At 58.8% G+C, this 461,373-nt stretch carries 377 protein-coding genes, 6 tRNA genes, 3 rRNA genes and 15 pseudogenes (1 of these 401 running past the window's edge); 159 read left to right on the top strand and 242 right to left on the bottom strand.

Annotated features, from left to right (window positions below; genetic code table 11):
* The 7 genes and pseudogenes from AB4O41_RS26150 to AB4O41_RS26120 form a co-directional block, all read right to left on the bottom strand.
* Positions 1-670, bottom strand: the 5' portion of a protein-coding gene (locus tag AB4O41_RS26150) for a methyl-accepting chemotaxis protein (RefSeq protein WP_371317174.1). The gene continues 86 nt to the left of window position 1, outside the view; only the first 670 of its 756 coding nucleotides appear in the window; it begins with the start codon at positions 668-670; its stop codon lies off the left edge, out of view.
* A gap of 102 nt (positions 671-772) precedes the next feature.
* A pseudogene (locus AB4O41_RS26145) lies at positions 773-1,591 on the bottom strand (cache domain-containing protein); the annotation flags it as partial.
* 185 nt (positions 1,592-1,776) lie between these two features.
* Positions 1,777-3,093: a Na+/H+ antiporter family protein gene (locus tag AB4O41_RS26140; RefSeq protein WP_460145263.1), complete on the bottom strand. Its 1,317-nt coding sequence runs from the start codon at positions 3,091-3,093 to the stop codon at positions 1,777-1,779.
* Between the two features lie 452 nt (positions 3,094-3,545).
* A complete protein-coding gene (locus AB4O41_RS26135) occupies positions 3,546-4,859 on the bottom strand; it encodes a sensor histidine kinase (RefSeq protein ID WP_460145262.1) in 1,314 nt (437 codons plus the stop codon).
* Positions 4,856-5,524 (bottom strand): response regulator transcription factor, encoded by a 669-nt coding sequence (locus AB4O41_RS26130; protein ID WP_007907723.1) that lies wholly within the window; start codon positions 5,522-5,524, stop codon positions 4,856-4,858. Before AB4O41_RS26130 ends, AB4O41_RS26135 begins: the two co-directional genes overlap by 4 nt.
* A gap of 3 nt (positions 5,525-5,527) precedes the next feature.
* Positions 5,528-5,848 (bottom strand): PepSY domain-containing protein, encoded by a 321-nt coding sequence (locus AB4O41_RS26125; RefSeq protein WP_460145261.1) that lies wholly within the window; start codon positions 5,846-5,848, stop codon positions 5,528-5,530.
* The gene (locus AB4O41_RS26120; protein WP_460145260.1) at positions 5,848-6,156 is read right to left on the bottom strand and encodes a PepSY domain-containing protein; all 309 of its coding nucleotides are present in this window, start codon (positions 6,154-6,156) and stop codon (positions 5,848-5,850) included. Before AB4O41_RS26120 ends, AB4O41_RS26125 begins: the two co-directional genes overlap by 1 nt.
* A 252-nt stretch (positions 6,157-6,408) precedes the next feature.
* On the opposite strand from AB4O41_RS26120, the gene AB4O41_RS26115 reads away from it, so the two are divergent.
* From AB4O41_RS26115 to codA, 5 genes are all read left to right on the top strand, one after another.
* Entirely contained in the window at positions 6,409-7,488 is a 1,080-nt protein-coding gene (locus tag AB4O41_RS26115; protein WP_460145259.1) for a patatin-like phospholipase family protein, read from the top strand.
* Between the two features lie 96 nt (positions 7,489-7,584).
* Complete coding sequence (gene queD, locus AB4O41_RS26110; RefSeq protein WP_003173033.1) at positions 7,585-7,941, top strand: 6-carboxytetrahydropterin synthase QueD; 357 nt, start codon at positions 7,585-7,587, stop codon at positions 7,939-7,941.
* A 241-nt stretch (positions 7,942-8,182) separates the two neighbouring features.
* Positions 8,183-9,013: an alpha/beta fold hydrolase gene (locus AB4O41_RS26105; RefSeq protein ID WP_460145258.1), complete on the top strand. Its 831-nt coding sequence runs from the start codon at positions 8,183-8,185 to the stop codon at positions 9,011-9,013.
* Positions 9,014-9,261: 248 nt separating this feature from the next.
* Positions 9,262-10,533, top strand: a complete 1,272-nt coding sequence (codB, locus tag AB4O41_RS26100; protein WP_460145257.1) for a cytosine permease — start codon at positions 9,262-9,264, stop codon at positions 10,531-10,533.
* Between the two features lie 13 nt (positions 10,534-10,546).
* Complete coding sequence (gene codA / locus AB4O41_RS26095) at positions 10,547-11,791, top strand: cytosine deaminase (RefSeq protein ID WP_460145256.1); 1,245 nt, start codon at positions 10,547-10,549, stop codon at positions 11,789-11,791.
* Positions 11,792-11,918: 127 nt separating this feature from the next.
* Here the strand turns inward: codA and AB4O41_RS26090 are convergent, their stop codons facing one another.
* Positions 11,919-12,911 (bottom strand): diaminopimelate epimerase, encoded by a 993-nt coding sequence (locus AB4O41_RS26090; protein WP_460145255.1) that lies wholly within the window; start codon positions 12,909-12,911, stop codon positions 11,919-11,921.
* A gap of 169 nt (positions 12,912-13,080) precedes the next feature.
* Between AB4O41_RS26090 and AB4O41_RS26085 the strand changes: the two genes are divergently transcribed.
* Entirely contained in the window at positions 13,081-14,232 is a 1,152-nt protein-coding gene (locus tag AB4O41_RS26085; RefSeq protein WP_460145254.1) for an MFS transporter, read from the top strand.
* A 381-nt stretch (positions 14,233-14,613) separates the two neighbouring features.
* Here the strand turns inward: AB4O41_RS26085 and AB4O41_RS26080 are convergent, their stop codons facing one another.
* The 4 genes from AB4O41_RS26080 to AB4O41_RS26065 form a co-directional block, all read right to left on the bottom strand.
* Entirely contained in the window at positions 14,614-17,037 is a 2,424-nt protein-coding gene (locus AB4O41_RS26080) for a TonB-dependent siderophore receptor (protein ID WP_460145253.1), read from the bottom strand.
* Positions 17,038-17,134: 97 nt separating this feature from the next.
* Positions 17,135-18,109, bottom strand: a complete 975-nt coding sequence (locus AB4O41_RS26075) for a FecR family protein (protein WP_460145252.1) — start codon at positions 18,107-18,109, stop codon at positions 17,135-17,137.
* A gap of 40 nt (positions 18,110-18,149) precedes the next feature.
* Entirely contained in the window at positions 18,150-18,650 is a 501-nt protein-coding gene (locus tag AB4O41_RS26070; RefSeq protein WP_007907700.1) for a sigma-70 family RNA polymerase sigma factor, read from the bottom strand.
* Positions 18,651-18,766: 116 nt separating this feature from the next.
* Positions 18,767-19,888: an MFS transporter gene (locus tag AB4O41_RS26065; RefSeq protein ID WP_460148424.1), complete on the bottom strand. Its 1,122-nt coding sequence runs from the start codon at positions 19,886-19,888 to the stop codon at positions 18,767-18,769.
* 100 nt (positions 19,889-19,988) lie between these two features.
* On the opposite strand from AB4O41_RS26065, the gene AB4O41_RS26060 reads away from it, so the two are divergent.
* From AB4O41_RS26060 to AB4O41_RS26050, 3 genes are all read left to right on the top strand, one after another.
* The gene (locus AB4O41_RS26060) at positions 19,989-20,753 is read left to right on the top strand and encodes an AraC family transcriptional regulator (RefSeq protein WP_460145251.1); all 765 of its coding nucleotides are present in this window, start codon (positions 19,989-19,991) and stop codon (positions 20,751-20,753) included.
* 92 nt (positions 20,754-20,845) lie between these two features.
* Positions 20,846-21,967, top strand: a complete 1,122-nt coding sequence (locus tag AB4O41_RS26055) for an HlyD family secretion protein (RefSeq protein WP_460145250.1) — start codon at positions 20,846-20,848, stop codon at positions 21,965-21,967.
* The gene (locus AB4O41_RS26050; protein ID WP_460145249.1) at positions 21,964-23,556 is read left to right on the top strand and encodes a DHA2 family efflux MFS transporter permease subunit; all 1,593 of its coding nucleotides are present in this window, start codon (positions 21,964-21,966) and stop codon (positions 23,554-23,556) included. Before AB4O41_RS26055 ends, AB4O41_RS26050 begins: the two co-directional genes overlap by 4 nt.
* Before the next feature lie 205 nt (positions 23,557-23,761).
* Here AB4O41_RS26050 and AB4O41_RS26045 read toward each other — a convergent pair whose 3' ends face one another.
* From AB4O41_RS26045 to AB4O41_RS26000, 10 genes and pseudogenes are all read right to left on the bottom strand, one after another.
* Positions 23,762-24,085 (bottom strand): hypothetical protein, encoded by a 324-nt coding sequence (locus tag AB4O41_RS26045; protein WP_460145248.1) that lies wholly within the window; start codon positions 24,083-24,085, stop codon positions 23,762-23,764.
* 359 nt (positions 24,086-24,444) lie between these two features.
* Positions 24,445-24,868, bottom strand: a pseudogene (locus tag AB4O41_RS26040) (hypothetical protein).
* A 93-nt stretch (positions 24,869-24,961) separates the two neighbouring features.
* On the bottom strand, positions 24,962-25,345 hold the full coding sequence (locus AB4O41_RS26035; protein WP_460145247.1) for a hypothetical protein: 384 nt from the start codon (positions 25,343-25,345) through the stop codon (positions 24,962-24,964).
* A 102-nt stretch (positions 25,346-25,447) separates the two neighbouring features.
* Positions 25,448-25,867, bottom strand: a complete 420-nt coding sequence (locus AB4O41_RS26030; RefSeq protein WP_460145246.1) for a DUF6896 domain-containing protein — start codon at positions 25,865-25,867, stop codon at positions 25,448-25,450.
* Positions 25,864-26,151, bottom strand: a complete 288-nt coding sequence (locus AB4O41_RS26025; RefSeq protein ID WP_460148460.1) for a hypothetical protein — start codon at positions 26,149-26,151, stop codon at positions 25,864-25,866. The genes AB4O41_RS26030 and AB4O41_RS26025 overlap by 4 nt, the downstream gene beginning before the upstream one ends.
* A 39-nt stretch (positions 26,152-26,190) precedes the next feature.
* Positions 26,191-30,524 (bottom strand): annotated as a pseudogene (locus tag AB4O41_RS26020) (RHS repeat-associated core domain-containing protein); the annotation flags it as partial.
* 320 nt (positions 30,525-30,844) lie between these two features.
* Positions 30,845-31,285 carry a carboxymuconolactone decarboxylase family protein gene (locus AB4O41_RS26015; protein WP_460145245.1) on the bottom strand — a complete coding sequence of 147 codons (441 nt, stop codon included), beginning with the start codon at positions 31,283-31,285 and terminating at the stop codon, positions 30,845-30,847.
* A gap of 243 nt (positions 31,286-31,528) precedes the next feature.
* The gene (locus AB4O41_RS26010) at positions 31,529-32,974 is read right to left on the bottom strand and encodes a mechanosensitive ion channel domain-containing protein (RefSeq protein WP_460145244.1); all 1,446 of its coding nucleotides are present in this window, start codon (positions 32,972-32,974) and stop codon (positions 31,529-31,531) included.
* A 192-nt stretch (positions 32,975-33,166) separates the two neighbouring features.
* Positions 33,167-33,793 (bottom strand): isochorismate family cysteine hydrolase YcaC, encoded by a 627-nt coding sequence (ycaC, locus tag AB4O41_RS26005; RefSeq protein WP_460145243.1) that lies wholly within the window; start codon positions 33,791-33,793, stop codon positions 33,167-33,169.
* 127 nt (positions 33,794-33,920) lie between these two features.
* A complete protein-coding gene (locus tag AB4O41_RS26000) occupies positions 33,921-34,787 on the bottom strand; it encodes a pirin family protein (protein ID WP_460145242.1) in 867 nt (288 codons plus the stop codon).
* Between the two features lie 105 nt (positions 34,788-34,892).
* Between AB4O41_RS26000 and AB4O41_RS25995 the strand changes: the two genes are divergently transcribed.
* Positions 34,893-35,801, top strand: coding sequence for a LysR substrate-binding domain-containing protein (locus tag AB4O41_RS25995; protein WP_460145241.1), 909 nt, complete (start codon positions 34,893-34,895; stop codon positions 35,799-35,801).
* Positions 35,802-35,811: 10 nt separating this feature from the next.
* Here AB4O41_RS25995 and AB4O41_RS25990 read toward each other — a convergent pair whose 3' ends face one another.
* From AB4O41_RS25990 to AB4O41_RS25970, 5 genes are all read right to left on the bottom strand, one after another.
* On the bottom strand, positions 35,812-39,024 hold the full coding sequence (locus AB4O41_RS25990) for a transporter substrate-binding domain-containing protein (protein ID WP_460145240.1): 3,213 nt from the start codon (positions 39,022-39,024) through the stop codon (positions 35,812-35,814).
* Between the two features lie 12 nt (positions 39,025-39,036).
* Positions 39,037-39,657 (bottom strand): response regulator, encoded by a 621-nt coding sequence (locus AB4O41_RS25985; protein ID WP_460145239.1) that lies wholly within the window; start codon positions 39,655-39,657, stop codon positions 39,037-39,039.
* 154 nt (positions 39,658-39,811) lie between these two features.
* Complete coding sequence (locus AB4O41_RS25980; protein ID WP_460145238.1) at positions 39,812-40,240, bottom strand: response regulator; 429 nt, start codon at positions 40,238-40,240, stop codon at positions 39,812-39,814.
* A gap of 324 nt (positions 40,241-40,564) precedes the next feature.
* Complete coding sequence (locus tag AB4O41_RS25975; RefSeq protein ID WP_460145237.1) at positions 40,565-41,902, bottom strand: lysine N(6)-hydroxylase/L-ornithine N(5)-oxygenase family protein; 1,338 nt, start codon at positions 41,900-41,902, stop codon at positions 40,565-40,567.
* Positions 41,903-42,214: 312 nt separating this feature from the next.
* Positions 42,215-42,697: a sigma-70 family RNA polymerase sigma factor gene (locus AB4O41_RS25970; protein ID WP_460145236.1), complete on the bottom strand. Its 483-nt coding sequence runs from the start codon at positions 42,695-42,697 to the stop codon at positions 42,215-42,217.
* 301 nt (positions 42,698-42,998) lie between these two features.
* Here AB4O41_RS25970 and AB4O41_RS25965 point away from each other — a divergent pair, with 301 nt between their 5' ends.
* The 3 genes from AB4O41_RS25965 to AB4O41_RS25955 are packed head-to-tail and all read left to right on the top strand — an operon-like array spanning position 42,999 to position 47,535.
* Complete coding sequence (locus AB4O41_RS25965; protein WP_460145235.1) at positions 42,999-44,159, top strand: efflux RND transporter periplasmic adaptor subunit; 1,161 nt, start codon at positions 42,999-43,001, stop codon at positions 44,157-44,159.
* Positions 44,160-46,133, top strand: coding sequence for a MacB family efflux pump subunit (locus AB4O41_RS25960; protein ID WP_460145234.1), 1,974 nt, complete (start codon positions 44,160-44,162; stop codon positions 46,131-46,133).
* Between the two features lie 7 nt (positions 46,134-46,140).
* Positions 46,141-47,535: an efflux transporter outer membrane subunit gene (locus AB4O41_RS25955; RefSeq protein ID WP_460145233.1), complete on the top strand. Its 1,395-nt coding sequence runs from the start codon at positions 46,141-46,143 to the stop codon at positions 47,533-47,535.
* 137 nt (positions 47,536-47,672) lie between these two features.
* Here the strand turns inward: AB4O41_RS25955 and pvdP are convergent, their stop codons facing one another.
* The gene (gene pvdP, locus AB4O41_RS25950; RefSeq protein ID WP_460145232.1) at positions 47,673-49,298 is read right to left on the bottom strand and encodes a pyoverdine maturation tyrosinase PvdP; all 1,626 of its coding nucleotides are present in this window, start codon (positions 49,296-49,298) and stop codon (positions 47,673-47,675) included.
* Positions 49,299-49,600: 302 nt separating this feature from the next.
* On the opposite strand from pvdP, the gene pvdM reads away from it, so the two are divergent.
* From pvdM to AB4O41_RS25915, 7 genes are all read left to right on the top strand, one after another.
* Entirely contained in the window at positions 49,601-50,971 is a 1,371-nt protein-coding gene (pvdM, locus tag AB4O41_RS25945; protein ID WP_460145231.1) for a pyoverdine-tailoring dipeptidase-like protein PvdM, read from the top strand.
* Positions 50,968-52,254 (top strand): pyoverdine-tailoring periplasmic protein PvdN, encoded by a 1,287-nt coding sequence (gene pvdN, locus AB4O41_RS25940; RefSeq protein WP_460145230.1) that lies wholly within the window; start codon positions 50,968-50,970, stop codon positions 52,252-52,254. Before pvdM ends, pvdN begins: the two co-directional genes overlap by 4 nt.
* A gap of 43 nt (positions 52,255-52,297) precedes the next feature.
* Positions 52,298-53,185, top strand: a complete 888-nt coding sequence (pvdO, locus tag AB4O41_RS25935; protein WP_460145229.1) for a dihydropyoverdine dehydrogenase — start codon at positions 52,298-52,300, stop codon at positions 53,183-53,185.
* A 202-nt stretch (positions 53,186-53,387) separates the two neighbouring features.
* The gene (locus tag AB4O41_RS25930; protein ID WP_460145228.1) at positions 53,388-55,037 is read left to right on the top strand and encodes a cyclic peptide export ABC transporter; all 1,650 of its coding nucleotides are present in this window, start codon (positions 53,388-53,390) and stop codon (positions 55,035-55,037) included.
* 113 nt (positions 55,038-55,150) lie between these two features.
* A complete protein-coding gene (locus tag AB4O41_RS25925; RefSeq protein WP_460145227.1) occupies positions 55,151-57,631 on the top strand; it encodes a TonB-dependent siderophore receptor in 2,481 nt (826 codons plus the stop codon).
* A 334-nt stretch (positions 57,632-57,965) separates the two neighbouring features.
* Complete coding sequence (locus tag AB4O41_RS25920) at positions 57,966-58,535, top strand: nucleotidyltransferase family protein (protein ID WP_460145226.1); 570 nt, start codon at positions 57,966-57,968, stop codon at positions 58,533-58,535.
* 588 nt (positions 58,536-59,123) lie between these two features.
* Positions 59,124-59,483 carry a DUF6124 family protein gene (locus AB4O41_RS25915; RefSeq protein WP_460145225.1) on the top strand — a complete coding sequence of 120 codons (360 nt, stop codon included), beginning with the start codon at positions 59,124-59,126 and terminating at the stop codon, positions 59,481-59,483.
* Between the two features lie 139 nt (positions 59,484-59,622).
* Here the strand turns inward: AB4O41_RS25915 and AB4O41_RS25910 are convergent, their stop codons facing one another.
* The 8 genes and pseudogenes from AB4O41_RS25910 to AB4O41_RS25875 form a co-directional block, all read right to left on the bottom strand.
* Positions 59,623-60,579 carry an alpha/beta hydrolase gene (locus tag AB4O41_RS25910; RefSeq protein WP_460145224.1) on the bottom strand — a complete coding sequence of 319 codons (957 nt, stop codon included), beginning with the start codon at positions 60,577-60,579 and terminating at the stop codon, positions 59,623-59,625.
* A gap of 75 nt (positions 60,580-60,654) precedes the next feature.
* Positions 60,655-74,217 (bottom strand): non-ribosomal peptide synthase/polyketide synthase, encoded by a 13,563-nt coding sequence (locus AB4O41_RS25905; protein ID WP_460148423.1) that lies wholly within the window; start codon positions 74,215-74,217, stop codon positions 60,655-60,657.
* Positions 74,218-74,325: 108 nt separating this feature from the next.
* Positions 74,326-74,559: pseudogene (locus tag AB4O41_RS25900) on the bottom strand (phosphopantetheine-binding protein); the annotation flags it as partial.
* A gap of 183 nt (positions 74,560-74,742) precedes the next feature.
* A pseudogene (locus AB4O41_RS25895) lies at positions 74,743-76,080 on the bottom strand (amino acid adenylation domain-containing protein); the annotation flags it as partial.
* Positions 76,081-76,254: 174 nt separating this feature from the next.
* Positions 76,255-82,143, bottom strand: a pseudogene (locus tag AB4O41_RS25890) (amino acid adenylation domain-containing protein); the annotation flags it as partial.
* Between the two features lie 8 nt (positions 82,144-82,151).
* Positions 82,152-85,559 carry an amino acid adenylation domain-containing protein gene (locus tag AB4O41_RS25885; RefSeq protein WP_460145223.1) on the bottom strand — a complete coding sequence of 1,136 codons (3,408 nt, stop codon included), beginning with the start codon at positions 85,557-85,559 and terminating at the stop codon, positions 82,152-82,154.
* Between the two features lie 315 nt (positions 85,560-85,874).
* Positions 85,875-86,858 (bottom strand): TauD/TfdA family dioxygenase, encoded by a 984-nt coding sequence (locus AB4O41_RS25880; protein WP_460145222.1) that lies wholly within the window; start codon positions 86,856-86,858, stop codon positions 85,875-85,877.
* Positions 86,859-86,900: 42 nt separating this feature from the next.
* On the bottom strand, positions 86,901-87,641 hold the full coding sequence (locus AB4O41_RS25875) for a thioesterase II family protein (RefSeq protein ID WP_460145221.1): 741 nt from the start codon (positions 87,639-87,641) through the stop codon (positions 86,901-86,903).
* Positions 87,642-87,813: 172 nt separating this feature from the next.
* On the opposite strand from AB4O41_RS25875, the gene AB4O41_RS25870 reads away from it, so the two are divergent.
* Positions 87,814-89,637 (top strand): glycoside hydrolase family 15 protein, encoded by a 1,824-nt coding sequence (locus AB4O41_RS25870; RefSeq protein ID WP_460145220.1) that lies wholly within the window; start codon positions 87,814-87,816, stop codon positions 89,635-89,637.
* Between the two features lie 161 nt (positions 89,638-89,798).
* Here the strand turns inward: AB4O41_RS25870 and AB4O41_RS25865 are convergent, their stop codons facing one another.
* Entirely contained in the window at positions 89,799-90,173 is a 375-nt protein-coding gene (locus AB4O41_RS25865; protein WP_460145219.1) for a DUF6124 family protein, read from the bottom strand.
* Between the two features lie 684 nt (positions 90,174-90,857).
* Between AB4O41_RS25865 and AB4O41_RS25860 the strand changes: the two genes are divergently transcribed.
* Together AB4O41_RS25860 and AB4O41_RS25855 are read left to right on the top strand one after the other, a co-directional pair.
* Positions 90,858-91,247, top strand: coding sequence for a hypothetical protein (locus AB4O41_RS25860; protein ID WP_460145218.1), 390 nt, complete (start codon positions 90,858-90,860; stop codon positions 91,245-91,247).
* 46 nt (positions 91,248-91,293) lie between these two features.
* Positions 91,294-91,400 (top strand): annotated as a pseudogene (locus AB4O41_RS25855) (alpha/beta hydrolase); the annotation flags it as partial.
* Here the strand turns inward: AB4O41_RS25855 and AB4O41_RS25850 are convergent.
* Complete coding sequence (locus AB4O41_RS25850; protein WP_460145217.1) at positions 91,369-92,361, bottom strand: GlxA family transcriptional regulator; 993 nt, start codon at positions 92,359-92,361, stop codon at positions 91,369-91,371. The pseudogene AB4O41_RS25855 and the gene AB4O41_RS25850 overlap by 32 nt on opposite strands.
* Positions 92,362-92,452: 91 nt before the next feature.
* On the opposite strand from AB4O41_RS25850, the pseudogene inhA reads away from it, so the two are divergent.
* Positions 92,453-93,138: pseudogene (gene inhA / locus AB4O41_RS25845) on the top strand (isonitrile hydratase).
* A gap of 679 nt (positions 93,139-93,817) precedes the next feature.
* Here the strand turns inward: inhA and AB4O41_RS25840 are convergent.
* Positions 93,818-94,306, bottom strand: coding sequence for an SRPBCC family protein (locus AB4O41_RS25840; protein ID WP_460145216.1), 489 nt, complete (start codon positions 94,304-94,306; stop codon positions 93,818-93,820).
* A 199-nt stretch (positions 94,307-94,505) separates the two neighbouring features.
* Here AB4O41_RS25840 and AB4O41_RS25835 point away from each other — a divergent pair.
* The 3 genes and pseudogenes from AB4O41_RS25835 to AB4O41_RS25825 all read left to right on the top strand — a co-directional run bounded on the left by AB4O41_RS25835 (position 94,506) and on the right by AB4O41_RS25825 (position 96,339).
* Positions 94,506-95,440, top strand: a pseudogene (locus AB4O41_RS25835) (ADP-ribosylglycohydrolase family protein).
* A complete protein-coding gene (locus AB4O41_RS25830) occupies positions 95,433-95,831 on the top strand; it encodes a GFA family protein (RefSeq protein WP_460145215.1) in 399 nt (132 codons plus the stop codon). Before AB4O41_RS25835 ends, AB4O41_RS25830 begins: the two are co-directional and overlap by 8 nt.
* Positions 95,832-95,937: 106 nt before the next feature.
* Positions 95,938-96,339 (top strand): lysozyme inhibitor LprI family protein, encoded by a 402-nt coding sequence (locus tag AB4O41_RS25825; RefSeq protein ID WP_460145214.1) that lies wholly within the window; start codon positions 95,938-95,940, stop codon positions 96,337-96,339.
* Between the two features lie 191 nt (positions 96,340-96,530).
* On the opposite strand, the gene AB4O41_RS25820 is transcribed toward AB4O41_RS25825, so the two are convergent.
* From AB4O41_RS25820 to AB4O41_RS25790, 7 genes are all read right to left on the bottom strand, one after another.
* Entirely contained in the window at positions 96,531-96,785 is a 255-nt protein-coding gene (locus AB4O41_RS25820) for a DUF1652 domain-containing protein (RefSeq protein ID WP_460145213.1), read from the bottom strand.
* 348 nt (positions 96,786-97,133) lie between these two features.
* Positions 97,134-99,029, bottom strand: coding sequence for a penicillin-binding protein 2 (mrdA, locus tag AB4O41_RS25815; protein ID WP_460145212.1), 1,896 nt, complete (start codon positions 99,027-99,029; stop codon positions 97,134-97,136).
* Positions 99,030-99,254: 225 nt separating this feature from the next.
* Positions 99,255-99,370, bottom strand: a 5S ribosomal RNA gene (rrf, locus tag AB4O41_RS25810).
* Between the two features lie 157 nt (positions 99,371-99,527).
* Positions 99,528-102,419: ribosomal RNA gene (locus tag AB4O41_RS25805) — 23S ribosomal RNA — on the bottom strand.
* 249 nt (positions 102,420-102,668) lie between these two features.
* A tRNA-Ala gene (locus tag AB4O41_RS25800) sits at positions 102,669-102,744 on the bottom strand.
* 30 nt (positions 102,745-102,774) lie between these two features.
* Positions 102,775-102,851, bottom strand: a tRNA-Ile gene (locus tag AB4O41_RS25795).
* An 83-nt stretch (positions 102,852-102,934) separates the two neighbouring features.
* Positions 102,935-104,473, bottom strand: a 16S ribosomal RNA gene (locus tag AB4O41_RS25790).
* The 16S, 23S and 5S rRNA genes sit together here with 2 tRNA genes alongside, the layout of an rRNA operon.
* Before the next feature lie 670 nt (positions 104,474-105,143).
* Here AB4O41_RS25790 and rhtA point away from each other — a divergent pair.
* From rhtA to AB4O41_RS25770, 4 genes are all read left to right on the top strand, one after another.
* Positions 105,144-106,031, top strand: coding sequence for a threonine/homoserine exporter RhtA (gene rhtA / locus AB4O41_RS25785; protein ID WP_460145211.1), 888 nt, complete (start codon positions 105,144-105,146; stop codon positions 106,029-106,031).
* Between the two features lie 169 nt (positions 106,032-106,200).
* The gene (locus AB4O41_RS25780; RefSeq protein ID WP_030132257.1) at positions 106,201-106,482 is read left to right on the top strand and encodes a hypothetical protein; all 282 of its coding nucleotides are present in this window, start codon (positions 106,201-106,203) and stop codon (positions 106,480-106,482) included.
* 99 nt (positions 106,483-106,581) lie between these two features.
* On the top strand, positions 106,582-107,310 hold the full coding sequence (locus tag AB4O41_RS25775; protein WP_460145210.1) for an SDR family oxidoreductase: 729 nt from the start codon (positions 106,582-106,584) through the stop codon (positions 107,308-107,310).
* 36 nt (positions 107,311-107,346) lie between these two features.
* Positions 107,347-107,943, top strand: a complete 597-nt coding sequence (locus AB4O41_RS25770; RefSeq protein ID WP_460145209.1) for a 2-hydroxychromene-2-carboxylate isomerase — start codon at positions 107,347-107,349, stop codon at positions 107,941-107,943.
* Between the two features lie 58 nt (positions 107,944-108,001).
* On the opposite strand, the gene AB4O41_RS25765 is transcribed toward AB4O41_RS25770, so the two are convergent.
* The 4 genes from AB4O41_RS25765 to AB4O41_RS25750 all read right to left on the bottom strand — a co-directional run bounded on the left by AB4O41_RS25765 (position 108,002) and on the right by AB4O41_RS25750 (position 112,222).
* A complete protein-coding gene (locus AB4O41_RS25765; RefSeq protein WP_460145208.1) occupies positions 108,002-109,810 on the bottom strand; it encodes an aminopeptidase P family protein in 1,809 nt (602 codons plus the stop codon).
* A gap of 55 nt (positions 109,811-109,865) precedes the next feature.
* Complete coding sequence (locus AB4O41_RS25760) at positions 109,866-111,032, bottom strand: aminotransferase class V-fold PLP-dependent enzyme (protein WP_460145207.1); 1,167 nt, start codon at positions 111,030-111,032, stop codon at positions 109,866-109,868.
* A gap of 205 nt (positions 111,033-111,237) precedes the next feature.
* Positions 111,238-111,852, bottom strand: coding sequence for a LysE family translocator (locus AB4O41_RS25755; protein WP_460145206.1), 615 nt, complete (start codon positions 111,850-111,852; stop codon positions 111,238-111,240).
* A gap of 100 nt (positions 111,853-111,952) precedes the next feature.
* A complete protein-coding gene (locus tag AB4O41_RS25750; protein ID WP_460145205.1) occupies positions 111,953-112,222 on the bottom strand; it encodes a hypothetical protein in 270 nt (89 codons plus the stop codon).
* Between the two features lie 390 nt (positions 112,223-112,612).
* On the opposite strand from AB4O41_RS25750, the gene msuE reads away from it, so the two are divergent.
* The 4 genes and pseudogenes from msuE (at position 112,613) to AB4O41_RS25730 (ending at position 116,790) form a co-directional block, all read left to right on the top strand.
* On the top strand, positions 112,613-113,176 hold the full coding sequence (msuE, locus tag AB4O41_RS25745; protein ID WP_460145204.1) for an FMN reductase: 564 nt from the start codon (positions 112,613-112,615) through the stop codon (positions 113,174-113,176).
* A gap of 10 nt (positions 113,177-113,186) precedes the next feature.
* Positions 113,187-114,333 (top strand): annotated as a pseudogene (ssuD, locus tag AB4O41_RS25740) (FMNH2-dependent alkanesulfonate monooxygenase).
* 142 nt (positions 114,334-114,475) lie between these two features.
* A complete protein-coding gene (locus AB4O41_RS25735; RefSeq protein ID WP_460145203.1) occupies positions 114,476-115,663 on the top strand; it encodes an acyl-CoA dehydrogenase family protein in 1,188 nt (395 codons plus the stop codon).
* Positions 115,664-115,686: 23 nt separating this feature from the next.
* The gene (locus AB4O41_RS25730) at positions 115,687-116,790 is read left to right on the top strand and encodes a sigma-54 interaction domain-containing protein (RefSeq protein WP_460145202.1); all 1,104 of its coding nucleotides are present in this window, start codon (positions 115,687-115,689) and stop codon (positions 116,788-116,790) included.
* Here AB4O41_RS25730 and AB4O41_RS25725 read toward each other — a convergent pair.
* Positions 116,787-117,152 carry an antibiotic biosynthesis monooxygenase gene (locus AB4O41_RS25725; protein ID WP_460145201.1) on the bottom strand — a complete coding sequence of 122 codons (366 nt, stop codon included), beginning with the start codon at positions 117,150-117,152 and terminating at the stop codon, positions 116,787-116,789. The genes AB4O41_RS25730 and AB4O41_RS25725 overlap by 4 nt on opposite strands.
* A gap of 94 nt (positions 117,153-117,246) precedes the next feature.
* On the opposite strand from AB4O41_RS25725, the gene soxR reads away from it, so the two are divergent.
* The 10 genes from soxR (at position 117,247) to AB4O41_RS25675 (ending at position 125,075) form a co-directional block, all read left to right on the top strand.
* Entirely contained in the window at positions 117,247-117,714 is a 468-nt protein-coding gene (soxR, locus tag AB4O41_RS25720) for a redox-sensitive transcriptional activator SoxR (protein WP_460145200.1), read from the top strand.
* A gap of 247 nt (positions 117,715-117,961) precedes the next feature.
* Positions 117,962-118,420: a VOC family protein gene (locus AB4O41_RS25715; protein ID WP_192344136.1), complete on the top strand. Its 459-nt coding sequence runs from the start codon at positions 117,962-117,964 to the stop codon at positions 118,418-118,420.
* Between the two features lie 329 nt (positions 118,421-118,749).
* Positions 118,750-119,955, top strand: a complete 1,206-nt coding sequence (locus AB4O41_RS25710; RefSeq protein WP_460145199.1) for a PepSY-associated TM helix domain-containing protein — start codon at positions 118,750-118,752, stop codon at positions 119,953-119,955.
* Entirely contained in the window at positions 119,952-120,494 is a 543-nt protein-coding gene (locus AB4O41_RS25705; RefSeq protein WP_460145198.1) for a thiamine pyrophosphate-binding protein, read from the top strand. The genes AB4O41_RS25710 and AB4O41_RS25705 overlap by 4 nt, the downstream gene beginning before the upstream one ends.
* The gene (locus AB4O41_RS25700; protein WP_460145197.1) at positions 120,491-120,811 is read left to right on the top strand and encodes a hypothetical protein; all 321 of its coding nucleotides are present in this window, start codon (positions 120,491-120,493) and stop codon (positions 120,809-120,811) included. Before AB4O41_RS25705 ends, AB4O41_RS25700 begins: the two co-directional genes overlap by 4 nt.
* An 8-nt stretch (positions 120,812-120,819) precedes the next feature.
* On the top strand, positions 120,820-121,395 hold the full coding sequence (locus AB4O41_RS25695; protein ID WP_460145196.1) for a DUF6162 family protein: 576 nt from the start codon (positions 120,820-120,822) through the stop codon (positions 121,393-121,395).
* 34 nt (positions 121,396-121,429) lie between these two features.
* On the top strand, positions 121,430-122,359 hold the full coding sequence (locus AB4O41_RS25690) for a metal ABC transporter substrate-binding protein (RefSeq protein WP_460145195.1): 930 nt from the start codon (positions 121,430-121,432) through the stop codon (positions 122,357-122,359).
* Positions 122,356-123,204 carry a metal ABC transporter ATP-binding protein gene (locus AB4O41_RS25685; RefSeq protein ID WP_460145194.1) on the top strand — a complete coding sequence of 283 codons (849 nt, stop codon included), beginning with the start codon at positions 122,356-122,358 and terminating at the stop codon, positions 123,202-123,204. The genes AB4O41_RS25690 and AB4O41_RS25685 overlap by 4 nt, the downstream gene beginning before the upstream one ends.
* Positions 123,204-124,103 (top strand): metal ABC transporter permease, encoded by a 900-nt coding sequence (locus AB4O41_RS25680; protein WP_460145193.1) that lies wholly within the window; start codon positions 123,204-123,206, stop codon positions 124,101-124,103. Before AB4O41_RS25685 ends, AB4O41_RS25680 begins: the two co-directional genes overlap by 1 nt.
* Positions 124,104-125,075 carry a metal ABC transporter substrate-binding protein gene (locus AB4O41_RS25675; RefSeq protein WP_460145192.1) on the top strand — a complete coding sequence of 324 codons (972 nt, stop codon included), beginning with the start codon at positions 124,104-124,106 and terminating at the stop codon, positions 125,073-125,075. It begins immediately after the preceding gene.
* A gap of 249 nt (positions 125,076-125,324) precedes the next feature.
* On the opposite strand, the gene AB4O41_RS25670 is transcribed toward AB4O41_RS25675, so the two are convergent.
* The 5 genes from AB4O41_RS25670 to AB4O41_RS25650 all read right to left on the bottom strand — a co-directional run bounded on the left by AB4O41_RS25670 (position 125,325) and on the right by AB4O41_RS25650 (position 129,889).
* Positions 125,325-125,552 (bottom strand): MbtH family protein, encoded by a 228-nt coding sequence (locus AB4O41_RS25670; RefSeq protein ID WP_460145191.1) that lies wholly within the window; start codon positions 125,550-125,552, stop codon positions 125,325-125,327.
* A gap of 81 nt (positions 125,553-125,633) precedes the next feature.
* The gene (locus AB4O41_RS25665; protein ID WP_460145190.1) at positions 125,634-127,046 is read right to left on the bottom strand and encodes a diaminobutyrate--2-oxoglutarate transaminase; all 1,413 of its coding nucleotides are present in this window, start codon (positions 127,044-127,046) and stop codon (positions 125,634-125,636) included.
* A gap of 143 nt (positions 127,047-127,189) precedes the next feature.
* Positions 127,190-127,675 carry a GNAT family N-acetyltransferase gene (locus AB4O41_RS25660; protein WP_460145189.1) on the bottom strand — a complete coding sequence of 162 codons (486 nt, stop codon included), beginning with the start codon at positions 127,673-127,675 and terminating at the stop codon, positions 127,190-127,192.
* A gap of 211 nt (positions 127,676-127,886) precedes the next feature.
* The gene (locus AB4O41_RS25655) at positions 127,887-129,212 is read right to left on the bottom strand and encodes an ATP-binding protein (RefSeq protein WP_460145188.1); all 1,326 of its coding nucleotides are present in this window, start codon (positions 129,210-129,212) and stop codon (positions 127,887-127,889) included.
* The gene (locus AB4O41_RS25650) at positions 129,209-129,889 is read right to left on the bottom strand and encodes a response regulator (protein ID WP_038982275.1); all 681 of its coding nucleotides are present in this window, start codon (positions 129,887-129,889) and stop codon (positions 129,209-129,211) included. The genes AB4O41_RS25655 and AB4O41_RS25650 overlap by 4 nt, the downstream gene beginning before the upstream one ends.
* 152 nt (positions 129,890-130,041) lie before the next feature.
* Between AB4O41_RS25650 and dsbD the strand changes: the two genes are divergently transcribed.
* From dsbD to dsbG, 3 genes are read left to right on the top strand one after another with little or no spacing between them, the layout of a single operon-like run.
* A complete protein-coding gene (gene dsbD, locus AB4O41_RS25645) occupies positions 130,042-131,778 on the top strand; it encodes a protein-disulfide reductase DsbD (protein WP_460145187.1) in 1,737 nt (578 codons plus the stop codon).
* Entirely contained in the window at positions 131,778-132,644 is an 867-nt protein-coding gene (locus AB4O41_RS25640) for a TlpA family protein disulfide reductase (RefSeq protein ID WP_460145186.1), read from the top strand. Before dsbD ends, AB4O41_RS25640 begins: the two co-directional genes overlap by 1 nt.
* Entirely contained in the window at positions 132,620-133,387 is a 768-nt protein-coding gene (dsbG, locus tag AB4O41_RS25635; RefSeq protein WP_460145185.1) for a thiol:disulfide interchange protein DsbG, read from the top strand. The genes AB4O41_RS25640 and dsbG overlap by 25 nt, the downstream gene beginning before the upstream one ends.
* Positions 133,388-133,481: 94 nt before the next feature.
* On the opposite strand, the gene AB4O41_RS25630 is transcribed toward dsbG, so the two are convergent.
* Together AB4O41_RS25630 and AB4O41_RS25625 are read right to left on the bottom strand one after the other, a co-directional pair.
* Positions 133,482-134,294 (bottom strand): alpha/beta fold hydrolase, encoded by an 813-nt coding sequence (locus AB4O41_RS25630; RefSeq protein ID WP_460145184.1) that lies wholly within the window; start codon positions 134,292-134,294, stop codon positions 133,482-133,484.
* Positions 134,295-134,495: 201 nt separating this feature from the next.
* Positions 134,496-147,479 carry a non-ribosomal peptide synthetase gene (locus tag AB4O41_RS25625; RefSeq protein WP_460145183.1) on the bottom strand — a complete coding sequence of 4,328 codons (12,984 nt, stop codon included), beginning with the start codon at positions 147,477-147,479 and terminating at the stop codon, positions 134,496-134,498.
* 380 nt (positions 147,480-147,859) lie between these two features.
* Between AB4O41_RS25625 and AB4O41_RS25620 the strand changes: the two genes are divergently transcribed.
* Positions 147,860-148,408 carry an RNA polymerase factor sigma-70 gene (locus AB4O41_RS25620; RefSeq protein WP_007894994.1) on the top strand — a complete coding sequence of 183 codons (549 nt, stop codon included), beginning with the start codon at positions 147,860-147,862 and terminating at the stop codon, positions 148,406-148,408.
* Positions 148,409-148,540: 132 nt separating this feature from the next.
* Here the strand turns inward: AB4O41_RS25620 and AB4O41_RS25615 are convergent, their stop codons facing one another.
* From AB4O41_RS25615 to AB4O41_RS25600, 4 genes are all read right to left on the bottom strand, one after another.
* A complete protein-coding gene (locus AB4O41_RS25615) occupies positions 148,541-149,554 on the bottom strand; it encodes a GNAT family N-acetyltransferase (RefSeq protein WP_460145182.1) in 1,014 nt (337 codons plus the stop codon).
* A 149-nt stretch (positions 149,555-149,703) separates the two neighbouring features.
* Positions 149,704-150,543 (bottom strand): sugar-binding protein, encoded by an 840-nt coding sequence (locus AB4O41_RS25610; RefSeq protein ID WP_460145181.1) that lies wholly within the window; start codon positions 150,541-150,543, stop codon positions 149,704-149,706.
* A gap of 153 nt (positions 150,544-150,696) precedes the next feature.
* Positions 150,697-151,491 carry a substrate-binding periplasmic protein gene (locus AB4O41_RS25605; RefSeq protein ID WP_460145180.1) on the bottom strand — a complete coding sequence of 265 codons (795 nt, stop codon included), beginning with the start codon at positions 151,489-151,491 and terminating at the stop codon, positions 150,697-150,699.
* 91 nt (positions 151,492-151,582) lie between these two features.
* On the bottom strand, positions 151,583-152,209 hold the full coding sequence (locus AB4O41_RS25600) for a TetR/AcrR family transcriptional regulator (protein ID WP_367372422.1): 627 nt from the start codon (positions 152,207-152,209) through the stop codon (positions 151,583-151,585).
* Positions 152,210-152,387: 178 nt separating this feature from the next.
* Between AB4O41_RS25600 and AB4O41_RS25595 the strand changes: the two genes are divergently transcribed.
* The 8 genes from AB4O41_RS25595 (at position 152,388) to ppnP (ending at position 162,137) form a co-directional block, all read left to right on the top strand.
* Positions 152,388-154,187: an acyclic terpene utilization AtuA family protein gene (locus AB4O41_RS25595; RefSeq protein ID WP_460145179.1), complete on the top strand. Its 1,800-nt coding sequence runs from the start codon at positions 152,388-152,390 to the stop codon at positions 154,185-154,187.
* Positions 154,188-154,468: 281 nt separating this feature from the next.
* Positions 154,469-155,383 carry an SDR family oxidoreductase gene (locus AB4O41_RS25590; RefSeq protein WP_460145178.1) on the top strand — a complete coding sequence of 305 codons (915 nt, stop codon included), beginning with the start codon at positions 154,469-154,471 and terminating at the stop codon, positions 155,381-155,383.
* 2 nt (positions 155,384-155,385) lie between these two features.
* Positions 155,386-157,002, top strand: coding sequence for a geranyl-CoA carboxylase subunit beta (gene atuC, locus AB4O41_RS25585; RefSeq protein WP_460145177.1), 1,617 nt, complete (start codon positions 155,386-155,388; stop codon positions 157,000-157,002).
* Positions 157,003-157,135: 133 nt separating this feature from the next.
* Positions 157,136-158,293 (top strand): citronellyl-CoA dehydrogenase, encoded by a 1,158-nt coding sequence (gene atuD / locus AB4O41_RS25580; protein WP_460145176.1) that lies wholly within the window; start codon positions 157,136-157,138, stop codon positions 158,291-158,293.
* Positions 158,290-159,087 carry an enoyl-CoA hydratase/isomerase family protein gene (locus AB4O41_RS25575; RefSeq protein WP_460145175.1) on the top strand — a complete coding sequence of 266 codons (798 nt, stop codon included), beginning with the start codon at positions 158,290-158,292 and terminating at the stop codon, positions 159,085-159,087. Before atuD ends, AB4O41_RS25575 begins: the two co-directional genes overlap by 4 nt.
* Before the next feature lie 109 nt (positions 159,088-159,196).
* The gene (locus tag AB4O41_RS25570) at positions 159,197-161,158 is read left to right on the top strand and encodes an acetyl/propionyl/methylcrotonyl-CoA carboxylase subunit alpha (RefSeq protein WP_460145174.1); all 1,962 of its coding nucleotides are present in this window, start codon (positions 159,197-159,199) and stop codon (positions 161,156-161,158) included.
* 71 nt (positions 161,159-161,229) lie between these two features.
* Positions 161,230-161,778: a 3'-5' exonuclease gene (locus tag AB4O41_RS25565; protein WP_460145173.1), complete on the top strand. Its 549-nt coding sequence runs from the start codon at positions 161,230-161,232 to the stop codon at positions 161,776-161,778.
* A 74-nt stretch (positions 161,779-161,852) separates the two neighbouring features.
* Positions 161,853-162,137 (top strand): pyrimidine/purine nucleoside phosphorylase, encoded by a 285-nt coding sequence (gene ppnP / locus AB4O41_RS25560; protein WP_007895072.1) that lies wholly within the window; start codon positions 161,853-161,855, stop codon positions 162,135-162,137.
* 75 nt (positions 162,138-162,212) lie between these two features.
* Here the strand turns inward: ppnP and AB4O41_RS25555 are convergent, their stop codons facing one another.
* Together AB4O41_RS25555 and AB4O41_RS25550 are read right to left on the bottom strand one after the other, a co-directional pair.
* On the bottom strand, positions 162,213-163,019 hold the full coding sequence (locus tag AB4O41_RS25555) for an MOSC domain-containing protein (RefSeq protein ID WP_460145172.1): 807 nt from the start codon (positions 163,017-163,019) through the stop codon (positions 162,213-162,215).
* A gap of 265 nt (positions 163,020-163,284) precedes the next feature.
* Complete coding sequence (locus tag AB4O41_RS25550; protein WP_460145171.1) at positions 163,285-164,220, bottom strand: chemotaxis protein CheV; 936 nt, start codon at positions 164,218-164,220, stop codon at positions 163,285-163,287.
* A 465-nt stretch (positions 164,221-164,685) separates the two neighbouring features.
* On the opposite strand from AB4O41_RS25550, the gene AB4O41_RS25545 reads away from it, so the two are divergent.
* The 3 genes from AB4O41_RS25545 to AB4O41_RS25535 all read left to right on the top strand — a co-directional run bounded on the left by AB4O41_RS25545 (position 164,686) and on the right by AB4O41_RS25535 (position 167,157).
* Positions 164,686-165,156 (top strand): hypothetical protein, encoded by a 471-nt coding sequence (locus AB4O41_RS25545; RefSeq protein WP_460145170.1) that lies wholly within the window; start codon positions 164,686-164,688, stop codon positions 165,154-165,156.
* Positions 165,157-165,607: 451 nt separating this feature from the next.
* Positions 165,608-166,501: a sensor histidine kinase gene (locus tag AB4O41_RS25540; protein WP_460148421.1), complete on the top strand. Its 894-nt coding sequence runs from the start codon at positions 165,608-165,610 to the stop codon at positions 166,499-166,501.
* A complete protein-coding gene (locus AB4O41_RS25535; RefSeq protein WP_460145169.1) occupies positions 166,498-167,157 on the top strand; it encodes a response regulator in 660 nt (219 codons plus the stop codon). Before AB4O41_RS25540 ends, AB4O41_RS25535 begins: the two co-directional genes overlap by 4 nt.
* Here AB4O41_RS25535 and yegS read toward each other — a convergent pair.
* Positions 167,141-168,058, bottom strand: a complete 918-nt coding sequence (yegS, locus tag AB4O41_RS25530; protein ID WP_460145168.1) for a lipid kinase YegS — start codon at positions 168,056-168,058, stop codon at positions 167,141-167,143. The two genes, AB4O41_RS25535 and yegS, sit on opposite strands and share 17 nt — an antisense overlap.
* A 326-nt stretch (positions 168,059-168,384) precedes the next feature.
* Between yegS and AB4O41_RS25525 the strand changes: the two genes are divergently transcribed.
* Entirely contained in the window at positions 168,385-168,693 is a 309-nt protein-coding gene (locus AB4O41_RS25525; protein WP_460145167.1) for a hypothetical protein, read from the top strand.
* Between the two features lie 63 nt (positions 168,694-168,756).
* Here AB4O41_RS25525 and AB4O41_RS25520 read toward each other — a convergent pair whose 3' ends face one another.
* Positions 168,757-169,983 (bottom strand): molybdopterin molybdotransferase MoeA, encoded by a 1,227-nt coding sequence (locus AB4O41_RS25520; protein WP_460145166.1) that lies wholly within the window; start codon positions 169,981-169,983, stop codon positions 168,757-168,759.
* Entirely contained in the window at positions 169,967-170,506 is a 540-nt protein-coding gene (moaB, locus tag AB4O41_RS25515; RefSeq protein WP_008075630.1) for a molybdenum cofactor biosynthesis protein B, read from the bottom strand. The genes AB4O41_RS25520 and moaB overlap by 17 nt, the downstream gene beginning before the upstream one ends.
* Positions 170,507-170,587: 81 nt before the next feature.
* On the opposite strand from moaB, the gene mobA reads away from it, so the two are divergent.
* Both mobA and AB4O41_RS25505 read left to right on the top strand, forming a co-directional pair.
* A complete protein-coding gene (gene mobA, locus AB4O41_RS25510) occupies positions 170,588-171,190 on the top strand; it encodes a molybdenum cofactor guanylyltransferase MobA (protein WP_460145165.1) in 603 nt (200 codons plus the stop codon).
* A gap of 76 nt (positions 171,191-171,266) precedes the next feature.
* The gene (locus tag AB4O41_RS25505) at positions 171,267-171,488 is read left to right on the top strand and encodes a YgdI/YgdR family lipoprotein (protein WP_007895056.1); all 222 of its coding nucleotides are present in this window, start codon (positions 171,267-171,269) and stop codon (positions 171,486-171,488) included.
* An 89-nt stretch (positions 171,489-171,577) separates the two neighbouring features.
* Here AB4O41_RS25505 and AB4O41_RS25500 read toward each other — a convergent pair whose 3' ends face one another.
* The 3 genes from AB4O41_RS25500 to AB4O41_RS25490 all read right to left on the bottom strand — a co-directional run bounded on the left by AB4O41_RS25500 (position 171,578) and on the right by AB4O41_RS25490 (position 173,262).
* Entirely contained in the window at positions 171,578-172,468 is an 891-nt protein-coding gene (locus tag AB4O41_RS25500; protein ID WP_123357674.1) for a pseudouridine synthase, read from the bottom strand.
* Positions 172,469-172,540: 72 nt separating this feature from the next.
* A complete protein-coding gene (locus AB4O41_RS25495; protein ID WP_007895054.1) occupies positions 172,541-172,861 on the bottom strand; it encodes a hypothetical protein in 321 nt (106 codons plus the stop codon).
* 152 nt (positions 172,862-173,013) lie between these two features.
* Positions 173,014-173,262 carry a glutaredoxin family protein gene (locus AB4O41_RS25490; RefSeq protein WP_095055481.1) on the bottom strand — a complete coding sequence of 83 codons (249 nt, stop codon included), beginning with the start codon at positions 173,260-173,262 and terminating at the stop codon, positions 173,014-173,016.
* Between the two features lie 209 nt (positions 173,263-173,471).
* Here AB4O41_RS25490 and AB4O41_RS25485 point away from each other — a divergent pair, with 209 nt between their 5' ends.
* Positions 173,472-175,184 (top strand): cation:proton antiporter, encoded by a 1,713-nt coding sequence (locus tag AB4O41_RS25485; protein WP_460145164.1) that lies wholly within the window; start codon positions 173,472-173,474, stop codon positions 175,182-175,184.
* Between the two features lies 1 nt (position 175,185).
* Here the strand turns inward: AB4O41_RS25485 and AB4O41_RS25480 are convergent, their stop codons facing one another.
* Complete coding sequence (locus AB4O41_RS25480) at positions 175,186-176,394, bottom strand: ammonium transporter (RefSeq protein ID WP_460145163.1); 1,209 nt, start codon at positions 176,392-176,394, stop codon at positions 175,186-175,188.
* Between the two features lie 306 nt (positions 176,395-176,700).
* Between AB4O41_RS25480 and AB4O41_RS25475 the strand changes: the two genes are divergently transcribed.
* The 8 genes from AB4O41_RS25475 (at position 176,701) to AB4O41_RS25440 (ending at position 187,417) form a co-directional block, all read left to right on the top strand.
* On the top strand, positions 176,701-177,015 hold the full coding sequence (locus tag AB4O41_RS25475) for an ElaB/YgaM/YqjD family protein (RefSeq protein ID WP_008009371.1): 315 nt from the start codon (positions 176,701-176,703) through the stop codon (positions 177,013-177,015).
* Between the two features lies 1 nt (position 177,016).
* Complete coding sequence (locus AB4O41_RS25470) at positions 177,017-177,406, top strand: phage holin family protein (RefSeq protein WP_367372439.1); 390 nt, start codon at positions 177,017-177,019, stop codon at positions 177,404-177,406.
* Entirely contained in the window at positions 177,403-177,744 is a 342-nt protein-coding gene (locus AB4O41_RS25465; RefSeq protein ID WP_460145162.1) for a hypothetical protein, read from the top strand. Before AB4O41_RS25470 ends, AB4O41_RS25465 begins: the two co-directional genes overlap by 4 nt.
* A 235-nt stretch (positions 177,745-177,979) precedes the next feature.
* Positions 177,980-179,311, top strand: a complete 1,332-nt coding sequence (locus AB4O41_RS25460) for a deoxyguanosinetriphosphate triphosphohydrolase (RefSeq protein ID WP_367372441.1) — start codon at positions 177,980-177,982, stop codon at positions 179,309-179,311.
* A gap of 170 nt (positions 179,312-179,481) precedes the next feature.
* A complete protein-coding gene (locus AB4O41_RS25455) occupies positions 179,482-179,886 on the top strand; it encodes a response regulator (protein WP_460145161.1) in 405 nt (134 codons plus the stop codon).
* Between the two features lie 256 nt (positions 179,887-180,142).
* Complete coding sequence (locus AB4O41_RS25450) at positions 180,143-180,769, top strand: response regulator (protein WP_367372443.1); 627 nt, start codon at positions 180,143-180,145, stop codon at positions 180,767-180,769.
* Positions 180,770-180,777: 8 nt separating this feature from the next.
* Positions 180,778-184,422, top strand: coding sequence for a transporter substrate-binding domain-containing protein (locus tag AB4O41_RS25445; protein WP_460145160.1), 3,645 nt, complete (start codon positions 180,778-180,780; stop codon positions 184,420-184,422).
* 49 nt (positions 184,423-184,471) lie between these two features.
* Positions 184,472-187,417: an HD domain-containing phosphohydrolase gene (locus AB4O41_RS25440; protein ID WP_460145159.1), complete on the top strand. Its 2,946-nt coding sequence runs from the start codon at positions 184,472-184,474 to the stop codon at positions 187,415-187,417.
* Here AB4O41_RS25440 and AB4O41_RS25435 read toward each other — a convergent pair whose 3' ends face one another.
* Positions 187,418-187,900 (bottom strand): GAF domain-containing protein, encoded by a 483-nt coding sequence (locus AB4O41_RS25435; protein ID WP_460145158.1) that lies wholly within the window; start codon positions 187,898-187,900, stop codon positions 187,418-187,420.
* Positions 187,897-188,787, bottom strand: a complete 891-nt coding sequence (locus tag AB4O41_RS25430) for an ATP-binding protein (RefSeq protein WP_460145157.1) — start codon at positions 188,785-188,787, stop codon at positions 187,897-187,899. Before AB4O41_RS25430 ends, AB4O41_RS25435 begins: the two co-directional genes overlap by 4 nt.
* A gap of 151 nt (positions 188,788-188,938) precedes the next feature.
* Here AB4O41_RS25430 and AB4O41_RS25425 point away from each other — a divergent pair, with 151 nt between their 5' ends.
* Positions 188,939-191,260 carry a hybrid sensor histidine kinase/response regulator gene (locus AB4O41_RS25425; RefSeq protein WP_460145156.1) on the top strand — a complete coding sequence of 774 codons (2,322 nt, stop codon included), beginning with the start codon at positions 188,939-188,941 and terminating at the stop codon, positions 191,258-191,260.
* On the opposite strand, the gene AB4O41_RS25420 is transcribed toward AB4O41_RS25425, so the two are convergent.
* The 3 genes from AB4O41_RS25420 to msrB form a co-directional block, all read right to left on the bottom strand.
* Complete coding sequence (locus AB4O41_RS25420) at positions 191,244-191,705, bottom strand: MarR family winged helix-turn-helix transcriptional regulator (RefSeq protein WP_123357686.1); 462 nt, start codon at positions 191,703-191,705, stop codon at positions 191,244-191,246. The two genes, AB4O41_RS25425 and AB4O41_RS25420, sit on opposite strands and share 17 nt — an antisense overlap.
* Entirely contained in the window at positions 191,702-192,187 is a 486-nt protein-coding gene (locus AB4O41_RS25415; RefSeq protein ID WP_460145155.1) for a glutathione peroxidase, read from the bottom strand. The genes AB4O41_RS25420 and AB4O41_RS25415 overlap by 4 nt, the downstream gene beginning before the upstream one ends.
* A 167-nt stretch (positions 192,188-192,354) precedes the next feature.
* The gene (gene msrB, locus AB4O41_RS25410) at positions 192,355-192,750 is read right to left on the bottom strand and encodes a peptide-methionine (R)-S-oxide reductase MsrB (RefSeq protein WP_460145154.1); all 396 of its coding nucleotides are present in this window, start codon (positions 192,748-192,750) and stop codon (positions 192,355-192,357) included.
* Positions 192,751-192,975: 225 nt separating this feature from the next.
* On the opposite strand from msrB, the gene AB4O41_RS25405 reads away from it, so the two are divergent.
* Entirely contained in the window at positions 192,976-194,187 is a 1,212-nt protein-coding gene (locus tag AB4O41_RS25405) for a pyridoxal phosphate-dependent aminotransferase (protein WP_460148420.1), read from the top strand.
* 317 nt (positions 194,188-194,504) lie between these two features.
* Complete coding sequence (gene htpX / locus AB4O41_RS25400) at positions 194,505-195,392, top strand: protease HtpX (protein ID WP_008075669.1); 888 nt, start codon at positions 194,505-194,507, stop codon at positions 195,390-195,392.
* Positions 195,393-195,581: 189 nt separating this feature from the next.
* Here htpX and AB4O41_RS25395 read toward each other — a convergent pair whose 3' ends face one another.
* The gene (locus AB4O41_RS25395) at positions 195,582-196,238 is read right to left on the bottom strand and encodes a thiopurine S-methyltransferase (protein ID WP_460145153.1); all 657 of its coding nucleotides are present in this window, start codon (positions 196,236-196,238) and stop codon (positions 195,582-195,584) included.
* 103 nt (positions 196,239-196,341) lie between these two features.
* On the opposite strand from AB4O41_RS25395, the gene AB4O41_RS25390 reads away from it, so the two are divergent.
* On the top strand, positions 196,342-197,109 hold the full coding sequence (locus AB4O41_RS25390) for a DODA-type extradiol aromatic ring-opening family dioxygenase (protein ID WP_460145152.1): 768 nt from the start codon (positions 196,342-196,344) through the stop codon (positions 197,107-197,109).
* A gap of 177 nt (positions 197,110-197,286) precedes the next feature.
* On the opposite strand, the gene AB4O41_RS25385 is transcribed toward AB4O41_RS25390, so the two are convergent.
* The gene (locus tag AB4O41_RS25385; protein WP_007899905.1) at positions 197,287-198,960 is read right to left on the bottom strand and encodes a DEAD/DEAH box helicase; all 1,674 of its coding nucleotides are present in this window, start codon (positions 198,958-198,960) and stop codon (positions 197,287-197,289) included.
* A gap of 420 nt (positions 198,961-199,380) precedes the next feature.
* On the opposite strand from AB4O41_RS25385, the gene AB4O41_RS25380 reads away from it, so the two are divergent.
* Entirely contained in the window at positions 199,381-200,172 is a 792-nt protein-coding gene (locus AB4O41_RS25380; RefSeq protein ID WP_460145151.1) for a crotonase/enoyl-CoA hydratase family protein, read from the top strand.
* Between the two features lie 142 nt (positions 200,173-200,314).
* Here AB4O41_RS25380 and AB4O41_RS25375 read toward each other — a convergent pair whose 3' ends face one another.
* Positions 200,315-201,070: a spermidine synthase gene (locus AB4O41_RS25375; RefSeq protein ID WP_460145150.1), complete on the bottom strand. Its 756-nt coding sequence runs from the start codon at positions 201,068-201,070 to the stop codon at positions 200,315-200,317.
* Between the two features lie 161 nt (positions 201,071-201,231).
* Between AB4O41_RS25375 and AB4O41_RS25370 the strand changes: the two genes are divergently transcribed.
* Positions 201,232-202,578: a class II 3-deoxy-7-phosphoheptulonate synthase gene (locus tag AB4O41_RS25370; RefSeq protein WP_007899909.1), complete on the top strand. Its 1,347-nt coding sequence runs from the start codon at positions 201,232-201,234 to the stop codon at positions 202,576-202,578.
* A gap of 107 nt (positions 202,579-202,685) precedes the next feature.
* Here the strand turns inward: AB4O41_RS25370 and AB4O41_RS25365 are convergent, their stop codons facing one another.
* Both AB4O41_RS25365 and AB4O41_RS25360 read right to left on the bottom strand, forming a co-directional pair.
* Positions 202,686-203,915, bottom strand: coding sequence for a winged helix-turn-helix domain-containing protein (locus AB4O41_RS25365; protein WP_460145149.1), 1,230 nt, complete (start codon positions 203,913-203,915; stop codon positions 202,686-202,688).
* Between the two features lie 64 nt (positions 203,916-203,979).
* Positions 203,980-204,195 (bottom strand): DUF1127 domain-containing protein, encoded by a 216-nt coding sequence (locus AB4O41_RS25360; RefSeq protein ID WP_460145148.1) that lies wholly within the window; start codon positions 204,193-204,195, stop codon positions 203,980-203,982.
* A 96-nt stretch (positions 204,196-204,291) separates the two neighbouring features.
* Between AB4O41_RS25360 and AB4O41_RS25355 the strand changes: the two genes are divergently transcribed.
* Positions 204,292-205,146 carry a LysR substrate-binding domain-containing protein gene (locus AB4O41_RS25355; RefSeq protein ID WP_007899911.1) on the top strand — a complete coding sequence of 285 codons (855 nt, stop codon included), beginning with the start codon at positions 204,292-204,294 and terminating at the stop codon, positions 205,144-205,146.
* Here the strand turns inward: AB4O41_RS25355 and AB4O41_RS25350 are convergent.
* Positions 205,136-205,870, bottom strand: a complete 735-nt coding sequence (locus tag AB4O41_RS25350) for a sulfite exporter TauE/SafE family protein (RefSeq protein ID WP_460148418.1) — start codon at positions 205,868-205,870, stop codon at positions 205,136-205,138. The two genes, AB4O41_RS25355 and AB4O41_RS25350, sit on opposite strands and share 11 nt — an antisense overlap.
* Before the next feature lie 124 nt (positions 205,871-205,994).
* Between AB4O41_RS25350 and AB4O41_RS25345 the strand changes: the two genes are divergently transcribed.
* The 4 genes from AB4O41_RS25345 to AB4O41_RS25330 all read left to right on the top strand — a co-directional run bounded on the left by AB4O41_RS25345 (position 205,995) and on the right by AB4O41_RS25330 (position 209,280).
* Positions 205,995-206,951 (top strand): LysR family transcriptional regulator, encoded by a 957-nt coding sequence (locus tag AB4O41_RS25345; RefSeq protein ID WP_460145147.1) that lies wholly within the window; start codon positions 205,995-205,997, stop codon positions 206,949-206,951.
* Between the two features lie 69 nt (positions 206,952-207,020).
* On the top strand, positions 207,021-207,482 hold the full coding sequence (locus tag AB4O41_RS25340; RefSeq protein ID WP_007899914.1) for a MarR family winged helix-turn-helix transcriptional regulator: 462 nt from the start codon (positions 207,021-207,023) through the stop codon (positions 207,480-207,482).
* A 329-nt stretch (positions 207,483-207,811) separates the two neighbouring features.
* A complete protein-coding gene (locus AB4O41_RS25335) occupies positions 207,812-208,231 on the top strand; it encodes an organic hydroperoxide resistance protein (protein WP_460145146.1) in 420 nt (139 codons plus the stop codon).
* Between the two features lie 32 nt (positions 208,232-208,263).
* Positions 208,264-209,280 carry an alpha/beta hydrolase gene (locus tag AB4O41_RS25330; protein ID WP_460145145.1) on the top strand — a complete coding sequence of 339 codons (1,017 nt, stop codon included), beginning with the start codon at positions 208,264-208,266 and terminating at the stop codon, positions 209,278-209,280.
* Between the two features lie 168 nt (positions 209,281-209,448).
* Here AB4O41_RS25330 and AB4O41_RS25325 read toward each other — a convergent pair whose 3' ends face one another.
* Together AB4O41_RS25325 and earP are read right to left on the bottom strand one after the other, a co-directional pair.
* On the bottom strand, positions 209,449-210,018 hold the full coding sequence (locus AB4O41_RS25325; RefSeq protein ID WP_007899917.1) for an elongation factor P: 570 nt from the start codon (positions 210,016-210,018) through the stop codon (positions 209,449-209,451).
* Positions 210,019-210,066: 48 nt separating this feature from the next.
* Complete coding sequence (gene earP, locus AB4O41_RS25320) at positions 210,067-211,209, bottom strand: elongation factor P maturation arginine rhamnosyltransferase EarP (protein ID WP_460145144.1); 1,143 nt, start codon at positions 211,207-211,209, stop codon at positions 210,067-210,069.
* Positions 211,210-211,333: 124 nt separating this feature from the next.
* On the opposite strand from earP, the gene AB4O41_RS25315 reads away from it, so the two are divergent.
* Positions 211,334-211,732 carry a hypothetical protein gene (locus AB4O41_RS25315; RefSeq protein WP_007899919.1) on the top strand — a complete coding sequence of 133 codons (399 nt, stop codon included), beginning with the start codon at positions 211,334-211,336 and terminating at the stop codon, positions 211,730-211,732.
* A 14-nt stretch (positions 211,733-211,746) separates the two neighbouring features.
* Entirely contained in the window at positions 211,747-212,229 is a 483-nt protein-coding gene (locus tag AB4O41_RS25310) for a GreA/GreB family elongation factor (protein ID WP_460145143.1), read from the top strand.
* Between the two features lie 16 nt (positions 212,230-212,245).
* Here AB4O41_RS25310 and cysB read toward each other — a convergent pair whose 3' ends face one another.
* The 5 genes from cysB to AB4O41_RS25285 all read right to left on the bottom strand — a co-directional run bounded on the left by cysB (position 212,246) and on the right by AB4O41_RS25285 (position 216,204).
* A complete protein-coding gene (gene cysB / locus AB4O41_RS25305; protein ID WP_007899921.1) occupies positions 212,246-213,220 on the bottom strand; it encodes an HTH-type transcriptional regulator CysB in 975 nt (324 codons plus the stop codon).
* Positions 213,221-213,332: 112 nt separating this feature from the next.
* Positions 213,333-213,836 carry a universal stress protein gene (locus AB4O41_RS25300; RefSeq protein ID WP_460145141.1) on the bottom strand — a complete coding sequence of 168 codons (504 nt, stop codon included), beginning with the start codon at positions 213,834-213,836 and terminating at the stop codon, positions 213,333-213,335.
* A gap of 97 nt (positions 213,837-213,933) precedes the next feature.
* Positions 213,934-214,839 carry a 5'-nucleotidase gene (locus AB4O41_RS25295; RefSeq protein ID WP_258620869.1) on the bottom strand — a complete coding sequence of 302 codons (906 nt, stop codon included), beginning with the start codon at positions 214,837-214,839 and terminating at the stop codon, positions 213,934-213,936.
* 25 nt (positions 214,840-214,864) lie between these two features.
* A complete protein-coding gene (locus AB4O41_RS25290) occupies positions 214,865-215,821 on the bottom strand; it encodes a putative 2-dehydropantoate 2-reductase (RefSeq protein ID WP_460145139.1) in 957 nt (318 codons plus the stop codon).
* A complete protein-coding gene (locus AB4O41_RS25285; protein ID WP_460145137.1) occupies positions 215,818-216,204 on the bottom strand; it encodes a thioredoxin family protein in 387 nt (128 codons plus the stop codon). Before AB4O41_RS25285 ends, AB4O41_RS25290 begins: the two co-directional genes overlap by 4 nt.
* Here AB4O41_RS25285 and AB4O41_RS25280 point away from each other — a divergent pair.
* Both AB4O41_RS25280 and AB4O41_RS25275 read left to right on the top strand, forming a co-directional pair.
* Positions 216,203-216,631, top strand: a complete 429-nt coding sequence (locus tag AB4O41_RS25280; protein WP_460145135.1) for a PilZ domain-containing protein — start codon at positions 216,203-216,205, stop codon at positions 216,629-216,631. The two genes, AB4O41_RS25285 and AB4O41_RS25280, sit on opposite strands and share 2 nt — an antisense overlap.
* Positions 216,632-216,793: 162 nt before the next feature.
* Complete coding sequence (locus AB4O41_RS25275; RefSeq protein ID WP_008009435.1) at positions 216,794-217,870, top strand: 3-deoxy-7-phosphoheptulonate synthase; 1,077 nt, start codon at positions 216,794-216,796, stop codon at positions 217,868-217,870.
* A 70-nt stretch (positions 217,871-217,940) separates the two neighbouring features.
* On the opposite strand, the gene AB4O41_RS25270 is transcribed toward AB4O41_RS25275, so the two are convergent.
* Complete coding sequence (locus AB4O41_RS25270) at positions 217,941-218,222, bottom strand: GNAT family N-acetyltransferase (protein ID WP_030132333.1); 282 nt, start codon at positions 218,220-218,222, stop codon at positions 217,941-217,943.
* Positions 218,223-218,853: 631 nt separating this feature from the next.
* Here AB4O41_RS25270 and oprI point away from each other — a divergent pair.
* Positions 218,854-219,105 carry an outer membrane lipoprotei OprI gene (gene oprI / locus AB4O41_RS25265; protein WP_003172710.1) on the top strand — a complete coding sequence of 84 codons (252 nt, stop codon included), beginning with the start codon at positions 218,854-218,856 and terminating at the stop codon, positions 219,103-219,105.
* 123 nt (positions 219,106-219,228) lie between these two features.
* Here oprI and AB4O41_RS25260 read toward each other — a convergent pair whose 3' ends face one another.
* The 3 genes from AB4O41_RS25260 to AB4O41_RS25250 all read right to left on the bottom strand — a co-directional run bounded on the left by AB4O41_RS25260 (position 219,229) and on the right by AB4O41_RS25250 (position 221,402).
* Positions 219,229-220,200 carry a L,D-transpeptidase family protein gene (locus AB4O41_RS25260; protein ID WP_460145134.1) on the bottom strand — a complete coding sequence of 324 codons (972 nt, stop codon included), beginning with the start codon at positions 220,198-220,200 and terminating at the stop codon, positions 219,229-219,231.
* Between the two features lie 246 nt (positions 220,201-220,446).
* Positions 220,447-220,740: a hypothetical protein gene (locus AB4O41_RS25255; protein WP_003226812.1), complete on the bottom strand. Its 294-nt coding sequence runs from the start codon at positions 220,738-220,740 to the stop codon at positions 220,447-220,449.
* A gap of 56 nt (positions 220,741-220,796) precedes the next feature.
* Entirely contained in the window at positions 220,797-221,402 is a 606-nt protein-coding gene (locus AB4O41_RS25250) for an arylesterase (RefSeq protein ID WP_367372463.1), read from the bottom strand.
* A gap of 10 nt (positions 221,403-221,412) precedes the next feature.
* On the opposite strand from AB4O41_RS25250, the gene AB4O41_RS25245 reads away from it, so the two are divergent.
* The 3 genes from AB4O41_RS25245 to greB are packed head-to-tail and all read left to right on the top strand — an operon-like array spanning position 221,413 to position 225,143.
* On the top strand, positions 221,413-222,096 hold the full coding sequence (locus AB4O41_RS25245; protein WP_258620861.1) for an ABC transporter ATP-binding protein: 684 nt from the start codon (positions 221,413-221,415) through the stop codon (positions 222,094-222,096).
* Positions 222,096-224,600: an ABC transporter permease gene (locus tag AB4O41_RS25240; RefSeq protein ID WP_460145131.1), complete on the top strand. Its 2,505-nt coding sequence runs from the start codon at positions 222,096-222,098 to the stop codon at positions 224,598-224,600. The genes AB4O41_RS25245 and AB4O41_RS25240 overlap by 1 nt, the downstream gene beginning before the upstream one ends.
* 45 nt (positions 224,601-224,645) lie before the next feature.
* Positions 224,646-225,143, top strand: a complete 498-nt coding sequence (gene greB, locus AB4O41_RS25235; RefSeq protein WP_008031876.1) for a transcription elongation factor GreB — start codon at positions 224,646-224,648, stop codon at positions 225,141-225,143.
* 33 nt (positions 225,144-225,176) lie between these two features.
* On the opposite strand, the gene AB4O41_RS25230 is transcribed toward greB, so the two are convergent.
* The 3 genes from AB4O41_RS25230 to AB4O41_RS25220 all read right to left on the bottom strand — a co-directional run bounded on the left by AB4O41_RS25230 (position 225,177) and on the right by AB4O41_RS25220 (position 227,694).
* The gene (locus AB4O41_RS25230; protein WP_460145129.1) at positions 225,177-225,485 is read right to left on the bottom strand and encodes a class I SAM-dependent methyltransferase; all 309 of its coding nucleotides are present in this window, start codon (positions 225,483-225,485) and stop codon (positions 225,177-225,179) included.
* A gap of 248 nt (positions 225,486-225,733) precedes the next feature.
* Positions 225,734-226,168: a DoxX family protein gene (locus AB4O41_RS25225; protein ID WP_460145127.1), complete on the bottom strand. Its 435-nt coding sequence runs from the start codon at positions 226,166-226,168 to the stop codon at positions 225,734-225,736.
* 104 nt (positions 226,169-226,272) lie between these two features.
* Positions 226,273-227,694: an MltF family protein gene (locus AB4O41_RS25220; protein ID WP_460145126.1), complete on the bottom strand. Its 1,422-nt coding sequence runs from the start codon at positions 227,692-227,694 to the stop codon at positions 226,273-226,275.
* Positions 227,695-227,930: 236 nt separating this feature from the next.
* Between AB4O41_RS25220 and AB4O41_RS25215 the strand changes: the two genes are divergently transcribed.
* The 3 genes from AB4O41_RS25215 (at position 227,931) to AB4O41_RS25205 (ending at position 230,924) form a co-directional block, all read left to right on the top strand.
* Complete coding sequence (locus tag AB4O41_RS25215) at positions 227,931-228,740, top strand: TatD family hydrolase (protein WP_460145125.1); 810 nt, start codon at positions 227,931-227,933, stop codon at positions 228,738-228,740.
* Between the two features lie 132 nt (positions 228,741-228,872).
* On the top strand, positions 228,873-230,354 hold the full coding sequence (locus AB4O41_RS25210; RefSeq protein WP_460145124.1) for a methyl-accepting chemotaxis protein: 1,482 nt from the start codon (positions 228,873-228,875) through the stop codon (positions 230,352-230,354).
* Between the two features lie 201 nt (positions 230,355-230,555).
* A complete protein-coding gene (locus tag AB4O41_RS25205) occupies positions 230,556-230,924 on the top strand; it encodes a terminase (RefSeq protein ID WP_460145123.1) in 369 nt (122 codons plus the stop codon).
* Here the strand turns inward: AB4O41_RS25205 and AB4O41_RS25200 are convergent, their stop codons facing one another.
* From AB4O41_RS25200 to AB4O41_RS25190, 3 genes are all read right to left on the bottom strand, one after another.
* Positions 230,925-231,722: an acyl-CoA thioesterase gene (locus tag AB4O41_RS25200; protein ID WP_460145122.1), complete on the bottom strand. Its 798-nt coding sequence runs from the start codon at positions 231,720-231,722 to the stop codon at positions 230,925-230,927. It lies immediately after the preceding gene.
* A 164-nt stretch (positions 231,723-231,886) separates the two neighbouring features.
* Complete coding sequence (locus tag AB4O41_RS25195; RefSeq protein ID WP_460145121.1) at positions 231,887-232,645, bottom strand: CHAD domain-containing protein; 759 nt, start codon at positions 232,643-232,645, stop codon at positions 231,887-231,889.
* A gap of 93 nt (positions 232,646-232,738) precedes the next feature.
* Positions 232,739-233,017 carry a hypothetical protein gene (locus AB4O41_RS25190; RefSeq protein ID WP_460145119.1) on the bottom strand — a complete coding sequence of 93 codons (279 nt, stop codon included), beginning with the start codon at positions 233,015-233,017 and terminating at the stop codon, positions 232,739-232,741.
* A 232-nt stretch (positions 233,018-233,249) separates the two neighbouring features.
* Here AB4O41_RS25190 and AB4O41_RS25185 point away from each other — a divergent pair, with 232 nt between their 5' ends.
* Entirely contained in the window at positions 233,250-234,290 is a 1,041-nt protein-coding gene (locus tag AB4O41_RS25185; RefSeq protein WP_460145118.1) for a patatin-like phospholipase family protein, read from the top strand.
* A gap of 134 nt (positions 234,291-234,424) precedes the next feature.
* Here the strand turns inward: AB4O41_RS25185 and AB4O41_RS25180 are convergent, their stop codons facing one another.
* The 6 genes from AB4O41_RS25180 to kdpF form a co-directional block, all read right to left on the bottom strand.
* Positions 234,425-235,114 carry a response regulator gene (locus AB4O41_RS25180; RefSeq protein WP_460145117.1) on the bottom strand — a complete coding sequence of 230 codons (690 nt, stop codon included), beginning with the start codon at positions 235,112-235,114 and terminating at the stop codon, positions 234,425-234,427.
* Between the two features lie 48 nt (positions 235,115-235,162).
* Positions 235,163-237,814 (bottom strand): DUF4118 domain-containing protein, encoded by a 2,652-nt coding sequence (locus AB4O41_RS25175; RefSeq protein ID WP_460145115.1) that lies wholly within the window; start codon positions 237,812-237,814, stop codon positions 235,163-235,165.
* Between the two features lie 156 nt (positions 237,815-237,970).
* On the bottom strand, positions 237,971-238,516 hold the full coding sequence (kdpC, locus tag AB4O41_RS25170; RefSeq protein ID WP_460145114.1) for a potassium-transporting ATPase subunit KdpC: 546 nt from the start codon (positions 238,514-238,516) through the stop codon (positions 237,971-237,973).
* A 181-nt stretch (positions 238,517-238,697) separates the two neighbouring features.
* Positions 238,698-240,755: a potassium-transporting ATPase subunit KdpB gene (kdpB, locus tag AB4O41_RS25165; protein WP_460145113.1), complete on the bottom strand. Its 2,058-nt coding sequence runs from the start codon at positions 240,753-240,755 to the stop codon at positions 238,698-238,700.
* A gap of 10 nt (positions 240,756-240,765) precedes the next feature.
* Entirely contained in the window at positions 240,766-242,460 is a 1,695-nt protein-coding gene (kdpA, locus tag AB4O41_RS25160) for a potassium-transporting ATPase subunit KdpA (protein ID WP_460145112.1), read from the bottom strand.
* A gap of 8 nt (positions 242,461-242,468) precedes the next feature.
* Positions 242,469-242,558: a K(+)-transporting ATPase subunit F gene (gene kdpF, locus AB4O41_RS25155; protein ID WP_007899818.1), complete on the bottom strand. Its 90-nt coding sequence runs from the start codon at positions 242,556-242,558 to the stop codon at positions 242,469-242,471.
* 403 nt (positions 242,559-242,961) lie between these two features.
* Here kdpF and eat point away from each other — a divergent pair, with 403 nt between their 5' ends.
* Together eat and AB4O41_RS25145 are read left to right on the top strand one after the other, a co-directional pair.
* A complete protein-coding gene (eat, locus tag AB4O41_RS25150) occupies positions 242,962-244,326 on the top strand; it encodes an ethanolamine permease (RefSeq protein ID WP_460145111.1) in 1,365 nt (454 codons plus the stop codon).
* 145 nt (positions 244,327-244,471) lie between these two features.
* Positions 244,472-244,639: a DUF2897 family protein gene (locus AB4O41_RS25145; RefSeq protein WP_008006000.1), complete on the top strand. Its 168-nt coding sequence runs from the start codon at positions 244,472-244,474 to the stop codon at positions 244,637-244,639.
* Between the two features lie 150 nt (positions 244,640-244,789).
* Here the strand turns inward: AB4O41_RS25145 and AB4O41_RS25140 are convergent, their stop codons facing one another.
* The 6 genes from AB4O41_RS25140 to AB4O41_RS25115 form a co-directional block, all read right to left on the bottom strand.
* On the bottom strand, positions 244,790-245,641 hold the full coding sequence (locus AB4O41_RS25140) for an urea carboxylase-associated family protein (RefSeq protein WP_460145110.1): 852 nt from the start codon (positions 245,639-245,641) through the stop codon (positions 244,790-244,792).
* A 15-nt stretch (positions 245,642-245,656) separates the two neighbouring features.
* Entirely contained in the window at positions 245,657-246,310 is a 654-nt protein-coding gene (locus tag AB4O41_RS25135; RefSeq protein ID WP_460145109.1) for a GntR family transcriptional regulator, read from the bottom strand.
* Positions 246,311-246,380: 70 nt separating this feature from the next.
* Positions 246,381-247,655 carry a beta-ketoacyl-ACP synthase II gene (gene fabF, locus AB4O41_RS25130; protein WP_460145107.1) on the bottom strand — a complete coding sequence of 425 codons (1,275 nt, stop codon included), beginning with the start codon at positions 247,653-247,655 and terminating at the stop codon, positions 246,381-246,383.
* A 32-nt stretch (positions 247,656-247,687) separates the two neighbouring features.
* A complete protein-coding gene (locus AB4O41_RS25125) occupies positions 247,688-248,482 on the bottom strand; it encodes an SDR family NAD(P)-dependent oxidoreductase (RefSeq protein ID WP_460145106.1) in 795 nt (264 codons plus the stop codon).
* Between the two features lie 206 nt (positions 248,483-248,688).
* Positions 248,689-249,024, bottom strand: a complete 336-nt coding sequence (locus AB4O41_RS25120; protein ID WP_460145104.1) for a ComEA family DNA-binding protein — start codon at positions 249,022-249,024, stop codon at positions 248,689-248,691.
* 112 nt (positions 249,025-249,136) lie between these two features.
* Positions 249,137-251,131 (bottom strand): polysaccharide biosynthesis protein, encoded by a 1,995-nt coding sequence (locus tag AB4O41_RS25115; RefSeq protein ID WP_460145103.1) that lies wholly within the window; start codon positions 251,129-251,131, stop codon positions 249,137-249,139.
* A gap of 616 nt (positions 251,132-251,747) precedes the next feature.
* On the opposite strand from AB4O41_RS25115, the gene AB4O41_RS25110 reads away from it, so the two are divergent.
* The 6 genes from AB4O41_RS25110 to AB4O41_RS25085 all read left to right on the top strand — a co-directional run bounded on the left by AB4O41_RS25110 (position 251,748) and on the right by AB4O41_RS25085 (position 259,223).
* Positions 251,748-253,733 carry a glucosyltransferase domain-containing protein gene (locus AB4O41_RS25110; RefSeq protein ID WP_460145102.1) on the top strand — a complete coding sequence of 662 codons (1,986 nt, stop codon included), beginning with the start codon at positions 251,748-251,750 and terminating at the stop codon, positions 253,731-253,733.
* Positions 253,726-255,744 (top strand): hypothetical protein, encoded by a 2,019-nt coding sequence (locus tag AB4O41_RS25105; RefSeq protein ID WP_460145100.1) that lies wholly within the window; start codon positions 253,726-253,728, stop codon positions 255,742-255,744. Before AB4O41_RS25110 ends, AB4O41_RS25105 begins: the two co-directional genes overlap by 8 nt.
* Positions 255,745-255,831: 87 nt before the next feature.
* On the top strand, positions 255,832-256,941 hold the full coding sequence (locus tag AB4O41_RS25100) for a DegT/DnrJ/EryC1/StrS family aminotransferase (RefSeq protein WP_460145098.1): 1,110 nt from the start codon (positions 255,832-255,834) through the stop codon (positions 256,939-256,941).
* Between the two features lies 1 nt (position 256,942).
* Complete coding sequence (locus AB4O41_RS25095) at positions 256,943-257,878, top strand: glycosyltransferase family 2 protein (protein WP_460145097.1); 936 nt, start codon at positions 256,943-256,945, stop codon at positions 257,876-257,878.
* Entirely contained in the window at positions 257,875-258,822 is a 948-nt protein-coding gene (locus tag AB4O41_RS25090) for a WxcM-like domain-containing protein (RefSeq protein ID WP_460145095.1), read from the top strand. Before AB4O41_RS25095 ends, AB4O41_RS25090 begins: the two co-directional genes overlap by 4 nt.
* Positions 258,823-258,845: 23 nt before the next feature.
* Positions 258,846-259,223, top strand: coding sequence for a GtrA family protein (locus AB4O41_RS25085; RefSeq protein ID WP_460145094.1), 378 nt, complete (start codon positions 258,846-258,848; stop codon positions 259,221-259,223).
* A gap of 210 nt (positions 259,224-259,433) precedes the next feature.
* On the opposite strand, the gene AB4O41_RS25080 is transcribed toward AB4O41_RS25085, so the two are convergent.
* The 23 genes from AB4O41_RS25080 to mtnA all read right to left on the bottom strand — a co-directional run bounded on the left by AB4O41_RS25080 (position 259,434) and on the right by mtnA (position 289,031).
* Positions 259,434-260,180, bottom strand: a complete 747-nt coding sequence (locus AB4O41_RS25080) for an acyltransferase (protein ID WP_460145093.1) — start codon at positions 260,178-260,180, stop codon at positions 259,434-259,436.
* A 109-nt stretch (positions 260,181-260,289) separates the two neighbouring features.
* The gene (locus AB4O41_RS25075) at positions 260,290-261,156 is read right to left on the bottom strand and encodes a 3-hydroxyacyl-CoA dehydrogenase family protein (protein ID WP_460145092.1); all 867 of its coding nucleotides are present in this window, start codon (positions 261,154-261,156) and stop codon (positions 260,290-260,292) included.
* 289 nt (positions 261,157-261,445) lie between these two features.
* Positions 261,446-262,462 (bottom strand): MraY family glycosyltransferase, encoded by a 1,017-nt coding sequence (locus AB4O41_RS25070; protein WP_460145091.1) that lies wholly within the window; start codon positions 262,460-262,462, stop codon positions 261,446-261,448.
* A 405-nt stretch (positions 262,463-262,867) separates the two neighbouring features.
* Entirely contained in the window at positions 262,868-266,782 is a 3,915-nt protein-coding gene (locus AB4O41_RS25065; RefSeq protein WP_460145090.1) for a glycosyltransferase, read from the bottom strand.
* Positions 266,779-268,086, bottom strand: a complete 1,308-nt coding sequence (locus AB4O41_RS25060) for an ABC transporter ATP-binding protein (RefSeq protein WP_460145089.1) — start codon at positions 268,084-268,086, stop codon at positions 266,779-266,781. The genes AB4O41_RS25065 and AB4O41_RS25060 overlap by 4 nt, the downstream gene beginning before the upstream one ends.
* A complete protein-coding gene (locus AB4O41_RS25055) occupies positions 268,076-268,894 on the bottom strand; it encodes an ABC transporter permease (protein ID WP_460145088.1) in 819 nt (272 codons plus the stop codon). Before AB4O41_RS25055 ends, AB4O41_RS25060 begins: the two co-directional genes overlap by 11 nt.
* Before the next feature lie 117 nt (positions 268,895-269,011).
* Positions 269,012-269,965 (bottom strand): glycosyltransferase family 2 protein, encoded by a 954-nt coding sequence (locus tag AB4O41_RS25050; RefSeq protein ID WP_460145087.1) that lies wholly within the window; start codon positions 269,963-269,965, stop codon positions 269,012-269,014.
* Between the two features lie 384 nt (positions 269,966-270,349).
* Complete coding sequence (locus AB4O41_RS25045; RefSeq protein ID WP_460145086.1) at positions 270,350-271,300, bottom strand: UDP-glucose 4-epimerase family protein; 951 nt, start codon at positions 271,298-271,300, stop codon at positions 270,350-270,352.
* Positions 271,297-272,223: a glycosyltransferase gene (locus AB4O41_RS25040; protein WP_460145085.1), complete on the bottom strand. Its 927-nt coding sequence runs from the start codon at positions 272,221-272,223 to the stop codon at positions 271,297-271,299. Before AB4O41_RS25040 ends, AB4O41_RS25045 begins: the two co-directional genes overlap by 4 nt.
* A 56-nt stretch (positions 272,224-272,279) precedes the next feature.
* Positions 272,280-273,170 carry a glucose-1-phosphate thymidylyltransferase RfbA gene (rfbA, locus tag AB4O41_RS25035; RefSeq protein WP_460145083.1) on the bottom strand — a complete coding sequence of 297 codons (891 nt, stop codon included), beginning with the start codon at positions 273,168-273,170 and terminating at the stop codon, positions 272,280-272,282.
* Positions 273,167-274,060, bottom strand: a complete 894-nt coding sequence (gene rfbD, locus AB4O41_RS25030; RefSeq protein ID WP_460145081.1) for a dTDP-4-dehydrorhamnose reductase — start codon at positions 274,058-274,060, stop codon at positions 273,167-273,169. Before rfbD ends, rfbA begins: the two co-directional genes overlap by 4 nt.
* A complete protein-coding gene (rfbB, locus tag AB4O41_RS25025; protein ID WP_460145080.1) occupies positions 274,057-275,133 on the bottom strand; it encodes a dTDP-glucose 4,6-dehydratase in 1,077 nt (358 codons plus the stop codon). The genes rfbD and rfbB overlap by 4 nt, the downstream gene beginning before the upstream one ends.
* A 227-nt stretch (positions 275,134-275,360) precedes the next feature.
* The gene (locus tag AB4O41_RS25020; protein WP_460145079.1) at positions 275,361-275,600 is read right to left on the bottom strand and encodes a LapA family protein; all 240 of its coding nucleotides are present in this window, start codon (positions 275,598-275,600) and stop codon (positions 275,361-275,363) included.
* 27 nt (positions 275,601-275,627) lie between these two features.
* The gene (ihfB, locus tag AB4O41_RS25015) at positions 275,628-275,924 is read right to left on the bottom strand and encodes an integration host factor subunit beta (RefSeq protein WP_003369729.1); all 297 of its coding nucleotides are present in this window, start codon (positions 275,922-275,924) and stop codon (positions 275,628-275,630) included.
* Positions 275,925-276,074: 150 nt separating this feature from the next.
* Entirely contained in the window at positions 276,075-276,353 is a 279-nt protein-coding gene (locus AB4O41_RS25010; RefSeq protein ID WP_460145078.1) for a hypothetical protein, read from the bottom strand.
* A 217-nt stretch (positions 276,354-276,570) separates the two neighbouring features.
* Complete coding sequence (gene rpsA / locus AB4O41_RS25005; protein WP_008005961.1) at positions 276,571-278,262, bottom strand: 30S ribosomal protein S1; 1,692 nt, start codon at positions 278,260-278,262, stop codon at positions 276,571-276,573.
* Positions 278,263-278,383: 121 nt separating this feature from the next.
* The gene (gene cmk / locus AB4O41_RS25000) at positions 278,384-279,073 is read right to left on the bottom strand and encodes a (d)CMP kinase (RefSeq protein ID WP_123494519.1); all 690 of its coding nucleotides are present in this window, start codon (positions 279,071-279,073) and stop codon (positions 278,384-278,386) included.
* Positions 279,070-281,277: a bifunctional prephenate dehydrogenase/3-phosphoshikimate 1-carboxyvinyltransferase gene (locus tag AB4O41_RS24995; protein ID WP_460148417.1), complete on the bottom strand. Its 2,208-nt coding sequence runs from the start codon at positions 281,275-281,277 to the stop codon at positions 279,070-279,072. The genes cmk and AB4O41_RS24995 overlap by 4 nt, the downstream gene beginning before the upstream one ends.
* A gap of 28 nt (positions 281,278-281,305) precedes the next feature.
* The gene (gene hisC, locus AB4O41_RS24990) at positions 281,306-282,418 is read right to left on the bottom strand and encodes a histidinol-phosphate transaminase (protein ID WP_063341135.1); all 1,113 of its coding nucleotides are present in this window, start codon (positions 282,416-282,418) and stop codon (positions 281,306-281,308) included.
* Positions 282,419-282,430: 12 nt separating this feature from the next.
* Positions 282,431-283,525: a prephenate dehydratase gene (gene pheA, locus AB4O41_RS24985; RefSeq protein ID WP_030128742.1), complete on the bottom strand. Its 1,095-nt coding sequence runs from the start codon at positions 283,523-283,525 to the stop codon at positions 282,431-282,433.
* The gene (gene serC, locus AB4O41_RS24980) at positions 283,525-284,610 is read right to left on the bottom strand and encodes a 3-phosphoserine/phosphohydroxythreonine transaminase (protein ID WP_460145076.1); all 1,086 of its coding nucleotides are present in this window, start codon (positions 284,608-284,610) and stop codon (positions 283,525-283,527) included. Before serC ends, pheA begins: the two co-directional genes overlap by 1 nt.
* Positions 284,611-284,838: 228 nt before the next feature.
* The gene (gene gyrA, locus AB4O41_RS24975; RefSeq protein WP_123723139.1) at positions 284,839-287,508 is read right to left on the bottom strand and encodes a DNA gyrase subunit A; all 2,670 of its coding nucleotides are present in this window, start codon (positions 287,506-287,508) and stop codon (positions 284,839-284,841) included.
* A 446-nt stretch (positions 287,509-287,954) separates the two neighbouring features.
* Positions 287,955-289,031, bottom strand: a complete 1,077-nt coding sequence (gene mtnA / locus AB4O41_RS24970; RefSeq protein ID WP_460145074.1) for an S-methyl-5-thioribose-1-phosphate isomerase — start codon at positions 289,029-289,031, stop codon at positions 287,955-287,957.
* Between the two features lie 109 nt (positions 289,032-289,140).
* Here mtnA and AB4O41_RS24965 point away from each other — a divergent pair, with 109 nt between their 5' ends.
* From AB4O41_RS24965 to AB4O41_RS24945, 5 genes are all read left to right on the top strand, one after another.
* Positions 289,141-290,475 carry a TRZ/ATZ family hydrolase gene (locus tag AB4O41_RS24965; protein WP_460145073.1) on the top strand — a complete coding sequence of 445 codons (1,335 nt, stop codon included), beginning with the start codon at positions 289,141-289,143 and terminating at the stop codon, positions 290,473-290,475.
* Between the two features lie 71 nt (positions 290,476-290,546).
* Complete coding sequence (gene ubiG / locus AB4O41_RS24960) at positions 290,547-291,245, top strand: bifunctional 2-polyprenyl-6-hydroxyphenol methylase/3-demethylubiquinol 3-O-methyltransferase UbiG (protein ID WP_046042598.1); 699 nt, start codon at positions 290,547-290,549, stop codon at positions 291,243-291,245.
* 4 nt (positions 291,246-291,249) lie between these two features.
* A complete protein-coding gene (mupP, locus tag AB4O41_RS24955; RefSeq protein ID WP_460145072.1) occupies positions 291,250-291,921 on the top strand; it encodes an N-acetylmuramic acid 6-phosphate phosphatase MupP in 672 nt (223 codons plus the stop codon).
* 117 nt (positions 291,922-292,038) lie between these two features.
* Positions 292,039-292,779, top strand: coding sequence for a YciK family oxidoreductase (locus AB4O41_RS24950; protein ID WP_007899713.1), 741 nt, complete (start codon positions 292,039-292,041; stop codon positions 292,777-292,779).
* Between the two features lie 374 nt (positions 292,780-293,153).
* Positions 293,154-294,080, top strand: a complete 927-nt coding sequence (locus AB4O41_RS24945) for a GGDEF domain-containing protein (protein ID WP_460145071.1) — start codon at positions 293,154-293,156, stop codon at positions 294,078-294,080.
* 139 nt (positions 294,081-294,219) lie between these two features.
* Here the strand turns inward: AB4O41_RS24945 and AB4O41_RS24940 are convergent.
* Positions 294,220-294,980: pseudogene (locus AB4O41_RS24940) on the bottom strand (TenA family transcriptional regulator).
* Positions 294,981-295,056: 76 nt separating this feature from the next.
* Positions 295,057-297,516 carry an EAL domain-containing protein gene (locus AB4O41_RS24935; RefSeq protein ID WP_460145070.1) on the bottom strand — a complete coding sequence of 820 codons (2,460 nt, stop codon included), beginning with the start codon at positions 297,514-297,516 and terminating at the stop codon, positions 295,057-295,059.
* A gap of 216 nt (positions 297,517-297,732) precedes the next feature.
* Here AB4O41_RS24935 and AB4O41_RS24930 point away from each other — a divergent pair, with 216 nt between their 5' ends.
* Positions 297,733-300,831, top strand: a complete 3,099-nt coding sequence (locus AB4O41_RS24930) for a hypothetical protein (protein ID WP_460145069.1) — start codon at positions 297,733-297,735, stop codon at positions 300,829-300,831.
* Positions 300,828-301,910, top strand: a complete 1,083-nt coding sequence (locus tag AB4O41_RS24925) for a deaminase domain-containing protein (protein WP_460145068.1) — start codon at positions 300,828-300,830, stop codon at positions 301,908-301,910. Before AB4O41_RS24930 ends, AB4O41_RS24925 begins: the two co-directional genes overlap by 4 nt.
* Position 301,911: 1 nt before the next feature.
* Here the strand turns inward: AB4O41_RS24925 and AB4O41_RS24920 are convergent, their stop codons facing one another.
* The 5 genes from AB4O41_RS24920 to AB4O41_RS24900 form a co-directional block, all read right to left on the bottom strand.
* Positions 301,912-303,729 (bottom strand): ABC transporter ATP-binding protein, encoded by a 1,818-nt coding sequence (locus tag AB4O41_RS24920; protein WP_460145067.1) that lies wholly within the window; start codon positions 303,727-303,729, stop codon positions 301,912-301,914.
* The gene (locus AB4O41_RS24915) at positions 303,722-304,324 is read right to left on the bottom strand and encodes a DsbA family protein (protein WP_460148416.1); all 603 of its coding nucleotides are present in this window, start codon (positions 304,322-304,324) and stop codon (positions 303,722-303,724) included. The genes AB4O41_RS24920 and AB4O41_RS24915 overlap by 8 nt, the downstream gene beginning before the upstream one ends.
* A gap of 39 nt (positions 304,325-304,363) precedes the next feature.
* Positions 304,364-305,305: an oxygen-dependent tRNA uridine(34) hydroxylase TrhO gene (gene trhO, locus AB4O41_RS24910; protein ID WP_460145066.1), complete on the bottom strand. Its 942-nt coding sequence runs from the start codon at positions 305,303-305,305 to the stop codon at positions 304,364-304,366.
* Positions 305,306-305,596: 291 nt separating this feature from the next.
* On the bottom strand, positions 305,597-305,896 hold the full coding sequence (locus AB4O41_RS24905) for a BolA family protein (protein ID WP_008005913.1): 300 nt from the start codon (positions 305,894-305,896) through the stop codon (positions 305,597-305,599).
* Positions 305,897-305,909: 13 nt separating this feature from the next.
* Positions 305,910-306,434 (bottom strand): DUF2059 domain-containing protein, encoded by a 525-nt coding sequence (locus AB4O41_RS24900; protein ID WP_008005911.1) that lies wholly within the window; start codon positions 306,432-306,434, stop codon positions 305,910-305,912.
* Positions 306,435-306,626: 192 nt separating this feature from the next.
* On the opposite strand from AB4O41_RS24900, the pseudogene AB4O41_RS24895 reads away from it, so the two are divergent.
* Positions 306,627-308,020, top strand: a pseudogene (locus tag AB4O41_RS24895) (class II fumarate hydratase).
* Between the two features lie 343 nt (positions 308,021-308,363).
* Here the strand turns inward: AB4O41_RS24895 and AB4O41_RS24890 are convergent.
* Positions 308,364-309,323: a DMT family transporter gene (locus AB4O41_RS24890; RefSeq protein WP_460145063.1), complete on the bottom strand. Its 960-nt coding sequence runs from the start codon at positions 309,321-309,323 to the stop codon at positions 308,364-308,366.
* 201 nt (positions 309,324-309,524) lie between these two features.
* Between AB4O41_RS24890 and AB4O41_RS24885 the strand changes: the two genes are divergently transcribed.
* On the top strand, positions 309,525-309,719 hold the full coding sequence (locus AB4O41_RS24885; RefSeq protein WP_367372508.1) for a DUF6316 family protein: 195 nt from the start codon (positions 309,525-309,527) through the stop codon (positions 309,717-309,719).
* A 128-nt stretch (positions 309,720-309,847) separates the two neighbouring features.
* Here the strand turns inward: AB4O41_RS24885 and AB4O41_RS24880 are convergent, their stop codons facing one another.
* Together AB4O41_RS24880 and pap are read right to left on the bottom strand one after the other, a co-directional pair.
* Positions 309,848-311,032, bottom strand: coding sequence for a thiolase family protein (locus AB4O41_RS24880; protein WP_460145061.1), 1,185 nt, complete (start codon positions 311,030-311,032; stop codon positions 309,848-309,850).
* Positions 311,033-311,137: 105 nt separating this feature from the next.
* Complete coding sequence (gene pap / locus AB4O41_RS24875; protein WP_460145060.1) at positions 311,138-312,661, bottom strand: polyphosphate:AMP phosphotransferase; 1,524 nt, start codon at positions 312,659-312,661, stop codon at positions 311,138-311,140.
* A 346-nt stretch (positions 312,662-313,007) separates the two neighbouring features.
* Between pap and mnmC the strand changes: the two genes are divergently transcribed.
* From mnmC to AB4O41_RS24850, 5 genes are all read left to right on the top strand, one after another.
* Positions 313,008-314,990, top strand: a complete 1,983-nt coding sequence (gene mnmC / locus AB4O41_RS24870) for a bifunctional tRNA (5-methylaminomethyl-2-thiouridine)(34)-methyltransferase MnmD/FAD-dependent 5-carboxymethylaminomethyl-2-thiouridine(34) oxidoreductase MnmC (RefSeq protein ID WP_460145059.1) — start codon at positions 313,008-313,010, stop codon at positions 314,988-314,990.
* Positions 314,991-315,112: 122 nt separating this feature from the next.
* Positions 315,113-316,885 (top strand): N-acetylglutaminylglutamine amidotransferase, encoded by a 1,773-nt coding sequence (locus AB4O41_RS24865; protein ID WP_460145058.1) that lies wholly within the window; start codon positions 315,113-315,115, stop codon positions 316,883-316,885.
* 3 nt (positions 316,886-316,888) lie between these two features.
* Complete coding sequence (gene ngg / locus AB4O41_RS24860) at positions 316,889-318,634, top strand: N-acetylglutaminylglutamine synthetase (protein ID WP_460145057.1); 1,746 nt, start codon at positions 316,889-316,891, stop codon at positions 318,632-318,634.
* 142 nt (positions 318,635-318,776) lie between these two features.
* Complete coding sequence (locus tag AB4O41_RS24855) at positions 318,777-319,967, top strand: osmoprotectant NAGGN system M42 family peptidase (protein ID WP_460145056.1); 1,191 nt, start codon at positions 318,777-318,779, stop codon at positions 319,965-319,967.
* Positions 319,968-320,156: 189 nt separating this feature from the next.
* Positions 320,157-320,384: a YheU family protein gene (locus tag AB4O41_RS24850; RefSeq protein ID WP_025212539.1), complete on the top strand. Its 228-nt coding sequence runs from the start codon at positions 320,157-320,159 to the stop codon at positions 320,382-320,384.
* 5 nt (positions 320,385-320,389) lie between these two features.
* Here the strand turns inward: AB4O41_RS24850 and csrA are convergent, their stop codons facing one another.
* The 3 genes from csrA to AB4O41_RS24835 form a co-directional block, all read right to left on the bottom strand.
* Complete coding sequence (gene csrA / locus AB4O41_RS24845) at positions 320,390-320,575, bottom strand: carbon storage regulator CsrA (RefSeq protein ID WP_030132007.1); 186 nt, start codon at positions 320,573-320,575, stop codon at positions 320,390-320,392.
* Between the two features lie 153 nt (positions 320,576-320,728).
* On the bottom strand, positions 320,729-321,061 hold the full coding sequence (locus AB4O41_RS24840; protein WP_460145054.1) for a YnfA family protein: 333 nt from the start codon (positions 321,059-321,061) through the stop codon (positions 320,729-320,731).
* A gap of 64 nt (positions 321,062-321,125) precedes the next feature.
* Positions 321,126-321,941: an SDR family oxidoreductase gene (locus AB4O41_RS24835; RefSeq protein ID WP_367372514.1), complete on the bottom strand. Its 816-nt coding sequence runs from the start codon at positions 321,939-321,941 to the stop codon at positions 321,126-321,128.
* Positions 321,942-322,234: 293 nt separating this feature from the next.
* Here AB4O41_RS24835 and AB4O41_RS24830 point away from each other — a divergent pair, with 293 nt between their 5' ends.
* Positions 322,235-322,387, top strand: a complete 153-nt coding sequence (locus tag AB4O41_RS24830) for a DUF3309 family protein (protein WP_008012020.1) — start codon at positions 322,235-322,237, stop codon at positions 322,385-322,387.
* Positions 322,388-322,446: 59 nt separating this feature from the next.
* On the opposite strand, the gene AB4O41_RS24825 is transcribed toward AB4O41_RS24830, so the two are convergent.
* From AB4O41_RS24825 to AB4O41_RS24780, 10 genes are all read right to left on the bottom strand, one after another.
* Complete coding sequence (locus AB4O41_RS24825; RefSeq protein ID WP_460145052.1) at positions 322,447-324,540, bottom strand: LTA synthase family protein; 2,094 nt, start codon at positions 324,538-324,540, stop codon at positions 322,447-322,449.
* Between the two features lie 603 nt (positions 324,541-325,143).
* Positions 325,144-325,746 carry an START domain-containing protein gene (locus AB4O41_RS24820; RefSeq protein WP_460145051.1) on the bottom strand — a complete coding sequence of 201 codons (603 nt, stop codon included), beginning with the start codon at positions 325,744-325,746 and terminating at the stop codon, positions 325,144-325,146.
* Positions 325,747-325,787: 41 nt separating this feature from the next.
* On the bottom strand, positions 325,788-326,042 hold the full coding sequence (locus AB4O41_RS24815; protein ID WP_367372517.1) for a YkgJ family cysteine cluster protein: 255 nt from the start codon (positions 326,040-326,042) through the stop codon (positions 325,788-325,790).
* A 165-nt stretch (positions 326,043-326,207) separates the two neighbouring features.
* On the bottom strand, positions 326,208-326,675 hold the full coding sequence (locus AB4O41_RS24810) for a translation initiation factor 2 (RefSeq protein WP_460145050.1): 468 nt from the start codon (positions 326,673-326,675) through the stop codon (positions 326,208-326,210).
* Between the two features lie 87 nt (positions 326,676-326,762).
* Positions 326,763-328,202 carry an aminotransferase-like domain-containing protein gene (locus AB4O41_RS24805; protein WP_460145049.1) on the bottom strand — a complete coding sequence of 480 codons (1,440 nt, stop codon included), beginning with the start codon at positions 328,200-328,202 and terminating at the stop codon, positions 326,763-326,765.
* 211 nt (positions 328,203-328,413) lie between these two features.
* Positions 328,414-329,226, bottom strand: a complete 813-nt coding sequence (locus tag AB4O41_RS24800; RefSeq protein WP_460145047.1) for an OmpA family protein — start codon at positions 329,224-329,226, stop codon at positions 328,414-328,416.
* The gene (locus AB4O41_RS24795; protein WP_123357775.1) at positions 329,223-329,579 is read right to left on the bottom strand and encodes a DUF4398 domain-containing protein; all 357 of its coding nucleotides are present in this window, start codon (positions 329,577-329,579) and stop codon (positions 329,223-329,225) included. Before AB4O41_RS24795 ends, AB4O41_RS24800 begins: the two co-directional genes overlap by 4 nt.
* 9 nt (positions 329,580-329,588) lie before the next feature.
* Positions 329,589-330,425: a substrate-binding periplasmic protein gene (locus tag AB4O41_RS24790; protein WP_460145046.1), complete on the bottom strand. Its 837-nt coding sequence runs from the start codon at positions 330,423-330,425 to the stop codon at positions 329,589-329,591.
* An 82-nt stretch (positions 330,426-330,507) separates the two neighbouring features.
* Entirely contained in the window at positions 330,508-331,437 is a 930-nt protein-coding gene (locus AB4O41_RS24785) for an electron transfer flavoprotein subunit alpha/FixB family protein (protein ID WP_367372521.1), read from the bottom strand.
* 2 nt (positions 331,438-331,439) lie between these two features.
* Positions 331,440-332,189 (bottom strand): electron transfer flavoprotein subunit beta/FixA family protein, encoded by a 750-nt coding sequence (locus AB4O41_RS24780; RefSeq protein ID WP_003226982.1) that lies wholly within the window; start codon positions 332,187-332,189, stop codon positions 331,440-331,442.
* Between the two features lie 546 nt (positions 332,190-332,735).
* Between AB4O41_RS24780 and AB4O41_RS24775 the strand changes: the two genes are divergently transcribed.
* Positions 332,736-334,400 carry an electron transfer flavoprotein-ubiquinone oxidoreductase gene (locus tag AB4O41_RS24775; protein ID WP_460145045.1) on the top strand — a complete coding sequence of 555 codons (1,665 nt, stop codon included), beginning with the start codon at positions 332,736-332,738 and terminating at the stop codon, positions 334,398-334,400.
* A gap of 184 nt (positions 334,401-334,584) precedes the next feature.
* Here AB4O41_RS24775 and AB4O41_RS24770 read toward each other — a convergent pair whose 3' ends face one another.
* Positions 334,585-335,475, bottom strand: a complete 891-nt coding sequence (locus tag AB4O41_RS24770; RefSeq protein WP_460145044.1) for an AraC family transcriptional regulator — start codon at positions 335,473-335,475, stop codon at positions 334,585-334,587.
* Positions 335,476-335,679: 204 nt separating this feature from the next.
* Between AB4O41_RS24770 and AB4O41_RS24765 the strand changes: the two genes are divergently transcribed.
* A complete protein-coding gene (locus AB4O41_RS24765) occupies positions 335,680-336,732 on the top strand; it encodes an NAD(P)-dependent alcohol dehydrogenase (protein WP_460145043.1) in 1,053 nt (350 codons plus the stop codon).
* Here AB4O41_RS24765 and AB4O41_RS24760 read toward each other — a convergent pair whose 3' ends face one another.
* From AB4O41_RS24760 to AB4O41_RS24735, 6 genes are all read right to left on the bottom strand, one after another.
* On the bottom strand, positions 336,733-337,536 hold the full coding sequence (locus AB4O41_RS24760) for an IclR family transcriptional regulator (RefSeq protein WP_095055330.1): 804 nt from the start codon (positions 337,534-337,536) through the stop codon (positions 336,733-336,735).
* 60 nt (positions 337,537-337,596) lie between these two features.
* The gene (locus tag AB4O41_RS24755) at positions 337,597-338,907 is read right to left on the bottom strand and encodes an MFS transporter (RefSeq protein WP_460145042.1); all 1,311 of its coding nucleotides are present in this window, start codon (positions 338,905-338,907) and stop codon (positions 337,597-337,599) included.
* 160 nt (positions 338,908-339,067) lie between these two features.
* Positions 339,068-340,216 (bottom strand): galactonate dehydratase, encoded by a 1,149-nt coding sequence (dgoD, locus tag AB4O41_RS24750; RefSeq protein WP_007903915.1) that lies wholly within the window; start codon positions 340,214-340,216, stop codon positions 339,068-339,070.
* Between the two features lie 64 nt (positions 340,217-340,280).
* On the bottom strand, positions 340,281-340,901 hold the full coding sequence (locus tag AB4O41_RS24745; RefSeq protein ID WP_253416232.1) for a 2-dehydro-3-deoxy-6-phosphogalactonate aldolase: 621 nt from the start codon (positions 340,899-340,901) through the stop codon (positions 340,281-340,283).
* A gap of 19 nt (positions 340,902-340,920) precedes the next feature.
* The gene (locus tag AB4O41_RS24740; protein WP_460145041.1) at positions 340,921-341,913 is read right to left on the bottom strand and encodes a 2-dehydro-3-deoxygalactonokinase; all 993 of its coding nucleotides are present in this window, start codon (positions 341,911-341,913) and stop codon (positions 340,921-340,923) included.
* A gap of 216 nt (positions 341,914-342,129) precedes the next feature.
* On the bottom strand, positions 342,130-342,612 hold the full coding sequence (locus AB4O41_RS24735) for an N-acetyltransferase family protein (protein ID WP_460145040.1): 483 nt from the start codon (positions 342,610-342,612) through the stop codon (positions 342,130-342,132).
* A gap of 221 nt (positions 342,613-342,833) precedes the next feature.
* Between AB4O41_RS24735 and AB4O41_RS24730 the strand changes: the two genes are divergently transcribed.
* The 4 genes and pseudogenes from AB4O41_RS24730 (at position 342,834) to AB4O41_RS24715 (ending at position 344,685) form a co-directional block, all read left to right on the top strand.
* Complete coding sequence (locus tag AB4O41_RS24730) at positions 342,834-343,490, top strand: HD domain-containing protein (RefSeq protein WP_460145039.1); 657 nt, start codon at positions 342,834-342,836, stop codon at positions 343,488-343,490.
* Between the two features lie 93 nt (positions 343,491-343,583).
* Positions 343,584-343,898, top strand: a complete 315-nt coding sequence (locus AB4O41_RS24725; RefSeq protein WP_460145038.1) for a hypothetical protein — start codon at positions 343,584-343,586, stop codon at positions 343,896-343,898.
* A gap of 55 nt (positions 343,899-343,953) precedes the next feature.
* Positions 343,954-344,206: pseudogene (locus AB4O41_RS24720) on the top strand (hypothetical protein).
* A 98-nt stretch (positions 344,207-344,304) separates the two neighbouring features.
* A complete protein-coding gene (locus AB4O41_RS24715) occupies positions 344,305-344,685 on the top strand; it encodes a Rho termination factor N-terminal domain-containing protein (RefSeq protein ID WP_050683264.1) in 381 nt (126 codons plus the stop codon).
* Between the two features lie 135 nt (positions 344,686-344,820).
* Here the strand turns inward: AB4O41_RS24715 and AB4O41_RS24710 are convergent, their stop codons facing one another.
* From AB4O41_RS24710 to AB4O41_RS24665, 10 genes are all read right to left on the bottom strand, one after another.
* A complete protein-coding gene (locus AB4O41_RS24710) occupies positions 344,821-345,750 on the bottom strand; it encodes a PfkB family carbohydrate kinase (RefSeq protein WP_460145037.1) in 930 nt (309 codons plus the stop codon).
* Complete coding sequence (locus tag AB4O41_RS24705; RefSeq protein WP_460145036.1) at positions 345,743-347,209, bottom strand: purine-cytosine permease family protein; 1,467 nt, start codon at positions 347,207-347,209, stop codon at positions 345,743-345,745. The genes AB4O41_RS24710 and AB4O41_RS24705 overlap by 8 nt, the downstream gene beginning before the upstream one ends.
* A gap of 226 nt (positions 347,210-347,435) precedes the next feature.
* Complete coding sequence (locus tag AB4O41_RS24700) at positions 347,436-348,434, bottom strand: ADP-ribosylglycohydrolase family protein (RefSeq protein WP_460145035.1); 999 nt, start codon at positions 348,432-348,434, stop codon at positions 347,436-347,438.
* Positions 348,431-349,144, bottom strand: coding sequence for a GntR family transcriptional regulator (locus tag AB4O41_RS24695; protein ID WP_460145034.1), 714 nt, complete (start codon positions 349,142-349,144; stop codon positions 348,431-348,433). The genes AB4O41_RS24700 and AB4O41_RS24695 overlap by 4 nt, the downstream gene beginning before the upstream one ends.
* A gap of 221 nt (positions 349,145-349,365) precedes the next feature.
* Positions 349,366-350,334, bottom strand: coding sequence for an L-arabinose ABC transporter permease AraH (araH, locus tag AB4O41_RS24690; RefSeq protein WP_123357792.1), 969 nt, complete (start codon positions 350,332-350,334; stop codon positions 349,366-349,368).
* Positions 350,335-350,343: 9 nt separating this feature from the next.
* Positions 350,344-351,888, bottom strand: a complete 1,545-nt coding sequence (gene araG, locus AB4O41_RS24685) for an L-arabinose ABC transporter ATP-binding protein AraG (RefSeq protein ID WP_460145033.1) — start codon at positions 351,886-351,888, stop codon at positions 350,344-350,346.
* A gap of 66 nt (positions 351,889-351,954) precedes the next feature.
* Positions 351,955-352,959, bottom strand: a complete 1,005-nt coding sequence (locus tag AB4O41_RS24680) for a substrate-binding domain-containing protein (protein WP_460145032.1) — start codon at positions 352,957-352,959, stop codon at positions 351,955-351,957.
* 129 nt (positions 352,960-353,088) lie between these two features.
* Positions 353,089-353,907 carry an SDR family oxidoreductase gene (locus tag AB4O41_RS24675; RefSeq protein WP_460145031.1) on the bottom strand — a complete coding sequence of 273 codons (819 nt, stop codon included), beginning with the start codon at positions 353,905-353,907 and terminating at the stop codon, positions 353,089-353,091.
* Between the two features lie 273 nt (positions 353,908-354,180).
* Entirely contained in the window at positions 354,181-355,056 is an 876-nt protein-coding gene (locus AB4O41_RS24670; RefSeq protein ID WP_460145030.1) for an SMP-30/gluconolactonase/LRE family protein, read from the bottom strand.
* Positions 355,057-355,184: 128 nt separating this feature from the next.
* The gene (locus AB4O41_RS24665) at positions 355,185-355,901 is read right to left on the bottom strand and encodes a FadR/GntR family transcriptional regulator (RefSeq protein ID WP_050683259.1); all 717 of its coding nucleotides are present in this window, start codon (positions 355,899-355,901) and stop codon (positions 355,185-355,187) included.
* Positions 355,902-356,141: 240 nt separating this feature from the next.
* On the opposite strand from AB4O41_RS24665, the gene AB4O41_RS24660 reads away from it, so the two are divergent.
* A complete protein-coding gene (locus AB4O41_RS24660) occupies positions 356,142-357,014 on the top strand; it encodes an esterase/lipase family protein (RefSeq protein ID WP_460148415.1) in 873 nt (290 codons plus the stop codon).
* A 61-nt stretch (positions 357,015-357,075) separates the two neighbouring features.
* On the opposite strand, the gene AB4O41_RS24655 is transcribed toward AB4O41_RS24660, so the two are convergent.
* The 17 genes from AB4O41_RS24655 to AB4O41_RS24575 all read right to left on the bottom strand — a co-directional run bounded on the left by AB4O41_RS24655 (position 357,076) and on the right by AB4O41_RS24575 (position 370,814).
* Positions 357,076-357,636 (bottom strand): DUF1285 domain-containing protein, encoded by a 561-nt coding sequence (locus AB4O41_RS24655; protein WP_123494575.1) that lies wholly within the window; start codon positions 357,634-357,636, stop codon positions 357,076-357,078.
* Positions 357,637-357,652: 16 nt separating this feature from the next.
* Positions 357,653-358,258: a DUF4823 domain-containing protein gene (locus tag AB4O41_RS24650; RefSeq protein ID WP_305425736.1), complete on the bottom strand. Its 606-nt coding sequence runs from the start codon at positions 358,256-358,258 to the stop codon at positions 357,653-357,655.
* A 218-nt stretch (positions 358,259-358,476) separates the two neighbouring features.
* Positions 358,477-359,445, bottom strand: coding sequence for a GTP 3',8-cyclase MoaA (locus AB4O41_RS24645; RefSeq protein ID WP_123357798.1), 969 nt, complete (start codon positions 359,443-359,445; stop codon positions 358,477-358,479).
* A gap of 140 nt (positions 359,446-359,585) precedes the next feature.
* The gene (locus AB4O41_RS24640; protein WP_186611511.1) at positions 359,586-360,224 is read right to left on the bottom strand and encodes a TetR/AcrR family transcriptional regulator; all 639 of its coding nucleotides are present in this window, start codon (positions 360,222-360,224) and stop codon (positions 359,586-359,588) included.
* Between the two features lie 381 nt (positions 360,225-360,605).
* Positions 360,606-361,397 carry a TatD family hydrolase gene (locus AB4O41_RS24635; RefSeq protein WP_460145029.1) on the bottom strand — a complete coding sequence of 264 codons (792 nt, stop codon included), beginning with the start codon at positions 361,395-361,397 and terminating at the stop codon, positions 360,606-360,608.
* A gap of 14 nt (positions 361,398-361,411) precedes the next feature.
* Entirely contained in the window at positions 361,412-361,768 is a 357-nt protein-coding gene (locus AB4O41_RS24630) for a PilZ domain-containing protein (protein WP_305502880.1), read from the bottom strand.
* Between the two features lie 32 nt (positions 361,769-361,800).
* A complete protein-coding gene (locus tag AB4O41_RS24625; protein ID WP_447793527.1) occupies positions 361,801-362,787 on the bottom strand; it encodes a DNA polymerase III subunit delta' in 987 nt (328 codons plus the stop codon).
* Positions 362,780-363,412, bottom strand: a complete 633-nt coding sequence (gene tmk / locus AB4O41_RS24620) for a dTMP kinase (RefSeq protein ID WP_460145028.1) — start codon at positions 363,410-363,412, stop codon at positions 362,780-362,782. Before tmk ends, AB4O41_RS24625 begins: the two co-directional genes overlap by 8 nt.
* A 19-nt stretch (positions 363,413-363,431) precedes the next feature.
* Positions 363,432-364,652 (bottom strand): endolytic transglycosylase MltG, encoded by a 1,221-nt coding sequence (gene mltG / locus AB4O41_RS24615; protein ID WP_460145027.1) that lies wholly within the window; start codon positions 364,650-364,652, stop codon positions 363,432-363,434.
* Between the two features lie 3 nt (positions 364,653-364,655).
* On the bottom strand, positions 364,656-365,471 hold the full coding sequence (pabC, locus tag AB4O41_RS24610) for an aminodeoxychorismate lyase (protein ID WP_460145026.1): 816 nt from the start codon (positions 365,469-365,471) through the stop codon (positions 364,656-364,658).
* Positions 365,471-366,715 (bottom strand): beta-ketoacyl-ACP synthase II, encoded by a 1,245-nt coding sequence (fabF, locus tag AB4O41_RS24605; RefSeq protein WP_460145025.1) that lies wholly within the window; start codon positions 366,713-366,715, stop codon positions 365,471-365,473. Before fabF (AB4O41_RS24605) ends, pabC begins: the two co-directional genes overlap by 1 nt.
* 110 nt (positions 366,716-366,825) lie before the next feature.
* Positions 366,826-367,062, bottom strand: a complete 237-nt coding sequence (gene acpP, locus AB4O41_RS24600; RefSeq protein WP_003442511.1) for an acyl carrier protein — start codon at positions 367,060-367,062, stop codon at positions 366,826-366,828.
* Between the two features lie 191 nt (positions 367,063-367,253).
* A complete protein-coding gene (fabG, locus tag AB4O41_RS24595) occupies positions 367,254-367,997 on the bottom strand; it encodes a 3-oxoacyl-ACP reductase FabG (RefSeq protein WP_008014356.1) in 744 nt (247 codons plus the stop codon).
* Positions 367,998-368,013: 16 nt separating this feature from the next.
* Positions 368,014-368,952: an ACP S-malonyltransferase gene (gene fabD / locus AB4O41_RS24590; protein WP_460145024.1), complete on the bottom strand. Its 939-nt coding sequence runs from the start codon at positions 368,950-368,952 to the stop codon at positions 368,014-368,016.
* 124 nt (positions 368,953-369,076) lie between these two features.
* Positions 369,077-370,087: a phosphate acyltransferase PlsX gene (gene plsX / locus AB4O41_RS24585; protein WP_460145023.1), complete on the bottom strand. Its 1,011-nt coding sequence runs from the start codon at positions 370,085-370,087 to the stop codon at positions 369,077-369,079.
* A gap of 3 nt (positions 370,088-370,090) precedes the next feature.
* On the bottom strand, positions 370,091-370,273 hold the full coding sequence (gene rpmF, locus AB4O41_RS24580) for a 50S ribosomal protein L32 (RefSeq protein WP_003179396.1): 183 nt from the start codon (positions 370,271-370,273) through the stop codon (positions 370,091-370,093).
* 13 nt (positions 370,274-370,286) lie between these two features.
* Positions 370,287-370,814, bottom strand: coding sequence for a YceD family protein (locus tag AB4O41_RS24575; protein ID WP_004371317.1), 528 nt, complete (start codon positions 370,812-370,814; stop codon positions 370,287-370,289).
* A gap of 105 nt (positions 370,815-370,919) precedes the next feature.
* On the opposite strand from AB4O41_RS24575, the gene AB4O41_RS24570 reads away from it, so the two are divergent.
* Complete coding sequence (locus AB4O41_RS24570) at positions 370,920-371,498, top strand: Maf family protein (protein WP_460145022.1); 579 nt, start codon at positions 370,920-370,922, stop codon at positions 371,496-371,498.
* A gap of 61 nt (positions 371,499-371,559) precedes the next feature.
* Here AB4O41_RS24570 and sppA read toward each other — a convergent pair whose 3' ends face one another.
* Genes sppA through rluC form a run of 3 tightly spaced genes read right to left on the bottom strand, consistent with a single transcriptional unit; the run spans position 371,560 to position 374,187 of the window.
* Positions 371,560-372,549, bottom strand: a complete 990-nt coding sequence (sppA, locus tag AB4O41_RS24565) for a signal peptide peptidase SppA (protein ID WP_460145021.1) — start codon at positions 372,547-372,549, stop codon at positions 371,560-371,562.
* Positions 372,550-372,575: 26 nt separating this feature from the next.
* A complete protein-coding gene (locus AB4O41_RS24560; protein WP_460145020.1) occupies positions 372,576-373,238 on the bottom strand; it encodes an HAD-IA family hydrolase in 663 nt (220 codons plus the stop codon).
* Entirely contained in the window at positions 373,225-374,187 is a 963-nt protein-coding gene (gene rluC, locus AB4O41_RS24555; protein ID WP_460145019.1) for a 23S rRNA pseudouridine(955/2504/2580) synthase RluC, read from the bottom strand. Before rluC ends, AB4O41_RS24560 begins: the two co-directional genes overlap by 14 nt.
* Before the next feature lie 701 nt (positions 374,188-374,888).
* Here rluC and rne point away from each other — a divergent pair.
* Both rne and AB4O41_RS24545 read left to right on the top strand, forming a co-directional pair.
* The gene (gene rne / locus AB4O41_RS24550; RefSeq protein WP_460145018.1) at positions 374,889-378,080 is read left to right on the top strand and encodes a ribonuclease E; all 3,192 of its coding nucleotides are present in this window, start codon (positions 374,889-374,891) and stop codon (positions 378,078-378,080) included.
* Between the two features lie 260 nt (positions 378,081-378,340).
* Positions 378,341-379,228 carry a LysR family transcriptional regulator gene (locus AB4O41_RS24545; protein ID WP_460145017.1) on the top strand — a complete coding sequence of 296 codons (888 nt, stop codon included), beginning with the start codon at positions 378,341-378,343 and terminating at the stop codon, positions 379,226-379,228.
* A gap of 26 nt (positions 379,229-379,254) precedes the next feature.
* Here AB4O41_RS24545 and AB4O41_RS24540 read toward each other — a convergent pair whose 3' ends face one another.
* The 13 genes from AB4O41_RS24540 to AB4O41_RS24480 form a co-directional block, all read right to left on the bottom strand.
* Positions 379,255-380,172, bottom strand: a complete 918-nt coding sequence (locus AB4O41_RS24540; protein ID WP_460145016.1) for a DMT family transporter — start codon at positions 380,170-380,172, stop codon at positions 379,255-379,257.
* 441 nt (positions 380,173-380,613) lie between these two features.
* Positions 380,614-381,207: a nucleotidyltransferase family protein gene (locus AB4O41_RS24535; RefSeq protein WP_460145015.1), complete on the bottom strand. Its 594-nt coding sequence runs from the start codon at positions 381,205-381,207 to the stop codon at positions 380,614-380,616.
* Positions 381,204-382,187: an XdhC family protein gene (locus AB4O41_RS24530; protein WP_460145014.1), complete on the bottom strand. Its 984-nt coding sequence runs from the start codon at positions 382,185-382,187 to the stop codon at positions 381,204-381,206. Before AB4O41_RS24530 ends, AB4O41_RS24535 begins: the two co-directional genes overlap by 4 nt.
* Positions 382,187-384,508: a xanthine dehydrogenase family protein molybdopterin-binding subunit gene (locus AB4O41_RS24525; protein ID WP_460145013.1), complete on the bottom strand. Its 2,322-nt coding sequence runs from the start codon at positions 384,506-384,508 to the stop codon at positions 382,187-382,189. The genes AB4O41_RS24530 and AB4O41_RS24525 overlap by 1 nt, the downstream gene beginning before the upstream one ends.
* Positions 384,505-384,978, bottom strand: a complete 474-nt coding sequence (locus AB4O41_RS24520; protein WP_460145012.1) for a (2Fe-2S)-binding protein — start codon at positions 384,976-384,978, stop codon at positions 384,505-384,507. Before AB4O41_RS24520 ends, AB4O41_RS24525 begins: the two co-directional genes overlap by 4 nt.
* Before the next feature lie 237 nt (positions 384,979-385,215).
* Complete coding sequence (gene murB / locus AB4O41_RS24515) at positions 385,216-386,235, bottom strand: UDP-N-acetylmuramate dehydrogenase (protein ID WP_460145011.1); 1,020 nt, start codon at positions 386,233-386,235, stop codon at positions 385,216-385,218.
* Entirely contained in the window at positions 386,232-386,696 is a 465-nt protein-coding gene (locus AB4O41_RS24510) for a low molecular weight protein-tyrosine-phosphatase (protein ID WP_048395806.1), read from the bottom strand. The genes murB and AB4O41_RS24510 overlap by 4 nt, the downstream gene beginning before the upstream one ends.
* The gene (gene kdsB, locus AB4O41_RS24505) at positions 386,696-387,460 is read right to left on the bottom strand and encodes a 3-deoxy-manno-octulosonate cytidylyltransferase (RefSeq protein ID WP_460145010.1); all 765 of its coding nucleotides are present in this window, start codon (positions 387,458-387,460) and stop codon (positions 386,696-386,698) included. Before kdsB ends, AB4O41_RS24510 begins: the two co-directional genes overlap by 1 nt.
* Positions 387,457-387,642, bottom strand: coding sequence for a Trm112 family protein (locus AB4O41_RS24500; RefSeq protein WP_003174668.1), 186 nt, complete (start codon positions 387,640-387,642; stop codon positions 387,457-387,459). Before AB4O41_RS24500 ends, kdsB begins: the two co-directional genes overlap by 4 nt.
* Positions 387,643-387,667: 25 nt before the next feature.
* On the bottom strand, positions 387,668-388,678 hold the full coding sequence (gene lpxK / locus AB4O41_RS24495) for a tetraacyldisaccharide 4'-kinase (RefSeq protein ID WP_460145009.1): 1,011 nt from the start codon (positions 388,676-388,678) through the stop codon (positions 387,668-387,670).
* Positions 388,678-389,106 (bottom strand): ExbD/TolR family protein, encoded by a 429-nt coding sequence (locus AB4O41_RS24490; protein WP_367372561.1) that lies wholly within the window; start codon positions 389,104-389,106, stop codon positions 388,678-388,680. The genes lpxK and AB4O41_RS24490 overlap by 1 nt, the downstream gene beginning before the upstream one ends.
* Complete coding sequence (locus tag AB4O41_RS24485) at positions 389,103-389,738, bottom strand: MotA/TolQ/ExbB proton channel family protein (protein ID WP_008067747.1); 636 nt, start codon at positions 389,736-389,738, stop codon at positions 389,103-389,105. Before AB4O41_RS24485 ends, AB4O41_RS24490 begins: the two co-directional genes overlap by 4 nt.
* A 96-nt stretch (positions 389,739-389,834) precedes the next feature.
* Positions 389,835-392,069, bottom strand: coding sequence for a DNA internalization-related competence protein ComEC/Rec2 (locus AB4O41_RS24480; RefSeq protein WP_460145008.1), 2,235 nt, complete (start codon positions 392,067-392,069; stop codon positions 389,835-389,837).
* Positions 392,070-392,205: 136 nt separating this feature from the next.
* Here AB4O41_RS24480 and AB4O41_RS24475 point away from each other — a divergent pair, with 136 nt between their 5' ends.
* Positions 392,206-392,721 carry a DUF2062 domain-containing protein gene (locus AB4O41_RS24475; protein ID WP_460145007.1) on the top strand — a complete coding sequence of 172 codons (516 nt, stop codon included), beginning with the start codon at positions 392,206-392,208 and terminating at the stop codon, positions 392,719-392,721.
* A 172-nt stretch (positions 392,722-392,893) separates the two neighbouring features.
* Here AB4O41_RS24475 and AB4O41_RS24470 read toward each other — a convergent pair whose 3' ends face one another.
* The 4 genes from AB4O41_RS24470 to AB4O41_RS24455 form a co-directional block, all read right to left on the bottom strand.
* Positions 392,894-393,673 carry an ABC transporter permease gene (locus AB4O41_RS24470; RefSeq protein ID WP_007905224.1) on the bottom strand — a complete coding sequence of 260 codons (780 nt, stop codon included), beginning with the start codon at positions 393,671-393,673 and terminating at the stop codon, positions 392,894-392,896.
* The gene (locus AB4O41_RS24465) at positions 393,670-394,602 is read right to left on the bottom strand and encodes an ABC transporter ATP-binding protein (protein ID WP_095054241.1); all 933 of its coding nucleotides are present in this window, start codon (positions 394,600-394,602) and stop codon (positions 393,670-393,672) included. The genes AB4O41_RS24470 and AB4O41_RS24465 overlap by 4 nt, the downstream gene beginning before the upstream one ends.
* Before the next feature lie 133 nt (positions 394,603-394,735).
* On the bottom strand, positions 394,736-395,359 hold the full coding sequence (locus AB4O41_RS24460; RefSeq protein WP_460145006.1) for a glutathione S-transferase family protein: 624 nt from the start codon (positions 395,357-395,359) through the stop codon (positions 394,736-394,738).
* A 43-nt stretch (positions 395,360-395,402) separates the two neighbouring features.
* Entirely contained in the window at positions 395,403-396,062 is a 660-nt protein-coding gene (locus tag AB4O41_RS24455; protein WP_460145005.1) for a transglutaminase-like domain-containing protein, read from the bottom strand.
* 247 nt (positions 396,063-396,309) lie between these two features.
* Here AB4O41_RS24455 and AB4O41_RS24450 point away from each other — a divergent pair, with 247 nt between their 5' ends.
* The gene (locus AB4O41_RS24450; protein ID WP_460145004.1) at positions 396,310-398,757 is read left to right on the top strand and encodes an acyl-CoA dehydrogenase; all 2,448 of its coding nucleotides are present in this window, start codon (positions 396,310-396,312) and stop codon (positions 398,755-398,757) included.
* A gap of 106 nt (positions 398,758-398,863) precedes the next feature.
* The gene (locus tag AB4O41_RS24445; protein ID WP_008012462.1) at positions 398,864-399,271 is read left to right on the top strand and encodes a PA2817 family protein; all 408 of its coding nucleotides are present in this window, start codon (positions 398,864-398,866) and stop codon (positions 399,269-399,271) included.
* Positions 399,272-399,398: 127 nt separating this feature from the next.
* Here the strand turns inward: AB4O41_RS24445 and AB4O41_RS24440 are convergent, their stop codons facing one another.
* A complete protein-coding gene (locus AB4O41_RS24440; protein WP_460145003.1) occupies positions 399,399-400,379 on the bottom strand; it encodes a LysR family transcriptional regulator in 981 nt (326 codons plus the stop codon).
* A 90-nt stretch (positions 400,380-400,469) separates the two neighbouring features.
* On the opposite strand from AB4O41_RS24440, the gene AB4O41_RS24435 reads away from it, so the two are divergent.
* The 3 genes from AB4O41_RS24435 to AB4O41_RS24425 all read left to right on the top strand — a co-directional run bounded on the left by AB4O41_RS24435 (position 400,470) and on the right by AB4O41_RS24425 (position 402,596).
* Complete coding sequence (locus AB4O41_RS24435; RefSeq protein ID WP_460145002.1) at positions 400,470-401,096, top strand: alanyl-tRNA editing protein; 627 nt, start codon at positions 400,470-400,472, stop codon at positions 401,094-401,096.
* A gap of 89 nt (positions 401,097-401,185) precedes the next feature.
* Positions 401,186-401,956, top strand: coding sequence for a 2OG-Fe(II) oxygenase (locus AB4O41_RS24430; protein WP_305446515.1), 771 nt, complete (start codon positions 401,186-401,188; stop codon positions 401,954-401,956).
* A 1-nt stretch (position 401,957) separates the two neighbouring features.
* Positions 401,958-402,596 carry a LysE family translocator gene (locus AB4O41_RS24425; RefSeq protein ID WP_460145001.1) on the top strand — a complete coding sequence of 213 codons (639 nt, stop codon included), beginning with the start codon at positions 401,958-401,960 and terminating at the stop codon, positions 402,594-402,596.
* Between the two features lie 67 nt (positions 402,597-402,663).
* Here AB4O41_RS24425 and AB4O41_RS24420 read toward each other — a convergent pair whose 3' ends face one another.
* Both AB4O41_RS24420 and AB4O41_RS24415 read right to left on the bottom strand, forming a co-directional pair.
* Positions 402,664-403,905, bottom strand: a complete 1,242-nt coding sequence (locus tag AB4O41_RS24420; protein ID WP_460145000.1) for an OprD family porin — start codon at positions 403,903-403,905, stop codon at positions 402,664-402,666.
* A 119-nt stretch (positions 403,906-404,024) separates the two neighbouring features.
* Complete coding sequence (locus AB4O41_RS24415) at positions 404,025-405,308, bottom strand: MFS transporter (RefSeq protein ID WP_460144999.1); 1,284 nt, start codon at positions 405,306-405,308, stop codon at positions 404,025-404,027.
* 275 nt (positions 405,309-405,583) lie between these two features.
* Between AB4O41_RS24415 and AB4O41_RS24410 the strand changes: the two genes are divergently transcribed.
* From AB4O41_RS24410 to AB4O41_RS24375, 8 genes are all read left to right on the top strand, one after another.
* The gene (locus AB4O41_RS24410; protein WP_460144998.1) at positions 405,584-406,531 is read left to right on the top strand and encodes a LysR family transcriptional regulator; all 948 of its coding nucleotides are present in this window, start codon (positions 405,584-405,586) and stop codon (positions 406,529-406,531) included.
* 91 nt (positions 406,532-406,622) lie between these two features.
* On the top strand, positions 406,623-407,426 hold the full coding sequence (locus AB4O41_RS24405; RefSeq protein WP_460144997.1) for a putative hydro-lyase: 804 nt from the start codon (positions 406,623-406,625) through the stop codon (positions 407,424-407,426).
* 82 nt (positions 407,427-407,508) lie between these two features.
* On the top strand, positions 407,509-408,066 hold the full coding sequence (locus tag AB4O41_RS24400) for a hypothetical protein (RefSeq protein WP_460144996.1): 558 nt from the start codon (positions 407,509-407,511) through the stop codon (positions 408,064-408,066).
* Between the two features lie 370 nt (positions 408,067-408,436).
* Positions 408,437-408,682, top strand: a complete 246-nt coding sequence (locus AB4O41_RS24395; RefSeq protein WP_460144995.1) for a hypothetical protein — start codon at positions 408,437-408,439, stop codon at positions 408,680-408,682.
* A 101-nt stretch (positions 408,683-408,783) separates the two neighbouring features.
* Positions 408,784-410,007, top strand: coding sequence for a type II and III secretion system protein family protein (locus AB4O41_RS24390; protein WP_460144994.1), 1,224 nt, complete (start codon positions 408,784-408,786; stop codon positions 410,005-410,007).
* A 113-nt stretch (positions 410,008-410,120) separates the two neighbouring features.
* Positions 410,121-410,831 (top strand): tetratricopeptide repeat protein, encoded by a 711-nt coding sequence (locus AB4O41_RS24385; RefSeq protein ID WP_460144993.1) that lies wholly within the window; start codon positions 410,121-410,123, stop codon positions 410,829-410,831.
* Between the two features lie 18 nt (positions 410,832-410,849).
* Complete coding sequence (locus AB4O41_RS24380) at positions 410,850-411,119, top strand: DUF3613 domain-containing protein (protein ID WP_460144992.1); 270 nt, start codon at positions 410,850-410,852, stop codon at positions 411,117-411,119.
* A gap of 71 nt (positions 411,120-411,190) precedes the next feature.
* Positions 411,191-411,445: a hypothetical protein gene (locus tag AB4O41_RS24375; RefSeq protein WP_460144991.1), complete on the top strand. Its 255-nt coding sequence runs from the start codon at positions 411,191-411,193 to the stop codon at positions 411,443-411,445.
* A gap of 208 nt (positions 411,446-411,653) precedes the next feature.
* Here the strand turns inward: AB4O41_RS24375 and AB4O41_RS24370 are convergent, their stop codons facing one another.
* From AB4O41_RS24370 to AB4O41_RS24355, 4 genes and pseudogenes are all read right to left on the bottom strand, one after another.
* Positions 411,654-412,622 (bottom strand): type II secretion system F family protein, encoded by a 969-nt coding sequence (locus tag AB4O41_RS24370; RefSeq protein ID WP_460144990.1) that lies wholly within the window; start codon positions 412,620-412,622, stop codon positions 411,654-411,656.
* 29 nt (positions 412,623-412,651) lie between these two features.
* Positions 412,652-413,638, bottom strand: coding sequence for a type II secretion system F family protein (locus AB4O41_RS24365; protein WP_460144989.1), 987 nt, complete (start codon positions 413,636-413,638; stop codon positions 412,652-412,654).
* Positions 413,635-415,074 carry a CpaF family protein gene (locus AB4O41_RS24360; protein ID WP_460144988.1) on the bottom strand — a complete coding sequence of 480 codons (1,440 nt, stop codon included), beginning with the start codon at positions 415,072-415,074 and terminating at the stop codon, positions 413,635-413,637. The genes AB4O41_RS24365 and AB4O41_RS24360 overlap by 4 nt, the downstream gene beginning before the upstream one ends.
* 3 nt (positions 415,075-415,077) lie before the next feature.
* A pseudogene (locus AB4O41_RS24355) lies at positions 415,078-416,182 on the bottom strand (AAA family ATPase).
* Between AB4O41_RS24355 and AB4O41_RS24350 the strand changes: the two are divergent.
* Complete coding sequence (locus AB4O41_RS24350; protein ID WP_460148459.1) at positions 416,078-416,326, top strand: hypothetical protein; 249 nt, start codon at positions 416,078-416,080, stop codon at positions 416,324-416,326. The pseudogene AB4O41_RS24355 and the gene AB4O41_RS24350 overlap by 105 nt on opposite strands.
* On the opposite strand, the gene AB4O41_RS24345 is transcribed toward AB4O41_RS24350, so the two are convergent.
* The 7 genes from AB4O41_RS24345 to AB4O41_RS24315 all read right to left on the bottom strand — a co-directional run bounded on the left by AB4O41_RS24345 (position 416,293) and on the right by AB4O41_RS24315 (position 421,609).
* Positions 416,293-416,787, bottom strand: a complete 495-nt coding sequence (locus AB4O41_RS24345; RefSeq protein ID WP_460144987.1) for a TadE family protein — start codon at positions 416,785-416,787, stop codon at positions 416,293-416,295. The genes AB4O41_RS24350 and AB4O41_RS24345 overlap by 34 nt on opposite strands.
* Positions 416,787-417,266 (bottom strand): TadE/TadG family type IV pilus assembly protein, encoded by a 480-nt coding sequence (locus AB4O41_RS24340; RefSeq protein WP_460144986.1) that lies wholly within the window; start codon positions 417,264-417,266, stop codon positions 416,787-416,789. The genes AB4O41_RS24345 and AB4O41_RS24340 overlap by 1 nt, the downstream gene beginning before the upstream one ends.
* An 8-nt stretch (positions 417,267-417,274) precedes the next feature.
* Positions 417,275-418,615 carry a pilus assembly protein TadG-related protein gene (locus AB4O41_RS24335; RefSeq protein ID WP_460144985.1) on the bottom strand — a complete coding sequence of 447 codons (1,341 nt, stop codon included), beginning with the start codon at positions 418,613-418,615 and terminating at the stop codon, positions 417,275-417,277.
* A 75-nt stretch (positions 418,616-418,690) separates the two neighbouring features.
* Positions 418,691-419,500, bottom strand: coding sequence for a Flp pilus assembly protein CpaB (gene cpaB / locus AB4O41_RS24330; protein ID WP_460144984.1), 810 nt, complete (start codon positions 419,498-419,500; stop codon positions 418,691-418,693).
* Between the two features lie 15 nt (positions 419,501-419,515).
* Positions 419,516-420,850 (bottom strand): P-loop NTPase family protein, encoded by a 1,335-nt coding sequence (locus AB4O41_RS24325; protein ID WP_460144983.1) that lies wholly within the window; start codon positions 420,848-420,850, stop codon positions 419,516-419,518.
* A gap of 2 nt (positions 420,851-420,852) precedes the next feature.
* Positions 420,853-421,383 carry an A24 family peptidase gene (locus AB4O41_RS24320; RefSeq protein WP_460144982.1) on the bottom strand — a complete coding sequence of 177 codons (531 nt, stop codon included), beginning with the start codon at positions 421,381-421,383 and terminating at the stop codon, positions 420,853-420,855.
* 28 nt (positions 421,384-421,411) lie between these two features.
* Positions 421,412-421,609, bottom strand: coding sequence for a Flp family type IVb pilin (locus AB4O41_RS24315; protein ID WP_460144981.1), 198 nt, complete (start codon positions 421,607-421,609; stop codon positions 421,412-421,414).
* 410 nt (positions 421,610-422,019) lie between these two features.
* On the opposite strand from AB4O41_RS24315, the gene AB4O41_RS24310 reads away from it, so the two are divergent.
* Positions 422,020-422,886 carry an AraC family transcriptional regulator gene (locus AB4O41_RS24310; protein WP_460144980.1) on the top strand — a complete coding sequence of 289 codons (867 nt, stop codon included), beginning with the start codon at positions 422,020-422,022 and terminating at the stop codon, positions 422,884-422,886.
* A gap of 56 nt (positions 422,887-422,942) precedes the next feature.
* Here the strand turns inward: AB4O41_RS24310 and AB4O41_RS24305 are convergent.
* From AB4O41_RS24305 to AB4O41_RS24290, 4 genes are all read right to left on the bottom strand, one after another.
* Positions 422,943-423,018: transfer RNA gene (locus AB4O41_RS24305), tRNA-Gly, on the bottom strand.
* 3 nt (positions 423,019-423,021) lie between these two features.
* A tRNA-Glu gene (locus AB4O41_RS24300) sits at positions 423,022-423,097 on the bottom strand.
* A gap of 104 nt (positions 423,098-423,201) precedes the next feature.
* A tRNA-Gly gene (locus tag AB4O41_RS24295) sits at positions 423,202-423,277 on the bottom strand.
* 2 nt (positions 423,278-423,279) lie between these two features.
* Positions 423,280-423,355: transfer RNA gene (locus tag AB4O41_RS24290), tRNA-Glu, on the bottom strand.
* 396 nt (positions 423,356-423,751) lie between these two features.
* Between AB4O41_RS24290 and AB4O41_RS24285 the strand changes: the two genes are divergently transcribed.
* A complete protein-coding gene (locus AB4O41_RS24285) occupies positions 423,752-424,510 on the top strand; it encodes a hypothetical protein (RefSeq protein WP_460144979.1) in 759 nt (252 codons plus the stop codon).
* A gap of 69 nt (positions 424,511-424,579) precedes the next feature.
* Here the strand turns inward: AB4O41_RS24285 and AB4O41_RS24280 are convergent, their stop codons facing one another.
* The 4 genes and pseudogenes from AB4O41_RS24280 to AB4O41_RS24265 all read right to left on the bottom strand — a co-directional run bounded on the left by AB4O41_RS24280 (position 424,580) and on the right by AB4O41_RS24265 (position 429,119).
* A complete protein-coding gene (locus AB4O41_RS24280) occupies positions 424,580-425,284 on the bottom strand; it encodes a methyl-accepting chemotaxis protein (RefSeq protein WP_460148414.1) in 705 nt (234 codons plus the stop codon).
* A gap of 204 nt (positions 425,285-425,488) precedes the next feature.
* A pseudogene (locus AB4O41_RS24275) lies at positions 425,489-425,665 on the bottom strand (HAMP domain-containing protein); the annotation flags it as partial.
* Between the two features lie 1,056 nt (positions 425,666-426,721).
* The gene (locus AB4O41_RS24270; protein ID WP_460144978.1) at positions 426,722-428,098 is read right to left on the bottom strand and encodes an aminotransferase-like domain-containing protein; all 1,377 of its coding nucleotides are present in this window, start codon (positions 428,096-428,098) and stop codon (positions 426,722-426,724) included.
* A 259-nt stretch (positions 428,099-428,357) separates the two neighbouring features.
* Positions 428,358-429,119 carry an SDR family oxidoreductase gene (locus tag AB4O41_RS24265; RefSeq protein WP_460144977.1) on the bottom strand — a complete coding sequence of 254 codons (762 nt, stop codon included), beginning with the start codon at positions 429,117-429,119 and terminating at the stop codon, positions 428,358-428,360.
* Between the two features lie 238 nt (positions 429,120-429,357).
* Here AB4O41_RS24265 and AB4O41_RS24260 point away from each other — a divergent pair, with 238 nt between their 5' ends.
* Positions 429,358-430,362 (top strand): NADP-dependent oxidoreductase, encoded by a 1,005-nt coding sequence (locus tag AB4O41_RS24260; protein WP_460144976.1) that lies wholly within the window; start codon positions 429,358-429,360, stop codon positions 430,360-430,362.
* A gap of 129 nt (positions 430,363-430,491) precedes the next feature.
* Here the strand turns inward: AB4O41_RS24260 and pyrF are convergent, their stop codons facing one another.
* Positions 430,492-431,190 (bottom strand): orotidine-5'-phosphate decarboxylase, encoded by a 699-nt coding sequence (gene pyrF / locus AB4O41_RS24255; RefSeq protein ID WP_460144975.1) that lies wholly within the window; start codon positions 431,188-431,190, stop codon positions 430,492-430,494.
* A 292-nt stretch (positions 431,191-431,482) separates the two neighbouring features.
* Here pyrF and AB4O41_RS24250 point away from each other — a divergent pair, with 292 nt between their 5' ends.
* The 3 genes from AB4O41_RS24250 to xopAW all read left to right on the top strand — a co-directional run bounded on the left by AB4O41_RS24250 (position 431,483) and on the right by xopAW (position 434,368).
* The gene (locus AB4O41_RS24250; RefSeq protein ID WP_460144974.1) at positions 431,483-432,241 is read left to right on the top strand and encodes a response regulator; all 759 of its coding nucleotides are present in this window, start codon (positions 431,483-431,485) and stop codon (positions 432,239-432,241) included.
* Complete coding sequence (locus tag AB4O41_RS24245; RefSeq protein ID WP_460144973.1) at positions 432,241-433,290, top strand: sensor histidine kinase; 1,050 nt, start codon at positions 432,241-432,243, stop codon at positions 433,288-433,290. The genes AB4O41_RS24250 and AB4O41_RS24245 overlap by 1 nt, the downstream gene beginning before the upstream one ends.
* 235 nt (positions 433,291-433,525) lie before the next feature.
* On the top strand, positions 433,526-434,368 hold the full coding sequence (xopAW, locus tag AB4O41_RS24240) for a XopAW family type III secretion system calcium-binding effector (RefSeq protein ID WP_460144972.1): 843 nt from the start codon (positions 433,526-433,528) through the stop codon (positions 434,366-434,368).
* A 370-nt stretch (positions 434,369-434,738) separates the two neighbouring features.
* Here xopAW and AB4O41_RS24235 read toward each other — a convergent pair whose 3' ends face one another.
* Positions 434,739-441,884: a retention module-containing protein gene (locus AB4O41_RS24235; RefSeq protein ID WP_460144971.1), complete on the bottom strand. Its 7,146-nt coding sequence runs from the start codon at positions 441,882-441,884 to the stop codon at positions 434,739-434,741.
* 590 nt (positions 441,885-442,474) lie between these two features.
* On the opposite strand from AB4O41_RS24235, the gene AB4O41_RS24230 reads away from it, so the two are divergent.
* The 3 genes from AB4O41_RS24230 to AB4O41_RS24220 all read left to right on the top strand — a co-directional run bounded on the left by AB4O41_RS24230 (position 442,475) and on the right by AB4O41_RS24220 (position 447,524).
* Positions 442,475-443,833 (top strand): TolC family outer membrane protein, encoded by a 1,359-nt coding sequence (locus AB4O41_RS24230; RefSeq protein WP_460144970.1) that lies wholly within the window; start codon positions 442,475-442,477, stop codon positions 443,831-443,833.
* 142 nt (positions 443,834-443,975) lie between these two features.
* Positions 443,976-446,135 (top strand): type I secretion system permease/ATPase, encoded by a 2,160-nt coding sequence (locus AB4O41_RS24225; protein ID WP_460144969.1) that lies wholly within the window; start codon positions 443,976-443,978, stop codon positions 446,133-446,135.
* Between the two features lie 9 nt (positions 446,136-446,144).
* The gene (locus AB4O41_RS24220) at positions 446,145-447,524 is read left to right on the top strand and encodes an HlyD family type I secretion periplasmic adaptor subunit (protein ID WP_460144968.1); all 1,380 of its coding nucleotides are present in this window, start codon (positions 446,145-446,147) and stop codon (positions 447,522-447,524) included.
* 147 nt (positions 447,525-447,671) lie between these two features.
* On the opposite strand, the gene AB4O41_RS24215 is transcribed toward AB4O41_RS24220, so the two are convergent.
* Together AB4O41_RS24215 and AB4O41_RS24210 are read right to left on the bottom strand one after the other, a co-directional pair.
* Positions 447,672-448,268 carry a tRNA-uridine aminocarboxypropyltransferase gene (locus tag AB4O41_RS24215; protein WP_460144967.1) on the bottom strand — a complete coding sequence of 199 codons (597 nt, stop codon included), beginning with the start codon at positions 448,266-448,268 and terminating at the stop codon, positions 447,672-447,674.
* A gap of 4 nt (positions 448,269-448,272) precedes the next feature.
* Positions 448,273-449,166 (bottom strand): LysR family transcriptional regulator, encoded by an 894-nt coding sequence (locus AB4O41_RS24210; RefSeq protein WP_008013540.1) that lies wholly within the window; start codon positions 449,164-449,166, stop codon positions 448,273-448,275.
* Between the two features lie 356 nt (positions 449,167-449,522).
* On the opposite strand from AB4O41_RS24210, the gene speB reads away from it, so the two are divergent.
* The 5 genes from speB to AB4O41_RS24185 all read left to right on the top strand — a co-directional run bounded on the left by speB (position 449,523) and on the right by AB4O41_RS24185 (position 454,459).
* Positions 449,523-450,473: an agmatinase gene (speB, locus tag AB4O41_RS24205; RefSeq protein ID WP_460144966.1), complete on the top strand. Its 951-nt coding sequence runs from the start codon at positions 449,523-449,525 to the stop codon at positions 450,471-450,473.
* Between the two features lie 9 nt (positions 450,474-450,482).
* Entirely contained in the window at positions 450,483-450,905 is a 423-nt protein-coding gene (locus tag AB4O41_RS24200; RefSeq protein ID WP_007905130.1) for a YybH family protein, read from the top strand.
* Positions 450,906-450,959: 54 nt separating this feature from the next.
* A complete protein-coding gene (locus AB4O41_RS24195) occupies positions 450,960-452,471 on the top strand; it encodes a purine-cytosine permease family protein (protein WP_460144965.1) in 1,512 nt (503 codons plus the stop codon).
* Positions 452,472-452,635: 164 nt separating this feature from the next.
* Entirely contained in the window at positions 452,636-454,015 is a 1,380-nt protein-coding gene (locus tag AB4O41_RS24190) for a sodium:solute symporter family protein (protein WP_460144964.1), read from the top strand.
* 192 nt (positions 454,016-454,207) lie between these two features.
* Positions 454,208-454,459: an acyl carrier protein gene (locus tag AB4O41_RS24185; RefSeq protein WP_460144963.1), complete on the top strand. Its 252-nt coding sequence runs from the start codon at positions 454,208-454,210 to the stop codon at positions 454,457-454,459.
* Positions 454,460-454,593: 134 nt separating this feature from the next.
* Here AB4O41_RS24185 and AB4O41_RS24180 read toward each other — a convergent pair whose 3' ends face one another.
* Both AB4O41_RS24180 and ptrR read right to left on the bottom strand, forming a co-directional pair.
* Positions 454,594-454,722: a PA1414 family protein gene (locus tag AB4O41_RS24180; RefSeq protein ID WP_007914492.1), complete on the bottom strand. Its 129-nt coding sequence runs from the start codon at positions 454,720-454,722 to the stop codon at positions 454,594-454,596.
* Between the two features lie 139 nt (positions 454,723-454,861).
* Positions 454,862-455,755: a putrescine utilization regulator PtrR gene (ptrR, locus tag AB4O41_RS24175; protein ID WP_460144962.1), complete on the bottom strand. Its 894-nt coding sequence runs from the start codon at positions 455,753-455,755 to the stop codon at positions 454,862-454,864.
* 104 nt (positions 455,756-455,859) lie between these two features.
* On the opposite strand from ptrR, the gene AB4O41_RS24170 reads away from it, so the two are divergent.
* Positions 455,860-457,050, top strand: a complete 1,191-nt coding sequence (locus AB4O41_RS24170; protein WP_460144961.1) for an MFS transporter — start codon at positions 455,860-455,862, stop codon at positions 457,048-457,050.
* Here AB4O41_RS24170 and AB4O41_RS24165 read toward each other — a convergent pair.
* The 3 genes from AB4O41_RS24165 to AB4O41_RS24155 all read right to left on the bottom strand — a co-directional run bounded on the left by AB4O41_RS24165 (position 456,986) and on the right by AB4O41_RS24155 (position 460,793).
* Positions 456,986-457,918: a DMT family transporter gene (locus tag AB4O41_RS24165; RefSeq protein ID WP_460144960.1), complete on the bottom strand. Its 933-nt coding sequence runs from the start codon at positions 457,916-457,918 to the stop codon at positions 456,986-456,988. The genes AB4O41_RS24170 and AB4O41_RS24165 overlap by 65 nt on opposite strands.
* Positions 457,919-458,081: 163 nt before the next feature.
* Positions 458,082-459,527 carry an NCS1 family nucleobase:cation symporter-1 gene (locus AB4O41_RS24160; RefSeq protein ID WP_460144959.1) on the bottom strand — a complete coding sequence of 482 codons (1,446 nt, stop codon included), beginning with the start codon at positions 459,525-459,527 and terminating at the stop codon, positions 458,082-458,084.
* A 429-nt stretch (positions 459,528-459,956) separates the two neighbouring features.
* Entirely contained in the window at positions 459,957-460,793 is an 837-nt protein-coding gene (locus AB4O41_RS24155) for a CvfB family protein (protein ID WP_030131899.1), read from the bottom strand.
* Between the two features lie 351 nt (positions 460,794-461,144).
* Here AB4O41_RS24155 and AB4O41_RS24150 point away from each other — a divergent pair, with 351 nt between their 5' ends.
* A complete protein-coding gene (locus AB4O41_RS24150; protein ID WP_017337097.1) occupies positions 461,145-461,333 on the top strand; it encodes a hypothetical protein in 189 nt (62 codons plus the stop codon).
* The last annotated feature ends 40 nt before the right edge of the window (positions 461,334-461,373 follow it).

Here is a 461,373-nt window from a genome sequence, read left to right as displayed (position 1 = left end):
CGTCGGCGACGCTGTCTACGGCCACGGCAATTTGATGCACGCTGCGGTTGATCTCTTCGGCCACGGCGGTTTGCTCCTCGGCGGCGCTGGCGATCTGTGCGTTCATCGAGTTGATGGTGCCGATCAGCTGGGCCATGGCATCCAGAGACGCCCCCGCCTCGTTGGCCTGGGCCGACGTGCCGTCGCCGGCCTCGCTGGAGCGGCGCATGGCTTCGACTGCCGATTGGGTGCCGGCCTGCAAGCGGTCGATCATGCTCTGGATTTCCTGGGTGCTGATTTGCGTGCGACTGGCCAATGCACGCACTTCGTCGGCGACCACCGCAAAACCACGTCCGGCCTCACCGGCGCGGGCCGCCTCAATGGCGGCGTTGAGCGCCAGAAGGTTGGTCTGTTCGGCAATCGAACGGATCACCCCAAGCACACTGACAATCGACGACACGTCTTTCTGCAAACTGTCGAGAGACACGCCGCTGCTGCGAATATCGTTCACCAACGCATGAATCTTCACGATGCTGCCGGCCACCACGCGCTTGGCGGCCTGGCCTTCTTCATCGGTCTGCTGGGCAGCGACCGCCGCGTTTTGTGCGCTTTTGGCCACTTCCTGGGCCGCCGCCGACATTTCGTTGATCGCCGTGGCCACCTGATCGGTTTCGTGACGCTGACGCTCCATGGCCTGATCCGAACGCTGTGCCTGATCGGAGACCTGATTCACCAGCCCGGTCAGTTGCGAGGTCATTTCAGTGATCTGCCGCACCAAACCGTGGATCTTGTCGACGAAACGGTTGAACGAGCCGGCCAGTTCGCCGAGCTCATCCTGGCTGGTAATGGTCAGGCGCCGGGTCAGGTCGCCCTCGCCCGCCGCGATGTCGTCGAGGTTGGCTTTCATCAGGTTCAGCGGACGCAGAATGGTGTTGGCCAGCAGCATCCCGGCAGCAGCGATCACCAGCAGCACCACCACGGCAATCCCGACAATGCTCAGCACCACGCCTTGCATGCGTTCCTGGACCTTGGCCTCAACCACCGCCACTTGCGCTTCGATGCCGTCGAGGTTGACCGAGGTGCCGACCGCCATGTCCCACTTCGACAGGTATTCGGTGTAGCCGAGTTTGGGCACCAACACTTGCGTGTTACCGGGCAGCGGCGAACTGTATTGCAGGTAGTGAGTACCGTCCTTGGCGACTTTCACCAGGTCACGATTGACGTAGACGCCGTTCGGGTCGCGGTTGTCCTTGAAGCTCTGGCCCACGCCTTCGGCGCTGCTGGCCTTGAACAGGCGCACGGTATTGGAGTCGTAGCCGAAGAAGTAGCCGTCCTTGCCGTAGGTGATGCTCGACAGCAACTTGATCACCTGCGCCCGCGCCGCGTCATCGCCGGGAGCAGCCGCGTCGTACAGCGGTTTGATCGTGGTCATGGCCACGGCAACATAACTTTGCAGGGTCGCCTTGGCATCGCTGAGCAGGCGCTGACGGGTTTCCTCGACTTCCTTGCGGGCCTGCTCTTGCAGAATGAACAGCGTGGTCAGACTGATGACCAGCGCAAAGAGCAGCACCGGGAGGACGGCAAGGGACAGGACTTTAGCCTTCAGGCTCATGCGCATAACGTTCACTCTTTTGATTTTTTTGGCGTGGTTAAAGGCTATAACGGCAGGCCAATTCAAAAGTTGAACGCGGTCATTGTGGGAGCGTGGCTTGCCCGCGATTCAGGCGCCGCGGTTTGTCAGGCACACCGCGTAATCGTTCATCGCGGGCAAGCCACGCTCCCACAAGGTAAATGTGGTTACAACACCATCGCGGCCACCCAGCCAAACGCCAGCAACGGCAGGTTGTAGTGCAGGAAGGTCGGGACCACGGTGTCCCAGATGTGGTGATGCTGGCCGTCGATGTTCAAACCGGAGGTCGGGCCCAGGGTCGAATCCGACGCGGGTGACCCGGCATCGCCCAACGCGCCAGCAGTGCCGACGATGCACACGATGGCAATCGGGCTAAAGCCCAGTTGCACGCACAACGGCACGAAAATCGCCGCCAGGATCGGCACCGTGGAAAACGACGAGCCGATGCCCATGGTCACCAACAATCCGACCAGCAGCATCAACAGTGCACCGATGCCTTTGCTGTGGTTGATCCACGACGCCGAGGACTCCACCAGCGTCTGCACATGACCGGTGGCTTTCATCACTTCGGCAAACCCGGACGCGGCGATCATGATGAAGCCGATCATCGCCATCATCTTCATGCCTTCGGTGAACAGGTCATCGGTGTCGCGCCATTTGACGATGCCCGACACCGAAAAGATCAGGAAGCCCACCAGCGCCCCGATAATCATCGAGTCCAACAGCAACTGAACAATGAACGCGACGGCAATGGCCAGACCGGCGATCATCAGGCTCATTGGGTTGTACTGCACCGCGACCTGTTCGACTTTCTCGATTTTCTCGAGGTCGTAAACGCGCTTCTTGCGGTAGCTGATCAACGCTGCCGCCAAGCCAAACACCATGCCCAGCGCCGGAATACCCATGGCATGGGTGACGTTGATACCGCTGATGTCCACGCCACTGCGGGCGACGTTCGCCAGCAGAATTTCATTGAGGAAGATGTTGCCGAAGCCCACGGGCAAGAACATATACGGCGTGATCAGACCGAACGTAATGAGGCAGGCAATCAATCGACGATCCAGTTGCAGTTTGGTCAGCACATATAACAGTGGCGGCACCAGCAACGGGATAAAGGCGATATGAATCGGCAAGATGTTCTGCGAGGCGATAGCCACCACCCACAGCAAACCGATCAGCAGCCATTTGACATTGCCGCCTCCGTTGGCGTGCTGGCGATCGACCATGGCCAAGGCTTTGTCAGCCAGCGCATGGGCCAGGCCGGACTTGGCGATGGCCACGGCGAACGCGCCGAGCAAAGCATAAGACATCGCCACCGTCGCTCCGCCACCGAGGCCATTGTTGAAGGCTTTCAGGGTCGCGTCGATGCCCAGACCACCGGTCAGACCGCCCACCAGCGCGCCCACGATCAGCGCGATGACCACATGCACGCGGGACAGGCTGAGGATCAGCATGATGCCGACCGCGGCAATTACTGCATTCATTATTGCTACCTCAAAAACAGCGCGGTGAGGCAATCACCGCCAAACGGAATGAGTCCGGCCGGCAGTCTGCATAGGCCGCCAGCGGATTAAAGAAAAAGGGTTTTATTAGAGGGCGCGCACTGTGCCGGAGCATTGCCGCCTTGTCAAAGCCAACGCCAACCTTCGTAGGCACTGTCGAAGGCTGCAATCCTTTGATTTTCAACGACCTTGATGACACCAGAAGATCAAAAGATCGCAGCCTTCGGGTCAAGTCGGCTCTGCAAGCCAATCGCGAGCAGGCTTGCTCCCACAGGGTTAGTGGTTGCCCGCAAAATTTGCAGGCAACACAGATCCAATGTGGAGCGGGCTTGCCCGCGATGAGGTCATAACATCCAACATCTATGTTGACTGTTACATCGCCATCGCGGGCAAGCCCGCTCCCACAGGGTTAATTGGCGTTCTTCAGATTGGGGTCAGCGTTTGGGCAACTCGATCATCACCATCAACCCGCCCCACTCGCTTTCCTGCAACTTCAACACCCCGCCCCATGGGTCGAGGATGTCACGCACGATGCCCAACCCCAGCCCATGCCCATCCGTCTGTTCATCAAGCCGAGTACCGCGGCTGAACACCTGAGCGCGCTGGTCTTCGGGAATCCCCGGTCCATCGTCTTCCACGCTCAACTCAAACCTTTCTGCCGTTTCGACCACGCTCAGCCGCACCTCGGCATCCGCCCATTTGCAGGCGTTGTCCAGCAGGTTGCCGAGCAACTCCAGCAGATCTTCGCGATCCCACGGCAGTTGCAAACCGGCCGGCGCGCGATAGCTCAGCTCGAGGTGTTCGCCGTGAATCATGTTCAACGTGGCCAGCAACCCAGGCAGCTCCGCATCGCAATCGAACAACGCCCCCGGCAGTGCATCACCGGACAGTCGGGCGCGGTTGAGTTCGCGATTGAGCCGTTGCTGAACCTGTTCCAGTTGGGCCTGCATGACTTTACGCAGCTGCGGGTGAGCATCGAGTTTTTCGCTGGAAGCCAGGCTCAACAACACCGCCAGAGGGGTTTTCAAGGCATGGCCAAGATTGCCCAACGCATTACGCGAGCGCTTGAGACTGTCTTCGGTGTGAGCCAGCAAATGGTTGATCTGCGCCACCAGCGGTTCCAGCTCCAGCGGCACTTCTTCATCGAGTTGCGAGCGCTGGCCCTGCTGCAACTGGGCGATTTGCTCACGGGCCTTTTCCAATGGGCGCAAGGCGCGGCGCACGGTGATCCGTTGTAACAGCAATATCAGCAACAGCCCCGCCAGTCCCAACCCGAGGCCGACCTGTTGCATGCGCCGAAAGCTCTCACGCACCGGGGTATAGTCCTGGGCGACGCTAATGGAAATCGCCTGGCCCAACCGACGATAGTCCGAACGCAATACCAGCAGCTGCTGCCCTTCCGGCCCCAATTGCAGATTGCTATGCAGGCCGGGGTGTCCTAGCTGCGGCAGCTCCTGATCCCATAACGAGCGGGAACGCCAATGGTTGTCGGCGAAATCGATACGAAAATAGTGCCCGGAGAAAGGTCGCTGATAGGCCGGCGACAAGTGCCGCTCATCCAGTTGCAAACCCTGCGGCCCACGCACCAGCGCCACCAACAGGTTTTCGCTGTCGTTGCGCAGCCCGGCTTCGAGGTAGCGCTGCAAACCCATTTCGAACAGCCACAGGCTGGTTTGCGCCAGCACCAGACCGACGATCACCATCACGCTGATCAGGCCCAGGCTCAAGCGGCGCTGGATCGACCTCACTGGGCTTGCCCGCCGAACAGGTAACCCTGACCGCGACGGGTTTCGATCACGCTGCGGCCGAGCTTGCGTCGCAGGTGATTGACGTGGACTTCCAGCACGTTGGAATCGCGCTCGGTTTCACCGTCGTAGAGGTGTTCGGCGAGATGGCTTTTGGAAAGGATCTGTTCGGGGTGCAGCATGAAGTAGCGCAGCAGGCGAAACTCGGCGGCGGTGAGCTGGATGTCGGCGCCGTCGCGGGTCACGCATTGGCGACCTTCATCCAGATGCAAACCGGCGGCCTTGAGCGTCGGCTGATTGGCGTGGCCGTGGGAGCGGCGTAATAGTGCCTGGACTCGCAAGTGCAGCTCTTCGGGGTGAAACGGTTTGGTCAGGTAATCGTCGGCGCCGGCCTTGAGGCCTTCGATCCGCTCGGCCCAGGAACCGCGCGCGGTGAGGATCAGCACTGGCGTGGCCAAGCCCCCGGCTCGCCATTGCGCCAGCACGTCGAGCCCTGGCAAACCCGGCAGGCCGAGGTCGAGGATGATCAGGTCATAGGGCTCGCTGCTGCCCTGGTACACCGCATCACGGCCGTCGGCCAGCCAGTCCACGGCGTAACCCTGCCGGTTGAGGCCAGCCATCAATTCGTCGGCCAGCGGCACGTGGTCTTCCACCAGGAGCAAACGCATCGATCAGTCTTCCTTGTCTTTCAGTAAATGGCCGGTGGTGGCGTCAAGGTCCAGCTCACGCACCACGCCTTCGGCGGTCAGCAGCTCGACCTCATAAACGTAGACGTCGTGTTTTTCCTCAAGCTCGGCTTCCAGCAGTTTGGCCCCGGGATAGAGGTCCAGCGCTTGCTGCAAGAGTTGCTCCAGCGGCAGGATCACCCCTTGTTGGCGCAGGCGCAGGGCCTCGTCCTGATCCAGGTCGCGGGCCATGACCACCGAGCAAAAAGCCAGGAGCGCCAGCGCCATTCGACTGCTGGCGCGTCGATTTAACGAAAACACCTTCATTACGTATCCTGATGATTCTTGAGAACCTGCCCGCTGACAGCGTCCAATTCCAGGTTCCACTCAAGGCCCTGCGGGTCGCGCAGTTCCACCTGGTAGATGTACTTGCCGTACTCTTCTTCAAGCTCGGTTTCGCTGATTTTGGCGCCGGGGTGTTTGGCCAGTGCCGTGGCGTTGAGCTTCTCGAAGGACACAATGGTACCAGCGTCGCGCAGTCTCAGGGCTTCGTCGGGGCCGAGGTCTCGCGCGTGGGCGATGCTGGCGGTCATGGCGATGATGGAGGCGGTGAACAGGGCAGTCAGGATTTTCATCGGTGTCTCCGTATTTTTTTATGTGTTACTACGGGCGCTACCTTAGTGATTCGAACTTAACTGAAACTGAATTGCCATCATTGATGATTGCAACGCGACATTACTGACACATACAAATCCCTGTAGGAGCCAGGCTTGCCGGCGAAGGCGATTTCGAGGACGCCTTCGCCGGCAAGCCTGGCTCCTACAGATTGTGTGCCGCGCTGTCTGGTACGCGCTTATAATCGCCGCCTGCCAGACATCGAGACCGGTATGACCGCGATCCACATCAAGTTCCCTTCCCTGACTATCAAGGCCGGCCCGCGTGCCTTGGCGCGTATCCGGGCAAACGGCTTGAGCGCCACCGACGTGGGCACGTTGCCGGGCGCCGCCGGTGGCCCGAAAGCGTTGGGGATTCAGGGCCTGGATCTGGCGTTGTTCGGCGAATGGCTGCCAGCGGCACCCCGGGAACGCTCGCTGATCGGCGCGTCGGTTGGCTCCTGGCGGTTCGCCAGCGCCTGCCTGCCGGATGCTGCTGAAGGCATCCGTCGCCTCGGTCATCTGTACACAGAGCAGAATTTCGCCAAGGGCGTGACCATGGCGCAGATCAGCCAGAGCTCCCGGCGCATGCTCGATGACTTGCTCGACGGCCGCGATGCATCGATTCTGGATAACGCCCACTACCGACTGAACATCATGGTGGTCAAAAGTCACGGCCTGCTGGCGGACGATCATCGTGGTCGGCTGGGGCTGGGACTGTCGTCGGTGATCGCCGACAACCTGCGCGGACGAGCGCGGCTGTCGCGGCATTTCGAGCGGCTGATCATCCACGACCCACGCCTCGCGCCACCGGTAAACGCGCTGAATGACTTCCCGTCGCGCTTCGTTGCGCTGGATGCCGGCAACCTACGCCAGGCCCTGCTCGCCTCGGGCTCGATCCCGATGGTCATGCAAGGCGTGCGCGACCTGCCGGGTGCCGGCGCCGGGACGTTTCGCGATGGCGGGCTGCTGGACTATCACCTCGACTTGCCCTACAGCGGCAACGACATCGTGCTCTATCCACACTTCACTGATCGAGTGATCCCCGGCTGGTTCGACAAGACCCTACCGTGGCGCCGCGCCTGCCCGGTGCGTTTGCAGGATGTTCTGTTGCTGGCGCCGTCGAAGGAATATCTGTCGCGCCTGCCCTACGGCAAACTGCCGGACCGTAACGATTTCAAGCGCTTCATGGGCGACGCCCCGAGCCGGCAGAAATACTGGCGCACGACGATGAATGAAAGCCGTCGTCTGGGCGATGAGTTCCTTGAACTAGCCGCCAACGGGCGCTTGGGCGAGCGCTTGCTGACCCTTTAGTCAGTGTTTTCCCGCATCGCCAAACGCAAACTGGTAAACTCGCCACCTGCCCGAATCGCTGCGGCGAACGCCATCTGAACAGAGCTGAACATGACTGTGGAAATCTTCAAAGAATTTACCTTCGAGTCCGCCCACCGCCTGCCCCACGTGCCGGACGGCCACAAGTGCGGTCGCTTGCACGGTCACTCGTTCAAAGTGGCGATTCACCTGAGCGGCGACCTCGATCCGCACACCGGCTGGATCCGCGACTTCTCGGAAATCAAGGCGATCTTCAAGCCGCTCTACGAGCGTCTGGACCACAACTATTTGAACGACATTCCTGGCCTGGAAAACCCGACCAGCGAAGTGCTGGCCAAGTGGATCTGGAATGAATTGAAACCCCTGCTGCCGGAACTCAGCGCGATTCGTATCCACGAGACCTGCACCAGCGGTTGCATCTATCGCGGTGAGTAGACCGACCCCAAGCACAACATAAATCCCTGTGGGAGCTGGCTTGTCGGATCGCCGCACCGCTGCGATGGCATCAACCCGGTTCGACGTTAAACCGAGCCGCCTGCATCGCGGGCAAGCCCGACTCCCACACAAGCCCGACCACACAAGAACTGCGTTTCGTCAGTGAATATAAAAACAGCCTTCAATGGCTGTTTTTTTATGCCTATGCTTCTTGGCTCGCACATGCCAAGAGGACGCTCCCATGGCTGACTGGCCGCTGGCTCAGACCTATCGCTTCAACGGGCATTCCGTGCGCTACGCCGTGCGTGGCGACGGTCCGCCGCTGGTGTTCGTGCATGGCACGCCCTTCTCTTCTTATGTGTGGCACCGGATCGCGCCGCACTTCATCACCACGCACCGGGTGCACTACTTCGATCTGCTGGGTTACGGGCAATCCAATCAGCCGGATGGCGATGTGTCGCTGGGCGTACAAAACCAACTGTTGGCGCAATTGCTCGAGCACTGGGGCCTGGAACGGCCAGACGTGGTGGCCCACGATTTCGGCGGCGCCACCGCGTTGCGCGCGCATCTGCTCAATGGCAAGGATTACCGCAGCCTGACGCTGATCGATCCGGTGGCGCTGTCGCCCTGGGGTTCGCCGTTCGTACAGCATGTGCGTCAGCATGAAGCGGCGTTCAGTGGACTGCCCGACTACATTCAGCAGGCGATTGTGCCGACCTATATTCGTGGCGCGATCAAGCGCGAGATTCCCGATCATGAGCTGGCGCCCTATGCGCAGCCTTGGCTGGGGGAACCGGGACAAGCGGCGTTCTACCGGCAGATCGCGCAGATGGATGAATGTTATACCCGCGAGGTCGAGGGGCTGTACCCGACGATTCGCTGCCCGGTGCAGATTCTTTGGGGGAAGGACGATCAGTGGATTCCCATTGAGCGCGGCCAGGCGCTGCATCAGATGATTGCGGGGTCGCAATTTCACGCCATTGCCAATGCCGGGCATCTGGTTCAGGAGGATGCGCCGGAGGCGATTGTGGCGGCGATATTGCGGTTTTTGCCCCTGCACAAATCCCCCTGAAAAAACCGAATCAAATGTGGGAGCGAGCCTGCTCGCGATAGCGGTCTGACAGTCACCCGAGTAGTGAGTGTGCCACCGCTATCGCGAGCAGGCTCGCTCCCACATGGGTGCCGTGTTCCTTCAGGTGCACTGCTTTCGAGCCCTCTTCGGGCCAAATCCGCCTGCTCGTCTATAAATAACAACACCCTCGCGCCATTGGCACGAGCACTGCAACACCCCCGCGTCCTCCATCCAGCAAGGAACGCCACATGACGCAGAACGATTTGGGCAACGATTACCCCCTCAGCGAAGTCCCGATGCATGCCCGCAAGGGACTCGCCTCCACCGCCATGGTGCTACTGGGTTTTACCTTCTTCACCGCGACCATGTTTGCCGGTGGCAAGCTTGGCGTGGCGTTCAGTTTCGGCGAGATGATGGCGGTGATTATCGTCGGCAATCTGCTGCTGGGGATCTACGCCGCGGGACTGGGCTACATCGCCTTCAAGAGCGGCCTCAACTCGGTATTGATGGGACGTTTCTGCTTCGGTGAAGTCGGCAGCAAACTCAGCGACCTGATCCTCGGTTTCACCCAGATCGGTTGGTACGCCTGGGGCACCGCGACAGCGGCAGTGGTACTGGGCAAGTATTTCGAACTGAACCAGGGCACCGTTCTGGGGCTGATGGTGTTGTTCGGCCTGGGGTTCTGCGCAACGGCGTACATCGGCTATCGTGGGCTGGAGATTCTGTCGTACATCGCCGTGCCGGCCATGGTGTTGCTGCTGATGTTGTCGATGTGGGTCGCGACGGTGAAGGTCGGCGGGCTCGAGGGCTTGCTCGCGGTGGTTCCGACCGGAACGCTGGATTGGTCGACGGCAATTACCTTGGTGTTCGGCACCTTCGTCAGTGGTGCGACGCAAGCAACCAACTGGACACGCTTCTCCCGTTCGGCGCGGGTTGCGGTGCTGGCGAGCCTGATCGGCTTCTTCGTCGGCAATGGTCTGATGGTGTTGATCGGTGCCTACGGCGCCATCGTCTATCAGCAACCGGACGTGGTCGAAGTGCTGCTGTTGCAAGGCTTCGCCATGGCCGCAATGGCAATGTTGCTGCTCAACATCTGGAGCACCCAGGACAACACCATCTACAACTTCGCCGTCGCCGGCTGCAACTTGCTGCGCACCGGCCGGCGCAGAACTGTGACCCTGGCCGGTGCGGTGATCGGCACGCTGCTGGCACTGCTGGGCATGTACGACATGCTAGTGCCTTACCTGATTCTGCTGGGCACAGTGATTCCCCCGATTGGCGGGGTGATCATGGCGGACTTTTTCTTCCGCTTTCGGGGCCGCTACCCCCGCTTGGCCGACACACGGTTGCCCGCGTTCAACTGGCCGGGACTGAGCGCTTATGCGGTCGGCACAGTCGCCGCCTTCAGTTCGCCGTGGGTCGCGCCACTGGTAGGGATTGCCGTAGCCGCGCTAACGTATGTGCTATTGACCGGGGTACTGGGTGCCCGTACCGCCGACGCACCACTCCAAGATCTCTAGAAGGATTCGCCCGATGCACATCATCAACGCCCGCCTGCGCAACCAAGAAGGCCTGCATGAGTTGCACCTGGAAAACGGCCTGATTCACAGCATCGCCCGGCAAACTGAAGCCCCGTCCCTGGGGCCGGATGACCTGGACGCCGGCGGCAATCTGGTGGTGCCGCCCTTTGTCGAGCCGCACATTCACCTCGACGCCACCCTGACCGCCGGCGAACCGCGCTGGAACATGAGCGGCACACTGTTCGAAGGCATCGAGTGCTGGGGCGAGCGCAAGGCGACCATCACCCAGGAAGACACCAAGACCCGCGCCAAGAAGACCATCCAGACCCTCGCCGCCCATGGCATCCAGCATGTGCGCACCCACGTCGATGTCACCGACCCGGAATTGACCGCGCTCAAGGCAATGCTCGAAGTCCGCGAGGAATGCCGCCACCTGATCGACCTGCAAATCGTCGCGTTTCCTCAGGAGGGCATCGAGTCGTACCGCAACGGCCGGGAGCTGATGGAAGAAGCGATCCGCCTGGGCGCCGATGTGGTCGGGGGCATTCCGCATTTCGAGTACACCCGAGATCAGGGCGTCAGTTCGGTGAAGTTCCTCATGGACCTGGCCGAGCGCACCGGTTGTCTGGTGGACGTGCATTGCGACGAAACCGACGACCCGCATTCACGCTTCCTTGAGGTGCTGGCCGAAGAGGCCCGCAGCCGCGACATGGGTTCACGCGTCACCGCCAGCCACACCACGGCCATGGGCTCTTACGACAACGCCTACTGCGCCAAACTCTTTCGGCTGCTCGGGCATTCGGGGATCAGCTTTGTCTCCTGCCCCACCGAAAGCATTCACCTGCAAGGACGCTTCGACAGCTTCCCGAAACGCCGTGGCGTGACCCGAGTGAATGAGTTGCTCGAAGCGGGGATGAACGTGTGTTTCGGCCAGGATTCGATCGTCGACCCGTGGTATCCGTTGGGCAACGGCAACATTTTGCGGGTGCTCGAGGCTGGGTTGCACATCTGCCACATGCTCGGTTATCGCAATCTGCAAAGTGCGCTGGATCTGGTGACCGACAACAGTGCCAAGGCCATGAACCTGGGCGATCGTTATGGGCTGGAACAAGGGCGACCAGCGAATCTGTTGATTCTGTCGGCGGACAGTGATTATGAGGTGATTCGTAGCCAGGGTTTGCCGCTGTATTCGGTTCGCGGGGGCAAGGTGTTGATGAAGCGGCAAATGCCGGTGGTGGAATGGGCGGATCAGCTCTGAATTTTCGCTGACTGTGCGGGCCTCATCGCGGGCAAGCCCGCTCCCACAGGGATCTGTGTTGAATGCAAAATTTGCAAACAATGGAGAACCTGTGGGAGCGGGCTTGCCCGCGATGGCGATGTTGAATTCACCCCATCAACCGCGCCGTACCAAACAACCTGACCCGACTCAATTCGCCATCCGATTCTTCCAGCAAAATCGGCGCCGTGCCGCCAGGCATGACCACCTTCACCTCCCCCGCCGTCACCCAACCCACGCGCCACGCAGCACACGCCACCGCACTGGCGCTGGTGCCCGACGAGGCGGTCGGCCCTTCGCCGCGCTCGAACACCCGCGCAACGATTCGCCTCTCGGATTCAAGCATCGCCCATTGCAGGTTCACCCCAGCCACACACGGCTGCCCTGTCCCGGTCGGCATGGCGTAGGCAATATGCATCAAGCCTTGCGCCAATGGCGGCTCACGCATCTGCTCATTGCTCGGCAACGCGTCGGCATTCGCCAGCAACGTCACGCAATGAGGATTGCCGATGCGCACAAACTGGCTGTGACTCCAGGAAGGATCAAGCGCCGACAATGGCCGCACATGACTGACTTCGCGCCCCTTCAACGTCACGGGTTCAACCCCTTGCGCCCCCACCGCTTCAGGCCCGAACGAGGGTTGTCCCAGGTCCAGCCAGAACCCTTGCACGCCATCGATTTCAGCGGGTTTCACTGAAGTCTCCAGCGGTGAAACCGCATCGCTCTTGTCGTGATGCACCCGCAGCTGACAGGCTTCTTCCTTCGGCATCAGCCCTTGTTCGCCAAGGGCCTGGGAAAAAATCGTCAGGCCATTGCCACTGCGCTCGGCCAGGGTGCCATCGGTGTTGACGATCAGCAGATCAAAAGGTGGCAACGCTTGAAACGGCCCCACTAGCAGGCCATCGCAGCGATGCGCCTTGCTGCCGAGCGGTTGTGTACCTGGAGCCCAAGCGCAGAATGCCTCGATGGCCAACAACGTCCATGCCTCACGGGTTTGCGCGGCATGGCTGGCTTGTTCAGGCAGGTCGATACCGCTACCGCGCAGAGCGTCAGGCGCCACCACTGCGTAGATATTGCCCCGAGCATCGTACATCCGCGTCATGGCGCCCCCCTCTATGAACAATTGATGCGTCGACGATATCGCGAAACAACGGCTGGCTGTGCAAGGATGTCACCCTGCCTGACTGCGACTCCACCCGGACGTGACGATCGAGCCCTATGCGGTTGTTCACTGTCCCTTGGGGACGCGACGTTTTTTGCCAAGGATCGATATGACCAACCTCAACACCCAAGCCTCATTCGTCCCCGGGCGTCTGGAACAGATGTCCACGCGCATCGCCTTTTTCATCGCAGGCTTCGGCATCGCGGCCTGGGCGCCGCTGGTGCCTTACGCCAAGGCGCGGGTCGGGCTGGATGAAGGAACCCTCGGGCTGTTGCTGCTGTGCCTGGGGGTGGGCTCGATTCTGGCGATGCCGATGGCCGGTATTCTGGCTTCGCGTTTTGGCTGCCGTCGGGTGTTGAGCGGCGGGACCTTGTTGATCTGTGCGGCACTGCCGCTGTTGGCGACGGTGTCTTCGATTCCGGCGTTGATCGCCGCGTTGTTCATGTTCGGCGCGGGCCTGGGCACAGTGGATTCGACGGTGAACCTGCAAGCGGTGATCGTCGAGCGGGCCAGCGGCAAGACCATGATGTCGGGGTTTCATGGGTTGTTCAGCCTCGGCGGGATCGTCGGCGCGGCGGGTGTCAGCGCCCTGCTCGGCTTCGGGATGTCACCGCTGGGGGCGATGCTGGTGGTGATCGTGCTGCTGGTGGTGGCGTTGCTCAAGGCCGCGCCGCATCTGTTGCCCTATGGCAGCGAAAGCTCCGGCCCGGCGTTTGCCGTGCCGCATGGCATCGTGCTGTTTATCGGCGGGATGTGTTTCATCGTGTTCCTGGCCGAAGGCGCGGCGCTCGACTGGAGCGCGGTGTTCCTGGCGCAGGAACGCGGGATCGACACAGCGTATGCGGGGCTGGGTTATGCGGCGTTTGCGCTGACCATGACCGTCGGGCGTTTGACCGGCGATGCGATTGTCCGGCGCCTCGGTGCGACACGAGTGATTGTGTTTGGTGGATCGACGGCTGCGGCGGGCCTGGCGCTGGCGACATTTGCACCGAGCTGGGAAGCGGCGCTGGTGGGGTATGCGCTGCTCGGCGCTGGCTGTTCGAACATTGTGCCGGTGCTCTATACCGCCGTGGGCAAACAGACCGTCATGCCGGAAAGCATTGCCGTGCCAGCCATTACTACATTGGGCTATGCAGGGATTCTCGCCGGGCCTGCGGTGATTGGTTTTATCGCCCATGGCAGCAGCTTGAGTTTTGCCTTTGGGTTGATGGCAGTGTTGCTGGTGGCCGTGGCAATTGGCGGGAAGGTGTTGAAGGTTTAAAAGCATCGCGGGCAAGCCCGCTCCCACAAGGATCTGCAGCGGACACAGCATTTGTGCACGACGCAGATCCAATGTGGGAGCGGGCTTGCTCGCGAACGCGTGGTGTCAGGCGACGGCTTTATCGGCTGGATGTCCGTCTTCGCAGGCAAGCCCGCTCCCACAAGGATCTACAGCGGACACAGATTTTGTGCACGACGCAGATCCAATGTGGGAGCGGGCTTGCTCGCGAAAGCGTTGTGTCAGGCGACGGCTTTATCGACTGGATGCCAGTCTTCGCGGGCAAGCCTCGCTCCTACAAGAGATCTTCAGTGGACACAGATTTTGTGTACGACACAGATCCTGTGGGAGCGGGCTTGCCCGCGATGAAGTTAACTCGGTCGATCAGAACCCGACACTGGCCTGCACAAAGAAGGTACGCGGTGCGCCGACGTACATCCCCGAGTTGTTATCGCTGGAGCGGGTGAAGTACTGCTTGTCGAAAATGTTCTTCACCCCCGCGCCGACTTTCAGGTTCGACAGTTGCGAACCGAAGTCATAACCGCCACGCACGTTCCAGGTGACATAACCCGGGATGTCGCCGTACTGGCCGTCCGCGCTGCCTTCGGTGATGTAGTTGCCGCTGAAACTGCCATCAGCGTTTACCGCGGTGCCCGGCGAGCGCTGTTTGGACTGGGCAAATGCATCGAGGTTGTAGGTCCAGCGGTTGATGTCATAACGCAGGCCGGCGGTCGCCACCTGACGCGAGTAGAACGGTAGGTCACGGCCCTTGAAGCCTGGAATCTCACCTTCATAGACGGCGCGAGTGTAGGTGAAACCGGCGTTGGCGGTCAGGCCGTCAAGTCGTGGGTCCAGCGCCGCCATGTCGTAATGCACCGAGGCTTCAAGGCCTTGGTGCGTGGTGGCGCCAAGGTTGGTCCAGCCCACATCGTTGCTGATGTATTGCAGTTCTTTATCGAAGTCGATGTAGAACAGCGTCACTTCCCCGCCCCACACGTCATCGTTGTAGCGCGTGCCGATCTCGTAGGTCTTGGCCTTTTCCGGGTTCAGGCCGTTGGCGGTGTTGTCACCCGAGCCACCCTGACCGAGCTGGAAATATTGCAGGCTGCCAAACGAGGTTTCGTAGTTGGCGAACAGCTTCCAGGCCTCGGACATGTGATACATCACGCTCAGGGCCGGCAGCGGTTCGTTGCTGTCGATGCTGCGGCGTTTTTCCTGCACAGGTTTACCGGCGGTGTCGAGAACCGGTCGATCGTGCCATTCGGTGCTGATGCTTTCAAAACGGATGCCGGGGGTCACGGTCCAGTTGCCGACGTCGATCTTGTCATCGATGTAAATGGCGTGGGCTTCGGTGCCGCCGGTGCGATCCTGGAACACATGGCCATCGGAGGTTTTGGTGACCACCGGCTGATTGTTCACCAGCGCCAGGCGGCTCGCCTCTTCATGCATGCCTTCTTTCAGGTAGCGATAACCGACGCTGGCTTCCTGAGTGGTCGGGCCCAGATCGAACACATGGGACACGCGCGGTTCGATGCCGAACGTGTAGTAAGTACGCGGATAAGAGCTGAGGGTTTTCTGGTCGCGAGCGGCGATGGTGCTGCCACGAAAACTGTCGGAATAGTAGGTCAGCACTTCGGCCTGGGTGCGGTCGTCGATCTGCCGAATCCACTTGAAGGACACGTCTTTGCGACGGCCGCTGAAGTTGTCATGGTCGCGGTCGGACTGGAACGGATCGGCATCATACTGCTTCTGCGTCAGGCCACCGGGCATGTCGGCGCTGGCGTCGTAGTAGTGAAAATTGAGACTGAAATCGTCCTGGTCGGTGGGCGCCCAATGGGTCTTGAGGATCACATCGTCGATGTCATTGCTGTTGTTGCTTTTTCGATAACCGTTGCCGTTCACGCCGGAATACAACAGCGCCACGCCCATGCCGTTATCGGCGGTGCCACCGAGAAACGCAGTGTCGATGTGTTTCCAGCCACCGCGCTGGGTGGTTTCCAGGGTGGTGCCGATTTCGCCCGTGGCTTTCTCCGGAATCGCGCGGGTAACGAAGTTGATCACACCACCGACGTTCTGCGGCCCATAACGTACGGAACCGGCGCCACGCACCACGTCGATGCTGTCGAGGTTGCCGGAAGAAATCGGTGCCATCGACAGCTGCGGTTGCCCATAAGGGGCGAAGGCGGCCGGCACGCCGTCAATCAGCACAGTGGAGCGTGGCGACAGGCGCGAGGTCAGGCCGCGCACACCGACGTTCAGGGAAATATCGCTGCCGCCGGTGCCGTTGGCGTCCTGCACTTGCACGCCGGGTACGCGACGCAGCACGTCACCAACGTTCATGGCGCCCTGTTCCACCATGGCTTCACGACGGATCACCGTGCGCGCGCCAGGATGGTTTTGCACCACGGCAGCATTGGCATCACCGAGCCAGTCGCCGACTACCTTGATGTCGGTCACACCCAACTCCAGCGGACCGTTGGCGGCGGAAGTCGGGGCTGGCATCAGGGTCACCGAGCCTTCATCGATCTGATATTCCAGACCGCTGCCTTGCAGTAATTGGCGCAAAGCCTGTTCCGGCGAGAGATTGCCATCGACTGCCGGAGCCTGTTTACCGGCCACCAGTTCAGGGCTGAAAAAAACCTGTAGCGAGGTTTGCTGCCCCAGCTGACTCAAGGCCTGACCTAGCGGTTGCGCCTGAATATGAATGGCATCGGCAGCGAACGCCTGGGGCAGCGCCGAGCTGACCGCCAGGGCGAGAGCGAGGGGCAGCCAGGATGTTTTGTTATTTTTAGCGGTGGTTTTCTTCACGTCGAACATTGTCCTGTGGATCGCAAGAGTGTGCGGCTGTTAATGCAAACCAGTTGCAGTTGGACAAGAAGACGAAGAACTCGAAAAAAACCTGAATCTATCGGGCAATTATTTCCTGACTGCCGTCATTGAGGATCCGAATGGCCACCGGCAGGATGCTCGGCAAGGCCTTGAGCAATGCGTCGGTGTTGTCGGATTTGAACACGCTAGTCAGGCGCAGATCGCCCACTTTGGCGCTACCGACCGTCAGCGGTTTTTCCCGATAGCGCGACACTTCTTCAGCTACTTCTCTGAGGCTGGCGTTGTTGAACACCAGTTTGCCGCTGCGCCACGCAGTCAGTTCCGCAGGATTGACCGTATAGGCGGCGGCCACCTTCCCCAGAGCATCGACGCGAGTGCCAAGGCCAGCGGTGAGGCTGACGAAATCGGCGCCGCTACCTTGAACCTTGACCGTGCCCTGCTCCACCGCGACCCGGGTTTCGGTGCTGTCGCGACGCACGTCGAAACGGGTGCCGGTGACTGTCACGTTGCCGCTGCCCGCCTCGACCACGAACGGTCGGCTGCTGTCGTGCTCGACGCTGAACATCGCCTCGCCTTGCGTCAACTCGATGCCGCGACGATCTTTTTCATAGCGCACCTGCACCCGGCTGCGGCTGTTCATATCGATCACCGAACCGTCCGGCAACGCCACATGGCGACGCTCGCCAAGGGCCGTGGAATATTCCGCCGTGTAGGTCGCCGGATGATTCAAGCCGCTGAACAACCCCAGGCCAAGCGCCACCGCCAACACACTGGCAGCCACCGCGTAACGCACCAGCGGAGGACGTGTGCGGCGTGCCGGCGGGGTTTCGCACAAGGCGTGCAAACGCTTGGCGGGCAGCAGATCGGCCGCCGCCCACAAGCTCTGGAGCATTTGATATTCGTCGCGATGCTGAGGGTGTTCGTCCAGCCAGATCTCGAAGCCTCGCCGGTCTTCGGCGTTGACGACAGGTTCCTGCAAACGCACAAACCACCGCGCCGCTTCATCGCGAACTGTTGTTTGCCCGCACGCACAATCACCAGTGTCCATCATGGAAAGTCCTTTTTGGCGGCGGATGAGAAGACGCGGCGAATCATGGCTGTAACCCGTCCAGGCGATCACGCAAATGCCGCAGGGTGCGGATCATATACTTTTCCACCATGTTCTTGGACAGCCCCAGGCGCTCAGCGATTTCGGCCTGGGTCAGGCCTTCGATCTTCTGCCAGACGAACACCTTGCGACAGTTGACCGGCAGCTCGGTGAGCGCCCGTTCGATGGAATCCGCCAACTGGATCGCGTGCATGAAATGCTCCGGGTCGCCGGACGACGACACACTGTGATCGATCGCCTCGGACTCCATGGCGCCCCGCCGATCCTCACGCCGATAACCGTCCACCGCAATGTTGCGCGCAGTCTGGTGCAAATACGCCCGAGGTTGTTGCACCGCCGCCGAATCGGACTCAAGCACCCGCACGAAGGTGTCATGGGCCAAGTCCTCGGCCTGCTGACGATTTCTCAGGCGACGGGTCCAGGTGCCGATCAACTCTTCGTAATGCTCGAAAAAGCCGTGTCTGCGGGGCAGCTTGGGGGTCATTGCGGTGTGCTGTGGAGAGGAGGCGTGAATAGTAATGCTTCCTATTAAGCAGAAGCAATGCATTCCACTGGCTAGGTGAACATACAAGACATGCCCTACAGCTCGCACATTTTTGGTCAGCTTTCTGTCCCTGCCAACAACACGGCCAGTGCGCCGCACACCATCAAGGTTTCACCCAACGCCTGACTCCAGGCTGCCAAGATTAGCCCACCGCCAATCAACAGGTAATACAGCAAACCAAACAGTGCGCCAGCCGTGCCCAGTCGATCGCCGTAATTCACCAAGGCCGAACCGAGGATGTTCGGGATTGCCATACCGAACGCTAAAACCACCAGCAGCATCGCCAGCACGAACAGACCGCTGTCCTGCATCAGCCATACGCCGATGCCACCCAGCAATGCCAACAACGCCGCAAGCCGAATCAAGCGCGGGCCCCTGCCCCCTCGATGGAGCAAGCGCTTGTTGAGCCAGGCGCCAAGACCGGAACCCAAGGCCAGGATCACACCGCTGTAACCGAAATACTGCGCACTCAAGCCCAGTCGCTCGAATATGAAGGGGCCGAGGCTGTAGTAGCTGAACAAGGCAATGTTGAATAACGCGACCAATAGCGTCGAGCGCCAGATATTGCGGTCTTGCAGCATTCGCCACAGCGTCTCGAACAGGTTCGCGGTGATCAGGTGCTGCGGTCGGGTTTCCGGTAACGCGCGCAAGCACCACAGCAACAACCCCAGCGACAGCAGCAACAGACAGCCCTGCACGCCTCGATATCCAAAGGCTTGCACCAGACTCGCCCCGCTGAACAAGCCAATCGCCGGACTCGCGGCTAGGGCGATACCCATCACCGAAAATACCTGAGCCAGTTCCGCGCCCTTGAAGCGGTCGCGCAGCAAGGTTTGCGTCACCACCGAGCCGACTGCCGCGCCAAACGCTGCCAGCGCCTGAGCCCCCAGCAATGCACTGAAGGTGCTGACGCTCAGCGCCATTACTGTCGCGCCGACGTACAACGCCAACCCGGCGAGCATCGAAAGCCGACGACCAATACGGTCACACATCCGGCCCCACACCACCACGCCGAACGCAAAGGCCAGGAAATACACGGACAGCGTTTGCGCCGCCGCTTGAGGGCCGGCAGCAAACACCTGACCGATATCCGCCAACGCCGGGCTGTAAAGGGTTTGGGCTATTTGCGGAAACATCAGCAAGGCGATCGCCAGCACCAGCAGGCTTCTGGAATTCATCACGACTTCACTCTTCAAGAAAAAACTGCCGAGGAGTTTAAGAAGGCGTGACTGACGTATTATCCAAACCCTGACAATCAATCGTTGAAATCGGACAACTATGGCCTGGCTCGATGCCCATGCACAATTCAACCCCGATACCTCCCCGGCACTGGTTATCGGCATCGCTGCGACCATGGGCGATCACGATTCCGGGCTTCATCGACACGCATGCGGGCAGTTGTTGTTCACGCGCCAGGGGTGCATGCGCATCACACTGGCGCAGCAATTGTGTTTATTGCCGCCATCCCGCGCCGCATGGATTGCGCCAGGTATCGTTCACCGCGCCGTGATGCAACAGAGCGTGGACTATCGATCCATTTACCTGAAACCTGAGTTATGCGCCGAACTGCCGCAACAGGTTTGCGTCATTGAAGTCAGCCCGCTGCTGCGAGCGGTACTGGAACCGATGGCCGGGGCCGACTTCGACACCGATTGGCAACAGGGCAAGTTCGTCCATCTGTTGGGCCTGTGCTTGAGCGAAATTCGTGATGCCACACAACAACCGATGCTGCTGCCTCTGCCTCGGGACAAGCGCCTGATACCACTGCTCGCGACGCCAGAAAAACTGCCACCGGAACTGCAGGTGCTGGAAAGGCAAATCGGAGCCAGCGGCCGGACGATCAGCCGAATCTTCCAGCGCGAAACCGGTATGAGCTATCAGCAATGGCGCCAACAGTGGCGGTTGATGCGCGCCATGGAATTACTCGCCACCGGGCGCAACCTCAGTTACAGCGCATTCGAACTGGGATTTGCCAGTGACAGCGCGTTTATCGCGTTCTTCAAGGACATGACCGGCATCACCCCTGGCGCGTGGCTTAGATAAACGACGACTGGCAGCAGAAACCCATTGTCAGTAAATATTACCTACGTCATATTACACTTGTAATAAAGCATTACTTCTCACAGGATTTCTTCATGACCAGCATGCCCAGCCTTGAACCCAACCTTGCTGTCGCGGTGAATACTCCCAAGCCTCCCCTGCTTAAAAGGCTGATCTTGCTGACTGCGGCCATCGCGGCCCTGGTGTTCATCGGGCTGTACGCGACCCATTGGTGGACCGCCGGGCGTTTCATCGAAGAAACCGACGATGCCTATATTGGTGGCGACGTCACGGTGATCGGGCCGAAAGTCGCGGGGAATATCGAAGAGGTCCTGGTCACCGACAACCAGAAGGTCAAGGCCGGTGATGTGCTGATCCGCCTCGATGCTCGTGACTATCGCGCCAACCTGACCAAGGCCGAAGGTGCGGTGGCTGCCGAAGAGGCGTTGCTCGCCAACCTCGACGCCACCGAACAACTGCAACACGCGGTGATCGGCCAGGCCCGCGCCGGTATCGATGCTACAGGCGCCGAAACCGCGCGCTCGCGGGACGATAACGCTCGCTACAAACGTCTGGTTAGCAGCAACGCCGTCTCGGTGGAAAGCGCGCAACGAGCCGACGCCACCTTCAAGACTGCACAGGCGCAGAGTGCCCGGGCTCAGGCCGAATTGCTGGCCGCGCAACGCCAATTGAACGTGATTGAAACACAGAAACAGCAAGCGCGAGCGGCGTTGATCCAGGCACGGGCCGAGCGTGATCTGGCGCAGTTGAACGTCGGTTACACCGAGTTGAAAGCCCCCGTAGACGGCGTGATCGGCAATCGTCGGGCACGAGTAGGTGCTTACGCCCAGGCCGGTTCGCAACTGCTGTCGGTGGTGCCGGCCAGCGGGTTGTGGGTCGATGCCAACTTCAAGGAAGATCAGCTGTCGCGGATGACGCCGGGCCAGCGTGTGATCATTCATGCGGACGTGCTCAAGGGGCGTGAATTCCATGGTCATCTGGACAGCCTCGCGCCGGCCAGTGGTTCGCAGTTCAGCGTGCTGCCGGCGGAAAACGCCACCGGCAACTTCACCAAAATCGTTCAACGGGTACCGGTGCGAATCCTGCTCGATCCCGCTGATGGCGTGCTCGGTCACCTGCGTCCCGGTTTATCGGTGACTGCCGAAGTGGACACCCGCGCCGAACCTGAAACCCCGACCGTAGCCGGCACGCCATGAACCGCGCCCTCGCCGCCCCGGCGCAACCATTCAATGCCGCCAACATGGCAACGGCGACCAAGGTGTTTGCCTTCGCCACGATGTGCATCGGCATGTTCATCGCGCTGCTGGATATTCAGATCGTCTCGGCGTCGCTGCGTGACATCGGCGGCGGACTCTCGGCCGGCACCGACGAGACCGCGTGGGTGCAGACCAGTTATCTGATCGCCGAGATCATCGTGATTCCGTTGTCGGGCTGGTTGTCCCGGGTGTTCTCGACCCGTTGGTTGTTCTGCGCCTCGGCGGTGGGTTTCACCTTGGCCAGCCTGCTCTGCGGCGCGGCCTGGAATATCCAGAGCATGATCGCCTTCCGCGCCCTGCAAGGCTTTCTCGGTGGCTCGATGATTCCGCTGGTGTTCACCACCGCATTCTTTTTCTTCACCGGTAAACAACGAGTGATCGCCGCCGCGACCATCGGCGCAGTGGCCTCGCTGGCACCGACGCTGGGGCCGGTGATCGGGGGCTGGATCACGGACATTTCGTCCTGGCACTGGCTGTTCTACATCAACTTGGTGCCGGGGATTTTCGTTGCGGTGGCGGTGCCGATGCTGGTGAAAATCGACCAGCCGGAACTGTCGCTGCTCAAGGGCGCCGACTACCTGAGCATGCTGTTCATGGCGGTGTTTCTCGGTTGCCTGGAATACACCCTGGAAGAAGGCCCGCGCTGGAACTGGTTTAGCGACAGCACGATTCTGACCACCGCCTGGATCAGCGGCCTGGCCGGATTAGCTTTCATCGGTCGGACCTTGCACGTGGCCAATCCAATCGTCGATCTGCGTGCCTTGAAAGACCGTAACTTCGCCCTCGGCTGTTTCTTTTCCTTCGTCACGGGGATCGGCCTGTTCGCGACGATTTACCTGACGCCGCTGTTTCTCGGTCGTGTACGTGGCTACGGCGCGCTGGACATTGGCCTGGCGGTTTTTTCCACCGGGGTGTTCCAGATTCTGGCGATTCCGCTGTACGCCTTTCTGGCCAACCGCATCGACCTGCGCTGGATCATGATGATCGGCCTTGGATTGTTTGCCCTGTCGATGTGGGATTTCAGCCCGATCACCCACGACTGGGGGGCCAAAGAATTGATGCTGCCGCAAGCCTTGCGCGGGATCGCTCAACAACTGGCAGTGCCGCCTGCGGTGACCCTGACTCTCGGCGGACTGGCGCCCGCGCGGCTCAAACATGCTTCGGGATTGTTCAACCTGATGCGCAATCTCGGCGGCGCAATGGGCATCGCCGCGTGCGCGACCATTCTCAATGACCGCACCAACCTGCACTTCACCCGGTTGGCGGAGAACCTCAATAGCACCAACGAAGCACTCAATCAGTGGCTGTCCCAGGTCGGCAATAACTTCGCAGCCCTCGGCCAAAGCGGTGACATTGGCGTCACCGCCAGCCTGCGTCAGCTATGGCTGCTGACCTACCGCGAAGCGCAGACGCAAACCTACGGCGACGCGTTCCTGATGATCATGGTTTGTTTCATCCTCGCCACGGCGATGGTGCCCTTGATGCGCAAGGTACAACCACCGCCCGCACCGAGTGCTGATGCTCATTGAGGCTTGCTGCCGTCGGGTCGCGAAGCGGCCCCAAGATATCCCGACCAACCAAAACCCTGTGGCGAGGGAGCTTGCTCCCGTTGGGCTGCGCAGCAGCCCCAAAACCAACGCCACGAGTTTGTCAGGTACACCGCAAGGCTTGGTTTGGCGCCTGCTACGCAGCCGAGCGGGAGCAAGCTCCCTCGCCACAAAAAGCCGCTCGGCGCTACTCCGAAGGCCGTGCCCTCAACCGCCGCCCAATCACATCCAGCACATCGCACCCATCCCGTAACGGAATGGCGCAAAGCAAAGCGAAGTCGTTGAGGATGATCGAGTCGCACTCGACCGAGCCGCGCATGGACATGTTTTCGAGCACTTGCGTTACGGCACGAATTCGATAGCTGGCGGCGTCGGTCAAGATATCGAGCGGCGCGTGGGTATCGACGAACAGGGTGGGCATGTCGGTGCAGTTGCTGGTGAGCGCCATGAAGCGGCTTTTGGGATGGGGAATTGGTTTTTCGTAGGGTGGATCAGGATGAAGACTTTTCATTTTTATACCTCTGGTAGAAGTGGAGCTACCATCGGCCTTCCTACAGGCTTGGGTGGCAGCTATACGCGGGGTAGGAATATCGAGACCAGAGCAAACTCGACCACACCGAAGCGTGCCCGCGCACAGCCGCCGCAACTGATCTTACGGACGCACGTCGATGGCCGCAAATTCAGGTGTCGACGCCAAAGCGTCCTCTCTAGTCTTGAAGGGTTCCTACACCCTGCCACTGAATCTTCAGTGACCACCAGAGACTATCGATGGAAAACATTTCGCACCAGTTCATGGAAACCGCTACGAGTTGAAGGAACTTCCGACGGGCTTGCCCGGAAATTTCACCGTCTGTAAGACCATCAACGCAACTAACCGATAGTCGTCCAAGTGGATTGATCTTCAAGGCTGGCTTTTTGAAGGTCGTCTTCCCACACAACAGTTGCCAAGCGAAAAATGTCTTCAAAAAATGCCCTGGTATTTTTCATCTCATCCCACCCATCAGGAAATGATGAATACGCCTCGGGCGTCATACTTCAGCAATGATTGGAAATCATAATGTCTGTCCTGAAGGGCTTCCTCCAGACATTTGCAAAGTAAAAATCTTTGCCGATATGATCGCTTTCTGGGTAGGCAATATTTGAGAATTAGCTCCTCCCTGTCCGTCGGATCATTAGGATCGAACCCCTCCAATTCCTCACCCAGAGTCTCTTCACGATCATAAATATCAAAACACCCCAAAAAATAAGAGGATGTAGGGATATACGGCTGCCCAGTTCCAGGATCAATAAGCATTTTCCACTCTACCTAATCGGATATAAAGCAAAAATAAAGCAAAAAGTGGACGGATTTATTTGTAGCTGTTCTCGATAACAAACTGCTGAATCTTCAGATACCTGTCGGAAACACATTTATATTCTTAACCTTTAAATCCACTAACACCGAATCAGCTTTCGCACATCCAATCAACTCAATAAATATTATTGATCCACCCACATCAACAACTGCGCCGCCCTCCATATCATTTGAAATTAAAGTCCCCGTCATAGTCACGGTGCCATCCATCACTTCAATAGAGTGAGCGTTACTGAGCGAAGAGCAAGCATTCTCTCCCCAAACAAACTCATCATCGACTTCTAATTCGACATCATACTGTTCACCTACTTTCGGTGGGGTAGCACGCCAAACTGCGGTTGCGGCCCCGACATTAGTTGAAAACACAACTAAAACTTCTTTAGCAATAAGAGTCACGAGATTTATGGTTATTTTCATCCCTATTTCTTCAGTAATGGGACGGACAAAGGGGGCAGATTTATTTGCCCTGCATACATTCCACCTATATCCGCTTTTGAAAATAAATAATCCAAAGCATCCTTACCATCGCAGTTTATTTTTGAAATATAGTCTCGACATAGAGCCAGAAACCCTCTCAACTTTACCAAGTTTTATATACTCTTTGAAGTCGCGCTCCAACACACTCTGATCTATATACTTCGAATGCAGGCTGGGAACCTCGCATGCATACATATAAAGTCTCCACGCATCAAACCCATCAACCCTTTCGTCGGGTCCATAATCGAAGTCGACACACATGCCCGGAAAACTCACCCTGCAACCGACTCCATGCAACTCATAACTAATACTATCTGTAACCATGCCTCGCTGTGAGATTTCATTTATCTGCCAAAGTCGAAGAATACATTTTCTACCAAATTTTTCTTCAAGCAAGTCGGTAGCTCTATCGACTTGAATCAAAAAATCGTCAATTAAATACTCCAGATCCTTATTCTTCATCTTCTTGGCCTCATCAATCTGTCATGCCCCACACTATCAGCGGACTCCATTACTTCATCCAAGGCATTAAAAGCACCGTGATGACCAGCGAGATCCTTTATCAACACAATGGTAACTTTTGTGTGAGTTCGTCTGGCCGCAGAAGCTCTATGATGTCCATCGACTATATAGCGACTGCCATTATGCTCCACAACATCAATCGGCCAATCATCGTCGTACCCATTTTTTTGCATTTTGCTGGCGATTGCTTCTACTTGTTTCGTGGAAGCTTTACCTTCTATCACATGAGTCCTTTTTAGACTGTTTGGATCAACATCACGGATCACAGAAGGCAGACGAGGCTCACCTTCGTCAATTACCGCCTTGCCGGTCGGATCTTGCTCTCCAAACGATGGTTTCTCACATCCATCCCCCCTGGGCAGGTATTCAACCCCAACGGATCAACCCACCCCGTCGGGTTCGGCGTGTACTGGTACTGGTTCAGCCCACCCGCCAACTTGATCGGGTCCGGCGTCAGGTACCGACCAATATCCGGATTGTAGTAGCGATGCCGGTTGTAATGCAGGCCGCTCTCGGCGTCGAAGTACTGCCCTTGAAATCGTAGCGGTTGCTCAAGTTGCTCGACCCCGCCGAACGACAGGCGAGTGACTTTGCCGTAGGCGTTGTACTTCGACGACCACACAATCTCGCCACCGTAATCCGTCAGTTCCTGCGGCGTGCCGAGATGATCGAGTTGGTAATAAAACGGGCAAGCCTTGCGCGGTCCTTTGCCGTCGAGCATGGCCAGCGGGCGGAAGCTACCCGGTTCATAGACGTAACTACGGTAATGCTCGCGGCTGCTTTCGGCGATGAGGTGGTCGCCCTGCCAGAAGAACTCGGTGGTTTTGCCGTCGACGGTTTTGGCGATGCGGCGGCCGAAGGCGTCGTAGCGGTAGCTTGAGCAATGACTGTCCGGCGTGGTGACGCCGATCAGGCGGTGCTGACAGTCGTAGCGGTATTCGGTGACGAGTTTCTGCGCGGTGCCGCGGCGTTCGCGGATCAGGTTACCGAAGGCGTCGTAGTCGTAATGGCGGTCGCCTTGCATCAGCAGGCGATTACCCAGCACCTTCGCAGCGCCGGGGCGGTCCTGCATCAGCAGGTTGCCGGCCGGGTCGTGGGCGAAGGTCTCTGGTGGGTCGTCGCGGGTGTGCCGGACGCGGGTCAGGCGATTGAGCGGGTCGTACTGGTAGCTGCGCTGGCCGTGGCGGGTGTCGGCGATGTGGTCGAGATTGCCGTTGAGGCTGTAGGCATAGTCGCGGCGGTACAGGTTTTTTTGCTGTTGACTGACAGCGTGGGCTTTCAGCCGACCTTGGTCGTCGTAGGCGTATTCGCTGAGCAACAGACCTTGCTGACGTTGCTGTTCGCGGCCGGATTTGTACGTGTGGGTTGTAAGACGTGTGCCGTTGAGGTCGATGGCCGTCAGCGCGCCGCCCTTGGCGTGGTGGTAATCAAGTTTACTGCCGTCCGGCAGGCGCAGGCGCTTGAGCTGGCCGCAGGCGTCGTAGCCATAACGCAACGTGCCCCAACCCTGGTGTTCGGTGATCAGCCGGTCCTGCCGGTCGTACTCGAATTCCAGCGGGTGATCGTGGCCATCGTCGACGCTGACCAGTCGACCCAGCGAGTCGTAGCGGTACTCGACCTGGATACCGTCAGGCAGGGTCTTGGTTAGCAACCGTCCGGCCGAGTCCCGCTCATAAGCCGTGACCAGCTGCGAGCCGTCATCGCCAAACTCGGTTTTTTCCAGCAAGTGCCCATTGAGGTCATAGGCGTAGGCAGTGCGCTGTCCGTCGAAACCGGTTTCCTGTCGGATCAAGCCATTGGGCGTGTAGTCCAGTCGATAGTGTTCGCCGGATTCGTTTTCGATTTCCGTCAGCAGCAGTTGTGCGTTGTCGTAGCGATACTTGAGCTGGGTGCCATCGGGGTTGATCCGGCGACTGACCAGGTGCAGGTCGTCGGCGTATTCGTAACGGGTGACGCGACCCAGTTCATCGCGTTCGGCGGTGATCTTGCCGTAGGCGTTGTAGCTGAATCCGCGAGTGGCGCCGGTAGGCAGCGTGGTCTGAACCAGTCGGCCGACGGCATCCCATTGGTATTGGGTAACAGCACCGTGTTCGTCCTGACGGGTCGTCTGCCGGCCCAATGCGTCGTAGGAAAAGCGCCGCTGACCACCGTCCGGCAAGGTCTCTTCGAGCAACTGCCCCAAGGCATTCCAGACGAACACATGGCGGCTGGTGTCCGGGTAGCGGATCGACAGCAGCCGCCCCTGAGCGTCGTAGTGATAATGGGTGACCTGACCATCGGGATCGGTGGCTTCGCTGACGTCCCCCTGAGCATTGCGCTGATATTTCCACACCGCTTTGCCGCGATAGCGCGCATGCAGGAATCCGTTGCGATACTCGTAGGCCGTCGGCTCGTCTTCCGGCGGAATCAGCGCCACCAACCGCCCAACTTCGTCGTAACGGTATTCGGTGACGGCCCCGAGCGGATCCTGCTCAGCAATTAGCCGACCCTGATCGTCATAGGCCTTGAGGTTTTCGCCACCATCCAGCTCGACCTTGCGCACCAGCCGCGCGCGGTCATCGTGGACATAAACCTCTTGGCTGCCATCGACGTTATGAACCGTGACGCTGCCCTGATCGTCCCAGACGTAGCACGCATCCATCTGCGCAAACGACGCCCAGTGCCGGACGCAACGGGCCGCCTTGCCGGACCGTTCCCACGCCCAGAAGAAACTCGCCCCACCAGCCAGTTGCCGCTGCAGAATCACGTGCCGGTCGTCGTAGTCGTAACGCTCGCTCTCGCCGGCAGCGTTGCTCGCTTCGATCAGCTGAGCGCATTCGTCGTAGTGGTAACTGACCAGCGTCTGCTCGGTGTGCCAGGCTTCGTCGAGGGTCTGCGCTGGAACAAACACCTGATAGTCGACGGCAATCAGGTGGGCGCGGTCATAGCGCAACAGCAAGGCGCGGCCGGCGCCGTTGTCGAGACGTTGAATGCGCTGCTGGCGGTCGCGGGTGATGCGCAGGCGGTTGTCGTACGCGTCGCTGATCGCCGTCAGCCGACCGTTGTGAAAGTGGTAAAACCGCGTGTCGTCGCCGGCCTGGGCGAGGATCAGTTCTTCGGGTTCAGCGCCGAGATAAATCGCTGCGCGTGACAGGCTGTTGTGAATCGCCGGGCGTTCGCTGCTCGGTAATGGAAACGGGGTGCGACGGTTTTCGTGGTCGATCCAGATAACCTGATCGCCGTCGATTTCCAACCGATGGGCGAGCGAATGACTCCAGCCAAAACCCAGCCCGCAGTCGATCTCGGCAGCACTGGTGCGATAGAGCCGGGTGAAGTCGAACGGCAGGATGCCGTCCAGCGCACCGTCGGAGAGGGTCAGCAGTTCTTCGCCGGTGACCATCGACACCGGGCATTTGTTGGTGGCAGTTTTATTGGCGGAGTCGGCACTGTCGCCGTTGGGGTTTTTTGCTTGATCCGGGACGTTGTCGTGGTGTTCGTTTTGCTTGAGCGTAGTGTTGCGCTTGGCATCCCAGCGCAGTTGCATCCGACCTTTTTTCAGACCCGCTGCCACACCGCGTGCGGCGACTGCTTTGTACTGGTCGACGTACTTCATGAAGGTGTTGAGGATATTGAAAGTGGCCTCGACGAAGCGCATCGCAAGGCCAGCCAACAACGCCCCGTACTTAATCCCGCGAAGTGTGAGATAGGCCTTGGCGGCGGGTATACCGACACCCGTCCAGGCCAACGCCAAAGCAATCAGAATATCGATCAGCACCGAAACAATGACTTGGCTGGTCACCTCCGCCGTGTTGCCAGCGATCTCGCTGGGCGGGAGCATTTCCAGCCAGAGACTCGCCGTACGCAGCAGTAAACAGAGCGCCGCTTCGTCACTGGCCAGCAGCTGGACTTTGGCTATGACCTCCGGCGCCGTCTCCGCGAGCCTGGCCAACTCATCGGCGCCGCTGCCCAGCCGTTCAGCAAATTTTCGGGGATCCTGAAGAATGTCCGAGAGCAGGCTGAGGCTGTCCCAAACACCGATGACCGCCGCCCAACTGCCCGCCAGCATGCCGTTACCGGTAGCCGCAAAAGTCGACTGCGACCATTGCGGTTTGAACCCCTCCCATTCCTTGCGTAGCCAGCCTTCCAGCTCGGTGGTCAGGCCTTTGTAGGAATCAAAAAGGTCATTGACTTGCTTCGGAGTAACTTCACCCTGAACGTGAACGCGGTAGAACTTGCCCTCTTCCCCTCGGAATGTTCCCTTGCCGTTTTCATCGAGCGTGACCGGCGTCGACTTACCCCCATCCTCCGCAATCACATGGACCTGAATATTCCCCAACGGAATGTCATAAACCGATTCGAACTTGCTCTCGATTTCCAGAATCCCGCCTTTCGGGCACTGGACGACGGTGGAGATAAAGTCGTCGTCACCACTGCTCACGGCGGTGCCGGCATTGCCGAACCAAATGATCCGCTCCATGCCCATCAGCGACGGCAGATCCGCCACGTGGCTGGCCTGGTCGGCGGTCTGGCTGAACCAGTGATTGAGCTGTTCGCGATAGAGCGAGAGGGTGTGCGGAAAGTTGTCGAGTTCCTCCTCGATGCGGGTAACGTGCTCCATCAACACACCGAGAAGTACGGAGTTGTTGGATAAAAGGAGTCGAACATGAGCAATCCCTCGCGCAGAAAATTAGGCGCGAGGACTTTGCGGGGGATCGATCAGGAAAGAAGTCGGGAAAGGTGGAAATAGCTGTAGGGGGATTCGCTGATTAACAGCGACTCAACAACGCGTAATCCAGGTGGGAGCGGGCTTGCTCGCGAAGACGGCAGCACAATCAACATTGATGTCGCCTGACATGCCGCTTTCGCGAGCAAGTCGGATCGCCGCACCGCCGCTCCCACAGGTTTTGCGTCTTAACTGACTGAAATTAGAGCCAGGCGTTACGCCTGAGGCATTTTGCGAAAACCCACGGCCAGGCGATTCCAGCTGTTGATGGTGGAAATCGCCACGGTCAGGTCGACCATTTCCTTGGGGCTGAACTCGGCGCTGAGCAGCGCATAGTCCTCATCCGGGGCGTGGGTCAGGCTCAGCTGCGTCAAGGATTCGGTCCAGGCCAGCGCCGCCCGTTCACGGGGGGTGAAGAACGGCGTTTCACGCCACGCCGACAAGGTGTACAGCCGACGCTCGGTTTCACCATCCTTGCGGGCATCGGCAGTGTGCATGTCGATGCAAAAGGCGCAGCCGTTGATCTGTGAAGCGCGCAGCTTCACCAGTTCGATCAGCGACTTTTCCAGCGGCAGTTTCGAGACAGCGGTTTCCAGGGCGATCATGGCTTTGAGACCGTCTGGGGAGGCGGTGTAGAAATCAATACGAGGTTGCATGGTGAGCTCCAATTACGGGTGGGGTTGGAGCTACGTTAATGCCAACATGGAGCTGAACAAATAGCCAATTATTGGGAAGTTGAGGATGCCAATGGACCACTGGATTGGGGTGACTCTTCTGGCCCCTTCGCGAGCAAGCCCGCTCCCACATTGGATCTTCGCCGGACACAAAACCTGTGTTCACTGAAGATCTAATGTGGGAGCGGGCTTGCTCGCGAAGGGCCGGAACAGGCAACCAACACATCAGCCGCTACGCTTGCGCAACCACTGCAAAAAACCTTTCTTCTCCACCACCTTGGGTGTTTCCTGAATCAGCGTCTGAGCCTTGTTCAAGCGAAAATCCAGCAACGCCTTCATCGCTTCGCCGATGTCATGCCGCGCATCCAGGCACGGTTGGAGGTATTCCTTCTCGATCCGGTACAAGCTGCAGACCGTCTTGGCGATAAAGTCTGCCGGCATCGCCGTATCGGACAAAATCCCGCCCTCGCCGATCACCTCGCCCGGCCCCATGCGCCCGGTTTCGAACTTGACCCCACGGCGGCTCAGCTCCACCGACACGACGCCGGATTCGATGATGAACAAATGATCGCTGACCTCCCCCGCCGGCAGAATCATTTCACCAGGGCGGAAAGTTTGCAGTGTCATGTTCTGACTGAAGGTTTCTTTCTCATCCTGACGCAGCGTCGAGAAAATGTTCGAGGCGTCCAGCAATGCCCGTGGCCGCGACAGGTTGGCCGGTGCGTTCGGTTCGACGTTCGACAACAGGCTGACACCGCTGGCCTGCAAGTGCCGGAACGCCAGGTCGAACAGCAGATTGCGAACCATGCGTTTCTGGTCCATCGAGACGACGAAACCACTGATTTCGTATTCCACGCCCGTGGCGCTGGAGCCTTTCAACGCTACGCATGGCGCCGGTTTATTCAACAGATAGCGGCATCCTTGCATCGCCCGTTCCAACGCGTCGATCACCGTTTGCGGACGTGCGTGCGGGCTCAGTTGCAAGCTGACGGAGACACCGAAAATGTCACTGGGCCGGCTGAAGTTGATGATCTTGGCCTTGGCTGCCAGGGAGTTGGGAATCACCGCCATGCTGCCTTGCGCGGTTTGCAGGCGCGTGGCGCGCCAGTCGATGTCGATGACCCGGCCTTCGGTGCCGTCGATGGAGATCCAGTCATCCAGTTGATAGGGTTTGGTGGTATTGAGGACGATCCCGGAGAACACGTCGCTGAGGGTACTTTGCAAGGCCAGGCCGACGATGATAGCCAACGCGCCGGACGTTGCCAGCACGCCCTTGACCGGCAATTCGAGTACGTACGCCAGGGCGGCGATGACCGCGATCAGGAAAATCACCGCGCCGAGCAGATCCTGCAGCAAACGCCCGGTGTGCCCGACCCGTTGCATCATCACCGTGCCGATCAATACCGTCAGGGTGCGCGCAGCGAACAGCCACCAGCCAATTTGCAAACCGGTCGCCGCCAGGTGCAACGGCACGTTGTCGGCCCAGGGCGCCGGCTCCATGGGGTTCATGCCTTCGTTGAACAGCAGCATGCTGAACAGCGCGAAAATCACCACCCGCACCGCCAGCTTCCAGTTGCTGCCGCTGGCCGTGATCAAACGCCACAATCCCAGATCGATCAGGATCAGCGTCAGCGCGCTGAGCAATGGGTGTTCGGTGAGCAGTGACAGCATCGAGCGACTCCAGCAAGGGCAAATGGCGGGAAGATCTCACAGATTGGGCACAGTGTAGGAGCAATTGATGGCCTGAGAACAACACAAAATACTGTGGGAGCGAGCCTGCTCGCGATGGCGGTTGAACAGACACATTTGCAGTGACTGTCGGACCGCTATCGCGAGCAGGCTCGCTCCCACAGTTGATCGGTGTTACTTGGCGTTAGTCAGCGCGTTGTAGCTGGTAAACAGGTTGCGGTAGTCCGGGATGTGGTTGGAGAACAAGGTGCCCAAGCCTTCCACGTCGTTGCGCCAGTCGCGATGCAGTTCACAGGCCAGGCCAAACCAGGTCATCAGCTGGGCGCCGGAGGACGACATGCGATCCCACGCCGATTGACGGGTCAGTTCGTTGAACGTGCCGGAAGCATCGGTCACCACGAACACCTCAAAACCTTCGGCCAGGGCCGACAGTGCCGGGAACGCCACACAAACCTCGGTCACCACACCCGCGATGATCAGTTGTTTCTTGCCAGTGGCCTTGATCGCCTTGACGAAGTCTTCGTTATCCCAGGCATTGATCTGGCCTGGGCGAGCGATGTACGGCGCGTCCGGGAACAGTGCCTTGAGTTCCGGCACCAGTGGGCCGTTGGGGCCAGTCTCGAAACTGGTGGTCAGAATCGTTGGCAGCTTGAAGTACTTCGCCAGGTCGGCCAGGGCCAGCACGTTGTTCTTGAAACGGTCCGGATCGATGTCGCGCACCAGAGAAAGCAAACCCGCCTGGTGATCGACCAGCAGAACGGCGGCGTTATCTTTGTCGAGACGTTTGTAGGAAGTAGTCATGGGGTAATCCTCGCTTGTTATCGATGCCGAACGGGCCGGCGTAAGTGAACTCTGTTTTTTCGTTTCAACGTGGCCAGGCATGCGTTGTCAGCCAAGCCCGGCACGCCATAGCGCTACAACAATGATTTCAATCACTCATCCGGCCAAAGCGTCCCGACTGGAAGTCGGCAAAGGCCTGGTGAATTTCTTGCTCGGTGTTCATCACGAACGGGCCGTGGCCGACGATGGGTTCGTCGATCGGCTCGCCGCTGAGCAGCAGCACCACGGCGTCGTTATTGGCTTCCAGACTGAGCTGATCGCCGTCGCGCTCAAACAACGCCAATTGCCCTTCTCGCACCAGTTCCACACCGTTGACCTGAACCGTGCCGCGCAGCACCACCAGTGCCGTGTTGCGCCCTTCGTGCAGATCCAGGGTCAACAACTTGCCGGCGTTCAAGCGAACGTCCCACACGTCGATTGGCGTAAAGGTCCGCGCCGGGCCGCTATGGCCTTCGAACTCACCGGCGATCAAACGCAGGCTGCCGGTGTTGTTCTTCAGTGGGATACTCGGGATGTCACCGTCGAGAATCGTCTGGTATCCGGGCTCGGCCATCTTGTCCCTGGCCGGCAGGTTGACCCACAGCTGCACCATTTCCAGGGTGCCGCCGCTCTTGGCGAAACCTTCGGAGTGGAACTCTTCATGAAGAATCCCCGAGGCTGCGGTCATCCATTGCACGTCGCCGGGGCCGATCTTGCCACCGCTGCCGGTGGAGTCGCGGTGTTCCACTTCGCCCTTGTAAACGATAGTCACGGTTTCGAAACCACGGTGCGGATGCTGACCAACGCCACGACGCTCGGTGGTGGGGGTGAATTCGGCAGGGCCGGCGTGATCCAGCAGCAGAAACGGGCTGATGTGTTTACCCAGGTTGTCGTAGGAAAACAGCGTGCGAACCGGAAAACCGTCGCCGACCCAATGGGTTCGTGGGCTGGTGTAGATACCGATGATGTTTTTCATCTTTGCCTCCAAATCTGTTGTGTGACGCGATGGACAAAGCTTAAAACCGGCGCCTTTGGTGCGCTAGACTGCAAAAATCAGCCTTAGCGTTCTATTTGGAGAACGATGGTGGAAGACCTCAACACCCTGTACTACTTCACTCAGGTGGTGGAACATCGCGGTTTCGCCCCCGCCGGCCGCGCGCTGGACATGCCCAAATCCAAGCTCAGCCGACGCATCGCCGAGCTCGAAGAACGCCTCGGCGTGCGGCTGCTGCACCGCACCAGTCGGCATTGCTCGTTGACCGAAATCGGCCAGGCGTATTACCAGCGTTGCCTGGCCATGCGGGTGGAAGCCGAAAGCGCCGCCGAGCTGATCGAGCGCAATCGCTCCGAACCCCAGGGTCTGGTGCGCATCAGTTGCCCGACCGCGTTGCTGAACACTTGGGTCGGACCGATGCTGACCCGCTACATGCTCAAATACCCGTTGGTGGAGTTGTTTATCGAAAGCACCAACCGCCGGGTCGATCTGATCCACGAAGGGTTCGATATCGCTCTGCGAGTGCGCTTTCCACCGTTGGAAAACACCGACATGGTGATGAAGGTGCTGGGCAACAGCACCCAATGCCTGGTGGGCATTCCAGCATTTTTGCAGCGCTTGTCGTCACCGGCCACACCGGCTGACCTCAGCGGCCTGCCGAGCGTGCATTGGGGTGGCGCGCAGCGTGAATATCAGTGGGAATTGTTCGGCGCCGACGGCGCCAGCGCGCTGATTCGTCATACCCCGCGGATGGTCACCGACGACTTGCTGGCCTTGCGTCACGCGGTGCTCGCCGGCATTGGCATCGCCCACCTGCCGAACGTGGTAGTGCGCGATGACATCGCTACTGGTCGCTTGGTGGAACTGGTGCCGGGCTGGACACCCAAGTGTGGGATCGTGCATGCGATCTTCCCCTCACGACGCGGATTACTGCCGTCGGTGCGGGCCTTGATCGACTTTCTGGGTGAGGAATTCAGCCATAGCGATATTGCTTGAAAAGATCCCGCTAGCCTTGGCTCAAATGCTCGTCCAACGATGACATCGCGTCCTTCAATTGGTCGATAGCTGCATCAACCGCCGCCGGGTCATCTTTGTCGATAACATGCTCCAGATGCTCGCAGCTCTTGATCAAGCGTGCCGCCCGGACCATGCGCGCACTGCCCTTGATACGGTGCGCCAGGTCTCGCAGAACATGGCGATTGCCGCGCGCTTGAAGCAGGTTCTCCCGATCAGCCCGATTAGTCACGATCAGTTCGCGAACCAAGTGATCCAGCAGCGTACGGTCCGCACCGACGTACTGCTCCAGGCCACTCAAGTCCATCTCTGCATTAGGTTGCTCTTCGAGCACCTCTGGCAATTCGCTCACAAACCTGGCAGCCAACCATGCCCTCAAATCCGCCAGCAGGATGGGTTTGAACAGGCAATCGTCCATACCTGCCTCCACGCAACGGACTTTTTCCTCGGGCTGCGCATTGGCGGTAAAGCCCAGAATCAGCGTCGGCGGTAATCCCTGGGCGCACTCTTCATCGCGGATTGCCCCCGCCAGTTCATAACCACTGAGTCTGGGCATATTGCAGTCGGTAACCACCAGATCGAACTCATGCTCGTGCCACAGCTCAAGTCCTCGCTCGCCATCCGCAGCCTGCATGACGTGATGCCCCAGATCACACAGTTGCCATGACAATAACAGCCGATTAATCGGGTGATCGTCGACCACCAGAATCGTCAGCGGCGGCGTCGGCGCCTGCAGCCCGCTATCCACTGCCTCAATGGAAGACAACGGTTGCAATGCGATCAGCTCAAGGTTGATGTCCACCCGCGTGCCTTGTCCGAGGACGCTGTCGAGTTGCAACCGGCCGCCCATCATTTCGCACAAAGTGCGGCTGATCACCAGGCCCAACCCGGAGCCGCCGCGAGCAGATTGCCGGTTATTGCTGGCTTGGGCGAACGGGCTGAATAACCGTTGCCGGTCGACGGCGCTGATGCCAATGCCGGTGTCTTCAATGCGCACACTGACCGCCAGATGCCCCGGCGTAACGGGCGTTACCCGCAGCGTCAGGCTGATCTCACCCTCACGGGTGAACTTGACGGCGTTGCTCAGCAGATTGGACAGCACCTGCTTGAAACGGGTGGGGTCGATCAACACGTCGCAGTCGCTGTGCTCATCCAGATCGATGCGCCACGCCAACTCATTCTGCCGTGCAAGGCCTTCGAAAACCCGACACACCGATTCCACCAGCCCCCGAAGATTGGCGCGCCCAGGTGTCAGGAATAAATGCCCGGACTCGATACGGGCGATGTCCAGAATGTCACCGATCAGCGCCAGCAATTGTTGTGCGGCACCGGACGCCAACTCAATGGCGAAACGGTCGGTGACGCCCTCGTCGGCACGTTTGAGGGCCAATTCAAGCATGCCTATCAGGGCGTTCATTGGCGTGCGAATCTCATGACTCATGGCCGCCAGAAAGGTGGTTTTGGCGCGGTTGGCATCGTCCGCCTCGTTTTTGGCGTCCTGCAATTGCTGCAACCATTGCTGGCGCTGGCGGATCTGTCGGCGCTGCCAGGCGATCCAGCCAAAAGCGAACAACAGCAAGGTGCCAGCCACGGCAAAGGCCTGAAAAATACTCTTACGGTGACGCAGCCAATAGCTGTCATCCAGCACCACATCATGACTCCAGCGGGCCACCAGATCGTCCATTTCCTGAGGCGAAATGCTCAGCAATGCCTTGTTCAGAATCGAGTGCAACTCCTGCGCGCCGCGGTGCGTGGCCAAGGCGATTCGGGCGGGTTGATCGCCCACGGTGCTGCTGACGCGCAGACGATCACGGTAATGCCGAGTGATCAGGTAACGGGCGACCATCAATGAACTGAGCGTCGCATCAGCCTGCCCCTTGATCACCCATTCCATACCCTCGGCCGGGCTTTGCACTTCGACCAGGCGCACCTGCGGCGCCCGGGCCTGCATGAACCCGAACAACGGATGACCGCGATAAATCGCCAGGCGTTTACCGGCCAGATCGTCCAGCGTCCTGGGGCTGCCCCTCGTCGTTGCACTGACCAGTACAAATGGATTGCTGAGGTAGGCGCGGGTAAAGAGCAACGTGTCATCACGCTCGGTACTGGGGGTGATCACAGGTAATAGATCGATCTCGCCGTCCTGGAGTTGCTCGATTTGCCGGTCCAGAGAGTGGCCGCGTTGCACCTGAAAGGTCAAACCGCTGCGTTGGCTGATCAGCGTCAGCAACTGGGCCGTCAACCCGCTGAGCCGGCCTTGGGCATCGTAGAACGTCAGCGGGGCAAAGTTGTCGATCGCGCCGACAGTGACCGTCGGATGCCGGTCCACCCAGCGTTGTTCACCGGGGCTCAAACGCACCGGCTGTTGACCCGCTGTATTGGCCCTGCCGGCACTCCAACGCACCTCGATGACCGCGCGCTGGTCCATCGGAATCGCCGCCAGAGCCTTGTCGATGATGCTTTTGAGACGCGGATTGTCCTTCGCCAAAGCGAAGCCGAACGGATTGGCATCCAGACCGGAAGGCCCCGCCAGATGGACATTGTTGAGGTAGTTATTGTTGATCAGGTAATTGGCGCTGATGAAGTCGCCGAGGTACACATCGTCCGGCCCGAACGCTACCGCTCCGAGCGCGTCGAGTGCCGAGGGATAGCGCTGCAAGGTCGCGTCGGGATAGAAGGCCTCCACCGTCTGGGCTGACAAATAGTCTTCGACCATGGCGATACGTTTGCCGGCAAGATCGACAGGCATTCGCTCGTCCAGTCGAGTGACCAGCATCGGCTGATCTTCGGCATAGGCTCGGGACCGGGTCAGCGCGGGGTCAGTCGCTTCGAAGTTGTTCGAGGTTCCGAGCAGATCCAGCTCATGGCGTTTGAGGGCGTCCATGGCGGCTTCACGGGTGGCATAACGCAGCACGTCGATTTTGACATGCAGCAGTTGCCCCAGCAGCTCGGCGTAATCGGCCGTGATGCCCTCCAGCTCATCGCGGTGGCGCGTCACTTCGAACGGCGGGTAATCCGCCCCCGTTACCCCCAGACGCAGGACCCGCTTATCGCGTAGCCATTGCCAGTCTTTTTCATCCAGCTTGACCTGAGAACCCTCCACCGTGGAGCGACCCAGCAGGTGCAACCGCTGCGACTCGTCGGCCATCGCCGCGGCTAATTGCGTTAAAAGGCTCAGTGCCAAGGCCGACAGAAATATGCGCATGATCGGGGTCATTCAGATCAAGCTATTACGCTTGGCGAAGTCTCGCAGGTGCACCGCTGCGTTCACCCCGAGCTTTTCGATCAAGCGCGTCTTGTAGGTGCTGACCGTCTTGTGGCTCAAGTGCATAAGCTCGCCGATCGCTTTGTTGGTCATACCCCGGGCCAGGTATTGCAGGATCGTCAGCTCACGGTTGGAGAGTTTGTCGATCATCTGTTTTTCGCTGTGTTGCAGAGGGTTCTGCGAACCAGAAGGCAGTCGTGTGAAATAGGTGTAACCGGTCATCACCGCATGCACGGCCTTTTGCAATTGACTCAGGTCGTTGGTCTTGGAGACATACGCCATGGCTCCGGCGCGCATGCAACGCTCTTGAAAAAACAGCGGATCCAGGGATGTGAAAACCAGTACCTGACATGACCAATCACTGGTACTGATCCGGTCCAGAAGCTCCAGCCCATCGCCTTCGGGCATGACCAGATCCAGCACCATCAACGTGGGTGAATGCTCCCGGAGCATCGACAGCGCCTCGCTACCGCTGGCAGCCTCATGAATCCGTTTGAACCCCTCCTTCTCCAGTACGATTTTGACTGCGGCGCGTACCACCGGATGATCGTCCGCAATCAGCACTGACTTCATGACAACTCCCTGTGCAAAGACCTGACGATTGCGCACGAATGTACGCCGGATAACCACGAACCGGACGCAACGGCTACGCTAAGACCTTTGCATGAAAGGCAGAAAGAATGTACCTGACAGAAATGATAGTACCGACGAACGGTAGTCCCCGAAATCAACCGATCCGTTGCCGATACTGTTCGCGATTCAGTGATGGTGCAGCTTCACACGCAGGCGGATCGATGCGCGTCATCAGTCGTTGAATGGATGCAAAATCCGGGAGCGCATCATGGCTTATCTGAACCTTCTGCTGAAAACCAACAGCAGGGACCTGTACCTGCCGGCCAGCGTAGATCAAGGCGTGACGAACCTGGCGGTTATCGAGGAAGAACCCAGGCAGGTCCAATGCCCCACCTGCCAGAGGGGCATTAATGACGACCAGATCAAAGGGCTCGCAGCCGTACTCGACCAGGATCAGCATATGCGCAAGGCTTTGCACCGGTGCCACCCGGTAATAACCGAGCTGATTGAACAACCGCTCGGTTTTCATTCGATGAAAATGCTGTTCGTCGGCGATCAGGATACGCAAGGTTTTGTTGGTCATCGCGTGCCTCCAGGTCAATGCCTGATGAGTGAGGCGGCAAGACTACGCAAGAGCCATGAAGCGTTCTGTAGGACGTTTCCTAAAATCTGTGTCACTTATCCCTTCAGCATGTGGTTCTCAGGGAACGGGCCGGGTTTCGCCGCGCCGTTGCAGCGCGGAGTTAGTCAGAAGGGTTCAGGATTCAAGATTTGTGGTGCTTTTGAGGGCCTCATCGCGGGCAAGCCCGCTCCCACAGGGATCTTCAGTGAACACCACTTTGGTGATTGAAGATCAAACTGTGGGAGCGGGCTTGCCCGCGATGGCGGCCTGGCAGGCGCCGAAGATTTAGCTGGCAGTGGCCAACAACACATCCATCACCGACCGGCCATGCCCACGCGACTTGCCATGGTCATACAGCGAACCGGCGATTTCATCGGCGCGGATCGGCAGGATTGACAGCAAGGTGTCGCTCAAACCGTGGCTGGCCTGGCAGAAGCCCTGCATGTAAATGCCGGCCTTGCAACGCTCGTCGGTGATCAGTTTGTAGTTGCGATCGACCTCGAAATCACCCAGGTACTGTGCAAGCGGTGCCAGCAGTTTGCGGTGCATCTGACGCTCGTAACCGGTGGCCAGCACCACCGCGTCGTAATGGCGAACCGTGACTTCACCGGTGGCATTGTTGCGCACCGCCAGCTCGATACCGCGCTCGGTGGCGGTGGCTTTTTCGACGGTGGTCAGGGTACGGAACGCATGGCGCGCGATGCCCGAGACTTTCTGCCGGTAGAAGATGCCGTAGATGCGTTCGATCAGGTCGATGTCCACCACCGAATAGTTGGTGTTGTGGTACTCGTTGACCAGACGCTCGCGTTCGCTGCTGGCCTGCTGGAACACCAGGTCGGTGAACTCCGGCGAGAACACTTCGTTGACGAAAGGGCTGTCATCGGCCGGTTTCAGGGCCGAGCCACGCAGGATCATGTCCACCTGCACCGACGGGAAGCTGTCGTTCAGGTCGATAAAGGCTTCCGCCGCGCTCTGCCCGCCACCGATAATCGCGATGTTCATCGGCTGGTTGTTCACGCACGGCTGCGTGGCCATGCGCTCCAGATACTGGGAGTGATGGAACACTCGGCCGTCATCCTTCAGCGCCTTGAACGCTTCAGGAATGCGCGGTGTACCGCCGGCGCTGACCACTACCGAACGGGTGGTGCGCACATGCTGCAGACCTTGCGTATCACGCGAGATCACCCGCAGCGCTTCGACCTGCTGCTGATGCAACACTGGCTCGATGGCCAACACTTCCTCGCCATAGCGGCTCTGCTCGGTAAATTGCCCGGCGACCCAGCGCAGGTAGTCGTTGTACTCCATGCGGCACGGATAGAAGGTGCCGAGGTTGATGAAGTCCACCAGACGACCGTGGTGCTTGAGGTAATTGACGAAGGAATATGGGCTGGTCGGGTTACGCAGCGTCACCAGGTCCTTGAGAAAGGAAATCTGCAGTTCGCTCTGGGTGACCAGGGTATTGCCGTGCCAGCGGTAGTCCGCTTGCTTGTCGAGAAACAGCACATCCAGCTCGCCCTGGCTCGGCCCGCGCTCTTGTAGGGCGATGGCCAGAGCCAGGTTCGAAGGGCCGAAACCGACGCCGATCAGGTCGTGAACGATGGGCGATGCAATTGCCTGTGTCATTTCCAGTGTCCTCTGGATGAACCCCGGACCAGCGGGGATAACGCCTGGGTGACCTGACCGGCCTTGTGCGGCAGCAGATCGTCTGTTGAATAGGAACGAGGACAATGAAAAAAAATTTAACGTAGCCTGACTAAACGGCAATGCCGTTCACTTAAGGCTTGCCTGAATCCTTGTGGCGAGGGAGCTTGCTCCCGCTTGAGTGCGAAGCGCTCACAAAAGAGGCCTGCTGCGCAGCCCAGCGGGAGCAAGCTCCCTCGCCACAGAATCATTTCATCCGCTTAAGTGAACAGCATTACTACTAACCGGCGTCGATCAATGAGCGTCCCACTGACGCATTCGCACCCGGCAATGCTTCATCGCATTGACGATGTGCTTTTCCACCAGCGCCCGGGAAATACCCAGGTGCTCGGCGATTTCCGGGTGCGACAAGCCATCGATCTTGCGCAAAAGAAAACTCTCGCGACACAGGCGTGGCAACTCCGCCAGCGCGCGCTGGAGCATGTCCAGGCGTTGACCGTGATCGAGGCTGTTGTGGGGGGATGGCGTGAAGTAGCGCTCTTCGCTGTCGAGCACGTCCAGGGATTCGACCTGCCGCAAGGCATTGCGTCGGTGGTCGTCGATCACCAGATTGAGCGCGGTGCGATAAAGAAACGCCCGGGGTTGTTCGATCGGCGTCTCACTGGAACGCTCCAGCACCCGCAGATAAGCGTCATGCACCACATCTTCGGCCACCTGACGGTTGCCTAGCTTGGCGTTCAGGAAACTCACCAGCTCGCGATAGTAGTTTTCCAACATGACTCCCAGTCCTTGAGCCAGATCTGCGCCATAAAAGAGATGGCGGCACGATGATGGCAGCGCGCAAGGGGCGTAATTTATAGTAATTCTCATATAGATTTAAAGCACTGGATCCATTTACCTGAGAAATAACCTCATTTGCCGACCTGTAACGCCATGCATCAAGGCTTAAATTCCCGTTCGGGGTTCTCGTTTACAGGACAGCTTCCCGTGTCTGTCGGTCCACCGACAGCGTTCAGCGGCGCCGGTCACTGCCGCGCTCGCCGAGCGACGGGCCGATTTTCACCGGCTGGAACCCCGCATGAAACGTCCCCGCCCTACCCGCCGCGCCCTGTTTGTCGCTCTGTGCCTGATCCCCGCTATGGCCCTGGCCGCCTGGCAAGTGATCCCGCCGGGGCGTGAGAAACTGGCCACCGCCGCCGTGACCCGCGCCGATATCGAAAACAGCGTAACCGCCCTCGGCACCCTGCAACCGCGACGTTACGTCGACGTCGGCGCCCAGGCGTCCGGGCAGATCCAGAAGATTCATGTCGAGGCCGGCGATCAGATCAAGGAAGGCCAATTGCTGGTGGAGATCGACCCCTCTACCCAGAAAGCCAAACTCGACGCCGGGCGCTTTTCCATCGACAACCTCAAGGCCCAGCTACAAGAGCAGCGCGCCCAGCACGACCTGGCACAGCAAAAGTATCAGCGTCAGCAGAACCTCAAGGCCGGCGGCGCGACCCGCGAAGAGGATGTGCAAACCGCCCGCGCCGAAGTGCGGGCGACCCAAGCGCGCATCGACAGGTTCCAGGCGCAGATTCGTCAAGCCCAGGCCAGTTTGCGCAGCGATGAAGCGGAGCTGGGTTACACACGGATCTACGCGCCGATGTCCGGCACGGTGGTCGCCGTCGGCGCCCGGGAAGGCCAGACGCTCAATGCACAACAACAGACGCCGCTGATATTGCGCATCGCCCGGTTGTCACCGATGACCGTATGGGCCGAGGTCTCCGAGGCCGATATCGGCCAGGTCAAACCCGGCATGACCGCCTGGTTCACCACGCTCAGCGGTGGCAGCCGGCGCTGGAGCAGCACCGTGCGGCAGATTTTGCCAGTGCCGCCGCGCCCGCTCGAACAGACGCAGGGCAGCCCCACCAGTGGTCGCAGCGGCAGCGAACGGGTGGTGCTCTACACCGTGTTGCTGGATGTCGACAATGCCGACAACGCCTTGATGACCGACATGACCGCCCAGGTATTTTTCGTCGCCCAGCAAGCCCAGAACGTGCTGACGGTGCCCACCGCGGCCCTGCAAAACGGTACCGCAGCGGATCGCCAAGTGGCGCAAGTGGTGGCCGCTAACGGCGAGGTTCAGCGCCGCGAGGTTCGCACCGGGATCAGCGATCGGTTACGCACGCAGATTCTCGACGGGCTGGCGGAAGGCGATCACGTGCTGAGTGCTCCGCTCACCGGCAGCGGAGGCTGAATGCAAACGCCCCTGATTGATCTGCGACAGATCCGCAAAGCCTATGGCGGTGGTGACAGCCCCTTGGTGGAAGTGCTGCGTGGCATCGACCTGTCGATCCATGCTGGCGAATTTGTCGCCATCGTCGGCGCTTCCGGCTCCGGCAAATCGACCCTGATGAATATCCTCGGCTGCCTCGACCGCCCCACCCGCGGCGACTATCTGTTCGCCGGGGAAAACGTCGCGGGCCTGGGCAGTGATGAACTGGCGTGGCTACGGCGCGAGGCCTTCGGCTTCGTGTTTCAGGGTTACCACCTGATCCCGTCCGGATCGGCCCAGGAAAACGTCGAGATGCCAGCCATTTATGCCGGCACCCCGGCGGACGAACGCCATGCCCGCGCGGCGGCCCTGCTCGAGCGCCTCGGCCTGGGTTCGCGCACCGGCAATCGTCCACATCAGCTCTCCGGCGGTCAACAGCAACGGGTATCGATCGCCCGCGCCTTGATGAACGGCGGCCACATCATCCTCGCCGACGAACCCACCGGCGCCCTCGACAGCCACAGCGGCGCCGAAGTCATGAGCCTGCTCGATGAACTGGCCAGTCAGGGGCATGTGGTGATCCTGATCACCCACGACCGCGAAGTGGCCAAGCGTGCCAACCGGGTCATCGAAATCCGCGACGGTCTGATCATCAGCGATACCGCCACACATCCTTCGGATGCCCCGCGTACGGTCCGCCCCGGTGCGCTGCAAGCCGTGGACCTGCGTCAACGCCTGAGTGCCGGCAGCGAAGCCAATGGCGCCTGGAAAGGCGAACTGGTGGACGCGGTTCAGGCGGCCTGGCGCGTGATGTGGATCAACCGCTTCCGCACCGCCCTGACGCTGCTGGGGATTGTCATTGGCGTCGCGTCGGTGGTGGTGATGCTGGCGGTGGGCGAAGGCAGCAAGCGGCAAGTAATGGCGCAGATGGGCGCCTTCGGCTCCAACATCATTTACCTCAGCGGCGCAGCGCCCAATCCGCGTACGCCGCCCGGGATCATTACCCTCAACGACGTCGCCGCGCTCGCCAATCTGCCCCAGGTGCAGCGGATCATGCCGGTCAACGGCTCGACGGCCGGTGTGCGCTTCGGCAACGCCGATCACACCGCCTATGTGGGCGGCAACGACACCAACTTCCCGAGTATTTTCAATTGGCCGGTGGTTCAGGGCGGCTATTTCACCCAGGCCGATGAAGACAGCGCCGCCGCGGTCGCGGTGATCGGCCACAAGGTCCGGGAGAAGCTGTTCAAAGACCTGAGCGACCCGATCGGCCAGTACATCCTGATCGAAAACGTGCCGTTTCAGGTGCTCGGCGTGCTGGCCGAAAAAGGCTCCAGCTCCGGCGACTCCGACAGCGATAACCGCATCGCCGTGCCCTACTCGGCCGCCAGCGTGCGTCTGTTTGGCAGCCGCAATCCGGAATATGTGGTGATAGCCGCCAAGGATGCGCGCAAGGTCAAGGAGGCCGAGCAGGCGATTGAACAAACGATGCTGCGCGAGCACAAGGGCACGCGTGATTTCGAGCTGACCAACAACGCCGCCATGATCCAGGCCGAGGCCCGCACCCAGGGCACGCTGTCATTGATGCTTGGTTCGATTGCGGCGATTTCGCTGCTGGTCGGCGGCATCGGCGTCATGAACATCATGCTGATGACGGTGCGCGAACGCACCCGGGAAATCGGTATTCGCATGGCCACCGGCGCCCGTCAGCGCGACATCCTGCGCCAGTTTCTCACCGAGGCGGTGATGCTTTCGGTGGTCGGCGGTGTCGCCGGGATCGGTCTGGCGCTGTTGGTCGGTGGCGTGCTGCTGCTGAGCAATGTCGCGGTCGCGTTCCAGTTGATCGCCGTGCTCGGCGCCTTCGGCTGCGCCCTGGTCACCGGTGTCATCTTCGGCTTCATGCCTGCCCGCAAGGCTGCCCGGCTCGATCCGGTCACGGCCCTTACCAGTGAATGATCGACCTATGAAAGTGCCCCTGACCCTTCTGGCCGCCAGCCTGTTGCTGGCCGCCTGCAGCAACCCTGCGCCGCGCCCCGACAGCGGCCTGCAACCACCCGCCGCCTGGCAATCGCCGAGCACCGCGGCCGCAGCACACAGCAATCGGCAATGGTGGATGCAGTTCGGCAGTCCACAACTGAATCGCCTGATCGAACAGGCCCGCGTGGGCAGCCATGACCTGGCTGCCGCCGTCGCCCGGGTGCAGCAGGCCCAGGCCAGCGCCGCCATCGCCGGCGCCCCGTTGCTGCCCGAACTCAAGGCCGGCCTCAACGCCAATCGCCAACGTTTGCTGCATGGCAAGGGGTATAGCCAACTGGACGTCAGCCCCGATAATCGCTCGCTGAATTATTACGATGCAGAGCTGAGCGCCAGTTACGAAATCGATTTCTGGGGCGGCAAACGGGCGGCCCGGGACAGTGCCCTGCTCGGCTTGCAGGCCAGCGAGTTCGATCGGGCCACCGTGGAGCTGACCTTGCAAAGCGGCGTGGCCAACAGCTACACCCAGGCCCTGTCGTTACGTGAGCAGCAGCGGATCGCCGAGCTGAACCTGGCCAACGCCCAAAGCGTTTTGCGATTGGTGCAGACCCGTTACGACGCCGGCAGCGCCACCGCACTGGAACTGGCGCAGCAAAAAAGCCTGGTGGCCGAACAGCAACGCAAACTGCCGCTGGTGCAGCAACAAGCCCGGGAAGCGCGGATCACCCTCGCCGCCCTGCTCGGCCAACCGGTGCAGGCACTGACGCTGACAGAGCAGCCGTTCGATCAATTGCATTGGCCGGAAATTGCCAGCGGCGTACCCAGTGAACTGTTGAGCCGCCGCCCGGACATCGCCAGCGCCGAAGCCAAACTCGCCGCCGCCCAAGCCGATGTGACCGTCGCCCGCGCGGCGATGCTGCCCACCCTGACGCTCACCGCCAGCCTGGGCACCGGCGCGGACCTGGCTTCAGATTTGTTGCGCACCACCTTTTACAACCTGTCCTCGGGACTGGTGGCGCCGGTTTTCAACAATGGCCGCCTCAGCGCCGCCCGCGACAAAGCCACGGCGCGTCAACAGGAACTTCTGGAAACCTATCGCGGGGCAATCATCAATGGCTTCGCCGATGTGGAAAAAGCCCTCAACAGCATTCATGGGCTGGACGAACAACGTCAGTGGCAAGGGGAAGAATTGAGCCAGGCGCAGAGCGCTTTCGACATCGCCCAGAGCCGTTACCAGGCCGGTGCCGAAGACCTGCTCACGGTGCTGCAAACCCAGCGCACGCTGTATGCCGCCCAGGATATGAATGTGCAGCTGAGATTGTCGCGGTTGCAGGCCAGTATTGCGCTGTACAAGGCGTTGGGTGGGGGGTGGCAGGTGCTTTAGTTCAGTGTGAGTTTGATATCGCCTTCGCGAGCAAGCCCGCTCCCACATTAGGTCTGCGTCGTACACAAACCTTGTGCTCGATGAAGATCAAATGTGTGCGGGCTTGCTCGCGAAGAACGATAACGCGGTCTATCTGATTAAACCGGCCATCCCTTGACCTTCAAATGCCGCGCATACCATGGCCGTCGTGGCACTTTGCGCAACAGGTCACTCATGTTGTCTTCATCGCCAAAGGTGATGCGCAACGCCAGCTTCATGGTTTCGGGGTCCATTTCCACCGAGCGCCCCGTTTGCAGGCCCGGGGTCGTGCTGCAACCGTGGGTGTCCGGGCCGAGCCACGGGTCGTCCACTTCCACCCAACGCCCCGGCGCAAACCACGGCACGCCATTGACCTCCAGGCGGCTCAGCTCGCCCGGGTGAAAACGCTCATGGGCGCGGAACCAGTCTTCGATGCGATCGTCGATCCAGCCGTGGAAACGCCAGAACACCGGGTTGACGTGGGACGAAAACGGATCGCCGAGAAAATCGTTTTCCGGGGCATACCAGCGCGCCGCGAAGTCGGCCTGATCCCGGGCCATCGGCACCGGTATCTCGTTGGACGGGTCCCGGGCCACCGACGCCCAGCGCATGTGCAACCAGTCGTGCAGGCCCAGTTCGACCTCCGAGCCGAACTGGCCGAGGGTCAGTTTCGACAGGTAACGCGGATCGCAGTACTGCGACTCCCAGACCTGGAAGTTGCTGTGATAGGTCTCTGCGGCTTTGATGTCACTGACCCACTTGGTGTATTCGTCATCGCCCTCGGTCAACCAGGTTGGCGGCAAGGCATTGCCATCGTGATTGTCGAAATAGCGCGCGAAGCCCTGGCGATCACGCTCGAGTTCCGGCTGCGGCAAGGGGAACGCCGGCCATGAAGGTAAATCCTGCATGGACCGGGCGATGCCGAGCATGTGCCGGTGCATGAAGAAAAAATCGATGCCCGAGCCGTTTCGGTCCTTGCGCGGCCCGCGGGCATCACGCTCCTTGTCCCGCGGGCCGGGTTGCCAGCCGATACCGCGCAACGCCTCGCGCTTTTTCTCCGAGAGCTTGTGCCATTTGTCCCGGGACGCGTGCCAGAGCTGATGAAACAATCGATGCTCGGGGGACACCAGCCACGCCAGAAACGCCGGGTTGAGGGCGGTTCGCTCCCGCGCTTCGGGAAACCGGCGCTTGATGGCGATAAAGCGGTTATCGAGTTCGGGCAAACCCAATGGGCGATTCAGGCTCAGCACCTGGCCGCTGAACGTGCCGCTGCCGGCGTTACCGAAAGCGGCCCAGACTTCGTCGAGCTTTGCCTTGAATTCATACACCGGCGCCACCAGAGGGGCATTGGTGCGCATCAGCCGCCAGTACAGTTCGGCGCCATTGGCCGGTGCCAGATCGCCGATGACTTGATAGCGCGGCTGGCCTTCCTCGCGCAGGTGAGTGCCGGTGTCCAGGCAACCGCGCAACCCGCGCCCGCGATGGGCAATGTCGAGAAACAGCTCCAGCCCGTCCTGCGGCAAGCCATCAAGCCCGGCATCGCTGCCGACAAAACGAATGTCCCAGACTCCGCGCAAGCTGTCCGCCAGTTGCTGCCCGGCGGTGCTGGCCAGGTCGACCGTGGCCTCCCCCGGCGTGATCGGTTCCTTTTCCCAGGTCAGCTCACGATGTGCATAAAAAGCGGCAGGCACCGCAGCGCTCGTGAGCGCCAGGCCCGCCATGAACCAGCGTCGAGAAATCGTCATTGCCCTACCTGTGTCAGCCATGAAGCAGGCTTTATCCAAACTAGAACGTTTGTTGCCTCTACAAATTTAAATGCGCCCCCTGTAGCTGCCGAAGGCTGCGATCTTTTCGGGGCCACCAGAGATCAAGATCAAAAGATCGCAGCCTTCGGCAGCTCCAAAGGGATCGCATTTCAAATGTAGGAGTTGGCGCAGCCTGCGATCTTTCCAACGGCCACCTAAATTCCTGTGCCGGTCACTCGTCCTTCCCACATAGCAAAGGCCCCTGCGCCTGCACCGGGGCGGCGAACCTGACTGAGATGGCGATGACAAAAACACGTTCGAAAAAGGCTCTGTACCTCGGCCTGCCACTGGCCCTGGCCATCAGTGCCGGCGCAGGCTGGCTGGTCTGGGATTACGGGTTCAAGGACAATCCCGGCTACCCGGTCAAGGTCATGAAACAGGCCACCGAACTGCAGGGGCGGATCCTTTCCTTCGACAGCCATATCACCGTCCCCCTGAGTTTCGGCGCCCACGGCAACGAGGCCGACAAGGACGGTTCCGGGCAGTTCGATTTGATCAAGGCCAACCGTGGCCGACTGTCCGGCGCGGCCCTGACGGTCTTTGGCTGGCCGGAAATGTGGAACGGCCCGAACGCACCGCACAGGCCCACCGACGGTTTCGTCGAAGAAGCACGCAACCAGCAGGAAGTACGCTACAAAATCATCTCCGGCCTGGTGCGCGATTTCCCCAATCAGGTCGGCATCGCCTACACCCCCGACGACTTCCGGCGCCTGCACGGCGAAGGCAAGTTTGCGATTTTCATCAGCATGCTCAACGCCTACCCGCTGGGCAATGATCTGAGCAAACTGGACCTGTGGGCTGCTCGCGGCATGCGCATGTTCGGTTTCAGCTACATCGGCAACAACAGCTGGGCCGATTCGTCACGACCGCTGCCGTTTTTCAACGACTCCCCCGATGCCCTCGATGGGCTATCGGACATCGGCAAACAAGCGGTGCAACGCCTCAACGATTTGGGCGTGATCATTGATGTGTCGCAGATGTCGACCAAAGGCCTGGAACAAGTGGCGCAACTGAGTCGCACGCCGATGGTAGCCTCGCACTCGGCGCCACGGGCTTCGGTGGACATCCCGCGCAACCTCAGCGACAAAGAGCTGCAGCTGATCAAGAACAGCGGCGGCGTGGTGCAGGTGGTCGGCTTCTCGCAATACCTCAAACCGCTGACCCAAGGCACACAGGACAAACTCAACGCCCTGCGCACGCGTTTCGATCTGCCGCCATTGCCCAACCTGGCAATGGCGCTGATGCCGGGCGACGCGATCATCACCGCCTGGTCTGAACAGAAGCTCGGTCAATACGCCAGCGGCCTGTACGCCATTCTTGAGGAAGAACCCAAGGCCACGCTCAAGGACCTCGGCGACGCCATCGATTACACCGTGCGCAAGGTCGGCATCGATCACGTCGGCATCGCTTCGGACTTCAACGACGGCGGCGGCATCAAGGGCTGGGAAAATGTCGGCGAAATCCGCAACGTCACTGCCGAACTGATCCAGCGCGGTTATTCCGAAGCCGATATCGCCAAGCTCTGGGGTGGTAACTTCCTGCGGGTCTGGGAACAGGTGCAAAAAGCCGCGAAGCCCACACTGATTTCTCGCCAGGACACGATCAAGCCATGAGTGACCGTCGGACCTTTCTGAAACAGGCCGGGATCCTCGCCGCCGGCCTGCCGTTGGGTGCCAGCCTCGGCTCACCGGTCGCCGTCGCGCAGATGCAAACCCTGCACCGGGACAAATGGGCGCAATTGCGTCAGTTGTTCGACCAGGACCCGAACTACATCCACTTCGCCAATTTTCTGGTGACCTCCCACCCCAAACCCGTGCGCGAGGCCATCGCCCGTCACCGCGCCGAGCTCGATAAAAATCCCGGGCTAGCCATGGACTGGGACTTGGGTGTGACCGAGCGGCGCGAAGAAAACGTGCGACTCTGGGCCAGCCGGTATTTGCAGGCCAAACCGACCCAGATCGCCCTCACCGGCAGCACCACCGAAGGCCTGGCGATGATTTATGGCGGTGTGCAAGTGCGCCCGGATCAGGAAATCCTCACCACGGTTCACGAGCACTATTCCACGAACAATATCCTGCATTTTCGCAACCAGCGCGATGGCACCCGAGTGCGCAAAATTCAGTTGTTCGAGCAAACACAGTCGATCTCGACCGATCAGGTGCTGGATACCATCAACCGCAACATCCGCCCCGAGACCCGCGTGCTGGGCATGACCTGGGTGCACTCGGGCAGTGGCGTGAAGCTGCCGATCAGCGACATCGCCGGCCTCGTCGATGAACACAATCGCCAGCGCGACGACAAGGACCGGATCGTTTACGTGGTCGATGGCGTGCACGGTTTCGGCGTCGAAGACCTGAGTTTCCCGGCGATGAACTGCGACTTTTTCATTGCCGGCACCCACAAATGGATGTTCGGCCCCCGCGGCACCGGCATCGTTTGCAGCCGCAGCGAAGAACTCAAGTACGTCAGCCCGAGCGTGCCGACCTTCTCCGAAGCCACGACCTTTTCCACCATCATGTCCCCGGGCGGTTATCACGCCTTCGAACATCGCTGGGCCGTGGATGAAGCATTCAAATTGCACCTGGAACTGGGCAAGGCCGACGTCCAGGCGCGCATCCATCAACTCAATAGCTACCTGAAACAACGATTGCTGGAGCAGCCGGGCGTTGAACTGGTCACCCCGGTCGATCCGAAATTTTCGGCGGGCTTCAGCTTCTTCCGGGTCAAGGGTCAGGACAGCGATGCGGTGGCCGCTCACCTGCTGCAAAACCGGATTGTCAGCGATGCGGTCAGCCGCGATGTCGGCCCGGTGATCCGCACCGCGCCGGGCCTGCTGAATACCGAAGCCGAGGTGGACCATTTCATCGACGTGCTGGGCAAAAAGCGCTCCGCGTGAACCCTCGCTGCGAGGCACAGTTTTCCTTTAACCGAGACGACTTATGAAAACGCTGCATATGCCCTCTTCCCTGCGAACCCTATCGACCCTGGCACTGACCGCCCTGCTCGCCGGTCTGCTGCCCGGCGCCGCCCAGGCCGCGAACCCGCCCGCCCCCGGCAAGGTGTTCAAGGACTGCAAGGACTGTCCGGAAATGGTCGTGCTGCCCGCCGGCCGCTACACCATGGGCACGCCAGAGGATGAAGTCGGCCACCAGCCCGATGAAGGTCCGCGGCATGAAGTGACCTTCACCCGCCCTTTCGCCATCAGCCGCTTCCAGGTACTGGCCGGCGAATGGGATGCGTACGTGCGCGCCACCGGCAACACCCCCGCCGACTTCGATGATCGCCCGGGCCGTCGCTGCACCGCCGGAAAACCCAGCTTCAAACAGACTGCGCGCCACCCGGCCGTGTGCATGAGCGTGGCCGAAGCCGAGGGCTACATTGCCTGGCTGTCGAAGAAAACCGGTCATGCCTATCGCATGCCCAGCGAGTCGATCCGTGAGTACGCCGCCCGCGCTGGCAGTACCGGGTCTTTCCCGTTTGCGTTCGATGAAGGCGCCGACTACCAGATCTCCAAAAACGCCAACACCTACGGCGCCGCCGACGGCTACAACTTCACCTCCCCTGCCGGCACCTTCCCGGCCAACGCCTTTGGTGTGTTCGACATGCACGGCAACGTTTATGAGTGGGTCGCCGACTGCTACCGCGAAGACTATGTCGGCGTGCCCAGCGATGGCAGTCCGTGGCTGGAGCAGAACTGCAAACGCCAGGTCATGCGCGGCAACGACTGGGGCGAAGCGCCGGTGTTTTCCCGCTCCGGCAATCGCAACAGCAGCCTGCCCACCAGCAGCGGTGACTGGCTGGGGTTTCGTGTAGTGCGTGAGCTCTGAATCCTTTGTGGCGAGGGGGCTTGCCCCGCTTTTTCGTAGGAGCCAGGCTTGCCGGCGAAGGCGTTCTCAAGGACGCCTTCGCCGGCAAGCCTGGCTCCTACGGGCATTACCGTCTTTAGCCGTTTAAATAAAGTCCCGGACCATTCGTTTTCCTTAAGTACCGGCACTCCCTCCGCACTCCGCATCGAAGCAGGAATCCTCCATGACCAAGCCAACGCGTGGGGCGATCAACGAATTGTTCGCCCTGCTCAAGCCCTTCCGCCTGATCGTCTCTGTGTCCATCGTGCTCGGCATGATCGGTGGCCTGAGCGTCACCGTGTTGCTGGCGACCATCAACAATGCCCTGCACTCCGCTAACGGCCTGACCCGCACCGTGGTGATGATTTTCGCCGGACTGTGCGTGCTGGCGCTGCTGACCTCGATTCTGTCTGACATCGGCACCAACTACGTCGGTCAGCACATCATCGCCAGGCTGCGCAAAGAGCTGGGGGAGAAAGTGCTGTCGGCGCCGATCGACCAGATCGAGCGCTACCGCAGCCACCGGTTGATCCCGGTGCTGACCCATGACGTGGACACCATCAGCGATTTCGCCTTCGCCTTCGCGCCATTGGCGATTTCCCTGACCGTGACCCTGGGTTGCCTCGGCTATTTGGCGATGCTGTCGTGGCCGATGTTTCTGATGATGCTGGTGGCCATCGCCATCGGCACCACCATCCAGGCCATCGCGCGGGCCAAGGGCATGCGCGGTTTCTATGCGGCGCGAGACTCCGAAGACGAGCTGCAAAAGCACTACAACGCCATCGCCGAAGGGGCCAAGGAACTGCGCATCCACCGCCCGCGGCGTCAGCGCATGTTCGTGTCCGGCATCCAGAAGACCGCCGAGAAAATCTGTGACACGCAGATCCGCTCGATCAATACCTTCGTCATTGCCAAGTCGTTCGGCTCGATGCTGTTCTTCGTGGTCATCGGCTTGGCGCTGGCCCTGCAATCGTTCTGGCCCAGTTCCGACAAAGCCGTGATGAGCGGTTTTGTGTTGGTGCTGCTGTACATGAAAGGACCGCTGGAACATCTGGTCAGCACGCTGCCAATCATCAGCCGGGCGCAGATTGCGTTTCGCCGGATCGCCGAGCTCAGCGAACAATTTTCCTCCCCGGAGCCGCACCTGCTGCTGGAGGATCAGGGCCACAAACCCGGCCCGGTCCACAGCCTGGAACTGAGCAACGTGCGTTACGCTTTCCCGCCAGTGGAAGGCAGCGAGCCCTTCCGTCTCGGGCCGGTCAACCTGCGTATCGAGCAAGGCGACATTGTGTTCATCGTCGGTGAAAACGGCTGCGGCAAAACCACGCTGATCAAACTGCTGCTGGGTCTTTACGCGCCCACCGAGGGCGAGATCCGCGTGAACGACCAGCCGATCACCACCCTCAACCGCGATGACTACCGGCAGAACTTCACCACGATATTTGCCGACTATTACCTGTTCGATGACCTGATTCAGGGCGACCGGCAAGTGCCGCAGGATGCCACGCGCTACCTCGAACGCCTGGAGATCGCGCACAAGGTCAGTGTGCGCGACGGCGCGTTCAGCACCACCGATCTTTCCACCGGCCAACGCAAACGCCTGGCGCTGGTCAATGCCTGGCTCGAAGAACGACCGGTGCTGGTGTTCGATGAATGGGCGGCCGATCAGGACCCGACCTTCCGCCGCATTTTCTACACCGAGCTGCTGCCCGACCTGAAGCGCCTGGGCAAAACCATCATCGTCATCTCCCACGATGACCGCTACTTCGACGTGGCCGATCAACTGGTGCGCATGGAGGCCGGCAAGGTCAAAAGCGAACTGCAACCCGCGTAATCGACGAGGCCGTGGCCGATCGGGAAAATAATTTTCCGGTTTGCCGCGGCCTCCTCGTCTTAATGAGATGAATAAGAACCATTACCAACTATACCTGCCAAGGTCTTAACCTCATGTCCGCATCCCGTTTCATGCTTCGACCTCTGACCCGCGCCCTGTTAATGAGCAGCACGACCCGCTCGCGCATGACCGCCACCGGCCTCGGCCTGGCGATGACCCTGGCCATGACGCCGTATGTCCAGGCCCAGGAATGGTCCTTGAACATCCCGGCCCAGCCATTGGCTCAGGCGCTGCAGACTCTCGGTCAACAGACCAATCTGCAAATCATCTACAGCCCGGAGAGCATTCAGAACCTGCGCTCCAGTGCCCTCAGCGGCCGCTATCAGGAAGATGATTCGCTCAGCGCGATGCTCAAGGGCACCGGCATTCGCCATCAGCGCGACGGCAATACGGTCACGCTGCTGGCGCCGGCCACCGGCAGCGCGATGGAACTGGCACCGACCAGTATCAACGGTCAGCGATTGGGTGCGACCACCGAAGGCAGCAACTCTTACACCACCGGGGCGGTGACCATTGGCAAGGGCGAGCACTCGCTCAAGGAAACCCCGCAGTCGGTCACCGTCATCACGCGCAAGATGCTCGATGACCAGAACCTGAACACCATCGAACAGGTCATGGAAAAGACCCCGGGCATCACCGTTTACGACTCGCCAATGGGCGGCAAGTATTTCTACTCCCGCGGTTTTCGCATGACCGGCCAGTACCAGTACGACGGTGTGCCGCTGGACATCGGCAGCAGCTACGTGCAGGCCGATGCCTTCAACAGCGACATGGCGATCTATGATCGGGTCGAAGTGTTGCGCGGAGCGGCCGGGATGATGAAGGGCGCCGGGGGCACCGCGGGCGCCGTGAACTTCGTGCGCAAGCGCGGCCAGGACACCCCGCACACTCAACTGTCGTTGTCTGCCGGCACATGGGACAACTACCGTGGCCAGGTCGACACCGGCGGCCCGCTGAATGACGCCGGCACTATCCGTGGCCGGGCCGTGGTGACCCAGCAGACCCGTCAGTATTTCTATGACGTGGGCGAACGCAGGGACCAGATCTACTACGGCGCGCTGGACTTCGACCTGAGCGACTACACCACCCTGGGCCTGGGCATGGCCTATGAAGACGTCGATGCCACTCCGTGCTGGGGCGGCTTGCCGCGTTACGCCGATGGCAGCGACCTGAAGCTCTCTCGCTCCACGTGCCTGAACACCGCCTGGAGCAACCAGCGCAGCAAACGAGCCACTTACTTTGGCGACCTGAAACACGAGTTCAACGACAACTGGGCGCTGAAGGTCGCGGGGGTTTACTCGAAAAACACCCAGGACATGGAATACGCCTTCCCGAGCGGAACGGTACCGGTTGGCGCCACCAGCACCAATACCCTGATGATCGGCAGCATCTTTGACTACGATCAGGTCGACTACGGCCTCGATGCTTATGTGGACGGCAAGTTCGACGCATTTGGCCAAGAGCACGAGCTGATCGTCGGTGCCAACGCCAGCCGCTCCCGCAAAGATGACTTCTACGCCGTGGCCCTCCTGCCTCAGACTCAGAATGTGCTGAACCCCGACCATCACCTGCCCCAGCCAGATGAAAGTTTCTACCTGGCCAACGCCACCCGGGGCGGACCGGTGGACATGCGGATCAAGCAATACGGCGCCTACTCCACGGCACGCCTGAAGCTGGCTGATCCGCTGACCTTCGTACTGGGCAGCCGCGTCAGCTGGTACAAGTCCGAAACCGACTCCGTCTCGTTCTGGCGCGGCGAAGGCACACCGATCAGTTCCGAGGCCAAGGAAACCGGGCAAGTCACCCCGTTCGCCGGGCTGCTGTTCGACATCAACGACAACCTGACCGTCTATACCAGCTACGCGGATATCTTCACCCCGCAAGGCAACTACAAGACCATCACCGGTTCGACGCTCAAGCCATTGATCGGTCAGAGCTATGAACTGGGGATCAAGGGTGAATGGTTCGACGGTCGCCTGAACAGCTCCTTCAACCTGTTCCGCACCGTCCAGAAAGACGCAGCCCAGGATGACCCGGCCTGCCCGGACAGCAGCTGCTCGCAGAACTCCGGCAAAGTGCGCGCCCAAGGCTTCGAAGCTGAAGTCAGCGGTGAAGTCATTGACCGCCTGCAATTGCTCGCCGGCTACACTTACACCCAGACCAAGGTGCTGGAAGACGCCGACGTCAGTCAGGATGGCGTGTCGTACAACACCTATGTGCCGCGTCACGTGCTGCGGATGTGGGGCGACTATGCGCTCAGCGGCCCACTGGAACGCTTCACCGTCGGTGCCGGCGTCAATGCCCAAAGCAGCAACTACCGCACCTCGCCGAGTAGCAGCAACAATATCACCCAGGCTGGCTATGCGGTCTGGAACGGTCGCATCGGCTACCGCATCGATGACACCTGGTCCGTGGCATTGAACGGCAAAAACCTGTTCGACAAGCGCTACTACGCCACGGTCGGTACCGAAAGTTGGGGTAACTTCTACGGTGAACCGCGCAGCTTCGTAATGTCGGTCAAGGCTGACTTCTGATTGCAGCCTCAATGAAAACGCCCCGCCATTGCGGGGCGTTTTTTTGTGCGGGAAAAGCTGACGTATTTATTTATCCGAGGCTTGACCCTGGGTTTGAGGGTGCTCTTTCGGGCCTCATCGCGGGCAAGCCCGCTCCCACAGTGATTGGTGTCGTTCACAAATCCTTTGGCCTAAGCAGATACCTGTGGGAGCGGGCTTGCCCGCGATGAGGCCCGTCCATCCACTACAAAATCCAAAGAGAGACTGCTAAGCAAATGATGTTTCATCGACATCTCCCGCACACCATAAGATGTAGTGAGGAGAATCTTTCTACCCAACGAGCTTGGAGGAGTCAGTGAATAACGCTTCAAGAGTCCAGACCATCATTTCAGAAGACCCCGCTCGATGGCGTCTACTCCAGCAAGTTCATTCCCTGGGGCTGCCGGATTGTTGGGTCGGTGCAGGTTTTGTCCGGAACGCGGTTTGGGATTACTTGCACGGGCGCTACCCGTCCCCTATCTCGAGCGACGTCGACGTCATCTGGTTTGATCCATGTCACTGCACTCCCTCAGATGACAGGGCTTTAGAAGCAGCTCTGCGAGACTTGGACCCGACAGTCCTCTGGTCAGTAAAAAATCAGGCGAGAATGCATGTTCAGAACGGCGATAAACCTTACATCTCCACGACTGATGCAATGCGTTACTGGCCAGAGACAGCAACGGCAATAGCCGTCAGATTGCGCGAAGCAAACACCTGTGAGGTCTCTGCGCCATTGGGACTGGATGATCTTTTTAACCTGATCATCAGGCCCACTTGGAGATTTACTGAAGAAAAAAAAGCGATGTACAAGGAGCGCTTGAAGTCCAAGGGGTGGACGACAACGTGGCCTCTACTCAGGCAAGAGCCTGGTCTACCAGAAAGATGACTTAACCAGACGCTTACTGGTTTTTAGCGAGAAAGCGGACGCATTCGTTTATCCGGTGGTTTGACCGTGGGTTTGAGGGTGTTCTTTCGGGCCTCATCGCGGGCAAGCCCGCTCCCACAGTGATTGGTGGCGTTCACAAATCCTTTGGCCCTAAGCAGATACCTGTGGGAGCGGGCTTGCCCGCGATGAGGCCGATACAGCCACCACAAGGTTCAGTGTCAGACCGCTAAACAGGCACTGTTTAATCGACACTTCCAGATACTCACTCAGGCTACACATTCTTGCGCCGTTGCCTACGACTACCCCAGAATCCGCCGGCTAGTGCACCTATGGCCGGGGCTGTATCGTTTTCCGGTCGCTGACGAATTCAGCGATCGGGTTTAGCGACCCGGATCATTCGAAGTGCATCAGTGTCCCAGACTTCATTGCAGACTTTTTAACGTCTGCAATTACGTTATGGCGGCTGTATGCGGGAGACCTTCGGGTCTACCGGGTGCCTTTGACCGGTTCGCTAACCTGCATACAGCCGCCACCTTTGTTTGTTTAGCGACAGGTTCTGGTGGCGCTTTTCTACAAAGGAGCTTCACCATGTTCAAACCAACGCCAAATCCTCCGGAAACCGATGACGTTTCCCCCTACGAATCCCTCGATTCGAAAAAACTCAACGAAGCCGCCGACCGCGCCCTCGATTACCACCTCAAGCCATCCATCCCCAAAGACACCAAGCGCAAACCCAGCACCATTTACCATGTCGGCGCGGAGGTCGATAACGAAACCCTGCTGGTCAACGCCTGCGAAACCCTGGCATCAGCGAGCATGATGCTCAGTGAGTTCGCCGGATTGATGGACATTCCACATCGCAACATGATGTTGGGGATTCAATCGGTGGTGATGCTCGGTGAGTTGGCCGTCAACCGGGTGCTGGATAACCTCGATCCACGAGGCTAGCGAGGATGATCGTTCCCACGCTCTGCGTGGGAATGCCTCAACGGACGCTCTGCGTTCGGCTCTGGAAGGGACGCGGAGCGTCCCGGGCTGCATTCCCACGCAGAGCGTGGGAACGATCATTGAACGATCAATGTCGGCATCAACCCAAATGCCGACTCAGTGCCCGACTCAAGCGTTCATGCACGTTCAGCACATCCGGCATGACCGAGGCCAGCCTGAGCAAGTCATGAGTCAAGCCTGGGCAATGTTCGAGTTCGACACTCACCCCTTGTGCGCGCAGTTTATCGACGTAGGCCTGGCCTTCATCGAGCAACGGATCGAACCCGGCCAGCAACACAATCGCCGGCGCCACACCGCGCAGATCCTCGGCCAGCAACGGTGAGAAGCGCCAGTCCAGCAGGTCTTCGGGGCCGCGGGCGTAGTGCTGGTAAAACCAGTCCAGTGTGTCGTTCTCCAGCAAATACCCTTCACTGAACAACAAGCGCGAATCGTGGGTGCGCGAGGCATCAGTGACCGGATAACACAGCAGTTGCACCTTGGGGACGATGGCCACGGTGTGTGGCTGAACCACCGCTTGCAAGGCCAGCACCGTCGCCAATGTGGCACCGGCGCTGTCACCGCCGAACGCAATGCGACCGGCATCCAGCCCCAGGGACGGCGCCTGTTCCGCCAGCCAGGACAAGGCGTCTTCACCGTCCTCCAGCGCTGTCGGGAAGCGGTGCTCCGGCGCTAGCCGATAGCCAACCGACAACACCGCGCACGGCGTACGTCGGCAAAATTCGCGGCAGACTCCGTCATGGGAATCCAGGCTGCCCACTACAAAACCACCGCCATGGAAATACACCAGCACCGGCATCGGTGCCGTCGCCCCGCTCGGCCGATACAAACGCAACGCCAGCGGCGCACTGTCCCGCGCCGTGGTGTTGACCTCCAGCACATCAATATCCTGAGGAGCATTCCAACGCAATTGCGCGGTGGTTTGTTCGAAGATCGCCCGGGCCTCCACCGGTGTCATTTGATGCAGCGCCGGCAGGCCTGCGTCCTGGCCGTCTTGCGCCAAGTCGAGGAAGGCTTCCAGATCAGGGTGTAACGACATCGAAAAAATCCTTATGTCCGTAAAAAGGGGCGCGCCTGAGCAACGCCCCTCCAGCAATGATTAAAGCCCCGGCACTCAGCCCACTCGCGCCATGCAATGCTCGATCAACGCCTCAAGCTCGCGCTGATAATCCTGCATGAACGACTCCATGGTGCTGGCTCGATAACGCTGGGTGCTGTAGATGCAACGCAGCGCCAACTGACCGTCGTACACCTGGCCGACAACCTCCAGCCAGTTGCCCAGATTGGCCTGCAGGCTGTAGTTGTCGCCGGTTTCTTCCAGCGCCGGCACCAGCAAGGCCTGCTCGTCGAAGCTCTGATCGAACTGGCCCAGATAGTTGAACGTCACCCGAGCCTGCGGCAGATCGGCCAGTTGGCGGGCCAGTTGCGGGCCGGCCAGATGACGCAACACGCCGTAGCCGATGCCCTTCTGCGGGATGGCCGCCAACTGCGCCTGCACGTTGACGATCGACGCACCGATGTCCGCGCTGTCGGGAGTGAGTCGGACCGGGAACATGCTGGTGAACCAGCCCAGGCTGCGACTCAGGTCGATGCTCTCGAACAGGTCCTCGCGGCCGTGCCCTTCCAGCAAAATCAGCGCCGACGGCTGTTCGCTCCAGCGACACAGCGCCCGGCTCAGGGCCGACAGCAGCAAATCGTTGATCTGCGTGCGATAGACCGCCGGCGCCTGCTTGAGCAACTGCTCGGTGTGCTCGCGGGACAACTTGAGCCGCGCCTGAGCCTGATGACGCACCTGATTCTTGCCACGACGGTTGTCGCACGGCAGGTCGATACCCGGCTGATCCAGTTGCTCCAGCCAGTAGCCCAATTCCTGCTCGGCAATCACCGGCGCCTGCGCCTGCAGGGCTTCGGCAAATGCGCGATAGCTGCTGGTACGGATCGGCAATTGCGGCTCGATGCCCATCACGCAAGCCTCGTAGGTCACCTTCAAGTCGTCGAGCAGAATCCGCCACGACACGGTGTCGACCACCAGATGGTGGATGACCATCAACAGTCGCGCCTGGCCGTCCGGCAAGGCGATGTGCACCACACGCCAGGCCGGTCCATCGTCGAGTTTGAGGCTGCGCTGAGTCAGGTTGGCCAAGGCTTCGACCTGCTCACTGTTCTCGACTTCGCGGCGCCACAGTACCGGCTCGCGGCGTTCGGTCGGTGCGGCATAGCGCTGCAGCCAGCGCCCGCCTTCCTGACAGAAGCGCAGGCGCAAGGTGTCGTGATGGTTTTCGATCCAGCCCAGCGCTCGTTCCAGGGCATCCAGATCCAGCGTCTGACGCGCACTCAGCAAAAACGACTGGTTGTAGTGATGAGACTCGGCCATGCCCTCGGCAAAGAACCACTCCTGAATCGGCAGCAGATTGAACAACCCTTCACTGGCCACATGGGTGAGGTCCACCGACGATTGCGCGGTGCTCGCCTTCACCACGTCCTGTTCGACGATGCCGGCGATGGTCTGGTAGCGCATCAGATCGCGCAGCTTGAGTTCCATCTGCAGGGTCGGATGGTTCCTGACCCGGGAAATCACTTGCAGGCTCAGGATCGAGTCGCCGCCCAGCTCGAAGAAGTTGTCGCTGATACCGACCTGCTCCACCTGCAAAACCTGCGACCAGATCTCCGCCAGCAATTCTTCCTGCTGATTGCGCGGGGCGACGTATTCCTCGCTTTTGAATTCCGGCTCGGGCAATGCCTTGCGGTCAAGTTTGCCGTTGGGGGTGATCGGGAAGGCACTGAGGCAAACGATCTGCGCCGGCACCATGTATTCCGGCAACGTGCTGCGCAGCCCAGCCTTGAGCTCATCACCCAGCTGCTGGCCGGCGTCGGTAACGACGTATCCGATCAGTTGTTTGCCGGAGGCGTTGTCCCGGGCGATCACCAGAGCATCGCTGACTTGCGCCAGTTGCCGCAGGCTGGCCTCGACTTCACCGAGCTCGATGCGAAACCCGCGCACTTTGACCTGATGGTCGATACGACCGACGTAATCGACCACGCCGTCCTGGCGCAAACGCACCAGGTCGCCGGTGCGGTACAACCGCTCGCCGCCAGCAAACGGGTTGGGCACAAAGCGTTCGCAGGTCAGGTCTGGCCGACCGTAATAACCACGGGCAACCCCGTAGCCACCGATGTACAACTCGCCGGCAAAACCTGGCGGCAGCGGATTCAGTTCTTCATCCAGCACATACAGGGAACGCGCGCCCACCGCCCGGCCGATCGGCGCATAGGCCGCTTCACACTGTTGGCTCACCGGCACTTTCCACAGCATCGGCGTGACCACGGTTTCCGTCGGACCATAGCCGTTGGTGAAGTACTCGGGACGCAGTGCCGCCTTGACCTGTTCGAAGGTCTGGTCCGGCACCGCATCGCCGCCGAAGCAGTAAATGCGCACCGGTGGCGGCGCGATACCGCTGGCCGCGGCGTACTCGGCCAGTTGCTTGAGGTAGGCCGGCGGGAAGCAGGCGATGGTCACGCCGTATTCGTGCAGCGCTTGGTAGGTCTGCTCCGGCGTCCACAGGCAACCGTCCCGCACCACCAGCCGGCCGCCGCTGTACAGCGTACTCAACCAGCGCTCATGGGCACCGTCGAAGGCGAACGACATGAAGTGCAGCTCGCAGCTGCGGGTGTCCATTTCATACAGTTTGGCGATGGCCTGACAGTGCATGCTCAGGGGTCCCTGGGTGACGGCCACGCCTTTTGGCCGTCCGGTGGAACCCGAGGTGTAAACCAGATAGGCCAACCCTTGCTCCAGCACGCGACACACCGGCGCCTCATCGGCATAACGGGACTCGTCGAGCTGATCCAGCTCAAGGCGCAACAGGCCCTCGGGCGCCGGTAACGTCGCCCGCAGGCTGCTCTGGGTCAGCAGCAGCGACATGCCCGAATCTTCGATCATGTACGCCAGACGCTCCGGCGGATAATCGATGTCCAGCGGCACATACGCGGCGCCGCTTTTGAGCACGGCGAGGAAGCTGACGACCATTTCCAGCGAGCGCGGCAGTGCCACGCCGATCACCACTTCCGGCCCCGCGCCATGCTCGATCAGGCAATGGGCCAGACGATTGGCCCGGCGTTCCAGTTCGCCGTAGCTCAGGTTCAGCCTGGCGCATTGCACCGCAATGGCCTCGGGCTGACTCAAGGCGTGTCGGCTGATCAGCTCCGGCAACAGCTGTGGCTGATGATCCGCTGGCGGCTCGGCGCTCCAGGTCTGCATCGCCTGCCATTGCTCGAGCGACAGACGCTGCAGGTTACCCAGACGTTCGTGAGGCGCACGCATCATCGCCGCAAGGGTGTTTTCCAGGGTCAGGCGAATTCCTTCCACCGCCTCGGCACTGAAGTGGCTGCGCAGGTACAGGTATTCAATCGACAGTTCGTCGCCGAGCGTCACCGCCAGGTCCATCGGCACGTTCGTCACGTCATGGCCGATGGATTTGCCGAAGCTCAGGCCGGTATCGTTGTCCTCTTGCAGGCGATCGTCGATCGGGTAGTTCTCGAACACGATGATGCTGTCGAACAGCGCCTGCCCGCCCAGGCCGGACCAGCGTTGCACGTCCGCCAACGGAGCCTGGGAATGGTCGCGGATATCCAGGTTGTAAGCCTGGATCCGGTTCAGCCAGTCTGCCAGAGGCTGATCCGGTTCCAGCGTCTGAATGATCGGCAAGGTGTTGATGAACAGACCCAGCATGTTGCCGACATTGGGCAAACTCTCGGGACGCCCGGACACCGTGGCCCCAAAGGTCACGGTGTTTTTCCCGGTGTAGCGCTGCAACAGCAGCAACCATGCGCCCTGGATCAAGGTGTTCGGCGTAATCCGCAGATCGCGGCAAAACTGCAGCAAACGACCGGTCTGTTGCGCGTCCCAATGGGAGTAAATGGCGTTGTGGCCAGGTTCATCGGACACATGCCGCGGATGGATGGCCTGGCTCAACGCCGTCGCCTCGTTGACCGGGGCCAGCCGGGCTTTCCAGAACAGCTCCCGGGCGTCCTGGTCCTGGGCTTGCAACCAGGCAATGAAGTCACGGTAGCGGCCGTTTTCAGCGCTGATTTCACCCTTGGCGTAGTGCTGGATCACCTCACCAAACAGCCGCGAGCTGCTCCAGCCGTCCATCAGGATGTGATGACTGGTCCAGACCATCTGATACTGATCTTCAGTGCTGCGAATCAACAACACTCGCTGCAGTGGCGCATGGGTCAGCTCGAAGCCTCGCGCGCGGTCCTCGGCGGCCCGCGCGGCGATGTCCGCCTCGCTGACGTCGCGATCGCGCCAGTCGAGCACCTGCAAATCGAGCGTCGCCTGACTCTGGACAATTTGCAGCGGTTTGGCCAAGCCATCGTGCCAATGAAAGCTGGTGCGCAGGATGGGCTGACGCGCGATGACCGCCTCCCAGGCCTTGCGGAAACGCTCAACATCCAGACCGCCCACCGGTAAACTGATCTGATTGACGTACAGGCTGGAACCATTGTCCGACAAGGTGTGGAACAGCATGCCCTCTTGCATCGGCGACAGCGGATAGATGTCTTCGATCCGCGACGGGGCTACCGGCAAGGCGTCCAGTCGGGCCTGATCCAGATGCGCCAACGGGAAGTCCGACGGCGTGACTCCGTGACTGTCCGGCTGGCAGCAATGCTCGATCAGCAGCTCCAGTTCCCGGGCGTACTCCTCGGCCAGGCGTTCGATGGTGGAGGCATTGAACATGTGCGTGCTGAACGACCAGCCGACACTCAACTCGCCGCCGTACACTTGGCCATTGAGCGTCAGCCAGTTACCCAGCAGCGCATCGTGACTGTGCTCTGCGCCCTTGACCTCATCGGCCGGCACAAACAAGGCACCGCTCTGGCTATCGAAGCTGCCATCGAACTGGCCCAGATAGTTGAAGGTGATACGCGGTGTCGGCAGGGTCCGCAGCGACGCCTGGCAAGCCTCGTCACCCAGATAACGCAGCACACCGTAACCCATGCCACGATCCGGAATCGCGCGCAGTTGCTCCTTGATTTGCTTGATCGAGCCGGCCAGCTCCTGGGTCGGGGTCAATTTGACCGGAAACAGGCTGGTGAACCAGCCTACTGTACGGGTCAGATCGAGGCCGTCGAACAGATCTTCACGACCATGACCTTCGAGCTGAATCAGCACCGACGACTGTTCGCTCCAACGGGCGATCACCCGTGCCAGTGCCGTCAGCAACAGGTCGTTGACCTGTGTGCGGTAAGCCGCCGGGGTCTGTTGCAGCAGTCGTCGGGTCAAGATCGGGTTCAGGCGACTGTAACGCGTCAAGGCATGGCGGCTCTGCAGGCTGCCCTGGGGGTTATCTTGCGGCAGCGGCGCGCCGTCCGAGCGCTGCGCCTGCCAGTAAGGCAGTTGTCCAAGCAGCGATTCACTGCGGGCGTGACCTTGCAATTGCTCCGCCCAATGCTTGAAGGACGTGGTCTTGGCCGCCAATGCCAATGGTTCGCCGGCCAGTAACTGGCGGTAGCTGCCCTGCAAATCCTCCAGCAGGATCCGCCACGACACACCATCGACTACCAGGTGATGAACGATCAACAACAAGCGCTGTTCGCCCTCAGGCAAATCGAACAACACCGCGCGCAACAACGGGCCTTGTTGCAGATCCAGGCTGCGTTGGGCGTGTTCGGCGACGCGTTCCAGGTGGGCGGCATCACTCACCGATTCCAGCCACAACGGTGACAGGCGCTGTTGCTCCACGGGCCGATAGCTCGCCGACCAACTGCCTGGGGTTTGTGTAAAGCCCAGGCGCAGGCCGTCGTGATGATCGATCAGCGCGTGCAAGGCCTGCTCAAGCGTCGCAGTCACCAGAGGGTTCAACGGTTTGAGCAGCACCGACTGATTCCAGTGATGACGCTGCGGCAAGGGTTGTTCGAAGAACCATTGCTGAATTGGCAGCAACGGTGTCTCACCTGTCACCGGGCCTTGATCGGTTGGCGCCAGGGCTTTGCCGAGCTGCGCGACAGTGGCCAGCCCCTGGACGGTCTGCTGCTGAAACAGATCCTTGGGCGTGAAGCTGATTCCCTGCTGACGCGCCCGGCTCACCACCTGAATGGAGATGATCGAGTCGCCGCCCAGGGTGAAGAAGTTGTCGGTCACACCGACTCGTTCGAGTTTCAGAATGTCTTGCCAGATCCCGGCAATCTGCTGCTCCAGCGCAGTGCGCGGTGCCACGTAATCGCGTTGCAGCTGGTTGGCGTCCGGGGTCGGCAAGGCCTTGCGGTCGAGTTTGCCGTTGGGGGTCAGCGGCAGTTGTTCAATGAACAGCCATTGCGCCGGCACCATGTAATCCGGCAGGTGCGCCTTGAGTCCGGCCTTGAGCGCTTCGCTCAGATCGTCCTGCTGTTGCGGGCTCAGATCAGCCTGCGTCGGCACCACATAGGCCACCAGTTGCTGGCCGCTATGGCCTTCCGTCGCCAGCACCACGCCTTCGCGCACGCTGCTGTGAGCCAGCAGGCGCGCTTCGATTTCACCCAGTTCGATACGGAACCCACGCACCTTGACCTGATGATCGATGCGGCCGACGTATTCGATCACACCGTCTTCACACAAACGGGTCAGGTCGCCGGTGCGGTACATCCGTTCGCCATGGCTGGTCAGCGGGTTGGGCACAAAGCGCTCGGCGGTCAGGCCCGGGCGGAACAGATAGCCACGGGTAATGCCGTCGCCGGCCAGGTACAGCTCGGCAGCAACGCCAATCGGCGCGGCCTGCAATTGGGCATCGAGCAAGTGCGCGGTGGTGTTCACCAGCGGCCGGCCGATGTTCGCCTGCCCGCCGGCTTCGCGACGGGCGCAGGTCGAATAGGTGGTGTCTTCCGACGGTCCGTACAAATCATAAACGTGCTCGACCGAGGTCTCGCGGTACAGCGTGTCCACCAGGCTTTGCTTGAGCGGTTCACCCGCAAGATTGATGATGCGCACACCTGAAGGGATCTGCCCGGCGCGCTGCAAGGCCGCGATGGCCGACGGCACGGTGTTGATCAGGCGCACCTGATCACGCTCCGGCAGGTCGGGCAATTCCAGGGCGTTGCGCGCCATGATGATCGAACCGCCGCGAGCCAGAGTGACAAAAATCTCCCACACCGACAGGTCGAAGCACACCGAAGTCGAGGCCAGCACGCCTTGCAGCTCTTCCTCGCTGTACACCTCGTGCGACCAGTGGATCAACGCCTGCACGTTGCGATGAGCAATCGCCACGCCTTTCGGTTTACCGGTGGAACCGGAGGTATAAATCACATAAGCCAGGTTGGCCGAGTCAATCCGGCCTTCAAGGTTGTGCGACGCCAGGTCGGCGAAGGCCTGCCCGCCAGCCTCGACCCACACCACTTGGGCTTGGGTCTCGGGCAACTGCGACAGCAAGTGCGGCTGGGTCAGCAACACCCGCGCCTGACTGTCGTCGAGCATGTAGGCCACGCGATCCGCCGGGTAGTCCGGGTCCAGCGGCACGTAAGTGCCACCGGCCTTGAGCACTGCCATCAAGGCAATCACCAGTTCGGCGGAACGGGGCATCGCCACGCCCACGCGGATTTCCGCGCCGACACCCAGCGTTTGCAGATGACGGGCTAATTGGTTGGCGCGATGATTGAGTTCTGCATAGGTCAGCCCAGCACCGGCATGCCGCAACGCAATCGCCTGCGGCCGCGCTTCGACCTGGGCTTCGAAGCCTTGATGGATCAAGGCCTGGGCCGGGTACGCCGCATGATGGTCATTCCATTCGGCCAGCGTGCGCAGCTCGCTCGCCGGCAACAGGCCGATCTCGCCCAGCGGGTGTTGCGGTGCATCGAGGAACTGGCGCAGCACTTCTTCCAGATGAGCCGCCAGGCCGACAATGCTGCGCTCGGCGAAGTGCTCGGTGAGGTAGTTGAAGTCCAGGCTCAATACTTCGCCGGCACCGGCGATCAGCGTCAGGCCGTAGTTGGTTTGCTCACGGTGTTCGAGACCGCTGAAACGCAAGCCGCCCGGATTGGCCTCCAGGGTGTCGGACACCGGGTAGTTTTCGAACACCAGCAAGGTGTCGAACAACGCTTCACCGTTGAGCGCGGCCAGGCGTTGAATGTCTTGCAACGGCGTCTGTTCGTAATCGCGCAGCAGCAGGTTTTTGTCCTGCACGCTGCGCACCCAGTCGCTGACACTGCAGGTCGCTGGCGGGCTGGCGATCACCGGCAGGGTATTGATGAACAGGCCCAACTGTTGCTCGATACCCGGCAGATCCACCGGGCGACCGGACACCGTCGCGCCGAACGCGACACTGCTCTGCCCGGTGTAGCGCTGCAACACTAGCAGCCATGCAGCTTGCACCAGGCTGTTGAGCGTCACTTGCTGCTGACGCGAGAAACCGTTGAGGCGCTGGGTGAAGGCTGCGTCAAAGTTCAGCTTATGCACGCCTTTGCCGGGGCCGGGCACGGTTTGCCCGTGGCAGGCCGAGGCCAGCCGCGTCGGCTCGTCCAGTTCGGCCAATTGCTCGCGCCAGAAGGCTTGCGCCGCGTCCTTGTCCTGACGTTGCAGCCAAGCCAGGAAGTCGCGATAACGGCCCTGTGCACTCGGCACCGGATGCCCGGCGTAATCCTGCAGCACTTCGCCAAACATCCGCGAGTTGCTCCAGCCGTCCATGAGAATGTGGTGGCAGGTGAAGATCAGACGATGACGGTCATCGGCGGTGCGCAGCAGGCACAGGCGCAGCAGCGGCGGATTCTGCAAGTCGAAACCGCGCTCGCGATCGGCCAAGGCTCGGGCCTCAAGCACGGCTTGCAGATCCGGTTCGGCGCACACATCCACTTCCGGCATTTCCAGGGTCAGCTGGCGATAGATCACTTGCAGCGGTGTATCGAGGCCGTCGCGGCCCCAGATGAAACCGGCGCGCAGCACTTCATGACGATCCACCACCCGCTGCCAGGCTTGCTGGAAGCGCGGTACATCCAGACCGTCGATATCCAGCAGCATCTGATAGACATAAGCGCTGGCGTCGGCGTCGTACAGGCTGTGGAACAGAATGCCCTGCTGCATCGGTGCCAGCGGGTAAATGTCCTCGATCCGCTGCGCGGCGATCGGCAAGCTGTCCAGATGCGCCTGGGACAACCCGGCCAATGGCACATCGGAAGGGGTCAGGCCGCCGCTCGGATGGCTCAGGCAATGGTCGATCAACTCACCCAGCGCAACTTCATAAGCGCGGGCCAGGGCGTTGATAGTCGCCTCTTCGAACACGTCACCGCTGTAGGTCCAGGTCAGGCTCAATTGCCCCTGATAGACGCGGCCGTCGATGGTCAGCCAGTTGCTTATCGGCGCCTGTTCATCTTGCCCGGCGCCCTTGTCTTCGGTGGCCGGCACCCACAGGGCGTCTTCGTCGAAGTTGTTATCGAACTGCCCCAGGTAGTTGAACGTCACCTTGGGTTGGGACAAGCCGCTCAGGGCTGCTTGCGCAACGTCGCTGCCCAGATACCGCAGCAAGCCAAAGCCGATGCCTTTGTTCGGGATCGAGCGCAGTTGCTCCTTGATGCCCTTGATGGACGCTTCGAGGCTGGCCTGCGGAGTCAGGCGCACCGGGAACATGCTGGTGAACCAGCCCACGGTACGGCTCAGGTCGAGGTCGTCGAACAGGTCTTCGCGACCATGCCCTTCGAGCTGCACCAGGGCGCTGTCGGAGGCGGTCCACTCACACAAAACCCGGGCCAGTGCGGTCAACAGCAAATCGTTGACCTGAGTGCGATACACCGCCGGCGCCTGTTGCAGCAGTTGCCGGGTGCGCTCGGCATCCAGACGCGTATCGACGCTGCGCTCAAAACGGTTCTGCAGTTGTCCATCAGGGTTGTCCAGCGGCAAGTCCACCGGGGCTTCAGCCAGTTGCCCGCGCCAGTAATCCAGCTCGGTTTCCAGCCCGGCGCTGCGCGCATAACCTTGCAGGCGCTCGCCCCAATCCTTGAACGCCGTGGTCTTGGCCGGCAGGCGCAACGGCGTCCCGGCGCTCAGTTGCTGATAAGCGGTTTGCAGGTCTTCCAGCAGAATCCGCCACGACACACCATCGACCACCAAATGGTGGATCACCAACAGCAGTCGCTGGCTGGCGTCGGGCAAATCCACCAGGGCCGCGCGGATCAATGGGCCGTCGCTCAGGTTCAGGCTGCGCTGCAACTCCAGGCACAGCGCCGGCAAAGCCTCGCTGTCTGGCAACGCCACAGTGCGCAGCAATGGGTTTGGCTGCTCGACGGCGGCATGTTCCTGCACCCAGCCGCCTGCGGTTTGGCGATAGCGCAGACGCAAGGCATCGTGATGCCGTTGCAGATGTTCCAGGGCCTGCTCCAGCGCAGCCGCTTGCAGAGGCTCGGCCGGGGTCAGCAGGATCGACTGGTTCCAGTGTTGACGCTGGGGAATCTCGGTGGCGAAAAAGTACTGTTGAATCGGGGTCAGCACGGCAACGCCGAGCACATCACCTTGCATCGCCTGCACCGCATCGCTCTGCTGTGCGACGGTGCCCAGCCGTTGCACGGTCTGGTGCTGGAAGATGTCTTTGGGCGAGAAACGGATGCCCGCCTGACGCGCCCGGCTGACCACCTGAATCGAGATGATCGAATCGCCGCCCAGCTCGAAGAAATTGTCGTTGAGCCCGACCCGCTCGACTTTCAACACGTCCTGCCAGATCTCGGCCAGGCGCTGTTCGAGTTCGCTGCGCGGTGCCGCGTAAGCTTCTTGCACCAGGCTCACATCGGGGTTGGGCAGTTGCTTGCGATCGAGCTTGCCGTTGGCCGTCAGCGGCAGGCGTTCGAGGAACACCCAGCTGACCGGCACCATGTAGTCCGGCAGGGTTTCACGCAATTGCGCCTTGATCGAATCGCGCAAGCCGGCATGGGCGTCCGCGTCCAGTGGCTCGCTCGGCACGATCCACGCGGCCAATTGCTGCCCACTGAGCCCTTCGACCGCCAGCACCACGGCTTCACGCACCGCGTCATGGTTGAGCAATCGGGTTTCGATTTCCCCCAGCTCGATACGGAAACCGCGAATCTTCACCTGATGGTCGATACGACCGATGTACTCGATCACCCCGTCGCCGCGCAGCCGCGCCAGGTCGCCGGTGCGGTACAGGCGTTCACCAGCCTGAGGATTGAACGGGTCCGGAACGAACCGGGTGGCGCTCATGCCTGGCTGGTTCAGATAGCCCCGCGCGAGCCCGGCCCCGGCGATGTACAACTCGCCAATGCACCCTTGGGGCACCAGGTTCAGCGCGTCATCGAGCAAGTACCACGACAGGTCGACAATCGGCTCGCCGATCGGGCTGCTGTGGGTCTGTTGCAAGTCCGCCATGGACAGCGGTCGATAGGTCACATGCACGGTGGTTTCGGTGATGCCGTACATGTTGATCAGGGTCGGCGCGCGATCACCGAAACGCTCGAACCAGGGACGCAGGCTCTGCACTTCCAGCGCTTCACCGCCAAACACCACGTAACGCAGCGCATGGTTGCGCGACGAAGCACTGGCCACTTGCATCAGCGGTTTGAACGCCGACGGCGTCTGGTTCAGAACGGTGACTTGTTCATCGCAAAGCAAGGTGTAGAACTCTTCCGGCGAACGGGTGACATCGTGGGGCACCACCACCAGCTTGCCGCCGTGGAGCAGCGCGCCGAAGATTTCCCAGACCGAGAAATCGAACGCGTACGAATGGAACAGGGTCCAGCTGTCCTCGGGGCCGAAACCGAACCAGTGATCGGTGGCGCTGAACAGGCGAATGACATTGCCATGGGGCAACAACGCGCCTTTGGGCTTGCCGGTGGACCCGGAGGTGTAAATCACATACGCGAGGTTGTCCGAGGTGGTCAGGCAAGGCGGGTTGGCCGTGCTGCTTTCCAGCAGCGGTTGATTCAGATCCAGACACGCCAGCCCCGGTGGAATCGGCAGCTGCGCCAACAGATGGCCCTGGCTCAGCAACAGCTCGATCCCGCTGTCCTCGATCATGTAGCGCAAACGGTCGTCGGGGTAGCTCGGGTCCAGCGGCACATAAGCGCCACCGGCCTTCAGCACAGCGACAATGGCGACGATCATGTCCAGCGAACGCTCCACCGCCACGCCCACCCGAACATCGGGGCCAACGCCACTGGCGATCAGCTGATGCGCCCACTGGTTGGACTGTTGATTGAGTTCGGCGTACGTCAGCCGTTGCCCGGCGAACACCACCGCTGGCGCATCCGGACGACGCTCGGCCTGAGCCTCGATCAACTGATGAATGCACTGGCTGACCGGGCGCGCCATCGGGCTAGGGTTCCAGTGCGCGAGCAGTTGTTGTTGCTGCGCATCATCGAGCACCGGCAGCTGGGCGATGCGCTGAGTCGGGTCCTGAACGATCGCCCGCAGCAGGTTGCGCCAGTGCTGCGCCAGGCGCTCGATGGTCGAAGGCTCGAACAGGTCGGTGGCGTATTTGAGCACCGCTTCAATGCCATGGGCCTGTTCGGTGGTGTTCAGCACCAGATCGAATTGCGCGGTTGCGCTTTGCCATTCCAGCGGCTCGATGCTCAAGCCGTTCAAGCGCGTCTCGACACTGATCCGGCTTTCGGCCTGGTGATTGAACATCACCTGGAACAACGGGCTGTGACTCAGGCTGCGTCCCGGCTCCAGGGCTTCCACCAGTTGTTCGAACGGCAGGTCCTGATGCGCCTGGGCTTCCTGGGCGGTTTGCCGCACCTGGCGCAGCAGATCGACGAAGCTGGCTTGACCATCGACGTCCGCCTTGAGCACCTGTGTGTTGACGAAGAAACCGATCAGACGCTCGATCTCCACGCGCCCGCGGTTGGCCACCGGCACACCGACGCGGATGTCGGCCTGGCCGCTGTAGCGGTGCAACAAGGCCTGGAACGAGGCCAGCAACAGCACGAACAGCGTGACGTTTTCCCGTCGGGCGAAGGCCTTGAGGCTGTCGCTCAGCACCGAGTCCAGAATCAGGTTATGGCTGGCCCCGGCAAAGCTCTGTTCCACCGGTCGCGCGCGGTCAGTGGGCAGCTCCAGCACCGGCTGCTCGCCGCCGAGCTTTTGTTGCCAGTAGGCCAGTTGACGTTCCTGTTCGCCGGCCTCCATCCACTGCCGCTGCCACAAGGCGTAGTCGGCGTATTGAATCGGCAAGGCCGGCAGCCCGGCGTCATGCCCGAAGTTGAAACCGGCATACAACTGCACCAGCTCCTCGATCATCACCTGCAACGACCAACCGTCCGACACGATGTGGTGCAGGGTCAACACCAGCACGTGATCATGCGGGGTGACTTGCAGCAGGGCCGCGCGCAACAGCGGGCCGGTCTGCAAATCGAAAGCTTGCTGGCTCTGGGTCTGGACGAAGGCCTGGATCGACGCCTCCGGATTTGCCGCCAGTTCAGGGCTCAGCTCGTGAGTATCCAGGGTAAACGAGCCTGCCGGCAGGATCGTTTGCAAGGGTTGCCCGGCGTCTTGAGTGAACACCGTGCGCAAGGTTTCGTGACGTTCAATCAGCGCCTGGACGCTGCGCTGCAACGCGGCCACATCCAGCGGGCCCTGCAAGCGCAAGGCCGTGGGAATGTTGTAGGCCGCGCTGTGCGGCGCCCATTGCCAGAGAAACCACTGGCGCTGTTGAGCGTAGGACAACAACAACGGTTCTTCAGCCGTGCGCTTGAAAACCGGGGCAATGTCAAAGAGGTTGACGCCTTTCTGCTTGAGCAGAACCGCCAGAGCCTTTCTTTGCTTAGCCGAAAGTTGTCCTACCGACTCGATTAACTCTTGCACGCGTTGTTCCCCTCAAGAAATCAGTTTTTCCAGATCATCGAGGGATAGACGTTTGAGGGCCTCCAGGGATTTAGCCAATTCGTCCTGAACCGGCGATAATTCGACGCGCAACGCTTCGATACGGGTGCAGAACGCTTGCAGGGTGTCGGCTTCGAACAATTCCTTGAGCGGCACTTTGTCACCCAGGCGTTCCTTGATCCGGGTCACCACCAACGTCGCCAGCAACGAATGCCCGCCCAACTGGAAGAAGTTGTCCGTCAGGCCGACGCGCTCGACTTCCAGCACCTCTTGCCAGACGGTCGCCACTTCCCATTGCAGATCGGTGCGCGGCGCTTCGTAACGCTGCAGCGTTGGGTTGCCGCCCAGCGCCATCAGGGCCTTGCGGTCGAGCTTGCCATTGGGGGTCAGCGGCAGCGCGTCGATCACGTGCAGATGGCTCGGCACCATATGCGCCGGCAAGCGGCTGGCCAACGCCGCGCGCAGGGTTTCCACCAACGATAAATTGCCCGGTTGGCTCGCTACGACGTAGGCATGCAGATGTTTGCCCGCCGCGCCCTCCTGCGCCAGCACCACGGCTTCGCGCACCTCGGGCTGCTCCAGCAATCGGGCTTCGATCTCGCTCAGTTCGATGCGGAAGCCGCGAATCTTCACCTGATGGTCGGCACGACCGATGTACTCAATGTTGTCGTCAGGCCCCTGGCGCATCAGATCGCCGGTGCGATACAGCCGCTCTCCATGGGTGGCGAACGGGTCCGGTACGAAGCGTTCAGCGGTCAGGCCGGGACGCAGCAGGTAGCCACGGGTCACGCCGGCACCGGCCAGGTACAACTCAGCCGCCAGCCCTGCCGGCAGCACTTGCAATTGGCTGTCGAGCAGGTAGGCCACGGTGTTGTCCAGCGGCCGCCCGATGTTCGCCCGGCCGTTAGCGACGCGCAGGGTGAAGGTCGAATAGGTGGTGTCTTCCGACGGCCCATACAGGTCATAGACCTGCTTGACCGATGTGCTGGCGTACAGCGTATCGACCAGCGTCTGCTTGAGCGGCTCGCCAGCCAGATTGATGGTGGTGACCGACGGCGGAATCTGCCCGGCCCGTTGCAGCGCGGCAATCGCCGACGGCACGGTATTGATCAGCGTTACGCGCTCACGGGCCGGCAACTCGGACAGCGCCAGAGCGTTGTCCGCCAGCACCATGCAACCGCCGCAGGCCAACGTGACAAAAATCTCCCACACCGACAGGTCAAAGCAGATCGAGGTCGAGGCCAGCACGCCACGCATCTGCTCATCGCGGTAAACACCCTGCGACCACTGGATCAGCGCCGCGAGGTTAGCGTGGGTAATCGCCACGCCTTTGGGCTTGCCGGTGGAACCGGAGGTGTAAATCACGTAGGCCAGATTCTGCGCAACGATGCGGCTGACAGGCGCCGTGGACGGATACCCGGCGAGCCATTCGGCGCCCTCTTCGACCAACAATACTTGAGACGGCAAAGCCTCGGGCAACATCGCCTGCAATTCGGCTTCGGTCAGCAGCACCGCTGCGCAACTGTCCTCGAGCATGTGCAACAAGCGCTCTTGCGGATACTCCGGGTCCAGCGGCACGTAGGCACCGCCGGCCTTGAGAATCGCGAGCAGCCCGACCAGCATGTCCGGGGTGCGGCGCATGCACACGCCAACCCGCACTTCCGGCCCGACACCCAGCGCTTGCAGCTTGTGCGCCAGTCGATTGGCCCGGGCGTCGAGGGTGCGGTAATCGAGGGTCTGCTCGGCAAACAACACCGCCGTAGCCAGCGGTTGGCGCTGTACCTGCGCGTCAATCCGTTCGACCACACTGCGCGAATCCAGCGCCGTGACCGCAGCCTTGCCCCAGTCGACCGCCGCTTGACGCGGTGCGCCGTCCAGCAGTTGCAACGCGCCCAACGGCTGCGAAGCATCCGCCATGAATTGCATTATCAGGCCTTCGAGCTGGGTGCTCAGGTTGACGATGGTGGCGTGATCGAAACAGGCCTGATCGAAGCTCAAACTCAAGATCAACTCACGACCGGTGACCGCCACCAGCGTCAGCGGATAGTGGGTCTGCTCCTGACGCGAGAGGGTGGAAAACTCGAGCCCGGTGGCAGAGCCTTGGGCCAGCGCTTCGGCCATCGGGTAGTTCTCGAACACCAGAATACTGTCGAACAGCGCGCCCGCGCCCTGCCCCGCCCAGCGCTGGATATCGTAGAGCGGCGTGTGTTCGTGTTCGCGCAGGGCCAGGTTGAGGCTCTGCACCTGCTGAATCCACTGGCCGACCGGGATCTCGGCGGACGGCGAAGCCACCACCGGCAAGGTATTGATGAACAGGCCGATCTGCTGCTCGACGCCAGGCAAGTCCGTCGGGCGACCGGCAACAGTGGCGCCGAAAGCCACGGTGTCCTGGCCGGTATAGCGCTGCAACAGCACCAGCCACGCGGCTTGCATCAAGGTATTGAGGGTGACCTTCTGTTCGCGGGCAAAGCGGTTCAGGTCACTGGTCTGCTGTTCGCTGAACACATGCTGGTAATCGGCATAACCGCTGGCCAACGTCTGACTGACCGGCATGGCGCTGGCCAGGCGGGTCGGCTCCTGAAGGTCAACCAATGCCGACGTCCAGAACTCGCGACTGGCCTGAACATCGCGCTGTCCCAGCCACCCAATGTAATCGCGATAACGTCCCGGGGTCGCTGCCGGGGTCATGCCGGCATAGCGTTGCAACACTTCGCCGAACAACTGCGAGGTGCTCCAGCCGTCCATCAAGATGTGATGACTGGTGTAGATCAAGTGATGCGCTGCTTCACCGGTTTGCACCAGCAGCACGCGCAACAGCGGGGCCTGGTCCAGTTCGAAACCAACGGCCAGATCCTCCCGGGCCAACCGATCGAGCGCCGCGTGCAGGTCATCACGACCGCGCCAGTTCTGCACGGTCATGGGCATCTGCACCGTCTGCCTTACAATCTGCACCGCCGCATCGGCATCCTCGGGCCAGACGAATACCGTGCGCAGAATCTCATGGGCCTCCAGCGTCTGCTGCCAGGCCTGACGGAAACGCTCGGCGTCCAGTTGCTGCACATCGACGCGCAACTGGTTGGTGTAGGCCGGGCCGTCCGGCTCGTTGAGGCTGTGGAACAGGATGCCCTGTTGCATCGGCGACAACGGATAGAGATCGCTGATATCCCGCGCCGACACCGGCAGCGCCGACAGTTGCGCCTGAGTCAGGCGTACCAGATTGAAGTCCGACGGCGTGACCCCGGCATGCTCACCGGCAGTGCAATGTTCGATCAGTCGTTCCAGCTCAAGGCAATAAGCATCGGCCAGCACCTGAATGGTTTGCAGGCGGTACATGCCTTGGCCGAACGTCCAGCTCAATTCCAGCTCACCGCCATAGACTTGGCCATCGACGCTCAGCCAGTTGCCCAAGGGCGCATCGTCATCCTGATGCTCACCGGTGCTTTCGGCAGTCGGCATGAACAGTGCGCCATCAGCGGCACTGAACGCACCGTCGAACTGGCCCAGATAGTTGAAGGTGATGCGCGGCGGCGGCAGTTCACGCAGCGGTTCGAAACCTGCGAGGTAACGCAGCACGCCGTAGCCGATGCCTTTGCCCGGCACCGCTCGCAGTTGTTCCTTGATCGCGCACAGCGAAGTGCCCGGCTCTGCCTGTGGGGTCAGGCGCACCGGAAACAGACTGCTGAACCAACCGACAGTGCGACTCAAATCGAGGTCGTCGAACAGGTCTTCGCGACCGTGGCTTTCGAGCTGGATCAGCACCGAATCCCGTTCGCTCCAGTCACACAGCACCCGCGCCAGGGCCGTCAGCAACAGGTCGTTGATCTGGGTGCGATAGGCCGCCGGTGCCACTTTGAGCAGCGCGTGGGTCAGTGTCTTGTTCAGGCGTGAAGTGGCCCGAGCGGCCTGATGGCGGGTCTGGACTGTCTCGAGGAAATCCCTCGGCAGGTCACTGTTGCCGCCCTCCAGCGTGCGCTGCCAGTAATCGCGCTCAGCCTTCAAAATATCGCTCTGCCCGTAACGGTGCAGGTGTTGCGCCCAGGCCTGGAGCGAACTGCTTTTGCCCGGCAGGACAATCGCCTTGCCTGCCGTCAACGCGGTATAGCCTTGCTGCAAATCTTCCAGCAGCACCCGCCAGGACACGCCATCCACCACCAGGTGATGAATCACCAGCAGCAAACGTTGTGTAGCGTCAGGCAGGTTCACCAGTACCGCGCGCACCAGACGGCCCTGTTGCAGATCGAGACTGCGCTGGGCCTCGGTGGCCAGCGCGGGCAAATCGGCAAGGTCGTCCAGTGCGCGCACCCACAACAGGTCTGTGTGGCGCTGCGCCTGGAATGTCGCCTGCCAAGTCTCGCCCGACGCCTGAAAACTCAGGTTCAGCGCATCGTGCTGCTCGATCAGGGCGGCCAATGCGTTGTGCAGATGGGTCGCGTCGAGGGGAGATTGCGGCTGCAGCATCACCGACTGGTTCCAGTGATGACGCTGGGGGATATCGGTCTGGAAGAAGCGGGCCTGGATCGGCAACAATGGCAGCTCGCCGCTGATCTTTTGCGCGACGCTGGCCGCCGGTTTGCTCTCGATCAGCTTGGCGACTGCCGCCAACTGGCCGATGGTTTGCTTCTCGAACAGTTGCTTGGGGCTCAGCTTGATGCCCTGGCGTTTGGCCCGGGCGATGATTTGCAGGCTGAGAATCGAATCGCCGCCCAGCTCGAAGAAGTTATCGGTACTGCCCACCTGTTCAAGCTTCAGGACATCGGCCCAGATAGCGGCGAGCTTCTGTTCGATCTCGCCCACCGGGGCAACAAATTGCTGCGTGACCAGCCCCGGCGTCGGCAAGGCACGCTTGTCCAGTTTGCCGTTGGCGGTCAGCGGCAAGCGCTCCAGAACCACGATCTGCGCCGGCACCATGTACTCCGGCAGGCGCGCCTGTAGCTGCTGACGCAAAGCGTCGACATTCAATGGCAGGACAGGCGCGGCCACGCAGTACGCCACCAGTTGCAGGCGCGTTTCATCACCGTCCAGCGGCAAGGCCAATACTGCGGCCTCGCTCACGCCACTCAGGCCCAGCAATACCCGGGAGACTTCCGCCGGCTCCACCCGATAGCCGCGCACTTTGACCTGGTCATCGGCACGACCAATGAACTCCAGCGCTCCCTGACGATTGCGGCGCACCCGGTCACCACTGCGGTATACCCGCGCGCCGACGGCACCAAAAGGATCTGGCAGGAAACGTTCGGCGGTCAGCCCCGGCAGCCCGAGGTAACCCAACGCCACACTGTCGCCGCCGATGTACAACTCGCCCGCCACCTGATCGGCGACCGCGTTGAGCACATCGTCCAGCACGTAGACATGCGCACCCGACAACGGACGGCCGACCGGCACGCTGCGGGCACCCGAGTCGAGATCCTTGAGCTCGTGGGTCAGCACGCCGACCGTGGTTTCGCTCGGGCCATAGTGGTTGATGAACCGGCAGCCCGGCTTGAGTCGCCGCACCTGTTCGAGCAATGCCGGCGAACAGGCCTCGCCGCCCACGATCAGTGCGTGTTGCGGCAATACATCGGCGGCCCGGGACGCCTGCATCAGCGCCGCCAGATGACCCGGCACGATCTTCAACACGCCCACTTGGTGCTCAGCCATGTAATCGGCAAATCGGTCCGGGTCGAAGCCCAGCTCTTCGGGCAATACATGCAACAAGCGACCGGAGTACAAGGCGCCGAACAGCACGGTAAACCCCAGGTCCGCGGCAATGGTCGAGACCAGCGCCATGCTTGCCGCTGGCTCCAGCGCCAGACGCTCCAGCGCACCGCGCACATAACTGGCCAGAGCGCCGTGGCTCACCAGCACGCCTTTGGGTTGACCGGTGGAGCCAGAGGTGTGAATCACATAGGCCGCTGCATCCGCCGACAATGTCAGCGAAGGCTTCGTCGTCGGCTGGTTCTGCCAGCGTTCGGGCGTGAAGGCCAGGCCCAGGCAACCGGCGACCACCAGAGTGCTTTCCCGCGAATCGCCTGCGGCACACAGCAGGACTTTCGCTTGCGCGCCTTCGAGCATCTGCTGCAAACGTGCGGCGGGCGCCTTGACGTCCAGCGGCATGTACACCGCCCCGGCCTTGAAAATACCCAACACACTGGTCAGCCATTCCAATGAGCGCTCCATCAGCACCGCCACTGGCTGCCCGCTCTGCACGCCTTGCGCTCGCAGGTAGTGGGCCAGCCGATTGGCGTCCTGATCCAGCGCCTGGAAACTCAACGTCCGTTCGAGACAGCGTGCGGCCAGCGCTTCAGGCTGTACGGCCACCTGACGATCCCATTGCTGCAATACCGACTCCGCCGGCTGCCGTGGCGCCAGCGCCGGTTGCACAGGCGTGGTGGCAAGACTGTGCAGCGGCGCCTGCGGGGCGCTCAACAATTCGCGGAACAGGCCGAGCAGCGTCGGAATGAACGCCTCGATGGTCGAGTGCTGGTACAGGTCGCTGGCGTAAGTCATTTGCCCGTGGATCAGCGTGCCGTCATCGGTGATGTCCAGCGCCAGATCGAAGTGCGTGCCTTGTTTGTCCAGCGGATACTCGGTGACGCTCAGGCCCGGCAGGTTCATCGAACGCTGGGTCTGCATGCCGACGTTCTGGTTGAACTTGGCCTGGAACAACGGGTTATGCCCCAGGGTTCGCTCGGGCACCAGTTCATCCACCAATTGCTCGAAGGGCAGCTCCTGATGAGCCTGGGCACCGAACGATGCTTCCCGAACCCGAGCCAGCAAATCGTCGAAGCTGCCGCGCTCATCAACCTCGCAACGCAACACTTGAGTGTTGACGAAGAAGCCGATCAGCCCTTCGACCTCGGAGCGCCCACGGTTGGCATTGGGCACGCCAACGCGAATATCACGCTCGCCGCCCAGACGCGACAGGAACAGCGAAAACCCGGCCAGCACCAGCATGAATAAACTGATGCCCTGAGCCCGGGCAAACCCGTTCAACTGCCGGGACAAGTCCGCACCGAAATCGAAGCTCAGGGTCTGGCCTTCGAAACTCTGGGTCAGCGGCCGGGGGAAATCCGCCGCCACGTCCAACAGCGGATGCTCTTCACCCAACTGCTGACGCCAGTAATCGAGTTGTCGCTCGCCCTCGCCGGCCTCCAGCCAGCGGCGCTGCCAGATCGCGTAGTCGGCGTACTGCAACGGCAACGCCGGCAATTGCGGTTCGCGCTCAAGGCTGAAGGCCTGATAGCACTGCACGAACTCCTTGACCATGACGTCCATCGACCAGCCATCGGAGACGATGTGGTGCATGCTCACGATCAGCACATGTTCATCGTCCGTCAGGCAGAACAGACTGGCCCGCAGCAATGGCCCGTGGAGCAAATCGAACGGTTGCGCGGCCGCTTCCTGAACTCGCCGTGCCAGCTCGGCTTCACGCGCTTGCACGGCGACGCTCGACAGATCGACGCGTTGCAGTGGCACGCTCTGCTGGTCGAGGATGACCTGGCTCGGCTGGTCGTTGTCGGTCTGGAACACCGTGCGCAGCACTTCATGGCGCGCCACCAGATGATCGAAGGAACGCAACAGCGCCGTCTCGTTCAGCTGCCCTTGCAGGCGCAGGCCGGCGGCCATGTTGTACGCGGCGCTCTGCGGGTCGAGCTGCCAGAGAAACAGCAAGCGCTGCTGGGCAAACGAGAGCGGAATCACCGCACAGTCGTGACGACTGACCGGCAGCGGCAACAGGCTGAAGTCCTTGCCCTCCTCGCGCAGTTTGGCGAGAAACAGTCGACGTTGCTCCAGCGGCAAACCGACGAACCTTTTAGCGATACGCTCCGCCATAGTGCCGCTCATACTTCTACCCCCTCCAAAGAACTCATGAACTGATCCATGTCGGACCAGTCGTTATCGCTTGTACCGTCTGCCAGCGCGGCCAGCTCCAGGGCCAGATCGCCCAGCTGCGGTGTCTCGAACAGGCTGCGCAGCGGCAGCACCATGCCCAACTGGCTTTTGATCCGCGCGATCACTTGCGCGGCCAGCAACGAATGCCCGCCCAACTCGAAGAAATGGTCATCCATACCGACCCGTGGCACCTGCAGCACCTCAATCCAGATTTGCGCCAGCGCCTGTTCGGTGTCGGTTTGCGGGGCGCGATAAGTGCTTTGTAATTGGCTCGGATCGGGGATCGGCAAGGCCTTGCGGTCGAGTTTTCCGCTGGGGGTCAGGGGCAGGCGCGGCAACAGCAGCAAATGGCCGGGCACCATGTAGTCCGGCAGGTTTTTCTGCAGCGAGGTCCTGATTTGCTGACGCAGAATCGCTTGCTCCGCTGCGCTGCCGAGCACGCTCTGATCGACGACCAGATACGCCACCAGTTGCGGCCCGCCGACTAGAGGCAAGGCCAGCACCACCGCCTCACGAATCCCCGGACATTGCTGCAACCGCGATTCGATTTCTCCCAACTCAATGCGGAACCCGCGAATTTTCACTTGGTGATCGACGCGACCGATGTACTCCACCGCGCCGTCGTCCCGCAGCCGGGCACGGTCGCCGGTGCGGTACAGGCGCTCGCCGACCGCGAACGGATCGGCGATAAACCGCTGGGCGCTGAGCGTCGGCTGCCGGTGATAACCACGGGCCAGGCCCGGCCCGCCGATGTACAGCTCGCCCACCGCCCCTTGCGGCAGCAGGTTCAAATCGTCGTCGAGCACGTACAGCCGGCGCTGCTCCAGACCGTGACCGATCGGAATGCCGCGCCACGACACCGCCTCGGCGGTCAACGCGCTGCAATCGTGGAGGGTCGAAACCACCGTCGCCTCGGTCGGGCCATAGGTGTTGAGCAAACGCACATGGCCCAACCCGGCGCGTTGCCACAGGCGCAGCCCGTCCACCGCCATCGCCTCGCCGCCCACATGAATCTGGCGCAGGGCGCCGAAGTGGGCAGGCGGGTTGGCCGCGTAATCCTGCACCACCGAATACCAGTAAGCGGCCGGCAAATCCGCCAGGGTAATGCCCTGTTCAACGATCATCTGATGCAAGGTCGCACTGTCCCACAGGCCTGCATCGCGCAGGACGACACAGGCGCCATGGCACAGCGGCGGGAAGAATTGCTCGACGAAACCGTCAAAACTGCTGGTGGCGAATTGCAGTACGCGATCACCTTCGCGCAAATCGCTGTAGTCGATCGCACGCGCGATGAATTCGCTCAACGCGCCGTGGCTGACGGCCACGCCCTTCGGCCGACCGGTGGAGCCGGAGGTGTAAATCACATACACGAGATTCTGCGGATCTACCGTCAGTTGCAGGTTGTCTTGATTCGCCGCGTCGCAGTCCGGCAGTCGGTCCAGACACAGGCAGTCGATGCCATCGAGCGCCGGCAGGCTGCTCAGCAGAGGGCTCTCGGTCAGCAACAGTTTCAGTCCGCTGTCATCCAGCACATGGCGCAAGCGTTCGGCCGGCGTGTGCGGGTCCAGCGGCACATAGGCGCCGCCGGCCTTGAGCACGGCCAGCAATGCCACGGCCAGTTCCAGCGAGCGACCCAACGCCACACCGACCAGCACATCGGGACCGACACCTTTGGCGCGCAACTGATGGGCCAGACGATTGCTGCGAGCATTCAATTCGGCATAGCTGAGTGAGAGCGACTGATCGCCGACCAGAATCACTGCGGTGGTGTCGGGAGTGCGCGCCGCTTGGGCCTCAAACAACTGCGGCATGCCGGGCAGCAACGCCGGGATGGCGACGGGTTGAATCAAGTGCTCGCGCTCATCCGTGCCGAGCATCGCCACCTCGCCCAGCGGTTGTTGCGGATCACGGCAGACCGACACCAGCACGTTGTGCCAATGCTCGGCCAACGCGGCGATGGTTTGTGCGTCGAACAGGTCGGTGGCGTAGGTGAACGCGGCGAACAACTGCTCGCCCTCCTCCCGAGTGTCGAGCATCAGGTCGCTGGTGGCCGCATGCTGACGTCCGCTGCCGGCCAGTTGCTGCTCACTCAGATAGCCGACCTGCAAACCGCAATCGAGCCGCACGTCCTGCAGATCGGTCACCAGTGGCTGGTGGTTGAACATCACCTGAAACAACGGATTGTGGCTTTGGCTGCGGGCCGGCTGCAGGGCTTCGATCAACGCGTCGAACGGCAGCTCCTGATGAGCCTGGGCGCCAAGCGCCGCTTGACGCAGGCTCTGCAGCAGGTCGCTGAAACGGGTCTGCGGGGTGACCTCGCTGCGCAAGATCTGGGTATTGACGAAGAAGCCGATCAAGCCTTCGGTTTCACTGCGGGTGCGGTTGGCGATCAAGCCGCCGACGCGGATGTCGGTCTGGCCGCTGTAGCGGTGTAGCAAGGTCTTGAAAGCCGCCAGCAGCACCACGAACAGCGTCACGCCCTGGCGCTGGGCGAGGGTTTTCAGCTCTTGGCGCAGGGCACCGTCGATGACTTTTTCCAGGCGCGCGCCCTGGTGGCTGGACTGGGCCGGATAGGCACGGTCGGTGGGCAATTCGAGGATCGGGTGCTCTTCGCCCAACTGCGTGCGCCAGTAATCGAGCTGACGCTCACGCTCTCCGGCTTCCAGCCAACTGCGTTGCCACAGGGCGTAGTCGCGGTAATGCACGGTCAGCTCCGGCAAAGTCGATTGAAGCCCCGCCACCAACCCGTCGTAGGTGCGCATGAACTCGTCGATCAGAATGTTCATCGACCAGCCATCGGCAATGATGTGGTGCAACGTCAGCAGCAGCACATGCTCCTGTTCGGTCAGGCGCAACAGGCGAATGCTCAGCAGCGGCCCCTGTTGCAAGTCGAACGCCTGAGTGGCTTCAGCCATCATGTGCTGTTGCGCCTGCGGCCAGCGCCGTTCTTCAGGCAAGGCACTCAGGTCGTTGATCGCCAGCGTCAGGTCACGGGGTTCAGTCACCCGCTGGAACGCACGCTCGCCCTCCTGGCCGAAGGTGGTGCGCAAGCACTCATGGCGCGCCACCAACAGGCTGAACGCGTGCTCAAGCGCATCGGTTTGCAACGCGCCGCTCAGGCGTACCGCCATCGGCAGGTTATAGGCCGCGCTCTGCGGGTCCAGCTGCCAGAGAAACCACATCCGCTGCTGCGCATAGGACAGGCCGTCACGCTCATCGACCCCGACACAGGAGGTCATGGGAAGCTGCGCAAAATCGATGCCTTCGCGGGCCATGCCGGCTAGAAACAAGCGGCGCTTGTCCTGCGGCAGTCCGATAAAACGGCGGGCGAGTTTCTGTGCGTCTGCGGCATTCATGCATTGGGTCCTTGCTGATCGGCGGCGTGACCAGGAGGCCCGGTCGTATCAACAAGAACGAATGGCTGACGCGACGATTTAGCGGTACCGACAAACCCAGACTTGTGGCGAGCGAGCTTGCTCGCGCTGGGCTGCGGAGCGGCCCCAAAAAATCTGGCAGTGATTGCCGATTTTTGTGAGTGCTACGCACTCAAGCGGGAGCAAGCTCCCTCGCCACAGGGTTGCGCTGAGTCAAGACGCTCTTAAGTGAACACAAAAACACCAAAGCCGGTGCAAGACCGGCTTCGGCGACAGGCGCGTCAGGGACTGATCAGATCAGCGCGCGTCCTGGGAATGCCCTTCGGCCATCGCGACGATCACCTTGCGCTTGCCTTCGAAGGGCGCGCGGGCGTGGGCCGAAAGCATGTTGTCGAGCATCAGCACATCGCCCTCCTGCCAGGGAAAGCTGATGGCGCAGTCATCGAGCACGGCGCGAATTTCATTGAGCACCTCATCCTCGATGGGCGAGCCGTCGCCGTAGTAGACGTTACGCGGCAGGTCTTCCTCGTCGACGATGTCCAGCAGGGATTCGCGCACCTCTGGCTGAAGGTTGGAAATGTGGAACAGGTGAGCCTGATTGAACCAGACCATGTCGCCGGTCACCGGATGACGCGCCACCGCCTGACATGTCTGGCGGGTGCGCAATTCTCCGTCGTCCTTCCACTCGCAAATAATGCCGTGGGCCTTGCAGTAGGCCTCGACCACCTCGCGATCTTCGGTGTTGAACACCTGCTCCCAGGCCACGTCCAGGCCGTTACCGAAATTGCGCACGTACATCAGACCCTTGCTGATGAAGCGCTCGCGGATTGCGACAGGCATGCGGCGATAGACTTCCCGACTGTCGGCAATCGGCGTTTCACCGCCCGAGGTGGCGGCGATCATGCTGTAGAACCAGATTTTCATCGGCCAGTCCCGGGAGTAGGCCTGCTCGTTGTGCAACGGAATGCTCTGATGCGCCGGGTATTCGGTGGAGGTGTAGACCCCTTGGGTGACGTTGGTGCGCGGCGTCGAGCCAAACTCGTAATTGAGCAGCGGATGGCCGAAGCCGGCGGCGAATTGGCGGAACTGCTCGGCGCCATCCAGCTGGAACCCGCGAAACAGAATGCCGCCGTCACGCAGCAAATGCTCATCCACCAGCTCATTCAATTCATCGAACACCGCCAACAGGCTGGTATTCGGCTCGGTCGCCTCCACCAACAGCGGCAAGCGCCCCCGCGCTGGCAACAACGGCCGAACGGCAAAACCCACAGCAACACCCATGACGGGCCTCCTGTTAACACTCAATAAAGTAAACCACGCGCACTAAAAAACCGCCGCGGTCAGTTGCGCATGACATCGGTGATGAACGTCCAGATGAGTCTTGATAATCCGGATCACCTTGGCTTCATGCTCATGAATGAAGAAATGCCCGCCGGTCATCATGTCCACCGAGAAACTGCCTTGGGTTTCCTGGCTCCAGCCGATCAATTGCTCGGTGGTGGCCTTGTCTTCCTTGCCGCCCAGCACATGCACCGGGCACTTGAGCAGCGGGCGCTGCATCGGACGGAAGCGGCCGCAGAGCATGAAATCGGCGCGCAGGATCGGCAGCGTCAGGCTCATCAACTCCTGATTGGCCAACACGTCCTCGCTGGTGCCCTGGAAGGTACGCAGCTGCTCGATCAACTGTTCGTCACTCTGGGGCTCGGCGAAGCCACGGTCATAGTCGCTGCGCAGGGTCGGGGCGGCCGTGCCTGAAGCAAACAGCGCCACCGGCTCCGCAGCGCCGAGGGCACGAAAGGCGTGGGCCATCTCGCAGGCCAGCAACGCCCCCAGACTGTGACCGAACAGGGCGTAGGGGCCGTGCAAGGACGGCTTGTGCTCCCTGGCCAATTGCAGCGCCAGGGCTCGCATGTCGGTCTGCAAGGGTTCGTCATAACGGGCGCCCCGCCCCGGCAACTCCACCGGCTGCAAGTGCAGCCACGGCGGCAACTGGCGCCGCCAGCGGCTATAGACCATGGCGCTGGCGCCCGAATAGGGCAGGCACAGCAATGTCAGCTTTGTCACCGCACTTACCTCAATGGGTTATCTGTTTAGGAGAACGGATGAGGTGTGGTGAGAATTAGTCTGTGGGATGGATCAGAGTTACCTGTGGGAGCGACGGTTTGCCGGCAAATGAACTCTCTGCGGCTCAAACCGGTCAGCTAGTTAGACCCTCGGTTCCCGGAGCACTGCGGCAATGGTTGATCATTCCGAACGACAAAGCGCCATCGACGCCCACGGCATCATTGGCGACATGCGCAGCGCAGCACTGGTCAACGACAAGGGCAGCGTGGACTTTTTCTGCTGGCCGGAATTCGACAGTCCGTCGATCTTCTGCTCGCTGCTGGACAGCCCCGAAGCCGGCATTTTCCAACTGGCCCCGGACCTGCCCGACGCCCGTCGCGAGCAGATTTACCTGCCCGACACCAACGTCCTGCAAACCCGCTGGATGAGCGATCACGCGGTGGTCGAAGTCACCGACCTGCTGCCCATCGGCGATAGCGAAGATGATTTGCCGATGTTGATGCGCCGGGTGCGGGTGGTCAGCGGACAAGCGACGATCCGCATGCGCTGCGCTGTGCGTCATGACTATGCCAGGGCTCCCACCAAGGCCCGCGCACGTGATCGGAGTGTGTATTTCGAGGCCACCGGCCAGCCAGCCATGCAACTGTGTTCGGATCAATCCTTGCGCGTCGAGGGCCATGCGGCCGTCGCCGAATTCATCCTCGAACAGGACCAGAGCGCCGAGTTCCTGCTCGGCGGCGTTGACGATGCGCGCTTCAAGGAAGGCGCCGCCGCACTGTGCCTGGAACGCACTTTGAAGTTCTGGCGCGACTGGATCGGCCAATCCAATTATCGCGGTCGATGGCGGGAAATGGTCAATCGCTCGGCCCTGACCTTGAAGCTACTGACCTCGCGCAAGCACGGCGCCATCCTCGCCGCCGCCACCTTCGGCCTGCCGGAAACACCCGGAGGCGAACGCAACTGGGACTATCGCTACACCTGGATCCGCGACGCCTCGTTCACCGTCTATGCCTTCATGCGCCTGGGCTTCGTCGAGGAAGCCAACGCCTACACCCGCTGGTTGCGCGGTCGGGTCAGGGATTGTCACGGCAAGACCATGAAACTCAACATCCTCTACGCCATCGATGGCCGCCAGGAACTGCCGGAGGTCGAACTTCCACACTTGGCCGGCCATGGCGGCGCGACGCCGGTACGCATCGGTAATCAGGCTTACGATCAAGTCCAGCTCGACATCTTCGGCGAGCTGTTGGACGCGGTGTACCTGGTCAACAAGCACGGTGAAGCGATTTCCCATGAAGGCTGGAAACACACCGTGGAAGTGGTCGATCAAGTCTGCGAAACCTGGCAGCAAGAAGATGTCGGCATCTGGGAAATGCGCGGCGAGCAGTATCATTTCCTGCATTCGCGACTGATGTGCTGGGTGGCCGTGGACCGAGCCATCCGGTTGGCCTCCAAACGTTCGCTGCCCGCCCCGTTCGCCCGTTGGGACCAGACCCGTCAAGCGATCTACAGCGACATCTGGAACAACTTCTGGAACGAAGAACGCGGGCATTTCGTCCAGCACATCGGCGGCACCGGCCTCGACGGCTCGATGCTGCTGATGCCGCTGGTGCGCTTCGTCAGCGCCAAGGATCCGCGCTGGATCGCGACCCTCGAAGCCATTGAGAAAACCCTGGTTCGCGCAGGGATGGTCTACCGCTACCGCAACGACGACAGCCAGATCGACGGCCTGCCCGGCACCGAAGGCGCCTTCGCCGCATGCTCGTTCTGGTACGTCGAATGCCTGGCCCGGGCCGGCCAAGTGGAGAAGGCGCACCTGGAGTTCGAACAATTGCTGAAGTATGCCAACCCGCTGGGGCTGTATGCCGAAGAGTTCGACAGCCATGCCCGGCATCTGGGCAACACACCGCAAGCATTGACGCATCTGGCACTGATCAGCGCGGCGAGTTTCCTGGATCGGAAGTTGAGCGGGGAGAAAAACCTTTGGCAGCCTTGAAGACCGGCGTCGCCTTCTTCGCGGGCAGCCTCGCTCCAACAGGTTTTGTGAACGCCACAGTCCAATGTGGGAGCGGGCTTGCCCGCGATGGCGGTGTGTCAGTCGACATTCATGTTGAATGTGAAATCGCCTTCGCGGGCAAGCCTCGCTCCTACAGGGGATCAGCTGTGTGGCGCAGGCTTCGGTACGTCGACGTTATCCAGCACCCGATTCACCGCCAGCTCGGCCAGCATGATGACCTGCTGAATCGCCAGGAGCGTATGCCGTTGCGGTGCCTCGACATACGCGGCAATGTCGCTGGTCATGACGCTCGCTGAGGCCAGTGATTCGCAGATATGGGCCAGCAGACTTTCGTTGTCCATATCCGGCGCAACCAGAAACATCTTGCTTGGCTTACGGCTTTCGGGTTGTTTGGGGGCGGGTTTGAGATAGTGGTCGAGCGCACGTTCGGCAGCTTCGTGGAGTTTTTTCGAATCGAGAGATTCGTAGGGGGAAACGTTGTCGGTTTCTGGGGGATTGGGGCTGTCTTTTATCATGGTGTAACTCCTGACATTCATGAAGCTCACCACCGTCGTGACCAAACGATGGGTGGTGGGCGGTACGCAGGTTGGTCAACCGGGAAGTCAGGCACCCGGCGCACTCGAAAGTGCCCCGCGCACAGCCCACCGCGAAGCATACCGACAAGTACAAGAAAAAGCGCCGACATGCTCACGTTGGCGCTTGCACGCCTGACATTGCACGGGTGACCAAACCCGGCCGCTGAATTGGCAGCGACCCGGAAAGACTATCGGCTCCCTTTCCTAACCTACAACCGCCAAAACTCGTCAGAAATATCCACATTTACGACACTTCTTGTAGGATCAAGTCCTACCCGCGATGAACTTAAACACACTCCGCCTGACAGGGCTGACCTCCTGTGGCGAGGGAGCTTGCTCCCGTTGGGGCGCGCAGCGGCCCTGAAATCCACAACCACATTCCTCCAGAAGCACCGCATTTGCTGGCTTTTCGACCGCTACGCAGCCGAACGGCGGCAAGCCCCTCGCCACAGAATCGTGTAGGCCAAACACCTACATTTGTTAAACAAACTCGCCCAATCAACACTCAGTCACTCATTCCTACATCCAGAAATACCTTGTTGCCACCGCTTACATCCATCCCTACCATCCACGTCAACGGGCACAGCGGAGCTGTCCAACAAAACCCGAATTCAAGGAACCGGAATGACCCAGCGCATCCATCGCAGCATCGACACCCCACTCCGATCAGGCCTGAACCGGGACGAACTGTGGGAGGGCCATGACAAAGGCCTGATCAAATGCTGGGAAATCGGCCGCCAACGCGCCGCCCGCTTTCCCGACCTCGTCCAACAATGCCTCACCAACGAACTTCCGGTGCTGGGCTGGAAAGGTGGCGTCAGCCGCAGCCTGAAGAAACTCGAAAAATATGGATCCCTCAAATACCTCGCCCAGTGGCAGGGGTTGCGCGGGGAAGATCTGGATATTGATTTGAGCGCAGAGCGGGCGTTGACCTGTTCCAGAACCAAGATGGTCGTGACGTTTACGCCGGATCGGTCGAAGTATTTCAATCAGGTGGCGGACGTGGAAGCCTGAGGAAAAGGCCCCGAGTCGATTTGAGTCAGCCCTCTCAAAACAGCGGTTTACCAGCCCTTATGAACGCCGAGTACTGCAGGCGTCAGGCATGACATTGCCGAAGAAGCGCCCGAGGCGACGCTTAAGGCAATACTGGATCTGCTGGAGAGCTGACGGAAAACCGCTCGCGATAGGCCTGCGGTGTCACGCCCATGGCCCGCAGAAAACTGCGGCGTAAAGTTTCTTCGCTGCCAAACCCGCATTGCACCGCGACCCGTTTGATCGGTACGCCGGTGTCGCTGAGTAGCCGTCGCGCAGTCTCGACCCGAATCAGTTCGATGGCCCGCGCCGGGGTCTGGCCGGTGTCGACACGGTAGTGACGGACGAAGCTGCGCTCGCTCATGCCGGCCTGCAAGGCCAAGGTCGGGATGCCGAGATCTTTAGTTAGATTTTCGCTGATCCAGGCGTGAAGTTCATCGAAGCGGTTGCCTTCCTTTTGCAGGGACAAGGTCACGCTGAACTGCGACTGGCCCCCCGGACGCTTGAGAAACACCACCAGTTGCCGGGCGACGTCCAAGGCCATGGTTCGGCCGAGGTCTTCTTCGACCATCGCCAAGGCCAGGTCGATGCCCGCGGTGACCCCGGCCGAGGTCCAGACCGGGCCGTCGTTGATGAAGATCGGGTTGGGTTCGACCTGGAGTTTGGGATGCTGGTGCGCCAATTGTTCGCAACGGGTCCAGTGCGTGACCACCCGCCGGCCATCGAGCCAACCGCTGGCCGCCAGCAAAAACGCCCCGGTACACACCGACGCCACCCGCCGACACCCCGTCGCGTGTTCACGCACCCAATCCACCAGCGACTCGTCTTTCGCCGCCGCGTAAACGCCCCAGCCACCGGCAATGATCAAAGTGTCGCTGCCCTGTTCCGACAACGGCTCTGCCAACAGCGCCAGCCCCGCCGACGACATCACCGCCCCGCCACCGCTGGCAATCACCGACGGCGCATAGGGCGGTGGCAAACCTTGCTGGCGAGCAATGTCGTTGGCCGAGGCGAACACCTGCAACGGTCCGGTGACGTCGAGCAGTTGCACGTTGGCAAAGGCCAGCACATGGATGGTTTTCGGGTTGTTCGGCATGTTTGGCGTAATTCGTGGGGTTATTGGCGTATACGCCAGATCCTACGAGCCTACAGTGAAGTCGTCCACCCCAACCAGGAGAAAAAACGCCATGACGTTGCAGATCGGTTTTCTGTTGTTTCCACAGCTTCAACAACTGGACCTGACCGGCCCTTATGACGTTCTGGCCTCGCTGCCGGACGTGAAAGTGCATTTGATCTGGAAGGACCTGGTCCCGATCACCGCGAGCACCGGGCTGGTGTTGAAACCGACCATCACCTTCGACGATTGCCCGCCACTGGATGTGATCTGCATTCCCGGCGGCAGCGGCGTCGGGCCGTTAATGGAGGATGACGAAACCCTGGCCTTCATCAAGGCTCAGGCTGCTAACGCGAAGTATGTCACTTCGGTTTGCACCGGCGCGCTGGTGCTTGGCGCGGCGGGGTTGCTCAAGGAAAACGTGCCACCACTCACTGGGCGTATCACCAATTGCTCGAGGTGTTGGGAGCGATTCCGGTTAACGATCGAGTGGTGCGCGACGGCAATCTGCTGACCGGTGGAGGTATCACGGCGGGGATCGATTTTGCCCTGACCCTGGCGGCTGAATTGTTCGATAAGGACACCGCGCAACTGGTGCAGTTGCAGCTGGAATACGCCCCGGCGCCGCCGTTTGCTTCGGGAAGCCCGAAGACTGCTCCGGTCAGCGTGCTGGATGAAGCCCGCAAACGCGCTGCCGCGTCGTTGAAATTGCGCTCGGAAATCACCGAACGTGCAGCGGCGAAACTCGATCGCCAGTGAAAGAAACGGCGGTGGGCGCTATCGCGCCCGCGGCCAGTTACTCAGGCTGGAAAATCCGCCAGCAATTAACGTGTTTGTAGGGTTTACGGCCGCTGCGCAGCCGAACGCAGCCTTCGGCAGCTGCTACAGGAGATCGGGTTTCAGTTTTTTCACACAAAAAAACCCGCCTAAGCGGGTTTCTCAAGACCATCGCGACATCCTGTCGGCAGCCATCCTGGCGTATGGTCGATCATCCGTGATCCTGAGCACGTCCTGTGCTTCAGTTGATGGATCCAGATTAGACGTATCGGTGAAGCTTAAAAAGACGACATACCACTGGCTACGTGTAAGCCATTGACCATTCAACGCCTGAAACCTGCACTTGTAGCAGCAATCGGCAGCGGTTACAGGGACCGGGTTGAAGTTTTCTGCAGGCGAAAAAAAACCCGCCGAAGCGGGTTTTTCCCAAGACCATATCGACTCCCTGTCGGCAGCGATCCTTGCTATGGTCGATCATCCGTGACCCTGGAGCACTTCCTGTGCTTCAGTTGATGAGGCTAGATTACGCTTGGGATCCAATCTGCAATAGACGACATAGCTACTACCGCGTGTAAGACATTCGCTATAGTCGCCCCTCCGCAACCCCTTTGAAGAGTCAGCCATTCTGCGCTGAAGCCACGAATTTCGTGGCCTGCAGCCATCAGCCGCCCTGATGCTCATGGTTCTTGGTATTTGTTTCCAGAAATTGTTCGATATTGCTCATCTGCTCATCCCAACCCCGGCTGTCCATTCGGAACGCCTTGAGCCTGCGCGACTGAGGGATGTGATCGAAACCGGACTCGACAACCGTCAACAACGTGCCTTCGTCCATATCCTGGAGTTCGAACTTCACCAGCGTGGTGGGCTCCTGGGAGTAATCGGTATCGGGTTCGACTGCATACGGGTGCCAGCGAAACGAAAACACCCGCTCCGGCTCGACCCGCTCCACCAGTACATTCCATAACAAGTGCTCATAACCAGGATAAGTAATCTGCCCCTGGGTCCACTCGCCGGCGACAAAGCGCTTGCCTTCGAGTGCCACGCCGAACCATTGCCCAAAGGCTTCGGCATTGGCCAGCACGCGCCAGACCTGCGAGCGCGGCACCTTGAGCAGGATCTTCCTTTCGATGCGATCTGATGCTGGGTTCATAAGTCACCTCCTGTATTGAACAGTAGGCCTGTAAAGACCATAAGACCAACCTAAAAGTTGTATCAAACAGGCGCCGCAATAACCTGTACCTGAAATATTCGGCCTCAGTTTTGGCCATAAGTTCTGGTTTTTCGGGGGAGTCAGCGGACTGAAAACTGCTAACGTTTGCAACGACGTGGAACCCTTACAAGGAAGATTCATGCAGCCTTCACTCACGGAACGTTATCGCGCAACCCTCCTGGGGCTTGCTTGTGGGGATGCCGTCGGCACCCATGCCGAATTCCAGCCGCGCGGCTCATTCGCTCCTCTGACCGACATGATTGGCGGCGGCCCGTTCAATCTGAAGCCAGGGCAATGGACCGATGACACTTCCATGGCACTTTGCCTGGCAGAAAGCTTGCTGAACAAAAAGGTTTTGATGCGGCCGATCAAATGGGCCGTTACCTCAACTGGTGGCAATGGGGTTACCTGAGTTCCACCGGAGAATGCTTCGACATTGGTATGACCGTCCGTGAAGCGCTGGCTCGTTATCAGGAAACCGGTCAGCCATTCGCGGGATCCACCGATCCTTATACGGCCGGTAATGGCTCGCTGATGCGGTTAGCGCCAATAGTGTTGTACTACTTTCCCGACCCCGACCGGATCAGGAGGTTTTCCGCAGACAGCTCGCGCACTACCCATGCGGCGCCGGAGGCACTTGAATGCTGTCAGTTGCTTGCCGATCTGATCCGCAAGGCATTGCAAGGCGTGCCCAAGCAGGATTTGCAGAGTCTGCCAGAGACGACCTTCGTGGAACCGAAGGTCGCGAGCATCGCTCGAGGCGATTACCTCGGAAAATCCAAAGACGATATTCGCGGTACCGGTTACTGCGTTGCATCACTGGAAGCGGCCTTGTGGTGCTTTCACCACACTGATAGTTTTGAAGCCGCCATCCTCGAAGCCGCGAACCTGGGCGACGACGCCGATACCACTGCCGCCATCGTCGGCCAGTTGGCCGGGGCTCACTACGGTGTGCAGGCCATCCCTGACGGCTGGCTTGCGAAATTGCATCAGCGCGAAGACATCGAAGCCACGGCTGACGCCCTGCTTCGGACTGCCATCTCAGAGACGCAACCAGGGAAACCCCATGAATAACTTGCATGGCAGTTGCTTGTGCAAAGCCATCGAATACGAACTTGATCGCCTCGACATGCCCATCAATCACTGCCACTGCCACACCTGTCGCAAGGCACACGCAGCAGCATTCGCCTCAACGGCCGGGGTTATGCGTGAGCATTTTCGCTGGACAAAAGGACAGGACCGGCTAAGCACCTATGAGTCGTCGCCGGGCAAGCTTCGGCATTTCTGTTCGATCTGCGGATCGCATCTAATGGCAGAGCGCTTGGCCCAACCCCATGTAATCGTTCGCGTGGCGACTCTCGACGATGATCCGAAAATGACACCTCAGGCTCATATCTGGACGTCCCATGACGTGTCCTGGCTTGAATATGAATCGAATGAGAAATGTCCGCAGTGGCAGGTATAAATTCTGAACAGCGCAGCGCTTTTGTGGCGAGCGGCAGATTCGTTGATTAACCATCCGCTTCGCTACACTGCACCGCAACTTTCCAATGTCACCACGAGAATCCCCCATGCACCCACGCTTTCTCCTGGCACTGACGCCGCTGCTGTTCACCACCGTGGCGCATGCCGTGGACTGTGCGAATTCGAACGACCAGGGCACCATGAACCAGTGCGCCGCGGAGCAGTACAAAACGGCTGATAAAGAGCTGAACACGCTTTACCAGCAAATCACCAAACGATTGAAAGACAATCCCGATGCCAAGAAGCTGCTGGTCAGTGCGCAACGCAACTGGGTGGCGTTTCGTGATGCCGAGTGTGAGTTTTCGACCTCTAGGGTGACGGGTGGCAGTGTGTATCCGCTGATCTATAGTCAGTGCACCACCAACCTGACCAAGGCGCGCGTCGAAACCTTCAAACGCTACCTCACGTGTGAGGAAGGCGATATGAGTTGTCCGGTGCCTGAGGCTTGATGCTGCGGTGTTCTTGAGGACCGCTTCGCGGGCATTTGGCGGGACACAATTTGTGTGTTCAGCAAAAATCCCCCGACAACTTGATGTTGCCGATCTGCTTCAGGCTATCGGAGTGTTCGACGGTGGCCGAGTCTTCATTCTCCGCTTCGAATACACGCCGCACCGCCAACGTGGTGCGGCGTGACGCAGGTTTAGCGGTAAAACGGAGGGTGACTGACTTTATGAGCCTCGATTTCTTGCCGCATATCAGCCACTAGCGACGCGATCGCGTGGGGACTATCCAGTGTCCACACCGGAACATGGGTGGCCACCAGATCCACTTTCCCGGTCATGCAATCGCAGACCCGAATTGTCAGGGACTGGTCCGCCTCCATGCTGCAAGTGCACACAGCGGGCAAAAAACTATGCTCAATGATATTTTGAATTTCCAGGGTTGAAAGGAACATTACTACCTCCCTCATGCCAGATGTGTGGCCGGGCAAATGCTCCCTCACTCACCCATTAACCTGAAAATTCTAGTCTTCAATAGCAGGTGTCTCAAGACCGTAACAGGTTGCTCGTCGTCTCATTGGTTGTCGCGATTTACGACAACACTTGGGAGCGGACCTGCATCATGCAAAACCTGCCGACACCGTGGTGCCACCGGTCCAGTCCTGGGATGTCGCCCTGCAGGCAATAAATCGATATTGAAGTGCGGGAGAAGTCGATCAGTCGATCGAGATAATGTTCGTCGCTCGATTAACCCGCCAGCACATGCTCAGTATCTGTGAGCCGGTGCTGTATAGCTTTGATCGTTAGACATGAGGGTGATCACCCAGCGCTTTGCTCGGCGCGGCGTATTGCGGCTTCAGGTGACCGTCCTGATCGAGCAGCCAGGCGTCCATGATTTGCCGCACCACCGGACCGGCGACGCGACCTCCGGCCTCGCCGTTTTCGATCATGACCGAAATGACAATCTTCGGATGTTCGGCCGGGGCGAAACCGACGAACAAGGCATTGTCACGGTTGCGCTCCAGCGTTTTCGCCCGGTTGTAGCGTTCACCCTGCTTGATCGCCACCACTTGCGCGGTCCCACTTTTGCCTGCGATACGGTACTGAGCCCCCGCCGCTGCCGCTCGGGCAATCCCACGGGCATCGTGCATCACCATCTGCATGCCATGATTGACCTGTTCCCAGTCACGCGGGTCCTTGAGCAGGATGTTCGGCATCGGATGCTCGTCCACCGGTGCTACGCCATCCACCGTTTTGGCCAGGTGTGGTCGGTTCCATATACCTTTGTTGGCGATCAGCGCGGTGGCTTGGGCCAGTTGCAGAGGCGTGACCTGCATGTAGCCCTGACCTATGCCGAGGATCACCGTCTCGCCAGGGAACCAGGGTTGACGACGGGTCGCGCGTTTCCAGGCCTGGGATGGCATCAACCCTGGGGACTCTTCGAACATGTCCAGCGAGACCTTTTCGCCAAGACCGAACATCGCCATATAGTCGTGCAGACGGTCGATGCCCAGCTTGTGGGCCAGATCGTAGAAGTAGGTGTCGTTGGAGCGCATGATCGCCGCGTCCATGTCTACCCAGCCATCGCCACTGTGGTTCCAGTTACGGTATTTATGATCAAAATCCGGTAGCTGGTAATAACCTGGATCGAAGACACGGGTCTGCGGGGTGACCACCCCGGCGTCGAGGCCGGCGATCGCCACTTCCGGCTTGATAGTCGAGCCCGGCGCGTAGAGTCCACGCAGCACACGATTGAACAACGGCCGGTCGATGGAATCGTGCAGCGCCGCATATTCCTTGAAGCTGATGCCCGTCACGAACATGTTCGGATCGAAGCTTGGCTTACTGACCATGGCCAGTACTTCGCCGGTCGACGGGTCGAGAGCAACTACCGAGCCACGGCGATCGCCCAATGCCTCCTCGGCTGCTTCCTGAAGTTTGACGTCGAGGCTCAGGACGATGTTTTTACCGGGGACCGGGTCGGTGTGTTTGAGCACTCGCAGCACGCGGCCCTGAGCGTTGGTCTCGACCTCTTCATAACCCACATGACCATGCAACTCGGGCTCGTAGAATTTCTCGATGCCGGTCTTGCCGATGGATTGGGTGCCACGGTATTCCACCGTATCCAGAGCCTTGGATTCTTTCTCGTTGATGCGGCCGACGTAGCCGATCGAATGGGCAAAATGTGCGCCCATGGGGTAGTGGCGAACGAACTGTGGCTCTACGTCGATCCCTGGCAGACGGAATTCGTTGACTGCCAACACCGCGATCTGTTCTTCGCTGAGTTCGTAGAACAAGGTAACGGGCACGAAGGGGTGTCGAGCCTGCTTCATCGCCTTGTCAAACAGCGTGCGATCTTCAGTCGGCAAGCGCAGGAGGTTGACCACCTCATCCAGCTCTTCTTTGACGTCGGAGGCGCGTTCGCGGGTGATGGTCAGGTTGAAACTGGGCCGGTTGTCCGCCAGTAGCACGCCGTTGCGGTCGTAGATCAGCCCGCGCGTAGGGGCGATCGGCAATACGTGTACACGGTTGTTTTCGGAGATCGTCGAGTGGTAGTCGTACTCGACCACCTGCAGAACATACAGCCGCACCACTAGCGCGCAGGTAATAGCGACGACGAACAAAGCGCAAGCCATCAGTCTTTTATTGACCAGGCGCGTCTCTTTTTCGTGGTCCTTGATTGGTATTGGTTCAGGCATTTCTGCAGCGACTCTTTGACTGTAGAGGGGTGCCGATCCGTAGGCTTGAAATCAGTCCATGAGAAAGGGCTGCAGCATTCCAAAAACGGCGTAGCTACTTTAGCGCCCGTTTCCCCGAAACTTCATGAACAATGCAACTGTTACCCAAAATAGCCACCACGGCACTTTCCTGCGGACAAAACAAAACCCCTACCTGCATACGCAGATAGGGGTTTCGGAATTTAATCTTGACGATGACCTACTCTCACATGGGGAAACCCCACACTACCATCGGCGATGCATCGTTTCACTGCTGAGTTCGGGATGGGATCAGGTGGTTCCAATGCTCTATGGTCGTCAAGAAATTCGGGTACTGAGTCGTGACCAGGTGGCCTCGCTTCAGCAAATTGGGTATGTGACAGCTTGGTGTTTTGTGAGCATTTCGAACTTTCGGTTCATTTCGTCTTCACACACCGCAATCTGATGCTCTTTCGAGTAGTCAAATTGCTTGGGTGTTATATGGTCAAGCCTCACGGGCAATTAGTATTGGTTAGCTCAACGCCTCACAGCGCTTACACACCCAACCTATCAACGTCGTAGTCTTCGACGGCCCTTCAGGGGACTCAAGGTCCCAGTGAGATCTCATCTTGAGGCTAGTTTCCCGCTTAGATGCTTTCAGCGGTTATCTATTCCGAACATAGCTACCCGGCAATGCCACTGGCGTGACAACCGGAACACCAGAGGTTCGTCCACTCCGGTCCTCTCGTACTAGGAGCAGCCCCTCTCAAATCTCAAACGTCCACGGCAGATAGGGACCGAACTGTCTCACGACGTTCTAAACCCAGCTCGCGTACCACTTTAAATGGCGAACAGCCATACCCTTGGGACCGGCTTCAGCCCCAGGATGTGATGAGCCGACATCGAGGTGCCAAACACCGCCGTCGATATGAACTCTTGGGCGGTATCAGCCTGTTATCCCCGGAGTACCTTTTATCCGTTGAGCGATGGCCCTTCCATACAGAACCACCGGATCACTAAGACCTACTTTCGTACCTGCTCGACGTGTCTGTCTCGCAGTCAAGCGCGCTTTTGCCTTTATACTCTACGACCGATTTCCGACCGGTCTGAGCGCACCTTCGTACTCCTCCGTTACTCTTTAGGAGGAGACCGCCCCAGTCAAACTACCCACCATACACTGTCCTCGATCCGGATAACGGACCTGAGTTAGAACCTCAAAGTTGCCAGGGTGGTATTTCAAGGTTGGCTCCACGCGAACTGGCGTCCACGCTTCAAAGCCTCCCACCTATCCTACACAAGCAAATTCAAAGTCCAGTGCAAAGCTATAGTAAAGGTTCACGGGGTCTTTCCGTCTAGCCGCGGATACACTGCATCTTCACAGCGATTTCAATTTCACTGAGTCTCGGGTGGAGACAGCGCCGCCATCGTTACGCCATTCGTGCAGGTCGGAACTTACCCGACAAGGAATTTCGCTACCTTAGGACCGTTATAGTTACGGCCGCCGTTTACCGGGGCTTCGATCAAGAGCTTCGCGTTAGCTAACCCCATCAATTAACCTTCCGGCACCGGGCAGGCGTCACACCCTATACGTCCACTTTCGTGTTTGCAGAGTGCTGTGTTTTTAATAAACAGTCGCAGCGGCCTGGTATCTTCGACCGGCGTGGGCTTACGCAGTAAATGCTTCACCCTCACCGGCGCACCTTCTCCCGAAGTTACGGTGCCATTTTGCCTAGTTCCTTCACCCGAGTTCTCTCAAGCGCCTTGGTATTCTCTACCCAACCACCTGTGTCGGTTTGGGGTACGGTTCCTGGTTACCTGAAGCTTAGAAGCTTTTCTTGGAAGCATGGCATCAACCACTTCGTGTTCTAAAAGAACACTCGTCATCAGCTCTCGGCCTTAGAATCCCGGATTTACCTAAGATTCCAGCCTACCACCTTAAACTTGGACAACCAACGCCAAGCTGGCCTAGCCTTCTCCGTCCCTCCATCGCAATAACCAGAAGTACAGGAATATTAACCTGTTTTCCATCGACTACGCTTTTCAGCCTCGCCTTAGGGACCGACTAACCCTGCGTCGATTAACGTTGCGCAGGAAACCTTGGTCTTTCGGCGTGGGTGTTTTTCACACCCATTGTCGTTACTCATGTCAGCATTCGCACTTCTGATACCTCCAGCAAGCTTCTCAACTCACCTTCACAGGCTTACAGAACGCTCCTCTACCGCATCACCTAAGTGATACCCGTAGCTTCGGTGTATGGTTTGAGCCCCGTTACATCTTCCGCGCAGGCCGACTCGACTAGTGAGCTATTACGCTTTCTTTAAAGGGTGGCTGCTTCTAAGCCAACCTCCTAGCTGTCTAAGCCTTCCCACATCGTTTCCCACTTAACCATAACTTTGGGACCTTAGCTGACGGTCTGGGTTGTTTCCCTTTTCACGACGGACGTTAGCACCCGCCGTGTGTCTCCCATGCTCGGCACTTGTAGGTATTCGGAGTTTGCATCGGTTTGGTAAGTCGGGATGACCCCCTAGCCGAAACAGTGCTCTACCCCCTACAGTGATACATGAGGCGCTACCTAAATAGCTTTCGAGGAGAACCAGCTATCTCCGAGCTTGATTAGCCTTTCACTCCGATCCACAGGTCATCCGCTAACTTTTCAACGGTAGTCGGTTCGGTCCTCCAGTTAGTGTTACCCAACCTTCAACCTGCCCATGGATAGATCGCCCGGTTTCGGGTCTATTCCCAGCGACTAGACGCCCTATTAAGACTCGCTTTCGCTACGCCTCCCCTATTCGGTTAAGCTCGCCACTGAAAATAAGTCGCTGACCCATTATACAAAAGGTACGCAGTCACCCAACAAAGTGGGCTCCCACTGCTTGTACGCATACGGTTTCAGGATCTATTTCACTCCCCTCTCCGGGGTTCTTTTCGCCTTTCCCTCACGGTACTAGTTCACTATCGGTCAGTCAGTAGTATTTAGCCTTGGAGGATGGTCCCCCCATATTCAGACAAAGTTTCTCGTGCTCCGTCCTACTCGATTTCATGACTAAGAGATTTTCGCGTACAGGGCTATCACCCACTATGGCCGCACTTTCCAGAGCGTTCCGCTAATCTCAAAGCCACTTAAGGGCTAGTCCCCGTTCGCTCGCCACTACTAAGGGAATCTCGGTTGATTTCTTTTCCTCAGGGTACTTAGATGTTTCAGTTCCCCTGGTTCGCTTCTTAAGCCTATGTATTCAGCTTAAGATACCTAACTTATGTTAGGTGGGTTCCCCCATTCAGACATCTCCGGATCAAAGTCTGTTTGCCGACTCCCCGAAGCTTTTCGCAGGCTACCACGTCTTTCATCGCCTCTGACTGCCAAGGCATCCACCGTATGCGCTTCTTCACTTGACCATATAACCCCAAGCAATCTGGTTATACTGTGAAGACGACATTCGCCGAAAATTCGATTCTTGCTCATAAAGAGCAACTCACAAATTTTACCTTAGCCTGATCCGTTACCAGTGAAAGTAACGTTCAGTCTATCTTTCTATCACATACCCAAATTTTTAAAGAACGATCTAATCAAAGACTAGAAATCAACATTCATCACCGGCTCGGTGGAATGCTCATTTCTAAGCTTTCAACAAACAGAAGCAGTAGTGGTGGAGCCAAACGGGATCGAACCGTTGACCTCCTGCGTGCAAGGCAGGCGCTCTCCCAGCTGAGCTATGGCCCCGTATTTCTACAGGCGTTTCCCACACAAAATTGGTGGGTCTGGGCAGATTCGAACTGCCGACCTCACCCTTATCAGGGGTGCGCTCTAACCAACTGAGCTACAGACCCAATTTCGGGCTGCTTCTTTATCGTCTTCTTCAATGAATCAAGCAATTCGTGTGGGAACTTATGGAACAGCTGATGTCGTCGATTAAGGAGGTGATCCAGCCGCAGGTTCCCCTACGGCTACCTTGTTACGACTTCACCCCAGTCATGAATCACACCGTGGTAACCGTCCTCCCGAAGGTTAGACTAGCTACTTCTGGTGCAACCCACTCCCATGGTGTGACGGGCGGTGTGTACAAGGCCCGGGAACGTATTCACCGCGACATTCTGATTCGCGATTACTAGCGATTCCGACTTCACGCAGTCGAGTTGCAGACTGCGATCCGGACTACGATCGGTTTTCTGGGATTAGCTCCACCTCGCGGCTTGGCAACCCTCTGTACCGACCATTGTAGCACGTGTGTAGCCCAGGCCGTAAGGGCCATGATGACTTGACGTCATCCCCACCTTCCTCCGGTTTGTCACCGGCAGTCTCCTTAGAGTGCCCACCATGACGTGCTGGTAACTAAGGACAAGGGTTGCGCTCGTTACGGGACTTAACCCAACATCTCACGACACGAGCTGACGACAGCCATGCAGCACCTGTCTCAATGTTCCCGAAGGCACCAATCCATCTCTGGAAAGTTCATTGGATGTCAAGGCCTGGTAAGGTTCTTCGCGTTGCTTCGAATTAAACCACATGCTCCACCGCTTGTGCGGGCCCCCGTCAATTCATTTGAGTTTTAACCTTGCGGCCGTACTCCCCAGGCGGTCAACTTAATGCGTTAGCTGCGCCACTAAGAGCTCAAGGCTCCCAACGGCTAGTTGACATCGTTTACGGCGTGGACTACCAGGGTATCTAATCCTGTTTGCTCCCCACGCTTTCGCACCTCAGTGTCAGTATCAGTCCAGGTGGTCGCCTTCGCCACTGGTGTTCCTTCCTATATCTACGCATTTCACCGCTACACAGGAAATTCCACCACCCTCTACCATACTCTAGCTCGTCAGTTTTGAATGCAGTTCCCAGGTTGAGCCCGGGGATTTCACATCCAACTTAACGAACCACCTACGCGCGCTTTACGCCCAGTAATTCCGATTAACGCTTGCACCCTCTGTATTACCGCGGCTGCTGGCACAGAGTTAGCCGGTGCTTATTCTGTCGGTAACGTCAAAACAATTACGTATTAGGTAACTGCCCTTCCTCCCAACTTAAAGTGCTTTACAATCCGAAGACCTTCTTCACACACGCGGCATGGCTGGATCAGGCTTTCGCCCATTGTCCAATATTCCCCACTGCTGCCTCCCGTAGGAGTCTGGACCGTGTCTCAGTTCCAGTGTGACTGATCATCCTCTCAGACCAGTTACGGATCGTCGCCTTGGTGAGCCATTACCTCACCAACTAGCTAATCCGACCTAGGCTCATCTGATAGCGCAAGGCCCGAAGGTCCCCTGCTTTCTCCCGTAGGACGTATGCGGTATTAGCGTCCGTTTCCGAGCGTTATCCCCCACTACCAGGCAGATTCCTAGGCATTACTCACCCGTCCGCCGCTCGCCACCAGGTACAAGTACCCGTGCTGCCGCTCGACTTGCATGTGTTAGGCCTGCCGCCAGCGTTCAATCTGAGCCATGATCAAACTCTTCAGTTCAAACATCTTTGGGTTTTTAAGAAACCCTAAACTTGGCTCAGCAATCGTTGGTTACATCTTTGATTTCTCGCGGAGTAACTTGTGATGCTGATAATCTTGTTGACTATCAGTCTGACTCCACAAGCACCCACACGAATTGCTTGATTCAGTTGTTAAAGAGCGGTTGGTTAAGATCTTTCGTCTCAACCGAGGCGCGCATTCTACAGCAGCCTCTGTTGCTGTCAAGCGGTTATTTTCAGAAGTTTTCAAGGTTTTCCTTAACAACTTCAACCACTTGCGCTTCCGATCTCTCGTTAGCGGGAGGCGAATTCTACAGCGTTAATCGCTGCTGTCAACACCTCTTTTTCTCCGCTTTCGACCGAGAAGATCGAACCGTCAATAAGGCGAAAACACACGGCCTTACCAACTCCTTCTGGCTTCGATGAACTGAAGCGTAACCGCTGTCGAAAACTGTATAACTCTTTGTTTACCAAGGAGTTTTCCGTTTCGACTGCGCCGGAAGTGGGGCGAATTATAGACTTCCAGAATCTGCCGTCAACCCCTGATTTGATTTTTCTATCAGGATGTTCAAAATCCCTGCTTATATATAGACGTGCCCGCAACGAATGCGCAGTATATTGCCCAACACATACAATAATACTTTCGCTGCCACTTCGGACGATGCCACGCAATGAATGATCACCCCCGTAGCCTTGCCTCGACTCTGTTCTCGGTTGGCCTGCTCTTGATAGCCATGGCATCCATCCAGTCCGGAGCTTCCCTGGCCAAAAGCATGTTCCCGGTTATCGGTGCTCAAGGAACGACCACCCTGCGACTGATCTTTGCCAGTGTGATCATGCTGCTGCTATTGCGCCCATGGCGAGCGAAGCTCACCGCAAAATCCCTGCGCACCGTTATTGTCTACGGAATGGCGTTGGGCGGCATGAACTTCCTCTTCTATATGTCCTTGCGCACTGTTCCTCTGGGTATCGCCGTAGCCCTGGAGTTCACCGGCCCATTGGCAGTCGCAATTTATGCTTCACGTCGGGCGATCGACTTTCTATGGATCGCTCTGGCAGCCTTGGGTTTACTGCTATTGATTCCAACAGGCGCCACAAGCGCAAACATCGATCTGGTCGGCGCAGGTTATGCCCTCGGTGCTGGTGTCTGCTGGGCGCTGTACATTCTGTTCGGCCAGAAGGCCGGTGCTGATAATGGGGTGCAGACCGCTGCGTTGGGCGTGATGATTGCCGCCCTGTTCGTGGCTCCCATCGGCATTGTCCACGCTGGCGCCGCGTTACTGACACCCTCGTTGATTCCCGTGGCCATCGCCGTCGCCATTCTGTCCACCGCCCTGCCCTATACCCTGGAGATGGTCGCCCTCACACGGATTCCAGCCCGGACCTTCGGTACGTTGATGAGCATCGAACCTGCGATCGGCGCGCTGTCCGGCCTGTTGTTCCTCCAGGAATACCTTTCCCTGTCACAGTGGATGGCTATCCTGTGCATCATACTGGCTTCCGTCGGCGCGACCATGACCATGGGGAGTACCGCCAAGCCTGCGGTCGCCGCGGATTGAAACGAGATTTGACGAAGGTCTGGTATTTGCCGCTCAATTAGGCCATGTTTAGGCTACGTAACTCAGTGTCAGACATGGATTTTTTCAGATAGGGATATCAGAACGCTTCACGCAAAAGCGAATGCAGGCAGACCCAGGCGTAGATCCGGGGCCGCTATTAAGGACAGCAATGAAACGAATTTTGATACTGATCGCCGTACTTGCAATTGCGGGCTGCGCGGCAACCTCGAAACCCCAGATGAAACACGGCAAGAAAGGACTGCATATCAACTGTTCGGGGCTCTCGTCTTCGTGGGACAAGTGCTACACCAGTGCCGCCAATTCGTGCGCGCCCAAGGGTTACAAGGTCATCGCCAAGTCAGGTGATGCGGTGGAAGAACCCGGTGACTATCCGTTCGGCCTCAACCCTGCCGGCTATACCAGTCGCAGCATGATCGTCATCTGCAAGTAACCCTCCCCTTTCTATCGGGCTTGCGTAGCCCGATAGTCGCTTCGCCCCGATGCTGCTAACGTTCGTCAGTCAATGACCGTTCAGCATAGGGCGATATCCATGACTAACAAGAAAATCGTATTGGTCGTCGGCGCAGGCGATGCCACCGGCGGCGCCATCGCCAAACGTTTTGCCCGTGAAGGTTATGTCGCCTGCGTCACACGTCGCAGCGCAGACAAACTCCAGCCACTGGTAGAGTCCATCACAGCCAGTGGGGGCGAGGCTCACGGTTTTGCCTGCGATGCGCGCAATGAAGAAGACGTGATAGCGCTCATCGAGCAGATCGAAACCGAGATCGGCCCCATCGAAGCGTTCGTCTTCAATATCGGCGCCAATGTGCCGTGCAGCATCCTCGAAGAAACCGCTCGCAAGTATTTCAAGATTTGGGAAATGGCCTGCTTCTCAGGGTTTCTCAACGCCCGTGAAGTGGCCAAGCGCATGGTCACTCGCCAACGGGGCACGATCCTGTTCACTGGCGCCACTGCTGGTCTGCGCGGTGCCGCGGGTTTCGCCGCCTTCGCCGGGGCCAAGCACGGGATTCGCGCCTTGGCGCAAAGCATGGCCCGCGAACTGGGACCGATGAACATCCATGTCGCCCACGTCGTAGTTGATGGCGCCATCGACACCGACTTTATCCGCGACAACTTTCCGGAAAAATACGCGACCAAGAATCAGGACGGCATCCTCAATCCCGAGCACATCGCCGACAACTATTGGTACCTGCACAGCCAGCCACGGGACGCCTGGACCTTCGAACTGGATCTGCGCCCCTGGAACGAACGCTGGTAAGCCCTCCCCTACAACAATAAGAAGAGCACATCGACCATGAGCAAAACCGTGGAGTTCTTTTTCGACCTCGGCAGCCCCGCCACTTATCTGGCCTATACCCAACTGCCGAAGATCTGCAAACAGACCGATAGTCAGCTGATCTACAGACCGATGCTGCTGGGTGGTGTCTTCAAAGCTACCGGTAATGCTTCCCCCATCACCGTACCGGCCAAGGGTCGCTACATGTTTCAGGACCTGGACCGCTATGCCAAACGCTACGGCGTACCGCTGAAGTTCAACCCGAACTTCCCGATCAATACCCTGATGCTGATGCGCGCTGTCACGGGTATGCAACTGCGTCATCCCGAACGCTTTCAGGCGTTTATCGATTGCCTGTTTCACGCCCTTTGGGTTGAAGGACGCAGCCTCGATGATCCAGCGACCGTCGCCGCCGTGTTGGCGCAAAATGGTTTCGATCCAAACGAGGTGCTGGCGCTAATCGCCGATGAGACCGTCAAAGCAGCTCTCAAGGACAACACCGAGGAAGCGGTGCAACGCGGTGTATTCGGTGCGCCGAGCATGTTTGTCGGTGATCAGCTGTTCTTCGGCCAGGATCGGCTGGACTTCGTCCTTGAAGCCCTACTTGCGCAATAACCAGCGCCTGCCTATGACCTGAGCCAGACGCTGGAAACAGCGCCTGGACTCAAACCGCTCAAATAGCCGCGGTTCGGGTGTTCAACCACTCAAGGGCCGCGCCATCGAGCAATGGGCTCAAGCGTTCACGCACCTCGGCGTGATAACCGTTGAACCACTGCTTCTCATCTTCGGTCAGCAGCGACGGTTCCAGGCAACGAGTGTCGATCGGGCACAGGGTCAGGGTTTCGAATTTCAGGAACTCACCGAATTCGCTCTTGCCTGCTTCACGATTCAATACCAGGTTCTCGATCCGCACACCCCAGCGCCCCGGACGGTAAGTGCCCGGTTCAATAGACGTGATCATGCCTGGCTGCATCGCTGTTTGCGGTGCCGCCGCGGCCTGATAGGCGATGACTTGCGGGCCTTCGTGAACATTGAGGAAATAGCCGACGCCGTGACCGGTGCCGTGGCCGTAGTCGACGCTTTCGGCCCAGATCGGTGCGCGAGCAATAGCGTCCAGCAACGGTGACAGAATGCCTCGTGGGAACTGTGCACGAGAGAGTGCAATCACGCCTTTGAGCACGCGGGTGCAATCGCGCTTCTGCTCGTCAGTCGGCGTACCCACCGGCACCATTCGGGTGATGTCGGTGGTACCGCCCAGGTATTGGCCGCCGGAGTCGATCAGCAACAGGCCGTTACCCTCGATCACCGCGTGTTCTTCTTCGGTGGCGTGGTAGTGCGGCATGGCGCCATTAGCGTTAAACGCGGCAATGGTGTTGAAGCTCAGCGACACATATTCCGGGCGGCGGGTCCGCGCCGCGGTCAGGTGTTCGTCGATGGTCAGTTCGGTGATGCGCTCACGCCCCAAGGCCACTTCCAGCCAGGCGAAGAATTCGCACAGTGCCGCGCCGTCCTGCTCCATAGCCCGACGAATGTGCTCGGCATCGGCCAGGCTTTTCTGCGACTTGGCCAGAGTGGTCGGGTTCAGGCCTTCGAGCAGTTTCACGCCGCTGTCCAGGTTATCCAACAGACCAGCCGTGACCCGCGCCGGATCGACTTGCAGGCTCTCGCCGCTCGGCACGGCGCGCAAGGCGGCGGTTACTTCGCTGTAAAAGCGCAGGGTCACGCCGTCCTGTTCGAGAATGGCGCGCAGCTCCGCGCTCACTTTGCTCAGGGCGACGAACAAGGTGGCCTGCTGCTGGCTGATCAGGGCGAAGGACACGAACACCGGGTTGAACGACACATCGCCGCCGCGCAGGTTGAACAGCCAGGCGATGTCATCGAGGGTGGCGATGAAATGCCAGTCGGCACCGCGCTCTTTCAGTACCTCACGCAGTTTGGCGAGTTTTTCGCCACGGCTGACCGTCGCCTGAGGCGGCAAGTGTTGGTAGATCGGCTCGTTCGGCAGACTCGGACGATCACTCCAGACTTCACTCAGCAGATCGATATCGGTGCGCAGACGTGCACCGCGCTCTTCGAGTTTGCTGCTCAAAGTACGCGCGGAGGCCACGGCCATCACCGCGCCGTCGACTGCAACGACACCACCTTCAGGGGTTTGCTCGGCCAGCCAATCAAGCGGGCCGGGTTGACCCGGTTGCAGCTTGACCAGTTCGATGCCGCTGCCCTTGAGCTCCTTGCTCGCTTGTTCCCAATAGCGGCTATCGGCCCAGACGCCGGCAAAATCCGGTGTAACGATCAGCGTGCCCACCGAGCCATGAAAACCCGATAGCCACTGCCGTCCCTGCCAATAGCCCGGCAGGTATTCCGACAGGTGCGGGTCGGCCGACGGCACCAGCAGAGCATGAATGCCCTCCCGGCTCATCAGCTCGCGGGTTTGCGCCAGGCGCTGGGGTACCAATCCATTGGTCAAAGGCTGTGTACTCATCGTGTCTCCTGCTAACCGCTCATCATTATTATTCGGTGCCGATCGGAGTCGGCGCTTAAGGACCTGTCGCCCAGAATGCCGGAGCACTGGCGCAAGCTGCTTTAATCAGGTCTACCGCTTGATCGATATCCTGCTCGGTGGTGAAACGCCCCAGGCTCAAGCGAATGGTGCGACTGGCCGAGCGAGCGTCATGCCCCAAGGCCAGCAGCACATGGGACGGCGCATTGCTGGCGGAATTACAGGCCGAGGTCGCGGAAAACGCAATCGAGGCGCTCAACGCTGCGGAACTGAACTCGCCTTCGTTGAAAGTCAGGCTCAGGGTATGGGGAATGCGTTGGGTCGGACTGCCATTGAGGCGCACGCCGGGAATGCTCAGCAGCGGCTCGAGCAAGCGTTCACGCAGACGCGCGATGGTGGCTTTTTCTTCATCGAATGAGGTGGCCGCCAATGCGAAGGCTGCCCCCATTGCGGCAATCTGGTGCGTCGCCAGCGTGCCGGAACGCAACCCGCCCTCGTGACCGCCGCCGTGGATCTGCGCCTGCAGACGCTGCTGCGCACGAGGACCGACATACAGCGCGCCGATGCCTTTGGGACCGTAGACCTTGTGCGCCGAGAACGACATCAAATCCACCGGCCACCGGGCCAGATCGATCGCCACTTTTCCCGCGCCCTGGGCCGCATCAACGTGGAACAACGCATCGCGATCACGCACCACCTGGCCGATGGCCGGGATGTCGTTGACGGTGCCCAGTTCGTTATTGACCAGCATCAATGACACCAGAAAGGTGTCCTCACGCATCGCTTCGCTGACCGCTTGCGGGGTAATCAGGCCTTCAGCATCGGGCACCAGATACGTCACCGCAACGCCTGCATCCTGCAATTGTTTTGCAGTGTCGAGAATCGCTTTGTGTTCGATCTGGCTGGTGATGATGTGGCCGCCGGACACACCGCGGGCCTGGGCCACGCCCTTGAGGGCAAGGTTGTTGGATTCGGTGGCGCCGGAAGTCCAGACGATCTGCTCCGCCTGGGCGCTCACCAATTCGGCGACCTGGCGCCGTGCTTGCTCGACCGATTGCCGGGCCTGTTGGCCGAAAGCGTGGGAACTGGACGCTGGATTGCCGAAGTTACCTGTGAAACCCAGACACTCGACCATGACCTTGATGACCCGCTCATCCACCGGCGTGGTGGCGGCGTAGTCGAAATACAACGGACGTTTATTCATAAAAGACTCGCAGAGCGTGTTCCGGGATCAGGAAGCTCGTCACTGGAAGCTTCAAAGCGCCGCCTCATGAGCGACGCCGAATTTTCAGAACGACAGCAATACCTGATCGGAGGCCATTAAAGAAGAACAACTTCATTTAAAAGTGCGTAGGAACGCTCCTGAAGTCGAGCTTAACAGGCATCGGGGCACCGGATGAAGCAATGCGTCAGCTAAAACTTTCGAGCAATAACGGATACATCGAAGCCACCAACAATAAGGCCATACCCCAGTTGAACAGCCGCAACCAGCGGCGATCACGCAGCACATTGCGCAACAGCGTGCCGCAACCGGCCCACACCCCGACGCTTGGCAGGTTGATCAAGGCGAAGACTGCGGCAATCACAATCACATTGGTGAAATAGCCCTGCATCGGCGTGTAGGTGCTGATAGCACCGATGGCCATGATCCAGGCCTTGGGGTTGACCCATTGAAACGCTGCCGCACCCAAATAGCTGATCGGCCTGCCCTCGCCCTGTTCACCCTCGGTTACCGGCCCGGAATGAGCAATCTTCCACGCCAGGTACAGCAAATACGCCGCGCCGACATAGCGCAACACGGTGTAAAGCATTGGATAGGTTTGAAACACCGTGCCCAGGCCGAAACCGACGGCGACCACCAGTACGAAGAAGCCGCAGGTGATGCCCAGCATGTGCGGAATGGTGCGCTGAAAGCCGAAATTCACGCCAGAGGCCAGCAACATGGTGTTGTTCGGGCCGGGGGTGATCGAGGTGACAAGGGCAAACAAGGCAAAGCCCAGCAGCAGATCGAGCGAGAGTGTCATGGGGGCAGTCCATCAGGGTCAGTCAGGGATTGACCCTATCGCACGCGTTGAGGGAAACCCATGGACAGTTGCGTGAAAGTTCGAGCGGTACAGTTGCCGCTCAGCTTTGGCGGCCGTGCAGTTGTACTGCGCGTTCGGCGTTCATCTCGCCTTGTTTGTCGAAACTGAACGATTTTGCCGGCTGGCCGAGCAATTCGGCTTTCTTCGCGTGGTACTCGTCGAAGGACAAGCCACGACGATTCAGGGCCTCCAGCGCCAGTTCCCGGGTTTCTTCAGCGGTGTAGGGCCGCAATTCCGGTGAAACATGGCTGGCACATCCGGCGAGAACGGAGATGGCGAGCAGCAAGAAAGTGGCGAATAGAGATTTCATTTCGGGCGTCCGGATATCTGTGTTTGGGGCAATGAACACAGGCTACCCGTGCCGCTTGAAGGGGAGAAATCAACGCTCTCGATAGTCGCTATCGACTTTGGTAAGCGCCGACCTGATATTTCCTAATGATCTATAAATATTAATTTACGGTCTTTTACGGAATAACAGAGAGCCTTTATAAACAACTCCATCGCCTCACGCACTGTTGCCCACGCAACTGTTTGCGTGGCAACAGGCAATCAACAAACAGCCGGTCAAATCGAACAGCGCCTGCCAGCAATCGCGCTGAAAGCCACGGAAAACTGGGCTCCCACGGATTGGTACAGCTCTTGCTCAACTCCGGTGACTCATCACTGCTCGCTGAGCAACTGTTTAAAAAAGGAACTGATCATGTCGCGTCCATTGAAAGTCGTTGCCCTCTCCGGCGGTACCTGGCGTCCGTCTCGCACTTTGGTGTTGACCCAGGCGCTGTTGGCCGAACTGGCCGAGCAGTTGCCTATCGAAAGCAAGCTGATCGAACTGGGTGATATCGCCCGACCACTGGGCGTCGCGCTGTCGCGTCAGGAACTGAGCGCCGATATCGAAGCCGAGCTGCAAGCGATCGAAAGTGCTGACTTGCTGATCGTCGCCGCGCCGGTTTATCGCGGCTCCTACCCAGGCCTGCTCAAGCACCTGTTCGACCTGATCGACCTCAATGCGCTGATCGACACTCCGGTGTTGCTGGCCGCCACCGGTGGCAGCGAACGCCATGCGCTGGTGCTCGATCATCAGTTGCGGCCGCTGTTCAGTTTCTTCCAGGCCCTGACCTTGCCGATTGGCGTCTATGCCACCGAAGCCGACTTCTCCAATTACCAAATAACCAGTGAGCCTCTGAAGGCCCGCATTCGTCTTGCTGCAGAACGCGCGGCGCCGTTGTTCGGCGTACACCCCAAAAATCTGCTGAAAATCGCTTAAGGATCTCTTCATGAATGTTTTCTGGTTTCTGCCGACCCACGGCGACGGCCATTACCTGGGCACCACTCAAGGCGCGCGCCCGGTGACGCTCAACTATTTGAAACAAGTGGCCCAGGCCGCAGACAGTCTCGGCTACCACGGCGTGCTGATTCCTACCGGGCGTTCCTGCGAGGACTCGTGGGTGATCGCCTCAGCCCTGGTGCCACTGACCGAACGCCTGCGGTATCTGGTCGCGATTCGTCCGGGGATCATCTCGCCGACAGTCTCGGCACGGATGGCCGCGACCCTGGATCGGCTGTCTGGCGGCCGCTTGCTGATCAATGTGGTGACCGGCGGTGACCCGGATGAAAACCGTGGCGATGGCAGTTTTCTCGATCACAGCGAACGCTACGAAGTCACCGATGAATTCCTGAAGATCTGGCGCCGTGTACTGCAAGGCGAATCGGTGGATTTCGAAGGCAAACACCTGCGGGTGCAGAATGCCAAAGCGCTGTACCCACCGGTGCAGAAACCTTATCCACCACTGTATTTCGGTGGCTCGTCCGAGGCCGCTCATGACCTGGCTGCCGAGCAGGTCGACGTTTACCTGACGTGGGGCGAACCGCCTGCCGCCGTGGCTGAAAAACTCGCCGATGTTCGAGAGCGCGCGGCGCGAAACGGTCGTACGGTGAAGTTCGGGATTCGCCTGCATGTGATCGTGCGCGAGACGGCCGAAGAGGCCTGGAAAGCCGCGGACAAACTCATCGAGCACATCAGCGACGAAACCATTGCTGCCGCGCAAAAAGTCGTTCTCACGATTTGATTCCGAAGGCCAGCGACGTATGGCCGCGTTGCATGACGGCCGTCGCGACAACCTGGAAATTTCGCCCAACCTTTGGGCTGGCGTCGGTTTGGTACGCGGCGGTGCCGGAACGGCGCTGGTGGGTGACCCGCAGCAAGTGGCGGCGCGGATCAAGGAGTACGCGGATTTGGGGATCGAGAGTTTCATCTTCTCCGGCTACCCGCATCTCGAAGAGGCTTATCGCTTTGCCGAACTGGTGTTCCCGCTGCTGCCCGAGCCATATGCCAGCCTGGCCGGACGTGGCGTCACCAACCTCACCGGGCCGTTTGGCGAAATGATTGCCAATGATGTGCTGCCGGCTAAAGCGACGGCCTGAAAACCTCCCCTACTGATCGTTCCCATGCTCTGCGTGGGAATGCAGCCCGTGACGCTCCGCGTCACTGGACGCGGAGCGTCCCTAGAGGCATTCCCACGTAGAGCGTGGGAACGATCAGTCGCCAGAAAAAAGGAACCCTCGCGTGACTGCCAAGCCGATAAGCGCCCTGTTGTCCCCCTTGCAGACCGCCCGCCAGCTGGCCGCCGAATTTGCCCTGACCGCTGTCGAGCGCGATGAACGCGGTGGTACGCCGAAAGCCGAACGTGATGCCTTGCGCCACAGCGGCCTGCTCGCTTTAAGCATTCCCGTCCAGTACGGCGGCCTCGGCGCCAGCTGGAGCGAAACCCTGAACATCGTGCGCGAGTTCGCCAAGGTCGACAGTTCGATCGCTCACGTCTTCGGCTTTCATCATCTGATGCTCGCCACCGTGCGCCTGTTCGCCCGCCCCGAACAATGGCAACCGTGGTTTGAACAGACGGCGCGCAAGAACTGGTTCTGGGGCAACGCCCTCAACCCGTTGGACACCCGCACCGTGGTGAAAGACCTCGGAGGCTGGCGCGAGTTTTCCGGCAAAAAGAGCTTCTGCTCCGGCGCCAGCGACTCGGAAATGCTGATCGCCTCGGCCGTCGATGAAAGTGCCGGCGGCAAGCTGTTGATCGCCGCGATTCCCAGCGGGCGCAGCGGCATCACGCTGCACAACGACTGGAACAACATGGGTCAGCGCCAGACCGACAGCGGCAGCGCCACGTTTGAACGGGTGCGGGTCGAAGAGTCGGAACTACTGCTCGACCCCGGTCCGTTGAGCACGCCGTTCGCCTGCCTGCGCCCCTTGATTGCCCAGCTGACGTTCACCCATATGTTTCTTGGCATTGCCGAGGGCGCCTTTGAAGAAGCGCGGCAATACACCCTCACTGAGACCCGTCCTTGGCACAAGTCCAATGCTGCGGATGTGCGGCAGGATCCTTATGTGCTCGGCCATTACGGCGAATTCTGGGTGGCGCTGGAAGGTGTTCGATTGCTGGTGCAACGCGCCGCTGAGTTGCTCGACAAAGCCTGGGCCAAGGGCCCGACTCTGAGCGTCGAGGAACGCGGACATCTGGCCACCGCCATCGCCACCGCCAAGGTCGCAGCGACGCGCAATGGCCTGGAACTGTGTAGCCGTTTGTTCGAAGTGACCGGCGCCCGCTCGACTCACGCCTCACTGCGGCTGGACCGCCATTGGCGCAACTTGCGCACGCAAACCCTGCACGACCCGGTGGATTACAAACTCCATGAACTGGGTGACTGGGCACTGAACCAGTCCCTGCCGATCCCGACCTTCTATTCATAGCCTTCCACTCATGGAGCCTGCCCATGCAACTGCTGACCTTACCGCCTTCGCCCGCGTTGGCCACCTCAATTCGCGCCACGGCACAGGTGTTCGAAGACCCGAAATCCCAGGCCCTGCTCGCGCACTTGCAGCAAGTCGCGCCGAGTGAAGCCAGCGTGCTGATCATCGGTGAAACCGGCACCGGCAAGGAGCTGGTGGCGCGGCATATCCACAACCTCAGCGCCCGGCGCAACCGGCCGTTCGTGGCAGTGAACTGCGGTGCATTTTCCGAATCGCTGGTGGAAGCCGAGCTGTTCGGCCATGAAAAAGGCGCCTTCACCGGCGCGCTAAGCGCCAAGGCCGGCTGGTTTGAAGAGGCCGATGGCGGCACCTTGTTCCTCGACGAAATCGGCGATCTACCGATGGCGATTCAGGTGAAATTGCTGCGAGTGTTGCAGGAGCGCGAAGTGGTGCGCCTGGGTTCGCGCAAGAGCATTCCCATCGATGTGCGCGTACTGGCGGCGACCAACGTGCAACTGGAAAAAGCCATCAATGCCGGGCACTTTCGCGAGGATCTGTATTACCGCCTCGATGTGGTCAGCCTGGAACTGAGCCCGTTGCGCGAACGCCCCGGCGACATCCTGCCGCTGACCCGACATTTCGTCGAAGCCTACAGCCAGCGTTTGGGTTACGGCAGCATCACCATCAGTAAGGAGGCCGAACACAAACTGCGCAGCTACAGTTGGCCGGGCAACATCCGTGAACTGGAAAACGTCATTCACCACACGCTGTTGATCTGCCGCAATGGTGTGATCGAGCGCGATGACTTGCGCCTGTCGAACATGCGCATCGAACGTCAGGACGACTACCACGTCAGCGTCGACGACTCACCGGAAGCCTTGCTCGATCGGGCCTTTCAAAAGCTCTTCGAGGAACAGGCCGGCGCGCTGCACGAGAAAGTCGAAGATGCGCTGTTGCGGGCGGCTTACCGCTTCAGTCATTACAACCAGGTGCACACTGCTGCCCTGCTGGGGTTGAGCCGCAACGTAACCCGCACCCGGCTGATCAAGATCGGCGAACTGGCGGTGAATAAACGCCGACCCACGGAGAACGTACAGGGTGAGCGTTTGATGCAGTTGTCGATCTAGCCGATCAGCGTGCAGTGCAACGCGTTGTCGTGACTAAGCGCCAGGCTATGCAGCACCTGAAATGAGCCGAAGGTCACGGTTTTCGCCCGATGGGCGCGAATCAGCTGCCAGAAATCCTGCTCGCCGCTTTCGACGCTCTGAAAGGCGGCTTCTCCGGCTTCGCGGGAGTGCCATTGCAGGTAATTGAGCACTCGCCGGCCATCGTCGCTGGCCTGGATGCTGGCACTCAGAAAACCCGGGGAGCTCTGGGCCAGACGTTCAGTGTGTGCCGACAGTGCCGACACCAGCGCGGCTTGCTCACGGGGTTCAATCTCGAATTCGATCAGTTGGGTGAAGCTGCGATTTTTCGCTGGCGCGTGCATGAATAGTCCCCACTCACTGTAAGCCGGATCTTGCGATCCGAAGGCCTGCAGGGTAAAACCTCGAGCTAACTAGAGGTCAAGGAGCATTTTTTAAATGATCACCTCGCAAAACCTGCATAAAGAACTGACCGTCGGCCAAGTGGCCGCCCGCAGTGGCGTGGCGGTCACTGCGCTGCACTTCTATGAATCCAAAGGCCTGATCAAAAGCAATCGTAATCAAGGCAATCAGCGGCGTTATCCGCGGGAAGTGTTGCGCCGGGTGGCGCTGATCAAAGTGGCTCAGCGTTTGGGAATTCCGTTAGCGGAGATTGGCGAGGCGTTGAAATCCCTGCCGGATAACCATGCACCGACGGCGGCGGACTGGAAAGTGTTGTCGGCGCAGTGGAGCCGGGATCTGGATGAGCGGATCAATCAGCTGACCCTGCTGCGGGACAGGCTCAATGGGTGTATCGGGTGTGGATGTTTGTCGATGGAGGCGTGTCCGCTGCGTAACTTTGGAGATGTGTTGGGTGAGCAAGGCCCAGGGGCGCAGCTGCTTGAGTCGGGGGTTGATCGGAAATAGTGGCGTGGCTATCGCGAGCAGGCTCGCTCGCACGTTAGATCTGTTTTCAGACCCAATTGTCGTTCACGACACAAAACTACTGTGGGAGCGAGCCTGCTCGCGATGGCGTCCTGCCAGTCGATGGAGGTTTGGGAAGTAATCTGCTGCTCGTCGGGCACTCGGTTGCGGGAAAAGGGGCTGACCTATAGTTATTCGACCGGAAATCGGCGAAGGAACACCTTAACCCCACAACAAAAGGAGAACCGTCATGAGCGTAAAACCTATTCCAGAGGGTTATCACAGCATCACCCCTTATCTGGGCATTCAGAAAGCTGCCGAAGCCATCGACTTCTACAAGAAAGCCTTTGGCGCCACCGAAGTCATGCGCCTGGCCATGCCCGATGGCGGCATCGGTCACGCCGAGCTGCGTATCGGCGACTGCCCGATCATGCTTGGCACACCCTGCGACCAGGGTCCATTGAGCAACCCGGACAAATCGCCGTCCGTGGGGCTGCATCTGTATGTGAACGATGTAGACAAGTCCTTTAAACAAGCAATCGATGCCGGAGCCACGCAGGTGTCCGAGGTCAAGGATCAGTTTTATGGCGACCGTTCGGGGACTTTGAAGGATCCCTACGGGCATCTGTGGTTTCTGGCCACGCGCAAGGAGGATTTGACTCAGGAGCAGATCGAACAGCGGGCGAAGGAGATGTTTAAGCAGGGTTGAGATCTTCGTTGCCTGATCCGGCCCCATCGCGGGCAAGCCCGCTCCCACAGGGTTTACGCAATCCTTGTGGGAGCGGGCTTGCCCGCGATGGGGCCATCACATTCAACATCTTATGTTGATCCTCAGATCGCTTTTGCGAGCAAGCCCGCACAGGGCAGCAGAAACACGAAACATTTACTTTCATATCCCCTTTCGGGATTTCCGATGCTCATACGTCTTATTTAGATGCAGTCGGTCGCGTAGGCAAAAGCCACGGCCGGACTTTTCATGGAGCGCAACGCTGGGAAGCCCACGGCAGCGTTCCTCTCATCGAAACAAGACCTTTAATCATGTCGAAGAAATCCCGCTCAAAACTCTGGTTTCTGGTCCATAGCTGGCTGGCGCTGCCCATCTGGTTCTTTGTATTGATCGTCTGTGTGACCGGCACGCTGGCGGTGGTCAGTCAGGAGATCGTCTGGCTCGCCAATCCGCAAATGCGTGCCAGCCCGCCTTCGGACGATGCGCCGCGGCTCAATTATGACGAGATCATCGCCGCCATCAAAAAGGCCGAACCCCAGACGCTGGTCGAGGGTATCAGTCGCCCCGACGAGTCGCATTTCGCCCTCGACGTGGACGTCAGTTACCCGGACGGGCGCTCGGTGACGGTCTATGTGAACCCCTATAGCGGGGTGATTCAGGGCACCGCTCCACAATTCAATTTCAAGGCATTCACCCGCGCACTGCATGGCTGGTGGCTGGTGCCGTTCACCAACGGCTACAGCTGGGGCTGGTATCTGGTGTCGTTCCTCGCGCTGCCGATGCTGGCGTCGCTGGTGACCGGGCTGGTGGTCTACAAACGGTTCTGGAAAGGCTTTTTCCGACCGACCCTGCGCATTCGCCATGGCGCACGAATTTTCTGGGGCGACTTTCACCGGCTCAGCGGCATCTGGTCGATCTGGTTCATTGCGGTGATCTCGATCACTGGTGTCTGGTTCCTGATCAAGGCGATTCTGTTCGACAACCAGATTTCGATTACCACGGAACCTGTGGTGTCGGTCGTCTCGCGAGAAAGCGTGCCGCTGATCAGCACCGGAAAGCCGGCCCCGATGATCAATCTGGAACAAGCCATCAAGGTCGCTCAAGAGCAGATCCCCGGACTCGATGCCAGTTTCGTCACCCTGCCGAGCAATGCTTACAGCCATCTTTCGGTCGGCGGTCGCAGCTGGTATCCGCTGATGTTCCAGACGGCCGAGGTCAACCCGTATAACGGCGATATCGCCAGCACACGGTTGCTGAGCGACCGCACTGGTCTGGAATTCGTGACCGAGTCGATGCGTCCGTTGCACACCGGTGACTTTGGCGGGATCTGGATCAAGCTGATCTGGTTCTTCTTCGGTTTATTGCTGAGCATGATGATACTCAGCGGGTTGCTGATCTGGACCAAACGCACCGCCCTGGCCACCGCCAACGCATTCAAGCGCAGCAACAAGACCCCGCGCCCGGTGTCGAGACCGCAAACGGTCATGAACCAACAGACTCCGGAGGGCAACCTGTGAGCAAAGCGATCACTGCACCGCAGCCTTCCCGGGCGAGCCTGCTCTGGCGCAAATGGCGCTTCCACATCAACATTTTCTTGCTGCTGATCCCTTTGAGCTTCATGCCCAAATACTTTGCCGATGCCTCTCTGTTTCGCGGCGACAGCGGACTGGGGGAGCGGGAAATCGGCGAAATCCAGGTCGGTCCCTGGAGCCTGCAACTGGCCGAACTGCGCAACGAAGCGCCGCGATTGACTGGCCCCGCCGGCTACATGAAAGGCTTCAACATAGCGTTGTGCGAACGCTGTCGCGATCAGGTCAAGGCGACTTACCTGCGCATCGGCAAACCCCGCAGCCTGCGCGCGGCCGGGGCGATTTTCTTCGGTACGCCATACCGCATGGGCGCGATGCTGCCAGTGCCTGAAAAGACCAAAACCGACGCCGAGCTGTGGATCACCATGGAAGGCTGGGACGGCGCCATGCATCAAGCGTCCATCCCCCTGAGACAGGCATCCCCGGCCACTCTCGCATGGCTGAACAAACAAGGAGGCAAACCATGATCAGCGCTTTTCGCCCCGTTCTATTGATGTTCTGCGCCGCCTTCAGCCCCAGCGCCCTGGCCCATAACCCGATGTGTGAATGCAAAGCCATCGACGCCGAACAGATTCAATGCACAGGCGGTTTTTCCGACGGCAGCGGCGCACCGGGAGTGACCCTGGACGTGATCGGCTACGACGAAACCATTCTGGTGCCGGGCAAGCTCGGCGCCGATTCGACCCTGACATTCAAGAAGCCTGGCGCCGAGTTCTACGTGCTGTTCGACGCCGGTCCCGGCCATGTCGTCGAGATCGACCAAGCCGACATCGAGGCGCCCTGAACGTGAGCATGACCTCGCCCACCACCCAAGTTGTTCGCCCGGCCGGTGCCGGCCATGAAACCCTCTATGTGTTGCTGTTGTGCCTGATGATCCTGGCGGTTGCCGGTTCGGTAGTCGCCTGGCGTGGCGAGCCTCAGGAAGTAAGCAGCGTTGGCAGCCATCAACTGGATGCCCGCCGTGATCTGAGCGCATCCGAGCAAGGTATTTACGCCGACCTGCGGGTCACGCTGGATGAAATTCATCTGTTGCGTCAGGAACAGCAAGCACTGCCCACGCCCACCACCCTCGCCGATGAAGGCTTTGCGCCGTTTGCCCAGGACGCCAGTTCTGTCAGCCGCGGCGGCCATGCCTGGCAGTTACTGGACGCCAAGGCGTACTTCGGCCAGAGCCAGAGCCCAACCGTCGCCGGCTCGTTTTTGATGCGTTTGACCGCTGAAGACGACGCCGCGCCGGACATCTGGCTCAACCGCGGTAGCGCCCTCCCCGCTCCGAATGATCTCACCGAGGCTGCGCTCGAAAGTGCCGGCTGGCAGCAGATCGTCGCGCAATTCGATGCCGGCGTCACCCGCCAGCATCGGCATTGAACCCTCGCCTTCACCGAGAGAAGACCGCTTTCCCATGCCTAGTTCATCTCAACGTCATTGCTTTTTTCGCCTGCTGCTGGTCGGCCTGTTTGCCTGTTTGCTGACACCTTTGGCCAGTGCCGATGAAGCCAAGCGCCTGCGCATCGGCATCACCCTGCACCCTTATTACAGTTACGTGGCCAAGATCGTCGGTGACAAGGCCGAAGTGGTGCCGCTGATCCCGGCCGGTTTCAACCCGCATGCCTACGAGCCGCGGGCCGAAGACATCAAACGCATCAGCGGGCTGGACGTGGTCGTGCTCAACGGCGTGGGCCATGACGACTTCGCCGACCGCATGATCGCCGCCAGCGAAACCCCGAACATCAAGGTGATCGAAGCCAACGAAAACGTGCCCCTGCTGGCCGCCACCGGCGTCGCTGCCCGTGGTGCCGGCAAGGTGGTCAATCCGCACACGTTCCTGTCGATCAGCGCCTCCATTGCCCAGGTCAACAACATCGCCCGGGAACTGGGCAAGCTTGACCCGAGCAACGCCAAAACCTACACCCAAAACGCCCGAGCCTACGGCAAACGCCTGCGGCAGATGCGCGCCGATGCCCTGGCAAAACTGACCCAGGCGCCGAACGCGGAGTTGCGCGTGGCCACGGTGCATGCCGCCTACGACTATTTGCTGCGCGAGTTTGGCCTGGAAGTGACTGCCGTGGTCGAGCCGGCCCACGGTATCGAACCGAGCCCCAGCCAGCTGAAAAAGACCATCGATCAACTGCGGGAACTGGACGTGAAAGTGATCTTCTCGGAGATGGATTTCCCGTCCACTTACGTCGAGACCATCCAGCGTGAGTCCGGGGTGAAGCTGTACCCGCTGTCGCACATTTCCTATGGCGAATACACCGCCGACAAGTACGAAAAAGAAATGACCGGCAACCTCAACACCGTGGTCCGGGCGATACAGGAGTCCGGCGCATGAGGGCTAAAGAAACCATTAGCCCGACCACCCCCGAATCCCCTGTGGGAGCGAGCCTGCTCGCGAAGAGGGAGTATCAGTCGACATCAATATTGACTGACCCACCGCTTTCGCGAGCAGGCTCGCTCCCACAGGTTTCGGGGCCGACGCTGGATTTCGCCGAGATCAGCCTCACGCTGGGTCGCACGACGATCCTCGACAAGGTGACCTTTCAAGTCCATCCCGGCAGCGTGCATGCATTGGTCGGCCCTAACGGTGGCGGCAAGAGTTCGCTGATCAAGACCCTGCTGGGGCAAATGCCGCATCAGGGTCGCTTGAGCCTGCAATGGCCGGGCGAACCGGGGACCATCGGCTACGTGCCTCAAGCGCTGGAATTCGATCGCGGTTTACCGATGACCGTCGATGATTTCATGGCCGCCATGTGCCAGCGGCGCCCGGCGTTCCTCGGGTTGAGCAAACATTACGCGGCGGCCATCGGTGAAGCATTGGAACGAGTCGGCATGCAAGACAAGCGCAAGCGGCGCATGGGCGCGCTCTCCGGCGGTGAACGCCAACGCGTTTTGTTGGCCCAGGGACTGATTCCGGCGCCACAGCTGCTGGTGCTCGACGAACCGATGTCGGCCCTTGATGAGGCCGGTATTCAAGTGTTCGAACGGCTGCTGGGCGACTGGCGCCAGAGTGGCATCACCGTGCTGTGGATCGAGCATGATCTGGAAGCGGTCGGACGTCTGGCGGACCGGGTCACCGGTCTCAATCGCCGGGTACTGTTCGATGCCACACCGAAACAGGCACTGACCCCGGAGCGACTGCTGACCTTGTTCTCGACCCATCCCCGGAGTGCGGCCTGATGAGTTACGAAGCCTTTCGTTTGATGGTCCAGAGTTGGGCCTCGTCGGGTTACCTGCCGGAAGCGCTGGCCTATGGATTTGTGATCAATGCCCTGCTCGCCGGGCTGTTGATCGGCCCGGTGCTGGGCGGCTTGGGTACGCTGGTGGTGGTCAAGCGTTTCGCGTTTTTCTCCGAAGCCGTGGGCCACGCGGCGCTGACCGGTGTGGCCATTGGCATTCTGCTCGGTGAGCCCTACACCGGGCCTTATGGCAGCCTGTTCGGTTACTGCCTGCTGTTCGGCATTTTGCTCAACTACCTGCGCAATCGTACCGGGCTGGCGCCAGATACTTTGATCGGTGTGTTCCTTTCTGTGTCGTTGGCCTTGGGTGCCAGCCTGTTGTTGATTCTGGCGGGCAAGATCAACGTACACATTCTGGAAAACGTGCTGTTCGGTTCGGTGCTGACAGTCAACGGCAATGACCTGCTGGTGTTGGCCATCGTTGGTTCGCTGGTGATGGCGCTGGCTCTGCCGCTGTACAACCGCATCATGCTCGCCAGTTTCAATCCGCAACTGGCGGCGGTACGCGGTGTGGCGGTGAAGACCCTGGATTACCTGTTCGTGATTCTGGTGACCCTGATCACGGTGGCGGCGGTGAAAGTCATCGGCGCGATTCTGGTTGGTGCTCTGTTGGTGATTCCAGCAGCGGCCGCGCGCTTGCTCAGCCAGTCGCTGAAGGGGTTTTTCTGGTGTTCGGTGCTGATCGCCACGGTGAGCACGCTGTGCGGAATTCTCGCGCCGATTGTCTTTGACCTGCCTATCCCTTCCGGTGCCGCGATCATTTTGGTAGCTGGTATCGCCTTCGCCCTGGCCGCGATTGCTCGCGGCATCGTTCCAAGTCTGAAAGGGAATCTCGGATAAATGTCTTTTTCTCTGCGTCAATTGACCTTGGCGGTGACCTTGTGTGGGCCCGTCTCCTTCAATGCATTCGCCACCGACACCTTCGAACCGATGCGTCTGGTGGCCAATCATGGTGTGGGTAACACCGCGCTCTTCGCCTCGACTTCAACGCACAAGGTGCTGGTCCTGGCGGCGTTGCCTGTGACCTACGGTCTCGGTGCCCTGCTGCTGGAGGGCACCAATATCAGCCTTGAGCGCGCTGCGCCGGCCAACCTGCCTGGCAGTCGGCAGACCGCATATTTCACCGGCCGTGGCGCTCTGGAGCTCAATAAGCTGGCGATCGACGCCGATGCGGTCATCGGCCTGCGCTCGTTATGGCCGGACGATCCGCTGTACCCGAACGCCCGTCGCAGCAATATCCGCATCATTGAAATCGACGCCGCCCGCCCGGTGGACGGCGCTCTGCCTGGCATCGCCGTGCAGCCTGGCAACAAGGTCGACGGATTGAACAGTCAGCCTTGGCTGGCCAGCAACAACATGGGTCGCATGGCGGATGTCATGGCGGCAGACCTGGTGCGTCTGGCGCCAGCGGCAAAACCGAAAATCGATGCCAACCTGGCAACGCTCAAACAACGCCTGCTCAAACTCAGCGCGGACAGTGAGTCACGCTTGGCTAATGCCGACAACCTGAGTGTGATGAGCCTGAGCGATCATTTCGGCTACCTGATCGGCGGCCTCAACCTGGAGCTGATTGGCCTTGATGCACGACCGGATGCCGAGTGGACAGCGGAGGCGCTCAAGCAATTGAGCACGATGCTCAAGGACAATGATGTGGCGGTGGTGTTGCATCATCGCCAGCCGTCGGACGCGGTGAAAGCGGTAATTGCCGAGGCTGGTAGTCAGCTGGTGGTGTTGAGTGTCGATGCGGTGGATCCGGTGGCCGAGCTTGAGGGAAATGTGGACTTGGTAATCAGGGGGTTGAGCGGGGTGTAACGTCAGTTGGACCGCGTTATCGTTCATCGCGGGCAAGCCCGCTCCCACAGGGATTTTTGGTGTTCACTCTATTTGTGCAACAACACCAATCCACTGTGGGAGCGGGCTTGCCCGCGATGACGGTCTGACAGGCGACATAAACCTCCAGGCCTGATAAAGCCCGCTGACCGTCACTGGTTCAGCGGGCTTTTCGTTCCCGCGCGCCACAAAGGAATGCAGCCAGAGACGCTCCGCGTCTCACTTGACAGCTCAGAGAGCCATAGCCGCCTGTTCTTCCATTTTCTGGCGCAAGCTCAGTGGACGCATGTCGGTCCAGACCTCTTCGATGTAAGCCAGGCATTCCTTTTTCAGGCCACTCTTGCCCACGGTGCGCCAGCCTTGTGGCACGGCTTTGTAGTCGGGCCAGATCGAGTATTGCTCTTCGTGGTTGACCACGACCTGAAAGAGGATGTCCTCGCGGTCGAATACTGACGTCATGTTGTCTCTCCATCGCTGTAGGGTGGGCTGCGCGCCGTGCGCAGCCGTTATGTAGAAGGAACGTTCAAGGCACCAAAAAATTTAGAGGCTGGCGGTGGCTGCGGCCATGGCCCTGCCGAAAATGTCGGCCACCCGATCAATTTCAGTGGCGGTGATCACCAGCGGCGGCAAGAACCGCACGACACCGCCGTGACGCCCGCCCAGTTCAAGGATCAACCCACGCTTGAGGCATTCGCGCTGCACCAGCGGCGCCAGACGACCGAATATCGGCGGATGACCTTGGGCGTCCGGCGCGCCAGTCGGATCGACCAGTTCGACGCCCAGCATCAAGCCACGTCCACGAATGTCGCCCAGTTGCGGGAAGTCCCGCTGCAGGATGTGCAGGTGTTCACTCAAGCGTTCGCCCATGGCGGTGGCGTGCTCGCAAACCTTGTGCTCTGTCAGGAAGCGCATCACCGCAGAGCCTGCAGCCATCGCCATCTGATTACCGCGGAAGGTCCCGGCATGGGCGCCCGGCAGCCAGGTGTCGAGCCAGTCGCGATAGACCACCACCGCCAGCGGCAGGCTGCCGCCAATGGCTTTGGACAACACCACCACGTCGGGAATGATCCCGGCGTGCTCGAAGGCGAACATCTTGCCGGTGCGGGCAAAACCGCTCTGGATTTCATCGACGATCAGCGCTACGCCGGCCTTCTCGGTGATGCGTCGCAAGCCGCGCAGCCAATCGAGATCAGCCGGAATCACCCCGCCCTCGCCCTGCACCGCTTCGACGATCACGGCTGCGGGCAATTGCACGCCGGCCTCGGGATCATTCAGCAGGTTTTCCAGGTAGTTGAGGTTGACCTGCACCCCCTGCGCGCCGCCGAGCCCGAACGGGCAACGGTAATCGTAGGGATACGGCATGAACTGCACGCCACTGCTGAGTAACGCACCCAACGGTTTTTTCGGCCCCAGACTGCCCATCAGGCTTAGCGCGCCCTGGCTCATGCCGTGGTAACCGCCCTGGAACGACAAAACCGTGCTGCGCCCAGTGGCGGTGCGCACCAGTTTCAGCGCGGCTTCCACCGCATCGGTGCCGGTAGGGCCACAGAACTGAATTTTGGCTTCAGCGGCCAATGCCGGCGGCAACAGACCGAACAGGTCCTGAACAAACTGATCCTTCACCGGCGTGGTCAGGTCGAGTGTGTGCAGCGGCAGTTCATCGGTCAGCACTTGCTGGATCGCTTCGATCACCACTGGATGGTTGTGCCCCAAGGCCAGAGTCCCAGCACCGGCCAGGCAATCGATGAAACGGCGGCCTTCGACGTCCTCGACATAAATGCCCTTGGCACGCTTGAGCGCCAGGGGAATACGCCGCGGGTAGCTGCGCGCATTCGACTCCTGCTGGCTCTGACGGGCCAGCAATGGCGATTCGTTGAACTGATAAAGCGTCTCGGCAGGCGTCGAGACAATCCGGGCCGGCTGATCTTCGATAAGGCTGGTAGCGACTGACATCTCTCGATCCCTCAATACGCTGTTGATAGTGACCAAAACTGCACACCGGGCAGGTGCGCGTTCCTGTCACGGGGCGCACTTGCAGGTTTTCCTGTTCTGGAAACGCATCAGAACCTCAAGGATTTAGACCCTCGGTCAGCTTTCTATGAAGGTGGCGACAGCGCCTTGTGCATGGGAATGGCGTGGAGTCCCGCCACGGTGAAGGTTTCAGCGCAAGCCCGGTAACCCAGACGGTGGTAAAACGCCTCGCCGGTACGGGTGCTGTTGAGCCGCGCGTGAGGTAAACCCTGAGCGATCAACCAGGTTTCGAGATCGTGCACCAGCGCTTGTCCGGCGCCTCGCCGAAACCATTCCGGCTGCACGTAACAAAACGCGACCTTGCCGCTGATTGCCGCCATGGCCACGCCGATCGGTTTGTCCTGCAACAGGGCGATGTTCAGGTACAACCGCGGATCGGCCAGCCAGGGCTGCACGTGTTCAATGGTTTTATTGTGAGTCCAGGTGGCGACGGTTCGCGGATCGTTGCGGTGGTCGAGCGCGCAGCCGACGCGAATGGAGCGCTCGACGATCCGGCTGATGATCCCGGCGTCGGCAGGCGTTGCCTTGCAGATATGTATCGATGCATCCATGGCGCTGTTACCTCAATCCATTGAGTCAAAGCTGCCGGGGACGATAACGCCGGTGGCGGCTCGAATACCAATGGAGAGAAGTTACATTTGATGTGCGACATCGAACCCTGTGGGAGCGGGCTTACCCGCGATGGCGGTGGCACATTGAGCAATGCTGCGTCTGACAGACCGCTATCGCGGGCAAGCCCGCTCCCACAGGGTTTTGTGTTGGTTAGACCGGCTGCAACGGCATCGTCAATTCAACCCGCAACCCATCCGGGCGGCTGTCGAAATGCAGGGTGCAGCCGCAGCGCTGGACGATGGCCTGGACAATCGCCAGGCCGAGGCCGCAACCGGTGCTCTGGCCGTTGCGCCAGAAGCGTTGGGTCAGGTGTTGCAGGTCATCTTCGGCAATCCCCGGGCCGTGGTCGCGGACCAAAAAACGCACGCGATTGTTGGTGGTTTCCAGGCTCAGCTCCACTGCCCCATCGCCTGGGGTATGGCGCAGGGCGTTGTCGAGCAAGTTGCGCAATGCGGCAATCGATAGCACCGCGGGCATTTGCAGCGGAGCATCGGAGAATGTCGCCGGCAACTGAAATTTGATCCGCTGACGATCACCGCTGGCTGCATCCTGAATCGCCAGTTTCGCCACCTTCTCGGCACTGCACTGCACGCCATCATCGAACGACAGACTGCCCTCGACGCGCGCCAGCAGCAGCAATTGTTCAAGCGTGCGATGCAACCGGTCGGCACCCTCTTCAGCCCGTGCCAGGGACTGGTCCCGGGCGCTGCCTTCGGTCATGCGCGCCACTTGCAGGTGGGTTTTGATCGCGGTCAGCGGACTGCGCAATTCGTGCGCGGCATCACCGGTCAGGCGCCGTTCGCGCTCGATGGTCTTACCGATGCGCAGGAACAACTGATTCTGTGTTTCCAGCAGCGGTTGCAGTTCGCTGGGCAGCGGCTGGATCTGCAATGGTTCCAGGGAATCGGCGCTACGTCGCATCAACGCATCGCGCATACGATTGAGCGGTGCCAACCCCTGACCAATACCGAGCCACAACAGGCACAGGCAACCAAGCAGCGCCACACCGACCGGCACCGAAGCCGCCAGCAGGATGGACATGTTCAGCGCTTCGCGCTCGATCTGCCGATCCGCTGTGGTAATCCGCACATCGCCCCGCGCCAGGGTAAAACTGCGCCACGGAGCGCCGTCGATCATTTGATCGTGGAAGCCCATTTTTTCGGCTTCCAGGGTTTGTTCGGGGCTACTGTGGCTGCGGGCCAGGATTTCGCCGCGCAACGAGCTGACCTGGCAGGCCATGCCGCCAGGAATACTTAGCTGCTCTGCACTGAAATGAGTACCCTCGCCCTTGCTCGGTAACGCCGGCAGTTGCTCCAGCAGCCCGGCCACCATCCGCGCCGATGCCACCAGCCGCTGGTCGAGGGAAAACATCATCTGGTTGCGCAGATCACTGAGCATCCAGGCGGCGGCCAGGGCCCAGATCAGCGCAAACGCGGCGCCGAGGGTCAGGCTCAGCCGCAAACGCAGGCTCATCACTTCGATTGCTCTCCGCCATCGGCCGGCCCCAAGCGATAGCCCAGGCCACGCACCGTCTCGACGATGCCGTTGCCGAGTTTGCGCCGCAGGTGATGGATATGGACGTTAAGGGCGTTGCTTTCCAGCTCGTCGTTGAAACCGTAGACGCTGTCCTTCAGTTGCTCGGTGGACAGTACCCGGCCGCGATTGTGCAGCAAGGCTTGCAACAACGATTGCTCACGGCGCGACAAATCCACCGATTGGCCTCCGAGCAGGGTTTCGCGGCTGCTCGGGTCGTAGGTCAAACGACCGTGTTCAATCAGATTGACGCTGCGCCCCGCCACTCGTCGCAGCAAGGTGTGCAGGCGCGCGGCAAGTTCGCGCAGGTCGAACGGTTTGAGCAGGTAGTCGTCGGCACCGGCTTGCAGGCCGTCGACCCGGTCGGTGACCGAATCCCGCGCGGTGAGAATCAGCACCGGGATTTCCAGGCCATGGTGACGCAACTGCTGCAACAGCTTCAGGCCATCTTCATCGGGCAGGCCGAGATCGAGCACCATGACGTCGAACTCCGCAACCTTGAGCATCGCCCGGGCTGCCGAGGCGGTGGCGACATGCTCCACGGTCAAGCCTTGGGCAGTAAGCCCGGCAACAATGCCGCTGGCGATTAGCTCATCGTCTTCGCAAACCAGTACGTGCATGGTGAGCCCCGTAGAAAAAGGTGATTAGGCCGGTAGCCGATTAAGCGGACATTATGCCGCAAGTGCCATTGTCACAAGGCGAGTGTGGTTAATCATCGGTTAATCGCCGCCCGCCACTGTGCCCCTCACTTGCACAGGGATAAGGCTTACCCATGCGTCGATTGTTTTTATTCTTTGTTCTGTTGATCTCGGGTGTGGCCCAGGCTGGAACGAATCCGTTCGAAACCAAACCCGATTTTCTCCCGGTGGAAAAAGCGTTCATTTTCACCTCCGAACGCCTTGAATCCGGGGAAACCCAGCTCTATTGGCAAATTGCCGACAACTATTACCTGTATCAGAAACGCCTGAAATTCGACGGTCTGGCCCCGAAGCAGGTGCCAGCGCTGCCCGAGGGCGAGTCCCACAGCGACGAGTTCTTCGGCGAACAGCAGGTCTATCGCCAGGGCTTGGAGCTGAAGATTCCGGCCGGAACCACTGGTCAGATCAAAGTTGGCTTCCAAGGCTGCGCCGATGCCGGTTTGTGTTATCCGCCGCAGACTCAAGTGGTCGACCTTGGCGCAAGTAACGTCCTTACCGCGTTTACTGAAGAAGCGCCCGACCAGGCCCTGGCCAGCGGCCTGCAGCAACGGACGCTGGGTTGGAGTCTGCTGGTGTTCTTCGGCCTGGGGCTGCTGTTGGCGTTCACGCCTTGTTCGTTGCCGATGCTGCCGATCCTGGCGGGTTTGATCGTTGGCAGTGGGGCCACGCCCAAACGCGGTTTTGTCCTGGCCGGCAGTTACGTGACCAGTATGGCGTTGGTGTATGCGGCGATGGGCGTTCTGGCTGCGCTGCTTGGCGCGAACCTTCAAGCGCTGCTGCAGAATCCATGGCTGTTGGGCAGCTTTGCAGCGGTGTTCGTGCTGCTGGCCTTGCCGATGTTCGGTTTCTTTGAGCTGCAGTTACCGGTGGCCATGCGAGATCGGCTCGAGCATGTTTCGCGCAATCAGCGCGGTGGCAGCCTGATCGGTGCCGGTGTACTCGGGGCTTTGTCCGGCCTGTTGGTCGGTCCTTGCATGACCGCACCGCTGGCGGGAGCCTTGCTCTATATCGCCCAGAGTGGAAATGCGCTGCACGGCGGGTTGATTCTGTTCGCCATGGGTATCGGCATTGGCGTGCCGCTATTGCTGCTGGTGACTGTCGGCAATCGCTTCCTGCCCAAACCGGGTGCGTGGATGAACCTGCTCAAGGGTGTATTTGGCTTTCTATTCCTCGCCACGGCGCTGCTGATGCTGCGGCCGGTGCTGGCTGAATCATTGTGGCTCGGTCTGTGTGGCGCCTTGTTGCTGATCGCCGCCTACAGCGCCTGGAAGCAGTCGCAAGGATTTGGCCGAGTTGCCCACCTGTTCGGCGCCAGTTCGCTGCTGTTGGGACTGTGGGGCAGCCTGCTGGTGGTCGGTGCGGCAGGCGGCAGTGACGATCCGTATCAGCCGTTGCAGGTGTACAGCGCCGGCCGTACCGGTGCTGCCGCGCCGAGCGCGCATGATGCATTCACCACGGTCAAGGAACCCGCCGTCCTGCAACGCGAACTCGATGCGGCCAAGGCCCAGGGGCAATGGGTGCTGCTGGACTACTACGCCGACTGGTGTGTGTCGTGCAAAGTCATGGAAAAACAGGTCTTCGGCAAACCGCAGGTCCTGGAAGCGCTCAGCGATGTACGCTTGCTACGGCTGGACGTCACCGCCGACAATGCCGCCAGCCGCGAACTGCTCGGGCGCTATAAAGTGCCGGGGCCGCCAAGCCTGTTGTGGATCGGCCCCGACGGCGAAGAGCGCCGCAGCCAGCGCATCACCGGTGAGGTCGATGCCGGCACCTTCCTGCAACGCTGGACCACCACCCGAGACGCTCGTTAATGCTGACTTTTACCCTCGGCACCTTTGCCATCGCGCTTAATCACCTGCTGCTGATCAGCGCCCTGGCGCTGGCGACCTTTGTCGGCTGGCGGGTGGCCAAGCGTGGTGGCGAGAACCCGGAGTCGGTGCTGTTCAGCCTGTTCCTGCTGGGCATGCTGGCGGCCCGGGTCGGTTTCGTGATCGCCTACTGGGCGCAGTATCGCCACGACCCATGGCAGATCATCGACCTGCGTGACGGTGGTTTCCTCGCCTGGCCTGGAGTGATCGTGCTGTTGCTCGCCGCCTTGTATCGAGGCTGGCGTCGCCCGGGCCTGCGCCGACCGTTGGGCTTTGGCGTGGCTAGTGGTCTGGCGTTCTGGTTGCTGGCGACATTCTCCCTGAGTATTTACGAACAAGGCACGCGCCTGCCGCAGATCACCCTGCGCAATGCCGCCGGCCAAACCATACCGCTCAGCGATTACCAGGGCGGTCCGCTGGTCATCAATCTTTGGGCCACTTGGTGCCCGCCGTGCCGCCGGGAAATGCCGGTGCTGGAAAACGCCCAGCAACAGCGTCCGGACCTGACCTTCCTGTTCGTCAACCAGGCCGAAAGCATGCAGAGCGTCAGCACCTTCCTCGAAACCCAGGGCCTGAGCCTGACTAACGTGCTGTTCGACAGCAGCGGTCGATTGGGTCAGGCCGTGGGTTCCATGGCATTGCCGACTACGCTGTTCTATAGCCCCGACGGGCACCTGCTGGGCAGCCATCTGGGCGAGCTCTCTGAAGCCAGCCTGGCCCGCGCCCTGGAAAACTTCGACACCCCGAACCCGGCCACCTCGGCCACGCCTTCAAGGAAATTGCCATGCTCCGCCTCCGCCACCTGCTGACCTTGACCCTGGGTGCCGCCCTGCTGCACTTGCCGTCGGTACAGGCCGAAGAATTGCCTGAAGCGATCAAGAAGATCGAAGCCAAGGGCGCGAAAATCGTCGGCCAGTTCGACGCCCCCGACGGCCTGCGCGGTTATGCGGCGCAATACCAGAACCGTGGCATGGCGCTGTACCTGACCCCGGACGGCAAACATGTACTGCTGGGCAATTTGTACGACGCCGAAGGCAATGACCTGAGCAGCGCGCCGTTGCAGAAACTGGTCTACGCGCCGATGGCCAAGGAAGTCTGGGGCAAGATGGAAGCGAGCAACTGGATCGGTGATGGCAACAAGGACGCACCGCGAATCGTCTATCTGTTCAGCGACCCGAATTGCCCGTACTGCAACATGTTCTGGGAACAGGCGCGGCCGTGGGTCAAGGCCGGCAAGGTGCAGTTGCGGCACATCATGGTTGGCATCATCCGCGAAGACAGCCCGGGCAAATCCGCCGCGCTGCTGGCCGCCAAGGACCCGCAAAAAGCCTTGGAAGAGCACGAGAAATCCGGCAAGGACAGTTCGCTCAAAGCGCTGAAAGACGTGCCGCCGGCCATTCAGGCGAAATTCGCGGCGAACATGCAGTTGATGGAAGACCTGGAACTGGCCGCCACCCCGGCGATTTTCTACATGGACGACAAGGGTCAGTTGCAACAGCAACAAGGCGCGCCGACGCCGGATAAACTGGTGAAGATTCTGGGGCCTAAGTAATCCCACCGGCCCCATCGCGAGCAGGCTCGCTCCCACAGGGATATGCGATAACCTGTGGGAGCGAGCCTGCTCGCGATGGCGTCAGTAAGATCGACTAAGTGCTCTCAGCCAAAAACTTCAACAGCGCGTCGGTAACAAACTGCGGATTCTCCAGATTGGAGATATGCCCCGCCTCCGGCACCAGCACAGTCGGGCAACCGATCAACTCGGCCATTTCTTTGGTTTCCGACGGCGGTCGCGGTTTGTCCTGATCGCCGCACATCAACAGCGTGGTTTCAGGGTTCAGTTCACCCAGACGCGGCAACAAATCATCACGCCCAAAGGTAATCCGCCCCATCGGTACGATGCTTTCACGCAAGCGGTCGGCCGGCAGCGCAGCCAGTTTTGCGCGGAAATCCTGATACAGCGCCGATTGCGGATCGATGCCCGGACGGAAGAAGATCGGCACAATAATGTCGAGCAGCTGCGACGAGATCACACCCGTGTCTTCGATCTGCTTGAACAGCGAGAAATAGTATTGGCGAGTCGGTTCCGGTTCGACGCCGACATAGGTGTCCATCAGCACCAGACCGTTGAGCCGTTGCGGTGCCGACAGCGCCAGTCGAACGCCCCACATGCCACCCACCGAAAGACCGACCAGCGTGACGCGATCGATGTCCAGATGATCGAGCAATGCCAGTGCCTGGCGCGCCACGTCATCCAGCGACGTCATGCACTCGGGCATCCGCCCGGATTCGCCATGCCCCCACAGGTCCAGGGCGATGACCCGATAATGCTGCGACAGCGCCGCAATCTGTGGCGCCCACATGGCCTGGTCCCACAGGTAACTGCCGGCCAGCAGAACCGCAGGGCCTGTGCCTTGATCTATGTAGTGAAGCGCTTGTCCATCAACCGTTACGAAGGGCATTGACTGTCTCCCTGGTGAAATCGGATCCATAAAAAAAGCACAGGAAGACTGAGCCGCATGGGACCGGCAGTCAACCCGGAGCTTTGTGGTGTCTACCCTGGCCCTTTCGCGAGCAAGCCCGCTCCCACATTGGACCTGTGTTCGCAGGACAAATGTGGGAGCGGGCTTGCTCGCGAAGGGGTCTTCACAAACGCTAAAGAATCACAGACCCTCCAACTCCGCCATCAGGTCATTCAACCGATCCACCTTCTCCCCGGTAATGTCGCTCGCCGCCAACCCATCAATGTACTCGGCCAGCTCCGCCACCGTGCTGCACTCGAACATCGCTCGTAGCGGCACGTTGCTTTGCAAGGCTTTTTGCACCCGCGAGGCGATCTGTGTGGCCAGCAACGAATGGCCGCCGAGTTCGAAGAAGTTGTCACGCACGCCGACCTTCTCGACCTTCAACACCTCAGCCCATATATCCGCCAGAGTCTGCTCCAGCTCATTGCGCGGCGCCTGATAGTCCTGGCTCTGCAACTGGCCGATCTCCAGCGCCGGCAAGGCCTTGCGATCGAGTTTGCCGTTGGCGTTGAGCGGCAGCTTGTCGAGCCACAACCAGTGCAGCGGCACCATGTATTCCGGCAATTCGGCGCGCAGACGTTGCTTGATGCGCTCCAGCCGTTCGTTCGGGTTCAACGCCGAATCCGCTGCGACCAGATAACCGACCAAATGCTTGCCGTTGACGCCCTCCTGCACACTCACCGCTGCATCGCGAACTTCCGGTTGCTCATGTAGCCGCGCCTCGATTTCACCCAGTTCGATGCGGTAACCGCGAATCTTCACTTGGTGATCGATGCGCCCGACGTATTCCAACACGCCATCACTGCGACGTCGGGCCAGGTCGCCGGTGCGATACAGGCGATCCCCCGGTGCACCGAACGGGTTCGGCACAAACACCTGAGCGGTACGCAACGGATCGCTCACATAGCCGCGCCCCACACCGGTACCAGCCACGCACAACTCACCCACCGCCCCCAACGGCACCAGTTCCAGCGCGCCATCGAGCAGGTACAAACGGTTGTTGTCGGTCGGCGTGCCAATCGGCAGATAACTGCCGCGCGTCGAAGCCAGATCGACGCGGAAGAACGCCACATCGTCCGAGCATTCCGCTGGACCGTAAGCATTCACCAAACCCATCTCCGGGTAACGCAGCAACCATTGATGCGCCAGCTCCGGCGGCATTGCTTCACCGGTCGGCAGCATCCAGCGCAGGCCATCGAGGCTCATGCGGTCTTGGGCGAGCATGCCCTGAATCAGCGACGGCACGCTTTCCAGCACGGTGATGCCCTGGCTCTGAACATGCGCCAACAAACCTTGCGGATCGTGGGCGATGCTGTTTGGGACGATGTCCAGCCGAGCGCCGAACAGAGGTGCCGCGAGGAATTGCCAGACTGAAATATCGAAGCTTTGCGAAGCAGTCTGCGCGATCACATCAGCCTCGCTCAGTTTCAGGTACGGCACCTTGCTCAACTGGTTATTGAGCATGCCGCGCTGCTCCACCATCACGCCCTTCGGCAGACCGGTGGAACCCGAGGTGTAGATCATATAGGCGAGGTTGTCCGGGCCACTGTAAATGCCCGGATTGGCCACCGAAATATCGCTCGTCTGCACGCCTTCCCAAACCAGCAACTTCGGCCGATTGGCGCAGCCGAATTCATTGAGCAACGCCAGCGCTTGTTTGAGGCATGCCTGGGTGCAGACCAGCAATGGCGTGCGGCTCAGGTCGATAATCCGGCTCAGGCGCTGACTCGGCAGGCCCGGGTCCAGCGGCAGGTAACCGGCACCGGCCTTGAAACTGCCGATGATCATGCCCAGCAGGTCAAGGTTACGTTCGGCGAGCAGCGCCACCGGTTGATCCAGGCCGACGCCGGCCGCAATCAGCGCATGGCCGAGACGGTTGCTGCGCTGGTTCAGCTCAACATAGCTGTGCTGCTGATCCAGGCAACTGGCGGCAACTCGCTGCGGATGCGCGGCAACCTGTGCTTCGAACAATGAGACGTAGCTCTGCTCCAGCGGGTAATCGTGTTCGCTCTGGTTGCAACCATGGATCAGGAAGTCCTGCTCTTCATTGCCCAGCAGCGGCAGATCGGCCATGTCGCCATGGAAGCCTTCGACCAGCGCCAGCAGCAGGCGCTTGAATTCACCGAGCATGCGTTCGACCGTGGATTCGTCGAAATAACGCTGGTCGTAAGACAGGTGCAAGCCCAGGTCATCGCCCGGATAACACACCGCCGTCAACGGGAAGTTGGTGTGGGTGCGGCCTGAATCCGAGGTGGCGTTGAGGCTTTGCGCACGGTCCAGTACCGAGACTTCCACCGGCGCGTTTTCGAACACGAACAGGCTGTCGAACAGCGGCTGGCCTTTAGGCAGTTCGCTGTTTTCCTGGATGCTCACCAGCGGCAGGTATTCGTACTCGCGCAGTTGCATATTGCTGTCGAGCAAACCGCTGAGCCACTGACGAACGCTGCAACGCTGATCGTCTTCGGGCATTTTCACCCGCAGGGCGATGCTGTTGATGAACAGCCCGACCGTGCGTTGCATCTCCGGCATTTCCACCGGACGCCCAGCCACCGTGACGCCGAACAGCACGTCGCGATCACCGCTCAAGCGACGCAGCACCAGCGCCCACGCCGCCTGGGCGAAGGTGTTGATGGTCAGCTGATGGGCCTGAGCCAATTCACGCAGTTGCGCACCATCGCGGGCATCGAGTCGGGTATAGCGGTCGCCGACGATCATGCCGCCGCTGTCGCCGGCATGTTCACGCAGGAACGGTCGATCACTCGGAATCGGCGTGGTGCGCTCGAAACCTCGCAGGTTCTGCTGCCACCACTGCCGCGCTTCGGCGAGGCTCTGGCGTTGCAGCCAGCCGATGTAATCGCGATAACGCGACACAAACCCAAGCTGCGCTTCGCGGCCTTCGCCGAGGGCGGTGTAGATCTCAAAGAAATCGTTCATCAGCAGCGAACGGCACCAGGCATCGATGAGGATGTGGTGGTTGCTCATCATGAACCAGTAACGCGCCGCGCCCACGCGGATCAAGCGCAGGTGGAACGGTGCCTGATTGAGCAAATCGAACCCGGCCTCACGCTCGCTTTTCAGCAGCGCCTGCAACTTCGGCTCTTGCTCGGTTTCGGCAACCGCGCTCCAGTCCAGATAGTCGATCGGTGTGCTGCCCGGTTTGTGGATCACTTGCAGCATGTCTTCGCCGACGTTCCAGCAGAACGAGGCGCGCAAGGCTTCGTGACGGGCGATCACCGCTTGCCAGGCTTGAGCAAACCGCTCCGGATCGAGCTCGCTGTTGATGCGGTAGCGGTCCTGCATGTAGTAGAGGCCGGTGCCCGGTTCGAGCAAGGTGTGCAGCAGCATGCCTTCCTGCATCGGGGTCAGCGGGTAGACGTCTTCGATCATCGCCGCCGGGACGGGCAATGCGTCGAGTTGCGGCTGAGTCAGTCTGGCCAGCGGGAAGTCCGACGGCGTCAGCCCGCCCGCGTTGTCGCTCAGGCAATGCTGGATCAGGCTTTGCAACTCGCCCAGATACGCGTCCGCCAATTCGGTGATGGTTTGCAGATCGTGGCGTTCGGCGCTGAAGGTCCAGCGCAGCACCAACTCACCGCCATACACCTGACTGTCGACGCTCAGCTCGTTGGGCAGCGGAGCGTGTGGATCGTGGGCCGCGCCCATCGGTTCATCGAGTGGACGGAACAGCGCATCGCTGCCGAAGCTCTGATCGAACTGCCCCAGGTAGTTGAAGGTGATCGGCGCCACCGGCAACGCAGCCATGGTCTGACGGCAAACATCATCGGCCAGGTAACGCAGCACGCCATAACCCAAACCTTTGTGCGGCACCGCGCGCAGTTGCTCCTTGATCGCCTTGATCGACGCACCCTGTTCATTCAAAGGCGTGAGGCGCAGCGGATAGGCGCTGGTGAACCAGCCCACGGTGCGGGTCAGGTCAATCTCGTCGAACAGGGTTTCACGACCATGGCCTTCGAGTTGAATCAACGCCGATTCATGACCGCTCCAGCGGCACAGCACACGGGCCAATGCGCTCAGCAGCAAGTCATTGACCTGGGTGCGATAGGCCGTCGGCGCCTGTTGCAGCAGTTGGCGGGTACGCTCGCTGTCGAGGCGCACGCTGACGGTTTGCGCGTGACGATTTTGCTGACCACCCTGCGGACTATCACACGGCAATTCAGCGCTTGGCCCGGCCAGTTGCGCCTGCCACCAGCTCAATTCTTCCCGCAGGGATTCGCTGCCGGCGTAAGCCTGCAACCGTGCGGCCCAATCCTTGAAGCCGCTGGTTTTCGCCGGCAGTTTTACCGACTGCCGGGACTCGAGTTGACGATAAACCGTTTGCAGATCGTCCAGCAGCACCCGCCACGACACCCCGTCCACCACCAAGTGGTGAATGGCAATGAACAGCCGTTGTTGCCCATCAGGATCATCGACCAGCAGAGCCCGCATCAGCGGCCCTTGCTCAAGGTCGAGGCTGCGCTGGGCATCGGCGAACAGCGCCACGCATTTGTCCATGGCCGGCACTTGCACCTGCCACAGCACGGCAGCGTCGGAAACCGCCTGGTACTCGGCCTGCCAATGGCCGGCGACGTCGGTAAAGCGCAGACGCAAGGCGTCGTGCTGTTCGATCACCGCCAACAGCGCTTGCTCCAGACGATGCGGCTCCAGCGCTACGGTCGGCTCCAGCAGTAACGCCTGGTTCCAGTGTTGACGCTGCGGGATTTCTGTGTCGAAGAACCAGTGCTGAATCGGCGTCAAACGCGATTCTCCGCTCAGCAAACCTTGCTCGGCCGTGACCTGCTCGGTGCGGGTCGCGACGGCTGCGAGGGTTTGCACGGTCTGGTGCTGGAACAGGTCACGCGGGCTGAAGTGGATGCCCTGCTGCCGCGCACGGCTGACCACCTGGATCGACAGAATAGAATCGCCGCCCAGTTCGAAGAAGTTGTCGTTGAGGCCGACCTGCTGGACATTCAGCACTTCGCACCAGATGCCGGCCAGGGTCAGCTCAAGTTCATTGCTCGGCGCCACGTACTGCTGACGATTCAACTCCGGGTCCGGCGCCGGCAGTGCGCGGCGGTCGAGCTTGCCGTTGGCGGTCAGCGGCATGCTGGCCAGCAGGATCAAATGCGTCGGCACCATGTAATCCGGCAACTGCGATTTGAGGTGCGCCTTCAACGTTTCGCGCAATGCAGTTTGTTGCGCTTCATCCTGTTCGGCGACGTTGGTGACCAGGTAGCCGACCAATTGCTTGCCGCTCGGTGCGTCGAGGGCCAGCACCACCGCTTCACGCACGGATTCGTGTTCCAGCAAACGGGTTTCGATCTCGCCCAGTTCGATGCGGAAACCACGGATCTTCACTTGATGGTCGATCCGGCCGAGGTACTCGACCAGACCATCGACGCGCTGACGGACAAGGTCACCGGTGCGGTACAAACGTCCGCCATCGGCGGCGAACGGATCAGCAACAAACCGTTCGGCGGTCATGCCCGGACGCTGGTGATAACCCTGCGCCAGACCGGCACCGCCGACGTACAACTCGCCCGTCGCGCCTTGTGGCACCAACGCCAGATTGGCGTCGAGGATGTAAGCGACGCGAGCGCCAATCACGCTGCCGATCGGCACACTGCCCAGCCCTTCTTCCAGTTGCTCGGGCGCCAGGCTGGCGAGCGGCATGACCACGGTTTCGGTCGGGCCGTAGGCGTTGAAAAACAGGCTCGGTTTGAACGCCGCGCGAATTCGCTGCAGGTGTTCGCCGGTCAACGCCTCGCCGCCGGTGATGCACATGCGCACCGGCAGGGTTTCGCCCTGGGTCGCCAGCCATTGCGCCAACTGGCTGCCGTAGCTTGGGGTGAAACCAAGAATATTGATGTGGTGCTGACGAATCAGCCCGCAAATCTCTTGCGCATCCCACTGGCCTTGCGCACGCAGGACAACCTGCGCACCGCTCAGCAGCGGCACCAGCAGACGCTCGGTCGCGGCATCGAAGTTGATCGAATAGAAGTGCAACTCACAGTCGTCGGGGCGCATGCCGAAGCGCTCGATCACGGCGCGGCAGTGCATGGCGATTTCACCGTGGGACACCACCACGCCTTTCGGTTTTCCGGTGGAGCCGGAGGTGTAAATCAGGTACGCCTGATGTTGCGGCAGGCTGATAAACGGCAGTTCGCTGGCCGGGTAATTGGCCAGTGCAGCGGCGTCTTCTTCCAGGCACCAACGGCCGACGCTGGCCGGCAGTTCACCGAGCGCCGCGAACATCGCTGCATCGCTGAGCAGCAAACCGAGGCCGCTGTCTTCGATCATGTAGTGCAAGCGATCCAGCGGGTATTCCGGGTCCAGCGGCACATAGGCACCGCCAGCCTTGAGAATCGCCAACAGGCCGATGACCATCTCCAGCGAACGCTCCAGCGCCAAACCGACCCGAACCTGTGGCCCGACGCCGCGCTCGCGCAGCATCCAGGCCAAACGATTGGCGCGACTGTCGAGCTCGGCGTAGCTCAGGGTTTGCCCGGCGAAGGTCAGGGCCGGCGCGTCCTTGCGCACCAGCGCCTGTTCGCTGAACAGGTGATGGATGCATTGATCGAGGCGATGCTCGCCCGGCTCAATGCCAAGGCTATCGAGCAGGTTTTGCTGTTCAGTGGCTTCCAGCAACGGCAGTTCACTGAGGCGTTGCTGCGGATCGACGAGCAATGCTTCCAGCAGATTGCGCCAGTGCCCGGCCATGCGCGCAATGCGCGGCTCGTCGAACAAATCGGTGCTGTAGGTCAGGCAGCAACCGAGGCGATGGTCGAGGTCGGTGACTTCCAGGTTGAGATCGAACTTGGTCGCTCGCGCATCGTTGGCCAAGTACTCGACAGTCATCCCGGCCAGGGTGCGGCTCTGCTGGAATTCCCAGCGCTGCACATTGCACATCACCTGGAACAGCGGGTTGTACGCCGCACTGCGCGGTGGCTGCAAGGCTTCCACCAGATGATCGAACGGCAGGTCCTGATGGGACTGGCCTTCGATCACCGTGTGGCGAACCTGCTCGAACAACTCGCCGACAGACATCTGCCCGTCGAGCTGGCAACGCAGCACTTGAGTGTTGAGGAACGCGCCGATCAGCCCTTCGCTTTCCGGGCGAATGCGGTTGGCCACCGGCGCACCGATGCGCAGATCGGTCTGGCCGCTGTAGCGGTAAAGCAGCACCGCCAGCGCGGCAGTCATGGTCATGAACAGAGTCAGACCGTTGTAGGCGTTGAAGGCACGAATCCGCGCCGCGAGATCATCGCTCAGATCGAAGCGGAACAGTTCGCCCTGGTGGCTTTGCACCGGCGGACGCGGACGATCGGCCGGCAGTTCCAGCAGCGGATGTTCGCGGCCCAGTTGCGCGGTCCAGTAATCGAGCTGGCGTTGACGTTCGCCGGATTCCAGCCATTGACGCTGCCAAACGCTGTAATCCAGGTACTGCACCGGCAGTGGTTGCAACGGTGATTCGCGGTCATCAACGAACGCTTCGTAGAGCGCGCTCAGTTCCCGGGCGAAGATGTCCATCGCCCAGCCTTCGGTGACGATGTGATGCAGGGTCAGGACGAAGTAATGCTCCTGCTCGGCGGTCTTGACCAGGCAAGCACGCAGCAGCGGCCCGGTTTCCAGATCGAAAGGCTTATGGGCTTCATCATCGGCCAGTTGCTGGACCTGCCATTCGCGGCCATCGGTATCCAGCGTGGTGAAATCCTTCCAGTCCATGCGCAGGCGAGTGTCGGGGTGAACCTGTTGCCGGGCTACGCCGTCGACGCTCGGGAACGTCGTACGCAGGGTTTCGTGACGCATGATCAGCGCTTGCAGCGCCGCTTCGAAACGCCCGACATCCAGCACGCCGCGCAGCCGCGCCATACCGCCGACGTTGTAGGCCGGGCTGTCCGGTTCCATCTGCCAGAGGAACCACATGCGTTGCTGAGAATAGGACAGTGGCACCGGTTGGCTGCGATCGACTTTATCGATCGGTGGCTGTTTGTTGGTTTTGCCGCTGGCCTGGATCAAGCGAACCTGTTCGGCAAAAGCGCCCAATTCACTGGCCTCGAACAGCGCCCGCAGCGGCAACTCGACGTCGCAGGCCTGGCGGGTGCGGGAAATGATTTGCGTGGCTAGCAAAGAATGGCCGCCGAGGGCAAAGAAGTCATCGCGCAGGCCGATCTGTGTTTGGCCCAGCACTTCACGCCAGATGCCGGCGATTTGTTGCTCAAGGGCAGTGACCGGTTCGACGTGCTCGCGGACTTGCCATTGAGGTTCCGGCAAGGCGCGACGGTTGAGTTTGCCGCTCGGGCTCAGAGGCATTTCATCCAGACGCATGAGTTGCGCCGGGACCATGTATTCCGGCAGCTCAGCCGCCAGCGCGGTTTTCAGGCGCATGGTTTGAGCATCGATGGTTTCGCTGGTGTCAGTGGCGGTGTAGTAACCGATCAACTGCCCGCCCGCCGCCGTTTCGCGCACCAGCACCACCGCTTGGGCGACGCCAGCCTGCGCCAACAGACGCGCTTCGATTTCTTCCGGCTCGACACGAAAACCACGCAGTTTGACTTGCTGATCGAGACGACCGAGGTATTCGATCACGCCGTCGGCGGTCCAGCGAGCGCGGTCACCGGTGCGGTACAGACGTGTGCCCTGCTCGCCCAGCGGATCGACCACAAAGCGTTCCGCGGTCAAGCCTGGACGACCGAGATAGCCCCGGGCCAAACCGATTCCGCTGATGCACAGTTCGCCCGGCACCCCGGCCGGTACAGGATTGAGGTCGCTGTCGAGCACGCGGCAGAGGACGTTGCCCAATGGCCGGCCAATCGGCGAACGCTCGCCATCAGCCGTTGTGCAATGCCAGTGGGTGACGTTGATCGCCGTTTCGGTCGGGCCATAGCGGTTGTGCAGTTTCACTGCCGGCAAGTGTTCCAACACACGGTTACGCAGTTCAGCGGGCAACGCTTCACCACCGGAAAACAGTCGACGCAGGCTGGTGCATTCGGCGCTGAGCGGTTCGTCGATGAACAACGAAAGCAGCGGTGGCACGAAGTGCAGTGTGGTCACGCCGAATTGCTGCACCAGTTGCGCGATGCGGTGCGGATCGCGGTGTTCGCCGGGGCCGGCGAGCAGTAGGCGGCACCCGGTAATCAGCGGCCAGAAGCATTCCCACACCGACACGTCGAAACTGATCGGTGCCTTTTGCATCAGCACATCGGTTTGGTCCAGACGGTAGGTGGCTTGCATCCATTGCAGGCGTTCAGCGAGCGCCGCGTGAGTGTTGCCAACGCCCTTCGGCTGACCGGTGGAACCGGAGGTGTAAATCACGTAGGCCAGGTTGTCGCCGTGCAGGTGCAGACCGGGCGCATGGCTTGGCCAGTTCTCCAGATGCAGGGTGTCCATGGCAATCACGCTGACGCCGTCGGTGGCCGGCAAGCGATCGAGCAATTCGGTTTGGGTCAGCAGCAGCTCGACGCCACTGTCGCTCAACATGTAGGCCAGGCGTTCGGCCGGGTAATCCGGATCCAGCGGCACATAAGCGCCGCCGGCCTTGATGATCGCCAGCAAGCCGATCAGCAATTGCGGCGAACGCTCGGCGGCGATGGCCACGCACACGTCCGGACCGACGCCTTTGTCACGCAGGTAATGCGCCAGACGGTTGGCCTGGGCGTGCAGTTCGGCGAAATCCAGGCTGCCGCCGTCCCACAGCAGCGCGGTGCGCTCAGGGGTCTGGCGCGCTTGCTCGTTGAGCAGTTCCGGCAGCCACTGTTGCGCCGGGTTGCATGGGGCAACGCTCCAGTCATTTTGCTGAGCGTGTTCGGCGGCGGTCAGCAGTTGCAGGTCGCCGATCGCTTGTTGTGGGCGCTCGCAGATGGCTCGCAGCAGGTTGGCGAAATGCTCGGCCAGACGCTCAACGGTCGCTGCATCGAACAGTTCGCTGGCGTAGTCGAAGGAAAAGCTCAGGCGACCGTTGCGGTCTTCTTCACTGTGCAGTTGCAGGTCGAACTTGGCTTCGCGACTGTGCCACGGCAGCTCTTCGGCGAGCAGTCCCGGCAAACGACGCAGCGCACTGAGATCTCGTTGCTGGTGGTTGAACATCACCTGGAACAGACCCTGCTCGCGGGCCTGCGGGAAGGTTTCAAGCAGTTGTTCGAACGGCAGATCCTGATGCGCTTGCGCGCCCAATGCCGCTTGACGGGTTTGCGCCAGCAACTCAACGAACGGCAGTCGCGAATCCACCTCGGCGCGCAGCACCTGGGTGTTGATGAAGAAACCGATCAGCCCCTGGGTTTCCAGGCGCGGACGATTGGCATTCGGCACACCGATGCGAATGTCGCGTTGGCCGCTGTAGCGATGCAGCAAGCTCTGGAATGCCGCGAGCAACAGCATGAACGGCGTCGACTCATGAGCCTGGGCAGTCTGGCGAATGGCATCGCCCAGGCTCGCCTCCAAACGCAGCGTGTGGCGGGCGGCGCTGTGAATGTGTTGCGCCGAACGCGGATGATCGGTGGACAGGTTCAGGGTCGGATGATCAACGCCCAACTGCGCTTTCCAGTAAGCGAGTTGACGCTCGCCCTCCCCTTGCGCCAACCACTGGCGCTGCCAACTGCCGTAGTCGGCGTATTGCGTCGGCAACGCTGGAAGGCTGGCGGTCTGGCCTTGAGAAGCGGCCGCGTACAGCCGCGAGAATTCGTCGATCAGCACATTCATCGACCAACCGTCGGCGATGATGTGGTGCATCGTCACCAGCAGTTGATGATCCTCATCGCCGAGGCGCACCAGCGTCACCCACAGCAGCGGGCCTTTTTCCAGATCGAACTGGGTGCAGGCTTCGTCCTCGCGGATTTGCTGCGCGCGGGCTTCACGCTCGGCGGCTGGCAGATCGCTGATGTCGATCACTTGCAGGTTGAATTCGCCGGCAGTAATGACCTGTTGCAGGGCCACACCGTCACGCTCGAAAAAACGTGTGCGCAGGGATTCGTGACGTTCAATCAGTTGCTGGAAACTGGCGCGCAAGGCGTCTTCGTCCAGTTCGCCGCGCAGGCGCAAGGCACCAGGGATGTTGTAGGCGCTGCTCTGCGGGTCGAGTTGCCAGGTGATCCACAAACGGTTTTGCGCCAGGGATTGCGGCATGGCATCACTGCGCGACAAGAGCATGATCGCGCCTTGGGCCACGCCGCCATCCTGTTGTTGCTGAGCGATAGCAGTGGCGAATGCGCCAAGGGTTGGCGCTTCGAACAACAGGCGCAGATTCAGCTCCAGCCCCAGCTCTTCACGCAGGCGCGCGACTACTTGAGTGGCGGCGATGGAGTTGCCACCGAGCAGGAAGAAATGGTCATCGGCGCTGACCTGCTTGACCTGCAATTGCTCACACCAGATCTGGCCGATCAGGGTTTGCAGCTCTGAGCCGGGGCTGGTTTCAGACGTGCTTGTGATGTCTGCCGACGGGAATAGCGCATAGCTGTCGAGGCTGCCATCGGCCAGGCGATTGCGGCAGGCGGAGCGTTGCAACTTGCCGCTGGACGTTTTCGGCAGCGCTCCCGGATTGAGCAATACCACCACGCTCGGTGCTTCCTGATACGCCTCGGCCACCGCTTGACGGATGGCTTTGATCAACGCCTCGGGCGGCAGGATTTTCTGCACGCTGCGGCTGATTTCCGCGGCGATGCCGATGCCCTCCTGACCCTCGATGTTGACCGCGAACGCGGCCACGCGACCTTTGCGCACCACCTCCACTTCACGTTCGATGGTCTGCTCGATGTCCTGCGGATAAAGGTTGTGACCGCGCACGATCAGCATGTCTTTCAGGCGCCCGGTGATGAACAATTCCCCGTCACGCAAAAAGCCCAGGTCGCCGGTGCGCAGCCAGGTGCGCCCGGCGTGCTGGATGAACGTCTTGGCCGTGGCTTCAGGGTTGCGCCAGTAGCCATGGGCGATGCTCGGCCCGGTGGCCCAGACTTCACCGACCGCGTTGTCGGCGAGTTCTTCGAGCGATACGGCATCGACAATCAGCACTGCGTGATCCGGCTGGCTGATGCCGCAACTCATGATCGGACTGCCATCGCCCGGCTCGGCACGGTTTTGCGCCAGGGCCTGATCATCCACGCGCAACGACGGAATGCCCTGGCCGCGCGGGCTGCCGGCAACGAACAACGTGGCTTCCGCCAAGCCATAGGAAGCCATGAAGCTGTCCGGCGTAAAGCCACAGGCCGCGAACTTCTCGGCGAAGCGTTCCAGAGTGTCGAGGCGAATCGGTTCGGAACCGGAATACGCCACGCGCCAGCCACTCAGGTCGAGGCGTTCCAGCGCCGATTCGCTGACTCGCTCGCTGCACAGTCGATAGGCGAAGTCCGGTCCGCCGCTGACGGTGCCGCCGTATTCGCTGATCGCTTCCAGCCAGCGCAATGGTCGGCCGAGGAAGTACGCCGGCGACATCAACACACACGGCACGCCGCTGAAAATCGGCTGCAACAGACCGCCGATCAGGCCCATGTCGTGGTACAGCGGCAACCAGCTGACAATCACGTCGTCGGGGTTCAGATCGATGCCGAATCCGTGACGAATCAACAGTTCGTTGGCCACCAGGTTGCCGTGGCTGACTTGCACACCTTTAGGCAACGCGGTGGAGCCGGAGGTGTATTGCAGGAAGGCGATGTGGTCGCCGTGCAAGTCCGGCGCAACCCAGCGTTCGGCCAGGGCGCTGTCGAGGGTGTCGACACACAGCAGCGGCGGCGCCTCGTTGATTTGCAGCAACGCGTCGCGCTGGTCGGCGCTGGTCAACAGCAAGCGCGGCTCGGCATCGCTAATGATCGACAGCAGACGTTCCTGGTGATGACGACGGGTCGATTCAGGCGGATAGGCCGGCACTGCAATGACACCTGCGTACAAACAGCCAAAAAACGCCGCGACGTAATCCGGGCCGCTGGGAAACAGCAACACCGCGCGATCGCCGAACGACGCCTCGGCTTGCAACGCTCCGGCAATGGTCCGCGCCCGCTGATCGAGCTCACGATAACTGAGCACCACAGCCTCATCCTGGGTTTCGGCGAGAAAACGCAAGGCCACCCGGTCCGGCGTCAGGGCCGCGCGGCGCTGAAGGGCTTGGACCAGTGTGCTGGGGAGTTCGAACGCGTCGGTCATGAGGTTTCCTGCCTGAATTCGGCTTGCAAGTGGAATCGGTTTTCGTACGTCACACCCATTCATTGGGTATGCAGGACGCGGTCTTCGCCGACCGCGCAAGGCTTGGGAATGCTGGTTTAGCCGGGACTTGCGCCCGCAGCCATTCACCAATGAGAACGGATGAGGCCTTGAAATAATTAGTCGCCAGGCTAGAGCGCCAGCAGGCTTGAGGTCGGTAGGTGAGTCAGCGTGTCGCAGCTCTCACTCTGCTCTTTTGCGGAGCATTAATTCTCTTTCTCAATTGACAATCATTATCATTCAACATAATTTGTCGCTCGATGTGTAGGACGACGCCGCCCCCCTGTCGTCCCACGACCCTATTTGCAGCAAGGTGATTTCCAATGACGGAACAAGTATCCACAAGCAGGTGCGATTCACCGCTACTTCAGGCCTTCGTCGACAACCGACTGATTCTGGTCAAGATTGCCGCCCGCATCACCGGTTGCCGATCACGCGCCGAAGATGTGGTGCAGGATGCGTTCTTCCGGCTGCAATCGGCGCCGCAGATCACGTCGTCAATCAAGGCTCAGCTCAGTTACCTGTTCCAGATCGTGCGTAATCTGGCGATCGATCATTACCGCAAACAGGCGCTGGAGCAGAAGTATTCGGGCCCGGAAGAGGAAGGTCTGAACGTGGTGATTCAGGGCGCTTCGCCGGAAACCTCGCATATGAACTTCTCGACCCTGGAAAACATTGCCGATGCGCTGACGGAGCTGCCTAGCCGTACCCGTTACGCCTTCGAGATGTACCGCCTGCACGGCGTGCCGCAAAAAGACATCGCCAAGGAACTCGGCGTCTCGCCAACCCTGGTGAACTTCATGATTCGTGATGCGCTGGTGCATTGCCGCAAGGTGTCGGGCAATCGTGCGGATACCTTTGCGCGCCGTTAAAAGCTTCGCGGGCAAGCCTCGCTCCTACAGTGTTGTGTCGTTCACAAATAATGTAATCGACACAATCCTGTAGGAGCGAGGCTTGCCCGCGAAGACTGACTCAAGACCGCAACAGACCTTGAGCCATACGCATCAAGCCAACGAACACCGATCAAAAAACCGCTCACGCCCCAGCATCATCAGCGCCGCGCGCTTGTGCGGGAAGTCGAACTCTTTTTCGCAGTGGAAACACTGATTGTGCAGATGCCCGATCATCTTCGCGTTGTCAGCGCGAGGCTCGGCGACCACCCTTTGAGTGCGTGGATCATCGAGAAACAGGTAATGCACCAGCGCCGATAGCCAGCTCGCCACCTTGTGCGGGCCGCGGTGATGTTCTTCGCCCACCAGCATGTGAATGCCACGGTCGTAATCGCCAGCATCATAGAACGGCGCAATGCGATCTTCCTTGGCCCAATAGACTTCGAAATAGGCAAATGGCTGATCATCGAAACAACCGATCAGCGTCAAGGTGTGCGGGTCCGCTTCGAGCTTGCTCAGGTATGCGCGATGCTTCTCGAGACTGCCCTCCTCCTGCCAGAAACTCGCCACTCGCGGGCTGTTCTGCCAGCGGTTGAAACGCGCCAGGTCATGCTCGATTTCTACCGTGCGCAGGGAGACCCACGCACCGAGCCGCGCATCGAAGCGTCGATACACCTCACCACGGGGTTTCACTGCACGCAATGGATGGCGCTTGCCGCCGCTGATGACCATTTGCTGCGGATAGCTGCCGGTGCGCGACTCACCCAGCCAAGGCTGGGGCAATTGCCAGAACAGTGTGCGTTCGCAGCGATAATGACCGGTGACTTCGGTCGCGATCAGCAGCCCGCTGAGCAAGGCTTCAGTGGGCACGTCATCGAGGTGCCAGGTCAGACGCTGACAAGCCGCGTCACGCGCAAACAGCCAATAGCAGGCCGCCCAGAAAGCCTGACCGTCAGGGCGGCCGAAGCGCTCCTCCAGCCGCAGATGCAACTCGGGCTCGCGGGTCAGCCGCAGTTCGATCAACGGTTGCCCTTGCAGGCTGAGGCTCAGGCGGCTGGCGGTTTCATCGGCTACAAGACAGTTGCCTGACGGCAAGGCCAAGGTGGTCAGGTCATTCAGATTGGACATGGGTGAGGCTCACGGTAATCGTCGACAGTTAACTGAGGGGACGTGAGCCAGGCATGGAAATTTAACGAAAAACACCGCGAACCTTAACGAGCGCTCGCGGTGTCATGCACAGCCAGGGTCAGTTCCAGGCCATCGAGGTTGCGCGGACGCTAGAGCGACCTGACCCAGATTTCACGGAAGGCATAGTCATTCCCGTTTCCGGTGGCGACATGGCTAACGATCTGCAACTCCATCTGCGACGAGCTCGCGGTAAAAGTGCCTTTGAGCGGTGCCCAGGCCATTGATGGAAATTCCGTCGCGGGAGCAATGACTTGCTGTCCGCTATTGAGTGACAGCACCGGAACTGAGTAGCTGGTATTCCACCTGCGCACGGTCAACCCGAACTCATAGGATCGCCCTACTTCCAGCCCCTGATAGGTCTTTTTCAACACCGTGCCGTCAGAGTTGTTGGTGTAGGTATTGTCGAATAATACGTAGATATCTCCATCTTTGGTGATGGTGAGGTCCCGTGGATCAGTCGCGGCCTCCCCCCTCATCCAGCCATTCCAGTTATTGGTACCGTCTTTTTCCGAGAAGGTCGTTTTGTCCTCAAAAGGCACCCGAACCTCAAGACACAATGTCGGGAACAACACCGGACCAGCACAACTGCCTCCATCCAGCGCAGCCTGAAAAACAAACGCGAGATGGCTCCCGTCTTTCAGATCCTGCAAGGACGCCCAGGCAATATTCCGGCGCCAGCCTTCCGCGAACTCCTGTTGCGTGACGGGCTCGGCATCAGCCACTCGCAGCATCACTGGCGAGCCATCGGCCTGTTGACCGCAGACATGCAACGTCACCTTTTGGTTGACCACCATGAATGGCCAACGCGCGACCTCGACCGTGACACCGGTCGAATCGTCAGGATTTTTCAGAATGAGTACATCATCGATAGCTTGCGCCACCACAGGGGAGGGAACGCAGGAGAGAGAAACCAACGAGGGGTTTGACATGGCAGAAATCCTTTCTGGCTGAGAGCCAACCCCTCCATGGGGTCGGTCAGGAAAGGAGCTAAGACGGCGAAACGTCTACTGTCAAATCTGAGACTAATCGAATAATGCGAAAGACCGATGAATGGTCGTCTGCTTTCCCCGGATCTGTCTCCGTCAGGGTTTGCCCACCGGCACCAGGGCAATTTTGTAGGGGTCGAAAATCTTCAGCATCTGGCCGTTGTTTCGCAGGCCTTGCAGCAATTTGCCAAATGCTTCACCAGTAATTGGCGCCTGCGGGCGAATCAGCGCGTAATGGTGATAGACCTGATCGATGCGTTGCGACACTAGCAACTGCTCGCCGACTTTCTCGTTACGCAGCAGGTAATCGCTCAGATAAGAGCGGGTCACCAAGGCAATGTCCGCTCGCCCACGCAGCACCATCAACAGGTTGCTGTCATGGGAATAGGTCAACGTGGCCTTGTAGGTCTCGGCCAGATACTTGGGATCGGCATTGAAATTGGCAAACTCGTAGTGATAGCCGCTGTACAGCGCCAGGCGCTTGCCCGTCAGGTCCTTGAAATAATTCTCATCGCGATCGGGTTTCTTCTGCGCGACAAAAATTTCTGCATCTTCCAGGCCCATGTCGACGAGGGTATGCGGGATGTCCTTCCAGCCCCAGTCCGGGTTCTCGAAAATCGCCATATCGACCCGGCCTTCCTTGAAGTCGTTGAAACGTCGAGGAATCGAGGTGGGCACCAGCTCAAACTGATAGTCGGTTTGCAACTGATTCAGCGCTTCCACCAGTTGCGGCAACAGCCCCGTGTCGGCACCGGACTCCGGGCGCACGGTATAGGGTGGAAAATGCGCGGCACCGACCCGCACCAATTGGGCAGCCTGAGAAGGCAACACGCAGCACACAGCAAGCACCGCCAGCAAAAGCCGCGACGCCGTTCGAATTGGTGAAGACATCAAAACAGCCCACTCCCCAAAAAATACTCATCAATGCATACAAGCTAGGCGGTTTCGCCAACTTAGCCAGTTTCTTGCCGAGATAGACGGCTCACTGACGTTCTGCAAGTACCAGAATCAACGCCTCATCGGCCAATTGATCGAGGCTCATGCTGCCATCGGCATGAAACCAGGTGGTGGTCCAGGACAACGCGCCCGTCAGGAAACGGCGGGTGATGAACACGTCGCCACGGATAAAACCGGCGTCCTTGGCTTCGCCCAGCACCTGCAGCCAGATGTCTTCGTAAATATCACGCAGCGCCAGTACCTGCGCCTGACCTTCCGCTGACAGCGAACGCCACTCATACACCAGCACTGCCATGGCCTCGCCGCTGCCGCCCATGATCGACTGCAATTCGCACCGAATCAACGCCAGAACCCGCTCTCGCACACTGCCGGCCTCGGCCAGGGCTGCGCGCATTAACGCGGTGTTGTAGCGAATGGTCTCTTCCATCACTGCCCGCAGGATCTCGTCCTTGCTCTTGAAGTGATGAAAAATACTGCCTGATTGAATACCCACCGCACTGGCCAGGTCACGCACGGTGGTGCGTTCATAACCTTTATGACGAAACAGGTGAGCGGCCACTTGCAGCAGTTTGCCGCGGGCGCTGTCCGGGTCGGTCAATTGGCCGCTGTCGACCAATTCGCGCATCACCCTCAGGGCTTTTTGCTCGTCCACCCGTTCTCTCCTACAGTCGATCAATCAATTGCGCCGCTGCCCGCTAAAACAGCGGGGTTGCGCGGGCAATTTAAGCTGGCGGGGGCGACCAAGCAAGCGCTTGGGCAGAAGATATTTCAGTCGTTTACAAACCAAGCGCTTGCTTGGTAGTCTCGAAGCACTTCTGTCGGAGGTGGTTATGGAATTGACTGCGCCTAAAACAATTCGCATCGGTTGCGCCAGTGCATTCTGGGGCGATACCTCGACCGCCGCCGAACAACTGGTGGAAGGCGGGCGGCTGGACTATCTGGTGTTCGACTATCTGGCCGAGATCACGATGTCGATCATGGCCGGGGCGCGGATAAAAGATCCGGGAGCCGGCTACGCCAGCGACTTCATCGAAGTGCTCAGTCCCCTCCTCAACCAGCTCGCGGAACGGAAGATCCGCGTCATCAGCAATGCCGGTGGCGTCAATCCACAGGCTTGCGCCGCTGTTTTGCAAGCTGCCTGCGACAAGGCCGGGGTGGCGCTGAAGATCGCCGTATTGTCGGGTGACGACTTGCAACCTCAGTTCAAACGCCTGAGCAGCCTTGGCCTCCATGAGATGTTCAGTGGCACGCCCCTGCCACCGATGTGCGTGTCGACCAATGCCTATCTCGGCGCGCCGGGCATCGTCGAAGCCCTGCGTCTGGGCGCCGACATTGTGATTACCGGGCGCGTGGTCGACAGCGCCGTGGTCAGCGCCGCGCTGGTGCATGAGTTCGGCTGGTCGTGGCACGACTACGACAAACTCGCCCAGGCTGCATTGGCCGGGCATCTCATTGAATGTGGCGCCCAATGCACCGGCGGCAATTTCACCGATTGGCACGACGTGCCCGACTACGAACACATCGGTTTTCCGATCGTTGAAGTCAGCGCCGACGGCCAGTTTATCGTCAGCAAACCCGATGGTTCCGGCGGTCTGGTCACGCCCCTGACGGTGGGCGAGCAGATGCTTTATGAAATTGGCGACCCGCAGGCCTATCTGCTGCCCGATGTGGTGTGCGATTTCAGTCAGGTCAAACTCGTGCAACAAGGCAAAAACGCGGTTCAGGTGCATGGCGCAAAAGGCTTGCCGCCGACCGATCAGTACAAGGTCAGCGCCACGTATCCGGACGGTTTCCGCTGTACCGCCAGTTGCCTGATTGCCGGGATCGATGCCGTGGCCAAGGCCCGACGGGTCAGCCAGGCGATCATCAACAAGACCTCGGAAATCTTCAGCCAGCGCGGCTGGGCGCCCTACAGCGAAGTGAACATCGAACTGCTGGGCAGCGAAGCCACTTACGGCCCCCATGGCCAGCGCAAGGACAGCCGCGAAGTGGTGATCAAACTCGCCGTGCGCCACCCAGGCAAACAGGCCTTGATTCTGTTTTCCCGGGAAATCGCCCAAGCCGCCACCGGCATGGCGCCGGGGTTGACCGGGATTGTCGGCGGGCGGCCGACGGTGTACCCGCTGATCCGGCTATTTTCATTCCTGATCGACAAAACGGCCTGCGCCCTGGAAATCGACCTCGCCGGTGAACGCCACCCATGCGCCCTGCCCGCCCTCGATGTACTCGACCCGGCTGACTTGCCGCTACCGTTCGAGCCGCCCCAACCCGCAGAGCGCGCCGACGCCAGCGTGGCCCTGATCAAACTCGCCGTGGCGCGCTCCGGCGACAAGGGCAATCACAGCAATATCGGCGTCATGGCCCGCCATCCCGACTACTTGCCGTGGATCGCCGAGGCTCTGACCCCGGAAGTGATCGTCGACTGGATGAGCCATGTCCTTGACCCGATCCACGGGCGTGTCGAACGCTGGTATTTACCCGGCACTCAGAGCTTTAATTTTCTTCTGGAGAACGCGCTCGGCGGCGGTGGCGTGGCCAGCCTGCGGATCGACCCGCAAGGCAAGGCATTCGCCCAACAACTGCTGGAGATCCAGATTCCGGTGCCGCAGCGCATCGCCGATCAGGTCTAGGGGGCGTTCTCAATTAGTTTCCCCGCCGCGCCGGGTCTGCTGTTGTGCAGGGCAAGGCGCGAGAAGCGTAGTTTGGTCATTCCAAATAAGCTTCAAGCAACACAGCCCTGCACAACAGCAGGCCCGGCCCTTCGGGTTGTGCCTTAAAGCGGGCCAGGCTGCGTTGCAGGCCTTGGAAAGGGAGCTACCATTCCCAGCGGCCTGCGCCTTGCCTGGCCCGCTTTAAGGCGACAACGCGGCAGGGAAACTAATTGAGAACGCCCCCTAAGAGGACCGTCGCCATGGCTTATGACTCGATTTACAAACCCGACCTGTTCGCTGGCCAAAACATCATCGTCACCGGTGGCGGCAGCGGCATCGGTCGTTGCACCGCTCACGAGCTCGCAGCCCTCGGCGCACATGTGCTGCTGGTGGGGCGTAATGCCGAGAAACTGAAAAAGGTCGCCGCTGAAATCACCGAAGACGGCGGTAAAGCCAGTTGGCAGGTCTGCGATATCCGCGATGAAGACGCCGTCACGCAATTGGTCAGCGAATTGATCCGTAAACACGGGCCGATTCATGGGTTGGTCAACAATGCTGGCGGGCAGTACCCCTCGCCCCTGGCGTCGATCAATCAGAAAGGTTTCGAAACCATATTGCGCACTAATTTGGTGGGCGGCTTTCTGATGGCCCGTGAGGTGTTCAATCAGTCGATGAGCAAGCATGGCGGCGCCATCGTCAACATGCTCGCCGACATGTGGGGTGGCATGCCCGGCATGGGGCACTCGGGCGCGGCGCGCTCGGGCATGGACAACTTCACCAAGACCGCCGCGTTTGAATGGGGCTATGCCGGCGTGCGGGTCAACGCCGTCGCGCCAGGCTGGGTCGCCTCCAGCGGCATGGACACCTACGAAGGCGCGTTCCGGGCCGTGATCCCGACCCTGTGCGAACACGTACCGCTCAAGCGCATCGGCACCGAATCGGAAATCAGCGCGGCGATTGTTTTCCTGCTCAGCCCGGCAGCCGCTTTTGTCAGCGGCAGCACGTTGCGCATCGACGGTGCCGCCAGCCTCGGCGGGCGGGCCTGGCCGATGCACAAGGCGCAGAACAGCCACTCGTACAACGGCTTTCACCGCGCCTATTTACCTGAAGTACTCAAACCCGACGCGCTCAAACCAGACATATCCAAACCAGACGAGCTCAAGGACAAGGAGTAACCATGCCGGTCATCCAGTCCCAGGTAGATCCGTTCAGCGAAGCGTTCGCCCGCAACCGGACGGCCATGCTGGCCGGCATCGAGCAGGTCCGTCAGCTCGAACAGAACCTGCTGAGCAAAGCCGCCGAAGCCAAGCCCAGGTTCGACAAGCGCGGGCAACTGCTGCCCCGTGAACGTCTTAATCTATTGCTCGATCCAGGCGCGCCGTTCCTCGAACTGGCGAGCCTGGCCGGCTACAAGCTGCACGACGACAAGGACGGAAGTTCGGCTGGGGGCGGTTTGATCGCCGGAATCGGTTACGTGTCCGGCGCACGGGTGCTAGTGGTGGCGAACAACAGCGCGATCAAGGGCGGAACCATTTCCCCCAGTGGTTTGAAAAAGTCTCTGCGCCTGCAACAGATCGCCATGGAAAACAAACTGCCGGTAATCACCCTCGCCGAAAGCGGCGGCGCCAACCTCAATTACGCGGCGGAGATTTTCGTCGAAGGCGCGCGCAGCTTTGCCAATCAGGCGCGGATGTCGGCCATGGGCTTGCCGCAAATCACCGTGGTCCATGGCTCGGCCACGGCGGGCGGCGCTTATCAGCCGGGGTTGTCGGATTACGTGGTGGTGGTGCGCGGCAAGGCCAAACTGTTTCTCGCCGGGCCGCCGTTGCTCAAGGCCGCCACCGGTGAAGTCGCCACCGATGAAGAACTGGGCGGCGCCGAGATGCACGCGCAAACCGCCGGCACCGCCGAATACCTGGCCGAGAACGATGCCGATGGCGTGCGCCAGGTGCGCGAGATCATGAGCCTGTTGCCGTGGAACGATCAGCTGCAATGGTTACCCGAACGTCGGTGGGAAGAACCGCTCTACCCCATCGACGAACTGCTGGGTCTGATCCCGGATGACCCGAAAAAACCCTATGACGTGCGCGAAATCATCGCCCGGATTGCCGACGCCTCGAACTTCCTCGAATTCAAGGGCGAGTTCGACCAGCAAACAATCTGCGGGCATTTGCAGATTCAGGGTCGAGCCTGCGGCTTCATCGGCAACAACGGCCCGATTACGCCCAAAGGTGCGAGCAAGGCTGCACAGTTCATTCAGCTCTGCGACCAGAGCCAGACGCCCCTGCTGTTTTTCCACAACACCACCGGTTTCATGGTCGGCACCGAGTCGGAACAACAAGGCGTGATCAAGCACGGCGCGAAAATGATTCAAGCGGTGGCCAATGCGCGGGTGCCTAAATTGACGATCGTCGTCGGCGGTTCCTACGGCGCCGGCAACTACGCGATGTGCGGCCGTGGCCTCGACCCGCGATTCATCTTCGCCTGGCCCAACAGCCGCACTGCGGTGATGGGGGGCGCTCAGGCCGGCAAAGTATTGCGGATCGTCACCGAAGCCAAACACCTCAAGGACGGGTTGGTGCCCGACCCGAAAATGCTCGACATGCTGGAACAGGTCACCGCGCAGAAACTCGACAGCCAGTCCACCGCGCTGTATGGCAGCGCCAATCTGTGGGACGACGGGCTGATTGATCCGCGGGATACCCGCACGTTGCTCGGGTATTTGCTGGATATCTGCCATGAGGCCGAGGTTCGTTCGCTGCAATCCAACAGTTTCGGCGTCGCGCGGTTTTGATTGATCGTTCCCACACTCTGCGTGGGAATGCAGCCGGGACGCTCCGCGTCCCCACGGCGGACGCAGAGCGTCCATAGAGGCGTTCCTTTGCTGCGCATGGGAACGATCGGGTTCGTCAGGAGAACAATAAAAAATGATCTTCACCCAGGAACACGAAGCACTGCGCCGTACCGTCCACCAATTCGTCGATCACGAGATCAATCCTCATGTCGATGAATGGGAAAAGGCCGGGCGCTTTCCGATCCATGAGATCTTTCGCAAGGCGGGCGACCTCGGTCTGCTGGGGATTTCAAAACCGGAAAAATTCGGCGGCATGGGGCTCGATTACAGTTATTCGATTGTGGCCGCCGAAGAGTTCGGCACCATTCATTGCGGCGGTATTCCGATGTCCATCGGCGTGCAGACCGACATGTGCACCCCGGCCTTGGCGCGTTTCGGCTCCGATGAACTGCGCGAAGAATTCCTGCGGCCGGCGATCACCGGCGAGCAGGTTGGCTGCATCGGCGTCTCTGAAGTCGGTGCCGGCTCCGACGTAGCCGGTTTGAAAACCACCGCCCGCAAGGACGGCGACGACTACGTGATCAACGGCAGCAAGATGTGGATCACCAACTCGCCGAGCGCCGACTTCATCTGCCTGCTGGCCAACACCTCGGACGACAAACCGCACATCAACAAGTCGCTGATCATGGTGCCGATGAACAGCCCCGGCATCAGCCTCAGCTCGCACCTGGACAAGCTCGGCATGCGCAGCTCGGAAACCGCCCAGATATTCTTCGACAACGTGCGCGTGCCGCAACGCAACCGCATCGGGCACGAAGGCGCAGGGTTCATGATGCAGATGCTGCAGTTCCAGGAAGAACGGCTGTTCGGCGCGGCAAACATGATCAAAGGCCTGGAGTACTGCGTCGACAGCACCATCGAGTATTGCAAGGAGCGCAAAACCTTCGGCAATGCGCTGATCGACAATCAGGTCATCCATTTCCGCCTGGCCGAACTGCAAACCGAAATCGAATGCCTGCGGGCGCTGGTCTATCAAGCCACCGAGCAATACATCAAAGGCCAGGACGTCACCCGTCTGGCGTCCATGGCCAAACTCAAGGCCGGGCGGCTGGGGCGGGAAGTCAGCGACAGTTGCCTGCAATATTGGGGCGGCATGGGCTTCATGTGGGACAACCCGGTGGCCCGGGCTTACCGCGACGTGCGACTGGTGTCGATCGGCGGCGGTGCCGACGAAATCATGCTGGGGATCATCTGCAAACTCATGGGCATCCTGCCGGGGAAAAAGAAATGAACACCCTTCCCGTTTGCCAGACCCTGTTGCTCGAACGGCATAACGGCGTCCTGCACATCACCCTCAATCGCCCCGACAGTCGCAACGCCATGAGCCTGCAAATGGTCGCCGAGCTGCGCGCGGTGCTGGCGGCGGTGCGGGATGACCGGCAGGTTCGCGCGTTGGTGATCGGCGGTGCCGGTGGGCATTTTTGTGCCGGTGCCGACATCAAGGACATGGCCAATGCCCGCGCTCAAGGCGCGACCGCCTACCGCAAATTGAACCGTGCGTTCGGCGCCTTGCTGGAAGAAACCCAGCACGCGCCGCAAGTGGTCATCAGCGTGCTGCAAGGCGCGGTGCTTGGCGGTGGTTTCGGTCTGGCCTGCGTCAGTGACATCGCGATGGCCGATCATCAGGCGCAATTCGGCCTTCCGGAAACCAGCCTCGGCCTGTTGCCGGCGCAGATCGCGCCGTTCGTGGTGCAGCGCATCGGCCTGACCCAGGCTCGCCGACTGGCCCTGACCGCCGCACGGTTCGATGGCAACCAGGCGCGGAGGATGGGACTGGTGCATTTTGTCGAGCATGACCCGCAAGCCTTGGCCGAGCGCCTCGATGAGGTGCTGGCCCATGTGTTGTGTTGCGCGCCTGGGGCGAATGCGGCGACCAAAAAACTCTTGCTGGCGAGTGCGGTGCAACTCTCGGATGGCCTGCTGGATCAGGCGGCCGAGTGGTTCAGTGAAGCGGTGACCGGGGATGAAGGGGTCGAGGGGACGATGGCTTTTGTGCAGAAGCGTAAACCGGGTTGGGCGATTTAAGAGCTTCGCGGGCAAGCCTCGCTCCTACGGACTGCGTGATACCCCTGTAGGAGCGAGGCTTGCCCGCGAAGAGGCCATCACATTCATCGCAATACAAAGGGAACAACCCATGCCCGCCTTCAGCAAAATCCTGATCGCCAACCGCGGTGAAATCGCCTGCCGCATCCAGCGCACCGCGCAAGCGCTTGGCTACCGCACCGTCGCCGTGTTCAGCGATGCCGACGCCGATGCCTTGCATGTGCAGATGGCCGACGAAGCCGTGAACATCGGCCCGGCCCCAGTGCAGCAGTCATATCTGAACATTGCGGCGATCATCGAGGCCGCCCGGCGCACCGGTGCCGATGCGATCCATCCCGGTTACGGCTTCCTCTCGGAAAACGCAGAATTCGCCCTCACCTGCCAACAGGCCGGCATCATCTTCATCGGCCCCAGCCCCGAGGCCATCGAACTGATGGGCAGCAAACGTCTGTCGAAACTCGCCATGATCAAAGCGGGCGTGCCCTGCATCAAAGGCTATCAGGGCAGCGATCAGAATGACGCGACCCTGAACCGCGAAGCCGAACGCATCGGCTACCCGCTGATGATCAAGGCCAGTGCCGGCGGTGGCGGGCGTGGCATGCGTCTGGTGCATAGCGCCGCCGAGTTGCTGGAGCAACTCCGTACCGCACGCTCCGAAGCGCTGCATGGGTTTGGCTGCGACGAACTGATCCTCGAGCAAGCCTTGATCGACCCGCGTCACGTCGAGGTTCAGGTGTTCGGCGATCAGCACGGCAACCTGATCTACCTTGGCGAGCGCGACTGTTCGATCCAGCGCCGCCACCAGAAAATCATCGAAGAAGCGCCCTGCCCGGTGATGACGACCGAGTTGCGCCAAGCCATGGGGGATGCAGCGCTCAAGGCAGGACGCGCGGTGAATTACGTCGGCGCTGGCACTGTGGAATTCCTGCTGGATGCTCGCGGGCGCTTTTACTTTCTAGAAATGAACACCCGGCTGCAAGTGGAACACCCAGTGACAGAGCTGATCACCGGTCTTGATCTGGTGGCCTGGCAGTTACACGTCGCCGAAGGGTTGCCACTGCCGTTGCGACAGGAGCAGATGCAGCTCAACGGGCATGCCATGGAGGTGCGCCTGTACGCCGAAGATCCGGCCCTGGGATTTGTGCCGCAAACCGGGCGAATCGTAGCCTGGGAACCTGCGTTGCAGGGCGACGTGCGGATCGACCATGGTCTGATCGAAGGCCAGTCTGTCAGCCCGTTCTATGACCCAATGCTGGCCAAGCTCATCGCCCACGGTGCCACCCGCGAAGAAGCCCGGCGCAAGTTGTTGCGGGCGGTGCAGGACAGCGTGCTGCTGGGCGTGCAAGGCAATCAGCGCTTGCTCGCCAGTCTGCTGGAACATCCGCAGTTCATCAGCGGCGAGTTCAGCACCGGGTTCATCCCCACGCACTTCGCCGATCATCCCTGCCTGTATCCCCATGTGCCAAACGCCGAAGAACTGGCCATCGCCACGGCACTGTTTTATCAAGCTTCAGCACAGGCTCACCGCGCCCCGCTGGCCGGTTGGCGCAACAACGCCAGCGTGCCCTTGCACTACCGAATCGGCCTGGAGGATCAGGATTGGCCGGTGGAATTGAACGCTGAACCTGGCAAACCCTACCGCGTTCAGGTTCGCACTCGCGCCCTCGAACTGAAGGTCATCGGATGCGACGGACGCTGGGCCACCCTGGAAATCGACGGCATTCGCCAACGCCATGCCTATCGCCTCGAAGCCGGGCAACTGTGGTTGTTCACGCGCCCCGGCAGCCTGCGGCTGGTCGATCGGACCCAGGCGCTGATCGGCGGCCAGGTCAGTGTCAGTTCCGGCACGCTCAAGGCGCCGATGGACGGGGCGATCGTCGATGTACTGATCAGTGAGGGCAGCCCGGTCAGCAAAGGTCAGCTACTGGTGGTGCTTGAAGCAATGAAAATGGAGCATCCGCTCAAATCGGGTATCGACGGCGTGCTCAAACGGTTGCAGATCAAGGTAGGCGATCAGGTCAAAAATCGTCAGATTTTGTTAGAGGTCGAATAAGCCGCTAGGCGGATCCGCCGCGTTTGGCTACGCTCAAGCCCTATCAGGACGCGGATACCAGGAACCCTGCGATGCCTCACTGGTTGGTCATTGATCTGGAAGCCACCACCGATGAGGGTGGCTGGCCAGTAACAGAAATGGAAATCATCGAAATCGGTGCCACCCTCGTGGACCGCAAAGGCCAGGAACTGGATCACTTCCAGTGCTTCGTGCGCCCGTTGCGCCGGCCCTTGCTGACGCCGTTTTGCCGGGAACTGACCCACATCACCCAGGCCAATATCGATGCCGCACAGCCGCTCACCGACATCTGGCCGTTGTTCGAACGCTGGCTCGGCCAACATCACGCGAGCCTGGAAGGCTGGGCCAGTTGGGGTGATTACGACCGCAAACAACTGCTTCAGGACTGGCAGCGCCTGCAACTCGACAGCACCCTGAGCCGGGTGCCGCACATGAACCTCAAGCAACGCTTCGCCAAGGCTTGTCGGCTGGAGCGCCCGCTGGGGCTTAATGGAGCCCTGCAACTGGCGGGCCTGCAGTTCACCGGTCAGCAGCATCGGGCGCTGGAAGACGCGCGCAATACCGCACGTTTGTTACCGTTGATTTTCCCCGCTAATCCTTGAGTGCAGGAGGTGACGCCTATCGACACCTTGTGCATACTGGCCGGCCCTTTTTAGCCCTTTTCGAGGAACCGCCCATGTTTAAAGTCAACGAGTACTTCGACGGCACCGTCAAGTCGATCGCCTTTGGCACCGCTGAAGGTCCAGCGACCATCGGCGTCATGGCACCGGGCGAATACGAATTCGGCACCAGCCAGCGTGAAATCATGCACGTGGTGTCCGGCGCCCTGACCGTCAAACTGCCTGACAGCGACACCTGGGAAACCTTCGCCGCCGGTAGCCAGTTCAACGTACCCGCCAACAGCAAGTTCCAGCTGAAAGTGGCCGTCGACACCGCTTACCTGTGCGAATACCGCGGCTAAAACCCTGGGTTTTCACAGCGACAAAAAAAATGCCCGTGTCCTTGGACACGGGCATTTTTTCATTTTGAAGGGCTTTTATTCGAGGATCGTCACCGGCATGCCGACTTCCAGGCGGCCGTTACCGTCGTTGACCAGGTTCTGGCCGAACATCGCGCCGTCTTCCTGGGCCCGGTATTTCTGCAAGGTCGCCAGCGGTTCACGATCTTCGCTGCGTTCGCCGGTCTGCGGGTCGATGGTGGTCAGAATGCAGCGTGAACAGGACTTGACCACGCGGAACTCGACATCGCCGATGCGAATGCGCTTCCAGCCATCTTCGGCATACGCCTCGCTGCCCTCGATCACCAGATTGGGCCGAAAGCGCAACATCTCCAGCGGCCGCCCGACCTTGCTCGACAAGTCTTCCAGCGACGCCTGACCAATCAATAACAACGGAAAACCGTCGGCAAAAGCCACCTGATCGTCGTCCTTGCCGTAACCGGACTGGGTGGTCCGGGCGCGATCAAGCGGCACTTGCACCAGACGCGTCGGCTTGCCGATGAACTCACTGACCCAGGCACCCGCCGCATCGCCGGCATCGGGGACGCGCAAGGTATCGCGCCAGATGGTCACCCCACGCAGATCGGCTTCATCGTCAGGCAACGCAATATCGATCGGTGAATGGCCTGGGGCACTGAGGGTCAAGCCGCCATCGGCATTCCACAACGCCGACAGCTGACTCATTTTCGCCACCGCGCGCTGGGTGAGAAAGCGCCCACTGGCTTCGTCCACCAGCATCCAGCGTCGATCGCCGTCCAGTCCCAGCTTGTCCAGGCTGACCTGATTGAGGGTCTCGCCCTTGCCGGATTTCAACGGAAAACGATAAAGCGCGCTCAGACGCAGCATGGCCAGCTCCCTGGTGGGTAAAAACGCCACCCTATACGAGCTTGATTGCCGAATCAAAGGCCCTGTGACAGGGGGAGTTTGCGCAGAACCTGTAGGAGCGTGGCTTGCCCGCGAAGAACGATGACGCGTAATACCTGAAAAACCGCGGTGCACTCTTCGCGGACAGCCACGCTCCCACAGGGTTTTCGTCGCTCAACTTACCGGCATTGGGGCTTGGCTGCGCAGCGGCCCGAACACTGCAACTGCGCTTTTTTCCAGATCGTTATCAAGCAGATACTGCGTCGAGCATCAGACGCTGGCGCACCACGTCGACGAGTTTGTCGGGCTGGAACTTGGAGAGGAAGTTGTCGCAGCCGACTTTCTTCACCATCGAGTCGTTGAAGCTGCCTGACAGCGAAGTGTGCAAGACCACATAAAGGCCGCGCAAACGGGGGTCGTTGCGGATTTCGGTAGTCAGGCGATAGCCGTCCATTTCCGGCATTTCCGCATCGGTAAAGATCATCAGCAGCTTGTCGGTCATGACTTCGCCCGTATCGGCCCAGGCCTTGAGCATGTTCAGCGCCTTCAAACCATCGCTGGCGATGTGCATCTTCACGCCCAGTTGACCCAATGTATCGCGCAACTGCGACAGGGCCACATTCGAGTCATCCACCAGCAGCACTTCACGACCACGGGCGAGCTCCAGAACCGGATCGTCGAGTTTGTCGCGCGAGACCTTGGCGTTGTACGGAACGATTTCGGCCAGGACTTTTTCGACGTCGATGATTTCTACCAACTGATCATCGACCTTGCTGATGGCGGTCAAGTAATGCTGGCGACCGGCACTGGCCGGCGGCGGCAAAATAGCTTCCCAGTTCATGTTGACGATGCGGTCCACGCCGCCGACCAGGAACGCCTGCACCGATCGGTTGTACTCGGTGACGATGATCGTACTGGTGGGGCTTGGCACCAGCGGCCGCATGCCGATAGCCTGGGACAGATCGATCACGGGCAACGTCTGGCCACGCAGGTTGACCACTCCGCAAACAAAGGGATGGCGTTGGGGCATCAACGTAAGCTTCGGCAGCTGTAACACTTCCTGGACCTTGAAGACGTTGATCGCGAACAACTGTCGTCCGGCCAGCCGGAACATGAGAATTTCCAGGCGATTCTCACCCACCAGTTGCGTGCGTTGGTCTACCGTGTCGAGAATGCCGGCCATTGATGACTCCTGGGCTTGTTCTGTTGAATTCACTAAAGGGAGTTATCGGCTGTTTTTGCCGGACCTTGACCCCCAGACAAAATGCCACGACCAGGCATTGATGTCACATTAACATCATGCTTTACTGTCTCCGTGATTTTTCATCTGCTTTTATTCCCTGCGGCGCGACCTCGGTTTGCACGTTAGGTTCCCCTGCGTAAGGGATTCCCCTAGTAACAATCAGGCCCAACCTGATATTCGCAATATCCAATAGCCATTAATGTGACGCCATTCTCATTGCATGAACGGAGTCAGGCTTTTGTGTGCGATCGCAGGTCAGTGGCCATCCACCCTCTCGAGTTCCCCAGCTGGCGCTCAAACCTGCCAGAGCGCGATCTCACGAAGGCTTGCCAGCGCCGGGACATGTATGGTTCTCGTCGGCACACACGACATTCCCTCATCTGACATGACGTTGTGGAGATAAGCATGCCGAACGACACCAAAGAGTGGGCTCAGCGATTTCCAGAGTTTCTCGTCGAGGCTGAAACACTCTTGGCCAAATCCGAGGAATGCCTGAGTCATTTGCAACTGATCAGCAATGACAAGGACGCCATCGATTGCATGCTCAGCACCCTTCTCAAGCTGTCCAGCAAGGCCGATGCCCTGGCACTGGCGACGGTTTCGGAGTTCTCGCTGCATATTCATGGATTGCTGAATCACGCTCAGAACCACATGGACCTGCACGATCAAGCCCTGGACGCACTCAAGGACTGCTTCACACTAATGGCCTGGCAACTCGAACTCATTGACCAGACTACTGGCCAGCTCGGTCTGGATGACACTGAACAGACCTCACTGATTGAAGCGTTTGCGTTTCAAGTAGGACAAAGTCAGTTTCAGCCGCACAACCACTCCAGACCGTTCAGGCTCGTTTCGTTCGCGGAACGGCAAGCCTGAAATCACTGGCCTCTGGCCGTGTTGCGCTTTTTATTGTCATGTCGCAATTGAAGAACTCTGACCATTCGACGACAGCGCGAAACAAATAGTTATCCCTGTCTCGACTTCAGATAGTGCCTATCCAATAAAATAAACTGCCTGGCAATCGATATCTTCCTACGATAAAACTCGAAAGTTTTTCCATTATGGAACTACCGTCCAAAAACTATATTTCCTGACTGTATAGAGCTATATACCGAACGCGACCAACGGTCTCTTAAGTGGTATTATGCCGACCATTAGTTGACGCCAATTAATGGCAAAGTGACTCCAGCCAAACACATTCAAGGCTGTATTTCAGTCACTGCACCGCAGCCATTGAAGGCGACTTCACACAACGACTTCCACACAGAGACCCGTCAGCCCTGATGGCCGGTCTACCCGCAGCGAACATCCATTGGCTCCATCCGCTATGTACGCCAGCCTCAAGTCAATTACCCTGTGGCCACCCTCCCGAAAAAACGCGCGCCGGTTCACGCTTTTAGTGTGCATCTGCTCGGCGCTTGGCAGCCTGCTGGTCTACAGCTTGTCCATGCCTCTGCCGGTGAGTCTGCTGGTGCTCAACAGTGCAGCGCTGACCTGTGTCTGGGTGGGACATTGTCTCTCGCGCAAATCGATAAAGTTTCAACCTCAAGAACTGGCTGACCGTCTGCTGGAAGTGCAGGAAAACGAACGCCACCGCCTGAGTCGGGAACTGCATGATGACATCGGTCAATTGCTGACCGCCGCAAAACTTCAAAGTGAATGGCTCAAACGTCGACTACCCGAAGAACTGCAGGGGCAGTGCTCGGTACTCTGCGATACGCTGGACGAAACCCTGACCAAGGTTCGGGACGTCTCGGCCATCCTCAATCCACGGCAACTAACCAGTCTCGGGCTGGAAGCCAGTTTGCGTGCACATTTACTCAGGACTCTGGCCAATACCTCCGTGAGCTGGAGCCTGGAATGCCATCAACGCCTGACGGGCATACCTGAGGAAATGGCAGTGGCAGCTTTTCGAATCACTCAAGAAGCAGTTACCAATATACTGCGTCACGCCGAGGCCAAAAATCTGTTGGTTCGCCTGCAACGCCTGTCTCTGGGCCTGACGCTGTTGATCAGCGACGATGGCCTGGGTTTCGCGCCAGCGGCAGATCCCGCTCGCGAGGGGCAACGCGGAATGGCCGGAATGTCGGAACGGATCGATCAGTTAGGTGGCACACTGACCGTGACCAGCGAACCGGGCAAAGGCACTCAAATAGAAGCACTCTTCCCCTGGGCGCCCCGTGCGCTAGAACGGGCCAGTACGAATAAGGTTATGCATTGACTTGTAACTTACTTCTGGTGGACGACCACTCGCTGATCAGGGCTGGCGTGCGCGCTCTGGTGCTGGATATTCCCGGCTATGCGGTAATCGGGGAGGCCAATGACGGCTCGCAGTTGGTCGAGATGGTCGAGCAGCTATCGCCGGACATCATTCTGCTGGATATTTCCATGAAGGAAACCGGTGGCCTTGAAGCCTTGCAGCGACTCAAGCGAGTACGCCCTCAGTGCAAAGTGCTCATCCTGTCGATGCACACCGACCCGGCGCTCATCATGCAGGCATTGGAATCAGGGGCTCATGGCTACCTGCTCAAGGACACCACGCCCACCGAACTCGAACATGCCCTGGGTGCCTTGCGCAATAACGAACGCTACCTGAGCCCGGCCATTGCCCATACAGTCATCAACCAGGCGCTGACCCGAACCCAGAAAAATCAAACGCAAACCCAGGACTCGCACAACCTGACGGCACGTCAGCTGGAAATCCTGCGACTGATCGTTCGCGGCAAATCCACCCGGGAAATCGCCAATGGCTTGGGTCTGAGCATCAAGACTGTCGAAACCCACCGCTCACAAATCATGAAACGCTTGCAGATCTACGATGTGGCCGGTCTGGTACTGTTCGCCGTGCGCGAGCAAATCATCAGTCTGGACGATTAGCTGGACTCGAGACACTCAGCAGCGGCGAGCCCTCGGGCAAATGCACCCGCAATGCCGCCGGGCGCGCCGAGAATCGCAGACTATCGCCCTCCAGAGGCTCACCATCAAGGTTGATATAAAGACCCTCCGATACTTTGATCTCGACCCATGGCAAGCGAGCTCGCACAAACATATTGTCGATCCCGAAACCATCGGCCAGCAGGTCTTTCAAGGTACCGACCACTTCCTGTGGCGCGGGCAAAATGCTGATATCCAACAGACCATCGTCAGCCAGCGCCTGCGGGCACAACACATGACCACCACCAGCCTGTCGACCATTGCCAATGCCCAACGCCAGCAATTCGCCGCGCCAGTGAAAATCCGGCCCCTGCAACTCGCCATAGGCCGCATGCAACTCACTGAAGCGCGATAAACCCGTGAAGAGATAAGCGGCGCCTCCAAGAATTTTTTTCAGATCCTCGGAGGTATTGGCCGTGACCTGACTGCCAAAACCGCCGGTGGCCATGTTCAGGAAAACCTGCCCGCCGACTTCTCCCAGATCAATGGCTCGCGGGGCAACCTCCAGAAGGTCCAATGCCTGAGCGGGCTCCAGAGGCACACCGGCAGCGCGAGCAAAATCGTTGGCGGTGCCCAAGGGCAAAAGCACCAGACTGGCCTGCGTCGAATGCGCCGCCATGGCTTCGGCGATATCACGCAAAGTGCCATCCCCACCGCCGGCAATCAGCTGCGTATAACCTGCCGTCAGCGCTTCTTCCACCAGCCGCTGCGCATCGCCGGCCTCCCAGGTCAGCCGAACAGCCAGTTCCCAGCCCTGCTGGCGCTTGCCTTCGACGGCTGCACGAACCTCCTCATTGAGTGCCTGCTTGCCATGCAGGATCAACAGCGCCTTGCGCTCGCTCATTTTGGCCACTCCCCATATCCGCAAATTCCATAGGATATGTTGACCTCGCAGCCCCTTATAAAAGTCGCAAGGATTTCAATTATTTCCAAGGGCAGGAAACGTGAGTCCTACAGAGCGGTATTTTTTCTTACAAAACATGAGGAATCGGCTCAATTGACCCACCCGGGCAATTGGTACACCGTCGTGTCTCGGCTATCAGTCATCACCCGTTGATTTATACAGGGACGTGAAAACAATGAATGGAACAACCTTAAGGGCCTCAAAAAGCGCACGCAACATTGGCATCGGCCACTCGAACGGTTTTAACGCAAGGAGCCAGCTACTCCATGCAAAGCCATGACCTCAGACTACCGGTTACTCCAGTCGCGCCGTTCGCTGAAAATCGCGCCAATCATCAGGCTGAACTCAAAAACAGTGCAAAGCCCGCCGGAGAAGTTGATATGGAACCTCGCGTTATTGAACTGGAGACACACCTCAAGTACATCCGAAGAGACATGGATGAAGTCCGGGGTGACGTCAAATCCATTAAACACAGGCTTGCCTATTCAGCTGGTGGAACAGCCGTGATCCTGGGACTTCTGGCCTGGATCGCCAACAGCCGCTTCGACCAGGTCGTGACACTTCTGGCACATTAGAATGTGTATGCACGCAAGCCCAATGCGATCAATCGGGCTTGCGTGGCAAAACCAGCGCCTGTATCAGCTCAAGACTTCACTCAGCGGGATGAAGCTCACATAATCACCCTCGAGCAGCGTACGGTCCTCCAGCACTTCAACCAGACCGTCAGCCCAGGCAGCACTGCGCAGTACGCCAGAGCTCTGATTCTTGTAGATGATTGCCCGGCCATTCTCCAGACGCCCACGCAAGTACTCACGTCGGTTACCAGCTTTGGGCCAGACAAACCCTGCCGGCACCTGGAACTTCAGGGGCTCAACCTCTTTTACGCCTTGGCGGCGCAAGAGGTAGGGCCTTGCCAACAGAGCAAAAGTCACCAGGGTCGACGCCGGATTACCGGGCAGACCAATCACAGGCACGCCGCGAAAATGCCCGAACGTCAGCGGCTTACCTGGTTTGATGGCAAGCTTCCACAGAGTCAATTCACCCTCTTCCCGCAAGGCGATGCCCAGAAAGTCGGCCTCCCCCACCGATACGCCACCGGTCGAGAGAATCAGGTCGACATTCTTCAACTCACCGAGGCGGGCACGAGTGGTCGCTAAATCATCGGGAAGAATGCCGGCATCGATCACCTCACAACCCAATCGCTGCAACCAGCTGCAGAGCAATACTCGATTACTGTTGTAGATCTGTCCCGGCCCAAGGGCCTGACCAGGCTCAATCAACTCATCACCGGTAGATAAGACAGCAACACGAATTTTGCGAACCACGTCCAGCTCAGCGCATCCCAGCGATGCCGCCAGCCCCTGCTCGATAGGCCCCAGACGCGTTCCGGCGGGCAGGATCAGTTCACCGACAGTGGCTTCCTGACCTTGTGGACGGATGTTCTTTCCTGGGCTCATGGTCTCGGTGAAACGTACCCGCTCATCCGCCTGAACCTCGGCGTTCTCCTGCATCTCGACACAGTCGGCACCTGCAGGCACAGGCGCGCCGGTGAAGATTCGCGCACAGGTACCCGGCTTCAAGGGCTCCGGGGCCTGGCCTGCAAAAATCTTCTGACTGACCACCAACGGCTCTCCCGTCCAGTCGGCCAGGTGCAAGGCATAACCGTCCATGGCACTGTTCGGCCAAGGCGGCAAATCCAGTGTCGAGACCAGATCAATGGCCAGTACACGCCCCTGAACCTGCGCCAACGGCAAGCGTTCGTGTTCACGAATCTTCGAGGCGTCGGCCATTTCCAGTAAACGCGCCAGTGCCACCTCGACAGCCATCAGACTGCCAGTCTTGCCTGGCTTACCCGCGGGTTTCACAGGGTGCCGCCTGTTTCAGATGGGCCACGAAATTGCACGGACGGTGACGCGAATCCAGTTGCTCGGCGAGAATGCCGTCCCAACCGGTGCGCACCGCATTGGTCGAGCCCGGCAAACAGCACACCAGCGTGCCATTGGCCAAACCGGCCAAGGCCCGGGACTGAACCGTCGAGGTGCCGATATCCGCTACCGATATCTGCCGGAACAATTCACCAAAACCATCGACCTGCTTATCCAGCAGGCAACTCACGGCTTCGGGCGTGCTGTCGCGACCGGTGAACCCGGTACCGCCGGTGATCAACACCACCTGCACGACCTCATCGGCAATCCAGTTGGCGACTTGCGCGCGAATTTTGTAGAGGTCATCTTTAAGCAGTACACGGGCCGCCAGGTTATGACCGGCAGCGCTCAAACGGTCGACGAAGACCTGGCCTGAGGTATCGGTTTCCAGGGTACGGGTATCGCTGACAGTCAGCACCGCGATGTTGAGCGGTGCGAAAGGTACATCAGCCTTGGCTTTCATAGGCTCGTCCAGTTGTAGGAGAAACAGCCCGGTGTTATATCACAGCGCCTCATTTTTTCGCCGCCCCCATGGAGAAGAGCGATGACCTCGAATACACCTCTGGCGCCTTGCTCCATTCTGCTCCTGGCGGGCGGGCGCGGCCAACGCATGGGCGGTCAGGACAAGGGTTTGCTGGATTGGCACGGCGAGCCACTGATCGCGCATCTGCACCGCAAGACGCGCCCGCTGAGTGATGACCTGATCATCTCCTGCAACAGAAACCTGGAAAAATATGCGCCTTATGCGGATCAGTTGGTCCATGACGACGAAGGCGACTTTCCGGGACCGTTGGCGGGTATCCGCGCAGGCCTGAAGGCCGCCCGCCACACTCACCTACTGGTATTGCCCTGCGATGTGCCACGCATCGATGCCGCGCTGCTCCAGAGCATGCGTGAAACCGCCGGACAGCATCCGGACAAACCGTTGATGCTGCGTCATGGCGAACACTGGGAACCGTTGCTGTGCATGATTCCCGTCGCCCTTTCAGCGGCTTTCGAGACCGCCTGGAAAGAAGGTGAGCGCAGCCCGGGTCGCCTTATGCGCAAGCTGGGCGCCACAGCCCTGCAATGCCCGGATAACGACCCCCGCCTGGCCAATCTCAATACGCCGGAACTGTTAAGCACACACCACACTGTGTCAGACTGACACGCGAAGGAACTTGCGCGCGTTGTATACGTCTCAAGCTCAGCAATCAAAAGAATTCCCATTCGGAGACACACTCATGACTCAACGGACCCTCGCCACTTTCATGCTCGCACTGGGCCTTGCGACCCTCGCCGGTTGCGCATCGCCTACAGTGATCACCTTGAATGACGGTCGAGAAATCCAGGCCGTCGACGCGCCTAAGTACGATGAAGAATCGGGCTTTTACGAATTCGAACAACTGGATGGCAAGCACACCCGCGTCAACAAAGATCAGGTCCGTACCGTTAAAGATCTGTAATCTTTACGGCGACAACCAGATACAGAAAAGCCCGCTTTAAAAGCGGGCTTTTTCGTGGGTGAAGAAAAGCAGAGTCGTTAGCCCTGTGATTACCACTGCAAGGTGATAGTGCTTTCGAATTCTCTTTCCTGCCCAGTGACCGGATCGACAAATCGCAGCCCCTGGGCCAACAGCTTCAAGGGGTTGGCATAGTCATCTTCAACGTCCTTGAGCACCTGCGGATAGAACGGATCATTGCAGATGCTGGCTCCCAGGGCTGTCATGTGAACTCGCAACTGATGTTTCTTGCCCGTCACCGGGTACAGCGCATAACGCCAGAGTTCACCGTTTTTTTCCCTGACCTCGACAGCCGTCTCGGTATTGCTGACGCCCGGACCTTCTTGCATGCGAAAAAACGGCTCGCCATCGATAAGTCGACTTTTATGGACCAGCGGGAAGGAGTGCTCAGGCAATGCCCGGGCAATTGCTTCGTAGCGCTTTTCGATCTGGCGTGTAGGAAACAATGACTGATAGGCCGACCGACTCTGAGGATTGGCTGAAAACAACACCAACCCGGCTGTATGCCGATCAATGCGATGCAAAGGCACCAAATGCGGGTTATCCAGTCGACGGATCAGCCGCCGCAGCAGCGTCTGCTCAACGTATTCGCCGGCAGGAGTCACGGGCAGAAAGTGTGGTTTGTCCGCGACCACCAAATGCTCGTCGGCATAAAGGATCGACTCTACTACCGGGATCGGTTTTTCGTCCGGTACTTCACGGAAATAATGAATCCGCAGACCTTCCTTGTAAGGCAGGTCCAAGGCGATCGGCAGGCCTTGCCCATCGAGGACACGACCGCGAGCAATTCTGTCCAGCCATTGTTCACGACCGATGGCGCTGAAGTGCTCGCACAGGCAATCGAGTACGGTCTGCCACGGCCCCGGCGGCAGGTAGAGCGTGCTGGCCTGGTTATGTGCAGCAGAAAAAGATGAAATGGACATACGAAAAGCTCTAACCCTCAATGCAGGGCGGCATTATCCAACAGTGGCCGGAACGAACCTAGAAGAGAATCTTCAGGCCGGTATCGACTGTGTGCGAGCGGCCGCTTCGGTGAACTCCTTGAGCCAGCGCAGCACATCGACCGCTTCCCAGCGACCCGGATCATAAAGCGCATACAACAAACCCTGATAGCCCACGACATCCAGCTGCCGGTGGTAGCCCGCACGCTGGAACAAGGCTTCGATTTCGGCGAAGCAGGTATTGAAATGCAATTTGTTGAAGGGCGTTTTTCCCTCCGTGACCAGGCCATCCAAACGCAATTCGAGGACGGCCTCGCGCACCACGTCCGCCGACATCCGGTTCACGCTGTTCTTCAATTGTTCGACATTGACCAAGGTTCATCCCTCTGACGTCCGGGATCGCCGGCCTAAACCCAAAACCGGGAAAAGCATGGCAGGCAATCGGAATAGCTGTATACACATACAGTAACCGAATAGCTCACCTTTCGCCAATGGGTGAAACGAGGACCGCGACGGGTGGGTCGTCTTCAGCTGGCGTCACGGCTCAGGAACGCGACGACCTGATCCGCATCGAAGGGCCAATCGAGTTCAGCGCCGTTATCAAGACGTCGCAGCACCGGTATACGCAAACCATAGTCTTCGACCCAGTCTTCGTTTTCCGCGATGTCGACCAACTCCACCAACAAACCGTTTTCGACAAAGGGCATCAGAAGTGCTTCGGCGACTTCACAAAGATGGCAACCAAGGGTGCCAAACAGGCGACATTCAGGAGGCATGACGACAAGACCCATCGAAGTAAGCGCTCATTCTAGGCCCGCGATCAAAAGCAGTCGAGCCAATGCCCCCACCTGCCTGAGCGATGGCCGATTTCAAGAGATTTCGGCAAACTCCTGATGCAAATCATTCGCCTCAACCGGCACTTGCGCGATGCTCGCGTCTTTTTTACTTCTACGCTTGAGTAGCCTGAACTTCACTGGAGTTTTTTGTGTTCGCCAATCTGTTGATCATCCTCGCCTCCTCTCTAGTGGTGATTGCACTGTTCCAGCGCCTGCGCTTGCCACCGGTGCTGGGCTACCTGTGCGTGGGGCTGATGATCGGGCCGACAGCGTTCAACTGGGTGAATGAAAGCGAAGAGTTGCCCGACCTTGCCGAGTTGGGTGTGGTGTTCTTGCTATTCTCCCTCGGGCTTGAGTTTTCCCTGTCGAAAATGCTCGCACTGCGCCAGGTGGTATTTGGCCTGGGCAGCCTGCAGGTGCTGGGTTCCGGGACGGTGCTGGGAGGGTTGCTGATGCTGTTCGGCATGCCGACCACGCCAGCACTGTTACTGGGTGCCGGTTTGGCGCTGTCGTCCACCGCCATTGTCAGCAAAGAGTTGAGCAGCCTCGGTGAACTTTTCAGCCGCCACGGCCAGAATGCCATCGCCGTGCTGTTGTTCCAGGACGTGGTCGCGGTGTTGCTACTGACCCTGGTGCCGGTGTTCGCCGGCACCAGCGACCAGGTCTGGTATTGGGCGCTGCCATTGACGCTGGGCAAGACCATGGTGCTGTTCGTCGGTCTGCTGCTGGTCAGTCGCTGGTTTCTGCCACGGCTGTTCCATGAAGTCGCCGCGTCCCGGTCCGCAGAGCTGTTCGTGCTGTTGGCGCTGGTGATCGTTTTGCTGACGGCCTGGCTGACTCACCTGCTCGGCCTCTCCCCTGCCCTGGGCGCCTTTCTGGCCGGTATGCTACTGGGGGAAAGTCACTACCGACATCAGATCGAGGCGGACATCCGACCGTTCCGCGATATCCTGCTCGGGGTGTTCTTCGTCAGTATCGGCATGCTGATCGACTTGCGGTTGTTTGCCAGCCACGGTCTGCTGATTCTCGGCCTGACGCTGGGGTTGCTGCTGATCAAAGGTACCGTGGTCGCGTTGCTAGTCAAATGGCGCGGCAGCGATGCCGAAACCGCCTGGCGCAGCGGCCTGGCATTGGCTCAAGGGGGCGAATTCTGCTTTGCCCTGATGGCGCAGATGCAGCAGAACAATTTGATGCCCGCCGACTTCGGTGGCCTGCTGCTGGCCGCCACGTTCTGCTCGATGCTGGTGACGCCTTTACTGCTGCGCGCCGCTCCCCACATCGCCACACGTCTGCACCACAAGCCCAACGAAGAAGCCGAACTCGAAGAAATCAGCGCGCTCAATGCAGGCTTGCACAATCACGTAGTGATCTGTGGCTACGGCCGTGTAGGCCAGTCCATCGGGCGCGTCCTGCGTAATATAGATCAACCTTACATTGCGTTGGATATCGACCCGGTGCGGGTTCAGGAAGCAGCCGTCAATGAAAGCTGTGTTCATTACGGCGACTCACGTCGCGGCGAGCTGCTGGTCGCGATAGGGCTGGAACGCGCCAGACTGCTGGTGGTCGCCGTGGACAAGACGGACATCGCACTGTTGATACTCAAGGAGGCACGCCGGTTCAACCCGAGCGTGTCGATCCTGGTGCGCACACGGGACGACAGTCAGTTGGCCGAGTTAATGGCCGCTGGCGCCAGCGAAGTCGTACCCGAGTTGCTGGAGTCCAGCCTGATGCTCGCCTCCCACGCGCTGATCATGCTGGGCATACCCGGCCAACAGGTGCGAGACCGGGTCGACCAGGTACGGCGTGACCGCTATCGCCTGCTGCACGGTTTTTACCCTGGCGCTGACGATGAGGAACAGTAATTCAATCCTGACTTACGGCACCGATCTTGTGCACCGACAAGTCCGCGCCGTAATACTCCTCTTCCTGGCTCAGGCGCAGACCATGGAACGCCTTGATCGCGCCATACACCGCAAAACCGCCGGCCAGCGCCACAATCACCCCCAGAGAAGTGCCGATCAACTGACTGATCAGGCTCACGCCCCCCAAACCACCCACGGCGGTTTGACCAAAAATGCCACAAGCGATCCCGCCCCAGACACCACACAGTCCATGCAGAGGCCAGACGCCCAGCACATCATCGATGCGCCATTTGCCTTGAGCCGCAGTAAAGCACCAGACAAACAGTGCCCCGGCGACGGCACCAGTCACCAACGCACCCACCGGGTGCATCAGATCCGATCCGGCACAGATCGCCACCAACCCGGCCAATGGGCCGTTATGCAGGAAGCCCGGGTCATTGCGCCCGACGATCAACGCCGCCACGGTGCCGCCGACCATGGCCATCAGCGAGTTCACCGCCACCAACCCGCTGACCCCTTGCAGGGTCTGAGCGCTCATCACGTTGAAGCCGAACCAGCCGACGATCAAAATCCACGAACCCAACGCGAGAAAGGGAATGCTCGACGGTGCGAATGCCACGAGTCGCCCATCGCGATAACGACCTTGCCTTGGGCCGAGCAACAATACCGCCGCGAGTGCCAGCCAGCCGCCCATGGCGTGAACCACCACAGAGCCTGCAAAGTCATGGAAGCTGGCGCCAAAACGTTCCAGCAACCACGCTTGCAGACCAAAGTTGCCATTCCAGATCATGCCTTCGAAGAAGGGATAGATGAACGCCACGATCAGCGCCGTCGCGCACAGCTGCGGGGCGAACCGGGCGCGCTCGGCGATGCCTCCGGAAATGATTGCCGGTATTGCCGCAGCAAAGGTCAGCAGAAAGAAAAACTTCACCAGCCCATAGCCATGGTCGGCAGTAATCACCGCCGCCGGCTGCATGAAAGTAACCCCGTAAGAAATCCAATAGCCTATAAAGAAGTAGGCCAGGGTCGAAATGGCGAAGTCGCTGAGGATCTTCGACAAGGCATTGACCTGGTTCTTCTGTCGAACCGTGCCCACCTCGAGAAAGGCGAAACCGGCGTGCATGGCCAAGACCATGACCGCACCGATAAGGATGAACAACGTGTTGGAGCTATGGACCAGACTGTCCACAGCACTTTGCAGATTTTCCATGGATTGGCAGACCTGAAGGCTGAAAAAAAGCACCAAAGCAGTTCGCGCGGACGACTGACGCACCAAGTTGCAGCTCATCCAGACAGCAGCGCTAATCTGGATGAACCGCTTTGGCGCACAAGACCACAGTCTCTGCGCGAGTTTTGATTATTTGAGTTAAGGTTTTCCTGAAATCATGCCCAGCAACAGCGCAATGGCGCAGGCTGACGCACCACGACACAGCAAAAGTTGTACCAGTCATTTGTACTGAACCTTCACGCAAGGCTCATACTCGAACGCTTCAGAAGCCACTCACGGAGATCACCAATGGCACGCACCACAGCAAAGACTGCTCAAGAAGTTCTGATGGAAGATTTTCAGACGCTGGTCACCGACACTGAAAGGTTGCTGGAACACACCAAATCCCTGGCTGGCGATCAGGCCGATGAGTTGCGCCAGCAGATCCATGACAGTCTGCTGCGCGCGCGGGAAACCCTGAGATTGACCGAAGACTCTGTGCGCGAGCGCGGCAAAGCCGCTGTCACCGCCACGGAAGATTACGTCCAGGCCAACCCATGGCAATCGGTCGGAATCGCGGCTGGCGTGGGTTTCCTGATTGGCCTGCTAGCCACTAGGCGCTGATATGGCGATCGGCGAATCCGACCCGTCCGCGACGGGCACCGGCTCATCACCGCGGCGCCTCGGGGCCGCGTTTCTTGGACTGCTGCACAGTCATGTCGAACTGTTCGGCATTGAATTGCAGGAACAAAAAGCACGCACCGTAAGCCTGTTGCTGTTTGCAGGCCTGACGCTGGTCTTTGCCTTGTTGTTGCTGGTGGGCTTGTCGACGCTGGTGTTGATCCTGTTTTGGGACACCTATCGCCTGGCAGCAATCATCGGGCTCTGTGTGTTCTATACCCTCGCAGCGTTGTTCTGTGCGATGCGCTTGAGAGCAGCGATTTTCGATGAATCCTCGCCCTTCCATGGCACCCTGGAAGAGTTGGCCAATGATCGGGAGCGTCTGTTGCCATGAGCATGTCTGAACTTCCCCGCAACAGCTCACGCACGGAAATGCGCAAAGCGCTGATCCGCCTGCGCATGGAAATGCATCGCCAGGAAATTCGCCACGAATCCCAACACCTGCTGCACCCTCTGCAACGGGTGCGTGGCATGACGCAAAACCTGCAAGACGGTCTCGGCATCAAACACGCTCCGCTCTGGGGGATCGCGGCCGTGATCGGGTTGGGCTTTCTGACCGGCAAAGGTGCCAAGGGTGGCAGTATTGGCAGCCTGACTCGGCTGGCTCGCCTGGGCGTCACGCTGGGGCCACTGATCAAGCTGATCATGCAGAGCGCTTCGCGCAAACATTAATCAGTTCTGTTTGGCTGCATTCTTTCAATATCACCAGGATTAACCTCTTTATCGAGAGGTTAACCCTGCGTGCCTGGTGTCCAGGTCCAGTACTGCCTGACCGCCGGGCTATTTACCGATAACGGTGAGTGCCTGCTACTCATCGATATCGATGCCGCAGGGCTCTAGTTCTCCTTGCAGGGACCCGCTTGAACCGGGAAGCTAGGGGATCAGTCACCTGACGGAGAAACCAGCCTTGGATTGGCAAACCCTGCTTACCCGCGAACGCCTCGGAAAGCCTGTACACAGCCCGGAAGAACTCGGCCGCAGCCCTTTCCATAAAGACCACGACCGCATCATTTTCTCGGGCGCGTTTCGCCGTCTCGGGCGCAAGACCCAGGTCCATCCGGTCTCCAGCAACGATCATATCCACACGCGCCTGACCCATTCGCTGGAAGTCAGCTGCGTCGGCCGTTCGCTGGGCATGCGCGTTGGTGAAACCATCCGCAGCGCCCTGCCCGACTGGTGCGAACCGAGCGACCTGGGCATGGTGGTGCAATCGGCTTGCCTGGCCCATGACATTGGTAATCCGCCCTTCGGTCATTCTGGTGAAGACGCGATCCGCCACTGGTTCCAGCAGGCCGCAGGCCGTGGCTGGCTGGATGCCATGAGCGAAGCCGAACGCAATGACTTCCTCAATTTCGAAGGCAATGCCCAAGGTTTCCGGGTGCTTACCCAGCTTGAATACCACCAGTTCGAAGGGGGAACCCGGCTGACCTACGCCACGCTGGGCACCTACCTGAAATACCCGTGGACGGCTCGGCACGCCGACTCACTGGGCTACAAGAAGCACAAGTTCGGCTGCTATCAGAGCGAACTGCCGTTGCTGGAACAGATCGCTCATAAACTCGGTCTGCCCCAACTGGAAGAACAGCGTTGGGCGCGTCATCCGCTGGTGTACCTGATGGAGGCCGCCGACGATATCTGCTACGCGCTGATCGATCTGGAAGATGGCCTGGAGATGGAGCTGTTGGAGTACGCCGAAGTCGAGTCCCTGCTGCTGGACCTGGTGGGCGACGATCTCCCGGAAACCTATCGCCAGCTCGGTCCCCAGGATTCGCGTCGGCGCAAACTGGCGATCCTGCGGGGCAAAGCCATCGAACACCTGACCAACGCAGCAGCCCGAGCCTTCGTCGAGCAACAGGACGCGCTGCTGGCCGGCACGCTACCTGGCGACCTGGTGGAACATATGCATGGCCCCGCCAAACGCTGCGTCTTGAATGCCAAGGACATGGCGCGCAAAAAAATCTTCCAGGACAAGCGCAAGACACTCCACGAAATCGGCGCCTACACCACCCTGGAAATCCTGCTCAACGCCTTTTGCGGCGCGGCACTGGAGCAACACAACGGTCGCACGCCATCCTTCAAGCACCGCCGCATACTCGACCTGTTGGGCAACAACGCACCCGATCCTCAGGGCCCTTTGCACACCTCCTTCTTGCGCATGATTGATTTCATCGCCGGCATGACCGACAGCTATGCCAGTGAAATGGCGCTGGAAATGACCGGTCGTTCAAGCCACGGATAGAAGCATATCGGTTAGCCGTGTCAGAGGCCTCTGAACGGCTGATCGAATGTCTCGACATTCATGTGTATTTCAACGTCGACAGAATCGCCCTACACACTGTGCAGAGCGGACTGATCGATTGTTCGGCTGTCTCGCGAAATAATCGCACTCCCCTGCTCGACAGATGACGCATGAAAATACCTATGTTCAAACATGATTGGCGCATCTTGCTGGTGGAGGATCATCCCTTTCAGCTACGAGCAACTCAATACCTGCTCGAGAGTTATGGCTTCACCCAATTGACTGCCACTGACAGTGCCGAAGCCGCCTTGCAACAAATGCTCAAGGCTGCGCAACCGTTCGATATTCTTTTGTGCGACCAATGCCTGCCTGACCTTCCGGGCCTTGACTTGATCGAATACGCCAGTCACCGGGGGATGATCAGGCAGGCAATACTTTTGAGCAGCCTGACATCCATCGAACTGGACCAACTTAAAGTAATGGCCCACGAACATGGACTGCCCTTGCTCGGTTACTTGATCAAACCTTTGAAACAATCAGACTTCAGAAACTTGTTGACCTTGGCTTCATCCTAAAAACACAAGAACCCAAACACACTAAGACCATTACAAAAAATAAAGACCCGCACCTCTAACTCAATATTTTCAATCTCTTGACGACCCCTCAAAACTTTTGCCCTTCCTCATGCAAAACCTAGTTGATACGTAGTCCGATTCTTCTTCGGTTGTAGGACTTTTCCTGTATTGCTGCTACAGCCCCCTCAGTTCATGCGGCGCCTCAACTATCTGAGCTAAGGTGCGCGCTTTATTTGTGCACGTATGGGATTTGATTATGAACTCCGTTTTTATTGTCGACGATCACCCTGTTATCCGCCTTGCCGTTCGAATGCTGTTGGAACATGAAGGTTACAAAGTCGTCGGCGAAACTGACAATGGGGTCGATGCAATGCAGATGGTTCGCGAATGCATGCCTGACCTGATCATCCTCGACATCAGCATTCCCAAACTGGATGGGCTGGAAGTTCTTTCCCGTTTCAACGCCATGAGTACCCCCTTAAAAACACTGGTGTTAACTGCACAGTGCCCGACACTTTTCGGTATTCGCTGCATGCAGTCCGGCGCATCGGGCTATGTCTGCAAGCAGGAAGACCTCAGTGAACTGATGAGTGCGATCAAAGCAGTCTTATCAGGTTACAACTACTTTCCCAGTCAAGCCTTGAACCCTGTTCGTCGTGACGACGCGCGCTGGTCCGACCTGGAATTGTTTAAATCCGTCAATGATCGAGAGCTGATGGTATTACAACTTTTCGCCCAAGGTCGCACCAATAAAGAAATTGCCAAGGGCATGTTTCTCAGTAACAAAACGGTCAGTACTTATAAGAAACGACTCATGCAGAAACTCAAAGCCAAATCCCTGGTTGAACTCATCGATATGGCAAAACGTAACGCGTTAGTGTGAGAAACAGGATGCCCAGCCGCTTGAAGGATCATCTAATACTCATGGCCGCGGGTTTATGCCTGAGCACCTCAGTACTCGCGGCCAAGACAGCCGGCGAGCATTACTCCCTGCTCAGTCGCTCGACGGCCGGGCACATGGAAGTCCAACTGGATACCTCACAACGACAATGGGTAAAAGACAAACGTGAATTGATCCTGGGTACATCGGCCCCGGACTATCCTCCTTTCGACCTGACCCTCAGCGGCCACGACTATGAAGGTTTGACCGCCGATTACGCAGGTATCCTCGGCAAGGCCACAGGGATGCCGATCAAGGTGCAGCGTTTCGCATCCCGGGGGGCCGCGATCGAGGCGCTGGAAAAAGGCCAGGTCGACATGCTCGGCACCGCCAATGGGTTCGAAGCCGACAACGCCGACATTGCCTTATCCATGCCTTATGCGGTGGATCAACCCGTACTGGTGACACGAGAAGGAGAAACCAGATCGCTGACCGATGGACTTGCCGGCATGCGGCTCAGCATGGTGTATCACTATCTGCCTCTGGATGAGGTAAGGGCGCTGTATCCGAAAGCCATCATTACCTCCTATCCGTCCTACCAGAATGCGATCAATGCGGTTGCCTTCGACCAGGCCGACGTTTTTCTCGGCGACACCATTTCAACCCACTACATGATCAACAAGGGGTATCTGAACAACCTCCGCATGGCCAACTTCGGTAAACACGAAGCCCATGGTTTCAGCTTTGCCGTGCAAAAAGACAACCCGACTCTGCTTGCAATCATCAACGTGGTACTCAAGACCATCCCCACGAGCGAGCGAGAAAACATTGCCAAACGCTGGAGTGCCGGCAGCGACATTCTTCTCACCGATCACAAACTGCAACTCAGCCACCGTGAAGAACGCTGGCTGGCACAACATCCGGTTGTGCGCGTCGTGGTTAATGAAGCATTTGCGCCGCTGACGTTTTTCGACAGCGACGGCAACTTTCGAGGTGTCACGGCTGATCTGCTCGAGCTGATCAGATTGCGCACCGGTTTGCGTTTCGAAATCCAGCGCAGCCGAAGCGATGACGAGATGATCGAGCAGATCGCTAACCATCAGGCTGACCTGATCGCCGCCCTGCTCCCCAGCATCCAACGTGAAACGACGTTGAATTTCAGCCGCCCCTATCTGGAAAACTCCTTTGTGCTGCTGACGCGCAAAGCGGCCGACAGCCCGACAAATCTCACGCAATTGCAGGACAAACGCCTGGCCATCGCCCAAGGCAATCCACTGGTGGATTACCTGCGCAGCGAGTTTCCGCGGATCAATCTGGTTGAAACCCCGGACACGTTCAGCGCCGTGGAGTTGCTCGTCGAGGGCCAGGCAGAAGGTGCGGTGAACTCACTGGTGATCGCCAACTACTTCATCTCATCGCGGATCTTCGAACAGACACTTCAGATCAGCACCACCATCGGCACCCGACAGGCAGCGTTTTCCCTGGCGACCGGGCGCGACGCCAAAGAACTGAATGCCATCCTCGACAAGGCGCTGCTGAGCATTGCACCGGAGGAACTGGGCATCATTAACAACCGCTGGCGTGGCTACTCGACGCCCTCGCAGAATACTTGGCGCAACTATCACCGGGTGTTCTATCAGATCGTTACAGGCGCTGGTGTTTTACTGCTGATATCCGTTGCCTGGAACGCCTATATGAGACGTCAGATAAAACAGCGTCAGGCAGCCGAACGCGCATTGAACGATCAACTGGAATTCATGCGATCACTGGTCAATGGCACACCTCATCCCATTTATGTGCGTGATCGCCAGGGATTGCTGCAAAGCTGCAACGATAGTTACCTGGAGACCTTCTGCGCGAAACGCGAAGACATCATCGGTAAAGGCGTCACGCAGGGCTGCTTCAGCAACGCCTTCGAAGCACGGGAATATCAGGCGGACTACCAACGCGTCATGGCCGAGGGCACGCCACTGATTCTCGACCGTCCGCTGCACATCGACGACCGCAAACTGACGATTTACCACTGGATTCTTCCCTATCGAGACTCGAGCGGGGACGTGCAAGGCATCATCGGCGGCTGGATCGATATCAGCGAACGGCGGCAACTGTTTGATGAGTTGCGGGCAGCGAAAGAGCGCGCCGATGAAGCCAACCGAGCTAAAAGCACCTTTCTGGCGACCATGAGCCATGAGATCCGCACGCCCATGAATGCAATCATCGGCATGCTCGAACTGACACTCAAGCGTATCGATCACCGTCATCCGGATCGACCAGCCATCGACGTCGCATACCACTCAGCGAAAGACCTGCTGGAACTGATCGGGGACATTCTCGATATTGCGCGCATCGAATCCGGGCGTCTGAGCCTGAGCCCGGAGCGCGTCAATCTGGCTGAAACCGTCGCCTCGGTGGTGCGGATTTTCGACGGGCTGGCCCGGCAGAAAAATCTCGGGCTGCAACTGCAATTCAGCCCTGTCCAACCGGCGACTGATGTCCTATTGGACCCGATGCGCTTCAAGCAGGTGCTGTCCAATCTGATCAGCAATGCCATCAAGTTTACGCAACAGGGCCAAGTCAGGATCAACGTAGAGTTGCAGCCGACCGACGAACCCGAGCGAGTTGACCTGCAATTGCTGGTTGAAGACAGTGGCGCAGGGATCAGCGAGCAGGACCAACAGCGGTTATTCGAGCCTTTTGTCCAGGCCGATAACTCCAGCCAGTCAGCCAGAGGCGGCGCGGGGCTTGGCTTGGTGATCAGCCGCAATCTATGCGAAATGATGGGCGGCAGCCTGCAATTGAACAGTCAGCCGGGAGTCGGCACACAGGTTCGGGTTTCGCTGAACCTGGCCACCCTGGCAACGGAACGGATGCCGGAACCTGCCGAGCCGCGAATCCACCCGAGCGCGGCCCCCTTGAACGTGCTGGTGGTCGATGATCACCCGGCCAATCGCTTGCTCATGTGCCAGCAACTGGAGTTTCTCGGGCATCGATTCAACGTCGCTGCGGATGGCGAGGAGGGGTTCGAGGCATGGAAGAATCAGCCATTCGATCTGGTGATTGCCGATTGCAACATGCCGATCATGAATGGATATGAGCTGGTCCGTGCCATTCGCCAATATGAACAGCAACTGCAGCGCCCTCCCTGTACCGTTTTGGGTTTCACCGCCAACGCGCAGCCGGAGGAAAGACAGCGCTGCAAACTGGCCGGGATGGACGATTGCCTGTTCAAGCCCCTCAGCCTGACGGCCTTGAGCCAATGTGTCGAAGGCATCACGCCGAAGGTCCGCGAGCCTGCCTTCAGCCTGGAGGGGCTGCACCTGTTGACCGGTGGCAACCCGACACTCAACCAGCGATTGTTGACCGAACTGCTGAACAGCAACCACCTGGACCGCAAAGCGCTGCTGGCGTTATCCGAGTCAAAGGACCGGCAGTCATTCCTCGACATTGCCCACAAAATCAAGGGCGCGGCCCGAATCGTCCAGGCCTCCCGACTGATCGACAGCTGCGAGGCGCTTGAACAGGCCTGCAACAACAGGTTCCATCCCGATAAAGTGGCCGATTGCAGCAAATCCATGGAGCGCGCCATGCTCGAACTCGAGCAGGCGTTGCAACAACAGATGGCACTCCATGACAAAAGCACAATGAAGGAGCATTAACTATGCTTGGGGGCTGAGCAGTGTGTTAATCATCATGGAGATAGCTGCAATGCCCAGCCCACTGCGCCCGGATCAACGCCGGTTCCCTCTGCACATCCATATCAGCGTGATGTTCACCTTCCTGTTGTTACTGACCGGGGTGGTACTGGGCATTTTCAACTATCGGCAAACCACCCAGATCATTCTTTCCAGCAGCGAAAAACTCTTCAACCGTATCGAGCAGGATGTCCGTCTGGACCTGCATCGCATCTATCAGCCGATTCGCCATCTGCTGAGCCTGCTGGCGGATATTCCAGCGACCCAGGCGCCCGACCTTGAGCAGCGCCTGGCGTTGCTCAAGCCCTTCAGCCAATCACTCAAGGACAACCCCGATCTGGCCTCGTTATATCTGGGTTACAGCAATGGCGACTTCTTCATGGTTCGTCCTTTGCCGACCGGAGCCCTGAAAACACTGGTCAAGGCACCCGACACGGCGGCGTATCAGGTATGGAGCATCGAACACTCAAGCAGCGGTCAGATCCGCTCCCAATCATTGTTTTTCGATCAGAACCTGGCCCTCATCAGTCGTCAGGACAACCCCGACGAAACCTACGATCCCCGTGCCCGCGCCTGGTTCTCCAGCGCCCGCGGCAACCGCGAACAGATCACCACCGCGCCCTACCTTTTTTTCTCCACCCACAATGTCGGCACCACACTGGCCCGGAGCAGTGGCGAGCATGCGGTGATGGGGGCCGACCTTACGCTGGCTGAATTGTCGGCGACCCTGGCCGAACATGTGGTGACCCCCAGTACCGAAATTGTGCTGTTCGATGCCGAGGGGAATGCCATCGCCTACCCCGACAGTAGCAAACTGATTGTCGACGACCAGACGGCGCGGTTGACCAAAGCCGCAGACCTGAGCCCCACACTCGCGGCGCTGCTCACCAGCCCCGCCGAGATCAATCGATTGAACGCCGCAGGTCGTCAATGGATCGTGGCGCGCAGCAGCATCCAGGAGGGTGGCCCGCAGGGACTGCAACTGGCACTACTGGTGCCGGAGGACGAATTGCTCGTCGATGCCTACCGCATGCGCTGGCAAGGCGCGTTGATTACCCTGGCGACGCTGCTGTTGTGCCTGCCGATGGGTTGGCTGACCTCGAGAATCCTGGTCAAACCCTTGCGAGCCCTGGTGCAGGAAGCCGATGCTATTCGTAGTTTCGATTTCAATTTTCCGGCCTCCCGTCGCTCGCCAGTGCTTGAAGTCGACCAATTGAGCGTGTCGATGGCGCGTATGAAAGACACCCTGGCGAGTTTTTTCCAGATCACCGACAGCCTGAGCGCCGAGACGCGTTTCGCCCCGCTGCTGCAACGGGTGCTGTTTGAAACCGTGAAGATCGGCCAGGCCCAGGCCGGTCTGCTCTACCTGCGCGAAAGTGATGACGATCGCGTGGAACCTCACGCGTTAGTCATCAATGGCAGCTCACAGGCATTGCCGTCATTCGCCATTCAAGGACACACGCCTCAGGATCTGCAGAGCCCTCAATGGATGCAGAAACTGTCGAACGCCGACAATGTCGTCACCAGCCTGGGTTTTGAAGAGGCGGGGGATTTGCAGAAGGTTTTGCTGGCACTGGAGTGCCCACGGGTTCATCTGATCGGTATCCGGCTGCACAATCGTCATAACGAAACAGTCGGGCTGCTGATCCTGCTGCTGGCCGACAGCGGCACGCAGGACGACCTGGAAAAACTTCGCCCGGACCGCATCGCGTTTCTCCAGGCGGTTTCCGGTGCCGCCGCCGTGAGTATCGAAAGTCAGCGCCTGCAAGCCAAGCAGAAGCAGTTGCTGGACTCATTTATTCAACTGCTGGCTGGCGCGATCGATGCCAAGAGTCCCTATACCGGCGGGCACTGCCAGCGGGTGCCGGCACTGGTGCTGATGCTGGCGCAGGCAGCCGCAGCCAGCCAGGACCCGGCCTTCAGCAGCTATCAGCCCACCGAAGATGAATGGGAAACCCTGCACATCGCCGCCTGGCTGCATGATTGCGGCAAGGTCACGACGCCTGAATACGTGGTCGACAAAGCCACCAAGCTTGAGACCCTGAACGACCGCATCCACGAAATCCGCACCCGTTTCGAAGTACTCAAGCGTGATGCCTGGATCAACTATTGGCAGGCCATCGCCCTGGGAGGAGACGAACAGCATCTGGCGCAATTGCGCAATGCGAACCTGGCGGCGCTGGATGATGATTTCGCGTTCATCGCCCACTGCAATCTCGGCAGCGAGGCCATGGCCGAGGCCGATCTGCAACGCCTGAACACCATCGCCCAACGCACCTGGACCCGAACCCTGGATGATCGACTGGGGGTTTCGTGGGAAGAGAACCGTCGCCAGGCCCGGACCCCGACGCTGACTCTGCCGGTCAGCGAGCCGCTGCTGGCGGATAAACCCGAACACTTGCTCGAACGAGCCGACAGCGAACTGATCCCGGTCGATAATCCGTGGGGGTTCAAGCTCGACGTACCGTGCTACAAGTACAACCGGGGCGAGCTATACAATCTGAGCACCACCCGAGGCACCCTGACCCGCGAGGAGCGTTACATCATCAATCACCACATGGTGCAGACGATTCTGATGCTCAATCACCTGCCCTTCCCCGACCACCTCAATAACATCGCGGAGATCGCTGGCGGCCACCACGAAAAAATGGACGGCACCGGTTATCCCAAACGGTTGAAACGCGAAGACATGAGCTTGCCGGCGCGGATGATGGCGATTGCCGATATTTTCGAAGCGCTGACCGCCGCCGATCGCCCCTACAAGAAAGCCAAGTCCTTGAGCGAAGCGCTGGGCATCATGGCCACCATGTGCCGTGACGCCCACATTGACGCTGAGTTGTTCGGGCTGTTCATCAACGACGAAGTCTACTTGCAGTACGCCAACCGTTTTCTCGACCCACGACAGATTGATGCGGTCGACCCGTCAAGCCTGCTAATCAAGGCCGGCTTGATGGCCTGATCAGCAGTCGGTCAGACGCAGGAAAATCGTCGCCAGCTGTTCGATACCGGCCTGATCGTCAGCGGTAAAACGCGCGAGTTTCGGGCTGTCGAGGTCGAGCACACCGATCAGTCTACCGTCCTTGACCAGCGGCACCACCAGTTCGCTGTTCGAGGCACTGTCGCACGCGATGTGCCCGGGGAACGCATGTACATCTTCGACCCGTTGAGTTTGCAAGGTGGCCGCCGCCGCCCCGCACACACCGCGACCGAATGGAATTCGTACGCAAGCGATTTGCCCCTGAAACGGACCAAGTACCAGTTCTTCGTTGCGATTAAGGTAGAAACCCGCCCAGTTCAGATCGTCGAGCTGGTTGAACAGAAAGGCTGAAAACTGCGCGGCGTTGGCGATGAAATCACGCTCGTCCGCCAGCAGCGATTCCAGTTGTGCCCACAACAAGCCATAGCCCTCAAGGCCTTGGCCGCTTTTTTGCAAATCAATCATGCCTTGTGCTCCAACAGCTTCAGCCCCACCCAATAGCGGGCAAATTGATACGCGCAACGTCCGTTGCGATTGCCCCGGCCCGTGGCCCAGCGCACTGCGAGGATGTCCAGCTCTTCGTCACGCCGCCACTCAAGGCCGGCCTTGTCAGCCAATTGGCCGATCCAGTGTTCGACGACGTTGAGGAAATGCTCCTGAGTAAATGGATAGAACGACAGCCACAGACCAAAACGGTCCGACAGCGCGATCTTGTCTTCCACCGCCTCACTGGGATGGAGTTCGCCATCGACCCTTTTCCAGTTCTCGTTATCGCTTTCCTTTTCCGGCACCAAATGGCGGCGGTTGGAAGTGGCGTACAGCAGAACGTTGTCTGGCGCCTGTTCGAGAGAACCATCGAGCACGCTCTTGAGCACACGGTAATCGCCCTCACCCGATTCAAACGACAGGTCATCGCAGAACAGCACAAAGCGCTGCGGCAATTTGGCGATCTGCTCGACCACGCGCGGCAAGTCCGCCAAGTGATCGCGTTCGATCTCGATCAGCCGCAGGCCACTTTTGGCGTGTTCCGACAGCAAGGCGCGCACCAGCGAAGATTTACCAGTGCCACGCGAGCCCCAGAGCAAGGCGTGGTTGGCCGGCATGCCGTCGAGGAACTGTCGGGTGTTGCGACCCAATTGCTCCAGTTGCCGGTCAACGCCGATCAGGTCGGACAAACGCGTGTCGAGGCTGACTTGCAGCGGCAACAGAAAACCGCTGCGTCCCTCGCGCTGCCAGCGTGCGGCCAGGCAGTGCGTCCAGTCGATGGCTTGCCGAGGCGCGGGAAGCAGCGGCTCGATACGGGCCAGAACGGCATCGGCGCGTTCAAGAAAAGCATTCAATCGGGAATCCACGTCTTCTCCTCGGGCACGTTCACGGTAATGATGGCGATACAACGACGAAACACAGCATCTACACCCCCTACAGGTGTTTTGCGAGAACATCGGTATCCATTGATCGACTATGCTTGAGCAGCGAAGGGAAACGGAAGTGGTTCAACATCCCATGGATATCAAGTTCAGCCACCGGCTGTCGTACAAACAAGCCCGGGTTACGGTGCTGGCCGGTTTCATTCTGGGCACGCTGCTCAGCCTGCTGCAAATAGGCATCGATTATGCCAGCGAAGACGCCTCCATCAACCGCGAAATACTGTCGTTGCTGGAAATCAGCCATAACCCTGCGTCCCGCATCGCCTACAACATTGATGCCGAACTCGCTCAGGAACTGGCCATGGGGCTGCTGCGCTCCCCGGCAATCATCGGCGCGCAATTGACCGACAACAACAATACCGTGCTGGCCAGCGTCAAACGTCCGGGCCTGGAAAACAATGACCGGATGATCAGCGACTTCCTGTTCGGCGCCAACCGGCAATTCGCAGACCGCCTTTACCTGGACCACTTGCCGGACGAATCCCTCGGGACCTTGCAACTGGAAGTCGACACCTACACCTTCGGCAGCCGCTTCCTGCGCCGGGCCGAAGTGACCCTGCTCAACGGCTTTGCGCGCAGCCTGATTCTCACGGGCATTCTGCTGGCGCTGTTTTACGTGATGCTGACCAAACCGCTGGTGCGGGTCATCCGCGAACTCAGTGGCCGTGATCCGCGCAGCGCGGAACCGACGTTGCTGGAGTGTCCGACGGGGCATGAAAACGATGAAATCGGGGTCTTGGTCAAGGTCGCCAATCAGCAGTTTGAAAACATCGCCACCGAAATCCAGCAACGGCGCAACGCTGAAAACCGTCTGACCGACTACCTCTCGCAACTGGAAAACATCGTCTCGGCCCGCACCGCGGAACTCAAGGCGATCAATACACGCCTCAGCCAATCCAACGAGGAACTGGAAGTCGCCCGCAGCACTGCCCTGGACATGGCCGAAGCGCGCTCGGTGTTCCTGGCCAACATGAGTCATGAAATCCGCACACCCCTCAACGGTCTGCTGGGGATGATCGCGCTCTCGCTGGACGGCCCGCTCAATGCCGAGCAGCAGCAACAGCTGTCCATCGCCCATGACTCGGGCAAAGTGCTGGTGGAACTGCTCAACGATATTCTTGACCTGTCGAAGTTCGATGCCGGCCAGCTCGAACTCGAACACATTCCATTCGACCTTGGTTCGCTGATCGAAGACACCGCTAACCTGCTGTCCCAGAACGCCGCGCCGAGTGTCGAGTTGGCATGCCTGATCGACCCGCAATTTCCCGCACTGGTGCTCGGCGATCCGACCCGGGTCCGGCAGATTGTCAGCAACCTGTTGTCCAACGCCCTCAAGTTCACCCGTTTCGGGCGGGTCGATGTGCGTCTTTCTATGTTCGAAGACGGCGTACGGATCGAAGTCTGCGACACTGGCATCGGTATCGCCCAGGATGCGCAGGTCAAAATCTTCCAGCCATTCACCCAGGCCGGTGCCGGTATTACCCGGCAATTCGGCGGGACCGGGTTGGGTCTGGCGCTGACTTATAGCCTCTGCGAAGCCATGCAGGGGCGTCTGACGATCAGCTCGGAAGCGGGATTCGGCAGTCAGTTCTGCGCCGACCTGCCCCTGCCCTGCCATACCCGGGCCATTTCCCCGGCAGCACTGCGGGGCAACATCGTCGCGATCACCGCCGCCAGCAGCGGTCTGGCGGAACTGTTGAGCCGTCTGCTGCCCGGCTGGGGGCTCGACTATCAGCAGCGTTCCATCGATGACCGGTTGATCGGTCTGGAGCCGGATGCGCTGATCACCGACTGTCCCGAATGCCTGTTTGGCCTGCGTCCTGGCTTCACCGCGCCGATTCTGCTGGTGACCGCTTACGGCAGTTTCCTGCCCGGCGAGCAAGCCAACGCCCTGGCGCCCTTGCAGCAACAGGCGAGGCCTCTGGCGCGCAATGCGCTTTACCAAGCATTGCGGCGGATCTTGCAGCCGGAACTCACCACGATTAACGGTGCCCGGATCGAAGCCATCTCACCCCAGCGACGCGGACGCATCCTGCTGGTGGAGGACAACCCGGTCAATCAGTTGGTGGCCAAGGGAATGCTCGGAAAGCTCGGTTGCGAGGTGAGCGTCGCGGCCCACGGCGGCGAAGCGCTGGATCAGCTTGAGGAGAGCGAATTCGATCTGGTGCTGATGGACTGCAACATGCCGGTGATGGATGGCTATGAAGCCAGTCGGCAGATTCGTCGCAGCGGGCGCTGGCCACAGTTGCCCATCGTCGCCCTGACCGCCAACGCCATGTCCGAAGAACGCGAACGCTGCCGTGCGGCGGGCATGAGTGACTACCTGGCGAAACCCTTCCGCCGGGAAGAACTGGCCGCCCTGCTCGACTTGTGGATACCCACTACGACAGCGCTTTGATCTGCCCCAGCAGGTGATCGAGGCCATCGCGCAGATCATTCAGGCGATCAAGATCGACGCCGCTATCGCACAACAGTCGGGCCTTGAGCGGCCCGACCTGATCGCGCAACGCCTTGCCGGCGGGCGACAGGCTCAAGTGCACCTCACGCTCATCGCGCGCCGAACGCTGACGCTGCACCATCTGCAGTTGCTCAAGCCGTTTGAGCAGCGGCGTCAGGGTTCCCGAATCCAGCGCCAGGCGCTCACCCAAGGCCTTGACCGTCGGCTGCTCCGGCGCCGCCTCCTGCCATTCCCACAACACCAGCATCGCCAGGTATTGCGGGTAGGTCAGGCCCAACTGATCGAGCATCGGCTTGTAGGCACGGATCACCGCCCGAGAAGCGGCGTACAGCTTGAAGCAGAGCTGACTGTCGAGCTTCAGCGAATCAACTGACAACGTGTTCATTTGAGCAGGGCTTCGATCTCGCGGCTCAGGTCCTGCGGTTTGGTCGCCGGAGCAAAGCGCTTGACCAATTTGCCGTCCTTGCCGATCAGGAATTTGGTGAAGTTCCACTTGATGCCTTGGGAACCCAGCACACCCGGTGCGCGCTTTTTCAACTGAACGAACAGTGGATGGGCGTCGGCACCATTCACTTCGATCTTCTTGAACAGCGGAAAACTCACCCCGTAATTCAACTCGCAGAACTCGGAAATCGCTCCCTCGTTGCCCGGCTCTTGCTTGCCGAACTGATTGCAAGGAAAGCCGAGCACCACCAAGCCTTGATCCTTGTAGGTCTGCCACAGCTCTTCGAGGCCTTTGTACTGCGGTGTGAAACCGCATTTGCTGGCGGTGTTGACCACCAGCACCGCTTTGCCGGCGAAATCGGCCAGGGTCTTTTGCTCGCCCTTGATGGTGGTGCAAGGGATGCTCAGCAGGTTGTCACTCATGGCACGAACTCCGAATGGAAGAACAAAGACCAAACATAGCGAGCAATTGAATTGTGTGCAATTTAATAAATCAATAGATGCCCGCACGTGCTCCTCATCGAAGGAGCTGCCGAAGGCTGCTCCTACGTCAAGCAAGGTACATCCGCGACCCTGCGCAACGATGCAGATTATTCGCGGGAAACGAGGTCCAGGCACACCGAGTTGATGCAATAACGCAAGCCAGTGGGCGGCGGACCGTCCGGGAACACATGCCCCAAGTGGGCATCACATTTGGCGCAGACCACTTCGGTGCGGATCATGCCGTGGCTGACATCACGGATCTCGACCATCGCGCTGTCGCCGATCGGCGCGTAGAAGCTCGGCCAGCCGCAGCCGGAATCGAATTTGGTCTTGGAGTCGAACAGCGGCTCGTTGCAGCAGATGCAGTGGTAAACACCGTCGACCTTGCTGTCGTTGTACTTACCGGAGAACGGCCGTTCGGTGCCCTTGAGGCGGCAAACGTTGTACTGCTCCGGGTCGAGCATTGCACGCCATTCTTCCAGGGTTTTTTCCAACTTTTCCATTGTTACACCTCAGCAGCTGAAAAAGCCCGATCTGTACCTTTTCCACGGATCGGGCGGCACGTATGATTGCGCCTCGTCAAACGCCAGTCTGGCAGCCAGACCACGCGCATTCAAACGGATTATGAGTGCCGCCATTCGAGGCGTCAGGCCTGTGTGAATACGCAGGATTCCCAGTACGGTCGTTCATACGCCGCCTGGATCGTTCATTTTCGGGAACACATCGCCATGCAGGTCAGCAAATCGAACAAGCTCGCCAACGTCTGCTACGACATTCGCGGCCCAGTGCTCAAGCACGCCAAACGCCTGGAAGAGGAAGGCCATCGCATCCTCAAGCTGAACATCGGCAACCCGGCCCCCTTTGGTTTCGAAGCGCCGGATGAAATCCTTCAAGACGTGATCCGCAACCTGCCGACCGCCCAGGGCTACAGCGACTCCAAGGGGTTGTTCAGCGCTCGCAAGGCCGTGATGCAGTACTACCAGCAAAAACAGGTGGAAGGCGTCGGCATCGAAGACATCTACCTGGGCAACGGCGTTTCCGAGCTGATCGTGATGTCGATGCAGGCCCTGCTCAACAACGGCGACGAAGTGCTGGTGCCGGCTCCCGACTACCCGCTGTGGACCGCCGCAGTGAGCCTGGCGGGCGGCAATGCGGTGCATTACTTGTGCGATGAACAGGCCAACTGGTGGCCAGATCTGGCGGACATCAAGGCCAAGATCACCCCGAACACCAAGGCTCTGGTGATCATCAACCCGAACAACCCGACCGGCTCGGTGTACTCGAAAGAAGTCCTGCTGGACATGCTGGAACTGGCCCGTCAGCACAATCTGGTGGTGTTCTCCGACGAGATCTACGACAAGATCCTGTACGACGACGCCGTACACATCTGCACTGCCTCGCTGGCGCCGGATTTGCTGTGCATGACCTTCAACGGTCTGTCCAAGTCCTATCGTGTGGCTGGCTTCCGTTCCGGCTGGGTCGCTATTTCCGGTCCGAAACATCACGCCCAGAGCTACATCGAAGGCATCGACATATTGGCCAATATGCGCCTGTGCGCCAACGTGCCGAGCCAGCACGCCATCCAGACCGCGCTGGGCGGCTATCAGAGCATCAACGATCTGGTGCTGCCGCAAGGGCGCCTACTGGAACAGCGCAATCGTACCTGGGAACTGCTGAACGACATTCCGGGCGTTAGCTGCGTCAAGCCGATGGGCGCGCTGTATGCGTTCCCGCGGATCGATCCGAAAGTCTGCCCGATCCACAACGACGAGAAATTCGTGCTCGACCTGCTGCTCTCCGAGAAGCTGCTGGTGGTACAGGGCACGGCTTTCAACTGGCCATGGCCGGACCACTTCCGTGTGGTCACCCTGCCACGGCTCGACGACCTGGACCAGGCGATTGGCCGGATCGGTAACTTCCTCAAATCCTATCGCCAGTAAGTGGCCTGTCACCGTGCGACGCTGGTTAAAATCGCACGGTGATTAATTCAGCAACATATCTTTGCACCCTGCCCTGCATCGTTGTTTCAAGCGCTGACTGATGACACGTTTCATGCCCGCGCCTAACAACGGCGGGGGCCTGCGAGGCTAATTAGCTGACAACCGTTTCCCATGCCGACGTCGGAAATGCCCTTCAAGCCGCTAGACTGTTGCTGTAGGACACAGTTTGAAATAGTCACTCGGTTGAATAGCCCGGTGCAGCACCTTATATACCCCGCAGTACGCTACATCTTTAGCACGAGGAGATTTCTACAACCATGATGCGCATTTTGCTGTTTTTGGCCACTAACCTGGCGGTCGTGCTGATTGCCAGCATCACCCTGAGCCTTTTCGGCTTCAACGGGTTCATGGCGGCCAACGGGGTTGATCTCAACCTCAATCAGCTGCTGATTTTCTGTGCGGTCTTTGGTTTCGCCGGTTCCCTGTTCTCGCTGTTCATCTCCAAGTGGATGGCGAAAATGAGTACCAGCACCCAGATCATCAGCCAGCCGCGCACCCGGCACGAGCAATGGCTGCTGCAAACGGTCGAGCAACTGTCCCGCGAAGCCGGGATCAAGATGCCCGAAGTCGGGATTTTCCCGGCCTATGAAGCCAACGCCTTCGCCACCGGCTGGAACAAGAACGACGCACTGGTCGCGGTCAGCCAGGGCTTGCTCGAGCGTTTCTCGCCGGATGAAGTGAAAGCTGTTCTGGCCCACGAAATCGGCCACGTGGCCAATGGCGACATGGTCACCCTGGCGTTGATCCAGGGCGTGGTGAACACCTTCGTGATGTTCTTCGCCCGGATCATCGGCAACTTTGTCGACAAGGTGATCTTCAAGAACGAAGAAGGCCAAGGCATCGCCTACTACGTAGCGACCATCTTCGCCGAACTGGTCCTGGGCATCCTGGCCAGCGCCATCGTCATGTGGTTCTCGCGCAAGCGCGAATTCCGGGCCGATGATGCCGGTGCACGCCTGGCGGGTACCAGCGCAATGATCGGTGCGCTGCAGCGTCTGCGTGCAGAACAAGGGCTGCCGGTGCACATGCCGGACACCCTGAATGCCTTCGGCATCAACGGTGGCCTCAAACAAGGGTTCGCCCGCATGTTCATGAGCCACCCGCCGCTGGAAGAACGCATCGACGCATTGCGCCGTCGGGGCTGACAGGCTCTGCACTAAAAGAAAAGGCCCGCAGTGAATGCGGGCCTTTTTTTGTCTACTTGAATGTAGTGGTGCTCATTCTGGCCCCATCACGAGCAGGCTCGCTCCCACAGTGGACCGAGTCGCTCAGGTGGACGCTGCCTAATGTGGGAGCGAGCCTGCTCGCGATGGGGCCGGTACAACAACACAAATCTATACGCTGGAAACCCGATAAACCCGCTCCTCAAGCCGAGTGACACCGGCCTCGAGAAACTTCCAGCTCTCACCCAGGACGTCCTGGTCTTCCAGAATCTTCAGCGCCCACACATCGCCGAACAACCGTTGCACTTCGTCATCAAGCACAGCAAACGGCGGCCCGGCCATTTGCGCCTGGTCGTAATCCAGCGTAATCAAAAGCCCCAAAGAATCCTTCGGCAGAATCCGAATCAAATGAGCCGCGTATTGCTCACGCATTGCCGGCGGCAGGGCAATCAACGCCGCGCGGTCGTACAGCCCACTGCAATCGGCGACATCGCCTGCCGTCAGCTCAAAGAAATCGCCACACCACAACTCGATTGAACCGGCGCGGTAGACCTTGAACGGCCCCTGCTCACTGACGTCCGGGTCAAATTGATGCTCACTGAAGAAATCCTCAACGGCCTTTTCCGACAGCTCAATCCCCAAGACCTCATGACCTCGGTGCGCCAGCCACAACAGATCCAGACTTTTCCCACACAGCGGCACCAGCACGCGAGCGCCCTCTTCCAGGCTCAACGCTGGCCAGAACCGTTGCAGATAAGGATTCACTTCCGGCAGATGAAAGCCGATCTGATTCGACGCCCATCGTTTGTGCCAAAACTCCGGCTGCATAATTAACCCCGAAAAATTCGATCAAAAGACCCTAAAACTTATATTAGATTTAGATCAATGATCTGACTGAAGATGGTGCCATCTTACTCTCAGGAGCTCATTCATGTTCCCCAGCCTGTATATCTCTCATGGCTCCCCGATGCTAGCCCTGGAACCTGGCGCCAGCGGGCCGGCTCTCGCGCGCCTGGCCGCGGCATTGCCAAAACCTAAAGCCATCGTGATGGTTTCCGCGCACTGGGAAAGCAGCGAACTGCTGGTCAGCGGCAACCCCCAACCTGAAACCTGGCACGACTTTGGCGGTTTTCCGCAGGCCTTGTTTGAGGTGCAATACCCGGCCCCCGGCAATCCGCAACTGGCGGCGGAGGTGGTCGAGCTGCTGAAAGCCGATGGTCTGCCGGCGCGCATCGACAGCCAGCGACCGTTCGACCATGGTGTTTGGGTGCCCTTGGCGTTGATGTATCCGCAAGCTGATATTCCGGTGGTGCAGGTCTCGCTGCCCACCCGTGGCGGCCCAGCCCTGCAAACCCGTGTCGGCCATGCGCTGACCGGCCTGCGCGAGCACGGTGTGCTGTTGATCGGTTCCGGCAGCATCACCCACAACCTGCGCGAACTGGACTGGCATGCCGGCCCGGAAAGCGTCGAACCCTGGGCCAAGGCGTTCCGCGACTGGATGATCGAGAAACTCGAAGCGAACGACGAAGCCGCATTGCACGACTATCGTCAGCAAGCTCCGAATGCTGTGCGTAACCATCCGAGTGACGAGCATCTGCTGCCGCTGTACTTTGCCCGCGCGGCCGGGGGTGAGTTCAGCGTTGCGCACAAGGGTTTCACCATGGGGGCACTGGGGATGGATATTTACCGCTTTGGCTGACACTTGATCGTTCCCACGCTCTGCGTGGGAACGCAGCCCGGGACGCTCCGCGTCCCAGAAGCGGACGCAGAGCGTCCATTGATTCATTCCCACGCAGAGCGTGGGAACGATCAGGCAAAAAAAATCCCCGAACCAGTCGGGGATTTTTTATGTTCGATCAATCAGCTCGAGAGCGGATCAATCTTCGCGGTAGCGACGCAGCTTCAACTGCTTACCGGCAACGCGAGTGTCCTTCAGTTTGGTCAGAAGTTTCTCCAGACCATCTTCCGGCAGCTCGACGAGGCTGAAGCTGTCACGCACCTGGATGCGACCGATGGCTTCACGCGCCAAACCGCCTTCATTCAGGATCGCGCCCAACAGGTTCTTGGCAGCGATACCATCACGCGCACCCAGCGCGGTACGGCAACGAGCACGACCTTCGGCCAATGGAACCGGAGCACGACGCTCGCGATCACCACGGTCCGGACGATCACCGGAACGCTCTGGACGATCGCCACGCGGTGCGTTGTTCGGCACCAATGGACGTTCTTTCTCGATTGCGGCCAGGGTCAGCGCCTGAGCGTTGGTTGCCTTGCGCAGCAGAGCAGCGGCCAGTGCACGCGGGGTGCAACCGATGTCGGCGGTCAGGCGATCCAGCAGATCACCGTGAGTCGATTCGGCATCAGCGACCAGCGGCGACAGGCTGTTGGTCAGTTTCTTGATGCGGGCATCGAGAACGGCCTGGGCATCCGGCAGACGAACTTCGGCAACCTTCTGACCGGTTACACGCTCGATCACTTGCAGCATGCGGCGCTCACGCGGAGTCACCAGCAGCAGCGCACGACCTTCGCGACCGGCACGGCCGGTACGGCCGATACGGTGAACGTAGGACTCAGGATCGTACGGCATGTCAACGTTGAACACGTGAGTGATGCGCGGAACGTCCAGACCACGAGCGGCAACGTCGGTCGCCACAACGATGTCCAGACGACCATCCTTGAGGGATTCGATCACGCGCTCACGCTGGTTCTGAGCAATGTCACCGTTCAGCGCAGCGGCTTTGTAGCCTTTGGCTTCCAGGGCACTGGCCAGGTCCAGGGTCGCTTGCTTGGTGCGCACGAACATGATCAGGGCGTCGAAGTCTTCCACTTCCAGCAGGCTCAATACAGCCGAGGTCTTCTGGTCAGCGTGAACCAACAGGTGAGCCTGTTCGATCGCGGTAACGGTCTGAGTCTTGGTCTGAATCTTCACGTGTTGCGGATCGCGCAGATGGCGTTCGGCAATGGCACGGATCGACTGCGGCAGGGTGGCCGAGAACAATACGGTCTGACGGGTTGCTGGCAGGGCCTTGAAGATAACTTCGAGGTCGTCCATGAAACCCAGTTTGAGCATTTCATCAGCTTCGTCGAGAACCAGGTGGTTCACGGTAGCCAGAACTTTTTCGTCACGACGCAGGTGGTCGCACAGACGGCCCGGCGTGGCGACAACGATCTGTGCGCCATTACGGATTGCTTTCAGTTGTGGGCCCATAGGCGCGCCGCCGTAAACGGCCACAACGGTAACGCCCGGCATTTGCTTGGCGTAGGTTTCGAAAGCGGTTGCTACTTGCAGCGCCAACTCACGGGTTGGCGCCAGGATCAGGGCTTGCGGCTCGCGCTTGGCAGGATCGATGCGGTGCAGGATCGGCAGGGCGAACGCGGCGGTTTTACCCGTACCGGTTTGCGCTTGGCCAATCATGTCGTGGCCGGCCATGATGATCGGGATCGATTGCTGCTGAATAGCCGAAGGCTCTTCGTAGCCGGTCGCAATGACGGCTGCAAGAATATTCGGATTAAGATTAAAAGCGGCGAAGCCGCCGGTTTCCTGGGTCATGGGTCTGCCTCTAAGTGCATCCGCAAAGACCCATGCTCCAAAGCTGCGCATGCCGTGTAAGACTCAAGAGTCGCCCTGGCTGCTTTGTCGGCGGGGATTTGCGAAAACGAATGAATGAAAAAGATTCGTCAAGGAAGAGTCCGCTGTGCGGACGTGCAGCCGAAGCTGACTTCGGGGAATTGCGCTACCTAAACGCGGCCCGGTTAAAGGCCGGCGCGCACTATACCGGAATTAGCCCGAAAAGGGAGCTTTTTTTATCGGAAAAAACCGGCGCATAGCGTTGTGTCACGGGCTTTGCGGATATTCGTGCGACGGTCTATTTTGCAAAGGCCCGGCCCTGCTGACGATGGCGCTAAAACGGTTCACTCTTGTGACGCAGACCTTCGGTCTGACACCCCTTCCCGCCCGAGGAAATCTTCCATGAATCAGCCCAGCCCCAGTCGTGTAACCCGTGAACGACACGGTCATGTCCTGATGATCGGCCTGGATCGGGTGGCCAAACGCAATGCCTTCGACCTCGACCTGCTCAATGAACTCAGTCTGGCCTATGGCGAGTTCGAGGCCGACAGCGAGGCGCGGGTCGCGGTGGTGTTCGGTCATGGTGAGCATTTCACCGCCGGGCTGGATCTGGTCAGCGCCGGCGCGGCCCTGGCCGAAGGCTGGCAGGCACCGCCCGGTGGCTGCGACCCATGGGGCGTGCTCGCAGGCCCCAGGGTCAGCAAACCGGTGATTGTCGCGGCTCAAGGCTACTGCCTGACCGTTGGCATCGAGCTGATGCTGGCTGCCGACATCAACCTGTGCGCCAGCAATACCCGTTTTGCGCAGAAGGAAGTGCAGCGCGGGATCTTCCCGTTCGGTGGCGCCACCTTGCGCCTGCATCAGGTGGCCGGCTGGGGCAATGCGATGCGCTGGTTGCTTACTGGCGATGAATTCGACGCTCATGACGCCTTGCATCTGGGGTTGGTGCAGGAGGTCATGGCCAGCGAGGACTTGTTGCCGCGGGCCATTGAACTGGCTGAGCGGATTGCCCGGCAGGCACCGCTGGGGGTTCAGGCAACGTTGATGTCTGCCCGGCAGGCGCGCTATGAGGGTGAAATGGCAGCAGCTCAGGCCTTGCCGGCGCTGGTGAAGACATTGCTCAATAGCGAGGATGCCAAGGAGGGTGTTCGGTCGATGGTCGAGAAGCGGCCGGGCGTTTTCAAAGGCTGCTGACACGTCGGCTTTTGTGGCGAGGGAGCTTGCTCCCGTTGGGCTGCGAAGCGGCCCCAAAAAATCTTGGCAATCAATGCAGATTTTGTGAGTGCTGCGCACTCAAGCGGGAGCAAGCTCCCTCGCCACAGATGACCTCACCGCTTCACGTCGCCGGCCGAATCGCCTTGATCAACGACTGCAACGAATACCCCAATCGCGGTGCCAGGCCTTCAGCGCGCGCGATCAGCCCATCCAGATCCAGTTCCTGATCCAGCTCAGACGGCACGATCAGAATCACGTTGCCCTCCTTCACCGGCAATTCCCAGTAATGCCGGTGATAGAGGCCGCGCAACAATGCCGCCCCCAACGGTCGACCATCGTCGGTGGCCCACTGGTTGATCACCAGCCAGCCACCCGGATTCAACCGTTTCTGACAGTTCTCCAGAAAACTCCAGGCCAGATGCCCGACACCCGGCCCGACATCGGTATAGAGGTCGACGAAAATCAGATCAGCCGGTTCAGCCGTATCGAGCAACTCCAGGGCATCGCCGACGCGAATGTACAGCCGCGGATCATCATCGAGCCCAAGGTATTCGATGGCCAGGCGCGGTACATCCGGACGCAGCTCGATGGCTTCGACATCTTCCAACGGCAGGAACTTGAGGCAAGCCTGGGTCAGAGTGCCGGCGCCGAGCCCTAGGAACAGCGCGCTTTCCGGCTGTTCGTGGCACAGCGCACCAATCAACATCGCCCGGGTGTAATCGTACTCGAGCCAGCTCGGGTCAGCGGTGAACACGCAGCTCTGTTCGATGGCATCACCGAACTCCAGAAAACGGTAATCAGCCACTTCCAGCACGCGAATCACGCCGAATTCATCCTGTACCTCGGCGAGCAGATGCTCGACGCGCTCCTCAGTCATTTCGTCTCCTGATCGTTACCGGGCCTGCATGCAGTAAATAGCAGCGCAATAAGACCGCGTGGGTGGCGGCAAAGGAGCGATTGTCCGCGAAGCGACGGGAACAGGTCACGCACTAATTGCTGATAACATAACCGTCCGAGCGTAAAACACTAGAGACTGCAATGAGCCAACCCTGGAGCCCTGACAGCTGGCGCGCCCTGCCGATCCAGCAACAACCCCAATACCCCGACGCGGCGCATTTGCTGCACGTCGAGCAAACTTTGGCGAGCTATCCGCCACTGGTGTTTGCCGGTGAAGCCCGGGAGTTGCGTCGTCAGTTTGCCGAAGTGACCCAGGGCCGGGCATTTCTGTTGCAGGGCGGCGACTGCGCCGAAAGCTTTGCCGAATTCTCCGCCGCGAAAATTCGCGACACGTTTAAAGTGCTGCTGCAAATGGCGATCGTCATGACCTTTGCCGCCGGTTGCCCGGTGGTCAAAGTCGGACGCATGGCCGGCCAGTTCGCCAAGCCTCGCTCGGCCAACGATGAAACCATCAACGGCGTAACGCTGCCGGCCTACCGTGGCGATATCGTCAACGGCATCGGTTTCGACGAAAAAAGCCGCGTACCGGATCCGGATCGTCTGCTGCAGTCTTACCACCAGTCCACTGCAACCCTGAACCTGCTGCGCGCCTTTGCCCAAGGCGGTTTTGCCGACCTGCATCAGGTGCACAAGTGGAACCTGGACTTCATCGCCAACTCGGCGCTGGCCGAGAAGTACAGCCATCTGGCCGATCGCATCGATGAAACCCTGGCCTTCATGCGCGCCTGCGGCATGGACAGTTCACCGCAATTGCGCGAAACCAGTTTTTTCACCGCCCACGAAGCGCTGCTGCTGAACTACGAAGAAGCTTTCGTGCGTCGCGACAGCCTGACCAACGACTACTACGACTGCTCGGCCCACATGCTGTGGATCGGCGACCGTACCCGTCAACTGGACGGCGCGCATGTCGAATTCCTGCGCGGGGTGCACAACCCGATCGGCGTCAAGGTCGGCCCGAGCATGAACCCTGAAGACCTGATTCGCCTGATCGATGTGCTCAACCCGGACAACGATCCGGGTCGCCTGAACCTGATCGCGCGGATGGGCGCGAACAAGGTCGGCGATCACCTGCCGCAGCTGATCCGCGCGGTGCAGCGCGAAGGCAAGCAGGTGCTTTGGAGCTCCGACCCAATGCACGGCAACACCATCAAGGCCAGCAGCGGCTACAAGACCCGCGACTTCGCGCAGATCCTTGGCGAGGTGAAGCAATTCTTCCAGGTTCACGAGGCGGAAGGCAGTTATGCCGGCGGCATCCACATCGAAATGACCGGACAGAACGTCACCGAATGCATCGGCGGCGCGCGGCCGATTACCGAGGATGGCTTGTCGGACCGTTACCACACCCACTGCGACCCACGGATGAATGCCGATCAGTCGCTGGAACTGGCGTTTTTGATTGCCGAAACCCTGAAGCAGGTTCGGCGGTGAGTCAGTAAGTCTTTGGTTGCCTGATACACCGCTTTCGCGAGCAAGCCCGCTCCCACAGTTGACTGCATTCCAAATGTGGGAGCGGGCTTGCTCGCGAAGGCGCCAGCTCAAACAACACTCAATTGAGCCAATGCCACCCGCAACCGCGCCGCACTCGCCCGCGGGCAATTCAATTGAATCTGCGCCAGCCCCAACCAATCCGCCATCTGCCGCAAATTGACCGCCAACGCCAGCATCCCAGCCTCATCCAGCCCCGGCTCTTCCTCATGCACGGCATGCACCGCCAACCGGCCCAACGCTCGCTCGGCACGCAAGTCGACCCGCGCAGCAATCCGCTCATTGTGCAAAAACGGCAATACGTAATAGCCGTAGATGCGCTTGTGCTGTGGCGTATAAATCTCCAACCGATAACGGAAATCGAACAATCGCTCGGTGCGGCTGCGTTCCCAGATCAGCGAATCGAACGGTGAAAGCAGCGCACTGGCCTCGACCTTGCGCGGTACTTTCGGCTCTGCCAGGCAATAGGCCGGTTGCCGCCAGCCTTCAACTTCACAGAGCAGCAGATCACCCGCCTCGACCAGCTCCGCCAGACGCGGTCGGCTATCGGCAGGGCTCAGGCGAAAATAATCCCGCAGGTCTTTTTCCGTCGCCACGCCCAACGCATTGGTGGCATGCAACAACAGACCGCGCTGAGCCTCGGCTTCGCTAAGCAAGGGCTGCTGGAGAATCGCCGAAGGAATCACCCGCTCCGGCAAATCATAAAGCCGCTCGAATCCGCGCCGGCCGGCCACGGTCACTTCGCCAGCGGCAAATAACCATTCCAGCGCATGCTTTTCCGCGCTCCAGTCCCACCACGGTCCTGCCCGCTCCTGCCGGGTCGACAAACTACCCGCCCCCAGCGCACCAAGTTCCTGTACCGACGCCAAAACGCGGCGAATCGTGGCTTGCTGCTCAAGACCGAAGCGTGCCAGTTGCTGGTAAATATCTTCGCCGCGGGTCGCGCGCTGCATTCGCCAACGCATCAAGGGGTACATCGACAAGGGCAACAAAGACGCTTCGTGGCCCCAGTATTCGAATAACGTGCGTCGACGGCCCTGACTCCAGGCAGCCTGATCGAGCAAGTCGGATGAGTAATTGCCAAGACGGGAAAACAAAGGAAGGTAGTGCGAACGCACCAACGCATTGACCGAATCGATTTGCAGAATGCCCAGACGCTCAATCAGCCGATTGAGCTGAACCGCTTTGATCGCCGCCGGCGGCTGGCGCCCATTGAACCCTTGGGCAGCCAGCGCCAGACGCCGAGCCTGTTTGAGGGAAAAAGACAGTGTGGCGGGCATGAGCATCTCCTTGTCTGCTCGCAACCTACCTCACCCGGAAGTGGTTTGTGTAGCGATGGCATCATCATTTATGCATCGGATCATCCCAGAACGGTCTTACCGTCTCATGCTCCACATCTGCACGGCTCACGCCGATATCCTTCAGTGCTTCGTCGCTCAAGCCCGCCAACATTTCACGTTCACGGTGAAGTTCGTACCAGCGACTAAACTTGTGCAGCAGATCGGATACCGCGTGGATTGAGAATTTTTGTTCCGTTACCTGCTCGTTGTGACCTTTCATCGTATTGCCCTCCTTTTGGGATAGCTCAAGTCTCGCGCCAGCGATAAGATCAATCCAACGAATGTTTCTGATGGCATACATCTCGGAGATTGATGAATGTCCGCTTACCCCAGTATCGACACCGATGTACTGCGCACCTTCGTCGCGATCGCCGATCAGGGCGGTTTTACCCGCGCCGGTGAAATGGTCAACCGCACTCAATCGGCGGTGAGCATGCAGATGAAACGCCTGGAAGAAGACGTGCTGCAGCGCCAGCTGTTCGAACGCGACGGGCGCCAGGTCAAGCTGACCGCCGAAGGCCAGGTATTGCTGGGCTATGCGCGGCGCATCCTCAAACTCCATAGCGAAGTCTTCAATACCCTGCGCGAGCCACACATGGTCGGCACGGTGCGCATCGGCACGCCTGATGATTACGTCATGCGTTTTCTGCCGGGCATCCTGTCGCGCTTTGCACAGTTCTACCCGTTGATCCAGATCGAGGTTCATTGCGAATCGACCCGGCAACTGTTGCAGCGCCAGGATCTGGACCTGTCCATCGTCACCCGCGAGCCGGGTAACGAAATTGGCCAACTGCTGCGCAAGGAGCGTTTTGTCTGGGCCGAAGCCCAATGCTTTAGCGCCCATGAACAAACGCCGCTGCCGCTGGCGATGTTCAACAGTGATTGCTTCTGCCGTCTCTGGGCTTGCAATGCCCTGGACGCCATGGGCCGCGACTACCGGATTGCCTACAACAGCTCCAGCCTGTCGGCGTTGATGGCCGTGGTCAGCGCGGGCCTGGCAATCACCGCGCAGCTGGAAAGCCTGATCACACCGGACATGCGCATCCTTGGTGCCAACGAAGACCTGCCGCTGTTGCCGGAAGCCAGCATCATGCTGATCCGCAACCTGAATAACCCTTCGCCGATCACCGAATGCCTGGCCGAGCACATCGTGGAAGGTTTCAAACTTTAAAAGCGAGCATTACCGCACAGACCACCAGAAAACCGCAGAACAGCCCGCGCAGAAGTCGCTCCGGCAATGCGTGGGCAATTCTCACGCCCCAACTGATGCTCATCAATCCACCGACCGCCAACGGCACACCGATCGCCCAATGCACCTGATGGTGCACCGCATAAGTCGCCAGGGTGACGCCCGTACTCGGCAACGCCAGCGCCAGCGCCAATCCCTGGGCAACCACTTGAGTGGTACCAAACAGGCTGGTCAACACCGGCGTTGCCACCACCGCTCCGCCCACTCCAAATAGTCCGCCCATCGTCCCGGAAGCCGCGCCGAGCACACCCAGCCACGGCCAGGAATAACGCATCTGCGAAGAGACCGGTGCATTGGTGGTGAACATTCGCATCAGGTTGTAGGCCGACAGCGCAATCAGAAAAGCAACAAAGCCCAAGCGCATGGTTTGCGCATCGATACCCACCGCCCAGATCGAACCGATCCAGGCGAAGCAAAATCCCATCGAGGCCAGTGGCAGCGCATGCCGCAATTCGATGCGATTGCGCTGGTGATAGCGCCACAGCGCCAGCATCACGTTCGGCACCACCATCACCAGCGCCGTGCCTTGGGCAATCTGCTGATCAAGACCGAACCACACGCCCAGCAGCGGGATCGCGACCAATCCGCCCCCAATGCCGAACAGACCGCCGAGGGTTCCCAGGGCCGCGCCAAAAACCAGATACATCAAAAACTCAATCACAGGCGAATTTCCTTTTGTCAGGCTGTTCATCCTACGCAGTCGGCTCTGGCGGGGAAACGCACAGCAACGCACAATGGCTGTGCCAACTTCGCACAAGCGCCGACGAACCATGAACCCCAATCAATTGACCGAACAACTTGGCCTGTTTCTCGATGTGCTGGAAAGCGGCAGTTTTTCCGCCGCCTCCCGTCGTCATCCACTGACGCCATCGGCGGTGGCACGACGCATTGATAGCCTGGAAAACGCGGTCGGCAGCCAGTTGTTCATTCGCAGCACACATGCCGTGCGCGCTACCCCGGCCGGGATGGCTTTTGCCGAGCGTGCGCGGCGGATCGTCGCTGAACTGCGCCTGGCCCGGGCGGAAGCGGTGTCCCTGAGCAGTGCGCCGGAAGGCCTGATTCGAGTGGATGCGCCGGCAGCGTTCGGACGCCGACACTTGGCGCCGGTGATTGCCGATTTCCTGACGCTTTACCCCGGCCTTGACGTGCAACTGCACCTGATCGACAGCTTTGTCGATATGCAGGGCTCGAACCTGGGCAAAGTCGATCTGGTGCTACGTGCCGGGCAGATGGCCGACACCCGGCTGGTGGCGACGCCACTGGCGAGCATGGTGCGCATCGCCTGCGCCAGCCCCGATTACCTGCAACGCCGTGGCGTGCCGACCGACCCTGCGCAGTTGGTCGACCACGATGGCCTCGACTGGGAGGGCCTGGCTCCGCCGTTCGCCTGGCGCTTCGAACGGGAGGGGCAGATGCACTTGCACCGACCAGCGCGAATCCGCATGAGCGCCAACAATGCCGAGGCGCTGGTGTGCGGCGCACTGGCCGGATTGGGCATCGCGCACTTGCCGACCTGGCTGGCCAGCGAATACTTATTACGCGGTGAACTGCTGCCGCTGTTTTGCGAGAATGGGTTACCAAAACCGGAAAGCACCGGCATTTACGCGTTGCGCCTGGAGCAGCAACCCAGTTCGCGCAGCCGCTTGTTGCTGGAATACCTGAAGACCCGTTTCAGCCCCATCCCGCCCTGGGATCTGGCGCTGCAAACCAACCTGGACCGCCACTAGTCCAGAATTATCTGGCGCATTAAAGATTCGCCCGCTAGATTCATGACGATCACTGATCAAGGCTTTGAAATGAACACCGAGCGCAATAACCCGGATAACTGCGACGACCTGCTGCTGGACAATCAGGTCTGCTTCGCCCTGCATTCCACCTCGCTGCTGATGACCAAAGTCTACAAGCCGCTGCTGCAAGCGCTGGGCCTGACCTATCCGCAGTACCTGGCGATGATGGTGTTGTGGGAAAAGGATGGGCTGACGGTCGGCGAAATCAGCACCCGACTGCTGACCGATCCCGGTTCCCTCACCCCGTTGCTCAAGCGTCTGGAAGCCGAAGGCCTGCTGAGCCGCACCCGCAGCCGTGAAGACGAGCGAGTGGTGATTGTCGAACTGACCGAGCAAGGTCGTGCGCTACGAGACAAGGCACGGGGCATTCCCCAGTGCATCCTCGGCGCCAGCGGACAAACGCTGGAACAGTTGAAGAAGCTGCAAGCGGATCTTCAAGCGCTGCGTAGTCATCTGCAAGATAGCCTTTAGACCGCGTTATCGTTCTTCGCGGGCAAGCCTCGCTCCTACAGGTTTTGTGTCGTTTACAAATTATGTATCGACCGAAAACCTGTAGGAGCGAGGCTTGCCCGCGAAGGGTCCTCCCCGCCGCAAAATAATTTACCTCGTAAAAACCTCGCACGAAAGCCTCTATCTCAAGCTTCTCCTTCCCAATCGAACTGTTGGACCTACGACCCGAAACTCATTTTTTCGAAAATTTATCTTGCACGCTAAATATTTGCGAGCTACATTCACCTCGCACTTACTTAGCGCGCAAACATTTAGCGCAAAAACATCCAAATTCGAATGAGGCTCACACCATGCAAACTCTCTACACCGCAATCGCAACCTCCACCGGCGGCCGTGACGGTCGTGCGATCTCCAGCGACAACGTGCTCGACGTCAAACTCGCCACGCCTAAAGAACTCGGCGGTGCCGGCGGTGCGGCAACCAACCCTGAACAACTGTTCGCAGCCGGCTACTCCGCCTGTTTCATTGGCGCACTGAAATTCGTCGCCAGCCAGACCAAACGCAAAATCCCGGACGACGCATCGATTACCGCCCATGTCGGCATCGGCCAGATCCCTGGCGGTTTCGGTCTGGACATCGATCTGCACATCAGCCTGCCGAGTCTTGAGCAAGCCGATGCGCAAAGCCTGGTCGAAGCTGCCCACCAGGTTTGCCCGTACTCCAACGCCACCCGTGGCAACGTCGATGTACGCCTGCACGTTACCGTCTAACCGCTGACTCCAAGGTCGAACAGGAAATGAATATGAACACTTTCAGCAAAGTCTTGACCGGTACTCTTCTGGCCCTGTCCATCAACAGTGCATTCGCAGGCAATGGGGTTGAACACAACACCCAGGCGTTCCTCGATGTACTGAGTGCCGGCACCGGCAAACCGATGGAACAGCTCACCCCTGCCGAAGCCCGCGCGGTGTTGGTGGGCGCGCAGGCCGGGGTGAAACTGACTCTGCCCAGAGCCGATGTCAGCGAGAAGACCATCCAGGTCGACGGCCAACCGATCAGCCTGACTATCGTTCGGCCGGCCGGGGTCAAGGGCGAGCTGCCGGTGTTCATGTTCTTCCATGGCGGTGGCTGGGTGCTGGGGGACTTCCCGACCCACGAACGACTGGTTCGCGACTTGGTAACGGGTTCGGGCGCGGCGGCGGTGTTCGTCAATTACACCCCGTCGCCGGAAGCGCATTACCCGGTGGCGATCAACCAGGCCTACGCCGCGACGAAGTGGGTGGCCGAGCACGGTAAAGAGATCAACGTCGACGGCAAACGTCTGGCCGTGGCCGGCAACAGCGTCGGAGGCAACATGGCAGCCGTGGTTGCGCTGATGGCCAAAGACAAAGGCACGCCGGCGATCAAATTCCAGGTGTTGTTGTGGCCGGTGACGGATGCCAGCTTCGAGACGGCGTCTTACAACCAGTTCGCCGAGGGGCACTTCCTCACCAAAAACATGATGAAGTGGTTCTGGGACAACTACACCACCGACGCCAAACAACGGAACGAGATCTACGCCTCACCGCTGCGGGCGACCACCGCGCAACTCAAGGGCTTGCCACCTGCTCTGGTGCAGACGGCCGGTGCCGATGTCCTGCGCGATGAGGGTGAAGCCTACGCCCGCAAACTCGACGAGGCGGGTGTACCGGTCACGGCAGTTCGCTACAACGGCATGATCCACGACTATGGTTTGCTCAACGTAGTGAGCCAGGTGCCCGCGGTGCGCTCGGCGATGCTGCAAGCCTCTGAAGAGCTCAAGCAACACCTGAAGAAATAACGCCGTCCCCTGTAGGAGCGAGGCTTGCCCGCGAAAGCGATTTGTCATTCAACATTGTTGTCGACTGACACGACGCCTTCGCGGGCAAGCCTCGCTCCTACAGGATTGGGCATCGGCCACAAAAAAGCCCGACTCAATGGTCGGGCTTTTTCATTCCTGAAGCTGTGCTTATTTAGCACGGCCTTTGTAGGAACCGCCTTCGCGGGTATCGATCTCGATCATATCGCCGATTTCGATGAAGTCAGCAACCGACAGCTCGGTACCGTTCTTCAGTTTGGCAGGCTTCATCACCTTGCCGGAAGTGTCACCGCGAGCGGAACCTTCGGTGTAGTCAACCTGACGCACGATAGTGGTCGGCAGTTCTACGGAAACCAGACGCTCTTCGAAGAAGATCGCTTCGCAAACATCGGTCATGCCTTCTTCAACGAAAGGCAGAACGGCTTCGATGTCTTCAGCGTTCAGCTCGTACATGGTGTAGTCAGTGGTGTCCATGAACGTGTAGGAGTCGCCGCTGATGAAGGACAGGGTCGCTTCTTTACGGTCGAGGATTACGTCGTCCAGTTTGTCGTCGGCGCTGTAAACGATCTCGGTCTTGTAACCGGTCAGCAGGTTTTTCAGCTTGGTCTTCATGATCGCGCTGTTACGACCCGACTTGGTGAATTCAGCTTTCTGAACCAGCCAAGGATCGTTTTCGAGACGGATCACCATCCCGGGTTTCAGTTCTTTACCAGTTTTCATTGCGAATATCCGAATTTGGATGGGATTTACAAAAATCTAGGCCGCGTATCATATCCAATTTAGGTAAAACTGTACCAGCGCTGCGGCAAGATCTGCCTGCAAGGCTTGTTCCAGACACCATGTCTCGGCATGTTTTTCCAGTTCAGGCCAATGTTTGCGGGTTGATTTCCAGTGATCCGTCATTGTCTCACCTGCATTCCATGCCCGCCATAGACCGCTGATCGCCTCGCGGGCAGGCGCGGACAGGCCTTGGGTGTACAGGGTCAGGAAGGCATCGAGCTTATCCAGATGGATATCTTCGTCCTGCCGATAGATGTGCCAGAGCAGCGGACGTCCCGCCCATTGAGCGCGGACAAAGGAGTCTTCGCCGCGCACAGCGTTGAAATCGCAGCTCCACAGCAGCAGGTCATATTGATCCTGTCGGACGAATGGCAGCACTTGCACGGTCAAGGCATCGCGCACATGCACCGCCCCGGCCTTCAGCCCATCCACCCCGAGCCAGCGTGCGACGTCGCCGAGAATCCGGCCTTCGGGTACCAGCAGATGAGTCGGCGTCGAATCGGCCGCCATCGTGTCGAGCCAACTGGCCAGCCCGGTATTTTCGTAGGCAAACAGCGAGATCAGTTGTGCATTCGGCGCGCGATCAATTCCCAGGCCTTGCAGGAATTCTCGCTGAGCTTGCGGACTTTGCTGAAACTGCCGACGCCGCTCCAGCAATCCGCTTTCACGCAGCAAGCCGCCGGTGCCCTTGCGAAAGCCCGGGAAGAAAAAGAACTTCTGCACATTCTTGTACTTCACCGATGGCAAGCCGTGACAGCCAACGACCCAGTCTTCGGCACTCAGATAATCGAGGTTCATCCACAGCGGCGGTTTTTCCCGTTCGGCCATGGCCTCCATATAAGCACTTGGCAACTGGCAGGCGAATGCGGCGATGACGACATCAGCGGCTTCGGTGAGCTGCCAATCGGCCGACCACTGTCGCACCTCGACGCCCTGTTGCCACTGCTGCGCAGCGTTGATATCGATTTGCGGACACAAACGCTCGAAGGCCCGCAGGTCGTCGACCCACAAGCGCACCGTCACGGCATGTTCGGCCACCAGTTGTCGGGCCAGGCGCCAGGTCACACCGATGTCGCCGAAGTTATCGACCACGGTGCAAAAAATATCCCAGCGGGTTTTCATTTCAGGCATTCCAGGCTCCCGTTGGCAAAGGCGCCGATTGTCCGCATAAATTACCCCGTGCAGAAGAGCCGACGGCGATTAATCTTCATGCGACAATCGCCACTTGCCCGCGACTACCCGCCAGGAGGCAGTAATGCCCTACCGCCCCAACCCGCGCCGTCCCTTGCCGATTCAGTTTAATGCGCTTCAACTGACCGGCAGCATTGCCCTCGGTTTGTGGCTGGGATTCATCGCGATTGCACTGACTTGCTGGCTCGCCTGGCGCCTGTTGTTCAACGAGCAATTGGCGCCCTTGGCCCAAGCGGTGGAGCAACTGGCCAAGCCACCGGTGATTGAGCAACCGGCCCCGCAGAACCCGATGTTCGAACAGTACGAGGACCATCTGCGCAGGAATGAACAGCAGCAAATGGTGGAACAGGCCAGAAGCAGCAAACACAATCTGTCCAATCCAAAATGCCAGTTCTGGCTGCAGCAAAATCAAACTGCGCCGAGCGAAAAAAGCCGCGCCAACGTCCTGCAATTTTGCGATTGATCATGAAGCTCTCTATGCACAAGCCGACCGTCCACCAACTGATTATCGACAAGCTGCGGATCGATCTCGACATCGCCGAGCGGGCCGCGCAAACCGCTTACGAAACCGCGACCCACGAAGAAAACATAGCCGAAAACAAGTACGACACGTTGGGGCTGGAGGCGTCTTACCTGGCGGCCGGACAGGCCAGACGAGTGGAAGAAATCAGGCAGTCATTGACCCTTTGCCAGAACCTGACTCTGCGACCTTATGACGATCAGCGCGGTATCGAAGTCGGTGCCTTGCTGGGTCTGGAAGACGAAAAGGGTCGCGAGCAATGGCTGTTCCTGGCCCCTGACGCGGCCGGGCTGAAGATTGATCTGGTGGGACAACTGATTACTGTCATCACCCCCCGTTCGCCGCTGGGCAAAAGCCTGCTGGGCAAGTTCGAAGGGGATGACGTGGAGATTCTGGTGGCGGGCGCTCGGCAACAGTTTTCTGTTACCGAGGTGGTCTAGGCAAGAAGATTGACGATTAATGCACCGGCAGTTCGACGCCGTCGAACAGCTCTTCCAGTTCCTGTTTGTTGTGGCACTGAATGGCCTTGGCCATGACTTCGCGGGTCAGGTGCGGCGCGAACTTCTCGATGAAGTCGCACATGAAACCACGCAGGAACGTGCCGCGACGGAAACCGATTTTGGTAATGCTGGATTCGAACAACTCGCTGGCATCAAGCACCACCAAGTCGCTATCAAGCTTGGTGTCGACCGCCATTTTCGCCACGATGCCCACGCCCAGGCCCAGACGAACGTAAGTCTTGATCACGTCGGCGTCGGCCGCGGTGAACACCACTTTTGGTGTCAGGCCACGATGACTGAAGGCTTCGTCGAGTTTCGAACGGCCGGTGAAACCGAACACATACGTCACGATCGGGTATTCGGCCAGGGCTTCGAGGGTCAGCTTCGACAGCTTGGTCAGCGGGTGCCCCTGAGGCACGACCACGCAGCGGTTCCAGCGGTAGCACGGCATCATCACCAGGTCACCGAACAGCTCCAGCGCTTCGGTGGCGATGGCGAAATCGACGGTGCCGTCAGCGGCCATCTCGGCGATCTGCATCGGCGAACCCTGGTGCATGTGCAGGGCAACGTCCGGGTATTGCTTGATGAAATTGCTGATCACCGGTGGCAACGCATAACGCGCCTGGGTGTGCGTGGTGGCGATCGACAGGGTGCCTTTTTTCTCGTTGGAGAATTCCTGGGCTATCTGCTTGATGCTTTCAACTTTGCGCAGGATCTCACCAGCGGTGGTGATGATGCGCTCGCCGGCCGGGGTAACCCGGGTCAGGTGCTTGCCGCTGCGGGCGAAAACCTCGACCCCCAATTCGTCTTCCAGCAGACGGATCTGTTTGCTGATGCCCGGTTGCGAGGTGTAGAGGCTTTGGGCTGTAGCTGAAACGTTGAGGTCGTGGTGCGCCACTTCCCAGATGTAGCGCAATTGTTGAAGCTTCATATGAATCCCTCAAAGCAGGTAGACGCCACGGGCATCAGCGACGGTATATAACTATATTAATGGTTTGATTAATAAATCTAGAACTTTTTATCAAAATGCCATTATTCGGGTCCTAGCGATCCCCTTTGCGGCGACGCTCCATCAGTGGCACCAGATAGACCGGCACCCTGGACAGTTGCAACACGCGCGCAGCGGTCCTGCCCAATGGCGTTTCCGCGCCAGCGCCATGACTGTGACTCCCTACGATCAGCAAATCGACGGAGAGTTTCTGCGCCTGGTCGAGAATCACTTCCGACGGATCACCCTGCAGCACCCGCACAGCCCGAATCCGTTCCAGATCCTGCTCCCCCTCATCCCCCAGTTCCTCGCGAAAGCTGTCGAGCACCCGTTGCTCGATATTGGCAATCACGTTATTCAGGCCCTGACTGTGAAACTCGTTCAAGGCCTGCTCATCGAGGTAACTCTGAAGCACCGATTCGGCGAACAACCCCATCGGCTCAACCGCATGCACCACATACAAGTCGGCATTGAATGTTCGAGCCAGTGCCAACGCATGCTGCATCACAAAAGGTGCATACAGACCGAGGTCGGTGGCATACAGCATCGAATGAATCATAGTGACCTCCTTTAATGCCAACATGGCGGAGATTGATTCAGCTTAGCAGTGCCGTGGCGAGTACGGCGTTCGGCTCCGCGCATCGAACCGCAGCGCTTTAAATCGACGGCTCGTTACTGATGCCATGCGGCACGTGACCGGTGGCGACCACTTCGCGGGCCAGTTCGCAATGGCCGGCCTGATCGTCGAAAAATACGTCGGCGGCAAAGGCTTCGAGAAAAGCCGATTTGGTCAGCCCCCCAAGGAACAGCGATTCGTCCAGACGGATGTCCCATTCGCGCAAGGTGCGGATCACCCGTTCATGAGCCGGTGCCGAGCGCGCGGTCACCAGCGCGGTGCGAATTGGACAGGCATCATCGGGGAACTCGCGCTGCAAAAGATTGAGCGCTGCGAGGAAGCCTTTGAACGGTCCGCCGCGCAAAGGCTCGCGGGCTGACTCGCGTTCGCTGGCCTGAAACGCCGCCAGGCCTCCCGACTGATAGACCCGCTCCGACTCATCGGAAAAAAGCACCGCGTCACCGTCGAAAGCAATGCGCAATTCATCACTGGCGGCGCGACTGGCACCGCCCGACAGAATAGTCGCTGCGGCGAAACCCGCCTCCAGCGCACTGCGCACATCGTCGGAATGGGTCGAAAGAAACAGGTCGCAGCCAAAGGCCTTGAGGTACGGATAAGGACTGCGCCCGCCGACAAATGCCGCACGCGAGATCGCCAGGCCATAGTGATGAATCGAATTGAAAACCCGCAGGCCGGTGTCGGCGCTGTTGCGCGACACCAGGATCACCTCGACCCGGGCGCGGCCGAGACTGGCGTTCAGGTTCAGGAGTTTTTCGACTAACGGGAACGCATCGCCGGGTTCGAGAATTTCGTCTTCGTGTTCGATCTGGTATTGCCGATAGGCCTCGACACCACTCGACAGATAAACCTTGTGGCTTTCACTCAAGTCGAACAGTGCTCGCGAAGAAATCGCCAACACCAGTTTGTCGTCTATGCCATTTGCCATGCCCTTCCCTCTCCTTTTTACCGACTCAGTGATTACGTCGATCGATAAAACTCAAGCTGCGATACAAGGCTTCTATTCGTGGCAATTCACATCCCGCCGCCTTCGCCGCTGCCAGTGGCCGAGTGTAGATCGCGTCCAGTTCCAGCGGTCGCTTGTGCAGGAAGTCGTGGTACATGCTCGGCCAATAATCGGGCATTTTCTCGGTCATCATGAACAGATAATCGGCGTAACCCGGCGGCATGTCGTGGCCACAGGCCTTGGCCCCCTGAACCACTTCGGCCATCAAGGCCTGAATCAGCGCGCGGCTGTCGGCATCCGTCATTAATGGCGTGGTGCTGGCTCCCAGCAGAACCGACAGACCGTTGTAGGGGATATTCCAGACCAGTTTCTGCCAACGCGCCTGATGCAGGTTCGGCATGGCCGAGGAGTCGATGCCCGCACTGCGAAACAGTCCGGCACCCTCCTCGACGATATTCATGCGCGCCTGTTCATCGGCGGCGGGGCCGCTGTGATAGCCGACGTTCACGGCCCCGAGCGCCTGATGGGTAATGACCCCTGGGCCGGTGCGATGGACGCAGATCAGACAGAGCCCGCCGAGCAGGTGCAGCGAATCGGGGAGCAACTCGCGCAGACTGTCTTCGACGTCCAGGCCATTTTGCAGCAGCAGTACTTTGGCATCAGGTGCCGCGGCTTGAATAATGGCCGGTGCCAGGTCCGCATTACTGGTGGTCTTGGCGCCTACCAGCAGCCAGTCGCAGGGTGGCATGTCTGCGGCCGACGAATACGCCTGAACCGGATTCAAGACCAGTGGGCCCAACGACGCATGATCGAGATGCAAGCCGCGTTCGGCCACCGCCGAAAACTCACTGCGCAACAGGAAATGCACATCGAAACCGGCACGCGCCAGCATCAGCCCGTAGAAACCACCGATTGCGCCGGTGCCGATAATGCCGATTCTCGGCTTGACCACTGTGTCTGTCATGGCAACTCCTCTGCTTGTCGACTCAACGCCTGACCCACGGCCTCGTTGAGCGCCGTGCGGGTCAGACGCGACTCTAGCGCCCCGAAGAACTCACCGTCGCGCACCACAAACAGCGCCGGCAAATGAAAGACCCGATAACGCTCGACCACCCCGCCATTGTTTCCGGCATCGATCCAGCACAGGCGATCGACCGCCAGATCGAACCTGGGCAGTTGCTCACGGGCAAAACGGCAACTGGCGCAGCCGACGCTGGTAAAGATCACCAGGGAAATGCCGTTCATCGCCAACAGCCGTTGGTCGGCGTCGAAATCGGTCAGTTCCGATTCGACCACTATACTGGGAGGAACGATGTCAGATGGCCGACACAGGGAGTCCGTGTTCATGAGACGTTATCTTCCTCATCCTGATGATGTGCCCGTCGAATTAACGTTGTTCAAACATGAGTGTATTTCGCGACAACAGCTGCACACTATCAGCCTCGGTGGCATGGCTTGCAATTACCACCGCGCGTGGCGCCACGGTACGGCGCTGGAAGTACGCATGCCGACCTTGAACCCGGACTTGCGTTTTCTGGGTTATGTGGCTTGGTGCCTGCGACGCAAACGCGGCTATCTGGTTGGCATCGCCTTTGTTGACGAACAGATGCTGTTCAGTGCCAGGATGGGCGAACAGGTGTGTCAGATCGAACGTTACCGCCGCCAGCATGACGCGCACGACGACCTGCAGGACATTCAGGCCCTCGCTCTCGAATGGGTCCAGCAGCATGCCGACGAGTTCTCCCACGACACGGTTCGCAAGGCATTTGCATAGCCTGTGCCGGTTTAAGGGACGTTCTGCCCCCTAAACAGGTGTCTACCCATTGTCGAGCCACGGTGTAACGCGCTAAGGTTCAGCTCCCCGACGCGCTTAATTTGCTGTGCTCCGCCGCGCGGGTTCGCTGGCGGCCGGCACCCGTGACCTGACGAGTAAACGATGGCTGATTTACCGATCAACGACCTTAACGTCGCCTCCAACGAGACCCTGATCACTCCCGATCAGCTCAAGCGTGATATCCCTCTGAGCGATGCTGCCCTGCGCACCGTCACCAAGGGCCGCGAAGTCATTCGCAACATTCTTGATGGCACCGACCACCGCCTGTTCGTCGTGATCGGGCCGTGCTCGATCCATGACATCAAGGCTGCCCACGAATACGCCGAGCGCCTGAAAGTGCTCGCGGCCGAAGTGTCCGATACCCTGTATCTGGTCATGCGCGTGTATTTCGAGAAGCCACGCACCACCGTCGGCTGGAAAGGCTTGATCAACGACCCGTACCTGGACGACTCATTCAAGATTCAGGATGGCCTGCACATCGGTCGTCAGTTGCTGCTGGACCTGGCCGAGATGGGCCTGCCCACCGCGACCGAAGCCCTCGACCCGATCTCCCCGCAATACTTGCAGGACCTGATCAGCTGGTCGGCGATCGGCGCACGCACCACTGAATCCCAGACTCACCGTGAAATGGCTTCCGGCCTGTCCTCGGCCGTCGGCTTCAAGAACGGCACCGATGGCGGCCTGACGGTGGCCATCAACGCTCTGCAATCGGTCTCCAGCCCGCACCGTTTCCTCGGTATCAACCAGGAAGGTGGCGTGTCGATCGTCACCACCAAGGGCAATGCCTACGGTCACGTGGTATTGCGCGGCGGCAACGGCAAACCGAACTACGATTCGGTCAGCGTCGCACTCTGTGAGCAAGCGCTGAACAAGGCGAAAATCAAGCCGAACATCATGGTTGATTGCAGCCACGCCAACTCCAACAAGGACCCGGCCCTGCAACCGTTGGTGATGGAGAACGTCGCCAACCAGATCCTCGAAGGCAACCAGTCGATCATCGGCCTGATGGTCGAAAGTCACCTGAACTGGGGCTGCCAGGCGATCCCGAAAGACCTCGCCGACCTGCAATACGGCGTGTCGATCACCGATGCCTGCATCGATTGGACCGCCACCGAAAACACCTTGCGCAGCATGCACGCCAAGCTCAAGGATGTACTGCCGAAACGCGATCGCAGCTGATCGCCGTTTCGTTTCACGCATAAAAAAACGCCAGGTTTAAACCTGGCGTTTTTTTATGCGTTCGCTTTGTTCACAGCTTGGCGGCATGCCGCTGGTGGCGTTCCATGTAGCGCTCCACATAGGAGCACGATGGAATGACCGTGTAGCCCATTTCCTCGGCGTATTGCAGTGCCTGCTCGGTCAACGCCGCCGCGATGCCGCGACCACGCAGCGCGTTGGGCACAAAGGTACGATAAATATCCAGGGTCTGTTTTCCCAGATCCATATAGGTCAGGTAGGCACGATAACCGTCCACAGTGGTCTCGAACTGATGACCAGCCTGGTCATGGTGGATGGACAACGCCTCGCTCATCACTACTCCTCGCGGGTCTTTAATTCTGACCCCTACCTTACCGATGTTTTTCCGGCGAAGGAACATCTACGCCACCCCGTGCCTGAATGGACACCGAGAGAGCAACACCTATCTCGCGCAACCGAGCACGTATCAAATAGTAGGCACCATTGGCAGAAATGCTCAAGGGACGCTCGTCATGCTGGCTGGCGGGTATTGCCTGGGGTAATGCAGGGGCGGCTCGACCGGAATCTTCCCGAGTCCGAGCCTGAACATTGCCGGATGTTGAGACTTAAGACGAGCGCCCTTTGTTTAAGTCACCTCAACATGGATAAAGATATGAGAGCCGCTGCGCAAAATCCGAACAAAAGTGTGGACGATTCCATCTAGACAGACTTTAGTCGAGACTGAAAAACAGCTGCCGACACCGGGAACTTTTCCTCGGCGGCTCGCTCAGCTCGGGCCTCGCAGCTGGATATTTTTTATACAATGCAGTTAAAAGTTGCTCGAAAAAGAATCAACGCCTACAATTTTTTTTGCTTCTTGCTCTACGTCAGTTTACTTACTACAAGTAATGGGTAGTATGTACGCCGGCTATTTCCTCAATCTGAGGAGACAGCTACTTAATAGAAAGTCCTTGAAGGGGAACACGATGAACAACGTTCTGAAATTCTCTGCTCTGGCTCTGGCCGCAGTTCTGGCTACCGGTTGCAGCAGCGTATCGAAAGAAACCGAAGCACGTCTGACTGCTACTGAAGACGCAGCAGCTCGCTCCCAGGCTCGTGCAGACGAAGCTTACCGTAAAGCTGATGAAGCTCTGGCTGCTGCTCAAAAAGCACAACAGACTGCTGACGAAGCTAACGAGCGTGCTCTGCGCATGCTGGAAAAAGCTAGCCGCAAGTAATAGTCCTTCGGGATTGTTATCAAGCCGATCCATTTTTTGGGTCGGCTTTTTTATTGCCCGCCGTTTCAGCAGGCGATAAAAAACCCGCCGACGCGGGCTGCGTCGGCGGGTTGCTTTAACGCGTTACTGCTGCAGGTCGATCGGCGCACTCGATACCATGGGTGCCGACGAGTTCGGCACGGCGATTTCCACCGGCAGGCCATCTTCAGCGGCAACCACGTCACGCACAACATCCCAGTTCATGCGCAAGTTGTTGGTGATGTCCTCACGCTTGAGCATCGCATTGATCACTGCGGTGTGCTTGTCGACTACCGAAGGGTTGCCCTTGTCGTCCAGCGGCGTGTGCGCTTCCAGATAAACCTTGCCGCCACTGAGGCCGAACTTGTACGGATCGTTGAGGATGCGCACCGACGTCCCTACTGGCACCATGCCAGCCATTTCCAGCACATTGTTGTTGAACATGCGGAAGCAACCGTGGCTGGTGCGCATGCCGATACCGAACTTCTTGTTCGAGCCGTGGATCAGGTAGCCCGGAGTGCCCAGTGTGAACTTGAACGGCCCCAGCGGGTTGTCCGGGCCGGCCGGCACCACATTCGGCAATGGGTCACCATCAGCGGCGTGCTCTGCCTTGATCGACGCTGGAGGCGTCCAGGTCGGGTTCGGTGTCTTCGCAACGATGCTGGTGTGGGCAATCGGCGAGCCCCAGCCTTCACGACCAATACCCAGCGGGAAGGTGTACACCACGTTCCGGCCTTTCGGGAAATAGTAAAGGCGGTATTCAGCCAGGTTGATGACGATGCCTTCACGGGGACCCGGCGGCAGGATGAAGCGCGTCGGCAACACCACTTCGGTACCCGCACCAGGCAACCATGGATCAACGCCTGGGTTGGCCGCGACCATTTCCGAGTAGCCCAGATCGTAGGTGGTGCCAAGGTCGGCGAAGGTGTCTTCGTACTTGGCCTTGATCACTTGCACCTGGCCGACGATGTCTTCACCAGGGGGTGGCAGGGGTAGCTCCAACGCTGCTACCGGACCCGCGACACAGAGGGCGGCAAGAGACAGGCAGCGGGTGACGGCGGGAAAGCGCGGCAACATCCGGAAAATCCTTCGCATGATCGACAAGGGTATAAAAACGGGATTGTACACCGCCTCCCGTTATTTCGGGGAGGCAGAGAAGTGGCAAGCGATGCAAGGCACTTGCTTCGAAAGGGATGATTGCCCTCACTGAGAGTTGGCGACCGGAATGACGCCATCGCGAGCAGGCTCGCTCCCACAGGGTTAGCGGCGTCACACACCTTGCGCCCCCCCCTATGTGGGAGCGAGCCTGCTCGCGATGGGGCCCTAAAGCTCGAATCGCAACTCGGGCCAGATCGGCGAGGTGCCACGTTTTTGCGATTCCAGAATGGCGCGGCACAGCGAGCACAGACGCTGGTCCTGGAACACTCTACGGTCGACGCTCGACCAGCGCGGTTGCGCCGGCAACAGGCTGCCGCACAAGGTTCGGTCCGCCGAGCCGCCCAACTCCAGTTGACGGGTCACCAGATGCACCCGCACTTCCTGGCAGGCGAACAGATCCAGCTGTTCGTCAGGCTCGATCAGTTGGTAGGCAAAAAGGGACCAGGCAGGACGCGGCATCGGGGGCTCCAAATCGGGGGCGCCACCTTAGCCGAAACACCGCCGCTAGAAAAGCGTCAAAGCAGCGGTTTCAGTGTCGGCCAGACATTTTCCAGCAACTTGTCCTGAGCCGCCGCAGCCGGGTGCAGGCCGTCGCCCTGCATCAGGTCCGGATGACCGCCCACACCGTCGAGAAAAAACGGCACCAGCGGGATCTTTTTCTCGTTGGCGACCTTGGTGAAAGCCTCGGCAAAGGCCTGGGTGTAACGCGCACCGTAGTTGGGTGGCAGTTGCATGCCCAGTAGCAATACCTTGGCACCACTGGCGCGGGAGCTGTCGATCATCGACGCAAGATTTTGTTGCAATTGTGTTGGCAGCATTCCACGCAACCCATCGTTGCCCCCCAACTCGAGGATAACCAGCGCAGGCTTATGCTCTGCAAGCAGCGCCGGCAGGCGCGCCCGGCCTCCGGCACTGGTGTCGCCGCTAATGGATGCATTGACCACTTTATCGTCGAAACCTTCGTGCTTGAGCCGTTGCTCGAGCAATGACACCCACCCCAAGCGGGTATCCAGGCCGAAACCGGCGCTGATACTATCGCCAACGATCAGGACTGTACCCGCCGCTGCGTTCTGGGCCATGCACATCAAGGCCAGGCCAGCACTCAAAAACCACACACGCATCGGATTCTCCATGGGCGTAAGCATTCTCACCGCGAAGAACCTCAGCAAAGTGGTTCCCAGCGCGGAAGGTGAACTGACTATCCTGCACGAACTCAGCCTGGAACTGAACAAGGGCGATAGCCTGGCCATCGTCGGCGCCTCCGGTTCCGGCAAATCCACCCTCCTCGGCCTGCTCGCCGGCCTCGACCTGCCGAGCAGCGGCGAAGTCACCCTCGCCGGGCAAGGCTTGAGCAATCTCGATGAAGACCAACGCGCGCGCATCCGTGCCGAGCACGTGGGGTTTGTCTTTCAATCATTCCAGCTGCTCGACAGTCTCAACGCTTTGGAAAACGTCATGCTGCCGCTGGAACTCGATGGCCGCAAAGACGCGCGTGAGCGCGCCACCGAACTGCTGCAACGGGTCGGCCTGGGCCAGCGCCTGACTCACTCCCCGCGTCAGCTTTCCGGTGGCGAGCAGCAGCGCGTGGCGATTGCCCGGGCGTTCGCCGCCGAGCCCGACGTGCTGTTCGCCGATGAACCCACCGGCAATCTCGACAGCCACACCGGCGAGCGCATCAGCGATCTGCTGTTCGAACTCAACCAGGAAAGCGGCACGACCCTGGTGCTGGTGACCCACGACGAACGCCTGGCACATCGCTGCCGGCGCCTGATCCGCCTTGAAGCCGGCCTGCTGGTCGCCCCTCTGGAGCCTTGATGGCACGCCTGCCGCTGTTGCGCCTGTTCAGTCTCGCTATCCGTCAACTGTTGCGCGATGCCCGCGCCGGTGAGTTGCGTGTGTTGTTCTTCGCCTTGCTGGTGGCGGTGGCGGCAAGTACCGCCATCGGTTACTTCGGTGCTCGCCTGAACGGCGCCATGATGCTGCGCGCCACCGAATTTCTCGGCGCCGACCTGGTGCTCGAAGGCAGCTCGCCGGCGCGGCCCGAACAGGTCAGAAGCGGCACTGAGCTGGGCCTAGAGCACGCTCGGGTGGTGGAGTTTTCCAGCGTTATCGCCACCGACAACAGCATTCAGCTGTCCAGTATCAAAGCCGCCGATGACGTCTACCCGTTGCGCGGCGAACTGAAAAGCGCCCCCGCGCCCTTCGCGCCGGAAGTACCCGGTGGTGGTCCGAAACCCGGCGAAGCCTGGGTCGAAGCGCGACTGCTGACCGCACTGGACCTGAAGATTGGCGACAGCATCGACGTCGGCATGAAAACCCTGACACTGGCGCGGGTGCTAACCTACGAACCGGATCGCGCCGGTAATTTCTACAGCCTGACGCCGAGGGTGTTGATCAACCTCAGCGACCTTGAGGCGACCGGCGTGGTGCAACCCGGCAGCCGGGTCAGTTACCGCGAACTCTGGCGCGGCAAAGCCGAGGCGCTGGAAACCTATCGTCAACTGATCAAGCCCGGGCTGGCGGCCAACCAGCACATCCAGGATGCCCGGGACGGCAACCGGCAGATCGGCGGTGCTCTGGGCAAGGCTGAACGTTATTTGAACATGGCCAGCCTGGTGGCGGTGCTGCTGTCCGGCGTGGCAGTGGCGTTGTCGGCTACACGCTTCGCCACGCGCCGATTCGATGCCAGCGCATTACTGCGCTGCCTGGGCCTGTCCCGTCGGGAAACCATGGTGCTGTTCAGTCTGCAACTAACCGTACTCGGACTGCTCGCCAGCATCAGCGGCGCCCTGCTCGGCTGGCTCGCGCAGCTCGGGTTGTTTGCGCTGCTGCATGATTTACTGCCGACCGATGTTCCACCGGGGGGCCTGCTGCCGGCCATCGCCGGGATCGGCACCGGGTTGGTCGCGCTGGCCGGTTTCGCCCTGCCGCCACTGGCCGCTTTGGGTCGAGTGCCGCCGCTGCGCGTATTGCGTCGCGACATGCTGCCGATTCCGTCCAGCACCTGGATTGTTTATGGCGCGGCATTGGGCGCCCTCGGTCTGATCATGTGGCGCTTGAGCCTGGACCTGTTGCTGACCTTCGCTCTGCTCGGCGGCGGTGTGATCGCGGCGCTGGTGCTGGGCGGTTTGCTATTGCTGCTACTGAAGAGCCTGCGCCGGATGCTGGCGCGCGCCTCATTGCCATGGCGCCTCGGGTTGGGCCAACTGCTGCGTCATCCACTGGCGGCGGCGGGTCAAGCCCTGGCCTTCGGTTTGATTCTGCTGTCCATGGCGCTGATCGCTTTGCTGCGTGGCGAATTGCTCGACACCTGGCAAAACCAGTTGCCGAAAAATGCCCCTAACTATTTCGCCCTGAACATTCTGCCAGCGGACAAGCAAGCCTTTACCGATCGACTGATGGAGGTGTCGGCACAATCGGCGCCGCTGTACCCGGTGGTGCCGGGACGCCTGATCAGCATCAATGGCGAACCGGTGCAGGACATCGTCAGCAAGGATTCGGCCGGTGATCGAGCCATTCAACGCGACTTGAGCCTGACCTGGGCGGCAGACCTGCCAGCGGGCAACAAGCTCACAGCCGGCAACTGGTGGGACCAGCAACCCGCGGATGAAATACCCGGTGTTTCGGTGGAAGGTAAAGTCGCCGAAAGCCTCAAACTCAAGCTCGGCGATCACATGGTATTCACCGTCGGCGGGGTCAATCGGGAGGCGAAAGTCACCAGCCTGCGGGAGATCAACTGGGACAACTTCCAGCCGAACTTTTTCATGATCTTCCAGCCCGGCACCTTGAAGGACTTGCCGGCGACCTACCTGACCAGTTTCTATCTGGCGGCCGGTCACGATCAGCAGATAGTCGACCTGTCCCGCAGCTTTCCGGCAGTGACCATTCTGCAAGTCGAAGCCTTGCTGGCGCAGCTGCGCAGCATCCTCGCTCAAGTCACTCTGGCGGTAGAATACGTACTGTTGTTTGTATTGGCGGCGGGGATGGCGGTGTTGTTCTCCGGTTTGCAGGCAACGCTGGATGAACGCATTCGCCAAGGTGCATTGCTGCGAGCGCTGGGGGCCGAGCGGCAGTTGTTGGTCAGGGCCAGGCGGATCGAGTTCGGCCTGCTCGGTGCGGTCAGCGGGTTGTTGGCGGCACTGGGTTCGGAGCTGGTGAGCCTGGTGCTCTACCGTTATGCCTTCGACCTGCCTTGGCACCCGCATCCATGGCTGTTGGTGTTGCCGCTGATCGGGGCCGTGCTGATCGGCGGTGCCGGTGTGTTCGGCACGCGCCGTGCCTTGAACGCCAGCCCCCTGACAGTCTTGCGCGAGGGTTGATAAACTCAAGCGCTCTGATCACGCATTCAACCACAAGAAGTCGCCATGAGCCGTTATCGCCCTCCCCGCACCGCTGGCACCGCGCTGATCACCCCCGAAGGTGAAGCGCGGATGCGGGCCGAGTTTCATGAACTCTGGCATGTGCGCCGACCGCAAGTGACGCAATCAGTCAGCGAGGCGGCGGCACAGGGCGATCGCTCGGAAAACGCCGAATACACCTACGGCAAAAAGATGCTGCGCGAGATCGACAGTCGCGTGCGCTTTCTCACCAAACGCCTGGAAGCGCTCAAGGTGGTCAGTGAAAAACCCAGCGATCCGAACAAGGTTTATTTTGGCGCGTGGGTCACGATTGAAGATGAAGACGGCAAAGAGTCGCGCTATCGCATCGTCGGGCCGGATGAGCTGGATCTGAAACTAGGCCTGATCAGCATCGACTCACCGTTGGCGCGCGCCCTGATCGGCAAGGCGCTGGACGCCGAAGTGCGGGTCCAGACACCAACCGGAGAACAATGCGTGTATATCGTGGCGATTGACTACCCCTGAGCTGCTGCGCCCTGAGCCGTAGCGCCCTGAGTCTCAGCGACGGGTAATCAGCCCTTGGCGAGCCACGCGAGTCAGCTGCCTGATCACTTCCGGCGCATCCTCGGCGTTGGGTGCCAGAATCACCGCCAGATCGAAACTGTCGTTGGCAAACCGTGCCAGTGACTCGCCGTCGTCGACAAACTGAATCAGGAAGGCAGCAGGCCCGCCGGTACGACGTGGCCAGCCATCGAGGTAACGCAGAAGCGTCGGCTGATGTTTGCCGCCAAGCAGGATTTTTGGATTGCGTTGGGAGAGGTGTGCCGTGATCGGCGCGGGGCGTACAACGGGGCTTAATGCATTCATTGTGTCGTGTCTCTGCCTCAAAAGTCTGCATGGCAGGTGAGAGGCAACACCGAACCAGCGCTTTAGCGGTATTTCGAAGCCTGTTTCAAGCTTCTATCGGCAACTGAATGAGTCACCTGGCGCCCCGCAAGTAGCTGTTTAAATCGGCGCATGGGCAGCATCCTAGAGAAGCTGACCGGACAGTGTCAAGAATCACCAGCAACAAAAAAGGCCTGCACGGTGCAGGCCTTTTTGTTGAACCAGAGCGGTCAGTTGGTGATGGCGCGGTCGACCGAGAGCTTGCCTGCACCTTCGATCAGCACTGCGAGGCTGCCACCAAGCAAAGCCAGGGCGAACTCATAACCGTTGTTAGCCATGAACAGACCGTTGCTGATGTGCACCGTGAAAATAGCCACCAGCGAGAGGAAGGTCAGCCCCAGCGCTGCCGGGCGTGCCAGCAGGCCGATGATCAGCGCCAGACCGCCGAAGAACTCAGTACCACCCGCCAGGATCGCCATCAGGTGACCGGGTGCCAGTCCGATGCTTTCCATGTACTGCGCGGTGCCGGCAATGCCGTAGCCGCCGAATGCACCGAAGAGTTTCTGTGAGCCGTGGGCCGCGAAGATGATGCCGACGAAAATGCGCAGAATCGTCAGACCGTAGCCCGCGCGAGTAGACAGTACCTTATTGATCAGTGTGCTCATGCTGTGTTCATCCATTGTGAGTGTGTGTTGGTTGGCCGCTATATTAATCAGTAAAACTTATGTTAAAAGCGCAAAAAACGCACCATAACAATCAGCTTAGTCGATCATTTCCATGAGACCACTTTTTGCCCCTGAGGCTCCAACGACTCCCGCTCCCGATCGAAGGCCAAATAATACTTGTTCACGCTATTAACATAGCTGACAGCCCCCATTCCCACCTGCTCCATGGCAATGCGCTCGACCTGGAAAAACCACTGATTAGGGTTCAAGCCGCGTCGTCGGGCTTCGGCGCGCATGCCTTGAACCCGCTCCGGTCCCATGTTGTAGGCCGCCAGCACAAACGCCATGCGCTCGCGCTCGTTGAGTTTGGGGCTGGCAAAAAACTTGCGGCGGATCATCGCCAGGTACTTGGCCCCAGCCTGCACATTGGCGTCGAGGTTTTGAATATTATTCACGCCAACCCGTTGGGCGGCGGACGGGGTAATTTGCATCAGGCCGGTGGGGCCAGTGCCACTTCTGGCGCTGGGTTGCAGCGCCGACTCCTTGAAGGCCAGCGCCGCCAGATTCAGCCAGTCCATGCCTTGGGCTTCAGCGTGTTTCTGCAATACCGGGCGAAGTTTTTCCAGACGCTGCCGATCGGCCTTGGCCAAGGGATAGTGCACTTGATACAGGCGTCGATAGATCCGCAGGAACGCTGCATCCTGATCCGACGGTTTCTTGTAGGTAGTCAGGAAGCGATCGATGCTCGAACGCAGCATCGAGGCGTCGCGGCGCACGAACCAGTATTCCTCGCCCGGCTCGCTGATAAGGACCTGTCGATCGAAGCGCAATTTGGGCAGAATCTTGCCCCAGCGTTCGGCAATCGGTTGCTCGACAATCGTCAGATGAAAGATCCCACCCTGGACCATTTCCAGCACGTCCTCGACTGCCAGGCTTGGATCGACCCACTCGATCTTCACCGCAGGCAATTTGTGCAGCGCGAGCTTCTGATTGATCTGACTGACCGCATCCCCGGCGGCACTGCCGGTGGGCAATGCCAGGGTTTTGCCTGAGAGTTGTTCGAGATGGGTGTAACGTCGTTCGCCTTTGATCCCCACCAGCAGCAACGGCACATCGCTGGCAATCGGTTGACTGGTGCTGACCGCGAGGCCCGATTGCGGATCGAGTAATTCCCCCGGTGCAACCAGATCACCCTCCCCGCGCTGCAATGCGCCGAGCAGTTGATCCTTGGCTTTGGGAATGATCTTGAGGGTGATTTCCTGGCCGTCACGGGCATGGCCGTTGAGGTATTGTTCGAAAGCGCGCAGGCGGTGATATTCGACGCCGATGGCCTGGCCCTGGACTTCGCCGGAGCTATTGCGGCTCTGGTTGACCAACACCCGCAACACGCGGCTGCTGCGAATCTCTGCCAGGTCGCGGACCTTGGCCGCCGGCACGGCTTGCAACGGCCCGGCCAGACGTGCAACCGCCGGCATTGGCAGCAGCAACGAACTACACAGCAGTAACAAAACCGAGGGACGAATCATCCACTCTCCGGAAAGAATACTGGCCGACCTCATGGGTGATTTCATGATGTCGAGCGACAGAAACAGAGCGCTAGAAGCGCTGATAAAGTGCGAAAGAGTGGCACAGTGATGGCAAATCTACCAACCCGACCTGTCTCGCGGCCTCAACAGACAGCTTTAACTCGTTGTAGTTCTTGGTTTTTCTTATAAATCTACAGCTCTGATATGCTTTCCGGCCTTTGGTCCGAGGTAGCACCATGCAACTCATCGATATCGGCGTCAACCTGACCAACCCCAGTTTCGCCGACAAACACCAGGCTGTACTCGACCGTGCCTATGCTGCCGGGGTCTGCCAACTGGTGCTCACCGGGACCAGCGTCGAAGGCAGCGAACAGGCTCTGGAGCTGTGCCAGCAACTGGACGAAAGCACTCAGCGGCTGTTCGCTACGGCCGGTATTCACCCACACTCGGCCAGCGACTGGAACGCCGACAGTGCTCAGCGTCTGCGCAGTTTGCTCAAGGAGCCAAACGTGGTGGCAGTGGGTGAATGCGGCCTCGATTTCAATCGTGATTTCTCGCCCCGTCCGCAACAGGAAAAAGTTCTCGAAGAACATCTGGCGATGGCGGTCGAACTGCAATTGCCGGTGTTCCTGCATGAGCGCGATGCCAGCCAACGATTGCTGGAGATCCTGCGTGACTACCGTGACCAGTTACCGGCCGCCGTGGTGCACTGCTTCACCGGTGAAAAAAAGGCGTTGTTCAGCTACCTCGATCTGGATTTGCACATCGGCATCACTGGCTGGATCTGTGATGAACGCCGGGGCACGCACCTGCATCCGCTGGTCAAAGAGATCAAACGCGGGCGCTTGATGCTGGAGAGTGACGCGCCGTATCTGCTGCCCCGCAGTCTGCGCCCAAAGCCGAAGAACGGTCGCAATGAGCCGGCGTATCTGACTGAAGTGTTGCGTGAGGTGGCGTTGCATCGTGGGGAAACGGTGGAAGATTTGGCTGCTCACAGCACAGCCTGTGCGCGGGCGTTTTTCGGTCTGCCCGCAATCCCTCAATGAACACACATCCCCCTGTGGGAGCGAGCCTGCTGGCGATGGTGCTCGTTGACCTGCATCAACATCTGAATCCCTGCATAGCGGCACAATGCTGGCACCTTGCCAAAATTGTTTCCGCTATCAGAGAAGACCTCCATGGGTGCCTGGCTTAGCAATATCTCGCTGAAATACAAATTCTGGGCGGTCAACGCCGTCGCCTTCGTCACCACCCTGTTGCTGGTGCTATACGCCGTGCAGCTTGAACAACAGGCCCGCAGCCACGCCGCCCAAGCTTCGGCTCAGGCCCAGGCGCGATTGATCAATGCCTGGCCTGCCGGGCAACCGCTGCCCAAGGCCGATAACCTGCTGACCTTCAATCGCGGGCAGGCGCCGTTGCTGAATGGGCAACCGCTGCTGGAGCTGACCGATACCAACGGTTGGGTCGAAATCAACACCATGCCGCTGTTCGGTGAGAACCCATTAATGGGCGCCGAGGTATTCACTCGCCCTGACGGTCAACAGATCGCGGTGATTGCTTATGGCCCGAGCCTGAGCCAAGTGTTCGGCGAACGCTTCACCCACTACGCGGTAGCGGTGTTTATCCTGATGCTGGCGATGCTCGGTGCGTCGCAACTGTTGATCCGCTTCCTGCTCAGCCAACTCAACACGTTGAAAGACGTGATGCTCCACGTCGAGAAAACCGGTGACCTGTCGGCTCGTGTGCCGCTGGCCTGCAAGGATGAAGTCGGGCAGATGGCCAGCGCCTTCAACGCCATGCAGGCCGGTTACCAGCGGGTAGTCAACACCGTCGCCAACACTGCCCGGCAACTGGATGTCGGCGCCGCGCGGCTGGCGTCGAGCATGAATGAGGTGCGTCACGGCATGCTCGGTCAGCAAAGCGAAACCGATCAGGCGGCCACAGCGATAAACGAAATGACTGCCACGGTCCATCACATCGCCCAACACGCTGGCGCCACTCGCGACCTTTCGCAAACCGCCGACACCCTGGCCGGCAGTGGCCAGGAAGTGGTCACGCGGGTGCAGAAGTCGATTGGCGGATTGTCCACTGGCGTGCAGCAAACGGCCGAGATGATTCAGCGTCTGGCCGAGGACAGCCAGAAGATCAATGGCGTGGTCAGCGTGATCCACAGCATCGCTGAACAGACCAATCTGCTGGCCCTTAACGCCGCCATCGAAGCAGCCCGGGCCGGTGAAATGGGCCGTGGGTTTGCAGTGGTCGCCGATGAAGTGCGTAACCTGGCCAAACGCGTCCAGACGTCCACCGACGAGATCACTACCATGGTTTCCGCGCTGCAGGCCGGCACTCGGGACGCTGTGGACTTCATGCAGGAGAGCTCGTTCAAGGCGGACGACTGCATGCAACAGGCTCAGGAAGCCAGCGTGGCCCTGGCCGAAATCACCACTGCGGTGGCGCAGATGCGTGAAAGCAACACGCAGATCGCGGTGGCAGCCGAACAGCAGAGCCATGTGGCGGAAGAAATGAATCGGGCGGTGGTGAGCATTCGCGACGTGACCGAAAACACCGTGCAGCAGACCGTGAATTCGGCGATCACCAGCAATGAGTTGGCGATGTTAGCGGGGGAATTGAGCAAGGCCATAGGTCAGCTCAAGCTTTGAGGGCCTCTTCGCGGGCAAGCCTCGCTCCTACAAGGGCGCCGCTGTACCTGTAGGAGCGAGGCTTGCCCGCGAAGGCGTCAGACCGAGCAACATCAATCCTGACCATCACACCTATTGCGCCGATAGCCAGCCTTGATTCGCCGACCGCTTGTGCCAAGCCTATTCTTTATTCAAGCGCCTCACGAATAAAGGATAAACATCATGGGCAAACGTCATCCCAACCTTCCCGCCTGGCAATGGCGAGCGTACCCGCATAATCACCAGCACCCGACCAATCTGGTGTTGCACCTGATTGCCGTGCCGCTGTTCATCGTGGCGTTTTTGCTGATGGTCTCGGGGGTATTCAGCCTGGATCTGGCGAGCATCGCGATCGGTATCATCGGCCTGCTCGCCGCCCTTGGCTTGCAGCGTCAAGGTCACCGCCTGGAGGCGCAAGCATCCGAGCCGTTCAGTGATCGCAAAGATGCGGTATCACGCTTGCTGGTCGAACAGTTCCTCACCTTCCCACGGTTTTTCTTCAGCGGCGGCTGGTGGCGCGCCTGGCGTGAACGCCACCGTCGTCGTCACTGATCAGGCGAAAATCGTGACTGTCTGCCGGCTCATGGCGATCAACTGACCGTCTTCGCTCCACAGTTTTGCGGCGGCGTGCCCGTAGCCGTCAGCGGCATACTCGATTTCAACCAGGTACTTGCACCAGTCCAGCGTGCTCAACGCGAGCAACGGCTGGACGAATTCGATGGTCCAGGTCAGCGTGCTGCCTGCCGCCGATTTCTTCAGATGCGACAACAAGGACGGCGGCCAGGCGTCGACCAGCGCCAGAATATGCGCCTCGTTGACCACCTCGTCCTTCCCTTCTCCACGCAAGCGCACCCATCCCCCCATATCGCGGGAGGTGTTGCCGGTGAACGGCAGGTCGCCGATGCTCCAGCGCATTGCCAAGTGACGCATGAATTCCGGGGTCACCCCTTTGATATAGGGCATTTCCTGGCAGTCGTCCCAGTGCTTCATCTCAGGCGCAGCGTTAGCCGTGACCGCCACTTCGGAAGGTCGCGAGGCACCGAAGCTGCCCTGGACCAACGTCACCACCTGCCCCTTCTGCATTGCCCGGCCCAGTACCTGGCTGACGGCTTTGCCTTCGCGCAGCACATCGACTTCAAAACTGACCGGGACATCGGGTTCGACCGGGCCGACAAAGGTGATTGCCAGCGAACGCACCGGACGATCCGCCGGGACTTTTGCGCGCATGGCTTCGTATTGCAAGGCGGCTATCAACCCACCAAAACTCGCCCGCCCCTGGCCCCATTCGGCCGGAATGGACAACTCCTGCGGCTGACTGCGGACAGCGTCAAGCAGATCGGAAAAATGCATGGAAACCTCAGAGGCCGGAAAATGGATGGAACGATCTTAACCAGCCCGTAAAGCCGACACAGCGCTTATTCCGGCCAAAATCACTGACAGATGAGCCGCGTCTGCACTGAACACACAAACTAATGTGGGAGCGAGCCTGCTCCCACAGTTGATCTTTGGGGTTTTCAGGATTTGAAGCAGGCGGCGCTGAGTTTTTCGAGCACGCGGTCGGCGCGCGCTTCGGCCTTGGCCAAGGTGGTTTTCCAGACCGCGACACAAGGCTGCAAATCGGGTTCTTCTTTGGCGCGGTCCAGCCACTGCCAGCTGTCGTGCCAATCACCCAGGGCGGACTGTGCCGACTTCAATCTGGGCAGGGCCGCTTCCGGCAAACGATCCAGTTCGGGGTAGGCTTCGATGCCATAGCGCACGCGCTTGATCAGCAGGCGCAAACGATGGCGGTCATGGGCGGGATCATGCAGGGCCTGGTCGAGCTTCTTCCATTGTTTGCCCAGGCGTTTTTCGATGCGCTTGCGCAAGCCCTTGAGCAAGCCCTGACGCTGGGAAGCCCGCAGGAAACGCGGAAAGGCGTCGAGGATCATCAGCATCTGCGCCACTTCCGGGCTCGCCGCCACGATGGGATAAGCCTCGTCCATCCGCGCCATCCGCCGGTGTGCAGCCTCAGGTTGATCGTGCTGGAGCAGGTACGCCGCCAGCACTTCGCGATCGCGCAACGGCGTGGTCAGGTCACCGACCCGGGACGCCGCCGCTTCCAGTTGCTCGACCCCGGGCAAACCGCGCAAGGGCCGCAGCAGGCTGCGCAAACGGCGCACGGTGGTGCGCAGATCGTGCAGCGCTTCAGAATCGGTGCGGGCACTCAAGCGTGCCTGACAGGCGAGCAGGCGCACGTCCAGGCCCAGAATATGAGCCACCAACCGATCAACCATGGTTTTCTCCGTAAACAACGGCCGGCTTCAAGCAGTAAGCCTGAAGCCGGCACGACGCACTGGTCGCCTGCTGCTTATAGACTGTAGCCGCTTCTATCGGCCCGCGCGGGATTCACGAATGTAGAAACGCGCCTTCTCGGCCTTCTTGGCACAACCCTCGTATGCTTCGAACTGCTGCTGGGTCTTGGCACCGGTCAGCAACGACAGCGCCTTGGAGTAGCTGACGGTCCCGGCAAAGCCCTCGACCTTGGCCAGGTCCAGTTCATGCCAGGCGGCATCGAGCTGGCTACCGCAGCTGTCACGGTAAGCGGTTTTACCGGCACAACCGGCGAGTGCCAGGGCAATCAACGGCACACAGATCCAGACTTTCATCACTCACACCTCAAAGATAGGTAAACATGCATGCACGTAAGACGGTCTGGCGCGTGAAAAGTGCCTTGGGCCGCAGTGGAAACCCGCCGTGGAAATCACAGCGCCCGCGAGAATACCCATTCGCCTTCCCGGAGTGTCAAAAAACGACGCACTAGCCTCGCCGAACGACCACAGCGATTGAAGCTTGCCCCTCGATAGGTGCATTGTTGAACCTTGTCAGAGAGGTCGATTCATGAAAAAGCGTGTCGCACTGGTGCTGGGCTCGGGTGGCGCCCGGGGCTACGCCCATATCGGCGTCATTGAAGAGATCGAACGGCGCGGCTACGACATCGCCTGCATCGCCGGTTGCTCCATGGGCGCGGTGGTCGGCGGAATCTATGCCGCCGGTAAACTCAAGGATTATCGCGACTGGATCGAGAGCCTGGATTACCTCGACGTGTTGCGTCTGGTGGACGTCAGCTTTCGCCTGGGCGCGATTCGCGGGGAAAAGGTCTTCGGACAGATCCGCAAGATTGTCGGCGAAATCAACATCGAAGACCTGCGCATCCCCTACACGGCCGTGGCCACGGACCTGACCAACCAGCAGGAAATCTGGTTCCAGGAAGGCTGCCTGCACCAGGCCATGCGTGCCTCGGCAGCGATCCCCAGCCTGTTCACGCCGGTGATGCAGGGCAATCGAATGCTGGTGGACGGCGGTATCCTCAACCCTTTGCCGATCGTGCCGGTGGTGTCGAGCCATTGCGATCTGATCATCGCGGTCAACCTCAACTCCACCAACCAGCGTCACTATCAACTGCCGGTGATCCAGCGCCCGGCCGCGTTCAAGACCCGCTTCGACAGTTTGATCAACTCGCTGGGCTCGAAAATGCCGTTCCGCCGCAAACAGGCCGAACAATTGCTGCTGCTGGAGAAGGAAGCGTTGATGGCAGAAGCGGCCGAGATTAATCCGTGGATCGAATCCGCCGCGCCCGAAGGCCAGCAACCGGCGGCGGCCCCGGAAAGCAACGGCGCACCGAAATCCGCCACCGGGTCGTTCATCATCGACAACGTCGGGCCGGCGTCCTTGCTGGACCTGATCAACCAGAGTTTCGAGGTGATGCAGACGTCATTGGCGCAATACAAGATTGCCGGGTATCCGCCGGATATCCTGATCAACGTGCCTAAGCGGGTGTGTCGGTTTTTCGAATTCTACAAAGCGCCGGAGTTGATCGCGCTGGGGCGTGAGATTGCGCGGGATACGCTGGACCGGTATGAGAATGAACGGGAATCTTGAGGCCTGACGATCGTTCCCACGCTCTGCGTGGGAATGCATCCTGTGACGCTCCGCGTCACGACTTCAAAAGCGGACGCAGAGCGTCCATGGCGGCATTCCCATCAGAGCGTGGGAACGATCAAGTGTGGGAACGATCAGGCATCAAGCAACCGATACCCAACCCCGGCTTCGGTGACGATGAACCGTGGCTGAGTCGGATCATCCGCCAATTTCTGCCGCAGGTGCCCCACCACTATCCGCAGATAGTGGCTGTCCTCGGTATGGGTCGGCCCCCAAATGTCCTTGAGCAATTGCTGCTGGGTGATGACCCGTCCCGGATGCCGCGCCAGTTGCGCCAGTACCGCATATTCCTTGCGCGTCAGCGCCACTTCGGCGCCGTCCAATAGCACCCGGCGATACGCCAGGTCCACGGTGAGCGGACCGAAACTGAGCGCCGCTTCCTGCGCCTCACCGGTCGGCGCCTGACGCAGCAACGCGCGCACTCGGGCCAGAAACTCCTGGATGCCGAACGGCTTGGTCACATAGTCGTTGGCGCCGCCATCAAGGGCTTGGACTTTCTGTCCTTCGCTGGCGCGCACCGAGAGCACCAGTACCGGCACCGTCGACCACTCGCGAAACTCGCGTAGCACTTGCTGGCCGTCCATGTCCGGCAGGCCGAGGTCGAGCACCAACAGGTCAGGTTTGTTCAATGCGGCCTGGGCCAGGCCTTCCGTACCCGTGCCGGCCTCCAGCACTTTGTAGCCTTGGGAAACGAGGCTGATGCGCAGGAATTTACGGATCTGCGGTTCATCATCGATGACCAAAATGGTCGCGGTCTGGCTCATGAATTCACATCAACACAAAGAAGTGGCAAGAGAGTAGCGCAGGCGAGTTCAGGCTTCACTGTCCAATCCCGGCTGAGTCTGCAACGGCAGGTGCAGCGTGATGCAGGTGCCGCGCCCTTCGATGCCGTCGGCGACGCTGATCCGCCCGCCATGGGCACCGACCATGCCCTGACAGATCGCCAGCCCCAACCCGGTGCCCTGCCCACCGCGATCGCCGCGAGCGGCGGTGTAGAACATGTCGAAAATCTTCGCCCGCTCTTCCTCTGGAATCCCCGGCCCCTCATCGCTCACCGAAAAAAACAGCTCGCTGTCAGTGGCCCCGGCACGCAATTCCAGTCGCCCGCGAGGCGGTGAGAAACGCGCGGCGTTTTCCAGCACATTGACCAGCGCTTGCTCGATCAACGCGGCATGCACATAGAGCAGCGGCAATTCGGCCGGCACTTCGGTAATAACCTGCAACGACGCCAGCACCGCGCGCAGACGATTGAGTGAGCTACCGACGATGTCTGCCGGCGACACCCAGTCCCGCGCCAGCTTCAGGGCGCCGTGGCCGAGGCGAGTCATGTCCAGCAGGTTTTGAATGTAGCGATCCAGCCGTTCGGCTTCATCGCGGGTGCCTTCGAGTAGTTCGCGGCGGTCCTCCAAGGGGATCGCCTCGCCAAGCGCCAGCAGGCTGTCGATGCTGCCACGCATAGAGGTCAGTGGCGTGCGCAAATCGTGGGACACCGAGGCCAGCAGCGCGCTGCGCAGTTGCTCGGTTTCGCCATGCAAGCGCGCCGCTTCAAGGTCATCGGCCAGTTGCGCGCGGGCCAGCGCCTGGGCCAGCGGTTGACTCAGTGCGGTCAGCAAGCGCCGTCGCTGGCCGCTCAAGGTCTGACCTTCTTTGGCACACACGCCGAGCAGTGCCAGCGGCCCATCGTCCACCGACAACGGCCACCACCACCAGCGCCCGAACGGCAAGGTGCCGGTGCCCGCGCCGGCCGGTTGATCATGTTGCCAGGCCCAATCGGCGGCGGCGCGCTCGGCTTCGGAGAACTCCAGCGGCCCACCGGTTTCGACTTTCCAGCCACTCTGGCCATCGCGATTGAGCAGGCACAGTTTCAGGTCGGTCCAGCCATTGAGGTGCTGCGCCGCAGCGCTGACCACGGCCTGACGGTCGGTGGCGGCGGTGAGTTTGCGCGACAGGTCGAGCAGTTCGCTGGTTTCTTCCTGGGTATCGCGCAGGGCCTGCAATTGTCGCCGTTGCCGCGCCGCCAGGTTGCCGGTGAGGGCCGCCATCAGCAGGAAAAACAGCAAGGTCAGCACGTCTTCTTCGCGCTGGATGCTGAAGGAGAAATTCGGCGGAATGAACAGAAAGTCATAGGTCAGAAATGAAAGCGCCGCGCAGGCCAGTGCCGGGCCGAGGCTGCTGCGCACCGCCACCAGCAACACCGCCGCGAGGAACACCAGCGAAATATTGGGCAGCGGCAAGACGCTCGACACCGCCCAGGCCAAGGCACTGGCAAGCACTGTCGCCAGCAGCGCCAACGCGTAGTCGAACCAGACCAGCGACTGCGCCGAGCGTTGGCGCGGTTGATGCTGTTCCTGATCACTGTCGAGCACGTTGATTTCCAGCCCGCGAGCATCGCGCAGCAAACGAGACGCCAGACCGCCACCGAACAACCGTCGACGCCAACGCTGGCGCGACTGGCCCACCAGCACCAGGCTGGCGCGTCGTTCAGCGGCGTGCTGGATCAACGTTTTCGCCACCTCGCCCGCGCGCAGCAACACCACTTCACCACCGAGGCGTTCGGCCAGTTGCTGAGCGCTTTGCAGGCGCAGGCGCGACTGCTCGTCGCGCACACGGCCGTTATCCACATGCACCAGGCTCCACGGCAGATGCCGGCGCTGGGCGACGCGACTGGCATGACGCACCAGACGCTCGGCCTGAGCATCACCATCGACGCCCACCAGCAAACGACCGCGCACGGCCGGTGCGGCCTGCCCCAACTGGCGATAACCCTGGGCCAGATCGTTATCGACCTGAGCGGCCGCGGTTTGCATCGCCAGTTCGCGTAGGGCAGTGAGGTTGGTCTGGGTGAAGAACGCATCAATGGCCGCCCGCGCCTGCTCCGGCACGTAGACCTTGCCGTCACGCAGACGCTCCAGCAACTCGCGCGGTGGCAGGTCGATCAGCAGCAGTTCGTAGGCTTCTTGCAGCACCCAGTCCGGCAGGGTTTCGCGCACCTGTACGCCAGTGATTCCGCGCACCTGATCGTTGAGACTTTCCAGATGCTGGACGTTGACCGTGGTGAACACGTCGATGCCGGCGGCCAGTAATTCCTGGATGTCTTGCCAGCGTTTGGTGTGACGACTGCCGGGGGCATTGCTGTGGGCCAGTTCGTCCACCAGCACCAGTTTCGGCTTGGCTTTGATCAGACCGTCGAGGTCCATTTCTTCGAGCATCACGCCGCGGTATTCCGAGCGCACCAACGGCTGCTGCGGCAAGCCAGCCAGTAGCGCTTCGGTTTCGGCGCGACCATGGGTTTCGACTACGCCGGCCATGACTTTCACGCCTTGGCGCAGTTGAGTGTGGGCGGCTTGCAGCATGGCGTAGGTCTTGCCCACTCCCGGTGCTGCGCCAAGGAATACCTTGAGCCGGCCACGGCCATCGCGGGGCAGGTCTGCTAACAGCGCGTCGGCGCGGCCGGAGTTGCTCATGCTTGAAGTTCTCTCTAATTGATCGTTCCCACGCTCTGCGTGGGAATGCAGCCCGGGACGCTCCGCGTCCCAGCCGAAGCGGACGCAGAGCGTCCATAGATGCATTCCCACGCAGAGCGTGGGAACGATCCATTCAACCATTCAACCTTTCAACCTTTACAACTTCTCCAACGCCATATTCAGCGCCAACACATTCACCACCGGCGGCCCCACCAAGGGCTGCTCGATGTGCGCGTCCATCAGTTGCTCAAGCGTAGACACTGGCAGATTGCGCGCCGCCGCGACACGCGCCAGTTGATAGGCAATCGCGGCCGGAGGCAAGTGCGGATCGAGGCCGCTGCCGGAGGTGGTCAGCATGGCCAACGGCACCGGACCCTGGCCGGGTATCAGCAGTTTATTGGCCTCGTCGATAATCCGAGTGGCCAGCGCCGGATTACTCGGTGAAAGGTTGCTGGCACTGCTCGAGACGGTGGCAAAGGCACCGGCCGATAGCCGAGGGTGGAACCAGGCGTCGCCGACGAAATCCTGGGCGATCAACGACGAGCCACGGACCTTGCCGTCGGCGTCGCGCACCAGGCTGCCATTGGCCTGGTCCGGGAAGGCGACCTGGGCCACGCCGGTGACCACCAAGGGGTAGGCGACGCCGGTGATCAGGGTCATCAGCACCAGTAGGCTCAGGGCCGGACGTATCAGTGTGGACATTTCACAATCCTCGGATTCGGATAACAAATACAGCGTTTCAGTCAGGTGCACCGTGGTGCATTCATCGCGAGCAGGCTCGCTCCCACAATTAGATAGCTGTCGTGCGCACAATGTGTGGTCAACGAAGATCCCTGTGGGAGCGAGCCTGCTCGCGATAGCGGCAGCTGGCGCACCGCATAGGTCAAACCAGATGCAACGCCGTCAACAACATGTCGATCGCCTTGATGCCCACGAACGGCACCAGAATCCCGCCCAGTCCATAGATCAGCAGATTGCGCCGCAGCAACGCCGCAGCACTCACTGCCTTCACCCGCACACCGCGCAGCGCCAGCGGAATCAGCACCACAATGATCAAGGCGTTGAACACAATCGCCGACAGAATCGCGCTCTGCGGACTGCTCAGGTGCATGACGTTGAGCACACCCAGTTGCGGATAGATCGAAGCGAACAGCGCCGGCAGGATTGCGAAGTACTTGGCCACGTCGTTGGCGATGGAAAAGGTCGTCAGCGCACCGCGAGTCACCAGCAATTCCTTGCCGATTTGCACCACGTCCAACAGCTTGGTCGGGTCGCTGTCGAGATCGACCATGTTCGCCGCCTCGCGCGCCGCTTGCGTACCGTCGTTCATTGCCATGCCGACGTCCGCCTGAGCCAAGGCCGGGGCGTCGTTGGCGCCGTCGCCGCACATGGCGACCAGGCGCCCGTCGTTCTGCTCGTGACGAATGCGCGCCAGTTTCTTCTCTGGCGTGGCTTCGGCCAGCACGTCATCCACGCCCGCCTCGGCAGCAATCGCAGCAGCGGTCAGCGGGTTGTCGCCAGTCACCATGACCGTGCGAATCCCCAGCTTGCGCAACTCGGCGAAACGCTCGCGGATACCAGGCTTGACCACGTCCTTGAGGTGGATAACACCGAGCAATTTTCCGTCAGCGCAGACCAGCAACGGCGTGCCGCCACTCTGAGCGATCTTGTCGATTTCCCGGGACAAAGGCGCGGCCAGATCGGCGCGTTTCAGGCCGACGAAGGTCAGCAGCGAATCCACCGCGCCTTTGCGATAGACCCGGCCCTGATAGTCGACACCAGACAAGCGGGTTTCAGCGCTGAACGGCACAGCGGTCAGCACCTCGGCGGACGGCTCAGGTTGCGGGTGAAGACCGCGTAGGTACTCGACGATGGATTTGCCTTCAGCGGTGTCATCGGCCAAGGAGGCGAACAGTGCGCCTTCGGCCAGTTCCTTGGCGCTGACGCCAGGCGCGGCATAGACCGCGGAGCAGCGACGGTTGCCGAAGGTGATGGTGCCGGTCTTGTCCAGCAGCAGGACGTGAACGTCACCCGCTGCTTCCACGGCGCGACCGGATTTGGCGATCACGTTCAGGCGCACCAGACGGTCCATCCCGGCAATACCGATGGCCGACAACAAGCCACCAATGGTGGTCGGAATCAGCGTGACCAATAACGCCACCAGGAACACCAGCGGCAGGCTGCCGTTGGCGAAGTGAGCGAACGGTTGCAGGGTCACCACCACCAGCAGGAAGATCAGGGTCAAGCCGATCAGCAGGATATCCAGCGCCACTTCGTTCGGGGTTTTCTGGCGTTTGGCGCCTTCAACCAGCGCGATCATGCGGTCGAGAGTCGACTCGCCGGGGTTGGCAGTGATGCGCACCAGCAGCCAGTCGGACACCAGTCGGGTATTGCCGGTGACGGCCGAGCGATCGCCGCCAGACTCGCGAATCACTGGCGCCGATTCACCGGTAATCGCCGCTTCGTTGACCGCTGCGATACCTTCGATCACCTCGCCGTCACCGGGAATCATCTCCCCTGCTTCGACACGCACCACATCGTCCTTGCGCAGGCTGCTGGCGGGCACCACCTGAAAGCTGCCATTGGCCGTTTTACGTCGGGCACTCAAGCCTTCGCTGCCGGCCTTGAGGCTGTCGGCGCGAGCCTTGCCGCGACCTTCGGCCAGCGCTTCGGCGAAGTTGGCGAACAACACGGTGAACCACAGCCACAAGGCGATTTGCGCCGCGACGAAAGTCGGCACGGCGTTGTCGGGAATGAAGCACAGCACAGTGGTCAGAATCGCGGTCAGTTCGACCACCAGCATCACCGGCGCGCGCTGCAATTGCCGTGGGTCGAGCTTGACGAAGGCTTGCACCAGCGCCGGGCGCCAGAGGGCCGAGATCGCGGTTTTCGGTTGTTCCGGCGCCTTGACGACGGCGGCTTTGGTTGCGGGCATATTCATCATTGACTCCTTAGAAGCCCAGGCTCAGGTGTTCAGCAATTGGACCCAGCGCCAGCGTCGGCAGGAAGGTCAAACCACCCACCAGCAAAATGGTCACGGTCAACAGGGTCACGAACAGCGGGCCATGGGTCGGGAAGCTGTTCTGGCCGATCGGTGCGGTTTTCTTCATCGCCAGGCTGCCAGCCAACGCCAGAACCGGAAGGATGTAACCGAAGCGCCCAATCAACATGCCCAGCCCCAGCATCAGGTTGTGGAACGCGGTGTTCGCCCCAAATCCCGCAAACGCCGAACCGTTGTTGGCACTGGCCGAGGTGTAGGCATACAGCAACTGACTGAAACCGTGAGCACCGGGGTTGCTCACCGCCGCGACCGGGCCTGGCAGGCTGGCGGCAATCGCACCCAGCACCAGCACGCCGACCGGCATCACCAGCAAGGTCACTACCAGCAGTTGAACTTCCCGGGCCTGCAGTTTCTTGCCGAGGTATTCCGGTGTACGGCCGATCATCAGGCCTGCGAGGAACACCGCGATCAGCACGTTGAGCAACATGCCGTAGAGCCCGGCGCCGACGCCGCCGAAAATCACTTCGCCGACCATCATGTTGATCATCGCGACCATGCCGCTCAGCGGGTTGAAGCTGTCGTGCATACCGTTGACCGAACCGTTCGACGCCGCCGTGGTAGTCACCGACCACAGCACGGTGGCGGTGGTACCAAAACGCGCTTCCTTGCCTTCCAGTGGCGCGGTCTGTTCGACGGCGACGTTGGCCAGGGTTGGATTGGGTTGGTATTCAGCCCACAGCGACGTCGCGCCGCCGATCAAAAACAGCGCCAGCATGCAGGCGATGATCGCGCGACTCTGACGCAGGTCTTTCACGTAATGGCCAAAGGTGAACACCAGCGCCACCGGGATCAGAATGATCGAGGAGACTTCGAACAGATTGCTCCAGGCCGTCGGGTTCTCGAACGGGTGCGCCGAGTTGACACCGAAGAAGCCACCGCCGTTGGTGCCCAGTTGCTTGATCGCGATCTGGCTGGCAGCGGGGCCGAGCGGAATCACCTGATCGACGCCTTGCATCGTCACGGCATTCACGTAATGAGCGAAGGTTTGTGGCACGCCCTGCCAGACCAGAAACAGCGCCAGCAGCAGGCACAGCGGCAACAGGCCGTAGAGGGTGGCGCGGGTCATGTCGACCCAGAAATTGCCCAGGGTCTTGGTGGATTTGCGACCGATGCCGCGACACAGCGCAACCAACACAGCGAGGCCGGTGGCGGCGCTGACGAAGTTCTGCACGGTGAGGCCGACCATCTGACTCAGGTAGCTGAGGGTCGCTTCGCCGCTGTAGGACTGCCAGTTGGTGTTGGTCATGAAGCTGACGGCGGTGTTGAACGCTTGCGTCCATTCCTGACCTGGCAGGTTTTGTGGATTCAGCGGCAAGTGATCCTGAAACAGCAGGATCGCAAACAGCAGCAAAAAACCCGCGAGGTTGAAGGCGAACAAGGCCAGGGTGTATTTCTGCCAGCTCTGTTCGGCCTGCGAATCGACGCCGGCCACCCGATAACAGCCGCGTTCCACCGGCCCGAGAATCGGCGAGAGCCAGGTGCGCTGCCCTTCCATCACCTTGTAATAGAAGCGCCCCAGAAACGGTGCCGGGATCAGCACCACGGCGAAGAAGGCGAGGATCAGCCAATAGTCATAACTGTGCATAGCCGCTCCTAGTTCCGGTCCGCGCGCAACAGCGCAACCAACAGATAAATGAACAGCCCCACTGCCAATAGCAGTGACACTCCGTCCAGAACGCTCATGGAAGTTCTCCGTGTTACGGCGTATTGCCGCGTGTGGAGTGATTGTCTGCAAGGGAGGCTGTAAAGGCGCGAGATCGAGGGATGGGGCGGGACATAAAGAATGCGTAAAGACTGGGTTTATGGCTTTGTTACTGCGGTGTCCGGACGGGCCTCATCGCGGGCAAGCCCGCTCCCACAGTGGAATGCGTTCGCCCAGACACTCAAAAAACCTGTGGGAGCGGGCTTGCCCGCGATGGCGGCAGAACAGGCACCACTGCCCCTAGCTGGCGCACAAAAAGCGTTCATTCAGCCGCGAACATCCCCGATACGACAGCTTTCAGCGCTTTACGACGCTCACCTGCAAAATGGCACGCCCACTGCACACACCCTCCCCGAGCTTTCCAAACCGTTCAGGGAGCAACGCATGAACACACAACTCAAACCCACGCTGGGCACGCTGCACCTTTGGGGTATCGCGGTCGGGCTGGTGATTTCCGGTGAGTACTTTGGCTGGAGTTATGGCTGGGGCGTTGCCGGGACACTTGGCTTTCTGGTGACCTCGTTCATGGTCGCCACGATGTACACCTGCTTCATCTTCAGTTTCACCGAACTGACCACCGCCATTCCCCATGCCGGCGGTCCCTTTGCCTACAGCCGCCGCGCCTTTGGCGAAAAAGGTGGATTGATTGCCGGGCTGGCGACGCTGATTGAATTCGTCTTTGCCCCACCAGCGATTGCCTTGGCAATCGGCGCCTACCTGAACGTGCAGTTTCCGGCCCTCGACCCGAAACACGCGGCAGTCGGTGCCTACATTGTGTTTATGGCCCTGAATATCCTCGGCGTGAAACTCGCCGCGACCTTCGAACTGGTGGTCTGTGTACTGGCGGTCGCCGAGTTGCTGGTATTCATGGGCGTGGTCGCCCCGGCGTTCAGCTTCAGTAACTTCGCGCTCAACGGCTGGGCCGGTTCTGATGTGTTCGGTGCGCCCGCGATTGCCGGCATGTTCGCGGCTATTCCATTTGCCATCTGGTTCTTCCTGGCCATCGAAGGTGCAGCCATGGCTGCCGAAGAAGCCAAGGACCCGAAACGCACGATTCCCAAAGCCTACATCAGCGGCATCCTGACCCTGGTACTGTTGGCCATGGGCGTGATGTTCTTTGCCGGCGGCGTCGGCGATTGGCGCACCCTGTCGAACATCAACGATCCGCTGCCGCAAGCCATGAAAGCCGTGGTCGGCGAAAGCTCCGGCTGGTTGCACATGCTGGTGTGGATCGGCCTGTTCGGCCTGGTGGCGAGTTTCCACGGGATCATCCTCGGCTATTCGCGGCAGTTCTTCGCCCTCGCCCGGGCCGGTTACCTGCCGGCATCCCTGGCCAAACTGTCGCGCTTCCAGACCCCGCACCGGGCAATCATCGCCGGTGGCGTAATCGGCATCGCAGCGATCTACAGCGACGGCCTGATCAACCTCGGCGGCATGACGCTGACGGCGGCGATGATCACCATCGCGGTATTCGGCGCGATCGTGATGTACATCATGAGCATGCTCAGCCTGTTCAAACTGCGCAAAACCGAACCGAACCTGGAACGCACCTTCCGCGCGCCCTGCTACCCGTTGGTGCCGTTCATTGCGCTGGTGCTGGCGGTGGTTTGCCTGGTGGCGATGGCCTGGTTCAACACCTTGATCGGGTTGATCTTCCTCGGCTTCATGGCAGTGGGTTTCGTGTACTTCATGCTCACCGCGCAATTGCGAGCCGATGCGCCGGCGGATGCAATGTTGACCGGGCTCTGACTTCACACACCGCGCCTGCAAGGATGTACGGCGTCTACGGCATATCAGGCATAGAATGGAACCACTGCGAAAATTAATCGCTCAAAGTGGTATGCACGATCGGTCGGCGAAAACCGCCAATCGGCCTGCCCTCAAGGAGAGCCCTATGCCCTGGTATGCCTGGTTGATTCTGATCGTTGCCATCGGCTCGATCGTTGGCGGTTTGATGATGCTGCGCGACACCGCCAACAAGGTCGAATTGACTGAAGAGCAACGTAAACGCGTCGCCGAACGCAACGCGGAAGCGGATGCCAAGGATGCGCAGGACCGCTGACCGAAAATTGTGGCGAGGGAGCTTGCTCAAATGCCGGACCTGTAGGAGCCAGGCTTGCCGGCGAAGGCGCTCTTAAGGACGCCTTCGCCGGCAAGCCTGGCTCCTACAGGTCCGGCATTGGGGCAAGCGCCCCTTGCCATAAAAGCGCTTCTATTTCTCCCAATCGGCCTTGGCAATGTGCAAGCCATGCAGCCCTTTGTAAGCCGCACGTTCCGGCTGGCTCCAGCCCTCAAGCACCGAATCCTCCAACCGATAAATCTCCACCCCCAGCGGGCGACACACACTCAGCGGATCCTGCGCATCCGGCCCCCACATGGCCAGCGACAGATCGCCCCCCGGACACGTCGACAGCGCGCACAACAAATCAATCTCGGCAAAGAACTCCAGATAATCGCCCTTCTGCGCCGGGCAGGCTTTCATGAAGTACATGTCGTCGTGATTCAGGCCGGTGCACTGGAAAATGTTCAGCACATCATGCACGTCAAACTCGGTCAGGCCATAGGGCAACACCGCGCGAGTCAAATTCGAGTGGCAGTGATGATGGAAGTCTTCGCCCGTGAGCATTCTGTTCACATACGGATCGCACCGCGTCCCCAGCAAGTCGTGCAAACGCCCGCCATGTTCGTCGATGCCGTACCCGGCCAGGCTATCGTCGGTGATGGTCACCAGCGGTCGTAAGAAAGGCAGGTTCGACCAGAGCCGATCATGGGTGCTGACATGCGCCCCTTGCAACTGCCGGGTCCGCGCAGCCCACAAGCGTTCGCGCGGGTCGTGGGCATTCCAGACATTGAAGTCGCCGACTTGCGGGCCGACAGGGGTCGTGACCCTGAACACATGCCCCGCCGGCACATTCCAGGCACGGCCGGTGCGGATCGGCACTTCGAACTGTTCGATCAGCGTGCGCCCCTCTTTCTTGTCCCGGACTCTCTCGTAGAAAGCCGTGTCTACCTGCAAGGCCGAGCCTTTACTGACTTGATAGGCTGCCGGATAGTCTTTGTACATGGCACAAATCCTCGATCAGTGATGGGAAGAAGGGGCAAGCATCTGCAACAGGAGGTGTTCGGAGTCGTCAAGATAAAGGCTCATGGCGTCGCCGGCGGCGCGTTTGTCGCCGTCGGCCAGCAAGTCATGTATCTGCCGGTCACGCGCCAGCCAGGGCGCCTGAAAATGTGATTCATCGGGAGCGGTGCAAAACACCAGGCGCAATTGCGCGACGACGTTGGTGAAGAACTCATCGAACAATGGACTGCGCAGCAATCCGACGATGTGTTGATGAAATGCCAGGCTGTGAGTGCCGACGGCACGCCAGTCCTCACGCTCCCGGGCCAGCTCGGTGGCTTCCAGAGCCTCAAGCATCCGGTCGGACTGATACTCACGCAGCGGCTGACTGGCGCTGATGGCTTGCAGTTCCAGAGCGCGACGGACCTTGAACAGATCGCGCACATCATCAGCCCCCAACCTGCGCACCATCACCCCTTTGTTGCGCACGTAACGGGTCAGCCCTTCTTGCCCCAGACGGTGCAACGCCTCGCGAATCGTGTTTCGCGAGGCGTTGTAGGCCGACACCAGATCGTTTTCCACCAACGCCATGCCGGGCAGCAAACGACCGCCGATGATGTCAGCGCGTAGCTCCAATGTGATGTGGTCGGCCAGGGACAGTCCGCTGCTCATACTCAACGCCTCTAGATTGTTCAACAATCGTCAGCGAATGAGTAATCACTATTCGTGCCATCCCGGCGAACTAGCCCTCCCAGCGCTTGAACAACACACTGGCATTCACGCCACCAAACCCGAAGCCGTTGGACATCGCGTACTCGATCGTCATTGGCCGCGCCTGACCGTGAACAATGTCCACCCCTTGCGCCGCCGGATCCGGGTTATCGAAATTGAGCGTCGCCGGCGCCACCTGATCGCGGAGTGCCAACAGGGTAAAGATCGCCTCGATCCCACCAGCAGCGCCGAGCAAATGCCCGGTCGCAGACTTGGTCGATGTCACGGCTATCTTGTTGTCCGAGCCAAACAACGACTTGATGGCCGCCAACTCCCCCAAATCCCCAACCGGTGTAGAAGTGGCATGAGCGTTGAGATGCTGCACCTGCGTCGGCGAAATGCCCGCCTGAGCCAACGCCAGCGACATCGCCCGACGCGCACCGCTGCCATCTTCAGGCCCCGCGGTGAGGTGATAAGCATCGGCACTGGTGCCGTAACCGACCAGCTCGGCCAACGGCTGAGCGCCACGCGCCAAAGCATGTTCCAGGGACTCGATCACCAGAAGGCCCGAGCCCTCGCCCATCACAAAGCCATCGCGACCACTGTCGAACGGTCGCGAGGAGCGCTCCGGAGTGTCGTTATAGCCGCTGGACAAGGCTCTTGCCGCCGCGAACCCGGCGAGGCTGACACGATCGATCGCCGCCTCCGCACCACCACACACTGCAATATCCGCCTCGCCACATCGAATCAGCCGCGCCGCGTCACCAATCGCCTGAACCCCGGCCGCGCACGCCGTTACCGGAGCCCCCAAAGGGCCCTTGAAACCGTGCTCGATCGACACATGGCCCGCAGCGAGGTTGACCAGAAATGAAGGAATGGTGAACGGCGACAAACGTCGCGGGCCACGGTTGTCGGTGGTACGCACCGCATCGGCAATCGCGCCGAAACCACCCACGCCCGAGCCAATAATGGTGGCAGTGCGCTCCTGGGCGTTGGCGTCCTGCGGTTGCCAACCGGCCTGCTCCAGTGCCTGACGCGCCGCCTCCATGGCAAACATAATGAAGCGGTCCATCTTCTTCTGCTCTTTGGGCGGCGTCGCCCGATCCGGATCAAAACCCGCCTCGGGATCTTCCGCCAGGGTTTGCACCGCACCACCGACCTTGGTGGACAGATCGGCAACCACCTCGTCCGGTAACGCCCGTAACCCGGAACGTCCGGCTAACAAACGCGCCCAAACCGCTTCGACGCCACTACCCAACGGCGACACCAGGCCCATGCCCGTGACCACCACTCGACGATTACTCATAACGCAAATACCTCAAGCCGATTCATGGTGCCTCACTTGTAACGCGTGGCGGCCGTGCTTCTGGACAGATTCGGCGCCATCGCATGACGCGCCGCTACATAGGACTCCCACTCAGAGAGATTCGGCAAGGAAGGAATGGTAATCAACTCACCCTGATCCAGACCCGACAACGCCGCGTCGACCATCTCCCCTGCTTCCATGACCATCTCCGCCGGAATCTGGGTCGCATCGATACCGGCGCGCTCCCAGATTTCGGTGCGTGTTACGCCCGGCAACACCGCTTGAACCTGGACCCCGGTGCCCGCAAGCTCGGTGTTCAACGACTGGGTCAGACTCAACACATACGCCTTGCTCGCGCTGTACGTCGCATTGAACCGCTCAGGAAACAACGCCACCACCGACGCGATATTAACGATCGTCCCGCGACCGGCCTTGGTAAAACTGGCCGCCGCTGCCGAGGCCAGCCGCGTCACCGTGGTGACGTTCAGCTGAATCAAGCGTTCCAGCTGATCCATGTCAGCGTTGGCCAGCAACCCATCTGCAGCAACTCCAGCGTTGTTCAGCAACAGGCTGATGCTCGAATCGCTGCGCAGACGCTGCTCAATCTTCAACACATCATCTTTTTGCGTCAGATCCGCCTTCAGCACCTCCACCTGAACACCATGCGCGGCGCGCAACTTGCTCGCCGCGGCCTCCAGCCGTTCCAGATCACGGGCAACCAGCAGCAAATCAAAACCACGGGTCGCCAACCGCTCAGCGTAAACCGCACCAATGCCGGAAGAAGCGCCGGTGACAAGGGCCGTACCTTGGTTCTGGACAGAATTCATGACTGTGCTCCCGGGAGATGCTTGAAGAAGGCGAGCGCCTGAATGTCAGGGCGCTTCAGCGAATGATGAATTTATTATAGGCATAATCTGAATACCATATGATAGCCGTAATTTTCTCCACCCCGATGAAAGGTGCCAGATCACCCTCCGCGGCAATAAGCAAAAAGGCCGGTCAGTGACCGGCCTCTTGGCGTAGATTTACAAGCTTAGTTCACTTCCAGCTTCTCGCGATTCTTGTCCAGAATGGCTTTGCCGATCCCTTTCACTTCCAGCAATTCGTCGACGGACGAAAATGGCCCATTACTCTCACGATACGCAACAATCGCCTTGGCTTTCGCCTCACCAATCCCGGACAGCTCGCGCTGCAGAGTCGGCGCATCAGCCCCATTGAGATCGACCTTACTCGTTTGAGCCTTGGCGGCAACGTCCAGCATCAAGGGTGCCTTGACAGCCTCCGGCACCGCTGTCGGCGCAGCAATGGCCGCAATAGAGGCGCTGGTGAGCAGGGCAAAAACCAGAGAATAGAAATAGCCAGTACGCATAAATGAAGCTCCATGACATCGATTGAGAAAGCAGCTTTTCCGAAGCTGCCTCCCAAACTTAGGCGATGTGGCGGAGCTGTCAAAAGTGTGTCAGTTACAGGATGTGAAACAATCAGGGCTCGAGACGGCGTTGCTGGTGAATCCAGTCGACAATCTCTCCGTCGGGGGTATAACCGCTGACCGTTTCGCGCAAGAGCTGGCGCACGCGGGAATAATCGTCCTGCTCGACCGCCAACAACAGCTCAGTCAAGCGGCCCTTGAGCACGTCCCAGGGTAAATGATCTTCGTTGGCGGTCATGATCATCGGATGCGGCGTCGCAGCGACGTTATCCCCGATCAACAACTCTTCGTAGAGCTTCTCGCCCGGACGCAGACCAGTGAACTCAATGGAGATGTCACCGTGCAGGTTCTTCTCCGAACGAATGCTCAAACCGGACAGGTGAATCATCTTCTCCGCCAGTTCGATGATCTTCACCGGTTCCCCCATATCCAGCACGAATACATCACCGCCCTGCCCCATGGAGCCGGCCTGAATCACCAATTGCGCGGCTTCCGGGATGGTCATGAAGTAGCGGGTGATTTTCGGGTGCGTGACCGTCAATGGGCCACCGGACTTGATCTGACTGTGGAACAACGGAATCACCGAACCGGACGACCCCAACACATTGCCAAAACGCACCATGGTGAAACGGGTTTTGTTGACCCGGGATACATTGGCCTTGTCGCCAAACAGTACCGGGGCAACTTCACGACTGAGGGCCTGAAGCGTCAGCTCCGCCAGACGCTTGGTGCTGCCCATGATGTTGGTCGGACGAACGGCTTTATCGGTAGAAATCAGCACGAAGTTGGCCACACCCGCCTGCAAGGCAGCCTGAGCAGTGTTCAACGTGCCAATGACATTGTTGAGCACGCCTTCGGCAATGTTGTGCTCCACCATCGGCACATGCTTATAAGCAGCCGCGTGATAGACGGTATCCACGCGCCAGGTCTTCATCACATCAAGCAGTTTGTGCGGATGACGGATGGAGCCGAGGATAGGCAGCAACTTGACCGACACTGACTCACGACAACCGCGCTGCTCCAACTCCGACAGAATGCTGTAAAGGTTGAATTCACTGTGCTCAAACAGCAGAAGCGTGGTCGGGCCAAGGGAGAAAATCTGCCGGCACAGCTCAGAACCGATCGACCCGCCGGCGCCAGTGACCATCACGGTCTTGCCTTTGATACAGCGTTCGAGCAAATCGGCTTGGGCTGGCACAGCATCACGGCCCAGCAAATCGGCGATATCCACCTCCTGAATGTCTTCAACCTTGACCCGGCCGCTGGCCAGATCGGTGAAGTTCGGGACGCTTCGTACGTGAAGTGGATAACCTTCCAGCAGATTGAGGATTTCCCGGCGTCGTGCACGGGTGGATGACGGTAGGGCCAGGAGGATTTCCTGGGCACCGGTGACGTCGATCATTTGCTGGATGTGTTTGGGTTTATAGACCTGAAGGCCGGAGATAGAGCGATCGGCGATGCTGGGGTCGTCGTCGATGAATGCCACGGGGCGCATGACTCGGCCCATGCGCAAGGCAGCAACTAACTGATTGCCTGCGACGCCTGCACCGTAGATGGCGACTTTGGTGAGGCCGTCGTCGCGGTTGGTGAACGGTACGTGCTGGGCGGCGGTGAACCAGTCGCCCATGAAGTATTGGCGCATGCAGAGGCGTAGGCCGCCGATGATCACCATGCTCAGCCACCAATAGTTGAAGATGATGGAGCGTGGGACGACGGTTTGGTGGTTGCTGTACCAGTAGACAACCAATGCGAGAATGAGCGAAGAAAGACTCACTGCTTTGATTATGACGACAAGTGCGTCGTTGCCAAAATAGCGCATCACCGCCCGATACATACCAAAACGGATAAAAAGGGGAATCGCTACGACCGGAGCACAGAGAAACAGCCAGAGGTGAACCTTCAGGGGATTGACCATTTCGTCGATCCCCAATCGGACGATAAACGCCAGCCACAAGGCTACCCAAACGAGAACGACGTCCGTCAGAACCTGAATCAATCGTTTCTGGCGCCGCGGCAGAGCCAACAAAACACCACGCAGTCTATCCATATGCTCCTGTACCAATCTGGCCTCCTCCCTTGGTTGTACCGGCGAACACATTGTACGGAGGTAAAGATCTTCGTTACAGAAAAAAGAACGGCTCCAGCAAGGTGCAAAGCCCTGCCCTGCGGGTCAAGCCCTCCAACTTTATGTGACCGTGCCGTTGCGGCCTTCGTTCAATCAAGAAGCTTTGCACCGGATGATAGACCTCAGCTGCTGCCTCATGGCCAAATAGGTATACTACGCGACAAGATTTTTTGCCTCACAAAGCCAAGGTGACTTTCGGCCTCGACCAGTAAACAGAGAGTTACCGGCAGACAGCACGATGACTGTTATTAGGGGGCGCGGAATGCGCCCACAAAATATCGAAAAATCAAACCAATAAAAATCTCGACCAAAACAAAATCCACCGATTAAACCAAGAATAGGGAAGTGAGTGCACGTGATGCAGACTGGGTCCATGTCACAAATAAAAACCATATTGAAATGGGCTACAGCGGGGGGACTACTCACTTTAATCTTTACGTGGCTCCTCCTGAAAAGCGCCGTGCTCGCGCCTAGCATTACGATCCAGACAGCGCACTTTCCGGCGAAACAATCGCAACTTTTTTATAAGAACGATGACGTGTACAAGGAAAGTAACTCATCGATCAATAAACTGGATACGGATAGCCAAACATTCAATTTTACCTTGCTGCAATATGATAGCGATCTAAGATGGGACCCGCTGGAAAGCTCCGGTTCCTTCTTTGTAAAAGCCGTCACCATTCGTGTTCTGGGTTATTCGAAAGCGGTGGAGTTGAAAAATCTGACGCCATTTATACAAATCAAGGAGGCCGAGCGCACCGATGGCTATGTGCACTTCATTGCCCCAGCGGGCGCCACGGACCCCCAGATAAACATTCATATCAACAGAAACTTGCTGGACAAATTGCGAAGCATCAACGCAATCCTGCTGGGGTTGGCGGGAGCATTTTCTGTACTCGGATGGATTAAATGGAACGAAAAAATTCTCGAATTTCTGCAAGAAGATCGCGCTTACATCAAAGAGTTGAAGGCCCTCTTCGCTCGAGAAAGCTTCTCCCTGAATGAATTTTCTAAATTGCTGGGAATAGGTATTTTCCTAAATATTGTCCCCGTAGTGAATTTCTTTTTATCTGTAGATGACGAACGCGGCGCCTTCCGTACAGACCCATCGGGATGGATACCCGACGGGCGTTGGACGGCGTTTTTAGTCGAGAAATTTGTATTTCCTCAACCCGTGATGCCCTTTGTACCCAACCTGTTTTTCTACACATGCCTCGCGCTATCGTACATGTTCATACTTCGGGCTTATAACCTAAAATTCAATTGGGTTGTGGCATTGGCGTACTGCATTCTGATCGCGCACCCAATCTGGTGGTTCATCGGCGAGTTCTACTCCAATATTCCATCCACGGGTCTTGGCGTTTTGATGTTGTCGATTGCTATTTTTATGTTTTCCAAATCACGGATTAGCGAAGATTCAAAAATCAAAATTATCGGCCAAGCCTTTTTTGCCAGCTTTTTTCTATCATTGGCAATTGGCGCTTACCAATCGCTGATTATGTTTTACATCGTTGCGGGTATCGGCGTAATCGTATTTGCGTACAAGAAAGACAACATAACGATCAAGCTGATCTTGAAGCCAACCCTGCACAGAGTCGCGCTACTGGTCGGAACGCTTATCAGTGGAGTAATTCTATACACTGCACTAAATAAACTTGCACAACTTGCCTACCCTTCGAACAGAAGCTATATTGACAGTTTCCTACGCATCAATGATCTACTCGCTGATCCGATCAGGATAACCAAACTTGTCTTAATGGAAATGTGGAAATTCTACACAGGCTCCCCCCAAACATATGGTGTCTCTTTCTTCAGCACGTTCGTCATGCTTGGACTGGCGATTCTATTTTTAGTCACACAGAAAACATGGAAAGCCTCCCTATGGATGGGCTTTCTTATTGCATCAATGCTAATCGCTCCCTTCTTGCTGAACTTTATCACCGGTGCCCTATACCTCCCGCTACGCGCCATGCTCGCCGTCTCTTTTATAAGTTGGATCGCCACGATCATCGTCCTTGAAAAAAAGGGATTGATGCGTGTTATTGGCACCGTTATCGCAATAATCATGCTGTTTCAAATGGTTTCTGCCAATGGCCAATATTCCGCAAGTACGATGATGGCCACCACCCATGATCGATTCACCGCAGAAGCACTTTACAATCGGATCAGCCAGCAAAATCCTAAGTTCGACAGAAACGAGCAGGTGCTGGTTGATGTATATGGCAGACTGCCCTTCGAAAGTAGATACCCGGCGCCCGACACTTCCACAATGAGCTCATCGTTTTTCAATTGGGATCAAGGCAACGTCTATCGAATGATGGAGTACATGCGACTGATTGGCTTCACAAACGTTTCTGCCATAGGCAATGCGACAAGAATCCCTCTGACACCGCGCTTTGACACGATGTCTGTGTGGCCGGCAGAAGGATCCGTTCGCTATGATAATGGCATTTACCTCATCAAGTTGAGCAACACACCGGATCCAACGCACGCTCAATATCAAGCGGATGACTCTCATGAGTAAAAAAACAGCCTGGCTGGTGTTCCCATGTGTATGTCTATTATTTTCGCTGGCCTCTCTTTACCTTGCGAAGGTAACAGGAGCATTAGATAGTACCCGGCATAATATCTGCTTCAACATTGACAGTTCGGCGAACGGACTCACACAAGCATTCACCTCGAGAACTCCCGAGGCGTTCAATGAACATCAGTCGACTTCAAAAGTGCTGACTCAAGGTAGGCAGAAAGTTTGTTTTCCAGTGACTATTGGTGAGCGTTTTATACGATGGGATCCTAATAACAATTATTCCAGTATGCTGATCAATCAAGCCAGCGTAACCTTTCTAGGCTTGAACCAACCCCTGGCGCTCGACCAACTCATATCCAAAACCAGTGGGATAACGAATTCAGAGCCGAAGCAGACTGAACTACTGCTGCATTTCACCGACCCCGATCCACAAATCATATTTGAGATTGGTGATTCGATAAGATACAAAGAGCTCCTTTACAGTGCCATCATTTTAACAATCGCTTACGCACTCGCGCTGTACATTGCTAATCTGCTCGTCAAAAAACTGATCATCGAAAAAATTCCCGCTTACCGCATGGCGATTTTCGCGATCATTGCTCTGACTCTTACTCACCAGTTCACAGGCGTTATCGCTGTTGGCGACGGAGCAGGATGGGATGGAAATGCCTATCTGAATCTCATATTTGACTGGAAACAGTCAGAACACTTTCCAGACACAGACCCCTATCGCATGAGTAGGCTGCCAGGGTTTGCACCACTTATAGCATTAGAGTTCCTACATGACTTTAGCCGACAACAACTTATTCAAATACAAGTAATACTTAACATCATTGGATTTGGTGCTGCGTCAGGCTTTTTTCTCGATTATCTAATGAGGTCCGGCCTATCTCTAAAAAAAGCAAATGAATATACACTTATGATGCTGCTGTCATGGCCTGTTATGGTTATGTCAACGTATTATCCTCTACTTAGCGATCATCTTGCGATAATATTTTCCTGCTTTAGCTTATGGTGTTTCTCCAAGAAACATCGTGCAAGCTTGCTCGTCCTCTGCCTAATTTCCCCACTAGTAATGCCAGGACTTTTTCTGCTCCCCTTCACTCTATTGGCCTTTTCTAGCACACAAGAAAGTAATGGCTGGTTAAGTCGATGGGCAACCTCCCCTCAATTCAAAATAGTGCTATTTTTGCTATTTTCAATAATCATGACTAGCTTTACTTATTCATCGCTCAACCAAATCTCCGACACCGAACTCCTGAATATCGGCTTATCTATCGCTCCAGGCTTGCCTAATTTAAAAAAGTTAAGCTTTATGTATGTATTATGTGCACTGATAGTGGTCTCATGGCTATGGAGCAATCATTTCCCCCAAAAAGAATTTTTTTCAAACTTATCAATAAATTGGCTACTATTAGCTTTGTTCGCCAGCATTTTTGGGCACGCGGCTTTATATTTCGGACTGAACTGGAACACCGGTTTTAAAGGACCAAATTTATGGCAAAACATGATCTTCCAGTCCCTCAATGCACCTCTCAAACCATTGATCTCTCATTTTGTATATTTTGGCCCGCTTTTTATCGTTGCACTAGCGCTTCTATTTAGATCGACAGACAGCAAAAGACTTCACTACCCGGTAAAAATAGCCATACTAGGCTTTTTACCTATATTGGCTATTGGCTCAGAGACACGGCAATGGGTCGCTATTCTGCCATTCCTAGTGGCATTTATTGCACAGTACGGCATCAAATCAAGAATAAGAAAACTGATATTAGGGTTTTCCGTACTGTTGGCCGCGCCATTATTTTGGCTACCAGGATCAGTGGAAAGAGCGTTTGCTTTAAAACTACCTATGACTGAGCCATTGTGGCAACTGTATTTTGGTCGACACGGCCCTTGGATGTCCTACACGACGTATTTAATTAGTGGCGCTCTTATGCTGGTATTTATTGCCTTTTGGATGTTGGCAAAAAGAAAGGACCATTCGGTAAAAATGGCCGACGAATAGGGGCGATTCAGTCGACATATCACCTGATTTGTGTAGTAAAATTTCGCCCATTATAATGCAGGCAGTCAAAAATTTTCTGGATGGATCATGGACGTAAATCAACAAATTCCGTTATTCTCTGCAGTTGCGGCCAATGCTGGCATTGATTTTTCTGCCCCCCTGATGCGCGTCGTCAATCGTCACTGGTACATCATGGGTGAAGAGGTAAAAGCATTTGAACGCGAGTTTGCTGACTACGTTGGGACAGAACACTGTATCTCTGTCGCCAATGGCTCCGACGCGCTGGAAATTGCTCTGCTTGGGCTGGGCGTCGGACCTGGTGATCGCGTCGTCACAGTGGCCAATGCCGGGTTCTATAGCAGCACGGCCATCCGTGCAGTCGGTGCTGAACCGGTGTATGTGGATGTCGACGATACGTCCCTGACAATGTGTCCAGTTTCACTGAAAATGGCACTGTCCAAGCCTGCAAAGGTCGTTATCGTCACTCATCTTTATGGGCAAATGGCTGATATTGAAACGCTAGCAGCCATTTCTCGATCCACTGGCGCGGCGGTACTGGAAGATTGTGCTCAATCCCACGGAGCGCGATCTGCCAAGAGACAATGCGGTTCTTTCGGGGATCTGGCCTGTTTCAGCTTCTACCCCACCAAAAATCTAGGAGCGCTCGGTGATGGCGGTGCAATCGTCACCTCATCCTCCGATATAGCAAAACGTTTACTCTCACTGCGCCAGTATGGCTGGTCGACCAAGTATCACGTCACCGTGCCACTGGGGCGCAATAGCCGACTCGATGAAATGCAAGCCGCTATTTTACGCGTGAAGCTCCCTCTACTGGATCAGTGGAACTCGGAACGCCGTTCAATCGCGAGCCAATACTGCGCAGCATTTGCAAAGCTGCCTGTAAAGCTACCGGCAAGTTTGAGTGACGATTTTGTTGCTCACTTATTTGTATTGCGCGTTGAAGACAGAGACGCCTTTACGTCTTACCTCAAAGAACACGGTGTTAGCACTGATGTTCACTATCCGGTTCCTGATCACCGGCAAACGGCTTATATTCTGAACGAAACATTCAACCTGCCGGTGACCGAGTTGGCGAGTTCCAAACTGGTCTCCTTACCCTGCTTCCCCGGACTGACCAGCCAGCAAATCGATCGCGTGATTGAGGTCGTTTCCAACTACTTCAATCAGGGGATTTAGTGTGCTATCGCTCGTTATCCCGGTCTACCGAAATGAGGAATCACTTCCTTCGCTTTTGAAAGCTGTTGACGACCTTAATGTCCAACTGCAGGGGGCATTGGAAGTTGTATTCGTAGTAGATGGTAGCCCGGATCGCTCGTATGAGATTCTGCGAGATTGCTTGCCCCAGCAGGCCTTTTCTTCTCAACTGATTCTACTTTCGAAAAACTTCGGCTCGTTCATGGCCATCAGAATAGGATTGCAGCACGGCAAAGGCAGAACATTTGCGGTAATGGCAGCTGATTTACAAGAACCGCCGAGCTTGGTACTGACGATGAATCGCATACTCAATAGCGAACCCGTCGACGTTGTCGTGGGCGTCCGGGAAGGCAGGCAAGATCCATTTTTTTCAAAACTGGCATCAAATATTTTCTGGGGTCTGTACAAGCGATATGTGATTCCAGAAATGCCTGACGGTGGCGTGGATATGTTCAGCTGCAATCTGGAGTTCCGTAACAACCTACTGAAGCTAGAAGAACGCCACAGCTCTCTGATTGCACAAATTTTCTGGCTTGGATTCCGTCGCCAGGTTGTCCCCTACTCTCGAGCGGCAAGAGAACACGGCAAGTCGGCCTGGACACTTAGAAAGAAAGTTAACTATCTGATGGACAGCGTTTTCTCATTCACCGACCTCCCCATCCGCCTTTTGATTCGGGTCGGAGCTACCGGCTCGGTAGTTTCTGCACTGTACGGTGTCAGCGTCCTGTTAGCCAAGCTTGGTGGGCTAATTGACGTGCCGGGATATGCGATGACACTTTTCACGATCACGCTACTGGGTAGCCTTAACCTCTTGGGCCTTGGTGTTATCGGTTCATACGCATGGCGCACCTATGAGAATACTAAAGGACGCCCTTTGGCGATCCCTATGAAAGTTTCGGAATTTGGAGCGAATAAATGAGTGAATCAAGGGATTTCTTCGTTCATGAACGTGCGATTTGTGAATCTTCTGCAATCGGTTCCGGCTCAAAAATCTGCGCATTCACGCATGTGCTGGCAAATGCACGTATTGGAACTGACTGTAATATTTGGGACCACGTCTTTGTGGAGAACGATGTCGTCATAGGCTCGCGCGTTACGCTCAAATGCGGCGTACATGTCTGGGATGGCATAACAATTGAAGATGATGTCTTCGTTGGACCTAACGTGACATTCGCCAATGACACGCTCCCTCAAGACAACATCTATCCAATGGAATTTGCTAGAACGGTTATCAAAAAAGGCGTCTCTCTGGGTGCAAATTCGACAATTTTGCCAGGCATTACTATCGGCTCTTTCGCCATGGTCGGTGCGGGTGCAGTAGTCACAAAGTCAGTTCCACCCAATGCGATCGTCGTTGGCAATCCTGCAAAAATTGTTGGCTATGTGGATGCTAAGCCAACCGACGGAAAGCTGGTAGAAAGCCCGACGAAGATTGGAACCTCAGAGGTTTACCCGTGCGGCGTGACGCTGCACCGCATGCTGGAGGCTATTGATATTCGCGGTAGCTTGAGCGTCGGCGAGTTTGAGCGAGATATTCCCTTCGCTGTAAAACGCTATTTCTTGGTTTCCAATGTGCCTACCGAAGAAACCAGGGGAGAGCACGCCCATCGCGAATGTCATCAGTTTCTGGTTGCGGTCAAAGGCACAGTTCATGTCGTCGCTGACAACGGCAAGAACAGACAGGAATTTGTCCTGGACTCACACACTCTGGGCCTGTTCCTTCCGGCCATGACATGGGGAATCCAGTACAAATACTCCTCCGACGCAGTGTTGCTGGTATTTGCATCAGAACATTACGCAGCCGAAGACTACATTCGTGACTATGATCAGTTTTTGATTGAGAAAGAAGAAAAAGTTGGCTAACTGACGTGAACCTTACGAAATTAATGGAAATTAAGTTTTTCCGATTCCTCCTGACAGGAGGCCTAAACACCGGCATTACCTATGCGCTGTATCTGATAATGCTGAATTTCTTTCCATACATTTGGAGCTATTCAATCAGTTATATCGGCGGAATTGTGATAGCGTTCGTAATGAATCGTTTTTTCGTATTCAAGGAACATCAAGGATTAAAATCCGTGCTGTTTTTTCCTTTCATCTACATCGCGCAATATATCCTAGGGATATTTATAGTTTGGTTCTGGGTAAAAAAACTGATGCTCCCCGAGTTCCTGGCTCCACTTGCTGCAATAGTCCTTTCTCTACCGCTTACGTACGTGCTGACCAAGCTTGTTTTTGTCAAAGCCAAACCTAAAGCGCTTTGAGTTCACACCTACGGACATTTTAAGAAACAGACTGTCACACACCAAAATACAGACGCAAGTCTCAACCGGAGTTGGATTATCCGGTTGAACTCGCCCGGCCCAAAGTTCCCCTTCATAAAACCGACCGACTCCTAATTGGAGTGATGGGCTCATGGAGCGCTTACCTTAGATTCGGATTGAGAGCGACCTTGAGCCCTTGAGCGAACTATTTTAAGAGGAAGCAAATTCTGCTACCCATGCTGCCACGGCTGCTTCTGGGTATCCTCTGTGAAAATGCCTTCTCCAAGGATATGCACTCTCCCCTGAACCGTCTTTGAGCTTGATTGCCTTGGTCTCACAAATGAACTTAGCGGGACTCCCGGCGACAACAGTATCTGGGGCAACATTTTTGCTGACGGAGCTATGAGCGCCAACCAAGGCCCCAGACTTTACTGTGACCCCCGGAAGGATGACCGACATTGTAGCGATAGCTACGAAATCCTCAATGGTAACACCCTGCATAACATTACTTGGTGGATGCGGATCATTAGTTAAGACAACATATGGAAATATCCAAACGTAATTTCCAATTACTGAATGCTGACCAACATGCACATTGCTATGAAACTTAACGTATTCCCCGATCTTGCAATGTCCCTGTATGTCGCTAAGAGTACCAATCTGAAGTCCATCCCCAGCTTCAGTTTTCTCGCGAACTGTAACTCTATGTCCTGTGGAAAGCTTTTCACCAAACACAGACCCTTCATAAAAAACGCTATGGGATCGAATCAGAGAAGAGTTACCGATGATTAACGGAGATCCATCGGACAAAGGAGATGGAACACCAATCTCACAATGTGAGCCAATTTCGCAATTGTCACCAATCACAACATTTTCATGAATGATTGTGTATGCACCGACGCGCACACCGCTGCCCAATTTCGCACCAGCTTCAATAAGCGCAGTTGCATGAATCATAAGATCGCCTCGACCTCTTAAACTGTCCATTATTTTTAGTCGCCTATTTGACGCCTAACTTACTTTGTCACTATTTCTTGAAGCAGCAACACTATAATTAATCGAAACCTCAATACTTATAAAAACCCTGACCAGTTTTTCTTCCTAGATGGTTTGCTCTTACCATTTTTCTTAGCAAAGAATGGGCCCTATATTTCGGATCGCCAGTCTCGTTATGCAGGGTTTCCATTATGGAAAGATTAACATCGTTACCTATCAGATCAGCGAGCGCCAAGGGACCTATTGGATGGTTTGCTCCATAGCGCATGGCCTTGTCTATCTCCTCGACGGTGGCAACGCCCTCGGCCAATATGCCTATCGCCTCATTGATCATGGGTATCAGCATTCTGTTAACAATGAAACCAGGAGCTTCATTCACCATCACAGGCTCTTTGCCCAAGGACTTTGCGAACTCAAATGCCCAGTCCAGGGTAGTTTTGGATGTTGAAAGACCCGCGATAATTTCGGTTAACTTCATCACAGGAGCAGGATTAAAAAAGTGCAACCCTACAACGTTCTCTGGAAACGGACAAAGTGATCCTAACTCTGTAATCGACAGAGAAGATGTGTTCGATGCCAAAACCATCTTTTCGGAGGCAATGCCGGAGAGCTTTTTAAAAATCTCCCTTTTTGATTCCATACACTCTGCCACTGCCTCTATCACCAGCGTAGAGCCCTTAACCGAATTGTAATTCTCAGAAGGATTTATTTTACTGATGTATTCACGGTGCTGAGAAGGAGACAGTCGATTTTTCTTTACCTGCCGATCCCAATGATCGTGCAGTGAAGAAAGCGCCTTGTCTACGCTAGAAATATTTCTGCCTATCCATACTACAGAAACGACATGTTCAGACTGCGCCATGATCTGGACGATTCCCTTACCCATCACGCCAGTGCCAATGACAGCTACAGAGTAAGATTTTTCAAGCGTATCCATTGTGCGTGGCTCACTTCAGCAAAAAATTGGCATCATATCGAATGATGAGTATGCAATGATAGGGCTCGACATCTAGCCAGATGCCAGAATCGGATCCTTGATCGCTTGCGAGGCTTTTTTTTACCCTGTTACGGTAGCATCAGAAATACTGAAAGCACGGCCCAAGTGCTCAGAAGCTCCAGCTTGAATTCCAATTTTTACGTCAGGTTGGTGCTGAGCTCCATAAGACATTGGGGATACCACATTGCCCCCCCTTAAGTCGCCCCTAAAGGGGGCGCGCATGGCTCAATTACTCCACCTCGGACTTTCCTGCATGATACTTCAGCGCTAGCAACACCAGAGGTGAGTATGCCAACAAAATCCCGAGCAGCCCGTCCAACTTGTATCGCGTGACGCAGACCGCCACTGGCAGTAACCAGAACAGGTTGATCAGGCAGACCGCAATTGTTACCGGCAAGTGTTTACGATAGCGGCGAGAGGCGAACTGATAAGCGTGACTGCGATGAGCCTCATACACCTTTTCGCCTCGTAGCAATCGACGGAACAATGTAAAGGTCGCGTCGACAACGAAAACGCCGAGCAAAATCATCCACCCCCAGAAGTAATCGAATGAGATAAAAGCGATCTGAAGCGACAGGATGCCTAGGACAATACCAAGAAATCCACTGCCGGCATCACCCATGAAGATTTTGGCAGGAGGAAAGTTCCATACCAGAAAACCACCGACACACGCGGCAAGCAGCAGAGGCGACCAGATCAGGTCGGCATTACCGCCGAGCCAGTACAATACACAAGCGCCCAGACACGAAGTTAAAGCTTCGACGCCAGCGATCCCATCAATACCGTCCATGAAGTTGTATAAATTAAGCATCCAAACCAGATATAGGGTCGCAACTACAAACCCTATCCAGCCAAGGTTGATTATCTGCCCGAAAGCACTCACCGGGGGAAGCCCACCTAACCAAGCCAGCGCCCAAACTGCTGCGAAAAAATGTCCAAGCAAACGCCAACGCGCGGCGATATGACCATGATCATCCATGAAACCGATAATCGCCACCAAAGCGCCCGCTCCGGCCCCTGCTATAAAGTTGCCCGCTGAAATCAGATTAATTGCAAATAATAGGCACAATACTGAAAGGAAAGTGATAACGATAGCCAAGCCTCCACCTCTTGGAGTGGGAACCGAGTGAGAACTACGAGCATTCGGAATATCTATCAAGCTTCTAGCAACGGCATACCGTCGGAGCACTGCGGTCAGAATGAAGGTAACAGCAAAAGCAATCAGAACAAGCCAACTGAGACTCATTGCGCCAGCACCCCAAAAAATTTAATTGCATTCATAAATACACCCACGAACAAGCTTAAAAAGCTGCCTTATTGCCGGATACTATCGAGCAACAAGGCAACTTCATAACTTTAGCTCTTGTGTATATCCACAATCTCATGCAATGGGCGCCTGGTAAGTACTTTCTTAATCTTTTGCCTCAAGGAGTACGGCACAGCATTGCTGAGACGCTGCATACGAGGATTACGATAAAGTGTCCATAGCGCCAGAAGAATAATTTCTTTGGTAGTTAGTGGTGCCTCAAATGTCGTAGACGGAGCTGAAAATTTCGGCAGTTTAAAAATAACGTTTCTACTTTGCTCGGCAATGAACCCTGTGCTGCATATAGCCGGATAGGTAGAATTGTAAAATACCCGATCGACTAAACTATTGGCAAGCAGAGGTGCTACTACGCTCTTCCCGGCCGTAAGCTTTTTTCACAAAGGCACTAATCTCAGCAATGAGTGCCTCAGGGTCAATCCCGTATTGATATATAAGTGTGTTTTCCCGGCCAGAAAGACGCTCCGGGAAAGCACCAATATCTGGCGCGATAATGGGCAACCCGGATTCCAGCGCATAACTTAGAGTATAACTGTAAGTTTCTGGGCACTGGCTCGGAAAAAAGATTACATCAATATGATTATCTGCAATCAGATCACTTAGCTCGGCTGAATCATAACGCCCAGTGCTGAGTACACCGTTTATCTCTCTATAACCGAACCCGATGAGCCTAAAATTAATCGGTGCATTGACCGTTGCAGCTGCGTCCGCGATTTGCTCCAAATAGTCAGCGCCCTTTTCTTTTCCCAACGCGCCAATAACGCCCATGTTGTAGCGCAACTTCTTCGGCAGAGTAGAAACTACCGTATCGATAGTGCGCTTTTGCTCTACGTGTCTCGCAACAACGGGGCTTCGCAGTTCGTAGAGATGCTTGTAGATCGACAGAGTATATTCGGACGGAAAAATGACTATTTTCGCCCCTTCTATAAACCCTCTCAACTGATCGCGCCAGCCCATTGCTGAAATGCCCTCGGGCAAAGGGAAATCAGGATTGGAAATATCGTCAGCATAGACTCCCGGATAGACTCCCTGCTCATTGGTGAGCGTCGGGTTACCACATGCCCAGTAATAGTCATGAACCGTCAACGCATACTCGGCCCCCAACTGGGCAGGCAGTTCAAACAACCCCGCGTTAAGGCCAAGCGAATGATGAAAGTGAACGAATTTGACCCCACAACCTTGCAGAAACTCCACGAGTAAAGTGTGTTCTTCAGGCAATTGGAATAGTAATTCGTCCGCGCCAGGGAACGCCCCCATACGTAAGGTGACTGCAGCAGTGCCTCTGCGAGGCTCCAGAAACAGGCAACATACATTCGGTTCGATCGCCTCAGCCAGCTCATCAAGATGTTGCTGGACACCACCCCCTGCCTCATGAGAAATATGCAAAACCTTGGGTCGGTCCAGAGCCGAGATGAGCAGGGCTAATCGATTGACTCGTACTGACTTTAACGGATCAGCCAAAATGAACTTCTGAATATCCAGATGGTACTCTGGGTGAAGCTCCGCAATCGCTTTGAAAGCATGCTCGGTCAAGGCCTGCTTGGATGATGAAAAGCTGACGCCCCCTTCATGGAAGGCATACAGGTTCGGTGTAATGATGTTCAGCCAGCCAGCCTTGAGGGCGCGCTGGCACAAATCGTTTTCCTCGCCATAGCCTCTGCCGAACTTCTCCTCGTTCAAAAGACCGATGATCTCCAGGCAATCTCTGCGCACATACATGCAGAACCCGACACCGGTAGGTGCTTTTATATTTGGCAGTCGAGGCTCTGAAAAAACAGCATCGATTTGTTCAACACTCAACCCAAAAGCAGCCTCGTTTTCAAATAGGAATGCGGGAAAACTACAGATTGTCGCGTTATTGGAAAATGGAGTAACAGTGCCTATATTTGCGCGAATGTAAGCTTCAGATGTCAATCGAACCAACCAGTCAGCTGGAACGATGACATCGCTGTTCAGAAAGACAACATCATCTTGGGAGGCATGGCGCATACCACGATTGACGGTCTTGACGAAGCCCAGATTCACTTCATTTTCAAGTACGGTCAATACATCGGGCCATTGCTGCTGCAACTCAAGCAGCATATCCCCCATGCCAGCGTCTGGACTTGCATCATTGATAGCTATGAGCTTCGAATCGGCGTATGAAGTGATGCCCGGCATCGCGGCCAGAATGCATCGCTTCGTCATCTCGACATCTTTATAGATAGGCAGGATTACGCTAATAGATCGGATACGTTCAATGGGCGCTTCCACTACACAGTCATCCGACGCTGACGCGTCCTTTCTTTGCTCTTGGCCGCGCAGATACGCCGTCGCAGCTTGCTTGGAAAGTTCAAGATTACTTCGAAATACACCTTTACGGTTACGCAGCGAACGAACCAGGAACCGGAAAGGCTTGGTTATGAGCCATGAATGAGAGTTAATGATGCCCTTATAAGCCTCTTCGCTCGCCGTAAGTTTCGCCGACAATGTTTCAATCTCCAGCGCTGCAGTACTTAGAGCAGCAGCAGTCGATTCAAGTGATTCAAGCGACGACGCAAGCGCTGCTTGCGACTTGTTGAATGCCGAAAACAAATTATCTTCAACAATATTTTGCTCTTCGCCCCAAGTTAAAAACTCACTTGGTATGCGACCATTGATGGCGTTCTGTATAGCGGATTCCAGCAACAAAAACTCTCTGATATCTTCGTCATCAATTGGGTAACCGGCGGCTTCGCACGCAGCGAAGACAAAATCTTTCTTGGTCAAAGGTCCCGGTTGGGCGCCTTGATTAAATCGGCTGATCGAACCAAGCAATTGTACTAAGGTCCGGAAGAGCAAGAATTCAAGACGGAAGGTTGTGATCAACGACCATTCCTTGTCTATTAGTTCTGGCCTGCCATTCTTATCAACGACGATATTCTGCGGCACCGCGTCAATCATGGCGCCGGGAAGTTGATCGGAGTCGTTCGACGGGACGCCCGAAATCTCAGTCAATATCGCAACATATTTTTTCAAAAATTCGCCGATGCAGGCATATGTCCAACCTTCGGCGTTAATGATATCGATCAACTTTGTGGACAGCACATAGCCGTTTACGTAAGGTTCAGTCTCTGTAAGATTGAACTCAACGATTGGCTTTTCCGCTGTTAAAAAGCTCTCCGATTTTGCGAGCTTTTTATAATGCACATTAATTGTGTTCTGCGAATCCCTTTTGAACTCTGACCTCTTACAGTACGCAGCACGCCTGTCGCTGCTGTAATGAAATGCCAGTATTTCACTATCAAGGGTCTTGCGGGAAACTGGCGAAGCACCGATCAGGAATGAGTTGGACATGTCCATGCCCAGACCATTCTTGAAAATCTGCGGCCAAGCCAACTCAAGAGAAAATGTGCAAAATTCAGGAAGCTGTGGATCGCGTTTAACACTTTGCCACGCAAATGCAGAAGCATCGAAGCCAGGCTCTTTAAAACCCTCTTCGGTCACAATCGATACAGGCAACTTGTAATCAGGGAATGGAGCAAAGAATTCGCTTGATGTAAAACCGGCATCTGAAAGTAGCGACGTCAGCGCCTTTTTTCCATAAGTCTGAGGCGTCGAGCTATTGTACCGACCCTCAACGCCATACATAGGTGACGCCACGTGATCTTCAGGCGCGCCAGCAAAATATTTCAAGCCCAGCTGATTTTCGATTGCAAGAATCAACAATCCATCTGGTTTGAGCAACGAGCGCACCTTTTGAAGCATTTGTGAACCCGGGTTATCACCCGAGACAAACAAATTGGCATATTCAAATACGCCTATCAGTGTGATGACATCAAATTTTTTATTAACACTGAAATTTTCGAACGATTCAGCCAGAACAGAAACATTCTCCAAATCCCGCGTCCGAGCTCGAGCAATGCTTGCTCTACGAGCACTTCCTTCCAGTGCCAGTACTTGCCCGCCCTGCTCGCCCAGATAGCGCGTAATCGCACCGCAACCGGCACCGATTTCAAGGATATCCCCGGAAAGGTCAGCATCAAATACTCGAAGCAAGTTTGAACGAGCACTCGAAAGATAATACAACGATGGCCAATCCGTGCACGACTTTCGCAAATCGTCAGAAAAAACGCTGACGTCGCTTGCCTGATCAATCAAGAATTTTATGCGCAGCTCGGTGCTATCACCATCACTATAATTGATACTCGTATAATCCGGTCGGGACCAGATTTTGAGTTCTTCATTAAACTGATAGCCCGCTTGCTTCAATAAAATATTCAATTTGAAACCTTCTTTGCACGAATACTGGAATCCAGATTTACAAGCCCAAAGAATTTGTCTGTCGGACGAACCTGGAGGTGGATCGAGTCATAACGACGGTCCCGTGGAGTAACCTCTTCCCCGTCCTTTGTTGATATTCCTAAGGATATGAAGTAATCGCCCGGTGCCAAATCACAAGAGATAAGTACCTCAGCTTCAACGATTTCACCTTTTTGGCCGCAAGACCGAAATCCAAAACAATCCAGACTTTCGGTATTTACGCCATAAACGGTAACGCCCTCCTTGGTTTTGATAGTCATCCCAAGAATCGGGCAAACCAAGTCAGTGTCAAATCTCACGAACACTAAAAGCTTAACCTGAGTACCGGTATCCACTGCTATAGGATAGTCGAGGCCAGCCGCACTCAAATGGAAGTCTATGATCGTTGCCGACCGATCCCCCCATCTATACTCATTCGGATTGTAGTTGGGGTGAGTTTCGAATACATCCGCACCACTTTCAGGTGTCTTATAGGATGCCAACTCCTCACTTTCTTCTGCACTTTCAACAGCGGCGGATTTCTGGGTTTTGCCAAAGAGCAGATCCAGATAACGATTCACCACTCTCCGTGGTTCGCCCTCCTCCAGTTGTAAACCATCGTTAAGCAAGAATGCGTGATCGCAGTGCGTCACAATTTGCTCACTGGAGTGGGTAACCAACAAAATGCTGGTGCCATTTTCTTTGAGTTTTTTAAGTCGGTCAAAGCAACGTGCCTGGAACTTCGCATCACCAACAGCCAACGCCTCATCGACAATTAGAATATCGGGTTCTACTTGAGCCTGAACGGAAAAAGCCAAGCGCACTAACATACCGCTTGAATATGTCTTTACAGGTTGATTAATAAATTCGCCGATATCCGCAAACTCAACAATCGCATCGTATTTTTCGTCAATTTCTTCTTTACTTAATCCGAGGATAGACGCATTTAAATAAACATTCTCTCGCCCGGTAAACTCGGGATTGAAGCCCGAACCCAACTCAAGTAGAGCAGCAATACGACCGTGAGTCTCAACGGTACCACTCGTAGGGTTTAGCGTCCCGCATAGAATCTGCAGTAACGTCGACTTACCACTGCCATTGCGACCAACAATACCAACGGTTTCGCCCTTGCGTATTTCAAACGAAACATCGCGCAGCGCCCAAAACTCACGGCAATATTTTTTCTTTCCGCGACTGAGCATTTGAAGCAATCTATCTCGCGGCTTGTCATAAATCTCATAACATTTGCTGAGATTCTGAACTTTGATAGCAATTTCAGATGACATCAGCAAATCCTTTTCTAGTTTTCTGAAACCATACAAACCCCAACCACGCTATCAATGTAGAGCCAACAAGGTAGAAGCCCAACACAGTGAAGTCAGGTAACTTACCCCAAAATAAGACATCCCGAGCATACTCAATGGCTGGAGTCAGGGGATTCAGCATCAGCAAATGCTGATATTTTTCTGGTAGTGCACTGGCCGGATAGAATATTGGAGACAAGAACATCAGCACCGTCGTCAGAATACCAATGAACTGCGCGACGTCTCTCAAATATACTCCGAGCGACGCTAATGCCCATGTCAACCCCATGATCAACAGGAGCAATGGCAGGATAATCAGCGGAAACAGCAGCACCGTTATATGAGGTGCGCCAAACAATATAAGGTAAGCCAGCATCCAGACTGCCAGGCTAATAATCATATGAAAAAGTGCAGACCCCACGGTGATCCAAGGAAGGATTTCCAAGGGAAAAACAACTTTCTTAACGTAGTTTGCATTGGAAAGAATAAGCGTTGGACTGCGATTAAAGCATTCAGCGAACAGATTAAAAACGATCAAGCCTGCAAACAGTATAAGGGCAAACTCGGTTTTCGAATCACTGCCACCACTCCAACGAGCTTTGAAAACAACACTGAACACAAATGTATAAACAATCAACATGAAAACGGGATTAAAAAATGACCAGAGAATCCCCATGAAAGAACCACGATACCGTCCGACAACCTCTCGTTGCACGAGAGCTCTTATCAAGCTTCTATTGCGCCAAAAACTGCTAAACATTTCTTTCGGCGACGTGGAAAAGTTAAGCATCAGAAACACACCTAAAGAAGTCGAGGAAGATAAACTTCACCAGCAAACTCTCTTGTTTAAATACCACTTTAATGACCACAAAAATCCCCAAAAGAGCCATCCAGGCATAAATACATATCAAATTTTATTAAATACCGCAGCCAGAACCAAACCAAGGTTACCCCAATGTGTTTGCCGGTAGACCCCGGATCGTCTGAGCAAAGCAAAGCGAGCCAAACCATGCGAGCTACGCGCTTTTTTGAATTGCTCCAACTTCAACCGATTTTCCTCAGTAAGAAAAGAATGGATAGAATCCAGGGCCATGATATTTTGTTGACTCCAGCCACGGAAGCGACCGCTGAACATCATGCGCAGCCGAATGAGCCGTGCACGCACACCTGAGTTCGAGCCGATTAGGTTGGCCTCATGCTGCCTATAGTGAATGGTGGGAGATACATCATATAACACCTGTCCGCCCACTCCGGAAACGAGCAAATAGGCCCACCAATCGTGTGAAACAATGCCGAGGTGCGATCCCGCCTGTTGAAAGATCTGGCGCGCCGCCCGATTGAACACCATGGTATTCCCACCAGCGATACTCTGCACCAGCGCATTGGCGAAACTGGTCGGACGTAGAAACAATGGAGAGTGGCCAGTAACAGCCCCGCTATCGCTGATCAATTCGGTACGAGCACAATAAAGCGCCGGGATGTCCGATGGCAGGCCTTCCAACCGCTGTAGGGCGGTCTCCAGCTTGTTGTCCCGCCAGATATCGTCTTGGTCTGCCCAGGCATAGAAGTCCGATTCAGCAGCGCTATCACAAGTGACCGACATAAAGTTCGCGGCGAAGCCACGCTTCGGGCCCTGGCGAACAATCAGCTTCCCTTCACCCCAGGATTCGCTGTAATTGCGAAGTATTTCCAGGGTCGCGTCCGTTGAACCATCATCGGATACCACAATATTCCAGTTGGGATAGCTCTGACGAGCGATCGAGTCGAGCTGTTGAGACAGGAAGCGCTCACCGTTATAGGTACACATCAACACGGTAACGCGTACAGAACTTGAATCATTTTGCGGAAGAGGGGCTACCACCGAGCACTCCATTGCATTAAAGATAAAATAATGACCATGCTGGTTCGTCTAGCATAGAAATGCGCCCGAGCATCAGGACTAGTCTCAGTTCGTCTCATGAGCCACTCCCAGCGCGCAAAATTTGCCATTATACCGACTAGCCATTGCTATTTGATAGCCCGGTGACATCATCGCTATGGGTAACCCCAAGCTAAGAAAAAAGACGAAAATGAAATCCGAATGTGAAGTGGTAACCAGTACTCAGTACTGGGTCGCGTAGGGTATCAAGTGCTCCTCATTGGCAAAAGGGTGGCAATCTGCCAATAAGTAATACTTGGATGAGCGGCCCTCTTTCTTGTCCAACCGTTTGTGGAAGGGCACTACCTGACAGAGCTCAACGACTCTTCATACAGGGTAATGAGAAGCGGTAAGTTGAAGCGCCTTATCGACGCCCACTGGCGGAAACCAATCCAGCATGGAACAGGTTTTCCCGATATCAACCTGCAGCGAACCGCACAACCGGTCTGCCATTGCTTTCTTGCCCAGCAGCAATGCACCAAAACGCAAACCCGCTTCTGGTATAGGCCACAAATGCGTACGCACCTTCAGCGCATCAGCCATACGACGAAGTAATTGCGTCGTGGAGAGGTCCTCACCATCACTCACCAGAAAAGTTTGGTTTGCTGCGGCGGGGTGAGTGATACACGTGACAGCTAAATCCACTAGGTTGCCAATCGCCACCAAGCTACGACGATTATTTAGCGCACCCAGCGGGAGAGGCACTCCCCTCTCCAGCCAACGCATCATATTTAGAAAATTGGCCTTCACGCCGGGACCGTACACCAATGGCGGTCGAATGATGACAACCTCCATACCGGTATCTCGGCTGATTTGTCGTAGCGCATCTTCAGCTTCTCGCTTCGATATACCGTACGGATCGACAGGGGCGGGCCGATCGTCGGCCTTGAACGGTATACCCGACTCGGTGCTCTCGCCGTTGACCTTGATCGAGCTGATATAAATGAACCGCTTAACACCGGATTCCGCCGCCTTTCGAGCTAGACGAGCAGTTCCCTCCACATTCACCTTACGAAATTGCGCAAGAGGATCTATCGCTGCGTCATTCATGACGTGTACCCGAGCAGCGCAATGAATGATCACCCCAATATTACTCAAGGGCGGTAGAGCTAGCTCGTCACTCAAGTCGAACGGTACAACACGGCACAAACCACTCAATCGCGTCTCGCCACGTACCGCGGCGACAGGTGTGAACACCCTGTCGAGCAACAGCCGAAACACTATGGCCTCGCCAACAAACCCGGTAGCGCCCGTTACTAAAACTTGAAGCCCACTCATCTAGCTTTTTTCCCAATCAGCGCGGTGGCGCAGCAAATACAAAAGAAGAACACCTTATCTCGCGTACGCCGACGACATTTCCAGGCACTCAGTGATAGTTTCAGCAATTGCCGACGCCCCAAGGACAACCATTGCTGGACGAAGGCATCAGCCCCCAGCCCGACCAAGCAAGCGATTATCCGCACTTGAGAAAACCACCAACCGTCATGGATCGTCTTGTAACGCGCGATCAAAGGATTGATGCCGGTGTTGGCTCCAACCTGATTTCGCTCATGCTGACGATATTGCATGGAAGGCTGAGGATCGATGAACCACTTGAAGCCATGACTTCGCGCAAAAGCGTAGCAGTACCAGTCGTGCAAGCTGACACCCTGCAGGTCAGCCCAATTAGCCAAGATGGATGCCTTTAAAGACACCATCATTTTTTGGCTCATTACATATGTGCAACCTGGCCCAGCAGCTTCAAACAGGAAGTCCCAGGCAGCCTGAGGTTGAGCTTTATCCAATAACTGAGTCCGACCGTCTGCCCAGAAAGCGGTGACGTTGCTGGAGTACGCATCCACATGTCGGGCGTGAATGGTTTGGGTCGCGCGCTGAAGCTTATCCAAATGCCATACGTCATCCTGATCGGCAAAGGCGACAAAGTCGTACCCATGAAGATCAATATCGCGGATCAACCTGAAGAAGTTGCGTGAAGCACCACCAAAGGTGCCAGCAGCAGGCAGCACAATAACGCTTGGATGCTGAGCGGCATAAGCCGCGCACCAGACTTCGGTACCGTCAGTGGAGGGGTCGATACTGATATAAACGGTTACGTCGACAGCTGACTGGTCGAGGATCGAGGCCAACTGCTCCTCGATCCACTGCATGCCATTGTAGGCAGCCAGCAAAACCGCAACTTTGGAGGGATGTTTTACTGGCATGCCATTCCTGCCTGGACCGGTTAATCGCCACTGTTCGAAAGGATTGAGCCTTCGAATCAGTGGGAAGGCGAATCCAGTAGCTTCTGCAGATACTGACCATAGCCAGTCTTCTTCAGCGCATCAGCCTGAGTACCCAACTGCTCGGCAGTAATCCAGCCATTGTGATACGCGATCTCTTCAAGGCAAGCCACCTTCAAGCCTTGACGCTGTTCAATGGTGTGCACGAAGTGACTGGCTTCCAACAGCGAATCATGGGTACCGGTGTCCAGCCAGGCGAAACCACGGCCAAGCATTTCGACGTTGAGGGTCTTCTGCTCAAGGTACGCGCGGTTAATGTCAGTGATTTCCAGCTCGCCACGGGCGGATGGCTTGATGCTCTTGGCGATTTCGACGACCTGGTTGTCGTAGAAGTACAGACCAGTCACCGCGTAGCTGGATTTCGGCTTCAGCGGCTTCTCTTCGATGCTCAAGGCGCGGCCGGCAGCGTCGAACTCGACGACACCAAAACGCTCCGGGTCGGACACGTGATAACCAAATACAGTCGCGCCGTGCTCTTGAGTGCTGGCGGAGCGCAGGTTTTCCGAGAAGTGCTGACCGTAGAAGATGTTGTCGCCGAGGATCAGACAGCAAGGATCCTTGCCGATGAATTCTTCGCCGATGATGAAGGCTTGTGCCAGGCCGTCCGGGCTAGGCTGCTCGGCGTAGGTCAGCTTGATGCCGTACAGGCTACCGTCACCCAGTAATTTTTGAAAACTTGGCAGGTCTTCAGGGGTGGAGATAATCAGGATTTCGCGCATGCCGGCGAGCATCAGCACCGACAGCGGATAGAAGATCATCGGCTTGTCGTAGATCGGCAGCATCTGTTTGGACACGCCGAGGGTCAGCGGGTGCAGACGAGTGCCCGAGCCGCCAGCGAGGATGATGCCTTTACGATTTGTCGTGGTCATTTGTTCAGAACTTCCGTAAGCATTCGGGTGACACCACTTTGCCAATCCGGCAAGTGCAGAGAAAAATTGTCGCGCAGCTTCTGAGTGTTCAACCGTGAATTCAGAGGGCGACGCGCCGGTGTTGGGTAGGCAGTTGTGTCTATCGGATTGACCGACGTAACGGCGAGCTCTTCACCGTTGGCTTTGGCAAAACCAATCACATGGCTGGCATAGCCGTGCCAGGACACTTCGCCGGCGGCCGCCAGGTGATACAGGCCTGCCAGTTCAGGACGTTGCATGACTTGCTGAATGGCCAATGCCGTCACGTCGGCAATCAAATCTGCGCCGGTCGGGGCACCGATCTGGTCGGCGATGACGCTCAGGGTGTCGCGGTCCTTGGCCAGACGCAGCATGGTCTTGGCAAAGTTGTTGCCGCGCGCGCCATAGACCCAGCTGGTGCGGAAGATCAGGTGCTTGCAGCCCGAGGCTGTAATCGCTTGCTCACCGGCCAGTTTGCTCGCGCCGTAGTGATTCACCGGGGCGACGGCATCTGTCTCTTGCCATGCCTTCAGACCTTCACCACTGAACACGTAGTCGGTCGAATAGTGAATCAGCCAGGCACCCAGGGATGCAGCTTCTTCAGCCATGACCCGACTCGCCTGACCGTTCACACGGTCGGCCAGCTCAGTTTCGGACTCGGCTTTATCGACGGCGGTGTAGGCCGCTGCGTTGACGATGACGTCGGGCTTGACCTGACGGATCGTCGCGCGCAGTGCATCGAGATCAGACAGGTCGCCGCTCAAACCATCGACCGGGTGACGATCCAGGGCGATCAATTCACCCAGCGGCGCAAGGGCGCGTTGCAGCTCCCAGCCCACTTGGCCGTTTTTTCCCAACAGGAGGATTTTCATGCCTTGTCCGAACGATCCGTGTAGTTCTGGTCGATCCATTGCTGGTAGCTGCCGCTCTTCACGTGAGCGACCCATTCAGTGTTGTTGAGGTACCACTCGACGGTTTTGCGGATACCGGTTTCAAAAGTTTCTTCCGGGGTCCAACCCAACTCGCGCTGAATTTTGCTGGCGTCGATTGCGTAGCGCTGGTCATGGCCCGGGCGATCCTGAACGTAGGTGATCAGGCTGGCATGTGGACGATGAGCGGAGTCAGGACGCAGTTCGTCGAGCAGTGCGCACAGGGTATGCACCACTTCGATGTTTTGCTTCTCATTATGTCCGCCGATGTTGTAGGTCTCGCCAATGACGCCTTCGGTCACGACTTTGTACAGTGCGCGGGCATGGTCTTCGACGTAGAGCCAGTCACGGACCTGATTGCCTTTGCCGTAAACCGGCAGCGGCTTGCCTTCCAGAGCATTGAGGATAATCAGTGGGATCAACTTCTCAGGGAAATGGCACGGACCGTAGTTGTTCGAGCAGTTGGTGACCAGGGTTGGCAGGCCGTAAGTACGAGCCCAGGCGCGAACCAGGTGATCGGAACTGGCCTTGCTGGCCGAGTACGGCGAGCTTGGCTGGTACGGCGTGGTTTCGGTGAAGAGGTCTTCCGGACCTTCGAGGTCTCCGTAGACTTCGTCGGTGGAAATATGGTGGAAGCGGAAGTTGGCTTTACGCGCATCATCCAGTGCCGCCCAATAATGGCGTGCAGCTTCCAGCAAGGTGTAAGTGCCGATGATGTTGGTCTGGATGAATTCAGACGGACCGGAGATCGAGCGGTCAACGTGGGACTCTGCAACCAGATGCATGATGGCATCCGGTTGGTGTTCACGCAGGACACGGTCCACTTGGTCACGGTCGCAGATATCGACGCGTTCGAACACGTAACGCGAGTTCTGGCTGACTTCGGCCAACGATTCAAGATTACCGGCATAAGTCAGTTTATCGACGTTAACGACAGAGTCGTTAGTGTTGGAAATGATATGACGAATGACTGCCGAGCCGATAAACCCGGCGCCGCCGGTAACTAGAATTTTCACGCGAAACCATACCCTTAAGTTGCTGACAGGGCCGCCAACCGCGCACTGTCAAATCCATGAATGCAAAAGCCATCAAAGTCAGCCGTGGCTTCTGACAAAGTCAGTCTGAACCGATTCGGGAATGCCCTATCGATCAAGCGCAGCATTTTACAGCTTAATGAAGGTTTTACTAATGGATATGGACAAGCTGTGACACAAACTCGATACACACAACGGGCTTGTCGCAGTCAGACAAGGCGCTTGCGTGAGGCTTTGGACGTACGCCCCAGAAACCAGCCGAGAATCGGCCCGATCACCATGCCAACCAACAGCGCAATTACCATGACCAGCGATACTGGCAACTGTGGACCCGACCAGCCCAAGAATAGCAGTGCAACGCCTTGCTGGTTCTCAAGAACGAACGCCAGGATCGCTAGAACGAGCAATAGGACAAATACAGCGAGAAGTACGCGCTTGAGGTTATGCATCAGCGGTTCCTTGTAGTGCAGCAGCTGTCAAAGCCCTTCCTCCTCGTCCTCGTTCACGCGATCGCGCAGTTCTTTGCCTGGCTTGAAATGCGGAACGAACTTGCCGTCGAGGCTGACGGACTGACCGGTTTTAGGATTGCGACCTACGCGCGGTGCGCGATAGTGCAGGGAGAAGCTGCCAAAACCACGGATCTCGATTCGATCACCGGTGGCCAGACATTGGGACATTTGCTCAAGCATGGTCTTGATGGCCAGCTCCACATCCTTGGATGAGAGCAGCCCTTGATGGGTGACAATTCGTTCGATCAACTCCGACTTCGTCATATTTTTCCCTTCTTTTTCAAGCAGCTAGGAAAAGCGCTTCAAAGGTTTTAGCATGCCCGGAGAAATTTGAACAGCCCGAGTTTTGACATATCTTTCTCTGCAATGAGGCGCCCGATTTCAGAACATCGGAACACTGCTCAAACCCAGCACTCACCTACAGATAACCAGCATGGTACGCGTCAGATAACCCGCGGGATTGAAGCCAAAAGGGAATTCATCTTCCTCTTTCGCGTCATCGGACCTTACGATGACTTTATAGCCTGCGCCCTTGCATTCCTTGGCAGCTCTCTTGTGACACCTCTCCCATCCGGAGCCCAACCCTGAACAATCGATCTCTATGCCACTGACTCCTCGTACCGCATGAGTCTTGGCATTGGTGGTACAGCCCGCCAATGTCAGTACTGCTATCACGACAATGAGCTTGTTCATTTATTTCCTTATGCCGGGCGCATTGCCCAGCGGTCGTTCACTTCAGACTAAGCCTAGCCTTGAATAGACGATTGACCTGTATGAAGCTACAGACAACTTATGTAGATCATTGGTTTCACGAAAGAAATATCGCAGCGTCAGCACGCTTGAGATTCATCAAATCGCAGACGCAAAAAAGGGCGACCGAAGTCGCCCTTTTTCTATGGTCTGACAGAACTTAGTTCTGTTTTTCCATTTGTGCACGCAACAGGTCGCCCAGAGTGGTAGGACCAGCAGCGATGCTATCCGAAGGCTTGTCTTTCAAGCTTTGGATGGCTTCTTTCTCGTCTTCAACGTCTTTCGACTTGATGGAGAGCTGGATTACACGGCTCTTGCGGTCAACGCTGATGATCTTGGCTTCTACTTCTTCGCCTTCTTTCAGAACGTTGCGCGCGTCTTCAACGCGGTCACGGCTGATTTCGGAGGCTTTCAGAGTCGCTTCGATATCGTCGGCCAGAGTGATGATGGCGCCTTTAGCGTCAACTTCTTTCACGATGCCTTTAACGATGGCGCCTTTGTCGTTCTCTTGAACGTACTCGGAGAACGGATCGCTTTCCAGTTGCTTGATACCCAGGGAGATGCGCTCGCGCTCTGGGTCAACCGACAGGATAACGGTGTCCAGCTCGTCGCCCTTCTTGAAGCGGCGAACGGCTTCTTCGCCCACTTCGTTCCAGGAGATGTCGGACAGGTGAACCAGACCGTCGATGCCGCCGTCCAGACCAATGAAGATACCGAAATCGGTGATCGACTTGATGGTGCCGGAGATTTTATCGCCCTTGTTGAACTGGCCAGAGAAATCTTCCCATGGGTTAGATTTGCACTGCTTGATGCCGAGGGAGATACGACGACGCTCTTCGTCGATGTCCAGAACCATAACTTCCACTTCGTCGCCGACTTGTACGACTTTCGAAGGGTGGATGTTCTTGTTGGTCCAGTCCATTTCGGAAACGTGTACCAGGCCTTCAACGCCTTCTTCCAGCTCAGCGAAGCAGCCGTAGTCGGTCAGGTTGGTTACACGAGCGGTAACGCGAGTGCTTTCTGGGTAACGGGCTTTGATAGCAACCCATGGATCTTCGCCCAGTTGCTTCAGGCCCAGGGAAACACGATTGCGTTCGCGATCGTACTTCAGAACCTTGACATCGATCTCGTCGCCAACGTTGACGATTTCAGAAGGATGCTTGATACGTTTCCAAGCCATGTCGGTAATGTGCAGCAGGCCATCGACGCCACCCAGATCGACGAATGCGCCGTAATCGGTGAGGTTCTTGACGATACCTTTGACTTGTTGGCCTTCCTGCAGGGATTCCAGCAGAGCTTCACGCTCGGCGGAGTTCTCGGCTTCGAGGACGCTGCGACGGGAAACGACAACGTTGTTGCGTTTCTGGTCGAGCTTGATGACCTTGAATTCCAGCTCTTTGCCTTCCAGGTGCGTGGTGTCGCGCACTGGACGAACGTCAACCAGAGAACCTGGCAGGAACGCACGGATGCCGTTAACGTCGACAGTGAAGCCGCCTTTAACCTTACCGTTGATAACGCCCTTGACCACTTCTTCGGCTGCGAAGGCTGCTTCCAGAACAATCCAGCATTCAGCGCGCTTGGCTTTTTCACGGGACAGCTTGGTTTCACCAAAGCCGTCTTCAACCGAGTCCAGAGCAACGTGAACTTCGTCACCGACGTTGATAGTCAGTTCGCCAGCATCGTTGTAGAACTGCTCAAGCGGGATGAGTGCTTCAGACTTCAGGCCAGCGTGAACGGTTACCCAGCGAGCTTGGTAATCGATATCAACGATAACACCGGTGATGATGGAGCCTGCCTGAAGGTTCAGGGTTTTTAGGCTTTCTTCAAAGAGTTCCGCAAAGCTTTCGCTCATTTTAATTCCTGTTGAATAAGGGCGAAGGATACGCCCATCTCCACACCCCAGACGGTGTGGGTCAGTTTCATTTAAAAGAAGCCACCGCAGGACTATGACTGGTCCCCTGCGGCCTTCTTGGTCACCCGGCGATATCGCGAATGGCGATTTCACTCATGATGCGTTCCAGCACCTGATCGATGGATAATTCCGTGGAATCCAGCTGTATGGCGTCAGCCGCCGGTTTGAGCGGGGCTACCGCTCGCTGGGTGTCACGCTCATCGCGCGCACGTATCTCATCTAGCAGACTCGACAGACTAACACCATCGACTTTGCCCTTCAACTGCAAGTATCGACGGCGCGCACGCTCTTCGGCACTGGCGGTCAGGAAAATCTTCAATGGCGCGTCGGGAAATACCACAGTGCCCATGTCGCGACCATCGGCCACCAGACCCGGTGGCTCCTGAAAGGCCCGCTGGCGCTGTAGCAGCGCCTCACGAACGGCGGGCAACGCAGCAACCTGCGAGGCGCCCGAGCCGATGCTTTCGGTGCGGATGACGTCGCTGACTTCATCACCTTCCAGAATAATGCGCTGCAGCTGACCATCGGTCGCCGCGATGAACTGCACATCCAGATGAGCGGCGAGTTTTTTAAGCAGTTCTTCGTTCGTCAGATCGACGCCATGGTTATGCGCCGCGAAAGCCAGCAATCGATAAAGCGCACCGGAATCCAGCAGGTTCCACCCAAGGCGCTTGGCCAGCATCCCGGCGACTGTGCCCTTGCCAGAGCCGCTTGGCCCATCAATGGTGATGACCGGTGCGATGCTGATCACGACTGAGCCTCTTGTGCAACACGGATACCGACCTGCGCGCACAGCGCAAGGAAGTTCGGGAACGAGGTCGCAACGTTGGCGCAATCGTGGATGCGGATCGGTGCGCTAGCGCGCAAAGAAGCCACGCTGAAGGCCATGGCAATCCGGTGATCGCCGTGACCGTGCACTTCGCCGCCGCCGATCTGGCCGCCGTCGATGATGAGACCGTCCGGGGTTGGCTCGCACTTGACGCCCAACGCCAACAGACCATCCGCCATCACCTGGATCCGGTCCGACTCCTTCACGCGCAGCTCTTCGGCACCGCGCAGCACGGTGCGCCCTTCGGCACATGCAGCGGCCACGAACAGCACCGGGAACTCGTCGATAGCCAGTGGAACCAGCGCCTCAGGGATCTCGATACCTTTGAGTTTAGCTGCCCGCACGCGCAGGTCCGCTACCGGTTCGCCGCCGACCTCACGCTGGTTTTCCAGGGTGATGTCAGCGCCCATCAGGCGCAGGATGTCGATCACGCCGGTACGGGTCGGGTTGATGCCGACGTGCTCAAGCACCAGCTCCGAACCTTCGGCAATCGATGCGGCCACCAGGAAGAACGCCGACGACGAAATATCGCCCGGTACTTCAATGTGGGTCGCGGTCAACTTGTGGCCGGACTCGACCGAGGCAGTCGCGCCGTTGACGGTCACCGGGTAGCCGAAGCCGCGCAGCATGCGCTCGGTGTGGTCGCGAGTCGGTGCCGGCTCGGTGACGGTGGTCTTGCCTTCGGCATACAGCCCCGCCAGCAACAGGCAGGATTTAACCTGGGCGCTGGCCATTGGCATGGTGTAAGTCAGGCCCTTGAGCTTGTTGCCGCCACGAATGGTCATCGGTGGACGACCTTCAGCGGCGGTCTCGATCACGGCACCCATTTCACGCAGCGGATTGGCCACGCGATTCATCGGACGCTTGGACAGCGAAGCGTCGCCGGTCAGCGTGCTGTCGAAGTTCTGCGCAGCCAACAGGCCAGACAGCAGACGCATCGAGGTGCCGGAGTTGCCCAGATAGATCGGACCCGGCGCAGGCTTCAGGCCATGCAGGCCGACGCCGTGAATGGTCACGCGACCGTGGTGCGGACCTTCGATGACGACGCCCATGTCGCGGAAAGCTTGCAGGGTCGCCAGAGCGTCTTCGCCCTCGAGGAAACCTTCCACTTCGGTGACGCCTTCGGCCAGGGAACCGAGCATGATCGAACGGTGGGAAATCGATTTGTCGCCCGGTACACGAATCCGCCCAGTCAGGCGGCCACCAGGTTGTGCCAGGAAAATCAGATCGTTGGAATTCATAGCGTCCACATAGGCCCGGCGGGCCAGGATTTTACTGAAATGCTCGCGGGCAACCCGGGCGCGCGTGAACACGCCCAACAATTGGTGCCCATCCCCTGCATCGACCGCGTCGCGCAAGGCGTCGAGGTCGCTGCGAAATGTATCGAGTGTGCGCAGGACAGCTTCGCGGTTGGCGAGGAAGATGTCGTGCCACATGACCGGGTCGCTACCGGCGATTCTTGTGAAATCGCGGAAACCGCCCGCAGCGTAACGGAAGATCTCAAGATTTTCATTGCGTTTGGCCAACGAATCGACCAAACCGAACGCCAGCAAGTGCGGCAGATGGCTGGTCGCCGCCAACACTTCGTCGTGACGCTCGACCTGCATGTGCTCGACGTCGGCGCCCAGTTCGCGCCACAACCGGTCAACCACTGCCAACGCGGCCGGATCGGTCTGATCCAGCGGCGTCAGAATCACTTTATGGCGGCGGAACAGTTCGGCATTGGAGGCTTCCACCCCACTCTGCTCGGAACCGGCAATCGGATGCCCCGGCACAAAACGCGCCGGCATGCCGCCAAACGCCTCGGTCGCCGCGCGCACCACATTGCCCTTGGCGCTACCGACGTCGGTCAGAATCGCTTGCCCCAGATCCATGCCCGCCAACAGCGCGAGCAATTTCTCCATGGCCAGGATCGGCACCGCCAGCTGAATCACGTCAGCGCCCTGGCAGGCCTTAGCCAGATCTTCTTCGCAGCGATCGACCACGCCCAACTCGACCGCCAGCTTGCGCGACTGCGGGTCGAGATCGACCCCGACCACTTCGCGGCACAGACCGCTTTCACGCAAGCCTTTGGCAAACGAACCGCCGATCAGCCCCAGGCCGACCACCACCAGGCGACCGATCATAGGTTGCGCAGATTGCAGCGCAGCGACATCAACCACGAGCCATAACCTTGGTCAGCGCCTCGAGGAAGCGGCTGTTTTCAGCCGGCAAACCGATGGTGATACGCAGGTGGTTCGGCATGCCATAGTTGGCCACCGGACGCACAATCACGCCTTCGCGCAGCAACCCCTCAAACACTGGCGCCGCAACGCGACCCAGATCGACACAGATGAAGTTGCCCTTGGATGGAATCCAGCTCAGCCCCAGCTCACGGAAACCCGCTTGCAACTGCTGCATGCCGGATTCGTTCAGGCGACGGCTTTCGGCCAGGTACTCGACGTCTTGCAACGCGGCACACGCGGCGGCCAGTGCGAGGCTGTTGACGTTGAATGGCTGACGCACGCGATTCAGCACATCGGCGACGATGGCCGAGGACAAGCCGTAACCGACCCGCAGCGACGCCAGGCCATAGGCCTTGGAGAAAGTGCGCGAGACCAGCAGGTTCGGATAAGCGGCCAGATAATCCAGGCCATCCGGCAAGTCGCTGCCTTCGGCGTATTCGATGTAGGCCTCGTCCAGCACCACCAGCACATGGGCCGGTACGTCCTGCAGGAAATCATCCAGCGCCTGGGCGTCGAACCAGGTCCCGGTCGGGTTGTTCGGATTGGCGATGAACACCACGCGAGTATCGGCATCGATCGCGGCCAGCATGGCCGACAGATCATGACCCCAGTCTTTGGCCGGGATCACTTTTGCCTGGGCACCGACGGCTTGGGTGACGATCGGATAGACCGCAAACGCATGAGCGCTGAACACCGCGTTCAGGCCTGGCGCCAGATAAGCACGCGCCACCAGCTCCAGAATGTCGTTGGAGCCGTTGCCCAACGTTACCTGGTTCAGCTCGACGCGGCACTGATCGGCCAGCAGGGTCTTGAGCGCAAAACCGTTGCCGTCCGGATAGCGGGTCAGCTCGGTCAGCGCTTCGCGAATCGCTGCCAGCGCCTTGGGACTGGCGCCCAACGGGTTTTCGTTGCTCGCCAGTTTGACGATATTGGCCGGATCGAGGTTCAGCTCACGGGCCAGTTCGTCCACGGGTTTGCCCGGAACGTAAGGCGAAAGTTGTTGCACGCCCGGCTGTGCCAGAGCGAGGAAGTTGCCACTCATTTGCTACCGCCCTTAGAGAACTGCTTTCGGGTAGGAACCCAGCACTTTGAGTGCCACTGCTTCCTGACTGATCTTTTCCAGCACACCTTTGATCAGCGGATCGCGATGGTGGCCGACGAAGTCGATGAAGAACACGTAGGTCCATTTACCGCTGCGCGACGGACGGGTCTCGATGCGCGTCAGGTCGATGCCGTTGTCATGGAACGGCACCAGCAGCTCGTGGAGCGCGCCGGGTTTGTTGCTCATGGAAACAATGATCGAGGTCTTGTCGTCGCCGGTCGGCGGCACTTCCTGGCTGCCGATCATCAGGAATCGCGTGGAGTTGTCCGGACGATCCTCGATTTTTTCGGCCAGACGAGTCAACCCGTACAGACCGGCGGCCATGTCGCCGGCGATCGCCGCCGAGTTCCACTCACCCTTGACCCGTTTGGCCGCTTCGGCGTTGCTCGAAACCGCCACGCGCTCGACATTCGGGTAATGGGCGTCCAGCCACTTGCGGCACTGGGCCAGGGACTGGGCGTGGGAATAGATGCGGCTGATGCTGTCGGTCTTGGTGTTTTCACCCACCAACAGGTGATGGTGGATGCGCAGCTCGACTTCGCCACAGATCACCATGTCGTGTTCGAGGAAGCTGTCGAGGGTGTGGTTGACCGCGCCCTCGGTGGAGTTTTCCACCGGGACCACGCCAAAGTTCACCGCACCGGCCGCGACTTCACGGAACACTTCATCGATCGCAGCCATCGGCTTGCTGATCACTGCATGGCCGAAATGCTTCATGGCTGCAGCCTGAGTGAAGGTCCCTTCAGGGCCGAGGTAAGCCACTTTCAGCGGCTGCTCGAGGGCCAGGCACGAGGACATGATTTCGCGGAACAGCCGCGCCATCTCTTCGTTGCCCAGCGGCCCCTGGTTACGCTCCATCACGCGCTTGAGCACCTGAGCTTCACGCTCAGGACGATAGAACACCGGCACTTCGCCTTCGGCCAGCGAGGCCATCTTTACTCGCGCAACTTCCTGGGCGCAGCGTGCGCGCTCACTGATCAGCTCCAGGACTTTTTCGTCCAGAGCGTCAATGCGCAGGCGCAGTGCCTTGAGTTCTTGCTCAGACATTAACCGTGTTCCTTCTCGAACTCTGCCATGTACGAAACCAGTGCGTTGACCGCAACGATATCGACGGCGTTATAGATGGAGGCACGCATGCCACCCACGGAACGGTGGCCCTTGAGGTTCAGCAGGCCACGTTCGTCGGCACCCGCCAGGAACGGCTTGTCGAGACGATCGTCGGCCAGACGAAACGGTACGTTCATCCACGAGCGGTCCGATTTGTTGATCGGGTTGCTGTACAAGCCGCTGGCATCGATGAAGTCATACAGCGTGCGCTGCTTCACTTCATTGAGCTTGCCGATGGCTTCGATACCACCCTGCTCTTTCAGCCACTCGAACACCAGACCGGACAGGTACCAGGCCAGGGTTGGCGGGGTGTTGTACATCGAGCCGTTATCGGCCGCGACCTTGTAGTTGAGCATGGTCGGGCAAATGGAGCGGGCGTGACCCAGCAGGTCTTCGCGAACGATGTTGACAACGAGGCCACTCGGGCCGATGTTTTTCTGGGCCCCGGCGTAGATCATGCCGAAGCGCGAAACATCCACCGGACGCGAGAGAATGTCCGAGGACATGTCGGCAACCAGCGGCACATCACCGGTTTCCGGAATCCATTGGAATTCCAGGCCGCCAATGGTTTCGTTCGGTGCGTAGTGAACGTAGGCCGCGTCTTTGGACAGGCTCCACTCGTTTTGACCGGGGATTGCGAAATAGTCGTAAGGCTTGGCGGTGGCGGCAACATTGACGTGGCCGTAGCGCGAGGCTTCTTCGATAGCTTTCTGCGACCAGATACCGGTGTCGATATAGTCGGCGGTGCCGCTTTCCGGCAACAGGTTCAGAGGGATCTGAGCAAATTGCTGACTCGCGCCACCTTGCAGAAACAGCACTTTATAGTTCGAGGGGATATTCAGCAGATCACGCAGATCCTGCTCGGCCTTGGTGGCAATGGACACGAACTCATCGCTGCGATGGCTCATTTCCATGACCGACAGGCCCTTGCCGTGCCAATCAAGGAGTTCACCCTGGGCGCGCTTCAGGACAGCTTCGGGAAGCGCCGCAGGACCGGCACAGAAGTTATAGGCTCTCTTGCTCACATCCAATCTCGCTCTGATTTGGTGGTCACTTAAATCTTTCGGTCTGCGGATGATCGTTCCCACGCTCTGCGTGGGAATGCATCCAATGACGCTCTGCGTCATGGGACGCGGAGCGTCCCGAGCGGCATTCCCACGCAGAGCGTGGGAACGATCCTGTGCAGTGTCGCAAATTTTCAAAAGGGACAAACAACAAGGGGGCGAATTTTCATCCGCCCCCTGCTTGCCCGCTTACTCTTGTGGCTCTTCGTCAGCGGCGGCGTCGAGTTGCTGGTCTTCGGCAACGTCGTCGATCACGACCTCACCGTCGAACACTGCACCCTCTTCACCTTCGAGCCCTTCGCCTTCCAGCTCTTCGCCTTCGACTTCCGATGGCTCTTGAACCCGCTCCAGGCCTACCAGCGTTTCATCGCTGGCCAGCTTGATCAGGGTCACGCCCTGGGTGTTACGACCCAGGCTGGAGACTTCGTCGACACGGGTACGAACCAAAGTACCCTGGTCGGAAATCAGCATGATTTCTTCGCCGTCGAGCACCTGAACCGCGCCGACCAGACGGCCGTTACGCTCGTTGCTGACCATGGCGATAACGCCCTGACCGCCACGCTTGTACTCAGGGAACTCGGTGATCGCGGTGCGCTTGCCGAAACCACGCGCCGAAGCGGTGAGGATCTGGCTGCCTTCTTCCGGGATCAGCATGGAAATCAGCTTCTGGCCTTCCGGCAGACGCATACCGCGGACACCCCGAGCGGTACGGCCCATGGCGCGAACGTCGGTTTCCTTGAAGCGAGTGACCTTGCCACCGTCGGAGAACAGCATGACTTCACGTTCGCCATCAGTAATGGCGGCAGAGATCAGTACGTCACCTTCGTCCAGCTCCAGCGCGATCAGACCGACGCTGCGCTGGCGGCTGAAGGATTCCAGCGGGGTCTTCTTCACGGTGCCTTTAGCAGTGGCCATGAAGATGAAGTGACCTTCGGTGTATTCCTCGACCGGCAGCATGGTGGTGATGTATTCATCACTGTCCAGCGGCAGCAGGTTGACCAGCGGACGACCACGGGCAGCGCGGGATGCTTCCGGAATTTCGTAGGTCTTCAGCCAGTACACTTTGCCTTTGCTGGAGAACAGCAACAGCGTGGTGTGGCTGTTGGCAACCAGCAGGTGAGCAATGTAGTCCTCATCCTTGACGCCGGTGGCCGACTTGCCTTTACCACCACGACGCTGAGCCTGGTACGCAGCCAATGGCTGGGTCTTGGCGTAGCCACCGTGGGAAATGGTCACGACGCGCTCTTCTTCCGGGATCATGTCGCCCAGGGTCAGGTCGAGACGGGCATCGAGAATCTCGGTGCGACGCACATCGCCGTATTCGGCGCGGATCACTTCCAGCTCTTCGCGGATCACTTCCATCAGGCGCGTGGCGCTGCTGAGGATGCGGATCAGCTCGCCGATCTGGTTGAGGATCTCTTGATACTCGGCCAGCAGCTTTTCGTGTTCCAGACCGGTCAGACGGTGCAGACGCAGTTCCAGAATGGCTTGCGCCTGCTCTGGCGACAGGAAGTACTTGCCCTCGCGCAGACCGTATTGCGGGTCCAGAGTCTCTGGACGGCACGAATCGGCACCGGCACGCTCAACCATCGCAACTACAGCGGAAGATTCCCACGCAGTCTTGATCAGCGCTTCCTTGGCTTCCGACGGCGTTGGCGAGGCCTTGATCAGGGCGATGACCGGGTCGATGTTCGACAGGGCAACCGCTTGACCTTCCAGAATGTGGCCACGTTCGCGCGCTTTACGCAGCTCGAACACGGTACGGCGGGTAACCACTTCGCGACGGTGACGAACGAAGGCTTCCAGCAGGTCCTTGAGGTTCAGGATCCGCGGACGGCCGTCGATCAGCGCGACGATGTTGATACCGAACACTGCTTGCAGCTGGGTCTGGGCGTAGAGGTTGTTGAGGATCACCTCAGGCACTTCACCGCGACGCAATTCGATCACGACGCGCATACCGTCCTTGTCGGACTCGTCGCGCAGCTCGGTGATGCCTTCGAGCTTCTTCTCTTTTACCAGCTCGGCGATCTTCTCGATCAGACGCGCCTTGTTCAGCTGGTAAGGGAGTTCGGTGATGACGATCTGCTGGCGACCACCGACCTTGTCGATGTCTTCGATCATCGAGCGGGCACGCATGTAAATGCGCCCGCGACCGGTGCGGTAGGCTTCGATGATGCCGGCGCGACCGTTGATGATCGCAGCGGTCGGGAAGTCTGGACCGGGGATGTATTGCATCAGCTCATCGACGGTCAGTTCCGGATTGTCGATGAGTGCCAGGCAACCGTCGATGACTTCACCGAGGTTGTGCGGCGGAATGTTGGTCGCCATGCCCACGGCGATACCGCTGGAGCCGTTGACCAGCAGGTTGGGAATACGGGTCGGCATGACCGCCGGGATCATTTCGGTGCCGTCGTAGTTCGGCACCCAGTCCACGGTTTCTTTGTGCAGGTCAGCCAGCAGCTCGTGTGCCAGCTTGGTCATGCGCACTTCGGTGTATCGCATGGCCGCGGCGTTGTCGCCGTCCACCGAACCGAAGTTGCCCTGACCGTCTACCAGCAGGTAACGCAGCGAGAATGGCTGCGCCATCCGAACGATGGTGTCGTACACCGCGGTATCACCGTGAGGGTGATACTTACCGATCACGTCACCGACAACACGGGCAGATTTCTTGTACGGCTTGTTGAAGTCGTTGCCCAGCTCGCTCATCGCGAACAGCACACGCCGGTGCACGGGCTTCAAGCCATCGCGCGCATCCGGCAGTGCCCGCCCGACAATTACGCTCATCGCGTAGTCGAGGTAGGACTGCTTCAGCTCGTCTTCGATATTGACCGGGAGGATTTCTTTGGCCAGTTCGCCCATGAGAAGCCTGATTCCTTTTTCTGGTGAAACTTCGTCACATCCATATGGGACGAACGAAGCTCGCCGATGCAGACTGAGTGCCATGCACCGACTTACGACAAATCAACGAGTTATGCCATGGATCTGCGCAGTAAAGGCAGCCACATCAGGCTACCCTGGAAACCGCCGGATGTTATCACAAGAGCCGCCACGCACCTATCCCCCAGATGCGCATGGAGCATAGTAAGTTGACCGGTGACAGGCTTGAAAGAGACGAGAGGGGCTTAGAGCCGTGTTGAATGGAGAATTCAGGGCAGATTCGGCTTGCTTCATTGACATTCAGGGCCTAATCGCGGGCAAGCCCGCTCCCACAGGGATCGCTGCACGCCCCGAGATTTTCGGTTCGACACAGATTCCTGTGGGAGCGGGCTTGCCCGCGAAGGCAATTTATCAGGCGCCAGATATCTTTAATGCAGACGCTTACGGCACATCAACTGCGCCATTTTCGCGGTATCCGGCCGTTCGACGATGCCTTTTTCGGTAACGATCGCGTCGATCAAATCCGCAGGCGTCACGTCGAACACCGGGTTGAACGCATCGACATCCGCCCCCACCCGCTTGCCGCCGACTTCCAGCAACTCGCGGCCATCGCGCTCTTCGATGGGGATTTCGTCGCCGCTGGCGAGGTTCATGTCGATGGTCGAACTCGGCGCAACCACCATGAAGCGCACGCCGTGATGCATGGCGTTGACCGCCAGTTGGTAGGTGCCGATCTTGTTCGCCACGTCGCCATTGGCGGTGATGCGGTCGGCGCCAACGATCACCCAGGTCACGCCTTTGGTTTTCATGATGTGCGCGGCGGCGGAATCGGCATTGAGGGTCACAGGAATGCCTTCATTGGCCAATTCCCATGCGGTCAATCGCGAACCTTGTAGCCACGGCCGGGTTTCGTCGGCATAGACGCGTTCGACCATGCCCTCGATGAAAGCCCCGCGAATCACCCCCAGCGCTGTGCCGAAGCCGCCGGTGGCCAGTGCGCCGGTGTTGCAGTGCGTGAGGATTGCCTGGGCGTTGCCCTGATGCTTGCGGATCAGGTCGACACCCAGTTGGGCCATGGTCAGGTTGGCTTCGCGATCACTTTCATGGATCGCGATGGCTTCGGCCTCCAGCGCTGCCAGAGGGTCCGCGTCTCCCTTGAGGCGGTCCAGGCGGTCACGCATGCGACTCAAGGCCCAGAACAGATTAACCGCTGTTGGACGGGAATCGGCCAGTAACGCGTAATCCTCTTCCCACGCCACCTGCCAGTCACCGCCCTCGGCAATTCGGGCGCGGGCTGACAGCACCATGGCATACGCCGCACTGATGCCAATGGCCGGCGCGCCACGCACCACCATCGAGCGAATGGCTTCGGCCACACCCGCAGCGCTGGTGTAGGCGATCCAGGTTTCCTCGAACGGCAAAATACGCTGATCCAGCAGATACAGGGCGCCATCACGCCAATCGATGGCCTTCACCTTCTCCGCAGCCAACAGTCGATCGCGCATCCACTTACCCCGCACTCATGAACAAAAGCCGCCGATTATAGCGATCCCCCCGCGAAGACGCTCGGGTATACTTCGCCATCCTTTACAAAAGCACTGGAACCGACTTTCGATGCCGACCCCCACCGCTGCGCTCGACCTATTATTGCTGCCGACCTGGCTGGTACCCGTCGAACCGGCTGGCGTGGTCCTTAAAGAGCATGCCCTGGGCATCCGCGACGGTCGTATCGTATTCATCGGCCCGCGCGCGGCAGGCTTGAAGCTTAATGCAACCGAAATCCGCGAATTGCCGGACATGTTGCTCGCCCCCGGCCTGATCAACGCCCACGGGCATGCGGCAATGACGCTGTTCCGCGGGTTGGCCGATGATCTGCCGCTGATGACCTGGCTGGAAAAGCACATCTGGCCGGCCGAAGCTAAATGGGTAGACGAAGCGTTTGTACGCGACGGCACTGACCTGGCCATTGCCGAGCAGATCAAAGGCGGCATCACCTGTTTCTCCGACATGTATTTCTTCCCGAAGGTCGCCAGCGAACGCGTCCATAACAGCGGCATTCGCGCCCAGATCGCCATTCCCATCCTCGATTTCCCGATTCCAGGCGCCGCCACGGCGGATGAAGCCATTCGTCAGGGCGTCGAATTATTTGGCGATCTCAAGCATCACGAGCGGATCAAAATTACCTTTGGGCCTCATGCACCCTACACCGTGGGCGACGAAACCCTGGAAAAAATCCGGGTGATCGCCGAAGAGCTTGACGCCTCGATTCATATGCACGTCCACGAAACCGCTTTTGAAGTAGCGCAGTCGGTCGAGCAGTGCGGCGAACGCCCGCTGGCCCGCCTCGGCCGCCTGGGCCTGCTCGGGCCGCGCCTCCAGGCCGTTCACATGACCCAGATCAGCGATGAAGACCTGGTGCTGCTGGTAGAAAGTAACACCAACGTGATTCATTGCCCGGAGTCGAACCTGAAGCTGGCCAGCGGTTTCTGCCCGGTCGAGCGCTTGTGGCAGGCCGGGGTCAATGTGGCCGTCGGCACCGATGGCGCGGCCAGCAATAATGACCTCGATCTGCTCGGCGAAACCCGCACCGCTGCGTTGCTGGCCAAAGCAGTCGCCGGCTCGGCCACCGCGCTGGACGCCCATCGCGCCCTGCGCATGGCCACGCTCAACGGCGCCCGTGCGCTGGGGATCGAAGCTGAAACGGGTTCGCTGGAAGTCGGCAAAGCGGCGGACATCGTTGCGTTCGACCTGTCGGGCCTGGCACAGCAACCGGTCTACGACCCGGTTTCGCAACTGATCTATGCCACTGGCCGCGACTGCGTGAAACACCTTTGGGTCGCCGGCAAGCAACTGCTCGACGACCGCCGCCTGACCCGCCTGGATGAAGCGCAACTGTGCGCCACCGCCAAGGCCTGGGGCCAGCGCATCAGCGGCCATACCGAATCGTAAGCACCGAATTGTAAGCACCCTGGACCGAAACCGGGGCAACAGGATTTTTCAAGTTTTAGAGGACTGACACCATGAGCAACGTCGACTACGCCGAAATCGCCAAATTCGAAGCCCTGGCCCATCGCTGGTGGGACCGCGAAAGCGAGTTCAAACCGCTGCACGACATCAACCCGCTGCGGGTCAACTGGATCGACGAGCGTGTCAATCTTGCCGGCAAGAAAGTTCTCGACGTCGGTTGCGGCGGCGGCATCCTCAGCGAAGCCATGGCCCAGCGCGGCGCGACCGTGATGGGTATCGACATGGGTGAAGCGCCGCTGGCTGTCGCTCAACTGCATCAGCTGGAATCGGGCGTGAGCGTCGAATACCGGCAGATCACCGCCGAAGCCCTGGCCGAAGAAATGCCCGAGCAGTTCGACGTGGTGACCTGCCTGGAGATGCTTGAACACGTGCCGGATCCATCGTCGGTCATCCGCGCCTGCTTCCGCATGGTCAAACCGGGCGGCCAGGTGTTCTTCTCCACCATCAACCGCAACCCGAAGGCCTATCTGTTCGCCATCGTCGGTGCCGAATACATCATGAAGCTGCTGCCGCGCGGCACCCACGACTTCAAGAAATTCATCCGCCCTTCGGAGCTTGGTGCCTGGAGCCGCATGGCCGGCCTGACCGTCAAGGACATCATCGGCCTGACCTACAATCCGCTGACCAAGCACTACAAACTGGCGGCCGATGTCGACGTCAACTACATGATCCAGACCCTGCGCGAGGAGTAAGCCGATGCGTATCAGAGCAGTCCTTTTCGACATGGATGGCACCCTGCTCGACACCGCGCCGGATTTCATCGCCATCTGCCAGGCGATGCGCGCTGACCGTGGTTTGCCGCCAATCAACACTCAACACATTCGCGATGAAATTTCCGGCGGCGCCAAAGCGATGGTCGCCGCGAACTTTTCCATGGACCCGGAATCGCCAGGGTTCGAGGAACTGCGTCAGGAATTCCTCGACCGCTACCTCAAGGGTTGCGCGGTCCACAGCCATCTGTTCGACGGCATGGCCGAGGTGCTGGAAAAAATCGAAAAGGCCAACCTGATCTGGGGCGTGGTCACCAACAAACCGGTACGTTTCGCCGAGCCGATCATGCAGCAACTGGGCCTGGCCGAACGCTCGAAAGTGCTGATTTGCCCCGATCATGTGAAGAACAGTAAACCGGACCCGGAGCCGTTGATCCTGGCGTGCAAGATGCTCGACCTGGACCCGGCCAGCGTGCTGTTTGTGGGCGATGACCTGCGAGACATCGAGTCCGGCCGCGATGCCGGCACCAGAACCTGCGCGGTGACCTACGGTTATATTCATCCGGACGATAACCCGAAGCATTGGGGCGCAGACGTGGTGATCGATCATCCGCTGGCGCTGATCGAGGTGTTGGATAACGCTTTGTGCAGTTGCTGATTCAAATCAAAAGATCGCAGCCTGCGGCAGCTCCTACAGGAGACCGCGATCGGCGTAGGAGCTGCCGAAGGCTGCGATCTTTTTCGGCCCTGTTAACGGATTATGTTGAGGTTTTTTATGTTTGATTATTCCGCCCGCCCTGAATTGCTCAAGGACCGGGTCATCCTGGTCACCGGCGCTGGCCGTGGTATCGGCGCTGCGGCTGCAAAAACCTACGCCGCCCATGGCGCCACCGTGTTGTTGCTGGGCAAGACCGAAGCCAATCTGACTCAGGTCTACGACGAGATCGAAGCGGCCGGGCACCCACAACCGGCCGTGATTCCGTTCAATCTGGAAACCGCACTGCCTCATCAATACGATGAGCTGGCAGCCATGATCGAGACCGAGTTCGGCCACCTCGACGGCTTGTTGCACAACGCCTCGATCATCGGGCCGCGCACACCGATCGAGCAGTTGTCTGGCGAGAACTTCATGCGCGTCATGCACGTGAACGTCAACGCCATGTTCATGCTCACCAGCACCCTGCTGCCACTGCTCAAGCTGTCTCAGGACGCCTCGGTGGTGTTCACCTCCAGCAGCGTCGGTCGCAAAGGTCGTGCGTACTGGGGCGCATACGGCGTTTCCAAGTTTGCTACCGAAGGCTTGATGCAAACCCTGGCCGACGAAGTGGATACGGTCGCACCGGTGCGTTCCAACAGCATCAACCCCGGCGCTACCCGTACCAGCATGCGCGCTCAGGCCTACCCCGGTGAAAACCCGCTGAACAACCCGACACCCGAGGAGATCATGCCGGTCTACCTTTACCTCATGGGACCGGACAGTACCGGCATCAATGGCCAAGCGTTCAACGCTCAGTAACGCCGTGCGTCGCTTTTCTGCCGCGACGGCTTCCCGCCGCGGCACTCAAACCCGGTGGCAACTGCCCCCTCCTCAAGTCAAATAAATGTCATCGTCCTTCGCAACTTCGCTTGCATGACCTTTCAGTATTTTGATTTTTAAAGCTTTTTTCTTCGACTGAACCGAATGGCACGACTTTCGCTCTAAGCTTGTTCAGACACGCCGTGTGAAAGCAGACGGGGCGGAGCTTGAGCCGAGAGGTTACTAATCTTCGGCAAAGCGGACTAAACTCGTGCCAAATGTCCTACGGGACTGATGGACCAGTATGACGCGCAGCCCAAAGCCGCTCTCACCCAGCCTGTAAGACAGCCTTACTGCTTAGGGGCTCACGCCATATGAAATCACCTTCCCAGACCAACGCAATTGACTTCGACAGTGCCAAATTGCAACGCCTGGGCTTTGGTCAGCAGCCTCCCCTTCTGGAGCGGCCCGTCAGTCTTGCGCAGTTGCGCCAGGAGCTGGGCCTGCAACTGCAAACCAGTCTTGAGCCGCAACGCATTCTCGGACTCTTCTTCCGTGAAATTCAGCGCCTTGTGCCGCTGGATGCCTTGAGTTATGAACATCAGCCCAGCGACTTGCGCCTGCAATTCGGCTCGCGGGGTCATCATTCAATCAGCTACAGCCTCAGTCATGAAGGCGAGCAACTGGGTGAGCTAGTGTTCCGCCGCAATCAGCGTTTCAGCGAACAGGAGCAGGGTAGCCTGGAGTCACTGTTGTCGGCCCTGCTCTTCCCCATGCGAAACGCCCTGCTCTACCGAGCGGCGACCCAAAGTGCATTGCGTGATCCGCTGACTGATACCGGCAACCGCATCGCTATGGATCAGACGCTGCAACGGGAAATCGAGATGTCGCGGCGACACTCCCAACCTCTGTCGCTGCTGATGCTGGACATCGATCACTTCAAACACATCAACGACACCTACGGGCACAGTGCCGGCGATGAAGTGCTGAAGGCCGTCGCAGCTTCGATCAAAAACCAGCTACGCAACGTCGACATGGTATTCCGGTTTGGTGGCGAAGAATTCATGATCCTGCTGTCCAATACCAGTCGGGAAGCTGCAGCCATGGTCGGTGAAAGACTGAGGTTTGCAGTGCAGGCTCAAGACTATGTGGCCGAGGGCAAGATGATCGAGCTGACGGTCAGCATCGGTTGCTCGACGCTGCTACCCGGCGAGTCTGCCGAGAGTTTGCTGCGACGGGCCGACAGTGCGCTGTATGTGGCCAAGCGTGAGGGGCGTAACCGCCTTGCGATGGCGGGCTGATATTTCAGCAACGCTGCATAACCAATGTGGGAGCGGGCTTGCTCGCGAAAGCGGTCTACATTCAGCATCTCTGTTGAATGTTAAGCCGTCTTCGCGAGCAAGCCCGCTCCCACATTTGGTTTGTGTTGCTTTCAGAGGATCAGCTTTCGGCCAACTCCATCCGCTCACGGACTACCGGGGTTTTCACTGCCAATTCCAACTGCATGCATCGTTCCAGGAACAGATACATGTAGTCGTAACTTTGCAGACAGCCTGGCGCAATTCCACTTGCAGCGCCTTGCTCGGGTTCATCCCCGCCAGGGTGCAGATGATTTCCAGCGCTTCCCATGGATGGGCATCGTCATACTGGGCGTGCATCTTCAACCACTTCATGGCCCGCTTGCGATCTTCCTCGGGGAACGCCGCCGCGTAGACGCCAGTGGAACAGACCAGTGCCGACCACTCCCCCGTCGCCCCTTCGATGGCGTAGTTGGTGGCGGCGATGGCCACGATCAGCGAATCCGACGAACTGGTGTGCCAGCACCAATGGCTCAAGGCGTGAAGCTCAGGGGCCACCTGTTGGGCTTGCAGATCTTCCAGGCTGACACCGTGAGCACGGCTCCAGTGCAGCCAGTAATCGGCATGGTTCAATTCGACGCGAATATTGCGCATCAGCCAGCGACGCGCCATGTCTTCGCCAGGGTGGCGCGCAAAACGGGTCTTTGTCAGGTTCTGAGCCATGTATAAAGCGAACTGTTCGACCACCGGCCAGCCACCAATAAGGTACTGACGCATGGTTTTTGCACTGAGTTTGTTATCTCGCATGCGTTGATACAGTTCGTGTCCGACAACCCGGCGCTTGCTCTCGCTGCAATCCTGGATCAGTTGCTGAGCCCAGGCGGGATAACTTGCAGCTTCCATGAGAGGTCCGGTTCTGTTGAATGTGTCGATCACTGTCGCGCTCCTTTTGATTGTGATTTTTAGATCAGCAAGAGTTTCAACGGAATGTGCCGGGCGCCTTGAACAACAAAGGTCGGGGCCGGGCAGGACGACTTTGCAAACTATCCCAGGTAAACAGATGCGGGCGTTCAATCACATACCCTTGAGCGTAATCCACCCCGATCTCCAGCAATGCCTGCTCGATCTGAGGTGTTTCAACGAACTCGGCAATCGTGCGCTTACCCATGACATGACCGATGTGATTGATCACTTCGACCATGGCGCGGTTAATCGGGTCGTCCAGCATATCCTTTACGAAACTCCCGTCGATCTTCAGGAAGTCTACAGGTAAATGTTTCAAATACGCGAATGAGGACATACCGGCGCAAAAGTCATCTAGCGAAAAATGACAACCTAAGCCTTTGAGTTCATTGATAAATCTAATTGCACTACGCAGATTTGCAATCGCGCTGGTTTCTGTAATTTCAAAACAAATCATTTCAGGTGGAACTGAATATGCAACAAACTGTTCACGAAGGAAGTCCAGAAACGCCTCATCTCCGATAGTGATACCTGACAGATTTATCGCACACATGGCCAACGGCCCTTCGCGCTCTTGGGCGATGCACTGGGCAATGACTTTGAAAACGTTCTCCACCACCCAACGATCAATCGACGTCATCAAACCGTAACGCTCGGCGGCCGGAATGAAACTGTCCGGCAGAATCATGCGCCCCGCCTCGTCATGCAGGCGCAGCAGGATTTCGATATGCCCGCGGCCCTGCTCGTCAGCACCAAGGGGCGCGATTTCCTGGGCGTACAGGCAGAAGCGGTCTTCTTCCAACGCCACATGCAGGCGCTGCACCCAGGCCATCTCGCCAAAGCGCAGGGACAGCTCCGAGTCGTCGGCATGATAGACCTGAACCCGGTTGCGGCCCTTTTCCTTGGCCATATAACAGGCCATGTCAGCAGCACGCAGCGAAGCTTCGAGGGTGACCGGACTCTGGGCCACATGCACCAGACCGATGCTCACGGTGGTCACGAATGGCCGGCCTTTCCAGACAAAGTGCAGGTTCTGTACGGTCTGGCGCAGGCCTTCGGCGATTTTCTCGGCCGCTTCCGGTGCGCAGTTTTCCAACAGAATGCCGAACTCATCGCCACCCAATCGGGCCAGGGTGTCGCCTTCGCGCAAGCCTGATTGCAACAACGCACAGATATGCCGCAACAGCTCGTCGCCCGCTGCATGACCGCTGGTGTCGTTGACCAGTTTGAATTGATCCAGATCGAGAAACATCAAGGCATGACGCCCCACCTGGCGCGTCAGGTTATGCAGGGCCTGTTCGAGGCGATATTCGAATTCGCGGCGGTTGGCCAGCCCGGTCAGGGCGTCATGGGTCGCCTGCCAGGACAGATTGGCGATGTATTGCCGCTCCTGAGTCATGTCGTGCAGCACCAACACGGTGCCACTGACCTTGCCCATATTGCGGATCGGCGCGCCGACCAGCGTGACCGAAACCGTGCTGCCGTCCAGACGCTGGATCAGTTTGGAATGCTCGCTGCCACCGCTGAGCTGACCGCTCAAAATGTGCTCGATCAAGGTAAAACCATCAGCCTGAGCGTTCTCGTCCAGCAGATTGAACAACGCAGCCAATGGCAACCCCGCCGCCTGTTCGGCCTTCCAGTGAGTCAAGGCCTCGGCGGCCGGATTCATATAGGCAATCGCGCCCTCGACGTTCGTGGTGATCACCCCGTCGCCAATCGATTGCAGAGTGACCTGCGCCCGGTCTTTCTCCAGCTGCAACGCATCGGCGAAGGCATGGCGCTGCTTGAGCAGTTTATGAGTACGCAGCAGCGCCAACACAATCAAACCCAGCGCGGTGGCGAGGTTCGTCACCAACAGCAGTCGAAGAATCATCCGCGAGCCTTCGCCCAAGGCATCGCTGAACGCTTTGGCAGCAGGCGTCACGCCATCGTTGATGGCAAAAATCTGGTCCTTCCAGCGTTTGACGTCGGCATCGGTGGCCTGGCTATCGGCAATGCGCTGGTGCATCTCGCGCGCGACGTCATCGAGTCGCACAAGGTATGCGTCACCGACCGTCCAGAGGTCGATGGCTTTTTCAAGGTAGCTGAAGTGCCGGAAATTGAGGTACAGCCAAATCACGCTGGCGACGTCGTCCGGGTGATTGCCGCCCTTGAGGATCGCAATGCGCGCCGCCTCGATATTCGGTGGCTGATGATCCAGCGCCAGACGCAATTCATGGCCACCCTGAGGTACCGCAATCGCGTTCTGGTATTTGAGAAAAATCGTTTCGTCGCGACTGTCGGCGTAGAGATTGAGGTAATAGATGGCGTCTTTCTGGCCCTTGGACCACAGGCTTTCACCACCGACGTAGCTACGAACCGCCGAAAGAACGTAAAGGCTGACGCCCCCCAACAATGCCTGAAATAACACGACAGCGATAAATGGCCAGACGATACCCAACAACCGAGGCGTTCCGAGAGTCCGTTTCTGCTTCATGAGGTCCCTTGCATGATCACTGCCTGATCTTCCATCTCTATCAGACCATCCCCTCAAGACTAGGAGGCGTTCCCGGTTCCGGCAAGCGGCGGATCGGCCTCTTTGGAGTACAAGCGCAAGCCATACATAGATACCGCCATAACCGGTTTCGAGACCGCTTTACTGAGCCCTCCGGCTCCCCGATCCATTTCGGGAACCCTTTCAAAGGAATGAGACATGACAACAACATCCTTACCTGCACCCAACCAGCTGGCCTTGACAACGGTCGCCGAAGATTTTCGCGCCCTACAGGTGCTCGGACTCGATGATGGCCCGGACGTCGAAGACCTCAACCCGCCCCCCACGGCCCAGGATCGAAGGCTGTTTAAGGTTTTGCAGCACACAACCCCCGCCCTCGTGCAAAACATGACCGTCGGCACCTTCAAGGCAAAACGCATCAATGTTCAAATCATCGACGCCGTCGCGGGCTTTCTGACAGGCAAGTCCTCGTTGATCGGTCATCTTGGCGCCGATGTATTTGCTTCTGCGTCCGCAGATCAACTGCGTGCAACGCCCAGCGTGTTCCTCCAGCGGATGCTGAGTTCGGTCGAAGCACAGTATCTGGCTGACCGACTGCTCAAGACGCTCAAGTGGTACGGCGCACACCCCGGCGAACAGACTCCGGCGTCGGTACGTCATCAACTGGTTTGCAAAGCCATATGCCTTTACTTGCACAGCCCGTCGGCCGACGAACCGCAAGAGCTCGCCGGATTCCGCTGGCAAGACCCGGTTCATTGGGGCAAAAGCTACCAGACCCTGCGCAGCGATTTTGAACAGCACTTGCTGCGCACAAAACGGGTTGCCAACGCCAAAGAGGCAATCTTGCTGGCGCGCGTGTTCGAGACTCGACTCTCAAAGGACTTCGCCGTTCGCGATATCCCGCCCGACCTTCCTTACAAAAGCTCAGTGGTGTGGGTGAACTTCATGCACGGTGTGTTATTGGCAGACGAGCTCGGCCTGAACCGATCGCAACCGTTGTCCTTTCAACAATTCGTCGACCTGCCTCTTAACCGGAGCATCAGCGCATCGCCCGATCAACTTGAAACGATTGCACGGCTGAGGTTGATTCCGGCACTGGAATGGGCGGTCTGCAACGGTATCGTTCAAGCGCAAACGGCATCCGACTATGCCGAGGAAGATATACAGCAGGCGCTGACGGCTCTGCAGGATCATATTGAGAGCCTGAGCAACGCCGTGACGGCACTGGATCTGCCGCCCCCTGAAAGACTGAAGATGGCTAAACGGGCGAAAGATGAGCTGTTCGGCGGTAATTCGTTCGAATCGGACGGACGCAGGTTGTTGCTTGATGTGCCATCGGCCTACACAGGGGCCAAAAGCACACCCTTGATAAAACGGCCAGGATTTACGCTTCTTGATCTCTACGCCGACGGCAGACTCGATAGTGGACAAAAATGGTTTGTCACTCAGTCCGATGGCAAGACGCCAACCAGTCACTGGATCAGGATCGACGACAAACGAACCATCCATTCAGAGCGCGAGGATCATTACGGAAATTATCGACAGGTGCATTACGCGGGCAAAACATTGCCCGATGTCAGCACGCAATTTGAAACTGACTTCAAGAACTATCTCTTAACAATCAGGCCGGCCTATCAGACCCTGATCGCCAGTCTGCTGGCCTCACTGCCGTTGGCTGACCGCCAGGCACTGGAATGGGGCAACGTGCGTTTGCTCAGCCTGCGCCAGGAAACAAAGGACATAATAAAAGAACACGAAACCGCAGCGCTGCTCATGCCCCTGCGGGCAAGAAAAGGGTTCGTTTTACAGGTAGCCCATGACCAAAAAATCACTTTTTATGAACTGATTCCATGTGCCGGCGTCATTCGTTGCCGAACCGACCTGACGTCCTTGATGGTGGGTGGCCAAGACGCGACTGCGGAATTCGAGGGTTGGTTCTTCGGAGAAAAATTCGACGTCGAGGTACTCCGCAACCATTCGCTACCCTTCGACTGGTCAGCCCACACGAACGGCACAAATCCGGTAAACAGTGTGCGCTGTCAGGCGATCCTTGACGTGGTGGGTATCGCACTCGCCGCTGTCACGCCGGGCGCAGTTTCTCTCCATTCAGGGGTTCCAGCATTAGCGTCCGCGCGACAGACCGCACTGGCTCGCTACATTGCAACGAATTTTCTGTTCGTTGATGAACAGCAGCTGTATAGCCAGGCCCGCGGCACGACAGTATTCGACACCATAAGGGCCGATCAGAAAACAACGCTGGATACCCTCAAAGGTTTTGTACCTTTCTGGGGCAGCCTTGACGATCTGTTGTCAGGGAACACCGACCGCATGTTCCTGGGCCTGCTGGGTCTCATGGCTGACCTGGCTTCCTTTGTCGTTCCTGTCGGGAAATTCATGTCCGGTTCGGTGCGTTTGATCAGGCTCGCAACCCCAGCCTCACGCCTGACTGTCAAAGCCAGCCTGCCTGCGTTTGCAACGTTGACCCGCAAACTCCTGACAACTTCACTGAAAAACCTGAATCCGCTGGATGGTGTTCCGACATTGCTGAGAATACTTGGAAGTGGTGCCTGGAAGGGCTTGTACATAGCAAGCCTAACGGGTTATCGCAGCATCAAAAGATTGAGCGGGCACGCCGACAGCTACCGACTGATCCACAATTTGCCTCAGACAACCGATCCGGGGCGTTGGAAACCACTAACAAACAGCGATCGACTGGCAACGGTCAACGGTGTCGATGACGTATTTGTGCGCAATACCAGTCCGTCGGATCCGACCCGATTCCATCCCGTCGACCCGGTGACGTCCTTGCCCTTTGGCCCTCGCCTGCGCAACCACCCCGACAACTTCGTGCAGGGCCGGTCAACCTTCAACACCCTGCCCTCTACCGAATCCCATGTGCTGGCAGAACTTCCGGAACATGCCCACGTCCGTGAAATACTTGAAGTCGATGGCCGAACCACGCTATTGGTTGATGACACCCCCTATCGGCTGGAGGGCAATCAACTGCGCCGCGCCGACTTGATTGATGATCAGGCGATGTTCAGATCCTTGCCTTGCCGGGTACCACGTAGCCCGGGTGCCGATGTATGCACGACCAAATTCGTTACCCGTAATCCGGCACCGACACCGGCGATCGGCAGTTTCGACGAAAACAAAGGCTGGGCGCCGTGGTTCGGAGACAGTATCTATACGCCGGCCACTGCGGATCGGGCGATGCTGCTTAAAACCCTGAAGAAAAAAAGCCGGCTCTCGGCTACGGTAGAGTTCCAAAAGGGATTTATGGGCGGATCAAGGTGAGTATTCCCTACCGGAACCAGAACCAATTCGATACCTTTCAGGCCGGTGCCACCATCATCCCGGCGATAGACGACTCGAAGCGCTATGTGTTCACACAGCTGGATGCTGGAGCTTTTTACGTCGCCGAACTGGCACAAGGTCAGAGCATAAGAGACACACTGAATTTCAAGAAAGCTTCCACATTGCCGGAAGATCTCAAGGCAGAATTGCTGACTGTCTACACCGGATCGTTGAATGCCAACAATGTGGCAAGGATTCACGGTACGGAAGCGGTGGACCGTGCATTGAAAACAATGGACGAAATTGCCATTCCGATTGGCGGCCACGTGAACCCGCCCAATACACTCAAGCTGCTCAAGGTCGATACCCGTCCAGGCGAAGCAGTGCTGTTCGATCACTCTACCCGAATGATTGTCACCCAGCTGCCGAAAGGTGCGACAAGCTGGTCGCGCAGCAAGGTTGCACCAGAAGCCTTCCGTCAAAGAACAGGGGAAATTTTCGATACATTGTTCCTTGAGCCGAGCATCGTACTGAACAATGCCGACAGCGCATTGAGGATCGACAGCACGATGAAAAAGCTTCACAACCTTATTCCTCGTCACCAGCGCCCGTTCAACGCTAGAAATATCGCCTACGCCGAAGTAGTCACCGCCACCGGGAAGCGGGAGGTTTATGTAAGTGCTTCGGGAGCGCAGGGGGCAACTGGGCATCTGCCTTTATTCAAAAATAACTTCGGTGCAGATAAGGTCGAGGTAGGCCAGACGACCTACTTCAATGTTGATTTGAACGAAGATTTTCCCAAGACATCACTCCTTGTGTCTGATGAAGGCAAATTAGTCGCTGTGCCGGTGACAATAAAGGATATTGAAAGCTATAGCCCGACACTGACTCGCAAGCCCACGTCACTGGACAGCGAAAGCAAGTTAATCAGCGTGATTCGCGACAAATACTCCGATCCCGGATCGATCGAGTCGATTAACGTCGCCACTACCATGCCGCCCTGCGAGTCCTGTTCGGTTGTTCTCAAGGAATTCGGTTTCGACGGCGGTGTCGATGCGATGAACGTCCTATGGCACTGATCTAGTGCTGCTGCAAATGCCCATAAAGCCTGGCATACAAACCACCATCGGCAATCAATTGCTGATGGTCGCCATCCTCGGCAACTTGCCCACCATCGAACACCAACACCCGGTCGGCCTGCTTCACGGCCGACAAGCGGTGCGCAATGATCAGCGTGGTGCGGTTGCTCAAGAACCGCGCCAGTGCCTGGTGCAAGTTGTATTCGGTGGCTGCGTCCAGGGCGGACGTGGCCTCGTCGAGGATCACCACTTTGGGTTCGGCCAACACCATTCGCGCAATCGCCAGGCGCTGACGCTGACCGCCGGATAAACGCACACCGGAGCGCCCGACAATACTGTCCAGACCGTTGGGCATTTCACGCACCGTGTGGTGCAGCTGAGCGATTTCCAATGCCTGCCAGCAGGCTTCGTCACTACGTTCGCGGCCCATGGTCAGGTTGGCCCGCACCGTGTCGTTGAACAGTGCCGGATGCTGCAAGACCACGGCGACATTTTCACGCACGGTTTCCAGACCGATCTCTTGCTGAGTCGAACCACCGAAACGGATGGTGCCGGTCAGCGGCGTGTACAAACCCAGCAACAACTGCACCAGGGTGCTTTTACCACCGCCGCTGGCGCCGACAATCGCGACTTTTTCACCGGGGGCAATCGACAGGTTCATTTGGTTCAACACCAACTCGTCACCGTAGCCGAAACTCAGCCCCTGAACTTCGATGCCTACCGTGTCGCGCCCCAGGAACGGGTCGACACTGCCGGTGTATTGCGGCTCATCGGCGCGGGCCAGCAACTCGTTGATTCGCGAAAGTGCACCGCCGGCAGCGTAAAAGGCGTACTGCAGGTTGAGCAGTTGCTCCACCGGACCGATCATGAACCACAGGTAGCTGAACACGGCCAACATCTGGCCGATGGACAGGTCTGAAAACAGCACGGTGAGCATGGCCGCGGCACGGAAAATATCGATGCCGAACTGGAACAGCAAACCGCTGGCACGGTTCGATGCATCGGTTTTCCATTGCGAGTTCACTGCGTAATCGCGCACTTCACGCGCTCGCTGGCCAAGCCGTCCGAGGAAAAAGCCCTGCCGATTACCGGCGCGCACTTCCTGGATGGCATCCAGGGTTTCGGTCAAGGCCTGGGTGAAGCGCGAGGTGCTGTCGTTCTCGAGTTTCTTCAGGTGTTTGACCCGTTTGCCCAACTGCACCGTGGCATAGATCACCAGCGGGTTGAACAGCAGGATCAGCAGTGCAAGTTTCCAGTGCATCCACATCAGGATGGAGGCGGTGCCCACCAGCGTCAGCATGGCCACGAGGAAACGACTGAGGGTTTCGCCGACGAATTTGTCCAGCGTGTCGAGGTCGGTGACCAGATGCGTGGTCACCGTGCCGCTGCCCAGGCTTTCGTATTCCCCCAGCGAGATACATTTGAGTCGCTCGATCAGCCGCACCCGAATCCGATACACAATGTCTTTGGCCAGCGCCGCAAACAATTTCGCCTGCACAACGTTGAACAACAACGCCGCACAGCGTAATGCCAGGGTCACCAGCAGCATCAGGCCAATGTAACCCGCGGCTTTCTGCCAGACGTCGGGCAGCGCGTGGTTCATGATTTTCAGCGCGGCATCACCGTGGCCCAGCAGTACTTCGTCCACCAGCAACGGCAACAGCAAGGGGATCGGCACGCTGCACAGCGTTGCCAATACCGCGACGCCGTTGGCGATCCACAGGGATTTTTTATGGTGAAGGGCCAAGCGACGGATTTCCGCCCAGCTCAGACGGTCGACACGCACAGCGGCTGAAACGTCGTCGGGCAGCTCATGCACAGGCAGCGCGCTCCAGCCAGCGGCCGAGCAACGGTGACAACACACTCAGAGGTTGATACCCATTGGTCAGCAACGCCAATTGACCATCACGCTCCGCCAGCAAGGTCGGGAAACCGGCAATGCCCAGGTCCTGAACCCAAGTGAAATCGGCGGCGGTGGCTGCGTGTTGATCGGCACGATCGAAGGCGGCGGCGAACTCGATGCGCGGTAAACCGGCCTGCTCTGCCAGCTCAACCAACACGCTGGCGTGGGTGACGTCGCGCCCTTCGGCGTAGAACGCGTGCTGGATCAACCCGAGCAATTTCCACGCGCAATCCGGTGCCAGGCTGCGCGCCGTCACCAGCGCCCGACACGCAGGCTCGGTGTCGTAGACGAACCCGTCGGGCAGCGCACCTTCAAACTTGAATGGCTGGCCGGTGGCCTCATGGACCGCCTGCCAGTGTTCAAGGATATAGCGCCGGGTGGTCGGCTCCAGCGCTGAGCCGCTGCCGGTGCGCAAACCGCCGACTACCAAATGCACGTCCACCCCCACTGCCTGCGCCTGCTCGACCAGCGCGTTGGCCACTGGCGCAAAACCCCAGCACCAGGAACACATCGGGTCCATCACATAGAGCAGGCGACGTGCAGACATGGTTCAAGCCTCGGAAGGAGTTTGCTTGTAGTTGTAACCGATCGGGTGCGGCATATTGCGCGCCTTGGCCAGTTCGATCTGCTTCTGCCGGTCGATGGCACTGCGACGGGTTTTCTCGCTCAGCTTATCCCAGCAATGCGGGCAACTGATGCCGGCCACATAATGCTCGGATGCACGGTCTTCGACGCTGACCGGTGTACGGCAGGCATGACATTGATCGTAGTCGCCTTCGCTGAGGTCGTGACGAACGGTCACGCGGTTATCGAACACGAAGCAGTCGCCCTGCCATTTGGTTTCCTCCTGCGGCACCTCTTCGAGGTACTTCAGGATGCCGCCCTTGAGGTGATAAACCTCGTCGAAACCCTGGCTGAGCATGTAGCTCGAAGCCTTCTCGCAACGAATGCCGCCGGTGCAGAACATCGCGACTTTTTTGTGCACGGCCGGGTCGAAGTGTTCTTTGATGTAGTCGGGAAATTCGCGAAAACTGGTGGTCTTCGGATCGATGGCGCCTTCGAAGGTGCCGATCGAGACTTCATAGTCGTTACGGGTGTCGATCAGCAGTACTTCCGGATCGCTGATCAGCGCGTTCCAGTTCTGCGGATCCACATAGGTGCCGACCTTTTTGTTCGGGTCCACGCCTTCGACGCCGAGGGTGACGATTTCTTTCTTGAGTTTGACTTTGGTGCGATAGAACGGCTGATCGTCGCAGTACGACTCTTTGTGGTCGATGTCGTCCATGCGTGGATCGTTCTTGAGCCAGGCCATCAGCCCGTCAATGCCTTCGCGGCTGCCGGACACGGTACCGTTGATGCCTTCTTCGGCGATCAGCAGGGTGCCTTTGATGCCGTTGTCGACCATTGCTTGCAGCAGCGGCTCGCGCAGGGCGACGTAATCTTCCAGGGTGACGAACTTATACAGTGCCGCCACGACAATCTGTTGTGTCATGGGTAATTCTCCAGGTGGCTACCCTCGTAAGGGGTGAACCGGATGCGAAAAAAAACGCGCCGGGTGAGCGGCGCGTTGCGGATTCTAGCAAAAACGATGTGATTTTAGGACTGTGATGTAAGGCTGGGCACAAACCTTTGTGGCGAGGGAGCTTGCTCCCGCTCGGCTGCGAAGCAGTCGTAATGCTGGCGACTGCACTCTTTCAGACAGAATGCTGTTGCAGGTTTTAGGACTGCTTCGCAGTCCAGCGGGAGCAAGCTCCTCGCCACAACAGCCCTTCAGCGCTTCACATTAATGCTTGCTGCCGCCAGCACAGGTCGGCGAAGCCGGAGCCGCGTCGATCTGTGCCCATTCTTGCGGCGTGTAGGTATGCAGCGCCAACGCATGGAACTCGCCCATCAGCTCGCCCAAAGTGCCGTACACCTTCTGGTGACGCTTGACGCGATTGAGGCCTTCGAACTGCTGGCTGACCACCACCGCCTTGAAGTGGGTCTGTAACCCACGGCTGTGCATGTGGCTTTCATCCAGCACTTGCAGATGCTCGGGCTGTAGCAGCCCGAGGGTCGATTCGATGCGTTGTTGCATGGTCATCCCCGAACTCCGCTTAAGGCTTTTTCTTGGCAGGAGCAGCGGCGCCTTTAGGCTCCAGCTCGGCCGTCATGTCAGCCAGCAGTTTGTTGACCACAGGCACCGCGCTTTCCAGCTTGGCTTGGGTCATCTGGGCCGATTGCTGAGTCAGTTGCGGCATTTTTTCCAGGACTTTCTTGCCCAGTGGCGACTGGTAGAACGCAACCAGATCCTTGAGCTCGGATTCGCTGAAATTGGTGGTGTAGAGCTTGACCATGTCCGGCTTCAGCTTGTTCCAGCCAATGGCTGCGTCCAGAGCGGCGTTGGCCTTGGCCTGGTAAGTTTCCAGCAGGGCTTTTTTCGATTCAGGGGCTTTGGTCTGTTCAAAGCGCTGAGCGAACATTTGCTGCACTTGCATGTACACCGGAGTGCCCAATTTGTCAGCGTGCGCCAGGGTCAGGAAAGCTTCGGCACTGGCGTTGTGGCTGGCGGTATCGGCAAAAACCTGGCCGCTGGCGCAAACCAGTGCAACCGCGGTACAGATGGCACGAAGACGAGTCATCGAGTTTCCTTTTCTAGCAGGCGAGGCAAAACCTCAAGGGCGTCCATTCTGCACCTAAAAAAGTGTGTCACTCAACCCCAAGCCTTGTCGTGCCTGATTTAGAGGGGTTGAACGGTCAAATTCCAGACTGATGGAACCACGGACGGCGATCACGGCCTAAACTGCGCTATCAGACCTACAGGAGTGTGCATGATGAGCCGTATTGAAACCGACAGCCTGGGCCAGGTGGAAGTCCCGGATGACGCTTACTGGGGCGCTCAGACGCAACGCTCGCTGATCAACTTCGCCATCGGCAACGAGCGCATGCCGCTGGCGGTGCTGCACGCCCTGGCCCTGATCAAGAAAGCCGCGGCGCGCGTCAACGATCGCAATGGCGACCTGCCCGCCGACATCGCCCGGCTGATCGAACAAGCCGCCGACGAAGTACTCGACGGTGATCACGACGAGCAGTTCCCACTGGTGGTCTGGCAGACCGGCAGCGGTACCCAGAGCAACATGAACGTCAACGAAGTGATCGCCGGTCGCGCCAACGAACTGGCCGGCAACCCGCGCGGCGGCAAGACTCCGGTGCACCCCAACGATCACGTCAACCGCTCCCAGAGCTCCAACGATTGCTTCCCCACGGCCATGCACATCGCGACGGCTCAGGCGGTGCAGCAGCATTTGCTGCCGGCGATCAGCGAGTTGTCTGGCGGGTTGGCGGAGTTGTCCGCACGGCACATGAAACTGGTCAAGACTGGTCGTACCCATATGATGGACGCCACGCCGATTACCTTCGGCCAGGAACTCTCGGCGTTCATCGCACAACTGGATTACGCCGAGCGGGCGATTCGCAGTGCGCTGCCGGCCGTCTGTGAGCTGGCTCAGGGCGGCACTGCGGTTGGCACTGGATTGAACTCCCCCACGGTTTTGGCGAAGCGATCGCTGCTGAACTGGCCGCCCTCTCCGGCCTGCCGTTCGTCACAGCCCATAACAAATTCGCTGCCCTGGCCGGTCACGAACCGTTGGTCACCCTCTCCGGCGCACTGAAAACCCTTGCTGTGACTCTGATGAAAATCGCCAACGACCTGCGCCTGCTGGGCTCCGGGCCGCGAGCGGGGTTTGCCGAAGTAAAATTGCCGGCCAATGAGCCGGGCAGTTCGATCATGCCAGGCAAGGTCAACCCGACTCAGTGCGAAGCGCTGTCGATGCTGGCTTGTCAGGTATTGGGCAACGACGTTGCCATCGGTTTTGCCGCCAGTCAGGGCCACCTGCAATTGAACGTGTTCAAACCGGTGATCATCCACAACCTGCTGCAATCGATCCGATTGCTGGGCGATGGCTGCAGCAACTTCCAGCAGCATTGCATTGCCGGGCTGGAACCGGATGCCGAGAAAATGGCCGAGCATTTGGAACGAGGCTTGATGCTGGTGACGGCACTGAATCCGCATATCGGTTACGACAAGTCGGCGGAAATTGCCAAGAAGGCTTACAGCGAGGGGCTGACCTTGCGCGAGGCGGCGTTGCAGCTGGGGTATCTGACGGATGAAGAGTTTGATACCTGGGTAAGGCCGGAGGACATGTTGGAGGCCGGTAAACAGGGGTGAATCTGAAAGTGATTCAATGCCTGACAGTCAGTCTTCGCGGGCAAGCCACGCTCCCACAGGTTATGTGCCGATTCCGAATATTGTGATCGACACAAAACCTGTGGGAGCGAGGCTTGCCCGCGATGAACGATAACGCGGTCTAACTGGCCGCTGACTTACAGGTCATCCGTCGATCCCGAATATTGTGATCGACACAAAACCTGTGGGAGCGAGGCTTGCCCGCGATGAACGATAACGCGGTCTAACTGGCCGCTGACTTACAGGTCATCCGTCGATCCCGAATATTGTGATCGACACAAAACCTGTGGGAGCGAGGCTTGCCCGCGATGAACGATAACGCGGTCTAACTGGCCGCCATCCGCACCCGCCGGGCACGAAGCCCGGCCATCAACGATGGCCCCAACGCCACCAGCGCCGACCCGAGCACCACCAACACCGCCCCGCCATAACCCAAGCCATTGATCTGCTCGGCATGCACATACTCCGGCCATAACCACGCAGCCACGGCCACAGCGGCAAAGGTCACCAGCGGTGTGATCGCCAGCGTCGCACTGACCCGTGAGGCTTCCCAATGGGCCAGGGCTTCAGCGAAGGCGCCGTAAGCGATCAACGTGTTCAAACAGCACGCCAGCAGCAGCCAGCCTTGCAGCGGGCTCAATTGCAGCGCCTCCAGCGGATGCACCCATGGCGTCAGCAACAGCGCACAGAACAGGTAAATCACCATCATCACCTGCAACGAATTCCACACCGTGAGCAACTGCTTCTGGCCCAAGGCATAGAAGGTCCAGACCGTGGACGCCAACAGCACCATCAGCACACCGGCGGTGTAATCGGTCAGGGAGGTGAGCAGTTCACTCAAACGCTGATTGAAGAACAGTGCAAAGCCGATCAGCAGCACCAACAGGCCAATCCCCTGCCCCACGCTAAACCGTTCCTTGAACACGAACAGACTGGCGATCAGCAACATGATCGGGCCCATTTGCACCACCAGTTGCGCGGTGCCGGGGCTGAGCAGGTTCAGGCCCATCAGGTACAGCACGTAGTTGCCCACCAGTCCGAGTACCGCCATCAACACCAGCCAGCCACCGCGCGGACCGAGAACTTTGCGACTGGGCAGGCGTTTGGTCGCCGCCAGATAAATGAACAGGAGACCGCCCGACACCAGCAGGCGAAACCAGGTCACCGTCACCGGGTCCATCACCAGCAGCACTTGTTTGAGCTTGATCGGCAGGATTCCCCACAGCAGCGCGGTCAGCAAGGCCAGGCACAAACCATAAACCCAGCGACCCGATGAAATATGCATGCTGACCCCAAAGCCGATTGGCGAAAACGCTCATTCTAGGCTCAGACCGAGGCGCGACACAGGGACAGTTGCCAACGGGCCGCGAATGAAACTGTGCAGGTCGCACCATAAAGTTGACGATATGCCGTCGATCAGGTGGCCAGGCGGGGCAAGTGGTTCATGCATAAGCTCATTGAAACCGTCACCCGCAGGAGATCGTCCATGTACGGCATGCGCGCCCAAGACAACGCCCCCGCCACTCACTTTCGTTGTGACCGCTTGTGTCGTGTGAATGGAGAGCTGTATTTCACCACGCGGGAACACACGCTGGAGGGTCCGTTTGAAAACCGGGAGACAGCGATGCGTGAGATTCAGGCGTATGTCGAGCGGATGCAGTTTTTGTGCATGAGCCGATAGACCGCGGCGCCTGCATTCGCGAGCAAGCCCGCTCCCACATTTAACCGTGTCCAACGTTGGAACTCGGTCAAGTGTGGGAGCGGGCTTGCTCGCGAATGCGGTTGATCAGGCAACAAAACACTTAAGATTTAACGCACCGCCTCAAACAACCCCGTAGCCCCCATCCCGCCCCCCACGCACATGGTGACGATGCCGTAACGCAGGTTACGCCGCTGCAACTCACGCACGATGTGCCCGACCTGACGCGAACCGGTCATGCCGAACGGATGGCCGATGGCAATCGAACCGCCATTGACGTTGTATTTGTCGTTATCGATTTCCAGCCGATTGCGGCTGTACAGGCATTGCGAGGCGAACGCTTCGTTGAGCTCCCACAGATCAATGTCGGCAACCTGCAACCCCTTGGCCTTGAGCAACTTCGGCACCGAGAACACTGGGCCGATGCCCATTTCGTCCGGTTGGCACCCGGCCACGGCAAAACCGCGGAAGAAGGCTTTGGGCTTGAGCCCCAGCGCCAAAGCTTTTTCCAGGCTCATCACCAGGGTCATCGAGGCGCCGTCGGATAATTGCGACGAGTTGCCGGCGGTCACCGAGCCGTCTTCGGCAAACACCGGTTTCAACCCGGCCAGGCTTTGCAGCGTGGTGTCCGGGCGGTTGCAGTCGTCGTGATCGACGATGCAGTCGAGGATCTGCACCTGGCCGGTGGCCTTGTCCTCAACGCGATACTTCACCGCCATCGGTACGATTTCATCGTTGAACAACCCGGCGGCCTGCGCCAGGGCGGTGCGTTGCTGGCTTTGCAGGGCGTACACATCCTGCTCGTGGCGACTGACATCGTAACGACGCGCGACGATCTCGGCAGTCTGGCCCATGGGAAAATAAATACCCGGCACCTGCTCTTTCAGCAGCGGATTAATCAGGTTGTCGGTGTTGACGCTTTTCATGGTCAGGCTGATCGACTCGACACCGCCTGCGACAATGATGTCGCTGCAGCCCGAAGCGATCTGATTGGCGGCAATGGCGATGGCCTGCAAGCCCGACGAACAGAAGCGGTTAAGGGTCATGCCCCCCGTGCCGATGCCCAAGTGCGACAGCACCGCGACGTTGCGGCCGATGTTGAAACCCTGGGCGCCTTCGTTGGAGCCGGCGCCGACGATGCAATCCTCGACGCTGCCCGGGTCGACATCATTGCGCGTGAGCAGCGCGTTGACACAGTGGGCCGCCATGTCGTCCGGACGGGTCATGTTGAACTTGCCGCGAAAGGATTTGGCCAGGCCGGTCCGTACGCTGTCGACGATCACCACTTCACGCATGGCATACACCTCATTGTTGTTGTCAGTCAGGAGTTGGACCGAGCATAAGTCCACCCTATGACTGACCGCGACAATCATTCACCCCGCGTATGCGTAGCCATCGGTTCAGCGCTTGCGCTTTTGCAGTTTCTTCTCGCGTTTGTCGGACTTTTCGAAGGCATCTTCCAGCGCCTGGTTAATAGTGCGCAGGACCTTGACCCGCGCCCAGCGCTTGTCGTTGGCTTCCACCAGTGTCCACGGCGATATCTCGGTGCTGGTGCGATCGACCATATCGCCGACGGCGGCGCGATAATCGTCCCATTTGTCGCGATTGCGCCAGTCGTCCTCAGTGATCTTGAAGCGCTTGAAGGAGATCTGTTCACGCTCCTTGAAACGCTCCATCTGAGTCTCCTTGTCGATGGCCAGCCAGAACTTGACCACGATCACTCCGGCATCGGCGATCTGCTCTTCGAAGTCGTTGATCTCGCCATAGGCGCGCATCCAGTCGGCCTTGCTGCAAAAGCCTTCGATGCGCTCCACCAGCACCCGTCCATACCAGGAACGGTCGAACACAGTGAATTTGCCCCGCGCCGGAATATGCCGCCAAAATCGCCAGAGATACGGCTGCGCCCGTTCTTCCTCGGTAGGTGCGGCGATCGGTACGATGTCGTACTGGCGGGGGTCAAGCGCTGCGGCCACCCGACGAATTGCTCCGCCCTTGCCTGCCGCGTCGTTGCCTTCGAACACCGCGATCAACGCGTGGCGACGCATGCGCTTGTCGCGCATCAGCCCGGAAAACCGTGCCTGCTCGGTAATCAGTTGCTCTTCGTAATCGTCCTTGTCCAGCTGCAGGGTCAAGTCCAGGCTGTCGAGCAGATTCAGTTGATCGACGCTGGGGAACAAGGGCGCCGCGCTGACTTTGTGCGGGTGAATCCTCGGTCTCTTCAGCGCGCTCTGCAGGCCCTCGAGCAAGATCTTGCCGACCGTCAGGCTCCGATAGCGCGCGTCGACGCCGGCGATCACATGCCACGGCGCATAGTCGCGACTGGTGCGGCGCAGCACCCGTTCGCCGTACTTCACGAACTTGTCGTAGGTCGCGGATTGTTGCCAGTCCAGCGGGCTGATGCGCCAGCTGTGCAGCGGGTCGTCGGCCAGCGACTTGAGCCGTGCTTTCATCTGTTTCTTGGAGAGGTGAAACCAGAACTTGAAGATCAGCGCGCCTTCGTCGCACAACATCTTCTCCAGTCGCTCGGCTCCGTTGATGCTTTGATCGAGTCGCGGATCCTTGAACAAACCATGAACCCGTCCTTGCAGCATCTGGCTGTACCAGTTGCCGAAGAAAATCCCCATGCGGCCCTTGGCCGGGAACATCCGCCAGTAGCGCCAGGCTGGCGGTCGCGCCAGTTCTTCGTCGGTCTGTTGATCGAAGGTGCGGACCTCGATCGAGCGCGGGTCCATCCATTCATTGAGCAATTTGACCGTCTCGCCCTTGCCGGCGCCTTCGATGCCGTTGATCAGGATGATGACCGGAAAGCGCTGTTGCTGGCGAAGTTCGAACTGCGCTTCGAGCAAGGCTTCACGCAACGCTGGCACTTCGGCTTCATAGGTTTCTTTGTCGATGGCATGACCGATTTCGGCGGATTCGAACATAGAGAGCAGCTCCTTCCAGGATTGAGCAAGACTAGCGGATTGGGCAGGTGGTCATCAGAGAAATTCCCTGAGGAGCTTTTGTGGCGAGGGGGCTTGCCCCAGTGCCGGTAAGTCAAGAAATTTGAACGACGAAAATCCTGTGGGAGCGTGGCTTGCCCGCGAAGAATGCACCACGGTTTTTCAGGTATTACGCGTCATCGTTCTTCGCGGGCAAGCACGCTCCCACAGGTTCTGCGTCTAATTACCGGTAAATTTTCTCTGCCCCATCGCCCTTATGCCTTGCCATGGATCAAGCACCGCAGCAGCGATCGGCTAGAATGGCCACCTTGCCGTTACCGAGCCTGCCATGAAACCTGTATTGCCCCACGCCCAGCTCGACTGGGACGACCAAGGTCGCCCGCGTTCGCGGGTGTTCGATGATGTGTATTTTTCCGACCTGTCGGGCCTTGAAGAAACCCGTTACGTGTTTCTGGAGCAAAACGATTTGCGCGACCGCTTCGCCGCATTGCCGGCAAGTGGTCGACTGGTGATTGGTGAAACCGGGTTCGGTACCGGGCTGAATTTTCTCTGTGCCTGGCAGTTGTTCGAACAGCACGCGGTGGCCGGTGCGCGGCTGCATTTTGTCAGTGTCGAAAAGTACCCGCTGAGCGCGCCCGATCTGCAACGAGCCTTGGCCTTATGGCCGGAGCTCAAGCCGTTTGCCGATCAATTGCTGGCGCAATACGTGGCGATCCATCAGGGCTTTCAGCGCCTGCTGCTGGACAACGGCCGCATCACCCTGACCTTGCTGGTCGGCGATGCACTTGAGCAGTTGCCGCAACTGGATGCGCAGATCGACGCCTGGTTTCTCGACGGTTTCGCCCCGGCGAAAAACCCTGACATGTGGACCGCCGAATTGTTTGCCGAACTGGCTCGCCTCGCGGCACCCGGCTCGACCATCAGCACCTTCACCAGCACCGGCTGGGTACGCCGTTTGTTGAACGCGGCGGGTTTCAAGATGAAACGCACGCCTGGCATCGGCCATAAATGGGAAATTTTGCGGGGCACCTTCCTCGGTTGGCCTGAAGAGGCCACTAAACCAGCCGCGACAAAACCCTGGTTCGCTCGCCCACAACCGCTGACCGGCGAACGCCGCGCCCTGGTGATCGGCGCCGGGCTGGCCGGTTGCGCGAGTGCTGCCAGCCTGGCCGCTCGGGGTTGGCAAGTGAGCCTGCTGGATCGCCACGAAGCACTGGCGCAGGAAGCCTCGGGCAATCCTCAAGGGGTGCTGTACCTCAAGCTTTCGGCCCATGGCACGGCGTTGTCGCAATTGATCGTCAGCGGTTTTGGCTACACCCGACGCCTGCTGGAACAGCTGCAACGTGGTGTCGACTGGGACGATTGCGGGGTCTTGCAACTGGCCTTCAATGCCAAGGAAGCCGAGCGTCAGGCGCAATTGGCCGCGGCCTTTTCACCGAGCCTGGTGCACCTGCTCGATCAATCCCAGGCCCAGACCCGAGCCGGCATCGAATTGGCGCACGGCGGCTTGTTCTACCCTGAAGGCGGCTGGGTTCATCCGCCCGCGTTGTGCCAGTGGCAAGCGTCCTCAACGAACATCCAGTGGCTGCCCCATCGCGAGGTGCTGGAACTGCGCAAGGTCGATGATCAGTGGCAGGCCTGGGACGCAGATGCATTGCTGGCCAGCGCGCCCGTGGTGATTCTGGCCGGTGCCGCCGAGATCAAGCGTTTTCCACACAGCACCGATCTGCCCCTCAAACGCATTCGCGGCCAGATCACCCGACTGGCGCAAACCCCTGAAAGCCAGAGCCTGGCGACCGTCGTCTGCGCAGAAGGCTATGTGGCGCCCGCACGCCTGGGCGAACACACCCTCGGCGCCAGCTTCGATTTCAAAAGTGATGAGCTAACCCCGACCGTCGCCGAACACCTCGGCAACCTGGCGTTGCTCGAGGAAATCTCCGCTGATCTGGTCGCCCGTCTGCATGTTCCAGACCTGGACCCGCAGCAACTGGAAGGACGCGCGGCATTCCGCTGTACCAGCCCGGATTACCTGCCGATCGTCGGACCGTTGGCTGAACAAGTCGCCTTCGCCGAGGCCTATGCCGCGCTGAGCAAAGATGCCCGGCAAGCGCCCGATGTTCCCTGCCCATGGCTCGATGGTTTTTACGTCAACAGCGGTCACGGTTCTCGCGGTTTGATCACCGCGCCGTTGTCTGGCGAGCTGTTGGCGGCATGGCTTGAAAACGAGCCGTTGCCGCTGCCAAAAACAGTCGCCGAGGCCTGCCATCCCAACCGCTTTGCCTTGCGCCAATTGATCCGCGGAAAAGCCTGACACGCAGCCTTATAACTTATCGGTCTAAAACTCCAGGGATTCACATGGGTCAGTTTCCGAGTACCCGCCGTTTTTGGCGCGTATCGATTGACCCTCCCCAACGGAAAAACCGGTAAGGACTTATGTGCGGATTAGCTGGAGAATTACGTTTCGACCATCAACCTGCGGACCTCGCAGCCATAGAACGAATCACCCATCACCTGGCCCCTCGTGGCCCTGATGCATGGGGCTTCCACAGCCAGGGGCCGATTGCCCTGGGCCATCGGCGCCTGAAAATCATGGACCTGTCGGACGGCTCGGCGCAGCCGATGATCGACAACCAACTGGGCCTGTCCCTGGCCTTCAACGGCGCGATCTACAACTTCCCGGAACTGCGCACCGAGCTGGAAAGCCTCGGTTATGCCTTCTATTCCGGCGGCGACACCGAAGTGCTGCTCAAGGGTTATCACGCCTGGGGCGAAGCCTTGTTGCCCAAACTCAACGGCATGTTCGCCTTCGCCATTTGGGAGCGCGACGCCAAGCGTCTGTTCATTGCCCGCGACCGTCTCGGCGTAAAACCCTTGTACCTGTCGCGCACCGGTCAACGCCTGCGCTTTGCCTCGGCCCTGCCAGCGTTGCTCAAGGGCGGCGACATCAACCCGATTCTCGATCCAGTCGCGCTCAATCATTATCTGAATTTCCACGCCGTGGTCCCGGCCCCGCGCACCTTGCTCGCGGGCATCGAAAAGCTGCCCCCAGCGAGCTGGATGCGCATTGAAGCGGACGGCACCACCGAGCAGAAAACCTGGTGGACCCTGCCCTACGGCCCCCACGCCGACGAACTGAACCTGACCCTCGAAGACTGGCGCGATCGCGTGCTCGACAGCACCCGTGATGCGGTAGCGATCCGTCAACGGGCGGCGGTGGATGTCGGCGTGCTGCTTTCCGGTGGTGTCGACTCGAGTCTGTTGGTGGGCCTGTTGCGCGAAGTCGGGGTCGAAGACTTGTCGACCTTTTCCATCGGTTTCCAGGATGCCGGTGGCGAACGCGGTGACGAGTTCCAGTATTCGGACCTGATCGCCAAGCACTACGGCACACAACATCACCAACTGCGCATCGACGAAAAAGAGATCATCGAGCAACTGCCCGCGGCGTTCCGCGCCATGAGCGAGCCGATGGTCAGCCATGACTGCATCGCGTTCTATCTGCTGTCGCGCGAAGTAGCCAAGCACTGCAAGGTGGTGCAAAGCGGCCAAGGCGCGGACGAGTTGTTCGCCGGGTATCACTGGTATCCACAGGTGGACGGTGCGAGTGATCCGTACGCGGCGTATCGCGATGCGTTTTTCGACCGCAGCTACGCCGACTACGCCGCCACGGTGCAGCCGAAATGGCTGACGGCCAACGACGCGGCCGGCGACTTCGTGAAAGAACATTTCGCTCAGCCCGGTGCCGATGCAGCCGTGGACAAAGCCCTGCGTCTGGACAGTACCGTGATGCTGGTGGATGACCCGGTCAAACGGGTCGACAACATGACCATGGCCTGGGGCCTGGAAGCGCGTACGCCATTTCTCGACTATCGCCTGGTGGAATTGTCGGCACGGGTGCCGGGGAAATTCAAACTGCCGGACGGCGGCAAACAAGTCTTGAAAGAAGCAGCGCGACTGGTCATTCCGAGTGATGTGATCGACCGCAAAAAGGGTTACTTCCCGGTCCCAGGCCTCAAGCATTTGCAGGGCGATACGCTGAACTGGGTGCGTGAACTGCTGCTCGATCCGAGTCAGGATCGTGGCCTGTTCAACCCCGCCATGCTCGACCGCCTGCTGACCGATCCGCAAGGTCAACTGACCCCGTTGCGCGGCTCCAAGCTGTGGCAATTGGCAGCCCTGAACCTGTGGCTCAGTGAACAAGGAATCTGATCGATGAAACCTCACGCTACGGCTTATAGCCAACGCTTGTTGCGCGGTCAGGCGCCCTCTTACGAACGCTTGCAGGCGCGCCTGGCCGAAGACGGCAGTGAATTGGGCGCCGCGCCAATCGCGGTGCATTGCGGCTGGGGCCGGTTGCTGATCGGCCATACCTTTCCCGATGCCGCGAGCCTTGCCCTAGAGCTGCTCAATGAGCAGCCCGGCGAGCGGGACATCGCCTTGTACGTTGCCGCGCCCCAGCAAGTGCTGGGGCTGGAGCCGGCGCAGCTGTTTCTCGACCCGTCCGACACCTTGCGCCTGTGGTTCAGCGATTACCGTCAGGCCACCCGGGTGTTTCGCGGCTTCCGCATCCGTCGGGCGCAAAGCGAGGCGGACTGGCAGGCCGTCAATCAGCTGTATCAGGCGCGCGGCATGCTGCCGATTGATGCGAGTTTGCTGACGCCTCACCACCAGGGCGGCCCGGTTTATTGGCTGGCCGAAGATGAGGACAGCGGCGCGATCATCGGCAGCGTCATGGGCCTGAATCATCACAAGGCATTCAACGACCCGGAAAACGGCAGCAGCCTGTGGTGTCTGGCGGTCGATCCGCAATGTTCCCGCCCAGGCGTCGGTGGAGTGCTGGTGCGGCACTTGATCGAACACTTCATGAGCCGCGGTCTGAGTTACCTGGACCTGTCCGTGTTGCACAACAACCGTCAGGCGAAAAGCCTTTACGCCAAGCTCGGTTTTCGCAACTTGTCGACCTTTGCCATCAAGCGCAAAAACGGCATCAACCAGCCTTTGTTTCTCGGCCCCGGCCCCGAAGCCGAGTTCAATCCGTATGCGCGAATCATCGTCGAGGAGGCGCATCGCCGCGGCATTGATGTGCAGGTGGATGACGCACAAGCCGGTCTGTTCACCTTGATTCACGGCAGTCGTCGGGTACGTTGCCGCGAATCCCTGAGCGATCTGACCAGCGCCATCAGCATGACGTTGTGCCAGGACAAAAGCCTGACCCACAAGGTGCTGAGAAACGCCGGTCTTAAACTGCCCGCCCAACAACTGGCGGGGAGCGCGGACGACAATCTGGCGTTTCTCGACGAGCACGAACGGGTGGTGGTCAAACCGCTGGACGGTGAACAGGGCCAAGGTGTGGCGGTGGATTTACGCACCATCGAAGAGGTCCAGCAAGCCATCGAAAGCGCTCGTAAATTCGATAGTCGAGTACTGCTGGAAAGTTTTCACGAAGGCCTCGACTTGCGGATTCTGGTGATCGGTTTTGAGGTGGTCGCGGCCGCCATTCGCCGGCCGGCGGAAGTGGTGGGCGATGGTCAGCATTCCATCGGTGCGCTGATCGAGGCCCAGAGCCGTCGCCGTCAGGCGGCGACCAGCGGTGAAAGCAAAATCCCGCAGGACCATGAGACCCAGCGCACGTTGCAGGCTGCGGGTTATGACTACAACAGCATTCTGCCGGCCGGCGAGCATCTGTTCGTACGGCGCACGGCGAATCTTCATACCGGCGGCATTCTTGAAGACGTCACGGCGATTCTGCATCCGACCTTGGTGGATGCGGCAGTGTGCGCGGCGCGGGCGCTGGATATTCCGATGGTCGGGCTCGACCTGATGGTGCCGGCCGCTGATCAGCCGGAGTATGTGTTTATCGAAGCCAATGAACGCGCCGGGCTGGCCAACCACGAACCGCAGCCGACGGCCGAGCGGTTTGTGGATTTGTTGTTTCCGCATAGTCAGCCGGCGGTTTGACATTGATGTGATGATCGTTCCCACGCTCCGCATGGGAATGACTCCTCGGACGCTCCGCGTCCGCTTGGGACGCAGAGCGTCCCTGGCTGCATTCCCACGCAGAGCGTGGGAACGATCAGCTCTCAACCCATCAGGAGTTTCCATGACCAGCAAAATTCCCGAACCGGATCTCAATTACCTGCAAAAAGTCCTGCTGGAAATGCTCGCCATTCCCAGCCCCACCGGGTTCACCGACACCATCGTGCGTTACGTCGCCGAACGTCTCGAAGAGCTGGGCATTCCCTTTGAGATGACTCGTCGCGGCACCATCCGCGCCACCCTCAAGGGCAAGAAGAACAGCCCGGACCGCGCCGTCTCCGCTCACCTGGACACCATTGGCGCGGCGGTTCGCGCGATCAAGGACAACGGTCGCCTGACCCTGGCGCCAGTCGGTTGCTGGTCCAGCCGTTTTGCCGAAGGCAGCCGCGTCAGTTTGTTCACCGACAACGGCGTGATTCGCGGCAGCGTGTTGCCGCTGATGGCTTCCGGGCACGCGTTCAATACTGCCGTGGATGAAATGCCGATCAGTTGGGATCACATCGAGTTGCGCCTGGACGCCTACTGCGCCACCCGCGCCGATTGCGATTCGCTGGGGATCAGCATCGGTGATTTCGTCGCCTTCGACCCGTTGCCGGAGTTCACCGAAAGCGGCCACATCAGTGCCCGTCACCTCGATGACAAGGCCGGCGTTGCCGCACTGCTGGCGGCGCTGAAAGCGATTGTCGACAGCGGCGAAGAGTTGATGATCGACTGCCATCCGCTGTTCACCATCACCGAAGAAACCGGCAGCGGTGCGGCGGCGGCCCTGCCCTGGGATGTCAGCGAATTCGTCGGTATCGACATCGCGCCGGTCGCGCCCGGCCAGCACTCCAGCGAACACGCAGTAAGCGTGGCCATGCAGGATTCCGGTGGGCCTTATGACTATCACCTGTCGCGCCACTTGCTGCGGCTTGCCAGTGACAATGAACTGCCGGCGCGCCGTGACCTGTTCCGCTATTACTTCAGCGATGCTCACTCAGCCGTCACTGCCGGCCACGACATTCGCACCGCCCTGCTGGCCTTCGGTTGCGACGCCACCCACGGCTACGAACGCACCCACATCGACAGCCTCGCCGCCCTCAGCCGCCTGCTCGGCGCCTACATCCTCAGCCCGCCGGTGTTCGCCAGCGATGCACAACCGGCCAAGGGATCACTGGACCGGTTCAGTCACCAGATCGAACACGAGACGCAGATGGAAAGCGATACGCGGGTGCCGTCGGTCGATAGTTTGATTGGGCAGCGCACAGAAAGCTGAATCAAATTCGGGATAGGTAGCGCATGGAATATCGCCATCGCGAGCAGGCTCGCTCCCACAGGAGTACACCGTTAACTGTGGGAGCGAGCCTGCTCGCGATGGCGGTAGATCTGGCACCACATGAGCCCCAGGCTAGCCGCCACCGCCCATTCGCCGTAGCATCGCGCCATTGTTTAGCCGAGGTGCCTTATGCTGATCCCCCACGACCAACTTGAAGTCGATACGCTGACCCGTCTGATCGAGGATTTCGTGACCCGCGACGGCACGGACAATGGCGATGACACACCGCTGGAAACCCGCGTCTTGCGTGTTCGTCAGGCATTGACCAAGGGCCAGGCGCTGATCGTCTTCGATCCGGACAGCGAGCAATGCCAGTTGATGCTCAAGCACGACGTGCCCAAGCATCTGTTCGACTGAGGTTCTTAACGAGCTTTCGCTTTGGCCTGTTTGATCTGGATGCGCTCATAGACCTCGGCGCGATGTACGTTGACCTGCTGCGGCGCTTCAACACCGAAGCGCACGCTGCTTCCGTTGACGGCGAGAACCCGCACGGTGATGTTGTCACCAATGGAAATCAACTCGCCCACAACGCGACTAAGTACAAGCATGGCATTCATCCTTCAGGGTTACCGGCCCTTGAAGATGCCCGGCGCGTAGCGGGTCTTCAATGCAACAGCAGCAAAACAGTCTCTCCCTACAGCGCAGAATGCATCGCCCTGACGGACGCATCCGACAAACCGGTTGAATGAAGGACCAATCCTTCAGGAAACGGAAAAACGCGGGCCAAACAGGATGACGCTCGCCCCGATCACACACAGCGCCACGCCAATCCAGTCCGAGCCCAGCGGACGAATCCGCTCGACCACCGCTAGCCAGCCGATCGAGGCAATGATGTAGATGCCACCGTAGGCGGCATAGGCGCGGCCGGCGTAGCTCGCTTCGACCCGGGTCAGCAGCACCGCAAACAAGATCAGGCTGAGCAACGCCGGAATGATCCACCAAGCGCTTCTACCCTGGCGCAACCACATCCAGAAGGCGAAGCAGCCAGCGATTTCGAACAGCGCGGCGAGGAAAAACCACAGGTAATTGATCATGCAGATGTCTCGCGAGAATGGCCAGTTGCGGCCACCCTAACGACGGTATTGCGCACGGGCAAGTTCAGCCTGCGGATTGTTTGGCCTTGGCGCGCATTTTGTCGGCCATCACGGTCATTTCGTTGTAGAGCAACTGGGGATCCTTTTGCTTGATCGCCCAGGCCATACGGCCCTGTTCGTGAGGCAGGATCAAGAATTCGCCGGCGGCGACCTGCTGATAAATGTAATCGGCAATGTCGGCAGCGCTGATCGGCGAGCTTTCCAGTAATTTGCCGACCTGGGCTTTCATGGCCGGGGTCGGGCCGCGGAAAGAGTCCAGCAAGTTGGTCTGGAAGAACGACGGGCAGACCACATGCACGCTGACTTCCTCGTGGGCCAGTTCGATCAACAGACTTTCGGACAAAGCCACCACACCCGCCTTGGCCACGTTGTAGTTGCTCATGGCCGGACCTTGCATCAGCGCTGCCATCGAAGCGATGTTGATGATCTTGCCTTTGCTTTTCGCAAGCAACGGAAGGAAGGCCTTGCAGCCCTTGACCACGCCCATCAGGTTGATCGCGATCTGCCAGTCCCAGTCTTCCAGCGACAGTTCACTGAAGAACCCGCCCGAAGCCACGCCGGCGTTGTTGACGATGACATCGATGCCGCCAAACTTCTCTTCACAGGCCTGGGCGAAAGCCGTCAGCTGGCTGTAGTCGCGCACGTCGCAACGCTGGATGAAACCGTCACCGCCGGCTTCGCGAACCAGTTTCAGGGTTTCTTGCAGGCCAGGTTCACTGACATCCGACAAGGCCAGCTGCCAGCCTTCACGCGCCCAGCGCAGCGCGATTTCGCGACCCAGGCCTGAGCCCGCGCCAGTGATCATCATGCGATTTTGCATAGCAAACAGCCTTGTTGTTCCGGGGAAGATGCACCGAGTGTAGCGAAGGATAATGCGCGACCCACGCTCCATCAGATTGCTGAATGGCCAGCAATGAACCACGGCGCGGTCCGGTTGTTTCAACTTTGAGACGCCGTAAAAGAAATAAACGTGCTTTCCAAATACATTAAAAAAACCTGGAATTTTTCTTCATATCCATGAGTCGGATTTTGTAAGCAGCTAGGATTAATACAAGTCCAGCTGATGGCTAAAACCCTAGGTCAATCCACAACGCTTCCAACAAGGAAACAGACATGGGCACAATTCTTATCGTTATTCTTATCCTGTTGTTGATAGGTGGCTTGCCGGTCTTCCCGCACTCCAGAAGTTGGGGTTACGGCCCGTCCGGTATCATCGGCGTAGTGTTGGTGGTGCTGTTGATCCTGCTGCTACTGGGCAAGATATAAAGATTTTCCGGCAAAAAAAGAGGCCCTGCGAAGGGCCTCTTTTCTATTGCGCGAAAAACTTAGTCCGGCTTGCCGTCCACCACACCAGCGGTGTTATCGATCAGGCTTTTAGTGGCCGTCTGAATGAACGACTCGAGCTTCTGTTTGAGCGCCGCTTCGTCAGCCGATGCCGGGATCACTTCACCTTTCGGGTTGGCGCCCAGTTCGTATTGATACAACTTCGGCGGCATCTCTTTGGGCAGTACCAGCACACGATCCGCGGTGAGCAACGCGACCGTCTGATCGCTGCCCGACGGCTTGATCACGCCAAAGCCCTTGTCGCCTTCAGGCAGGTTCAGCAAGTCGCGACCCCAGCATTGATGAACCACATCGCCACCGATACGGCCCATGATGGTCGGCACGATATCGATCTGGGTGCCGACGGTGTGGTCGACCTGGCCGAATTTTTCCTGGACGCCCGGCCCGATCAACAGCATCGGTACGTTGAAGCGACCCAGGTCCATTTCGGTAATTTGCTGTTCGTTGCCAAAACCGTGGTCGCCTACGACCACGAACAGGGTTTCCTTGAAGTACGGCTCTTTGCGGGCCTGTTCAAAGAACTGACCCAACGCCCAGTCGGAGTAGCGCATAGCGGTCAAGTGTTCGTTGAGGCTGCCCCGATCGGTCACAGGCTTCACTGGCAATGGCGTCGGCAAAGCGTACGGAGTGTGGTTGGACAGCGTTTGCAGCAAGGCATAGAACGGCTTCTTGTCCTTGCCATCGCGGGCCTTCAATTCTTCCAGGCCACGGTTGAACATGTCCTGGTCGGACACGCCCCAGGTCGGATCGGAGAACACCGGGTTGACGAAGTCATTACGCCCGATGAAATTGGTCATGCCCTGGTTGCTGAAGAAGCCCGACTGGTTGTCCCAGGCGAAGTCGCCGTTGTAGACATATACATCGTCGTAGTCACGGGCACTGAGCAACTGCGGCAGGCCGGACAGTTTGTGGCTGCCTTCCGGCGTCTGCATCAGGTATTCGAAACCCGGCAAGTTCGGGAAGCAGGCCATAGTGGCGAACATACCCTGGTGGGTATGGGTGCCGTTGGAGAAGAAACGGTCGAACAACAGGCCTTCTTTCGACAGTTTGTCGAAGTACGGCGTGATTTCACCCGGACGACCCAGAGCGCCCACCGAGTGACCGGCGAAGCTTTCCATCAGGATCACCACGACGTTCTTGATCGGCAGCGTCTTGTTGGTGTCGGGGCTGTAGTTGCGACGCACCGCGGCAGTCTCGGGATCGACCAGCTTGTCGCTCGGAGTCAGCAACAAATCGCGCACGGTCTGCTGGGCTTGAGGCTGTGGCAGTGTGGCTTTCCAGATGTTGTCGCGATCTTCGGACATCCGGCTCTTGGCCGCCGCGATCAGCGACAGCGTGCCGTTGAGGCCCAACTGGTTGGCGAAGTTCGAGTCGGTGGTGTAAACGTCCCCCCAACGCAGCGGCGGGCCTTGACGCAGAGTGCCACGAGCGGCGACCACGCAGACCAGCAGGCAGACCACGAACACCACGCCCCGCGCATACCATGGAGCGACCTGCCGCGTACTGATGCTGCCACCGCTGAACGGCCCGCGAGGACGCGTGGCGCGGTCGGCGCCCTTGAATGCGAGGGTCAGAATCAACGTGCCTAGGGCCCAGGCCAACAGGTAACGAACCACCGGAAAACCGTACCAGAGCATGCTCATCACGGTTTTCGGGTCTTCTTTCACGTACTGGAAGACCAGACCGTTGAGGCGCTGGTGGAATTCGCGGTAAAAGTCCATCTCCATCAGGCCAAGGAACAGCGCGATGCTCGAGGCAACGGTCAGCCACAGCCGGAAGAACCCGCGGGCGGCCATGGCCCGGGCGCTGAACAATGCCAGCAGCAGCGGAATGCTGAGGTAAACCACCAGACGCAAGTCGAAACGCAGGCCGTTGGCGAACGCTTCCAGAAAGGTCGAAGCCGGTGTGTCGAGGATCATCGAGCTGTTGTAGACCAGCAGCGCCACGCGCAGCAGGCTGAACATGACCATCATGACCAGGGCACACAACAGTGTGTAGGCCAGATGCGATTTGACGGTCGGTTGCAGCAGGCGACTAGAAGCTCGCTGCTGACTCAGGGCGTCCGGGTTTGCCATGTCGTTTTAGGACCCATTGGAAGTTGAAGTTTCAAAAATACAGCGGCGCCTTGCCTGATGCCGGTCGGTTAACCTGTGGGAGCGGGCTTGCTCGCGAAAGGTGGCGGCACAGTCAACATTGATGTCGTCTGACACACCGCTTTCGCGAGCAAGCCCGCTCCCACATGAATTGCGTTTAACTGACCGGCATCAGCTGCCTCGCCCTCTGTTGGCCATCCTCGGCCCCGGGGCTTGCGCGGTGCGCAAATGTTGCACGATCAACCGCAGCATTACCATTGATTACTGACCCGCAGGCCAGACTGTCGCTTGTAGCGTTCTGGGACAAGAGACGTGGCGCAAAGTTGCGGAGGCTAACGGGTTGGGGCGCGGGTGAATTGTCTTGGAGACTTTGTGAAAATTTCGTTCAACGCATATCCAGAAACAAAATAAAGTCGTGATACTGAACCTGTGGCGAGGGAGCTTGCTCCCGTTGGACTGCCAAGCAGTCCCATTCTTTTTGGGGATAAGCGGGGCCACTTCGCGGCCCAGCGGGAGCAAGCTCCCTCGCCACAGGTTATGCATCGGGGTGTTTGTCGAACAGACCATATCCAAAGAGTTGGGTGGTTATTTCTCGGCGCGTTCTTTCAGGGCTTTGAGGGTATTGAATGGCGCGTCGACCACAAACTTGTTGGCCAACCACGATGGCACGCTGCCGCCGGGTTCGGTATGGGCCTGATAAGTCACTTCGACTTGATCGCCTTTAGGCACGAGCTTCCAGAAACCTTTGACCTGGGCGACCCGTACAAAACCTTTTTCTTCCGGAAGGTACTTGGGCTGCCCTTCCAACTCGCGGGTCACGCTGCCATCGGCGCTTTCAACGGTGGTGACATGCAATACGGAGTCGCGAGGAGTGACCGGCCAAGGGGTATTGAACTGGGTGTAGGTCCAGCTCTGGTTGCCTTCATGTTTGAGCAACTTCTGAGTCTTGCACTCGTGAATCCATGCACAGGCACCCGGCACGTCTTCCTGCAATGCACGCAGTTTGGCCATGGTGGTCTTCATGACGGTCACGCCACGGTAAGCCTTGTATTGGGAACCGGCCACTTCACTCAAGGACACCTTGATGCCCTCTTCTTCCTTGGCGGTTTTCCATTCTTCGGCCTGGGCCGTGGAGGCCAGCAAAACCGTCAAACCACACAGCACAGCCATACGATGCAGCGAACCCATAGTCTTATTCCTTATTGTTGAAGTTCCGTTCGTTGAACACATCACGCGGCCGTCATTTGCTCCCACCAGCCCAGCAACTTGATCGCTTCGTCGCTGCTGCTTCCGCAGACCTCGACATCGGCTTCAAATGCCGAACACACCGCAGGACGTTCCGGCTTGCCGAAAATGTTGCACAGGTTATCGGCAGACAGCTGTATGCAACGTTCTCCGGCGGCTTTGCCATTGGGCATTCCCGGAATCGGCGAACTGATGGAAGGGGCAATGCAACAGGCGCCACAGCCTTCACGGCATCTCATGACGACAAGCTCCTCGCGATGGGCAATGTATTAAAGGGACGTGGCACAGAGTAACGTCTAAAACGACTGTTTAAAATTACCTGAGCCCGGGTTTTTTCGCTCAAACGAACGTGACTGACCAGTCTCCGACAAAGCGTCTGGTCCGCGGGTCACGAATGGGGGGATTTACTGCTTGAACTCGATATCCAGTGCCGCGCCCTCAACTTCCCGACGCTCTTCATTGCGCAACTGCAGCTGCATTTCATTGCTGAGCAGGCGACCGTTGAGCTGGAACGGGCTGCTCTTGTCACCGAACATTTGCGGCAACAGCGCATCGTGTCGGGGCAACTGTACCGTGCCGACCGGCTTCAGTTCTTCGACCATGTCCTTGGGCAGGCTCAAGTCGAGACTTGCGGAAGGGAGTTTGGTTTTCACCACTTCACTGGCCGGTTTCGACTTGGAAGCAATGGGGGAACGTTTTTTGACCGCCGCAGCCTTCTTTTTGGCCGGCGCGTTTTTTTTGACCTGTGCCGTTTTTTTCGCGGTGGTGCTGGCTGTCGGTTTTTCCTGAACGGAAGCCGCCATGACGCCTTCCGGGTGACAGGTCATTAACAGGCAGATCAACAACCAGGCGGCAGGAAAAATCGGCTTCATGGACCCAACGGCGTGAACGGCAGAAGGCTACATGCTCGCCTGTTAGAGACGACAAGACAAGCGGCCAGTTCAGAACTGCCCAGCCGCTCAAAAACCGCTCGCCATCTCCTGACAAAGTTGCGTAGCCAGCAACCCCAACGTCATCAATGCACGCTCGGCCTCGCGGTTCCAGGGGATGCCACAGTTCAGGCGAATGCAGTGATTGAACTGCTCGGTATTACTGAAAATCAGCCCCGGCGCAATGCTGATGCCCTGCTGCAACGCACGCACATGCAGTTCCTGCGTATTAACCCGCCCAGGCAGGCTGACCCACAAAATGAAGCCGCCGGTGGGCCGGGTCATCTGCGTACCTTCCGGAAAGTACTGCTGCACCGCCAGTTGGAAAGCGCTGAGGTTCTTGCGGTACTCCTGACGGATGTAGCGCAAATGCCGGTCGTAACCGCCGTTCTCCAGATAGGCCGCGATGCCCATTTGCGTGACGCTGCAGGCTGAATGGGTGCTGAAGGTCTGCAAGCGCTGGATTTCCTGCTGGTACTTACCGGCAATCATCCAGCCGATGCGCACACCGGGCGACAGGGTCTTGGAGAAGCTGGAGCAATAGATCACCCGATCCAGCCGGTCATAGGCCTTGAGCGATTTGGTGCGGCCCTGCTCGAACATCAGTTCGCCGTAAATATCGTCTTCGACGACCTGGATATCGAAATCCGAAGCCAGGCGCAGCAGTTGTTTCTGCCGCTCTTCGGGCATGGTGCCGCCCAAGGGATTGCTCAGGCGCGTGGTCAGCACCAGCGCCTTGATCGACCACTGGTTGGCTGCCAGTTGCAGGGCTTCGAGGCTCATACCGGTGGCGGGATCGCTGGGGATCTCGATGACTTTCAGCCCCAGCAGGTCGGCCAGTTGCAGCAAACCGTAATAGGTCGGCGACTCGGCCGCGATCAGATCGCCCGGCCGGGTCAACACGCGCAGAGACATCTGCAACGCATCGACGCAGCCGTGGGTGATCACCACTTCCGATGGATCGACCACCACGCCGGCATCGCGCATGCGGATCGCCACTTGCCGCCGCAACGGCTCGAAACCGGGGCTGAACATGTAGCTGAACGCCCGCGGGCTATGGAAACGGGTAACTTTGGCCAATTGCTGATGCAACGCCCTCACCGGTAGATAATCGACGCTCGGTACAGCCGCGCCCAACGGAAAGACGCCTTCGCGGCGGGATTCAACCAGAACTTGCTGAATGATGCTGCTGCGGGTGACAAGGCCAGGTCGCTCGACCCGGGCAATGTCCGGGGTTGGCGCCGTGAGCGCTGGCGTCTGGTGAACGTAGTAACCGGATTGCGGCCGGGCACGGATCAGCCCCTGATCCTCGAGGTTGGCGTAGGCCTGCAACACCGTTGCATGGCTGACGTTGAGCTGCGAGCTCATCTTGCGCACCGAAGGCACGCGCTCCCCGGGTTGATAGACACCGCGGCGGATGTCCTCGGCCAGTTGCTGAGCAATTCGTTGATAGAGCAAGAGATTGGTCATGACGCAGCACTCGATTTCACGGGCATTTTATTCTTGTGTGAAACAATACCGGAACAGTTTAGAAGTGTACTGGGACAGTTGTCACCTTAGTCGACCGTACAGTGCATTGTCAGTAAAAACTGTACTGTTTTTATGGAAACTATTGCGCTGATCGGCAGGCACAAAAAAACCCGGCGCTGCTGACAGGCCGGGTTTTCCAGTAACGCAGCCCTTAGCGGGCGGCGCCGAGCTGGCCTTTTTCGTCGGAGAACACAATTTCCACCCGACGGTTCTGTGCACGCCCGCGCTCGGAAGCGTTCACGTCCACCGGGTATTCATCGCCGTAGCCTTCGACTTTGATACGTTTGTCGTCGATGCCCAGGTCCATCAGCACATCCGCCACCGATTGCGCGCGGTCGCGGGACAGCTTGAGGTTTTCCTGTTTACCGCCAGTGCTGTCGGTATAGCCCTCGATCCGCACCACGCGTTTGGGATTGAGCTGCAAGAACTGGACGATCTTCAGCACCACGCGGTTTGCCGAGCTTTTCAGCTCTGCTTCACCGGTATCGAACAGCACATCGCCCAGCGTCATCACCAGACCACGGTCGGTTTGGGTGGTCGCCAGCGCTACAATTTGTTCTTCGAGCCACTTGCCCTGTTGCTGCACGCTGAGCAGCTTGGACTCACGCAGGGCCAATTGGAGGCGCTGACGCTCGAGTTCGAGCTTCGCCGCGCTCTCCTCGTTGAGCACTTGATTGGTGTGTTCCCGGGCGATTTCGCTGTAGCGCTGGCTCAGGTAGGCGTAATGCACAACGTCCGAACCGCTGCCCCAGTAGCTGGACAGACGATCGGCGCGGGCCAGGGATTCACCGGCACGGATCACGTCTTTTGGCGCAATGCGCAGCACGTTGGAGTCTTCCTTGACCTTCTGGAAGTCGGTGCCGGCCTGCTGCAATACGGCTTCGCTGTGTTGACCGGCGCAGCCATAAAGGCTTGCGCAGCCAGCCAGGATCAAGCCGCCGAGTGCTTTGGTCTTCAGGCTCATTGGGCATCTCCCAGTTGCTTGCGCAGGCGAGTGATGCGGGTATTGAGCACGTTCAACTGCGCCTCGCTCTTGAGGGTCAGAACCCGGGCTTCGGCCAGACGCGCGTCCAGCTCGGCCTGCTCGGCCCGCATGCGCGCATTTTTGAAGGACTGATCGGCCATGTTGCCCTTGGCACGCTTGAACTTGTCTTCAGCCAGTTTCATCTCTGGCACTTCGTCGGCGGTAGCACCCACGGCCTTGGCTTGTTCGAGGGCCTGTTCGGTCAGGCGTATTTGTTCATTCGGCGCCGGATCGGCTGCACAACCCGCCAGAGCCAGAACGGCCAGGGCAGCGAAAAGAGGTCGAATACTCACTAAGAATCCCTACTGTTTTGGGGTACTGACAGGTTGTGGCTGCGGCTGTGAGAGTTGCGCTTTCCAACGCTCGATATTGCGCAGCAGCGCAGCTTCTGTCAGTCCGGACGCGGGCAATTCTGTCATCTTTTTGGCCAGCTGTCCGCGCAACCAAGGATCGTTGCAGGCAGAGTTATGGGAAACCGCGAGATACAGGCCGGGTTTGTCGATGGGTTGTGGGTGAGCCATCAAGTCATCGGCCATCCCCAGCGTTTGCACCATAGCCATGCCCGAGTAGCGTCCGGCGAGGACAAATTCCACCTCGTTCAGCAGCAATTTCTGAAAGGCCTGGGTCAGATTGGGCGTGCGCACCAGGGTCAATTGCTGCTCGGCGAAAGTGCCAAATGACGAGGTCACTCGAGCCTTTTCCGACAAGGCACCGGGATGACCGTGAAGGTCCTGCGCTTCGTTGTAGACCAGTAACGAGTCGTTGCGGGTCCAGACCAGATAATCGTTTTCCAGCAACGGTGGATGGATGTAATCCAGATTTTCCAGCTCACTGACCATCAATGGTGCATCGGCCAGCATGTCCATGCGCCCGCTGCGCACTTCGTCCAGGGCCTGGGAGCGTTTACCGGCGTAAAGCAGCTCGACCTTGATGCCCAACTCCCCCGCCACTTGCTGCAACAGGTCGGCGCTGGCGCCAATCAGGTACTTGGGGTTTTGCGGGTCTTGCCACAGGTACGGCGGCGCGTCCGGGCTGCCGGTCACCACCAGGCGTTCGCATTTGCCCGCGGCGATGGATAGCCCCGGCAACAGCGTCAGCCCCAGCAATAATGACCAGCCACACACGCGGCGAAAATCCATGGAGACACTCCCTACAACCTATTATTTTCGCAAAAAAAAGCCCGACCAAAAGGTCGGGCTCTTTATAAGTCAAGCCGCCGGATTAGACCAGCTTCTCGAACTCGGGGATGGCTTCGAACAGGTCTGCCACCAGGCCGTAATCGGCCACCTGGAAGATCGGCGCTTCTTCGTCCTTGTTGATCGCAACGATCACTTTGGAGTCTTTCATGCCGGCCAGGTGCTGGATCGCGCCGGAGATACCGACGGCGATGTACAGTTGTGGAGCAACGATCTTGCCGGTCTGACCGACCTGCATGTCGTTGGGTACGAAACCTGCGTCGACCGCGGCGCGGGAAGCACCGACGGCCGCGCCCAGCTTGTCGGCCAGGGCGTACAGATGTTTGAAGTTGTCGCCGTTCTGCATGCCACGACCGCCGGAAACGACGATTTTGGCAGCGGTCAGTTCCGGACGATCGGACTTGGCCAGTTCTTCGCCAACGAAGCTCGAAGTGCCAGCGTCGTGAGCAGCCGCAACCGCTTCAACGGCAGCCGAACCACCTTCTGCAGCAACCGGGTCGAAACCGGTGGCACGCACGGTGATCACTTTGACCGCAGCGTTGGACTGTACGGTAGCAATGGCGTTACCGGCGTAGATCGGGCGCTTGAAGGTGTCAGCGCTTTCAACCGAGATGATCTCGGAGATCTGGTCAACGTCCAGGGTCGCAGCAACGCGCGGCAAAATGTTTTTGCCGTTCGAAGTAGCGGCAGCCAGGATGTGGCTGTAAGCCTTACCCAGCTCGGCCACCAGCGGAGCAACGTTTTCCGGCAGTTGATGAGCGTAAGCAGCGTTATCGGCCACCAGCACTTTGGCCACGCCAGCGATTTTCGCAGCGGCTTCAGCAACAGCACCCACATTCTGACCAGCGACCAGAACGTGAATGTCTCCACCGATTTTGGCGGCAGCAGCAACGGTGTTCAGGGTGGCAGGAGCCACAACCTTGTTGTCGTGCTCAGCGATTACCAAGATAGTCATGATTAGATTACCTTCGCTTCGTTTTTCAGTTTCTCGACCAGTTCAGCCACCGACTTGACCTTGATACCCGCGCTGCGTGCAGCTGGCGCTTCGACTTTCAGAGTCTTGTTGGTGGAGGCGGTGGAAACGCCCAAAGCGTCCGGAGTCAGCACTTCGAGAGGCTTCTTCTTGGCTTTCATGATGTTTGGCAGAGACGCATAACGCGGCTCGTTCAAACGCAGGTCGGTGGTGACGATGGCTGGCAGTTTCAGGGAAACTGTCTGCGCGCCGCCGTCGATTTCACGGGTCACGGCAACGCTGTCGCCGGACACTTCGACTTTCGAAGCGAAGGTGCCCTGACCGTAGCCGCTCAATGCAGCGAGCATCTGGCCAGTCTGGTTGTTGTCGCTGTCGATGGCTTGTTTGCCGAGGATCACCAGTTGAGGCTGTTCCTTATCGACAACAGCTTTCAACAACTTGGCAACGGCCAGGGAAGTCAGATCTTCAGCGGATTCGACGAGGATGGCGCGGTCGGCACCCAGAGCCAGCGCGGTGCGCAATTGCTCTTGAGCGGTAGACGGGCCGATGGAGACGACGACGATTTCAGTCGCAACGCCTTTCTCTTTCAGACGTACGGCTTCTTCCACTGCGATTTCGCAGAAAGGGTTCATCGACATCTTGACGTTAGCGAGGTCGACGCCGGAATTGTCCGCCTTGACACGAACCTTGACGTTGTAATCCACAACGCGTTTGACAGCTACAAGAACCTTCATGGATTCCTCGTTACTCTCCGGTGAAAAGAAAGTCGCCTAGGCGAACCTGGCGGTTGATGCTCATCGGCGCAAGGGCACCTCTAAAAACGCTGGCAGGTGTATCGGGTGAACGTTGCTCACGAGGCAAATAACCGTTCGTCAGTGGTGACCGACGAGTCATTCATTATCGCGGCGTGTAAACTGTGCGCCAAACCTGCGCTACATATCACCTTGTACTGCCATCGCCCTGTCTTTAGAGGTGCTCTTGAAACCAACAGTCAGCCTACGGCGAGCGCAAAACCGCCCGTATCTTGACCGGAACACCTATTCCGGTCAATACGGCAAAATAGCCGTTCATAAGCCGCGTGACTTTGATTTCTCTGGCTTTGAGCCAATTCAAACAAACGTTTGTATTGGACGCTAGGAGTGGTGTAGATATAATGCGCCACCTAGAGAGAAAGGTGGGTCATCCATTGTCCCTTCCGGCAAGTTGCCGGAAGAAATAATGGGTGCAACGCCAAACCTCCAATTAGAAAAAACTGTTGAGCCTTGAGTAGGAGATAGCCTGTGGAACGCGAATACATGGAATTCGACGTGGTCATCGTCGGTGCCGGCCCCGCTGGCCTGTCCGCCGCCTGCCGTTTGAAGCAGAAGGCCGCCGAAGCCGGTAAGGAAATCAGCGTCTGCGTGGTCGAAAAAGGCTCCGAAGTCGGCGCTCACATCCTGTCCGGTGCCGTGTTCGAACCACGCGCCCTGAACGAATTGTTCCCGGACTGGAAAGAACTCGGCGCGCCGCTGAATACGCCAGTCACCCGCGATGACATCTTCGTTCTGAAAAACGCCGACAGCGCGCAGAAGATTCCTGATTTCTTTGTGCCCAAGACCATGCACAACGAAGGCAACTACATCATCTCCCTGGGCAACCTGTGCCGCTGGCTAGCCCAGCAGGCCGAGAACCTGGGCGTGGAAATCTACCCGGGCTTCGCCGCCCAGGAAGCGCTGTTCGACGAGAACGGCGTAGTTCGCGGGATCATTACCGGCGATCTGGGCGTTGACCGCGAAGGCAATCCGAAAGAAGGCCTGTACACCCCAGGCATGGAACTGCGTGCCAAGTACACACTGTTCGCCGAAGGTTGCCGTGGCCATATCGGCAAGCAGCTGATCAAGCGCTTCAACCTCGACAGCGAAGCCGACGCCCAGCATTACGGCATCGGTCTGAAAGAAATCTGGGAAATCGACCCGGCCAAGCACCAGCCAGGCCTGGTGGTCCACACCGCCGGTTGGCCACTGGACATCATGGGCACCGAGAACACCGGTGGCTCGTTCCTCTATCACCTGGAAAACAACCAGGTGGTGGTCGGCCTGATCGTCGATCTTTCCTACAGCAATACCTTCCTTTCGCCGTTCGACGAGTTCCAGCGCCTCAAGCATCACCCGGTGCTCAAGCAATACCTGGAAGGCGGCAAGCGCATCAGCTACGGCGCGCGCGCTATCTCCAAAGGCGGCTTGAACTCACTGCCGAAAATGGTCTTCAAGGGCGGCGCGCTGATCGGTTGCGACCTCGGCACGCTGAACTTCGCCAAGATCAAAGGCAGCCACACCGCGATGAAGTCGGGCATGCTCGCCGCTGAGTCCGTGGCCGAGGCACTGTTCGCTGAAAAAGACGGCACCGAAGAGCTGACCACTTACGTCGACGCCTTCAAGAAGAGCTGGCTCTACGACGAACTGTTCGCCAGCCGCAATTTCGGCCCGGCGATGCACAAGTTCGGCCCAATCATCGGTGCCGGTTTCAACTGGCTCGACCAGAACATCTTCGGCGGCAAACTGCCGTTCACCCTGCATGACACCAAGCCGGATTACGCTTGCCTGAAACTGGCGGCCGACTGCAAGAAGATCGACTACCCGAAACCGGACGGCAAGATCAGCTTCGACAAACTCAGCTCGGTGTTTATCTCGGGTACCAACCACGAAGAAGAACAGCCTTGCCACTTGAAGCTGGCCGACGCGAGCATTCCAATCGGCAAGAACCTGCCGATGTACGATGAACCTGCCCAGCGTTACTGCCCGGCCGGCGTGTACGAAGTGGTGACCAAGGAAGACGGCGAGAAGCGCTTCCAGATCAACGCCCAGAACTGCGTTCACTGCAAGACCTGCGACATCAAGGACCCTGCACAGAACATCACCTGGGTGGCGCCGGAGGGCTCTGGCGGCCCGACTTACCCGAACATGTAAGTCGAATCGCTGAACATCAAGGCTCCCGAAACGGGGCCTTTTTGTTGCCCGCGATTCAAGCGTCAACACCAAACCAATGTGGGAGCGGGCTTGCTCGCGAAGGCGGTTTATCATCCAACATTGATGTCGACTGATACACCGCTTTCGCGAGCAAGCCCGCTCCCACAAGGGGATTGGTGTCGGATCAAGCTGCGCGCTCATCCCCAGGATTACGTTCAAAGTAGCGCTTGTACTCACGACTGAACTGCGACGTGCTCTGATACCCCACCCGATGCGCCACCTGGGCCACGCCCAACCCTTCGCCCAGCAACAACTGCTGAGCCCTGAGCAAGCGCAAACGCTTCAAATACTGCACCGGCGACAACAAGGTGCAGCGTTTGAAATGCTCATGAAACGTCGACGCACTCATGTTCGCGCAACTGGCAAGGGTCTCGACGTTCAGCGGCTCGGTGTAATGCGCATGCAGATGACTCAGTGAAGCCGCGATCCGCGCGAACTGCCCCTGTTGTTCCACCAACGCTCGCAATACATCGGCTTGCGGCCCGCGCAACGCCACGAACAACAATTCACGCAAACGCGCCGGGCCCATGATCTGGCATTCCAGCGGATCGTGCAGGCAGCGCAACAACCGTTCCACACAACCGCGCATGGCATCGTCGAGGACTGCCGAGGTCATGGACTCAGGCGTCTGTGCGGGAACCGTGCGCCCCGGCGCCAGCCCCATGCCCAGCACCAATTCACTGAGCAGCACCCGGTCAATGGCGATGGAAACGCCTAGCATCGGGCCATCTGGAGCTGAAAACGTCTCGCATTCGAAGGGTACTGGCAACGCCTGAATCAGGTAATGCCCAGTGCCATATTCCAGAGTACGCGGGCCCAGATGCGCCAACTTGCCGCCCTGGGCGATGATGACCAGGCTTGGCTCGTAGATTTGCGGGCCACGGGCGACATCACAACTGGCTCGCATAAGCTGCACGCCCGGCAACGCGGTAGGCGCAAAGCCGTCGCGGGTGATCAGCGGCCGGATCAACGAAACCAGGGTGGCATTGGCGTCGAGGTGACGGGTCAACAACATGGGGGAGCTCTTCACAAAAGAAGTCACAAAAAAGTCGCGAAAAAAGGGATGAAAACATCATCGCAGGTCTGATGGCCAATGCACTCCATCAAACGCACATACCGGAGGATTAGGCATGACACCCGGAGGAATCGCCATGGCCGGTAACCCGTGCGGCGCCCAGAATTGCTCGCCTCACCTGTCACCGCTTTCGCGAGGTTCACCATGTACACCGCCATTGGATACGCCGCTCAGTCAGCCACCACTCCCCTCGCCCCGATGAAATTCGAACGCCGCAGCCCACGGGCCGACGACGTTGCGATCGACATTCTCTACTGCGGCGTCTGCCATTCCGACATCCATCAGGCACGCAACGAGTGGGGCATTGCTGTTTACCCACTGATGCCCGGCCACGAGATCGTCGGAAAAGTGACCGCCGTCGGTGCGAATGTGATTCAACACAAGGTCGGCGATCTGGTCGGGGTCGGCTGCATGGTCGACTCGTGCCGCCACTGCGAAGCCTGCCAAGCGGATCTGGAGCAATACTGCCTCGAAGGCCCGACCATGACGTATGCTACCCCGGACCGGGTCGATGGCAGCAACACCATGGGCGGCTACTCCGACAGCATCGTGGTCAGCGAGCACTTTGTCGTGCGTATCCCGGAGAAGCTCGACCCGGCCAGCGCCGCGCCGATTCTGTGCGCCGGCATCACCACCTACTCGCCGCTCAAGCACTACGGCGTCAAGGCGGGCGACAAGGTCGGGATTCTCGGCATGGGTGGCCTCGGTCACATGGGCATTAAGTTCGCCAAAGCAATGGGCGCTGAAGTGACGTTGTTCACCCGCTCGGCGAGCAAGGCTGAAGAAGGTCGTCGTCAAGGCGCGGACCACGTGATCGTGTCCACCGATGCAGAACAGATGAAAGCCGCCGCAGGACATTTCGACTTCCTGCTGGACACCATTCCGGTGCAGCACGACCTTAATCCCTACCTCGATACCCTGCGTTTCGATGGCGTACACATTCTGGTGGGCTTGGTCGAGCCGATCGATCCACCGGTTCACGCTGCCAAACTGATATTGGGTCGTCGTGTGTTGGCCGGCTCGCTGATCGGCGGCATTGCCGAAACCCAGGAAGTGCTGGATTTCTGCGCCGAACACGACATCACCTGTGACATCGAAATGCTCGACATCCGCCAGATCAACGAGGCTTACACCCGCATGATTGCCGGTGACGTAAAGTACCGCTTCGTGATCGACATGGCGACGCTGAAAGTCTAATCAGACTTTCGCGCCGAGTTCAGCAGAAAGCCGAGCCGTGACCCCTTTGATCAGGGGAATCAGCTCGGCCATTTTTTCCAATGGCATATACGGCACGGTGCTGGCGATGCTGATACCGGCGACGATGCGCTTGCTGGCATCGCGGATCGGCGCCGCCACGCAGCGGATCGACGGTTCGTTGTCTTCCAGGTCGAAGGCGTAACCGCCGGCCACGTACTCAATCATGCGCTGCTGAAACTGCTCCCAGGATTGCTCCGGGTGCTGCGGCCAGAACTGATTCTTCCCACCCACCGGCAAGCTGATTTCGTACAGCCGTTGCCATTCTTCCTGCGTGTCATCGAGCATCAGCGCCTTACCGATACCGGTACGCGCCAATGGCATGCGATGACCCACTCGCGAACGCATTTCCGGACCATTGCGTCCTGGATTCTTGAGCAGGTACAACACCTCGTCGCCTTCACGAATCGCCAAGTGAATGGTGTCACCGGTCAACGCCGACAACTCATCCAGATACGGCCCGGCCAACGTCACCAGTGGCAGCTCTTCACGTGCCTGGAAACCCAGCTCGATCAGTTTCGGCCCCAGCAGATAACCGACTTGCGGCACCACCCGCAAATATCGTTCGTCCACCAGGCAACTGGCCAGACGATGGGTGGTGCTGCGCGTCGTGCCGATCAGCCGGGCGATTTCCTTGAGATCGCGGGCGCCACTGGCCACGGCCTGAACCACACCCAAACCACGAAGCAGTGTCTGGGTGCCAGTCGGCGCGGCGTCCTTGGCGATTTTTGGGGCGTCTTCCTGCATATCCAGCCTTTACCGTTGAGCGAGTGAACGGGCGGCATTATGGTCGCCCGATGGCCGCGACTACAACTTGATACGCTCGACCTTGCCCACCAGCAACACGTAGGAAAGCGCACCCAACAACGCCAGAACCGAGATATAGGTAATCGCCGGGGCAAACGAATCACCGGAGGCGAGAAAACCGATGACGATCGGCGTGGTAATCGCCGCCAGGTTGCCGATGAAATTGAACACGCCACCGGTCAGTCCAAGCAAGCGCGCCGGGGCCAGGGTCGACACCAGCGACCAGGTAATCGAAGCCAGGCCATTGCCGAAGAAGGCCAACGCGAGGAAGGCAATCACCAGCGGCGTCGAGTCGACGAAGTTGGCGCCGATAATCGAAGTGGAAATCAGCAAGCCACCAATGATCGGCAACTTGCGGGCGAAACCCACCGTGTAGCCGCGACGGATCAAAAAGTCCGAGAAGAACCCCGAACACAGCACGCCGACGAAGGCCGCCAGAAACGGTAGCGACGCCAGCAAGCCAGACTTGATGAAGTCCATGCCGCGATATTTCACCAGATAGGTCGGGAACCACGTCAGAAAAAACCACAACGTCGAGTTGAGGCAAAACTGGCCGAGGTAGATGCCCCACAACTTGCGTTTACTCAGGACAATCCCGAGGTCGACCCAGCTGAATTTCGCCTTGGCCTTCGCGGTTTCAGCCTGGATATCCACCAGCCCGCCGCCTTTGCGGATCAGCTCGATTTCAGCGTCATTGGCGCCCTTGAAATCACGCGGTTCGCGATACACCGCGTACCAGATCACCGCCCAGATAATGCCCACCACACCGGTGCTGACAAACACCATGTGCCAGCCATATTGATGTTGCAACCACGCGAGTACCGGCGTGAGAAACGCCAGCCCAACGAACTGCCCGGAGGTGTAGAAACCGATGGCCGTGGCGCGTTCACGCTCAGGGAACCAGGTCGTCACCACGCGGCTGTTGATCGGATACGCCGGTGCTTCCAGCGCACCAACGGCCATGCGCAGCACAAACAGCGCGATGAAACTGGCGGCGAAGCCGAGCATCACCGTGGCAATCGACCACAGCAGCAATGCGACGCTATACAGGATGCGCGGCGGCACTCGGTCCACCAGCCAGCCGCCGGGGATTTGCATGGCGGCGTAAGTCCAGCCGAATGCGGAAAAAATCAGCCCGACATGGATCGGATCGATGCCCAGATCGCTGGTCAGCGCCGGGGCGGCAATGGACAGGTTACTGCGGTCCAGGTAGTTGATCACCACGGTAATGAACAGCAGGACCATGATGAAAAACCGCTTGCGGCTCGGCGTCACCAACGACGCCTGCCCGGTGAGGGTTTGCGGTTGCATGGGGGGTGCCTCTTCTTATGTTTATTGAGGTCGTGGTTGTTGATCGTTCCCACGCTCTGCGTGGGAATGCAGCCAGGGACGCTCTGCGTCCCAAGAGCGGACGCAGAGCGTCCAGTGAGGCATTCCCACGCAGAGCGTGGGAACGATCACCGCGTGAATATCACCACTCGGCAAAGCTGCCATCGGCATGGCGCCAGATCGGGTTGCGCCAGCGGTGGCCGACGGCGGCGCGTTCGATCACGTATTCCTCGTTGATCTCAATGCCCAGGCCCGGGCCGTTGGGGATTTTCACGAAGCCTTTGTCGTAGTCGAACACCCGCGGATCTTTCACATAATCGAGCAGGTCATTGCTCTCGTTGTAGTGAATGCCCAGGCTCTGCTCCTGGATAAACGCGTTGTAGCAAACAGCGTCCAGTTGCAGGCACGCCGCCAGGGCAATCGGGCCCAACGGGCAATGCAGCGCCAGAGCCACGTCGTAGGCTTCGGCCATGTTGGCGATTTTGCGGGTTTCGGTGATGCCGCCCGCGTGGGAGGCATCCGGCTGGATGATGTCGACGTAGCCTTCGCTGAGCACGCGTTTGAAATCCCAGCGCGAGAACAACCGCTCGCCGAGGGCAATCGGCGTGCTGGTCAGCGGTGCCAGCTCCTTCAGCGCTTCGTAGTTTTCGCTGAGCACCGGCTCTTCGATGAACATCAGCTTGTACGGGTCGAGTTCCTTCATCAGCACCTTGGCCATGGGCTTGTGCACCCGACCATGGAAGTCCACGCCGATGCCGACATTCGGGCCGACGGCATCGCGCACGGCGGCGACGTTGGCCAGCGCCAGATCGACCTTCTCGAAGGAGTCGAGGAATTGCAGTTCTTCGGTGCCGTTCATTTTCACCGCGGTGAAACCACGGCTGACCGCTTCTTTCGCGGCACGAGCAGTGTCCGCCGGGCGATCACCGCCGATCCATGAATAAACGCGAATCTTGTCCCGCACCTGACCACCCAACAGATCGCTGACCGACACACCCAGAGCCTTGCCCTTGATGTCCCACAACGCCTGGTCGATGCCGGCCAGCGCGCTCATGTGGATCGCGCCGCCACGGTAGAAGCCGCCACGGTAGAGCACGGTCCAGATGTCTTCGATGTTGCGTGGGTCTTTGCCGATCAGGTAGTCGGACAATTCCTCAACCGCAGCAGCGACGGTGTGCGCGCGGCCTTCGACCACGGGCTCACCCCAACCGGTTACGCCCTCGTCGGTTTCGACCTTGAGGAAGCACCAGCGCGGCGGAACGATGAAGGTGGTGAGTTTGGTGATTTTCATCTCTCGTACTCTCTTTTTATTAATGCAGCTCTTATAGATGCAGCGCTCGCAGCGCCAAAAAGTCTTAACGCAAAGCATTCCAGGCAGCGACATACGCCTTGGCGCGTACCGCTACTTCGTCAGCCGTCATGCCCGGTTTGAACAACCCGGAACCGAGGCCGAAACCTTTGACGCCGGCCTCGATAAACACCTGCATGTTGTCCGGCGTAATCCCGCCCACCGGCACCAGCACCGTCCCTGCCGGCAACACCGCCAGCCAGGCTTTCACAACGGCGGGGCCCATCTGTTCGGCCGGGAACATCTTCAGCACATCTGCCCCTTCGGCCAATGCAGCAAAGGCTTCGGTCGGCGTCGCCACGCCCGGCGACAGGAACAGCCCCGCTGCCTTCGCCGCACGCAACACCTTGGCATCGCTATGAGGCATGACGATCACCTGGCCGCCCGCCGCTTTCACTTGCTCGACCTGTTCCGGCGTCAACACCGTGCCCGCACCGATCAGGCAATCGGCGGGCAAGGTACTGCGCAGGATGCGGATACTTTCGTACGGTTCAGGGGAATTAAGCGGCACTTCAATGACGCGAAATCCGGCCGAGTACAGGACTTCGCCGACGGCTGCCGCTTCTTGCGGACGCAGGCCACGCAGGATCGCGATCAGACCGTTTTGTGCCAGTGCTTGCTTGAGCATGTCAGACCTCCAGTCAGGTTTAACGGGATGGGGGTGTCGTGATCAGCCCGGCGGCGACCGCCAACTGCCACAACCCGCGTTCGGTAGCCTGCTCGGCGAGGGTCACGCGGGCAAAACCGCAGGCGTCGAGCGCCCGGCTGTAGCGGGCGCAGAGCTGTGCGTTGCCGATGAGGATGATCGACGGCAGGTGCACGCTGTTGCGCCGACGCCGCTGAACATTGGCCAGGGCCGACAGTTCATGGCCGATCAACAGACCGGACAGATAGTCCGGTTGCGCGACGGCGCTGAGTTCACCGGTCAGCCCCAGACTGCGGGCACTGAACAATGTTGACAGCGGTCCGATCTCGCCGTCCGCCGACAGAGCCACCCGCACGCCACGATCAAACGCTTCGCCATCGAAAGACGCGCCACGCTGTTGAGTGCGCCCCAGAATGCTGTGTTCACTGAGGACGGCGAAGACTTCGCCAGTCATGAAAGTATCGAAATGCACGATGCAGCCGTCGGCCACTTCCACCCATTTCGAATGGCTGCCCGGCAAACCGATCAACAGATCGTTGCCCGCCCCGCTCGGCAGATTCTGCAACACGCCGAGGACTTGGGTTTCCTCGCCGCGCATCACGTTCGGCAAACGCGAACGCTGAATCACGCCCGGCACGATGTGCACATCGATACCGCGAAGACTACGAACGGTTTGTAGAGAAGTTCCGAGATTGGCGACGTTCGCCGGGGTGTCGCAGTAGGCCGCTTCGCGCCAGCCCTGAGCACTGCCGACCATGCCGCAAGCAATCACCGGCAAACCGGGCTGCGCGTCGAGCCAGTCACCGCACGCCTCATCGAAGGCCAATTCAAAACCGTCGGCGCATTCCTGCCCGGCGATGATTCGCGGCGTCTTGGGCAGCTGCATGATCCCGGACGACAGCGCACGCTGTTCCAGTACCTGGCCACCGAAGCCGAGTTTGTAAGCACGTAATGAGGTTGTCCCCCAATCGAGCGCGATCAGTTGCGCCAGCATCGCTTCACCTGTTTTGTTTTTTGGCAGTGAGTGAGCTGGACTATAAACCTGGACGAAGGTAAATCTCAATATATAAATATCAATCCCATATATTGGGAGATATACAAAAAAAGATCGCAGCCTTCGGCAGTCCCTACAGATTCGATGTGCGACGCAATAGCGCGGTCGAACACAATCCCGTGTAGGAGCTGCCGAAGGCTGCGATCTTTTAGGGGATCAATTGCCCTCGGCAAAATCCCTTAACACCGCCCCATCCATCCGATACCGCACCCACTCCTCCTGCGGCTGTGCGCCGAGGGATTTGTAGAATTCGATCGCCGGTTTGTTCCAGTCCAGCACGCTCCATTCGAAACGGCCGCAGTCATTGGCGCAGGCGATTTTCGCCAAGTGGCGCAGCAAAGTTTTACCGGCGCCACCGCCCCGTTGTTCAGGCGTGATGTAGAGGTCTTCGAGGTACAGGCAGTTGCTGCCCAACCAGGTGGAATAGCTGAAAAAGAACACCGCAAAGCCGATCGGCAAGCCATCGCGCAGGCAGATCAGGCCATGGGCGGTGGCGCCTTCGCTGAACAGGCTGCGCTCGATGTCAGCGACGCTGGCGATGACTTCGTGGCGGGCACGTTCGAAGTCCGCCAGTTCAGTGATGAACGCGAGTATTTGCGGAGCATCGCTGGGGGTTGCCGAGCGGATTTCGATCGTCATGAACGTGCCTTGTCAAAAGTTGAAAACGCCATACTAAGTCCGCGCGCGATGCTCGTCACATTTGAAAGCAAAATGTCATATAGCATCGCTGTTTTTGTGGCGTTTTGCATGAACAGGCCAGCCTGCGAAATCAGCGTGACTGTGCTGACGTCTTCGCGGGCAAGCCCGCTCCCACAGGGTACTCATTGATCACAAAAACCGAGTCGAATCCAAGGATTTCCATGACCACCATCGCTTTCGCGCCGCTGCACACTCTGGCTTCTGAACTGCTGCCTCATGCACTGGAGCCTGGCGAGGACGGCGCCCATGATCTGTCGCACTTGCAGCGGGTGTGGCACAACGTGCGCACGCTTCATGCCGAAGAAGGCGGCGATCTTGAGGTGCTGCTGGCAGCCGTGCTGTTGCACGATTGCGTGGCGGTGGAGAAGAACTCGCCGCTGCGCTCACAGGCATCACGGCTGGCGGCGCAGAAAGCTTCAACCGTCCTGACAGCCATGGATTGGCCTGACGCAAAAATCACGGCTGTCGTTCACGCCATCGAAGCCCATAGCTTCAGCGCCAACATCACGCCCACCACCCTCGAAGCGAAAATCATCCAGGACGCCGACCGCCTCGACTCCCTTGGCATGCTCGGCGTGGCGCGTACCTTCTACATTGCCGGGCGCATGGGCAGCGCGCTGTACGACCCGTTGGACCCAGAAGCAAAAGAACGGGACTACGACGACAAACGCTTTTGCCTCGATCATTTCCAGACCAAGCTGCTGCACCTGGCGGACGGTTTCCAAACGACGACCGGTCAACGTCTGGCACAGATTCGCCACGAACGCCTGAAGGGTTTCATGGAGCTGTTCAAGGAAGAAATCGGCGTCGACCAATAAGCTTGGGCGACACCGCTCGTCGTTCATCAGGCACCAATCCAGGTCGGGAAGGATCAATATCGGGTAAGGACTCTAATCAACGGAGACGACACCATGATCACGTCCCGACTGACCGCCCTCGCTCTCACCACATTGCTCACCTCTGTCGCCTTCGCCGCGACCATCTCTTCCGGGACCGACCCGACCGATCCAGTCGAAAGACCCGAATCTGCGGCCACCCAAGGCATCGACAGCGGCCGGTCGCCTTCTCCGACGGCCACAGACCCACGCATTTATCACGACGACGCGGGTCGTCAGGGCGGGATGAATACACCCGGCCCCCAGACTCCCGATAACGCCGGAACCGGCGTCGGCTCGAAAACCACCACCGGTGGCTCGGGCTCCGAAGGCCGTAGCGTCAATCAATAAGTTCGCCAATGCGAGCGAACATGCAATACCAATCCATCCTGACGAAGAGGTAACCATGAACGTCGATAAAAACCTGGAAAAAGAAGTCCTGACCCGCCTGCTGCACGCCCACCCAAATGGCTTGGGCAAGGAGGTTCTGGACAATTACCGGGGAGAGAGTCGTGGCCAGCACGCTCGCGACTCTGCAGGAACGCGGGCTGATCCAGCACGGTCATGTGGTCCGCAACGAAGCCGGCGAGCACTCGTTGAACCTGCCGATCAAGCTCAGCGCAGCAGGGGTTGAAGCAGCGCGCAAGCTGGATGTCTAACCATGTAGGAGCTGGCGAAGCCTGCGATCTTTTGATCTTAAACATTCACAGGCAAAAGATCGCAGGCTTCGCCAGCTCCTACAACCAGGAGAAATCCCATGCCTCGTGGAAGCAAAGACAAATACACCGCCGAGCAAAAGCGCAAGGCCGAACACATCGAAGAAAGCTACGAGCACAAAGGCGTGTCGAAAGATGAAGCCGAAGCTCGTGCCTGGGCCACGGTGAACAAGCAGTCGGGCGGAGGTGAACGCGCCGGCGGCTCCGGGCGCAAGAAGCCGGCCAGCGCCAAGTCTGCGGATCGCAAGGAATCGGCCCGACGTGCGGTGGCCACCCGTGAAGGCAAGCCGCGCAACAGCAAGGCTTCGCGTGATACGCAGACGGTGGACAGCCTGATGAAAGAAGCCCGGGCGAAGAAGATTCCAGGGCGCTCGAGCATGCGCAAGCAAGAGTTGATCGAGGCGTTGCGCAAGGCGGGTTGAAGATCTGAATTGATGGTGAGTTTGAGGGCCTCTTCGCGAGCAAGCCCGCTCCCACATTGGATCTATGTTGATCGTTTGAATGTGTGAACGACACAGATCAAATGTGGGAGCGGGCTTGCTCGCGAAAGCGGTGGATCAGACGCCGAAAGTCTCGAGGATCAACGCATCCACCTCAGCCGCCCCCGGCGAAGTCGCCGGCCCCCAGCGAGTGACCGCCAACGCCGCAGCCGCATTCGCCCGTCGTGCCGCTTCGACTGCCGATAATCCGTGCGCCAACCCGGCGACAAAAACTCCCGCGTGAGCATCCCCTGCGCCGTTGCTGTCCACCGCCACTACCTTGAATCCCGGCACATGCTGGTGCTCGCCACGCTGGCTAATCCAGCACCCTTGCGGCCCATCGCGTACCACCGTCAACACCTCTGTCGGCAGATGATCCGCTAACCGCTTCAACGCCTCGCCGATGTCCGTCGCCCCGGTAAACCGCTGCGCCTCGACACGGTTGCTGGTCCACAGATCGATGCGCGGCAACAAGGCCTTCATCAGCGATGCGTCTGGCGAATCCACCAACGGACCCGGATCGAACACCACCTTGATCCCGTCCGGCAAATCCAGCACCCAATCCACCAGCGCCTGAGCCTTGCCGCCATGCAGCAGGCTATAGCCGCTGACATAGACAAAATCGCCCGCCTCGGCTGGCACACTCGCCAGGTCTTCGGCGGCCAATTCGCCTTCGGCACCGATGCAGGAAATGAACGTGCGCTCGGCCGAGGCTTCGGTCAGCGCTACGCACAGCCCGGTGTCGCGCTCGGTGCTCTGATCGATGCCGATCCGAATGCCTTCAGCCGTCATCGCCTCTCGGGCCATGTCGCCGAAACGGCCCTTGCCATGGCCACCGAGGTAAACCACCGGCAAGCCGTTTCGCCGGGCCGCAGCCATCACATTGAAGCCACCGCCAGCCTCGAAACGGGCGGATTGCGCCAGCACGTCACCGCCCGATTGAGGCAATTTATCCACGGCCATGACCAGGTCGATCATGACCTGGCCGGTGTGTAGCATTTTAGGCATGAGCCAGCTCGATCAACGCAGCGCGACGGTCCTCGGCACCGCCGAGTACCCGGTAAATGCCACCGGCCACCAGGAACGTCACGATCCAGCCCAAGCCGTTGTGGCCCAGCCAGGAGTCGGACAAAAAGCCCCGGAACCAGACATCTTGTTCAGTAGTACCGATGGTGGTGAAACTGAAACCCAGCACAATCGCCAGCGCCCATGCACCGAAGGCGCGCCACTCGACGCCGCCGCGATACCAGTAGGCGCTGCTCGGGCTGACGTCCAGCAGGTCTTTGGGGCTGTAGTAATGCCGGTGAATCAGGTCGACCACGAAGATCCCGACCCACGCCGTGATCGGCACGGCCAGCAAGGAAATGAAGGTGATGAACGGACCGTAAAAACTTTCGGCGATCAGCATGAAGTAGATCGACCCGGCGAAGATCGCAATGATATCGAGCACCACCGCATACACGCGTTTGACCTTCAGGCCGAGGGTCAAGGTAGTCAAACCGGCGGAGTACACCGACAGGTTGTTCGACAGCAGCAGCCCGCCGAATGCGGTGATCAGGTACGGCACGGCCATCCAGGTCGGCAGCATGTCGCGGATCGCGACAATCGGGTCAGTGGCCGAGGCCAGATCATTGTTGCCCACTGACAGCAGACCACCGAGGGTAATCAGCAGCACCAGCGGAATCCCCGCACCGAACGCCGCCGACGCCACCAGACGCACGGCTTTGACGCTGCGGTGCTGGTAGCGCGACATGTCGGCACCGGCGTTGGCCCAACCAATCCCGGTGCCGGCGGCCATGGTGCCGATGCCGATGATCATTGCGCTCAGGGGCGCTGGCGTGGCGTTGAATACAGCGCTCCAGTCGATGGTCGCGCAGAGGAAACCACCGACCAGGATGTTCAACGCACCGAACACGTAGGTCGCCCATCTCTGGATCACCAGCAACGTGGCGTGACCGAGACCGGACACCGACAACGTCAGCAGCACGAAAATCGCGATGAACGCGAGGGTCAGCAGCGGCGCGCTTTTGGCTTCCACCGGCGAGCCGAACAGAATCGAGCACAACGACAGCAAGACGAACGCGGCGGTGGTGGTGTTGACGGTTTCCCAACCCAGTCGCGACATCAGCGAAACCAGCGTCGGGCCGATATTGCCGCGTACGCCGAAGATTGCTCGCGACAGCGTCAGGCTTGGTGCGCGGCCACGACGACCGGCAATGGAGATGATCCCGACCACCGCGAACGAACCGGCGGCACCGAGGATGGCGACGATGATCGCCTGCCAGATCGCCAGGCCGCGGAAGGCTACCAGCGTGGCGCCCAACGGCAAGCCGAGAATGGAAATGTTCGCTGCGAACCAGACCCAGAACAGTTGCAGTGGGTGACCGTTGCACTCCCCTTCCGGCACCGGTTCGATACCACGGGTTTCCAATTGCCCGGCACTTTGCCCGGTGTTCGATGAACTCATGAAAACTGCTCCTGTTGCCGTTGTTGTGTTTTTGGTTGCGGGCAATTCGGAAGTCGACATAACTTTCCGGCGGTCCTGGCCATATCAGTGCGCTCCATTGCGGTGAAAAATCTCAAATGCGCGTTGCGCCCTTCGCGAGCAAGCCCGCTCCCACAGGTTCGATGTGAACCTTGAGAATTGCGCCATCCTTGTGGGAGCGGGCTTGCTCGCGAAGACGTCAGTACAGTCAACGCAAAGCCAACAGCCCCTGCACCAACGGCTCCAACTGTAGATCATTTACCGCTTTAACCTTCCCGATCATCGCCACCGGCCAACTCTCAAGCCCCAGACAAGCCCCAAGCATTGCGCCGAGAATCGCTGCGATGGTGTCGGTATCTCCGCCCAGGCTGGCAGCCATGCACAACGCTTCGAAGGCACTCATCTCACCAATGGCCACTTGCCGAGCCAGCGCAAACGACACCACCACCGATTCCTGCGAGGCTACCGAAGTGCCGATCACGTCATACAAAAAGTCCGCCAGCAACGCCTTGTCGATGTCGTCGCTGATGCTCCACGCCCAACTGATGCGCGCGGCGATACGTCCGCCAGCGACCCAGTGACCATGACGTTCGGCTTGCTGAGCAATCTGCTGGCCGAGGTTCAATGCCTCGCCCAGCTCCATGCCATTGATCCCGGCAGAAACCACCGCCGCCACCGCCGCCGCACTGGCAATACCCAGCGTGGTGTTGTGGGTCACCTGACAGGCTTGCACCACGGCCCGGATGAAACGTTCGGGGTTGGCAACATCGGCCGCAATCCCCACCGGCATGATGCGCATGGCCGCGCCATTGGTGGTGCCGTAGCGCCCTGCCTCTTCCAGCGAGTGGCCGGCGAGGATCATCTCGATCGCGCGTTTGGTCGAGGGGCCGAGCAAATCCTGCGAACCCTTGGCTTGCATCCCGGCTTCCCATTCAATCAAGCGCTGGGCCAGCACCTCCGGTTCGATCCAGCCCTCGCCTTCAATCAACAACTGACCGACCAGGATCGCCTGCTCCGTATCGTCAGTGATCGAGCCTTTGGGCATGTTTGCGGCGATCGGCTGATCCGGGCCAGCGTCTTGCAGATCGGTGATCTCGCCGAAGCGCGCCTTGATCTCGGCGCGGCTCAGGGATTGTGTCGGCATGCCCAACGCATCGCCCAGGGCCAGTCCATAAAACGCGCCGAGGGCACGGTTGAGCGCGGTCATTTTGCAGTTCCAATTTGCAGGTGCAGACGAAAATGCACCGGATCGAGCAGGCTTTCGACCTGCTCCATGAAGCGGTTCTGTCGGTCGTAAGTGGTGCGCAGGGCCTTGAGGAACACTGTGCCCTCCGGGCGCCCGAGCAATTCGGCGTCTTCGGCATTCAAGGGTTCGGCGCCGATCCACTGATCGCCGTGGTCGCCAACGTAGCCATAGGCGGCCAGCGTGATGGTCAGGGAGTCATCGATCAGACCGACTCGCGGCAGACCTTCCAGGCCTCCGGTGGCGGGCATCAATGAACGTTCAAGGGACACCAGCGTGCCATCGGTGCCGCGGCGGCGACGGTCGAGAGTGATGAACTGATCGGTGCCGAAACGTGGCAGCAGGTCAGGACGGGTCACCGCCTCCAGCCGCAGCACTTCGGTATTGATCAGCGCTCCATTGTCGGCCAGCGCCTGGGCCCAGCCGCTGCGCTGATCGAGTACCACACCGTCGAACGTGACGATGGACCCCACCCCGCTTTGCGTAGCGATGTAGTGGCGCCGTTTCAGTTCGGCCAGGGCTTCACGCAGCGTGCCTCGGCTGACCTTGAATTCTTGAGCCAACTGATGTTCGCCCGGCAATAGAACGCCGTCCTCCATGAGGCCGTTTTCGATGCGCCGGACGAGCTCGTCGACCACCTGTTGTTTCTTGTCAATTCGTACCGGTCTAATCATGTACACCTCGGGTGTACCGTCATAGCTGAAACGGGTTGGGGCGAGCAAGGGATATTTTGTGAAAGTCGGCGAAGGATCCTCCAAATGATCGTTCCCATGCGCAGCAAAGGAATGCCTCAATGGACGCTCTGCGTCCGCTGTTGGGACGCGGAGCGTCCCGGGCTGCATTCCCACGCAGAACGTGGGAACGATCGGTTACAACCCACTCCCACCAGGGAAAATCAGCGTTGTTTCAGTCGGTCGATCACGACGGCCAGCAGCAAGATCGAACCGCGAATCACATACTGATAAAACGTATCGATATTCTTCAAATTCATCGCATTCTCGATGATCGCCAGAATCAGCACCCCGGCAATCACATGCCGAATCATCCCGATCCCGCCACTCAGCGATACCCCGCCGAGCACGCAAGCCGAGATCACCGTCAACTCGAAACCCTGGCCAATCATCGGCTGACCGGACGTCATGCGCGACGCCAGAATTACCCCCGCCAATGCGCCGATCACACCGTGCACGGCAAAGATAATGATCTTGGTCCGGTCAACATTCACCCCAGCGAGCAACGCCGCTTCCTGGTTGCCGCCGATGGCCATGGTGTTGCGCCCGTAGGTGGTGTAATTCAGCAACCAGCCGAAAAACAGGAAACAGACGATGGTGATCAGAATCGGCACCGGCACACCGAACAACTGACCATTACCGAAGACGAAGAACTGCTCCTGCGAAACGCCCACCGCTTTGCCGTTGGCAAAAATGTAAGCCAGGCCACGCACGATCTGCATCGTCGCCAGCGTGGTGATCAACGCATTGACCCGCAGCTTGGCGATCACGATCCCATTGATCAGCCCGACGATCAGCCCCATCACCAGCGCCGCACTCACACCGAGAAACACGCTATCGGTGTCGCGCATTACCACTGCCGCAACCACGCCGGCGCAGGCAATCACCGAGCCCACCGACAAATCGAAGTGCCCGGACGCCAGGCAATACAACATGGTGCACGCGGCAATCCCGGTAGTGGAAATCGCCAAGCCCAGGCCACGCATGTTCAGCGGCGACAGGAAGTTGTCGATCAGCAAGGTACAGAGCACGAAGATCCCGACGGCCGCCAGCAGCATCACCCAGTCATCGAGAAAGCGCCGCAAGTCCAGCGGTTTGCGCGGGGTTGGCAGAGCATTGTTTTGGATGGTCATAGTCACCTCTCAGTTCACCACGTCGGCAGCGCGTTGGCGTGGCAACGCCAGTTGCAGCAGGTTGGATTCATTGGCTTGTTCACGGGTCAGTTCGCCGCGCATCGCGCCTTCGCAGAGCACCAGGATGCGGTCGGAAATGCCCATGACTTCCATCAGGTCGCTGGACACCACAATCACCGAGATGCCGCTGGCCGCCAGGTTATGGATGATCTGGTAGATCTCGGCTTTTGCACCGATGTCGATGCCCCGGGTGGGCTCGTCGAGCAGCAGGACTTTCATTGGCATCGACAGCCAGCGACCGAGGATCGCCTTCTGCTGATTGCCGCCAGACAGGTACATGATTTTCTGCGCAGCGTTGGGCGTCTTCACCTTCAGCGCCTTGATCTGCTTGTCGGCATTGTCCTTTTCCCACAAGCTGCGCAACAGGCAGCCGAAGGTGGAATGGGCACCACGAGCGCTGATGTTGATGTTCTCGGCGACGCTGGCGAGCGGCAGGATGCCCTCCTTCTTGCGGTCCTCGGGACACAACAGAATCCCCGCTGCGATGGCATCGCGGGGCGAATGCAATTTCAGTTCACGACCGCGCAGTTCCAGGCGCCCGGCGGTGTTGCGCGTCAACCCGCTGAGCATCCGGAACAGCTCGGTGCGCCCGGCCCCCACCAGCCCGAACAGGCCGAGGATTTCACCCTTGTGCGCCTCGAAACTCACCGGCTCGCGCAAGCCCGGCCCCAGTAATCCGTCGACCTTGAGCGCCACTGCGCCGCGCGGACGGCTGCGGTAATCGTAGATGTCCTGAATATCGCGACCGACCATGCACGTCACCAACTGGTCATGGCTCAGCGCGCTCATGTCCTCGAAGGTGCGCACGAAGCGACCGTCCTTGAACACCGTCACCGCGTTGCAGATGCGGAACACTTCTTCCATGCGATGGGAGACGTAAAGCACCACTTTGCCTTCGTCGCGCAGGCGCCCGATGATCGCCATCAAGCGATCGATTTCCCTTGCCGACAGGCTGCTAGTGGGTTCGTCGAACGCAATCACATGCGCGCCACGGGACAACGCCTTGGCGATTTCCACCAGTTGCCGCTGGCCGAGGGACAAGCGCCCGACCTTCTCTTGCGGATCGATTTCATCGGCCAGGCCTTTAAGGCAGGCCAATGCCTGTTGCCGCAAAACGCCGCGATTGATCAGGCCGAAACTCGCCGGCAGATGCCCGAGAAACAGGTTCTCGGCCACGGTCATTTCCGGCACCAGGTGCAGCTCCTGATGGATCACCGCGACCCCGCTGCCAATGCTGTCGGCGGTGGACTTGAAGACCCTCGTCTGCTCGCCGATCTGCAGATCGCCGCTGCTTGGCGTGTAAGCACCGCCGAGGATTTTCAACAACGTGGATTTACCGGCACCGTTCTCGCCCATCAAGGCGTGAACCTGCCCCGGATGGGCGACGAAGCTGATGCCGTCCAGCGCCTTCACCCCGGGAAAGGTTTTGCCGATCCCGTTGAAGCGCAGGCTGCCGCCAACGCTCTGTTGATCTGTCTGTATTTGTGCGTGCATAAACCCACCTCATCACACCGGTCAGGCAGCCCCGTCGCCAGGGCTGCCGATGAAATCAACCGTGCCTCAGTTCCACAGGCCGATTTTTTCCAGTTCCTGCTTGAAGTTGTCGCGCGTGATCAGCGTAACGTCGTCCATCGCGGTGTATTTCGGCGGTTCTTTGCCGGTGGTGACCCACTCGTACATCATGCTCGCGGTGTTGTAGCCCTCGATGTGCGGGCTCGGCAGCATCGAGCCGAAGAAGCCGCTGTTGGGCTTCTTCAGTTCGCCGATAGCATCGGTGCCGTTGATGCCGATGCCGATCACGTTGGCCGCGGCAAAACCGGCGCTTTCGGTGGCGCGCACGCCGCCCAGCACGGTGTTGTCGTTCATGCCGCCAATGATCAGGTTTTTCGCCGCACCCGGAAGCTTCACCAAGGCCGAGTTGGTGGCGTCCATGCTGCCCGGTACGTCGAGGGTTTTCAGCGCCGAGAAGAGGATGTGATCTTTCGGCATACCGGCGTCTTCCAGCGCTTTGGCGGAACCGTCAGTGCGTTTTTTGCCAGTGTCGAGTTCGTTGTAGGTGTTGATCACCGCGTAGGTGTCTTTCCAGTCCCAGCCGCGTTTTTTCGCTTCGGCGGCCATGGCGGCGCCCTGCTTCTGGCCGACTTCGAAGGCTGCCATGCCAAGGTACGGCACGTGCTCCATGAACTTTCCACCGGCATCGACGAAACGGTCATCGACGGCGATCACTTTCAAACCGTTGAGCTTGGCCTTGGCCATGATGGCCGGACCGAGGGAAACGTCCGGCGGGCAGATCACGAAGCCCTTGGCGCCGTTGGCCGCCAGGCTGTCGATGGCCGAGAGGGTTTTCTCGCCATCAGGCACGGCGATTTTTATGACGGTGAAGCCCTTGTCCTTACCGGCCTTTTCAGCGAAGGCCCATTCGGTCTGGAACCAGGGCTCTTCCGCTTGCTTGACCAGAAAACCGATCTTCACTTCCTCGGCCGCCAGCAACGTACTGCTCAGGCTGACCGCGGTAACCGCCAAAGCGGTACAGCACAGGGAACGGATCCCACGACGACGTTTCATAAGCTGACTCCTTGTTATTTTTTTTGAGCGTTATTTGAAAGCCAATACAGCGGTCGAAGCATGAGCCAATAGTCATATCGTATGATGATTGGATTTCAGACGTAGTTTCGCGCTTGAAACCCGGGTTATTCAGTCGTGGTACATGACCGAGCGCCCACCATCGATGGTGATGCATGAAGCGTTAATGAACGGCGCTTCATCGCTGGCCAGGAACACAGCGGTCATCGCCACTTCAATCGGCTGGCCGATACGCCGCGGTGGATGCAGGTCGAAGGCCCGCTGACGTTCGGCATGGGGGTCGGCAAAACCGTTCCAGTAATCGACGTTCAGCTGGGTTTCGATGTAGCCCGGCGCGATGGCGTTGACGCGAATGCCTTTGGGTGCGTACTCGATGCCCAAGGCGCGGGTCAGCCCGAGCAAGCCATGTTTGGCCACCGGGTACGGGAAGCAGCCGGGAATGATGTGAGTGGAATGGGTCGAGGCGATGTTGATGATGCTGCCAATGCCCTGCTCGATCATTTGCGGCAACACGGCTTTGCAGCCATACCAGGCGCCGTCCAGGTCGATGGCGAAGCAGCGATGCCAGTCTTCCTCGGTCATTTGCAGCGGATCGCGGAACACGTTGACCCCGGCGCAGTTGACCAGCACGTCGATTCGGCCGTGAAGTTCGATGGCCAATCTGGCCATGGCGTGCAGGTCGTGCTGGCGCGACACATCGGCCTTGATCGCCACCACATCTGCGCCTTGTTCACGCCAATGCGCCGCGACTTTCTCGACTTTTTCGACCTGGATATCGCTGATGATCAGCTTGGCCTGCTGAGAGGCGAAGGTTGCAACAATCGCTTCGCCGATACCTTGAGCGGCGCCGGTCAGCAGTACGACCTTGTTTTTCAGGCGCTCCCCCTTGGGAGGTTCGGGCACCGGTGGCAAGGAAAGAGGTTCAGCCATGGATCAACACTCCTGTTCGAAGGCACGACGATAACCGGGCATCTGTCGATGTCCGGTCAAAAAGCTGTTGGGAATAGGCAGGCAGGCGCGAAAACGCCCGGGCGCCGAGGCGGCCTGAAGCACTGACTCCGCAAGGGAGTGCGGTGGAATATCGCTGCATCACTTCACCTGTTTTGTTTTTTTAAGTGTGAGTGCGTGTAACTGATGGGGCCGACTATAAACCCGACCACCAAATAATCTCAATATATAATTTTACGTCCCATATTTTGGGATCTATCCAGCAAACCGCTGACAAGCTTTTCCGGGCACATCCACTCGAATCGATAACAACGCGCCGTCCAGCGGGTGATTGAGCGGGCTTGTGGCGCTGGTGATGTACAGGGTTTTGAAGTCTTCGCCACCGAACACGCAACTGGTGGGACGGCTGACCGGCAGTTCGATCACTCGATCCACATAACCGTCGGGGTTCAATCTGAGCAGACAACTGCCGTCCCAACGGGCATTCCATATATAGCCCTCGGCATCCATCGCCGAGCCGTCGGGGCCGCCACGTTCATGGGGGCCAAGCCATACATAGGCGGTGTCCAGGTTGCCGTCGGTATGGATGAAATGCCGGTAAAGCGTGCTGTCGAGGCTGTCGGCGAAATACAGGGTTGTGCCGTCGTCGCTCCACAGCAACGTGTTGGGGATGCCTAATCCCCGAAGCAGCGGCGTGACCCGAGCATCGCGGTCGATGCGAAATAGGCCCCCCGAGCGGCGCACGACAGGCAAATCTTCGCCCTGCTCACCGATGTTGTTTTGCATGGTGCCCAACCAGAGCCGGCCCTGGGCATCGCAGCGGGCTTCGTTGGGGCGATTGCCGGGTTGCGGATCGGCGACGCAGAACAAGGTCAGCCGAGGTTCCAGGCCTGGAGAATCCAGATCCAGCCGATAAACCCCACTGCTCAATGTCACCAGGGCATCGCCACTTTCGCAGGGAATGAACGCGGACACGTGCTCCGGCATTTGCCAGATTTGCACATTGGCGCCGATCAGCCTGAGCGCTTGTTTACCGGCAATATCTACCCAATACAGCGCCTGGGTCGGTGCATCCCAGAACGGGCCTTCGCCGAGTTGCGCACGGTGTCCGGTAACCGCAGTCCACGTCATGAAACCTCCTGCATTGTTCTTGTTTTATGTGGGAGCGAGCCTGCTCGCGATAGCGGTCTGTCTGGCACATAAATGCTGGATGTACCGTTGCTATCGCGAGCAGGCTCGCTCCCACAGGGTTCGTCTGGTCAGCTAGCCTTCTTGTCGGCCATGACCTGGGGGTAGAAGCGTTTGATCGCCAGGTCCGCGTTATCGATCAGGGTCATGCAGGCCCACACACCCCGCGCGGCATCGCGGGCGGCGATGGCGTCGGCCATGTCTTTGTGGATGGGCAAGGTTCGGCGCAGTTCGTCCGGGTCGGCGGCAGACACTTCGAAAGACACTGCCAGCAACGCGCCGAGGGCCGGGACCATTTGTTCGATGAATTGATTGTGGCTGGCGGCGAGAATGCACTCGTGGAAGAACTGGTCGGCGCGGTTGTAATCGATGCCGCTGTCCACGGCCCGTTCCAGCGCGTTATAGGCCTGAAGCACCGCTTGCACTTGTTCCACTGTCGCCCGCTCGCAAGCCCAGCGCACCGCCATGGGTTCGATGGTGCGGCGCAGGTCGAGCAAGTCATCGACGAAGTTTTCCGGTAAGCCGCTGCGCGACAGCCAGCCGACGACTTGCGGATCGAAGAGATTCCAGCGCCGCACCGGCAATACGCGTGTGCCGACTTTCGGCCCGACTTCAAGCATGCCTTTGGCGACCAGGGTTTTGATGGCTTCGCGGATGACCGTACGGCTGACACCGAGCTGCTCGCCCAGATCGGCTTCGACCTTGATGGTTTCGCCGGGTTTGACCTGGCCGGCAGCGATCCAGCACCCCAGCCAGTCGACCGTCGACGCATGAAAACTGCTGGACATGGGCACCTCGTCGAGCGGTGATAAAAACAAACGACACAAAGTCGTTCGCGATGGGTGTCCACGCTAATCATCATATGATTGGGTGTCAATTGGATTTTCAGGTAGCCCACCAATGGCTGTTCGTCCGAATGCTGCCCGAAGCGCTTTGATCCCATCCACTTTGTAAACTACGGTTAGCCGCAGCAGATCGGGCAGTCAGCGATCTGCACCCCTTCAAATCCGCTATTGATAGGTATGAACATGGACATGGATGCGTCTACGAAATACCCCATTGTGTTGGTTCACGGTCTTTTCGGCTTCGATAAAATCGCCGGTTATCCCTACTTCTTCGAAATCGAAGAAGCGCTGGAACGCGCCGGTGCTCAGGTGTTTGCCGTGAATATTCCAACCGTCAACGGTAATGAGGAACGCGGTGAAAAACTGCTCGAACACGTCAACCGCATTTTGCTGGAAACCGGAGCCGCCAAGGTCAATCTGATCGGCCATAGCCAAGGCCCTCTGGCCGCACGCTACGTAGCAGCCCTGCACCCGGAAAAAGTCGCGTCGGTCACCTCGGTCAGTTGCCCCAATCATGGCTCCGAGATTGCCGACCAACTGCATAAGGCACTGACGCCCGGAGAGTTGCCCGAAGCCTTCGTATTAGCCTTGTTAAGCGCAGTCGGCACCTTCATTTCGTTGATCAGTGGCCACCCGGAAAATCCCGTGGACCCTCAAGCGGCGTTTGAATCGCTGACCAGCGCAGGATTGGCTGCCTTCAATCGCAAGTACCCGCAAGGGATGCCAAAGGTTTGGGGCGGGGAAGGCAACGAAGTTGAAAACGGCGTGTATTACTACTCCTGGAGCGGGATAGTGCAGAACTTCCAAAGCCTGCAACTCCTCGACCCGACCCATCTGAACTGTAAAGTGCTGTCGAAATTATTTTATAAAGAGAAGCACGCCAACGATGGACTGGTCGGTCAATACAGCTCGCATCTGGGCAAAGTGATCCGCTCGGATTACCCCATGGACCATTTCGACGCAGTCAATCAGATGGCAGGGATCAACAGTTGGAACGTGAGCCCGGTCATGCTCTACCTTGAACATGCCGCGCGACTCAAGAGCAAGGGTTTGTAAGCCCCCCAAAAAAAACGGCCCGTTGCAATAACGGGCCGTTTCGTTTCCAGCGCTCAGCCCCTTACGGCTCAAGCCCGATAGGGAAGAATTCGCCACCGCTCCACACGCCCAGCCAACGTTGCCCGTCGATTTCACGACTCACCGCCAGTTCCACCAGTTGGTAGAACACATTGCGGTGAATCAGCGCTTCAAGGTTGGTGCGTACATGCACGTACGGCGCGGGCTCTTGAGTGACCGGGTCGATCACCACACGCATAGGGTGCTCGGCGCCGGCATCGGCCGTTTCATCGACGTTGGTGGTAAAGCGCAAGACCTGAGCGTCACCCTCGCCTTCGACCTCCACGGCAATCGCCACGAATGGCGCGTCGTCGACCTTGATGCCAACCTTTTCGACTGGGGTAATCAGGAAGTAATCATCGCCGTCGCGGCGAATGATGGTGGAGAACAGCTTGACCATCGGCTTGCGCCCGATCGGCGTGCCCAGGTAATACCAGGTGCCGTCGCGGGCGATGCGCATGTCGATATCACCGCAGAAGTCGGGGTTCCACAAGTGGACCGGCGGCAAGCCTTTGGTTTTGGGGATTTGCCCCAACAGGTCGTTGGCTTTTTGCGGGCCACTCATGGCGTTCTCCTTTGAATTACTGGTCGCTGAGCCCCAGCAGGCTACGAGCATATTGCTCCAGCGGCGGGCCCAGCAAGTCTTCTGGCTTGTTGTCGTGGAACGTCAGTAAACCGCCACGACTCTTGATACGTGCAGTATCAATCAAATACTGGGTGCTGGTCTCGATCAACATGATCTGAATCACGCCGTTGTCGATACCGAGGCGATCCACGTGTTCCTGATCGAGCCATTCGTCCGAGTTGCCGATGCGGTCGTCGGCCTTGGCGAAACGCGTGTAGAGCAGGTAATGGGCGCCGGCGGCACGGGCTTCGCCCATGGCAGCGTCGAGGCCTTCCGGCGCGCGAGCGCGGCGGACCATCGGGAAATATTCGATAAAGCCGTTGAAGGCCTCTTCGGCCACCACGTTAGGACGCGGGTAGGCACTGCCCGGCGGCGCGAAGGCACCCTGGGCGATGTAGATGAACGAGTCCGGCTGAATGCGGAAGTTATTCACACGACGGCTGTCGCTGTGGTCCAGCAGGCCCGCGTCGCTCATGTGGTAGCGAGTCCCTTCGGCCATATCGCTGACATTCATGCAGCCACCAAGCGCCAAAACGGCCAGCAGCAAAACCAGGCTACGCATCCTACCCTCCAGAGGCCGGTGACGGAAAACCGGCGAATGGCCATGGGATGCAGCTTTTGCGCCAGCTCAACGTGCAGGGGGTGTGTCAGTTGTTTTTGGGGGTGAATGGAGGATAGCTATCGCGGGCAAGCCACGCTCCCACAGGTCATGTGTCGAATGTGGAAGCTACGGCTGACAGATGACCTGTGGGAGCGTGGCTTGCCCGCGATGAGGCCCGATCAGCCGCCAATAATCTTCATGATGGTCGCGCCACCAGAGAACGCCACTTCCTGCTTGTCTCCCAACGCCTTAACCAACAGTCGCTGCAGCGCCGGCAGCGCCTGATGACGAGGCTTGTCCAGCAAGTCGCCGACATAGTGGCGATTGCTCGACGACAGGCAGCCATGCAGCCAACCCGTGGACGACAAACGTAGACGCGAACAGGTGCGGCAAAACGGAACGCTTTCGTTGGCGATCACGCCGAAGTGGCCCAGCCCCGGAATCTGGTAGCGCACCGCCGTGGCATCGACCGGCGCATCGGCCTGAAGGTACTCGTAGCGTTCGCCGATCAGGCTCAGCAACTGCTGAAGGCTGACGAACTGCTGCAGGAAGGCGTTGGAGTCGCTGGCCAGGTGGCCCATGCGCATCAACTCGATGAAGCGCAACTCGTAGCCGCGCTCCAGGCAGTAGTCGAGCAACGGCATCACCTGATCCAGGTTCTGCCCACGCAACGGCACCATATTGACCTTGATCTTCATGCCGGCTGCGGCGGCCTGATCCATGCCGTCGAGGACGGTCGCCAGATCGCCGCCGCGCGCAATGCTGCGAAAAGCGCTGGCATCCAGGGTATCGAGGGAAACGTTGATGCGCCGAATGCCGGCGTCCACCAGTAGCGGCAGCTTCTTCGCCAGCAACTGACCATTGGTGGTCAGGCTGATGTCCGCCAGGCCCATCTGCCCGACAGCGGTCATGAAGGCTTCGAGTTTGGGGCTGACCAGTGGCTCGCCACCGGTAATGCGCAAACGCTCGATGCCCGCCGCCTCGATCAGATAGGCCACGCCGCGTGCCATGGCCTCGGCCGACAACTCATCCTGTGCAGCCACCAAGCGCTTACCGTTGGGCACGCAGTAGGTACATGCGTAGTTGCAGGCTGAGGTCAGACTGATCCGCAAATTGCGAAAACGCCTGCCTTGACGGTCAACGATCATGGATCACTCCGGCGAAAGAAGATTCGAACGCGCAAAACTTGACTCACAAATCAAGTTTTAGCAAGCCCTATGCCTGAGTATATTCCTGCGGTACTGCGCCATGTAGCTAAATCATGGCGCAACAAGAGCAACTGACGGGTTCAGCTACTCGGCGTGTCGGTATCGCGCTTGCGCTTGTTACCCATGCGCACGCCGATATCCATCAGGAACTGGAAGAAACCTTCCTGATCTTCCAGCACGTTGCTCCAGAACGGCGAGTGATACAGCGCCACGGCGCCGTGCACCAGCGCCCAGGCCGCGCAGTAATGGAAGTAAGGCGGCACGTCTTCGAGCTTGCCTTCGCTGATCCGGCCCTTGATCAGCAGGGTCAGGCGTTCGAAGTTCGAGGCGCGGATCTTGTGCAGTTCCTCGACCATCTCCGGCACCTGGTTGCCCTTGACCACCTTTTCTTCCAGGCGATCGAACAACCGATAGCGTTGCGGATCGCGCATGCGGAATTCGAAGTAGGCCCGGGACAGGGCTTCCTTGTCCTTATCAACATCGGCCGAATGCAACAGCTCGTTCAAATCGCGCTCGTAATCGAGCATCAAGCGCAGATAGATCTCCGCCTTGGATTTGAAGTGCTTGTAGATCGTGCCTTTGCCGATACCGACGGCATCAGCAATCATCTCGACGGTGACACTGTCTTCACCTTGGTCGAGGAACAGCTTGAGCGCGGTATCGAGAATTTCTTGCTCGCGGCGACGAAACTCACGGACCTTACGAGGTTCTTTATGCATAAGAAAAGGTCTGTAGGGGTCAAAATTCGAAGCCGCGTATTATGCCTAACTTACGCCAAAATGCACGGATCATCCGACCATATATGTGTTTCTTGATGAATTCGCACACCATCGCCGGCTGATGAGAACTCAACCGAAGCGCGCGTATTCCAAATTTGTTTAAAAACCCGACCAGCTAAACTGGACTCGGCGCAATACTGATCAATACTTCAACTGTCGGCGAGGCATCTCCCCCAAGTGTCGCGCCGATGAAGGTACCAAAGGATTGCGTGCCTTTGTTTTACTCCTAATGGTCTTAACCCGGATTCACCCCCAGAACCCGGGTTTTTTTGCCTGCGATTCAGTGGCCAAAAACCCCACAGGCTGCGATCTTTTCTAACGTTACACCGATGCCCTGACGTGCGCCAACGGGAATAAACGCTTGAAATTATCGGTGGTCTGCTCGGCAAATCGCTCGTAGGACTCACCTCGCAACATTGCCAGAAATTCCGCTACCTCACGCACGTACTGCGGCAGGTTCGGTTTGCCGCGATAAGGGATCGGCGCCAGGTACGGCGAGTCGGTTTCCACCAGCAACCGGTCAGCTGGCACCTTGCTGGCCACATCCCGCAGGGCATCGGCATTGCGAAAAGTGACAATACCGGACAAGGAAATGTAATACCCCATGTCCAGCGCGACCTTGGCCATCTCCCAGTCTTCGGTGAAGCAATGCAGCACGCCCGCCTGAGGCAGTGCAGCTTCGCGCAGCAGCTCAAGGGTATCGGCCCGCGCGCCACGGGTATGGATGATCACCGGTTTGCCGGTCTGTTGCGCCGCTTGCAGGTGCAGGCGGAACGATTCCTGCTGCAACGCTGCCGCTTCCGGCTCGTAGTGATAATCCAGACCGGTTTCACCGATCGCCACCACCCGCGGATGATTGAGTTCGCGCAACAGCCAATCCAGCGCCGGTGCGGCACCCGGCTGCACATCGAGTGGATGCACGCCGACTGAACAGTCGACATCGTCGTAGCGTTCGGCCAGGGCTTTGACGTCTGCTGCGTTATCGGCGCTGACGCCAATGCACAGAAAGTGCCCTACCCCGCGTTCACGTGCCGCATCGAGCGCGGCATCCAGGGAGCCGTCATGGGCGGTGAGGTCGAGGCGGTCAAGGTGACAATGGGAATCTACGAGCATAAAAGGACTGCAACTTACATCGTATGAGTGGGACGGTCGGACTTCAGGGCTCCGGCCAGATGGGTTTCGATTCGACTGCGCGCGGTGTTGTCGCCTTCGTTGAATTGCACGCCAACCCCGGCGGCGCGATTGCCCTGGGCACCTTTGGGGGTGATCCAGGTAACCTTGCCGGCGACCGGAATCTTTTCCGGTTCGTCCATCAGGTGCAGCAACATGAAGACCTCATCGCCCAACTTGTAGCTCTTGTTGGTCGGGATAAACAGGCCACCATTTTTGATGAATGGCATGTAGGCCGCGTAGAGCACGGCCCTGTCCTTGATGGTCAGGGACAAGATGCCGTTGCGCGGCCCTGGACTGACAGGTTCATTCATACTGACCTCCATTTCGGATGATCAGAGTCTAGTCACTTCTGGGTAGGCAAGGATACCCATTGCACCAACAGCGCCTCCAGCAACAATGCCGGATTGAGGTTGGCTTTGCTCATCACTTTCTGGCGCTGGGCGAGGATCCAGTCCTGGATATTCAGGACTTTGTCTTGTGCGGACTTCTGCGCCAGGTATTGAATCACCTTGCGCATGTCTGCCAGGCCCAGCCCTGCTTCATCCTGAGTCAATTGATAACGCAGGATCAGGCTCGACCAGTCGCAGAACCAGTCGAACAGCAGCAACATGGGAATGGTTTTCCACTCCTCGGCCAGTTGCGTTGGCGATTGCTGCTGCTTAAGCAGTTTCTTTACTCCTTCAACCACCAGCGCCCGCTGCTCGCGCACGCCCTGCGCCTGCAATTTGACCGCGGCCAATGGCGAACCGGCGGCGAGGGTCAGCAGTTCAATGCGCTCTTCTTCCGAACAGTCCGGCAAAGCGCTGGCCAGCCAAGCCAGACTCATCGCTTCACTAGGCAACGGACAGGCCTGCTGAACGCAGCGGCTCTTGATGGTCGGCAACAGACGGCTGGTCTGGTGGCTGACCAACAGCAAAACGGTGTCGCCGGATGGTTCTTCAAGGCTTTTCAGCAAGGCGTTGGCGGCATTGATGTTCATCGATTCGACCGGTTCGATCAGCACCACTTTGCGCCCGCCCATCTGCGCGGTCTGAACCACGAAGCTGACCAGATCACGCACCTGATCGACCTTAATCGCCTTGTCTGCTTCTTCCGGTTCCAGGATGTAGTTGTCGGGGTGACTGCCAGCCTTCAGCAACAAGCAGGATTTGCACTCACCGCAGGCGTCTTGGGCGGTCGGGCGCTGACACAAAAAATGGGCCATCAGACGCTCGGCCAGTGCACGCTTGCCGATCCCGGCCGGGCCATGCAGCAAATAGGCGTGAGCGTGTTGGGCACGCCCGGCCAATTGCTGCCAGAGACTGTCCTGCCACGGATAGGCTTCAGCCACGGGTCAGCTCCAGCAGACGCGGCAACAAAACATCAAGAGACTGCTGAACCTGTGCCAGCGGCTGAGCGGCATCCACCAGGACATAACGCGCAGGATCCGCTTTGGCGCGCTCGAGGAAGGCTGTGCGCACTGCATCGAAAAACGCTCGGCCTTCGAGCTCGAAGCGGTCCAGTCGACCGCGGGCGCTGGCGCGGGCCAGGCCCACTTCTACTGGCAAATCGAAGATCAGCGTCAAATCCGGGCGCAGATCGCCCTGGACGAACGTTTCGAGGGCCGCGATGCGCTCCAGCGACAAACCACGACCACCGCCCTGGTAGGCATAGGTCGAATCTGTAAAGCGATCGCACAGGACTACCGCGCCACGGGCCAGTGCCGGGCGGATCACCTCGGCCAGATGCTGGGCTCGCGCGGCGAACACCAGCAGCAGCTCGGTGTCGGGGTTCATGACCTCATCGACCGGCGCCAACAGCACGTCACGGATCCGTTCGGCCAAGGGCGTGCCGCCAGGCTCCCGGGTCAACACCACCTCGATCCCGGCGGCGCGCAGACGTTCGGCCAGGTATTCGCGATTGGTGCTCTTGCCGGCACCTTCCGGGCCTTCCAGGGTAATAAACAAGCCAGTCACAGGCAGTCCTTAGTCAGAGTCATTGCGGGCTTTGCGGCGCGGGCGCATCCGCTTCGGGTGCTGGCGCAGGTTCTTGTGCAGGCTCTTGCTCTTGTACAGAGTCTTGCCCGGAATCTTGCGGCGCTACTGGCGGCATTTCTTCGATCGCCGTGTCGGGCGAAGCTGCCGGGATTGGCGCCTGAGCATCCTCCGTCGGCGGCGTAACAGTCGGCGCAGGGCTGGAACGATAATCGGCGCGTCGATTGATCTGGAACTCGCGCACCGCATTGTTGTGGGCGTCCAGATCATCGGAGAACACGTGGCTGCCATCACCGCGCGCGACAAAATACAGGCTGTTGCCGTGCGCCGGATTCAACGCCGCATGGATCGCTTCGCGGCCCACCATCGCAATCGGCGTCGGCGGCAGGCCAGCAATCATGTAAGTGTTATACGGCGTCGGCTCCTTGAGATGAGCGCGGGTCAACTTGCCGTTGTAACGATCACCCAGACCGTAAATCACGGTTGGATCAGTCTGCAACAGCATGCCCATCTCCATACGCCGCACGAACACGCCGGCGATCTGCCGACGCTCCTGCGGCACACCGGTTTCCTTTTCCACCAGCGAGGCCATGATCAGCGCCTGATAGGGCTCGGTGTAAGGGACGTCGGCAGCGCGCTGGTTCCATTCCTTGAGGAGGACCTCATCGAGGCGGTCGTAAGCTTTCTTGAGCAGATCGACGTCGGTCATGCCGCGCACGAAACGATACGTGTCGGGGAAGAATCGCCCTTCGGGGAAAATCCCGCTGTGCCCGAGCTTGTCCATCACTTGGCTGTCGCTCAGACCGTTGAGGGTCTGCTCGAGTTTTTCATCCTTGGCCAGGGCCGCGAGAACCTGATGGAAATTCCAGCCTTCGACCAGCGTCAGGCTGTACTGCACCATTTCTCCGCGCTTCCACAGGTCGATCAGCCCGTTGACTGTCATACCGGGCACCATGCGGTATTCGCCGCTGTGCAGCGGCTGCCCTGCCAGATTAAAGCGCCAATACACACGCAGCCAGAAAGCGTCTTTGATGACGCCATCGGCTTCGAGTCGAAGGAAGGTGCGGTTTGGCGTAGTGCCTTTGGGCACTTCCAGCAGCTCTTCCTGGGCGATGTTCAGCGGCTGTTCCAGCGCCGAATCGATTTTCCAGGCGCAAGCGCCCGCCAACAGCCCCGCCAGAACCAATCCGGTTTCCAGCAGCAGCAAGAATTTACGTCTCACGAATCAAGCATCCAGTAGCGCACGAGCAATGGTTTGGAGTTTACGGGTGAGCGGCCCAACCGGCCAGCTCAGTGCCGCATAGGCGCGCACCGGCCAAACGCCATACACGCTGTTGCAGACAAAGACCTCGTCAGCCCATTGCAGCTGCTCGAGGGTGATATCGGTGATTTGCGTGGGAATCCCCAATGACTCGGCTTGAAACAATAATTCGGCACGCATCACGCCCGACACGCCACAGCGCTTGAGATCGGCGGTCACCAGCACGCCATCGCGTACCAGGAACAGATTGCTGAACACGCCTTCGATCACCCGTCCGACCTGATCCAGCATCAAGCCTTCGGCATGCTCGGTGTCCTGCCATTCGGAACGGGCGATAACCTGCTCCAGACGATTCAGATGCTTGAGACCGGCGAGCAGTGGTTGTTTGGAAAGCCGTGTCGCACAAGGAAACAGCCGAACGCCCTGCTCCGCATGAACAGCCGGATAAGCCGCAGGAGGATTGCCTTGCAGAATACGTCGAGCCTGAGCCGAGGGATCGGCGGCATAACCGCGCAGGCTGTCGCCGCGGGTGAGGATGAGTTTGAGCACGCCCTCGCCCAGCGCGGCAGCATAGGCCAGCAGCTCCGCGCGGATCAGTTGATGATCAGCGACAATCGCCAGGCGCGAACAACCCTGCGCCAGTCGCGACAAATGTCGATCCAGCAGCAGCGGCTGCCCGCCCTTGACCAAAAGGGTCTCGAACAGACCATCACCGTAAGCCAGGCCGCGATCCTTCAGCGACAAAGCGTCAGCCGGTTGACCGTCGACCCAGCTGTCCATCAGTCAGCGAACCGGCGGAACACCAGCGAGCCATTGGTACCGCCAAATCCGAAGGAGTTGGACAGCACCACGTCGATATCCATGCCACGCGCGGTGTGAGGTACGAAGTCGAGGTCGCAACCTTCGTCCGGCTCATCAAGATTGATGGTCGGCGGTGCTACCTGACTGTTGATTGCCAGTACGCTGAAAATCGCCTCGACCGCGCCCGCCGCACCCAACAGGTGACCGGTCATGGATTTGGTCGAACTGACCGCCAGCTTGTAGGCGTGATCGCCGAACACGGATTTGATCGCACAGGCTTCGGCGAGGTCGCCCGCCGAGGTCGAAGTACCGTGGGCGTTGATGTATTGAACCTGATCGCCATTGATCTTCGCATCACGCAAGGCATTGGTGATGCAACGCGCAGCACCCGCGCCATCGGCCGGTGGCGAGGTCATGTGGTAAGCATCGCCACTGGTGCCGAAACCGATCAGCTCGGCGTAAATGGTCGCGCCACGGGCCTTGGCGTGTTCCAGCTCTTCGAGCACCAGTGCGCCGGCGCCGTCGGACAGCACGAAGCCATCACGGCCCCTGTCCCATGGACGACTGGCACGGGTCGGCTCGTCGTTGCGGGTCGACAGTGCGCGGGAGGCACCGAACCCGCCCATGCCCAGACCACACGCGGCCATCTCGGCACCACCGGCGATCATTACGTCGGCTTCGTCGTACATGATGTTGCGTGCCGCCATGCCAATGCAGTGCGTACCGGTGGTACACGCCGTGGCGATGGCGTAGTTAGGTCCCTGTGCGCCCAAGTGGATGGACAGGAAACCGGAAATCATATTGATGATCGAACCAGGCACAAAAAACGGAGAGATCCGTCGTGGGCCGGAATCATGCAGCGTACGGCTGGTTTCTTCGATATTGGTCAGACCGCCAATACCCGAGCCCATGGCCACACCAATCCGCTCGCGATTAGCGTCGGTAACCTCAAGACCTGCGTTACGCACGGCTTGAAAACCTGCAGCCAGACCATATTGAATGAACAGGTCGAGTTTGCGAGCTTCCTTGACCGACAGGTATTCCTCGACATTGAAGCCCTTTACCGAACCGCCAAAACGGGTGGAATAGGCAGAAAGGTCGGTGTGTTCGATCAGACCAATGCCACTGCGGCCAGCCAGAATGCCCTGCCAACTGCTCGGCACATCCGTGCCCAGTGGCGACAACATACCCATACCGGTGACTACGACGCGTCTACGCGACACAGCACTCTCCTTTTTTCAAATGACGACTTTGCATCAGGCCTAAAGGAAAAAACCGCACGCCATGATGGCAGTGCGGTTTTTCCATGACAGCGAGCAACGATTACAAGCTATTAAGCCTGATGGTTAGTAACGTAATCGATTGCGGCTTGTACAGTAGTGATCTTCTCAGCTTCTTCGTCAGGGATTTCGGTCTCGAATTCCTCTTCCAGAGCCATCACCAGCTCAACGGTGTCAAGGGAGTCGGCACCCAGGTCTTCAACGAAGGAAGCAGTGTTGACCACTTCTTCTTCTTTAACGCCCAGTTGCTCAGCAACGATTTTCTTGACGCGCTCTTCGATGGTGCTCATACCTTGTTTTCACTCCTAATGGACAAATTCAGGCAGCTGGCCGGTGGGTAAGTGTATAGAAAGACTTTTCAGTTTTTCAACTGAAAGCTTCACTCCTCAAACCCGGCGACCCTCTGTCGATAAATAGATTGCAGCTTTATAACGGATTTTAGACAGCTCGTATGACATTTTTTTGAAGCAATCCGTCACATTTAACTCATGTACATCCCGCCGTTCACCGGGATTGTAGCCCCAGTAACGTAAGCCGCACCGTCGGATGCAAGAAAAGCGACCACAGACGCGATCTCTTGAGCTTGCCCCAGACGACCCAGCGGAATCTGCGTCTGCAAGGCTTCACGCTGCGCCTCGGGCAGTTCACGGGTCATATCGGTGTCGATGAACCCAGGGGCCACCGAGTTTACCGTAATCGAACGCGAACCGACTTCACGCGCCAGTGCACGGCTGAAACCTTCCAGACCGGCCTTGGCGGCAGCATAGTTTACTTGGCCTGCGTTGCCCATGGCACCCACAACCGAACCAATACTGATAATTCGTCCCCAACGGGCTTTGGTCATGCCGCGCAAAACACCCTTGGACAGACGGAACAGACTGTTCAGATTGGTATCGACGACGTCATGCCATTCGTCATCTTTCATGCGCATCATCAGGTTATCGCGGGTGATACCGGCATTATTGACCAGGATCGCCGGCGCACCGAATTGCTCCTGAATGCTCGCCAGAACGGCCGCAACGGACTCGTCGCTGGTGACATTGAGTTCCAGGCCAGTGCCCTGAATACCATTTTCTTTCAGGGTCGCAGCGATACGCTCAGCCCCCGAAGCGGAAGTCGCGGTGCCGATAACAATGGCACCCTGACGACCCAATTCCAGAGCGATAGCCTGGCCGATACCACGGCTGGCACCGGTGACCAATGCAACTTTACCTTGCAGGCTCATGCAAGCTTCTCCTTGTTCAGGCCAGCGCTGCACGGGCGGCAGCGAAAGCGTCTGGGGTATTGAGGTTAGAGGTCGACACGCCTTCGGCGCAACGTTTGTTCAAACCGGCAAGTACTTTGCCTGGGCCGCATTCGACCAGTTCGGTCGCGCCCTTGGCAGCCAGCGCCTGGACCGACTCGACCCAGCGTACAGGCTTGTAGAGCTGTTCAAGCAGATCGCGCTTGAGGGTTTCCAGATCGACCGGCACGTTGGCGCTGACGTTCTGTACCACAGGAATCTGCGGCGCCTGCCAGTCGATCGCTGCGATCGACTCGGCGAACCGCTCGGCGGCTGGGCGCATCAATTCGCAATGAGACGGCACGCTGACCGGCAATGGCATGGCGCGCTTGGCGCCACGTGCCTTGCAGCCTTCGATGGCGCGCTCGACCGCAGCCTTGGCGCCAGCGATTACTACCTGGCCCGGGGAGTTGAAGTTCACCGCGCTAACCACTTCGCCTTGTGCCGCTTCGGCACAGGCTGCCAATACGTCGGCGTCTTCCAGGCCAAGGATTGCGGCCATGCCGCCTTGCCCGGCCGGAACAGCCTCTTGCATCAACTGACCGCGACGCTCTACCAATTTCACTGCGTCGCCCAGGCTCAGACTGCCTGCAGCCACCAGGGCGCTGTATTCGCCCAGGCTGTGACCGGCAACGTAAGCCGGACGCGCGCCGCCTTCAGCCAGCCACAGGCGCCACAAGGCGATCGAGGCGGTCAGAATGGCCGGCTGGGTTTTATCGGTTTGATTGAGTTGTTCTTCCGGCCCTTGCTGGGTCAGTGCCCACAGGTCGTAACCCAGAGCATCGGAAGCTTCTTTGAATGTTTCGAGGACCACCGGATGTTGCGCGCCCAACTCGGCCAGCATGCCGAGGGACTGCGAACCCTGTCCTGGAAAGACGAATGCGAGGGAAGCAGACATGTAACAAGCCCCTAATGATCTTGTCGTCGGAGAATGACGTCCCGTTTCTGGAACGCAAGAAACTCACAGTTGGATGGCCCATTGAACTGAGCGGTCACATTTAAGCATTGTCCGACGAAAACGCCTAAGGCAACAAATCTTCCAGGCGCCCGTGAAGCCGTTCCGGCAAGTTTTCCTGGATCTCGATCAACGCGCGCTGAATCGCACTCTGAAAACCCTGCACCCCCGCCGAACCGTGGCTTTTCACGACAATTCCCTGCAAACCGAGGAAACTTGCGCCGTTATGACGTGCCGGCGCCAGTTCGGCCTGCAAGCGCTTCATCAGCGGCAGCGCCAATGCGCCCACCACTTTCGACGCGAGATTTTTCTTGAACAGCGCCTCTATGCGCCCGGCAATCATGGTCGCCAGACCTTCGCTGGACTTGAGCAGGATATTGCCGACAAAGCCGTCACACACCACCACATCCGCTTCGCCACGGTACAAACCGTCACCTTCGACAAACCCGATGTAGTTGATGCCACGAGCACTCTGCAACAAGGTGGCCGCCAGCTTTACCTGCTGATTGCCCTTGATGTCTTCAGTGCCGATGTTCAGCAATGCGACCCTTGGGCGAACGATGCCCAGGGTTTCTGCCGCGACCGAGCCCATCAAGGCAAACTGCAACAAGTGCTCAGCGCTGCAATCGACGTTGGCACCCAGATCGAGCAACTGGCAGTAGCCTTTCTGCGTCGGAATGGCCGCGATCATTGCCGGCCGATCGATACCCGGCAACGTTTTGAGCACAAACCGTGACAACGCCATCAGTGCACCGGTGTTACCCGCACTGACGCAGGCCTGGACCTTGCCGTCGCGCAGCAACTCCAGCGCCACGCGCATCGACGAATCGGGTTTTCCGCGCAAGGCCTGGGCAGGTTTTTCGTCCATGGTGATGACTTCGGACGCTGGCGTAATCGACAGGCGCGCGCGATCCACAGCCGATTGACTGGCGAGCAATTCTTCAAGAAGAGAGGGTTGACCGACGAGGGTCAGGTGCAGCGAGGGCGTAGCAGACAGACAAGCAAGGCTGGCCTGAACAATGCTGCGGGGACCGAAGTCCCCGCCCATTGCGTCAATCGCGATGACTTGAGCGGACAAGGATTACTCGTCAGCGCCCTTGTCGATCACTTTACGACCACGGTATACGCCTTCTGGCGATACGTGGTGACGCAGGTGAACTTCACCGGTGGTTTTTTCTACAGACAGGGTGCTAGCCTCGAGAGCGTCGTGCGAACGACGCATGTCACGGGCAGAGCGGGATTTTTTGTTCTGCTGAACAGCCATAATTGATTAACTCCTAAACGTTTGGGTCACGCTTTAACTGCGCCAATACACTGAACGGGTTGGACCGCGTTACCTCGTCCTCGCTCGGTTCGGGCTCATCGAGACCCGCCGGCTGCTGGCATTCTTCCGGATGATGAGCAGGCACAATGGGCAAGGCGAGCAGAAGCTCCTCCTCGATCAGTGACTGCAGATCCAAAGGATCTTCGCCCAGTTCCAGCACGTCATAACCTTTCGGCAACGACTGGGTATTCGCACCCTCCTTCACCACAGCATAACTGCATTCGCTATGGATCGGCAGGGTGACCAGCTCAAGACAACGCTGGCAAACCATTTTGACTTCGGTGTCGATAAAGCTGTGAATTACCACAGATTTACGTTCATCTCGTTCAAAAACGAATTTAGCCTGCACCGTACCGACAGTATCGGAAAGCGGGTCGCAGAGTCTCTCCAAATCGGCCAGCAGCAGTTCACCTTGAAGGGTGGTGCCACGGTCAGCCAATTTGCGCGGGTCAACGTGAGGTGGAATCGGGTCATTCAACATAGGCGCAGCATTATAGGGATGCCCCCAGCCATGTCAAAGGAAATTCAGCCCTGTCCGTCACTTGCAAGCTTCGCTAGAATTCGCCCCTGCTCTTTGGAGATGCGCATGCTGCCTTTATTACTCGCTTCAAGCTCGGCCTATCGCCGGGAATTACTGGCTCGCTTGCAGCTGCCGTTCACCTGCAGCTCGCCGGATATCGACGAAAGCCGTCGCCCCGACGAGTCAGCCGTCGAACTGGTAAAGCGCCTCGCCGAAGAAAAAGCCCGCGCACTTGCCGGCAGTCATCCAGCCCATCTGATCATCGGCTCGGATCAGGTTGCGGTACTCGGCGAGCAGATTATCGGCAAACCTCACACTTTCGAAAAGGCCCGCGAACAACTGCTGGCATCCAGCGGCGCCAGCGTGACCTTCCTGACCGGCCTGGCAGTGCTCAATAGCCAGACCGGCCACTGCCAGGTCGACTGCGTGCCCTTTACCGTACACATGCGCACACTCGACGCCGCACGCATCGAACGCTACCTGCGCGCCGAACAGCCCTATGACTGCGCTGGCAGCTTCAAGGCCGAAGGGTTGGGGGTGAGCCTGTTTCAAAGCACCGAAGGCCCTGACGCCACCAGCCTGATCGGCCTGCCGTTGATTCGCTTGATCGATATGCTGCTGGCTGAAGGTGTGCAGATACCCTGAAGATCTTTTGATCTGAAAAAAACCGGCCACGCAGGCCGGTTTTTTTTATGCAGCCAGACGATCAGCGCAGCGAAGGCCCCTGAAAGCCCATCCACATCGCCAAATGCTCAGCCACGCTGGCGCCGAGCTTTTTCGAGAAGCGATCGAATGGCGATTCCTCAACAGTGAAATCCACCAGCTCTTTCTCGCCGATCACATCACGCGCAACCGAACTGGCATTGCCCAGGCCATCGATCAAGCCCAGCGACAGCGCCTGCTCACCCGACCAGACCAGCCCGGAGAACAGCTCCGGATGATCTTTATCCTTCAGACGATCACCACGGCCCTTCTTGACGCTGCTGATGAACTGCTGATGAGTGGTATCGAGCACGCTCTGCCAGAACTGGGTTTCCGCAGGCTTCTGCGGCTGGAACGGATCGAGGAACGATTTGTGCTCGCCAGAGGTGTAGGTACGACGTTCGACGCCCAACTTTTCCATGGTCCCGACAAAACCGTAACCGGCCGCCGTCACACCGATGGAACCCACCAGGCTCGCCTTGTCGGCGTAGATCTGATCCGCCGCGCTAGCGATGTAATAGGCACCGGAAGCGCCCAGATCCGAGATCACAGCATAAACCTTGGTATCTGGATTCAAGCCGCGCAAACGACGGATCTCGTCGTAGACATAACCCGACTGCACCGGACTGCCGCCAGGGCTGTTGATCCGCAGAATCACACCCTTGACCTTCTTGTCCTCGAAGGCTGCACGCAGACTGCCGACGATATTGTCGGCACTGGCCGGTTCTTTGTCGGCAATCATGCCCGTTACATCGATCAGCGCCGTGTAGCCAGAGCCGAGGCTCGCGCCTTTCTCCATGCCTATCAACGGCGATAACAGAATCAACGCGCCGAGCAGGTACAAAAAAGTCAGCGATTTGAAGAATATCCCCCAGCGACGGGCCCGACGCTGCTCCTGCACACCCGCCAGCAGTGTTTTTTCCAGCAGCTTCCAGCTTTTCTCGTCACCGCTTTCTGCGCTCGCCTTGGCGGGCGCTTTCCATTCGTCGGTCATGCCATGCACCCCAGCAAAAAAACCAATTAAACCCGCTGACTCAGCCAGGCGTGCAACTCTGAAAAACGATCAATGGCCAGTCTCGGCTCAAACAGTTTCAAGGCGTCGATCGATTGAGCGCCATAGCTGACCGCCACTGAATCCATGCCCGCATTGCGCGCCATCTGCAGGTCGAACGACGAATCGCCGACCATCAGCGCCTGCTCCGGACGAACCTCGCAATGGGCGAGAATTTGCTCAAGCATCAGCGGATGGGGTTTGCTGGCGGTTTCGTCAGCAGCACGGGTGATATCGAAATAATTTTCCCAACCATGAGACCTCAGCACCCGATCCAGCCCACGACGAGCCTTGCCGGTCGCTACTGCCAGATGATACCCCTCGACACGAAACGCTTCGAGAGACTCGACAACACCCTCAAACAGCGGGGAAGGCACGGCCTCCGACGCAATGTAGTGATCCGCATAGTGCTGACGGAAGGCTATCAGCTCGGCGTCGCCAATCTCGGGATACAGCGTGCGAATCGCTTCCGGCAAGCCCAGACCGATAATGCCTTTGACGGCAAAATCATCACGCAACTGAAAACCGGACCGCTCGGATGCGACATGCATCGCCTCGACAATCCGACCAATGGAGTCAGCGAGCGTGCCGTCCCAATCGAAAATAAGCAGCTTGTAATCAGTAGGGCGCACTCAATCGCTCCACGGTTTTGGCCCACATCTCGTCGACCGGCGCCTGCAACTTGAGCTCACCACCATCAGGCAGCGGCACAGTCAGCATGTAGGCATGCAGAAACAGGCGCTTGCCGCCCAGATCACGAATCTCTTTGCTGAAACCTTCATCGCCGTACTTCGCATCACCAGCAATACAATGTCCGGCATGCAGAGTATGGACGCGAATCTGGTGAGTGCGGCCGGTGATCGGCTTGGCTTCGATCAGGGTAGCGAAGTCGCCAAAACGACGCAGGACCTTGAACACGGTCACAGACTCCTTGCCCTCCTCCTCGTCGACCTCGACCATGCGCTCGCCGGAACGCAGATTGCTCTTGCCGAGCGACGCCCGGACTTGCTTGATCGAGGCCGCCCAGTTGCCACGGACCAGCGCCATATAGCGCTTATCGACGCCATCGCCGCGCAATGCCGTGTGCAAGTGGCGCAACATGCTGCGCTTCTTGGCGATCATCAACAGGCCGGACGTATCACGATCGAGACGGTGAACCAGTTCGAGCTCTTTGCAATCGGGACGCAACTGACGAAAGGCTTCGATAACCCCGTAAGTCAGGCCGCTGCCGCCATGAACCGCGATGCCGCAAGGCTTGTTGATCACGATCAGCGCTTTGTCTTCGTAGACAATCGAGGCCTCGAGCCGCTGCAACAGACCCTGGGCCAGCGGCACAGGCTCATCGCGCTCAGGCACGCGAACCGGCGGCACGCGCACGATATCGCCCGCCTGCAGCTTGTATTCGGGCTTGATCCGACCTTTGTTCACCCGCACTTCGCCCTTGCGCAAAATGCGGTAAATCAAGGTCTTGGGCACGCCTTTGAGCCGAGCGAGAAGGAAGTTATCAATACGTTGGCCGGCATATTCCGGCGAGACCTCCAGCAGTTGTACGGCTGGGGTCGAAGGGGCAGTAGTCGTCATGGCGCGGATGATAACAATTTTTTATGGAATTGAAGCACTTAATCATTGCTGCTATAGTCGCGAACGCCGCCAAAAGCGGCCTGGACAGCGGAACCACGGTCAAAAACCGGCCCTGACCAACGCAATTCACCAGGACGCGAGGCCGTCCTACGGGGCTTTCGCTACGTAACGGTGGAGTTTGCAGTTGTAACAAGCGCAGGTGACATAAGGCCTGAATCATGCCGCAAAGCAGAGTTTTCACTCGCCTTCCGAGCAAATATTCACGGCCAGTTCACAAAGTGCAGTCAGCTTCGAACGACCCCGAGCGAACGCTTCGGAAACACCGCCTAAATTAGCCATGATGCGTGACCTCCCCTTTCGGAGCTCACGGTAAATGCCAACCCGCTGCGGATTCTGCGCGCGGCAGCACCCGAATTATCAGGGATACGTGTAGGGTGGAGATGCACAACCGCTGGACTGTGTAGCAATAGGCTTTATCAAGACGCTTCATCTCGTCCACAGCCGCCGGTTGATTCCTCCTCCTGACTGAGTGCTTAAGTAGCCACAGCAAGCAGGACGCGTACGTCGCGATGAAGGCCCACATTGGCCGGACTTCGCTGGACACGGGAATGGCCAACCACTCCCGACGCACCTGACACCGACCGTGAGAAGTCGTGTGTGCCGAACGCCGTTTCCGGCAGCCCGGAAACCGACGGTACTACATGAAAAGAATGCTGATTAACGCAACTCAACCCGAAGAGTTGCGTGTTGCACTGGTAGATGGCCAGCGCCTCTACGACCTGGACATCGAATCCGGTGCACGCGAGCAGAAGAAGGCCAACATCTATAAAGGCCGGATTACTCGCATCGAACCAAGCCTTGAGGCTGCCTTTGTCGATTTCGGCTCTGAGCGCCACGGCTTCCTGCCCCTCAAAGAAATCTCCCGCGAATACTTCAAGAAAGCCCCCGAAGGCCGCGTCAACATCAAGGACGTCCTGAGCGAAGGCCAGGAAGTCATCGTTCAGGTCGAAAAAGAAGAACGTGGCAACAAGGGCGCCGCCCTGACCACCTTCATCAGCCTGGCCGGTCGTTACCTGGTTCTGATGCCGAACAACCCGCGTGCCGGCGGTATCTCCCGTCGCATCGAAGGTGAAGAGCGCAACGAACTGCGTGAAGCCCTGAACGGTCTGGTTGCCCCGGCCGACATGGGTCTGATCGTTCGTACTGCCGGCCTTGGCCGCAGCAGCGAAGAAATGCAGTGGGACCTCGACTACCTGCTGCAACTCTGGACCGCCATCAAAGAAGCTTCGCTGGATCGTTCCGCGCCGTTCCTGATCTACCAGGAAAGCAACGTGATCATCCGCGCCATCCGCGATTACCTGCGCCAGGACATCGGCGAAGTGCTGATCGACAGCGTTGAAGCCCAGGACGAAGCCCTGACCTTCATCCGCCAGGTGATGCCGCAGTACGCCAGCAAAATCAAACTGTACGAAGACAGCGTTCCGCTGTTCAACCGTTTCCAGATCGAAAGCCAGATCGAAACCGCTTTCCAGCGCGTCGTCGAACTGCCTTCCGGCGGCTCCATCGTTATCGATCCGACCGAAGCCCTGGTGTCCATCGACATCAACTCGGCGCGCGCCACCAAAGGCAGCGACATCGAAGAAACCGCTCTGCAGACCAACCTTGAAGCTGCCGAAGAAATCGCCCGTCAGTTGCGCTTGCGCGACATCGGCGGCCTGATCGTCATCGACTTCATCGACATGACCCCTGCCAAGAACCAGCGCGCCGTGGAAGAGAAAGTCCGCGAATGCCTGGAAGCCGACCGCGCTCGCGTGCAAGTCGGTCGCATCTCGCGCTTCGGCCTGCTGGAAATGTCCCGTCAGCGCCTGCGTCCATCGCTGGGCGAAAGCAGCGGCATCGTCTGCCCGCGTTGCAACGGCACCGGCATCATCCGTGACGTTGAATCGCTGTCGCTGGCGATCCTGCGCCTGATCGAAGAAGAAGCCCTGAAAGACCGCACCGCCGAAGTTCGCGCACAAGTGCCGATTCCGGTTGCAGCTTTCCTGCTCAACGAAAAACGCAACTCGATCACCAAGATCGAACTGCGCACCCGTGCCCGCATCGTCATTCTGCCGAACGATCACCTCGAAACGCCGCACTTCGAAGTTCAGCGTCTGCGCGATGACAGCCCGGAAGCCGCAGTCGGCCAGTCCAGCTACGAAATCGCTGCTGCCGCTGCCGAAGTTGAAGAAGTCCAGCCAGCCGCTGCGACCCGCACCCTGGTTCGCCAGGAAGCCGCGGTCAAGACGGCTCCAGCCCGCGCCAACGCTCCGGTTCCGACCGAAGTCGTCGCCGCTCCCGTGGCCGCACCGGCTGTCGCTCCAGAGCCAAGCCTGTTCAAAGGCCTGGTGAAGTCGCTGGTCAGCCTGTTCGCCACCAAGGAAGAGCCTGCTGCGCCGGTTGTGGTTGAAAAGCCAGCTACCGAACGCCCTGCTCGCAACGAAGAGCGCCGTAACGGCCGTCAACAGAGCCGCAACCGTAACGGTCGCCGCGATGAAGAGCGCAAGCCTCGTGAGGAACGTGCACCGCGTGAAGAACGCGCACCACGTGAGCCACGCGAAGCCCGCGAAGCCCGCGAAGAAGCTCCAGTAGTTGCCCAGGAACGCGCTCCGCGTGAAGAGCGCGCACCACGCGCCCCTCGTGAAGAACGTGCACCGCGCGCCCCGCGTGAAGATCGCAAGCCACGTGGCGAGCGTGAAGAACGTCCGGTTCGTGAACTGCGCGAGCCTCTTGATGCTGCCCCGGCCGCTGCTGCTACTGCTGTCGCTGAAGAGCGTCCAGCCCGTCAGCCACGTGAAGAACGCGCTCCACGCCCACCGCGTGAAGAACGTCAGCCACGTACCGAGCCAGCCGCTGCTGCCGTTGCTGAAGAAGAGTTGACCACCAACGAAGAGCAACTGCAGGAAGACGGTCAGGAAGGCGCCGAAGGCGATCGTCCACGCCGCCGCTCCCGTGGCCAGCGTCGTCGCAGCAACCGTCGTGAGCGTCAACGCGATGCCAACGGCAACGTGATCGAAGGTTCGGAAGAGTCCGAATCGGCTGAAAACGCCGAAGCGCCAAGCGCTGCCGATCTGGCCGCCGGCCTGGCTGTTACCGCAGCCGTTGCCAGCTCCGTGATCAGCGCACCTGCTGAAGCACAAGCCAACGAGCAAGCTGAACGCGCCACTGCCGCCACGCAGGAAACCGCTCCGGTCCAAGCACCAGTCGTTGAAGCGACCACGCCAGTGGAAGTCACTGCTTCTCCGGAAATCGAAGTGGCACCGGTTCGTGAAGCCCAGCCTGAAGTTGAAGCTGCCGCTGAACCGGTAGTTGCTGCAGAGCCTGTGGTTGAAGCGCCGGCTGAACCGGTTCGTGAAGTTCGCGAAGAGCAGACCACGTTCAACTGGGTTGCCGAGCCACCGGTAGCGGTCGAAGCTCCAGCGCCAGTCGCTGAAGCCCCGGTTGCTGAAGCCATGGTCTCCGAGCCAGTGGTTGCTGCTGCCGAGCCTGCTCCAGCGGTTGTTGAAGCGCCAGTCGCTGCCGAAGAGGCTGCACCGGTGGTTGAAGCCGCCCCTGCCAGCGCTCTGACCCCAAGTGGCCGTGCGCCGAACGACCCGCGTGAAGTACGTCGTCGCAAGCGTGAAGAAGAGCGTCTGCAGAAGGAAGCCGAACTGGCCGCCACTGCTGCTCCGGCTGCTGCCGAGCCAGCACCGGTTGTTGCTGAAGTCGTCGAGGCAGCCCCTGCCCCGGCCGCTGAAGTCGCTGCCGAGCCGGTTGAATCCGCGATCGACGAAGCACCGCGCTCCGTTCAGGAAGCTGTAGAGCAACACGAGCAAGCCCAGGAAAAAGAGCACGAGCCTAAACCCCTCGTCTGATTCCATCGGCCACTAAAAAGCCCCGCCTGGTAATCCAGGCGGGGCTTTTTTTTGCTTATAGAAGTTGAAGCCTGTCGCTACCTGGCAACGGTTTATTGCCGAGGCGATTGCGTTCCTCACTAAACACCCGCTTAAATATTTGTAAGCACGTATTACGAAAGAGCCGCACAACATGCAGAATAGAGCGGTGCAGGGCTCAAAGCAGGTCCTGCCACGGCCCGAAAGACTTCGGCCCGTTATGGAGCAAAGAGTGCGTGACTATGGAAATTTCTGAACTGGACGCTTTCAAAGCGATTGTTGACTACGGCAGCGTCACACAGGCAGCGATCAGGTTAAACCGCGCTCAATCCAGTATTTCCTTCCGCATCAAGACACTCGAATCACGGCTCGATACCAAGCTGTTCGAACGCTCCGGCCGCGGTATCACGATGACGGCGCAAGGCAAGGAGCTCTATGCCTACGCTTCACAAATCCTCGAACTGGTTGCTCGCGCTCAAGCCAGCCTGAGCCAGACAAAAACCGAAACACGGGTGCGTTTGGGTGTCATCGAAAACCTCACTATTACTCGCCAGAACCTGTTGCAAAGCATCGTTGCCAATCCCGACGGGCTGGCGGTGGATGTCAGCATTGGTAATACACAGTCGCTGCTCAAGGATCTTGAGGCCGGCAAGCTCGACGCAGTGATTGTCGGCGCAGGCTTTGCACCTTCCCATTATCGCCGGGTAACGCTGTTCAACGATCCGCTGGCCTTGATCTACAGCGCAGCACACCCCGTCATCCAGGACCTGAAAGCGTTCAGTGGCCAAGTGTTCCTGGTCAACAGCCGGCGCAGCGCTTCGCAACGTAATCTCGACGAACTGTTTGTGATGGGCAATATCACTCCGGAAAAAATCATCGAGTGTGGCTCTTATCCGCTGTTGTTTTCTAATGTGATCAACGGCGTGGGCGTTGCCCTGGTGCCGTTGTCACTGGTTGATTCGTGTTGCCGCAGTGAACAGGTGCAAACGTATTTCCTGAGCGGTTCATATGCCTCGCTGACCACCGAATTCGTGTTTTTCGATCACCCTGGCAAACCAGCCCCCAGAGCGTTGGCGCAATGGGTGCTGGACTTCGAAAAACCGGCCGGCTTACCGCTGACGGCAGAGTAACGGGCCGGGCACCCGTCAGCAGTTAATCAAGCCGCCTCCGCGCGCAGTGCCACCGGTGCCTGCCTCTTAATGGAACAGAGGATCACCCCAAACACGATCAGCACCAGACTGACCAGATGATAGGCGTGCAGTTGCACGTCGAGGAACACGATGCTGAACAGCCCACCAGACAGTGGCACCAAGTGAGTGAAGATCTCACCACGGGTGGCACCGATTTCACCGATGCCTTTGCTCCAGAACAAGTACGACAGCCAGGACGGGAAAATCACCAGATACGCCAGGCCCAGCCACGGTGCAGCGCCCTGCCCCAGGTTGAACGTCAGATCAGGGTGCAACGCACAAATACCCAGGCTGAACGGAATCAGGCACAGCGCCCCTGCCACCGCGCAATACGTCACGAACGCATTGCCGGCGATGGTTTTGGGCTTTGTCCGCAAAAAGGAGCAATAGACAGCCCAACTGGCAGCCGAGGCCATGGTCCAGAAATCGCCTTTATTGAAGCCTTCCAGAAAGCTCAAATCGGACAGATGCCCCATCGTCACCAGCCAGAACACACCCACCGTACTGATGACCACCCCAAGCATGTTCGACCTGGAGATGAAATCACCGAAAACGAAACGGTTGAGGGCCAGTACCAGACATGGCGTGGCCGACAGGTAAATGGCCGCATTCAACGAACTGGTGTATTGCAAACCAATATATAAGGTCAGCGGAAATATAACCTGGCCACAGACCGCCAACATAACCAGGGTCAACCATGACTTACGGGCGACCGGTAAACTGGCGATCACGGCTTTATAGTTAATCAGCAGTAGTAAAGCGCTGGTAATCAGCCATCGAAGTTGCGACAGCAGCACCGGATCAACATCCACCACCATCAACTTTCCGACAACATAGTTACCGCCCCAGAACACGGCAGCGAGTGAAAGTAATAAGTACGGCATTGACGCCTCCGTTAGATTTTCTTAATTAACATGAAAGAGGCACCGTCGAACTCGACTTCACCTTGCAATGGAACAAGTCTTGATACACAGACGCCTGCAACACCTCTGTGATGGGCACCAACAACAGTGCCTGTGTCGCGCACCCGGACCAGTTCATCGACATAGACTCGGCAAGGCTCGGCTTCGACAGGCGAACGGTTGGCGACAATCAGTGAGTCACCCTATCGACGGCTGATAGTAATATCGCCGGCCGAGGTGAATGCAGTGAGTACGGACCGGATGTTCACCCCTACTGTAAACACCACACGCCACATGATCGTATGTCGGATAGAACCCGCTGAATAACGAGTTTTATATCTGGCACCCATCGATAAATACGAATGGGCGAAAGGAAGAGCCTATTACTCCGGGGAAGTGCGAATGCGATCCCGCTGACAACCGTTATTGAAAAACCAGCGCCTCGGGCACATCCACATCCCACAACACACCCGGATCCTCCACCGCCACCTCGACCACCCTCGCCTGCACGAACAGCGACTTGGCGCCGTGATCACCGGTCAACGCCATCAATCCCGGACCAAAACTTCGCCCGAATCCCACCGGGTGCCCATATTGCCCCTCATGCACCGGCACGCTGATGGCATCCTCGGCAATATTCGCAACAACCTGTTCAATGCTGGACGGCAGGATAAACGGCATATCCCCCAGCATGATCAGCCAGCCACCGAGTTGCGAGCACGCCGCCACACCCGCCGCAATGCTGTCGCCCAGGCCGGTCGACTCGATCCGCACAATCTCGCAACCATAGGCTTGAGCCATGCGAATCACTTGCGGGCGATCCGCCGTGGTCACCAATACACGCTTCTCAAGCGCAGCCGGTAGATTCACCAGCACCTGCTCGATCATCGAATGCACGGTGACGCCGTCACGACCCGTGCAGTCCACCAGCAGCTTGTCCTTATCGTCACCCGCAACCTGTCGAAACCGACTGCCCTGCCCCGCGGCCAGAACGATAACGCCAATGGAGTCGCTCATACGCCCTCCTGCAACGGCTTCTTCTGTTTCAGTTCGACGCCGTTCTTGATCGCCACAATTTCGGCCAGCAGCGACAAGGCGATTTCCGCCGGTGTATGGCTGCCGATGTGCAAACCGATCGGGCCGTGCAAGCGCTCGATGGCCTGTTGTGACAAGCCTAGCTTAGCCAGGTTATCCCGGCGCTTCTGGCTATTGACCCGCGAACCCAGCGCACCGACATAAAACGCCTTGGAGTCCAGGGCCGTGAGCAGCGCCATGTCATCCAGGCGCGGATCGTGGGTCAGCGCGACAATGGCCGTGCGCTCGTCGGTCTGGATGGTCAGCACCGCTTCGTCGGGCATGCCCGGGACGAAGCGACCGTGTTGCTCCTCCCAGCCATAGACGAACTCGGTGCGCGGATCGCAGATCAACACTTCGAAATCCAGCAGCCGCGCCATCTCGGCAACGTAGCGCGACAGTTGGCCGGCGCCGATCAGCAACAGCCGCCAGCGCGGACCATAAATGGCGCGCAGGGTGTGCCCGTCAAACACCAGCGCATCTGTCTTGTTCGCCGACTGCAAAAACACTTCACCGGTCGCAATATCCAGCGAGCGCGCAACGATTTCATGGGCCTCGCAGCGCGTCAGCAATTCGGCGACCCACGTCGGATCGCCGACGCGCTCCTCGGTCAGGCGCAATGTGCCGCCGCACGGCAAACCAAACCGCGCGGCCTCCTCCCGGGTGACGCCATAGGTAATCAATTGCACCGGCGGCCCATCGGCCGGAATACGGCCATCGTGCAGCCGGGCAATCAGGTCATCCTCGACGCAGCCACCGGACACCGAGCCAATCACCACGCCGTCTTCACGCAAGGCGAGCATGGCGCCAGGTGCCCGGGGCGCGGTGCCCCAGGTCTGGACCACGCTATACAACATCACCCGCTGACCGGCGCGACGCCATTCCAGCACGCTGCGCAGGACATTCAGGTCGACGCTATCCATCAGGCTTGCGCCTTCTGCCAGCCTTGCAGCTGATAGCGTACCGGCAGGTTACGGATGCGCTTGCCGGTGGCGGCGAAGATCGCGTTGCACAGCGCTGGCGCTATCGGCGGCACGCCCGGCTCACCGACTCCGCCCAACGGCACATCGCCCGGTGGCGTGACCAGATGCACGGCGACTTCCTTCGGCGCCAGCGACATGCGCGCCACCTCGTACATGTGGAAATTGTCCTGCTGTACCTTGCCGCCCTTGAAGCTGATTTCCCCCAGCACCGCGTTGCCCAGGCCCATCACGCAGGCACCTTCGAACTGCGAGCGAATCCGCTCAGGGTTGATCTGCGGGCCGCAATCCACGGCGATGTCGGCCTTGTGCACGATCAACGTCCCATCGTCTTTGACTTCCACTTCGATCACCGCCGCCACATAAGTGACAAAACTATAGTGCACCGCCAGGCCCAAGCCTCGACCCTTGGGCAACTCACGCCCCCAACCGGCCGCTTTGGCGGCGGTTTCCAGCACGGTGCGCATCCGTGCGGTATCGATTGGATAACGCTCAGGGGATTCACCGTAGTTCCACTCTTCACTCAAGGTGCGCGGATCGATCGATCTGTCCGGACCGAGCAGTTTGATCTGGTACTTGAGCGGATCATGGCCAGCCTTGTGGGCCAGTTCATCGACAAAGCTCTGAATCGCAAAGCCGTGGGGAATATTCGACACAGAGCGATACCAGCCAACCCGGGTATGGACCGTCGCTTCAGGGTTTTCCAGGCGCACGTTGGGGATCGCGTAAGCCATGTTGGTAAAGCCCATGCCCAGCTCGAAAGCCGCCTCATGGTTCATCCCCGGCGCGAACAGCGCGGTGATACTCGGCGCCACCGTACGGTGCAGCCAGCCGGACGGCAGGCCGTCCTTGTTCAGGCTGGCCTTCAGGTATTCGGCCGACACGGTGTGGAAATAGGAGTTGTGGATGTCGTCTTCACGGGTCCATTGCACCCGCACCGCCTTGCCCGGGAATTCCTTGGCCAGGATCGCCGCTTCAACGACAAAGTCCGGCTTGGATTTGCGACCGAAACCGCCGCCGAGCAAGGTGACGTTGAACGTGACGTTATCGAATGGAATGCCGAGGCGCTCGCCGATCCGTTCACGGGTGACTTGCGGGGCCTGACTTGGGGCCCACGCTTCGCACACGCCGTCCTTGAAGCGGGCGATGGCGACCATCGGCTCCATGGGCGATTGCGCCAGGTGCGGCAGGTAGTAAGAGGCTTCGAGGGTGCTGTCGGCGCTGCTCATGGCCTGGTCGATGCTGCCGGTATTGCGCACCACTTTGCCAGGTTTGAGGGACGCGGCTTCGAGCTCCTTGCGGTAGGCGATCGAGTCATAACTGGCGTTGGGGCCGTCATCCCACTGGATTTTCAGCGCTTCGCGGCCCTTGATCGCCGCCCAGGTATTGCTGGCCACCACGGCCACACCACCCAGAGGCTGAAACTCTGACGGCAATGGACGGCTTTCGATTTGCAGGACCTTGATCACGCCCGGGACTTTCATCGCGGCGCTGGCATCGAAGGATTTGACCTTGCCGCCGTAGACCGCTGGACGCGCGATGGTAGCGAATAGCATGCCCTCGAAATGCACATCGGCACCATAGACCGCACGACCATTGACGATGTCCGCACCGTCGATGGCCTTGGTGCCTTCCTTGCCAATGTAACGAAATTCCGAGGGTTGCTTGAGCCGCAGGCTGTCGCGGGCCGGCACCGCCAGTGCACTTGCAGCAGCGGCCAAGGCGCCGTAGCCCAGTTCACGACCGGTCGGTTGGTGAATGACTTTATGCAGTTGCGCATGGCACTCGCCGACCGGCACTTTCCACTGCGCGGCGGCGGCTTGCTCAAGCATGGTCCGCGCGGCAGCACCGCAACGGCGCATCGGCTCGTACCAGTGACGCATGCTGCGTGAACCATCGGTGTCCTGGTTGCCGAAACGCACTTCGTCGCCCGGCGCCTGTTGCACTTTGACCAGCGCCCAATCGGCCTCCAGTTCATCGGCCACTACCATGGTCAGGCTGGTGCGCACGCCCTGGCCCATTTCCGAACGGTTGCAAACCACGGTCACGCTGCCATCGGCGGAGATGCTGACGTAAACCTTAGGATCATCGATCCAGCCGTTGGGCATGCCGTCAGCGCCGAACTTCTTGTCTTTCTCGGCGGCAAGCGCGTCCTGCCAGCCCCAGCTTGCCGCCAGAACCAGCGCACTGGTGGCGCTCACGCCTTTGAGAAAACCACGGCGGCTGAGGTTGCTCAGCGCAAAGTCATTGGGTAACTGGCTCATGCCTTGGCCTCCTTCAGGTGAGTGGATGCCTGGCGGATGGCGGTCTTGATCCGGTTGTAGGTACCGCAACGGCAAATGTTGCCGACCATCGCCTCTTCAATCTGCTCGTCGCTGGGGTTCGGATTGGTTTTCAGCAATGCAGTGGCCGACATGATCTGCCCACCCTGACAGTACCCGCACTGAGCCACGGCGCTGTCGAGCCAGGCTTGCTGGACGATTTTGCCTATCGGGTCGTTATGCAGTTCATCTATGGTGGTGACGTTCTGGCCGTTCGCGGAACTGATAGGTGTGATGCACGCCCGAGCTGGTTGGCCGTCGATGTGAATCGTACAGGCACCGCACAGTCCCATTCCGCAGCCGAACTTTGTTCCCGGATGGCCGCCCGCGACATCTCGAATGGCCCAGAGCAGCGGCATCTCGTCAGGAACGTCCATTTTGTAGGGTTGACCGTTGAGAATCAGAGTAATCATGGGCACGCCCGCATAGTTATAGAGGTTATGGGGTCGAGCAATCTGCCGCGTGGGTTCCTTCACGCAGATCGACTCAGGCTAATGGGCTCTCTTATGCGGACGGCAACGTCTGCACCGGGCCTTTGGTGGAGCAAATGCTTGCATCGTTAGGTCGCTAAGTTAACTCAGCATTAACAAAAAAAGCCCTGCACATCTGAAGATGTGCAGGGCTTTGGAATCAGCCGTGAAAGCGTAGCCTCAATACCGATTGGGCTCCATTTCCAGGTCGACGTGGAAACGTTCTGAAATGTCTTTCTGAATGCGTTGCGCCAGATTCAACAATTGCAGGCCCGTTGCGGTGCCGTAGTTGACTAGCACCAGCGCCTGTAATTTATGCACACCGGCATCACCGTCGCGAAAGCCTTTCCAGCCGGCTCGTTCGATCAGCCAGCCCGCCGCCAGTTTCATTTGCCCGTCAGGTTGCGCGTAGGCCACCAAGTCCGGGTATTCAACTTTTAGCTGTGCGACCAATGCCGCTGGCACCAAGGGGTTCTTGAAGAAGCTGCCGGCATTGCCGAGCACCGCCGGGTCCGGGAGTTTTTCGTTGCGAATGCTGCAAATGGCCTGACTGACATCGGTAGGCGTCGGGTGATCGATGCCCAGCGACGTCAGGCGCTGGCGAACCGGACCGTATTCCAGATGCAGATGCGCGGTGCGCGTGAGGGTGAAACGCACCCGCAGGATCAACCAACGCCCCGGTTCCTGTTTGAACAAGCTGTCACGGTAGGCGAAGTTGCACTCGGCCAGCGTGAAGTCCCGCAGCTCGCCGGTCTGGCGATCAAGGGCGGTGAGGCCGGCAAACACGTCTTTTATCTCGACGCCGTAAGCGCCGATATTCTGCATCGGTGCCGCGCCCACAGTGCCGGGAATCAGGCTGAGGTTTTCCAGCCCCGACAAACCTTGCGCCAGGGTGTGTTGCACAAACGGATGCCACGGCTCGCCCGCCTCGGCTTCGATCACCACCTGGTTGCCGTCATCGCGCAGTAGGCGAATCCCCCGCGTGGCCATGCGCAGCACCAGTGCCTGGACATCAGCAGTCAGCAGCAAATTGCTGCCACCACCGATCACCAGCACGGGCACATCATGCTCCACCCCGTACGTCAGGGCTTCGCGCACGTCGGCATCGCTATGGGCCTCGGCAAACAGCCGGGCCTGAACATCCACGCCAAAGCTGTTGAACGGCTTGAGCGATACCAGCGGATGTACCTGCAAACTCATAACCGGCCCTTCAATTCGATTACCAGCAGATCGCTGGCGCGCTCGATCAGGTCCAGTACCTGTTCGAAACCCTGGTCGCTGTCGTGATAAGGATCCGGCACTTCATCGATTTCCGACTGGAAGCGACGCAGGAACAGGTCCAGCTCGGCCTTGCCCTTGGCCGGTTGCAGGGCCTTGAGATGACGCAGGTTGCTGTTGTCCATCGCCAGAATCAGGTCGTAGGTGGCGAAATCGGCGCGGCTGACTTGCTGAGCGCGCTGGGCGGACAGGTCGTAGCCGCGCAGTTTCGCCGCGGCCTGGCTGCGCTTGTCCGGGGGCTTGCCGACGTGCCAGTCACCGGTGCCCGCGGAAGCCACCTCGACTTGATCGGCCAGCCCCGCCTCACGCAGTTTGTGCCGCAATACGCCTTCGGCCGTGGGGGAACGGCAGATATTGCCCAGGCAGACGAACAGAACCCGCATCAGGCCTCCAGCAAGCGGCGAACGCGCTCGAGGTCTTCAATGGTATCGACGCCGGTGGGCGGCGCGATCAGCGCATCGGCAACGTGAATCCGTACACCGTGCCAGAGCGCCCGCAGTTGCTCCAGAGACTCGGTGTTTTCCAGCCAGCACGGGCCCCAGGTGACGAAGTCCTGCAGGAAACCGGCGCGATAAGCATAAATGCCGATGTGGCGGCGATACGGCACACCTTCCGGCAATTGCTCGCGGCTCTTGACGAACGCGTCGCGAGCCCATGGCAAGGTGGCACGACTGAACGTCAGCGCCAGGCCATTGAGGTCGCTGACCACCTTGACCACGTTGGGATTGAACAGGGTTTCCACATCTTCGATCGGCTCGGCCAGGGTGGCCATGCGCGCTTCGGTGTGGGCAGCCAGGTTAGCGGCGACCTGATCGATCACACTCGGCGGAATCAATGGCTCGTCGCCCTGAACGTTGACCACGATAGCGTCCGGAGCCAGGCCCAGTTTCGCCGCGACTTCGGCCAGTCGGTCAGTGCCGGAGTTATGGTCTTCGCGAGTCAGCACCACTTCGGCACCAAAGCTTTTGCAGGCCTCGACAATGCGCGCATCGTCAGTGGCAACGACCACTCGCTGGGCACTGCTTTTGCTCGCCTGTTCCCAGACGTGCTGGATCATCGGCTTGCCGGCGATCAGCAGCAGGGGTTTGCCCGGCAGACGGGTGGAGGCATAGCGCGATGGAATGACAACGGTAAAGGCTGTGGTCATTTATCCAGACGCTCGTCAGTGGTCAGGGTGCGTGCTTCACTTTCGAGCATCACCGGGATGCCGTCGCGAATCGGGTATGCGAGGCCAGCGCCCTTGCTGATCAGCTCGGTTTTGTCGGCGCTGAGCTTGAGCGGACCTTTGCAGATCGGGCAAGCGAGAATATCGAGCAATTTGGTGTCCATGAACATTCCCTGGATAGAAACGGAGTTAAGGCAAAAGACGAGCCGGCAACAGGCGTATCAGCTGCGTATCGAACCAGGCCACGAAGGCCGGCGATGGCACAGCATCGACCGCCAGGTACCACCAATCGGCGGCGGCGAAGGCACGGCACTTCACCGCGTCCTTTTCCGTCATCACCACGGGCAATGACGGTGTGAAATTCAAGGCCTGCATGCTGTACTCGGCGTGGTCGGCAAATGCATGCGGCACTGGCCGCCAGTGTAGCGTTTCGAGGGTCGTGAAGAAACGCTGGGGATTGCCAATCCCGGCGACGGCGTGAAGGGCCTGGCCTGCGGTGAAGTGGTCGAGAGGCCGTCGTTCGCCGCTTTGCAGATTGACCAGCGCGGTGGGTTGCAGCTGGAAGGCAAAACCGTCGATGCGGTCAGCCGCGGCGCCGTTATAAAGCACCGCATCGACGCTTTGCAGACGCTCGATCGGTTCGCGCAACGGCCCGACCGGCAGGCAACGCTGGTTGCCCAGGCCCCGGGCGGCATCGATCAGCACCAGTTCCAGGTGCCGGGCCAGCCGATAATGTTGCATGCCGTCGTCGGAGAGAATCAGGTCCAACGGCTCACTCGCCAGCAAGGCTTTGACCGCGCGGCTGCGATCCGGGTCGATCATCAGCGGCACGCCGGTGCGCTGAACGATCAACAACGGTTCATCGCCCGCCACGTCCGCGCGTTGATCCGCCTTGACCCGCCACGGCAATTGCGCAGGTTTGGCGCCGTAACCACGGCTGACCACACCGACCCGCAGCCCGCTGCGCTGGCAATGCTCGATCATCCACAGAATCAACGGTGTCTTGCCGGTGCCACCTACCGTGATGTTGCCGACCACGATCAGCGGCACCGGCGGCTGATAGATCTCGCCTTCACCCGCCAGAAAGCGTTTGCGCTTGCCGGTGACCACGCGCCGATACAGCCATTCCAGAGGCTGCAACAGCTTCAGCGCCGGATGGCCTTCGTACCACGCAGCGAGCAATCGATCGGACATGGCCATCAGGACGCCGGCGCCGCCTCGACAGTGGTCATGCGCAAGTGACTGAAGCCGAGCTTGCCGGCAGCGTCCATCGCAGTGATGACGGACTGGTGGGGGGTCTTGCCATCGGCACTGATGGACAATGGCAAGTTAGTGTCGCCATTGGATTCTTTCTGCAGCGCTTCCATCAGGCTGGTCAGGTCATTCTTCGGCAACAACTGGTTGTTCACGGAGAACGCACCTTCGGCGCTGATGGCGATGTCCAGTTGCTTGGCCTGCTGGTCCTCGGCCGGGGAACCGCTGACGGCTTCCGGCAAGTCGACGCGCAGCTGGGTTTCACGGGTGAAGGTGGTGGTCACAACGAAAAACAGCAGCAGGATAAACACCACGTCGATCAACGACGCGAGGTTGATGTCTATCGTTTCCCGTGGTTTACGACGGAATTTCACGCTTTGCCCTCAGCCAGATCCACGTCGCGGTCACCCTGCACTACCTCGACCAGCTTGATCGCTTCCTGCTCCATGCCCACCACCAGTTCATCGATCCGGCGTTGCAGGAAACGGTGGAAGAACACGGCCGGGATGCCGACCATCAGGCCCGCGGCGGTGGTGATCAGCGCCTTGGAAATACCACCGGCCAGGACCGAGGCGTTGGTGCCCATGCCCGTGCCCATGAACGCACTGAAAATATCGATCATGCCCAGTACGGTACCCAGCAACCCCAGCAATGGGGCCATGGCGGCAATGGTGCCCAGCGCATTGATGTAGCGCTCGAGCTCATGAATCACCCGCGCTGCAGCCTCTTCGATGCACTCTTTCATGATCTCGCGACCATGCCTGGAGTTCGCCAGACCGGCGGCCAGGATCTCGCCCAACGGAGAGTTGGCGCGTAGCTCCTTGAGTTTTTCTTTATTGAGTTGTTTGTCCTTGATCCAGACCCAGACCTGCCCGAGCAAATGCTCCGGGGTTACGCGGCTGGCACGCAGCGTCCACAGACGCTCGGCGACGATCGCCATGGCAGCGATGGAACTCAGAATGATCGGCAGCATCATCCAGCCGCCGGATTTGACCAATTCCCACACAGTGACAGTCCCCTCGAAAAGTGCGCCACTCTAACATAGGGGGTGGACGCACCGAAGACCGGGATGTCGCATCCGGTCGGGCTTCGATAGTTCGGGTTACTGGCTGGATAGTGGCGGACCGCGCCAGAAGCGCCGTTCTTGAAGCATCGTCCACGGAGGCTTGAAGCGTCCCAGTTGCAGACGAATGGCACCTTGTTCGGCGCTGTCATAGATCACCACACCGCGCTTTTGATACCGCGCCACGACCGTGGGATGGGGATGACCGAAAGAATTGCCGTTACCACGGGAGATCAACACCGCTTTAGGTTGCAAGGCGCTGAGCAATGCCATCGAAGACGAACTGCGACTGCCATGGTGCGGGGCCTGCAACCAATCCGTCGGCACCGCCAATGGACCGTCGAGCAGCACACGTTCGGCTGCGGCATCGATATCGCCGGTCAGCAGCAATCGCTCGCCATTGGCTTCGATCTGCAACACGCAGGATTTCTGATTGCTGTCGCTGGCCGATGACCACTGCCAGAGTTGAAACTTCACGCCGTCCCAAGTCCATTGCTGACCGCTCTCGCAGCCCTCGGCGTGCAATTCGTCTGGCAGGGCCAGATGATCGCCACTCAGTACTTGCTTCACCGGTATTGCGCTGGCAATTGCTCGCGCACCGCCGGCGTGATCGGCATCGGCGTGGCTGATCAGCATCAGATCGAGCCCGTTCACGCCCAGTTTGCGCAATGACGGCAGCACCACCCGCTCACCCAGGTCGATATCGCCGAACCGTGGCCCGGCGTCATACAGCAAGGTGTGATGGCGGGTACGCACGAGGATTGCCAAACCCTGACCGACATCCAGCTGCCAAACCTCGGCCATGCCTTCGGGTAACGTGTGCCGGGGCGCAAAAACCAGTAACAGCAACATCGGCCAGCCCAACGGGCGCAATGGCACGCCTCGCGGAAATAACAGCAAAAAGGCCCCCAACATGCCGAGCGCCCATACCCACAACGGGACCGCCACCGGCACCCACGCGGGCAATTGCCCGGCGATCAACGCCAATCCCTTGAACAAAAGATCGATCAGACCGCCGGCCAACCACAGCAATCCTTCGCCCACATAAGGAACGGGCAACAACACCGTCCCAAGCAGAGCCGGCGGCAGGACCACCAGGCTGACCCAAGGCACCGCCAGCAAATTGGCCAGCGGCCCGCTGAGACTGATCGGCAACCCCAGCACCAACAGCAGCGGGCACAGACCGATCGCGATCAGCCATTGGGCGCGGGTCCAGGTTTGCCACCAGCGCCACGCCCCCAATCGGCCGCCAAAAGTGAAAATCAGCACCGCGACCGCCGCAAAGGACAACCAGAAACCCGGTTGCAGGCTCGCCAGCGGATCCAGCAGCAAAACACCGTCAAGCGCCAGCAACAGCGGCCACCATGCGCCGAGGTGACGAAACCGTAGTCGCCACAACAGCACCAGACCGATCATCAGGCAGGCCCGCCGCACCGGCACTTCGAAGCCGGCCAGCAGCCCATAACCGAGCGCCGCCGCGAACGCCAGTCCGCACGCCCATGGCAGCCACGGCAAACGCTTGGGCCATAAGCCGTAACGCGCCAACCCGGCAATCAGCAGATACACCACTCCCGCCAGCAAACCGATGTGCTGCCCGGAAATCACCAACAAATGCACGGTGCCGGTGTTTTGCAGCACCTGCCAGTCCTCACGACTCAGCCCGGCGCCATCCCCCAGCACCAACGCCGTCAGCGCCCCCGTTCGCCCTTGGGCATCCACGGCCTGCAAACGCTGACGGATGCTGTCACGCCAGGCCCACTGCGCTTCCATCCGTCGCTGGCCATCTTTGACGGTGCCGGTGGCGCCGATGTGCCGGGCCAGTAACCAGGCGTCGTAATCGAACGCATGCGGGTTGAGCAACCCGACAGGACGCTTCAATTTGACCGCCAGCCGCCAATGCTCGCCGCTGTTGACGGGCGGCCCGCCATACCAGGCCAGACGCAGGTGCCGAGGCAGTCTGGTGCGACGCGACTGACTGTCCGTCAGTTCGAAACGCACTACGCCCTCGGCCTGCTGCGGCAACCCGGTCACACGACCTTCAACCCAGCGAGTCTCGCCATCAAGATTCAGCGCCAAGCGATCATTCAGCGCCCACTGTGCATTCGCGCCCGCCCAACTGAAACCGAACAGAAAAAATGCCAGGGGAAAGGTGCGAAACGGCAGCAACATCAAACCCACTACCGGCAACAACAGCCACAACCCCGCCGGCGGTAATACCGGTAAAAAACGCAGGGCCAGCAGACCCAACGCCAGCGCCATCATCCCTGTGCGCATAAGCCCGTCCTTGAGAGTCCCCGCCCTAGGCTTAGCTGGTCCGTCGCACGTCCGTCGTTATCAATTGTCACAAAGTCTGAATGGGCGGTTCGTAGAATCCAGACATACTTGCCGCCTTAACCGACCGAGAAGCCTTATGCCCCGGCGCTTATTCAAACGTTACATGCCAGACCCGACCAGCATCAGGGAACACAAATCCTTACGCTTTCTCGGCACCCTGCTGCATGACCCGAACCTCTGGCACCTCAATCGCCACTCCGTCGCACGGGCTATGGCGGTCGGTTTGTTCGCGGCGTTCCTGCCCATCCCGTTGCAGATGCTGTTGGCGGCCATCCTTGCGATTGTGGTGCGCGGCAACATGCCGATTGCCGTCAGCCTGGTCTGGCTGACCAACCCGATTACCATGCCGGCGGTGTTCTTCTGCACTTACCAGACCGGTGCCTGGTTGATGGATGTTCCCGCCCGCGGTCTGCCGGATGAGTTGACCTGGGAATGGATCAGCGGCGAACTCTCGACGCTGTGGCAACCGTTTTTGCTTGGCTCGGTGGTGACGGGGCTGGTGCTGGGAGCTCTCGCCTATTGCCTGACCATGATGTACTGGCGCTGGTGGGTTGGGCGGCAGTGGAAGCGGCGTAAGCAAAGTCGGATGTGAGAAAGCAAAACGGCCTCCACTTGGGAGGCCGTTTCTTTTTGTGGTGTTTGTGCTGACGCCTTCGCGAGCAAGCCCGCTCCCACATTAATTCGCGGGCGTTCACAAATAATGTGTTCGCAGCAGATCCAGTGTGGGAGCCGGCTTGCTCGCGAAGCAGGCGACTCGGTCTTCCTTAGGTACGCATCCCGCGACCACTCACCAGCAGCCGCGCACAACCGATGTACAGCACAACGGTCGCAATGAGCATGAAGGTGATCGCCACGCTGATCTTGATATCCGACACACCAAGGATGCCATAACGGAAAGCGTTGACCATGTGCAGCACCGGGTTGGCCAGCGACACGGTCTGCCAGAACGGTGGCAACAAACTGATCGAGTAGAACACTCCGCCCAGATACGTCAACGGCGTCAGCACGAACGTCGGGATAATCGAAATATCATCGAAGTTCCGCGCAAATACCGCGTTGATGAAACCCAGTAGCGAGAAGATCGTCGCCGTCAGCACCACCACCAGAACGGTCACGCCCAGGTGATGAACCTGCAATTGAGTGAAGAACAGCGACAGCAAAGTCACGATGATCCCGACCATCAACCCGCGCAGCACGCCGCCCAGGGTGTAGCCGATCAGAATCGTATGCGGCGACACCGGCGACACCATCAATTCTTCGATGGAACGCTGGAACTTGCTGCCAAAAAAGCTCGACACCACGTTGCCGTAGGAGTTGGTGATCACCGACATCATGATCAGCCCCGGCACGATGTACTCCATGTAAGTGAAGCCACCCATGTCGCCGATCTGCCGACCGATCAGGTTGCCGAAAATCACGAAGTACAAAACCATGGTGATGGCCGGCGGCAGCAGGGTCTGTGGCCAGATCCGGGTGAAGCGCTTGACCTCACGGTAAACGATGGTATTGAGGGCAACGAGGTTGGGTTGCAGCTCGGAACTCATACCGCCACCTTCGACAGATTCTTCTCCACCAGGGACACGAACAACTCCTCGAGGCGATTGGTTTTGTTACGCAGGCTCAACACTTCAATGTTCTGCTGCGCCAATTGGGTGAACAGCGCGGTAATGCCCATGGCCTTGTCGACCTGGACTTCCAGGGTATGACTGTCGATCAGTCTCGTCGGGTAACCGAGCAACTGCGGGGCCACTTGCAAGGTGTTCTTCATATCCAGCAGGAAGGTTTCAACATGCAGTTGGCTGAGCAACTGTTTCATGCTGGTGTTCTCGACAATAGTGCCGTGGTCGATGATGCCGATGTTGCGGCACAACTGCTCAGCCTCTTCCAGATAGTGCGTGGTGAGGATGATGGTGATGCCTTTCTTGTTCAGTTCGGTGAGGAACGTCCACATCGAACGACGCAGTTCGATGTCCACCCCCGCCGTCGGTTCGTCGAGGATCAGCAGACGCGGTTCGTGAACCAGCGCACGGGCGATCATCAGTCGGCGCTTCATGCCACCGGACAGGGAGCGCGACGGCACATCGCGTTTGTCCCACAAACCCAATTGGGTCAGGTACTGCTCGGCGCGTTCCTTGGCGATTTTCGGCGGGATGCCGTAGTAACCGGCCTGGGTCACGACGATGTCGAAGGTTTTTTCGAATTGGTTGAAGTTGAATTCCTGGGGCACCACACCAATGCAACGCTTGAGCGCCGCTGGTTCCTTGTCCAGGTCATGACCAAAGATATTCACCGTTCCGCTGGTCTTGTTCACCAGAGTCGAGAGAATGCCGATGGTCGTGGATTTACCGGCGCCGTTGGGGCCGAGCAAGGCGAAAAAGTCACCTTCGGCGACGTCCAGATCGATACCACTCAAGGCCTGGAAACCGTTGCCGTAGGTTTTGGTTAGCTGCCGGATGGACAGAGCGGAACTCATATCGGATTTACGCACCAAGAAGGGAAGAAAGGAATAAATAAGGGCGGGCGGCGAGCAATGCAACCGCGGCGCATGAGCGCAATGGTGCTTGTCGCTGCCGCACAAGTACAGTCAAGCGTGTCGATAGTGAGTATTAAGTCAACGCGGTCATGACCGCCTTCTGATAGGCCGAACGCTGTTTCAATCGCGCATACCAGGCTTGGAGATGAGGCTGCGGTGCACGCTCGATCGGCATCTCGAACCAGGCATAAATGAAACTGCCCAGGGGAATGTCGCCCATGCCGATCTCGTCGCCGGACAGGTACGAATTGGCCGCCAACGCTTGATCGGCCATCGACAGCAGACTGTCGCACTCCTTGATCGCGGCCTTGATGGCCGGCCAGTCCTGCTGGTCTGCCGGGGTGCGCAATACGCCCCAGAACACCGTGCGGAACGGGGTGGCAAAACTTGAGGTGGTCCAGTCCATCCACTTTTCGGCAGAGGCACGGGCCTGCAGGTCTGTCGGGTACCAGGCAGTACCACTGGCATGCCGGGCCATCAGATAACGGACGATGGTGTTGGATTCCCACAGCACAAAACCGTCGTCTTCAATCACCGGCACACGGCCGTTGGGATTCATCGCGCGGTACTCAGGCGTGTCGACCACGCCAAAGGCCCCGCCGGCGTCGATGGCTTCATAGGCCAGGCCCAGTTCTTCGGCGGCCCATAACGGCTTCCTGACATTCGACGAATTTTTCCGACCCCAGATCTTCAGCATGACCGCCCCTTTTTGGATGAATGCGCAGGCAGCATACGCCGGATCAGGCGCGACTCAAATCGCTCTGCATGTCACCCAGCAGCACGGGCAGTTGCTCGCTGAACAGATGCGGATAGCACTTTTCCAGGTGTGCGAAAAAGAACGCTTCAGGCACATCGGTGAACTGGCCGTGATCGATCAGGTACTCCATCAATTGCTCACCGTCACGGTTGAAGGGGTGGAACACGCTGTCGTTGATCCCATCGAACTCCAGCGGCGCGACATTGAACAGTTCACAGAGTTGTTGATTGAACGCTGGGGTGGCTTTGACCCAACGATCGTTCAGATATAACTCGGTGTAGCCGTGCATGGCGAACACATCACTTTTGAGCAACTCGAGCAGACGCGGCGTCGACAGGTGATTGCGCACATCTGCCAGACCGATACGCGCCGGGATCCCGCAATGCCGGGCTGCACCGGCCAGCAGCGTGGCCTTGGGCACGCAATAACTCTCCCCCGCCGCCAGCGCATAGCTGCCGCGCAAGGTTTCTGGATCGCGACTGAAGGTGTAAGGGTTGTAGCGCACGGCCTCACGCACCGCGTAATAGAGATTGATCGCCTGTTCCAGTGGATCGCGTCCGGCACCACGATGTTTTTCGGCGAACTCCACCACCGAGGGATGGTCACTGTCGATGAAGCGGCCGGGGCTCAGACATGCGTGCATGGGAACAATCTCCTGGGGAAGCCACGAGTCTAGCGACACCTTCAGCACAGAGATAACGACGTATCGGCCAAATATCAGCGTTTGCCGCCCTGTCGACAAACGCGCTTAACCGTCCGCCCTCGAAATAACTCACAAGTTTCAACCGTTGCTTCCTACAAACTCAGACCTATCGGTCTGCCCCCCACTTTTATGGATGCCGTCTAAGCTCTGAAAGTGGTTTTGCCCCTGGCTTCATGGAGAATTGAATATGTTGCTGTTGTGGATACTGGTTCTGGTGGTCGGGATTGCCTACCTGGCACATCGCCGCACTGCGCCTCTGCCCGCCTTGGGCATCATTGCGGCCTATCTGCTGGCAATGGGCATCTTCAGCCATGCCCCCGTCTGGCTCATGCTGATTTTCTGGGTGATGCTCGCAGTCGTGACCGCTTTCCTGTTGCTGCCGGATCTGCGCCGAAAACTCTTCACGGCGCCAATATTCGGCTGGTTTCAAAAAAACCTGCCGCCGATGTCGCAAACCGAACGTGAAGCCATTGAAGCTGGCACGGTCTGGTGGGACGGCGAGTTATTCAACGGCCGCCCGGACTGGAACAAGCTGCTGGCCTATCCAAAAGCGCAACTGAGCGAAGAGGAACAAGCCTTCATCGATGGCCCGACCGAAGAGCTCTGCGCAATGGTCAGCGATTGGCAGATCAGCCAGTTGATGGATCTGCCGCCCAAGGCTTGGGATCACATTAAACAACATGGCTTTTTTGCCCTGATCATCCCCAAAGAGTACGGTGGCAAAGGCTTCTCGGCCTATGCCCACTCCCAAGTGGCGATGAAACTGGCCACCCGCAGCGGCGACCTGGCCTCGACCGTCATGGTGCCCAATTCCCTCGGCCCGGCGGAACTGCTGCTGCATTACGGCACCGACGAACAACGCAATCATTACCTGCCACGGCTGGCACGCGGCGACGATATTCCCTGCTTTGCCCTGACGGGTCCAATGGCGGGCTCCAACGTCGGCGGGATGACCGACACCGGGGTGATCTGCAAAGGTGAATGGGAAGGCAAGGAAACCCTCGGCCTGCGTCTGAACTGGGAAAAACGCTACATCACCCTCGGCCCGGTGGCGACCTTGATCGGCCTGGCGTTCAAGGCCTATGACCCGGACCATCTGCTGGGCGACAAAGTCGACCTGGGGATCAGCCTCGCCTTGATTCCAACCCAGACCCCCGGTGTAGAAATCGGTCGCCGTCACCTGCCGCTGGGCGCCTCATTCATGAACGGCCCGAACTCCGGCAAGGATGTGTTCATACCGCTGGAATTCATCATTGGCGGTCAGGAGATGCTCGGTGAAGGCTGGATGATGCTGATGAATTGCCTGTCAGTCGGGCGTTCCATTTCACTGCCTGCCATCGGTACCGCTGCGGGTAAGTTCACCAGTCTGGTGACGGGCCAATACGCGCAGGTTCGCGAACAATTCAACGCACCGCTGTCAGCCTTCGAAGGGATTCAGGAAGCACTGGCACGGATCGCCGGCAGTACCTGGCTGATGGACAGCGCACGGATGCTCACCGCCAACGCGGTCGACCTCGGCGAAAAGCCATCAGTACCCTCGGCGATAATCAAATACCACCTCTCCGAACGCGGCCGCGAATGCATCAGCCACGCCATGGATGTTCACGGCGGCAGGGCCATCATCATGGGCCCGAACAACTACCTGGCGCGTAGCTGGCAAGGTGCACCCATTTCCGTCACGGTCGAAGGCGCGAACATCCTGACACGCAACTTGATGATCTTCGGCCAGGGCGCTATTCGCTGTCATCCGTTCGTGCTCAAGGAAATGGCCCTCGCCCACCGCGAAGACAAACAACAGGCACTGGTCGAGTTCGATGCACTGCTGATCGACCACATTGGTTTTGCCGTGTGCAACGCCGCCAGTACCCTGGTGCTGAACCTCGGCCTCGGGCATTTCGAACACATGCCCGGGGACAAGCTCAGCCAAGGCTACTTCCGCGCCCTCAACCGTCAGGCCGCGGCATTTGCCCTGCTTGCAGACCTGAGCATGATGCTGCTGGGCGGTGATTTGAAACGTCGCGAACGGCTGTCCGCACGTCTGGGCGATGTACTCAGTTACCTGTATCTGGCCTCCGGCGCACTCAAGCGTTATCACGATCTCGATTCACCCGAGCATATGCACCCGCTGTTCACCTGGGCCATGGAGGAGAGCCTCGGTCAGTCCGAACGTGCGCTGGACGAACTGCTGACCAACTTCCCGAACAAGGTGCTTGGATGCTTGCTGCGGGTGATGGTGTTTCCGTTCGGTCGTCGCCACAGAGGCCCGTCGGACAGACTGGCGTCCAACGTCGCAGCCGTCATCGGCCGCGCCAAGGGCGATCCAACGCTTGAAGAGTTACTGGGCGGCTGCTATCGCCCGCAATCACCAGAAGACTCGGTCGGCGCCCTGCAGCACGCTTGCGATTTGCTGAACGCCGCCAAGCCGCTACAGAAAAAACTCAATACGGCGCTGAAAAGTCGCCAGGTCAAACCCACTCTCGGAGAGTCTGTCATCGATACCGCCCTGGAGGCTGGCGTCTTGCAACCGGTTGAAGCCCAGACCTTGCGCGAGGCAGAAGTGGCACGACGCAAGGTGATCGATGTCGATGATTTCGACCCAAAGGAGCTGGTATTGGCCAAAGGCAAGGTTCGCTGATCCAGCGGACCCTGTGTCTTGCATGGGACTCTTTACCTCTATCATGGGAAAAGGGGCGCAAGAGCTTTATACTCTGGCGCCCGTTTTGCTCTTGAGGACTTATCTCGTGTCCAACGTCGTTGCCGATCATCTCGTCTTGCTCGACCACCTGCGCAGCATCCTGGTCGCCGTAGGTGAGGCCGAACAGGTTCCCGAAGAAAGCCATGCCTTGTTCCTGGAGCGCTTCGACGAACTGCTGGCATCACTGCCGATCGAGCCGATCGAAAGCCAGTACCTGGGCCAGGACATCCTGACGCAGGTCATTTCCCGCTATCCGCAAATCGCCCACCTGATTCCACGGGATCTGCTGTGGTACTTCGCCGGCGACTGCCTGCACTACCTGTCCGACGAAGAAATCGACTTGTACCAGGCGCTGGAAGAACGCCGCTTCGAAGCCGAACAGAACGACGAACCGTTCGACTGGAATCAGGAAAAACAGCTACTGGCGATGTCGAACCAGGACAGCAAGCACTGATCCCACAGTCAGTAATACAAAAGGCCCGCATGGTTGAACATGCGGGCCTTTTTTTGTTCGGCAGCTCCTACAGGGTGTACGCCATCTCAATGGAGCTGCCGAAGGCTGCGATCTTTTGATCTTAACCTCAAAGCAACCCATCACTCTCGGGCAACTCATACTCCGCCGCGACCTTGCCCGGCCTGCTCAAGGTTGGCTCCTTCTCCAGGCATTCCACCAGATAGTCGATAAGCACCCGTAACTTGGGCGGTAGATAGCGGGTTGGCGAATGCAGCAGCCAGGCGCCTCCATGGTAGGAGGCCAGAAAAGTCCAGTCCGGCAGTACCTGCACGATCAGCCCTTGTTCCAGCGCATAACGGGCGGTGAAGTACGGCAGGCTGCCGATTCCGATGTGTTGCAATACCGCGCCCAGTCGCACGCCCGTGTGATTGGCGGCATAACGTCCGCGTACGCCGACGGTCACGGCTTTGCTGCCTTTCTTGAATTTCCAGCGTGCATCGCTCGGGGTTTCGCCCAGATAGATGCAGCTGTGGTTAAGCAAATCATGGGGATGAGTCGGGGTGCCGTGTTCGGCCAGGTACTGCGGCGTTGCGCAGAGCAAATGATCGATGGTCAGCAACTGCCGCCCCACTAGCCCTGCAGGCGGTCGGTCGGTAATACGGATCGCCAGATCGACGTTGTCGTCGATCAAATCCACCTGACGGTCCTCGAGCAACAACTCCACATTCACTTTGGGATAGCGCCGCAGAAATTCCGGCATGTGCGGATGAATCACGAATCGCCCGACGGCCTTGGGCACGCTGACGCGCACCAGCCCTTCCGCTTCATGGGTGTACTGACCGCTGATTTCCATCACCGACTTCGCTGCGCTGACCATCTCCTGGCAACGCTTGAACACCTCTTCGCCACCGTCGCTCAGGCGCAGCTTACGCGTGGTTCGTTGCAGCAGCCGCGTGGCGAGCGCCTTCTCCAGCCGCGAAATGCTGCGACTCACCGCCGAGGGTGAAGAGCCCAATTGACGCGCCGCTTCGGAGAAACTGCCAGTCTCGACAACCTTGACGAAAATCGCCATTTCACCGAGCAGCGGCAGGGGAAGATTTATGCTCACAGCGCAACAGTCCTTTGATGATTGAACGGATTATCACGCAATTCCACGATTCATATAATAAAAATAGAAACTTTAATAAGAGCATGGAATATGACGCTTCGCCTCTTCTTCCATAGTGATGAGCTCAAGGCCAACGTGGAAGTCCTGGAATGCGCACCTCAGGAGAACGAATTCGCTGTGGTACTGCGCGCCACACTGTTTCATCCCCAAGGCGGCGGGCAACCCTGGGATACCGGCTGGATTGGCGAAAGCCAGGTGCTGCGCGTGGTTCAGGACCCGGACCGGATAATCCACTTCGTCGACCATCCGGTAAAACTCGGCATGATCCAGATTCGGGTCGACGAGCAACGACGCCAGTTCAACACGCGCATGCATTCGGCGGGTCACCTGATTGGTCACTTCGTCCAGGCGATGGGCTGGATGCCGATCAAGGCTCATCACTGGCCGGATGAAGGACGTGTCCAGTTCAAGCCGGCTGAAAGTGCGCAGGAGGTCGATGCGCAGACGATTCAACACGGCATCAAGCAATGGATCGCCCATGACCTGCCGCGCCTGACGTCGTTGCGTGAAGGCGCCCGGGAAATCGGTTTCGGTGAACTGCCCGCCTACGGCTGCGGCGGCACCCATGTACGGAGCCTGAAGGATTTGGGCACGGTCACGATCGCTTCCCTTTCACAAAAAAAGGGAACGCTGTCAGTCCACTACAACGTGGAATGAGCATTTGGGCGATGGCCCCGCCATCGCCTGACGCCTGGGGAGCCTGCGTTCGCGGGTTCTGTTGACTATCGATAGATGGACCTAAAGACATGATGCTTGACGTCGAGCGTCTCGATGAGACGTGCATACAAAAACTGGCCAACGAAGAAGTCCTCGCCATCCGCGTCAAAGGCTTGTTGCCTGGGCCGCTGGCGATTCAGATCGGCGACAAGATCCTCGCCCCCGGCTTCGAAGGCTACATCAACGCGCCGAGCATCGGACGCATTGGCATGGCGTTTTATGAAGCGGAAAACCAGCCGCTGCTGATCGAGGATTACTTCGAGCGCGCCACCAGCAATATCGCCGAATTGCGCAGCCGTTGTGCGCCCTACTCCTCTCCTGTCGATACGTTGCGCTGCATGCTCGACGAGTCCTGGCCGGCGGGAGCGCATCTGGAAAATCTCTATGGCCGCAAGATGTATGTGGGGCTATCCCGGGTCGTGAAACCCGGGGTGTGCTTCCTCGCCCATCACGACATTTTCGCCAAGGATGCCCCCGACAGCTTCCAGGCCAAAAGCCTGGAAGCGCAGTTCGCCTGCAATGTTTACCTGAACATGCCGACCGAGGGCGGCGCGTTGCAGATGTGGGATCACGACATTTCCCCGGACCAGTTCGACGAAATGCGCGGCGACAGTTACGGCATCGACCCGGCCTTGCTCGGCCCTCCGACCCTGGAGATTCGTCCTGAGCCAGGTGATTTCATCATGTTCAATTCGCGCTGCATGCACTCGGTGACCCCGGGTGTGGACGATCCGCGATTGAGCCTTTCCTTCTTTGTCGGCTATCGCGGCAATGCTTCACCCCTGACTTTCTGGAGCTGAGATGTTTTCGAATTACCTGGGCGAGTTTCTGGCGCTGGCAACGATCCACTTTCTGGCCGTGGTTGCTCCCGGACCGGACTTCGCCGTGACCATTCGCCAAAGCGTGCGTTTCGGCCGCTTAGTGGGGATTTGCACGGCGCTGGGCATCGGCGCGGGCATTTCCGTGCATGTGCTTTACACCTTGCTCGGCGTCGGCGCGCTGATGCATACCACGCCCTGGTTGTTGACGGTGGCCAAGGTTGTAGGGGGCGCCTACATTTTGTACCTCGGCGTGAGCTTGATACGCAGCAAACCCAAATCGGTAATTGAAGGCGACAAGGGGGCAGAAGCGTCAGCTGAACGACAGACCTTGTTCAAGGCCTTCAGCACGGGGTTTCTGACCAACGCCACCAACCCCAAGGCCACGCTGTTTTTCCTGGCGATCTTCACGACCATCATCAGCGCCACGACGCCGCTGCAGATTCAGGCACTGTACGGGCTGTGGATGTGTTTCGTGAATGCCTTGTGGTTCGTGATCGTGGCGCTGTTTTTTTCCAGCGCGCGGGTGCGATTGCTGTTCATGCGCATGGGGCACTGGTTCGAACGAACCATGGGGGTGATCCTGATTTTGTTCGCGGGCCGGTTGATTCTCTCGATGTAAAACAAACGGCCCGCTCAGCTTGACTGGCGGGCCGTCGATATCATTTCCTGTTCGATAACCGAGACACTTACCAAAGCGCCAGGGTATAGCTGACGATCAAGCGATTCTCGTCCAGATCATTGCCAAAATTCGAACGCACCGACGCGTTGCGCCATTTAAAGCCCAGGCCTTTCAAAGTACCGTCCTGCACCACGTAAGCGATATCGGTGTCGCGCTCCCACTCCTTGCCTTCACCCGCAGCACTGCGCTGCACGTTATCCCCCGAGATGTAGCGGGTCATAAAGCTCAACCCCGGCACACCCAATGCGGCGAAGTTATAGTCATAGCGCGTTTGCCAGGAGCGTTCGTCAACGTTGGCGAAGTCATTGATCTGCACGAAGTTGACCAGGTACGGATCACTGCGTCCGATGTACGGAAACGGATCGTCGCCGCTCATGCGCTGGTAGCCGAAGCCCAGCGCGTGGCCGCCGAGACTGTAGGTAAACATCGCACCGAGAGCCTGGTTGTCGAGGTCACGAAAGTTGCCATCTTCGATGCTGCGCGCATAGCGCACATCGCTCTTGAGCGACTGACCGGCTCCCAGATCCAACAGGTGCACCAATCCAAGGTAGTTTTGCTGGTAGATATTTTCCAGTTTGCCGTAGCGGTACTGCGCTGTCAGGTTCGGCAAGAATTGATAGTCAGCCCCGGCGAACTGGAACTTGTCGCTTTGCCCGCCGATGCGATTGGCCGTCATGTCCTGGTAGTCAGTGGAATCAACGAAGTTGATTTGCGTGAGTTGACCTGCCGTGAGCTTCAAACGGTCGACTTCCTGCACATTGACCAGGCCGCCCTTGAAAGTTGACGGCAACAGGCGAGTGTCGTTGGAGTTCACCACCGGATCCTTGATCTGCAAAGTCCCGAGCTTCAGGGTGCTCTTGGACAAACGCACTTTGGCGGTCAGGCCAAACTCGCCATAGCGATCTTGCGAGCCGCCCGACAAATCCGGCGGCAAGAGATTGGTGCCCGCCGTGCCGCCGCCGGAGTCCAGTTTAAAACCGGCCATGCCCAGCGCATCCAGACCAAACCCCAGCGTGCCAGCGGTATACCCGGACTCCATCCGCAACAGAAAGCCCTGTGCCCATTCCTCGGCTTTGTCTCGCGAGCCGTCCTGGCGGAAATCGCGATTGAAGTAAAAGTTGCGTGCTTCCAGGCTGCCTTTACTGTCGGCAATGAAATCCGCCTGAGCGGCCGGTGCGCCGAGCAAGCTCAAGCCGAGCAATGTGCCGACCGGGAGGTACAACCGTTGGGTGGAAAGCGAATTGTTCATGCCTGCTCCTGTTACGGACGCGAGCGAGCCCTCTCGGGGGCGTTGCGATCGCGGCCGATGTTTGTCGATTAGCAATGGATCAGCGACGTCTGAGCAGAGCTGCCCAGACGTGTCGGGGTTCAGGATTCGAGTTGCCGACCGCGGGTTTCCGGCAGGCTTAACGCGGCCAGAATCACCACGCCATAAGCACCGGCAGCGAAGATTCCGATCCCCGTACCAATCGGCAACGTTTCGCTCAGCGCACCGATGAACAACGGAAACAGCGCCGCAATGGAACGCCCGGCGTTATAGCAAAAGCCCTGACCCGAACCGCGCATGCGAGTCGGAAACAACTCGGTCAGAAAAGCGCCCATGCCAGCAAAAATGCCCGAGGCGAAAAACCCCAACGGAAAGCCCAGCCAGAGCATCCAGGTGTTGTCGATGGGCAGTTGGGTGTAGGCCAGAACGATCGCCATGGAGCCGACGGCAAACAGGATGAAGTTCTTCTTCCGGCCAATGGCATCGGTCAGCAATGCGCTGGTCACATAGCCGATGTAGGAGCCGAGGATCACCATCGCCAGATAGCCGCCAGTGCCGAGTACACTCAAGCCGCGCTCGGTTTTCAGGTAAGTCGGCAACCACGTGGTGATCGCGTAATAACCGCCCAGCGCGCCAGTGGTCAGCAACGAAGCGCGCAAGGTGGTACTGAGCATCCGGGGCGCGAAAATTTCGAAGAAGGCCCAACGCGAATCCTTTTCAGGCTTGGCCTTGCGCTCAATGCAGGCCTGCTCGAAGGTGTCCGACTCTTTGACCAGTCGGCGGATCACCAATACAAATAGCGCTGGCACCAACCCGATCATGAACAACGCCCGCCAGGCCTCTTCCGGCGGCAGAAAGCTGAATAATCCGGCATAGAGCAATGCCGTAAGCCCCCACCCCAGCGCCCATCCGGCCTGCACCATGCCCACTGCCTTGCCGCGATCCTGGGAGCGAATCACCTCGCCGATCAGCACCGCACCCGCTGTCCATTCACCGCCGAAACCAAAGCCCATCAAAGTCCGGGCCACCAGCAGTTGCTCGTAGTTCTGTGCCAGTCCGCAGAGGAAAGTGAAGAAGGCGAACCACAGCACCGTCAGTTGCAAGGTGCGCACCCGACCGATGCGGTCGGACAGTATTCCGGCGATCCAGCCACCCGCCGCCGAGGCCAGCAGCGTACAAGTGCCAATCATCCCGGCATCGCCCTTGGAAATACCCCACGTGGCGATCAGGGTCGGAATGACGAAACTCAGCATCTGTGTGTCCATGCCATCCAGGGCATAGCCGATCTTGCAACTCCAGAAGGTACGCTTTTCATTTTTCGACAGGGGGCCGTACCAACTGAACGGGCCGGTGCGGCCCGAACCTGAAAGCACGTGGTCAGTCATGGTCTTTTCCATGGGAGTTCCTGCGGCAGCAAGCGAAGATGACGGACACGCCTCATTATTTTTTTGTGAAGGCGTTGTCGTGGGGGGCAGACGCAGTGGCTGCGTCGTGGAGCGGATTCTTCGCGCCAAGGCCAAACTGCGTCAAACGGGAAAAAAACGAGGTTATACATAAGAAAATTTGATACCCCCGGCGACGAACTCTGGAGTAACAATTACTGCACCCCCACCACGGTTCTCTGTGGAAAAACAGTGAACGCCCCACCACGAGAACCGCCATGAACCTCAAATTTCTCGAAACCTTCGTCTGGGTCGCACGCCTGCAAAGCTTCAGCCTTACCGCCGAGAAAATGTTCAGCACTCAGGCGGCTATCTCCAGCCGGATTGCCTCGCTGGAAGAAGAGTTGGGCCTGCGTTTGTTCGTGCGTGATTCGCGCGGCGTGTCGCTAACGCTCGAAGGTCTCAAGGTGCTCGACTACGCTGAGCAGATGCTCGAGGTTCAGCGAGCGTTGAAACACTCACTGGATAACACCAACCCGCAACAGGGCCTGGTGCGCATCGGTGTGATGGATACGGTGATCCACACCTGGCTCAGCCCGTTGATGTCGACCTTGATGCAGACCTTCCCCGCCGTGGAAATCGAGATTACGGCCGACGCCGCACGTAATCTGTGCGATCAGTTGCAAAAGGGCTATCTGGACATCGTGTTCCAGACGGACCTGATCCGCCACGAAAGTGTGCGCAACCTCGAACTGGCGCACTACCCCATGCACTGGATCGCCGCCAGTAACTCAATCTATGCCCGCCCCTATGCCTCACTGGCCGAAATGGCCAGTGAGCGCATCATCACCTTCGTTAAAAACTCCCGGCCGCATCAGGATGTACTCAACCTGCTGCACGCCCACGGCATCAGTACACCACGCGTCAGTTGCGTCAACTCGGTGTCGGCCATGACCCGGCTGATTCGTGATGGCTTCGGTATTGGCGCCTTGCCGGCCGCGCTGGTGGCCAAGCCCTTGGCCAGCGGCGAGCTGATTCAGCTGGAACCAGGCACTCGCTTGCCGCAGCTGGATGTCGTGGCTTCATGGCGCGCCGGCGTCGGCCTGGAGTTGATCGAGAGCATCGTCGATATGAGCCGCCAGGTGGTCTCCCAATACGCCGCGGATGTCGGCCCGCTTCGAATGGTTCCGGCACCCGGTCTCAGCAACCGACGGACTCTTGAATAACTTTTTGTTGTCCCGGGGTAACAACATTCCTGGTTGGACGCCATCGTCATGGTTTTCTAAAAAGGCTCATCGAACCTGAAGAGATGCCGTGATGAGCCAAACCACCCTGTCTTTCGAACAACTGAAGCACAGCGTTCCACTGGCTCTGCGCCAATGCATCGCTGCCGGACAATATCAGGGCCACACCAGCGGCCTGGCTCAAGGTCGGGTGCAAGCCAATATCGTGATTCTGCCCAATGATTGGGCTAACGAATTTCTCCGGTATTGCACGCTCAATCGGCAGGCTTGCCCGGTGCTCGACGTTACCGAACCGGGTGATCCGTATTTTCGCAATCTCGGCACCGCCATTGATATCCGCCATGAGGTGTCCCGATACAGGGTCTATCGCCATGGCGAACTGAGCGAAGAACCATCGGATATCGGGCATGTGTGGCAGGACGATCTGGTGGCCTTCGCCATCGGTTGCTCGTTCTCCTTCGAACAACCGCTGCTGGACGCCGGCATCGCCCTCAGGCACATCGATCTGGGGCGCAATGTCGCCATGTACCGAACGAACATAGACACCCGCCCTACCGCACGCCTGAGCGGCAAGCTGGTGGTGAGCATGCGCCCGATGAAGGCCGCCGCGGCGATCCAGGCGATCCAGATCACCGCACGCATGCCCAACGTCCACGGCGCGCCTGTGCATATCGGTGATCCGGCGCTGATCGGCATCGATTCACTCAGCAGTCCGGACTACGGCGATGCCGTGCCAGTCGAAGCCGACGAAATCCCGGTATTCTGGGCCTGCGGTGTGACCCCGCAATCGGTGGTGCAAACTTCACGTCCGCCACTGTGCATCACCCACGCCCCCGGCTGCATGCTGGTAACGGATGTTTTGAACAGCGCTTTGTAAATGAGTGCGGACTCGCGTGAAATAGTAATGTGAGCCTTGGATTGGACTGTTTTCAACCTGATATGGATGCCATGGATAAGCAATGAACACTGCTCAACAATCGATTCAACAGTACATAAAAGGCAAGGACGGTAACCGCCCCCATTTGTTGCGCCAGGCCTTTGCGCCAGACGCGATCCTGGACATGGTCGTGCACACCGGATCTATCTCGTTTCCACCCCACGTTGAAGGCCTTGGACCTATTGGCGATGTGCTGGTCAGGCGATTCGGCCAGACCTTCGAAAACGTCTATACCTTTTGCCTGGGACTCCCACCGGAACCAGAGGCCAAAACATTCCAGTGCAAATGGCTGGTCGGCATGTCCGACAAGAGCTGCGGCGAAATCCGGGTCGGTTGCGGTCTGTATGAGTGGCAGTTCAGCCCCGCGTCGGGGCTTGTCGAGAGGCTTACTATCACCATTGAGCACATGAAAACCCTGCCAGCGACTGATCTGCACTGCATCATGGAGTGGGTATCGCACCTGGACTACCCATGGTGCAGTTCGCAAGCGTTAGTGAAGAATGCTCCTGACATAGACACGCTTGAAGAGGTGATCCAGTACCTTGCGGCCAATACTCCAACCTGCACTTCGCAGGTGTAGAGCTACACAATCAGTCGCCAGATGCCGTTGTTACTATTGGTCTGCATTCGAGAACTACAAAACGGCACACCTGAAAACGCCACTCAATGAGTGGCGTTTTTGTGAAATATGCAGCGCAAAACCCCAAGAAAAACTCGCGGGACCGTGGAGCACCCCTTATTTCATCAGCATCCAGCGCAATACCAATGATTGCGTGGCCTGACCGTGGCTTTCAGAAAAAAACCAGCATCTGTATCGAAAGTTTTCGTTCAAAGCGTGGCGCTTTGCCTTGGTTGAACTACCTTTCAAACAAGAAGAAGACATAACGGTTCGAAATGCCACGTTAGGTTCAGCGATCAGATAGCGGAATGGCAAAAGGAGTTACCTCACTATGGTCCTGGCAAGCATTTTCCGGCTCTTTGCTTTGATTGCCGGTTGCTTTTTAGGGGAGTCAGGTCGGCGCAAAGTGCCGTCTTTAGCTGCTATTGCTTTCGAGCCCGAGCCTATCGTTCGGCTCGACAGTTCAGGTATCTGGATCACTAAAAACCGTTTTAGCGAAGGTCGCTCGTTGTTCCGTCAGAACAGCGTATTGCAGTTGCTTGCATGTAGCGCCAAGGAATATTGCCGGGGCCATTAATCAGGGGTCTGGCGGGGTAGAGGGCCGACCAAGGCCCCTTGTAGTGATCCGAGGCAACCCAGTTAGCCTCAAAGATGGCCTATTCAGCGAGGATGCACTTAATGAGCTATCGTACCGTGCCCGCTTTCAAGCGAATTATCCATGGCCTGTTTTGGACGGGTCTCAGCGTGAATGCGGCTCAGGCCGCGCCGGCCAATTGTTCGCAACTGGACAGTTTGCCGGCAACGTTTGAGGTCGGTCAGGGACTTCAGAACGAACTGCGCGTCCCCGTCGCGGTGACACAGCTGGCGGTAGGTGACCCGAAAATTGCCGACGTGCAACCCAGCGGCAGCAACGCCTTCATACTCACGGGCCTCGCGCCGGGGGCCACCAGCCTGATGGTCTGGACCGCCTGTTCGAAAACGCCGCGCCAAAGCATGGTATTCGTCAAGGGCAAGGCCACGGCAGCGCTGACCAGCGTGTCGACGGTGCCTTCTGAAGACCCGCTGCTGCCAAGCCAGGTGCAGACTGACATCCGTTTCGTTGAAGTCAGCCGGACCAAACTCAAGGAAGCCTCTACCTCGATTTTTGGCCGCCAGGGCAACTTCCTGTTCGGCTCGCCGAGAACCTTGCCCACCATCGGCGGCATTGTCACGCCATCGGTGCCGGTGAGAAACGACATGTTCAACCTCTCTTTCGCTACCGGCAATACCCTGGTGGCGATCAACGCGCTGGAAGGCAGCGGTTTCGCCTACACCTTGGCGCGGCCAAGTCTGGTGGCGCTCAGCGGGCAGAGTGCGAGCTTCCTGGCCGGTGGTGAAGTACCGATTCCGGTGCCCAGTTCAGGCAGCGATAACGTGTCTATCGAGTACAAGGAATTCGGTATTCGCCTGACCCTGACGCCGACCATCGTCGGAAAAAACCGTATCGCACTGAAGGTGGCGCCGGAAGTCAGTGAACTGGACTTCACCAACGCCGTGAGCATCGCCGGCACCATTGTTCCGGCGCTGACCATACGCCGTACCGACACCAGCATTTCGCTGGCCGACGGCGAAAGTTTCGTCATCAGCGGCCTGATCAGCACCCGCAACAGTTCACAGGTGAACAAGTTTCCGGGGCTGGGCGACATTCCGATTCTGGGCGCGTTCTTCCGCGATAACTCCATCAACCGTGAAGAGCGCGAACTGCTGATGATCGTTACCCCGCATCTGGTCCAGCCAATGGCTGCCAATGCACAACTACCGTCATTGCCTGGCGAGCAGCTGCGCAATTACGACCCGAACTTCTACCGCATGTTCTTCCTCGAAAATGGCGATTTCGACAGTCGCTCCGGGCTCTCGCAATGAGCCTGAATCAGACTTGCCTCGACCTCACTCGTAACGGTGATCTTGAACGCTTGCCAAGCCAGTTTTATTGCCATTGGCCAGGCGTTCAACATGTTGTAGCCAGAGGACACTCGATGAAAGCAGTCATTGCAATAGCGGCGACAATAATGCTCACAGGTTGTGCCAGCAATGGCCTGTCTTCGCGACCGGCTGACTGTGCCAAGCCCGCTTCGGAGCAAGAACTGGCCCTGAGCCTGGCCGACAATATGGTCAACGAAGGCCGTTTGTATGCCAGCCTGGCGAACCTGGAAGGTTTGCCCGACAGTCTGGTCCAGGTTCGCCTGCGCAAGGCTCGAGTGCTGCGCCTGATGGGGCGTAAAGACGCGGAGCCGTTGTATCAAAGTTTGCTCGGCACCTGTCTGGCCGCTGATGGAGAACATGGCCTGGGCCAGTTGGCCGCGGCCAAAAATGATTACGTCACTGCTATCACTCACCTTGAACGTGCGGTGAAGATGGCCCCCACCGACGACAGGATGCGCAACGACCTGGGGGTGGTCTACCTCAATCAGCGACGCATCCCTGAAGCACGCTTCGAGTTCATGACCGCTATGGAGCTCAAGCAGACCGATTCACTGGCGGCACTGAATATGGTGACGCTGCTGATCTATCAGGATAACTGGAAGGCAGCTTCCGAGCTCGTGACCCGCGCCAGCTTGAGTCCTCAGCAAGTCGCAGAGGCTCAGAGCCGCGCGGAAAAACTCAAGGCTTCTGCTAAGAAAGCGGTGGCTTCCGAGGGGAATCGCAGAACTGAGGTAGCCGATGCCTCATCCAGTGCGACCAAGTAAAACGTACGAGGAGTCGAGATGAATACCAAGAGGCTGTTGATCGTGTGCATGGCTTGCCTGTCCACCAGTGCCTGGGCTTTTGAACCAGGCCCCTCTTCGAAGGAGCAAAAAGGCACCGAGCAGTGGATGCAGCTACAGATTCGCGGCATCGTTGCTTCACCCAAACTGCAGACCGCTTCGGCCACCGAACGTGACATGGCGATGCAGCGTTGGCTGAACAGCTTCAACTACCCGATTCCGGAGTTTTTTGATCAGGATATGGCGGGTGAAATCCCCAGCAGTAATTGAGGCGCATCACGGGTTATCAGCCTCTGACATCGTCTAAAGTGGCCTGGCTGTAAAGCCGGGCTAGACGTCGTATGCAGGAAAGCATTGATATTATCCAGGCCTTGCAGGACTACCCTGTAGGAGCTGCCGCAGGCTGCGATCTTTTGCTCTTCAGCGATCCCTCGGCCATCAAAATCAAAATCAAAATCAAAATCAAAAGATCGCAGGCTTCGCCAGCTCCTACATCTGCCCGCATCCTTGTTCCTGAAAGGGGTGTCTGGCAACCATCGATTCCGCCTGATCAGCCTGTCACCGAGCGTATCGCAGCAATCAGCGCCAGGTCGTGATCAACCGATGTTTACAAATCTCTGCAGGAGCGGCCGCAGGCTGCGATCTTTTGATTCAGAGGCCAGGGCAACGAATTGCCTGCCATCAAAATCAAAAAATCGCAGCCTGCGGAGTTCTTTCGGGGAGGTGTAGATCTATGGCTGGACGTGCAAATCAGGTTCAGGAGACAAGGCCATCTGACTCGACAGCACATGCCTCCTGTTCATTTCAAAGCTTCCCGAATGCTCTGAGCACTCCGATCAACGGAGGGCCCACGGCTACCAGAAAGAAGCTCGGCCACAGACAGAAAATCAATGGGAATATCAGCTTGGTACCGATTTTCGCCCCCGCTTCTTCGGCGGCCTGCGTACGCCGGTCACGGAACTCATCGGCATAGATGCGTAGGGTATCGGCCACGCTGGTACCAAAGCGGATGCTCTGCGCCAAGAGGCTGACCAACCCTTGTATCTCCTCCAGTCCGGTGCGCACAGCCAGTTGCTTGAGCGCTTCGGTACTGGGGACGCCGGCGCGGATTTGCGAATTGACCAGCGCCAGCTCCTCAGCCAGCTCAACCTGGCTGACCGACATCTCCTCAGCCACCCGCTCGATGGTCTGCGGCAATGCCAGACCCGACTCCACACACACCACCATAAGATCCAGGGCATCCGGAAAGGCAGCGCGCAGCCTGCCCTGTCTGGCCTGCTTGCGCTTTTCGACATACACCGCTGGCAGCAACCATCCGGCGGCAGCAGTCATTGATACCACCAACAACCCCATATTCAGAGAAAGCCTGGAGAACATCGGCAACAACAACAGCGCAAGACCAACCGATATCAGTGGCAACAGCAAGCGCACCGCCCAGTACATCTGTACCGCTGAGGGCGAGCGATAACCGGCGTGCATTAACAGAGTTTGGGTGGCAGATGTCTGAGCCGTCTCAGCCGAGCCAAAACGTTGTCCGACCCGCTCCAGCAATAATTGCAGATTACTCGGAGCGTCCTGCCCGGCGACATTCCCCGAATGACCGCGTTTGATAAGTGCCAGACGACGCTGTACTGGATCCTGCAGTCCCAACACCAGCAACATCACGGTGACGGCCGCTAGCACCGCACTCAAACCAATAACACAGACGAACAACATACGCGCCAGCTGCGCATTGCCCGCCACCTGACTGAATACCCCGAGCAAATAGTCCATGACCTGCACCTCTGAGAAACGAATACCACTCAAACCTGGATCCGGATAATTTTACGAATCCAAAAAATCCCAAGCAACATGGCGCCGAAAGCCCCGATGATCAACTTGTGGCCAAGCGGATCATTGAGCAGCAAAGGCATATAACTGGGGGTTGTGATCAGGATCACTGCTGCCAACACAAAGGGAATGGCCACCAGCACCCAAGCCGACATGCGTCCTTCGGCTGACAAGGTTTTGACCTTGCGCTGGAAACGGAAGCGCCCACGAATCAGTCGACTCAGACGCTCCAGCACCTCGGTCAGATTACCTCCGGTCTCGCGATGAATGAGGATTGAGGTCACCAGCATCATCACTGTCATGCTCGGCATCCGCTCTAGCAGGCCAAGCATGGCCCGGCGTACATCGTTGCCATAGTTGATATCGGCAAAGGTCGCGCCGAATTCTTGAGCCACTGGTCCCTTATGCTCCTCAGCCACTAAACGCAAGGTTTCATTGAAGGGATGACCGGCTCGCAGAGCCCTGCACATGGCATCCAATGCATCTGGCAGGCCCTCCTCAAACGCAGCGAAACGTTTGCCACGGTCACGAGAGATTTTCAGCATGGGTAACCAGAACGCTCCGAGGCTCGCCATCAACGCCATCCACCAGATGGACGAGACCATCCAGATCAAGACACCCGCCCAAGCGCCCAGCACCAACCCGAGCAGCAATACCCTATAGGCCCGGTATTCGTGCCCAGATTGCTCAATCATTTGCGTCAATGTCTCCATAAAGGGCAGCTGCTCAAGCCTGGCCTCCAGTGGTGACAAACGCGTCAGGTATTTCTGCCGCAATACCGTCTGCATGTTGGGCAGATTGTTGGCCTTCTCCATCACATGCAAGCGGCCGCGGATGCGCTTGCGCATCTTGCCGGCCTCGCCGAACACCGGTACCACCACGCCCTGGGACAGAAGGAACACGGCAATAAACACCATGCCGAGGAACATCAGAATAAATTCACCAGGAATATTGTTCATGACTGCCGCGCCTCCATCCATTCAGGCCTGAACATATTGAGCGGCAATTCGATGCCGCGCTTGGCCAGTACATCGCGGAAGGCCGGGATCATGCCGCTGGGGCGGTAATCACCGAGCACCTCACCGTTTTCACCCATGCCTTGACGCGCAAAGGAGAAAATTTCAGTCATGGTGATGATCTCGCCCTCCATGCCGTTGATCTCCTGCACGCTGACCAGGCGGCGCTTGCCGTCCTCCTGACGTTCCAGCTGGATCACCACATCGATGGCCGAAGCGATCTGCTGACGCATGGCCTTGATCGGGAAGGTCGCCCCGGTCATCGACACCATGTTCTCGACCCGCCCCAACGCATCCCGTGCGGTGTTGGCGTGGATGGTGGTCAAGGAACCGTCGTGGCCAGTGTTCATGGCGGTCAGCATGTCCAGCGCCTCGGCGCCGCGCACTTCGCCGATTACAATGCGGTCCGGGCGCATCCGCAGACTGTTGCGCACCAACTCCCGCTGGCTCACTTCGCCTCGTCCCTCAATGTTGCAAGGGCGGGTTTCCAGGCGCACCACATGGGGCTGTTGCAGTTGCAGCTCGGCCGAGTCTTCGATGGTGACGATCCGCTCGTTTTGCGGGATGAAACTGGACAGCACATTGAGCATGGTGGTCTTGCCGCTGCCGGTACCGCCGGAAATCAACACGTTCAAGCGCCCACGGACAATCGCCTTGAGCAGCAGGGCAATGGCCGGGGTCAACGTCCCCACCGAGATCAGGCTGTCGGTATTGAGCAGGTCCACCGCAAAGCGGCGAATCGACATGCTCGGACCGTCGATGGCCAGCGGCGGGATAATCGCGTTGACCCGCGAACCGTCCTTGAGCCGGGCATCCACTAGCGGCGAAGACTCATCAATGCGCCGACCCAGGCTGGACACGATGCGGTCGATGATGTTCAGCAAATGCTGATCATCGCGAAAGCGCACATCGGTCCTTTGCAGTTTGCCGAAGCGCTCGACATAGACTGAGGCAAAGCCGTTGACCAGAATGTCGGACACGCTGTGATCGGCCAGCAACGGTTCCAGAGGACCCAGGCCGAGCACCTCGTCGGTAATCTGCTTGATGATCAACTGACGGCTGACGGAACTCACCGGCGCCGAATGTTCATCGAGCAAGCGCTGGCAAATATCGCGAATCTGCCGCGTGGCTTCGGCCGGTTCAAGGGAGTCCAGCAAGGACAGGTCCATAACCTTGAGTAACTGCTGGTAAATCTTTTCTCGCCACTCGGCCTCTACCGGGGTGACCTGGGTTCTGGTTTCATACAGGACATCCGGAATTGCATGCTCCCACGCCATCAATTCTTCTGCCGGATCCTGGTCACGGCCCAACTGGGTAGCCGACGATGAGGCGGGTTTACCGGACTGTTTGCGCAAGCGGTTACGAAAGTCGCTGATCATGGGTCATCCCCCGAAAAAACGGTTGAAGGCGCGTTTGAGTAAGCCTTTGTTCCCGGCTACCTGTTGACCGACCAGGTCCTCGGTCATGTCGCGCAGTGCGGCAGTAATCGCTGCCCTCGGCGCATGCAGCCCCAACGGCACGCCAGTGTTCTGACTCTGGCTGACCAGGTTGAAGTCGTTGGGTAATTTCGACAGATTGGTGCAGCGCAGCGCTTCGCCGATATCTTTGAGGCTGATCGCTCCCGCCTTGTCAAAGCGGTTGACCACTATCTGCAATTGATCCCCGCGCACGCCCAGGTCATCGCGAAGAATTCGCACCAGGGAGCTGGCATCGCGCAGATGGCTGACACTCTGCTGTACCACCACGTATACCCGATCCACCTGTTCCAGCACGGAGCCGGTGAGGTGGTCGATTTGCCGTGGCAGGTCGATGACTACCCAGTCGTAGCTGGCGCGGGCCAGCTTCAACAGGGCATCAAGTTGCTCGGGCTGAGCATCCTGCGGCAGACACAACTCACCGGCCCGACCACCCAGTACATGCAAAGTCGGGCTGAAGTGACTGCAAAAACCGCGTAGCGCGACGCTGTCCATACCGTCGATCTGCTGCAGCACCTCGAGATGGCTGTGTGTCTGCGCCACATCCAGATAATGCGTCACGCTGCCAAATTGCAGGTCCATGTCCAGCAACAGGGTACTGCCGCCCCTGGCGCTGAGCTGCTGAGCCAGGTTGCAGGCCACCAGGGTTCCGCCGGAGCCGCCCTTGGCGCTCATCACGGCGATCAATTTCCCCTTCTGCCCCGCTGCCGGTCCGAACCTCCATGACCAGGCGATTCAAAGCGGCGACCAGTTCTGGCTCGGCGATGGGTTCCGGCAACACGTCACGGGCGCCGGCCTGCATCGCCAGGCGCATGGCTTCCTGTTCACTCAGGAGTCCGCACACCAACATCGGCGGCCGCTCATGGGCCGGACGCTGTAACAGCGCCGACAACTCTTCGCGCCACAGATGGCTGACGCGCAGCAGCAACAGATCGGGCATCCGGTCCAGACCGTAAAGCGGGTCGACATGCCCATTGCTCACAAGGCGAGTGCTCACCTCCAGGCAGGGCATACGTTGGCAGACGCTCTGCAGGTCGCGCAAAGCGGTCGCATCACGGCTGCTGATCAGCAACCGGAGCCCGGTTTTGCCGGTCGAGGTGGAGAGTGGAGTTTCCTTGGTATTCAGCATGGCGTGATCTCCCCGGAATCGGAATGACGTCCTAGGCTTTCGCGTGGCAAGGTTGCCCTGAAGGTGGGCAAGGTAATGGGCACGCCGAACCCGGGAATAAACAGATTGAAAACGAAGTTTTGCAGGTTCAACTGGACGTAGCGGATGGCACGAAAACCATTGACCCCAGTCGTGTCGGCGGGGTTGGCCACCAGCGCGCCGTTTTCATCCAGATAGGTCAATGAGAGATTGCTGGTGGCCAGATTGTTGATCAGCTGGCTCGTACCAGCGTCGGACGCGGCATTGAAGATCGCCCGCCGCAACACCACCGGATCACTGATATTGCACACCGCCGCCAGACGCGCACCACGCCGCGCGGCTTCATCCAGCGCATTGACCGTGAAGTACAGACGGCCCATTTCCAGTACGCCGAACAACAGCGTGAACACCAGCATGCCAATGACGGCGAATTCCACAATATAGGTACCGTGCATGTGTTTGCGATTCATCACAGTGCCCTCATGACAGTCGTGGCGACCAGTGGAATGCTCAGCGCAATCTGATTACCAAAGAAACCAGGAATCGAGCCGGCACAATTGCCACCGCCAATCACCGGGCAGAATGTATAAGTGATGGTGACCCGCACGTGGTCGGTGCCCACCGCGGCGACGACCACATTGCCAGTCGTCAACCCTGACACCACAGCGGTGCCGGTGTTGGAAGGCACGCCATATACCGCAACGTTTTTCGTCTGGGTCTGCAGCGTACTGCTCAGAGCGACCATGCCAAGCGTCGAGTTCCAGGCTTGACTGGCGACAAAACGGTCGGCATCACGACTGGCCTGCAATAGGACGTTGTACTGATAGAGCAAGCGGCCAAACTCACCGAAGGTCAGCAACAGCAACAGCAACACTGGCAAGACAAGAGTGAATTCAACCATCGCCAGGCCTTGTTGGGCCTGTGGTCGTTTAAATGTTTGATGTCTCATGACGCCTCCTACGAGTCTGTGCTCGGAGTGCCACTGCCGTTGAGATAGGTTTTGTAGAGTTGGATGATCTGCGGGCCGGAGTCATTTGACGGCGAAGGGCTGGGCACGTTGTCGCCTTCGCACTCCCTCACAAACTGTCCGAATATCTGCGCTTGCGTGCCGCCGCTACTCATTGGCTGTACCACGAAATAGCAACCAAAGCCCAGGACAGGGATCGTGGTTGAACCTCCCTGTTTGCCAGTACAGTTGCCAACGACGACTTTCAGCATCCGGCGCTCGAACACTCCATTGCTTTGGCAGCCACTGCCGGCCCCCCCCACACATGCGGCAACACTCGCCTTCCAGTCGTTGTAATCCAGTATCGTATTGCTGCCGGCGGTAAGATTGCCGCCGCTCGAGGTGACGGGCTGCCCCTTGTAAAGCACCTGCGCCGGGGTAACTGAATCGTTGTAGGTGATCGCGGGATTACTCGACGACGTCACCAGGTCTGGCGGATAGTTCGAGGCACTGACTGGGCCGTTATAGATGCCGAAGCGCGTATTCAAGCCTTGAGACGCAGGGCCCACCGTGTTGCCGGGTGAAGTCTGGACATTGTCCCCCACATTGCGGCAGACCGAGCCGCCTCCGGCCAGGTCTTCTCTGACCGAACTGCCGCCCGAACCGAAATCGAGCAGTTGAAAATTGCCAGGGCCAATGGTGGAACTACTACCTGCTGCCGACTTCAACACCTGCAAATCACCAAACTGGAAGCCCCAGAACATACCAGCGCCCGGGTTGTATTGAGTCGCATCGCCACAGATCATCAACGGTGCAAGATCACACGGCCTGGTAGGGCTAGGTCCAGCAGTGGCGATCGCCGCCACCGCTTTGTTCCCCACGGCGCCGAATGCCTCGGCGAAGTTCCAGAAAAATCCCGTCAGGTTATAGGTCGGTACCGATACTCGGACGTATTTGGCATTCGACGGCCCGGGATAGGAGAACGGGCCATAGATGAGGTCGGACAGTTCCACCACCGCGAATGCGCCCGGGTTGCCGGCAACAGCCGCGGCCAACTCGTTGTTGCCCGCGGCATTGGCATTCTGGTTGAGCGTACTGAGCGCGGCAGCCCGCGTCGTGCTGGCACTGTTGGCGCCACCTGCCACCTGACTCAGGGTTTTGGCGCCACTCAGGGCCGCGGCATCCACCGCATTCTGCAGACGAGTCTTGTTCAGCAGCATGTGTCCGCCGTCCAGAGCCAACGCCGCCATCATGAGCATTGCCACCAACGTGATCGCCATCAATATGCTCACCGCCCCTCTCTGGCGCCTTGGCGTCGCAGTGAACGGCTGCTGAATACGAAGATTCATCATCAAGCCCTCTTTGCCGAGATTGATCCGGATCGGCTCCGCCAATACCCATGATGCCCAGGTGCCTGTTGCGCCCTGTCAGCGAATGTTGACTACTTTGGTTTCGATGCCACGAATAATGGTGATTGCTCCGCCACTCTCGCCGCCGCTACGCTGCACCACACGTTTTGGCACCGTGGCCGTAGCCACCGCCATGACCGGTGCGGGAGGCGCCACGGCCGCTATTTTTTTCTCGGAGTTCAGCGGATTGCGCAGGGTCAGTTGCAATTTCCCTTCCGTTTGCGCCGTGACCAGAGTTTCAGCCTCTGCAGTGGTCATCTCCAGCGTCACTGCGCGCACCACCACGGGTTGTGTCTTGTCGGTGCCCGCTGTCTGATCCACCGCCAATACCCGCAAGTTCTCGAGGATTGTTCTGGATGTGGCGCTGTTACTGCCGGCGTTGGTGGTTTTGGTCGCCAGCACATCGACCCGGTTACCTGGCAGGAGAAATCCGCCCACGCCGACCACATCGTCCACGCGTACCGATATGGCACGTTTGTCGGTCGCAATCAGCGAGGCCAGGGTGCTGCCACCTAAGTGTTCGCTCAGGCGTGCGCCGCGCATGATGTCGCCCTTCAGAATGTCGAACGTTGCGATCTTGCCCACTGCTTTGTCGCTGGAGTCGAAGGCATCGTCCGGGATCGTGTCCATGGGCATGCGCATGGTCGTGACTTGCTGGGCCTCGACCATCTGCCCGAATGGAATCTCTGCCGTGGCGACCACCACGCTTCGAAGGTGGTCATCCGGGCTGGCATTGAGCCGCGCGCTCAGCCAGGAATCGGCCATCCATGCGGCGCCAAGGCCCATGACCAGGGAAACACCTATCAGGGGAAGAGTACGAGAGCTCATGTCAGTATCTCCGAATCAAAGAAAGTCGAGCTGGACGAAATAGTTATGCCAGGCCCATTCCAATTCTTGCGGTGACAGGGGTCCGGAACCGCCCATATAACGCTGACGATCGAGCGCCATGTTCAGGAGATCGCGGGGATGGCAAGGCACCAGGGGCATGCCTTCACTTGCATAAAGCCTCTGGAGTACATAACGCAGCAGCAGCGGGTCAAAAGGAATGCCCAGGCGCTCGCTTTCCTGACGCCAGATTTTTTCGTACTCCTCAGGCTTCAGGTAACCGAATTGCAACTTGTAGCCAATCCGACGGAGAAAGGCCTCATCGGCCAGTTCCAGAGGATTGAGGTTGGTGGAGAACACCAGAATAAGATCGAACGGCAGCTCGCAATGGCGACCGCCGCCCAGGTTGAGGAAGTCGCGTTTCTCTTCCATCGGGACGATCCAGCGATTCAACAGCTCGGCGGGCGCCATGCGCTGGCGTCCCATGTCGTCGATGATGAACAGGCCATTGCTCGCCTTGAGCTGCAAGGCGGCCTGGTACTGACGGGTATAGGGGTCATAGCGAACGTCCAGCTGTTCCATGCTCAACTCACCGCCGGTAATGACGATCGGGCGTTTGCAGCACAGCAGTCGACGGTCGATCCCTTCGTTGAGCATCAGATTGTTTTGTTGGCTATTGTCATCCAGGCGCTGATGCACCTGCGGGTCATAGATCTCGATCACTGACTCGTTGATGACGATGGCATGAGGCACCCAGATGGCCTCGGCGAACAGACGAATCAGCCGACTGCTGACATAAGTCTTGCCGGTACCCGCCGGGCCATAAATCATGATCGCGCGGCCGGAGTTCAGCGCCACGCCCAACTGATCGAGCATCCCTTCGGTAAGCACCACGCCAGCAAGGGCGTTGTGCATATCGTTGGCGTTGATGCGTCCGTGGTGAATGGTCTGGAGTTTGATCAGGGAACGGTAAGTACTCACCGGAAAAGGTGCCGCGCCGATGTAGCCACTGCGCGACAGCGCATCGCGGGCGGCACTGCGACCGCGTTCGGTCAGGCCATAACGCAGCATTTGCCCACTCGTGGTTTGCGGCCCCATCTGGCCAAGCACTTCGACACGGCCATCCTTGCGCAAAAACGCCAGGACTTCTTCAAGTACAGCGCCGGTCAGTGCCAGGCGCTCCACCAGACGCGACATGTCCAGCACGCCGGCGTCATATAAATGTTTGCAAACCAACTCGCCGAGAAAACTGTCTGTCAGACCTGTTTCGCGGATTGTGCACGGCTGAGGAGCCAGTCGTTGCACCGCTTCCCGCTCATTGGGGAAGGCATCAGTATCAACCATGACGTGCATGACTAATCTCCCAACCCACTGGCAACGAGTTGCCAGTAGATGCTGCCCAGAGTGCCGAGCAAGATTGCAACAGCGTAAGGAAAGGGCTTACCAGCCGCCTCGTCCGCACTCGGCGCCAAGTAGGCCCGAGCCTTCAGAATCAGCCAATAACGCCCCAGGGTTTGCAACATCTGACCGTGCACCAGTACGATCAGAAAACCGCACAGGCCGCCGAATACCAGACTGTATAGCGCGGCCCACACTGCGTAATGAACCGGTAGGAAGCTGCCAACCATGGCCATCAACTTGACGTCGCCGGCGGCCATGCCACCCACGGCATGCATGGGCAGAAACAGCGCAAAACAGATCAGGACGCTTAACAGGCTGTCACCCAACCCGCTTATTCCACCTGAATAAGCCTGGCCGGCTAATCCCAGAGCCAGGCCCACCAGGATCAGCAGGTTGGGAATGCGGTGGCGACGAATATCGCTCACCACCGCTACGCCCAGCAGCCCTATCAGCAAACCAGTAGCTATCAGCTGCTCCATGGACATTGCAGCATCTCCCTATCGGAAATTGTTGTTACGCGCACGCACCACCAGCACCGACGGCATTGCACAGTGCTGTGATTTGGGTATGCACGGCAATTCCGAGATCGGTGAATGCGAGGGCAACAGCTGCCGTAATCAACCCTCCCGCTACCGCATACTCCACAATGGTCAGACCATCTTCGTCTTTGACGAACTTCAGTACCGAAGCCTTGATTGTTTGCATGATCATTTTGCCCACCTCACTCGAATGTTGTTTTTCCGGAAGGCAGTACGTTCTGCACTGCCTGATGCAACCCTAGTCAGGGACAAGGCTTAGGCGTTAGGAAGATTTTGCACATCACTAGGACTTTTTTGCGGGTGTCCAAATACGGGCCATTGGCCTTTGAAGAGGTATAAGAAGGGAGCAAAACGAGGGGTGGCGGGCAAAGGAGATTGCCATTGATTCACAAGCGACGAGCGGTTGACGCCGTATGTGCCAAACCACGTCAACAAACAGTTGCCCTAGACCGACTTCAGGCAACACATAGAGCAAATAGAACTAATTTCTTACTTTCTTATCAGCATTTATTCTGCAAAGTGATAGCACCTTAGCAATACTACTCAGCGAAAGAGGGGCACTAAGAACCGCAGAGTAGAGACATGACGTCCAATTTGACCAGAAGGCCATCGCTACTGTGGTTCGATCTGACTCACGATCGTTCCACGAAGGAACTCATCGCGCAGTTCGAGGGTACCTGCGACTGCAAATTGACGAAAAACTCCGTGCTGCCCCACGGGGAACAGGCGGACATGATCTGCATTCATTTCGATCGCCCCGACACAGCGGGCTTGAGGCTGTTGCTGGAGATCAAACGCACCACCCCCACCATCCCGATCACCATGTTCACCGTGCAGCACTCGGAAGAGCTGGCCGTCTGGGCCATGCGGTCCAGTGTCTGGGAATACATGGTGCTCCCGCTCTCAGGCACTGAGAAAAAGCGCTACCTGACGGCGGTGGTGCAGTTGTGCGAGTTGCGCCGAAATTTCAATGGCCAGGGCCAGACGTCATTGATCGATCACTCCCCGACCCTGCCGGACAGTATCCGACTGACTGCTGGACACCAAAAACACCAGGCGCTGAGCCATATCATGCTGTACATCGATCAGCACTATCGCGACAGCATCGATCAGAGGGATTTGGCGAAGCGCTGCGGCATGACGACCTTTCGCTTCAGCCGCCTGTTCAAGGAAGCCAATGGCGTTGGCTTCACCGATTACATCCTGGACAAGCGCATGAACTTCGCCAAGCAACTGCTCGACAACAGCCAGATGCCGATTACCAGCATCGGCTATGAGGCCGGCTTCAAGGATCCGTCCTACTTCGCTCGCGCCTTCAAGCAGTTCGTCAACTGCACGCCCAGCGAATACCGTCTGACCTGCCAACTCAGAGCGGTCGCCGCGCAACCGGCGCTGGAGGATACAACCGCTGACGTGCTCGAAAGCCTGGTGCAGAGCCTCGGAAGTTGACGCAGTTTTTTACGCGCATAAAAAAACGCCGCTCAATGAGCGGCGTTTTTTGAATTTGGAGCGGGAAACGAGACTCGAACTCGCGACCCCGACCTTGGCAAGGTCGTGCTCTACCAACTGAGCTATTCCCGCAAATGGCGTCCCCTAGGGGACTCGAACCCCTGTTACCGCCGTGAAAGGGCGGTGTCCTAGGCCACTAGACGAAGGGGACACGCTGCCCGGAACACATGGTGTGTGTTTCGGTGCCCAGATCCGCATCCGAAGATTTGGTTCTGGTTTCACTCAGCCCTGCCCGAAAGCAAAGCCGTTTAAAACTGGAGCGGGAAACGAGACTCGAACTCGCGACCCCGACCTTGGCAAGGTCGTGCTCTACCAACTGAGCTATTCCCGCATTGGCGTCCCCTAGGGGACTCGAACCCCTGTTACCGCCGTGAAAGGGCGGTGTCCTAGGCCACTAGACGAAGGGGACACACGTACAACATTCACTCCCTACCGCGTTTCGCTGTGTGCTTTACGCTGTAAGTGGCGCGCATTCTATGGATGGATTGAGGGGGCGTCAACCCCCAGATATAAATTTATTTAAATCAATGACTTCGCCCTGCTTTCAGCAGCGATTCGGGCTTTTCCGTCGACTGACCTTTGGCGCCTATATTCTGGCATCCAGCAAGGCGCTATAGTCCACGCCGAGATGATGGCAATGTGCACCTCACACGCTATTTACTTATATATGCAGCAATACGGCCGATATAAGCAGAGCCATAGCCGATTCAACTCGTCGAGCGGCCCTAGGCGCCCAAATGCCAAGCTACTACACTCGACTCGCACGCGAACCCTAATAAAAGAGGTCTTACCGGTGACACCACTCATGATCACCCTGCTAGTCGTAGCCGGGATCGCACTATTGATCGCCATTGGCTACATGAACCATGTGGTGGAGAACAATAAGCTGGAGAAGGCCCGCACCAAGGTTGAACTCAACGACCGCCTGCGTCGCTGCGGCGAAATCACCGAGACCTTCCCTGGTCAGTTGATGACACCAACGCTCAAGCTGCTATTGACCCGTCTGGAACTGAACGTCTGCCAGCGCCTGCTGAACCTGGAAAAAACCAACGCCACGTTGAAGGCACGGATTACCGAGCTGAGTGCCTTGGTCGCCCAAGGCGAATCGATTCCGGTCAACAACCCGCCGGCACCGATCCAGACCGAAGCCAAAGCCAAAGACGTACGCTTCCTGCTCGAAGCCCTGCATGGCCAGATCACCCGCGCGGCACAGGACGGTTTCCTGCCGACCAACGAAGCCAAGCGCTGGATCCGCGAAGTGCGCCACATCCTGGTCCTGCTGCACATCGAATTCTTCAACAACCTGGGTCAGCATTCCCTGCAACAGAACCAGCCCGGCCAGGCCCGCCTCGCCTTTGAACGCGGAGTGCAATACCTGCGCAAACAACAGGAACCGCAGATTTACGCTGAACAGCTGGAATACCTGGAGAAACTCCTGGCCCGCGCCAACGCCCAGGTCATGGACAAGATCGCTCCGGTCGAAGGCGAGGTGAACCAACTGACCGAAGGCCTCAAAGACGTCGAGGCTGATGCCGACTGGAAGAAAAAAGTCATCTACGACTGATCATCTAAATGCTGAAAAGCCACCGTTCAGGTGGCTTTTTTTTGCGTTGGGATTGATGGAGGGCAGCCCCTACAGCCTGAAGTGCCCCACCATCCCCTTCAGTTCAACCCCCAACTGCGCCAATTCAATACTCGACGCCGCATTGCCCCGCATCGCCAATGACGACTGGTCCGCACTGGCGCGAATACTGGTGACACTGCGATTGATCTCCTCGGCCACCGAACTTTGCTCTTCGGCAGCCGCCGCAATCTGCTGGTTCATCTGCTGAATCAACGACACCGCTGCTGCAATGCTCCCCAAGGCGCTCTCAGTCTGCAACGCATCGCTCACCGCCAGCTTCACCAATTCACCACTGCTCTGAATCTGCTGCACCGACGACTGCGCCGCCGAGCGCAAGGCACTGACCAGCCGTTCGATTTCTTCGGTCGATTGCTGGGTTCGCTTGGCCAGCGCCCGAACTTCATCGGCCACCACCGCAAAGCCCCTGCCCTGCTCGCCGGCGCGGGCCGCCTCGATGGCCGCATTGAGCGCCAACAAGTTGGTCTGCTCGGCGACGCTTTTGATCACGCTGAGCACCGTGCCAATGTTCTGGATTTCTGCGCTGAGACTTTCGATGCTGGAGCTGGCCGAGGTGGCTGAGTCCGCCAGTTGCTCGATTCGCGCCATGCTCTGACGCACCACCTGCTGACCGCTTTCGACCTTGCCGTCGGCAGTCTGCGCCGCCTGGGCGGCCTCTTCCGCGTTACGTGCGACGTCGTGCACGGTGGCGGTCATCTGATTCATCGCGGTGGCGACCTGCTCGGTCTCTTCCTTCTGGCTGCTGACTTCAAGGTTGGTCTGCTCGGTCACCGCCGACAGCGATTGAGCAGAGCTTGCCAGTTGTTCAATACCGGCCTGCAAACCACTGACGATACTGCTGAGCCCCGCGCCCATTTGTTGCATGGCTTGCATCAACTGGCCGATCTCGTCACGGCGGGTCACTTCAATCGTGGCACTCAAATCGCCCGCGGCGATCTGCTGAGCGACACGAATCACACTGCGCAGTGGGGTAACGATCAATCGGGTAATCACCCACGAAGCAATCAGCCCCACCAGCAGGGCCAGTGCCGAAGAGCCGATAATCAACAGCGAGTTCTTTTTCAGCTCAGCCTGCATCGAATGGTCTTCGGCAACGTAGGCCTGGTCCACCCGCTCCACCACTTGAGCGGCGCGCTGGTGAAGTTGCTCGTAGACGGTCTTTTCCTGCGCCAGTAAGCCGGTGTATTCGGCGAGTTTTTCACTGAAACCGGCGATGTGACCGGACACTTCATTGAGGACGGTCTGGTAACCCTCATCCTTGATCGTGGTTTTCAGCTGCTCGGCCTGGGTCAGTGCCTGATCGGCTTGCTCAATCTTGCCCTGCCCACCGCTGTCGTCGCCCTTGCGACTCTGGTCCAGGCGTATGCGTGCTTCGTTCATGGCCTGCAGCATCAGCCGCGATACCTGACTGACCTGATTGGCCTGCTCGATGAACTGCGCGCCGTCCTTGCCCTCGGACTCCTTCAAGGTATAAGCACCATCGTCGGCGAGCCCGGCCTGTAGCACATCCAGGTTATTGGCCACGCTGGACACCGACCAACTGGCCATTTCCAGCGCCAGGTCCTTGGCCTGACTCAGCGAGACGAACTCGTCAAACGCCTTGCGATAGGCCCCCAGAGATTGCTCGACGTCATTCATGACCGCCACGTTGGCCGCCGACTGTGCCTTGAGTTCGGTCGCCAGAGCGATCAGAGCGTCCACCCCGGCGCGCAAGGCGTCCGCGGTTTTCGGATTACCGTGCAAGGCGTATTCCTGCTCGAGCAGGCGAACCTTGAGCAAACCATTGTTGAGCGACGACATCTGCTTGAGCCCGTCGAAGCGTTGACTGATGGTTTGCAGGGACCATACGCCGATGGCCGCCACCAGAGCTGTCAACAGCAGCACCAGTACAAACCCGACACCCAGTTTTTTCGCCATACCGAGGTTGGCAAAACGTCCTTGCACGGCCGAAATCATTGCGCTTAGTCCCCTGCCATTGTCTGTTGATGCAGATTCGCAACGGGCTTGTGCCAACACAAGTCTCTGGCGTCGGAATAATGGCAAAAAGCTACGCCCGCGTCGCTTTCAGAACGCTTGAGGTCGATCCCCAGGGTCTGTTGACGTTCGCATCGCAACGCGGTTCGTCACCAAACGTCAACAGACCCTGGCGGTGGCCTGAAAAAATGCCCGGGCGCGCGGATCACAGGCATAGGCAACGTTGATCCGCTGCCAGTCATGAGTTTGGCCGGTCGGACTGAATGCCGTTGGGCAAGACAGCACGATACCGAAGCGTCGTGCCTGAGCTCGCACCTGAGCGAAGTCAGACTTGCGTGATCGCGCCCAGATAAACAGTCCGCCCGCCGGTTTGCCGAAAACCTCCCACTCCGCGTCTTCGAGCACCTGCAAGGCCGCTTCCCTGCCAGTGCTTAAACGCTGACGTTGACGCTGCACCAATTTGCGATAGGCACCACTGGCCAACAGACAAGCCAGCACCGACTCGCTAAACCGTGAAACGCCCATGCTGCTGATCATCTTGATCTCTGCCAGTCGCGAAATTACATCGGCACTGGCCACTACAAAGCCGACCCGCAACGAACTGCTGAGGGTTTTGGAGTAACTGCCAACGTAGATCACGTTGTCATCGATGCCCAGTGCCGCAAGACGCGTGCCTGGACCGCTGTGCAAATCCGCATAGACGTCGTCTTCGATCACCAGCACGCCATGTTTTTTGGCCAGTTGCAGGACCTGCTGAGCCACCCCCGGGGTCAAACTGCTGCCGGTGGGGTTATGATAAAAACTGTTGATGAACAAGCCACGGGGCTTGTACTTCAGCAGCAATACCTCGAGTGCTTCAGGGTCTGGCCCGCGAGGGGTTCGTGGCACCTCGATCATGCTGACCCCGTGCAGCCTGAGCAGATCGAACAGCATCGAATAACCGGGACTCTCCACCACCATACAATCGCCCGGCTTGAACAAAGTGCGCACAATCAGATCGAGCCCATGACTGGCCCCCGCCGTGGTCAGGATTCGGCTTTCATCCACCGCAATACTCAGCTGTTTCAGTCGTTTGAGGATCTGCAGGCGCAAGGCTGGCAGGCCCAGTGACGTGCTGTAGTTGAACAACCCGGCCATGTCGGTGCGGCTGACCTGGCGTATGGCGTAGCTCAGGTCGTCAGTCTCGCGCCAGCTTTCAGGTAATCCGCCGCAACCCAGTTTCAGTTCGCCGATGAGATTGCTCTGCTGCTCGACCCCTTCGAACCAGGGAAGATCCCGTTGCTCTTGAACGGCCAGCACCGTTGCCGCGACAAAGAAACCCACCCCGTTGCGCGTCGCCAATACTCCTTGAGCCACAAGCCGTTCACAGGCCTCGACGACACTGGACTGACTGAGCAGATTGATTCGCGCGATTTGCCGCACAGAAGGCAAACGCGTCCCCGGCGACACCTCGCCACGACGGAGCCAATCCGCCAATGCGTCGACGATTTGCTGCACGACAGGCACCAATGCCTGTCGATCGATTCTCAACTCCATGAGCAAGCAAACTCCTGTCAGTTTTGCGGGAAACAGTTAATCACAGGAGCGCTCGAGGGGATGTGCGACAACGCCGCCAAAACCCTCAGATCTAATCATTTGAAACACATTGACCGGTATCTTCAGGGAACTGGGGCCGATCGATGAAAAACTGTGGGAGCGGGCTTGTGTGGCGAGGGGCTTACGATGCGGCGTTCCGACAAGCCCCTCGCCACACAAGCCCGCTCCCACTCCTTCCACACCATCGCAGCCTAAAACATTAAAACGCCGTAACCCCACCATCCACCGCCAGCGAATGACCGGTGGTGAATGCCGCGCCGTCGCTGCACAGGTACAGCACCGCGCTGGCAATTTCTTCGACCTTGCCGATACGCCCGACCGGGTGCATGGCGTTGGCGAACTCGCCCTTCTTCGGGTCCGCTTCGTAGGCTCGACGGAACATATCGGTGTCGATCACCGCCGGGCACACTGCATTCACGCGAATCTTTCTCTTCGCGTATTCGATGGCCGCCGATTTGGTCAGGCCGATCACCGCGTGTTTCGAAGCGGCGTAGATGCTCATCTTCGGCGCAGCGCCCAAGCCGGCGACCGAAGCGGTGTTGACGATCGCGCCACCGCCTTGGGCCAGCAGCAACGGCAACTGATACTTCATGCACAGCCAGACGCCTTTGACGTTGACGCCCATGATCGCGTCGAACTCATCGATTGTGCCTTCAGCCAGTTTGCCTTTCTCGATTTCGATACCGGCGTTGTTGAAGGCATAGTCGAGACGGCCGTAGGTATTCACGACCTCGTCCATCAGATTTTTTACATCGCTTTCCAGCGTGACATTGCAGCGCACGAAGGTCGCTTCACCACCCGCGGTGCGAATCAGCGCCACCGTACCTTCACCACCGGCCGCGTCCAGATCGGCGACCACCACTTTCAAACCTTCGGCGGCGAATGCCAAAGCGGTCGCGCGGCCAATACCATTGGCCGCGCCTGTCACAACGGCGACCTGGCCGGAAAACGTCATGCTCATTGTTATGTCCTCGGAGGGAAGAATGCGGAGGGAATTGCGTGTTCCCAGTCTAGGCACAGGGGTCTATCGCACGGCAGCACTATCAGAAGGCCGGTTGGGCACCCATGAGTTGCAGTGATAGAACTGGCGCCCTGACTATCACTGCACTGGATCGATGTGCATTCGCAGCGTCAGCCAACCTTGCAGCATCGCCAATGAAGGTCTATCAACAAGACTTCATTCATCTTGAGTGCCTGTCATGACAACCCAGACCAATCGCCAGTTCCTGCTCGCCAAACGCCCCGTCGGGGCGGCCACTCGTGAGACGTTCACGTATCAAGAAGTACCGGTCGGCGAGCCGGCGGCGGGTCAGATCCTGGTCAAGAACGAATACCTGTCCCTGGACCCGGCCATGCGTGGCTGGATGAACGAGGGCAAGTCCTACATCCCTCCGGTCGGTATTGGCGAAGTCATGCGCGCATTGGGCGTAGGCAAAGTCATCGCCTCGAACAATCCGGGTTTCGCCGTGGGGGACTACGTCAACGGCGCCCTCGGCGTGCAGGATTACTTCCTCGGCGAGCCGCGTGGTTTCTACAAGGTCGATCCGAAACTGGCACCGCTGCCGCGCTATTTATCCGCGCTGGGCATGACCGGGATGACTGCCTACTTCGCCCTGCTCGATGTCGGCGCGCCAAAAGCCGGCGAAACGGTAGTGCTGTCGGGCGCGGCCGGTGCGGTGGGCAGCATTGCCGGGCAAATCGCCAAGATCAAAGGTTGCCGGGTGGTCGGCATTGCCGGCGGCGCGGACAAGTGCAAGTTCCTGATCGACGAGCTGGGTTTTGACGGTGCCATCGACTACAAAAACGAAGACGTGCAGGCCGGCCTCAAGCGCGAATGCCCGAAAGGTGTCGATGTGTATTTCGATAACGTCGGCGGCGATATTCTCGACGCTGTGCTGAGCCGCCTGAACATGAAGGCGCGGGTGGTGATTTGCGGCGCCATCAGCCAGTACAACAACAAGGAAGCGGTCAAAGGCCCGGCCAACTACCTGTCGCTGCTGGTCAATCGCGCACGGATGGAAGGCTTTGTGGTGATGGATTACGCCGCGCAGTTCGGCGCTGCCGGGCAGGAAATGGCCGGGTGGATGGCCAAGGGGCAGCTCAAGAGCAAGGAAGACATCGTTGAAGGACTGGAAACATTCCCGGAGACGCTGATGAAATTGTTCAGCGGCGAGAATTTCGGGAAGTTGGTGCTGAAGGTTTAACGTATTACCTGACCACAACAAAACCTTGTGGGAGCGGGCTTGCCCGCGATGAGGGCGTGTCAGTCAACATCAATGTTGTCTGATACACCGCTATCGCGGGCAAGCCCGCTCCCACAGGTTTAGTGGCGTTTAAGCGAGTTCGGCCACTACCGCCGCCAACGCCTTCGCCGGATCCGCCGCCTGGCTGATCGGACGGCCGATCACCAGGTAGTCGGAACCAGCCTCCAGCGCCTGACGCGGGGTCAGGATGCGGCGTTGATCGTCCTGGGCGCTGCCCGCCGGGCGAATCCCCGGGGTCACCAGTTGCAGCGACGGGTGAGCGGCTTTCAAGGCCCGGGCTTCCAGGGCCGAGCAGACCAGACCGTCCATCCCGGCTTTTTCCGCCAGCGCGGCCAGGCGCAGCACCTGCTCTTGTGGCTCGATGTCCAGACCGATACCCGCCAGGTCCTCACGCTCCATGCTGGTCAGCACGGTCACGCCGATCAACAGCGGTTTCGGGCCGCTGCGCTGATCGAGCACTTCACGGCAGGCGGCCATCATGCGCAAACCGCCGGAGCAGTGCACGTTGACCATCCACACACCCATTTCCGCAGCGGCCTTGACGGCCATGGCGGTGGTGTTCGGGATGTCGTGGAACTTGAGGTCCAGGAACACTTCGAAACCCTTGTCGCGCAAGGTGCCGACGATTTCCGAAGCGCAACTGGTGAACAGTTCTTTACCGACTTTGACCCGGCACAGCTTCGGGTCCAGTTGATCGGCCAGCTTCAGTGCGGCGTCACGGGAGGGGAAATCCAGGGCGACGATGATAGGCGTCTGGCAAGCGGACATGAGTGGGCTCTCAGGCAAGTCGAAATCGGCGCGCATTGTAGCGGAACCAACGCCGCTGCGGGACCCGATGATCGGTAATTCGTCGTCGCGGCTCAGACAAGACTAGCTGCTGCGGCAATTGTGTCGAGTTCGGTACACACACGACACGCCTACAACACCCTTCAACGTTACCCTCGGCAGCCGCAACAGGTCCTACAGCACTTCCCGCCTCACGGCCGGACGCCTATGCTGAAGCCACAACCTCGCAGCCTATCTTTGTGGTTGGCAGCCTATCTGGCAGATGAACGCACGCATGCACAACTCCCCAGCACCTCAGAACGACGATCAAAAAGCGCCGGCCGACGATAAACGCTGGAGCATTCGCGCCCTGATTGTCGACGATGACGTTCCGATCCGCGAACTGATGATCGACTACCTGGCCCGGTTCAGTATTCACGCCAGCGGCGTCACCGATGGCACCGCCATGCGTCAGGCGCTGCAGGCTGAGCATTTCGACGTGGTGGTGCTCGACCTGATGCTGCCGGGCGAAGATGGTTTGTCGCTGTGCCGCTGGTTACGCGCCGAATCGGACATCCCGATCCTGATGCTCACCGCCCGCTGCGAACCCACCGACCGGATCATCGGTCTGGAACTGGGCGCCGACGACTACATGGCCAAGCCATTCGAGCCGCGGGAACTGGTCGCACGGATCCAGACCATTTTGCGTCGAGTGCGCGACGACCGCACCGAACAGCGTGCGAATATTCGCTTCGACACCTGGCGCCTCAACAGCGTGCTGCGCCAATTGATCGCCGCCGATGGCCTGGTGGTGCCGTTGTCCAACGCCGAATTCCGTTTGCTCTGGGTGTTCATCGAGCGTCCGCGCCGGGTACTCAGCCGCGAACAACTGCTGGACGCCGCCCGTGGTCGCTCGATCGAAGCCTTTGATCGCAGCATCGACTTGCTGGTGTCGCGCCTGCGCCAGAAACTCGGTGACGACCCGAAAGCCCCACAGCTGATCAAGACTGTTCGCGGCGAGGGTTATCTGTTCGACGCACGAGACATCGGCTGATGCGTGCGCGCTTCGATACGCTGTTCGGCCGCTTGTTTGGCGTGCTGCTGCTGGCGATCGTACTGGCGCACTTGTTGGCGTTCTTCTGGTTCAAACATTACGGTCCACCTCCCCCACCTCCACCGTCGGAGTTTTCCGAGCGCTTCGACGGACAACGCCCACCGATGGACCCGCGCTTTGACAACCGGCCGCCACGGCCGTGGTTCGGCGGGCCGCTGGTGCCGCTGACCTTTCAGTTTATCTCGCTGATCATCGCCGCCTGGTACGGCGCCAAGCTGCTGACCCGCCCGATTCAACGCCTGAGCGACGCTGCCGAGCGCCTGAGTGAAAATCTCGACAGTCCTGCGCTGGATGAGTCCGGCCCACGGGAAGCGCGGCAAGCGGCCCACACCTTCAATCTGATGCAGCAACGCATTCTTGAACAGATACAGCAGCGCTCGCGGATGCTTGGCGCGGTGTCCCATGACCTGCGCACGCCGCTGTCGCGACTCAAGCTGCGACTGGAGCAGATCGACGACGACAAGCTGCAAGGCCAGATGCGTCAGGACCTGGACGACATGATCAGCATGCTCGATGCCACCCTCACCTACCTGCACGAACAACGCACCAGCGAGGCGCCACAATGGATGGACGTGCAGGCATTGGTGGAATCCCTGAGCGAAAACGCCCAGGACCAGGGCGCCGACGTCCAGGCCAGCGGCCACTGCGCCCCGTTGCAGGTTCAGCCGATGGCCTTGCGCTCGTGCATCAACAACCTGTTGGACAACGCCCTGCGTTATGCCGGGAACGCGCTGATGACGCTCGAAGACAGCCGCGAGGAGCTGGTGATCCGGGTCATCGACCATGGCCCGGGTATCGCGGCGGATAAACGTGAAGCGGTGTTCGAACCGTTCTTTCGTCTGGAAGGTTCACGTAATCGCAACTCCGGCGGCGTCGGCCTGGGCATGACCATCGCCCGGGAAGCAGCGGAGCGTTTGGGTGGGCAATTGAGCCTGGAAGAAACTTCCGGTGGTGGTCTAACCGCAGTCATCCGCCTACCCCGCCTCTAAGCCACACCCCCATCCAATGTGGGAGCGGGCTTGCTCGCGAAGATGGCAGTCCAGTCAACATTGATGTCGCCTGACACACCGCTTTCGCGAGCAAGCCCGCTCCCACAGGATCTGAGCCTGGCCAATACTTGTGTGTACCCATCGGTACAAACCCCACATACCCACGACAACTCACCCCTTGAGGCTGCATAAGCCGGTGCACCCCACCGGTTTCCCATTCCAAGGAGTGAGCACAATGATCGGCAGTGTCAGCAGCTACACGAGCTATACCAGCACCAGCAGCACCTCCACCAACAGCGCCCGCAGCCAGCAATTCCAGAAAGAACTGCTCGCCAAACTCGACAGCAACAGCGACGGCGCGGTGGATCAGGACGAGCTCACGAACGCCCTGTCGCAGAAAACCGATGACGGTCTGCTGGTCAGCCTGAGCAAGAACTTCAGCGACCTGGACAGCGACGAAAGCGGCAGCCTGAGCAGCGAGGAAATGGCCGCGATGGCTCCTCCTCCGCCGCCGCGTGATCAGGCGCCGAGCACCGAACTGGCCGATGCGCTGATCAGCGCTCTGGACACTGACGGCGACGGCGCCATCAGTAGCGATGAGCTGAGCAACGGCCTGACCAGCGCCGGCAGTACGGCCGACAGCACGGAAATCTTCTCGGCCCTGGACAAGAACGAAGACGGCACCGTCAGCCAGGACGAACTCGTCGCCAGCCTGACCCCACCGCCGCCACTTCAGCAGATGTCTGGTGAAGAGCTGTTCAGCCAGCTCGATACCGACAGCGATGGCAGTGTCACAGCCACCGAACTGAGCAGCGCCCTGGCCAGCGACAGCACCTCGTCGACCAGCACCGACACCAGCGCCGCGTTGCTCAAGATTCTGGATAGCGACAGCAGCGATGGCATCAGTAGCGATGAACTGAAAACCGCCCTGCAAGCCAGTCGCGAGCAAAACACTGACAGCTCCACCACTCAGTTCAACGTGACCGAAGCGCTGAACAAAATGATCGCCAACCTGAGCAAACAGTACTCGCTCGACAACGTGGCGACCGTGGGCAAATACCTGAACGAGGCGACCTGAGCCAAAAGCTTCGCGGGCAAGTCGGATCGCCGCACCGCTCGCTCCTACAAGTCATATACCTGACCCACACCCGTATGAGAATCGGATGGCGGATAATTTCGATCGGCAAGGCTAGAGCAGAATCTGTGGGGGGTTACCTGTGGCGAGGGAGCTTGCTCCCGTTCGGCTGCGCAGCAGTCGCAATCCAAATACATACGGTGAAACTGACAGACTGCGTTGAATGGTTTTGGGGCCGCTTCGCAGCCCAAACGGGAGCAAGCTCCCTCGCCACAGTAATCGCGGCTCATCAGAGGAAACCGCGACAACTAGGTTACAGACAACAGAAACCCGCCATTCCTTGCACAGAAATGGCGGGTTTTTTCGTTTCAGATCACACGGTATCCACCTTCAACGAATGATCATTAAGCATGCCGTTGATGATCGTCGCCGTATCGTGACCGCCGGCAATCACACCATCCGCTCCCGGTGTCACACCGTAGTGGCTGGCCAGGTTCACGCCCGCCAAGTCGATGGTCTGGTTCGGCGTGGCGCCGGCCATGGCGCTGACGTCGATGCTGGTGATCACCGACGCGCCACTGCCGCTGACGGTGAAATGCAGGTAGTCATCCAGTGATGCCGCGGTGTCGTTTTCTCCTTGCAGCAGTTGCGACAGGTCGAGTTTGTCGGTGCCTGGGGTGAAGTCGGTGATGACGTCGTGGCCGCTGTTGCCTTTAAGCCACTGGAAGGTGTCGGCGCCGCTGCCGCCGGTGAGGGTGTTGTTGCCGAGGCCGCCGATCAGGAAGTCGTCGCCACCCGCGCCGTTGAGCACATCGTTACCCAAGCCGCCGTTGATGATGTTGCTGTTGTTGTCCCCCATGAGGCTGTCATTAAAGTTTGAGCCGGTGAGGTTTTCGATGCCGGTCAAGGTGTCGGTGCCCGCGCCAAGGGTGTTTTGCGCGGTGAGCAAGCTCAGGTCGACGGTGACGCCGGCGGTGGCGTGGGCATAGCTCGCGGTGTCGTTGCCAGTGCCGCCGTCGAGCAGGTCATTGCCTGCTCCACTGAACAGCAAATCATTGCCGGCGCCACCGTGCATCTCGTTGTTGCCGGAACCTGCGGTGAGCACATCATTGCCATCGCCGGCATTGATGACGTTGTTGCCAGCGCCTGCCACCAGTACGTCGTCCCCAGAAGTGCCGGTCAGCGTATGGCCGTCCTGATAGCTGATGGTCACATTGGCCGAGTCGCTGCCGCCGTGGTTGTCGTTGGCGGTGTAGGTACCGTGGAAGTCTGGCGTGGTGTCGTGTGCTCCGGCGTAGTTGACGGTCATGGTCAGCTGGTAATTTTCCGCCCCCTTCCCGCTGTTGCCCGGACCGCCGTCGTCGATGTTGGTGATGTGAATCTGGTACGTGCCGTCCGCCGTGGCGGTGATGGTCTGGCCGTCGGCGATGGCAATGAAAGCACCGCCGTTGACCGAGTACTCCATGGTGACGTGGCCGGCCGCCAGGTTGTGGTCCAGGTTGAGGGTTTCACCCTGTTTGAGGGTGACGGTGATGTTGTCTTCATCGTTGGTATTGTTGGCGCTGACCGCCCCCAGTGCCCCGCTGACCACCAACATCGCCGTCATGGCCGCTGTGTTGGCAACAAATGCGCTGCGGGCGATGGTGACTGCCTGGGTGTTATTGGCGGTGAAGCTGAAGCTTGAGTTGGTTCCGATGAAGTCTGCGCCCTTGGCCCCCCATCCAGTGTTGAAGGTGGTCGGCGATGCAGTGAGCGTGTCGCCATTGACGTCGGTGTCGTTGGCCAGCAGCAGTTCGCCCGGCACTACAATGCTGCCCGACAGCACGTTGGTGATGACGTGGTCATCGACCGCCACCGGTGGCGTGTTCGGAATCACGTTGATCACCAGCGTGGAGCTGGCCAGATCGCCGTCGTTGTCGCTGACGATGACGATGAAGCCGATGTTCTCAGTGATCACCGCCGCCGTGGTTTTCTGCGAGAGGTAGGTGTACTCGCCGGTGTCGAGATTCACCAGCAGCGTGCCGCTGTCATTGGTGGCGATGCTCAGAGTGTTATTGGCGGTGTTGAACGTGCCGTGGTTCGCACCGCCGCTGAAGCTCAGCGATCCCTGATTGCTGTTGGCTTTCGGATCATAGGTATAGGTGGTGCCATCGACGGTGATGGTTTTGATGAAGCCGCCATCGGCGCCGAACGTACCGCCCGCACCCTCGCCCAGCAGCGAGCCGGTGACCGGCGCGCCTTGCACGGTGCCCGAGAGTACCGAGTTGAGTTGATTGAGGTCGGTCACCGCCACGGCATTGGTGTCGGTGTGCGTACTGCCGTCATAGGCCACTGGATCGAGGCTGTCGTTACTGACACCGCTACCCAGGCCGATGGCGTAGTTCTTGATGCCATTGGCGTCGAGGAAGGCTTTGAGGGCGGTCTCGTCCGCGGTGCCGATGTCGCCTTCGTTGGGTTTGCCATCGGAGAAGAAGTAGCCGACGTTCTGCGCCCCGATGAGTTTGCCCGTGGTGTCGAACGCGCTTTGCATGGTCGCCACGGCCACGTCGTAGTTGGTCCCGCCGCCTGCCGTCAGCGTCGCGATGATCGACTTGGCCGTCGCCACATCAACCCAGATCGACGTCTGGTCCGTAGCGCTGCTGCTGAAGGTGACGATCTGCACCTTCACGTCGCCCAGATTGTCGTACTTATCGAGCAGTGCGCTGATCGCCTGCTTGGCCAGGTCCAGCCGCGACAGGCCCGATACGCCGGAAGGGTCGTCCATGCTCCCGGACACGTCGATCACCAGCAGCAGGTTGGAGTCGATCTGCACCGCGGGCACCGAACGGTCCGAGGCGACGGCGTTAGACGGCACGTCATCGACGATACTGACCACAAGGGTGCCGGTGGTGCTGTTGCCCACGGCATCGGTGGCGGTGTAGGTGAAGCTTTCATTCAGGATGTTCGCGCCGTCATTGGCGTTGGGCGAAGTTTTCGGCGCCGAGGTCAGGGTGTAGGTGTAGCTGCCGTCCGGGTTAAGCAGGATCTGCCCGTAGGTGCCGGTGGCGCTGCCAACCAGGGTGTAAGTGATCGCGCCACTGGCGCCGGTGACCGCACCGACCAGCGTACCGGAGCCGGTTTCACCGGTGTTGCCCGGCTCGCTGCCAGTGACTGTGCCCGCTGCCAGGTCCTGGCCGTTCTGGGTCAAATCCAGGGCTTTTTCGTAGACGGTCACGTCGGTATCGGTGACCGTTACGAGGCAGCTGTTGTGGACGTCGATGGTGAGAGTGGTGGTGCTTTCATCGCCGTCGGCATCGCGCACGGTATAGGTGAACATATCCGTGGCGCCCGGTTCGCCGACCGAGTTCGGGTTGCTGTGGTACACGGCGTTGCCGTTGGCATCCAGCGTCAGATAGCCGTAGGTGCCGTTGATTTGCGTGTTCAAACCGCCGAGGGCCGAGGTCGAGGTGTCGCTGCCGGCGCGCACGCCGACCACTGCGCCACCCACGGCTGGGCCATCGGCGCCGAGCACATCGTTGTCCAATACATTACCGCTGACTGTCCCGCCTTCTACCACCGAGACTGAATCGCAGTGAGCGGTCGGCACGTCATCGACGATGTTGATCACGATGGTGCTGGTGACGCTATTGCCCACGGCATCGGTGGCTGTGTAGGTGAAACTTTCGCTCAGCGTGTTCGGCCCGTCGTTGGCATGGGGCGTGGTCGCGGGTGCGGACGTCAGGGTGTAGGTGTAGCTACCATCCGGGTTTAGCAGGATTTGCCCATAAGTCCCGGAAGCACTGCCGACCAAAGTGAAAGTGATTGCGCCAGTAGCGCCCGTGATGGAGCCGACCAACGTCCCAGAGGCGGTTTCGCCAGTGTTGCCAGGCTCACTGCCGGTAACCGTGCCCGCCGCCAGGTCCAGGCCGTCCTTGGTCAAATCCAGGGCTTTTTCCAGAACCGTCACGTCGGTATCGGGGGGCACTACGAGGGAGCAGTTGGACACGTCGACGGTAATGGTCGTGGTGCTTTCATCGCCGTCGGCATCGCGCACGGTGTAGGTGAATACATCCATGGCGCCCGGGGCGCTGACCGAGTTCGGATTGCTGTGGTACACGGCATTGCCATTGGCATCCAGGGTCAGGTAGCCGTAGGTGCCGTTGATTTGCGTGTTCAAGCCACCGATGGCTGAAGTCGAGGTGTCGCTGCCGGCGCGTACGCCGACCACCGCACCACCCGACGCAGGGCCGTCAGCGCCGAGCACATCATTGCCCAACACATTACCGCTGACCGTCCCGCCCTCCGCCACCGAGACTGCATCGGCGTGAGCGGTGGGTACGTCATCGACGATGTTGATCACGATGGTGCTGGTGACGCTGTTGCCCAAGGGATCGGTCGCTTGGTAGGTGAAACTTTCGCTCAGGGTATTCGGCCCGTCGTTGGCATGGGGAGTGGTCGCTGGCGCGGAGGTCAGGGTGTAGGTGTAGCTGCCATCGGGATTGAGCACGATTTGCCCATAAGTCCCGGTGGCGCTGCCGACCAAGGTGTAAGTGATCGCGCCAGTGGTGCCAGTGACCGAACCGACCAACGTGCCGGAGCCGGTTTCACCTGTGTTGCCAGGCTCACTGCCGGTGACCGTGCCTGCCGCCAGATCCTGGCCATCCTTGGTCAAATCGAGAGCTTTCTCCTGAACCGTCACGTCACTATCGCTGGCCGCTATGAGGGTGCAGTCCGCCACATTGATGGTGATGGTCGTGGTGCTTTCATCACCGTCGGCATCGCGCACGGTGTAGGTAAACACATCCGTGGCCCCCGGCGCGCTGACCGAGTTCGGGTTGCTGTGGTACACGGCGTTGCCGTTGGCATCCAGAGTCAGGTAGCCATAGGCACCGGTGATTTGCGTATTCAGTCCACCGATGGCTGAAGTCGAAGTGTCGCTGCCGGCACGCACGCCAACCACCGCACCACTGAGTGCCGGGCCATCGGCGCCACCGATATCGTTGTCCAGCACATTGCCCGAGGCCGTTGTGCCCTCGGCCACCGTGGCGTGATCAGGGTTGGCGGTGGGCAAGTCATCGACGATGTTGACGTTGATCTGCCCCAATGCCGTGCTGTCATCGACGTCGGTGGCGACGACGTTGAGGTTCTCGGTGATGCTGTTGGTGCCATCGGCGTTCGGGTGGGTTTCGTTATCCGTCAGGGTGTAGCTGTAGCTGACCACACCGGTGGTGCTGTTGAAACCGGTGATGGTCAGCGTACTGCCGAGCGGCGTGACGATCGATTGCGGAAAACCTGCGGCCACACCGCCAGTGACCACCGCGATACCGCCCACAGTCAAGGTTTGCAAACCGTCGAGGGCGGTGACGGTGAAGGTGCCGCTTTGGGTCAAGGCTGGTGTGTTGGGGCTGGTGCCGTCACTGAGGTTTTTCTCATAGACGGTGAGTTCGCCGCCGTTGACGTTCAGGCCATCGAGGGTCACCGGGTCATCGTTGTTATGGATGTTCAGCACCAGCGTCGCAGTGCTGGTATCGCCATCGGAATCGGTGAGGGTGTAGACGAAATTTTCGGTGCCGTTACCACCGCCGTTCAGGGCTTTGAAGTCGGCATCGCTGGTGTTCAGGGTGTAGGTGTATGTGCCGTTGGCGTTGAGCACCAGCGTGCCGTAAGTCCCGTTGAACGTACCGCCAATGATCGGCCCGCTGTCGGGGCCAGTAGGAATGCGGTCGGCGCCCTGGATGTCGTTGGGCAGCACGCTGCCGGTTAACGTCAGCAGAGTTTCCGAGGCGGTATTGGCATTACTGTCGTCTACGGCTTGTGGCACGTCATCGACGATGTTCACATCGAGAATGCCATGGGCGGCGGTGCCATTGTCGTCCACCATGGTTACCGCAAATTGCCCAACGAGCCTGTCAGCGCCGCTGGTATCCGGGTGCGCGTCGTTAGTGTTGAGGGTGTAGCTATAAGCGATCACGCCGGTCGCACGGTCAAACCCGGAGATGGTCAGCGTATTGCCGAGCGGCGTGACGAAAGATTGCGGGAAACCTGCGGTCAGACCGCCAAGCACTACGTTGATTGCACCTACGCTGAGGTTTTGCACGCCGTCTGGCGCAGTGATGGTGAACGTGCCGCTGCGGGTCAGCGCCGATGCATCGGGGTCACTGCCGTCGGCGAGGTTTTTCTCGTAAACAGTCAACTCGCCGCCTTCGATATTCAGCCCACCGAAAATCACCGGGTCATCGTTGTTGTGAATCTCCAACACCAGATTCGCGGTGCTGGTATCGCCATCGGCATCCGTGAGGGTGTAGGTGAAGGTTTCCGTAGCGCTGCCGCCGCCGTGCAAGGCTTTGAAGTCGGCGTCGCTGGTATTCAGGGTGTAGGTGTAGGTGCCGTTGGGATTGAGTACCAGCGTGCCGTACGTCCCGTTGAACGTGCCGCCGATGATCGGCCCGCTATTGACACTAGTGGCAATGCGGTCAGCCCCCTGGATGTCATTGGGCAGCACGCTGCCGGTCAAGGTCAGCAGGGTTTCCGAGGCGGTATTGGCGTTGGCGTCGTCGATGGCTTTGGGCACATCGTCGGTGATGTTGACGTCCAGCGAACCAGTGGCGGTATCGCCGTTGCTGTCACTCGCGACCACGGTGAACTGTTCACTGAGGTTGTTGGCGCCGTCGCCAGCCGAGTGGGTTTCGTTGTCAACCAGGGTGTAGCTGTAACTCACCACGCCGGTGGCCGGGTTGTAACCGGTGATCGTCAGGGTGTTGCCCAGTTGCGTGGTGATCGATTGCGGAAAACCGGCGGGCACACCGCCACTGATCACATTGATTCCGCCGATGTTCAGGCTGCTCAGCCCGTCAGCCGCAATGATTGTGAAGGTGCCGTTTTGAATCAACGCTCCGGGGTTGCTGGCCGAACCGTCCGCCAGGTTGGCTTCATTGAGGGTCAGTTCGCCCCCCGCCGCTGACAGGCCAATGAGAGTGACAGGGTTATTCAGTGCGCCGGTCCCACCTGCACCACCTGCACCGTTGTCGCCGTTGTCCGGGTCCCGGCGCTCCAGGGAGAATTCGGGAATACCGTTGAAGCCTGCGGTGGGGAAACCAATGATGGGATCGACCCGGCCCGCCACTTCCTCCAGCAACACAAAACTGTGACCACCACCCAATCCACCCGGCGTGCCCGAGGCGCCCGGTCCGGCGGCAGTGGCTTCACCTGTTTGAGTCGGGTCGGCGCCGGCGGCAATGGCTTTTTGCAGTTGCTCGACATCGGTCAGTTGCGCCTGGCTCGGCGTCACCGCATCGGCGGTCTCCACGTGCGGGACCTGATGCGCCAGTAATTGGGACGTCATCTGCAGGCTGCTGTCACGACCCAGGGTCAGCTCCTGGCCATTTTGCAGTTGCACCGCCACCGCGCCTTCGGCCCCGGTGACCAGTTGCTCGCCGGCAAACAGCCGATCACCCTCGACCAAGGTACGTCGGGTGCCATCACCCGCCACTGCGTACACCTGACCAATGACCTTACTGACGATACCGATGAGCGTTGCCATGTGCATTTCCTCCGCTGCCAACTGCTGTCGGCATCCTGTTTGCGCGAAGACGTGCTCATGGTTCAGGCAGGTGGTCTGGCGGACTGTTTGCCGAGAAGGTGTTTACCTAAGGTAAACCACTGCCTCCCGACACGCTCGCCAGGCATATCGCTCGCAAGGGTAATTTCTGGATCGGGATAAAACCCTCTGCAATCAATGGCATCGGGGGTCCACTTCCAAAATAACCGGCCTGCTAACAATGCGTAACGGTTTTGAATCACTCAAGCGACAAAAAATTGTCGCCTATAAACCGTCTCGCTTCCCTCCCCTGCAGCACTTCTTCGCCCTGTGTCGAAAAGTGAATGGAACTTTTCTAAAGCCTGTTGATGCCCTGAGAGCTCATAAAAACAAGGCTTTCGCATTGAACAATGTGCTGGATTTTTCAGAGCGCATAAGTTTTTTTCGGCATAAACCTTATGAGAAATCCTTCTTAGCTTCTCTTCAGGATGTTCTTAGCTCTGTTGTAACAAGCGTGAGACGGTTTCACTTAAAAATAACGTCAAATATTTGGCGACTCGCTAAGTACCATCAGGAATCAGGGAGAGGCATCCATGCGCGTTTTAACCCCCCTCTGCAGCGCGATTTTGCTGGCCATGGCCTGCACTTCTCAGGCACAGGCGATGTCATTGACCGAGGCGATCCAGAGCACCATTGCGACCCACCCGGAACTGGCGTCGCGGGTCGACGCCCGGCTCTCGGCCGACGAGCAGATTAAAGTCGCCAAAGGGGGCTTCTATCCATCGGTGGATTTGAACGCCGGCTACGGGCGCGGGTACAGCGATAACACCACCACTCGGGCGCAGGGCAATCACCACACCGAAATCCTCAACTACACCCAATCGGAACTGCGCCTGCGGCAGATGCTGTTCGACGGTTTCAACACCTCCAACGAGGTCGCGCGCACCAAAGGCGTGGCCAACTCGCGAGCCTATTACGCTCAGGGCACCGCCCAGGATCTGGCTCTGCGCACCATCGAGGTTTACCTCGAAGTGCTCAAGCGCCGCGAACTGGTGACCCTGGCCAAGAACAACCTGCAAGCGCACATGCGGGTCAACGATCAGATTGGTCTGCGCACCCAGCGCGGGGTCGGCAGCAACGCCGACTCCGACCAGTCCAACGCTCGCCGGGCGCTGGCGCAAAACAACCTCGACACCGCCGAAGTCGATCTGGCCGATGCCGAGACGAATTTCTACAGCGTCGTAGGGCGCATGCCCGATGAACTCGAAGCGCCGCCATCGACCCGCGGCGAATTGCCCGTCACCCTGCCGGAAGCCCAGCAGAGCATGGTGGAAAACAACCCGTATCTGAAATCCGCCCAGGCCGATGTGCAATCGGCCGAAAGCCAATACGAAGTCGCCAAGTCGCCGTTCTATCCGCGCTTTGACGCTGAAGCGGCGGTGGGCGCGAACAATAATATTCAGGGCGACGAAGGCCACGACAACGAATGGCGGGTGGGTGTGGTGATGAACTACAACCTGTTCCGCGGCGGCAGCGACAAGGCCCGACTGGCCTCCGATGCGCACCAGATCAACCAGGCGCTGGACATCCGCAACAACGCCCTGCGCCAGCTCAACGAGAACATCCACCTGGCCTGGAACGCCATGCTCAACGCCAAGAAACAAACCCCGACCGCCCGTGAATACGCCGAAACCACCACCCGTGTGCGGGCCGCGTATCAGGATCAATTCGGCCTTGGACAACGAACCTTGCTCGACTTGCTCGACAGTGAAAACGAGCTCTACAACGCCAACCGTCGCTACACCGAAGTGCGCTACACCGAGGAGTTCTCGATGTACCGCGTGCTGGCGAACATGGGCCAGTTGCTGAGTAAACAAAGGGTGGTGCTGCCCGCCGATGCGATCGCTTCCACCGAAGTGAAGAACGAAGCTCGCTTGCCTGAACTGAAATGAAATAACCCGACGTGATCAATTGTGGCGAGGGAGCTTGCTCCCTCTGGGTTGCGCAGCAACCCCGAACACCGATTGAAGATGAGGACAGTGTGAGTGCTGCGCACTCAAGCGGGAGCAAGCTCCCTCGCCACAGGCAATCAATATGACCAGCATGGAACCCGGCAACACTGGCGTCGATCCGCGTCTAAACTTCGATGACCCGCTTCTGGACGGTCTGTTGATCCTCTGCAAACTTCATGGCGCGACGGTCAGTCGAGCCAGCCTGAGTGCCGGGCTGCCAATGGCACACCAACGTTTGAGCCTGGACCTGCTACCGCGCGCAGCGGCCCGGGCCAGTTTGCAGGCGCGTGTGTTGCGCCGTGAGCTGGGGGAAATTTCCGCGCTCAACCTGCCTGTGATGCTGATCCTCAACCACGGCCGCTGCGCGATCTTGCGTCGCTTTGGCGATGATGGTCAGGCGCTGATTCTGCCGAGCGAAGCCGACGGTGGAGAACAATGGGTCAGCACGGACGAGCTGGCCGCCAACTACAGCGGCCAGGCCTTGTTCGCCCGGCCGCGGCATGAACTCGAAGACTTGCGCGCGCCACTGGTGCCACGAGTCGAGGCGTGGTTTCGCGACACGTTGAAGTTGTCGAAGTGGTTGTACAGCGATGCGATTCTGGCGAGTTTTCTGATCAACCTGCTGGGCCTGATGGTGCCGCTGTTCGTGATGCAGACCTACGACCGAGTGGTGCCGAACCAAGCCACTTCAACGTTGTGGGTGCTGTCGATCGGCTTGCTGATCGGCACCGGGTTCGAACTGGTGCTGCGGGTGGTTCGCGCGCACTTGCTGGACACCGCCGGGAAGAAAACCGACGTGATTCTTTCGGCGACTTTGTTTGAACGCATCACCGGCATGGCGATGAAAGCGCGGCCAGCAACCATCGGTGGTTTCGCCCAGAGCATTCATGATTTTCAGGGCCTGCGAGAATTCCTCACCGCCGTCACGCTGACCAGCCTGATCGACCTGCCCTTCGCCGTGCTGATGCTGGTGGTAATCGGTCTGCTTGGTGGCTGGCTGGTGGTGATTCCGCTGTTGGCCTTCCCCATCACGATCATCTTTGCCATGGTGATTCAGGCACGTCTGCGCGACACCGTGCAGAAGAGTCTGAGCCTCGGCGCCGAGCGCCAGGCCCTGCTGATCGAAACCCTCGGCGGCCTGGAAACCCTCAAGGCGTGCAGCGCCGAAAGCGAACGCCAGCACAAATGGGAAAGCACCCACGGCGCCCTCACCCGCCTCGACAGCCACGCGCGCAACCTCTCGGCGCTGGCCACCAACGGCACGCTGTTCATTCAGCAATTCTCCGGCATGGCGACCATCGTCGCTGGGGTCTACAGCATCATCGCCGGCAACCTCAGCGTCGGCGCGCTGGTGGCGACCTACATGCTCGGCAGCCGCGTGCTCGCGCCGCTGGGGCAGATCGCCGGGCTGATTACCCGTTATCAACAAGCGCAACTGACCATGAAAAGCACCGATGCGCTGATGTCGTTGCCGCAAGAACGTGACGCCAAACAGCGGCCGCTGGAGCGTACGCAACTGCAAGGCGCGCTCGACGTCAGCGGCGTGACATTCCACTACAACGGCCAGAATGCTCCGGCCCTGGCCAACGTCAGCTTCAGCATGAAACCGGGCGAACGGATCGGCATCATCGGCCGTAGCGGTTCGGGCAAAAGCACATTGGCGCGACTGGTGATGGGGTTCTATGCACCGGAAGAAGGCCAGTTGCTGCTCGATGGCCTGGACCTGCGGCAACTGGACGTCGCCGACCTGCGTCAACAGATCGGCTACGTCGCCCACGACCTGCCATTGCTCGCCGGCAGCCTGCGCGACAACCTGACCCTCGGTGCGCACTACATCAGCGATGCCCGGATGCTCGAAGTCGCCGAACTGACCGGTGTCACCGAACTGGCTCGTCAACATCCACAGGGTTTCGACCGGCCGGTGGGCGAACGCGGTCAGTTGCTGTCGGGCGGTCAACGCCAAGCGGTGTTGCTGGCGCGGGCCTTGTTGCTCGACCCGCCGATCATGCTGCTCGACGAACCCACCAGCGCCATGGACAACAGCAGCGAAGACGTCCTGCGGCAAAAACTCCACGGCTGGATTCAGGGCAAAACCCTGCTGTTGGTCACTCACCGCACCTCGATGCTCAGCCTGGTGGACCGGTTGGTGGTGCTGGACAACGGACGGATCGTCGCCGACGGCCCGAAAGAAGCGGTCATCGATGCATTGCGCAAGGGCCGTGTCGGCTCTGCGACGGTTTAGGAGTTGCCCATGGCTGGTTCATCGTCCGACACGCCGCTCTCTGATTCAAAGCAACGGGGCTACTTCGGCAGCTTCCGCAAAAGCGCCGAAAGCGAATTCATGCCGGAAACCGCCGGCGCCTCGTTGCAGGATTCGCCGCGCTGGTCACGGATCACCGTGTGGCTGGCGGCAGCGCTGCTGATCACCGCGCTGGTCTGGGCCAAGTTCGCCGTGTTGCAGGAAGTCACCACGGGTGAAGGCAAGGCGATTCCGTCGAGCAAGATTCAAGTGATCCAGAACCTCGAGGGCGGCATCGTCACCGAGATCTTCGTGCGCGAAGGACAAATGGTGAACAAGGGCGACACTTTGCTGCGCCTGGATGACACGCGATTCCTGTCGAACAAAGGTGAAAGCGAAGCGGACCGCTATGCACTGACCGCGCAGGTCGAACGCCTGTCCGCCGAAGCCGAAGGCCGGCCGTTCAAGCTGTCTGCGGAAGTGATCGCCAAGGCGCCGCAAGTGGCCGAGGACGAACGCTCGCTGTACGAACAACGTCAGCGCCGACTGGCCAGCGAACAGCGCACGCTGACCGAACAGCTTCGGCAGAAAACCCAGGAGCTGGCGGAATTCCGCTCCAAACAGGGACAGTTCAGTTCCAGCCTGGCCTTGCTGCAACAAGAGATGAATATGTCTGCGCCGCTGGTGGGCACCGGGGCGGTTTCGCCGGTGGAAATCCTGCGACTCAAACGCAGCGCTGTGGAAATCCGCGGCTCGCTGAACGCCACAACCCTGGCGATTCCCCGGGCGGAATCGGCGATCAATGAGATCAAAAGCAAGATCGATGAGTCCGAACAATCTTTCCGTTCAGACGCGGCAAAAGAGCTGAATGAAAAACGTACCGACCTGTCGAAAATAACCGCGACGAGCATCGCCATCGACGACCGGGTGACGCGCACCACCGTGGTGTCGCCAGTTCACGGCATTATCAAAATGCTGAAGGTCAACACCATCGGCGGCGTGGTCCAGCCAGGCAACGACATGGTGGAAATCGTGCCGCTGGAAGACAACCTGCTGATCGAAGCCAAGGTCCGCCCTCAAGACGTGGCGTTCCTGCACCCGGGCCAGAAAGCCATGGTCAAGTTCAGCGCTTACGACTACACGATTTACGGGGGGTTGAGTGCGAAGCTGGAGCTGATCGGGGCGGACACCATCACCGATGACAAGGGCAACAGCTTTTATCTGATTCAGGTAAGAACCGACAAGAATCACTTGGGCGGGGATGTGAAGCCGCTGCTGATCATCCCGGGGATGGTGGCGACGGTGGACATTATTACCGGGGAGAAAAGCGTGCTGGATTATCTGCTTAAACCGGTGTTGAAAGCGCGGACCGAGGCAATGCGGGAGCGGTAGTCATTCTCCAAAGGTCGCGGTGATTGATCATCCGCCTTCGCGGGCAAGCCCGCTCCCACAGGGATTTGCGTCGTACACAAATAGTATGAACACCACCACACACTGTGGGAGCGGGCTTGCCCGCGAAGGGGCCAGCATAAACAACAACTATTTTTGCCCATGATTACGCTGAAAAACCTCCTCCCCCATCGCCGCAATCTGCCCCTCGATCAACGCCTCGAATGGCTTCAACAACGGCTCAAAACTGACCGGTGACTCAAGCGTTTGCAAGGCCTGCACAATCGCCTCCACCGTCGACAACGCCCCAGCCCCCGGAGCCTTGCGCAAGCGATAACGCGACACCCCGCCCTCGGCCAATGTCACTCTGGGCAACGCCGCCAACAATGGATTGAGGTGCAGCATTTTGCGCGCCTTGCGCCAGGTGCCGTCCGGAACCACCAGCAATAGTGGCTCGTCGATGGCGGAATAAGCCTGCATCGGCTGCGCCTCCTCGCCGGGAAACAGCAACCGTGCCTGATAGCCCGGCTGATTCAACAGCGCCGGCAAATCCTCGAACACCTCGCCAACAATCAACTCGGCATTCTTCAACCCTAGCGCCGCCAATCGCGCGGTGTTCAGCGCGTGGTTCACTTCGCTTGGATGCTGAAGCAGCAACACCCGAGTGCGACTGTCGAGGCTCGGGATCAGCGGGCACAGGCAATGGGTTTGCGGGCGTAGACAGCGTGGGCATTGGATTCTGGACATTGTCTTAAGCCTGATTCAGTTGCGCTTTAAGCAAATCACGGAAGGTCTGGATCAGCGGTTCGCGGCTGCGGCCACGGCGCACGATCATCGAAAACGGTGCCTGATAGCCGAACGTCGCTGGCAGCAGCACGCGCAAATCACCTTTGTCGGCCCAAGCCTGGGCGTAGTGTTCCGGCAGGTAACCGATGTAGGCGCCGGACAGCACCAGAATCAACTGGGCCTCCATACTTTCCACGGTCGCCGCGCTGTGTTTGAAACCGTGGCGGGCCAGTTCGGCCTGGCTCCAATAGCCGCGACCGACCATGCGCTGTTGGGTGATGACTTGCTCGGGGATGCGCCGCTCGGTGAACAGCGGATGACGACTGCTGCAATACAGCCAGTGCTGCTCACGGTACAGCGGCATGTAGACCAGACCGCTCATGCGCGTGGAAAAGGCACCGATGGCCAGGTCGAGACGGTTGTCCTGCACACCGAGTTGCAGTTCGTAGGGGCTCATGACCGACAGATGCAAATGCACCGCCGGGTGTTCCTGACTGTAGGCGCCGATGGCTTCGGCGAACGGCAAGGCCTTGTCGCTGACGGTAGAGTCGATCACCCCCAGGTTCAAAGTGCCGCGCAACTCGCCTTTGAGGGCGGCGGCGTATTGTTCGAAACCTTCGAGTTCCGCCAATAGACGCAGGGTTTCCTGATGGAACAGTTCGCCCTTGCTGGTCAGGCTGAAACCACCGCGACCGCGATGGCAAAGCACCAGGCCCAGGGCCGCTTCGAGCTGGCTCATGTAAGTGCTGATGGCCGAGGTCGAGAGGTTGAGCTCTTGCTGGGCGTTGGCGAACCCCTGATGGCGGACCACGCTGACGAAGATGCGCAATAGTTTCAGGTCGGGTAAAGCGTTGGCCATGGGGGGCTCCGGTTGCAAGGTAATGCATGTTGCTTTTGTGGCGAGGGAGCTTGCTCCCGCTCGGCTGCGCAGCAGTCGTAAAACTTGCCAATGCGGTCCACCAGACACAACGAAGTGAATGGTTTTGGGGCCGCTTCGCAGCCCAGCGGGAGCAAGCTCCCTCGCCACAGGGGTTCTGCGTGTGGTCAGAAGTCTATCTCTGCTCTCGCCATTAGTTTAGAAAAATCTGAACTAAGTATTTGCCCGTAGCGATTCTTCCCGGTCACTGCATTTCGCAGAATCGGCCCACAGCGGTGCCCGTCTCTCCCCGAGCGTGCAACCGACATAAATAAAACAACGACGATGAGGCCTTACCCGTGGACAAGATTCTTCACCAACCACTGGGCGGCAACGAAATGCCGCGCTTCGGCGGCATCGCCACCATGCTGCGACTCCCCCATTTGCCATCCGCTGCTGGCCTGGACGCTGCCTTTATCGGCATCCCGCTGGACATCGGCACGTCCCTGCGCCCCGGCACCCGTTTCGGGCCGCGTGAAATCCGCGCCGAATCGGTGATGATCCGCCCGTACAACATGGCCACCGGCGCGGCGCCGTTCGATTCGCTGTCGGTTGCCGACATCGGTGACGTGGCAATCAATACGTTCAACCTGCTGGACGCTGTGCGGATCATCGAAGAGGCCTACGACAATATCCTCGAACACGATGTGATCCCCCTGACCCTCGGCGGCGATCACACCATCACCCTGCCGATCCTGCGTGCCATCCATAAAAAGCACGGCAAGGTCGGCCTGGTGCACATCGACGCTCACGCCGATGTGAACGATCACATGTTCGGCGAGAAGATCGCCCACGGCACCACCTTCCGTCGCGCTGTAGAAGAAGGCCTTCTGGATTGCGACCGCGTGGTGCAAATTGGCCTGCGCGCTCAGGGTTACACCGCTGATGACTTCAACTGGAGCCGCAATCAAGGCTTCCGTGTGGTTCAGGCTGAAGAGTGCTGGCACAAATCCCTGGCACCGCTGATGGCCGAAGTTCGCGAGAAAGTCGGCGGCGGTCCGGTGTACCTGAGTTTCGATATCGACGGTATCGACCCGGCTTGGGCACCCGGCACGGGCACCCTGGAAATCGGCGGTCTGACGACCATTCAGGCGATCGAAATCGTGCGCGGCTGCCAAGGCCTCGATCTGGTCGGCTGCGATCTGGTAGAAGTTTCGCCAGCGTATGACACCACCGGTAATACCTCGCTGTTGGGCGCCAACCTGCTGTACGAAATGCTCTGCGTACTGCCGGGCGTGGTCCATCGCTGAGGATCGGTCATGAGCGAACGTGATCAGGTACTCAACGCCGCCGCCGAGCTGGTATCGGCCTTTGCCCGTAACGATCGCGAAGCCTACTTCGGCGCATTCAGCGTTGATGCCAGCTTCGTGTTCTACACCCTCGAGCAGCCCCTGCTGTCACGCGATGCTTACCAGGCGTTGTGGGACACCTGGCGCGCCGAGGACGGCTTCGAGGTGCTGTCCTGCACCTCGAGCAACGCCTTCGTCAGCCTGCAGGGTGACGTGGCGATTTTCATCCATGACGTGGCCACCGAGTTGCGCATGCAAGGGGAGCAACACTTCAGCCAGGAGCGCGAGACAATTGTTTTCAAAAAACAGACGTCTGGCCAAGAACAACAAGGCCTATGGCTGGCCTGCCACGAACATTTGTCCGCCATGCCGGAAGGGCTGCCACCCCCTTAGCCAAACAGGTGACGCTCACGCACGATGAGCGCGCCTTTATGATCGGAGCAGATCATGAATAACAACAACAAAGACCAAAGCCTTAGCAGCATCGAAACAAACGGGGTCGAACAGATCCCGGACAATGAACGCGACGCCCGGCCCAGCGACCTGTTTCGCCTGATCTTCGGCGGCGCCAATACCTTTGCCACAGCGGTGCTCGGCAGTTTTCCCGTGCTGTTCGGCCTGTCCTTCCAGGCTGGCGTGTGGGCGATTGTGCTGGGCGTGGTGATCGGTGCGATGATCCTGGCGCCGATGGGCCTGTTCGGGCCGATCAATGGCACCAACAACGCCGTGTCCTCCGGTGCACACTTCGGCGTGCACGGACGAATCGTCGGCTCTTTCCTGTCACTGTTGACCGCTATCGCGTTCTTTTCGCTCTCCGTATGGAGTTCGGGCGATGCGCTGGTGGGCGGCGCCAAACGCCTGATCAACCTGCCGGAAAACGACCTCACCCTGGGCCTGGCGTACGGTCTGTTCGCGCTGCTGGTATTGACGGTGTGCATCTACGGCTTCCGCTTCATGCTGTGGGTCAACCGCATCGCGGTGTGGGCCGCCAGCCTGTTGTTCCTGCTCGGCATCTTCGCCTTCGCCCCGGTGTTCGACAGTCAATACGCCGGCAGCGTGGCCCTGGGCCAGGCGGGATTCTGGGCGGCGTTCATCGGCGCGGCGCTGGTGGCCATGAGTAACCCGATTTCCTTCGGTGCGTTCCTTGGCGACTGGTCGCGATACATCCCGCGTGAAACCCCGAAGGGTCGCATCATGCTGGCGGTGATTGCTGCGCAACTCGCCACGTTGATCCCGTTCCTGTTCGGCCTCGCCACCGCCACCATCGTGGCGATCAAGGCACCAGACTACATCGCGGCCAATAACTACGTCGGCGGTCTGCTGGCGGTGTCGCCGAGCTGGTTCTTCCTGCCGGTGTGCCTGATTGCGGTGATCGGCGGCATGTCCACCGGCACCACTTCGCTGTATGGCACCGGGCTGGACATGTCCAGCGTATTCCCACGGGTGCTGTCGCGGGTCAAGGCAACGCTGCTGATTGGCGTGATGTCGATTGCCTTCATCTTCATCGGGCGCTTTGCAGCGAACCTGGTGCAGAGCGTGTCGACTTTCGCCGTGCTGATCATCACCTGCACCACCCCGTGGATGGTGATCATGATCATCGGCCTGCTGGTGCGTCGCGGCTTCTACTGCCCGGATGACCTGCAAGTGTTCACCCGTGGCGAGAAAGGTGGCCGTTACTGGTTCACCCACGGCTGGAACTGGCGCGGCCTGGGTGCCTGGATCCCGAGCGCGTTGGTGGGTTTGTGCTTCGTGAACCTGCCGGGGCAGTTTGTCGGGCCACTTGGGAATCTGGCGGGCGGTATCGACATCAGCCTGCCGGTGACCCTCGGTCTGGCCTCGCTGGTGTACCTGACGCTGCTGAGCCTGTTCCCGGAACCGGCCACGGTGTTCGGCCCCAGTGATCCACGCAGCAAGGGCACAAGCACCATGGCAAAGCCTGAACTACGTCAGCCCGCCTGACACAGACTCACCTGTGGGAGCGAGCCTGCTCGCGATGACTGCGGCACATCCGACATTGATGTTACTGACAAATCGCAATCGCGAGCAGGCTCGCTCCCACAGAGACCTGGCCCGCAGAAACATCTTTGTTTCACCATAAAAAAGACAATCGGAGACACGCCATCATGGCTTTGGATTTATTCGTCGTACTCATCTACGCCGCCGCGATGCTGATACTCGGCTACTACGGCATGCGCAAGGCCAAGACCAACGAAGACTTTTTGGTCGCCGGTCGTAACCTCGGCCCGAGCCTGTACATGGGCACCATGGCCGCTACCGTTCTGGGCGGCGCATCTACCGTCGGCACCGTGCGCCTGGGCTACGTCCATGGCATCTCCGGTTTCTGGCTCTGCGCGGCCCTCGGTTGCGGGATCGTGGCGCTGAACCTGTTCCTCGCCAAACCACTGCTGAAACTGAAGATCTACACCGTTACCCAAGTGCTGGAAAAACGCTACAACCCGATGGCCCGCTCCGCGAGCGCGGTGATCATGCTGGCGTATGCGCTGATGATCGGCGTGGTCTCGATCCTGGCCATTGGCACCGTGCTGCAAGTGCTGTTCGAGCTGCCGTTCTGGCTGTCGGTATTGGTCGGCGGTGGCGTGGTGGTGATTTATTCGGCGATTGGCGGCATGTGGTCGCTGACTCTGACCGACATCGTCCAGTTCGTGATCAAGACCGTAGGCCTGATGTTCATCCTGTTGCCGATCTGCCTGTACCGCGTCGGTGGTTGGGATGAGTTGGTGTTGAAACTGCCGGCAAGCGCCTTCAGCTTTACCACGATTGGCTGGGACACCATCATCACCTACTTCATGATCTACTTCTTCGGGATCCTGATCGGCCAAGACATCTGGCAGCGTGTGTTCACCGTCAAGAGCGCCAAAGTGGCTCAGGTCGCCGGTACATTCGCAGGCTTCTACTGCATCCTTTATGGACTGGCCTGCGCCCTGATCGGCATGGCCGCTCATGTGCTGATCCCGGACCTGGACAACGTCAACAACGCCTTCGCCGCCATCGTCAAACTGTCCCTGCCGGATGGTATCCGTGGCCTGGTGATTGCGGCGGCCCTGGCGGCCATGATGTCCACCGCCAGCGCCGGCCTGCTCGCCGCTGCCACCACCCTGACCGAAGACCTGCTGCCGAAACTGCGTGGTGGTAAACAGTCGAGCCTGGGCATCAATCGCCTGTTCACCCTGCTGACCGGCGTCGCCGTGCTGGGTATCGCGCTGGTGGTAAACGACGTGATCAGTGCCTTGACCCTGGCCTACAACCTGTTGGTGGGTGGCATGCTGATCCCGCTGATCGGTGCAATCTTCTGGAAACGCGCAACCACCGCAGGCGCTATCGCCAGCATGGGCATGGGCTTTGCCACCGCGCTGCTGTTCATGATCAAGGACGGTATGGATTCCAACACCCCGATCTACTACAGCCTCGGCGTTGGTCTGGTGAGCTTCGTGTTGGTCAGCCTGATGTCCCGTCGCCCGGCAGTGGTGGCGAATGCGATCTAACCTTTCTATAACGACTTGATGCTTTCTTCGACGGGTGTGGCGTCGGTTGCCATACCCGTTTTTTTCGCCTGAAGGAATCTGCCGAACGGCCACTGTCGCGCACGATGATTGACGAGTGGCAGCGCCGGCAAGCCTGAAGCCTGCTGTACTCAGCACCAGGGACAACAACAATAACGCCCTCGAAGAACAACCATGACCAAAGACGCCGTTCGTACAACCGTGCATCGTTTCATCAGCCGCCTGCTGGAAAATCAGGATGATTTCGACGACAACACCAGCCTGGTGCAGTTGGGACTGGATAAAGAGGATATCGAAGAGCTGATCTTCCATCTGGAGGATCAGCTGGGTTTGACGGCGTTTACCGCCCAGGAAGACCGGATGCTCAAGACTGCAATGACCGTCGACGACTTGAGCCGGTTTTTGATTGAGATTGGGCGGTATTAACCGCCACACTTGATCTAACCTGTCGGCCGCCAAGATCGCAGCCTTCGGCAGTTCCTACAGGTACCCGCAATCGCAGCACAGACACACTCCCTGTAGGAGCTGCCGAAGGCTGCGATCTTTTCAGGATTTATGACTTACCGGCGGCGCTGCTGGCGGCGACGTTGTTCGTCGTCAGTGCGAATAGGCACGGGTTGCAGAGGCGGTTCGATCAAACCGAGTGCGACACCCAGGTCATGCAGCCAGTTTTGGATTTTCTCTTTCATGGTGCCCCCTTCAGGGTAGTGCCGAGCGGCCGAAGTTCTGTAGCCCCTTCGCACTGATAATAGTCCGAAGTCCTACGCAATGCTCGTCCAACATCGCAATGATCTGTTACTGAATTGATCCAAATCCCTGACCGTTGGTTCAAGCAATTGCCTGGGCCTGAATCGCTGCCGACGGATACATCGCCTGCTGCTGCTCGATCCATGCATTCAGGTTGGCGCCGACCATGCCCTTGCGCCACATCAGCCAGGTGGTCGCGCTGGCAAACGGCTCGGCCAACGGGTGCACTGCCACGCTTTCGCGCCCCGGCAGGCTGGCGAGCATCGACTCCGACATCAGCGCCACGCCGGAGCCGGCAATCACGCAGGCGAGCATTCCCGGATAAGACTCGATCTCCATCGCCCGGCCCATGGCCGCGTGATCATGGGCGAACCAGGCTTCCAGGCGCATCCGATAGGAACAGCCCTGCCGAAACGTGAACACCGAACGCCCTTCGACATCCAGCGCGCTGCATACTGGCGGATGATCAGCCTCGCTGATCAACACCAGCCGTTCGTCGCACAACGGCACGCCATCGAGCCCGGCCAGTTCCAGCGGGCCGTCCACCAGCGCCGCATCGAGGCGCCCGGTGAGCAGACCTTCGAGCAATTCGCCGCTGGGCCCCGATTGCACTTGCAGGTTTACCGCCGGATAGCTGCGGTGATAACGCGCCAACAGCTCTGGCAGGTGAATCGCAGCGGTGCTGTACATGGTGCCCAGTACAAAATCCCCGGCCGGTTGCCCGCCCTGCACCGCCGCGTGGGCTTCGTCGTGCAAGGAGAACAGCTTGGCGGTGTAGTCCAAGAGGACTTTTCCCGCAGGTGACAACTGCAAACGCTGACGCTCGCGTACGAACAGTTCAACACCGAGTTGCTCTTCGAGCTGTTTGAGCCGGGTCGACAGGTTGGATGGCACACGATGCAGGCGTTCAGCCGCGCGAGTAATGGAGCCCTCCTGCGCCACCGCCTGGAAGATCCGCAATTGGCTGAATTCCACACCATTCTCCAAATCAGAACAAGTTTCTCACTATTATTCATTTTTAAAGAAAGTCAATCAGTCCTAGCCTGACGGTCATTGATCCTCGAAACGGAACTCAGACCATGTCTCCTCTGATTCGCTTAGCCGCCTGTTTTATCGCCCTGATGATGGCCATGGGCATCGGGCGTTTCGCCCTGACCCCGCAACTGCCGCACTTGCTCAGCGAAGGCCAGATCGACCTGACTGCCGCCGGTCTGATTGCCGCTGCCAACTACCTCGGCTACTTCGTCGGCGCGGTGGACGCGATGTTCGCCCGTTGCCCCGACCAGGTTCGTCGGCGCCTGCTCGGTGGTTTGTGGCTCTGTGTGCTGCTGACCCTGGCCTCGTTCTGGGCAGACGGATTCTGGTCGCATCTGGTACTGCGTTTCGGCACGGGCGTGGCCAGCGCCTGGGTGTTGGTGATGATTACCGCATTGAGCCAACCGCTGGCAGCGGCGGCCGGTCGTCCACGGCTCGGCGCGCTGGTCTTTGCCGGGCCGGGGCTGGGGATTTTTCTGACAGGATTGTTAGCCTTGGGCTCGAACCTGCTCGGTCAGACGTCTGCGACCTTGTGGCTGGTGTATGCCGGTGTCGGGCTGGTGATGCTGCTGGGGATTCTGCCGTTCTTGCCGCAACCGGCCGCCCTTTCTACGGCGACACCGTCTGCCGTTACATCGGGCACCCAAGGTGTCGGACGGTTACCGGTGATCTATGGGTTATACGGTTTGGGCTACATCATCCCGGCCACTTTCCTCTCACAGATGGCCAGCGCGCAGTTCCATGGGCAATGGCAAGCCGATCTGTTCTGGCCATGCTTCGGCCTGGCGGCAGCAATCGGAGTGGTGTTGGTGAGCCTGCGTCGGCACAACCCGAATGCCACTCGCCATTGGCTGATGGCAACATTGTGGTTGCAGGCGACCGGGGTCTTCGCCTGCCTGTTGGGCAACGGTGCCGGCCTGGCACTGGGGGTGATCCTGTGTGGTGGGCCGTTCCTGGCCTGCATGCAACTGGTGATGCAGCGCTCCCGGGAACTGGCGCCCCATGCCACCCAGCGCAACGCTGGGCTGCTGACCGCGTGCTTTGCCGTGGGGCAACTCAGCGGTCCGTTGCTGGCAGCGCTGAGCAGTCATTTCAGCGGTGGATTGCAACCCGCGCTGGTGATTGCCGGCAGCGGTTTGCTCATCGCAGGAGGCCTGTTGCTGCGCCCGGTCAGGGTTGCCCAAGTGCTTTGCGCAAACGACGGCGGACCCACTGCTCTGCGCTCACAAAAGTGATCCCGAGCAGAACCAGCACCGCGCCGATCACAAAGTTGAGGCTCAGTTCTTCGCCCAGCAGCACCACACCGAACGTGACGCCGAACAGCGGCGTCATGAACGAAAACACTGCCAGGTTTGCCGCCAGATAACGACGCAGCAGCCAGAACCAGGTCAGGTAACTGAAAAACGACACCACCAATCCCTGGAACAGCACGCTGGCCACGGCAACAGTGGTCAGGCTGACATGGCTGACCTGCCCGCTGAGGATCGCGATCAACAGCAGACCAACGAAGCCGACGATCAGTTGATAAAACAGCGTCAAGGTCACCGGCGCTTCCGACAGACGCGAGGCACGTACCACCACGGTGGTCGCCCCCCAAGATGCGCCGGCCAGCACGCCCAACGCATCGCCCATCAGCATGCGATGGTCGAGGTTATCCCAGGACACGCCCCCGGCAAACGCAATGGCAATGCCGATGAAAGCGAGAAAAATCCCCAGCCACTGCACCGGTCTTAAACGCTCACTCGGCAGCAGCCAATGCACGCCCAACGCGGTGAAAATCGGCGCGGTGTAGAGGAACACCGACATGTGCGCCGCCGTGGTCAATTGCAGGCCTTCGGAAATGAAGAAGAACTCCAGGCCAAACAACGCACCCGCCAGCAAGCCGCCGCGCCAGGTATTACCGACCTGATCCCAACCGCCCTTCCAGCAGATCAACAATCCTACGAGTAACGCGGAAATACCCGACCGCCCCGCTGCTTGCATGACCGGCGCGATGTCGGGTGCCGCCCATTTGATCATCACCTGCTGCACGCCCCAGATCAGGCACAGCCCGACCATTACCTGCAGGGCAAATCCATCGGCGCTACGCCGAGTGGCGCTCACCGGAACACCTCGACAACACAATCCATGGCAGTGACTCGACAGTAAAAGCAAAACCCCGGCCTTCTGGCTGAACAGAGTGCCGGGGCGAAAAATTATGCTGTCGATTATTAACCAGATGGACAGAAAAAGGTGTCTGCAAAAGACCTTTAAATCGCCGCTTGCGTCATCCCGCTATGACCAGCGCCGCCGACTGCTGTGCCTGCTCGCGCTTGGCCAGCGCGAAGTACAGGGCGCCGCCAAGGAAGCAGCCGGTAAACCAGGCGAAGTTGGCCATCGGTTGCAGGACTGGAATGAACGTGATTGCTACGCCCATCAGGGTGGCCGGAATCAACGCCTTGACCGCCGTCCAGTTGATCCCGCCGCTGTAGTAATAACGTCCGCTCGGGCCGTCGTTGAACAGCGCATCGACGTCGATCTGCTGCTTTTTGATCAGGTAGTAATCCACCAGCAGAATCCCGAACAGCGGCCCGATGAACGCCGCCAGCACGTCGAGGGTGTAGTGAATCACTTCGGGGTTGTTGAACAGGTTCCACGGGGTGATGAAAATCGAAGCCACGGCGGCGATCATGCCACCGGCGCGCCAGCTGATTTTGCTCGGGGCAATGTTGGCGAAGTCGAACGCCGGGGACACGAAGTTGGCGACGATGTTGATGCCGATGGTGGCGGTGACGAAAGCAAAGGCGCCGAGCAGCACCGCTACGCTGTTGTCGATGCGCGCCACGGTGGCGATCGGGTCGTGAAGCATTTCACCGAACACCGGCAAGGTGCCGGAAACGATCACCACGGTCACCAGCGAGAACGCCAGAAAATTCATTGGCAAGCCCCAGAAATTGCCACGTCGCACGTCATTCATGCTGCGGCAGTAGCGACTGAAATCACCGAAGTTCAGGGTCGGACCGGAAAAGTATGACACCACCAACGCCGTTGCCACGATCACTTGGCCGAAAGCTTCCCAGCCAGACAGGGATTTTTCCGCCAGAGTGAAGCTGATGTTGCTCCACCCGGCCTGCCAGACGATCCAGCCGGCGAGCAGGAACATCACGCCGTAGACCACCGGGCCGGCCCAGTCGATGAAGCGGCGGATCGACTCCATGCCAGTCCAGAACACCAGCGCCTGGACGAACCACAGGCTGAGGAAACCGAACCAGCCGAGGTAGGACAAACCGGCAAAGTGCGGTTCGGCGTAGGCTGCCATTGAAGGAAAAAACCGCAGTACGACGATGATCAGGGCACTGGACGCCAGGTACGTCTGAATCCCGTACCAGGCCACCGCAATCAGGCCGCGGATGACCGCAGGAATATTCGCCCCAAACACCCCGAACGCCAGTCGGCAGATCACTGGATATGGCACCGCTGCTTGCTGACTCGGCTTGGCTACCAGGTTGGCGATCAACTGCACGATGCAAATCCCGCCCAGCAAGGCAATCAACACCTGCCAACTAGCCAGCCCAAGCGCAAACAGGCTGGCGGCGAACACATAGCCGCCGACGCTGTGCACGTCACTCATCCAGAAGGCAAAGATATTGTACCAATTCCATTTCTGCGGCAGCGGCCCCAAGTCCTGGTTATACAGGCGTGGGCTGTAGCCGTTGGGCAATTGCTCGGTCATCGCAGGGCTCCTCGAAAGTACAGGCGCGGCCCCCGAGATTGATGTGGCGACCACACTGCGTACGGGAGCCGGCATGGTTTGTATACGAATTACTACGCAGAATGCGTGCCATCCGCTCTAAAGATGCGACAAGTCTGGCTTTCAACTCTGTTCAGAGGAAAGGCTTTAAGACGTAGAGGGGATGGTAATGCCCATGAACAGGGCGTCAGCGCCTACAAATGGTGCAGGACATTATGTATACAAAGAGATGGGTGACTGCTGCGCAGTCGATCGCGAGCAGGCTCGCTCCCACATTGGATTCGTGGTGAGCCTGGGAGTTTGTGCCCGATGCATATTGTAGGAGCGGCCGCAGGCTGCGATCTTTTGCCTGTAAAAGATCAAGATCAAAAGATCGCAGCCTGCGGCAGCTCCTACAGAGAGCGCGTAGGGTCAGCTGAGCTCGATACGATCAGCGTGAATGACGATCTGGCCGTTCTTGTACAACGCACCGATGGCCTTTTTGAAGTTACCTTTGCTGACGCCGAACATACTGCTGATCAGCGTCGGGTCGCTCTTGTCGCTGACTGGCAGGGTGCCGTTGTTGTCGCGCAACTTGGCAAGAATCTTCGAGTTCAGACTGGTGGCTGCTTCTTCGCCCACCGGTTGCAGGCTCAGGCTGATCTTGCCGTCGGCGCGGACTTCTTTGATAAAGCCCTTCTCTTCTTTACCGGCGCGCATGAACTTGAAGATTTCGTTCTTGTGGATCAGACCCCAGTGCTTGTTGTTGATGATTGCCTTGAAGCCCATATCGGTCGCTTCGGCCACCAGCAAATCAACTTCCTGACCCGGGGTGTAATTGGCCGGAGTCTTGTCCAGGTAGCGGTCCAGACGGGCCGTCGCGGTGATGCGTCGTGTGTGTTTGTCGAGGTAGACGTGCACCACGACATACTCGCCAGCCGTCATCTGGCGCTTTTCTTCGGAATACGGCAGCAGCAGATCCTTCGGCAACCCCCAATCCAGGAACACGCCGATGCTGTTGACTTCAACAACTTTCAAACTGGCGAATTCACCGACCTGAACTTTCGGCTTTTCGGTGGTGGCGATAAGTTTGTCATCGCTGTCCAGATAAATAAAAACGTTGAGCCAGTCTTCATCTTCGCTGGGAATATCTTTGGGGATATAACGATTAGGCAGGAGGATTTCACCGTCCGCGCCACCGTCCAGATATAAACCGAAGTTAGTGTGTTTAACCACTTGCAAACTGTTGTAGCGCCCGACTAAAGCCATGTCCAATACCCTCATTGCGTGGGCGGCATTCTACCCGTTTTTGCGGGTGGCGTTCGGTGGCCGGCCCGGTGGCGCAAGAAAATCCGCGGAAGGGCTTAATTTTCCTGGGTTTTGCCGTGTGCGTTTGGCCACTCGTCAGACCATTTGGGTGCCTCGCACCCGGGGCTGCCCATCCGAAAAGCGCTTTTCTCCCACTTGGGTTCTTAATTAAAACAGCAGCTTAGGGGAACATTGCGAATAATAACTTGCGATGAATCGCGTTTCTCCAACGTGTATTTCGGGAGGATATTTACCAAGCAATTGTCAAGTATTTCCTGTACTATGCCTGGCCAAGTTAATTTCTACAGGTTAATGGCCGCCATGCGTGTAAAAGCATCCAACAGCAAAGCAAAGCCAGCTCCAGCCGTTGAAACCAGCGAATCGATCAACAACCAGATCGCTGCGTTCCTCAAGTCCGGCGGCGAGATCCAGCAAATTGCCAAAGGCGTCAGCGGCCAGACGTTCGGCCCATCCAAGCAGATCACGCTGGGCAAGAAGTAATTTCCCCTGCGTTAACTGGTCCATAAGCGCTTTGAGCTTC

It is taken from the genome of Pseudomonas sp. S2_A02 (assembly GCF_054668495.1).
The sequence above is the reverse complement of the archived record's forward strand: the minus strand, read 5'-3'. Positions and strand labels throughout refer to the sequence as shown.

Coding starts and splice junctions, on each gene's coding strand:
- AB4O41_RS26140 (WP_460145263.1), bottom strand. CDS start 3,093: ATGAATGCAGTAATTGCCGCGGTCGGCATCATGCTGATCCTCAGCCTG.
- AB4O41_RS26130 (WP_007907723.1), bottom strand. CDS start 5,524: ATGCGTTTGCTCCTGGTGGAAGACCACGTGCCGCTGGCCGACGAATTG.
- AB4O41_RS26125 (WP_460145261.1), bottom strand. CDS start 5,848: ATGAAGGTGTTTTCGTTAAATCGACGCGCCAGCAGTCGAATGGCGCTG.
- AB4O41_RS26120 (WP_460145260.1), bottom strand. CDS start 6,156: ATGAAAATCCTGACTGCCCTGTTCACCGCCTCCATCATCGCCATGACC.
- AB4O41_RS26115 (WP_460145259.1), top strand. CDS start 6,409: ATGACCGCGATCCACATCAAGTTCCCTTCCCTGACTATCAAGGCCGGC.
- AB4O41_RS26105 (WP_460145258.1), top strand. CDS start 8,183: ATGGCTGACTGGCCGCTGGCTCAGACCTATCGCTTCAACGGGCATTCC.
- codB (WP_460145257.1), top strand. CDS start 9,262: ATGACGCAGAACGATTTGGGCAACGATTACCCCCTCAGCGAAGTCCCG.
- codA (WP_460145256.1), top strand. CDS start 10,547: ATGCACATCATCAACGCCCGCCTGCGCAACCAAGAAGGCCTGCATGAG.
- AB4O41_RS26090 (WP_460145255.1), bottom strand. CDS start 12,911: ATGACGCGGATGTACGATGCTCGGGGCAATATCTACGCAGTGGTGGCG.
- AB4O41_RS26085 (WP_460145254.1), top strand. CDS start 13,081: ATGACCAACCTCAACACCCAAGCCTCATTCGTCCCCGGGCGTCTGGAA.
- AB4O41_RS26075 (WP_460145252.1), bottom strand. CDS start 18,109: ATGATGGACACTGGTGATTGTGCGTGCGGGCAAACAACAGTTCGCGAT.
- AB4O41_RS26070 (WP_007907700.1), bottom strand. CDS start 18,650: ATGACCCCCAAGCTGCCCCGCAGACACGGCTTTTTCGAGCATTACGAA.
- AB4O41_RS26065 (WP_460148424.1), bottom strand. CDS start 19,888: ATGAATTCCAGAAGCCTGCTGGTGCTGGCGATCGCCTTGCTGATGTTT.
- AB4O41_RS26060 (WP_460145251.1), top strand. CDS start 19,989: ATGGCCTGGCTCGATGCCCATGCACAATTCAACCCCGATACCTCCCCG.
- AB4O41_RS26055 (WP_460145250.1), top strand. CDS start 20,846: ATGACCAGCATGCCCAGCCTTGAACCCAACCTTGCTGTCGCGGTGAAT.
- AB4O41_RS26050 (WP_460145249.1), top strand. CDS start 21,964: ATGAACCGCGCCCTCGCCGCCCCGGCGCAACCATTCAATGCCGCCAAC.
- AB4O41_RS26045 (WP_460145248.1), bottom strand. CDS start 24,085: ATGAAAAGTCTTCATCCTGATCCACCCTACGAAAAACCAATTCCCCAT.
- AB4O41_RS26035 (WP_460145247.1), bottom strand. CDS start 25,345: ATGAAAATAACCATAAATCTCGTGACTCTTATTGCTAAAGAAGTTTTA.
- AB4O41_RS26030 (WP_460145246.1), bottom strand. CDS start 25,867: ATGAAGAATAAGGATCTGGAGTATTTAATTGACGATTTTTTGATTCAA.
- AB4O41_RS26015 (WP_460145245.1), bottom strand. CDS start 31,285: ATGCAACCTCGTATTGATTTCTACACCGCCTCCCCAGACGGTCTCAAA.
- AB4O41_RS26010 (WP_460145244.1), bottom strand. CDS start 32,974: ATGCTGTCACTGCTCACCGAACACCCATTGCTCAGCGCGCTGACGCTG.
- ycaC (WP_460145243.1), bottom strand. CDS start 33,793: ATGACTACTTCCTACAAACGTCTCGACAAAGATAACGCCGCCGTTCTG.
- AB4O41_RS26000 (WP_460145242.1), bottom strand. CDS start 34,787: ATGAAAAACATCATCGGTATCTACACCAGCCCACGAACCCATTGGGTC.
- AB4O41_RS25995 (WP_460145241.1), top strand. CDS start 34,893: ATGGTGGAAGACCTCAACACCCTGTACTACTTCACTCAGGTGGTGGAA.
- AB4O41_RS25990 (WP_460145240.1), bottom strand. CDS start 39,024: ATGCGCATATTTCTGTCGGCCTTGGCACTGAGCCTTTTAACGCAATTA.
- AB4O41_RS25985 (WP_460145239.1), bottom strand. CDS start 39,657: ATGAAGTCAGTGCTGATTGCGGACGATCATCCGGTGGTACGCGCCGCA.
- AB4O41_RS25980 (WP_460145238.1), bottom strand. CDS start 40,240: ATGACCAACAAAACCTTGCGTATCCTGATCGCCGACGAACAGCATTTT.
- AB4O41_RS25975 (WP_460145237.1), bottom strand. CDS start 41,902: ATGACACAGGCAATTGCATCGCCCATCGTTCACGACCTGATCGGCGTC.
- AB4O41_RS25970 (WP_460145236.1), bottom strand. CDS start 42,697: ATGTTGGAAAACTACTATCGCGAGCTGGTGAGTTTCCTGAACGCCAAG.
- AB4O41_RS25965 (WP_460145235.1), top strand. CDS start 42,999: ATGAAACGTCCCCGCCCTACCCGCCGCGCCCTGTTTGTCGCTCTGTGC.
- AB4O41_RS25960 (WP_460145234.1), top strand. CDS start 44,160: ATGCAAACGCCCCTGATTGATCTGCGACAGATCCGCAAAGCCTATGGC.
- AB4O41_RS25955 (WP_460145233.1), top strand. CDS start 46,141: ATGAAAGTGCCCCTGACCCTTCTGGCCGCCAGCCTGTTGCTGGCCGCC.
- pvdP (WP_460145232.1), bottom strand. CDS start 49,298: ATGACGATTTCTCGACGCTGGTTCATGGCGGGCCTGGCGCTCACGAGC.
- pvdM (WP_460145231.1), top strand. CDS start 49,601: ATGACAAAAACACGTTCGAAAAAGGCTCTGTACCTCGGCCTGCCACTG.
- pvdN (WP_460145230.1), top strand. CDS start 50,968: ATGAGTGACCGTCGGACCTTTCTGAAACAGGCCGGGATCCTCGCCGCC.
- pvdO (WP_460145229.1), top strand. CDS start 52,298: ATGAAAACGCTGCATATGCCCTCTTCCCTGCGAACCCTATCGACCCTG.
- AB4O41_RS25930 (WP_460145228.1), top strand. CDS start 53,388: ATGACCAAGCCAACGCGTGGGGCGATCAACGAATTGTTCGCCCTGCTC.
- AB4O41_RS25925 (WP_460145227.1), top strand. CDS start 55,151: ATGTCCGCATCCCGTTTCATGCTTCGACCTCTGACCCGCGCCCTGTTA.
- AB4O41_RS25915 (WP_460145225.1), top strand. CDS start 59,124: ATGTTCAAACCAACGCCAAATCCTCCGGAAACCGATGACGTTTCCCCC.
- AB4O41_RS25910 (WP_460145224.1), bottom strand. CDS start 60,579: ATGTCGTTACACCCTGATCTGGAAGCCTTCCTCGACTTGGCGCAAGAC.
- AB4O41_RS25885 (WP_460145223.1), bottom strand. CDS start 85,559: ATGAATGCCGCAGACGCACAGAAACTCGCCCGCCGTTTTATCGGACTG.
- AB4O41_RS25880 (WP_460145222.1), bottom strand. CDS start 86,858: ATGGGTGTTGCTGTGGGTTTTGCCGTTCGGCCGTTGTTGCCAGCGCGG.
- AB4O41_RS25870 (WP_460145220.1), top strand. CDS start 87,814: ATGGTTGATCATTCCGAACGACAAAGCGCCATCGACGCCCACGGCATC.
- AB4O41_RS25865 (WP_460145219.1), bottom strand. CDS start 90,173: ATGATAAAAGACAGCCCCAATCCCCCAGAAACCGACAACGTTTCCCCC.
- AB4O41_RS25860 (WP_460145218.1), top strand. CDS start 90,858: ATGACCCAGCGCATCCATCGCAGCATCGACACCCCACTCCGATCAGGC.
- AB4O41_RS25850 (WP_460145217.1), bottom strand. CDS start 92,361: ATGCCGAACAACCCGAAAACCATCCATGTGCTGGCCTTTGCCAACGTG.
- AB4O41_RS25840 (WP_460145216.1), bottom strand. CDS start 94,306: ATGAACCCAGCATCAGATCGCATCGAAAGGAAGATCCTGCTCAAGGTG.
- AB4O41_RS25830 (WP_460145215.1), top strand. CDS start 95,433: ATGAATAACTTGCATGGCAGTTGCTTGTGCAAAGCCATCGAATACGAA.
- AB4O41_RS25825 (WP_460145214.1), top strand. CDS start 95,938: ATGCACCCACGCTTTCTCCTGGCACTGACGCCGCTGCTGTTCACCACC.
- AB4O41_RS25820 (WP_460145213.1), bottom strand. CDS start 96,785: ATGTTCCTTTCAACCCTGGAAATTCAAAATATCATTGAGCATAGTTTT.
- mrdA (WP_460145212.1), bottom strand. CDS start 99,029: ATGCCTGAACCAATACCAATCAAGGACCACGAAAAAGAGACGCGCCTG.
- rhtA (WP_460145211.1), top strand. CDS start 105,144: ATGAATGATCACCCCCGTAGCCTTGCCTCGACTCTGTTCTCGGTTGGC.
- AB4O41_RS25780 (WP_030132257.1), top strand. CDS start 106,201: ATGAAACGAATTTTGATACTGATCGCCGTACTTGCAATTGCGGGCTGC.
- AB4O41_RS25775 (WP_460145210.1), top strand. CDS start 106,582: ATGACTAACAAGAAAATCGTATTGGTCGTCGGCGCAGGCGATGCCACC.
- AB4O41_RS25770 (WP_460145209.1), top strand. CDS start 107,347: ATGAGCAAAACCGTGGAGTTCTTTTTCGACCTCGGCAGCCCCGCCACT.
- AB4O41_RS25765 (WP_460145208.1), bottom strand. CDS start 109,810: ATGAGTACACAGCCTTTGACCAATGGATTGGTACCCCAGCGCCTGGCG.
- AB4O41_RS25760 (WP_460145207.1), bottom strand. CDS start 111,032: ATGAATAAACGTCCGTTGTATTTCGACTACGCCGCCACCACGCCGGTG.
- AB4O41_RS25755 (WP_460145206.1), bottom strand. CDS start 111,852: ATGACACTCTCGCTCGATCTGCTGCTGGGCTTTGCCTTGTTTGCCCTT.
- AB4O41_RS25750 (WP_460145205.1), bottom strand. CDS start 112,222: ATGAAATCTCTATTCGCCACTTTCTTGCTGCTCGCCATCTCCGTTCTC.
- msuE (WP_460145204.1), top strand. CDS start 112,613: ATGTCGCGTCCATTGAAAGTCGTTGCCCTCTCCGGCGGTACCTGGCGT.
- AB4O41_RS25730 (WP_460145202.1), top strand. CDS start 115,687: ATGCAACTGCTGACCTTACCGCCTTCGCCCGCGTTGGCCACCTCAATT.
- AB4O41_RS25725 (WP_460145201.1), bottom strand. CDS start 117,152: ATGCACGCGCCAGCGAAAAATCGCAGCTTCACCCAACTGATCGAATTC.
- soxR (WP_460145200.1), top strand. CDS start 117,247: ATGATCACCTCGCAAAACCTGCATAAAGAACTGACCGTCGGCCAAGTG.
- AB4O41_RS25715 (WP_192344136.1), top strand. CDS start 117,962: ATGAGCGTAAAACCTATTCCAGAGGGTTATCACAGCATCACCCCTTAT.
- AB4O41_RS25710 (WP_460145199.1), top strand. CDS start 118,750: ATGTCGAAGAAATCCCGCTCAAAACTCTGGTTTCTGGTCCATAGCTGG.
- AB4O41_RS25700 (WP_460145197.1), top strand. CDS start 120,491: ATGATCAGCGCTTTTCGCCCCGTTCTATTGATGTTCTGCGCCGCCTTC.
- AB4O41_RS25695 (WP_460145196.1), top strand. CDS start 120,820: ATGACCTCGCCCACCACCCAAGTTGTTCGCCCGGCCGGTGCCGGCCAT.
- AB4O41_RS25690 (WP_460145195.1), top strand. CDS start 121,430: ATGCCTAGTTCATCTCAACGTCATTGCTTTTTTCGCCTGCTGCTGGTC.
- AB4O41_RS25685 (WP_460145194.1), top strand. CDS start 122,356: ATGAGGGCTAAAGAAACCATTAGCCCGACCACCCCCGAATCCCCTGTG.
- AB4O41_RS25680 (WP_460145193.1), top strand. CDS start 123,204: ATGAGTTACGAAGCCTTTCGTTTGATGGTCCAGAGTTGGGCCTCGTCG.
- AB4O41_RS25675 (WP_460145192.1), top strand. CDS start 124,104: ATGTCTTTTTCTCTGCGTCAATTGACCTTGGCGGTGACCTTGTGTGGG.
- AB4O41_RS25670 (WP_460145191.1), bottom strand. CDS start 125,552: ATGACGTCAGTATTCGACCGCGAGGACATCCTCTTTCAGGTCGTGGTC.
- AB4O41_RS25665 (WP_460145190.1), bottom strand. CDS start 127,046: ATGTCAGTCGCTACCAGCCTTATCGAAGATCAGCCGGCCCGGATTGTC.
- AB4O41_RS25660 (WP_460145189.1), bottom strand. CDS start 127,675: ATGGATGCATCGATACATATCTGCAAGGCAACGCCTGCCGACGCCGGG.
- AB4O41_RS25650 (WP_038982275.1), bottom strand. CDS start 129,889: ATGCACGTACTGGTTTGCGAAGACGATGAGCTAATCGCCAGCGGCATT.
- dsbD (WP_460145187.1), top strand. CDS start 130,042: ATGCGTCGATTGTTTTTATTCTTTGTTCTGTTGATCTCGGGTGTGGCC.
- AB4O41_RS25640 (WP_460145186.1), top strand. CDS start 131,778: ATGCTGACTTTTACCCTCGGCACCTTTGCCATCGCGCTTAATCACCTG.
- dsbG (WP_460145185.1), top strand. CDS start 132,620: ATGCTCCGCCTCCGCCACCTGCTGACCTTGACCCTGGGTGCCGCCCTG.
- AB4O41_RS25630 (WP_460145184.1), bottom strand. CDS start 134,294: ATGCCCTTCGTAACGGTTGATGGACAAGCGCTTCACTACATAGATCAA.
- AB4O41_RS25625 (WP_460145183.1), bottom strand. CDS start 147,479: ATGACCGACGCGTTCGAACTCCCCAGCACACTGGTCCAAGCCCTTCAG.
- AB4O41_RS25620 (WP_007894994.1), top strand. CDS start 147,860: ATGACGGAACAAGTATCCACAAGCAGGTGCGATTCACCGCTACTTCAG.
- AB4O41_RS25615 (WP_460145182.1), bottom strand. CDS start 149,554: ATGTCCAATCTGAATGACCTGACCACCTTGGCCTTGCCGTCAGGCAAC.
- AB4O41_RS25610 (WP_460145181.1), bottom strand. CDS start 150,543: ATGTCAAACCCCTCGTTGGTTTCTCTCTCCTGCGTTCCCTCCCCTGTG.
- AB4O41_RS25605 (WP_460145180.1), bottom strand. CDS start 151,491: ATGTCTTCACCAATTCGAACGGCGTCGCGGCTTTTGCTGGCGGTGCTT.
- AB4O41_RS25595 (WP_460145179.1), top strand. CDS start 152,388: ATGGAATTGACTGCGCCTAAAACAATTCGCATCGGTTGCGCCAGTGCA.
- AB4O41_RS25590 (WP_460145178.1), top strand. CDS start 154,469: ATGGCTTATGACTCGATTTACAAACCCGACCTGTTCGCTGGCCAAAAC.
- atuC (WP_460145177.1), top strand. CDS start 155,386: ATGCCGGTCATCCAGTCCCAGGTAGATCCGTTCAGCGAAGCGTTCGCC.
- atuD (WP_460145176.1), top strand. CDS start 157,136: ATGATCTTCACCCAGGAACACGAAGCACTGCGCCGTACCGTCCACCAA.
- AB4O41_RS25575 (WP_460145175.1), top strand. CDS start 158,290: ATGAACACCCTTCCCGTTTGCCAGACCCTGTTGCTCGAACGGCATAAC.
- AB4O41_RS25570 (WP_460145174.1), top strand. CDS start 159,197: ATGCCCGCCTTCAGCAAAATCCTGATCGCCAACCGCGGTGAAATCGCC.
- AB4O41_RS25565 (WP_460145173.1), top strand. CDS start 161,230: ATGCCTCACTGGTTGGTCATTGATCTGGAAGCCACCACCGATGAGGGT.
- ppnP (WP_007895072.1), top strand. CDS start 161,853: ATGTTTAAAGTCAACGAGTACTTCGACGGCACCGTCAAGTCGATCGCC.
- AB4O41_RS25555 (WP_460145172.1), bottom strand. CDS start 163,019: ATGCTGCGTCTGAGCGCGCTTTATCGTTTTCCGTTGAAATCCGGCAAG.
- AB4O41_RS25550 (WP_460145171.1), bottom strand. CDS start 164,220: ATGGCCGGCATTCTCGACACGGTAGACCAACGCACGCAACTGGTGGGT.
- AB4O41_RS25545 (WP_460145170.1), top strand. CDS start 164,686: ATGCCGAACGACACCAAAGAGTGGGCTCAGCGATTTCCAGAGTTTCTC.
- AB4O41_RS25540 (WP_460148421.1), top strand. CDS start 165,608: ATGTACGCCAGCCTCAAGTCAATTACCCTGTGGCCACCCTCCCGAAAA.
- yegS (WP_460145168.1), bottom strand. CDS start 168,058: ATGAGCGAGCGCAAGGCGCTGTTGATCCTGCATGGCAAGCAGGCACTC.
- AB4O41_RS25525 (WP_460145167.1), top strand. CDS start 168,385: ATGCAAAGCCATGACCTCAGACTACCGGTTACTCCAGTCGCGCCGTTC.
- moaB (WP_008075630.1), bottom strand. CDS start 170,506: ATGAAAGCCAAGGCTGATGTACCTTTCGCACCGCTCAACATCGCGGTG.
- mobA (WP_460145165.1), top strand. CDS start 170,588: ATGACCTCGAATACACCTCTGGCGCCTTGCTCCATTCTGCTCCTGGCG.
- AB4O41_RS25505 (WP_007895056.1), top strand. CDS start 171,267: ATGACTCAACGGACCCTCGCCACTTTCATGCTCGCACTGGGCCTTGCG.
- AB4O41_RS25500 (WP_123357674.1), bottom strand. CDS start 172,468: ATGTCCATTTCATCTTTTTCTGCTGCACATAACCAGGCCAGCACGCTC.
- AB4O41_RS25490 (WP_095055481.1), bottom strand. CDS start 173,262: ATGCCTCCTGAATGTCGCCTGTTTGGCACCCTTGGTTGCCATCTTTGT.
- AB4O41_RS25480 (WP_460145163.1), bottom strand. CDS start 176,394: ATGGAAAATCTGCAAAGTGCTGTGGACAGTCTGGTCCATAGCTCCAAC.
- AB4O41_RS25475 (WP_008009371.1), top strand. CDS start 176,701: ATGGCACGCACCACAGCAAAGACTGCTCAAGAAGTTCTGATGGAAGAT.
- AB4O41_RS25470 (WP_367372439.1), top strand. CDS start 177,017: ATGGCGATCGGCGAATCCGACCCGTCCGCGACGGGCACCGGCTCATCA.
- AB4O41_RS25465 (WP_460145162.1), top strand. CDS start 177,403: ATGAGCATGTCTGAACTTCCCCGCAACAGCTCACGCACGGAAATGCGC.
- AB4O41_RS25455 (WP_460145161.1), top strand. CDS start 179,482: ATGAAAATACCTATGTTCAAACATGATTGGCGCATCTTGCTGGTGGAG.
- AB4O41_RS25450 (WP_367372443.1), top strand. CDS start 180,143: ATGAACTCCGTTTTTATTGTCGACGATCACCCTGTTATCCGCCTTGCC.
- AB4O41_RS25445 (WP_460145160.1), top strand. CDS start 180,778: ATGCCCAGCCGCTTGAAGGATCATCTAATACTCATGGCCGCGGGTTTA.
- AB4O41_RS25440 (WP_460145159.1), top strand. CDS start 184,472: ATGCCCAGCCCACTGCGCCCGGATCAACGCCGGTTCCCTCTGCACATC.
- AB4O41_RS25435 (WP_460145158.1), bottom strand. CDS start 187,900: ATGATTGATTTGCAAAAAAGCGGCCAAGGCCTTGAGGGCTATGGCTTG.
- AB4O41_RS25425 (WP_460145156.1), top strand. CDS start 188,939: ATGGATATCAAGTTCAGCCACCGGCTGTCGTACAAACAAGCCCGGGTT.
- AB4O41_RS25420 (WP_123357686.1), bottom strand. CDS start 191,705: ATGAACACGTTGTCAGTTGATTCGCTGAAGCTCGACAGTCAGCTCTGC.
- AB4O41_RS25415 (WP_460145155.1), bottom strand. CDS start 192,187: ATGAGTGACAACCTGCTGAGCATCCCTTGCACCACCATCAAGGGCGAG.
- msrB (WP_460145154.1), bottom strand. CDS start 192,750: ATGGAAAAGTTGGAAAAAACCCTGGAAGAATGGCGTGCAATGCTCGAC.
- AB4O41_RS25405 (WP_460148420.1), top strand. CDS start 192,976: ATGCAGGTCAGCAAATCGAACAAGCTCGCCAACGTCTGCTACGACATT.
- htpX (WP_008075669.1), top strand. CDS start 194,505: ATGATGCGCATTTTGCTGTTTTTGGCCACTAACCTGGCGGTCGTGCTG.
- AB4O41_RS25395 (WP_460145153.1), bottom strand. CDS start 196,238: ATGCAGCCGGAGTTTTGGCACAAACGATGGGCGTCGAATCAGATCGGC.
- AB4O41_RS25390 (WP_460145152.1), top strand. CDS start 196,342: ATGTTCCCCAGCCTGTATATCTCTCATGGCTCCCCGATGCTAGCCCTG.
- AB4O41_RS25385 (WP_007899905.1), bottom strand. CDS start 198,960: ATGACCCAGGAAACCGGCGGCTTCGCCGCTTTTAATCTTAATCCGAAT.
- AB4O41_RS25380 (WP_460145151.1), top strand. CDS start 199,381: ATGAATCAGCCCAGCCCCAGTCGTGTAACCCGTGAACGACACGGTCAT.
- AB4O41_RS25375 (WP_460145150.1), bottom strand. CDS start 201,070: ATGACTGAGGAGCGCGTCGAGCATCTGCTCGCCGAGGTACAGGATGAA.
- AB4O41_RS25370 (WP_007899909.1), top strand. CDS start 201,232: ATGAGCCAACCCTGGAGCCCTGACAGCTGGCGCGCCCTGCCGATCCAG.
- AB4O41_RS25365 (WP_460145149.1), bottom strand. CDS start 203,915: ATGCCCGCCACACTGTCTTTTTCCCTCAAACAGGCTCGGCGTCTGGCG.
- AB4O41_RS25360 (WP_460145148.1), bottom strand. CDS start 204,195: ATGAAAGGTCACAACGAGCAGGTAACGGAACAAAAATTCTCAATCCAC.
- AB4O41_RS25355 (WP_007899911.1), top strand. CDS start 204,292: ATGTCCGCTTACCCCAGTATCGACACCGATGTACTGCGCACCTTCGTC.
- AB4O41_RS25350 (WP_460148418.1), bottom strand. CDS start 205,870: ATGTATCTGGTTTTTGGCGCGGCCCTGGGAACCCTCGGCGGTCTGTTC.
- AB4O41_RS25345 (WP_460145147.1), top strand. CDS start 205,995: ATGAACCCCAATCAATTGACCGAACAACTTGGCCTGTTTCTCGATGTG.
- AB4O41_RS25340 (WP_007899914.1), top strand. CDS start 207,021: ATGAACACCGAGCGCAATAACCCGGATAACTGCGACGACCTGCTGCTG.
- AB4O41_RS25335 (WP_460145146.1), top strand. CDS start 207,812: ATGCAAACTCTCTACACCGCAATCGCAACCTCCACCGGCGGCCGTGAC.
- AB4O41_RS25330 (WP_460145145.1), top strand. CDS start 208,264: ATGAACACTTTCAGCAAAGTCTTGACCGGTACTCTTCTGGCCCTGTCC.
- AB4O41_RS25325 (WP_007899917.1), bottom strand. CDS start 210,018: ATGAAAACTGGTAAAGAACTGAAACCCGGGATGGTGATCCGTCTCGAA.
- earP (WP_460145144.1), bottom strand. CDS start 211,209: ATGCCTGAAATGAAAACCCGCTGGGATATTTTTTGCACCGTGGTCGAT.
- AB4O41_RS25315 (WP_007899919.1), top strand. CDS start 211,334: ATGCCCTACCGCCCCAACCCGCGCCGTCCCTTGCCGATTCAGTTTAAT.
- AB4O41_RS25310 (WP_460145143.1), top strand. CDS start 211,747: ATGCACAAGCCGACCGTCCACCAACTGATTATCGACAAGCTGCGGATC.
- cysB (WP_007899921.1), bottom strand. CDS start 213,220: ATGAAGCTTCAACAATTGCGCTACATCTGGGAAGTGGCGCACCACGAC.
- AB4O41_RS25300 (WP_460145141.1), bottom strand. CDS start 213,836: ATGATTCATTCGATGCTGTATGCCACCGACCTCGGTCTGTATGCACCT.
- AB4O41_RS25295 (WP_258620869.1), bottom strand. CDS start 214,839: ATGGCAAATGGCATAGACGACAAACTGGTGTTGGCGATTTCTTCGCGA.
- AB4O41_RS25290 (WP_460145139.1), bottom strand. CDS start 215,821: ATGACAGACACAGTGGTCAAGCCGAGAATCGGCATTATCGGCACCGGC.
- AB4O41_RS25280 (WP_460145135.1), top strand. CDS start 216,203: ATGAGACGTTATCTTCCTCATCCTGATGATGTGCCCGTCGAATTAACG.
- AB4O41_RS25285 (WP_460145137.1), bottom strand. CDS start 216,204: ATGAACACGGACTCCCTGTGTCGGCCATCTGACATCGTTCCTCCCAGT.
- AB4O41_RS25275 (WP_008009435.1), top strand. CDS start 216,794: ATGGCTGATTTACCGATCAACGACCTTAACGTCGCCTCCAACGAGACC.
- AB4O41_RS25270 (WP_030132333.1), bottom strand. CDS start 218,222: ATGAGCGAGGCGTTGTCCATCCACCATGACCAGGCTGGTCATCAGTTC.
- oprI (WP_003172710.1), top strand. CDS start 218,854: ATGAACAACGTTCTGAAATTCTCTGCTCTGGCTCTGGCCGCAGTTCTG.
- AB4O41_RS25260 (WP_460145134.1), bottom strand. CDS start 220,200: ATGTTGCCGCGCTTTCCCGCCGTCACCCGCTGCCTGTCTCTTGCCGCC.
- AB4O41_RS25255 (WP_003226812.1), bottom strand. CDS start 220,740: ATGCCGCGTCCTGCCTGGTCCCTTTTTGCCTACCAACTGATCGAGCCT.
- AB4O41_RS25250 (WP_367372463.1), bottom strand. CDS start 221,402: ATGCGTGTGTGGTTTTTGAGTGCTGGCCTGGCCTTGATGTGCATGGCC.
- AB4O41_RS25245 (WP_258620861.1), top strand. CDS start 221,413: ATGGGCGTAAGCATTCTCACCGCGAAGAACCTCAGCAAAGTGGTTCCC.
- AB4O41_RS25240 (WP_460145131.1), top strand. CDS start 222,096: ATGGCACGCCTGCCGCTGTTGCGCCTGTTCAGTCTCGCTATCCGTCAA.
- greB (WP_008031876.1), top strand. CDS start 224,646: ATGAGCCGTTATCGCCCTCCCCGCACCGCTGGCACCGCGCTGATCACC.
- AB4O41_RS25230 (WP_460145129.1), bottom strand. CDS start 225,485: ATGAATGCATTAAGCCCCGTTGTACGCCCCGCGCCGATCACGGCACAC.
- AB4O41_RS25225 (WP_460145127.1), bottom strand. CDS start 226,168: ATGAGCACACTGATCAATAAGGTACTGTCTACTCGCGCGGGCTACGGT.
- AB4O41_RS25220 (WP_460145126.1), bottom strand. CDS start 227,694: ATGATTCGTCCCTCGGTTTTGTTACTGCTGTGTAGTTCGTTGCTGCTG.
- AB4O41_RS25215 (WP_460145125.1), top strand. CDS start 227,931: ATGCAACTCATCGATATCGGCGTCAACCTGACCAACCCCAGTTTCGCC.
- AB4O41_RS25210 (WP_460145124.1), top strand. CDS start 228,873: ATGGGTGCCTGGCTTAGCAATATCTCGCTGAAATACAAATTCTGGGCG.
- AB4O41_RS25205 (WP_460145123.1), top strand. CDS start 230,556: ATGGGCAAACGTCATCCCAACCTTCCCGCCTGGCAATGGCGAGCGTAC.
- AB4O41_RS25200 (WP_460145122.1), bottom strand. CDS start 231,722: ATGCATTTTTCCGATCTGCTTGACGCTGTCCGCAGTCAGCCGCAGGAG.
- AB4O41_RS25195 (WP_460145121.1), bottom strand. CDS start 232,645: ATGGTTGATCGGTTGGTGGCTCATATTCTGGGCCTGGACGTGCGCCTG.
- AB4O41_RS25190 (WP_460145119.1), bottom strand. CDS start 233,017: ATGAAAGTCTGGATCTGTGTGCCGTTGATTGCCCTGGCACTCGCCGGT.
- AB4O41_RS25185 (WP_460145118.1), top strand. CDS start 233,250: ATGAAAAAGCGTGTCGCACTGGTGCTGGGCTCGGGTGGCGCCCGGGGC.
- AB4O41_RS25180 (WP_460145117.1), bottom strand. CDS start 235,114: ATGAGCCAGACCGCGACCATTTTGGTCATCGATGATGAACCGCAGATC.
- AB4O41_RS25175 (WP_460145115.1), bottom strand. CDS start 237,814: ATGAGCAACTCCGGCCGCGCCGACGCGCTGTTAGCAGACCTGCCCCGC.
- kdpC (WP_460145114.1), bottom strand. CDS start 238,516: ATGTCCACACTGATACGTCCGGCCCTGAGCCTACTGGTGCTGATGACC.
- kdpB (WP_460145113.1), bottom strand. CDS start 240,755: ATGAATATGCCCGCAACCAAAGCCGCCGTCGTCAAGGCGCCGGAACAA.
- kdpA (WP_460145112.1), bottom strand. CDS start 242,460: ATGCACAGTTATGACTATTGGCTGATCCTCGCCTTCTTCGCCGTGGTG.
- kdpF (WP_007899818.1), bottom strand. CDS start 242,558: ATGAGCGTTCTGGACGGAGTGTCACTGCTATTGGCAGTGGGGCTGTTC.
- eat (WP_460145111.1), top strand. CDS start 242,962: ATGAACACACAACTCAAACCCACGCTGGGCACGCTGCACCTTTGGGGT.
- AB4O41_RS25145 (WP_008006000.1), top strand. CDS start 244,472: ATGCCCTGGTATGCCTGGTTGATTCTGATCGTTGCCATCGGCTCGATC.
- AB4O41_RS25140 (WP_460145110.1), bottom strand. CDS start 245,641: ATGTACAAAGACTATCCGGCAGCCTATCAAGTCAGTAAAGGCTCGGCC.
- AB4O41_RS25135 (WP_460145109.1), bottom strand. CDS start 246,310: ATGAGCAGCGGACTGTCCCTGGCCGACCACATCACATTGGAGCTACGC.
- fabF (WP_460145107.1), bottom strand. CDS start 247,655: ATGAGTAATCGTCGAGTGGTGGTCACGGGCATGGGCCTGGTGTCGCCG.
- AB4O41_RS25125 (WP_460145106.1), bottom strand. CDS start 248,482: ATGAATTCTGTCCAGAACCAAGGTACGGCCCTTGTCACCGGCGCTTCT.
- AB4O41_RS25120 (WP_460145104.1), bottom strand. CDS start 249,024: ATGCGTACTGGCTATTTCTATTCTCTGGTTTTTGCCCTGCTCACCAGC.
- AB4O41_RS25115 (WP_460145103.1), bottom strand. CDS start 251,131: ATGGATAGACTGCGTGGTGTTTTGTTGGCTCTGCCGCGGCGCCAGAAA.
- AB4O41_RS25105 (WP_460145100.1), top strand. CDS start 253,726: ATGAGTAAAAAAACAGCCTGGCTGGTGTTCCCATGTGTATGTCTATTA.
- AB4O41_RS25100 (WP_460145098.1), top strand. CDS start 255,832: ATGGACGTAAATCAACAAATTCCGTTATTCTCTGCAGTTGCGGCCAAT.
- AB4O41_RS25090 (WP_460145095.1), top strand. CDS start 257,875: ATGAGTGAATCAAGGGATTTCTTCGTTCATGAACGTGCGATTTGTGAA.
- AB4O41_RS25085 (WP_460145094.1), top strand. CDS start 258,846: ATGGAAATTAAGTTTTTCCGATTCCTCCTGACAGGAGGCCTAAACACC.
- AB4O41_RS25080 (WP_460145093.1), bottom strand. CDS start 260,180: ATGATTCATGCAACTGCGCTTATTGAAGCTGGTGCGAAATTGGGCAGC.
- AB4O41_RS25075 (WP_460145092.1), bottom strand. CDS start 261,156: ATGGATACGCTTGAAAAATCTTACTCTGTAGCTGTCATTGGCACTGGC.
- AB4O41_RS25070 (WP_460145091.1), bottom strand. CDS start 262,462: ATGAGTCTCAGTTGGCTTGTTCTGATTGCTTTTGCTGTTACCTTCATT.
- AB4O41_RS25060 (WP_460145089.1), bottom strand. CDS start 268,086: ATGTCATCTGAAATTGCTATCAAAGTTCAGAATCTCAGCAAATGTTAT.
- AB4O41_RS25055 (WP_460145088.1), bottom strand. CDS start 268,894: ATGCTTAACTTTTCCACGTCGCCGAAAGAAATGTTTAGCAGTTTTTGG.
- AB4O41_RS25045 (WP_460145086.1), bottom strand. CDS start 271,300: ATGAGTGGGCTTCAAGTTTTAGTAACGGGCGCTACCGGGTTTGTTGGC.
- AB4O41_RS25040 (WP_460145085.1), bottom strand. CDS start 272,223: ATGCCAGTAAAACATCCCTCCAAAGTTGCGGTTTTGCTGGCTGCCTAC.
- rfbA (WP_460145083.1), bottom strand. CDS start 273,170: ATGACCACGACAAATCGTAAAGGCATCATCCTCGCTGGCGGCTCGGGC.
- rfbD (WP_460145081.1), bottom strand. CDS start 274,060: ATGAAAATCCTCCTGTTGGGAAAAAACGGCCAAGTGGGCTGGGAGCTG.
- AB4O41_RS25020 (WP_460145079.1), bottom strand. CDS start 275,600: ATGCATAACCTCAAGCGCGTACTTCTCGCTGTATTTGTCCTATTGCTC.
- ihfB (WP_003369729.1), bottom strand. CDS start 275,924: ATGACGAAGTCGGAGTTGATCGAACGAATTGTCACCCATCAAGGGCTG.
- AB4O41_RS25010 (WP_460145078.1), bottom strand. CDS start 276,353: ATGAACAAGCTCATTGTCGTGATAGCAGTACTGACATTGGCGGGCTGT.
- rpsA (WP_008005961.1), bottom strand. CDS start 278,262: ATGAGCGAAAGCTTTGCGGAACTCTTTGAAGAAAGCCTAAAAACCCTG.
- AB4O41_RS24995 (WP_460148417.1), bottom strand. CDS start 281,277: ATGATCGGTCGCCTGGTGGTGGTCGGCCTGGGGCTGATCGGCGGTTCG.
- hisC (WP_063341135.1), bottom strand. CDS start 282,418: ATGAGTGGCAACTTCCTCGCTCTGGCACAGCCGGGCGTGCAACAACTT.
- pheA (WP_030128742.1), bottom strand. CDS start 283,525: ATGTCTGAGCAAGAACTCAAGGCACTGCGCCTGCGCATTGACGCTCTG.
- gyrA (WP_123723139.1), bottom strand. CDS start 287,508: ATGGGCGAACTGGCCAAAGAAATCCTCCCGGTCAATATCGAAGACGAG.
- mtnA (WP_460145074.1), bottom strand. CDS start 289,031: ATGCGCGATCGACTGTTGGCTGCGGAGAAGGTGAAGGCCATCGATTGG.
- AB4O41_RS24965 (WP_460145073.1), top strand. CDS start 289,141: ATGCCGACCCCCACCGCTGCGCTCGACCTATTATTGCTGCCGACCTGG.
- ubiG (WP_046042598.1), top strand. CDS start 290,547: ATGAGCAACGTCGACTACGCCGAAATCGCCAAATTCGAAGCCCTGGCC.
- mupP (WP_460145072.1), top strand. CDS start 291,250: ATGCGTATCAGAGCAGTCCTTTTCGACATGGATGGCACCCTGCTCGAC.
- AB4O41_RS24950 (WP_007899713.1), top strand. CDS start 292,039: ATGTTTGATTATTCCGCCCGCCCTGAATTGCTCAAGGACCGGGTCATC.
- AB4O41_RS24945 (WP_460145071.1), top strand. CDS start 293,154: ATGAAATCACCTTCCCAGACCAACGCAATTGACTTCGACAGTGCCAAA.
- AB4O41_RS24935 (WP_460145070.1), bottom strand. CDS start 297,516: ATGAAGCAGAAACGGACTCTCGGAACGCCTCGGTTGTTGGGTATCGTC.
- AB4O41_RS24930 (WP_460145069.1), top strand. CDS start 297,733: ATGACAACAACATCCTTACCTGCACCCAACCAGCTGGCCTTGACAACG.
- AB4O41_RS24915 (WP_460148416.1), bottom strand. CDS start 304,324: ATGTGTTCCTGGTGCTGGGGTTTTGCGCCAGTGGCCAACGCGCTGGTC.
- trhO (WP_460145066.1), bottom strand. CDS start 305,305: ATGACACAACAGATTGTCGTGGCGGCACTGTATAAGTTCGTCACCCTG.
- AB4O41_RS24905 (WP_008005913.1), bottom strand. CDS start 305,896: ATGACCATGCAACAACGCATCGAATCGACCCTCGGGCTGCTACAGCCC.
- AB4O41_RS24900 (WP_008005911.1), bottom strand. CDS start 306,434: ATGACTCGTCTTCGTGCCATCTGTACCGCGGTTGCACTGGTTTGCGCC.
- AB4O41_RS24890 (WP_460145063.1), bottom strand. CDS start 309,323: ATGCATATTTCATCGGGTCGCTGGGTTTATGGTTTGTGCCTGGCCTTG.
- AB4O41_RS24885 (WP_367372508.1), top strand. CDS start 309,525: ATGTACGGCATGCGCGCCCAAGACAACGCCCCCGCCACTCACTTTCGT.
- AB4O41_RS24880 (WP_460145061.1), bottom strand. CDS start 311,032: ATGCGTGAAGTGGTGATCGTCGACAGCGTACGGACCGGCCTGGCCAAA.
- pap (WP_460145060.1), bottom strand. CDS start 312,661: ATGTTCGAATCCGCCGAAATCGGTCATGCCATCGACAAAGAAACCTAT.
- mnmC (WP_460145059.1), top strand. CDS start 313,008: ATGAAACCTGTATTGCCCCACGCCCAGCTCGACTGGGACGACCAAGGT.
- AB4O41_RS24865 (WP_460145058.1), top strand. CDS start 315,113: ATGTGCGGATTAGCTGGAGAATTACGTTTCGACCATCAACCTGCGGAC.
- ngg (WP_460145057.1), top strand. CDS start 316,889: ATGAAACCTCACGCTACGGCTTATAGCCAACGCTTGTTGCGCGGTCAG.
- AB4O41_RS24855 (WP_460145056.1), top strand. CDS start 318,777: ATGACCAGCAAAATTCCCGAACCGGATCTCAATTACCTGCAAAAAGTC.
- AB4O41_RS24850 (WP_025212539.1), top strand. CDS start 320,157: ATGCTGATCCCCCACGACCAACTTGAAGTCGATACGCTGACCCGTCTG.
- csrA (WP_030132007.1), bottom strand. CDS start 320,575: ATGCTTGTACTTAGTCGCGTTGTGGGCGAGTTGATTTCCATTGGTGAC.
- AB4O41_RS24840 (WP_460145054.1), bottom strand. CDS start 321,061: ATGATCAATTACCTGTGGTTTTTCCTCGCCGCGCTGTTCGAAATCGCT.
- AB4O41_RS24835 (WP_367372514.1), bottom strand. CDS start 321,941: ATGCAAAATCGCATGATGATCACTGGCGCGGGCTCAGGCCTGGGTCGC.
- AB4O41_RS24830 (WP_008012020.1), top strand. CDS start 322,235: ATGGGCACAATTCTTATCGTTATTCTTATCCTGTTGTTGATAGGTGGC.
- AB4O41_RS24825 (WP_460145052.1), bottom strand. CDS start 324,540: ATGGCAAACCCGGACGCCCTGAGTCAGCAGCGAGCTTCTAGTCGCCTG.
- AB4O41_RS24820 (WP_460145051.1), bottom strand. CDS start 325,746: ATGGGTTCGCTGCATCGTATGGCTGTGCTGTGTGGTTTGACGGTTTTG.
- AB4O41_RS24815 (WP_367372517.1), bottom strand. CDS start 326,042: ATGAGATGCCGTGAAGGCTGTGGCGCCTGTTGCATTGCCCCTTCCATC.
- AB4O41_RS24810 (WP_460145050.1), bottom strand. CDS start 326,675: ATGAAGCCGATTTTTCCTGCCGCCTGGTTGTTGATCTGCCTGTTAATG.
- AB4O41_RS24805 (WP_460145049.1), bottom strand. CDS start 328,202: ATGACCAATCTCTTGCTCTATCAACGAATTGCTCAGCAACTGGCCGAG.
- AB4O41_RS24800 (WP_460145047.1), bottom strand. CDS start 329,226: ATGAGCCTGAAGACCAAAGCACTCGGCGGCTTGATCCTGGCTGGCTGC.
- AB4O41_RS24790 (WP_460145046.1), bottom strand. CDS start 330,425: ATGGATTTTCGCCGCGTGTGTGGCTGGTCATTATTGCTGGGGCTGACG.
- AB4O41_RS24785 (WP_367372521.1), bottom strand. CDS start 331,437: ATGACTATCTTGGTAATCGCTGAGCACGACAACAAGGTTGTGGCTCCT.
- AB4O41_RS24780 (WP_003226982.1), bottom strand. CDS start 332,189: ATGAAGGTTCTTGTAGCTGTCAAACGCGTTGTGGATTACAACGTCAAG.
- AB4O41_RS24770 (WP_460145044.1), bottom strand. CDS start 335,475: ATGTTGTTGACCCGTCACCTCGACGCCAATGCCACCCTGGTTTCGTTG.
- AB4O41_RS24765 (WP_460145043.1), top strand. CDS start 335,680: ATGTACACCGCCATTGGATACGCCGCTCAGTCAGCCACCACTCCCCTC.
- AB4O41_RS24760 (WP_095055330.1), bottom strand. CDS start 337,536: ATGCAGGAAGACGCCCCAAAAATCGCCAAGGACGCCGCGCCGACTGGC.
- AB4O41_RS24755 (WP_460145042.1), bottom strand. CDS start 338,907: ATGCAACCGCAAACCCTCACCGGGCAGGCGTCGTTGGTGACGCCGAGC.
- dgoD (WP_007903915.1), bottom strand. CDS start 340,216: ATGAAAATCACCAAACTCACCACCTTCATCGTTCCGCCGCGCTGGTGC.
- AB4O41_RS24745 (WP_253416232.1), bottom strand. CDS start 340,901: ATGCTCAAGCAAGCACTGGCACAAAACGGTCTGATCGCGATCCTGCGT.
- AB4O41_RS24740 (WP_460145041.1), bottom strand. CDS start 341,913: ATGCTGGCGCAACTGATCGCGCTCGATTGGGGGACAACCTCATTACGT.
- AB4O41_RS24735 (WP_460145040.1), bottom strand. CDS start 342,612: ATGACGATCGAAATCCGCTCGGCAACCCCCAGCGATGCTCCGCAAATA.
- AB4O41_RS24730 (WP_460145039.1), top strand. CDS start 342,834: ATGACCACCATCGCTTTCGCGCCGCTGCACACTCTGGCTTCTGAACTG.
- AB4O41_RS24725 (WP_460145038.1), top strand. CDS start 343,584: ATGATCACGTCCCGACTGACCGCCCTCGCTCTCACCACATTGCTCACC.
- AB4O41_RS24715 (WP_050683264.1), top strand. CDS start 344,305: ATGCCTCGTGGAAGCAAAGACAAATACACCGCCGAGCAAAAGCGCAAG.
- AB4O41_RS24710 (WP_460145037.1), bottom strand. CDS start 345,750: ATGCCTAAAATGCTACACACCGGCCAGGTCATGATCGACCTGGTCATG.
- AB4O41_RS24705 (WP_460145036.1), bottom strand. CDS start 347,209: ATGAGTTCATCGAACACCGGGCAAAGTGCCGGGCAATTGGAAACCCGT.
- AB4O41_RS24700 (WP_460145035.1), bottom strand. CDS start 348,434: ATGACCGCGCTCAACCGTGCCCTCGGCGCGTTTTATGGACTGGCCCTG.
- AB4O41_RS24695 (WP_460145034.1), bottom strand. CDS start 349,144: ATGATTAGACCGGTACGAATTGACAAGAAACAACAGGTGGTCGACGAG.
- araH (WP_123357792.1), bottom strand. CDS start 350,334: ATGACCATCCAAAACAATGCTCTGCCAACCCCGCGCAAACCGCTGGAC.
- araG (WP_460145033.1), bottom strand. CDS start 351,888: ATGCACGCACAAATACAGACAGATCAACAGAGCGTTGGCGGCAGCCTG.
- AB4O41_RS24680 (WP_460145032.1), bottom strand. CDS start 352,959: ATGAAACGTCGTCGTGGGATCCGTTCCCTGTGCTGTACCGCTTTGGCG.
- AB4O41_RS24675 (WP_460145031.1), bottom strand. CDS start 353,907: ATGGCTGAACCTCTTTCCTTGCCACCGGTGCCCGAACCTCCCAAGGGG.
- AB4O41_RS24670 (WP_460145030.1), bottom strand. CDS start 355,056: ATGACGTGGACTGCGGTTACCGGACACCGTGCGCAACTCGGCGAAGGC.
- AB4O41_RS24665 (WP_050683259.1), bottom strand. CDS start 355,901: ATGTCCAGCAGTTTTCATGCGTCGACGGTCGACTGGCTGGGGTGCTGG.
- AB4O41_RS24660 (WP_460148415.1), top strand. CDS start 356,142: ATGGACATGGATGCGTCTACGAAATACCCCATTGTGTTGGTTCACGGT.
- AB4O41_RS24655 (WP_123494575.1), bottom strand. CDS start 357,636: ATGAGTGGCCCGCAAAAAGCCAACGACCTGTTGGGGCAAATCCCCAAA.
- AB4O41_RS24650 (WP_305425736.1), bottom strand. CDS start 358,258: ATGCGTAGCCTGGTTTTGCTGCTGGCCGTTTTGGCGCTTGGTGGCTGC.
- AB4O41_RS24645 (WP_123357798.1), bottom strand. CDS start 359,445: ATGATCGTTGACCGTCAAGGCAGGCGTTTTCGCAATTTGCGGATCAGT.
- AB4O41_RS24640 (WP_186611511.1), bottom strand. CDS start 360,224: ATGCATAAAGAACCTCGTAAGGTCCGTGAGTTTCGTCGCCGCGAGCAA.
- AB4O41_RS24635 (WP_460145029.1), bottom strand. CDS start 361,397: ATGCTCGTAGATTCCCATTGTCACCTTGACCGCCTCGACCTCACCGCC.
- AB4O41_RS24630 (WP_305502880.1), bottom strand. CDS start 361,768: ATGAATGAACCTGTCAGTCCAGGGCCGCGCAACGGCATCTTGTCCCTG.
- pabC (WP_460145026.1), bottom strand. CDS start 365,471: ATGGACAGCTGGGTCGACGGTCAACCGGCTGACGCTTTGTCGCTGAAG.
- acpP (WP_003442511.1), bottom strand. CDS start 367,062: ATGAGCACCATCGAAGAGCGCGTCAAGAAAATCGTTGCTGAGCAACTG.
- fabG (WP_008014356.1), bottom strand. CDS start 367,997: ATGAGCCTGCAAGGTAAAGTTGCATTGGTCACCGGTGCCAGCCGTGGT.
- fabD (WP_460145024.1), bottom strand. CDS start 368,952: ATGTCTGCTTCCCTCGCATTCGTCTTTCCAGGACAGGGTTCGCAGTCC.
- rpmF (WP_003179396.1), bottom strand. CDS start 370,273: ATGGCTGTTCAGCAGAACAAAAAATCCCGCTCTGCCCGTGACATGCGT.
- AB4O41_RS24575 (WP_004371317.1), bottom strand. CDS start 370,814: ATGTTGAATGACCCGATTCCACCTCACGTTGACCCGCGCAAATTGGCT.
- AB4O41_RS24570 (WP_460145022.1), top strand. CDS start 370,920: ATGCTGCCTTTATTACTCGCTTCAAGCTCGGCCTATCGCCGGGAATTA.
- sppA (WP_460145021.1), bottom strand. CDS start 372,549: ATGACCGACGAATGGAAAGCGCCCGCCAAGGCGAGCGCAGAAAGCGGT.
- rluC (WP_460145019.1), bottom strand. CDS start 374,187: ATGACGACTACTGCCCCTTCGACCCCAGCCGTACAACTGCTGGAGGTC.
- rne (WP_460145018.1), top strand. CDS start 374,889: ATGAAAAGAATGCTGATTAACGCAACTCAACCCGAAGAGTTGCGTGTT.
- AB4O41_RS24545 (WP_460145017.1), top strand. CDS start 378,341: ATGGAAATTTCTGAACTGGACGCTTTCAAAGCGATTGTTGACTACGGC.
- AB4O41_RS24540 (WP_460145016.1), bottom strand. CDS start 380,172: ATGCCGTACTTATTACTTTCACTCGCTGCCGTGTTCTGGGGCGGTAAC.
- AB4O41_RS24535 (WP_460145015.1), bottom strand. CDS start 381,207: ATGAGCGACTCCATTGGCGTTATCGTTCTGGCCGCGGGGCAGGGCAGT.
- AB4O41_RS24530 (WP_460145014.1), bottom strand. CDS start 382,187: ATGGATAGCGTCGACCTGAATGTCCTGCGCAGCGTGCTGGAATGGCGT.
- AB4O41_RS24525 (WP_460145013.1), bottom strand. CDS start 384,508: ATGAGCCAGTTACCCAATGACTTTGCGCTGAGCAACCTCAGCCGCCGT.
- AB4O41_RS24520 (WP_460145012.1), bottom strand. CDS start 384,978: ATGATTACTCTGATTCTCAACGGTCAACCCTACAAAATGGACGTTCCT.
- murB (WP_460145011.1), bottom strand. CDS start 386,235: ATGAGTTTGCAGGTACATCCGCTGGTATCGCTCAAGCCGTTCAACAGC.
- AB4O41_RS24510 (WP_048395806.1), bottom strand. CDS start 386,696: ATGCGGGTTCTGTTCGTCTGCCTGGGCAATATCTGCCGTTCCCCCACG.
- kdsB (WP_460145010.1), bottom strand. CDS start 387,460: ATGACCACAGCCTTTACCGTTGTCATTCCATCGCGCTATGCCTCCACC.
- AB4O41_RS24500 (WP_003174668.1), bottom strand. CDS start 387,642: ATGGACACCAAATTGCTCGATATTCTCGCTTGCCCGATCTGCAAAGGT.
- lpxK (WP_460145009.1), bottom strand. CDS start 388,678: ATGGCCATGTCCGATCGATTGCTCGCTGCGTGGTACGAAGGCCATCCG.
- AB4O41_RS24480 (WP_460145008.1), bottom strand. CDS start 392,069: ATGCGCACAGGGATGATGGCGCTGGCGTTGGGTCTGCTGGCCCTGCGT.
- AB4O41_RS24475 (WP_460145007.1), top strand. CDS start 392,206: ATGCCCCGGCGCTTATTCAAACGTTACATGCCAGACCCGACCAGCATC.
- AB4O41_RS24470 (WP_007905224.1), bottom strand. CDS start 393,673: ATGAGTTCCGAGCTGCAACCCAACCTCGTTGCCCTCAATACCATCGTT.
- AB4O41_RS24465 (WP_095054241.1), bottom strand. CDS start 394,602: ATGAGTTCCGCTCTGTCCATCCGGCAGCTAACCAAAACCTACGGCAAC.
- AB4O41_RS24460 (WP_460145006.1), bottom strand. CDS start 395,359: ATGCTGAAGATCTGGGGTCGGAAAAATTCGTCGAATGTCAGGAAGCCG.
- AB4O41_RS24455 (WP_460145005.1), bottom strand. CDS start 396,062: ATGCACGCATGTCTGAGCCCCGGCCGCTTCATCGACAGTGACCATCCC.
- AB4O41_RS24450 (WP_460145004.1), top strand. CDS start 396,310: ATGTTGCTGTTGTGGATACTGGTTCTGGTGGTCGGGATTGCCTACCTG.
- AB4O41_RS24435 (WP_460145002.1), top strand. CDS start 400,470: ATGACGCTTCGCCTCTTCTTCCATAGTGATGAGCTCAAGGCCAACGTG.
- AB4O41_RS24430 (WP_305446515.1), top strand. CDS start 401,186: ATGATGCTTGACGTCGAGCGTCTCGATGAGACGTGCATACAAAAACTG.
- AB4O41_RS24425 (WP_460145001.1), top strand. CDS start 401,958: ATGTTTTCGAATTACCTGGGCGAGTTTCTGGCGCTGGCAACGATCCAC.
- AB4O41_RS24420 (WP_460145000.1), bottom strand. CDS start 403,905: ATGAACAATTCGCTTTCCACCCAACGGTTGTACCTCCCGGTCGGCACA.
- AB4O41_RS24415 (WP_460144999.1), bottom strand. CDS start 405,308: ATGACTGACCACGTGCTTTCAGGTTCGGGCCGCACCGGCCCGTTCAGT.
- AB4O41_RS24410 (WP_460144998.1), top strand. CDS start 405,584: ATGAACCTCAAATTTCTCGAAACCTTCGTCTGGGTCGCACGCCTGCAA.
- AB4O41_RS24405 (WP_460144997.1), top strand. CDS start 406,623: ATGAGCCAAACCACCCTGTCTTTCGAACAACTGAAGCACAGCGTTCCA.
- AB4O41_RS24400 (WP_460144996.1), top strand. CDS start 407,509: ATGAACACTGCTCAACAATCGATTCAACAGTACATAAAAGGCAAGGAC.
- AB4O41_RS24395 (WP_460144995.1), top strand. CDS start 408,437: ATGGTCCTGGCAAGCATTTTCCGGCTCTTTGCTTTGATTGCCGGTTGC.
- AB4O41_RS24390 (WP_460144994.1), top strand. CDS start 408,784: ATGAGCTATCGTACCGTGCCCGCTTTCAAGCGAATTATCCATGGCCTG.
- AB4O41_RS24385 (WP_460144993.1), top strand. CDS start 410,121: ATGAAAGCAGTCATTGCAATAGCGGCGACAATAATGCTCACAGGTTGT.
- AB4O41_RS24380 (WP_460144992.1), top strand. CDS start 410,850: ATGAATACCAAGAGGCTGTTGATCGTGTGCATGGCTTGCCTGTCCACC.
- AB4O41_RS24375 (WP_460144991.1), top strand. CDS start 411,191: ATGCAGGAAAGCATTGATATTATCCAGGCCTTGCAGGACTACCCTGTA.
- AB4O41_RS24370 (WP_460144990.1), bottom strand. CDS start 412,622: ATGGACTATTTGCTCGGGGTATTCAGTCAGGTGGCGGGCAATGCGCAG.
- AB4O41_RS24365 (WP_460144989.1), bottom strand. CDS start 413,638: ATGAACAATATTCCTGGTGAATTTATTCTGATGTTCCTCGGCATGGTG.
- AB4O41_RS24360 (WP_460144988.1), bottom strand. CDS start 415,074: ATGATCAGCGACTTTCGTAACCGCTTGCGCAAACAGTCCGGTAAACCC.
- AB4O41_RS24350 (WP_460148459.1), top strand. CDS start 416,078: ATGGCTGACGCGCAGCAGCAACAGATCGGGCATCCGGTCCAGACCGTA.
- AB4O41_RS24345 (WP_460144987.1), bottom strand. CDS start 416,787: ATGAATCGCAAACACATGCACGGTACCTATATTGTGGAATTCGCCGTC.
- AB4O41_RS24340 (WP_460144986.1), bottom strand. CDS start 417,266: ATGAGACATCAAACATTTAAACGACCACAGGCCCAACAAGGCCTGGCG.
- AB4O41_RS24335 (WP_460144985.1), bottom strand. CDS start 418,615: ATGATGAATCTTCGTATTCAGCAGCCGTTCACTGCGACGCCAAGGCGC.
- cpaB (WP_460144984.1), bottom strand. CDS start 419,500: ATGAGCTCTCGTACTCTTCCCCTGATAGGTGTTTCCCTGGTCATGGGC.
- AB4O41_RS24325 (WP_460144983.1), bottom strand. CDS start 420,850: ATGCACGTCATGGTTGATACTGATGCCTTCCCCAATGAGCGGGAAGCG.
- AB4O41_RS24320 (WP_460144982.1), bottom strand. CDS start 421,383: ATGTCCATGGAGCAGCTGATAGCTACTGGTTTGCTGATAGGGCTGCTG.
- AB4O41_RS24315 (WP_460144981.1), bottom strand. CDS start 421,609: ATGATCATGCAAACAATCAAGGCTTCGGTACTGAAGTTCGTCAAAGAC.
- AB4O41_RS24310 (WP_460144980.1), top strand. CDS start 422,020: ATGACGTCCAATTTGACCAGAAGGCCATCGCTACTGTGGTTCGATCTG.
- AB4O41_RS24285 (WP_460144979.1), top strand. CDS start 423,752: ATGATCACCCTGCTAGTCGTAGCCGGGATCGCACTATTGATCGCCATT.
- AB4O41_RS24280 (WP_460148414.1), bottom strand. CDS start 425,284: ATGACCGCCACCGTGCACGACGTCGCACGTAACGCGGAAGAGGCCGCC.
- AB4O41_RS24270 (WP_460144978.1), bottom strand. CDS start 428,098: ATGGAGTTGAGAATCGATCGACAGGCATTGGTGCCTGTCGTGCAGCAA.
- AB4O41_RS24265 (WP_460144977.1), bottom strand. CDS start 429,119: ATGAGCATGACGTTTTCCGGCCAGGTCGCCGTTGTGACAGGCGCGGCC.
- AB4O41_RS24260 (WP_460144976.1), top strand. CDS start 429,358: ATGACAACCCAGACCAATCGCCAGTTCCTGCTCGCCAAACGCCCCGTC.
- pyrF (WP_460144975.1), bottom strand. CDS start 431,190: ATGTCCGCTTGCCAGACGCCTATCATCGTCGCCCTGGATTTCCCCTCC.
- AB4O41_RS24250 (WP_460144974.1), top strand. CDS start 431,483: ATGCACAACTCCCCAGCACCTCAGAACGACGATCAAAAAGCGCCGGCC.
- AB4O41_RS24245 (WP_460144973.1), top strand. CDS start 432,241: ATGCGTGCGCGCTTCGATACGCTGTTCGGCCGCTTGTTTGGCGTGCTG.
- xopAW (WP_460144972.1), top strand. CDS start 433,526: ATGATCGGCAGTGTCAGCAGCTACACGAGCTATACCAGCACCAGCAGC.
- AB4O41_RS24235 (WP_460144971.1), bottom strand. CDS start 441,884: ATGGCAACGCTCATCGGTATCGTCAGTAAGGTCATTGGTCAGGTGTAC.
- AB4O41_RS24230 (WP_460144970.1), top strand. CDS start 442,475: ATGCGCGTTTTAACCCCCCTCTGCAGCGCGATTTTGCTGGCCATGGCC.
- AB4O41_RS24225 (WP_460144969.1), top strand. CDS start 443,976: ATGACCAGCATGGAACCCGGCAACACTGGCGTCGATCCGCGTCTAAAC.
- AB4O41_RS24220 (WP_460144968.1), top strand. CDS start 446,145: ATGGCTGGTTCATCGTCCGACACGCCGCTCTCTGATTCAAAGCAACGG.
- AB4O41_RS24215 (WP_460144967.1), bottom strand. CDS start 448,268: ATGTCCAGAATCCAATGCCCACGCTGTCTACGCCCGCAAACCCATTGC.
- AB4O41_RS24210 (WP_008013540.1), bottom strand. CDS start 449,166: ATGGCCAACGCTTTACCCGACCTGAAACTATTGCGCATCTTCGTCAGC.
- AB4O41_RS24200 (WP_007905130.1), top strand. CDS start 450,483: ATGAGCGAACGTGATCAGGTACTCAACGCCGCCGCCGAGCTGGTATCG.
- AB4O41_RS24195 (WP_460144965.1), top strand. CDS start 450,960: ATGAATAACAACAACAAAGACCAAAGCCTTAGCAGCATCGAAACAAAC.
- AB4O41_RS24190 (WP_460144964.1), top strand. CDS start 452,636: ATGGCTTTGGATTTATTCGTCGTACTCATCTACGCCGCCGCGATGCTG.
- AB4O41_RS24185 (WP_460144963.1), top strand. CDS start 454,208: ATGACCAAAGACGCCGTTCGTACAACCGTGCATCGTTTCATCAGCCGC.
- AB4O41_RS24180 (WP_007914492.1), bottom strand. CDS start 454,722: ATGAAAGAGAAAATCCAAAACTGGCTGCATGACCTGGGTGTCGCACTC.
- AB4O41_RS24170 (WP_460144961.1), top strand. CDS start 455,860: ATGTCTCCTCTGATTCGCTTAGCCGCCTGTTTTATCGCCCTGATGATG.
- AB4O41_RS24160 (WP_460144959.1), bottom strand. CDS start 459,527: ATGACCGAGCAATTGCCCAACGGCTACAGCCCACGCCTGTATAACCAG.
- AB4O41_RS24155 (WP_030131899.1), bottom strand. CDS start 460,793: ATGGCTTTAGTCGGGCGCTACAACAGTTTGCAAGTGGTTAAACACACT.
- AB4O41_RS24150 (WP_017337097.1), top strand. CDS start 461,145: ATGGCCGCCATGCGTGTAAAAGCATCCAACAGCAAAGCAAAGCCAGCT.